The sequence below is a fragment of the Burkholderia pyrrocinia genome, from assembly GCF_018417535.1.
Taxonomy (GTDB): Bacteria; Pseudomonadota; Gammaproteobacteria; order Burkholderiales; family Burkholderiaceae; genus Burkholderia; species Burkholderia pyrrocinia_E.
The window spans coordinates 911,975-1,373,347 of sequence record NZ_CP070978.1 but is presented as its reverse complement, the minus strand read 5'-3'; the positions used below and the strand labels follow the sequence as shown (position 1 = coordinate 1,373,347).

406 protein-coding genes, 2 tRNA genes, 3 pseudogenes and 1 riboswitch (2 of these 412 only partly in view) are annotated in these 461,373 nt (G+C 67.1%); of the genes and pseudogenes, 255 read left to right on the top strand and 156 right to left on the bottom strand.

All coding sequences use genetic code 11. The features are described 5' to 3' along the window. From JYG32_RS24205 to JYG32_RS24180, 6 genes are all read left to right on the top strand, one after another. Positions 1-3,050, top strand: the 3' portion of a protein-coding gene (locus tag JYG32_RS24205) for an ImcF-related family protein (RefSeq protein WP_213267231.1). 727 nt of this gene lie to the left of the window's left edge; the window shows 3,050 of its 3,777 coding nt (coding positions 728-3,777); its start codon lies beyond the left edge, outside the window; its stop codon occupies positions 3,048-3,050. An 8-nt stretch (positions 3,051-3,058) separates the two neighbouring features. Beyond that, positions 3,059-4,642 carry a type VI secretion system protein TssA gene (tssA, locus tag JYG32_RS24200; protein ID WP_213267230.1) on the top strand — a complete coding sequence of 528 codons (1,584 nt, stop codon included), beginning with the start codon at positions 3,059-3,061 and terminating at the stop codon, positions 4,640-4,642. A gap of 9 nt (positions 4,643-4,651) precedes the next feature. Further along, entirely contained in the window at positions 4,652-6,466 is a 1,815-nt protein-coding gene (tssF, locus tag JYG32_RS24195; protein WP_213267229.1) for a type VI secretion system baseplate subunit TssF, read from the top strand. Beyond that, positions 6,463-7,587 carry a type VI secretion system baseplate subunit TssG gene (gene tssG, locus JYG32_RS24190; protein ID WP_433960872.1) on the top strand — a complete coding sequence of 375 codons (1,125 nt, stop codon included), beginning with the start codon at positions 6,463-6,465 and terminating at the stop codon, positions 7,585-7,587. The genes tssF and tssG overlap by 4 nt, the downstream gene beginning before the upstream one ends. A gap of 13 nt (positions 7,588-7,600) precedes the next feature. Then, positions 7,601-8,134, top strand: coding sequence for a type VI secretion system lipoprotein TssJ (gene tssJ, locus JYG32_RS24185; protein ID WP_213267227.1), 534 nt, complete (start codon positions 7,601-7,603; stop codon positions 8,132-8,134). A 211-nt stretch (positions 8,135-8,345) separates the two neighbouring features. After that, a complete protein-coding gene (locus JYG32_RS24180; protein ID WP_213267226.1) occupies positions 8,346-9,533 on the top strand; it encodes a hypothetical protein in 1,188 nt (395 codons plus the stop codon). A 159-nt stretch (positions 9,534-9,692) separates the two neighbouring features. Here JYG32_RS24180 and catC read toward each other — a convergent pair whose 3' ends face one another. From catC to JYG32_RS24165, 3 genes are read right to left on the bottom strand one after another with little or no spacing between them, the layout of a single operon-like run. Further along, the gene (gene catC, locus JYG32_RS24175) at positions 9,693-9,983 is read right to left on the bottom strand and encodes a muconolactone Delta-isomerase (protein WP_213267225.1); all 291 of its coding nucleotides are present in this window, start codon (positions 9,981-9,983) and stop codon (positions 9,693-9,695) included. A 43-nt stretch (positions 9,984-10,026) separates the two neighbouring features. Then, on the bottom strand, positions 10,027-10,929 hold the full coding sequence (gene catA, locus JYG32_RS24170; protein ID WP_213267224.1) for a catechol 1,2-dioxygenase: 903 nt from the start codon (positions 10,927-10,929) through the stop codon (positions 10,027-10,029). Between the two features lie 32 nt (positions 10,930-10,961). Continuing rightward, the gene (locus JYG32_RS24165; protein ID WP_213267223.1) at positions 10,962-12,095 is read right to left on the bottom strand and encodes a muconate/chloromuconate family cycloisomerase; all 1,134 of its coding nucleotides are present in this window, start codon (positions 12,093-12,095) and stop codon (positions 10,962-10,964) included. A 91-nt stretch (positions 12,096-12,186) separates the two neighbouring features. Between JYG32_RS24165 and JYG32_RS24160 the strand changes: the two genes are divergently transcribed. Then, positions 12,187-13,080 carry a LysR family transcriptional regulator gene (locus tag JYG32_RS24160; RefSeq protein ID WP_213267222.1) on the top strand — a complete coding sequence of 298 codons (894 nt, stop codon included), beginning with the start codon at positions 12,187-12,189 and terminating at the stop codon, positions 13,078-13,080. Positions 13,081-13,223: 143 nt separating this feature from the next. Here the strand turns inward: JYG32_RS24160 and andR are convergent, their stop codons facing one another. Then, positions 13,224-14,183, bottom strand: a complete 960-nt coding sequence (andR, locus tag JYG32_RS24155) for an anthranilate 1,2-dioxygenase regulatory protein AndR (protein ID WP_213267221.1) — start codon at positions 14,181-14,183, stop codon at positions 13,224-13,226. Between the two features lie 211 nt (positions 14,184-14,394). Here andR and andAc point away from each other — a divergent pair, with 211 nt between their 5' ends. From andAc to JYG32_RS24130, 5 genes are all read left to right on the top strand, one after another. Next, complete coding sequence (gene andAc, locus JYG32_RS24150) at positions 14,395-15,666, top strand: anthranilate 1,2-dioxygenase large subunit AndAc (RefSeq protein ID WP_213267220.1); 1,272 nt, start codon at positions 14,395-14,397, stop codon at positions 15,664-15,666. A 14-nt stretch (positions 15,667-15,680) separates the two neighbouring features. Next, complete coding sequence (gene andAd, locus JYG32_RS24145) at positions 15,681-16,157, top strand: anthranilate 1,2-dioxygenase small subunit AndAd (protein ID WP_006490977.1); 477 nt, start codon at positions 15,681-15,683, stop codon at positions 16,155-16,157. 17 nt (positions 16,158-16,174) lie between these two features. Next, positions 16,175-16,501 (top strand): anthranilate 1,2-dioxygenase ferredoxin subunit AndAb, encoded by a 327-nt coding sequence (andAb, locus tag JYG32_RS24140; protein ID WP_174378930.1) that lies wholly within the window; start codon positions 16,175-16,177, stop codon positions 16,499-16,501. Beyond that, positions 16,491-17,711 carry an anthranilate 1,2-dioxygenase system ferredoxin--NAD(+) reductase gene (andAa, locus tag JYG32_RS24135; protein WP_213267219.1) on the top strand — a complete coding sequence of 407 codons (1,221 nt, stop codon included), beginning with the start codon at positions 16,491-16,493 and terminating at the stop codon, positions 17,709-17,711. The genes andAb and andAa overlap by 11 nt, the downstream gene beginning before the upstream one ends. A 212-nt stretch (positions 17,712-17,923) precedes the next feature. Continuing rightward, positions 17,924-19,210 (top strand): DUF445 domain-containing protein, encoded by a 1,287-nt coding sequence (locus tag JYG32_RS24130; RefSeq protein WP_213267218.1) that lies wholly within the window; start codon positions 17,924-17,926, stop codon positions 19,208-19,210. 33 nt (positions 19,211-19,243) lie between these two features. Here the strand turns inward: JYG32_RS24130 and JYG32_RS24125 are convergent, their stop codons facing one another. Continuing rightward, the gene (locus tag JYG32_RS24125; RefSeq protein WP_213267217.1) at positions 19,244-19,546 is read right to left on the bottom strand and encodes a HigA family addiction module antitoxin; all 303 of its coding nucleotides are present in this window, start codon (positions 19,544-19,546) and stop codon (positions 19,244-19,246) included. A gap of 12 nt (positions 19,547-19,558) precedes the next feature. Next, a complete protein-coding gene (locus JYG32_RS24120; protein WP_213267216.1) occupies positions 19,559-19,837 on the bottom strand; it encodes a type II toxin-antitoxin system RelE/ParE family toxin in 279 nt (92 codons plus the stop codon). A 414-nt stretch (positions 19,838-20,251) separates the two neighbouring features. On the opposite strand from JYG32_RS24120, the gene JYG32_RS24115 reads away from it, so the two are divergent. The 12 genes from JYG32_RS24115 to JYG32_RS24060 all read left to right on the top strand — a co-directional run bounded on the left by JYG32_RS24115 (position 20,252) and on the right by JYG32_RS24060 (position 36,682). Further along, on the top strand, positions 20,252-21,892 hold the full coding sequence (locus JYG32_RS24115; RefSeq protein ID WP_213267215.1) for an acetolactate synthase large subunit: 1,641 nt from the start codon (positions 20,252-20,254) through the stop codon (positions 21,890-21,892). 29 nt (positions 21,893-21,921) lie between these two features. After that, a complete protein-coding gene (locus tag JYG32_RS24110; RefSeq protein WP_174378935.1) occupies positions 21,922-23,355 on the top strand; it encodes an aldehyde dehydrogenase family protein in 1,434 nt (477 codons plus the stop codon). A 229-nt stretch (positions 23,356-23,584) separates the two neighbouring features. Continuing rightward, a complete protein-coding gene (locus JYG32_RS24105; RefSeq protein ID WP_213267214.1) occupies positions 23,585-25,168 on the top strand; it encodes a Na+/H+ antiporter in 1,584 nt (527 codons plus the stop codon). A 473-nt stretch (positions 25,169-25,641) separates the two neighbouring features. Beyond that, complete coding sequence (locus tag JYG32_RS24100) at positions 25,642-26,775, top strand: hybrid sensor histidine kinase/response regulator (protein WP_213267213.1); 1,134 nt, start codon at positions 25,642-25,644, stop codon at positions 26,773-26,775. 126 nt (positions 26,776-26,901) lie between these two features. After that, positions 26,902-28,578 (top strand): methyl-accepting chemotaxis protein, encoded by a 1,677-nt coding sequence (locus JYG32_RS24095; protein WP_174378938.1) that lies wholly within the window; start codon positions 26,902-26,904, stop codon positions 28,576-28,578. Beyond that, positions 28,575-29,087, top strand: a complete 513-nt coding sequence (locus JYG32_RS24090; RefSeq protein ID WP_174378939.1) for a chemotaxis protein CheW — start codon at positions 28,575-28,577, stop codon at positions 29,085-29,087. Before JYG32_RS24095 ends, JYG32_RS24090 begins: the two co-directional genes overlap by 4 nt. Further along, positions 29,084-30,481, top strand: coding sequence for a CheR family methyltransferase (locus JYG32_RS24085; protein WP_213267212.1), 1,398 nt, complete (start codon positions 29,084-29,086; stop codon positions 30,479-30,481). Before JYG32_RS24090 ends, JYG32_RS24085 begins: the two co-directional genes overlap by 4 nt. Positions 30,482-30,527: 46 nt before the next feature. Continuing rightward, entirely contained in the window at positions 30,528-31,241 is a 714-nt protein-coding gene (locus JYG32_RS24080) for a chemotaxis protein CheW (RefSeq protein ID WP_213267211.1), read from the top strand. Next, the gene (locus JYG32_RS24075) at positions 31,238-33,541 is read left to right on the top strand and encodes a hybrid sensor histidine kinase/response regulator (RefSeq protein ID WP_174378942.1); all 2,304 of its coding nucleotides are present in this window, start codon (positions 31,238-31,240) and stop codon (positions 33,539-33,541) included. The genes JYG32_RS24080 and JYG32_RS24075 overlap by 4 nt, the downstream gene beginning before the upstream one ends. After that, positions 33,538-34,557, top strand: a complete 1,020-nt coding sequence (locus JYG32_RS24070; RefSeq protein ID WP_213267210.1) for a chemotaxis response regulator protein-glutamate methylesterase — start codon at positions 33,538-33,540, stop codon at positions 34,555-34,557. Before JYG32_RS24075 ends, JYG32_RS24070 begins: the two co-directional genes overlap by 4 nt. Before the next feature lie 82 nt (positions 34,558-34,639). Beyond that, positions 34,640-34,743, top strand: a riboswitch (Fluoride riboswitch). A 79-nt stretch (positions 34,744-34,822) separates the two neighbouring features. Then, positions 34,823-36,064, top strand: coding sequence for a voltage-gated chloride channel family protein (locus tag JYG32_RS24065; RefSeq protein WP_213267209.1), 1,242 nt, complete (start codon positions 34,823-34,825; stop codon positions 36,062-36,064). 57 nt (positions 36,065-36,121) lie between these two features. Continuing rightward, positions 36,122-36,682: a shikimate kinase gene (locus JYG32_RS24060; protein WP_249744858.1), complete on the top strand. Its 561-nt coding sequence runs from the start codon at positions 36,122-36,124 to the stop codon at positions 36,680-36,682. Positions 36,683-36,848: 166 nt separating this feature from the next. Here the strand turns inward: JYG32_RS24060 and JYG32_RS24055 are convergent, their stop codons facing one another. Both JYG32_RS24055 and JYG32_RS24050 read right to left on the bottom strand, forming a co-directional pair. Beyond that, a complete protein-coding gene (locus JYG32_RS24055) occupies positions 36,849-37,562 on the bottom strand; it encodes a riboflavin synthase subunit alpha (protein WP_213267207.1) in 714 nt (237 codons plus the stop codon). A 211-nt stretch (positions 37,563-37,773) separates the two neighbouring features. After that, on the bottom strand, positions 37,774-39,636 hold the full coding sequence (locus JYG32_RS24050; protein ID WP_213267206.1) for an ABC transporter ATP-binding protein: 1,863 nt from the start codon (positions 39,634-39,636) through the stop codon (positions 37,774-37,776). 506 nt (positions 39,637-40,142) lie between these two features. Here JYG32_RS24050 and JYG32_RS24045 point away from each other — a divergent pair. Then, positions 40,143-41,024, top strand: coding sequence for a Dyp-type peroxidase (locus JYG32_RS24045; protein WP_213267205.1), 882 nt, complete (start codon positions 40,143-40,145; stop codon positions 41,022-41,024). Positions 41,025-41,129: 105 nt separating this feature from the next. Here the strand turns inward: JYG32_RS24045 and JYG32_RS24040 are convergent, their stop codons facing one another. Further along, entirely contained in the window at positions 41,130-41,531 is a 402-nt protein-coding gene (locus JYG32_RS24040; RefSeq protein ID WP_174381267.1) for an OsmC family protein, read from the bottom strand. 98 nt (positions 41,532-41,629) lie between these two features. Next, entirely contained in the window at positions 41,630-42,553 is a 924-nt protein-coding gene (locus JYG32_RS24035; RefSeq protein ID WP_213267204.1) for a LysR family transcriptional regulator, read from the bottom strand. Positions 42,554-43,045: 492 nt separating this feature from the next. On the opposite strand from JYG32_RS24035, the gene JYG32_RS24030 reads away from it, so the two are divergent. The 6 genes from JYG32_RS24030 to JYG32_RS24005 all read left to right on the top strand — a co-directional run bounded on the left by JYG32_RS24030 (position 43,046) and on the right by JYG32_RS24005 (position 49,067). Continuing rightward, positions 43,046-44,110: a helix-turn-helix domain-containing protein gene (locus JYG32_RS24030; RefSeq protein ID WP_213267203.1), complete on the top strand. Its 1,065-nt coding sequence runs from the start codon at positions 43,046-43,048 to the stop codon at positions 44,108-44,110. After that, the gene (locus tag JYG32_RS24025; RefSeq protein ID WP_213267202.1) at positions 44,059-45,375 is read left to right on the top strand and encodes an Nramp family divalent metal transporter; all 1,317 of its coding nucleotides are present in this window, start codon (positions 44,059-44,061) and stop codon (positions 45,373-45,375) included. The genes JYG32_RS24030 and JYG32_RS24025 overlap by 52 nt, the downstream gene beginning before the upstream one ends. Positions 45,376-45,456: 81 nt before the next feature. Next, the gene (locus JYG32_RS24020; RefSeq protein ID WP_174381263.1) at positions 45,457-46,047 is read left to right on the top strand and encodes a phosphatase PAP2 family protein; all 591 of its coding nucleotides are present in this window, start codon (positions 45,457-45,459) and stop codon (positions 46,045-46,047) included. A 450-nt stretch (positions 46,048-46,497) separates the two neighbouring features. Beyond that, positions 46,498-47,286, top strand: coding sequence for an SDR family oxidoreductase (locus JYG32_RS24015; protein ID WP_213267201.1), 789 nt, complete (start codon positions 46,498-46,500; stop codon positions 47,284-47,286). Between the two features lie 34 nt (positions 47,287-47,320). Continuing rightward, the gene (locus JYG32_RS24010; RefSeq protein ID WP_213267200.1) at positions 47,321-48,337 is read left to right on the top strand and encodes an NADP-dependent oxidoreductase; all 1,017 of its coding nucleotides are present in this window, start codon (positions 47,321-47,323) and stop codon (positions 48,335-48,337) included. Between the two features lie 208 nt (positions 48,338-48,545). After that, entirely contained in the window at positions 48,546-49,067 is a 522-nt protein-coding gene (locus JYG32_RS24005; protein ID WP_213267199.1) for a thioesterase, read from the top strand. Positions 49,068-49,133: 66 nt separating this feature from the next. Here the strand turns inward: JYG32_RS24005 and JYG32_RS24000 are convergent, their stop codons facing one another. The 4 genes from JYG32_RS24000 to JYG32_RS23985 form a co-directional block, all read right to left on the bottom strand. Continuing rightward, positions 49,134-50,186 carry an AI-2E family transporter gene (locus JYG32_RS24000; protein ID WP_174381259.1) on the bottom strand — a complete coding sequence of 351 codons (1,053 nt, stop codon included), beginning with the start codon at positions 50,184-50,186 and terminating at the stop codon, positions 49,134-49,136. A gap of 236 nt (positions 50,187-50,422) precedes the next feature. Beyond that, positions 50,423-51,007, bottom strand: coding sequence for a BPSL1445 family SYLF domain-containing lipoprotein (locus JYG32_RS23995; protein WP_174381258.1), 585 nt, complete (start codon positions 51,005-51,007; stop codon positions 50,423-50,425). Between the two features lie 76 nt (positions 51,008-51,083). Beyond that, entirely contained in the window at positions 51,084-51,470 is a 387-nt protein-coding gene (locus tag JYG32_RS23990) for a DUF883 family protein (protein WP_072439328.1), read from the bottom strand. Positions 51,471-51,746: 276 nt separating this feature from the next. Beyond that, on the bottom strand, positions 51,747-53,606 hold the full coding sequence (locus JYG32_RS23985) for an ExeM/NucH family extracellular endonuclease (RefSeq protein ID WP_433960871.1): 1,860 nt from the start codon (positions 53,604-53,606) through the stop codon (positions 51,747-51,749). A gap of 195 nt (positions 53,607-53,801) precedes the next feature. Between JYG32_RS23985 and JYG32_RS23980 the strand changes: the two genes are divergently transcribed. From JYG32_RS23980 to JYG32_RS23945, 8 genes and pseudogenes are all read left to right on the top strand, one after another. Further along, positions 53,802-54,155, top strand: coding sequence for a YciI family protein (locus JYG32_RS23980; protein ID WP_034185206.1), 354 nt, complete (start codon positions 53,802-53,804; stop codon positions 54,153-54,155). A 125-nt stretch (positions 54,156-54,280) separates the two neighbouring features. Beyond that, positions 54,281-54,703: a YciI family protein gene (locus JYG32_RS23975; protein WP_065502590.1), complete on the top strand. Its 423-nt coding sequence runs from the start codon at positions 54,281-54,283 to the stop codon at positions 54,701-54,703. Between the two features lie 26 nt (positions 54,704-54,729). Further along, positions 54,730-55,146: a VOC family protein gene (locus JYG32_RS23970; RefSeq protein ID WP_213267198.1), complete on the top strand. Its 417-nt coding sequence runs from the start codon at positions 54,730-54,732 to the stop codon at positions 55,144-55,146. Next, on the top strand, positions 55,143-56,411 hold the full coding sequence (locus tag JYG32_RS23965; protein WP_213267197.1) for an RNA polymerase sigma factor: 1,269 nt from the start codon (positions 55,143-55,145) through the stop codon (positions 56,409-56,411). The genes JYG32_RS23970 and JYG32_RS23965 overlap by 4 nt, the downstream gene beginning before the upstream one ends. Before the next feature lie 518 nt (positions 56,412-56,929). Next, positions 56,930-58,633: a ShlB/FhaC/HecB family hemolysin secretion/activation protein gene (locus tag JYG32_RS23960; protein ID WP_249744857.1), complete on the top strand. Its 1,704-nt coding sequence runs from the start codon at positions 56,930-56,932 to the stop codon at positions 58,631-58,633. Positions 58,634-58,779: 146 nt separating this feature from the next. After that, entirely contained in the window at positions 58,780-61,620 is a 2,841-nt protein-coding gene (locus JYG32_RS23955) for a filamentous hemagglutinin N-terminal domain-containing protein (protein ID WP_213267196.1), read from the top strand. 163 nt (positions 61,621-61,783) lie between these two features. Next, positions 61,784-62,077: pseudogene (locus JYG32_RS23950) on the top strand (heterodisulfide reductase-related iron-sulfur binding cluster); the annotation flags it as partial. 735 nt (positions 62,078-62,812) lie between these two features. After that, on the top strand, positions 62,813-63,754 hold the full coding sequence (locus tag JYG32_RS23945; RefSeq protein ID WP_213267195.1) for a transposase: 942 nt from the start codon (positions 62,813-62,815) through the stop codon (positions 63,752-63,754). 123 nt (positions 63,755-63,877) lie between these two features. Here JYG32_RS23945 and JYG32_RS23940 read toward each other — a convergent pair whose 3' ends face one another. Further along, positions 63,878-65,404: a mannose-1-phosphate guanylyltransferase/mannose-6-phosphate isomerase gene (locus JYG32_RS23940; protein ID WP_213267194.1), complete on the bottom strand. Its 1,527-nt coding sequence runs from the start codon at positions 65,402-65,404 to the stop codon at positions 63,878-63,880. 428 nt (positions 65,405-65,832) lie between these two features. On the opposite strand from JYG32_RS23940, the gene JYG32_RS23935 reads away from it, so the two are divergent. The 10 genes from JYG32_RS23935 (at position 65,833) to JYG32_RS23890 (ending at position 78,717) form a co-directional block, all read left to right on the top strand. After that, positions 65,833-67,206: an undecaprenyl-phosphate glucose phosphotransferase gene (locus JYG32_RS23935; RefSeq protein WP_174381251.1), complete on the top strand. Its 1,374-nt coding sequence runs from the start codon at positions 65,833-65,835 to the stop codon at positions 67,204-67,206. A gap of 66 nt (positions 67,207-67,272) precedes the next feature. Beyond that, complete coding sequence (locus JYG32_RS23930; RefSeq protein ID WP_213267193.1) at positions 67,273-68,685, top strand: UDP-glucose dehydrogenase family protein; 1,413 nt, start codon at positions 67,273-67,275, stop codon at positions 68,683-68,685. A 30-nt stretch (positions 68,686-68,715) separates the two neighbouring features. Then, positions 68,716-69,159 carry a low molecular weight protein-tyrosine-phosphatase gene (locus tag JYG32_RS23925; RefSeq protein WP_174381249.1) on the top strand — a complete coding sequence of 148 codons (444 nt, stop codon included), beginning with the start codon at positions 68,716-68,718 and terminating at the stop codon, positions 69,157-69,159. Further along, the gene (locus tag JYG32_RS23920; protein WP_174381273.1) at positions 69,153-70,331 is read left to right on the top strand and encodes a polysaccharide biosynthesis/export family protein; all 1,179 of its coding nucleotides are present in this window, start codon (positions 69,153-69,155) and stop codon (positions 70,329-70,331) included. The genes JYG32_RS23925 and JYG32_RS23920 overlap by 7 nt, the downstream gene beginning before the upstream one ends. 50 nt (positions 70,332-70,381) lie before the next feature. After that, positions 70,382-72,607, top strand: coding sequence for a polysaccharide biosynthesis tyrosine autokinase (locus JYG32_RS23915; RefSeq protein ID WP_213267192.1), 2,226 nt, complete (start codon positions 70,382-70,384; stop codon positions 72,605-72,607). Positions 72,608-72,669: 62 nt separating this feature from the next. After that, positions 72,670-73,629 (top strand): glycosyltransferase family 2 protein, encoded by a 960-nt coding sequence (locus JYG32_RS23910; RefSeq protein WP_213267191.1) that lies wholly within the window; start codon positions 72,670-72,672, stop codon positions 73,627-73,629. 127 nt (positions 73,630-73,756) lie between these two features. Next, positions 73,757-74,893 carry a glycosyltransferase family 4 protein gene (locus JYG32_RS23905; protein ID WP_174381246.1) on the top strand — a complete coding sequence of 379 codons (1,137 nt, stop codon included), beginning with the start codon at positions 73,757-73,759 and terminating at the stop codon, positions 74,891-74,893. Between the two features lie 10 nt (positions 74,894-74,903). Then, a complete protein-coding gene (locus JYG32_RS23900; RefSeq protein ID WP_174381245.1) occupies positions 74,904-76,370 on the top strand; it encodes an O-antigen ligase family protein in 1,467 nt (488 codons plus the stop codon). Next, positions 76,367-77,551, top strand: a complete 1,185-nt coding sequence (locus JYG32_RS23895) for a glycosyltransferase family 4 protein (protein WP_213267190.1) — start codon at positions 76,367-76,369, stop codon at positions 77,549-77,551. The genes JYG32_RS23900 and JYG32_RS23895 overlap by 4 nt, the downstream gene beginning before the upstream one ends. Further along, a complete protein-coding gene (locus tag JYG32_RS23890; RefSeq protein WP_213267189.1) occupies positions 77,551-78,717 on the top strand; it encodes a glycosyltransferase family 4 protein in 1,167 nt (388 codons plus the stop codon). The genes JYG32_RS23895 and JYG32_RS23890 overlap by 1 nt, the downstream gene beginning before the upstream one ends. A 130-nt stretch (positions 78,718-78,847) precedes the next feature. Here JYG32_RS23890 and JYG32_RS23885 read toward each other — a convergent pair whose 3' ends face one another. Continuing rightward, positions 78,848-80,080, bottom strand: a complete 1,233-nt coding sequence (locus tag JYG32_RS23885) for an MFS transporter (protein WP_213267188.1) — start codon at positions 80,078-80,080, stop codon at positions 78,848-78,850. A 153-nt stretch (positions 80,081-80,233) separates the two neighbouring features. Between JYG32_RS23885 and JYG32_RS23880 the strand changes: the two genes are divergently transcribed. Next, a complete protein-coding gene (locus JYG32_RS23880) occupies positions 80,234-80,704 on the top strand; it encodes a winged helix-turn-helix transcriptional regulator (RefSeq protein ID WP_174381241.1) in 471 nt (156 codons plus the stop codon). A 72-nt stretch (positions 80,705-80,776) separates the two neighbouring features. Here the strand turns inward: JYG32_RS23880 and JYG32_RS23875 are convergent, their stop codons facing one another. The 3 genes from JYG32_RS23875 to JYG32_RS23865 form a co-directional block, all read right to left on the bottom strand. After that, positions 80,777-82,225, bottom strand: coding sequence for an MFS transporter (locus tag JYG32_RS23875; protein ID WP_213267187.1), 1,449 nt, complete (start codon positions 82,223-82,225; stop codon positions 80,777-80,779). A 195-nt stretch (positions 82,226-82,420) separates the two neighbouring features. Next, positions 82,421-83,179: a helix-turn-helix transcriptional regulator gene (locus JYG32_RS23870; protein WP_174384522.1), complete on the bottom strand. Its 759-nt coding sequence runs from the start codon at positions 83,177-83,179 to the stop codon at positions 82,421-82,423. 25 nt (positions 83,180-83,204) lie between these two features. Next, a complete protein-coding gene (locus tag JYG32_RS23865; RefSeq protein WP_006479474.1) occupies positions 83,205-83,546 on the bottom strand; it encodes an FKBP-type peptidyl-prolyl cis-trans isomerase in 342 nt (113 codons plus the stop codon). 582 nt (positions 83,547-84,128) lie between these two features. Between JYG32_RS23865 and JYG32_RS23860 the strand changes: the two genes are divergently transcribed. After that, complete coding sequence (locus tag JYG32_RS23860) at positions 84,129-85,046, top strand: metal-dependent hydrolase (protein WP_174384523.1); 918 nt, start codon at positions 84,129-84,131, stop codon at positions 85,044-85,046. Positions 85,047-85,497: 451 nt separating this feature from the next. Beyond that, positions 85,498-86,970, top strand: a complete 1,473-nt coding sequence (locus JYG32_RS23855; RefSeq protein ID WP_213267186.1) for a sigma-54 dependent transcriptional regulator — start codon at positions 85,498-85,500, stop codon at positions 86,968-86,970. A gap of 1,063 nt (positions 86,971-88,033) precedes the next feature. Here JYG32_RS23855 and JYG32_RS23850 read toward each other — a convergent pair. Then, positions 88,034-88,816, bottom strand: coding sequence for an ABC transporter substrate-binding protein (locus JYG32_RS23850; protein ID WP_213267185.1), 783 nt, complete (start codon positions 88,814-88,816; stop codon positions 88,034-88,036). A gap of 235 nt (positions 88,817-89,051) precedes the next feature. Between JYG32_RS23850 and JYG32_RS23845 the strand changes: the two genes are divergently transcribed. Beyond that, positions 89,052-89,471, top strand: coding sequence for an MbcA/ParS/Xre antitoxin family protein (locus JYG32_RS23845; RefSeq protein ID WP_114180560.1), 420 nt, complete (start codon positions 89,052-89,054; stop codon positions 89,469-89,471). 2 nt (positions 89,472-89,473) lie between these two features. Next, positions 89,474-90,169 (top strand): RES family NAD+ phosphorylase, encoded by a 696-nt coding sequence (locus JYG32_RS23840; RefSeq protein WP_213267460.1) that lies wholly within the window; start codon positions 89,474-89,476, stop codon positions 90,167-90,169. 42 nt (positions 90,170-90,211) lie between these two features. On the opposite strand, the gene JYG32_RS23835 is transcribed toward JYG32_RS23840, so the two are convergent. Further along, on the bottom strand, positions 90,212-90,943 hold the full coding sequence (locus JYG32_RS23835) for a metallophosphoesterase (RefSeq protein ID WP_174382449.1): 732 nt from the start codon (positions 90,941-90,943) through the stop codon (positions 90,212-90,214). A gap of 138 nt (positions 90,944-91,081) precedes the next feature. Between JYG32_RS23835 and JYG32_RS23830 the strand changes: the two genes are divergently transcribed. Next, the gene (locus JYG32_RS23830; protein WP_069750155.1) at positions 91,082-91,735 is read left to right on the top strand and encodes a DUF1345 domain-containing protein; all 654 of its coding nucleotides are present in this window, start codon (positions 91,082-91,084) and stop codon (positions 91,733-91,735) included. A gap of 6 nt (positions 91,736-91,741) precedes the next feature. On the opposite strand, the gene JYG32_RS23825 is transcribed toward JYG32_RS23830, so the two are convergent. Together JYG32_RS23825 and JYG32_RS23820 are read right to left on the bottom strand one after the other, a co-directional pair. Further along, positions 91,742-92,410, bottom strand: coding sequence for a glutathione S-transferase (locus tag JYG32_RS23825; protein WP_213267184.1), 669 nt, complete (start codon positions 92,408-92,410; stop codon positions 91,742-91,744). 406 nt (positions 92,411-92,816) lie between these two features. Further along, positions 92,817-93,524 carry a class I SAM-dependent methyltransferase gene (locus JYG32_RS23820; RefSeq protein WP_213267183.1) on the bottom strand — a complete coding sequence of 236 codons (708 nt, stop codon included), beginning with the start codon at positions 93,522-93,524 and terminating at the stop codon, positions 92,817-92,819. Positions 93,525-93,828: 304 nt separating this feature from the next. On the opposite strand from JYG32_RS23820, the gene JYG32_RS23815 reads away from it, so the two are divergent. Next, positions 93,829-95,481, top strand: coding sequence for a DUF3459 domain-containing protein (locus JYG32_RS23815; RefSeq protein WP_213267459.1), 1,653 nt, complete (start codon positions 93,829-93,831; stop codon positions 95,479-95,481). Positions 95,482-95,563: 82 nt separating this feature from the next. On the opposite strand, the gene JYG32_RS23810 is transcribed toward JYG32_RS23815, so the two are convergent. The 5 genes from JYG32_RS23810 to JYG32_RS23790 form a co-directional block, all read right to left on the bottom strand. Continuing rightward, entirely contained in the window at positions 95,564-96,148 is a 585-nt protein-coding gene (locus JYG32_RS23810) for a thiamine phosphate synthase (RefSeq protein ID WP_213267182.1), read from the bottom strand. Positions 96,149-96,176: 28 nt separating this feature from the next. Next, the gene (locus JYG32_RS23805; protein ID WP_174382453.1) at positions 96,177-97,520 is read right to left on the bottom strand and encodes a hemolysin family protein; all 1,344 of its coding nucleotides are present in this window, start codon (positions 97,518-97,520) and stop codon (positions 96,177-96,179) included. Between the two features lie 75 nt (positions 97,521-97,595). Continuing rightward, positions 97,596-98,375: a sensor histidine kinase gene (locus JYG32_RS23800; RefSeq protein WP_213267181.1), complete on the bottom strand. Its 780-nt coding sequence runs from the start codon at positions 98,373-98,375 to the stop codon at positions 97,596-97,598. 67 nt (positions 98,376-98,442) lie between these two features. Beyond that, entirely contained in the window at positions 98,443-99,366 is a 924-nt protein-coding gene (locus JYG32_RS23795; protein WP_213267180.1) for a DMT family transporter, read from the bottom strand. Positions 99,367-99,407: 41 nt separating this feature from the next. Continuing rightward, the gene (locus JYG32_RS23790; RefSeq protein WP_034185176.1) at positions 99,408-100,265 is read right to left on the bottom strand and encodes a LysR family transcriptional regulator; all 858 of its coding nucleotides are present in this window, start codon (positions 100,263-100,265) and stop codon (positions 99,408-99,410) included. A 109-nt stretch (positions 100,266-100,374) separates the two neighbouring features. On the opposite strand from JYG32_RS23790, the gene JYG32_RS23785 reads away from it, so the two are divergent. From JYG32_RS23785 to JYG32_RS23775, 3 genes are all read left to right on the top strand, one after another. Next, a complete protein-coding gene (locus JYG32_RS23785) occupies positions 100,375-100,758 on the top strand; it encodes a tautomerase family protein (RefSeq protein WP_213267179.1) in 384 nt (127 codons plus the stop codon). A gap of 126 nt (positions 100,759-100,884) precedes the next feature. Next, positions 100,885-102,522, top strand: a complete 1,638-nt coding sequence (locus JYG32_RS23780; RefSeq protein WP_213267178.1) for a CHAD domain-containing protein — start codon at positions 100,885-100,887, stop codon at positions 102,520-102,522. 48 nt (positions 102,523-102,570) lie between these two features. Further along, on the top strand, positions 102,571-103,407 hold the full coding sequence (locus tag JYG32_RS23775) for a TOBE domain-containing protein (RefSeq protein ID WP_174382458.1): 837 nt from the start codon (positions 102,571-102,573) through the stop codon (positions 103,405-103,407). Positions 103,408-103,589: 182 nt separating this feature from the next. On the opposite strand, the gene JYG32_RS23770 is transcribed toward JYG32_RS23775, so the two are convergent. The 4 genes from JYG32_RS23770 to JYG32_RS23755 form a co-directional block, all read right to left on the bottom strand. Then, positions 103,590-104,291 carry a sulfate/molybdate ABC transporter ATP-binding protein gene (locus JYG32_RS23770; protein WP_213267177.1) on the bottom strand — a complete coding sequence of 234 codons (702 nt, stop codon included), beginning with the start codon at positions 104,289-104,291 and terminating at the stop codon, positions 103,590-103,592. 64 nt (positions 104,292-104,355) lie between these two features. Then, on the bottom strand, positions 104,356-105,033 hold the full coding sequence (modB, locus tag JYG32_RS23765) for a molybdate ABC transporter permease subunit (RefSeq protein WP_174382460.1): 678 nt from the start codon (positions 105,031-105,033) through the stop codon (positions 104,356-104,358). 10 nt (positions 105,034-105,043) lie between these two features. After that, positions 105,044-105,844, bottom strand: coding sequence for a molybdate ABC transporter substrate-binding protein (gene modA / locus JYG32_RS23760; RefSeq protein WP_213267176.1), 801 nt, complete (start codon positions 105,842-105,844; stop codon positions 105,044-105,046). Positions 105,845-105,980: 136 nt separating this feature from the next. After that, positions 105,981-106,679: a phosphatase PAP2 family protein gene (locus tag JYG32_RS23755; RefSeq protein ID WP_213267175.1), complete on the bottom strand. Its 699-nt coding sequence runs from the start codon at positions 106,677-106,679 to the stop codon at positions 105,981-105,983. A gap of 259 nt (positions 106,680-106,938) precedes the next feature. Here JYG32_RS23755 and JYG32_RS23750 point away from each other — a divergent pair, with 259 nt between their 5' ends. After that, the gene (locus JYG32_RS23750; protein WP_174382463.1) at positions 106,939-108,048 is read left to right on the top strand and encodes an extracellular catalytic domain type 1 short-chain-length polyhydroxyalkanoate depolymerase; all 1,110 of its coding nucleotides are present in this window, start codon (positions 106,939-106,941) and stop codon (positions 108,046-108,048) included. 81 nt (positions 108,049-108,129) lie between these two features. Next, entirely contained in the window at positions 108,130-108,306 is a 177-nt protein-coding gene (locus JYG32_RS23745) for a DUF3563 family protein (RefSeq protein WP_065502568.1), read from the top strand. Between the two features lie 108 nt (positions 108,307-108,414). On the opposite strand, the gene JYG32_RS23740 is transcribed toward JYG32_RS23745, so the two are convergent. From JYG32_RS23740 to JYG32_RS23720, 5 genes are all read right to left on the bottom strand, one after another. Continuing rightward, a complete protein-coding gene (locus tag JYG32_RS23740; RefSeq protein WP_174382464.1) occupies positions 108,415-108,834 on the bottom strand; it encodes an organic hydroperoxide resistance protein in 420 nt (139 codons plus the stop codon). Between the two features lie 156 nt (positions 108,835-108,990). After that, positions 108,991-109,443, bottom strand: coding sequence for a MarR family winged helix-turn-helix transcriptional regulator (locus JYG32_RS23735; protein ID WP_174382465.1), 453 nt, complete (start codon positions 109,441-109,443; stop codon positions 108,991-108,993). Between the two features lie 239 nt (positions 109,444-109,682). Beyond that, positions 109,683-110,492, bottom strand: coding sequence for a BPSS1780 family membrane protein (locus JYG32_RS23730; protein ID WP_213267174.1), 810 nt, complete (start codon positions 110,490-110,492; stop codon positions 109,683-109,685). Continuing rightward, the gene (locus tag JYG32_RS23725; RefSeq protein WP_213267173.1) at positions 110,483-111,481 is read right to left on the bottom strand and encodes a homoserine kinase; all 999 of its coding nucleotides are present in this window, start codon (positions 111,479-111,481) and stop codon (positions 110,483-110,485) included. Before JYG32_RS23725 ends, JYG32_RS23730 begins: the two co-directional genes overlap by 10 nt. A gap of 101 nt (positions 111,482-111,582) precedes the next feature. Continuing rightward, a complete protein-coding gene (locus tag JYG32_RS23720) occupies positions 111,583-111,978 on the bottom strand; it encodes a hypothetical protein (protein ID WP_174382468.1) in 396 nt (131 codons plus the stop codon). Positions 111,979-112,107: 129 nt separating this feature from the next. On the opposite strand from JYG32_RS23720, the gene JYG32_RS23715 reads away from it, so the two are divergent. Then, the gene (locus tag JYG32_RS23715) at positions 112,108-113,634 is read left to right on the top strand and encodes an AMP nucleosidase (protein WP_213267172.1); all 1,527 of its coding nucleotides are present in this window, start codon (positions 112,108-112,110) and stop codon (positions 113,632-113,634) included. Between the two features lie 304 nt (positions 113,635-113,938). Here the strand turns inward: JYG32_RS23715 and JYG32_RS23710 are convergent, their stop codons facing one another. The 3 genes from JYG32_RS23710 to JYG32_RS23700 are packed head-to-tail and all read right to left on the bottom strand — an operon-like array spanning position 113,939 to position 116,259. Further along, positions 113,939-114,910 (bottom strand): aldo/keto reductase, encoded by a 972-nt coding sequence (locus JYG32_RS23710; RefSeq protein WP_213267171.1) that lies wholly within the window; start codon positions 114,908-114,910, stop codon positions 113,939-113,941. A gap of 26 nt (positions 114,911-114,936) precedes the next feature. Further along, a complete protein-coding gene (locus tag JYG32_RS23705) occupies positions 114,937-115,740 on the bottom strand; it encodes an SDR family NAD(P)-dependent oxidoreductase (protein WP_213267170.1) in 804 nt (267 codons plus the stop codon). A gap of 57 nt (positions 115,741-115,797) precedes the next feature. Continuing rightward, complete coding sequence (locus JYG32_RS23700; RefSeq protein WP_249744856.1) at positions 115,798-116,259, bottom strand: cupin domain-containing protein; 462 nt, start codon at positions 116,257-116,259, stop codon at positions 115,798-115,800. 164 nt (positions 116,260-116,423) lie between these two features. Between JYG32_RS23700 and JYG32_RS23695 the strand changes: the two genes are divergently transcribed. Then, positions 116,424-117,356, top strand: coding sequence for a LysR family transcriptional regulator (locus tag JYG32_RS23695; protein ID WP_213267168.1), 933 nt, complete (start codon positions 116,424-116,426; stop codon positions 117,354-117,356). A 112-nt stretch (positions 117,357-117,468) separates the two neighbouring features. Here the strand turns inward: JYG32_RS23695 and JYG32_RS23690 are convergent, their stop codons facing one another. Together JYG32_RS23690 and JYG32_RS23685 are read right to left on the bottom strand one after the other, a co-directional pair. Next, on the bottom strand, positions 117,469-117,768 hold the full coding sequence (locus JYG32_RS23690; RefSeq protein ID WP_213267167.1) for a hypothetical protein: 300 nt from the start codon (positions 117,766-117,768) through the stop codon (positions 117,469-117,471). 391 nt (positions 117,769-118,159) lie between these two features. After that, the gene (locus JYG32_RS23685) at positions 118,160-118,918 is read right to left on the bottom strand and encodes a TIGR00730 family Rossman fold protein (protein WP_047901406.1); all 759 of its coding nucleotides are present in this window, start codon (positions 118,916-118,918) and stop codon (positions 118,160-118,162) included. 1 nt (position 118,919) lies between these two features. On the opposite strand from JYG32_RS23685, the gene polA reads away from it, so the two are divergent. From polA to JYG32_RS23670, 3 genes are all read left to right on the top strand, one after another. Next, a complete protein-coding gene (gene polA / locus JYG32_RS23680; RefSeq protein WP_213267166.1) occupies positions 118,920-121,673 on the top strand; it encodes a DNA polymerase I in 2,754 nt (917 codons plus the stop codon). A gap of 280 nt (positions 121,674-121,953) precedes the next feature. Further along, positions 121,954-123,288 (top strand): NAD(P)/FAD-dependent oxidoreductase, encoded by a 1,335-nt coding sequence (locus tag JYG32_RS23675; RefSeq protein WP_174381048.1) that lies wholly within the window; start codon positions 121,954-121,956, stop codon positions 123,286-123,288. A gap of 421 nt (positions 123,289-123,709) precedes the next feature. Next, complete coding sequence (locus tag JYG32_RS23670; protein WP_213267165.1) at positions 123,710-124,585, top strand: dienelactone hydrolase family protein; 876 nt, start codon at positions 123,710-123,712, stop codon at positions 124,583-124,585. Positions 124,586-124,643: 58 nt separating this feature from the next. Here the strand turns inward: JYG32_RS23670 and JYG32_RS23665 are convergent, their stop codons facing one another. Then, a complete protein-coding gene (locus JYG32_RS23665) occupies positions 124,644-125,513 on the bottom strand; it encodes a sulfurtransferase (RefSeq protein WP_174381046.1) in 870 nt (289 codons plus the stop codon). Positions 125,514-125,630: 117 nt separating this feature from the next. Further along, positions 125,631-126,737, bottom strand: a complete 1,107-nt coding sequence (locus JYG32_RS23660) for an aromatic ring-hydroxylating oxygenase subunit alpha (RefSeq protein WP_213267164.1) — start codon at positions 126,735-126,737, stop codon at positions 125,631-125,633. Between the two features lie 271 nt (positions 126,738-127,008). Here JYG32_RS23660 and JYG32_RS23655 point away from each other — a divergent pair, with 271 nt between their 5' ends. The 4 genes from JYG32_RS23655 to folE2 all read left to right on the top strand — a co-directional run bounded on the left by JYG32_RS23655 (position 127,009) and on the right by folE2 (position 131,133). Continuing rightward, positions 127,009-127,302, top strand: coding sequence for an exodeoxyribonuclease VII small subunit (locus JYG32_RS23655; protein WP_174381044.1), 294 nt, complete (start codon positions 127,009-127,011; stop codon positions 127,300-127,302). Next, positions 127,299-128,183, top strand: coding sequence for a polyprenyl synthetase family protein (locus tag JYG32_RS23650; RefSeq protein WP_213267163.1), 885 nt, complete (start codon positions 127,299-127,301; stop codon positions 128,181-128,183). Before JYG32_RS23655 ends, JYG32_RS23650 begins: the two co-directional genes overlap by 4 nt. 81 nt (positions 128,184-128,264) lie before the next feature. After that, positions 128,265-130,169, top strand: coding sequence for a 1-deoxy-D-xylulose-5-phosphate synthase (gene dxs, locus JYG32_RS23645; RefSeq protein WP_213267162.1), 1,905 nt, complete (start codon positions 128,265-128,267; stop codon positions 130,167-130,169). A gap of 154 nt (positions 130,170-130,323) precedes the next feature. Next, complete coding sequence (folE2, locus tag JYG32_RS23640) at positions 130,324-131,133, top strand: GTP cyclohydrolase FolE2 (RefSeq protein ID WP_174381041.1); 810 nt, start codon at positions 130,324-130,326, stop codon at positions 131,131-131,133. Positions 131,134-131,227: 94 nt separating this feature from the next. On the opposite strand, the gene tsaD is transcribed toward folE2, so the two are convergent. Further along, positions 131,228-132,268: a tRNA (adenosine(37)-N6)-threonylcarbamoyltransferase complex transferase subunit TsaD gene (tsaD, locus tag JYG32_RS23635; RefSeq protein WP_174381040.1), complete on the bottom strand. Its 1,041-nt coding sequence runs from the start codon at positions 132,266-132,268 to the stop codon at positions 131,228-131,230. Between the two features lie 130 nt (positions 132,269-132,398). On the opposite strand from tsaD, the gene JYG32_RS23630 reads away from it, so the two are divergent. The 9 genes from JYG32_RS23630 to JYG32_RS23590 all read left to right on the top strand — a co-directional run bounded on the left by JYG32_RS23630 (position 132,399) and on the right by JYG32_RS23590 (position 145,099). Beyond that, on the top strand, positions 132,399-133,619 hold the full coding sequence (locus tag JYG32_RS23630) for an NAD(P)/FAD-dependent oxidoreductase (RefSeq protein WP_174381039.1): 1,221 nt from the start codon (positions 132,399-132,401) through the stop codon (positions 133,617-133,619). A gap of 106 nt (positions 133,620-133,725) precedes the next feature. Further along, complete coding sequence (gene rpsU, locus JYG32_RS23625) at positions 133,726-133,938, top strand: 30S ribosomal protein S21 (RefSeq protein ID WP_006479415.1); 213 nt, start codon at positions 133,726-133,728, stop codon at positions 133,936-133,938. A gap of 194 nt (positions 133,939-134,132) precedes the next feature. Further along, positions 134,133-134,579, top strand: coding sequence for a GatB/YqeY domain-containing protein (locus JYG32_RS23620; RefSeq protein ID WP_174381038.1), 447 nt, complete (start codon positions 134,133-134,135; stop codon positions 134,577-134,579). Positions 134,580-134,646: 67 nt separating this feature from the next. Continuing rightward, a complete protein-coding gene (gene dnaG / locus JYG32_RS23615; protein WP_174381037.1) occupies positions 134,647-136,521 on the top strand; it encodes a DNA primase in 1,875 nt (624 codons plus the stop codon). Between the two features lie 88 nt (positions 136,522-136,609). Beyond that, positions 136,610-139,027, top strand: a complete 2,418-nt coding sequence (gene rpoD, locus JYG32_RS23610; protein WP_174381036.1) for an RNA polymerase sigma factor RpoD — start codon at positions 136,610-136,612, stop codon at positions 139,025-139,027. A gap of 129 nt (positions 139,028-139,156) precedes the next feature. Continuing rightward, positions 139,157-139,232, top strand: a tRNA-Ile gene (locus JYG32_RS23605). A 588-nt stretch (positions 139,233-139,820) separates the two neighbouring features. Beyond that, entirely contained in the window at positions 139,821-143,279 is a 3,459-nt protein-coding gene (locus tag JYG32_RS23600; protein WP_213267161.1) for an adenylate/guanylate cyclase domain-containing protein, read from the top strand. Positions 143,280-143,371: 92 nt separating this feature from the next. Further along, positions 143,372-144,421 (top strand): patatin-like phospholipase family protein, encoded by a 1,050-nt coding sequence (locus JYG32_RS23595; RefSeq protein ID WP_174381034.1) that lies wholly within the window; start codon positions 143,372-143,374, stop codon positions 144,419-144,421. Between the two features lie 138 nt (positions 144,422-144,559). Next, positions 144,560-145,099, top strand: coding sequence for an HD domain-containing protein (locus JYG32_RS23590; RefSeq protein ID WP_213267458.1), 540 nt, complete (start codon positions 144,560-144,562; stop codon positions 145,097-145,099). Positions 145,100-145,170: 71 nt separating this feature from the next. Here JYG32_RS23590 and JYG32_RS39060 read toward each other — a convergent pair. The 4 genes and pseudogenes from JYG32_RS39060 to JYG32_RS23575 all read right to left on the bottom strand — a co-directional run. Continuing rightward, positions 145,171-145,260: pseudogene (locus JYG32_RS39060) on the bottom strand (IS6 family transposase); the annotation flags it as partial. Between the two features lie 246 nt (positions 145,261-145,506). Further along, complete coding sequence (locus tag JYG32_RS23585; protein WP_213267160.1) at positions 145,507-145,761, bottom strand: hypothetical protein; 255 nt, start codon at positions 145,759-145,761, stop codon at positions 145,507-145,509. Between the two features lie 86 nt (positions 145,762-145,847). Beyond that, positions 145,848-146,681, bottom strand: coding sequence for a PRC-barrel domain-containing protein (locus JYG32_RS23580; RefSeq protein ID WP_213267457.1), 834 nt, complete (start codon positions 146,679-146,681; stop codon positions 145,848-145,850). 483 nt (positions 146,682-147,164) lie between these two features. Next, complete coding sequence (locus JYG32_RS23575; protein ID WP_249744854.1) at positions 147,165-147,593, bottom strand: carboxypeptidase-like regulatory domain-containing protein; 429 nt, start codon at positions 147,591-147,593, stop codon at positions 147,165-147,167. 632 nt (positions 147,594-148,225) lie between these two features. Here JYG32_RS23575 and JYG32_RS23570 point away from each other — a divergent pair. Continuing rightward, a complete protein-coding gene (locus JYG32_RS23570; RefSeq protein WP_213267159.1) occupies positions 148,226-149,776 on the top strand; it encodes a phospholipase D family protein in 1,551 nt (516 codons plus the stop codon). A gap of 22 nt (positions 149,777-149,798) precedes the next feature. On the opposite strand, the gene JYG32_RS23565 is transcribed toward JYG32_RS23570, so the two are convergent. After that, complete coding sequence (locus tag JYG32_RS23565; protein WP_213267158.1) at positions 149,799-151,265, bottom strand: PLP-dependent aminotransferase family protein; 1,467 nt, start codon at positions 151,263-151,265, stop codon at positions 149,799-149,801. 326 nt (positions 151,266-151,591) lie between these two features. On the opposite strand from JYG32_RS23565, the gene JYG32_RS23560 reads away from it, so the two are divergent. Continuing rightward, positions 151,592-152,248 carry a pyridoxamine 5'-phosphate oxidase family protein gene (locus JYG32_RS23560; protein ID WP_213267157.1) on the top strand — a complete coding sequence of 219 codons (657 nt, stop codon included), beginning with the start codon at positions 151,592-151,594 and terminating at the stop codon, positions 152,246-152,248. A 417-nt stretch (positions 152,249-152,665) separates the two neighbouring features. Here the strand turns inward: JYG32_RS23560 and JYG32_RS23555 are convergent, their stop codons facing one another. The 6 genes from JYG32_RS23555 to JYG32_RS23530 all read right to left on the bottom strand — a co-directional run bounded on the left by JYG32_RS23555 (position 152,666) and on the right by JYG32_RS23530 (position 162,079). Next, positions 152,666-154,498 (bottom strand): S53 family peptidase, encoded by a 1,833-nt coding sequence (locus tag JYG32_RS23555; protein ID WP_213267156.1) that lies wholly within the window; start codon positions 154,496-154,498, stop codon positions 152,666-152,668. A 787-nt stretch (positions 154,499-155,285) separates the two neighbouring features. Then, on the bottom strand, positions 155,286-155,897 hold the full coding sequence (locus tag JYG32_RS23550) for an ankyrin repeat domain-containing protein (protein ID WP_213267155.1): 612 nt from the start codon (positions 155,895-155,897) through the stop codon (positions 155,286-155,288). 76 nt (positions 155,898-155,973) lie between these two features. Next, positions 155,974-157,509 carry a catalase gene (locus tag JYG32_RS23545; protein ID WP_213267154.1) on the bottom strand — a complete coding sequence of 512 codons (1,536 nt, stop codon included), beginning with the start codon at positions 157,507-157,509 and terminating at the stop codon, positions 155,974-155,976. A 365-nt stretch (positions 157,510-157,874) separates the two neighbouring features. Beyond that, positions 157,875-159,362, bottom strand: a complete 1,488-nt coding sequence (locus JYG32_RS23540) for an efflux transporter outer membrane subunit (RefSeq protein ID WP_213267153.1) — start codon at positions 159,360-159,362, stop codon at positions 157,875-157,877. Positions 159,363-159,375: 13 nt separating this feature from the next. Continuing rightward, entirely contained in the window at positions 159,376-160,962 is a 1,587-nt protein-coding gene (locus JYG32_RS23535) for an MDR family MFS transporter (protein ID WP_213267152.1), read from the bottom strand. Beyond that, positions 160,955-162,079 (bottom strand): HlyD family secretion protein, encoded by a 1,125-nt coding sequence (locus tag JYG32_RS23530; protein WP_213267151.1) that lies wholly within the window; start codon positions 162,077-162,079, stop codon positions 160,955-160,957. The genes JYG32_RS23535 and JYG32_RS23530 overlap by 8 nt, the downstream gene beginning before the upstream one ends. A 92-nt stretch (positions 162,080-162,171) precedes the next feature. On the opposite strand from JYG32_RS23530, the gene JYG32_RS23525 reads away from it, so the two are divergent. After that, positions 162,172-163,005 (top strand): CerR family C-terminal domain-containing protein, encoded by an 834-nt coding sequence (locus JYG32_RS23525; protein WP_213267150.1) that lies wholly within the window; start codon positions 162,172-162,174, stop codon positions 163,003-163,005. A 27-nt stretch (positions 163,006-163,032) separates the two neighbouring features. Here JYG32_RS23525 and JYG32_RS23520 read toward each other — a convergent pair whose 3' ends face one another. The 3 genes from JYG32_RS23520 to JYG32_RS23510 form a co-directional block, all read right to left on the bottom strand. Further along, positions 163,033-165,525 (bottom strand): mechanosensitive ion channel family protein, encoded by a 2,493-nt coding sequence (locus JYG32_RS23520; protein ID WP_213267149.1) that lies wholly within the window; start codon positions 165,523-165,525, stop codon positions 163,033-163,035. A gap of 423 nt (positions 165,526-165,948) precedes the next feature. After that, the gene (locus tag JYG32_RS23515) at positions 165,949-166,908 is read right to left on the bottom strand and encodes an LLM class oxidoreductase (protein ID WP_213267148.1); all 960 of its coding nucleotides are present in this window, start codon (positions 166,906-166,908) and stop codon (positions 165,949-165,951) included. A 102-nt stretch (positions 166,909-167,010) separates the two neighbouring features. After that, positions 167,011-167,547 (bottom strand): GNAT family N-acetyltransferase, encoded by a 537-nt coding sequence (locus JYG32_RS23510; RefSeq protein ID WP_249744853.1) that lies wholly within the window; start codon positions 167,545-167,547, stop codon positions 167,011-167,013. A gap of 1,227 nt (positions 167,548-168,774) precedes the next feature. Here JYG32_RS23510 and JYG32_RS23505 point away from each other — a divergent pair. From JYG32_RS23505 to JYG32_RS23490, 4 genes are all read left to right on the top strand, one after another. Beyond that, positions 168,775-169,671 (top strand): NAD-dependent protein deacetylase, encoded by an 897-nt coding sequence (locus tag JYG32_RS23505; protein WP_213267147.1) that lies wholly within the window; start codon positions 168,775-168,777, stop codon positions 169,669-169,671. Beyond that, positions 169,668-170,309, top strand: a complete 642-nt coding sequence (locus tag JYG32_RS23500; protein WP_174378817.1) for a DUF938 domain-containing protein — start codon at positions 169,668-169,670, stop codon at positions 170,307-170,309. The genes JYG32_RS23505 and JYG32_RS23500 overlap by 4 nt, the downstream gene beginning before the upstream one ends. A 97-nt stretch (positions 170,310-170,406) precedes the next feature. Then, a complete protein-coding gene (gndA, locus tag JYG32_RS23495) occupies positions 170,407-171,819 on the top strand; it encodes an NADP-dependent phosphogluconate dehydrogenase (RefSeq protein WP_213267146.1) in 1,413 nt (470 codons plus the stop codon). Between the two features lie 200 nt (positions 171,820-172,019). Beyond that, a complete protein-coding gene (locus tag JYG32_RS23490; RefSeq protein WP_174378815.1) occupies positions 172,020-172,364 on the top strand; it encodes a DUF4148 domain-containing protein in 345 nt (114 codons plus the stop codon). A gap of 166 nt (positions 172,365-172,530) precedes the next feature. Here JYG32_RS23490 and JYG32_RS23485 read toward each other — a convergent pair whose 3' ends face one another. Continuing rightward, positions 172,531-172,851, bottom strand: a complete 321-nt coding sequence (locus JYG32_RS23485; protein ID WP_174378814.1) for a hypothetical protein — start codon at positions 172,849-172,851, stop codon at positions 172,531-172,533. 425 nt (positions 172,852-173,276) lie between these two features. Between JYG32_RS23485 and JYG32_RS23480 the strand changes: the two genes are divergently transcribed. Beyond that, the gene (locus JYG32_RS23480) at positions 173,277-174,008 is read left to right on the top strand and encodes a peptidoglycan DD-metalloendopeptidase family protein (protein ID WP_213267145.1); all 732 of its coding nucleotides are present in this window, start codon (positions 173,277-173,279) and stop codon (positions 174,006-174,008) included. Positions 174,009-174,066: 58 nt separating this feature from the next. Here the strand turns inward: JYG32_RS23480 and JYG32_RS23475 are convergent, their stop codons facing one another. Beyond that, positions 174,067-174,705: a Pr6Pr family membrane protein gene (locus JYG32_RS23475; RefSeq protein WP_174378812.1), complete on the bottom strand. Its 639-nt coding sequence runs from the start codon at positions 174,703-174,705 to the stop codon at positions 174,067-174,069. A 200-nt stretch (positions 174,706-174,905) separates the two neighbouring features. Between JYG32_RS23475 and JYG32_RS23470 the strand changes: the two genes are divergently transcribed. The 5 genes from JYG32_RS23470 (at position 174,906) to JYG32_RS23450 (ending at position 180,533) form a co-directional block, all read left to right on the top strand. Then, positions 174,906-175,442 (top strand): cytochrome b, encoded by a 537-nt coding sequence (locus JYG32_RS23470; protein WP_174378811.1) that lies wholly within the window; start codon positions 174,906-174,908, stop codon positions 175,440-175,442. A 156-nt stretch (positions 175,443-175,598) separates the two neighbouring features. Then, entirely contained in the window at positions 175,599-175,967 is a 369-nt protein-coding gene (locus JYG32_RS23465) for a DUF2946 domain-containing protein (RefSeq protein ID WP_213267144.1), read from the top strand. An 83-nt stretch (positions 175,968-176,050) separates the two neighbouring features. Then, the gene (locus JYG32_RS23460) at positions 176,051-178,180 is read left to right on the top strand and encodes a TonB-dependent copper receptor (protein ID WP_213267143.1); all 2,130 of its coding nucleotides are present in this window, start codon (positions 176,051-176,053) and stop codon (positions 178,178-178,180) included. Between the two features lie 220 nt (positions 178,181-178,400). Next, on the top strand, positions 178,401-179,495 hold the full coding sequence (locus JYG32_RS23455; protein WP_213267142.1) for a triacylglycerol lipase: 1,095 nt from the start codon (positions 178,401-178,403) through the stop codon (positions 179,493-179,495). Between the two features lie 3 nt (positions 179,496-179,498). Continuing rightward, complete coding sequence (locus JYG32_RS23450; protein ID WP_213267141.1) at positions 179,499-180,533, top strand: lipase secretion chaperone; 1,035 nt, start codon at positions 179,499-179,501, stop codon at positions 180,531-180,533. Positions 180,534-180,560: 27 nt separating this feature from the next. On the opposite strand, the gene JYG32_RS23445 is transcribed toward JYG32_RS23450, so the two are convergent. Beyond that, the gene (locus tag JYG32_RS23445; RefSeq protein WP_213267140.1) at positions 180,561-182,084 is read right to left on the bottom strand and encodes a PLP-dependent aminotransferase family protein; all 1,524 of its coding nucleotides are present in this window, start codon (positions 182,082-182,084) and stop codon (positions 180,561-180,563) included. 109 nt (positions 182,085-182,193) lie between these two features. Here JYG32_RS23445 and JYG32_RS23440 point away from each other — a divergent pair, with 109 nt between their 5' ends. The 5 genes from JYG32_RS23440 (at position 182,194) to JYG32_RS23420 (ending at position 188,449) form a co-directional block, all read left to right on the top strand. Continuing rightward, positions 182,194-183,300 (top strand): ABC transporter ATP-binding protein, encoded by a 1,107-nt coding sequence (locus JYG32_RS23440; RefSeq protein WP_174378805.1) that lies wholly within the window; start codon positions 182,194-182,196, stop codon positions 183,298-183,300. 77 nt (positions 183,301-183,377) lie between these two features. Beyond that, positions 183,378-184,424: an ABC transporter substrate-binding protein gene (locus JYG32_RS23435; RefSeq protein ID WP_213267139.1), complete on the top strand. Its 1,047-nt coding sequence runs from the start codon at positions 183,378-183,380 to the stop codon at positions 184,422-184,424. Positions 184,425-184,527: 103 nt separating this feature from the next. Next, positions 184,528-185,790, top strand: a complete 1,263-nt coding sequence (locus tag JYG32_RS23430) for an ABC transporter permease (protein ID WP_174378828.1) — start codon at positions 184,528-184,530, stop codon at positions 185,788-185,790. Positions 185,791-185,827: 37 nt separating this feature from the next. Beyond that, on the top strand, positions 185,828-186,664 hold the full coding sequence (locus tag JYG32_RS23425) for an ABC transporter permease (protein WP_047901362.1): 837 nt from the start codon (positions 185,828-185,830) through the stop codon (positions 186,662-186,664). 366 nt (positions 186,665-187,030) lie between these two features. Continuing rightward, positions 187,031-188,449 carry an MFS transporter gene (locus JYG32_RS23420; RefSeq protein WP_174378803.1) on the top strand — a complete coding sequence of 473 codons (1,419 nt, stop codon included), beginning with the start codon at positions 187,031-187,033 and terminating at the stop codon, positions 188,447-188,449. 88 nt (positions 188,450-188,537) lie between these two features. On the opposite strand, the gene JYG32_RS23415 is transcribed toward JYG32_RS23420, so the two are convergent. Then, complete coding sequence (locus JYG32_RS23415) at positions 188,538-190,277, bottom strand: S53 family peptidase (RefSeq protein ID WP_213267138.1); 1,740 nt, start codon at positions 190,275-190,277, stop codon at positions 188,538-188,540. A 1,042-nt stretch (positions 190,278-191,319) separates the two neighbouring features. On the opposite strand from JYG32_RS23415, the gene JYG32_RS39055 reads away from it, so the two are divergent. The 11 genes from JYG32_RS39055 to JYG32_RS23370 all read left to right on the top strand — a co-directional run bounded on the left by JYG32_RS39055 (position 191,320) and on the right by JYG32_RS23370 (position 200,387). Continuing rightward, positions 191,320-192,639 carry a type VI secretion system Vgr family protein gene (locus JYG32_RS39055; protein ID WP_249744851.1) on the top strand — a complete coding sequence of 440 codons (1,320 nt, stop codon included), beginning with the start codon at positions 191,320-191,322 and terminating at the stop codon, positions 192,637-192,639. Between the two features lie 42 nt (positions 192,640-192,681). Continuing rightward, on the top strand, positions 192,682-193,833 hold the full coding sequence (locus JYG32_RS39050) for a DUF2345 domain-containing protein (RefSeq protein ID WP_249744850.1): 1,152 nt from the start codon (positions 192,682-192,684) through the stop codon (positions 193,831-193,833). A 3-nt stretch (positions 193,834-193,836) separates the two neighbouring features. Continuing rightward, positions 193,837-195,762 carry a T6SS effector phospholipase Tle3 domain-containing protein gene (locus JYG32_RS23405; protein ID WP_213267137.1) on the top strand — a complete coding sequence of 642 codons (1,926 nt, stop codon included), beginning with the start codon at positions 193,837-193,839 and terminating at the stop codon, positions 195,760-195,762. After that, positions 195,762-196,511, top strand: coding sequence for a T6SS immunity protein Tli3 family protein (locus JYG32_RS23400; protein WP_174378800.1), 750 nt, complete (start codon positions 195,762-195,764; stop codon positions 196,509-196,511). The genes JYG32_RS23405 and JYG32_RS23400 overlap by 1 nt, the downstream gene beginning before the upstream one ends. 11 nt (positions 196,512-196,522) lie before the next feature. Next, on the top strand, positions 196,523-197,236 hold the full coding sequence (locus tag JYG32_RS23395) for a T6SS immunity protein Tli3 family protein (RefSeq protein ID WP_213267136.1): 714 nt from the start codon (positions 196,523-196,525) through the stop codon (positions 197,234-197,236). A gap of 23 nt (positions 197,237-197,259) precedes the next feature. Continuing rightward, positions 197,260-197,532 (top strand): PAAR domain-containing protein, encoded by a 273-nt coding sequence (locus JYG32_RS23390; protein ID WP_433960870.1) that lies wholly within the window; start codon positions 197,260-197,262, stop codon positions 197,530-197,532. Further along, positions 197,529-198,518, top strand: a complete 990-nt coding sequence (locus tag JYG32_RS23385) for a hypothetical protein (protein WP_249744849.1) — start codon at positions 197,529-197,531, stop codon at positions 198,516-198,518. The genes JYG32_RS23390 and JYG32_RS23385 overlap by 4 nt, the downstream gene beginning before the upstream one ends. A 59-nt stretch (positions 198,519-198,577) precedes the next feature. Then, positions 198,578-198,937 (top strand): hypothetical protein, encoded by a 360-nt coding sequence (locus JYG32_RS39045; RefSeq protein WP_249744848.1) that lies wholly within the window; start codon positions 198,578-198,580, stop codon positions 198,935-198,937. Positions 198,938-199,198: 261 nt separating this feature from the next. Then, positions 199,199-199,522 carry an ArsR/SmtB family transcription factor gene (locus JYG32_RS23380; RefSeq protein WP_065503737.1) on the top strand — a complete coding sequence of 108 codons (324 nt, stop codon included), beginning with the start codon at positions 199,199-199,201 and terminating at the stop codon, positions 199,520-199,522. Further along, positions 199,522-199,953: an SRPBCC family protein gene (locus tag JYG32_RS23375; protein WP_213267135.1), complete on the top strand. Its 432-nt coding sequence runs from the start codon at positions 199,522-199,524 to the stop codon at positions 199,951-199,953. The genes JYG32_RS23380 and JYG32_RS23375 overlap by 1 nt, the downstream gene beginning before the upstream one ends. Continuing rightward, on the top strand, positions 199,950-200,387 hold the full coding sequence (locus tag JYG32_RS23370) for a DUF1801 domain-containing protein (RefSeq protein WP_213267134.1): 438 nt from the start codon (positions 199,950-199,952) through the stop codon (positions 200,385-200,387). Before JYG32_RS23375 ends, JYG32_RS23370 begins: the two co-directional genes overlap by 4 nt. A 126-nt stretch (positions 200,388-200,513) precedes the next feature. Here JYG32_RS23370 and acnA read toward each other — a convergent pair whose 3' ends face one another. From acnA to JYG32_RS23345, 5 genes are all read right to left on the bottom strand, one after another. Continuing rightward, positions 200,514-203,231 carry an aconitate hydratase AcnA gene (gene acnA / locus JYG32_RS23365; protein ID WP_174378795.1) on the bottom strand — a complete coding sequence of 906 codons (2,718 nt, stop codon included), beginning with the start codon at positions 203,229-203,231 and terminating at the stop codon, positions 200,514-200,516. 52 nt (positions 203,232-203,283) lie between these two features. Continuing rightward, positions 203,284-204,735 carry a bifunctional 2-methylcitrate dehydratase/aconitate hydratase gene (locus JYG32_RS23360; protein WP_213267133.1) on the bottom strand — a complete coding sequence of 484 codons (1,452 nt, stop codon included), beginning with the start codon at positions 204,733-204,735 and terminating at the stop codon, positions 203,284-203,286. A gap of 22 nt (positions 204,736-204,757) precedes the next feature. Then, positions 204,758-205,273: a hypothetical protein gene (locus JYG32_RS23355; protein ID WP_174378793.1), complete on the bottom strand. Its 516-nt coding sequence runs from the start codon at positions 205,271-205,273 to the stop codon at positions 204,758-204,760. Positions 205,274-205,503: 230 nt separating this feature from the next. After that, entirely contained in the window at positions 205,504-206,511 is a 1,008-nt protein-coding gene (locus tag JYG32_RS23350) for an HpcH/HpaI aldolase/citrate lyase family protein (protein WP_213267455.1), read from the bottom strand. 180 nt (positions 206,512-206,691) lie between these two features. Further along, complete coding sequence (locus JYG32_RS23345; RefSeq protein WP_096474776.1) at positions 206,692-207,678, bottom strand: malate dehydrogenase; 987 nt, start codon at positions 207,676-207,678, stop codon at positions 206,692-206,694. A 288-nt stretch (positions 207,679-207,966) separates the two neighbouring features. Between JYG32_RS23345 and JYG32_RS23340 the strand changes: the two genes are divergently transcribed. From JYG32_RS23340 to gltA, 7 genes are all read left to right on the top strand, one after another. Further along, complete coding sequence (locus JYG32_RS23340) at positions 207,967-208,791, top strand: GntR family transcriptional regulator (protein ID WP_174378825.1); 825 nt, start codon at positions 207,967-207,969, stop codon at positions 208,789-208,791. A gap of 170 nt (positions 208,792-208,961) precedes the next feature. Then, positions 208,962-209,378: a succinate dehydrogenase, cytochrome b556 subunit gene (gene sdhC, locus JYG32_RS23335; protein ID WP_174378792.1), complete on the top strand. Its 417-nt coding sequence runs from the start codon at positions 208,962-208,964 to the stop codon at positions 209,376-209,378. A gap of 4 nt (positions 209,379-209,382) precedes the next feature. Further along, positions 209,383-209,751 (top strand): succinate dehydrogenase, hydrophobic membrane anchor protein, encoded by a 369-nt coding sequence (gene sdhD / locus JYG32_RS23330; protein ID WP_174378791.1) that lies wholly within the window; start codon positions 209,383-209,385, stop codon positions 209,749-209,751. Positions 209,752-209,754: 3 nt separating this feature from the next. After that, positions 209,755-211,530 carry a succinate dehydrogenase flavoprotein subunit gene (sdhA, locus tag JYG32_RS23325; RefSeq protein ID WP_174378790.1) on the top strand — a complete coding sequence of 592 codons (1,776 nt, stop codon included), beginning with the start codon at positions 209,755-209,757 and terminating at the stop codon, positions 211,528-211,530. A 21-nt stretch (positions 211,531-211,551) separates the two neighbouring features. Beyond that, positions 211,552-212,253: a succinate dehydrogenase iron-sulfur subunit gene (locus JYG32_RS23320; RefSeq protein WP_059237255.1), complete on the top strand. Its 702-nt coding sequence runs from the start codon at positions 211,552-211,554 to the stop codon at positions 212,251-212,253. Positions 212,254-212,260: 7 nt separating this feature from the next. After that, positions 212,261-212,533, top strand: a complete 273-nt coding sequence (locus tag JYG32_RS23315) for a succinate dehydrogenase assembly factor 2 (RefSeq protein WP_174378789.1) — start codon at positions 212,261-212,263, stop codon at positions 212,531-212,533. 53 nt (positions 212,534-212,586) lie between these two features. Then, positions 212,587-213,888: a citrate synthase gene (gene gltA, locus JYG32_RS23310; protein WP_174378788.1), complete on the top strand. Its 1,302-nt coding sequence runs from the start codon at positions 212,587-212,589 to the stop codon at positions 213,886-213,888. 89 nt (positions 213,889-213,977) lie between these two features. On the opposite strand, the gene JYG32_RS23305 is transcribed toward gltA, so the two are convergent. Continuing rightward, entirely contained in the window at positions 213,978-214,943 is a 966-nt protein-coding gene (locus tag JYG32_RS23305) for a helix-turn-helix domain-containing protein (RefSeq protein ID WP_213267132.1), read from the bottom strand. 71 nt (positions 214,944-215,014) lie between these two features. On the opposite strand from JYG32_RS23305, the gene JYG32_RS23300 reads away from it, so the two are divergent. The 6 genes from JYG32_RS23300 (at position 215,015) to iaaH (ending at position 221,502) form a co-directional block, all read left to right on the top strand. After that, the gene (locus tag JYG32_RS23300; protein ID WP_174378786.1) at positions 215,015-215,404 is read left to right on the top strand and encodes a VOC family protein; all 390 of its coding nucleotides are present in this window, start codon (positions 215,015-215,017) and stop codon (positions 215,402-215,404) included. Positions 215,405-215,514: 110 nt separating this feature from the next. Continuing rightward, positions 215,515-216,765 (top strand): DUF1479 domain-containing protein, encoded by a 1,251-nt coding sequence (locus tag JYG32_RS23295; RefSeq protein ID WP_213267131.1) that lies wholly within the window; start codon positions 215,515-215,517, stop codon positions 216,763-216,765. A gap of 209 nt (positions 216,766-216,974) precedes the next feature. Continuing rightward, complete coding sequence (locus JYG32_RS23290) at positions 216,975-217,733, top strand: dimethylarginine dimethylaminohydrolase family protein (protein WP_213267130.1); 759 nt, start codon at positions 216,975-216,977, stop codon at positions 217,731-217,733. A 98-nt stretch (positions 217,734-217,831) separates the two neighbouring features. Continuing rightward, a complete protein-coding gene (locus tag JYG32_RS23285; protein WP_021158710.1) occupies positions 217,832-218,296 on the top strand; it encodes an Lrp/AsnC family transcriptional regulator in 465 nt (154 codons plus the stop codon). A 102-nt stretch (positions 218,297-218,398) separates the two neighbouring features. After that, positions 218,399-219,952, top strand: coding sequence for an amino acid permease (locus JYG32_RS23280; RefSeq protein ID WP_213267129.1), 1,554 nt, complete (start codon positions 218,399-218,401; stop codon positions 219,950-219,952). Between the two features lie 128 nt (positions 219,953-220,080). Then, positions 220,081-221,502, top strand: coding sequence for an indoleacetamide hydrolase (gene iaaH, locus JYG32_RS23275; RefSeq protein ID WP_213267128.1), 1,422 nt, complete (start codon positions 220,081-220,083; stop codon positions 221,500-221,502). 10 nt (positions 221,503-221,512) lie between these two features. Here the strand turns inward: iaaH and JYG32_RS23270 are convergent, their stop codons facing one another. Continuing rightward, positions 221,513-222,418, bottom strand: coding sequence for a LysR family transcriptional regulator (locus JYG32_RS23270; RefSeq protein WP_213267127.1), 906 nt, complete (start codon positions 222,416-222,418; stop codon positions 221,513-221,515). A gap of 138 nt (positions 222,419-222,556) precedes the next feature. On the opposite strand from JYG32_RS23270, the gene JYG32_RS23265 reads away from it, so the two are divergent. The 5 genes from JYG32_RS23265 to JYG32_RS23245 all read left to right on the top strand — a co-directional run bounded on the left by JYG32_RS23265 (position 222,557) and on the right by JYG32_RS23245 (position 228,050). Beyond that, the gene (locus tag JYG32_RS23265; RefSeq protein ID WP_213267126.1) at positions 222,557-223,939 is read left to right on the top strand and encodes an MFS transporter; all 1,383 of its coding nucleotides are present in this window, start codon (positions 222,557-222,559) and stop codon (positions 223,937-223,939) included. A gap of 8 nt (positions 223,940-223,947) precedes the next feature. Then, positions 223,948-224,346 carry a DUF4440 domain-containing protein gene (locus JYG32_RS23260; RefSeq protein WP_213267125.1) on the top strand — a complete coding sequence of 133 codons (399 nt, stop codon included), beginning with the start codon at positions 223,948-223,950 and terminating at the stop codon, positions 224,344-224,346. 156 nt (positions 224,347-224,502) lie between these two features. Continuing rightward, positions 224,503-225,849 (top strand): aromatic ring-hydroxylating dioxygenase subunit alpha, encoded by a 1,347-nt coding sequence (locus tag JYG32_RS23255; protein WP_213267124.1) that lies wholly within the window; start codon positions 224,503-224,505, stop codon positions 225,847-225,849. After that, positions 225,827-226,309 carry an aromatic-ring-hydroxylating dioxygenase subunit beta gene (locus JYG32_RS23250; RefSeq protein WP_213267123.1) on the top strand — a complete coding sequence of 161 codons (483 nt, stop codon included), beginning with the start codon at positions 225,827-225,829 and terminating at the stop codon, positions 226,307-226,309. The genes JYG32_RS23255 and JYG32_RS23250 overlap by 23 nt, the downstream gene beginning before the upstream one ends. Before the next feature lie 43 nt (positions 226,310-226,352). After that, on the top strand, positions 226,353-228,050 hold the full coding sequence (locus tag JYG32_RS23245; protein WP_213267122.1) for a flavin monoamine oxidase family protein: 1,698 nt from the start codon (positions 226,353-226,355) through the stop codon (positions 228,048-228,050). Positions 228,051-228,062: 12 nt separating this feature from the next. Here the strand turns inward: JYG32_RS23245 and JYG32_RS23240 are convergent, their stop codons facing one another. After that, the gene (locus JYG32_RS23240; protein WP_213267121.1) at positions 228,063-228,788 is read right to left on the bottom strand and encodes a glutathione S-transferase; all 726 of its coding nucleotides are present in this window, start codon (positions 228,786-228,788) and stop codon (positions 228,063-228,065) included. An 83-nt stretch (positions 228,789-228,871) separates the two neighbouring features. Next, on the bottom strand, positions 228,872-229,219 hold the full coding sequence (locus tag JYG32_RS23235; protein ID WP_213267120.1) for a cupin domain-containing protein: 348 nt from the start codon (positions 229,217-229,219) through the stop codon (positions 228,872-228,874). Positions 229,220-229,622: 403 nt separating this feature from the next. Here JYG32_RS23235 and JYG32_RS23230 point away from each other — a divergent pair, with 403 nt between their 5' ends. The 8 genes from JYG32_RS23230 to asd all read left to right on the top strand — a co-directional run bounded on the left by JYG32_RS23230 (position 229,623) and on the right by asd (position 236,319). Next, positions 229,623-230,438, top strand: a complete 816-nt coding sequence (locus tag JYG32_RS23230) for a hypothetical protein (protein WP_217447110.1) — start codon at positions 229,623-229,625, stop codon at positions 230,436-230,438. Positions 230,439-230,470: 32 nt separating this feature from the next. Further along, positions 230,471-231,229 (top strand): Tat pathway signal protein, encoded by a 759-nt coding sequence (locus JYG32_RS23225; protein ID WP_213267454.1) that lies wholly within the window; start codon positions 230,471-230,473, stop codon positions 231,227-231,229. 237 nt (positions 231,230-231,466) lie between these two features. Continuing rightward, entirely contained in the window at positions 231,467-232,876 is a 1,410-nt protein-coding gene (leuC, locus tag JYG32_RS23220) for a 3-isopropylmalate dehydratase large subunit (RefSeq protein ID WP_213267119.1), read from the top strand. A gap of 3 nt (positions 232,877-232,879) precedes the next feature. Further along, on the top strand, positions 232,880-233,026 hold the full coding sequence (locus tag JYG32_RS23215; RefSeq protein ID WP_174378772.1) for an entericidin A/B family lipoprotein: 147 nt from the start codon (positions 232,880-232,882) through the stop codon (positions 233,024-233,026). A 68-nt stretch (positions 233,027-233,094) separates the two neighbouring features. Continuing rightward, on the top strand, positions 233,095-233,745 hold the full coding sequence (leuD, locus tag JYG32_RS23210) for a 3-isopropylmalate dehydratase small subunit (protein WP_096474767.1): 651 nt from the start codon (positions 233,095-233,097) through the stop codon (positions 233,743-233,745). Between the two features lie 75 nt (positions 233,746-233,820). Beyond that, positions 233,821-234,888 (top strand): 3-isopropylmalate dehydrogenase, encoded by a 1,068-nt coding sequence (gene leuB, locus JYG32_RS23205; RefSeq protein WP_213267118.1) that lies wholly within the window; start codon positions 233,821-233,823, stop codon positions 234,886-234,888. Between the two features lie 108 nt (positions 234,889-234,996). Beyond that, the gene (locus JYG32_RS23200; RefSeq protein WP_213267117.1) at positions 234,997-235,116 is read left to right on the top strand and encodes a 3-isopropylmalate dehydrogenase; all 120 of its coding nucleotides are present in this window, start codon (positions 234,997-234,999) and stop codon (positions 235,114-235,116) included. Positions 235,117-235,197: 81 nt separating this feature from the next. Next, positions 235,198-236,319 (top strand): aspartate-semialdehyde dehydrogenase, encoded by a 1,122-nt coding sequence (gene asd, locus JYG32_RS23195; protein ID WP_027791140.1) that lies wholly within the window; start codon positions 235,198-235,200, stop codon positions 236,317-236,319. Positions 236,320-236,421: 102 nt separating this feature from the next. Here the strand turns inward: asd and flgE are convergent, their stop codons facing one another. Continuing rightward, entirely contained in the window at positions 236,422-237,666 is a 1,245-nt protein-coding gene (gene flgE, locus JYG32_RS23190) for a flagellar hook protein FlgE (RefSeq protein ID WP_213267116.1), read from the bottom strand. 486 nt (positions 237,667-238,152) lie between these two features. Between flgE and JYG32_RS23185 the strand changes: the two genes are divergently transcribed. The 13 genes from JYG32_RS23185 (at position 238,153) to JYG32_RS23125 (ending at position 251,878) form a co-directional block, all read left to right on the top strand. Then, positions 238,153-238,446: a hypothetical protein gene (locus tag JYG32_RS23185; protein ID WP_213267115.1), complete on the top strand. Its 294-nt coding sequence runs from the start codon at positions 238,153-238,155 to the stop codon at positions 238,444-238,446. Positions 238,447-238,585: 139 nt separating this feature from the next. After that, positions 238,586-240,664 carry a FimV/HubP family polar landmark protein gene (locus tag JYG32_RS23180; protein ID WP_213267114.1) on the top strand — a complete coding sequence of 693 codons (2,079 nt, stop codon included), beginning with the start codon at positions 238,586-238,588 and terminating at the stop codon, positions 240,662-240,664. Next, positions 240,664-241,476, top strand: a complete 813-nt coding sequence (gene truA / locus JYG32_RS23175; protein ID WP_174378769.1) for a tRNA pseudouridine(38-40) synthase TruA — start codon at positions 240,664-240,666, stop codon at positions 241,474-241,476. The genes JYG32_RS23180 and truA overlap by 1 nt, the downstream gene beginning before the upstream one ends. Beyond that, positions 241,473-242,174, top strand: a complete 702-nt coding sequence (locus tag JYG32_RS23170) for a phosphoribosylanthranilate isomerase (RefSeq protein ID WP_213267453.1) — start codon at positions 241,473-241,475, stop codon at positions 242,172-242,174. The genes truA and JYG32_RS23170 overlap by 4 nt, the downstream gene beginning before the upstream one ends. A gap of 55 nt (positions 242,175-242,229) precedes the next feature. Further along, positions 242,230-243,423: a tryptophan synthase subunit beta gene (gene trpB / locus JYG32_RS23165; RefSeq protein ID WP_174378768.1), complete on the top strand. Its 1,194-nt coding sequence runs from the start codon at positions 242,230-242,232 to the stop codon at positions 243,421-243,423. Between the two features lie 8 nt (positions 243,424-243,431). After that, positions 243,432-244,283 (top strand): DNA-methyltransferase, encoded by an 852-nt coding sequence (locus JYG32_RS23160; RefSeq protein ID WP_174378767.1) that lies wholly within the window; start codon positions 243,432-243,434, stop codon positions 244,281-244,283. Between the two features lie 46 nt (positions 244,284-244,329). Next, positions 244,330-245,145, top strand: a complete 816-nt coding sequence (gene trpA, locus JYG32_RS23155; RefSeq protein ID WP_174378766.1) for a tryptophan synthase subunit alpha — start codon at positions 244,330-244,332, stop codon at positions 245,143-245,145. A gap of 65 nt (positions 245,146-245,210) precedes the next feature. Continuing rightward, complete coding sequence (gene accD, locus JYG32_RS23150; RefSeq protein ID WP_006761962.1) at positions 245,211-246,083, top strand: acetyl-CoA carboxylase, carboxyltransferase subunit beta; 873 nt, start codon at positions 245,211-245,213, stop codon at positions 246,081-246,083. Positions 246,084-246,183: 100 nt separating this feature from the next. Continuing rightward, positions 246,184-247,494, top strand: a complete 1,311-nt coding sequence (gene folC / locus JYG32_RS23145) for a bifunctional tetrahydrofolate synthase/dihydrofolate synthase (RefSeq protein ID WP_213267113.1) — start codon at positions 246,184-246,186, stop codon at positions 247,492-247,494. Positions 247,495-247,523: 29 nt separating this feature from the next. After that, complete coding sequence (locus JYG32_RS23140) at positions 247,524-248,360, top strand: SPOR domain-containing protein (RefSeq protein WP_213267112.1); 837 nt, start codon at positions 247,524-247,526, stop codon at positions 248,358-248,360. Between the two features lie 6 nt (positions 248,361-248,366). Further along, complete coding sequence (locus JYG32_RS23135; protein WP_027782633.1) at positions 248,367-248,861, top strand: CvpA family protein; 495 nt, start codon at positions 248,367-248,369, stop codon at positions 248,859-248,861. Positions 248,862-248,912: 51 nt separating this feature from the next. After that, a complete protein-coding gene (purF, locus tag JYG32_RS23130; RefSeq protein WP_174378763.1) occupies positions 248,913-250,445 on the top strand; it encodes an amidophosphoribosyltransferase in 1,533 nt (510 codons plus the stop codon). A gap of 242 nt (positions 250,446-250,687) precedes the next feature. Beyond that, positions 250,688-251,878: an O-succinylhomoserine sulfhydrylase gene (locus JYG32_RS23125; protein WP_213267111.1), complete on the top strand. Its 1,191-nt coding sequence runs from the start codon at positions 250,688-250,690 to the stop codon at positions 251,876-251,878. A gap of 136 nt (positions 251,879-252,014) precedes the next feature. Here JYG32_RS23125 and JYG32_RS23120 read toward each other — a convergent pair whose 3' ends face one another. The 3 genes from JYG32_RS23120 to JYG32_RS23110 are packed head-to-tail and all read right to left on the bottom strand — an operon-like array spanning position 252,015 to position 255,106. Then, positions 252,015-252,977 (bottom strand): NAD-dependent epimerase/dehydratase family protein, encoded by a 963-nt coding sequence (locus JYG32_RS23120; protein WP_213267110.1) that lies wholly within the window; start codon positions 252,975-252,977, stop codon positions 252,015-252,017. After that, on the bottom strand, positions 252,964-254,010 hold the full coding sequence (gmd, locus tag JYG32_RS23115) for a GDP-mannose 4,6-dehydratase (protein ID WP_213267109.1): 1,047 nt from the start codon (positions 254,008-254,010) through the stop codon (positions 252,964-252,966). Before gmd ends, JYG32_RS23120 begins: the two co-directional genes overlap by 14 nt. Positions 254,011-254,041: 31 nt before the next feature. Then, positions 254,042-255,106, bottom strand: a complete 1,065-nt coding sequence (locus JYG32_RS23110; RefSeq protein ID WP_213267108.1) for an acyltransferase family protein — start codon at positions 255,104-255,106, stop codon at positions 254,042-254,044. A 496-nt stretch (positions 255,107-255,602) separates the two neighbouring features. On the opposite strand from JYG32_RS23110, the gene JYG32_RS23105 reads away from it, so the two are divergent. Genes JYG32_RS23105 through JYG32_RS23095 form a run of 3 tightly spaced genes read left to right on the top strand, consistent with a single transcriptional unit; the run spans position 255,603 to position 261,776 of the window. After that, entirely contained in the window at positions 255,603-257,795 is a 2,193-nt protein-coding gene (locus tag JYG32_RS23105; RefSeq protein ID WP_213267452.1) for a hypothetical protein, read from the top strand. Positions 257,796-257,844: 49 nt separating this feature from the next. Continuing rightward, entirely contained in the window at positions 257,845-259,311 is a 1,467-nt protein-coding gene (locus JYG32_RS23100; protein WP_213267107.1) for a flippase, read from the top strand. After that, positions 259,308-261,776 (top strand): glycosyltransferase family 4 protein, encoded by a 2,469-nt coding sequence (locus JYG32_RS23095; protein ID WP_213267106.1) that lies wholly within the window; start codon positions 259,308-259,310, stop codon positions 261,774-261,776. The genes JYG32_RS23100 and JYG32_RS23095 overlap by 4 nt, the downstream gene beginning before the upstream one ends. 391 nt (positions 261,777-262,167) lie before the next feature. On the opposite strand, the gene JYG32_RS23090 is transcribed toward JYG32_RS23095, so the two are convergent. Beyond that, positions 262,168-263,334: an acyltransferase family protein gene (locus JYG32_RS23090; RefSeq protein WP_213267105.1), complete on the bottom strand. Its 1,167-nt coding sequence runs from the start codon at positions 263,332-263,334 to the stop codon at positions 262,168-262,170. Between the two features lie 232 nt (positions 263,335-263,566). Between JYG32_RS23090 and JYG32_RS23085 the strand changes: the two genes are divergently transcribed. Both JYG32_RS23085 and galU read left to right on the top strand, forming a co-directional pair. Then, positions 263,567-263,710 carry a hypothetical protein gene (locus JYG32_RS23085; RefSeq protein ID WP_167347851.1) on the top strand — a complete coding sequence of 48 codons (144 nt, stop codon included), beginning with the start codon at positions 263,567-263,569 and terminating at the stop codon, positions 263,708-263,710. A 231-nt stretch (positions 263,711-263,941) separates the two neighbouring features. After that, on the top strand, positions 263,942-264,829 hold the full coding sequence (gene galU, locus JYG32_RS23080) for a UTP--glucose-1-phosphate uridylyltransferase GalU (protein WP_174378755.1): 888 nt from the start codon (positions 263,942-263,944) through the stop codon (positions 264,827-264,829). 389 nt (positions 264,830-265,218) lie between these two features. On the opposite strand, the gene JYG32_RS23075 is transcribed toward galU, so the two are convergent. Next, complete coding sequence (locus JYG32_RS23075; protein WP_213267104.1) at positions 265,219-266,337, bottom strand: acyltransferase family protein; 1,119 nt, start codon at positions 266,335-266,337, stop codon at positions 265,219-265,221. A 257-nt stretch (positions 266,338-266,594) separates the two neighbouring features. Here JYG32_RS23075 and JYG32_RS23070 point away from each other — a divergent pair, with 257 nt between their 5' ends. Both JYG32_RS23070 and JYG32_RS23065 read left to right on the top strand, forming a co-directional pair. Then, the gene (locus tag JYG32_RS23070) at positions 266,595-267,044 is read left to right on the top strand and encodes an HU family DNA-binding protein (RefSeq protein WP_069747789.1); all 450 of its coding nucleotides are present in this window, start codon (positions 266,595-266,597) and stop codon (positions 267,042-267,044) included. A 286-nt stretch (positions 267,045-267,330) separates the two neighbouring features. Beyond that, positions 267,331-268,122 (top strand): AadA family aminoglycoside 3''-O-nucleotidyltransferase, encoded by a 792-nt coding sequence (locus tag JYG32_RS23065; RefSeq protein WP_213267103.1) that lies wholly within the window; start codon positions 267,331-267,333, stop codon positions 268,120-268,122. Between the two features lie 166 nt (positions 268,123-268,288). Here the strand turns inward: JYG32_RS23065 and JYG32_RS23060 are convergent, their stop codons facing one another. The 3 genes from JYG32_RS23060 to JYG32_RS23050 all read right to left on the bottom strand — a co-directional run bounded on the left by JYG32_RS23060 (position 268,289) and on the right by JYG32_RS23050 (position 271,665). Continuing rightward, on the bottom strand, positions 268,289-268,762 hold the full coding sequence (locus tag JYG32_RS23060) for a VOC family protein (protein ID WP_213267102.1): 474 nt from the start codon (positions 268,760-268,762) through the stop codon (positions 268,289-268,291). A 389-nt stretch (positions 268,763-269,151) separates the two neighbouring features. Beyond that, positions 269,152-270,309 carry a porin gene (locus JYG32_RS23055; RefSeq protein WP_213267101.1) on the bottom strand — a complete coding sequence of 386 codons (1,158 nt, stop codon included), beginning with the start codon at positions 270,307-270,309 and terminating at the stop codon, positions 269,152-269,154. Between the two features lie 435 nt (positions 270,310-270,744). Then, a complete protein-coding gene (locus JYG32_RS23050; RefSeq protein WP_174378751.1) occupies positions 270,745-271,665 on the bottom strand; it encodes a YihY/virulence factor BrkB family protein in 921 nt (306 codons plus the stop codon). A 141-nt stretch (positions 271,666-271,806) separates the two neighbouring features. Between JYG32_RS23050 and fdnG the strand changes: the two genes are divergently transcribed. The 8 genes from fdnG (at position 271,807) to JYG32_RS23010 (ending at position 281,452) form a co-directional block, all read left to right on the top strand. Further along, positions 271,807-274,878 carry a formate dehydrogenase-N subunit alpha gene (gene fdnG / locus JYG32_RS23045; RefSeq protein WP_213267100.1) on the top strand — a complete coding sequence of 1,024 codons (3,072 nt, stop codon included), beginning with the start codon at positions 271,807-271,809 and terminating at the stop codon, positions 274,876-274,878. A gap of 10 nt (positions 274,879-274,888) precedes the next feature. Further along, positions 274,889-275,803, top strand: a complete 915-nt coding sequence (fdxH, locus tag JYG32_RS23040) for a formate dehydrogenase subunit beta (RefSeq protein ID WP_034179967.1) — start codon at positions 274,889-274,891, stop codon at positions 275,801-275,803. Then, positions 275,800-276,426, top strand: a complete 627-nt coding sequence (locus tag JYG32_RS23035; RefSeq protein WP_059599523.1) for a formate dehydrogenase subunit gamma — start codon at positions 275,800-275,802, stop codon at positions 276,424-276,426. The genes fdxH and JYG32_RS23035 overlap by 4 nt, the downstream gene beginning before the upstream one ends. Before the next feature lie 107 nt (positions 276,427-276,533). Further along, positions 276,534-277,469 (top strand): formate dehydrogenase accessory protein FdhE, encoded by a 936-nt coding sequence (gene fdhE, locus JYG32_RS23030; RefSeq protein ID WP_213267099.1) that lies wholly within the window; start codon positions 276,534-276,536, stop codon positions 277,467-277,469. A gap of 75 nt (positions 277,470-277,544) precedes the next feature. Continuing rightward, entirely contained in the window at positions 277,545-278,984 is a 1,440-nt protein-coding gene (gene selA / locus JYG32_RS23025; protein ID WP_213267098.1) for an L-seryl-tRNA(Sec) selenium transferase, read from the top strand. After that, a complete protein-coding gene (gene selB / locus JYG32_RS23020; protein ID WP_213267097.1) occupies positions 278,981-280,906 on the top strand; it encodes a selenocysteine-specific translation elongation factor in 1,926 nt (641 codons plus the stop codon). The genes selA and selB overlap by 4 nt, the downstream gene beginning before the upstream one ends. 32 nt (positions 280,907-280,938) lie before the next feature. Then, positions 280,939-281,034: transfer RNA gene (locus JYG32_RS23015), tRNA-Sec, on the top strand. A gap of 205 nt (positions 281,035-281,239) precedes the next feature. Beyond that, positions 281,240-281,452 carry a hypothetical protein gene (locus JYG32_RS23010; RefSeq protein ID WP_174378746.1) on the top strand — a complete coding sequence of 71 codons (213 nt, stop codon included), beginning with the start codon at positions 281,240-281,242 and terminating at the stop codon, positions 281,450-281,452. Positions 281,453-281,554: 102 nt separating this feature from the next. Here JYG32_RS23010 and JYG32_RS23005 read toward each other — a convergent pair whose 3' ends face one another. Next, positions 281,555-281,959, bottom strand: coding sequence for an NUDIX hydrolase (locus JYG32_RS23005; protein WP_174378745.1), 405 nt, complete (start codon positions 281,957-281,959; stop codon positions 281,555-281,557). Between the two features lie 311 nt (positions 281,960-282,270). Between JYG32_RS23005 and JYG32_RS23000 the strand changes: the two genes are divergently transcribed. Then, a complete protein-coding gene (locus JYG32_RS23000) occupies positions 282,271-282,510 on the top strand; it encodes a hypothetical protein (protein WP_174378744.1) in 240 nt (79 codons plus the stop codon). A gap of 311 nt (positions 282,511-282,821) precedes the next feature. On the opposite strand, the gene JYG32_RS22995 is transcribed toward JYG32_RS23000, so the two are convergent. The 5 genes from JYG32_RS22995 to JYG32_RS22980 form a co-directional block, all read right to left on the bottom strand. Then, on the bottom strand, positions 282,822-283,139 hold the full coding sequence (locus JYG32_RS22995; RefSeq protein WP_096474734.1) for a hypothetical protein: 318 nt from the start codon (positions 283,137-283,139) through the stop codon (positions 282,822-282,824). A 245-nt stretch (positions 283,140-283,384) separates the two neighbouring features. Beyond that, positions 283,385-283,621 (bottom strand): hypothetical protein, encoded by a 237-nt coding sequence (locus JYG32_RS22990; protein WP_213267451.1) that lies wholly within the window; start codon positions 283,619-283,621, stop codon positions 283,385-283,387. A gap of 106 nt (positions 283,622-283,727) precedes the next feature. Further along, positions 283,728-283,859: a hypothetical protein gene (locus tag JYG32_RS39480; RefSeq protein WP_283842741.1), complete on the bottom strand. Its 132-nt coding sequence runs from the start codon at positions 283,857-283,859 to the stop codon at positions 283,728-283,730. A gap of 338 nt (positions 283,860-284,197) precedes the next feature. Next, the gene (locus JYG32_RS22985) at positions 284,198-285,586 is read right to left on the bottom strand and encodes a uracil-xanthine permease family protein (protein WP_213267096.1); all 1,389 of its coding nucleotides are present in this window, start codon (positions 285,584-285,586) and stop codon (positions 284,198-284,200) included. Between the two features lie 152 nt (positions 285,587-285,738). After that, entirely contained in the window at positions 285,739-286,686 is a 948-nt protein-coding gene (locus tag JYG32_RS22980; RefSeq protein WP_174378741.1) for a LysR family transcriptional regulator, read from the bottom strand. A gap of 103 nt (positions 286,687-286,789) precedes the next feature. On the opposite strand from JYG32_RS22980, the gene JYG32_RS22975 reads away from it, so the two are divergent. Next, positions 286,790-287,527, top strand: a complete 738-nt coding sequence (locus JYG32_RS22975; RefSeq protein WP_174378740.1) for an SDR family oxidoreductase — start codon at positions 286,790-286,792, stop codon at positions 287,525-287,527. 43 nt (positions 287,528-287,570) lie between these two features. Here the strand turns inward: JYG32_RS22975 and JYG32_RS39035 are convergent. Next, a pseudogene (locus JYG32_RS39035) lies at positions 287,571-287,807 on the bottom strand (LysR family transcriptional regulator); the annotation flags it as partial. A 322-nt stretch (positions 287,808-288,129) separates the two neighbouring features. Here JYG32_RS39035 and JYG32_RS22970 point away from each other — a divergent pair. Together JYG32_RS22970 and JYG32_RS22965 are read left to right on the top strand one after the other, a co-directional pair. Further along, the gene (locus JYG32_RS22970) at positions 288,130-288,465 is read left to right on the top strand and encodes a putative quinol monooxygenase (protein ID WP_213267095.1); all 336 of its coding nucleotides are present in this window, start codon (positions 288,130-288,132) and stop codon (positions 288,463-288,465) included. After that, positions 288,462-289,619, top strand: coding sequence for an iron-containing alcohol dehydrogenase (locus JYG32_RS22965; protein WP_213267094.1), 1,158 nt, complete (start codon positions 288,462-288,464; stop codon positions 289,617-289,619). Before JYG32_RS22970 ends, JYG32_RS22965 begins: the two co-directional genes overlap by 4 nt. Positions 289,620-289,678: 59 nt before the next feature. On the opposite strand, the gene JYG32_RS22960 is transcribed toward JYG32_RS22965, so the two are convergent. Next, positions 289,679-290,206 carry a hypothetical protein gene (locus tag JYG32_RS22960; RefSeq protein ID WP_213267093.1) on the bottom strand — a complete coding sequence of 176 codons (528 nt, stop codon included), beginning with the start codon at positions 290,204-290,206 and terminating at the stop codon, positions 289,679-289,681. Between the two features lie 49 nt (positions 290,207-290,255). After that, on the bottom strand, positions 290,256-292,436 hold the full coding sequence (locus JYG32_RS22955; RefSeq protein WP_213267092.1) for an ornithine decarboxylase: 2,181 nt from the start codon (positions 292,434-292,436) through the stop codon (positions 290,256-290,258). 500 nt (positions 292,437-292,936) lie between these two features. Here JYG32_RS22955 and JYG32_RS22950 point away from each other — a divergent pair, with 500 nt between their 5' ends. The 3 genes from JYG32_RS22950 (at position 292,937) to JYG32_RS22940 (ending at position 297,375) form a co-directional block, all read left to right on the top strand. Next, a complete protein-coding gene (locus JYG32_RS22950; protein ID WP_213267091.1) occupies positions 292,937-295,237 on the top strand; it encodes an Orn/Lys/Arg decarboxylase N-terminal domain-containing protein in 2,301 nt (766 codons plus the stop codon). 62 nt (positions 295,238-295,299) lie between these two features. Further along, on the top strand, positions 295,300-296,685 hold the full coding sequence (gene potE, locus JYG32_RS22945) for a putrescine-ornithine antiporter (RefSeq protein ID WP_213267090.1): 1,386 nt from the start codon (positions 295,300-295,302) through the stop codon (positions 296,683-296,685). 105 nt (positions 296,686-296,790) lie between these two features. After that, positions 296,791-297,375 (top strand): putative glycolipid-binding domain-containing protein, encoded by a 585-nt coding sequence (locus JYG32_RS22940; RefSeq protein ID WP_213267089.1) that lies wholly within the window; start codon positions 296,791-296,793, stop codon positions 297,373-297,375. Between the two features lie 27 nt (positions 297,376-297,402). Here JYG32_RS22940 and JYG32_RS22935 read toward each other — a convergent pair whose 3' ends face one another. Together JYG32_RS22935 and JYG32_RS22930 are read right to left on the bottom strand one after the other, a co-directional pair. Next, positions 297,403-298,395, bottom strand: coding sequence for a sulfonate ABC transporter substrate-binding protein (locus JYG32_RS22935; protein WP_213267088.1), 993 nt, complete (start codon positions 298,393-298,395; stop codon positions 297,403-297,405). 174 nt (positions 298,396-298,569) lie between these two features. Further along, positions 298,570-298,977, bottom strand: a complete 408-nt coding sequence (locus JYG32_RS22930) for a DUF427 domain-containing protein (protein ID WP_174378731.1) — start codon at positions 298,975-298,977, stop codon at positions 298,570-298,572. Positions 298,978-299,275: 298 nt separating this feature from the next. Between JYG32_RS22930 and JYG32_RS22925 the strand changes: the two genes are divergently transcribed. Beyond that, complete coding sequence (locus JYG32_RS22925) at positions 299,276-300,937, top strand: ABC transporter substrate-binding protein (RefSeq protein WP_213267087.1); 1,662 nt, start codon at positions 299,276-299,278, stop codon at positions 300,935-300,937. 49 nt (positions 300,938-300,986) lie between these two features. On the opposite strand, the gene JYG32_RS22920 is transcribed toward JYG32_RS22925, so the two are convergent. The 7 genes from JYG32_RS22920 to JYG32_RS22890 form a co-directional block, all read right to left on the bottom strand. Then, positions 300,987-301,934 (bottom strand): TauD/TfdA dioxygenase family protein, encoded by a 948-nt coding sequence (locus JYG32_RS22920; protein ID WP_174378729.1) that lies wholly within the window; start codon positions 301,932-301,934, stop codon positions 300,987-300,989. Between the two features lie 157 nt (positions 301,935-302,091). After that, a complete protein-coding gene (locus JYG32_RS22915; protein WP_174378728.1) occupies positions 302,092-303,045 on the bottom strand; it encodes a TauD/TfdA dioxygenase family protein in 954 nt (317 codons plus the stop codon). Positions 303,046-303,193: 148 nt separating this feature from the next. Continuing rightward, complete coding sequence (locus tag JYG32_RS22910) at positions 303,194-304,039, bottom strand: ABC transporter ATP-binding protein (protein ID WP_213267086.1); 846 nt, start codon at positions 304,037-304,039, stop codon at positions 303,194-303,196. A gap of 40 nt (positions 304,040-304,079) precedes the next feature. After that, positions 304,080-304,910, bottom strand: coding sequence for an ABC transporter permease (locus JYG32_RS22905; RefSeq protein ID WP_213267085.1), 831 nt, complete (start codon positions 304,908-304,910; stop codon positions 304,080-304,082). 35 nt (positions 304,911-304,945) lie between these two features. Next, complete coding sequence (locus tag JYG32_RS22900) at positions 304,946-305,788, bottom strand: ABC transporter permease (protein WP_213267084.1); 843 nt, start codon at positions 305,786-305,788, stop codon at positions 304,946-304,948. Positions 305,789-305,803: 15 nt separating this feature from the next. Next, positions 305,804-306,886 carry an ABC transporter substrate-binding protein gene (locus JYG32_RS22895; protein ID WP_213267083.1) on the bottom strand — a complete coding sequence of 361 codons (1,083 nt, stop codon included), beginning with the start codon at positions 306,884-306,886 and terminating at the stop codon, positions 305,804-305,806. Between the two features lie 192 nt (positions 306,887-307,078). Beyond that, complete coding sequence (locus JYG32_RS22890) at positions 307,079-307,324, bottom strand: hypothetical protein (protein WP_213267082.1); 246 nt, start codon at positions 307,322-307,324, stop codon at positions 307,079-307,081. Between the two features lie 460 nt (positions 307,325-307,784). Between JYG32_RS22890 and JYG32_RS22885 the strand changes: the two genes are divergently transcribed. The 12 genes from JYG32_RS22885 (at position 307,785) to JYG32_RS22830 (ending at position 318,286) form a co-directional block, all read left to right on the top strand. After that, entirely contained in the window at positions 307,785-307,967 is a 183-nt protein-coding gene (locus JYG32_RS22885) for a Flp family type IVb pilin (RefSeq protein WP_034179896.1), read from the top strand. A gap of 89 nt (positions 307,968-308,056) precedes the next feature. Further along, entirely contained in the window at positions 308,057-308,536 is a 480-nt protein-coding gene (locus JYG32_RS22880) for an A24 family peptidase (RefSeq protein WP_213267081.1), read from the top strand. A 19-nt stretch (positions 308,537-308,555) separates the two neighbouring features. Then, entirely contained in the window at positions 308,556-309,563 is a 1,008-nt protein-coding gene (gene cpaB, locus JYG32_RS22875; protein ID WP_213267080.1) for a Flp pilus assembly protein CpaB, read from the top strand. A gap of 62 nt (positions 309,564-309,625) precedes the next feature. Then, positions 309,626-311,008 carry a type II and III secretion system protein family protein gene (locus JYG32_RS22870; RefSeq protein ID WP_213267079.1) on the top strand — a complete coding sequence of 461 codons (1,383 nt, stop codon included), beginning with the start codon at positions 309,626-309,628 and terminating at the stop codon, positions 311,006-311,008. Positions 311,009-311,023: 15 nt separating this feature from the next. Beyond that, positions 311,024-311,407, top strand: a complete 384-nt coding sequence (locus JYG32_RS22865) for a CpaD family pilus assembly lipoprotein (protein WP_213267078.1) — start codon at positions 311,024-311,026, stop codon at positions 311,405-311,407. Between the two features lie 22 nt (positions 311,408-311,429). Continuing rightward, the gene (locus tag JYG32_RS22860; protein WP_213267077.1) at positions 311,430-312,653 is read left to right on the top strand and encodes an AAA family ATPase; all 1,224 of its coding nucleotides are present in this window, start codon (positions 311,430-311,432) and stop codon (positions 312,651-312,653) included. Beyond that, entirely contained in the window at positions 312,650-314,056 is a 1,407-nt protein-coding gene (locus JYG32_RS22855; RefSeq protein ID WP_213267076.1) for a CpaF family protein, read from the top strand. The genes JYG32_RS22860 and JYG32_RS22855 overlap by 4 nt, the downstream gene beginning before the upstream one ends. Further along, the gene (locus tag JYG32_RS22850; protein ID WP_213267075.1) at positions 314,053-315,030 is read left to right on the top strand and encodes a type II secretion system F family protein; all 978 of its coding nucleotides are present in this window, start codon (positions 314,053-314,055) and stop codon (positions 315,028-315,030) included. The genes JYG32_RS22855 and JYG32_RS22850 overlap by 4 nt, the downstream gene beginning before the upstream one ends. After that, the gene (locus JYG32_RS22845; protein ID WP_213267074.1) at positions 315,027-315,971 is read left to right on the top strand and encodes a type II secretion system F family protein; all 945 of its coding nucleotides are present in this window, start codon (positions 315,027-315,029) and stop codon (positions 315,969-315,971) included. The genes JYG32_RS22850 and JYG32_RS22845 overlap by 4 nt, the downstream gene beginning before the upstream one ends. After that, positions 315,968-316,828, top strand: a complete 861-nt coding sequence (locus JYG32_RS22840) for a tetratricopeptide repeat protein (RefSeq protein WP_213267073.1) — start codon at positions 315,968-315,970, stop codon at positions 316,826-316,828. The genes JYG32_RS22845 and JYG32_RS22840 overlap by 4 nt, the downstream gene beginning before the upstream one ends. Further along, positions 316,825-317,253 (top strand): TadE/TadG family type IV pilus assembly protein, encoded by a 429-nt coding sequence (locus JYG32_RS22835; RefSeq protein ID WP_213267072.1) that lies wholly within the window; start codon positions 316,825-316,827, stop codon positions 317,251-317,253. Before JYG32_RS22840 ends, JYG32_RS22835 begins: the two co-directional genes overlap by 4 nt. Continuing rightward, positions 317,246-318,286, top strand: coding sequence for a TadG family pilus assembly protein (locus tag JYG32_RS22830; protein WP_213267071.1), 1,041 nt, complete (start codon positions 317,246-317,248; stop codon positions 318,284-318,286). The genes JYG32_RS22835 and JYG32_RS22830 overlap by 8 nt, the downstream gene beginning before the upstream one ends. Here JYG32_RS22830 and JYG32_RS22825 read toward each other — a convergent pair. Together JYG32_RS22825 and JYG32_RS22820 are read right to left on the bottom strand one after the other, a co-directional pair. Then, on the bottom strand, positions 318,250-319,512 hold the full coding sequence (locus JYG32_RS22825; RefSeq protein ID WP_213267070.1) for a glycosyltransferase family 87 protein: 1,263 nt from the start codon (positions 319,510-319,512) through the stop codon (positions 318,250-318,252). The two genes, JYG32_RS22830 and JYG32_RS22825, sit on opposite strands and share 37 nt — an antisense overlap. Positions 319,513-319,526: 14 nt before the next feature. After that, on the bottom strand, positions 319,527-320,603 hold the full coding sequence (locus JYG32_RS22820; RefSeq protein WP_213267069.1) for a glycosyltransferase family 2 protein: 1,077 nt from the start codon (positions 320,601-320,603) through the stop codon (positions 319,527-319,529). A gap of 231 nt (positions 320,604-320,834) precedes the next feature. Here JYG32_RS22820 and JYG32_RS22815 point away from each other — a divergent pair, with 231 nt between their 5' ends. Then, a complete protein-coding gene (locus JYG32_RS22815; RefSeq protein ID WP_213267068.1) occupies positions 320,835-321,209 on the top strand; it encodes a phage protein NinX family protein in 375 nt (124 codons plus the stop codon). 50 nt (positions 321,210-321,259) lie between these two features. Here the strand turns inward: JYG32_RS22815 and JYG32_RS22810 are convergent, their stop codons facing one another. Both JYG32_RS22810 and JYG32_RS22805 read right to left on the bottom strand, forming a co-directional pair. After that, the gene (locus JYG32_RS22810; RefSeq protein ID WP_213267067.1) at positions 321,260-322,249 is read right to left on the bottom strand and encodes an ABC transporter substrate-binding protein; all 990 of its coding nucleotides are present in this window, start codon (positions 322,247-322,249) and stop codon (positions 321,260-321,262) included. 162 nt (positions 322,250-322,411) lie between these two features. Then, a complete protein-coding gene (locus JYG32_RS22805; RefSeq protein ID WP_213267066.1) occupies positions 322,412-323,290 on the bottom strand; it encodes a LysR family transcriptional regulator in 879 nt (292 codons plus the stop codon). A gap of 100 nt (positions 323,291-323,390) precedes the next feature. Here JYG32_RS22805 and JYG32_RS22800 point away from each other — a divergent pair, with 100 nt between their 5' ends. After that, positions 323,391-324,959 (top strand): MFS transporter, encoded by a 1,569-nt coding sequence (locus JYG32_RS22800; RefSeq protein ID WP_213267065.1) that lies wholly within the window; start codon positions 323,391-323,393, stop codon positions 324,957-324,959. A gap of 42 nt (positions 324,960-325,001) precedes the next feature. Here the strand turns inward: JYG32_RS22800 and JYG32_RS22795 are convergent, their stop codons facing one another. The 4 genes from JYG32_RS22795 to JYG32_RS22780 all read right to left on the bottom strand — a co-directional run bounded on the left by JYG32_RS22795 (position 325,002) and on the right by JYG32_RS22780 (position 329,030). Beyond that, positions 325,002-325,418, bottom strand: coding sequence for a DUF1090 family protein (locus tag JYG32_RS22795; protein WP_213267064.1), 417 nt, complete (start codon positions 325,416-325,418; stop codon positions 325,002-325,004). 109 nt (positions 325,419-325,527) lie between these two features. Further along, entirely contained in the window at positions 325,528-326,667 is a 1,140-nt protein-coding gene (locus tag JYG32_RS22790) for a LysR family transcriptional regulator (protein WP_213267063.1), read from the bottom strand. A gap of 61 nt (positions 326,668-326,728) precedes the next feature. Then, complete coding sequence (locus JYG32_RS22785; protein WP_213267062.1) at positions 326,729-327,457, bottom strand: aspartate/glutamate racemase family protein; 729 nt, start codon at positions 327,455-327,457, stop codon at positions 326,729-326,731. A 22-nt stretch (positions 327,458-327,479) separates the two neighbouring features. Next, positions 327,480-329,030, bottom strand: a complete 1,551-nt coding sequence (locus JYG32_RS22780) for an NCS1 family nucleobase:cation symporter-1 (RefSeq protein ID WP_213267061.1) — start codon at positions 329,028-329,030, stop codon at positions 327,480-327,482. Between the two features lie 232 nt (positions 329,031-329,262). Here JYG32_RS22780 and JYG32_RS22775 point away from each other — a divergent pair, with 232 nt between their 5' ends. Together JYG32_RS22775 and JYG32_RS22770 are read left to right on the top strand one after the other, a co-directional pair. After that, a complete protein-coding gene (locus JYG32_RS22775; RefSeq protein WP_213267060.1) occupies positions 329,263-329,529 on the top strand; it encodes a hypothetical protein in 267 nt (88 codons plus the stop codon). Positions 329,530-329,724: 195 nt separating this feature from the next. Further along, positions 329,725-330,273: a DUF3005 domain-containing protein gene (locus tag JYG32_RS22770; protein WP_213267059.1), complete on the top strand. Its 549-nt coding sequence runs from the start codon at positions 329,725-329,727 to the stop codon at positions 330,271-330,273. A 231-nt stretch (positions 330,274-330,504) separates the two neighbouring features. Here JYG32_RS22770 and JYG32_RS22765 read toward each other — a convergent pair whose 3' ends face one another. Continuing rightward, complete coding sequence (locus JYG32_RS22765) at positions 330,505-331,812, bottom strand: MFS transporter (RefSeq protein ID WP_213267058.1); 1,308 nt, start codon at positions 331,810-331,812, stop codon at positions 330,505-330,507. Positions 331,813-332,343: 531 nt separating this feature from the next. Between JYG32_RS22765 and JYG32_RS22760 the strand changes: the two genes are divergently transcribed. Beyond that, the gene (locus JYG32_RS22760) at positions 332,344-332,790 is read left to right on the top strand and encodes a MarR family winged helix-turn-helix transcriptional regulator (RefSeq protein ID WP_174383897.1); all 447 of its coding nucleotides are present in this window, start codon (positions 332,344-332,346) and stop codon (positions 332,788-332,790) included. 22 nt (positions 332,791-332,812) lie between these two features. On the opposite strand, the gene JYG32_RS22755 is transcribed toward JYG32_RS22760, so the two are convergent. The 5 genes from JYG32_RS22755 to JYG32_RS22735 form a co-directional block, all read right to left on the bottom strand. After that, positions 332,813-335,098 (bottom strand): xanthine dehydrogenase family protein molybdopterin-binding subunit, encoded by a 2,286-nt coding sequence (locus JYG32_RS22755; protein WP_213267057.1) that lies wholly within the window; start codon positions 335,096-335,098, stop codon positions 332,813-332,815. 146 nt (positions 335,099-335,244) lie between these two features. After that, positions 335,245-335,898, bottom strand: a complete 654-nt coding sequence (locus JYG32_RS22750) for an isochorismatase family protein (RefSeq protein WP_213267056.1) — start codon at positions 335,896-335,898, stop codon at positions 335,245-335,247. Positions 335,899-335,917: 19 nt separating this feature from the next. Next, entirely contained in the window at positions 335,918-336,958 is a 1,041-nt protein-coding gene (locus JYG32_RS22745) for a 2,5-dihydroxypyridine 5,6-dioxygenase (RefSeq protein WP_213267055.1), read from the bottom strand. 35 nt (positions 336,959-336,993) lie between these two features. Beyond that, a complete protein-coding gene (locus JYG32_RS22740; protein ID WP_174383893.1) occupies positions 336,994-337,824 on the bottom strand; it encodes an alpha/beta fold hydrolase in 831 nt (276 codons plus the stop codon). 27 nt (positions 337,825-337,851) lie between these two features. Beyond that, on the bottom strand, positions 337,852-338,604 hold the full coding sequence (locus JYG32_RS22735) for a maleate cis-trans isomerase family protein (protein ID WP_174383892.1): 753 nt from the start codon (positions 338,602-338,604) through the stop codon (positions 337,852-337,854). A gap of 298 nt (positions 338,605-338,902) precedes the next feature. Here JYG32_RS22735 and JYG32_RS22730 point away from each other — a divergent pair, with 298 nt between their 5' ends. The 4 genes from JYG32_RS22730 to JYG32_RS22715 all read left to right on the top strand — a co-directional run bounded on the left by JYG32_RS22730 (position 338,903) and on the right by JYG32_RS22715 (position 343,695). Next, positions 338,903-340,060, top strand: a complete 1,158-nt coding sequence (locus JYG32_RS22730) for an FAD-dependent monooxygenase (protein WP_174383891.1) — start codon at positions 338,903-338,905, stop codon at positions 340,058-340,060. A 173-nt stretch (positions 340,061-340,233) separates the two neighbouring features. Continuing rightward, positions 340,234-340,737: a (2Fe-2S)-binding protein gene (locus tag JYG32_RS22725; protein WP_213267054.1), complete on the top strand. Its 504-nt coding sequence runs from the start codon at positions 340,234-340,236 to the stop codon at positions 340,735-340,737. Continuing rightward, complete coding sequence (locus JYG32_RS22720) at positions 340,727-343,138, top strand: c-type cytochrome (protein ID WP_213267053.1); 2,412 nt, start codon at positions 340,727-340,729, stop codon at positions 343,136-343,138. The genes JYG32_RS22725 and JYG32_RS22720 overlap by 11 nt, the downstream gene beginning before the upstream one ends. Before the next feature lie 224 nt (positions 343,139-343,362). Then, complete coding sequence (locus JYG32_RS22715) at positions 343,363-343,695, top strand: hypothetical protein (RefSeq protein WP_213267052.1); 333 nt, start codon at positions 343,363-343,365, stop codon at positions 343,693-343,695. A gap of 132 nt (positions 343,696-343,827) precedes the next feature. Here the strand turns inward: JYG32_RS22715 and mmsB are convergent, their stop codons facing one another. The 3 genes from mmsB to JYG32_RS22700 all read right to left on the bottom strand — a co-directional run bounded on the left by mmsB (position 343,828) and on the right by JYG32_RS22700 (position 347,889). After that, on the bottom strand, positions 343,828-344,718 hold the full coding sequence (gene mmsB, locus JYG32_RS22710; RefSeq protein WP_213267051.1) for a 3-hydroxyisobutyrate dehydrogenase: 891 nt from the start codon (positions 344,716-344,718) through the stop codon (positions 343,828-343,830). 211 nt (positions 344,719-344,929) lie between these two features. After that, positions 344,930-346,456, bottom strand: a complete 1,527-nt coding sequence (locus JYG32_RS22705) for a CoA-acylating methylmalonate-semialdehyde dehydrogenase (protein ID WP_213267050.1) — start codon at positions 346,454-346,456, stop codon at positions 344,930-344,932. 113 nt (positions 346,457-346,569) lie between these two features. After that, positions 346,570-347,889: an MFS transporter gene (locus JYG32_RS22700; RefSeq protein ID WP_174382017.1), complete on the bottom strand. Its 1,320-nt coding sequence runs from the start codon at positions 347,887-347,889 to the stop codon at positions 346,570-346,572. A 157-nt stretch (positions 347,890-348,046) separates the two neighbouring features. On the opposite strand from JYG32_RS22700, the gene JYG32_RS22695 reads away from it, so the two are divergent. Beyond that, on the top strand, positions 348,047-349,006 hold the full coding sequence (locus JYG32_RS22695) for a LysR family transcriptional regulator (RefSeq protein WP_213267049.1): 960 nt from the start codon (positions 348,047-348,049) through the stop codon (positions 349,004-349,006). 121 nt (positions 349,007-349,127) lie between these two features. After that, complete coding sequence (locus JYG32_RS22690; protein ID WP_213267048.1) at positions 349,128-349,634, top strand: hypothetical protein; 507 nt, start codon at positions 349,128-349,130, stop codon at positions 349,632-349,634. A gap of 3 nt (positions 349,635-349,637) precedes the next feature. Here JYG32_RS22690 and JYG32_RS22685 read toward each other — a convergent pair whose 3' ends face one another. From JYG32_RS22685 to JYG32_RS22675, 3 genes are all read right to left on the bottom strand, one after another. Continuing rightward, positions 349,638-350,546 carry a hypothetical protein gene (locus JYG32_RS22685; protein WP_174382014.1) on the bottom strand — a complete coding sequence of 303 codons (909 nt, stop codon included), beginning with the start codon at positions 350,544-350,546 and terminating at the stop codon, positions 349,638-349,640. A 98-nt stretch (positions 350,547-350,644) separates the two neighbouring features. Beyond that, entirely contained in the window at positions 350,645-351,367 is a 723-nt protein-coding gene (locus JYG32_RS22680; RefSeq protein ID WP_213267047.1) for a haloacid dehalogenase type II, read from the bottom strand. Between the two features lie 141 nt (positions 351,368-351,508). Then, positions 351,509-352,003 (bottom strand): GNAT family N-acetyltransferase, encoded by a 495-nt coding sequence (locus tag JYG32_RS22675; protein WP_213267046.1) that lies wholly within the window; start codon positions 352,001-352,003, stop codon positions 351,509-351,511. 145 nt (positions 352,004-352,148) lie between these two features. Here JYG32_RS22675 and JYG32_RS22670 point away from each other — a divergent pair, with 145 nt between their 5' ends. From JYG32_RS22670 to JYG32_RS22655, 4 genes are all read left to right on the top strand, one after another. Next, the gene (locus JYG32_RS22670; protein WP_174382010.1) at positions 352,149-352,844 is read left to right on the top strand and encodes an alpha/beta fold hydrolase; all 696 of its coding nucleotides are present in this window, start codon (positions 352,149-352,151) and stop codon (positions 352,842-352,844) included. Next, a complete protein-coding gene (locus JYG32_RS22665) occupies positions 352,841-353,410 on the top strand; it encodes a hypothetical protein (RefSeq protein ID WP_213267045.1) in 570 nt (189 codons plus the stop codon). The genes JYG32_RS22670 and JYG32_RS22665 overlap by 4 nt, the downstream gene beginning before the upstream one ends. Further along, positions 353,407-353,586 carry a hypothetical protein gene (locus JYG32_RS22660; RefSeq protein WP_249744847.1) on the top strand — a complete coding sequence of 60 codons (180 nt, stop codon included), beginning with the start codon at positions 353,407-353,409 and terminating at the stop codon, positions 353,584-353,586. Before JYG32_RS22665 ends, JYG32_RS22660 begins: the two co-directional genes overlap by 4 nt. A 334-nt stretch (positions 353,587-353,920) precedes the next feature. Then, positions 353,921-356,170, top strand: coding sequence for a putative bifunctional diguanylate cyclase/phosphodiesterase (locus tag JYG32_RS22655; protein WP_213267044.1), 2,250 nt, complete (start codon positions 353,921-353,923; stop codon positions 356,168-356,170). 10 nt (positions 356,171-356,180) lie between these two features. Here the strand turns inward: JYG32_RS22655 and JYG32_RS22650 are convergent, their stop codons facing one another. Both JYG32_RS22650 and JYG32_RS22645 read right to left on the bottom strand, forming a co-directional pair. After that, positions 356,181-357,245 carry a diguanylate cyclase domain-containing protein gene (locus tag JYG32_RS22650; protein WP_283842740.1) on the bottom strand — a complete coding sequence of 355 codons (1,065 nt, stop codon included), beginning with the start codon at positions 357,243-357,245 and terminating at the stop codon, positions 356,181-356,183. Positions 357,246-357,303: 58 nt separating this feature from the next. Then, on the bottom strand, positions 357,304-358,308 hold the full coding sequence (locus tag JYG32_RS22645; RefSeq protein WP_213267043.1) for a chemotaxis response regulator protein-glutamate methylesterase: 1,005 nt from the start codon (positions 358,306-358,308) through the stop codon (positions 357,304-357,306). Between the two features lie 342 nt (positions 358,309-358,650). Between JYG32_RS22645 and JYG32_RS22640 the strand changes: the two genes are divergently transcribed. After that, positions 358,651-359,079 (top strand): hypothetical protein, encoded by a 429-nt coding sequence (locus tag JYG32_RS22640; RefSeq protein WP_174382004.1) that lies wholly within the window; start codon positions 358,651-358,653, stop codon positions 359,077-359,079. 48 nt (positions 359,080-359,127) lie between these two features. On the opposite strand, the gene JYG32_RS22635 is transcribed toward JYG32_RS22640, so the two are convergent. Together JYG32_RS22635 and JYG32_RS22630 are read right to left on the bottom strand one after the other, a co-directional pair. Continuing rightward, on the bottom strand, positions 359,128-359,352 hold the full coding sequence (locus JYG32_RS22635; RefSeq protein ID WP_174382003.1) for a hypothetical protein: 225 nt from the start codon (positions 359,350-359,352) through the stop codon (positions 359,128-359,130). After that, positions 359,345-359,569 (bottom strand): hypothetical protein, encoded by a 225-nt coding sequence (locus JYG32_RS22630; RefSeq protein ID WP_213267042.1) that lies wholly within the window; start codon positions 359,567-359,569, stop codon positions 359,345-359,347. The genes JYG32_RS22635 and JYG32_RS22630 overlap by 8 nt, the downstream gene beginning before the upstream one ends. Before the next feature lie 133 nt (positions 359,570-359,702). Here JYG32_RS22630 and JYG32_RS22625 point away from each other — a divergent pair, with 133 nt between their 5' ends. The 5 genes from JYG32_RS22625 to JYG32_RS22605 all read left to right on the top strand — a co-directional run bounded on the left by JYG32_RS22625 (position 359,703) and on the right by JYG32_RS22605 (position 363,139). Continuing rightward, positions 359,703-360,392, top strand: coding sequence for a DUF969 domain-containing protein (locus tag JYG32_RS22625; protein WP_213267041.1), 690 nt, complete (start codon positions 359,703-359,705; stop codon positions 360,390-360,392). Beyond that, on the top strand, positions 360,389-361,360 hold the full coding sequence (locus JYG32_RS22620) for a DUF979 domain-containing protein (protein WP_213267040.1): 972 nt from the start codon (positions 360,389-360,391) through the stop codon (positions 361,358-361,360). Before JYG32_RS22625 ends, JYG32_RS22620 begins: the two co-directional genes overlap by 4 nt. After that, on the top strand, positions 361,357-362,379 hold the full coding sequence (locus JYG32_RS22615) for a DUF2891 domain-containing protein (protein WP_174381999.1): 1,023 nt from the start codon (positions 361,357-361,359) through the stop codon (positions 362,377-362,379). Before JYG32_RS22620 ends, JYG32_RS22615 begins: the two co-directional genes overlap by 4 nt. A gap of 121 nt (positions 362,380-362,500) precedes the next feature. After that, complete coding sequence (locus JYG32_RS22610; RefSeq protein WP_174381998.1) at positions 362,501-362,824, top strand: hypothetical protein; 324 nt, start codon at positions 362,501-362,503, stop codon at positions 362,822-362,824. Positions 362,825-362,869: 45 nt separating this feature from the next. Continuing rightward, positions 362,870-363,139: a hypothetical protein gene (locus JYG32_RS22605; RefSeq protein WP_213267039.1), complete on the top strand. Its 270-nt coding sequence runs from the start codon at positions 362,870-362,872 to the stop codon at positions 363,137-363,139. On the opposite strand, the gene JYG32_RS22600 is transcribed toward JYG32_RS22605, so the two are convergent. After that, positions 363,123-365,357 carry a TonB-dependent receptor gene (locus JYG32_RS22600; protein ID WP_213267449.1) on the bottom strand — a complete coding sequence of 745 codons (2,235 nt, stop codon included), beginning with the start codon at positions 365,355-365,357 and terminating at the stop codon, positions 363,123-363,125. The genes JYG32_RS22605 and JYG32_RS22600 overlap by 17 nt on opposite strands. A gap of 325 nt (positions 365,358-365,682) precedes the next feature. Here JYG32_RS22600 and JYG32_RS22595 point away from each other — a divergent pair, with 325 nt between their 5' ends. After that, positions 365,683-366,747: an asparaginase gene (locus JYG32_RS22595; protein WP_213267038.1), complete on the top strand. Its 1,065-nt coding sequence runs from the start codon at positions 365,683-365,685 to the stop codon at positions 366,745-366,747. A gap of 95 nt (positions 366,748-366,842) precedes the next feature. Here JYG32_RS22595 and JYG32_RS22590 read toward each other — a convergent pair whose 3' ends face one another. Further along, positions 366,843-367,817 carry a LysR family transcriptional regulator gene (locus JYG32_RS22590; RefSeq protein ID WP_213267037.1) on the bottom strand — a complete coding sequence of 325 codons (975 nt, stop codon included), beginning with the start codon at positions 367,815-367,817 and terminating at the stop codon, positions 366,843-366,845. 141 nt (positions 367,818-367,958) lie between these two features. On the opposite strand from JYG32_RS22590, the gene aspA reads away from it, so the two are divergent. Both aspA and JYG32_RS22580 read left to right on the top strand, forming a co-directional pair. Next, positions 367,959-369,365, top strand: a complete 1,407-nt coding sequence (aspA, locus tag JYG32_RS22585) for an aspartate ammonia-lyase (RefSeq protein WP_213267036.1) — start codon at positions 367,959-367,961, stop codon at positions 369,363-369,365. 103 nt (positions 369,366-369,468) lie between these two features. Beyond that, positions 369,469-370,980, top strand: coding sequence for an amino acid permease (locus JYG32_RS22580; RefSeq protein WP_174381994.1), 1,512 nt, complete (start codon positions 369,469-369,471; stop codon positions 370,978-370,980). 52 nt (positions 370,981-371,032) lie between these two features. On the opposite strand, the gene JYG32_RS22575 is transcribed toward JYG32_RS22580, so the two are convergent. Then, positions 371,033-371,716 carry an alpha/beta hydrolase gene (locus tag JYG32_RS22575; protein ID WP_174381993.1) on the bottom strand — a complete coding sequence of 228 codons (684 nt, stop codon included), beginning with the start codon at positions 371,714-371,716 and terminating at the stop codon, positions 371,033-371,035. A 260-nt stretch (positions 371,717-371,976) separates the two neighbouring features. On the opposite strand from JYG32_RS22575, the gene JYG32_RS22570 reads away from it, so the two are divergent. After that, positions 371,977-372,219, top strand: coding sequence for an antitoxin (locus JYG32_RS22570; RefSeq protein WP_072436899.1), 243 nt, complete (start codon positions 371,977-371,979; stop codon positions 372,217-372,219). Further along, positions 372,216-372,623: a type II toxin-antitoxin system VapC family toxin gene (locus JYG32_RS22565; protein ID WP_174381992.1), complete on the top strand. Its 408-nt coding sequence runs from the start codon at positions 372,216-372,218 to the stop codon at positions 372,621-372,623. The genes JYG32_RS22570 and JYG32_RS22565 overlap by 4 nt, the downstream gene beginning before the upstream one ends. A 96-nt stretch (positions 372,624-372,719) precedes the next feature. On the opposite strand, the gene JYG32_RS22560 is transcribed toward JYG32_RS22565, so the two are convergent. Continuing rightward, positions 372,720-374,207, bottom strand: coding sequence for an aldehyde dehydrogenase (locus JYG32_RS22560; protein ID WP_213267035.1), 1,488 nt, complete (start codon positions 374,205-374,207; stop codon positions 372,720-372,722). Between the two features lie 18 nt (positions 374,208-374,225). Then, the gene (locus tag JYG32_RS22555) at positions 374,226-374,804 is read right to left on the bottom strand and encodes a thioesterase family protein (RefSeq protein WP_213267034.1); all 579 of its coding nucleotides are present in this window, start codon (positions 374,802-374,804) and stop codon (positions 374,226-374,228) included. Between the two features lie 263 nt (positions 374,805-375,067). Here JYG32_RS22555 and JYG32_RS22550 point away from each other — a divergent pair, with 263 nt between their 5' ends. Further along, positions 375,068-376,198, top strand: a complete 1,131-nt coding sequence (locus JYG32_RS22550) for a porin (protein WP_213267033.1) — start codon at positions 375,068-375,070, stop codon at positions 376,196-376,198. A 52-nt stretch (positions 376,199-376,250) separates the two neighbouring features. Here JYG32_RS22550 and JYG32_RS22545 read toward each other — a convergent pair whose 3' ends face one another. From JYG32_RS22545 to JYG32_RS22530, 4 genes are read right to left on the bottom strand one after another with little or no spacing between them, the layout of a single operon-like run. Beyond that, entirely contained in the window at positions 376,251-376,433 is a 183-nt protein-coding gene (locus JYG32_RS22545; protein WP_213267032.1) for a hypothetical protein, read from the bottom strand. A gap of 10 nt (positions 376,434-376,443) precedes the next feature. Next, a complete protein-coding gene (locus tag JYG32_RS22540; protein ID WP_213267031.1) occupies positions 376,444-378,573 on the bottom strand; it encodes an acetate--CoA ligase family protein in 2,130 nt (709 codons plus the stop codon). Between the two features lie 50 nt (positions 378,574-378,623). Continuing rightward, positions 378,624-379,781: an acyl-CoA dehydrogenase family protein gene (locus JYG32_RS22535; protein WP_174383912.1), complete on the bottom strand. Its 1,158-nt coding sequence runs from the start codon at positions 379,779-379,781 to the stop codon at positions 378,624-378,626. 3 nt (positions 379,782-379,784) lie between these two features. Next, positions 379,785-380,573 carry an enoyl-CoA hydratase/isomerase family protein gene (locus JYG32_RS22530; RefSeq protein WP_213267030.1) on the bottom strand — a complete coding sequence of 263 codons (789 nt, stop codon included), beginning with the start codon at positions 380,571-380,573 and terminating at the stop codon, positions 379,785-379,787. 144 nt (positions 380,574-380,717) lie between these two features. Here JYG32_RS22530 and JYG32_RS22525 point away from each other — a divergent pair, with 144 nt between their 5' ends. The 9 genes from JYG32_RS22525 (at position 380,718) to JYG32_RS22485 (ending at position 389,714) form a co-directional block, all read left to right on the top strand. Continuing rightward, positions 380,718-381,884, top strand: a complete 1,167-nt coding sequence (locus JYG32_RS22525) for an ABC transporter ATP-binding protein (protein ID WP_213267029.1) — start codon at positions 380,718-380,720, stop codon at positions 381,882-381,884. 115 nt (positions 381,885-381,999) lie between these two features. Further along, a complete protein-coding gene (locus tag JYG32_RS22520; RefSeq protein ID WP_213267028.1) occupies positions 382,000-383,109 on the top strand; it encodes an ABC transporter substrate-binding protein in 1,110 nt (369 codons plus the stop codon). Between the two features lie 25 nt (positions 383,110-383,134). Next, positions 383,135-384,010: an ABC transporter permease gene (locus tag JYG32_RS22515; protein ID WP_174383916.1), complete on the top strand. Its 876-nt coding sequence runs from the start codon at positions 383,135-383,137 to the stop codon at positions 384,008-384,010. A gap of 21 nt (positions 384,011-384,031) precedes the next feature. Beyond that, complete coding sequence (locus JYG32_RS22510) at positions 384,032-384,826, top strand: ABC transporter permease (protein ID WP_213267027.1); 795 nt, start codon at positions 384,032-384,034, stop codon at positions 384,824-384,826. 33 nt (positions 384,827-384,859) lie between these two features. Beyond that, entirely contained in the window at positions 384,860-385,588 is a 729-nt protein-coding gene (locus JYG32_RS22505) for an NAD(P)H-dependent oxidoreductase (protein ID WP_213267026.1), read from the top strand. A 28-nt stretch (positions 385,589-385,616) separates the two neighbouring features. Beyond that, positions 385,617-386,366 (top strand): electron transfer flavoprotein subunit beta/FixA family protein, encoded by a 750-nt coding sequence (locus JYG32_RS22500; RefSeq protein WP_213267448.1) that lies wholly within the window; start codon positions 385,617-385,619, stop codon positions 386,364-386,366. Positions 386,367-386,382: 16 nt separating this feature from the next. After that, positions 386,383-387,357, top strand: a complete 975-nt coding sequence (locus JYG32_RS22495) for an electron transfer flavoprotein subunit alpha/FixB family protein (protein WP_213267025.1) — start codon at positions 386,383-386,385, stop codon at positions 387,355-387,357. 64 nt (positions 387,358-387,421) lie between these two features. Beyond that, complete coding sequence (locus JYG32_RS22490; protein WP_213267024.1) at positions 387,422-388,060, top strand: MarC family protein; 639 nt, start codon at positions 387,422-387,424, stop codon at positions 388,058-388,060. Positions 388,061-388,112: 52 nt separating this feature from the next. Continuing rightward, positions 388,113-389,714 carry a 5-guanidino-2-oxopentanoate decarboxylase gene (locus JYG32_RS22485; protein WP_213267023.1) on the top strand — a complete coding sequence of 534 codons (1,602 nt, stop codon included), beginning with the start codon at positions 388,113-388,115 and terminating at the stop codon, positions 389,712-389,714. Between the two features lie 78 nt (positions 389,715-389,792). On the opposite strand, the gene JYG32_RS22480 is transcribed toward JYG32_RS22485, so the two are convergent. Then, positions 389,793-390,449, bottom strand: a complete 657-nt coding sequence (locus tag JYG32_RS22480) for a TetR family transcriptional regulator C-terminal domain-containing protein (RefSeq protein WP_249744846.1) — start codon at positions 390,447-390,449, stop codon at positions 389,793-389,795. 238 nt (positions 390,450-390,687) lie between these two features. Between JYG32_RS22480 and JYG32_RS22475 the strand changes: the two genes are divergently transcribed. From JYG32_RS22475 to JYG32_RS22415, 13 genes are all read left to right on the top strand, one after another. After that, entirely contained in the window at positions 390,688-391,494 is an 807-nt protein-coding gene (locus tag JYG32_RS22475) for an ABC transporter ATP-binding protein (RefSeq protein WP_174384232.1), read from the top strand. Positions 391,495-391,565: 71 nt separating this feature from the next. After that, positions 391,566-392,363, top strand: a complete 798-nt coding sequence (locus JYG32_RS22470; RefSeq protein ID WP_213267022.1) for a transporter substrate-binding domain-containing protein — start codon at positions 391,566-391,568, stop codon at positions 392,361-392,363. 55 nt (positions 392,364-392,418) lie between these two features. Beyond that, positions 392,419-393,135, top strand: a complete 717-nt coding sequence (locus JYG32_RS22465; RefSeq protein ID WP_213267021.1) for an ABC transporter permease — start codon at positions 392,419-392,421, stop codon at positions 393,133-393,135. Positions 393,136-393,196: 61 nt separating this feature from the next. Beyond that, positions 393,197-393,892, top strand: a complete 696-nt coding sequence (locus tag JYG32_RS22460) for an ABC transporter permease (RefSeq protein ID WP_213267020.1) — start codon at positions 393,197-393,199, stop codon at positions 393,890-393,892. A 53-nt stretch (positions 393,893-393,945) separates the two neighbouring features. Then, positions 393,946-395,139, top strand: coding sequence for a pyridoxal phosphate-dependent aminotransferase (locus JYG32_RS22455; protein WP_213267019.1), 1,194 nt, complete (start codon positions 393,946-393,948; stop codon positions 395,137-395,139). A gap of 41 nt (positions 395,140-395,180) precedes the next feature. Further along, a complete protein-coding gene (locus JYG32_RS22450; RefSeq protein ID WP_213267018.1) occupies positions 395,181-396,191 on the top strand; it encodes a succinylglutamate desuccinylase/aspartoacylase domain-containing protein in 1,011 nt (336 codons plus the stop codon). A gap of 393 nt (positions 396,192-396,584) precedes the next feature. Continuing rightward, positions 396,585-398,969, top strand: coding sequence for an MCP four helix bundle domain-containing protein (locus JYG32_RS22445; RefSeq protein ID WP_213267017.1), 2,385 nt, complete (start codon positions 396,585-396,587; stop codon positions 398,967-398,969). A 22-nt stretch (positions 398,970-398,991) separates the two neighbouring features. Continuing rightward, entirely contained in the window at positions 398,992-399,720 is a 729-nt protein-coding gene (locus JYG32_RS39475) for a methyl-accepting chemotaxis protein (RefSeq protein WP_213267016.1), read from the top strand. Next, on the top strand, positions 399,717-400,289 hold the full coding sequence (locus JYG32_RS22435; protein WP_213267015.1) for a hypothetical protein: 573 nt from the start codon (positions 399,717-399,719) through the stop codon (positions 400,287-400,289). The genes JYG32_RS39475 and JYG32_RS22435 overlap by 4 nt, the downstream gene beginning before the upstream one ends. A gap of 22 nt (positions 400,290-400,311) precedes the next feature. Next, a complete protein-coding gene (locus tag JYG32_RS22430) occupies positions 400,312-401,271 on the top strand; it encodes a chemotaxis protein CheX (protein WP_213267014.1) in 960 nt (319 codons plus the stop codon). Between the two features lie 36 nt (positions 401,272-401,307). Beyond that, complete coding sequence (locus JYG32_RS22425; RefSeq protein ID WP_174381015.1) at positions 401,308-401,673, top strand: response regulator; 366 nt, start codon at positions 401,308-401,310, stop codon at positions 401,671-401,673. 178 nt (positions 401,674-401,851) lie between these two features. Further along, a complete protein-coding gene (locus tag JYG32_RS22420) occupies positions 401,852-402,436 on the top strand; it encodes a hypothetical protein (RefSeq protein ID WP_213267013.1) in 585 nt (194 codons plus the stop codon). Between the two features lie 10 nt (positions 402,437-402,446). Then, positions 402,447-402,905 carry a DUF3592 domain-containing protein gene (locus JYG32_RS22415; protein ID WP_213267012.1) on the top strand — a complete coding sequence of 153 codons (459 nt, stop codon included), beginning with the start codon at positions 402,447-402,449 and terminating at the stop codon, positions 402,903-402,905. Positions 402,906-402,921: 16 nt separating this feature from the next. Here JYG32_RS22415 and JYG32_RS22410 read toward each other — a convergent pair whose 3' ends face one another. Next, positions 402,922-403,803, bottom strand: a complete 882-nt coding sequence (locus JYG32_RS22410) for a LysR family transcriptional regulator (RefSeq protein WP_174381021.1) — start codon at positions 403,801-403,803, stop codon at positions 402,922-402,924. Between the two features lie 132 nt (positions 403,804-403,935). Between JYG32_RS22410 and JYG32_RS22405 the strand changes: the two genes are divergently transcribed. Further along, positions 403,936-405,357 carry an MFS transporter gene (locus JYG32_RS22405; RefSeq protein ID WP_174381012.1) on the top strand — a complete coding sequence of 474 codons (1,422 nt, stop codon included), beginning with the start codon at positions 403,936-403,938 and terminating at the stop codon, positions 405,355-405,357. A gap of 186 nt (positions 405,358-405,543) precedes the next feature. Continuing rightward, entirely contained in the window at positions 405,544-406,338 is a 795-nt protein-coding gene (locus JYG32_RS22400) for an enoyl-CoA hydratase (protein WP_213267011.1), read from the top strand. A 160-nt stretch (positions 406,339-406,498) separates the two neighbouring features. Here JYG32_RS22400 and alr read toward each other — a convergent pair whose 3' ends face one another. Beyond that, positions 406,499-407,620 carry an alanine racemase gene (alr, locus tag JYG32_RS22395; protein ID WP_213267010.1) on the bottom strand — a complete coding sequence of 374 codons (1,122 nt, stop codon included), beginning with the start codon at positions 407,618-407,620 and terminating at the stop codon, positions 406,499-406,501. Positions 407,621-407,922: 302 nt separating this feature from the next. On the opposite strand from alr, the gene JYG32_RS22390 reads away from it, so the two are divergent. Next, positions 407,923-408,294, top strand: a complete 372-nt coding sequence (locus tag JYG32_RS22390; RefSeq protein ID WP_174381009.1) for an MAPEG family protein — start codon at positions 407,923-407,925, stop codon at positions 408,292-408,294. 42 nt (positions 408,295-408,336) lie between these two features. Here JYG32_RS22390 and JYG32_RS22385 read toward each other — a convergent pair whose 3' ends face one another. After that, entirely contained in the window at positions 408,337-409,284 is a 948-nt protein-coding gene (locus tag JYG32_RS22385; RefSeq protein ID WP_213267009.1) for a LysR family transcriptional regulator, read from the bottom strand. 120 nt (positions 409,285-409,404) lie between these two features. On the opposite strand from JYG32_RS22385, the gene JYG32_RS22380 reads away from it, so the two are divergent. The 8 genes from JYG32_RS22380 (at position 409,405) to JYG32_RS22345 (ending at position 419,613) form a co-directional block, all read left to right on the top strand. After that, a complete protein-coding gene (locus JYG32_RS22380) occupies positions 409,405-412,944 on the top strand; it encodes an ABC transporter ATP-binding protein/permease (protein WP_213267008.1) in 3,540 nt (1,179 codons plus the stop codon). A gap of 522 nt (positions 412,945-413,466) precedes the next feature. Beyond that, entirely contained in the window at positions 413,467-414,219 is a 753-nt protein-coding gene (gene glnH, locus JYG32_RS22375; protein WP_174381006.1) for a glutamine ABC transporter substrate-binding protein GlnH, read from the top strand. A gap of 66 nt (positions 414,220-414,285) precedes the next feature. Continuing rightward, positions 414,286-414,942, top strand: coding sequence for a glutamine ABC transporter permease GlnP (glnP, locus tag JYG32_RS22370; protein WP_213267007.1), 657 nt, complete (start codon positions 414,286-414,288; stop codon positions 414,940-414,942). Next, on the top strand, positions 414,939-415,667 hold the full coding sequence (glnQ, locus tag JYG32_RS22365) for a glutamine ABC transporter ATP-binding protein GlnQ (RefSeq protein WP_047903568.1): 729 nt from the start codon (positions 414,939-414,941) through the stop codon (positions 415,665-415,667). Before glnP ends, glnQ begins: the two co-directional genes overlap by 4 nt. Positions 415,668-415,687: 20 nt before the next feature. Continuing rightward, positions 415,688-416,737, top strand: coding sequence for a C45 family autoproteolytic acyltransferase/hydolase (locus tag JYG32_RS22360; protein ID WP_213267006.1), 1,050 nt, complete (start codon positions 415,688-415,690; stop codon positions 416,735-416,737). 14 nt (positions 416,738-416,751) lie between these two features. Continuing rightward, entirely contained in the window at positions 416,752-418,086 is a 1,335-nt protein-coding gene (locus tag JYG32_RS22355) for an aspartate aminotransferase family protein (RefSeq protein ID WP_213267005.1), read from the top strand. Between the two features lie 35 nt (positions 418,087-418,121). Then, positions 418,122-418,676, top strand: coding sequence for a carboxymuconolactone decarboxylase family protein (locus JYG32_RS22350; protein WP_213267004.1), 555 nt, complete (start codon positions 418,122-418,124; stop codon positions 418,674-418,676). Between the two features lie 163 nt (positions 418,677-418,839). Then, positions 418,840-419,613, top strand: a complete 774-nt coding sequence (locus tag JYG32_RS22345) for an extensin (protein ID WP_213267003.1) — start codon at positions 418,840-418,842, stop codon at positions 419,611-419,613. Between the two features lie 76 nt (positions 419,614-419,689). On the opposite strand, the gene JYG32_RS22340 is transcribed toward JYG32_RS22345, so the two are convergent. Together JYG32_RS22340 and JYG32_RS22335 are read right to left on the bottom strand one after the other, a co-directional pair. Next, positions 419,690-420,880: a M20 aminoacylase family protein gene (locus JYG32_RS22340; RefSeq protein WP_213267002.1), complete on the bottom strand. Its 1,191-nt coding sequence runs from the start codon at positions 420,878-420,880 to the stop codon at positions 419,690-419,692. 26 nt (positions 420,881-420,906) lie between these two features. Beyond that, a complete protein-coding gene (locus JYG32_RS22335) occupies positions 420,907-422,514 on the bottom strand; it encodes a YfcC family protein (RefSeq protein WP_249744845.1) in 1,608 nt (535 codons plus the stop codon). Between JYG32_RS22335 and JYG32_RS22330 the strand changes: the two genes are divergently transcribed. After that, on the top strand, positions 422,514-423,428 hold the full coding sequence (locus tag JYG32_RS22330; RefSeq protein ID WP_213267001.1) for a LysR family transcriptional regulator: 915 nt from the start codon (positions 422,514-422,516) through the stop codon (positions 423,426-423,428). The genes JYG32_RS22335 and JYG32_RS22330 overlap by 1 nt on opposite strands. Positions 423,429-423,556: 128 nt before the next feature. Here JYG32_RS22330 and ahpF read toward each other — a convergent pair whose 3' ends face one another. Together ahpF and ahpC are read right to left on the bottom strand one after the other, a co-directional pair. Further along, entirely contained in the window at positions 423,557-425,155 is a 1,599-nt protein-coding gene (ahpF, locus tag JYG32_RS22325; protein WP_213267000.1) for an alkyl hydroperoxide reductase subunit F, read from the bottom strand. A gap of 119 nt (positions 425,156-425,274) precedes the next feature. Further along, positions 425,275-425,838: an alkyl hydroperoxide reductase subunit C gene (ahpC, locus tag JYG32_RS22320; protein WP_213266999.1), complete on the bottom strand. Its 564-nt coding sequence runs from the start codon at positions 425,836-425,838 to the stop codon at positions 425,275-425,277. Positions 425,839-426,135: 297 nt separating this feature from the next. Here ahpC and JYG32_RS22315 point away from each other — a divergent pair, with 297 nt between their 5' ends. Beyond that, positions 426,136-426,570: a GNAT family N-acetyltransferase gene (locus JYG32_RS22315; protein WP_213266998.1), complete on the top strand. Its 435-nt coding sequence runs from the start codon at positions 426,136-426,138 to the stop codon at positions 426,568-426,570. A gap of 119 nt (positions 426,571-426,689) precedes the next feature. Here the strand turns inward: JYG32_RS22315 and JYG32_RS22310 are convergent, their stop codons facing one another. Continuing rightward, positions 426,690-426,899 (bottom strand): ribbon-helix-helix protein, CopG family, encoded by a 210-nt coding sequence (locus JYG32_RS22310; RefSeq protein WP_213266997.1) that lies wholly within the window; start codon positions 426,897-426,899, stop codon positions 426,690-426,692. A 128-nt stretch (positions 426,900-427,027) separates the two neighbouring features. Then, positions 427,028-427,924, bottom strand: a complete 897-nt coding sequence (locus JYG32_RS22305) for a LysR substrate-binding domain-containing protein (RefSeq protein ID WP_174380996.1) — start codon at positions 427,922-427,924, stop codon at positions 427,028-427,030. Positions 427,925-428,101: 177 nt separating this feature from the next. Between JYG32_RS22305 and JYG32_RS22300 the strand changes: the two genes are divergently transcribed. The 3 genes from JYG32_RS22300 to JYG32_RS22290 are packed head-to-tail and all read left to right on the top strand — an operon-like array spanning position 428,102 to position 431,054. Continuing rightward, positions 428,102-429,268: a branched-chain amino acid ABC transporter substrate-binding protein gene (locus tag JYG32_RS22300; protein ID WP_213266996.1), complete on the top strand. Its 1,167-nt coding sequence runs from the start codon at positions 428,102-428,104 to the stop codon at positions 429,266-429,268. Between the two features lie 18 nt (positions 429,269-429,286). Further along, positions 429,287-429,811: an L-2-amino-thiazoline-4-carboxylic acid hydrolase gene (locus tag JYG32_RS22295; protein WP_213266995.1), complete on the top strand. Its 525-nt coding sequence runs from the start codon at positions 429,287-429,289 to the stop codon at positions 429,809-429,811. Further along, positions 429,804-431,054 (top strand): Zn-dependent hydrolase, encoded by a 1,251-nt coding sequence (locus JYG32_RS22290; RefSeq protein WP_213266994.1) that lies wholly within the window; start codon positions 429,804-429,806, stop codon positions 431,052-431,054. Before JYG32_RS22295 ends, JYG32_RS22290 begins: the two co-directional genes overlap by 8 nt. Positions 431,055-431,070: 16 nt before the next feature. Here JYG32_RS22290 and JYG32_RS22285 read toward each other — a convergent pair whose 3' ends face one another. The 10 genes from JYG32_RS22285 to JYG32_RS22240 all read right to left on the bottom strand — a co-directional run bounded on the left by JYG32_RS22285 (position 431,071) and on the right by JYG32_RS22240 (position 444,658). Then, complete coding sequence (locus tag JYG32_RS22285; RefSeq protein ID WP_213266993.1) at positions 431,071-431,907, bottom strand: c-type cytochrome; 837 nt, start codon at positions 431,905-431,907, stop codon at positions 431,071-431,073. 285 nt (positions 431,908-432,192) lie between these two features. Beyond that, positions 432,193-433,476 carry a hypothetical protein gene (locus JYG32_RS22280; protein ID WP_213266992.1) on the bottom strand — a complete coding sequence of 428 codons (1,284 nt, stop codon included), beginning with the start codon at positions 433,474-433,476 and terminating at the stop codon, positions 432,193-432,195. Further along, entirely contained in the window at positions 433,473-435,296 is a 1,824-nt protein-coding gene (glmS, locus tag JYG32_RS22275) for a glutamine--fructose-6-phosphate transaminase (isomerizing) (RefSeq protein WP_213266991.1), read from the bottom strand. The genes JYG32_RS22280 and glmS overlap by 4 nt, the downstream gene beginning before the upstream one ends. A 118-nt stretch (positions 435,297-435,414) precedes the next feature. Continuing rightward, entirely contained in the window at positions 435,415-435,903 is a 489-nt protein-coding gene (locus JYG32_RS22270; RefSeq protein ID WP_213266990.1) for a Biofilm PGA synthesis auxiliary protein PgaD, read from the bottom strand. Further along, the gene (gene pgaC / locus JYG32_RS22265) at positions 435,881-437,152 is read right to left on the bottom strand and encodes a poly-beta-1,6-N-acetyl-D-glucosamine synthase (protein ID WP_213266989.1); all 1,272 of its coding nucleotides are present in this window, start codon (positions 437,150-437,152) and stop codon (positions 435,881-435,883) included. Before pgaC ends, JYG32_RS22270 begins: the two co-directional genes overlap by 23 nt. Next, complete coding sequence (pgaB, locus tag JYG32_RS22260; RefSeq protein ID WP_213266988.1) at positions 437,149-439,239, bottom strand: poly-beta-1,6-N-acetyl-D-glucosamine N-deacetylase PgaB; 2,091 nt, start codon at positions 439,237-439,239, stop codon at positions 437,149-437,151. The genes pgaC and pgaB overlap by 4 nt, the downstream gene beginning before the upstream one ends. A gap of 15 nt (positions 439,240-439,254) precedes the next feature. After that, positions 439,255-441,567, bottom strand: coding sequence for a poly-beta-1,6 N-acetyl-D-glucosamine export porin PgaA (pgaA, locus tag JYG32_RS22255; protein WP_213266987.1), 2,313 nt, complete (start codon positions 441,565-441,567; stop codon positions 439,255-439,257). A 104-nt stretch (positions 441,568-441,671) separates the two neighbouring features. Then, positions 441,672-442,463 carry a hypothetical protein gene (locus tag JYG32_RS22250; RefSeq protein ID WP_213266986.1) on the bottom strand — a complete coding sequence of 264 codons (792 nt, stop codon included), beginning with the start codon at positions 442,461-442,463 and terminating at the stop codon, positions 441,672-441,674. Between the two features lie 63 nt (positions 442,464-442,526). Beyond that, positions 442,527-442,937 (bottom strand): hypothetical protein, encoded by a 411-nt coding sequence (locus tag JYG32_RS22245; protein ID WP_213266985.1) that lies wholly within the window; start codon positions 442,935-442,937, stop codon positions 442,527-442,529. A 725-nt stretch (positions 442,938-443,662) separates the two neighbouring features. After that, a complete protein-coding gene (locus JYG32_RS22240) occupies positions 443,663-444,658 on the bottom strand; it encodes a LysR substrate-binding domain-containing protein (RefSeq protein WP_174380983.1) in 996 nt (331 codons plus the stop codon). Positions 444,659-445,246: 588 nt separating this feature from the next. Between JYG32_RS22240 and JYG32_RS22235 the strand changes: the two genes are divergently transcribed. The 7 genes from JYG32_RS22235 to JYG32_RS22205 all read left to right on the top strand — a co-directional run bounded on the left by JYG32_RS22235 (position 445,247) and on the right by JYG32_RS22205 (position 456,493). Beyond that, a complete protein-coding gene (locus JYG32_RS22235) occupies positions 445,247-446,662 on the top strand; it encodes a circularly permuted type 2 ATP-grasp protein (RefSeq protein ID WP_174380982.1) in 1,416 nt (471 codons plus the stop codon). Positions 446,663-446,727: 65 nt separating this feature from the next. Further along, positions 446,728-447,669 (top strand): alpha-E domain-containing protein, encoded by a 942-nt coding sequence (locus tag JYG32_RS22230; RefSeq protein ID WP_174380981.1) that lies wholly within the window; start codon positions 446,728-446,730, stop codon positions 447,667-447,669. Between the two features lie 8 nt (positions 447,670-447,677). Beyond that, complete coding sequence (locus JYG32_RS22225; RefSeq protein WP_213266984.1) at positions 447,678-448,667, top strand: transglutaminase family protein; 990 nt, start codon at positions 447,678-447,680, stop codon at positions 448,665-448,667. Positions 448,668-448,760: 93 nt separating this feature from the next. Next, positions 448,761-452,177 carry a DUF2126 domain-containing protein gene (locus JYG32_RS22220; protein WP_213266983.1) on the top strand — a complete coding sequence of 1,139 codons (3,417 nt, stop codon included), beginning with the start codon at positions 448,761-448,763 and terminating at the stop codon, positions 452,175-452,177. A gap of 214 nt (positions 452,178-452,391) precedes the next feature. Further along, a complete protein-coding gene (locus tag JYG32_RS22215; protein WP_213267445.1) occupies positions 452,392-454,998 on the top strand; it encodes a circularly permuted type 2 ATP-grasp protein in 2,607 nt (868 codons plus the stop codon). After that, positions 454,992-456,035 (top strand): transglutaminase family protein, encoded by a 1,044-nt coding sequence (locus tag JYG32_RS22210; RefSeq protein WP_174382631.1) that lies wholly within the window; start codon positions 454,992-454,994, stop codon positions 456,033-456,035. Before JYG32_RS22215 ends, JYG32_RS22210 begins: the two co-directional genes overlap by 7 nt. A gap of 185 nt (positions 456,036-456,220) precedes the next feature. Further along, a complete protein-coding gene (locus tag JYG32_RS22205; RefSeq protein ID WP_174382630.1) occupies positions 456,221-456,493 on the top strand; it encodes a hypothetical protein in 273 nt (90 codons plus the stop codon). 65 nt (positions 456,494-456,558) lie between these two features. Here JYG32_RS22205 and pip read toward each other — a convergent pair whose 3' ends face one another. After that, positions 456,559-457,491, bottom strand: a complete 933-nt coding sequence (pip, locus tag JYG32_RS22200) for a prolyl aminopeptidase (RefSeq protein WP_213266982.1) — start codon at positions 457,489-457,491, stop codon at positions 456,559-456,561. 326 nt (positions 457,492-457,817) lie between these two features. On the opposite strand from pip, the gene JYG32_RS22195 reads away from it, so the two are divergent. Then, on the top strand, positions 457,818-458,969 hold the full coding sequence (locus JYG32_RS22195) for an acyltransferase family protein (RefSeq protein WP_213266981.1): 1,152 nt from the start codon (positions 457,818-457,820) through the stop codon (positions 458,967-458,969). A 37-nt stretch (positions 458,970-459,006) separates the two neighbouring features. On the opposite strand, the gene JYG32_RS22190 is transcribed toward JYG32_RS22195, so the two are convergent. The 3 genes from JYG32_RS22190 to JYG32_RS22180 all read right to left on the bottom strand — a co-directional run. Next, entirely contained in the window at positions 459,007-459,825 is an 819-nt protein-coding gene (locus JYG32_RS22190) for a multidrug ABC transporter ATPase (RefSeq protein WP_213267444.1), read from the bottom strand. A 256-nt stretch (positions 459,826-460,081) separates the two neighbouring features. Further along, positions 460,082-460,651, bottom strand: a complete 570-nt coding sequence (locus JYG32_RS22185) for a YdeI/OmpD-associated family protein (protein ID WP_213267443.1) — start codon at positions 460,649-460,651, stop codon at positions 460,082-460,084. A 302-nt stretch (positions 460,652-460,953) separates the two neighbouring features. Continuing rightward, positions 460,954-461,373 carry the final stretch of a 2-aminoethylphosphonate aminotransferase gene (locus tag JYG32_RS22180; protein ID WP_213266980.1) on the bottom strand. The gene runs 645 nt beyond the window's last position, so only the last 420 of its 1,065 coding nucleotides appear in the window; the start codon falls outside the window, past its right edge — the gene reads right to left on this strand; it ends in the stop codon at positions 460,954-460,956.

Genomic DNA, 461,373 nt, shown 5'->3' with positions numbered 1-461,373 from the left:
GTGATGAGGCGATTGACGAGTCGTTGCGAAATCTCGTCGACAATCTCTCGGACGCTGGTGTCGCGCGCCTCGCCTTGAATGCCGATGATCGCTACCCGGCCGAACTGTCGCAGCATGTTTCGAGGTTGCGCGGGGCATTGTCGGATCTGCTGCTTCGAACCGCAGAATCCACCGTTTCGAGACATGCGCTTCACGGGCTGATGTTCGCGCCTCTATTCAAGGCGCGGGATCGGGCGTCGCCAGATTCCGGTCTGCCGAGAGGCGATTCGATTAATGGCGACCTACCGCCCACTCCTCAACACCGAACCCTCTGGCAAACCATCGCCGACCACAGCCGCAAGGTTCACGGACGCCGCATCGGCTTTTCGCTGTCGCGCACGGCAGCCTGGATGGCGACCGCCCTGATCGGCTGCTGGCTCGCCGGCACGATGCTGTCCGGTTTCGCCAACCGCACAACGATCGGAAGCGCGACGGATTCGGTTGCGAAGCTCGCCGGGCCCCAAAGCCCTACGCGATCGCTGCAAACGCTCACCGATCTCGATCGGCAGATGGACACGCTCGAAATCCACCAGCGTACTGGCACGCCTTTGACCGCCCGCTTCGGCCTGAATCGCGACCACGCACTGCTCGATACCCTCTGGCCTTACTATGCCGATGCCGCAAACCGCATCCTCGTCGGTCCGATCCGCCAGAAGCTCGAAGCGAGACTGCATCAACTCGCGTCCCTGTCCGACGCGGAAATCGCCAGCGGCGGCGACGCCCAGGTACAGGCCGCTTACGACACGCTCAAGACCTACCTGATGCTCGCCAGGCCCGAGCAGGCCGTGGCCGCATTCCTGACGCCGCAACTTATCGCGACGTCCGCACCGGAACGCCCGGCCAGTTCGCAACTGTCGGCTGGGAAATGGGCAGACATTCGTCAGCACGCAATCACGTTCTTTGCCAATCACGTCGGGCGCGGAGCTGCGTCGCGCCGAACTGCCCTGACGATTGTCCCGGACGGAGCGCTGATCGCGTCGACTCGCCAGACAATCATCGGCGTTCGAGGCATCCAGAGCTCGGGCGACGCGATCTACCAGCAGATCATCGATGAAGCGTCACCGAAGTACCCGCCGCTATCACTCGCGACACTGCTCGGCGATGCAGCGTCGCAAGCCTCCGCCGGCGGCGCGACGAGCCGAGGTCTGTTCGGCACGACCGCAACGGTACCGGGCGTATTCACTCGCGCGGCGTGGGAAGAGCGAATTTCGAAGGCAATCGACGAAACCGGCGAACAACGCGATGTGGCAAGCGACTGGGTGCTCTCCGACACCAAGGTCGCCAACGCGTCTCCGTCGACATTGAAGGCCGAACTGCGCCAGCGCTACTTCGACGACTACACGCGGGCATGGGCGCTCTTCCTCAACAGCCTGCGCTGGCAATCAGCCGCGACGCTGTCGGCCACCGCAGACCAATTGACCTTGCTGGGTGATCCGCAACGCTCGCCGCTGGTCGCGTTGATGAATGCGATCGTCTATCAGGCGGGCACGGGAGCCAACGCACAGTCGCTGTCCGACACGCTGATCGGCAAGGCACAGCAACTGGTCGGCGCGGACGAAAAGGATCCGTCGAAACAGGTGAAGCTGCAGCTTGCGCCGCTCGCCGCCGCATTCGGCCCGATCGTGCGTCTGGCCGGTAGCGATCTCGGTTCTGGAGCACCGTCCGGCGGCAAGGTAGGCACACCGCCGTCAGCCACCGGCGATCTGAGCCTGGCACGCTATCTGGAGCGGATTGTAGCGATGCGCCTGAAGACATCGCAGATCGTTTCCAGTCCGGATCCGGACGCGATTGCACGTCTGGCTGCGCAATCCGTGCTTCAGGGCAAGACATCCGATATCGCCGACAGCCGCGACTATGCCAGCCGGGTCGCCGCGAGCCTCGGCGAGCAATGGTCCGGCTTCGGCGCACTGTTCCGGGCGCCGTTCGATCAGGCATGGCAGGTCATCGTGCAGCCGGCCGCGTCGAGCCTGAACGAGATCTGGCGCGCGGCGATCGTAGCCGACTGGAGCAAGTCGTTCGGCGGCCGCTATCCGTTCGCGGATTCGGACAACGATGCGTCGCTGCCCGAAATGGCGCGCTTCATGCGGCCCGATGGCGGCGTGATCACGCAATTCGTGACGACGCAGCTCGCCGGCGTCATCGAGCGGCAGGGTGACCGCTGGGTGCCCGCGCAGGGCACCGATTCCGGTGCGCTGACGATCGATCCGGGCTTCCTGAGCGGATTGAACAAACTCACGCGCATTTCGACGGTGCTGTTTCCGTCCGGCGATGCACGCTTGCGCTACGAGTTGCAGGCGGTACCGACGCCGGGTGTCACCGACATGCGATTCGTGTTGTCCGGCCGCGAATTGCACTACTTCAACCAGAAGCAGGAATGGACGCCGTTCGAATGGCCCGGCCAGTCGCTCGAAAACCTGTCGCATATCGAATGGCAGACGGAGCAGGGCGGCTTGCGGACGGCACTCGATTCGCAGGGGCGCTTCGGCCTGATTCGCCTGTTCGAGCGGGCGAAGGTCACGCAACAGGACAACGCACGTTACCTGCTGACCTGGACGCCGGATACGAGCCAGGGCATCCCGCTCAAGGTGCAACTGCGCAGCGAGGCGGGCGCCGGCCCGCTCGACGTTCTCCGGTTGCGCAACTTCGTGCTGCCGGCACGGATTTTCATGACCGGTGCGGTGAGCGCCGGGCCGAAGGTGTCGACGGCCAGTCCGCCGCCGTTGCCGGCTGCGGCGATTGCCGCAGCCAGGCACGCTGCCGTGCCGCTGCCACCAGGGCTGCCGGGTGCGATGACGTGGCCGGATGAAGCGATGCCGGCGGAGGCCAAGAAGGCATCCCGTCAGACGAGCGCGATAGCGGAAGCGCGACTGAGCACATCTGGCGAGAAACCGTCAAAGAGCGATCCGCGGATGGAGGTGTCTTCGCTGGCGACGACTTCGGCATCTTCCGATGCCTCCACCAGACCGTTCGGACACGCCCTCCGTTTGCTGGGCGACGCATTTGCGTTCTGAGACCTGCCATGACGCTTGCCAATTTCGTAAAGACACTCGTCGGCGGTCCTCGCGTCGATTCGCTGCAGGCATCCCGACAGACCACCTGGGCGGCATGGCTGGCCCCGATACCGGGCGAACACGCGTGCGGCCGCGATCCCGGCTACGAGGATGCGTTCTTCGAATTGAAGGACGAGGCGAACAAGCTGTCGGGAATCGACGACGGATTGATCGTCCGTACCTGCGAACAGTTGCTCAAGGAAACCGGGAAGGATCTGCGTCTGGTCGGCTACTACACGTTTGCGAGGTTGCGGCAGGACGGTTCGGCCGGCTTTGCCGACGGACTCGAACTGGCTGCTTCGCTAGTCGACCGGTTCGGCGAGGCCGTGCTGCCCGCGCGGGCCGAGGCGAAGCGGGCGGCGCTGGAAATGCTGGCGACGTCGCGCATGATCGAGACGCTGGACAACCGTGGCGACTTCGCGTCGGCCGATCTCGAACGTGCGCTTGCTGCGCTCGACGTGCTCGTCGAACAAACGGGAAACTGGCCGGAAGCCGCGCGACCGAATCTGCAGTCGCTGGTTGCCCGTTTCGAGCGCAAGGAGGAGCCAGTTCGGGGTGCGAATCCGGGCGCGGTCCCGCTGCAAAAGATCGCTTCGGTTTCCGCGTCGACCGGATCGATCGCCTCGACGCGCGATCTGCTCGATCAAGCGCGCGCGATGTCGGCGTGGCTGCGGGATCAGGACAACGGCTACTTGCCGTCGGTACGCCTCGTGCGCAGCGTTCGCTGGGACACGTTGCACGACGTGCCGCCGTCGGATGCCGCGTCGCACACGCGTCTGGCGCCCCCACGTGGCGAGTTGCGCCAGCAGATGAAGCGTCTCGTGCTGCAGAAGCACTGGCACGAATTGTTGGAGCGTGTCGAGGGCGCGTTCATGGAAGGCGTGAATCACCTGTGGTTCGACCTGCAGTACTTCCAGCACGTCGCGCTCGATCACGTCGGCACGCCATACAGCGCGTGGCGCGAACTGCTGCGCGCCGACTTTGCGCTGTTTCTCGAACGACTGCCGGGCATCGAACGACTGTCGTTCAGCGACGGCACGCCGTTCGCCGACGACACGACGCTCGAATGGATTGCCCGGCACGCGGTCGTGCGCGATCTGGAGGCGGGCGAGACGGTTGCGCCGTTGCCTGTCTCCGCCGATAGCAAAAGCGATGCCGCCGGCGACTGGCCGGAGATCGAAACCCAGGCCCGTGAACTGGTCGCACGCGAAGGCATCGAGACGGCCTTCGCATGGCTCGAAACGCTGCCGGGCGTGAAGACCGATCGCCATCGCTACTTGCAGCGGCTCGTGATGGCCCGTCTGGCCGACCATGCCGGCCGGCCCGATACGTCGCTCGCGCTGCTGGCCGAACTCGACGCGTCCGCCCGGTCGCTGCCGCTGATGCGCTGGGAGCCGGCGCTGGCGTTCGAAGTCAAGCAACAACTGGTGAAGGCACTGAAGGCGATGAGCAACCGGAAGGATGCCGACAAGCCGGCACTCGCGCGGCGCGTCGCCGAACTGCAGGCCGAGTTGACCGTACTCGATCCCGCCCGCGCATTGACCCTGTCGTAACGGATTCCCATGGACAACAACGATCCCATCCTGCGCTACTACGAAGCGGAAATGCGCTATTTGCGCGAATCCGGCAAGGAATTCGCGAAGGCGCATCCCGACCGTGCGCGCCTGCTCAATCTCGACCGCGTCGGCGATCGCGATCCGTACGTCGAACGTCTGTTCGAAGGTTTTGCGTTCCTGACCGGCAGGCTCAGGCAAAAACTCGACGACGAATTGCCCGAACTCACCGAGGGGCTTGTCAGCCTGTTGTGGCCGCACTATCTGCGGATGATCCCTTCGCTGTCGATCGTCGAACTGACGCCGTTCGCGGAGAAACTGCAGAAAACGGTAGTCGTGCCGGCCGGCGTGCCGGTGCGTTCCGCGCCGATCAACGTGTCTTCTCCGAGCGGCGCGGAAGGCGTGGCGCCGCGGACGGTGCAATGTCTGTATCGGACGACGCAGGCCGTTGCGCTGCAGCCGGTCTCGATCATGCATGCCGGGCCGGCCGTGCGTCACGACGGCCGCTCGGTGATCCGCCTCGGCTTCGCGTTGCAAGGATCGGCGCTGCGCAAGGAGACGGATCTGTCGCGGCTACGGCTGCACCTGAACGCCGATCTGCCGACCGCGTTCGCGATGCATCTCGCGTTGACGCGCCAGGTCGATTCAATTCATTGGCGCGTTCCGGAAATACGCGATGGCGAATCGGTGCCGCTCCCGGGCGTCACGATCGAGCCGGCGGGGTTTTCGACGGAAGAGCGGCTGTGGCCAAAGGCCGATGCGGCGTTTTCCGGATATCAGCTGCTGCTTGAATACTTCACGTTCCGCGAAAAATTCCTGTTCGTCGATTTGTGCGGACTGGAGATCACGAAGCTGCCCGAAAAATCGACCCGCTTCGAACTGGAGATCGTTCTGAAGGAGGTCTATCCGTCGGATCAGCGGTTCAACGCAGATAACGCGCGACTGTTCTGTTCGCCGGTGATCAACCTGTTCGAACTGGATGCCGAGCCGATCGAGATCGACCATCACGAAACGGAATATCGCGTCGTGCCGGCCGGTCATCAAGGAGAGCATGTCGAAACGTATTCGGTCGATGCGATCGCGACGTTCGACCACGATACGGCCGAGCGATACGAATACGTGCCGTTCGCGACGTTCCGGCACCGCGGCGGCATGCTGCGGCACGAGGCGCCGGAACGCTATTTCCACACACGCGTGCGTTCCGGTGTATCGGGGCTGCACGAAATGTGGGTGATTCTCGGCGGCCACGCGTGGGAAACGATGGATACGCTGCCGGAGGAAAGCCTATCGCTGCGCGTGACGGGCACGAACGGGTTGCTGCCGCGCAAGGGGCTACGCGAGGCGAGCCTCGATGAGTTGGCGGCCAGCACGCCGAACGTCGCGGGCGTGCGCAATCTCGTGTCGCCGACGTTGCCGTTGTACCCGCCAACGGAAGATCGTTTCCAGTGGCGTGTGCTGTCGCATCTTGCGCCGAATTTCCTGTCGATGATGAACGCGGAAGTGTTGCGCGGCGCATTGGCGCTGTACGACTGGACAAACGAAGAACTGAACCGGCGTCGGCTCGCCGGCATCCTGCATGTGTCGCAGCAAATGATCGAGGAGGTGTCGGGCGGCGCGGTCGAGCGCGGCGTGCTGATCGAGGTCACGCTCGATTCGCATGCATTCTCCGGCGAAGGCGACGTGATGCTGTTCGGCGAGCTGCTGCACCGGTTCTTCGGCGCATATGCGGAGATCAATCTGTTCACGACGCTGGCGATCGTCAGCCTGCCGTCCCGATCCCGGACGGAATGGCCGCGCAGCAAGGCACGGCGGGCACCGCTATGACGGCTTCGATCGATCGGATGGCGGCCGAAGCTGCCGCGTCGAACGGGCCGCCAACAGTTGCCGGGACGCTGTTCCAGCGGGCGCCGAAGATGACTTTCATGCAGTTCTGTCGTCTGCTGGAGGCATGTGCGCCTGAACGTCCCGGGTTGGGTATGCGCGATACGCCGGAACATGAGCCGGTGCGATTCCGGCCGCGTCCGAGGTTGGGGTTTCCGGCGGGCGAGGTGGCCGCTGTCGAATTCGACGACGAGCACCCCGATGTGCCGCCGACCGTACGCACGACTTTCTTGGGGCTTTACGGCGTCGATGCGGCCATGCCGTCGCACATGATCGACGAGATCGTGTTGCGGGAGGAGGGGCATGACGCGGTCGAGGCATTTCTCGATCCGTTCAATCACCGCGCGGCGACTCTGCTGTATCGCGCATGGAAGAAATATCGCTATCCGGAGCGTTTTCGCGCCGGCGGTGTCGACGATTATTCGCAGAGCCTGCTGTGTCTGGCGGGATTCGGATGGGGCGACAAGCCGTTGCGGGCGGGCTTGCCGAATTCCCGGATGCTTGCGTTGCTGGGTTTGCTGATCCAGCGCACGCGTACGTCGGAAGGGCTGGCCGGGGTGGTGGCGCTCGCGGCGCCTGCGGTCGATGTTCGCGTCGACGAGTTCTGGGCGGTGACGACGAGTACCGGGCGACCGACGCCGTTGACGTCGGCGAAGCCGGATACGGACGCGCTGTCGGACGGGAAGCGCAGCGGGCTCGGCGGCGGTTACGTGCTCGGCAGGCGCCTCACGTATCGCAGCCGAGCGGTGCGCGTGACATTGCGGCCGGTCGACGAGCGGCAGGCTCATGACCTGTTGCCCGGTGCGTGGCTGCATCGAGAGGTGATGGCATTCATCCAGCTGTATGTCGGCGTCAAGGCCGATGTGCATTTGCGGATGGAAGTGTCGTCGCGGTTCGTGCCGCACCCGACCGTCGGCGTCGAACATGCCGGCCCGGCGCCGCGTCTCGGCTGGACGACGGTGCTGCCGTCAGTCGATGAGTGTGTGATCGGCATCGCACTTGGCGTGTACGAGGCGTTTCCCGTACCGCAACCCAACCCGCACCTCGTGCCGCACACAATCTGATTCCGGAGTTCCCATGTTCCATCGAAGGAGCGCTGCCGCCGCTGTCGCCGTATTGCTGCTGTCAGGTTGCGGTGCCTGGCAGTCCGTGTCGGACGCGTCGTCGAATGCGTATCGCGCCGTATTTTTCAGGCAGGTGAAGGTGCTTGACGTCGATCTGTCCGCGCGCGCCGCATTGAACCCGGACGACGCGGGACGGCCGACATCGGTGGCCGTTCGCGTCTACCAGCTGAAGGACCGCAAGATGTTCGACGGGGCGTCGTACGAGGATTTGTTGAAGAATGACCGGACGGTGCTCGCCCAGGATCTGCAGGCAGACATGTCGACGGTCGTGAGCCCCGGGGCATCGGCAAGCCTGTCTCAGCCGATGCGGGCCGATACGCGATACGTTGCGGTTGTCGCGTTCTATCGCGTTCCGGGAAACGGCAATGGGTGGAAACGCGTCGTCGAAAAGAAGAAGCTCGACGCCGATAAGCCGCTCAAGCTCGAATTGTCGATGAACGAATTGGCGGGCGGTCGCGATTCCGGGGAGCGCGGGGCTAGCCGATAGCCGGCGGCGAAATTTCGAGGCGCCTTGAAATAGCCGGCTGGCGGGGCGGAGGAGATGGCCGGCCGCGCAAAAGCGGGGCACGAACATATCGACACATGCGGCCAAATCAAGTAGTTTCCGGAGATCGACGCGATTCGTCTGCGTAATGGACTTGTGAGCCTGGGGCTTGCGTGCCTGCGCAGCGAAGCGGTCTCGACGGAGAACAACAATCATGTCTTTCGAACAAGCGGGCCCCACGGAATCGACCGAACACGACGATCGCGCCAGCCTGCTGATGGCACTCGAAGCCGGCGGTTATCTCACCGAGGAACAGGCGGGGCGCGTCACGCAGCGTCGGAAGGACGCACCGGCCGAGCTTCCCGATACCGATTCCGCGCGCGCGCTGCTCGACTGGCTGATCGCCGAGGGCTACACGACATCGGAGGCCGAGGCGAAGGCGACGCAGGAACTGCTGGACGGTAATTTCGCGGACGTTCGCGCGAAACTCATCCTGATGAAAATGCTGGAGGAGATCGATCCGCCTCGCTTCGAGCAGCGTCTCAACGAAACGGTCGCATCGATCCAGCGCGAGCAGAAGAAGAAACAGGCGCTGATCGGCATCGGCGGCCTGGCTGCCGCGCTGGCCGTTGGTGCGTATCTGTTGTGGCCCGCGTCGACGCCCGCGTGCAGCGCATCGAGCACGGTCAAGACGCTGAACGCGTTGATGTTCGACGCGCGCATGGACATGATGCGCAAGAACCCGATGCAGATGCTCGACCAGGGCAGCAAAACCTATCCGCGCGTCGGCAACCACCGGGAAATCGGCTACGACGAGGCCAATCACTCGCGCGGCTGCCTGGCAGACCTGAGTGTCGCCGACGAGCACACGACGCTCGGCTATGTGGTCCGGCACGACGACAAGGACAAGAGCACCTTCGTCGTGCAGACGTTCCCGTCGGAATACGTGACGGCCCGCTATAGCGCACAAGGCCTCAATCCGAAACTCGGCGCGCCGCTCGGGCGCGATGTCATCAGCACGACCTTCATGGCGGGCGTCGCACAACTCGACAAGAATGTGTCGGAACGCTCGCCGAGCTACGGCAAGCCGCTGCCGGGCGACGACGAACCGGCGACGCTGACGAGCAGCGTACTGGGTGTCATGCCGGCCGCCGATTGCAAGCAGGTCGACGGCGACCATGTGTCGTGTCCGCTGCTGATTGACTATCGCGACAGGCTGCTCGGCGCGATCGGCGCGCCGTCGATGCTGCAGTTGAAGGGCGATTTCACGTTCGTCAAGGATGGCAGCGGCTGGAAGACCGCCGACGATTTCGACAAGACGTTGATGCAGGCGATCGTCGCACGACGCATCGCGAAGGTGTACGGCGACGAAGTGGCCGACAAGATGGATGCGCAGAAGTAACCGGCCCGACCTCGGGCAACGGCCGGCCGCGCGCGTGTGCGGCGACATGATCCACTGCTGCGGATGACGACGTGAAACGGGCGACCCGCGATGCAATCGCAGGTCGCCCGCGTGGTTTGTGGCCGAGGCCGCGTGGCCGCAGCCTTGCCGGCCGCTCGCTTAGCGATCGTCTTCCCGAACCGAAGACGGATGCCGGCACAGCGCCCGCACTTCCATCTCCATATACGGAAACAACGGCAGCTGGCTCAGCAGGTCATGCAGTTGCTGTACGCTCTCGACATCGAAAATGCTGACGTTCGCATAGCGCCCGGCGATCCGCCACAGATGCCGCCAGATCCCTTCGTTCATCAGCCGCTGGCACATCGCCTTTTCTTCCGCCTTCAGCGTTGCCGCCTTGACCGGATCCATGTCCACCGGCAGGCGGACGGTCATTTCCACATGAAACAGCATCCTGCACTCCTTGCGTTATCGGTTCGTCGAGCGGGAAGGCCGCTCAGGCCTGCGCGCGTGCCCGCTCGACTTCGCTTGCCGGCACGTCCTGCTTTTCCTTGAGCAGCGAAAAATCGAAGTCGATCAGCGCGAACTGTCCGTCGACACCGTACGGCTTGCCTTCCGCGCCTTCGGCCTGCTTGATCTTCGGGATCAGCCCTTCGCGCGTCGCGAAAGCGAAGTCGTCCCAGATATGCGGATCGCCTTCGATGTTGATCTGCGTCGTCAGCTTACGATAACCGTCCGCCGAAACGAAGAAGTGAATGTGCGCCGGACGATGGCCGTGGCGGCCGAGCTGGTCGAGCAACTGCTCGGTCTTGCTGCCCGGCGGCACGCTGTAGCCGACCGGCAGCACGCTGCGGAAGCTGTAGCGGCCTTCGGCATCGGTGCGGATCGAGCGGCGCAGGTTGAACGCGGGCTGCGATTGATCGAAATACGAGTAGTTGCCCAGATGGTTCGCGTGCCACACCTCGACCAGCGCATTCGCGACCGGCGCGCCGTCGTTGCCGAGCACCTGGCCGCGCATGATGAGCGTCTGGCCCGGATCGGTGCCGTCGTCGAGGCGCGCATGGCCGGCCGATTCCGGTGCGCCGGCGACATACAGCGGCCCTTCGATCGTGCGCGGCGTGCCACCCTGGATGCCTGCCTTCTCCTCGGCCTCGTCCATCCGCACGTCGAGGAAGCGCTCGAGGCCGAGGCCCGCGGCGATCAGCCCGAATTCGCGGCCGGCTTCGTTCAGGTAGTTGAGGGCCGTCCAGAACTCGCTCGGCTGCACGTCGAAGTCCTCGATCGTGTAGCAGATGTCCTTCACGATCCGGTTGACGATCGCGCGCACGCGCGGGTTGCCGGGCTTCTCGGCGGCGTCGTCGAAGGTCTTCAGCAGTGCGTCGATGGCTTGCTTGTTCATCTGTGTCTCCGGTTTCGGTTGTCGTGTGGGGATCAGCGGGCGTCGCGTCGCATCCGTTCGATGCGGGCCCAGTCGAAGGTGATGCCGAGGCCGGGCGTCGCCGGCAGGTGCAGCTTGAAATCCTGGTAGCGCAGCGGCTCGACGAGGATTTCCTCGGTGAGCAGCAGCGGGCCGAACAGCTCGGTGCCCCATTTCAGCGAGTCGAACGTGCTGAACAATTGCGCGGACGCCATCGTGCCGGCCGCACCCTCGAGCATCGTGCCGCCGTACAGTTCGATGCCGGCCGCCGCCGCGATCGACGCGACGCTCGCCGCGCCCTGCAGGCCGCCCGATTGCGCAATCTTCACCGCGAACACGTCGGCCGCGCGATCCTGCGCGAGCGCGAACGCATCGACGGGGCCGTGCAGCGCCTCGTCGGCCATGATCGGAACCTGCGCGAGCTGCGTGAGGCGTTTCAGCCCCGCGCGGTTGGTCGCGGCGATCGGCTGCTCGACCAGGCTCACGCCGGCTTCCGCGAGCCGCGCGCCGGCCCAGATCGCGTCGGTTTCGCTCCACGCCTGGTTCACGTCGATACGTACGTCGCCGCGCTCGCCGAGCGCGCGCTTGATCGCGATCACGTGTGCGACGTCGTCGGCGACCGCGTTCGAGCCGATCTTCAGCTTGAATGCACGATGGCGGCGTGCTTCGAGCATCGCCTCGGCTTCCGCGATGTCGCGCTGCGTGTCGCCGCTCGCGAGCGTCCATGCGACGTCCACCGCATCGGTCCGGCGGCCGCCGAACAGCTCGGACAGCGGCACGCCGAGACGCTGCGCCTGCGCGTCGAACAGCGCGGTCTCGATCGCGCACTTCGCGAAGCGGTTGCCCTGGAACAGCTTGCGCGCCCGCGCCATCGCGGCGCCCGGGCGCGTCGCGTCCATGCCCTGCAGCAGCGGCGCGAAGTAGGTGTCGATGTTGACCTTGATGCTTTCGGGGCTCTCCTCGCCGTACGCGAGACCGCCGATGGTCGTCGCCTCGCCGACGCCTTCGATACCGTCCGTGCATCGAACTCGGACCAGTACGAGGGTCTGGCAATTCATCGTGGCGACCGACAATTTGTGGGGCCGGATCGTCGGCACGTCGATGAGCAGCGTCTCGATGCGTTCGATGGTGGCGGCAGTTGCTATCATGCGATTCCTCCTGTTGGTGCACATGGTAGGAATTCCCGCCCCGCGTCGTCCAACACTCTTTCCGACTACTTCCATACCTTTGAGGCATGAAATGGAATTGCGTCAGCTCCGCTACTTCATCGCCGTCGCCGAGGAAATGAACATCACGCGGGCGGCCGAGCGGCTGCACATGACGCAGCCGCCGCTGAGTCGCCAGCTCCAGGCGATCGAGGACGAGATCGGGTTGCCGCTGTTCGAGCGCGGCGCGCGGCCGCTGAAGCTGACGGATGCGGGGCGCGTGTTCTATGCGCAGGCGAAGCGCGTCGTCGAGCAGGCCGACGAGCTCGGCCCGCTGACGCGGCGGCTCGCGCAACTGTCGGAGCGGATCGTGATCGGCTTCGTGCCGTCGACGCTGTACGGCGCGCTGCCGGACGTGATCCGTGCGTTTCGCGAGGCGCATCCGGATGTCGAGCTGTCGCTGATCGAAATGTTCACGCTCGAACAGCTCGGTGCGCTGAAGGGCGGGCGGATCGACGTGGGATTCGGCCGCCTGCGTTTCGACGACGACCAACTCGTGCGCGAGGCGCTGATCGAGGAAAAGCTGATCGCGGCGCTGCCGGTCGGGCATCCGCTCGCCGATCCCGAGCGGCCGCTCGCGCTCGCGGATATTGCGAACGAGACGATGATCGTCTATCCGAGCACGCCGCGGCCGAGCTTCGCCGATCAGCAGCTCTCCGCATTGCGCGACGGCGGGCTGGTGCCGGCAGCCGTCCATGAGGTGCGCGAATTGCAGACGGCGCTCGGGCTCGTCGCCGCGCAGGTCGGCGTGTCGCTGGTGCCGGAGAGCGTGGAGGGCGTGCGCGTGAGGGGTGTCGTCTACCGGCGGCTGCCGGAACCGGCCGCGACGTCGCCGATCATCATGAGCCGCCGGCTGCACGGCGAAAGTGCCGTGACGACCGCGTTCTGTGCGATTGCGCGGGAGATGATCGTGCCGGGGGCGGTGTAACGATCGTCGTTGCTTTATGAATCGCAACTAACGGTCGTTTTGGCGTGCGCCAGCGAATGCGGAAAGGGCGGCGCAATGTCATACCGCACCGTGCAAGGCCGCCACCGGCCGGCAAGCCGCCGGGCGCACCAGCGTACTCGTCGCTAACGCTTCCCGTCGAGCGTCTCCGATGGCGACTCGCCAAACTTTTCCCGATACGCGATCGCGAACCGGCCAAGGTGCGTGAACCCGCAGTCGAGCGCGACATCGGCGATCCGCTGCGGGAACGCCGCGCCGCGCAGCAGCTCGCGCGCATGGTCGAGCCGCGTCGCGCGCAGGTACTGCATCGGGCTCATCCCGCGGAATTGCAGGAAGGCGTCGCGCAGCGTTCGTTCCGGCACGTTGGCGGCGCGCACGATATCGGCGAGCTGCAGCGGCTGCGCGTAGTGCGCGTTCACGAACTCCTGCGCGCGCCGCACGAAGCCCGGCGCCGGGTCGCGGTGCGACGCGCGCAGCACGGATGGCGGATGGCCTTCGATCAGCAGGTCGATCAGCAGATGCTCGAGCTGCGACGCGACGCGCGGGTTCGCGTTCGCGCATTCGAGCAGTTCGGGCGAACGCGCAACGAGCATCAGTTGCTGGCGCCACGCGGCGAGCGCGGCATCGCTGATGTGCAGCACGGGGTCGAGCGTCGCGCGCGGGTCGCCGGTCAGCGAGCCGACGGTCGCCGCGTCGATGCGCAGCACGAACTGCTCGCAATCGGCGGACAGCACCGCGTCGAAGGGCTCGCCGGGTGCGCACAGCACGCCGGTCTGGCCGTCGACGCCGAGCTGCCGCCCCATCGCGCGCACCTCGGCCTGGCCGGACAGGCAGAACATCAGCAGGTAATAGCCGTCGACCGCGTCGACCTGCACGCGCATCGCGTCGCCGAACGCGATCGTGCCGATCCCGAGCCCGCCGAGCCTGACGAAATCCATGTGCGATGCTCCGTGCACGCGGCCGTTCGGCAGCAGCGCGTGCGGCTGCATCACGCGCGAGATCCGCTCGCGCGTCTCGTCGAGATCGCGGGATTCGAACAACCGGTGCGCGCGCAGCGCGAGCGGCTCGAACGACGTTGGGGACATGGGCATCAGCCTAATTGTGGACGGCGCGCTTCGATCCGACGAATGGGTCTCGATCAAGTGCCGCGTCGCGTGTGTCGTCATGCTAGCTCATAAATCCGCCGAAAGTGGATACTGCGCCGCCGCAATCGCACTTTCCGGATAGACGGCGAATATTAGCTTTTCAAAAATGGACTCCATCTTATTAATGCAACGGATCAACAAGGAGTCCGACATGGAGCAGACAGAATCGCCCGTCGTGTTCGCCGCGCGCGGCGACGCGTCCGACGTGAGCTTTCCGCACGACGACGGCTCGCGCGTGCCGTACAAGGTGTTCAGCTCGCAGGCCGTCTACGAGCGCGAGCAGGAACGCATCTTCCGCGGGCCGACGTGGAACTTCGTCGCGCTGGAAGCGGAAATCCCGAACGCCGGCGACTTCAAGAGCACGTTCGTCGGCGACACGCCGGTCGTCGTCACGCGCGCCGAGGACGGCACGCTCGCCGCGTGGGTGAACCGCTGCGCGCACCGCGGCGCGCAGGTGTGCCGCAAGTCGCGCGGCAACGCGAGCTCGCACACGTGCGTCTATCACCAGTGGAGCTTCGACAACACGGGCAACCTGCTCGGCGTGCCGTTCCGGCGCGGACAGAAGGGGATGACCGGGATGCCGGCCGACTTCGATCCGAAGCAGCACGGGCTGCGCAAGCTGCGCGTCGAAAGCTATCGCGGGCTCGTGTTCGCGACCTTCAGCGACGACGTGATGCCGCTGCCCGACTATCTCGGCGAGCAGATGCGCCCGTGGATCGACCGGATCTTCCACAAGCCGATCGAGTATCTCGGCTGCACGCGCCAGTATTCGAAGTCGAACTGGAAGCTGTACATGGAGAACGTGAAGGACCCGTATCACGCGAGCATGCTGCACCTGTTCCATACGACCTTCAACATCTTCCGTGTCGGGATGAAGGCGCGCTCGATTCCGGACGCGAACCACGGGCTGCACAGCATCATCACGGTGACGAAGACGAACGACGACACGTCGGCCGCGTACAAGCAGCAGAACATCCGCTCGTTCGACGAAGGTTTCCACCTCGAAGACGAATCGATCCTCGATCTCGTGTCGGAATACGACGAGGACTGCACGAACCATATCCAGCCGATCTTCCCGCAGCTCGTGATCCAGCAGATCCACAACACGCTGGTCGCGCGACAGATCCTGCCGAAGGGCCCCGACAACTTCGAGCTGATCTTCCACTTCTTCGGCTACGCGGACGATACGCCCGAGCTGCGCGCGCTGCGCATCAAGCAGGCGAACCTCGTCGGGCCGGCCGGCTATATCTCGATGGAGGACACGGAGGCGACCGAGCTCGTGCAGCGCGGCACGGTGCGCGACGGCGATGCGACGTCGGTGATCGAGATGTCGCGCGGCAATCCGGACCAGCAGGACACGGTGATCACCGAAAGCCTGATCCGCAGGTTCTGGGTCGGCTACCAGAAGCTGATGGGCTATTGAAGCGGGAGCGAGAAATGACGGAAGACATGAAGACGTGGTTCGAGATTTACATGCTCCAGAACCGCTATATCGGGCACCTCGACAACGACCGGCTCGAACACTGGCCGGAAATGTTCACCGAGGACTGCACGTACGAAATCGTGCCGAAGGAGAACGCCGATCTCGGGCTGCCGGTCGGGATCGTCCACTGCACGAACCAGCGGATGCTGCGCGACCGCGTGGTGTCGCTGCGGCACGCGAACATCTATGAAGAGCACACGTACCGGCACATGACGTCGGGCCTGACGATCGTCGCTGAACGCGACGGCGAGATCGACACCGAGAGCAACTACGTCGTCGTGCAGACGCGCAGCAACGGCGAGTCGAACGTGTACCAGGCCGGCAAGTACTACGACACGGTCGTGCGCACGCCCGACGGGCTGCGCTACAAGACCAAGCGCGTGATCTACGACACGTCGCGCGTGCAGACGCTGCTCGCGACCCCGATCTGACGAAGCAAGGAACCGACATGACCGAAACAACGCTCGCCGAGTGGCATCCGCTCGGCGCTTACGACGAATTCTCCGAAGACGAACCGGCGGCGCGCGTCGCCGGCCAGAAGCCGATCGCGGTGTTCCGGATCGGCGACGAACTGTTCGCGATGCACGACCTATGCACGCACGGCCATGCGCGGCTGTCCGAAGGTTATGTGGAGGACGGCTGCGTCGAATGCCCGCTGCACCAGGGGCTGATCGACATCCGCACCGGAGCGCCGAAATGCGCGCCGATCACGGAGCCGGTGCGGACCTATCCGATCCGCATCGTCGACGGGCAGGTGGAAGTCAATGTCGGCTGATCCGTTCGTGATCGTCGGCGCCGGCCACGCGGCGCGGCGCACGGCCGAAGCGCTGCGCGAACGCAATGCCGCCGCGCGCATCGTGATGATCGGCGCGGAGCGCGAGCTGCCGTACGACCGGCCCGCGCTGTCGAAGGATGCGCTGATGAGCGACGGTGGCGAGCAGCGCGCGTTCGTGCGCGACGCGGCGTGGTACGACACGCAGCGCATCGAGCTGCGGCTCGGCGCGCGCGTCGACGCGATCGAGCGCGGCGCGCAGCGCGTGCGGCTCGACGACGGCACGACGCTGCCGTACGCACGGCTCGTGCTCGCGACGGGTTCGCGGGTGCGCACGTTCGGCGGCGCGATCGACGAAGGTGTCGCGCCGCATTACGTCCGCACGATTGACGATGCGCGTGCGTTGCGCACGCAACTTGCGCCGGGCCGCCGCGTCGCGGTGCTCGGCGGCGGCTTCATCGGCCTCGAGGTCGCGGCTGCGGCGCGCCAGCTCGGTTGCGACGTGACGGTGATCGATCCGGCGCCCCGATTGCTGCAGCGCGCGTTGCCGGAAGTCGTCGGCGCGTATGCGCGTCAGTTGCATGACGCGCGCGGCGTGGTGTTTCAGATGGCCACGCTGCCGCGTGCGATTCGTCGTGCGCCGGCCGGCGGTGCGATCGTCGAGACCGATCGCGGCGACGTGCAGGCCGATATCGTCGTGGTCGGCATCGGTGTCGTACCCAATGTCGAACTTGCACAGGCGGCCGGGCTCGATGTCGACAACGGGATACGCGTCGACGCGGGCTGCCGCACGGCCGATCCCGCGATCTTCGCGGCGGGCGAGGTGACGATGCATTTCAATCCGCTGCTCGGGCGTCACGTGCGGATCGAATCGTGGCAGGTCGCCGAAAACCAGCCGGCCGTCGCGGCCGCGAACATGCTCGGCGCCGACGAGACCTATGCCGAGCTGCCGTGGTTGTGGTCCGATCAGTACGACTGCAACCTGCAGATGCTCGGGCTGTTCGGCAGCGAAAACACGACCGTCGTGCGCGGCGATCCGGCGAGCGGGCCGTTTGCGGTGTTCGGGCTGGGCGACGACGGCAAGATCGTCGCGGTGGCCGCGGCGAACCTGGGGCGCGACATCGGCGCATCGCGCCGGCTGATGGCGGCAGGGGCGGTGCCCGATCCGGTGAAACTCGCCGACCCGGCGGTGAACCTGAAGACGTTTCTGTAACGGCGGGAGGCGCGGCGAGTATGGCCGGCGCGGCGGACGGATTGCGTCGGCGATGACGTCGCCGGCCGCGCGCTTGCCGGTCGGTTGCGCGACGTGGCGGGTGACGTGATGCGCGGCGGCGGTCGCGCGGGCCCGTCGAGCATCATGCCGCGCGTTTGTCGGTTGACGCGAAATCGGGGATATTAGCGACATCTCCGATCCACCCGTCCTCCATGACGCCCGACAAAGCCCTCGAACTGAAACGAAGCAAGCGCCGCGCGCTGTGGCTGCTGCTGGCCGCGGTCGCGGTGTTCGTCACGACGATCCTGCTGCCGCGCGGCCCGTGGGTCGACGGCGTCAAGGCCGTGGCCGAGGCTGCGATGGTCGGTGCGCTTGCCGACTGGTTCGCGGTCGTCGCGCTGTTCCGCCGCGTGCCGATCCCGTTCGTGTCGCGCCACACCGAGATCATCCCGAAGAACAAGGACAAGATCGCCGACAACCTCGCGGTGTTCGTGCGCGAGAAGTTCCTCGGCCCCGACGCGCTCGCGGAGCAGATTCGTCAGCACGATCCCGCGCAGAAACTCGGCGCATGGCTCGGCGAGCCGGCGAACACCGACGCGCTGGGCGGCTATGTGACGAAGCTGATGAGCTTCGCGCTCGACATGACCGACGATGCGCGGATCCAGTCGTTCGTCCACGACGCGTTTCGCGCGGTGATCGACCGGGTCGACCTGTCGCAATCGGCCGGCGCGATCCTCGACACGCTGACGAAGGATGGCCGCCACCAGGCGCTGCTCGACGACGCGATCGAACAGGTGGTCGACGTGCTCGACAAGGAAGAGAACCGCGAGGTGATCGCGGGCTTCATCGTCGAATGGCTGAAGACGCAGTACCCGAAGGTCGAGAAGATCATGCCGACGCAGTGGTTCGGCGAGAACGGCGCGCGGATGCTCGCGAGTGCGGTGAGCCGCGTGCTCGAAGGCGTGGCGGCGGATCCCGAGCACGAGCTGCGGCAGCGCTTCGACCGGACGGTCGTGCGGCTGACCGAGCGGCTGAAGCACGATCCCGCGTTCATCGAAAAGGGCGAGGAGATCAAGCGCTACATTCGCGACGGCGATGCGTTCAACGAGTATGTGCGCGACTTGTGGGACCAGTTGCGCGCGTGGCTGAAGGCCGATCTCGCGCGCCCCGATTCGGCGCTGCACCGGCAGGCCGCGACGCTCGGCGGCTGGCTCGGCGCGCGGCTTGCCGAGAGCCCGGCGCTGCGCGCGTCGCTGAACGAGCACGTCGAGAAGGCCGTGCACGAGATGGCGCCGGATTTCGCCGATTTCCTGATGCGTCACATCCGCGACACGGTGCGCAACTGGGACGCGCGCGAGATGTCGCGGCAGATCGAGCTGAACATCGGCAAGGATCTGCAGTACATCCGCATCAACGGCACGCTGGTCGGCGGGCTGATCGGGCTCGGGTTGTATCTGGTGTCGCTGGTGCCGCGCTGGGCGGCCGGGTGGCTGCATTGACGCGGCCACGCCGACGAGCGGCGGCCTGGGTGCCTACGCGTGCGTGCGTTCGCGCGGTTCGACCTTGCGGTCGATCTCGCTGCGCGTCGGCAGTGTCTTGAGATCGTAAGCGGCCTGCAGGTTCAACCAGAATTCCGGCGACGTGTCGAAGTAGCGTGCGAGCCGGTAAGCGGTATCGGCCGTGATGCCGCGCCGTTCCTTGACGATTTCGTGCAAGCGTGTAGCCGGCACGTTCAACGCGAGCGCCAGCGCGTTGACGCTCATTTCCAGCGGCACGAGAAACTCTTCCCGCATGACCTCGCCCGGATGAATCGGGCGCATTCCATTCTTGAGCATGCGAATCCCCAGTCAGTGATAGTCGACGATCTCGACCTGGGTAGGCCCATCGTCGCTCCATTCGAAACAGATCCGCCATTGCTCGTTGATGCGGATGCCGTGCTGGCCTTCCCGATCGCCATGTAACGCTTCGAGCCGGTTGCCGGGCGGCGCCCGCAAATCGCGCAGTTCTTTCGCGGCGGCGACCATTTGCAGTTTCCGGGTAGCAACGGTTTCGATCACGCGAAAGCGCCGGGGCGATTCTCCGGCAAACAGCGACTGCGTGTCCTTGCAGCGGAAGGCAATGATCATGTCGGTCAGCGTATTACGTTAACCGTAATACGTCAATGGGAATGAAAAAGGGTCGGCTCGAGTGGATTCCGCAGTTCCGACTATAGGGTCGTCAGCGCGGCTACTGGCCGGTTTGGCCTTCCGGCCGACCCCTGCCGGGCGTCGGCCGACAGCGGGCCGCCGAAGTCGAAATTTCCCGAATCCGTCTACAATCAAAAACGTCTTTGCCGCCCGTGCGCGCCCGTCGCGCATGGGCGGGTCCGTTCGCTCCCCGGTATCCGGAAGCGCCGCCGCGCGTCGTGTATCGCACCTCGCACGGCGGGAAGTGCCGTGGTCTGTGTCCAGTAGGTAGAGCGTCCGCGTGCCGTAGGCCGGCGCGCGTCATGTACGCCGCGTGTCCGTAGGCCGGGCAGGCGGCATAACCGAGAGTCCCCCATGAAAGCATCGGATCTGTTCGTGAAGGCGCTGGAAGCCGAAGGCGTCGAGTACGTGTTCGGCATTCCCGGCGAGGAAAACCTCGATCTGCTCGAATCGCTGCGGCGATCCAGGATCAAGCTCGTGCTGACCCGGCACGAGCAGGCGGCCGGGTTCATGGCCGCCACCTACGGCCGCCTGACCGGCCGCACCGGCGTGTGTCTCGCGACGCTCGGGCCGGGCGCGACGAATTTCGTGACGGCCGCCGCGTATGCGCAGCTCGGCGGGATGCCGATGCTGATGATCACCGGGCAGAAGCCGATCAAGTCCAGCAAGCAGGGCCACTTCCAGATCGTCGACGTGGTCGACATGATGCAGCCGCTCACGAAGCTCACGCGGCAGATCGTGTCGATCGGCCACATCCCGTCGGCCGTGCGCGAGGCGTTCCGGCGCGCGGAGGAAGAGCGGCCCGGCGCGACCCACCTCGAACTGCCGGAGGACATCGCGCACGAGGAAGGGGACGGCAAGCCGATTCCCGCGAGCTACAGCCGGCGGCCCGTGGCCGAGGAGAAAGCGGTCGCGCACGCGGTCGACGCGATCCAGGCCGCGCGCCATCCGCTGCTGATGATCGGCGCGGGCGGCAACCGCAAGACGAGCTGCAAGATGCTGCTCGAATTCGTCGACAAGACAGGCATCCCGTTCTTCACGACGCAGATGGGCAAGGGCGTGATCGACGAAACGCATCCGCTGTGGCTCGGCAACGCGACGCTGTCCGACGGCGACTTCGTGCACCGCGCGATCGAGCATGCGGACTGCATCATCAACGTCGGCCACGACGTGATCGAGAAGCCGCCGTTCTTCATGCACGCGGACGACAAGACGGTCATCCACGTGAACTTCCTCGGCGCGCAGGTCGATCCCGTCTATTTCCCGCAGATCGAGGTGGTCGGCGACATCGCGAACGCGGTGTGGCAGATGAAGGAGGCGCTCACGCCGCAGCCGCACTGGGATTTCGCGCGCTTCGCGATGATCAAGGAGCATTTCGACGCGCACCTGCAGAAGGGCCAGCACGACCCGCGCTTCCCGATGTACCCGGTGCGGATCGTGAACGACCTGTACAACGCGTTGCCGGCCGACGGGATCGTCTGTCTCGACAACGGGATGTACAAGATCTGGTTCGCGCGCTACTGGCGCGCGCACGAGCCGAACTCGCTGTTGCTCGACAACGCGCTCGCATCGATGGGCGCGGGCCTGCCGTCGGCGATCGCGACGAAGATCGTGCATCCGCAGCGCAAGGTGATCGCCGTGTGCGGCGACGGCGGCTTCATGATGAATTCGCAGGAGCTCGAAACGGCCGTGCGGCTGAAGCTCGATATCGTCGTGATGATCCTGCGCGACGACGCATTCGGGATGATCCGCTGGAAGCAGGAGAACATGAATTTCCCCGATTTCGCGATGACGCTGCAGAACCCCGATTTCGTGTCGTATGCGCAAAGTTACGGCGCGCACGGGCATCGCGTCGAATCGGCCGACGATCTCGAGCCGCTGCTGCGCGAGTGCTTCTCGTCGCCGGGCGTGCACGTGATCGACGTGCCGATCGACTACTCGGACAACGAGCGCGTGCTGAACCGCGAGATCAAGCGCCTGTCGGCGCAACTCTGAATTCCCCGTTCACAGGAAGGAGTCGTTCCATGTTGAAGGAAACCTATCCGTACTACCTCGCCAACGAGGCCGTTTACGCGAACACCGATCTGGAAGTGACGGACAAGTTCAGCGGCAAGGTCGCGACGCGCGTCGCGCTGGCCGACGCGAAGGCGATCGATGCGGCGATCGGCGCGGCGGTCGACGCCGCGAAGCCGATGCGCGAGCTGCCGGCCTACAAGCGGCAGGCCGTGCTCGACCATTGCGTCGCGCGCTTTCGCGAGCGCTTCGACGAGCTGGCCGAGGCGCTGTGCATCGAGGCCGGCAAGCCGATCAACGATTCGAAGGGCGAGGTGACGCGGCTGATCGACACGTTCCGTGTCGCATCCGAGGAATCGGTGCGCATCGACGGCGAGATCATCAACCTCGAGATCTCCGCGCGTGCGCAGGGCTATACGGGCTACACGAAGCGCGTACCGGTCGGCCCGTGCTCGTTCATCTCGCCGTTCAACTTCCCGCTGAACCTCGCCGCGCACAAGGTTGCCCCGGCGCTCGCGGCCGGCTGTCCGTTCGTGCTGAAGCCCGCGAGCCGCACGCCGATCGGCGCACTGATCATTGGCGAGGTGCTCGCGGAAACCGACCTGCCGAAGGGCGCGTTCTCGGTGCTGCCCGCGCATCGCGACGGCGCCGATCTGTTCACGACCGACGAGCGCTTCAAGCTGCTGTCGTTCACGGGCTCGCCGGCGGTGGGCTGGGCGCTGAAGGAGAAGGCCGGCAAGAAGAAAGTCGTGCTGGAACTCGGCGGCAACGCGGCCGCGATCGTCGATGCGGACCAGCGCGAGCGGCTCGACTACGTGGTCGAGCGCCTCGCGTTCGGCGCGTACTACCAGTCGGGCCAGAGCTGTATCGGCGTGCAGCGGATCCTCGTGCATGCCGATCTGTACGATGCGCTGCGCGAGAAGCTGATCGCGAAGACGCGTTCGCTGAAGATGGGCGATCCGAAGGATCCGTCGACGTTCGTCGGCCCGATGATCTCCGAATCCGAATCGCGCCGGCTGTCGGGCTGGATGGACGCGGCCGTCGCGGCGGGCGCGAAGATCGTCGCGGGCGGCAAGGTCGACGGCGCGATGTTCGAGGCGACGCTGCTGGAAAACGTCGGGCATGAGCAGGACCTGTACCGGAAGGAGGCGTTCGGCCCCGTCGCGATCCTCGAGAAGTTCGACCGGTTCGACGACGCGCTCGCGCGCGTGAACGACAGCGACTTCGGGCTGCAGGCCGGCGTGTTCACCGATTCGCTCACGCATGCGCAGCGCGCGTGGGACGAGCTGGAGGTTGGTGGCGTCGTGATCAACGACGTGCCGTCGTTCCGCGTCGACAACATGCCGTACGGTGGCGTGAAGGATTCGGGCCTCGGCCGCGAAGGGATCCGCTACGCGATCGAGGACATGACCGAACCGCGGCTGATGGTCGTGCGGCGCCGGTAACGCGCAGGCGGGCAGCGCGGTGCCGCGACGGCACGCGGGCGGGCGATCGTGCCGGCCCGCGTGCCGTTTTTCATGGCGGCGCGCGCACCGGGCCGACATCGGGCCAGCACCGCGCGGCGGGCCGCGAACGCGCTCGACTGCGGGCCTCGCATCGTGATGTAATCGCGCCAAACTGCCGACCGGGGTACGACGCCGGAACGTGCGAATTCATTCTTCACGAGGTCGATTCATGTCTCCCGTCTCGGCATTCAAGCTGGTTTTGTTGTCATTCCTGGCGATCGTCGCGCTCGAATGCATCGCCAAGCGGCTGCGGCTGCCGCCCGCGGCCGCGCTGCTGATCGGCGGCATCGGCATCGCGTTCATCCCCGGCCTGCCGCCGATCAACCTCGATCCCGAACTGGTGCTGCTGGTATTCCTGCCGCCGCTGCTGATGGACGGCGCGTACTTCTCCGTGTGGGAGGAGTTCAAGCGCAACGTCGGCGGCATCCTGCTGCTCGCGATCGGCGCGGTCGTGTTCACGACGTTCGCGGTCGGCTTCGCGGTGCATTGGGTCGTGCCGGCGCTGCCGTGGGCCGCGTGCTTCGCGCTCGGCGCGATCGTGTCGCCGCCCGACGCGGTTGCCGCGAAAGCGGTGCTCGAACGCGTCGCGCTGCCGCGCCGGCTGATGGTGCTGCTCGAAGGCGAGAGCCTGCTGAACGACGCGGCCGGCCTCGTGCTGTTCCGCTTCGCGGTCGCCGCCGCGCTCACCGGTGCGTTCAGCCTCGAACATGCGGTCGTGCGCTTCGCGGAGCTCGGGCTCGGCGGCGTGGTGGTCGGCTTCGTGGTCGGCAAGCTCGTCGTGTGGTTCCTGAAGCTGCTCGACGACGACTATCTCGTGGTCACCGTCGCGGCGATCGCCGGCTGGATCGCGTACATCGCGGGCGAAATGGTCGAGGTGTCGGGCGTGATCGCGACCGTCACGGCCGGCATGATCATCGGCTGGCATCAGCACGAGGTGTTCTCGGCGGCCGTGCGCACGCGCGGCACCGCGTTCTGGCAGGTCATCGTGTTCCTGCTCGAAGCGCTGGTGTTCGTGCTGATCGGGCTGTCGCTGCGCGGCGCGATGCACCGGCTCGGCGGCTTCGAGCAGGTGCTCGGCACGATGGTGCCGCCGGTGCTTGCGGTGCTGGCGGCGGTGATCGTGTCGCGCTTCGTGTGGATCTACGCGGTCGAGGCGCTGAAGTGGCCGGTGCGCGGGATCGCGCGGCGCGGCGACGCGCCCGACTGGAAGGCCGCGACGATCATGAGCTGGGCCGGGATGCGCGGCGTCGTCACGCTCGCGATCGCGCTGTCGCTGCCCGAGGCGATGCCCGGCCGTGACGTGATCCTGGTCGCGTCGTTCGCGGTCATCCTCGTCACCGTGCTGCTGCAGGGCACGACGATCGGGCCGCTGATCCGGCTGCTGCGTTTGCCGCAACGCGAAGAGCGCGCCGCGCACCATCTGACCGAACCGCAGACGTGGGCGTACGTCGAGGCCGCGCAGCTCGCGGCGATCCAGTCGCTCGTGCGCGACGAGCATGGCGTGGTGATCCATCCACGCCTGCTCGAGCAATACACGTATCGCGCGGAAATGACCGAGCGGGCGAAGAACGAGCCCGCGTATCCGGCGGAAGTGCGCACCGCGCACTACGACGTGGTGCTGGCCGCGATCAAGGCCGGGCGCGCGGAACTGTTGCGTCTGCATCGTTCGGGCCGCATCCACGACGAGATGCTGCACATGCTCGAACGCGATCTCGACCTGCAGGAAGTATCCGCGCATCACGGGCGCGGGTAGGCGGCCGCACCCGCCATTACGCGGGCCGGCGTCCTGCCGGCCCGATGCGCGTGGGCCGATCCTCGCCCGGCGCGCCGTTTTTTTTTCCTTCCTCCGGCCGATTCGGTGCATTTGCATCAGGCCCCGATACGGCTCGCGACCGAGCCTTGCAGCGCATGCAAACCTCGCTACGCCGATCGCGCAAACGTTATCGTCTTTCGAATCCGGAAATGATCAGATTTATCTGATTCCGGCTCTTTCTGCATATTTGGCAAAACTAAACCGGAAGGAGATAGATGCTGTGTTCTAATTTCATTTAGAATCAGCCGGTTATGTTTATTGAGAGAAAGAATGCGGAGGTAATGCGGCCGTCGACGGGGAAAACTCGGCGCGCGGAGCCCCGCAAGGCAGTGCCGACAGGCCAAATCGGCGGAATCAGGCGGGTTTATCAACTGCCAATAAAAGATAGCGTCCAAGTCGGATAAACAACTCCTATGAAAGAATCGATTGGAGATTCGGCGTTTGAAACTGTATTTATGAAAGAATCGAGCAGTGATAATGCCCCGGATTGTCTTGAATCAGGGCTTTCGGTCCTCCTCGTCGACGATCAACCGTTCGTCGGCGAGGTGATCCGCCGCGCGTTGCGCAGCGAACACGACATCGACCTGCATGTGTGCACCGACGCACACCGTGCGATGGCTGTCGCGCGCGACGTGAAGCCGACGGTCATCCTGCAGGATCTCGTGATGCCGGACATCGACGGCCTCGATCTCGTTCGCGCGTGGCGCGCGGACGCCGGCACCGCACGCGTGCCGATCATCGTGCTGTCCGCGAAGGAGGAGCCGATCGTCAAGCGCGAGGCGTTCATCGCCGGCGCGAACGACTATCTCGTGAAGCTCCCCGACGCGATGGAGCTGACCGCGCGCATCCGCTATCACTCGAATTCGTACCTGATGTCGCGGCAGCGCGACGAGGCGCTCGATTTCCTGTCGCACGACATGCGTTCGCCGCAGACGTCGATCCTCGCGCTGCTCGACGTCTACCGGACCGAACACGGCGACATGCCGGCGATCATGGAGCGTATCGCCGGCCATGCGCGGCGCGCGCTCGCGCTCGCCGACGGCTTCATCCACCTGACCCGCGCGCAGTCCGAGCGGCGCGCGCACGAGGTCGTGTGTCTCAACGAGATCGTGCTCGATGCCGTCGACCAGCTGTGGGAGAAGGCGGCCGGGTGCGGCAGCCGGGTCGTCGCGCACGTGCCCGACACCGAGTGCGTGACGATGGGCGACCGCATGATGCTCACGCGCGCGGTCGCGAACCTGATCGACAACGGGCTGAAGTACGGCCCGGCCGGGACCGACGTGCACTGCACGCTGAGCGGCGAGGACGATGCCTGGCTGATCGGCGTCGAGGATACCGGCGCCGGCATCGCACCGGAGCAGCGTACGGCCGCGACCGAGTCGTTCGTGCAGCTCGAATCCGCGCATGGCGCGGCGCGCAGCGGCTTCGGCCTCGGGCTCGCGTTCGTCCGCGCGACGGCGGCGCGGCATCGCGGCCGGATTTTGATGCGCAATACGGCGCGCGGCTTCATGGTCGCGCTTCGTCTGCCGGCGCAAGCGGAGCGGTGATTTCGCGGCGCGGCCTGCCGGGGCCGCGTCGTCCGCCTCCGACCACGAGGCGCTCGTGGCGCGCCGTCCGGCGCGCCGGCGGGCGTGGATTTTTTCAACGCTGATTTTAGAAAGCCCATAACGAACATGGCCACCGTGACGCCCCGCGCAACCAATGAAAGCCTGCATCCGACGATCGGCGCTGCCCGGCTGACGCTCGGCAATCGCATCCTGCTCAGCTTCGGCGTGCTGTTCGTGCTGATGCTGGTGACAGCCGGCGTGTCCTACGAGCGCCTGCGCGCGATCAACACCGAAGCCGTCAGCATCGAGCGCGACTCGCTGCCCGGCGTCTACCTCGCGGCGTCGCTGCGCGCGTCGGTCAACGAATCGTTCGTGCTGCTGCAGCAGGCGACCTTCGTCGAGACCGATGCCGATATCGTGCAGCGCAATCTCGCGAAGATCTCGGACGTGACGAAGCAGGTCGATGCGCTGTCGGCCGACTATCAGGCCACGACGTTCCGCGACGACGATCGCCAGCGCTTCGCAACGTTCCTCGGTGCCTATGACCGCTACCTGCCGTTGCTGAACGATGCCGTGCAGAAACACCGCGGGTCCCGCGACGACGCGGTGGCAGCCTACATGAAGGTACAGCCCGTGTGGGCCGAGGTCGTGCAGAACGCGAACACGCTGGTGCAGGAAAACCGCAAGTTCGCCGACCAGTCCGCCAAGCTGATCCGCGAATCCGTGCAGGACACCGAGGTCGTGCTCGCGACCGCACTGGCGGTCATGCTGCTGTCCGCGCTCGCGCTCGGCTATTTGCTGTTCCGTTCGGTCACCGTACCGATGGCGCGGCTCGTCGAGGTGCACGACGTGATGCGCACCGGCAACCTGACGCGCCGCCTCGACCTGCGCCGCCGCGACGAATTCGGCACGCTCGAGACGGGCTTCAACCGGATGGCCGACGAACTGACCGAGCTGGTCTCGCGCGCGCAGCAGTCGTCGCTGCAGGTGACGACGTCCGTCGCCGAGATCGCGGCGACGTCGCGCGAGCAGCAGGCGACCGCGAACGAAACCGCGGCGACGACGACCGAGATCGGCGCGACCTCGCGCGAGATCTTCGCAACGTCGCGCGACCTGCTGCGCACGATGAACGAGGTGGCTGGCGTGGCCGAACAGTCGGCGACGCTCGCGGGCGTGAGCCAGAGCGGGCTCACGCGGATGGGCGAGACGATGCGCAGCGTGATGGACGCGGCCGGTTCGGTGAACGCGAAGCTCGCGATCCTCAACGAGAAGGCGCTGAACATCAACCAGGTGGTCGCGACGATCACCAAGGTGGCCGACCAGACCAACCTGCTGTCGCTGAACGCGGCGATCGAGGCCGAGAAGGCCGGCGAATACGGCCGCGGCTTCGCGGTCGTCGCGACCGAGATCCGCCGCCTTGCCGACCAGACGGCCGTGGCGACCTACGACATCGAGCAGACGGTGAAGGAAATCCAGTCGGCCGTGTCGGCGGGCGTGATGGGGATGGACAAGTTCTCCGAGGAAGTGCGCCGCGGAATGCTCGACGTGCAGCAGGTCGGCGGGCAGCTGTCGCAGATCATCGCCGAGGTGCAGACGCTCGCGCCGCGCTTCCAGATGGTCAACGAAGGGATGCAGACGCAGGCGAACGGCGCCGAGCAGATCACGCAGGCGCTGTCGCAACTGTCGGAAGCCGCGCAGCAGACCGCCGAGTCGCTGCGCCAGTCGTCGCAGGCGATCGACGACCTGACGCTCGTCGCGAACCAGTTGCGCACCAGCGTGTCGCGCTTCAAGGTCGACGCGTGACACGCGCCGACACGCAGAACGGTGCGCACGCGCTGTTCCTGATGTTCGAGCTCGACGGCGAGCGCTATGCGCTCGACGCGGCCGGCATCGAAGAGGTGCTGCCGCTCGCGATCACGAAAGCCGTGCCCGGCGCACCCGAATGGATCGCCGGGCTGCTGATGCGCGGCGGCCAGCCGGTGCCGGTGATCGACGTGCCGATGCTCGCGCTCGGGCGCCGCGCGCATGCGCTGCGCTCGACGCGGCTCGTGATGGTGCGCTACCGCGCGGGCCACGCCGACGGCGAGCGCGTGATCGGCCTGATCGTCGAGCGCGCGACACAGACGATGCGGATCGACCGCGCGGCGTTCCGCGCGAGCGGCATCTCGACCGCGCGCACGCGCTGGCTCGGGCTCGTCGCGAACTCGCCCGACGGCGTCGTGCAACAGGTGTCGGTATCCGACCTGATCGACGACGTTGCGCGCCTGTATCTGTTCGACGGCCTGCCGGGCCACGGGGAGGAGTCCGCATGAAAGAGTCCGAATCGCGATTTCGCGACTGGTTGCTGCGCGAGACCGGCATCGACCCCGATTCGCTCGGCAACGATTTTCTGACCCGTGCGCTGACGGAGCGCGTGCACGCGCTGCAAACGGACGGCGAGCGCCTGCCGTCGGCAGCGCGGCCACCCGTGACGCAGGAAGCGCTCGACGCTTACTGGCAGCAGCTCAACGCGTCGGCCGACGAGCGGCGTGCGCTGATCGAGCTGTTCGTCGTGCCCGAGACATGGTTCTTCCGCGACCGCGAGGCCTTCGCGACGCTCGCGCGGCTCGCGGCCGAACGGCTCGCCGCGACGCCCGGGCGCGTGATCCGCGTGCTGAGCGCGCCGTGCTCGACGGGCGAGGAACCGTATTCGGCGGCGATGGCGCTGCTCGACGCGGGGCTCGAACCGGCCAGCTTCACGATCGACGCGATCGACCTCAGCGCGCGCGCGATCGAGCAGGCGCGGCATGGCTGTTACGGGCGCAACGCGTTTCGCGGCACCGCGACGGAATTTCGCGCGCGCTACTTCGCGCCGGCCGCCGACGGCTGGTTGCTCGACGAGCGCGTGCGCGCGTGCGTGCAGTTCCGTCACGCGAACCTCGTCGAACCGATCGCCGATACGGGCATTCGCTACGATTTCGTGTTCTGCCGCAACGTGCTGATCTATTTCGACCGCGACGCGCAGGATCGCGTGATCCGATCGCTCGACGCGTGTCTCGCCGACGACGGCATGCTGTTCGTCGGGCCGGCCGAAACGGGTGTCGCGATGCGGCACGGGATGCGCTCGGCGCGCGTGCCGCTGGCGTTCGCGTTTCATCGCGAGCGTGCCGGTGCCGCGGCCGATGCAAGCGCGGCCCAGATGGCGCCGCTGTCCGCGGCAGCGGTGTGCCAGCGCGCGGAGCGCTTGACCGTTGCGCCGCTCGCGGCGACGCGCCCGGTGCTGGCCGTCGCGCCGCCGGCCTGGCTTGGCGACACGCTGCAGCCGTTCGCGGCGCCGGCGCCCGCCGTGCGCACGGCTGCGTTCGACGCACGGGCCGAGCTGTCGGTGGCGACGGCCGAAGCGGCCGCGCCGGTCGCCGAAGGCGTCGCGCCGACGCTCGAGGATGCGCAGGCGCTCGCGAACGCCGGCGCGTTCGACGAGGCCGAACGCGTGCTCGCGCAGTTCTCGGCGCGCGTCGGGCCGCATGCCGACGCGTTCTACCTGAATGGACTGATTGCGGATGCGCGCGGGCGCGCCGCGGAAGCCGGCGACTTCTACCGGAAGGCGTTGTACCTGAGGCCCACGCATCACGAGGCGCTGACGCATCTCGCGACGCTGCTCGACGTCGGCGGCGATCGCGCGGGCGCGCAATGGCTGCTCGAACGCGCGCGGCGCTCGGCCGGCTGACACGAATACGGGATTGGGACCGACACCGCGATGACCAGAGGAATCCATGAACCGCGCCGCCGCTGCCACTGACGATACGACGATCGACGTCGCCGTCGACGATTGCTGGAACCGGATCGGCACGCACGGCGACCGCTCGTGCGAGCGGCTGGCCGACTGCCAGCGCTGCCTGAACTGCCCGGTCTACGCGTATCACGCGGCGAAGCTGCTCGAGCGTCCGCTCGGCGACGCCGAGATGGCCGACGCGACGCGCCGGATCAGCGCGTTCGACACGACGCGCGTGCGCGACGACGACGGCGATACGCGCCACGCGGCGCTCGCGTTTCGCGTGGCCGACGAATGGCTCGCGCTGCCGATCGGCGTGCTGCGCGAGATCGCCGGCACGCGCCCGATCCATTCGCTGCCGCATCGCCGCAATTCGGCCGTGCGCGGCGTGGTCAACATCCGCGGCACGCTGCGCGTCGCGATCTCGATCGGCGCACTGCTCGGTCTCGCTGCCGCCAAGGGCGGCAATGGCGGTGGCAACGGCCGTTTCACGCGGCTGCTGGTGGCCGCGCACCAGGGCGAACCGGTCGTGTTTCCGGTCGACGAAGTCGAGGGCGTGCTGCGCTTCGGCGCCTCCGACTGGGTGCCCGTGCCGGCGACGGTCGGGCGCGCGAGCGCCGGCCTGTCGCGCGGCGTACTGTCGTGGCGCGGCAAGTCGGTGGGCCTGCTCGACGACGATCGTCTGTTCGACGCCGTGACACGGAGCATGCGATGAGCGGCGATGACGATCTGAGCCACCTGTCGCTGCTCGAGCTGTATCGCGAGGAGACGCGCACGCAGACCCAGGCGCTGTCCGAGCACTTGCTCGCGCTCGAATCGGGCGAGCCCGATTCCGTCGCGCTCGAGGCGTGCATGCGCGCCGCGCATTCGCTGAAGGGCGCCGCGCGCATCGTCGGCGTGCCGCTTGGCGTCGACATCGCGGGGCGGATGGAAGAGTGTTTCGTCGCCGCGCAGGCCGGCACGATCGCGCTGACGGCCACGCACGTCGACGTGCTGCTTGCCGGCGTCGACCTGCTGGTGCGCGTCGGCGATCCGCAGGGGCACCCCGTGTCGCCGACCGAGATCGACGTGTTCGCGGCGGCGCTGACGGGCGCCGACGGCGCGCAGACGATGCAGGCGCCGGCCGTCGTGCCGCCGCCGCCATCGGTCGTGCCGTATCGCGAGCACGACGGCGCGGCGAACGAGCCCGTCGGGGCCAGCGCCGCGGTGCCGCCGCTCGCCGTGTCGGGCACGGTGCCCGATCCGGCCCAGGCCGGGCGCCTGGCCGGCGCCGGCGCGATGCGCCGCGTGCGCGCCGATACGCTGAACCGGCTGCTGAGCTTGTCCGGCGAATCGCTGGTCGAATCGCGCTGGCTCAAGCCGTTCGCCGAATCGATGCTGCGCGTGAAGCGCGCGCAGCGCGACGCCGCCCGTTCGCTCGACTTGATGTACGAACAGTTCGCCGACGATCTCGACGCGGGCATGCTCGCGTCGATGAACGAAGTGCGGCACATGCTCAACGACCTGCAGCGGTCGCTCGCCGAGCGCATGGACGAATTCGACCGCTTCGAGCGGCGCAGCACGCATATCGCCGAGCAGCTTTACGACGAGGCGCTGCAATGCCGGATGCGGCCGTTCGGCGATGCGACGCGCGCGTATCCGCGCATCGTCCGCGATCTCGCGCGCTCGCTCGGCAAGCAGGTGCGCTTCTCGATCGTCGGCGAGGGCACGCAGGTCGACCGCGACATCCTCGACCTGCTCGACGCGCCGCTCGGCCATCTGCTGCGCAACGCGATCGACCACGGCGTCGAGTCGCCCGACGCGCGGCTCGCGCGCGGCAAGCAGGCCGAGGCGAGCGTGACGCTGGAGGCGCGCCATAGCGCCGGCTCGCTGCTCGTCAGCGTGATCGACGACGGGCCGGGCGTCGACATGGACGCGCTGCGCGCGGCCGTCGTGCGCCAGCGCCTGACCGACGACGAGACGGCCGCGCGGCTGTCCGATCCCGAACTGCTCGAATTCCTGCTGCTGCCGGGCTTCTCGATGCGCGACGCGGTAACCGACGTGTCGGGTCGCGGCGTCGGCCTCGACGCGGTGCAGGAGATGGTGCGCGGCGTGCGCGGCGCGGTGCGGATCTTCAACGAGCCGGGCGCGGGCATGCGCTTCGTGCTGCAGTTGCCGCTCACGCTGTCGGTGATCCGCAGCCTGATCGTCGAAGTCGGCGGCGAACCGTATGCGTTCCCGCTCGCGCACGTGCGCCGCACGCTCGAACTCGCGCACGACAATATCGACGTGCTCGAAGGGCAGCCGCATTTTCCGTTCGACGGCCGGCGCGCGGGCCTCGTCGCCGCGCACCAGTTGCTCGACGCGGGCGCACCCGACGCGGCGCGTGCGAGCACGGCGGTCGTGGTCGTCGGCGGCGAGCCCGAGCTTTACGGCGTCGCGGTCGATCGCTTCCTCGGCGAACGGATGCTCGTCGTGCAGCCGCTCGACAGCCGCCTGCACAAGATCCAGAACATCGCGGCCGGCGCGCTGCTCGAGAACGGCGACCCCGTGCTGATCGTCGACGTCGAGGACCTGATCCGCTCGGTCGACAAGCTCGTGCGCGGCGGGCAGCTCGCGCGGCTCACACGCGACCCGCAACTCGCGCTCGTCGACCGGCGCCGCCGCGTGCTGGTCGTCGACGATTCGCTGACGGTGCGCGAGCTCGAACGCAAGCTGCTGGAGAAGCGCGGCTACGACGTGACCGTTGCGGTCGACGGGATGGACGGCTGGAACGCGGTGCGCAGCGACGCGTTCGATCTCGTCGTCACGGATGTCGACATGCCGCGCATGGACGGCATCGAGCTCGTCACGCTGATCAAGAACGATCCGATGCTCAAGCGCGTGCCGGTGATGATCGTGTCGTACAAGGATCGCGACGAGGATCGCCGCCGCGGGCTCGATGCCGGCGCCGACTACTACCTCGCGAAGAGCAGCTTCCACGACGAGGCGCTGCTCGATGCCGTGCACGACCTGATCGGAGGCGCACGCGGATGAACATCGGCATCGTCAACGATCTGCCGCTGGCCGTAGAGGCGCTCCGCCGCGTGCTCGCGCTGCGCACGGACCACCGCGTGCTGTGGGTGGCGACCGACGGCGACGAGGCCGTGGATTTCTGCATCGCGCATCCGCCCGATCTCGTGCTGATGGATCTCGTGATGCCGAAGGTCGACGGCGTAGCGGCGACGCGGCAGATCATGGCGCGCGCGCCGTGCGCGATCCTGATCGTGACGGTCAGCGTCAGCGCGAACACGTCGTCGGTCTACGAGGCGATGGGCGCCGGCGCGCTCGATGCGGTCGACACGCCGACGCTCGCGCTCGGGCTGTCGACCGACGCGTCGGCGCAGGCGCTGCTCGCGAAGATCGACCAGATCGGCCGGCTGCTCGAAAGCCGCACCGCGGCGCTCGTGCCGCCGGGGCCGACGCCCGCGCGCGGCCAGCCGACGCTCGTCGCGATCGGTGCGTCGGCTGGCGGGCCGACCGCGCTCACCGCGCTGCTGCGCGCGCTGCCGGCCGATTTCCCGGCTGCGATCGTGATCGTCCAGCACGTCGACCAGGCGTTTGCGCTCGGGATGGCCGAATGGCTCGACGGCTATACGCGGCTGCCCGTGCGCGTCGCGCGGCAGGGCAGCGTGCCGCAGGCCGGCGAGGTGCTGCTCGCGGCGACCGACGATCACCTGTACCTGTCGCCGCGCGGCGTGCTCGGCTATACGCGGCATCCGGCCGAGACGCCGTACCGGCCGTCGATCGACGTGTTCTTCAACAGCGTCGCCGACGGCTGGCAGGGCGATGCGCTCGGCGTGCTGCTGACGGGCATGGGGCGCGATGGCGCGCTCGGCCTGAAGGCGATGCGCGCGAAAGGCTGCTACACGATCGCGCAGGACCAGGCGACCAGCGCCGTGTACGGGATGCCGAAGGCGGCCGCGGCGATCGGTGCGGCGTCGGCGATCCTGCCGCTCGAGCGGATCGCGCCCCAACTGATCTCGCGCATCGCGCGCGCGCCGCGCGACTGACGGCGCGCCGGGGGAGGGGCGCCGTCGTTTCCCGCAGCCCCGGCGTTCGCATTGCGTGCGTTGCGCGGCGTCGCGTACAATTGCGGCTTGCGGAGATGGCATGCCTCCCTGCGGTCGTTCCCGGCGCGTAGCGCGCGGTGCGGCCCTCAACCGCCGGTTTGCCCGGCTGATGATGCCTGCGTGTTCCTGGGTTGTCAGGAGGTCGCAGGCCGTCCATGCGGTATTCTGCCGCCCAGGTTTTGATGTTCCATCGAATCTGGAAATCATGTTTTTCACGACTTCTGCCGATCTTCTCGCGACCGTGCGCTACGTGTGCCGCTGGCTCGCGCTCTCGGCCCTGCTCGGCGCGCTGGCGGGCACGGCGTCCGCGCTGTTCCTGATCGCGCTCGACTGGGCGACCGGCACGCGCGTCGCGCATCCGTGGCTGCTGTGGGGGCTGCCGGCCGCCGGTTTCGCGACCGGGTGGATCTACCATCGTTTCGGCCAGTCGGTCGCGCGCGGCAACAACCTGCTGATCGACGAGATTCACGACCCGAAGGCGCTCGTGCCGAAGCGGATGGCGCCGCTCGTACTGGTCGCGACTGTCGTCACGCACCTGTTCGGCGGCTCGGCCGGCCGCGAGGGCACGGCCGTGCAGATGGGCGGCGCGCTCGCCGATCGCGTCACGCACGTGTTCCGTCTGGATCGCGAGCATCGCCGCGTGCTGCTGATGGGCGGCATCGCGGCCGGTTTCGCGTCGGTGTTCGGCACGCCGCTCGCGGGCGCCGTGTTCGGGCTCGAGGTGCTCGCGATCGGGCGCGTGCGGTACGACGCGCTGCTGACCTGCGTCGCGTCGGCGATCGTCGCGGACGTCGTGTGCCGCGCGTGGGGCGTGCATCACACGGCCTATGCGATTCCGTTCGTGCCGGCCGTATCGGCGACGGGGCTGGCCGTGACGGTCGTCGCGGGCATCGCGTTCGGCGTCGTCGGGCGGCTGTTCGCGTTTGCGACGCATGCGTTGACCGCGTGGTTCCGCGGTGTTGTCCGCTATGCACCTCTGCAGCCGGTGCTCGGCGGCCTGCTGGTCGCGGTGGCGGCCACCGTGCTGAACGTGCCGCAGTACCTCGGCCTCGGCATCCCGACGATCGAGGCCGCGTTTCACGGCCCGCTGCCGCTCTACGATTTCGCGGGCAAGTTCGCGTTCACCGTCGTTACGCTCGCGTCGGGGTTCAAGGGCGGTGAGGTGACGCCGCTGTTCTATATCGGCGCGACGCTCGGCAACGCGCTCGGCCAGGTGCTGGCGCTGCCGGTGCCCGTGCTCGCGGGGCTCGGCTTCGTCGCGGTGTTCGCGGGCGCGGCCAATACGCCGATCGCGTCGACGATCATGGCGATCGAACTGTTCGGCGCCGATATCGGCGTGTATGCGATTGTTGCGTGTGTCGTCGCGTATCTGTTTTCGGGGCACGCGGGGATTTATCGCGCGCAGCGCGTGGCGGTGGGGAAGGGGGCGCAGGCTGAGGCGGAGTGAGGCGGGCTCGTCGCGAATCTTCCGGGAACTTGAATCATGCGATGTCGGAGGTTGAACGTGTCGTTGCTTGCTCATCTCATCGGGCCGGGAGGCGCCGGCAAAACAACCGTTGGGGCAATCGTTGCGGATCGCTTGAACTGGCGGTTTCTCGATGTGGATCAATGCTTCCTGGCGTCGCACGGGAACATCGCCGACTTCATCCGGGACCACGGATATGTCGAATACGCAACGCACAACGTCCGGCTATACGAGCAACTCAAACGCGGTATTTCAGCGCCTGCGATTTGCGCGGTTTCGTCCGGGTTCATGCTGTATCCGGCGGATGTCACGCCGGCCTATTCGGCACTTCGCCGTTGCATCGAGGAGGATGCGCGGACGTCTCTCCTGTTACCCGCGTTCGATCTCGAGAGCTGCGCCAAACTTGTCGTGGATCGTCAAATGTCGAGACCGTATCTGAACGCCAATGAAGCAGACGAGATGCGCAAAATCCGCGATCGATTTCCCGCGTTCATGCGTTTGAGCTGCAATCGGTTTGCGAGCAACGGATCACCGGAACGACTTGCGGCGGACATTGAACGCTTTATCGTGGCGTCCTTGCCATCGATCGAATGCTCATGAGCGTTCGATCGACGCATCGTGGTTGCCCGCAATCCGGGGGGTGATTGCGAGCTACCCCTAAATTCGTCCTCTGGACGTTCGAGGAATCGGAACCGTGGGTCGAGGTGTTTGCCGACGGAAGCCGGTACTCGGTGATCCAGCGGATCACCTAGGAAACCGGCATCCGTTACTTCTTCGGCAGGCGCGCGACGTTGCGGGCCAGCAGTTCCTCGATATCGACGCCTTTTTCTGCCAGCAGCGTCGTGACGATGCCGGTCAATTCACCGAGCGTTTCCTTGACCGATTCCCGGATCGTATCGACGACGACCTGGGTGCTTCGCTCGATCTCGATGTTGACCTTGTCGTTGACGCCCTTCGCATCGAAGGTGGTTGCGCGTCGCGTTTCGGGAATCAGCCAGACTTCAAACCAGCCTTCATCGCGATTGACGTCCGAAACGGTGAGGCTGCAGCCGTTGATGGCGATATAGCCCTTTGCGAAAACATATCGTTTGAAATCGGCGGGCACGCCGATGCGAACCATCCGGTTGTGTTCGGACGACGCGATGTGCAGGATGGTCCCCGTGAAGTCGACATGGCCGGACAGCGGATGCCCGCCGATTTCCGCGCCGTCCTTCGCGGCCCGCTCCACGTTGATCCGCGCGCCTGTCGCCAGGTCGGCCAGCGTGGTGATTTTCAGGCTCGGCAACATCACGTCGAAGTCGATCAGCTCCGGCGAATGGATGGTCGTCACCGTCAGGCACACGCCGTCGACCGAGACGCTGGCGCCGATCTCGATGCCGTCGGTAAACCGCTCGGGAAATTCGATGCTGAACGTTCTCAGTTCGCCGTGATCCTTGATGGCCTTGATGGCGCCAACACCCTGGACAATTCCTGTAAACATGGTCGATCCCTCGTCGCAAATTTCCTGGTCGACATGATAAGTGATCCGGGGAAAGGCGACGCCGTGGCGCGCGGTTCAAGGGAGGCCGGCGATATGCGCGGACGCAAAAAACAGGCCGTGCACGTGGCACGGCCTCGATCCGAATCCGGTTGTGTCGACGCAGCCCGGCGGTGACGACCGTACCGCCGGGCTGCATCGCGACACGCTTGCGTTACGCCTCGGCCGGCTCGCCCAGCGGCCCGACATCATCGTCCGCCGTGCGCCGCGGCGAATCGATCAGCCCCTTCGCGAGCTCCAGCGCCTGCCGCTCGAACAGCCGGCGGTAGATGCCGCCGTCGATGCGGATCAGCGCGTCGTGGTTGCCTTCCTCGATCACCTTGCCGCGATCGAGCACGAGCAGCCGATCGAGCGCGCGCACGGTCGACAGCCGGTGCGCGACGACGAGCGTCGTGCGGCCGACCATCAGCCGCTCCATCGCCTGCTGGATCAGCAGCTCGCTTTCGCTGTCGAGGCTCGACGTCGCTTCGTCGAGGATCAGGATCGGCGCATCGGCGAGGAACGCGCGCGCGATCGCGACGCGCTGGCGCTCGCCGCCCGACAGCTTGATCCCGCGTTCGCCGACGAGCGTGTCATAACCGTCCGGCAGCGTCGCGATGAAGTCGTGCGCGCTGGCGAGCCGCGCGGCGCGCTCGATGTCCGCGCGGCTCGCGTCGGGGCGCGCATACGCGATGTTCTCCGCGAGCGTGCGGTGGAACAGCACGGGCTCCTGCTGGACGATCGCGATCTGGCTGCGCAGCGTATCCTGCCGCACGCGCGCGATGTCCTGGCCGTCGATCGTGATGCGGCCGTCCGACACGTCGTACAGGCGCTGGATCAGCTTGATGAACGTCGTCTTGCCGGACCCCGAGTGGCCGACGAGGCCCACGCGCTCGCCCGGCGCGATTCGCATCGAGAAATCGTCGTACAGCGGCACCGGATGGTTGCCGTAGCGGAACGTCACGTGCTCGAAGCGGATCTCGCCTTGCCCGATCCGGATGGCCGGCGCGCCGGGGCGATCGTCGATGCCGAGCGGCTGGCGTTCGAGCGCGACGAGTTCCTCCATGTCGTTCACCGAGCGCTGCAGGTTGCGGATATGCATGCCGACGTCGCGCAGGTAACCCTGCAGCATGAAGAACATCGTCAGCGCAAACGCGATGTCGCCGACGCTCGCCTCGTCGTTTGCCCACAGCCGCAACGCGACGCCGATCATCGCGGCCTGCATCGCGACGAGCATCGCGCCCTGCAACCCGCCGTTGAACGTGCCGCGCACCCACGTGCGGCGCGTGCGCTGCCGCCACTTGCCGATCACGCGTGCGAGCCGCGCTTCCTCGCGCGTTTCCGCACCGAATGCCTTGACGACCGCGTTGCAGCTCACCGCATCGGCGAGTGCGCCGCCCATGCGCGTATCCCACAGGTTGCCGAGCCGCGCGGCCGGCGCGACGATGCCGAGCGACACGGCGACCGTCACCGCGATGTACAGCAGCGAGCCCGCGCCGACGACGAGCCCCATCACGGGCCAGTGCGTGCCGAGCAGCACGGTTGCGCCGACCAGCATCGTGACCGATGGCAGCAGCGCGATCAGCACGGTGTCGTTCAGCAGGTCGAGCGCCCAGATGCCGCGCGTGATCTTGCGCACGGTCGAGCCGGCGAAGCTGTTCGCGTGCCAGTCGGTCGAGAAGCGCTGCACGCGATGGAACGACGCGGCGGCGATCTCGCTCATCATCTTCAGCGTGAGCGTGATGATGTTCAGGTAGACGCCTTGCCGCAGCACCGTCGCGCCGATGCCGAGCGCGGCGAGCGTGCCGAACGCGGCGACGGCGGAATGCCACGCGGCGGCGCGGTCGGTCAGGCCGGTCGACAGCGCGTCGACGAGGCGGCCGGCGAACAGCGGCGTGAGCACGTCGGCGAGCGCGGCGAGCAGCGCGAAGGTCGCGACCGTGGCGATGCGTGCCGGCTGCTTGCGCCAGTAGCGGATGGTGAAGCCGAAGACGGCCTTGAATGCGTGGCCGCCCAGATGGGAGGTTTTTCTGGTCATTTATCGTTGCCCGGCGCATCGCGCGACGGGACTTTCCGGTTCGGAGAACGTCGAAAACGCAACAGCCGGAGCCGCGTGGAAAACGCGGGCGGAACGAAACGGGCTGTCGGGAACAGCGCGGCTGACGGGTTAGCGGAAAACCCGGGAGCCGACGCGGACGGCGGGCTGGATCAGCTACGCCGTGGGACCACGTTCGGGAAGGTTGCTGGCATTCGGAACATCTGCACCTCCCCTGAAGTGAACGGTTGAAAGGACGCCGAAAAGACGTGTAAAGATTCTATCAGTAGTGTTCTGCACGCTGCAACGTCTGACGAATGCGGCGTTGCGGCGTCGATACGGTTAGTATTCAGGGTTTCGGCCCTTCTTTCGCGGGCTTTCCGCGAAGCGGTGGCGCATCCATTACACTTCGGCGTCCGAGGCACGTGACGGCGCGCGCGGCCCGGCACGACGAGCGGCCGGCCGACGCGGGCCTCGCAGATTTACCCCGATACACTCCTGAGGAAACGATGAGCGACGTTCAGCAAGGCATCCTGGCTCCGATCGACACGGCGGCCCGATACCTCACTTTCACGATTTCGAATGACGGCAATGTGGCGGCGGCACTGGCCGCGCTGCGCGAGATCGTCGACGGACGCGACACGGTCGTCGGTTTCGGACAGGCGCTGGCAGCGCACCTCGGGCGCCCGGTTTCGGGCCTGACCGACTACCCGGCGTTCGCGGTGAAGGACCGCACGCTGCCGGCGACGCCGGCCGACGTGTGGGTCTGGCTGCGCGCCGACGATCGCGGCGAGATCGTGCTGCGCGCGCGGGCGATCGAACGCGCGCTGGCGCCGGCGTTCGCGCTGCAGGACGCCGTCGACGGCTTCCGCTATTCGAACGATCGCGACCTGTCCGGTTACGAGGACGGCACCGAGAACCCGACCGGCGACGACGCGCTCGACGCGGCGATCGTGACGGGGCAGGGCGCGGGGCTCGACGGTTCGAGCTTCGTCGCAGTCCAGCAATGGCTGCACGACTTCGACCAGATGGAGCGCATTCCGTCGGGCGACATGGACAACATCATCGGGCGTCGCCGCTCGGACAACGAGGAGCTCGACGACGCACCCGAGTTCGCGCACGTGAAGCGCACCGCGCAGGAAAGCTTCGAGCCGGAGGCGTTCATGCTGCGCCGTTCGTCGCCGTGGTCGGACGCGCGCCGCGCGGGCCTCTACTTCGTCGCGTTCGGCTGCTCGTTCCGCGCGTTCGACGTGCAGATGCGCCGCATGAGCGGCGCGGACGACGGGATCGTCGACGGCCTGTTCCGCTTCACGCGGCCGCTGACGGGCGCGTATTTCTGGTGCCCGCCGATGAAGGGCGGCAAGCTGGATTTGTCGGCGCTCGGACTGTAAGCGCCTGACGGCACCAACGGACGGGCGGGCCGCGCATCGTGCGCGGCCCGCCCGTTTTGTTTGGTGGAGCGGCGATCGTGTGCCGCTTGCCGTGCGCCGCACGCGTCAGTTCAACGTCGTCTCGATCCGCGTGCCGCGCTTGATGAACTGCGTCACCGGCGTCTTCTCGCAGATCTCCGCGAGGCGCTGGCGTTGTGCGTCGTCGAGCGGGCCGTCGAGCGTCACGACGCGGCGCACGAATTGGTCGCCTTCGCGATCGGCATGCAGCTCGGTGCGCACGTCGATGCGCGCGGCCGGCCACGATTTGCGCTGCATATACATACGCAGCGTCGCGGCCGTGCATTGCGCGAGACCGGCCAGCACGAACTCGTACGGCGCCGGCCCGCGATCCTGGCCGCCTTCGCGCGGCGCTTCGTCGCCGGTCAGCGCGTGCGTGCCGGCCTGAAGCTGGACGACGTAGTCGGGCGCGTCGGCATCGAGGACGGCGGCGGCATGGATGAGCGACATGGCAAGTCTCCGATAAGCGGGAAGAAGGAGGCGGGCGCCGCGTGGCAGCGCGAAGCCGTCAGCATACCGTTTCGATCCTGACGGCGTACGCTGCGTGCCTACGCGTCGGCGACGCCGGCGCTGCTGCGCACGAGTGCGGCGATGCGTTCGCGCACCCACTGGTGCGCGCGATCGGTGTCGCGCGATTCGTGCCAGTACGCAAGCAGCGGGAACGGCTTGAGCCGCAGCGGCAGCGGCCGCACGACGATCGGCAGCAGCGCGGCCATCCGCAGCGCATAGGTGTGCGGCAGCGTGACCAGCAAGTTGCCGGTCGCGGCGATCTGGCACGCGGCGAAATAGTGCTGGCAGGTGAGCCGGATATCGCGGAAGCGGCCGTCGTTGCCGAGCAGTACATCGAGCGATTGCGGTTCGCCGAACGACGACACCGCGATATGTTGCGCTGCGAAATAGTCGCCGCGCCGCAGCGGGTCGCGCGCAAGCGGATGATCGCGGCGCAGCGCGACGACGAGCGAATCGTCGAGCAGGTGTTCGGTGGCAATGCGCGGGCCCGTCTGCACGCGACGATCGACGACCAGATCGAGATTGCCCGATGCGAGTTCGCGCTCGATGTCGGGCACCGCGATACGGCGGCTCACGAGCCGCAGGCCCGGCGCTTCGTCGGCGAACGCGGCGACGATTCGCGGCAGCGCGATCGATTCGAGCACGTCGCGAATGCCGACCGCGACACTCAGGTCGAGCGTCGCGGGATCGAATGCCGACGGATCGCGCGCGGTGCCTTGCAGGCCCTTCAGGTGCAACTGCACGTCCGCGATGATCGACCGCGTGCGTTCGGTCGGCACCACGCGGTTGCCCTGGCGCACGAACAGCGGATCGTCGAAATGCGCGCGCAGCCGGTTGAGCGCGTGCGTGACCGCAGGCTGCGTGAGATGCAGCGCGCGGGCGGCCGCGCCGATGCCGCCATGCACGTAGACGGCGTCGAGCACGCGAAACAGGTTCAGGTCGAGACGGTGATCGGCGGGCACAGGGCGCGGACGGCGTGGTGAACGGTGGATCGATTCTAAAGGATGCGCAGGCAACCGATGCGCGGGTCGTCGTGTGCGGCGATCGACGACGTTCAATGCACGTCGATGCCGTTCCGACCGATACGCGACCGCAGCTTCGTCAGATGCGCGACGCAACGAAACGAAACGCGTACATCGTGATGCATGACGGCCGCAATGATCGGCTGCATCGACAGGCACGATTCCATGCCGGCATACCAACGGTCCGCGACAGCCTGTAGTAATCCGCCATCATGCTGTCCCCGTCGGCCATTTCGCGCCAAAGGCGCTACCCGTTCGGCTAAGATGCCGTCGCTTCATATTTCGGGATAGCCGTCCTGTCGCACGCATTCAAACCAAATATAAGCCTGACAGTTCGACGGTATTAGAAGAAGTCGAAACAAGTCGGGGGCTTGGCCAGTGAATGCAGCAGATCAGAGGTGGGTCGTTATCTATTTGAGTACGGGGTTTTCGTTGGCCCAGGCCGCGCGTCTTGGCGAGGCTTTCAATCTGGCGAATCGCCTGCATGCGTTCAGTGCGGATTACCAGTTGAAGTACGTATCCGAAAGCGGGGGACTGTTGCAGTCGTCGTCCGGCGTGAGCGTCGCGGCCGATCCGCTCGGCGACGAGCACGGCCGCCGTGCGCTCGCGTTCTTTCATCTTCACGGCGACCGTGCGGCCGTCAACTGGGACGCTGCATTGCAGCGTCGCCTGACCGACATTCGCCGGCACGCGCGCTGGATCGTCGACGCGATGGACCTGCCGTCGCTCGCGGCCACGCAGCGGCCATCGGCGGCGATCCACGCGCGGCCCGGCAGGGCCGGGCGCCGTACCGCCGCGACGGTCGAACTGCAGGCCGGCGAGACCGATGTGTTCGCTGCCGCGCTCGACATGTTCCGCGTCGATCTCGGCGACAGCGCCGCGCAGGAGATCGCCAGCAACCTGCTGCGTCCGGTCGAGCAGCGCTTTGCGCAGTCGATGTGGGCGTTTCGCGAACTGAGCGCGAGCCCGTCGATCCGGATGTCGGCGCAGCGGCTGCGCGCGCAGAGCGTGAACCGCATCTCGATCGCGAACGCCGCGCAGGCCGCCGCGATGAGCGAGCGCAATTTCCTGCGGCGCTTCAAGAAGGAGATCGGCGTGACGCCGACCGAGTTCGTCCAGCACGTGCGGCTCGAGCGCGCGTGCCACATGCTGATCCATACGACGCTGCCGGCCGACAAGGTCGCGCGCCGCACGGGGTTCGGCAGCGGCGAGCGGCTCGCGAAGCTGTTTCGCCAGCGCCTGCTGATGTCGCCGACCGAGTTTCGCGTCGCCGAGCGGGAAAAGATCCTCAGCCACGGCGCCGCGTCGCCCGATGCGCGCGACGGGCCCGCCGCCGTGTTTTGCGAGGGCGACGCGGCGAGTTGCGACGCGTGTGCCGATGCGCGGGAGAAAACGGGGCGGATACCCGTAGAATCGTCCTGTCGCGATCTCGATCCCCGGTTTCCATGCCCTTCCTCCCCACTACCGCCACCGCCCCCTTCTGCCCGTCGGAAGTAAAGGGCAGCATCACGATCGATGCCGGCGCGTCGCGCTGGCAGAAGCTCAAGCGCTTTTTCGGCCCCGGCCTGCTCGTCGCGATCGGCTACATGGATCCCGGCAACTGGGCGACCGACATCCAGGCCGGCTCGCAGTTCGGCTATTCGCTGCTGTGGGTCGTCGCGTTCTCGAGCCTCGCGGCGATCTTCCTGCAGCTGCTCGCGGCCAGGCTCGGCCTCGTCGCGGGCAAGGATCTCGCGCAGGCCAGCTACGACCGCTACGGCCGGTTCGGCCGCGTCGTGCAGTGGGTGACCGCCGAAGTGTCGATCATCGCGTGCGACATCGCGGAAGTCCTCGGCTGCGCGCTCGCGTTCAAGCTGCTGCTCGGCGTGCCGCTCGCGTGGGGGATCGTGCTGACCGCGCTCGACACGGTGATCGTGCTCGGCCTGCAGGGCAAGGGCTTCCGGCAGATCGAGGCAATCGTGCTCGGGTTGATCGCGACGATGGCGTTCTGCTTCGTCGCGCAGGTCGCGATCACGCCGCCCGACTGGCACGCGGTGGTCGGCGGGCTCGTGCCCGGCGATCCGGGCCACGACCGCAAGGACGCGATCGTGCTCGCGCTCGGCATCGTCGGCGCAACGATCATGCCGCACAACCTGTATCTGCATTCGTCGGTCGTGCAGACGCGGCATGTCGTCGGCGGCGCGCGCGGCGTGGTTCGCGACACGCTCGCGCTGGTACGCATCGACACCTGCGTGTCGCTGTTCGTCGCGATGCTCGTCAATGCGGCGATCCTGATCATCGCGGGCGCGGCGTTCCACGCGACGGGCCAGCACAACGTGACCGACATCGAGCAGGCCTACAAGCTGATTACGCCGATCGCGGGCGGCGCGGCCGCGCTGCTGTTCGGCATCGCGCTGCTCGCGTCGGGCCAGAGCTCGACGCTGACCGGCACGATCGCCGGCCAGGTGATCATGGACGGCTTCCTGCATACGAAGATCCCGTGCTACCAGCGCCGGCTGATCACGCGCGGGCTCGCGCTCGTACCGGCGCTGATCGGCGTGCTGTGGCTCGGCGACGGGTCGGTCGGGCAACTGCTCGTCTGGAGCCAGGTGCTGCTGAGCCTGCAGTTGCCGTTCGCGATGTGGCCGCTGATCCGGTCGGTCAGCGATCGCGACACGATGGGCGAGCACGCGATCGGCCGCGGGATGCAGGTCGCCGCGTGGGCGCTGTTCGTCGTCATCTCCGGCACGAACCTGCTGCTGATTACCGGTGTCGCGGGCTGATACAGCCTGTCACAGGCTGACACAGACGCGGGGCGCGCATGCGGTAAACTGCGTCCTTTCGATAGCCGTCCGAAGTCCGTCATGTGGAGTGAAATCAGCAACATCGGCGATGCCGCGCTGACCTTGCCGATCGCGCTGACCTGCGCGGCGTGGCTGGCGCTGACCGACTGGCGCCTCGCCGTGCGCTGGATCGTGCTGCTGGCCGCCGGCATGGGCCTCGTCGGCGCCACCAAGATCCTGTATGCCGGGTGCGGCATCGAGATCCCCCAATTCGATTTTCGCGTGATCAGCGGCCATACGATGCTGTCGACGTCCGTGTGGACGGTCGCGCTGTCGATGCTGTGGCAGGCGTTCCGGCCGGGCAAGGCGCCCGGCGTCGCGGCCGGGCTCGCCGTCGGCGCGGTCACGGCCGTCGCGCGCGTGTTCGATCACTCGCACACGATTCCGGAAGTCGTCGTCGGCTGGATGCTCGGCGCGCTGGTCGCGCTGGTGTTCCTGCGCGGCTATGACGTCGCGCGGCAGCGCGCGTTCTCGCCGCGCATCGCGGCTGTCTGCCTGCTGCTCGTGTCGGGCATCGCTTACGGGAACCGTGCGCCGTTCCAGCAGATGATCGACACGCATTCGCCGCAACTCTGCGCGTTCGTGCGCGCGCCGTCGGGCGACGGATTCTGACGGTTGCCGATTGCGGCGGCCCGGCTTCCGGTGCTGCCGTGTTGCCGCCGGCAATCGCCCGGCGGCTGCCCGATTCCCCTTCCCGATCGTTTCCTGCCTGTCGTGGAACGGATCGCCCGCCATTCCCCGAGTCAACGAACCGGCCGGTCCGCAGGATCGGCCGCGCCGCTTTGCACATTGGCGCCGGCGCGCGAAGGTCATGAACAAAATTTATGACTGGACATAACGAATATTCATTTCATCGATAGGCGGCATTCGCGTACGCTGGCTGTCGTTCGACCGCGGCGGGCTGCCCGGCGCGCGTCACGCTCGTCTCGATATACTCGCGGAAACCGTGCGGCGCCTTATAACGCCGACGCGCCGTCAATCGGCATGCGTTGGCCGGAATGCGCACGGAAAACCCGTCGCGGCCGCGTTCCGCGACGACGATTCACGACAGGAGCAGCTCACATGACAGTCGTTACTCCGCGCCTCGCCGGCAAATGCGCATACATCACGGGCGCCGCGGGCGGCCTCGGCCGCGCGATCGCGCGCCGGATGGTCGAACAGGGCGCGCGCGTGTTCGTGACCGACATCGCCGAAGCGGCGGTGCTCGACGCGTTCGCGCAGGAACTCAACGCGGGCCACGCGATGCCGGTCGCGTTCGCCGCGACGCAGGACGTGCGCGACGAAGCGCGCTGGCAGGCGCTGCTCGCGCAGGCGAACGATGCGATGGGCGGGCTGTCGGTGCTCGTCAACAACGCGGGCGTCGGCTCGATCGGCTCGCCCGCGCAAATCGAGCTGGACGAATGGCGGCGCGTGATGGCGATCAACGTCGAGAGCATCGTGCTCGGCTGCAAGCATGCGCTGTCGTACCTGGGCGCGAGCCATCCCGCGTCGATCATCAACATCTCGTCGGTCGCCGCGTTCAAGGTCGAGCCGGATTTCACCGCGTACAACGCGTCGAAGGCGGCCGTCGCGTCGCTGACGAAGTCGGTCGCGATCGACTGCGCGCGCCGCGAGCTCGACGTGCGCTGCAACTCGATTCACCCGGCGTTCATCCGCACCGGGATCGTCGAGCCGCTGTTCCAGACGCTCGGCGAACGCGACGCGACGCGCAAGCTCGCGCGCGGCATTCCGCTGCGCCGGCTCGGCGAGCCGGACGACGTCGCGCATGCGGCCGTGTATCTTGCATCCGACGAAAGCCGCTTCGTCACGGCCGCCGAACTCGTGATCGACGGCGGCATGTGCGCGGTCTGACGCGTACCCGATACAACAACCGGAGGAGAACATCGTGTCGACACCCGTGAACCGCCAACTGCTGCTGAAGACGCGCCCGGAAGGGCGGGTCGGCCGCGAACACTTTTCGCTCGTCGAGACGCCGGTGCCGGCGCTCGCGGACGGCGAGGTGCTCGTGCGCGTGCTGTACCTGTCGATGGACCCGACCAACCGCGTGTGGATGAGCGACGTGCCGCAGTACCTGCCGCCCGTCGCGATCGGCGAGGTGATGCGCGCGCTCGGCATCGGGCGCGTGGTCGCGTCGCGCCATGCGGGTTTCGCTGAAGGCGATCTCGTGCAGGGGCTCGTCGGCTGGCAGGACTACGCGGCCGTGCCGGCCGACCAGGCCGCGCAGCTCGTGAAGCTGCCCGCGCAGTCGGGCCTGCCGCTGCCGACGCTGCTCGGCGCGTGCGGGATGAGCGGGCTGACCGCGTACTACGGGCTGACCGACATCGCGCCGGTGCAGCCTGGCGAAACGCTCGTCGTGTCGGCGGCGGCCGGGTCGGTCGGCTCGATCGCCGGGCAGATCGGCAAGATTCACGGCGCGCGTGTGGTCGGCATCGCGGGCGGCGCGGACAAGTGCCGCTACCTGACCGAGACGCTCGGCTTCGACGCGGCCGTCGACTACAAGGCCGACGATTTCCGTCAGCAACTGAAGGCGGCGACACCGGACGGCGTGCACGTGAACTTCGAGAATGTCGGCGGCGAGGTGATGCGCGCGGTGTTGTCGCGGATGGTGATCGGCGGGCGCGTCGCACTGTGCGGCGTGATCTCGAACTACAACAGCGGTCGCGCGGCCGACGACGTCGGCGTGCTGATCTCGAAGCGGCTGACGATGCGCGGCTTCCTGATCCTCGACTACCGCAAGAGCCGCGAAGCCGTGCAGACGCTCGCGGGCTGGTTGCGCGACGGCCGCCTCAAGGCCGAGGAGACCGTCGCCGACGGCCTTGAAAACGCGCCGGACGTACTGAATCGCCTGTTCGACGGCGACCATCGCGGCAAGCTCGTGCTGCGCGTCGATCCGGACGCGTGACCGGCTTGCGGCGTGGCGCGCGATCTCGATCACGCGTTGCCGCGATGCGTTGTCGAACGCGGTGAGTTCGATCAACCGGGCCTCAGTTTCGGACTTGTCCCATATATTGTCGCGGCCTCTCTCCCTAAAGTGATTGCCTGCAAACAGGCGGCGTGACCGACGCGTCACGCCGCCTGTTTTTCTGGTCACGCGGGAGAGGAGAGCGAACATGCGGAACAACGCGAAGCAGGCGGCATCGGTATCGGCAGCGATGCGCAATCGAACGGTCCGGTGCGCCGGTGCCGTGCGGATGATGGCGATCGGGCTGGGCGTCGTGCTGGCGATGTCGAATGCGGTGGCGGCCGGGCAGGCCAGGTCGGACGGCATCGTGCGGTTTACCGGCGCGCTTGTCGATCTCTACGACGTGACGTTCTACGCGCCGTCAGGCGCGGTTGTCGAAGGACGGGACGCGGCCGGCAACGGGGCGGCGGCGACGCTCCGGTTCGATGCGCATGGACGGCGTTTGCCGGGTGCGCAGGTGGCATGGGTCGGGCCGGATGGTACGCCGTTCGCGCCGGATGCCGGTTCGGGCGTGCGCGCAACGTGGCGCGATGCGCACGCCGGGCGAAGCGTGCCGCTGGAGTCGGGCCGCATTCATCGCGTGGGTCCGTATGGCGGCGTGATGACCGTCGCGGCGGATGAAGCGACGGGCGCCGTGGCGCCCGTCGTGATCAGGATTCGCCATCCGTGACGGAGGGCTTGTGCGTGCGGATGGCGCGGTGGCAGCCGGGGGCGACGCACGCGGCTACGTGCCGCGTCATTCGCCCTGTTCGGACCGTGCGTAGATGTCCCAGCTCGCCATGAACAGCGCGGCGACGAGCGGCCCGATCACGAAGCCGTTGATGCCGAACAGCGCCATCCCGCCGAGCGTCGATATCAGCACGACCCAGTCGGGCATCTTCGTGTCCTTGCCGACGAGGATCGGGCGCAGCAGGTTGTCGACGAGGCCGATCACGCCGACGCAGAACGCGACGAGGATCACGCATTTCCAGATCTCGCCGGTCGCCAGGAAGTAGAGCGCGGCCGGTATCCACACGAGGCTCGCGCCGATCGCGGGCAGCAGCGACAGGAACGCCATCAGCGCGCCCCACAGCACGACGCCCTGGATGCCGAGGATCCAGAAGATCAGCCCGCCGAGCGCGCCCTGCACGAGCGCGACCGCGACGTTGCCTTTCACGGTCGCGCGCACGACGGTCGTGAACTTCGCGAGCAGCAGGTTCTTGTGCTCGTCGTCGAGCGGCAGCGCGCGGCGCACGCGGCGGCCGATCTCGCCGCCGTCGCGCAGCAGGAAGAACACCATGTACAGCATCACGCCGAAGCTGACGATGAACTGGAACGTGTTCTGGCCGATGCTGAACGCCTGGGCTGCGGCGAACTGGCTGATCTGCGCGGCGCCGTCGGTCAGCTTCTTCTGGATGCCGGGGATGTTGGTCAGCCCGTATTTCGCGAGCAGGTGCTGGATCGACGACGGCAGCGCGTGGATGATGTCCTGGAAGTACTGCGAATAGTTCGGCTGCGCGGTCTTGATTTCCTGGTAGACGTAAGCGATTTCCTGAACGAGCGTCGCGGTGACGAACACGAGCGGCAGGATCACGATCAGGATGATCAGCGTCATCGTCACGAGCGCGGCCAGGTTGCGCCGCTTGCCGAAGCGCGCAGCGAGCCAGCGCTGCACGGGCTGGAACAGGATCGCGAGAATGGTGCCCCAGAACACGGCCCCGGAGAACGGCGCGAGAATCCCGCACATGCCGACGGTGACCGCGAACAGCAGGAAAATGAAGAATTTTTGGTGATCGTGTCCGCTATCCATGGGTGGCATTCGCGCAGATTGATGCTTGGTTTGACTGAATCTCGTTGCCCCGGGCGCGATCGGCTCGCAAACGTCACGGGTTCGCGGCGAAACGCGGCGCGGGGCGGCCCGAACCGGAGTATGCCCGCAAAGGTGCCGCCATCATAGCCGCTGCGCGCGACCCATGCGAAAACGCCGCGGCCGGGGCCGCGGCGCTGCCGGGAAGCGAGCACGGCCGAAGGCCGCGCGCCGCATCGTCAGATATTGAGCTTCGTGACCTTGGTGCCGTTCACCGACAGGTCGCCCATCAGGCCCGCGTTGGTCAGGACCAGCACCTCGACCGGCGCGGTGGCCGTGGTGGTGTCGACCGCGCCGTTCGCGCCGACCTTCACGACCGCGACCGATGCGTCGGCGCCGGCGGCCCAGCCGTCGGACTTGCGGAACGAGTCGAGCGCATCCTGCGTCATGAACAGGAACACGATCGCCTTCGACTGCGCGCCGGCCTGCAGGCCGACCGACAGCGACGACGTGTTGTAGTAGCCGACGGTGCTGCCGCCGACGCGCAGCGCGCCGTTGCCGGACTGGCCGCCGACAATGAAGCCGGCCTGCAGCACGTTCGGGAACACGAGCACGCCGCGCGATTTCGCGACGAGTTCACGCGAACCCGGCACCGTCGAGTAGAGGCGCGACAGCGTCGCGTTCACGCTCGCGTCGATCGACTGGCGCTTCGACGCGCTGGCCGATGCGGTTTCGGGTCTGTCGGGCGTGGTCGTGCAGCCGGCGAGTGCGAGGCTGCCGAGCATCACGGCGGCGGCGGCTTTCATGGCGAGGGACTTCTGCATGGCGGTTCTCCTTCGTTGTCTGATTGAGGACGGACGGTGCGGGCAGCGGGGCGGCCGGCGGTGCGGGCAGCCCCGTTCAACGGCGGGCAAGGAGCAGGCCCGCAACGAACGCGAGGCCCGCGACGACGCCGGCGGTCTGCCACGGGTTGTCGTGCACGACCTGCGACACGCGTTCGGCCGAATCGCGCAGCCGGGCGGCCGCGCTGCCCGACGCGTAGTCGAGCGCGCTGCGCGCTTCGTCAAGCCTCGACTGCACACGCTTGCGCAGCGCGGCGATATCGCCGTCGCCATCGTTTTTCAGCAGGTCTTCCAGTTCGTCGACCAGCCCGCGCAGATCGTCGGTGACGTCCGCATGCAGGTCGCGGGCGGCCGAGCGCGTCGTGCGTCCCACGCGCCGGCCGGTGCGACGGATGTCGGCCAGGCCGCGGTCCAGCTTGTGTTCGATCGAGTCGGTGAGTGCCATGGTGTTTATCCTCCTTCGATTCCAGGCCAATTTGAAGATAAGACGAATCCCAGCAATTGATGTGATTCACTTGCCCCAATTGAGTTTCGAGACAAATTTTCAATTTGTCGGCAGGATCGCCGCGAAGCCCCGTCGCGCGGGGCGGTGCGACGGTTGAAAAAATTTCGCAATCGGGCGAATCGGACAGCGGTGCGAAGCGAATGTCCGGTAAATATGGCGTCGCCAGCGGCGTCAGGTAAATAGTGCCGTTGCAGGCCTTGTGTTGATGCAAATGCACTAGTCGACGCTGTTTGGCGGAGCACGAGTTGTTCCCGAGCCGCGCGGCGGGCTGCCATCGCCAAGCGCGACATCGATGATGACGGGATCGTGGTCCGATGAGCGGTACGCGTCGGGTGCGTAATAAGACGATCGTTGCGCGGGCGTTTTGTAATCGGGCACGGGTTGCAGTGCAACCGGTTCGTCGGCGTTGATGTGCCACACGTGCACGGCTTTCACGCGTGCGGCGAGCGTCGACGTGGCGAGCGCGTGGTCGAGGTTGCCGGCTTCGCCGCGAAATACATAGCTGTACGCAGCATCACCGACGAAGCGGGCAACCAGGTTCGCATAGCCGCGCGATTCGAGCGCGCGGATCGGATCTTCCTTCGCATAGCTGTTCAGGTCGCCGATCAGCAGCACGCCGTCGGCCGCGGCGCCCGTCGGCGATGTGGCGAGCCAGCCGGCGATGCGCGCGGCCGCCCGCGTGCGTGCCGCATTCCAGCAACCCTGGCCGTCTGCCTGGTCGAGGTCGGCGCCGGTCGCGTTCGGGCAGTTCTTCGACTTCAGGTGATTGACCGCGACCGTGAACGCGCGCGTGCCGCCGATGCGCCGGAAGGTCTGCGCGAGCGGCGGGCGGTGCCGGCCGCCGAGCGCGACGGTGGCCGCGCGCCCGACCGGCTCCACCGTGCGGCTGTCGTACAGCAGCGCGACCGCGATCACGTCGCGGCCGAGCCGCGCGGTGCCGGGATCGACCGCGCGCCAGCCGTCGCCAAGTTGCGCAGCGAGACGCCGCACGGCGCTCGCGTCGCCGTGGCCGTTGTTTGCGATTTCCATCAGACCGATCACGTCGGCTCGCGGTGCACGCAACGCCGCGACGATCTTCGCTTCCTGCCGCACGAAGGCGGCGTGCGTTTTCGCGCCACGGTTGGCCGGCGCGTCGAATCCGCCGCCATGGCCATCGCCGTTGAAATAGTTGAATACGTTGAATGACGCGATGCGCACGTCGGCGTTCGCATGTCGGGCCGGCGCATCGGTACGCGGATTCGCGGCGGCATCGAACACGGGCGCCGCGCCGGCTGTCGGTTGCAATCGCCACGTGCCGTAGCGCAGTTCGAGCACGCCTTCGACGCCGCGCACCGTATAGCCCGCGCGCAGCGTGTTGGCGGCGCTCAGCGCGGGCGGCGGATAGCGGACGGTCGCGGGGTTCGAGCGGCTCGAGCCGTCGTCGAGCACGATGCGGTTGCGCGCGTTGGCCGCCGCGTGCACGGCGGCTTCGGCCGGCGGCGCGACGTGGGTCGGGATGCGCAGCCGGCCGTTGCTGAGCACGACGCTGCCGTAGCGGCCGAGTTCGTGCGTATCGCTGACCGTCAGCGTTTGTGGCAGGCGCACCAGCATGCCTTCGTGCGCGGCGAACACGGCCAGCGTGGCGACCGGCAGCGTGAGCGTCGCCGGCGTGACCGTCTGCCCGCGTGCGCAGACGGCGATGCCGCCCGACAGCACGAACTGCGTGCGGCCGTATTTGTCGTCGACCCTGCCCGTGAGATGGACGAGGTCGCCGGCGTTCGCGCGTGCGTCCGGCGCGTACACGAACAGGCCTTCCGGGATGCCCGGCCGATGCCGCCGCTGCGCGTCGGCCTGCTGGACGAAGAATCCGCCGAACCCGTCAGGTCCGGCGAACGTCGCGGTGACGACCGCCTCGATCGACGTCGTGTGCCCGGCCAGCGGCGACGGGCCGCGGGCGCTGCGGAGGTCGGCAATCGCCGTGGTCGTGCCGCCGCAGCCGGCGCTGACCGGCAGCGCGGCCGTGGCCGGCCGAACGGAGAGGGCGAACGATAGCGCAACGGCAAGCGATGGAAGCAGGCGTGACAGGGGACGGTCCACAGGAAGAAAATCCGACAGTTGGGGAACGCATCTTGACGGCAAAATGCCAGGAAGCGGCCGAATTGGCCGTCCGGCCAGTGCCGGTTGGCCAACGATGCAGGCAGGCCGCGCCGCCGCTGTTACGCTTTCGCACCGGGCGTTGCACGCCGATCGCGCAGTGAACGCTACCGCGCCCGGTCCCACCAGGAGAAGTCCATGTCTTACATGCTGTTGATTGTCGAACCGACCGACCAGCGCGCCGAACGCACGCTCGACGAAGGACAGGCGCTTTACGCGCGGATGGTCGATTTCGCCGAGACGTTGAAGGCGCGCGGCGTGCTGCGCGGCGTCGAGTCGCTGGAACGCTCCGAGCGCGGCACGCGCGTGCAGGTGCGCGACGGCGAGACGCGCCTGCTCGACGGCCCGTTCGCGGAGGCGAAGGAGATGGTCGGCGGCTTCTTCCTCGTCGACGTCGACACGCGTGAGGAAGCGATCGAGATCGCGCGCCAGTGCCCGGCCGCGCAATGGTGCACGGTCGAGGTACGCGCGGTCGGCCCGTGCTTCCTGTGAATGCAGTGACTCGGTATTTACCCTGATTTGTCGCGGCGCGCGTCGATTTGGCCGGGTCCCGCCCGTCGTCAGGACAAGGCGCCGATGAACGGGCGTCTCCTTTCACCGAAGACAAGGAGTGAACGATGCGATTCATGATCATGATCCGGGCGAACGCCGTCAGCGAATCCGACGCGTTGCCGGACAACCGGCTGGTCGAGGCCATGACCGTCTATCACGAGGAACTGGCCAACGCCGGCGTGCTGCTCGACGCGAACGGGCTGCGGCCGAGCGCACGCGGCTGGCGCGTGCGCTACACGGGCGGCAAGGGCACGGTGGTCGACGGCCCGTTCGCCGAAACGAAGGAGCTGATCGCCGGCTATACGCTGATCCAGGTGCGTTCGCGCGACGAGGCGCTCGAATGGACGCGCCGGTTCCCCGCGCCGTTCGGCGCGGAGATGGATTGCGAGATCGAAGTGCGGCCGCTGTTCGAGCTCGACGACCTCACGCCGAGCGACGCGGTCGAGCGGTTCCGCGAACTCCACGTTGGCCGCGGCAACGCCGCCTGAATCCAACCTCACCCGGAGCACCCGTCATGCACAAAATGGTTTTCATCAACCTGCCCGTGGCCGACCTGCCGCGCTCGAAGACGTTCTACCAGGCGCTCGGCTTCGAGGTCGTGCCGGCCTATACCAACGATCAGGCCGCCTGCATCCGCATCAGCGACACGATCTTCGCGATGCTGCTCGTGCGGCCGTTTTTCCAGACCTTTACCGACAAGACGATCGTCGATCCGGCGACGCACGTGCAGGTGTTGTCGTGCCTGTCTTGCGAAAGCCGGGCCGAAGTCGACGATACCGTTGCGAAGGCACGTGCGGCCGGCGGGGCCGCGCCGCGTCCGCCGCTGGAGTATCCGGGCATGTACGGCCACGGGTTCACTGATCCGGACGGCCACGCGTGGGAACTGATGTACATCGAGCAGGACGCGTCCGCGCAGGGGCAGGCGTCGTGACGCATGAGGCGACGCATCGTGCGATCGAAGCGGTCTGGCGGATCGAGGCGCCGAAGATCATCGCGCGCGCCGCGCGCGTGGTGCGCGACGTCGGCGTGGCCGAGGAGCTGGCGCAGGACACGCTCGTCGCGGCGCTCGAGCACTGGCCCGTCGACGGCGTGCCCGACAACCCGGCCGCATGGCTGATGACGGCCGTGAAGCGTCGCGCGCTCGACCGCATCCGGCAGGAGTCGCTCCATGCGGCGAAGCGCGACCAGCTCGGTCATGAGATGGACGCGCTCGAAGCGCATGTCGTCCCCGACATCGCCGATGCGCTCGCCGACGCGCGCGACGATGACATCGGCGACGACTTGCTGCGGCTGATCTTCACGTCGTGCCACCCGGTGCTGTCGACCGACGCGCGCGTCGCGCTGACGCTGCGGCTGCTCGGCGGGCTGACGACGGGCGAGATCGCGCGTGCGTTCCTGATGCCCGAGCCGACGATCGCGCAGCGGATCGTGCGCGCGAAGCGCACGCTCACGGCGGCGCGCGTGCCGTTCGAGGTGCCGGCTGCCGACGCGCGGCCTGCGCGGCTCGCGTCGGTGCTCGAAGTGATCTACCTGGTGTTCAACGAAGGCCATGCGGCGACCGCGGGCGACGACTGGATGCGTCCCGCGCTGTGCGACGAAGCGCTGCGGCTCGGCCGCGTGCTGGCCGGGCTCGCGCCAGACGAGAGCGAAGTGCTCGGGCTCGTCGCGCTGATGGAGTTGCAGGCATCGCGCATGCATGCGCGCACCGATGCGCAGGGCCGGCCCGTGCTGCTGCTCGACCAGGACCGCAGCCGCTGGGATCCATTGCTGATCCGGCGCGGCCTCGCGGCGCTCGAATGCGCGACGAAGCTCGGCGGCGTGCGCGGGCCGTATGCGCTGCAGGCCGCGCTGGCCGCCTGCCATGCGCGTGCACGGCACGCGTCGGAAACGGACTGGGCGCAGATCGTCGCGCTGTACGACGCGCTCGCCGAAGTCGCACCGTCGCCGGTCGTCGAGCTGAATCGCGCGGTGGCGGTGGGGATGGCGTTCGGGCCGGCGGCGGCGCTCGAACTCGTCGATGCGCTGCGCGACGATCCCGCGCTCGCGCGCTATCACTGGCTGCCGAGTGTACGCGGCGATCTGCTCGCGAAGCTCGGTCGCGCCGACGAGGCGAAAGCCGAATTCCGCCGCGCAGCGGAGTTGACCCGCAACGCGCGCGAGCGCGAATTGCTGCTCAAGCGTGCGATGGATGCGTGAGAGGAAGCTCGCGCCGTCGCGTCTCACCGGTTGGCGAAATACTTTCGAATCCGATTTATTCGGGTGCGACGACGATCACGGTTCGCAATCGGCCACCCGACGGGCAGCATGAAATCGGCGGGGATCGGCCATTCGAACCTATTCCGTCATTCGCACAATTCATTGCATCGCCCGGTGCGTCTTGCCATTCGGTCAAGCTCGCGCGTCGTTCCATGATGGCGAACCGACAGCTTGCCACGCCACACGAGCTGCGCGGCACGCGACGAGCCGATGCGCGCGAGTCGAGTCGTCTTGACGGGATTGGTCAATATTTTGATGAGTTAACTGATATGTCCTATTTGTCCCGTTAAAAAATAATGGGACAAGTACGAATTTAATTTCAAGACGTTGTTTTGAATTGAAATACGATAATTCGATTCCGCATAATCCGCGCTTGATTGACGTGTCGCTAGATTGGCGGGATTCGAGTGTTAAGGATAGTTAACAAAAATGGCGGCGAGCAGATCCAGTCCGCCGGTGTGCCGCGCGTAGCCGTATTCTCCGGTCGCGCGCTGTGCGCTGCGAGTCTGCTGGCGTTCGCCGTCGCCGCGGCAGCGCAGACGCCCGAGTCCGGCGCGCAGCCGCTGAGTGCGCAGCGCCACCAGGCGCAACAGCTCGACGAGCTCAGGCAGCAGATGCTCGACCGGCCGGACGTGCTGTCCGCGAAGCCGCCGAGCGAATCCGATGCGCTGCATTTCCCGGCAGAAACGCCGTGTTTCGATATTCACGCGATCGAGTGGCGGGGCGCCGATGCCTTCCCGTGGCTGCGAGACGCCGTCCCGATCGAGCGCGCGTGCATCGGCCGGAACGGGTTGAGCCTGCTGCGCGAATGGATCGGGCGGCGTCTCATCGCGCGCGGCTACATCACGTCGCTCGTCAGCATTCCGCCGCAGGATCTGTCGACCGGACGCCTGATCGTCGAGGTGCTGCCCGGCCGCATCGGCGCGATCGACGATGCGCGCGGCCGGATCGGCTGGACGCCCGTCGTGTTTCCGCGCGGCGCGCATGCATTGCTGAACGTGCGCGATCTCGATCAGGCACTCGAGAACGTGCGCCGCCTGCCTGGTCAGGCGGCCACCGCGTTTGATCTGGTTCCGGGCGCGTCGCTGGGCGACACCGACATCGTCGTCCGGCATCCGGACGATGTGCGCCGCGTTCGCTTCGTCGCGACGGCCGACAACGGCGGGCTGGATGCGACCGGCCGCAACCAGCTAGGCGCGATCGTCTCGATCGATTCGCCGCTGCGGCTCTACGACCAACTGATCGTCACCTACAACACCGACGCCGCGCTGCGCAACAAGTCGCTCGGCTCGCAGGCGAAAAGCGCCGCATGGAACGTGCCGATCGGTTATGCGTCGTTTTCGCTCGGCGTCAGCGAGTGGTCGAGCCGGCAGACGCTGGTGGCCGACCTGCCCGGCGTGGTCGTGCCGCCGTTTGGCCAGCGGACCCGTCGCTACGAAGCCGGCGTCGGCTACGTGCCGTATCGCTCCGGTCACGGCAAGACCACGCTCCGCTTCAAGCTCGCCCGCCGCGAGGACCGCTCGTGGTTCGGTCCGATCGAGCTCGATGTGTTCCGTCATGACATCGTCAGCTACGAAGTGAGCGCGGCGCATCGCGAGAAGTTCGCGCGCGCAACCGTCGACGCGAGCGTCGGCATGCGCGCAAGCCTCGCCGGGCTGAGCGCCTTCCCCGGGCGCGTCAACGGCCAGACCGCATGGGATGGCCGCTATCGCGTGTACACCGCGGCGCTCGGCGCCGACGCGCCGTTCCGGATCGGCGCGCGTCCATTCGGCTATCGCGGATTCCTCCAGTTCCAGTACGCGCCCGGCGCGCTGGCGTCGACCGAATACCTGCAGATCGGCGGCCGCTACACGGTGCGCGGCTTCGACGGCAACCAGACGCTCGCCGGCGACAGCGGCTGGTTCTGGCGCAACGAGCTGGCCACGCCGTGGTTCGGCGCGCACGAGGCCTATGTCGCGCTCGACGCCGGCGTGGTCACGGGCGCGGGCTCGCGCGAAGGCGCGGGCCGGGAAGGGCGCTCGCTGATCGGCGCCGCGCTCGGCGTGCGCGGCGGCTACCGGATGCTCGGCTACGACGTCGCGCTCGGCATGCCGCTTCGCAAGCCAGGGGCGCTGCGAACCGCGCAACCCACGTTCGATGTGTCGCTCACGAGCCGTTTCTGATCGCGGCGGGCGCGCCCGCGCCCGCCGAACGTCACGGAGGGAATCGCCATGTAAGTACGCACGCTCGTCCATCGGCCGATCGACGGACCGGCCCGACGTGGCTCGCGCCACGCCCGTCCTTTCATCTTCAGGAAACCGAGAAGACCATGAAACATCAACAACACCATCGCCCGCGCGCGGCGACGCCATCCGCGCGCACCACGCTCGCCGCGGCGCTGACGCTCGCGATGCCGATCCTCGCGGCGCAGCCCGTGTTTGCGCAACCGGGGCTCGTCGTCGATCCGAACGCGGCCAATCGTCCCGGTCTCGGCGCCGCGCCGAACGGCACACCGATCGTCGACATCAACGCGCCGGACGCCTCCGGCATTTCGACCAACCGGTTTACCGACTACAACGTCGGCTCGAAGGGTCTCGTGCTGAACAACAGCGTGAACCGCACGAACACGCAACTGGCGGGCAGCATCGACGGCAACGCGCAGCTCGGCGGCCGTTCGGCGCAGGTCATCCTGAACCAGGTGACGGGCGGCGACGCGTCGGTGCTGGCAGGGGCGACCGAAGTCGCGGGGCAGCAGGCACGCGTGATCGTCGCGAACCCGAACGGGATCAGCGTGAACGGCGCGAGCTTCATCAACGCGAGCCGCGTGTCGCTCGTCGCGGGCACGACGGAATTCGACGAGGACGGCCATGTCGCGCGATTCCGGACCGAGAACGGTCGCATCACGATCGACGGCGCCGGGCTCGACGCGCGCAATCTGGATCAGCTCGATCTCGTGTCGCGCAGCCTGAAGGTGAACGCCGCGTTGCACGCGAAGAAACTGGTCGCGGTCGCGCAGCAAGGGACGGCGGCCATCGAGAATCCTCAGGCGATGTCGTTCGATGCGTCGACGAGCGGGGAATTGCCGCGCGTCGCGATCGACGTGTCGCGACTCGGTAGCGTGCATGGAGAGGATTCGATCGTCATGCGCGGCACGTCTGCGGGCGTCGGCATCAATATCTCGGGCAAGGTCGAGGCATTCACGGGCTCGATGACGTTGCTGTCGGATGGCAGGGTCCAGGTCTCGAACGGCGGATCGCTGAGCGCGGGGACGCTCTCGGCTCCGTCCGGTCTGCAGTACGGCGGGAACTGGACGGACGATGACGAGGCGACGAAGCCGCCGGTTGCCCCGGAGCCGCCGGTAGCGGAGACGAAGCCGCCGGTCGATCCGGAGCCACCGGTAGCGGAGACAAAGCCGCCGGTCGACCCGGAACCGCCGGTAGCGGAGACGAAGCCGCCGGTCGACCCGGAGCCACCGGTAGCGGAGACAAAGCCGCCGGTTGCCCCGGAGCCGCCGGTAGCGGAGACGAAGCCGCCGGTCGATCCGGAGCCACCGGTAGCGGAGACAAAGCCGCCGGTTGCCCCGGAGCCGCCGGTAGCGGAGACGAAGCCGCCGGTCGATCCGGAGCCGCCGGTAGCGGAGACAAAGCCGCCGGTTGCCCCGGAGCCGCCGGTAGCGGAGACGAAGCCGCCGGTCGATCCGGAACCGCCGATCGCCGAAACGAACCCGAAACTCGTCGTCGATCCGAACGCGGCCAACCGCCCCGGTCTCGGCGCCGCGCCGAACGGCACGCCGATCGTCGACATCAACGCGCCGGACGCCTCCGGCATTTCCTCGAACCGCTTCCTCGATTACAACGTCGGCTCGAAGGGGCTCGTGCTGAACAACAGCGTGAACCGCACGAACACGCAACTGGCGGGCAGCATCGACGGCAACGCGCAGCTCGGCGGCCGTTCGGCGCAGGTCATCCTGAACCAGGTGACGGGCGGCAACGCGTCGGTGCTGGCAGGGGCGACCGAAGTCGCGGGGCAGCAGGCGCGCGTGATCGTCGCGAACCCGAACGGGATCAGCGTGAACGGCGCGAGCTTCATCAACGCGAGCCGTGTGTCGCTCGTCGCGGGCACGACGGAATTCGACGAGGACGGCCGTATCGCACGATTCCGGACCGAGAACGGCCGCATCGCGATCGAAGGCGCCGGGCTCGACGCGCGTAACGCGAACCAGCTCGATCTCGTGTCGCGCGGCCTGAAGGTCGATGCGGCGGTGCGCGCGAAGAAGCTGGTCGCGATCGCGCATCAGGGCACGGCGGCGATCGAGCAATCGAACCGGCAGACGCTCTCCGGTCCGGCAAGCGGCAAGGCGCCGGCCGCGGCGATCGACGTGGCCGAATCGGGCAGCCTGCGGGCGGATGAGATCGCGCTGATCGGCGCGTCGGCGAAAACCGGCGTCAGGATCGCCGGCACGGTCGACGCGTCGGCCGGCAGCGTGTCGCTCGCGTCGAGCGGCAAGGCGACGATCGAGTCGAGCGGGCGACTGCAAGCGCAGACGTTGTCGGTTCTGAGCGCACTCGACAATCACGGCACGGTCAGCGGAGGTACCGTCGACGTGGCCGGTCGCCTCGACAACGACGGTTCCGTGCAGGGGCGCAGCGTCAGGATTGCCGGCAACGTCACCAATGCCGGTACGCTGCATAGCGACGGCGCGCTCGAGATCGACGGCCGCCTGACCAACGACGGCGCCGACGGCGTCGTCAGCGGGCGCGACGTTCGGGTCATGGGCACCGTCGTCAACAAGGGGACGGTGAGCGGCGCCGAATCCCTGAAGCTGATGGGCGCGCTGAACAACAGCGGTACGCTCGAGGCCCGCGACGTTCAGGTCATGGGCAGCACGACCAACAACGGCACGCTGCGCGCGGAGAAGTTGCTCTCGGCGATGGGCAACGTGATCAACCGCGGCACGATCGAGGCCGGCGACGTCAAGGTCATGGGCAACGTGACCAACAACGGCACGTTGCACGGCGGCGATTCGGTCTTCGTGACGGGTCGCCTGTACAACGGGTTGTCGGGCGTCACGAGCAGCTACGGCAACGTGTCCAGCCTGGGGCGCGTGTCGGGGCCGGGGCGCATCGTCAGCTACATGGTGCGTCCGTCGCCTGCCGACGACGTTCGGTAAACGTCGTTTGCCCGGCCCGCACGCACCGGGCCGGGCGAGCGGGGCGTCGCGCGGTCGGTGACGCCTCGTGCAACACGCATCGCACCGGGGCATGATGTCATTGCCCCGGTGCGATGCGTTATCGGTTGCGCATCGTGTCGTGCGCACATTCGCACGATCGTTCGAGCGGCATCGCGACCGGCTGCTGAAGACCGACTTCAAGACCGGCCTCGGCACCGTGTCGTATCACGTGCCGTGCCATGCGCGCGTGCAGAACATCGGCCGCAAGACGGCCGATGCGCTGTCGCTCGTGCCCGATACGCGCGTGAATGTCGTCGAGCGCTGCTCGGGCCATGCGGGCACGTTCGGCGTGAAGAAGGAATTCCATGCGGACGCGATGCGGATCGGCGCGCCCGTGTTCAAGGCGATGGCCGGGCCGCGGCCGGATTTCGTGTCGTCAGACTGCGCGCTGGCCGGCGACCTGCGCTGACACGACCGCCGCGCGTCCCGCATGCGTCATTCCGCTTTCCGTTCCGACCCGAATCAGGTTTTCCGCGAGCGGCGCGGCGCGGCCGCTCGCCCGTCGCCGCGAAGATGTAACAGGTGTCCCGTGCTTGCGTGCGGGGAAACAATGTGCATCCCGCGTCACGGGGTTTTCATCACTCGCGGAGAAACAATAAAAAGATTGTGCACGAAGATAATTTAGTTGAACGGAAATTGAATGATTTACCGATTCGTGAATATCTTGTTACCGAATTTTCCCTGATTTACCGATTTTAGGCAGCGATTCCCGCAATTGTTTCGGGTAGGGGTCGGAACAGCCCGGAAAGGCCCATTGGAGGCCATTCTTCATGCCCTGCGGAGCCCCGCCGGACGGGCCTTTGCAGCGACGGGCATAAAGATCTCGCAAAAAAATTCATGCGTAAATGGATTACGTATCCTTGGCAGGTTGTTTCAGTGCGTAACATTAAGTCATTGTCATATTGAGATAAACCCTGAGGATGGTATGCTTCGTGCACAAAAATTCCCACATTGGAGTGAGACCGTGATTTGTGCGCCATTGCCGGGAATGCCGGCACCGTGAAAGTGCGGTGTCGGGCCGGCATGCACAACACCGGATAACCATAATGTGCAACCTGGCCGCCCCGCGACGCGATAAGTCGCGACGGCGCCGCCAATCGCAGCCCGGCCTGGCTGCGTGGAGAGATCTACTATGTTCTTCGATGAGCTTAACGATGAAGAGTGGTGTCGTCTTTCAACGCTGATCGCCGATGAACCCATCCGGCTGAATCGTCGTGGGCGTCCACGAGCCGAACCGCGCGTCGTTGCCAACGCGGTGCTCTGGATCCTGACGACCGGTGAAGCCTGGTCCAAGCTGCCCGGACGCTATCCGTCCGGGCCGACGTGCCGTCGTCGCTACGAGGAGTGGCTCGCGAGCGGCACGCTGTTGCAGATGATCGACGTGCTGACCCAGTTCAGCGGGCGCACGTTCGCGTATGTTCCGCCGCCGCCGGTACCGGTCGTGCCTGCGCGCCGTGCGGAGCCCGTGCCCGACAACGATCGTTTGCGCGGCGTGTTCTGGCAAAACCCCGAGTCGTGGCAATTGCCGGTTGCGCAGGCAAACGTTTGGGAGGGCGAAGGTGCGTCGGTGAGCGCGATGCCGGGCGACGAAGCGGCCGATCCGGCCGGCGCGTCGTTCGTGGTGCCCGGTACGCCGGCAGCGGAGCTGCGCCATGCGCGTGCGTCGTCGGCGCGCTTCGCCGCGTCCGAACCGCAAGTCGACGAGTATCGCGGCTATACGATCTGCGGCATCGCGCAGCCCGTGCAGAACCTGATGTATCGCGCGTGGGCCGAGATCTCGCAGGACGACCGGCGCGTCGAGCGCTCGGGCCTCATCGGTCCGCGTTTCACCGATGCCGAGGAAGCCGAGCAGTTCGCGCTCGACTGGGCACGCCAGTGGATCGATCGCCACGGTGCGAGCGACGAGCCGGCACGCGCACCGCAAAGCGAAGTGCTGGCCGGTTTGTCCGCGCTGGCGCGCGCCGAGTCGGACATCAAGCGCTTCATCGCCGAGCGTCACGCGGGTGCGCTGTCCGAAAGCCGCAACGATCCGGTGCAGTCGGAGCGCCGCGAATACGCGTACCGCGTAGGTTGAGCGCCGCTCCAATGCAACGCGCGGGCCGTCGTGTGCCACGACGCCCGCGCGGAAGTGTCGTCTGTCCATGCTTGCCGCGCCGGGAGCGCCGCTGTCGCAGCGGCGCTCCCGGCGCTTGTTGCGTCACTGCCGGCCGTAGGTATCGTCGAAGCGGACGATATCGTCCTCGCCGAGATACGCACCCGACTGCACTTCGATCAGTTCGAGCGGCATCTTGCCGGGGTTCTCCAGGCGGTGCGACACGCCGAGCGGGATGTACGTCGATTCGTTTTCGGACAGCAGGAACGTTTCGTCGCCGCGCGTGATGCGCGCGGTGCCGCGCACGACGATCCAGTGTTCGGCGCGATGGTGGTGCATCTGCAGCGACAGTCGCGCACCCGGTTTCACGACGATGCGTTTCACCTGGAAGCGCTCGCCCATGTCGACCGAGTCGTAGTGGCCCCACGGACGATGCACCTTGCGGTGATCGGTGGCTTCCGCGCCTTGTTGCGCCTTGATGCGGCTGACGATCTTCTTCACGTCCTGCACGCGCGACTTGTCCGCGACGAGCACGGCGTCGGGCGTTTCGACGACGACGAGGTTCTGCGTGCCGACGCAGGCGACGAGCCGGCTTTCCGAATGCGCGAAGGTCGATTCGGCGCCTTCGAACAGCACGTTGCCGCGGCCGACGTTCCTGGCCTTGTCCTTCGACGAGATCTGCCAGATCGCGTCCCACGAGCCGACGTCCGACCAGCCCGCGTCGAGCGGCACGACGACGCTCTCGCACAGTTGCGGCAGGCTCGCGAGCGGCTCCATCACCGCGTAGTCGATCGAGTTCGACGGCGATGCGGCGAATGCTTCGCGATCGACGCGGAAGAAGTCGCCATCGGCCTTGCCCTGCGCGACGGCCTGTTCGCAGGACGCGTAGATCGCCGGTTCGAGCTGGCGGATCGCCTTCAGCCACACCGACGCGCGGACGATGAAGATCCCGCTGTTCCACCAGTACTCGCCGGACGCGACGTACTGCTGCGCGAGTTCGAGGTGCGGCTTCTCGACGAAACGGTCGAGGCGGCGCACGTCGAGGTCGCCCGTCGCGGCGTCGCCGAGCGGCGCGCCGACGCGGATGTAGCCGTAGCCGGTTTCCGCGTGCGTGGGCACGATGCCCATCGTCGCGATCCTGCCTTGCGCCGCGCAATGCACGCCGGCCGCGACGGCCGCGTGGAAGCGGGGCAGGTCGGCGACCGCATGGTCGGCCGGCATCACGGTCATCACCGCATCGTTGCCGTCGGCGACGAGCCGCAACGCGGCGAGCGTCAGCGCGGGCGCGGTGTCGCGGCCGAGCGGCTCGAGCATGATCGTTGCGGGCTTGGCCGTCAGGCGCAGTTGTTCGGCGGTCGTGAAGCGGTGATCCTCGCCGCACACGATCAGCACGTCGTCGTTCAGCGGGTGGTCGGCCGTCAGGCCGTCGAGGCGCAGCGCGGTCGACTGCAGCAGCGAATGCTCGCCGAGCAGGCCGATGAGCTGTTTCGGAAAACGTTCGCGCGACATCGGCCACAGGCGTGTGCCGGAACCGCCGGCAAGAATCACCGGCTGCACGGCGAGGCGCGTGCCGGCGGCGGGGGCGGCGGAAGAAGATTGGCGCGTTTCGGCTGCCACGGCCGGAGCATTCATGATGACACTCTCCACGGTTGAAGTCAGTGCCTGTCGTTGTAGCATGAAGTAAATCGACAATAAAACCGGATCCATTGCCTGATATTCGGCAGGCATTCACCTGGAAAAATTTTCCGCGATAGTATCGGATGCAAATAAAAAAATAAGAAATAATTCCGGAAATTGTCGGCAATCCAATGCCTGCAAAGGGCGCGAGACGAACACAAAATTTCCGAAAACTTCTCGATTCCCGATCGATTCGGGAAAACGTGCCGAATTAATTCAAAAATTTCACGGCAAAATTTTCCGATTATTTTTCGAAATACTTGTGCGCTTGAGGGGCGAATTTCTTGTCGCTTCAATAGCGTCATGCAACGTTTGAATCGAATGTGCGGCACGGGCTGCACGAGGAGCTGTTCGGCAAACGCCTGTTCAAAGAGGAAGCAGACATGTTGAGCGTGCTGGCGAGAGTCATCGATATCGCGATGGTCGTGGCGGGGGCGCTGATCGCCGCCGCGCTGCACGACGGCAGCGTCTGGCTCAACGACCTGCAGCGCACGACGGTGCTGTTCGACTGCCTGCTGGTCGTGGTGTTCTTTCCGGCCATCGGCATCTACCAGTCGTGGCGCGGCAAGCGTCTCGTCGCGCTGATGGGGCGTGTCGCGTTCGCGTGGCTCGTGGTCGAGCTCGCGGGCATCCTGATGAGCTTCAGTTTTCACCAGTCGGGCGACCTGTCGCGGCTGTGGCTCGGGTACTGGGCGCTTGTGACGATGGCGTTGCTCGCCGGCTCGAAGGCCTGCGTGCACGTCGTGCTGCGGCAATTGCGCCGCGGCGGCTACAACCTGAAGGCGGTCGCGATCGTCGGCGGTACGCCGGCGGCGCGGCGGCTGATCGCGCAGATGCGCGCGCGGCCGGAAGCAGGCTTCAACCCCGTGTGCGTGTACGACGAAAGCGAGGCGCCGGGCGATGTCGCACTCGACGACGTGCGCATCGAGCGGCAGTTCGAATCGCTGGTGTGGCTCGTGCGCAGCCGCGCGATCCGCGAGCTGTGGCTCACGCTGCCGATCTCGGAGGAACCGAGGATTCACCAGATCGTGACGGTGTTCCGCCACGACTTCGTGAACATCCGTTTCATTCCGGACGTGCGCACGCTGTCGTTCTTCAACCAGGAAGTGGTCGAGGTGCTCGGCGTGCCGGCGATCAACCTCGCGGCGTCGCCGATCACCGACGTGCGGATCCTGCCGAAGTTCGTGTTCGACCGGCTGTTCGCGCTGGCGGCGCTCACCGCGCTCGCGCCGGTGATGCTGCTGATCGCGGGCCTGATCAAGCTGACGTCGCGCGGCCCGGTGTTCTTCCGCCAGAAACGCAAGGGCATCGATGGGCACGAGTTCGAGATCTACAAGTTCCGCTCGATGAAGGTGCACCAGGAAGCGGCGGGCACGGTGACGCAGGCGACCAAGCACGACACGCGCGTGACGCCGGTCGGCCGGTTCCTGCGCCGCACGAGCCTCGACGAGCTGCCGCAGTTCATCAACGTGCTGAAGGGCGAGATGTCGGTCGTCGGCCCGCGCCCGCATGCGCTCGCGCACGACGACATCTACAAGGATCTGGTCAAGGGCTACATGTTCCGCTACCGGATCAAGCCCGGCATCACCGGGTGGGCGCAGATCAACGGCTTTCGCGGCGAGACCGACCAGATCGAGAAGATGATGGGCCGCGTGAAACTCGATCTGTACTACATGCAGAACTGGTCGTTCTGGCTCGACATCAAGATCGTCGCGCTGACGCTCTGGAAAGGCTTCACCGGCAGCAACGCTTACTGACGCACTCCCGCGCAGGCATTCCGCTTTTACGAATTTCGAATCATTGGTCACGAGGTCCGACACATCATGAATCTGACTATCATCGGCAGCGGTTACGTAGGTCTTGTCACCGGCGCCTGTCTCGCCGACATCGGGCACGACGTGTTCTGTCTCGACGTCGACCAGGCAAAGATCGACATCCTGAACAACGGCGGCGTGCCGATCCACGAGCCGGGCCTCAAGGAAGTCATCGCGCGCAACCGCTCGGCCGGCCGCCTGCGTTTCTCGACCGACGTCGAGGCCGCGGTCGCGCACGGCGACGTGCAGTTCATCGCGGTCGGCACGCCGCCCGACGAGGACGGCTCGGCCGACCTGCAATACGTGCTCGCGGCGGCGCGCAACATCGGCCGCACCATGACGGGCTTCAAGGTGATCGTCGACAAGTCGACGGTGCCGGTCGGCACGGCCGAGCGCGTGCGCGCGGCGGTCGCCGAGGAGCTCGCGAAGCGCGGCGGCGACCAGATGTTCTCGGTCGTGTCGAATCCGGAGTTCCTGAAGGAAGGCGCGGCGGTCGACGATTTCACGCGGCCGGACCGCATCGTGATCGGCTGCGACGACGACGTGCCGGGCGAACGCGCCCGCGAGCTGATGAAGAAGCTGTACGCGCCGTTCAACCGCAACCACGAACGCACGCTGTACATGGACGTGCGCTCGGCCGAGTTCACGAAATACGCGGCGAACGCGATGCTCGCGACGCGCATCTCGTTCATGAACGAACTGGCGAACCTCGCCGACCGCTTTGGCGCGGACATCGAGGCCGTGCGCCGCGGGATCGGCTCCGACCCGCGCATCGGCTATCACTTCCTGTATGCCGGCTGCGGCTACGGCGGCTCGTGCTTCCCGAAGGACGTCGAGGCGCTGATCCGCACGGCCGACGAGCACGGGCAATCGCTGCAGATCCTGAAGGCCGTGTCGTCGGTCAACGCGACGCAAAAGCGCGTGCTCGCCGACAAGATCGTTGCGCGTTTCGGCGAGGACCTGACCGGCCGCACGTTCGCGATCTGGGGCCTCGCATTCAAGCCGAACACCGACGACATGCGCGAAGCGCCGAGCCGCGAGCTGATCGCCGAGCTGCTGTCGCGCGGCGCGCGCGTCGCCGCGTACGACCCGGTCGCGCAGCAGGAAGCGCGCCGCGTGATCGCGCTCGATCTCGCCGATCACCCGAGCTGGCTCGAGCGCCTGAGCTTCGTCGACGATGAAGCGCAAGCCGCGCGCGACGCCGATGCGCTCGTGATCGTCACCGAATGGAAGGCATTCAAGAGCCCCGACTTCGTCGCGCTCGGCCGCCTGTGGAAAGCGCCGGTGATTTTCGACGGCCGCAACCTGTACGAGCCGGAGACGATGAGCGAGCAGGGCATCGAGTACCACCCGATCGGCCGGCCGGGCTCGCGCCAGGCCGTCGCCGCCCGCGTGCCGGGCACCGCGCGCGCGAGCGCATAACCCGTTTCACGTCACACGTTACGAGACGCCATGTTCCGGAACATCCTGATCGTCTGCCACGCGAACGTCTGCCGCAGCCCGGCGGCGGAAATGCTGTTCAAGTCGCACGCCGCGTCGCGCGGCGGCCCGCGTCCGACGTTTCACTCGGCCGGCGTTCATGCGAACGACGGCGACGGCATCGATCCGGTGATGCGGCAGTTGCTCGCGGAGCGCGGCGTCGATGCGACGACCCACCGCTCGCGGCGGCTGTCGCGCCGGTTCGTGCGCGACGCCGACCTGATTCTCGTCAGCGAGCGCGGACAGATTGCGGCCGTCGAAGCGGTCGATCCGTTCGCGCGCGGCAAGGTCCACCTGCTCGGCAAGTGGGAAGGGGCCGAAATTGCCGATCCGCACGGCGGCCCCGAGGCCGATTACCGCGAGAGCTACTCACTGATCGAACGTCTGGTTCAAGGATGGCTACAGAAACTATGCTGAAACGCCCGATGCGCCCGGTGGCGCTTGCCGTCGCGCTGACGACTTTCCTGTCAGCCTGCGCAACCGCACCCGGCAACTATCTCGACTCGTCGAACCTGAAGGACGAAGGCCGCCAGGAAGCGGCCGAGACCTATCCGGTTCATTACATCGACGCCAAAGTGGTGATGGACCAGCTGCAGAAGCAGCAGGTCGAGCATCCGCTGCCGCCTGCGCGCTATACCGATCCGTCGCAGTACGTGTACCGCGTCGGCCCGCAGGACATCCTCGGCGTCACCGTCTGGGACCACCCCGAGCTGACGACGCCGCAGGGCCAGTCGTTCTCGAGCGGCGGCAACACGACGCAGACGATCGCGGGCGCGCTGCAGCAGCCCTATTCGTCGTCGCTGCCGGGCCAGGCCGATCCTTACGGCCAGACGGTGGCCGCCGACGGCACGATCTTCTTCCCGTTCGTCGGCCGCATCCACGTGGCGGGCAAGACGATCGCGCAGACCCGTGACGAGCTGGCCACGCGTCTCGCGCGCTATGTGAAGAATCCGCAGCTCGACGTGCGCGTGCTGTCGTTCCGCAGCCAGAAGGTGCAGGTGACGGGCGAAGTGAAGACACCGGGCCCGCTCGCGATGAGCGACGTGCCGCTGACGCTGGTCGACGCGATCTCGCGCTCGGGCGGCTCGACCACCGACGCCGACCTGCAGCGCGTGCGCCTGACGCGCGACGGCAAGCTCTACACGCTCGACGCGAACGGCGTGCTCGACCGCGGCGAAGTGCGGCAGAACGTGATGCTGCAGCAGGGCGACATCGTCAACGTGCCGGACCGCAGCGACAGCCGCGTGTTCATCATGGGCGAGGTCAAGACGCCGGTCACGGTGCCGATGCTCAAGGGCAAGCTGACCATCGCCGACGCGCTGACGGCCGGCGGCGGCATTCTCGACACCGATGCGAACCCGCGCAAGATCTACGTGATGCGCGGGATGCGCGACAACCCGACGAAGCCTGAAGTGTTCCGTCTCGACATGACGCAGCCCGATGCGCTGATGCTGTCGAGCCGCTTCCCGCTTCAGCCGCTCGATGTGGTCTACGTCAGCACGGCCAGCTCGGTGCAGTTCAACCGGGTGCTGCAGCAGGTGCTGCCGACGATCCAGACGATCTTCTACATGCGGCAAATCACGCGCTGATAGCCCGCCGGGGCGGCGCCTCCGCCCCGGCACCACTCAAGCGGGAACGAATGGTGAACACGCAAGCGAAACACTCCTACGCGGATCTGTCCGTGAAAACCGAGGAAGAGGACGTCGTCCTCGGCCAGTTGCTCCAGGTGATCATGGACGACATCTGGCTGCTGCTCGGCATCGCGGTGACGGTCGTCGCGCTCGCCGGCCTCTACTGCTACATCGCGAAGCCGGTGTATCAGGCCGACGTGCACGTGCGGGTCGAGGGCAACGACAACACGTCGCAGGCGCTCACGCAGACGCAGACGGGCGCGTCGATCAACAGCGGCCCGCAGCAGGCGCCGACCGATGCGGAAATCGAGATCATCAAGAGCCGCGGCGTCGTCGCGCCGGTCGTCGAGCAGTTCAAGCTGAACTTCTCGGTCGTGCCGAAGACGCTGCCGGTGATCGGCAGCCTCGCCGCGCGCGTCGCGACGCCGGGCACGCCGGCGCGGCCGTGGCTCGGCCTGAAATCGTATGCGTGGGGCGGGGAAGTCGCCGACATCGATTCGATCAGCGTCGTGCCCGCGCTCGAAGGCAAGAAGCTGACGCTGACGGCCGGCCCGAACGATACCTATTCGCTCGTCAATGAGAACGGCACCCGGCTGCTGTCGGGCCAGGTCGGCGAGTCGGCACAGGGCGGCGGCGTGACGCTGCTTGTGAAGAAACTCGTCGCGCGCCCCGGCACGCAGTTCACGGTGGTTCGCTACAACGATCTCGACGCGATCAGCGGCTTCCAGACCGGCATCCAGGTGACCGAGCAGGGCAAGCAGACGGGCGTCGTGCAGATCTCGCTCGAAGGCAAGGATCCGGACCAGACCGCCGCGATCGCGAACGCGCTCGCGCAGTCGTACCTGAACCAGCACGTGGTTGCGAAGCAGGCCGAAGCGACCAAGATGCTCGACTTCCTGAAGGGCGAGGAACCGCGCCTGAAGGCCGACCTCGAGCACGCGGAAGCCGCGCTGACGCAATACCAGCGCACGTCGGGCTCGATCAACGCGAGCGACGAGGCGAAGGTCTACCTCGAGGGCAGCGTGCAGTACGAGCAGCAGATCGCCGCGCAGCGCCTGCAGCTCGCGTCGCTCGCGCAGCGCTTCACCGATTCGCACCCGATGGTGATCGCCGCGAAGCAGCAGCTCGCCGAGCTCGAAGGCGAGAAGGACAAGTACGCGAACCGCTTCCGCAGCCTGCCGGCGACCGAAGTGAAGGCCGTCCAGCTCCAGCGCGACGCGAAGGTCGCCGAGGACATCTACGTGCTGCTGCTGAACCGCGTGCAGGAACTGTCGGTGCAGAAGGCCGGCACGGGCGGCAACATCCACCTCGTCGATTCGGCACTGCGTCCCGGCGACCCGGTCAAGCCGAAGAAGGTGCTGATCCTGTCGGCCGCCGTGTTCCTGGGCCTGATTCTCGGCACGGGCGTCGTGTTCCTGCGCCGCAACATGTTCCAGGGTATCGAGGATCCCGATCGCATCGAGCGCGCGTTCAACCTGCCGCTGTACGGGCTGGTGCCGCAAAGCGCCGAGCAGGTGAAGCTCGATGCCGCGGCCGAAAAGGGCGGCGGCCGTGCGCGGCCGATCCTCGCGAGCCTGCGTCCGAAGGATCTCAGCGTCGAGAGCCTGCGCAGCCTGCGCACCGCGATGCAGTTCGCGATGATGGATGCGAAGAACCGCGTGATCGTGCTGACGGGCCCGACGCCCGGTATCGGCAAGAGTTTCCTGGCGGTCAACCTCGCGGTGCTGCTCGCGCATTCGGGCAAGCGCGTGCTGCTGATCGACGCCGACATGCGTCGCGGCCTGCTCGACCGCTACTTCGGCCTCACCGTGCAGCCGGGCCTGTCCGAGCTGTTGAGCGACCAGTCGGCGCTCGAGGATGCCGTGCGTGAAACGCCGGTGCAGGGCCTGTCGTTCATCGCGGCCGGCACGCGTCCGCCGAATCCGTCGGAACTGCTGATGTCGACGCGCCTGCCGCAATACCTCGAAGGACTCAGCAAGCGCTACGACGTCGTGCTGATCGATTCGCCGCCGGTGCTGGCGGTGACCGACGCGACCATCATCGGCCGCATGGCCGGCTCGACGTTCCTCGTGCTGCGCTCGGGCATGCACACCGAAGGCGAGATCGCCGACGCGATCAAGCGCCTGCGTACCGCGGGCGTCGATCTGGAAGGCGGGATCTTCAACGGCGTGCCGCCGAAGGCGCGCGGCTACGGCCGCGGTTATGCAGCCGTGCACGAATACCTGAGCGCCTGACCGCAGTGCGCGAAACCGGGCCGGCGCGACGCGCGCCCGCCCGGCCGACTGGAGAACCATCGATGAAAATTTCCGTGCTCGTTCCGACCTATCGGCGTCCCGCCGACCTCGCGCGCTGCCTGCTGGCGCTGCAGCGCCAGCAGCGGCTGCCCGACGAGGTGATCGTCGTCGCGCGCCCGGAGGACGACGCCACGCACGAACGGCTCGCCGATCCGGCGGTCGGCGGCGCGCTGCCGCTGCGCATCGTGCCGGTCGATGTGCCGGGGCAGGTCGCCGCGCTGAACAAGGGGCTCGACTCGGCGAACGGCGACATCGTCGCGATCACCGACGACGATGCGGCGCCGCACCCCGACTGGCTCGTGCGCGTCGAGTCGGTATTCCAGGCCGATCCGCGCGTGGGTGCGGTCGGCGGGCGCGACTGGGTGCACGAGAAAGGCCGCGTGCTCGACGAATCGCGCGAACTCGTCGGCCAGCTCACGCTGTCCGGCAAGATCGTCGGCAATCATCACCTCGGCGTCGGCGGCGCGCGCGAAGTCGACATGCTGAAAGGCGCGAACATGAGCTACCGCCGCACCGCGATCGAACGGGTGCGCTTCGACACGCGGCTGCGCGGCGCCGGTGCGCAGGTGCACAACGACATGGGCTTCAGCATGCACGTGCAGCGCGCCGGCTGGAAGCTCGTCTACGACCCGGCGATCGCGGTCGATCATTTCCCGGCCGAGCGCTTCGACGACGACCGGCGCGATGCCGCGTCGCTGAATGCGATCAGCAACGGCGCGTACAACCTGCATCTGATCCTGCGCGAGCATCTGCCGCCGCTGCGGCGCGAGATCGCGTGGTGGTGGTGGACGCTGGTTGGTACGCGCGTCTATCCGGGTTTCGCGCACGTGCTGCTGTCGCTGCATACGGCGAAGCGCAACCGGATCCGCGAGCACTGGCGCGCGGTGCGCCGCGGCGCACGCGATGCGCGCCGCGCGAACCTTGCCCCCCACCGTGCGGCGATGCCGCCGGTGACGTCTTGAACGGGCTGCGCGCATCGCGCGCGGCCACCCCCGGAGGGCTCGAAATGAAACAACCCCCACGCTTGCTTTGCGCGCTGCCCCCCGAGGGGGCGGTCAGCCTCCTCGGGGCGGCCCGGCGGAGGTTGACATGACTACAACGAACGTTCACGTCCACCTGTTTTACGGCGCCGATCCGCGTACCTACCGGAAAGGCGAGAACATCGGCTGCCTGTACGGCTATCACCACGCCGAATCCGACGAATTCCGGCTGACGTATTCGCAGGACGGCGGCGAGAACCGTATCGCCAGCCTCGCGCGCCGCGCGCTGAAGGCGGCGCTCGGCTTCGACGTCGTGCATGCGTGGCGCAACCGCGCCGCGCTGCTGAACACTGATGTGATCTGGACGCACACCGAGCAGGAGCATCTTGCCGCTTCGCTGATCCTGAAGCTCGCCGGCGCGCAGGGCAAGCGCCCGCTGCTGCTCGCGCAGAGCGTGTGGTTGTTCGACAAGTGGGGCAGCTTCGGCGGCCCGCGCCGCTGGCTGTACCGCAAGCTGCTCGCGCGTGCCGACGCGCTGACCACGCTCGCCCGCGACAACGCCGAGCTGTGCCGCCGCTACCTCGGTCGCGATGCCGAGTTCGTCTACTACGGGCTGAACACGCAGGATTTCCCGCTTACCGAGCCGCAGCAGTGGAAGCCGAACCGGCCGCTGCGGATCGCGGCGATCGGCAACGACCGCGATCGCGACTGGCGCACGTTTCTCGCCGCGTTCGGCGGCGACGAACGCTACGACGTGCGGCTCGCGACGCGGCGTCGCGTGCCGCGCGAGTGGCATGCGCCGAACGTGAAGATCGGCTCCGCGTCGGGGCTCGCGAAGCAGCACGAACTGTACGCCTGGGCCGACGTGATCGTCGTGCCGCTGCGGCCGAACTTCCACGCGTCGGGCATCACCGTGATGCTCGAGGCGGCAGCCGTCGGCAAGCCGATGATCGTGTCCGACGTCGGCGGGCTCAGCGACTACTTCCCGCACGATACGGCCGCCTATGTGCCGGCGTTCGACGCGCAGGCGATGCGTCAGGCCGCCGACCGCTTCGTCGCCGATCCGGTTGCGGCGCTCGGCTGCGCGCGGGCCGCCGCCGCGTGCCTGCGCGAGCGCGACCTGACCACCCAGGCGTTCGCCGAGCAGCACGTGCGGATCACGCGCGACATGCTGCGCCGGCGTCGCACGCCGGCGGCCGCGGGCCTGGCGATGCCGCTTGCGGATTCGCGTCCGTCGTCGCGGTGAGAGCGGATCGATGAGTACGATTGCCGCCGAACGCGCACCGTCGCGCAACCGCAGCTGGTTTGCCGAACCGAAGCACTGGATCGGGCAGGCCGGACTGTGGTCGTTCACCGCCGCGCTGATCGCCATTCACCAGGGCAAGGTGCTGACGCTCGCGTTTCCGGTGCTGGCCATCGCGGTCGGCATCTGGCTGTATTTCAAGAGCCCGGCGCGCTATGTCGGCTTCATGTGGTGGGTGTGGTTCCTGAGCCCGGAAGTGCGGCGTCTCGCCGACTGGTCGAAGGGCGCTTTCACGCCGACGAGCCTGATCCAGGTTGCCCCGCTCGCGGTGACGATGATCGCCGGCCTCGGGCTGATCCGGCATTACCGCGTGCTCGCGCAGCGGCGCGGGATACCGGTGCTGCTGATGCTGTTCGGGCTCACGTACGCGTACCTCGTCGGGATCGTGTCGAGCGGTGTGATGGCCGCGACCTACGACCTGGCGAACTGGGTGTACCCGGTGCTGATCGGCTTTCACATCATGGTCAACGCGCGCGACTATCCCGAGTACCGCGACGTGCTGCTGTCCACGTTCATGTGGGGCATGCTCGTGATGGGCGTGTACGGCGTCGTGCAGTACTTCGTGATGCCGCAGTGGGACGTGCTGTGGATGATCGGTTCGGACATGGGTTCGCAGGGCGAGCCGGTGCCGTACGGCGTGCGGGTATTCAGCACGATGAACTCGTCGGGGCCGTTCGCGTTCGCGATGATGGGCGCGCTGGTGTTCGTGCTCGCGGCACCGCAGAAGATCCGCTGGTTCGCGGGGGCGGCCGGCTTCGTATCGTTCGCGCTGTGTCTCGTGCGTTCGACGTGGGGCGGCTGGGTGATCGCACTCGCGATCCAGCTCGCGCAGTCGAACAACCGCGTGCGGATGCGGATCCTCATCAGCGGCGTCGTGCTGGTCGGGTTATGCGTGCCGCTGCTGACCGTCGGGCCGGTGGCCGACCGTCTCGGCCAGCGTCTCCAGTCGATCACGAACCTGAAGGACGACCGCAGCTACGACGATCGCAACAAGTTTTACGCAACCTTCGCGCAGACGGCGTTTACCGACGTCGCCGGCGAAGGGATGGGCGCGACGGGCGCATCGACGAAGCTGTCGAGCGACAGCGGCGAGCTCGGCAAGTACGGCAGCTTCGACAGCGGCGTGATGAACGTGCCGTTCGTGCTCGGCTGGCCCGGCACGCTGCTGTATCTCGCCGGTGTCGTGATGCTGTTCGGCCGCACGCTGCGCGCGGCGTTCAAGCTGCGCAAGGACAAGTTCGTCGGTGCGTGCCTGAGCCTGTGCCTGTCGACGTTCGCGATGCTCGTGTTCACGAACTCGCTGATCGGCACGGGCGGCCTGCTGATGTTTACAGCCATTTTTTCGATACTTTCCGCGGCGCACTGGCAGAAGGCGCAACGCTTGCTGGCCGCCGCGCGTTCACGGGGAGGCGACCTTTGAGAATCGCGATCGTCACGCATGTCGTGCGACATAACGACGGGCAGGGCCGCGTCAATTACGAAATCGCGCGCGCGGCGCTGGCCGAGCACTACGAGGTCACGCTGGTCGCGTCGCACGTCGCGCCCGAGCTGCTGGCCGACCCGCGCGTGCGCTGGGTGCCCGTGAAGGTCGGGCGTTTCTGGCCGTCGAATCTCGTCAGGCAGCAGGTGTTCGCGCTGAAGAGCGCGTGGTGGCTGCGCGCGCATCGCAGCGAGTACGACGTGCTGCACGTGAACGGCTTCATCTCGTGGATCAAGGCCGACGTGAATACCGCTCACTTCGTGCACGGCGGCTGGTTCAGGAGCCCGTATTATCCGTTCGGGCTCACGAAGGGGATGTGGTCCGCTTACCAGTACGTCTATACGCGCGTGAATACCGCGCTCGAGCGCTGGGCCTACCGGCGTTCGCGTGCGATCACCGCCGTGTCGCAGAAGGTGGCCGACGAGATCGCCGCGCTCGGCATCGACAGCCGCAAGATCAGCGTGATCTACAACGGCGTCGACGGCAGCGCGTTCGCGGGCGCGCAGGCCGACCGCGCGGCGTTCGAGCTGCCGGACGACGCGTTCCTGCTGCTGTTCGTCGGCGACCTGCGCACGCCGCGCAAGAACCTCGGCACCGTGCTGAAGGCGCTGACGAAGCTGCCGGCGAACGTCCATCTGGCGGTGGCCGGCTATCTGCCGGGCAGCCCGTACCCGGAAGAAGCGCGCGCGCTCGGCATCGAATCGCGCGTGCATTTCCTCGGCCTCGTGAAAAACATGCCGACGCTGATGCGCTCGGTCGACGCCTATGTGTTTCCGTCGCGCTACGAAGCGATGAGCCTGTCGCTGCTCGAGGCGATGGCGGCCGGGCTGCCGGTCGTCACCGCTCGTACCGCGGGCGGCGCGGAAATCATCACGCGCGAATGCGGGATCGTGCTGGAGGATCCGGACGATCCGGCCGCCCTTGCACAGGCGATCGGTTCGCTCGCGGCGTCGCGCGACACCTGCCGCGCGATGGGCGACGCGGCCCGCGAACTGATGACCCGTTTCGGCTGGGCGCACATGGGTGCCCAGTACGTCGCGCTCTACCGGCGCATCGGCCAACCCACGCAGCCGTCCGCTTTCGAGCGGGTCGAGCATGCAGTCACGCAGGAGCAATCGTGATGTCCCACTCTTCCCGGCCGATCAAATCGTTGCAGATCGGCATGCACTGGTTCCCCGAACGTGCGGGCGGCCTCGACCGGATGTACTACTCGCTCGTCGGCGCGTTGCCGGGCGCGGGCGTCGAGGTGCGCGGGCTCGTCGCGGGCTCGCCGAAGGTCGCCGACGACACGGGCGGCGCGATCCAGGGCTTCGGACCCGCGTCGCAGACGCTCGCGCGCCGGATGCTCGCCGCGCGGCGCGCGCTGCGCGAGGAGGTCCGCAGCGAGCGGCCGGACGTGATTTCGTCGCACTTCGCGCTGTACACGTTCCCGGGCCTCGACGTGACGCGCGGGATTCCGCAGGTGTCGCACTTCCAGGGGCCGTGGGCCGACGAAAGCCAGGTCGAGGGCGCCGCGACGCTCGGGCAGCGCGCGAAGCGCTATCTCGAACAGGCCGTCTATACGCGCTCGTCGCGGCTGATCGTGCTGTCGCAGGCGTTCGGCCAGATCCTGACGAACCGCTACGGAATCGAACCGTCGCGTGTGCGCGTGATTCCCGGCTGCGTCGATACCGCGCAGTTCGACACGCCGCTCTCGCCCGGCGAGGCGCGGCACAAGCTGCAACTGCCGCAGGACCGGCCGATCGTGCTGGCCGTGCGCCGGCTCGTGCGGCGCATGGGGCTGGAGGACCTGATCGACGCGATCGGCCTCGTCAGGCACCGTCACCCGGACGTGCTGCTGCTGATCGCCGGCAAGGGCAAGATCGGCGAGGAACTGCAGCAGCGCATCGACGCGGCGGGGCTGCAGGACAACGTGAAGCTGCTCGGCTTCGTGCCCGACCATCATCTCGCGGCGCTGTACCGCGCAGCGACGGTCAGCGTCGTGCCGACGGTCGCGCTCGAAGGCTTCGGGCTGATCACCGTCGAATCGCTCGCGTCCGGCACGCCCGTGCTGGTCACGCCGGTCGGCGGGCTGCCGGAGGCGGTCGCCGGGCTGTCCAACGATCTCGTGCTGCCGGCGACCGGCGCGGATGCGATCGCGGAAGGGCTCGGTGCCGCGCTGTCGGGCGCGATCGTGCTGCCCGACGAGGCCGCGTGCAAGCGTTATGCGCGCGAGCATTTCGACAACGCGGTGATCGCGCGACGTGTCGCCGGCGTGTACGAAGAGGCGATCCAGGCGGCAGGCTGAGCGCCCGCGGCGCGCACCGTGCGCGCCGAACCGAAGGTCGAACCGGCGCGCGCGTGCGGCCGGTTCGCGCGTCGGCCGCCCGCTGCGGGCGAGCCGGTTTTCCCCATTCGATCCGCATGGCCGGCACGCGTCACGCGCGCCTGAGCGTCGCGGCCCACACGCCGAGCGCGGCAACGCTCACGACCGCACCGAGCGCGCAGACGCCGGTCCATCCGGCGCGCGCATACATCATCGTCGACGCGATCGCACCGAGCCCGCTGCCGGCCGAGTAGAACAGCATGTAGCAGCCGACGAGGCGCGCATGCGCGTCGGGCCGCGTGCCGAGAATCATGCTCTGGTTGACGACGTGGACGGCCTGTCCGCCGACGTCGAGCAGCACGATGCCGACGATCAGCAGCGCAATCGACGTATTGCCGAACGCGAGCGGCAGCCACGAGCACGCGAGCAGCGCGAGCGCGGCGCCGGTCGTCGCTTCGCCGCGCCCGCGATCGGCAAGCCGGCCCGCGCGCGTGGCGGCCGCCGCGCCGAGTGCGCCGACCAGACCGAATGCGCCGATCTGCGTATGCGACATCGAATGCGGCGGTGCGCTCAGCGGCAGCACGAGCGCGCTCCAGAAGATGCTGAACGCCGCGAACATCAGCAACGCGATCGCGCCGCGCACGCGCAGCACGCGTTCGTCGCACAGCAGCGACACCATCGATCGCAACAGCGCCGCGTAACCGATGCGTTCGCGCGATCCGTTCGTGTCGGGCAACAGCCGTGACAGCGCGACGAGCATCGCGATCGCGAGGGCGCCGGAGACGAGATAGACCGCACGCCAGCCGGCGATATCGGTGACGACGCCGGCCAGCGAACGCGCGGCCAGCAGCCCGATCACGACGCCGCCCTGCGCGGCGCCCACCACGCGCCCGCGCTCGCCGGCGCCCGCAAGCGCGGCCGAGCATGCGATCAGCCCTTGCGTCATCGCGGTGCCGAGCAGCCCGACCGCAACCATCCCCGCCAGCAGCGCGAAGCGCGTCGACGACACGGCCACGCCGATGCAGGCCGCCGTCAGCAGCAGAAGCTGCACGGCGATCAGCCGCTTGCGGTTCAGCAGGTCGCCGAGCGGCACGACGAACAGCAGCGCGAGCGCACAGCCGAGCTGCGTGGCCGTGATGACGCCGCCGACGGCCGCCTGCGACACGCCGAAATCCCGCGCGATCGAATCGAGCAGCGGCTGCGCGTAGTAGACGTTTGCGACGCTCGCCGCGCAGCAGACTGCCAGCAGCGCGACGCTTGCCGTGGACAGGCGGCCGTCGCCGGCCGGATGCGATGCATTCGGTGCGTTCGACGTAGTGGTGCTTGAATGACAGGAAGACGCCATGGGTTTCCTCGTGCAAAGTAGTTGCAATTTGAAACTAGTGTGAGTGTAGGAAAAGTAGTTTTAAAATGCAACTTGTTGTGCGGCGGGCGACGGACCCGCGCACGGATGGCCGGCGCTGCCGTGAAGGCGGCCGACACGACTGCGGAGAGGAACATGGCCAGGCAGAAAAGTCTTGCGGATTCGCCGTGCCCGGTGGCGCGGGCGACTGATATCGTCGGCGATCGCTGGGCGTTGCTGATCGTGCGCGATGCGTTCGACGGCGTGCGCCGCTTCGGCGATTTCCGCGCAAGCCTCGGCGTCGCGAGCAACATCCTGTCCGACCGGCTCAGGATGCTGGTGGAGGCCGGCGTGTTCGACGTCGTGCCGGCGTCGGACGGCACCGCGTATCAGGAGTACGCGCTGACCAAAAAGGGCGAAGGACTGTTTCCGGTCATCGTGATGCTGCGGCAGTGGGGCGAGGCGCACCTGTTCGCGCGCGGCGAGCCGCATTCGGTGCTGGTCGATCGCGACACGGGGCGCGCGATCCGCAGGCTCGCGCTGCGGCACGACGATGGCCGGCCCGTGAAGGCGGCCGAGACGGTCGTGAGGAAGGTCGGCGACGAAGCGGGCGCGACGCGGCGGTGAGTGTCATGCACGGCGTTTTTCCGTGGCGTCACCTGATTCAGCGCGACCCCGGCGAAGCGTGACCGCGCGAGGTCAGTCGACGGCCGGCACTGCCTGACGTGCGGGCGATGCACCGCGATGCGCATCGGGCCGGACCCGCGTCGCGAGCAGCGCGGCCGTGACCAGCAGCGCGACCGACACGGCCGTTTCGATCCGCAACCCGTCGACGACCTGCCACGCACGGCCGCCGCCCGCGAGCGCGCCGAAAGCTGCGACCCCCATCGCGCCGCCGGCCTGCCGCGCGGTATTCAGCACGGCCGACGCGATGCCGGCCCGCGCGGGCGCGACCGACGCGAGCACGGCCGTCGTCATTGCCGGCACCGCGAAACCCATGCCCGACGGAATCAGCAGGAACGGCACGAGCAGGAAGGGCAGCGGCGTCGACGCGTCGACGAAATGCAGCGACCCGTAGCCGAGCGCGGCGACGAGTGCGCCCGCGAGCATCGGCGCACGCGGGCCGTGACGCGCAACGACCCGGCCGCTCGCGAGATTCGACAGCAGGAAGCCCCCCGTCAGCGGCAGGAACGCGAGTCCCGCCTGCAACGCCGATTCGCCGCGCGCGCGCTGCAGGTACAGCGCGAGCACGAACACGGTGCCGTAGTACGTGAGGTTCACGCAGATCCCGAACAGCACGGCCGCGCTGAACGTGCGATGACGAAACAGCGACAGCGGCAGCATCGGCGTGGCCGTCCGCGATTCGACCGCGACGAACGCGAGCGCGGCGAGCGCCGCCAGCGCGAAGCCGCCGGCGACGACCGGATGCGCGAAGCCGAGCGGCCGCCATTCGATCACGGCGCCGGTCAGCGCGGTGAGCATCGCGATCGCGATGAGCTGGCCGCGCAGGTCGAGAGTGCGGATGGAACGGGGTTGCGCGGCCGGCGCAGCCTTCGCGCGGCGCGCGGGCACCCACGCAAAGGCGGCCGCGAGCCCTGCCGCGCACAGCGGCAGGTTCACGAGGAAGATGCCGCGCCAGCCCCACGCCGCGATCAGCAGACCGCCGACGACCGGGCCGGCCGCGATCGAGATCGAGCCGGCCGCCGTCCACCAGCCGACGGCCCGCGCACGCAGGTGCGGGTCGTGCCGGCACGCGTCGTTGAGCAGTGCGAGCGAATTGGGCAGCATCGCCGCGGCGCCGACGCCCTGCAGCGCGCGGGCCGCGATCAGCATCGCGGGCGAGTTCGCGGCGCCGCACGCGAGCGACGCGAGCGCGAACAGCACGAGGCCTGCGACATACAGGCGGCGCGCGCCGAAGCGGTCGCCGAGCGCGCCGCCCGACAGCATCAGTACCGCGAACGCGAGCGTGTACGCATCGACGACCCACTGCAGGCCGGCGACCGGCAGGCGAAGGTCGGCAGCGAGATGCGCGAGCGCGATGTTGACGATCGTCACGTCGAGCTGCGTGACGACGAAACCGGTGCTGACGGTCGCGACGACGCGTGCAAGCGCGGGCGGGAAGGTGGGGGAGGGCGTGGTCGTATCCATGCGCCCATCGTAGGACGCGACGGGTGGGCGATGTTTCAGCGGGACGTGAAGCGTCGATACGCGCGATGCGATACAGCCGGGCTGCGAACGGGAAAGAAGCGGGGGCGACGAAGGCCGCGACCGGGCCGGCGCGGACGCGGTTTGCCGAACCGTGCCGCTACGTGGATCGACGCGTGTTCGGGCGGACGGATTCGCTCAATGTCGCTCGCCGCGCCAGCGTCCCGGCGCGACGCCGAAACGCTTCGTGAACGCATGCGTGAACGTGCTTTGATCCGCGAAGCCGACCATGCCCGCGATGTCGACGAGCGGATAGCGGCCGTCGGCGAGCAGCACGACCGCCGCGTCGAGCCGCAGCCGCTGCAGGTAGCGATGCGGCGTTTCGCCGAACGCGTCGACGAACAGTTGATGAAACCGGCGCATCCCGTAGCCGCAGTGCGCGGCGAGGTCGGCGATGCGCAGCGGCTCGGCGAGCCGTGCGCGCAGCCAGCGGTCGATGCGCGCGAAATCGAGGCCCGACGCGGGCGCGGCGATGCCGGCATCGTCGAGCAGCGCGCCGCACAGGCGCGCGGCGGCTTGCCACTGGAAACGGTGCGCGTCGCCGGCCGCTGCATCGAGCTGCGCGGCGGCCGCCGCGACCTGCGCGACGAGCGACGTGAGGGCCGGATCGATCGACACGGCGCGTGCGCGGTCGAACAGCCGCTGCGGCACCGCGAGCGATGCCGCGGGCAGGTCGATCACGAGCTGGCGATTGTCGCCGAGGCCCGCATAGTCGTGGCGCGCGCCGGCCGGAATCAGCCAGGCCGCGTGCCGGTCGATGCGCCGGCCGATCCCGTCCACCGCCATCACCATCGCGCCATCGACACCGAGCACGACCTGGTGGAAGTCGTGCACGTCCGACGCTTCGCACGTGTCGTAGCGGCGCAGCGCGATGGCGGGGGAGGCGATGCGTTCCATCGGAAGGAAACGGCCGATTGCGTCGTCAGACGTCGAGCAGTTCGACTTCGAACACGAGCGTCGCATTCGGCGGAATCACGCCGCCTGCGCCGCGCGGGCCGTAGCCGAGTTGCGGCGGAATCGTCAGGCGACGCACGCCGCCGACCTTCATGCCCTGCACGCCTTCGTCCCAGCCCTTGATGACCATGCCGCCGCCGAGCACGAACGCGAACGGGTCGTTGCGGTCCTTGCTCGAATCGAATTTCTGACCGTCGGTCAGCCAGCCCGTGTAGTGGACGCTGACGGTCTTGCCGGCTTGCGCTTCCGCGCCGGTGCCTTCGGTCAGGTCTTCGTATTTGAGGCCCGATTCGGTCGTGATGACAGACATGACTTCTCCTGAAAGAGGGTTGCGTAAAACCGCTATTGTAGGCGAGCGCGCAACGGGCCGTCGCACGTGGCTTTCACCCGCTGGCACGCGTGTCGCTGGCGCCTGCGGGACGCCGCGCCCGCGAGTGCCGGAAACGCAAATGGAACGCGCGTTTGAATTTATCGCGGGCCATACGACCGCGGTTGCACCGCGCGAGTGCGCCGCGCGTATGAATCGGTGCTACCGGGGCAGTATTGCGCATCCCGCGTACCGCCGCCGGATTCCTCGATACGCCCGTCGAACGGGGCTTTCGCACCGATGTCGGGATGCCGTGCCGACCGCCTCGCGTTGCTCGCAGGCCGGCGAGCGCGTTCGAATCGCGGCCCGTCCGGGTGCCGTTCGAGCGCCGCTTTTTCCGCCGTTTCGACCGTGCCCTGTTTGGAAGCGCGCATCTACCGCGCGGCTTGCGCATGCCGGCGCGGGCGGCCTATCTTTACATCTGTCGATGTCAAGATTTTGGCGGTGCGCGATGCACCGCCCGGGCCTGCGCCGGCCGCGTCGGATGACGCGCCGGGCCGCTCCGGAACAAGGAGAACGATGAACATGAAGTCAGCCGCTTCCGCCACCGCAGCCGGGATCATGCCGGTGCGCCGCGACCTGCGCTTCGACCTGCCGGTCGAACGCGCGAAGGACTGGCATGGCCTCGGGTCGCACGTGACCCATTTCTTCAACGCGCTGTCGCTGCTGTTTCCGGCCGGCGAGCGCTTCTTCATGGATTCGGTGCGCAATTACCGCGACCGGATCGACGATCCCGTGCTGAAGCAGCAGGTGCTCGGCTTCATCGGCCAGGAAGCGATGCATACGCGCGAGCACGTCGAATACAACGAGTTGATGCAGGCGAACCATTTGCCCGCGCGCAAGCTCGACAAACGCGTGTGGACGGTGCTCGGCTACATGAAGCGCAAGCTGCCGCATTCGGTGCAGCTCGCGCACACGGTCGCGGCGGAACACTACACGGCGATGCTCGCCGACTGGCTGCTGCGCGACCCGACGCGTCTCGAAGGCTCGGTCGAAGGCTACCGGCAGATGTGGATATGGCACGCGCTCGAGGAAACCGAGCACAAGGCCGTGTCGTTCGACGTGTGGAATGCGGCGATGAAGCCGGGGCTGCGCCGTTACCTGATCCGCATCGGCGTGTATCTGCTGACGACGCTGACATTCTGGCCGACCGTGTTCCTGATGCACGCGACGCTGCTGTGGCGCGATCGCGGCGCCGGACATCACGTGCGCGGGACGCTGCGGATGATCGCGTTCCTGTACGGGCCGCGCCGCGGGCTGTTCCCGCGCATCGCGGGCGAATGGCTGAGCTTTTTCCGGCCGGGCTTCCATCCGTGGGACCACGACAACCATCACCATCTCGCGCGGGTCGACGCGCTCGTCGACACCTACGGCGAACACGGCGGCACGCCGGCCGGCCGCGGCCGCGCGAACGCGCTGGCGCCGGTCGCGTCGGGCCGCTGACGCAATCCGACGCGCCGCCGTGCGCGGTATCGCACCGCGCATGTTGCGTTCCTGCATCAACCGGCTTCCTTTGGCGATTGGCGGAAATCAGTCGGAATCGGTTGCGCCGGCATTTGGCTGCCCGCGCAACCGGTCGCGCGCGCATCTGCCGGCGAACCGATTCCGCGTGCGCCGCATCGCACGAGAACGCCGCGCGCCAGCGCCGGCGCGGCTTTGCGCGCAGCGCGCCCGCCCGTTCCGGGTTCGCGCCGCGCACGCCACCGGGATAACACCCATCTAGCCGCGGGCCGGCCGCGTCGATATACCGTTCATGACAATATCCACCTCGTGCGCGATTCATGCGCAGGGGGATTTTATTCGGACCGAAATGCGGCCAATATGTCGGTTCAGTCGTGGTCCGTCGTACGCGGCGGCGAGTCGGCGCGATACCAACGCCAAGCGGGGAACAACGATGGTTGCAAGGTCACCTGACGCAAACGGGCAGGCGGCGCCCGAGCTGACGCACGTGTCCGTCACGGCTCCCGAGGCCGGCCGCAAGCTGTTCGTGATCATGCGTACGCCCGACGAGCCGCTGCTTGCGCAACTGCGCGAGTTCGGCTGGGAAATCACCGTCGCGAAGACGGCCGGCGCCGCGCAGAACATGACGTCCGGCGTGAGCGTTGCCGCCGGGCTGGTCGATTTCACGGGGTTCACGTCGCGCGACTATCCGGCGCTGAAGGCGTGCCTGAGCCAGCCGGCGATCGGCTGGATTTCCATCGCGCAGGCCGGCATCACGATCGGTCCCGCCGTGCGCGAACTGATCCGCAGCTACTGTTTCGATTACGTGACACTGCCGCTTCCCTACGAATGGATTTCGCACGTGCTCGGCCATGCGCGCGGGATGGCCGCGCTCGATCGCGTCGACGGCGCGGCCTATGCGGCGTCGATCGGCGAACACGGGATGATCGGCAACTGCGAGGCGATGCAGCAGCTGTTCAGCACGATCCGCAAGGTCGCGAAGACCGACGCGAGCGTATTCATCTCCGGCGAGTCGGGCACCGGCAAGGAACTGACGGCGCTCGCGATTCACGAGCGTTCCGGCCGCGGCAAGGGGCCGTTCGTCGCGATCAATTGCGGTGCGATTCCGCATCACCTGCTGCAGTCGGAGCTGTTCGGCTATGAGCGCGGCGCGTTCACCGGCGCGAGCCAGCGGCGCGCGGGCCGGATCGAATCGGCGAACGGCGGCACGCTGTTTCTCGACGAGATCGGCGACATGCCGGTCGAAAGCCAGGCGAGCCTGCTGCGCTTCCTGCAGGAAGGGAAGATCGAGCGGCTCGGCGGACAGGAATCGATCGCGGTCGACGTGCGGATCATCTCGGCCACGCACGTGGATCTCGACGGCGCGGTCGAGACCGGGCGCTTCCGCGCGGATCTCTATCACCGCCTGTGCGTGCTGCGCATCCACGAGCCGCCGCTGCGCGCGCGCGGCAAGGACATCGACATCCTCGCGCACTACGTGCTGCAGAAGTTCAAGGCCGACAGCGGCCGCAAGATCAGCGGTTTCACGTCGGCCGCGCTTGATGCGATGCGGCGCTACGAGTGGCCCGGCAATGTGCGCGAGCTGATCAACCGCGTGCGGCGCGCGATCGTGATGGCCGAGAGCCGGCTGCTGACGCCGCACGATCTCGGGCTCGAGACGCCGGGCGAAACCGAACCCGTGACGCTCGAACAGGCGAGGGCGCTCGCCGAACGCACCGCGATCGAGAACGCGCTGTTGCGCAACGATCACCGGATCAACAAGGCCGCCGCCGAACTCGGCATCTCGCGCGTGACGCTCTACCGGATGATGATCGAGCACGGGCTGAACGATCACGACAACAACGGCGACAACGGCGGGCACGACGGCGCGCCGTCCGGCGACGCGGGGCATCAGCGCGTCGGCTGAGCCGCGCGCGATGCGCGTGAACCGGTTCGGCGTCAGGGCTCGGCGATAGGTCCAAGCGCCGGTTCAGCCCGCGCACGACCAGCGGCCCCGATGTCGTCGAAGGCATGTAAAGCGCATGAAACATTTCGCGCCGGCAACCGGGCGAATTTCCGCGGCGAATCGGGCCGACCGGAAGGGTGTCGGTCGGTAAAAATCCCGTGCTCCATTGTTCAGCCTTATCCCGCAAGGCTCGGCCTCCACGCGGTCGGCGCGTGCCGTGCGCCGCATGTTTCAGTTTCGCAACTTCCGGCATTCCGCACCCGTTCCGGCTGCCACCCCGCGCGCCCAACCCCTTGTGCGGATGGGCTCACGCGAAGCTGGCCCGCTCCTTGCGGGTGTGAACGTACGAAAGTCGACGACGCGAGGTCCGGCCGGTTCTGCAGCGAACCCTGTCAGTACCGGCCAGGATGGAGTCCGCGGGGATGCGGCGGCGGAGCGCGGCGCAGCAGCCGCGCTCCGGCGAGCACGGAACGTCGTCGCCTGATCGTCGGGGCACCGGCCTTGTGTCCGGCTGCCGGAACCAGCATCAGACCGAAACGGGGTAGAAAAATGATCGATCGCCACACGCAGCGGCCGGCCGGCCGCGATCGCAGTGATTCGGGGCACCGCCGGTCGAACGTCGTTCTCGCAGCCGGCCGGCATGCCTCGACAGGCCATCTCTCCGCGCCCGGTGCGAGGCGGATCCGGCTGATTGCCGGTCATCCGCGCCGGGTCGGGACTTTCCTGCACGCGGACCCGATACGAAAGGGCATGTGCGCACGGGCGCCGGTATCGCGACGCCCGATCTTCGCCTACTGAATTCGCACGATATCCGTTCGCGTTGCCGTTACCCATCGTTCACGCGAACGACTGCAATTGTTCTGCAATCCGAATCAGGTTTGAAGCGTTGCGCTGCGCGCGCGACGGAGGAAGCATTCGATGCGGCGGCGAACGGCGCAATGCCGTCGCCGTCCGGTGGTGAGGGGAGGGGCGGTCGGACGCGCGCGACGGGAGTGAGTGGCGCCCGTACGCGCGCGACACCGTTTCAGCCGCCGTAAATGTCGAAGTCGAAGTACTTCGACGCGAGCCGCTTGTAGGTGCCGTCCTTGACCATGTCGACGATCGCGCGGTCGATCTTTGCCTTCAGGTCGGTGTCCTCCTTGCGCAGCCCGATGCCGGCGCCGATGCCGAGCACCTTCTCGTCGACGAGCTCCGGCCCGACGAACTGGTAGTTCGCGCCGCGCGGCGATTTCAGGAACCCGATCGCGGCCTGCACTTCATCCTGGAGCGCCGCGTCGAGGCGGCCCGAGGTCAGGTCCGCATACACGCCGTCCTGGTTCTGGTACGACACGACGTTCGCGCCTTGCTTGCCCCAGTACGCCTTCGCATACGTTTCCTGCGTCGTGCCCTGCTCGACGCCGATCGACTTGCCCTTCAGCGATTCGGCCGTCGGCAGCAGCGGCGAGCCCTTCTTCACGACGAGCCGCGTCGGCTGGTTGTAGATCTTCGTCGTGAAGCCGATCTGCTCCGCGCGCTGCGGCGTGATCGACATCGACGACAGCACCGCGTCGAACTTCTTCGCCTTCAGCGCCGGAATCATCCCGTCGAAATCGTTCTCGAGCCACACGCACTTCGCCTTCAGGCGCGTGCAGATCTCGTTGCCGAGGTCGATGTCGAAGCCGACGAGCTTGCCGTCGGGCGCCTTCGACTCGAACGGCGCGTAGCTGGCATCGGTGCCGAAGCGGATCGTGGTCCAGTCCTTCGCGACGGCGGGGCCTGCGGATACCGCGAGCAGGGCGATCGAAACAGCGGCAATCAGTCTCTTCATGGTGCGTTTCCTTGGCGGGGTGCTTCCGGTTTCTGTGCGACACGGTTCCACGGACACGAACCGCGTCTGCGCGCGGTGTCCGCATGGCCATTAACGCAGAAAATAAAATTAGAGTCCAGAATGGACAAAAAATATCGTTTTGTCGGAAGAGCTGGCCGATCGTCGGGTGTCGACCCTTGCAAAAATGCGAAAATGGACTAATCTTGTTAGTAGATTCATTTCGAGACTAACGATCATGTCACAGCCCGCCTACGATTCGCATTCCGCCCCGCCGCAGGCTTCGGTCGCGCAAATGTCGGCGGCCGGCCTGCGTGCGTTTTTCAACATCGCGCGCGACTGGGCGCTGACGATCGACGAGCAGATCGTGCTGCTCGGGTCGCCCGGCCGTTCGACGTTCTTCAAGTGGAAGGCCGCGCCGGAATCGGCGCGGCTGCCGCGCGATACGCTCGAGCGGCTATCGCTGCTGCTCGGCATCTACAAGGCGCTGCAGATCCTGCTGCCGCAGCCGGCCGCGGCCGACGCATGGGTCAAGCGGCCCAACGACGCGGCGCCGTTCGGCGGCAAGCGCGCACTCGACCGGATGCTGGCCGGCAATGTCGGCGATCTGGTCGCCGTCCGGCAATATCTCGACGCGATGCGAGGTGGCTGGGCGTGACGATGCCGATCGAAGCAAAACAATGGCCCACGACCGCCGTCGACTGGGCACCTGCCTATCGCGTGATCCCCACCCGTTTTCCGGCAATCAACCTGTTCGACCGCGTCGCGTCGGCGGACGATTTCGATGCGCTATACGCGCTCGAATCGCTGACCAACGACCGCATCCGCAACGAAGTCGGCACGCTCGACCTCGTGCCGCCCGCCGAGCGCCGCTACGGGCTGGGCTGGGGGCCGATCATGGCCGCGTTCACGCACCTGAATCCGCAGGGCAGCCGCTTTTCCGACGGCAGCTACGGCGTGTTCTATTGCGCCCGCTCGCGCGACACGGCGATCGCCGAAACGCGCTATCACGGCGCGCTGTTCCTGGCCGCGACGAAGGAGCCGCCGATGCGCCAGCAGATGCGGCTCTACACGGTGTTCGCGCAGGGTGACGTGGTCGACGTGCGCACGTGGCCGCGGCGCGATCCGGCGTTGCTGCATCCGCTCGATTACAGCGCGGGTCAGGCGCTCGGCCGCGCGGTGCGCAACGCGGGCGGTGCGGGGATCGTCTATCCGTCGGTGCGCGACCCGCGCGGCGAATGTCTGGCGGCGTTCCGCACCGCGCTGCTGCGCGACTGCCATCACGCGGCCTACCTCGAATACAACTGGAACGGCTCGGCTGTCGACGCGGTGTTCGAACTGAACCAGGTCGGCTAGCGTTCGCGCGCGGGCCGCCGCCGGTGCGAGGGCGCGAGGGTATCAGGGCAACGGCCAGTCGCCCGCGTGGCGTTCGCGCGCCTCGGCCTGCGTCATCGACCAGGTACTGCCGGTGCGCGGCTCGGCGAGCGTGAGCCGCCCGGACGGCGCGAACGCGCCGGTGTCGATGAACCACTGCGCGCCGATCCGCTGCGGTGCGCGCACGGGCGTGTGTCCGGTGCAGGTCAGCGACAGCCCGGCCTGTCGCGCCGGATCGGCGAGCCCCTGGACCAGATCGCGGCCCCAGATCAGCCGCTCGCGCACGTCGTGCGAATAGCTGCCCGTGTCGAGGTCGGCGTCCGAGCCGAAGAACTCCGCATGCAGCACGTTGAAGCGCCCGGGGCCGTCGCCGATCACGCGCACCAGCGGCAGCGCGTCGACGCGTGCCGCATGCGCGTGCAGCCGTTCCGGCGGCAGGTCGGCGCCCCAGTCGCCGCCGATCCCGCGCCACGCGTCGGGCGACAGCTTGCCGCGCGACACGAGGCTCAGCACTTCCTCGTGATTGCCGCGCACGACGTGGCACCACGGGCGGTCGAGCAGGTCGAGCGTGGTTTCGGAGGCGGGGCCGCGGTCGACGAGATCGCCGACCGAGAACAGGCGGTCGCGGGCTGGATCGAAGCGGATGTCGTGCAGCAGCGCACGCAGCACGTCCACGCAGCCGTGCAGGTCGCCGACGACGAAGTCGCGGCCGGCCGTGTTCGCGGGGTGGCGGCAGAGGGGGGCGGTGGCAGTCATCCCAATATCTTAGGCGCTCGTGCCCATCGCCACGTCACGATGGAATGGCGATAATCGGGGGCGGTACCCGCCGGCGCGGCGCAGCGGGCCGTTTCCCGCGCCGCTCGGACCCTTTCCATCCGCTTTCGGAATTTCACGATGACGTTTTATCCGCAGGTATTACGCAACCGGCCGCGCATGGTCGCGGCGTTCGTCGCGGGCTTGCTGTGCGCGGTGCTGCTGCCGTTTCCGCTGCGTCCGACCGTGCGTGCGCTGATCGGCTGGGATTGCGCGATCTGGCTGTATCTCGCGCTGATGTGGGTGCGCATGGTCACCGCGCACCATCACAAGGTGCGCGAAATCGCGATCCGCGAGGACGAGAATGCGACGACCGTGCTGACGGTCGTCTGCCTCGCGACGGTCGCGAGCGTGGCCGCGATCGCGATCGAGCTGGCGACGGCGAAGGGCGTCGGGTTTCGCGCGGGGCTCGGCCATTACGCGGTGACGGGCGCGACGCTGTTCGGCGCGTGGTTCCTGATCCCGACGATCTTCACGCTGCACTACGCGCGGCTCTATTACGGCTCGCCGAGCAGCGACCGCGCGCTTCGCTTCCCGGACCAGCACCCCGAACCGGATTACTGGGATTTCCTGTATTTCGCGTTCACGCTCGCGGTCGCGTCGCAGACCGCCGATGTCTCGCTGGCGAACCGCTCCGCGCGGCGCTCGGTGCTCGCGCAGTCGATCCTGTCGTTCTACTTCAACATGGCCGTGCTCGGGCTGTCGATCAACGTCGCGGCGGGGTTGCTGAGTTGACGCGGGTTACTTGAGCAGGTCGTACGGGCCGCCGCGTTCCAGCGCCCGCCGGTACGCCGGCCGCGCGTGGATCGTGTCGAGAAAGCGCGCGATTGCCGGATACTGGCCGCCGCTCCCGCGCGCGGTCGCGGCTTCGAGCGGAAAGCTCATCTGGATGTCGGCCGCGCTGAAGCCGTCGCCGACGAACCAGCCCGTGCGATTCAGCGCACCGTCGATATGGCCGAGATGCAGCGCGATCTGCTGATCGACGAAGCCGGACTGCAGCGTGTCGGCGATCTTGCGCGCGATCGACCGTGCGAAGAACGGCATGGGCGCATGCGCGATCCGCAGCGCGACGAGCTTGAGCAGCAGCGGCGGCATCGCGGACCCTTCCGCGTAGTGGAGCCAGTAGGTGTAGTCGTGCCGCTCGGGCGTGCCGGGCGGCGGCGCGAGGCGCCCGTTGCCGTAGCGTTCGACCAGGTACTCGATGATCGCCCCCGATTCGGCGAACGTGCGGCCGTCGTCGGTGACGATGGGCGACTTGCCGAGCGGATGGATCGCGCGCAGCGCGGACGGCGCGAGCATCGTTTTCGGATCGCGCTCGTAGCGCACGATCTCGTACGGCACATCCAGTTCTTCGAGCAGCCAGAGCACGCGCTGCGAGCGCGAGTTGTTCAGGTGATGGACGGTGAGCATGTCGAGGCCGGAAGGGGGCGGAACGACATCATACCTAGGGTCTGTTTACATATGGAACGCACATGCGAATGCCCGAAATCGCTCGTAGGGCAAGAAGTGAGGAGCGCCGTTTGGCCTTGCCAAACGCCCCGCAGGAAGTCCCCTTGGGGGACAAGCGACGAGCGACGCCGCCATACGGGCGATTTCGGACATTCCCGTGACATGAATTTTTTAATTTGGGGTTGCCACGAGAACGGCCGCTCGCCGCGTTGCACTCCTTGGCGATACGTCAGTATTCGCGGTGTCGCGCGCCTCGCGAGCGGCCGTTCTCGTGGCAACGCATGCGCGTTCCATATGTAAACAGACCCTAGCGCATGCGGCGTGTACGCGAATCGCATCGCCAGCCATTTCGAGCCGCTTCGAGCCGTTATGCGCGCCGCATCGCGATCCACGCGCCCCAGAACAGGCTCGCGAAAAAGCGCAGCGGCGCGTCGAAGCCCGCATCGCGCAGCAGGTCGAACACGGCCTCCTCGGACGCGGGCGGATCGGCGCCCTGCAGGATCTTCGCGAGTTGCGCGTGCACGGCATCGGGCGTGGCGCCCTTCATCCGCCAGCGTTGCTGCCATGCGTCGAGCAGGCGCGGGTGGTCCGTGTAGCGGCGATGATTGCCGGCGAGCACGAGCGGCGCGCCGGGCTTCAGGCGCCGCGCGATCGCGTGCAGCAGCGCGGCCTTCGCATCGTCGCCCGGGACATGATGCAGCACGCCGATCAGCGTGGCGCCGTCGAACGCGGGTGGGTCGGGCAGTGCCTCGACGTTGTCCTCGACGAACGTCGTGCGCGTGCCGAAGCCCGCGGCTTCGACGTTCGAGCGCGCGAGCGCGAGCATCGGCGCGGACGGGTCGACGGCCGTGAACCGCCAGCCCGGTTCGAGCGCGGCCGACACGCAGATTTCCTGCCCCGTGCCGCCCGCGCCCGCGACGAGTACCCGTGCATCGGGCACACCGATCGCCGCCGCGAGCATGCACGCGGTCAGTTCGTGGCAGGCGTCGTAGCCGGCGAGCGCGATGCGGGATTGCTCGGCGTATTCGTGTGCACGTGCCGGATCGAATTTCGCGGCGCTGGCGGGAAGCGACATGGCGGGTTCCTCGGGTCGGGCGCGGACGACGGGTCCGCAAGCATCGCGCAGAGCGTAAGCGCGCGTGGTCGACGCAACAAGGCGAGCGGTCATTCCGGTATGCCGACTACCCGACTCGGCAAGCGTCCGGCTGCCGGTTTTCCGGGGGTCGATTCGTATTTAAAAATGTCCAACCACGGTGCATCGCGGTGGCGAATCCGGCGCATACTCGTTTCTCTCCCCCCGCCTGGCCGTCGCATGCCGGGCCTCGATGCGCCGCGCCACGGGCGCGGCCATGCCGCTCGGCACGCACGAGGAGCGCATGATGTCCGATTGTCCGCACGATCCGTACGCGCAGCACTACATTCATTGTTTGCCGTTTGGTGCGCAGCCCTGCGGCGCGTTGTGCGCGACACCGCGCACGCATTTTCGCGTGTGGGCGCCGGGCAGCACGCAGGTCCAGCTCGAACTCGATACCGGCTTCGGCCCGGCACTCGTCCCGATGATGGCCGCGGGCCCGAACTGGTTCGAAGTCTTCGCCGATTGCGGCGCAGGCACGCGGTACCGCTATCGCCTCGACGATACCGTGTCGATTCCCGATCCCGCGTCGCGCTCGCAACCCGAAGGGCTCAACGGCCCGAGCGAGGTCGTCGATCCGCGCGCGTTCACATGGCGCAACACGTTCTGGCGCGGGCGCGCGTGGGAAGACATGGCGCTTTACGCAATTCGCCCGCACGCCGTCGGCGGCTTCGACGGCGTGCGTCGCCGCTTGCCGCAACTCGCGCGCCTCGGCGTGACCGCGCTGGAACTGCTCGCATCGCCGCACGACAGCCTGCCATTCGCGCCGCTTGCGGCCGAAGGCGGCCCCGACGCGCTGAAGGCGCTGATCGACGACGCGCACGGCTACGGTTTCGCGGTGCTGCTGGAACTCGACTACGCGCGCTTCGGCAGCGGCACCGACGCGCTGCGCCATTTCGCGACCCCGTTCTTCCATACGCGCGACGATCCGCTGCAGGCGCCGCCGCTTGCGCTCGATCATCCCGAGGTGTGCGATTTCTTCTGCGACAACGCGCTGTACTGGATCGACGAATACCGTTGCGACGGGCTGCGCCTGCGCGAAGCCGACCGGATCGGCGTGTCGTGGCTGCGCGAGATCGCGGACCGCGTGCGCGCGGCCGTGCCGGCCGACCGGCTCATCCATCTCGTGCTCGGCAGCGAGCGGCATCCGGCGCATCTCGCCGATACCCATTTCGATGCGCAATGGAACGGTTGCGGCGAACGCGCGCTGCACCGGCTGACGGGGCGCGACACGTCAGCTCACGAAGGCATTTCCACGCACCAGTCGATCCACACGCTTGCGCGCGCGCTGACCGCGGCCGGCGCGGCGTTCCAGCCGGCCGCGTCCAGCGACGGCATGGCCGCCGAAACCGGGCTGTCGGTGACGTCGCTGGTGTTGTCCGATGGCGCGTGGCGCGACTGCGGCCAGGGCGACCGCGGGAACGAGGCCGGGCTCGCCGCGCTCGCGCTGTCGCTGCTCACGCCGCAGATCCCGCTGATCTTCGACGAAACCGCGCGCGACGCCGATCGTGCGCATTTCGTGCAGTCAGCACTTGCAGTGCGCGCGAAGCTGATCGCGCCGCGCTTGTCCGATTGCCGGCCGCAGGACGCGCATGCGCTGAAGGCGAACGGCGACGGCGATGCCGACGCGCTGCTCGCGTCATGGCGCCTTGCGGACGACGAGACGCTGACGATCGCGTTGAACCTGTCGCCCGATGCGGTGCCGTTCGACGCGCCGAGAGGGCAGGTCGTGTTCGAGACGCCGGCGCGTGCGCGCGACCGGGTCGATGAAGGGGAATTGCCGTCGTATTCGCTCGTCGCGTGGCTGACGGGCGATGTCAACCGGTACGCGCTCACGCACGACGTGCGTCTCATCGACGACGGCTCGTGGCGTGGAGCGCGACCGAACCTGAACGCGTGAAGAACGCCTGAGCGCGTGAGCGCGTGACAGTCCGAACGGCCTGGCGCTTCCGCGCCCGGCTGCACTGCCGGAACGCCCCGGGTTACCAGAACCCGCGAATGCCCGCGATGCCGTACGCGCCGTGACGGCGCGCATCGTCGAGATGCGCGCGCGTCATTCCGCCGAGCGCATAGACGGGCATCGCGGCCTGCGCGGCCAGCGCGTCGAACTGCGTCCAGCCGAGCGTTGGCGCACCGGGATGGCTGAGCGTCGGCAACACGGGTGACAGCGTGACGAAATCCGCGCCGGCGCGCGCGGCCAGCAGCAGATCGTCTCGGGTGTGGCAGGCGGCGGACACCCATCGTCCGGCCGGCAACGGCCGCTGCGCGGCGGCGCGCAACGCCGTGCCGTCGAGATGCCAGCCGGCGCCGTCGAGCCGCATCACGCCGGCCGCATCGATCGGGCCGTTCAGCATCAGGTGCGCGCCGGCTGCATCGCAGCACGCGAGCGCTGCGGCGGCAAGCCGCGCGAACGCGGCCGCGTCGAACGATTTCACGCGCAATTGCACGAGCGTCTCGCCGCGCGCGAGCACGGCCGACAGCCGCTCGAGGAACGCATCGCAATCGGCCGCCGACGCGGACGCCGGCTCCGGCGTGATCACGCAGCAGCGCGGCAGCGTCGCGTTCATCGCGTGCGGCGACGACAACGAGAGGCCGTCATTCGTCGGCCTCCTTCACGATCTTAGGATAGACGCGCACGAGCACGATGCGCGGCCCGTTCATCTTCTTCACGACGACGTCGAAGCGGTCGAACGACACGCGCTGCCCTTCGGTCGGCAGGTCGCTGAGTGCCTGGATCACGAGGCCGCCGACCGATTCCGCGCGGCCTTCGTCGATGTCGATGCCGAGCGCCTGCTCGAGCGACACGACGGGCAGGCTGCCTTTGCCCATCAGCGTGCCGTCGTCGAGGCGGCTCCAGTCGGCGTCTCCCTGGCGGAACTCGTCGTGGATCTGGCCGACCAGCGCGCCGAGCAGGTTGTCGAGCGTCAGGAAGCCGATCGGCTTCTCGCCCTTGTTGCCGACCAGCGCGAAGTGCGGCGCGCCCTTGCGGAAGCGGCGGAACAGCTCGAGCGCCGGGGTGTCGGGCCTTACGTACTGCACCGGGCGCACGTAATCGGACAGGTCTTCGAGCGCGGCACCGGCGTGACGCGCGAGCAGCAGGTCCTTCAGGTGGATCAGCCCGCTCACCTGTTCGCGCGACGCATCCTCGAACAGCGGATAGCGGCTGAAGCGGTGCCGCGCGACGATCTCCATGTTGTCGGGCAGCGGCAGGTCGCGCCGCAGGCCGATCATTTCATGGGCCGGCCGCATCAGGTCCGACACGGTCATCGACGAAAAATCGAGCGAATGCGCGAGCGTGTTCCACTCGTCGTTGCTGTACGTGCCGCGCGCCGGCTGTGCCGCGTTGCCGGCCGTGCTGCGGCGGCTGCGCAGGATCAGCTTCAGCTCGTCGGTCGAGTAGTGCGCGTCGCCGCCATGGTCGGCCGACAGCCCCGCGAGCCGCAGCACCGCGTTGGCGCTGTTGTTGAGCACCCAGATCGCCGGATACATCGCCCAGTAGAACGCATAGAGCGGCAGCGCGACCCACAGGCCGACCTTCTCGGACTGGCGGATCGCCATCGATTTCGGCGCAAGTTCGCCGACGACGATGTGCAGGAACGAGATCAGCGAGAACGCGAACACGAGCGAGATCAGGTGCACGACGCGTTCGGACTGCACGCCGATCAGGTCGAGCAGCGGGCCGAGCAGTTGCGCGAAGGCCGGTTCGCCGACCCAGCCGAGGCCGAGCGACGCGAGCGTGATGCCGAGCTGGCACGCGGAAAGATACGCGTCGAGCCGGCCGTGCACGATGCCGAGGATGCGCCCGCGCAGGCCGTGCTTGCGGGCCAGGGTCTTGACGCGCGTCGCGCGCAGTTTGACGAGGCCGAATTCGGCCGCAACGAAGAACCCGTTCAGGGCCACCAGGAACAACGCGCCGATGAGCGCGAAGATCTGTAACAAAGAATCGCTCCGGTTATGACAGGCCCATCAGTATAGAGCCGGAAAGGAATTTGTAATGTCTCGCGCACCGATTGCTTACACCGGCGCCTCGCAGGGCACGGCGAACGTGATGGCGGCGGTCGCGCCGTCGGCGAACGCGGTATGCGAGAACGTGCCGCCGTGCGCGAGTGCAACGCGCTGGCTCAGCGCGAGCGTCCATGCGATCCGCTTCGCATCGCGCTCGCGCAGCATCTCGCGCCGCGCGAACGATTCGAACGCATGCGGCTGCGCGGGATCGGCGAGCGCGTCGGCGCTCACGGTGCAGGTGGCGCGCGCGACAAACTGCGCGCCGTCGCGCGTGCACGCGAACGTCACGCGGCTGCCGGCGGCGCTGGCCTCGACGGCCGCCGTCAGCATGGTCCAGAGCGCCTGCGCGATGCGTTCGCGGTCGGCCGACAGCGACGGCTCGCCGTCCGGCAGCGTTGCGTCGAGCGCGACTTGCCGTGCGTCGGCGAGCGCGAAACGGACGAGCGCGATCGTGTCGTCGAGCAGCGCGCGCAGCGCGACCGGCCGCGGCGCGATCGCGAGCGTGCGCGTTTCGGCACGCGGCGCGTCGAGCACGTCGTCGATCAGCGTGACCTGCTGGTCGATGCCCGTGCGGATGCCCGCGAGCGCGCGCTGCAGGTTCGGATCGGCATTGGCGAGCTGGCGCTCGAGCACGTACGCCCAGCTATGCATCGCATTCAGCGGGCTGCGCAGGTCGTGCGACGCGGTGGAGAGCGCCTGGTCGCGCAGGAACAGCGCCGCCTGGGTGGCGTAGTGCGCTGCGCGTTCGCGCAGCAGGTCGGCGGCGGGATCGACGGAAGTGGACGTCACGGAGCAGGCCTGTCGGAAGCGGTTGGCGTGGAAGTCACGCGAACCGCCATTATAGGGACGGTGCGTGTCACGCCGGCAGCGCGTCCTCGTCCTTTTTCCGTGCGTCGCCGTTCGGCAGCAACTGGCACGCGAGCAGGCCGGCCAGCATCAGCGCGCAGCCGAACAGCGCGCGCAGCGTCAGCGTTTCGCCGAGCGCGGCCCAGCCGGCGATCGCCGCGAACACGCCTTCCATGCTGAAGATCACGGCCGCGTGCGCGGGCGCCGCGTCGCGTTGCGCGACGACCTGCAGCGTATAGCCGACGCCGACCGATAGCAGCCCGCCGTACAGCAGCGTCGGCAGCGCGCCGCGCAGCATCGCGACGCTGACCGGCTCGACGGCGAGACCGACCGCGAGGCACGCCACGCCGCAGACGACGAACTGCAGGAACGCCAGCACGAGCGGATCGTGGCGCTTCGCGAGATGGCCGACGGCCATCACGTGCGCGGCGATGATGACGGCGCCCGCGAGCTGGAACCAGTCGCCGTAGAGCACCGAGAAATGCTCGTCGATGCTGAGGAAATACAGGCCGATCGCCGCGAGCAGCGCGCCGAACCACGTGCCCGCGCCGATCCGGTGGCGCGCGAACACGCCCATCAGCGGCACGATCACGACGTACAGCGAGCTGATGAAGCCCGCGTTCGCGACCCGCGTGTACTGCAGGCCGAACTGCTGCAGCGAGATCGACACGGCGAGCAGCCCGCCGAGCGCGAGGCCCGGCATCAGCAGCGCCGGCTCGCGGCGGATCGCCGCGAGTTGCGCGCGCGACGCCGTGTTGAGCATCAGCAGCGGAACCAGCACGAGCGCGCCGAGCAGGAAGCGCAGCCCCGTGAACAGGAACGGCCCGATCACGTCGAGACTCAGTCGTTGCGCGACGAAGGCCGAGCCCCAGATCGCGGCGGCGGCGAGCATCAGCAGGTTGGCGCGGAGGTGCTTGCGGGCTTCGGGCTTCATTTGAATTCTTCTGGAGATTGCGGGCGGCGAAACCCGATAGTTTACGCCGAGATTGCAAGGCTGTCGGCGAACCTGCGCAGCGCGGCGGCCGCACGTGCGTCGCGCACGCGCGAATACAGCACGACCTGCGACTGCGGCAGCGGCGGCAGGCCGAATTTCGCGCCGACGTCGACCAGCGTGCGCGGCGCGACACGCCGCGCGAGCGGACAGACGGCGAGCCCCGCCGCGGCGGCGGCCGTGACCGCCGCGACACCGCCGCCCGTGAAGCGCTCGCGCCACGGCCGCCCTGCGTGGTCGAGCGCGCGCAGCGCGGCGGCCCGCACGCCGCACGGGCCGGCCAGCACCGCGAGCGGCAGCGGCTCGCCCGCGCGCGGCGCCCAGTCCGGTGCGGCCAGCCAGGCCAGCGGTTCGGCAAACAGCAGCGTGCCGTCGTCGCGCGGCGGGTCTTCGCCGGGCTCGTGCCGCACGATCGCCGCGTCGAGCCGGCGTTCGTCGTATTGCGCGAGCAGGCCCGCCGACATCCCGAGATGCATTTCCAGCGACAGCCCCGGATCCTGCCGATGCAGGCTCGTGAGCACGGCCGGCAGGTCGGGCACCGCGACGTGTTCGCTGACGCCGAGCGACAGGCGGTGCGTGCCGGCCGAGATCGCGCCGAGCGCGTGGTCGTGCGCGTCGAGCAGCGCACGGGCCGCAGGCAGGAAGTTCTCGCCGTCGGCGGCGAGCTTCACGACGCGCGGCGTGCGCGCGAGCAGCGGCTTGCCGAGGTGCGCCTCCAGCCGCTTCAGCTTCAGGCTGACGGCCGATTGCGTGGTGCCGAGCGCATCGGCGGCGCGCGTGAAGCTGGCGAGATCGGCGACCAGCACGAACGCGCGCACGGCATCGAGGTCGAGTACTTTCATTTCAAATGAAAATGAATGAAATATTAATTGATGACTGTTCATTATAGATCGGCGAGCCTAACCTGACGCTGTGTTTCCGTTCTTCAACGTCACCGACAGGAGCAGGACCATGCCATTCACCCGTATCGCAGTGCGCGAAGGCAAACCGGCCGCTTACCGCGCGGCACTCGTCGACGGCGTGCATCGCGCGCTGATGCACACGTTCAACGTGCCCGAGGACGACATCTTCATGGTCGTCACCGAGCATGCGGCCGAGAACTTCGTGTTCGGCCGCCATTACCTCGATATCGAACGCAGCGACGATCTCGTGATGATCCAGATCACCGCGAACAACACGCGCACGCTCGAGCAGAAGCGGGCGCTGTACCGGGCGATCGCGGAGAACCTCGCGCAGCAGCCCGGCGTGCGGCAACAGGACGTATTCATCAGTCTTGTCGAGGTGCTGAAGGAGGACTGGTCGTTCGGTAACGGCATCGCGCAATACGCCGTTTGACGTACGACAGGGCGGCAGGGCCAGATCGTCGCCAGCGCACTTTTGCGGCGTGTACTATGGAAGTTGCTTCACGGGCGACGCCGGCGCGGACGATGCGCCGGCGATTCTTCATGTGCAGGAGCCTTCATGTCGCGTGTGCTGGAGATCGTGTTGTCGTTGTCGCTGGAAGGTTGGCCGGTCAAGGCTGCGAGTCGCGCCCGCGGCACGCAGCGCGATTTCGGCGCCGAACTCGTGCGGGCGTGGCGGATCTGCCCGCAGGTCCGGATGCGGCGGGGCCATGAGCGCGTGACGATCGAGCCGTGCCAGGTCGAGGAGGCCGAGCCGAGCCCCGGCGCAAGCTGGTGGACCTGGGTCGAGTCTGATGCGCATGGAAGGCGGGTCGTCGCGTCCCGCACGAAGGCGTTTGCGCCCGGCGTCACGGCGCGCGAACTGTTCGACGCGGAGCATGCGGGCATCGTCGTCGCGATGCCGCTGCCGGTCCCCGCGACCGCCGTCGCGGCCGATGCCGACGCGCCGACGGGTGAAGTCGATGGCGTCGCGCCGGAATCCACGGCGCACCCGGCCGCCGGCACGCTGCCGGAATCGTCGGCGCTGCGCCTCGTCAGCGAACGGCGGCGCGGACGATGGGCCGACGACAGCGGCGTCGTGGTCGAGATGACGCTCGACGACGTCACGCTGCACGGCGGCGGCGAGCCGCCGCGCCGTTACGTCGAGCTGCGTCTCGCCGCGCCCGACTGGGAAACCTTGGCCGCGCGCACGGCCGCGTTGCGCGCGCTGTTTGCCGCGGCGCGCGAGCTGAGCGGCGCGTGGCCCGCATTCGTGCAACTGACGAGCGTGATCGACCGCGCATGTGCGGGCGAACCGGCCGCGGCCGGGCCGATCAAGGCGCAGCTCGTCGACCTGGCCGGCATCCGCACGCAGCGCGCCGCGCTGTTCGCGCTGTCCGGCGACATCACCGCGCAATGGCTCGGCAACGAGGGCGGCGTGCTCGAGCGCGACGATCCCGAATTCGTACACCAGATGCGCGTCGCGCTGCGCCGCCTGCGCACGCTGATGCGCTTCTTCCCGCTTTTTGCCGACCGCCAATGGCGGGACACGCTCGGCGTCGACCTGCACTGGCTTGCCGCGCTGCTCGGCACGGTGCGCGACTGGGACGTGTTCTCGACCGAAAGCCTGCCCGCGCTGATCGCGGCCGACGACGGCGGCGGCGCCGACTGGAACGGCACGCTCGACGCCGCACGCGCGCAATCCAAGGCCGCGCGCGTCGAGCTGCGGCAGGCACTGCATTCGGCCCGCTATGCGCGGCTGACGCTTGGCTGGCTCGAATGGCTGAGCGCACTCGCGCTGCCGCCTGCCGAAGGCGGCGATGCGCCGTCGCTGCGGCGTCACGCGACGAAGCGCGTGCGGCGGCTGTTCGGCCATCTGTACGCATCGCCGTCGCTCGCGTCGCTCGATACGGCTGCGCGCCACCAGGTACGGATCGACGCGAAGCGGCTGCGCTATGCGCTCGAATTCTTCGCGTCGCTGGCGTCGCGCCGCACGCGCAACGAGACGGTCAAGACACTCGCGCGCGTGCAGAGCGTGCTCGGCGAAGCGAACGACACGATGATCGCGCTGCAACATCTCGAGCAACTGGCGGCGCCGCCGTACCAGCTCGGTTTCGTGCGCGGCTACGGCGCGGCGCTCGAACAGCGCACGGCGCGCGAGGCCGAGACGCTGCTGGCCAGCCTGCGTCCGCCGAAGCTCGACGGCAAGCCGGGCTGAGCGGCGCGCGCTGACTATAATGGCGGCCCGTTTCCTGCGCGCATCACGATGACCGACGCACCGCATTCTTCCTCGTCCTCCGAACCGCTCGAACTGCGCGGCGAGCTGTGGCTGCGCGCGGGCGAGCAGACGCTCGGCGGCGCCACACGCATCGCGCTGCTTGCGGCGATCGGCGACACCGGTTCGATCACGCGTGCGGCGAAGGCCGTCGGTCTCAGCTACAAGGCCGCATGGGATGCGGTCGACACGATGAACAATCTTGCCGGCGAACCGCTCGTCGCGCGGTCGACGGGCGGCAGGGGCGGCGGCGGCACGACGCTCACGCCGCGCGCGACGTCGCTGATCGCCGCGTTCCGCACGATCGAGCGTGAGCATCGCCGTTTCATCGAGGCCGCGAGCGCGGCCGTTGCCGGGTTCGACGTCGACTGGGCGCTGATCGGCCGGATCGGGATGAAGACCAGCGCGCGCAACCAGTTGTTCGGCAAGGTCGCATCGATCGTGCGCGGTACCGTCAACGACGAGGTGACGCTCGCGCTGCCCGGCGGGCAGCCGGTCGTCGCCGTGCTGACGCACGAAAGCGCCGATGCGCTCGGCCTGCACGAAGGTGCGGACGCCTGCGCGCTGGTGAAGGCGTCGTGGGTCGTGCTCGCGGTCGACGATGGCGGGCCCGACCTGAAGGTGTCCGCGCGGAACCGGCTGCGCGGCAGCGTCGAATCCGTCGCGGCGGGCGCGGTGAACAGCGAAGTGACGCTGGCGCTCGATGGCGGCGGGACGCTGACGGCCGTCATCACCAACGACAGCGTCGATGCGCTGCAGCTCGACGCCGGCCGGCGGGCGATCGCGCTGTTCAAGGCATCGAGCGTGATTCTCGCGGTGACGGGCTGACGGTGCAGGCAGGGCAGCGCGCGGGCGCGCCGCGGCGATCGTGTGACGGACGGGTGCGAAGCCGGTGCCGGACGTCGTCTGCATGGCACCGGCTTCGTTTCCGTTTTCAGCTTATGCCGCCACCTGCGGCTTCTCTCAGGCTCCAACGTGGCTGCCAGCGCCACGGCCTCGGCCTCGCGCGCTCAAGCGACGCGCGTCGGCCACTCGGCGTGCGGTGGTGTCGCCTGCACGCGTCCTTCGCTCAATTGCACGACCTGGTCGCCGAACGCGGCGACGTCGTCGGGGTCATGCGAGATCAGCACCATCGGGATATCGAGCCGCGCCTGCAGTTCGGCGAGCTCGTGGCGCATGCGCTGGCGCATCGCACCGTCGAGTGCCGCGAACGGTTCGTCGAGCAGCAGGATCCGCGGTTGCACGACCAGCGCGCGCGCGAGCGCGACGCGCTGCTTCTGCCCGCCCGACAGTTGCGACGGATACTGCCCCGCGAGCGCTTCGAGGTCGAACGCGTGCAGCCAGTACGCGACTTCGGGCGGCACCGTCTTCGTGCGCGGGTTGCGCAGCCCCGACGTGAGCCCGAACGCGATGTTCTGGCGCACGTTCAGATGCGGAAACAGCGCGTAGTCCTGGAACAGGTACGCGACGCGGCGTTCGCGGGTCGGCACGTCGATCCCGCGCGCGGCATCGAACAGCGGTTCGCCGTTCAGCGTGATCGTGCCTTCGTCGGGCGACAGCAGGCCGGCGATTGCCTGCAGCGTCATGCTCTTGCCCGCGCCGGACGGCCCGAACAGCACGACGCGCTGCGTCGCCGCCGTGAACGACACGTCGAGCGTGAAGCGGCGCTCGGCGTTCGCGTAGGTCTTGCGGATGTCGACGACGAGGCTCATGCGGGCCTCCGCCGAAGCGATCCGGGTGCGGAACCAGGCAGACGATACGGACGAGACGGGCGCTTCATGTCAACTGGCTCCGCCCGGCGCGCGACGGCACGAGCCAGCCGGTCGCGAGCAGCACGAGCACGCAGGTGATCGACGTCACCAGCACGAGGAAGTTGGCCGTGTTGTCGTCGCCGGCCTGCACGGCGGCGTAGATCGCAACCGACAGCGTCTGCGTACGGCCGGGCAGGTTGCCCGCGATCATCAGCGTTGCGCCGAACTCGCCGAGCGCGCGCGCGAACGCGAGCAGCGCGCCTGCGAGGATCCCGCGCGTGGCGAGCGGCAGTGTCACGCGGAAGAACACCGCGGCTTCGCCGAGCCCGAGCGTGCGCGCGGCGCGTTCGAGATGCGGATCGACGCCTTCGAACGCGGCACGCGCCGACTTCAGGATCAGCGGAAACGCGACGACCATCGATGCGATCACCGCGCCTTGCCACGTGAAGACGAGCTCGATGCCGAGCTTGTCGAGCCACGCGCCGAATACGCCGCGCCGGCCGAGCAGCACGAGCAGGTAATAACCCAGCACCGTCGGCGGCAGCACGAGCGGCAGCGTCAGCAGCGAATCGACGATGTCGCGCAGCGGCGAGCGCCAGCGCGCGAGCACGAACGCGGCCGCGACGCCGAGCACGATGTCGAGCGCGGTCGCCCAGCCGGCAACCTTCAGCGACAGCAGCAGCGGTACCCAGGCGTCTTGCATCGCGATACGCTCACTTGCCTGCAGGCTTGAAGCCGAACGTCGACAGCACGGCCTGGCCCTGCGGCGACGCGACGAAGTCGATGAACGACTGCGCCTGCGCGGCGTGGCGGCTGTCCTTGACCACGGCGATCGGGTAGGTGATGGCTGTCTTCGTCGGCACCGTCAGTGCGACTTTCACGCGGCCGGGCATGATCGCGGCGTCGGTGCCGAACACGAAGCCCGCGTCGACCTCGCCGCGGGCGACGTAGTCGAGGCTCTGGCGCACGTTGGCGGCCAGCACGCCCTTCGCGCTGACGGCGTCCCACACGCCGGCCGCGCGCAGCGCGCCTTCGGTGTAGCGGCCGACCGGCACCGACGCCGGGTCGCCGTATGCAATGCGCTTCACGCCGGGCGCCGTCAGGTCGTTCAGCGACGTCGGGGCGGCCGTGTGGTTATCCGCCGGCACGATCAGTACGAGCGAGTTCGCCGCGAAATCGCGGCGCGTGCCGGGCACGATCACCTTTTCGTCGGCCGCGCGATCCATCGCCTTCTGGTCGGCCGATGCGAACACGTCGGCCGGCGCGCCCTTGACGATCTGCTGCATCAGCACGTCCGACGCGCCGAAGTTGAACAGCACCTTGGTGTCCGGATGCTGCTTCTCGTACGCGTCGCCGACTGCCTTGAACGCGTTCGTCAGGCTGGCGGCGGCCGACACGACGAGTTCGTCGGCGGCCGAAGCGGGCGCGCTGAACGCGACACCGGCGGCGGCAAGCGTGGCGATCGGCAGCAGGCGGAGCAGGGTGCGGCGAAGCGGACGGACGGTTGAGCGCATGGCGGATTCGTTGGAATGGGGGGAAACCGTAATCGTAATATAGGGCGGGTTATAACGCTCGACATACCGATCATGCGATGGCGTGCATGAATTGGTCAGACCTGAAAAGGGGCGGGCGTGACGGCCGGGTGGCCTGTCACGTGCGGAGCGTGTGCGTCGACGATTCGGTGCGCTGCAGCGACGCCGGTTGCGACGCGGGGTGATAGTTCGGGTTGGCTTTCCAGCGCGCGCGGACGAACGGGCGTTCATGCCCCGACAACTCCAGCGCGACCCGGGTGACCCAGCGGTGCGACGGGACCGTGATGCCATGCAGCGCGACGGTGACGAGCGCGAGGCTCGCAATGACCGCGGGCACCGACCAGCGGTGCGGCACCGCGCGCCACGAGCCGGCGATGAACGCGAGTGCGGCGATCGCGCCGACGATGCAGCCGGTGATCGATTCGGACGGCGAATGCGCGTCGAGCGCGACGCGCGACACGCCGACCGCGACGCCGGCCGCGAGCCCCAGCGCGATGCCGGCGATCCGCACCGGCGTACGCATGCGGATCAGCATCAGGAAGATCGCGACCGGATAGACCGATGTCGACAGCATCGCGTGGCCGCTGAAGCCCGTGAAATCCCACGCGCGGATGCCGATGCCCCAGCCGAGGAATGCAATCTTCGTGAGCGCGACCACGCCGATCGCGGCCGAGAGCACACCGAGCCACACGGCCGCGCGCTGCCACGAATAGCCGAGCGTGAGCCAGACGGCGATCGTGATCGCGAGCGGCAAGGTCAGGCCGGCGCCGCCGAATGCGGTGATCATGATCCACAGGTGAGACGACAGGTCGAACATCGGAAAGCGGACGAACGGAGGCGGGGAGGATGCTTAAATCAACGCGCGAGCCGGGAAGAACGACTACAACGGATACAAGCGGCGAACCCCCAGTATAGCGCCGCGTGCGCACGAGCCCCGTTTTTTGCGCCACCGGGAACTATCCGCGCGCAGGAAAAATCCCAGAAACAATGTTATGGTGCATTGCACAAAGTCGAACGATGCATCCGTTGCGGCACCTTGATGGCGCCCCTATTTTTCCTGACTGCGAGCCCGATCGATGACCAAAAGTCTGACCAAGGTGTGGCTGGGCGGCATGAAACGCATGCTGTCTCCGGCCGCCAAGCGCGCGGCGCGCGATGCGCAGCGCATCACGCGCGACGCACTCGAGGCCGCTGCCTCTCCCGCCGTATCCGATCTGTCCCCGCCGCGCGAATCGCGTGTGCGCCCGCGTGCGGCCGCATGGGCGGCAGGCGAGTGGACGCGCGGCGAACATCCGATGGCGCCCGCGCTCGGGCGCCTCGTCCAGAATCTCGCGTACGGCCTGTACGTGCCGCCCGGCCGCCGGCGCGGCGCGATGCCGCTCGTCGTGATGCTGCACGGCTGCCAGCAGTCCGTCGACGAATTCGTGCACGGCACGCGGATGAACCTGCTGGCCGACAAGCACGGTTTCGCGGTGCTGTATCCGGAGCAGTCGCTGCGCGCGCACGCGCACGGCTGCTGGCACTGGTATGAAGACACCGACCGCGCGGGCCGCGGCGAGGCGGACGCGGTTGCGTCGCTGGTCGACGCGCTGGTCGACGAACACGGTTTCGACGCGTCGCGCGTCTATGTCGCCGGGCTGTCGGCCGGTGCGGGTCTCGCGTCGCTTCTTGCGCTGCACCATCCCGACCGCTTCGCGGCGGCGGCGCTGCACTCGGGCCCCGCGCTCGGCGAGGCCAATTCCGGCATTACCGCGATGGACGTGATGCGGCGCGGCGTGCGGCAGAACCCGGCCGCGGCCGTCGATGCGCTGGTCGACGCCGGCACGTATCCGGGCATGCCCGCGCTGATCGTCCACGGCGACGGCGACCACGTCGTCGCGCCGAAGAATGCCGACCAGTTGACGGTGCAGTTCATGCGGCTGAACGGGCTCGCCGACAGCCGCGGCGCGCTGCGCGGCGGCGAACGCGTCGAGACGCGCGACGCAGGCGCACTGATCACCGATGTCTGCCGCGACGGCGAACCGGTCGTGCGGCTCTGCCATGTGAAAGGGCTCGATCACGCGTGGGCCGGCGGCGACGAAGCTGTGCCGTTTCATGCGGCCGTCGGCCCCGATGCGAGCGCAATGATCTGGGCCTTTTTCGAAGCACATCGGCGCACTGTGGCGACCGAACGACGCATCGTTTGATCGACGCTAGCCAAAGCCTAGGGTTTTCCCTATAATTCGGGAAAACCCTAGTCAAAGAACCTTTGGATTGCGAGATCGAACATGTACCTGCTGAGCCACCTCTTCCTGATGCTGACCAAGAACGCTGAAACGGCTCGTAAAGAGCGTGCCGAGGCGTACCTGTCCGAAGCGACCGACATCTACGATCTCGAATTCCGTATGCGCAAGATCGATCGCGAAGCGTCGATGAACCGCCCGTATTCGTTCGGCGCGCGCTAAGCAGCGCAGCGCGGGCCAGCCGGGCCGCCGTTCCGGCGAGTCACGCAAAAGGGCGCATGCGGCTTCATGCCGCACGCGCCCTTTTTGCATTCGTCGTCCTGCGTCGCGTCAGACGACCGTCAGGCGCACCGGCACATTGTTGCGCGTGGCGTTCGAATACGGGCACACGTGGTGCGCCTTGTCGACCAGCGCCTGCGCGTCGGCCTTGTCGAGCCCCGGCAGCGACACGCGCAGCTCGATGTCGAGCCCGAAGCCGCCTGTGTCGTTCGGGCCGATGCCCACTTCCGCCGTGACCTGCGTATCGGCCGGCAGCGCCTGCTTGTTCTGGCCGGCGACGAATTTCATCGCGCTCAGGAAGCAGGCCGAGTAACCTGCGGCAAACAGTTGCTCCGGATTCGTGCCTTCCGCGCCGGTGCCGCCGAGTTCGCGCGGCGCGGCCAGCTTCACTTCCAGTTTGTTGTCGGCGGATACCGCGCGGCCGTCGCGGCCGCCCGTGCTCGTGGCGCTGGTCTTGTACAGAATGTTCATCGTGCAACTCCTGTCGGGAAAAGGGGAAAAAAGCGGCCCGGTCGAATGGCATGTCGCCGGCCACGAATAAAATATAGAACACAAATCATTAGTGTGCAAATGAAATTTTGAAGAAAAACCCGGCGATGCCGGGTCGGTCGGCCGACGCGCGGTTCGTCAGCGTTCGTTGGCGGCCGACAGCGCGTCGCGCAGCTGCTGGAGATCGGCGCGCAGCCTGATCAGGAACGCCGGCGTTTGCTGCATTGCGCGGAAGAGATCGGCGGGCACCGAGCGTGCGCGGTCCTTCAGTGCCCGGCCTTCCGGCGTCACGCGCACGTTCACGACGCGCTCGTCGGCCGCGCTGCGCACGCGCTCGACGTAGCCGAGCGCCTCCAGCCGCTTGAGCAGCGGCGTGACCGTGGCCGGGTCGAGGTCGAGCCGCGCGGCGATGTCCTTCACCGCGATGTCGTCGCGCTCCCACAGCACGAGCATCGCGAGATATTGGGGATAGGTCAGCGACAGCTTGTCGAGCAGCGGCTTGTACGCCTTCGTCATCGCGTGCGAAGTCGAGTAGAGCGCGAAGCACAGTTGCTCGTCGAGCGTCTGGGGCAGCGGGGGGGGGCGGTCCATGATTCGGGAGGCGCGGCGAACGCGCGAACAATTTGTACGCAAATTATTTTGCGCGCAAAAGATTCGGTTGAACAGGGGCGCCCGGCTAGGGGCGCCCGGCTAGGGGCGCCCGGCCAGGGGCGGCGAGCCGCGGCGGGCGAAGGATGCGTAGAGCGGTGCACGACAGGGAGGGGCGCCGGGTCGCAACCCGGCGCGGGGAAAGCTACGCGGCCGGCGACACGCACCGGCCGGGGCGGGCTTCAGCGGCCCGACGTGGTCGTCGGCGCGCCCGGCTCCTGGACGCCGAAGCAGCCGCGATAGGTTGCGTAGAACGAGCAGTACAGCATCGTGACGATGATGATCGTCACCGGCATCATGATCGTCAGCGCATAGGCGCCGGCGCCGAGCGCCTGCAGCAGCAGCGACAGCGCGAGCGACGTGCCGAGCGCGACGCCGAACCACAGCACGCCGTACACGACGAATGCGCTGCGATTGCGCCAGCAGCTCACGACGCTGAAGAACAGCGCCTTCGCGGGCGGGACGTCATGCCATGCGACGAGCACCGGCGCGAACCAGAACAGCATCGAGATCGGCAGATAGAGCAGCGTCGCGAACATCAGCGCACCGAACGTGCCTTGCGCGGCAAGCGTTTCCGGCGTCGTGCCCGCTTCGTCGGCCGCCCCCATCATCACGTGGAACAGCGCGCCGCCGTCCACGAACGACGACGCGGCGAACACGAGCACCATCGACGCGACGTAGATCACGCCGAGCACGAGCAGCCGCTGGGTCGCGACGGTGCCGTACGAGCGGAAGCCGTCGATCAGGATTGTCGGCATCACCGGCTTGCCGGCCACCGTGTCGCGGCACGCGGCCATGAAGCCGACCGCGATGCCGGGAATGAACACCAGCGGCAGCGCCGAGCCGATCACGGGCACCCTCGACACCAGCGTGATCGCCAGCAGGTACGTGAAGAACAGCGTGATGAACGCGAGCGGGTTCCGGCGGAACAGCCAGACGCCTTGACGGAACCAGACATAGCCCGTTTTGGCGGGCACTTCGATCAGTTGCATGCGGTTTGGATCTCGGGAAGCGCGGGCGTATGCGCGATACGCTCACGCAGGATGCGTTCGAAATGACCGGGGTCGTGCGGCTTGAGCATCTCGGCCGCGCGCGGCAGGTAGAAGTCGTACAGGCGCGACACCCAGAAGCGGTACGCGCCCGCGCGCAGCATGTCGCTCCAGTGGCGGCGTTCCTCGGCCGTGAACGGCCGCACGGTCTGGTACGCGCGCAGCAGCGCATCGGCGCGCGCGACGTCGAGCACGCCGGTCGCGAGGTCGACGCACCAGTCGTTGACGGTCACCGCGACGTCGAACAGCCACTTGTCGCAGCCCGCGAAGTAGAAGTCGAAGAAGCCGCCGAGCCGTACGCCGTGGCCGGTGCCGGGCGCCGCGTGCGCGAACAGCACGTTGTCGCGGAACAGGTCGCAATGGCACGGCCCGGCCGGCAGCGCCGCGTAGTCGTCCGACGCGAAGAAGGCCGCCTGGTGCGCGAGCTCGCCTTCGAGCAGCGCGCGTTGCGCGTCCGTGATGAACGGCACGATCGCCGGCACGTTCTCCTGCCACCACGGCAGGCTGCGCAGGTTCGGCTGGTTACGCGGATAGTCGCGCCCCGCGAGGTGCAGGCGCGCGAGCATCTGCCCGACCTCGATGCAGTGTTCGACCCCCGGCGCGAGTTCGGCCGCGCCGTCGAGCTTCGTGACGATCGCGGCCGGCTTGCCGTGCAGCTCGCCGAACAGCGCGCCGTCGTCGCGCGGAACCGGATCCGGCACCGGCACGCCGTGGCCGGCCAGATGGCGCATCAGGTCGAGGTAGAACGGCAACTGCTGCGCGGTCAGCTTTTCGAAGATCGTGAGGACGTACTCGCCGCGCGTCGTCGTCAGGAAGAAATTGCTGTTTTCGATACCGGACGGAATGCCGCGGAACGCAAGCACGTCGCCCAGTTCGTAGTGGCGCATCCATTGCGCGAGATCGGAGTCGGAAACAGCAGTGAAAACGGCCATGCGGGATGCGTCAGGTCAGGTTGTCGGCACGCGGGCGGCGTGCGTCGCGACAGCGGGTGAAGGGGGGCGGTGCGCCGCGATCGACGCGGCGCGCGGCGGAATCAGTAGTGCAGGTTCAGCGACGGCAGGCGCGTGATCGGGATGCCTGCGTCGTGCGGCTTCGGCGACGTGTCGGGCGTCGAGCTCATCTGGTAGCGCGTGCCGAAGTTCGACTTCACGTCGATCTCGACCGGCTTGCCGCGGTCGCGATACTCGGTGACCTCGGTGCCGTTCTTGCTCTTTTCATGGAAGCTCGGCGTGCGGCGGATGTCGGCGAAGTCGACTTTCGACGTGACTTCGGCGCCCGGCCGGTTGATTTTGCGGAGATCGGGCAGGCCGGCGGCTTCGTTGGCGTCGGCCCGGGCCTGCACGTCGGCGTCAGGCGTGGCGCCGGCGGCGTAAGCGACGCTGGCGGCGGCAAACGCAGCGGCAGCGACGACGAGAATGAGCGGCTTCATGATGAGTCTCCAGTGAACCCATCGATTTTAGCAAATACTGCGGGCCATCCGGCCCTGGCGTGCGTATGGGCGGCCATGAGGACGACCGGGTTCCGTGGTAATGTCGTTCGATCAGACGAGGTAATGAAAATGAAGAACGATTTGAGCCGCCGGCACCGTGTGCTGACGCCCGAAAGCCCGTCGGTCGAGGCTTTCGACGATCCGATCGCCGCCGTCGGGCGGCTGTCCGCCATTTACGACACGAATACGGGCTTCCTGCGCGACGCATTCGCGCGCTATCGCCGCCACGAACCGATTACCGAGCACGTACGCGCGTGCTACCCGTTCGTGCGGATCCGCACCGACGTCAACACGCACGTCGATTCGCGCCGCTCGTACGGCTTCGTCGCGGGCCCCGGCGTGTTCGAGACGACGGTCACGCGCCCCGATCTCTTCGCGAACTACTATCGCGAGCAACTGCGCCTGCTGGCGAAGAACCACCATGTCAAGATCGAGATCGGCGTGTCGTCGCAGCCGATTCCGATCCATTTCGCGTTTCCGGAAGGCATCCATCTCGAAGGCGAGCTCGACCGCGACCGCCTGCTCGCGATGCGCGACATCTTCGACACGCCCGACCTGTCGTATCTCGACGACCGCATCGTCAACGGCACGTTCGAGCCGGCGCCGGGCGAGCCGCATCCGCTGGCGCTGTTCACGGCCGCGCGCGTCGACTTCTCGCTGCACCGGCTGCGTCACTACACGGCGACGTCGCCCACGCATTTCCAGAACTACGTGCTCTATACGAACTACCAGTTCTATATCGACGAGTTCGTGAAGCTCGGCCGCGCGCTGATGACGGAAAGCACCGATCCCGAGGTACGCGCGTACCGCAGCCAGTACAGCTCGTTCGTCGAGCCGGGCGATGTCGTCACGTACAACGCGAACCTCGGCAGCGAGCCGGCCGAGGGCGCCGCGCCGCCGCGCCTGCCGCAGATGCCCGCGTATCACCTGAAGCGCGCGGACGGCAGCGGGATCACGATGGTCAACATCGGCGTCGGTCCGTCGAACGCGAAGACGATCACCGACCACATCGCGGTGCTGCGTCCGCACGCATGGGTGATGCTCGGTCACTGCGCGGGGCTGCGCAACACGCAGCGCCTCGGCGACTACGTGCTTGCGCACGGTTACGTGCGCGAGGATCACGTGCTCGATGCCGACCTGCCGCTGTGGGTGCCGATTCCGGCGCTGGCCGAAGTGCAGCTCGCGCTCGAGCGCGCGGTGGCCGACGTCACGCGGCTCGAGGGTGTCGAACTGAAGCGCGTGATGCGCACCGGCACGGTCGCGAGCGTCGACAACCGCAACTGGGAACTGCGCGACCATCGCGAGCCCGTGCAGCGGCTGTCGCAGAGCCGCGCGATCGCGCTCGACATGGAAAGCGCGACGATCGCCGCGAACGGCTTTCGCTTCCGCGTACCGTACGGCACGCTGCTGTGCGTATCGGACAAGCCGCTGCACGGCGAGCTGAAGCTGCCGGGCATGGCCGACACGTTCTATCGCGGGCAGGTCGACCAGCATCTGCAGATCGGCGTGAAGGCGATGGAAATCCTGCGCACGAACGGGCTCGACAAGCTGCATAGCCGCAAGCTGAGGAGCTTCGCTGAGGTGGCGTTTCAGTAAGCCGGCAAGCACGTCGACGCTTGGCGGTGCCTGCAATGACAAAGGCCGCACGCGAACTTCGGTTCGCGTGCGGCCTTTGTGTTTCTGCTGCAGGGGCCGGACCGAACGGTCCGGGGGGCATTCGCCGTACTTTCGACTTGCTTCGCCTGTCTCGGAGGAGGCCGGCTGTACGCGGCGGCCCGGACAACACGCGTCGGATTGCCCGGGCCGGGATGCGTGGTCGGTATGCGGCCGTGTGGTTAGCGCGTACCTGTCCGGTTCCTATCCCTATCCCTGGAGCCGGCTCTCGCGGCCTGCGCGGCGATCACCACTGCACCGGCTCGCGTAGGCGGTCGAACGCGGCCTCCAGCAACGCTGTTTCACCGTCGTCCAGTACCAGGTCGAGCGCCGCGAGCGCATCGGCCGCATGATGCGGCTTCGACAACCCGACGATCGGCGCGGTCACGCCGGGCCGCCGCAGCGCCCACGCGAGGGCGATCCGCGCAGGCGGCACGCCGCGTGCCCGCGCCACCTGCCGGACCGCTTCGACGGTCGCCGCGACCGCGTCGCGGCCGTCGTACCAGGACACCATCTGCCCGTCGGTCGCGGCCCGCGTCGTCCCCGCATCGCGTGAGCCGGCCAGCAGCCCGCGGCCGAGCGGCGACCACGGCGTATACGCGACGCCTTCGTCGATGCACAGCGGCAGCATGTCGCGTTCGTCGTCGCGGCAGATCAGGCTGTACTGGCTCTGCATCGACACAAACCGGGCGAGGCCGTGGTGCCGCTGGAATGCCAGCATCTTCATGAACTGCCAGGCATGCATCGACGACGCGCCGAGATAGCGCGCCTTGCCGCTGCGGACGATCGCGTCGAGTGCGTCGAGCGTTTCGTCGATCGGCGTGTCCGGATCGAACCGATGGATGACGTAGAGATCGACGTAATCGGTGCCGAGGCGCTGCAGCGATGCATCGATGCTCGCGAACAGATGCTTGCGCGACAGCCCGCGCGCATTCGGGCCGTCGCCGGTCGGAAAGAACGCCTTGGTCGCGATCACCACGTCGTCGCGCGCCGCGAAGTCGCGCAGCGCGCGCCCGAGCATGCGTTCGCTCTCGCCGTCCGAATAGATGTCCGCCGTGTCGAAGAACATCACGCCCGCGTCGAGCGCCGCGCGGATGAACGGGCGCGCCACGTCCTCGGTCGCGACCCACGGCCGCCACGACGGATCGCCGTAGGTCATGCAGCCCAGGCACAGCTTCGACACCTTCAGCCCGGACGTTCCCAGTCTCACGTACTCCATCGGTTCATTCTCCGTCGCGGCGCCGCTCAGCGCATGCCGCCGATCGTGTAGCCGCCGTCGACGAGGATCGATTCGCCGGTCACGAAGCGCGCTTCGTCGCTGCACAGCCAGACAGCCGCGTCGGCCACATCCTCGGGGGTGCCGATCCGCCGCACGGGCGTGAACGCGGCGAACGGGCGAAACATGTCGTCGTCGCCGAAGCGGCGCGCCATCGGCGTGTCGATGATGCCGGGGTTCACGTTGTTGATCCGGATGCCGTGCGGGCCGCCTTCGAGCGCGACCGCGCGCACCAGCGCATCGAGCGCGCCCTTGCTCGCCGAATAGGTCGACGAGCCGGCCAGCGCGCCTTTCGCGAGCCACGACGACGTATTGACGATCGCGCCGCCGCCGTGCGCGAGCATCGCTTCCATCTCGTATTTGATCGACAGCCACGTGCCCTTGAGATTGGTGGCGATCACGTCGTCGAAGTCGGCTTCCGTCTGTTCCACGATCGATGCGAACGTACCTTCCGTGCCGGCATTGTTGAATGCCGCGTGCAACGCGCCGTAGCGCTCGAGCGTCGCGTCGACGAGCGCGCGCACGCCATCGGCGGACGCGATGTCGACGGCGATCGCGAATGCGTCGCCGCCGCGTTCGGCGATCGCCCGCACGGTTTCGTCGAGCGGCGCCGCACGCCGCCCGGCGACGACGACGCGGGCGCCGTCCCGCGCGAACGCGAGCGCGGCCGCGCGGCCGATGCCGGTGCCGCCGCCCGTGACGAGCGCGACGCGTCCGTCGAGGCGGGGGCGCGTCGCGGCCGAAGGGAGGGATGAGATGCGTGAATCGGACATGATGGGTGGCGCTCCGCGTCAGGGGGAAACGAGCCGGCCGACGGGCCGGCGCTCAGTTCAGTCTTCGCTGTCCGGAACCGTCAGCGGTGCGCCGGGCGTGCCGGCGTAGAACACGATCAGTTCGGCGGCTTCGTCGCCGGTTTCGCCGCGATGGGCGCCGCCGACCATTTCCGGCACCACATCGCCGGGACCGAGCGCCAGCCGCTTGCCGTCGCTGCGGCGCACGGCGTTCAGATGGCCCGACAGCACGTAACCGACGTTGATCGACGGATGCGTGTGCCACGGCAGGACGGCGTGCGGCGGGATGGTGTAGCGTACGACCGTCACTTCCGGCTGACGCGTCGGGTATGCCCGATACGGCGAGCCGTCCCACGCGTGCGTGGCCTGCAGCAGCACCGTTTCGGCGACGCGGGGGCGCGCGCCGGCATCCTGCGCGAGCGCGGGCGACGCCGCGCCGGCGATGATCGACACGGCCGCGACAGCGGCCCGGGAAGCAACGGAAAATGAGCGCAGGTTCATGGCGTACGGCCCGTTGGGGCGAATCGTCGAAGACAGCGCCATTGTGCGAAGCGGGGCGGCGCGCGCATAGCGCCGGTCCGGTTGAAACCGATTCAACTTGACGGACCGGCGTCGCGACGCCATCGATCAATGCCCGGACATTTCGGGTTCGACAGGAGCACTGAATGGATCGTTTGAAGGCGCTGACGGTATTCGTCCGCGTGGCAGCCGCGGGCGGTATCAGCGCGGGTGCCCGCGAGCTCGGCATGACGCCGCAGGCGGCCAGCAAGCAGGTCGCCGCGCTGGAGGCGTTGCTGAACGTGCGGCTGTTCCAGCGCTCGACGCACCGGATCGCGCTGACGGCCGAGGGCGAGCGCCTGCTCGCGCAGTGCCGCGGCGCTGTCGGGGAACTCGAGACCGCGCTGCGCACGCTTGACGACGATCGCGCACAGGCGGTCGGCACGATCCGCGTCGCGGCACCTTATTCGCTGGCCCGGCGCTTTCTCGCGCCGTTGCTCGGCGAGTTCTGCGACCGGCAGCCGGGTGTAACCGCGGAGCTGATCGTCAGCGACGACATGGCCGACATCGTCGAGCAACGGATCGACATCGCAGTGCGGACCGGCGATTTGCCCGATAGCGGGCTGGTCGCGCGGCGCGTCGCCGATCTGCAACTGGTCGTCTGCGCGGCGCCGGCGTATCTGCGTCGCCACGGCGAGCCGCAGACCGTCGATGCGTTGCGCGATCACCGCTGCACCGCGTTCCTGTATCCGCGTACGGGCAAGCCGTTTCCATGGGAATTCCTCGTCGACGGCCGCGTCGACACGCAACAGGTGTCCCCGTTCATCGCGACCAACGATATCGATGCCGAACTCGACATCGTGCTGAGCGGCGCCGCGATCGGCCAGTTCTTCGGCTATTCGGTCCACGCGCACGTGCGCGAGGGTCGTCTCGTGCCGCTGCTGACGAGGCACGCTACCTGTCGCTACGGGCTCTATCTGTGCATGCCGCAGCGCACCCATTTGCCGCGACGGAGCCGGCTGCTGATGGATTTCCTCGCAGCCCGGCTGGGCGCGCATCCGGAACTCGCGCCGCTCCCGCTGGCGGGCGCGCCGGCATGACGCGCGTTGCCGTGGCGGCGATCGGCGTGGCGCGCGCCGCCGAAAACGACAAGGCCGCCCGGCGCCGAAGCGCGCGGGCGGCCTTGCTTGTCGAGCAGCCGTGCGGTGTCGCTCAGCACTCGCCCTTCTTCGCGTGTCCCGGCGGGCAGTGGTAGCCGCGGCGATCGTCATGGCCGTGATGACGCTGATGATCTTCCCACTCGCGGCGTTCCCAATAGCGGCGGCCGTCCCAGTAGCGATCGCCATGCCAGCCGACGATGACCGCGGGCGCGGGAGCGACCATGACGGGCGCAGGCGCGACGACGACCGGCGCGGGCGTGCCGATACTGACGTCGACGTTGACGGCGTGAGCGAGGCCCGACAGCGAGAGGCCGAGGCCGGCGAAGGCGAGGGCGATCAGAGAGCGCTTCATGTTCTTTTCCGTGATGTCGTTGTGAGGTGGCCGGCGCGACGCGATGGAAGCGAGGGGGGATCGTTCCACCGGGGGAACGCCGCGCCGACACAATGCAGTGTGCTGGCACGCGACGGAAAAGGCGAGGCGGGTTTATTACGGCGGGTTGGCGGTTCGCAGGCGCGGGATGCGAGCATTGGGCCGCACATTTGACAATGGCGGGCCGCGGGTGCGGGTGACCATGCTGCATCGCGCAGTGCCGGCCGCGCGAATTTGACATTCGGCGGTGCGCGGCTTCGAAGCGGGATTAACAGCGCGTTACAAAGTCGCGCGCGGCAGGCGGGCGGATCGCGATGCCTGCCGCGGGGAAAGCAGTACGCCGGCCGTCGGGCCGGCTATCGTCACGGACCGGTTACAGATAGAACATCCGGTCTTCTTCGGGGCGCGGCGGATGCCCCTCTTCGTCCGAACCTTCTTCCTCGCCGCTGTCCTCGTAGAACGCGAGCACTGCGTCGAGCACCTGGTCGGGATCGTCGATCACCTGCATCAGATCCATGTCTTCCGGATTGATCAGGCCCATCGGAATGAGCTGGTCGCGGAACCACTGCAGCAGCCCCTGCCAGAACGTGCTGCCGACGAGAATGATCGGCACGAGGCGCGATTTTTTCGTCTGGATCAGCGTGAGCACTTCGGACAGCTCGTCGAGCGTGCCGAAACCGCCCGGCATCACGATCACCGCATCCGAATTCTTCACGAACGTGACCTTGCGCGTGAAGAAGTGGCGGAAGCGCAGCGAGATGTCCTGGTAGTGGTTGCCGGCCTGCTCGTGCGGCAGCTCGATGTTCAGGCCGACCGACGGCGCCTTGCCGGCGTGCGCGCCCTTGTTCGCCGCTTCCATGATGCCGGGGCCGCCGCCGGAGATCACGGCGAAGCCGGCGTCGGACAGCTTGCGCGCGATCTGCGCGGCCAGCTTGTAGTGCGGCGTATCGGGTTTGAGACGGGCAGAGCCGTAGATGCTGACAGCCGGGCGGATCTCCGACAGGTACTCGGTCGCCTCGATAAACTCTGCCATAATCGTGAACATCTGCCACGATGCGCGCGCCTTCTTGGCCGTCGCGCGTTCTTGATCTGCGAGCGAACGCAGACTCGGAATCACTTTTCTCTTGTTCATAATGCCTGAAGAACGAAATCTGGAAGGTAAGACCCTGCTATTGGTTGACGGTTCGAGCTATCTGTATCGGGCTTACCATGCGATGCCTGATTTGCGTGGCCCTGGCGGGGAGCCGACCGGAGCGCTCTACGGAATCATCAACATGCTGCGCCGTATGCGCAAGGAAGTCAGTGCAGAGTATAGCGCTTGCGTGTTCGATGCAAAGGGCAAGACGTTCCGTGACGACCTTTATGCCGACTATAAGGCAAACCGTCCGTCGATGCCGCCCGACCTCGCATTGCAGGTCGAACCGATCCACGGCGCCGTGCGCGCGCTCGGCTGGCCGTTGCTGATGGTCGAAGGCGTCGAGGCCGACGACGTGATCGGCACGCTCGCGCGCGAAGCCGAACGGCACGGGATGAACGTGATCGTGTCGACCGGCGACAAGGATCTCGCGCAGCTCGTGACCGACCGCATCACGCTCGTCAACACGATGACCAACGAGACGCTCGACCGCGACGGCGTGATCGCGAAGTTCGGCGTGCCGCCCGAGCGGATCATCGACTACCTGGCACTGATCGGCGATACCGTCGACAACGTGCCGGGCGTCGAGAAGTGCGGGCCGAAGACGGCCGTGAAATGGCTGTCGCAATACGACAGCCTCGACGGCGTCATCGCGCATGCGGGCGACATCAAGGGCGTGGTCGGCGACAACCTGCGCCGCGCGCTCGACTTCCTGCCGCTCGGCCGCCAGCTCGTGACGGTCGAGACGGCCTGCGATCTCGCGCCGCATCTCGAATCGATCGAAGCGTCGCTGAAGAGCGACGGCGAAGCGCGCGACCTGTTGCGCGACATCTTCGCGCGCTACGGCTTCAAGACGTGGCTGCGCGAAGTCGACAGCGCACCCGCGGAAGGCGGCGGCGCCGATGCACCGGAAGGCGAACCGGCACCGGTGGTGGCGGCCGACATCGTTCGCGAATACGACACGATCCAGACCTGGGAGCAATTCGACGCGTGGTTCGCGACGATCGATGCGGCCGCGCTGACCGCGTTCGACACCGAGACGACCGCGCTCGATCCGATGCTCGCGCGGCTCGTCGGCCTGTCGTTCTCGGTCGAGCCCGGCAAGGCCGCTTACCTGCCGGTCGCGCACCGCGGCCCCGACATGCCCGAGCAGCTTCCGCTCGACGAAGTGCTCGCACGCCTGAAGCCGTGGCTCGAATCGGCCGATCGCAAGAAGGTCGGCCAGCACCTGAAGTACGACGCGCAGGTGCTCGCGAACTACGACATCGCGCTGAACGGCATCGAGCACGACACGCTGCTCGAATCGTACGTGGTCGAATCGCACCGCACGCACGACATGGACAGCCTCGCGCTGCGTCATCTGGGCGTCAAGACGATCAAGTACGAGGACGTGGCCGGCAAGGGCGCGAAGCAGATCGGTTTCGACGAAGTGGCGCTCGCGCAGGCCGCCGAATACGCGGCCGAAGATGCGGACATTACGCTGCAGCTTCATCGCGCGCTGTATCCGCAGGTTGCACGCGAACCGGGCCTCGAACGCGTGTATCGCGAGATCGAGATGCCGGTGTCGCTCGTGCTGCGCAAGATGGAGCGCACGGGCGTGCTGATCGACGACGCGCGCCTGCACGCGCAGAGCACCGAAATCGCGACGCGTCTGATCGAGCTCGAAGCGCAGGCGTACGAACTGGCGGGCGGCGAATTCAATCTCGGCTCGCCGAAGCAGATCGGGCAGATCTTCTTCGAGAAGCTGCAGTTGCCGGTCGTGAAGAAGACGCCGAGCGGCGCGCCGTCGACCGACGAGGAAGTGCTGCAGAAGCTGGCCGAGGATTACCCGCTGCCGAAGCTGCTGCTCGAGCATCGCGGGCTGTCGAAGCTGAAGTCGACCTATACCGACAAGCTGCCGCGCATGGTGAACCCCGCCACGGGCCGCGTGCATACGAACTATGCGCAGGCCGTCGCGGTGACGGGCCGCCTCGCGTCGAACGACCCGAATCTTCAGAACATTCCGGTGCGCACGGCCGAAGGCCGGCGGATCCGCGAGGCGTTCATCGCGTCGCCGGGCCACCGGATCGTGTCGGCCGACTATTCGCAGATCGAACTGCGGATCATGGCGCACATCTCGGGCGACGCGTCGCTGCTGCGCGCGTTCTCGCAGGGCGAGGACATCCACCGTGCAACGGCCGCCGAGGTGTTCGGCGTGACGCCGCTGGAGGTCAATTCCGACCAGCGCCGGATCGCGAAGGTGATCAACTTCGGGCTGATCTACGGGATGAGCGCATTCGGGCTCGCGTCGAACCTCGGTATCACGCGCGATGCGGCGAAGCTCTATATCGACCGCTATTTCGCCCGCTATCCGGGCGTCGCGCAGTACATGGAAGACACGCGCGCGATCGCGAAGGAGAAGGGCTACGTCGAAACCGTTTTCGGTCGCCGCCTGTGGCTGCCGGAGATCAACGGCGGCAACGGCCCGCGCCGCCAGGCGGCGGAGCGTGCGGCCATCAATGCGCCGATGCAGGGGACGGCGGCCGACCTGATCAAGCTGTCGATGATCGCGGTGGACGACTGGCTCACGCGCGACAAGCTTGCGTCGCGGATGATCATGCAGGTGCACGATGAACTGGTGCTCGAGGTGCCCGACGGCGAACTGTCGCTCGTGCGCGAGAAACTGCCCGAAATGATGTGCGGCGTCGCGAAGCTGAAGGTGCCGCTCGTCGCCGAGGTAGGCGCCGGCGCGAACTGGGAAGAGGCACACTGACGCACCGCTGCGCGGTTCCCGATTCCTGCGGCATATTGTTGCAGGGATGCTGAATATCGAGATGGTTTGCTTGTGGTCAACGCGCAAGCTCCCGGACAATGCATGTCGATCATGTCATTGACGCGGGGCGGCGCGCCCCGCGCTCCGGGGCCGGACGCATCGAAGTGCTTCGAACTGCACATCGATGATGTCCGAACCGGTTAATCCACCGGGCGGCGCGAATGCATCGCGTTTGCTTCGCCTGGCGGCAGCAGTTTCGAATCGCAAAGGGGGGAATCGGATGCATCGGATCATCATCGTAGGCGGAGGCGCGGGCGGCCTGGAACTGGCGACGCGGCTCGGCGACCGTTACGGCGCGCGCGGCAATCGTCCCGCGCGTGCGCTTGTCACGCTCGTCGACCGCAATCCGACGCACATCTGGAAACCGCTGCTGCACGAGGTCGCGGCCGGCAGCATGGACCCGTTCACGCAGGAGCTCGAATATGCGGCGCAGGCGCGCTGGCACGGCTTCGAGTTCCAGCAGGGCGAGCTGACCGGGCTCGACCGCGCGGCGAAGCGCGTCACGCTGTCGCCCGTCAACGACAGCGACGGCGAGGAACTGCTGCCGGAGCGCGAGCTGGAATATGACACGCTCGTGATCGCGATCGGCAGCACGACCCATTTCTTCGGCGTGCAGGGCGCGCCGGAAAACGCGATCGCGCTCGATACCGTCGGCGAGGCCGAGCGCTTCCGCAAGCGGCTGATCGCCGCGTGCATGCGCGCCGAGCACCAGGTGCCGGCGCCGACCGCGCCGGGCGATGCGGCCGAGCCGCGCATCCAGGTCGTGATCGTCGGCGGCGGCGCGACGGGCGTCGAGTTGTCGGCGGAGCTGCGCAACACGGCGCAGGTGCTGTCCGTGTACGGGCTGCACAAGCTCGACCCGCGCCACGACGTCGGCATCGTGCTGATCGAATCGGGGCCGCGAATTCTGCCGGCGTTGCAGGAGCGCGTGTCGTCGGCGACGGCCGAACTGCTCGAAAAGCTCGGCGTGCGGCTGATGCTCGGCGAGCGCGTGACCGAGGTTGCGCCGGGGCTCGTGCATACCGCGAGCGGCAAGGCGGTGCGCGCGGACCTGACGGTCTGGGCAGCCGGTATCAAGGCGCCGTCCGTGCTCTCGCATCTCGACGGCCTCCAGGTCAACAAGCTCGGCCAGCTCGACGTGCGCCGCACGCTGCAGACCTTCACCGACGACAACGTGTTCGCGCTCGGCGATTGCGCGGCATGCGCGTGGCCCGGTAACGAACGCAACGTGCCGCCGCGCGCGCAGGCCGCGCACCAGCAGGCGAGTTTCCTGCTGAAGGCGATCGGCTGCCGGCTCGAAGGGCGTCCGCTGCCCGAGTTCACGTATCGCGATTTTGGTTCGCTGGTGTCGCTCGGCCATTTCAGCGCGGTCGGCAACCTGATGGGCGGGCTGATCGGCGGCAACATGCTGATCGAAGGGCTGTTCGCGCGCTTCATGTACATGTCGTTGTATCGGCTGCACATCGCGGCGCTGCACGGCTATCCGCGGATGATGCTCGACACGGTCGCGCACTGGCTGCGGCGCACGACGCTGCCGCGCGTCAAGCTGCACTGACCGGGCGTTCGCGCGCGGAGCGGGCGGGGGAGTGCGCACGTCGTGCGTGTCCTCCGCCCGCTGTTTTTTTGCGGTTGGCCAGGTGATCGCGCGTGTGCTTGCCGGGCGATATCGTCCACGCGTTTTTTCAATCCGCAAGCATCCGGTCGCGCAACGGCGATCGATACACGCAGGCCGCGCCGCGATTCGGCCGGTTGTCGGCGGGCTTCGACGCCACGACCGATGCGGTCGAATCGACGAGTCGTAATCGAGTCTTACACATCTGACAGTTGACGCAACAACGGATTATTGGGCATCTTGTCCGGGTTTCCGCTTGCGGCGGGGTGCCAACCGCCGCGACATCCGCGCCGCGCGCCGGCGCGATGCCCCGTCATGCCGCATCCACGATCATGACGGCGGCGCCCAATCGAGGAGTGCATTCATGTTGAAACCCGAAGTCGACAGCCTGGTCCCCCACGTCCCGTTCTCGCGCCGCAAGTTCATGCAGGCCGCGCTGGGCGGCACTTTCGCGGCAGCCGTGCTGCCCGTTTCGGCGCAGACGGTCACGACCGACAGTGCCGGGCTGGACGTCGACACCGTCGAGATCCGCTCCGGCGACGCGAGCGTGCCGGCCTATCGCGCGCAGCCGGCCGGCAAGACGAACCTGCCGGTCATCATCGTGATCCACGAGATCTTCGCCGTGCACGCGCATATCGCCGATGTCTGCCGCCGCTTCGCGAAGCTCGGCTACCTCGCGATCGCGCCCGACCTGTTCGCGCGGCAGGGCAACGTGTCGAAGTATCCGACGATCCAGGCGCTCGTCGACAACATCGTCAGCAAGGTGCCGGACCGGCAGGTCACGGAGGATCTCGATGCGACGGTTGCATGGGCCGGCAAGAACGGTGGCGACCTGGCGCGTCTCGGCGTGACGGGGTTCTGCTGGGGCGGCCGCCAGGCGTGGCTGTATGCCGAACACAATCCGCACGTGCGTGCGGCCGTTGCGTGGTACGGGTTCGTCGAAGGCAAGACCGACGAGATGACGCCGTTCAATCCGGTCGATCATGCGGCGTCGCTGAAGGTGCCCGTGCTCGGGCTGTACGGCGAGAAGGATACGAACATCACGCAGGCGTCGCTCGCGGACATGCGCAAGGCGATCCAGGCGAGCGACTCGAAGCTCGCGCGCGAATCAGAGATCGTCGTGTATCCGGATGCCGGCCACGCGTTCTTCGCCGACTACCGGCCGAGCTATGTCAAGGCCGATGCCGAGGACGGCTGGAAGCGCGCGATCGCGTGGTTCCACAAGTTCGGCGTGATGTAAACGGAACGCGGCGGCCGAATGGCCGCCGCTTCGCTTCGCCGGTGCGCCGCGCGCCGGATTACGGGTTCGGGCCGGTCGCGATCGGCCGCGACGGATCGGCGCTCCATTCGCTCCACGAGCCCGGATACAGCGATGCGCCGTGCAGCCCCGCGATCTCCAGCGCAAGCGCGTTGTGGCACGCGGTGACGCCGGAGCCGCACTGCAGGATCACGAGGTTCGGTTCGGTGCCCGCCAGCAGCGTGGAGAACGTCTCGCGCAGTTCATGGCCGGTCTTGAAGCGGCCGTCGGCGTTCAGGTTGTCCTTGAAGAACCGGTTGCGTGCGCCAGGGATGTGGCCGCCTACACGATCGATCGTTTCGTTTTCGCCGCGATAGCGGTCCGGTGCGCGAGCATCGATCACGACGCGCGTGCGCGACGTCACGTTCGCCAGCACGGCTGCCGCGTCGACCGTCGATTCGAGCGGCGTTGCCGCGCGGAAATCACCGGCGGCCGGTTGCGGTACGTCGGCCGTCAGCGGCTGGCCGGCTGCTTCCCAGGCCTGCAGGCCGCCGTCGAGCACGGTGACCGAATCGTGGCCGAGCCAGCGCAGCAGCCACCACAGGCGTGCCGCATACGCGCCGCCTTGCGCATCGTACGCGACGACCTGCTGGCCCTGCTTGAGGCCACGGCTCGCGAGCAGCGTGGCGAGTGCATCGCGGGTCGGCAGCGGATGGCGGCCGTTGGTGCCCGTCTTGCGGCCCGACAGGTCGCGGTCGAGATGAAGGTACTGCGCGCCGGGGATGTGGCCGGCCGCATACGCGGCTTCGCCCGCGCCGGGATCGACGAGATCGAAGCGGCAGTCGAACAGCACGACGCTGCCGGGCGCCGCGGCCAGGCGCTCGGCGAGATTGGCGGCGGAGATGAGCGTGGTGTAATGAGTGTGTGGCATGACGGCTCCCTGGAGTGCAAATGACCTGACACTCCAAGTCTAAACAAAAAAAGACGGGCCGAAGCCCGTCTTTTCGTCTGCCGGATGCCGTGCGGCGTCAAAGCGCCGCACCGGCCGTCAGATGTCGCCGAGGTGGCGGCGCAGGAACTCGTGGAAGTGCTGCATGCCGTCTTCCATCGGGCTCTGGTACGGGCCGACCTGCGACTCGCCGCGGGCCATCAGCGCACGGCGGCCTGCGTCCATCCGCATCGCGATCTCGTCGTCCTCGACGGCCGTTTCCATATAGGCGGCGCGCTCGGCCTCGACGAATTCGCGTTCGAACAGCGCGATTTCCTCGGGGTAATAGAACTCGACGATGTTGGTCGTCTTCTGCGGGCCGCGCGGGATCAGCCACGACACGACGAGCACGTGCGGATACCACTCGATCATCAGGCCCGGGTAGTAGACCATCCAGATCGCGCCGAACTCCGGCGGCACGCCGTTGCGGAACTTCAGCACCTGCTCGTGCCATTTCTGGTAAGTCGCGCTGCCCGGCTTCGCCAGGGCGTTGTGCACGCCGACCGTCTGCACGCTGTACCAGTCGCCGAACTCCCACTTGAGGTCGTCGCACGACACGAAGCTGCCGAGCCCCGGGTGGAACGGGACGACGTGGTAATCCTCGAGGTAGACCTCGATGAACGTCTTCCAGTTGTAATCGCACTCGTGCACTTCGACGTGATCGAAGTGGTATTCGGAGAAGTCGAAGTGATGCTTCGTGCCGAGATTGGCGAGGTCGCGCGCGACATTCCGGCCTTCGGCCTCGAACAGCAGCCCCTGCCAGTTCTGCAGCGGGCTCTTGCCGAGGTTCAGGCACGGCTTGTCGGGGAAGTGCGGCGCGCCGAGCAGCTCGCCTTCCAGATCGTAGGTCCAGCGGTGCAGCGGGCACACGATGTTCTGCGCGTGGCCGCGCCCGTTGAGCATGATCGCCTGCCGGTGGCGGCAGACGTTCGACAGCAGTTCGATCTGGTTCGTCTGGTTGCGGACCAGCACGCGGCCTTCCTTCTCGGAAGGCAGCGCAAAATAATCCCCCGCCTCGGGCACCATCAACTCGTGCCCGATGTAACGAGGTCCTTTCTTGAAGAGGGTTTCGATCTCGCGCTCGAGTAGCGCCTCATCGAAATATGCAGTGACTGGAAGCTGGCTGTGGGCCGACTTCAACTGAAGCGCATCGCTCAGATTGGACATTCCCACTCCCGGTGTTAGCGTGAAAGCAGTGAACAACCCAACCATCGAAAAATCGATTTAGGGAAACGGGGAATTATACCCGGTTCGCCTCGCAAGGCTAGGAATAAGTGCCTGATTTGTGTCAATTTTTTGTCGGCAGACAATCGGGAGGCGCACACTGTGTGTCGAAGATGGGGCCGGAATATGTGCAGGGCTGCCCAAGTCGGCAGGTCGGAGAATTCTCTTTTGCCGTAGAATGTCCGACTTGTTTTGAAATTTGACACCCTCGTCCATGGCGAAAACCGCATCCCCAGGCGCCACGCCGCCCGGCAATGACACCGAACCGTTGCCGGACAATTATGAGATGGCGCTCGCGGAACTCGAGACGCTGGTTGCCCGGATGGAAGGCGGCGCGTTGAGCCTCGAGGATTCGCTGGCGGCGTACCGCCGCGGTGCGACCCTCGTTGCGTTTTGCCAACAGCAGCTCGAGAAAGTGGAGCAGCAGGTTCGCGTGCTCGACGGCGCGACGCTGAAGCCGCTTTCGTCCGGAACGGCCGCCACGGACGGCGAAGACGACGATCTATGACATTCGAACAATGGATGCGGTCCGTGCTCGACCGCGTCGAGGACGCACTCGGTCACTACCTGCCCGCTGACACCGCGATGCCCGCGCAACTCCACGAGGCGATGCGCTATGCGGTCCTCGGCGGCGGCAAACGCGTTCGCCCGCTGCTGTGCCATGCAGCAGGCGAGCTGACCGGCGCGACGGAAGCGGCGCGCAATGCGGCGGCGGCGGCGCTGGAGATGATCCACGTCTACTCGCTCGTGCACGACGACATGCCGTGCATGGACGACGACGCGCTGCGCCGCGGCAAGCCGACCGTGCACGTGCAGTACGACGAGCCGACGGCACTGCTCGTCGGCGATGCGCTGCAGTCGCAGGCGTTCGTCGCACTGACCGACGCCGATGCGCTGTCGCCGGTGCAGCAGGCGGCGCTCGTGCGCGAGCTTGCGCTCGCGAGCGGCTCGCTCGGCATGGCCGGCGGGCAGGCGATCGACCTGTCGAGCGTCGGCCTCAAGCTGACGCGCGAGCAGCTCGAGACGATGCACCGGATGAAGACGGGCGCGCTGCTGCGCGCGGCAGTGCGGATGGGCGCGCTGGCCGGCGAGACGCCGTCTGCGGAAACGATGGCCGCGCTCGATGTCTACGCGGCGGCCGTGGGCCTGGCCTTCCAGGTCGTCGACGATATTCTCGACGTCACGACCGATTCGGCGACGCTCGGCAAGACGGCCGGCAAGGACGCGGCGAACGACAAGCCGACCTACGTATCGATCCTCGGCCTCGAGGCGTCGCGCGAGCTCGCAGCACAACTGCGCGCCGAAGCGCACGACGCGCTGAAACCGTTCGGCGCACGCGCACAGCGTCTCGCCGAACTTGCCGACCTGGTGGTGAACCGGGTCAGCTGACGCGAAAGCCCGCCGCCGCGCACACGCCACGGTGCGTGCAATAGAATGCGGGCGCGTTTGATTTCCTACAATGGAACGACGATGTACGACTTGCTGAAAACCATCGACGACCCGGCGGATTTGCGCCGCCTCGATCGTCGCCAACTGCAACCGCTCGCGGATGAACTGCGCGCGTTCGTGCTCGACAGCGTGTCGAAGACGGGCGGCCATTTGTCGTCCAACCTCGGGACGGTCGAGCTGACGATCGCGTTGCACTACGTGTTCAACACGCCGAACGATCGCATCGTCTGGGATGTGGGCCACCAGACCTATCCGCACAAGATTTTGACCGGCCGTCGCGACCAGATGCATTCGCTGCGTCAGCAGGACGGCATCTCGGGTTTCCCGCGCCGTTCGGAGTCGGAATACGACACGTTCGGCACCGCGCACTCGAGCACGTCGATCTCGGCCGCGCTCGGCATGGCGATCGGCAGCCAGTTGAACGGTGACGACCGCTTCTCGATCGCCGTGATCGGCGACGGCGCGATGACGGCCGGCATGGCGTTCGAGGCGATGAACAACGCGGGCGTGTCGGAAGATGCGAAAGTGCTCGTGATCCTGAACGACAACGACATGTCGATCTCGCCGCCGGTCGGCGCGCTGAATCGCCATCTCGCACGCCTGATGTCGGGCCGCTTCTACGCCGCTGCTCGCGCGGGCGTCGAGCGCGTGCTGAGCGTTGCGCCGCCGGTACTCGAACTCGCGCGCAAGCTCGAGGAGCACGCGAAGGGCATGGTTGTGCCGGCCACGCTGTTCGAAGAGTTCGGCTTCAACTATATCGGCCCGATCGACGGTCACGATCTCGATTCGCTGATCCCGACGCTGCAGAACATCCGCGAACTGCGCGGCCCGCAGTTCCTGCACGTGGTGACGAAGAAAGGCCAGGGCTACAAGCTCGCCGAAGCCGATCCCGTGCTCTATCACGGCCCCGGCAAGTTCAATCCGGCCGAAGGCATCAAGCCGTCGACCGCGCCCGCGAAGAAGACGTACACGCAAGTGTTCGGCGAGTGGCTGTGCGATGAAGCCGAGCGCGATACGCGTGTCGTCGGCATCACGCCCGCGATGCGCGAAGGCTCGGGCATGGTCGAGTTCGAGAAGCGCTTCAAGGATCGCTACTACGACGTCGGCATCGCCGAGCAGCACGCGGTGACGTTCGCGGGCGGCCTCGCGACCGAAGGGCTCAAGCCGGTCGTCGCGATCTACTCGACGTTCCTGCAGCGTGCGTACGATCAACTGATCCACGACGTCGCACTGCAGAACCTGCCGGTCGTGTTCGCGATCGACCGCGCGGGCCTCGTCGGCGCGGACGGCGCGACGCACGCGGGTGCATACGATCTCGCGTTCATGCGCTGCATCCCGAACATGACGATCATGGCCGCATCCGACGAGAACGAATGCCGCCAGATGCTGCACACCGCGCTGCAGCAGCCGAACCCGACCGCGGTGCGCTATCCGCGCGGCGCGGGCACGGGCGTGCCGACGGTGAAGGAATTCACCGAGATCCCGCTCGGCAAGGGTGAAGTGCGTCGCCGCACGGCGCAGCAGGAAGGCAAGCGTGTCGCGATCCTCGCATTCGGCACGATGGTCGCACCGTCGCTCGCCGCGGCCGAGGAGCTCGATGCAACCGTCGCGAACATGCGCTTCGTGAAGCCGGTCGACGCGGCGCTCGTGCGCGAACTCGCCGAGACGCACGACTACCTCGTCACGGTCGAGGAAGGCTGCGTGATGGGCGGTGCGGGCTCGGCCTGCGTGGAAGCCCTGATGGAGAGTGGGGTTATCCGACCCGTACTACAATTGGGCCTCCCTGACCTGTTCATCGATCACGGTGACCCCGCGAAGCTGCTGTCGCAATGCGGCCTCGACGGCGCGGGCATCGCGAAATCGATTCGCGAACGCTTCCTGAACCCGGCGGCCGACGTCGCCGGTCAGGCGAAGCGCGTCGCATAAGCTGGCGCCGCCTGCGGGCGGCGCCGGTGCGACTGGCGCAACCGGTCTTCATTGATGCGGAAAACATGGGCCTGCGGGCCCATGTTGCTTTTCCGGCTGCCGCGTGACGCGGCGTGCGCGTCGTCGAACGCGCGGTTTACAAGGATTGAACAAGATGAACCAGATGAACCCCGCCTTCGTGATGCCCGACGTGCAGAGCACGGTGGATACCCGTCAGATTCCGATTCAGCGCGTGGGCGTGAAGGCGGTCCGGCATCCGTTGACGGTGCGTACCGAAAGCGGCGACGTGCAGCCGACCGTTGGCGTCTGGAACCTCGACGTCCGCCTGCCGGCCGACCAGAAGGGCACGCACATGTCGCGCTTCGTCGCGCTGCTCGAAGAGAACCGCGCGCCGCTGACGGTCGAGCGCTTCCGCGCGATGCTCGCGGCGATGCTCGAGAAGCTCGAGGCCGAGGCCGGCCGGATCGAGGTCACGTTCCCGTACTTCGTGAACAAGACCGCGCCGGTGTCCGGCGTGCAGAGCCTGCTCGACTATGAAGTGACGCTCGCGGGCGAAAGCCGCAACGGCGACACGCGCCTGTTCCTGAAGGTGCTCGTGCCCGTGACGAGCCTTTGCCCGTGCTCGAAGAAGATCTCGCAGTACGGCGCGCACAACCAGCGCTCGCACGTGACGATCGACGCCGAACTCGCGGCCGACCTGCCGGTCGAGGCGCTGATCCGCATCGCGGAGGAAGAGGCGTCGTGCGAATTGTGGGGCCTGCTGAAGCGGCCGGACGAGAAGTTCGTCACCGAGCGTGCATACGAGAACCCGAAGTTCGTCGAGGATCTCGTGCGCGACGTCGCGCAGCGTCTCGATGCGGACGAGCGCGTGGTCGCATACGTGCTCGAAGCCGAGAACTTCGAGTCGATCCACAATCACAGCGCGTATGCACTGATCGAACGCGACAAGCGGCAGGCTGCATAACGCTGCGTCGTTTTGTCGCGCCGATAAACAAAGGCCGCTCGTTTGAGCGGCCTTTTGTACGTGTGCCGGTGCGTGCGGCGTCGCGTTGCGCGGCTCAGCGTGCGAGCGACGCGAGATCCCAGCGCGGCTTCACCGTGAATGCGTAGTCGGCGTTCGCCTGCTCGGGCCAGCGGCCGAGCCGCAGCGCACCCGCGAGCGCGATCATTGCGCCGTTGTCGGTGCAGAGTGCGAGATCGGGGTAGTGCACGTCGAAGCCGCGCTTGGCCGCGGCGGCCGACAGCGCCGCGCGCAACTGGCGGTTCGCGCCGACGCCGCCCGCGACCACGAGGCGCTTGAGCTTCGTCTTCTTCAGCGCGGCGAGCGACTTCGCGACGAGCACGTCGACGGCCGCGTCGACGAAACCGCGCGCGAGGTCGGCTTTCGCGCGTTCGAGCGCTTCGCCCGCCAGCTTCGCCGCCTCGAACTTCTTCATCTGCGTGAGCACGGCCGTCTTCAGGCCGCTGAAGCTGAAGTCGAGATCGCCCGAATGCAGCATCGGGCGAGGCAGCACGACCGCGCCCGGCGTGCCCGTTTCGGCGAGCTTCGACACTTCCGGGCCGCCTGGATAACCGAGGCCGATCAGTTTCGCCGTCTTGTCGAACGCTTCGCCGGCCGCGTCGTCGAGCGTTTCGCCGAGCGTCTCGTACACGCCGACGTCGGTCACGCGCATCAGTTGCGTGTGGCCGCCGGAAACCAGCAGCGCGACGAACGGGAACGGCGGCGGCTGGTCGACGAGCAGCGGCGACAGCAGGTGGCCTTCGAGGTGATGGATGCCGACGGTCGGCTTGTTCCACGCGAGTGCGAGCGCATTCGCGATGCTCGCGCCGACCAGCAGCGCGCCGGCGAGGCCGGGGCCTTGGGTGAACGCGATCGCGTCGATGTCGTCGCGGTGCGTGCCGCTTTGCGCCATCACTTCCTCGAGCAGCGGCAGCGCACGGCGGATGTGGTCGCGCGACGCGAGTTCGGGCACGACGCCGCCGTAGTCGCGGTGCATCGCGATCTGCGAATGGAGCGCGTGCGCGAGCAGGCCGCGCTGCGTGTCGTAGAGCGCGAGGCCGGTTTCGTCACAGGAGCTTTCGATGCCGAGAACGAGCATGGGTACGGGCAGGGCGCGCCGTATCGGGCGCGCCGCAGGAAGGTCGACGTAACCGGGAAGTATAGCAGGCGAGGGACGGCCGCCGCTGGCGGCTGCCCGGGCCCGATGCCGGGCAGGTACAATCCGCGCCATGGAAACTTATGACATCGCCGTGATCGGCGCGGGCGCCGCCGGGATGATGAGCGCCGCGGTCGCCGGGCAGCTCGGCCGCCGCGTCGTGCTGATCGATCACGCACCGCGGCTCGCCGAGAAAATCCGCATCTCGGGCGGCGGCCGCTGCAACTTCACGAACCTGTACGCAGGCCCCGACAACTACCTGTCGGCGAATCCGCATTTCGCGCGCTCGGCGCTGGCGCGCTATACGCCGCGCGACTTCCTCGGGCTGCTCAAGCGCCATCATGTGACCTGGCACGAAAAGCACAAGGGCCAGCTTTTTTGCGATCACGGCAGCGACGCGGTCATCGACGTGCTGAAGCACGAGTGCGACGCGGGCGGCATCGCGTGGCGCCGGCCCGTCGTCGTCGACGCGGTGCGCCATGCGCCGGCCGACGGCTTCACGCTCGACACGCAGCAGGCCGGGGCGATCGGTGCGCGCGCAGTGATTGTCGCGACCGGCGGCCTGTCGATCCCGAAGATCGGCGCGACGGACTTCGGCTACCGGCTCGCGAAGCAGTTCGGTCACAAGCTCATCGATACGCGGCCCGCGCTCGTGCCGCTTACGTTCGCGCAGCACGACTGGGAGCCGTTCGCGGCGTTGTCCGGCGTATCGCTCGAAGTGCGCGTATCGACCGGCGACAAGAAGCGCGGCGGCGAATTCGTCGAGGACCTGCTGCTGACCCATCGCGGCCTGTCCGGGCCCGGCATCCTGCAGATCTCGAGCTACTGGCAGCCCGGCGACCCGATCCGCGTCGACCTGCTGCCGCAGCGCGACACGGTGGATGACCTGCTCGACGCGAAGCGCACGTCGAAACGCCAGATCGGTTCGCTGCTCGCGGACTGGGTGCCGTCGCGCCTCGCGCATGCGTGGCTCGACACGCATCGCGTCGCGGCCGACGCGCGGCTCGCGGACCTGCCCGACAAGACGCTGCGCCAGATCGGCGACGCGCTGTCCGGCTGGACGCTGACGCCGAATGGCACCGAGGGCTACAAGAAGGCCGAAGTGACGAAGGGCGGGGTCGATACGCGGGAACTGTCGTCGGCGACGATGATGAGCGCGCGCGTGCCGGGGCTGTTCTTCGTCGGCGAGGCGGTGGACGTGACGGGCTGGCTCGGCGGCTACAACTTCCAGTGGGCGTGGGCGTCCGGCACGGCGGCCGGGCAGGCTGCGGCGGAGTATGCGCGCGGCGCCTGACAGGCCGGGCAAGCCTGGTTTTAGCGGGACCAGGCCCCGTGCCTTTGGGCAATCGCTCTGCTATACTCGGTAGTCTTTCCCTGCAAACCTTTATTCGTGTCGGATCATGACGATCATTCGCGTTAAAGAGAACGAGCCGTTCGAAGTTGCAATGCGTCGCTTCAAGCGCACGATCGAGAAGAACGGTCTGTTGACCGAGCTTCGTGCGCGCGAGTTTTACGAGAAGCCGACCGCGGAGCGCAAGCGCAAGAAGGCTGCTGCGGTGAAGCGTCATTACAAGCGTATCCGCAGCCAGACGTTGCCGAAGAAGCTGTACTGAACGATTGGGCGCCGCGCGGTTCGCTGAGCGGCGCACCGGCGACTCCGTGCGATCGGGTACGATCGTGCAGCCGATCAGGCGGCGAGTCGCCGATGCCGGATTCGAGCAACCCGCTTGAGACACTGTCCCAAGCGGGTTTTTGTGTTGACGTCTGTTCGCGGGCGTCGGGTTCACGTTTCCATCCCGGGTGAAAGATGAGTTTGAAAGAGCAGATCAGCGAAGACATGAAGGCCGCGATGCGCGCGAAGGACAGCGAGCGCCTGTCGACGATTCGCCTGCTGATGGCCGCGATCAAGCAGCGCGAGGTCGATGATCGGGTCACGCTCGACGACGCGGGCATCACGGCCGTGATCGACAAGATGATCAAGCAGCGCAAGGATTCGATCAGCCAGTTCCAGGCCGCCGGCCGCGACGACCTCGTCGCGAAGGAGCAGGCCGAGCTGACGGTGCTGGGCGGCTACATGCCCGCGCAACTGTCGGACGCCGAAGTGGCGGCCGAAATCCAGGCGGCGGTCGCGCAAACGGGTGCGGCCGGCCCGCAGGACATGGGCAAGGTGATGGGCGTGCTGAAGGGCAAGCTCGCCGGCCGTGCCGACATGACGGCCGTTTCCGCGCAGGTCAAGGCCGCGCTCACGAAGTAAACCCGTTCCCGGCGCGCGGCGTTGCGTGCGCCGGGCGTCGCATGGTCTTTTTTCGCTCGATCCCACGGTGATTCCGCATTCGTTCCTGCAGGACTTGCTGAACCGCGTCGATATCGTCGACGTGGTGGGTCGGTACGTGCAGCTCAAGAAGGGCGGCGCCAACTTCATGGGGCTGTGCCCGTTCCATAACGAGAAGAGCCCGTCGTTTACCGTCAGCCCGACCAAGCAGTTCTATCACTGCTTCGGCTGCGGCGCGCACGGTACGGCGATCGGCTTCCTGATGGAGCATGCGGGGCTCACGTTCCCGGAAGCCGTGCAGGAACTCGCGCAGTCCGTCGGGCTGACCGTGCCGCACGAGCCGTCGATGCGCGGCGGTGGCGGTGGAGGCGGGGGCGGCGACTATCCGGCGCCCGTGTCGAAATCCGTTGCGACCGCGCTGTCCGACGCGATGTCGGCCGCGTGCGACTACTACCGCAAGCAGTTGCGCGGCGCGACGGTTGCGATCCAGTATCTGAAGAACCGGGGCCTGACCGGCGAAATCGCCGCGCGTTTCGGGCTCGGTTATGCGCCGGACGGCTGGCAGAACCTCGAAGCCGCGTTCCCGGACTATCGCGACGAGTCGCTCGTCGAATCGGGGCTTGTGATCGTCAGCGAGAAAACCGATGCGCAGGGCGTTGCGCGCCGCTACGACCGGTTCCGCGAGCGGATCATGTTCCCGATCCGCAACGTGAAGGGGCAGGTGATCGGCTTCGGCGGCCGCGTGCTCGGCAGCGGCGAGCCGAAGTACCTGAACTCGCCCGAAACGCCGCTGTTCAACAAGGGCAGCGAGCTGTACGGGCTGTTCGAGGCGCGGCTCGCGATTCGCGAGCGCAAGTACGTGCTGGTCGTCGAGGGCTACATGGACGTCGTCGCGCTCGCGCAACTGGGTTTCCCGAACGCGGTCGCGACGCTCGGCACCGCGTGCACGCCGATTCACGTGCAGAAGCTGCTGCGCCAGACCGACACGGTCATTTTCAGTTTCGACGGCGACTCGGCCGGGCGGCGTGCGGCACGGCGTGCGCTCGAGGCCTGCCTGCCGCATGCGGCGGACAACCGCACGATCCGGTTCCTTTTTCTGCCGGCCGAGCACGACCCGGACAGCTATGTGCGGGAGTTCGGCGCGGACGCGTTCTCCGAGCAGGTCGAGCGTGCGATGCCGCTGTCGCAATTTTTGCTGAACGAAGCAATTGCCGGCAAGGCGCTCGATCAGCCGGAAGGCCGCGCGAAGGCACTGTTCGATGCGAAGCCGTTGCTGCAGGCGCTGCCCGCGAACGCGTTGCGCGCGCAGATCATGCACATGTTCGCGGACCGCCTCGACATCCCGTTCGAAGAGGTCGCGGGGCTGTCCGACGTCGATACGCGGATCGCGGCGCCGCCGCGCCAGGCACCCGCGCGCAGCGAGCGACGCCGCGTGACGGACAGCGAAAAGCGCGCGTTGCGCACGCTGGTGATGCATCCGCGTATCGCGTCGCAGCTCGACGACGAGCAGATTGCGACCCTGCGCGCGTTGCCGCGCATCGGCGAGTTGTTCGCCGAAGTCGTCGATCATGCGCGTGCGCTGGGCGACGGCGCGGAGTTCCGGCTGCTGTCGGATGTCTTGCGGACGTCCTCGAACGGGGCGACTTACGAGGAAATCTTCCGCGAAATTCTGGACTATGATGAAAACGTCCGCGATTTGCTGTTACAGAATCCGGAAGACGAGACGGTGCCCGAGCGGCAGCGTGAGCAGGAACGGATCGCGGGAGAGGAACTGCAGGCGGCGGTGCTCAAGATGCGCTATGACGCTTGCTGCGACCGGCTCGATCGGCTGGCGCGGCAATCCACCTTCACACCCGAGGAATTGGCTGAATTGACGGAATTGAACCAGCAGCGAACCGACATGAAGCGTCGGCTCGGGCTGTAGGCGGCCGGGGCGCTTAGAGAGGGTTCCCCAGCGTGCTATAATATAAGGTTTCCAGCGGTTTGTTTTCCAAGCAGAGGCGAGAATCGCGATGGCAAAGACGACAGGCGGAAAGAAAGCAACAGGCAAGGGCTCGACGGAGCCGACCAAGAAGGTCACAGCGGCCAAGTCTGCTTCTTCCACCAGGACAACGTCTTCAGCCACGTCTGCTCCTGCAGGAAAGAAAACCGCGGCCGGCACTGCTCAGGCTGCGCCGGCACCGGCAGCCAGAACACGGGCTGCCGCGAGACCCGACTCCGGGCCGGCCAAGCCGGCGGCGAAGCGGGCAAGTGCGAAAAGCGCAAGGGACACGACTGCCGCCGCGGACGAAACGGCAGTACGTACTACTCATGCACCCACGGTTCAACCGGCTGTCGTCCAGCAGCCGCGAGTCGATATAGCCGGTACGGCGAACTCCATGACCAAAAAGCTGAACGAAGTATCCGTCGTTGACGACGCAAATCAGAGCGACGAGCAGCCCGCAGCCGCGGCTGCACCGGGCAAATCCAAGGTGCGCGATCGGCGCGCCAAGGAAAAGGCGCTGCTGAAGGAAGCGTTCGCGACGAGCACGCCGGGCACGGCCGAGGAGCTCGAAGAGCGCCGCGTTAAGCTGCGCGCGCTGATCAAGCTCGGCAAGGAGCGCGGCTTCCTTACGTACGCCGAAATCAACGACCACCTGCCGGACAACTTCACCGAGACCGAAGCCCTCGAAGGCATCATCGGCACGTTCAACGACATGGGCGTGGCGGTCTACGAGCAGGCGCCGGACGCGGAAACGCTGCTCCTGAACGACAACGCGCCGGCCGCGTCGTCGGACGATGAGGTCGAAGAGGAAGCGGAAGTCGCGCTGTCCACCGTCGATTCGGAATTCGGCCGCACGACCGATCCGGTCCGGATGTACATGCGCGAAATGGGCACGGTCGAGCTGCTCACGCGCGAAGGCGAAATCGAGATCGCGAAGCGGATCGAGGACGGCCTGCGCCACATGGTGATGGCGATTTCCGCGTGCCCGACGACGATCGCCGACATCCTCGCGATGGCCGAGCGCGTCGCGAACGAAGAGATCCGCGTCGACGAGCTCGTCGACGGCCTGCTCGATCCGAATGCGTCGGACACTGCCGACACGGACGGCTTCTCCGCGAAGGAAGCGGAAGCCATCGAGAACGAGGACGAGGAAGCCGAAGAGGAAGAGGAAGAAGAGGAAGAGGAGGACGATGACGGCACCGCGCAGGCGACCGCCAACGCCGCCCAGCTCGAAGCCCTCAAGCGCGCATCGCTCGACAAGTTCTCGCAGATCAGCGAGTGGTTCGACAAGATGCGCCGCGCGTTCGAGAAGGAAGGCTACAAGTCGAAGTCCTACCTGAAGGCGCAGGAAACGATCCAGACCGAGCTGATGACGATCCGCTTCACCGCGCGTACCGTCGAGCGTCTGTGCGACACGCTGCGTGCGCAAGTGGATGAAGTGCGTCAGGTCGAGCGCCAGATCCTGCACATCGTCGTCGACAAGTGCGGCATGCCGCGTTCGGAATTCATCGCGCGCTTCCCGGGCAGCGAGACGGATCTCGACTGGTCCGAGAAGATCACGGCCGAAGGCCATTCGTACAGCGCGGTCCTGTCGCGCAACATCCCGGCGATCCGCGAACAGCAGCAGCGCCTGCTCGACCTGCAGGCTCGTGTCGTGCTGCCGCTGAAGGACCTGAAGGAAACCAACCGCCAGATGGCGGCCGGCGAACTGAAGGCACGCCAGGCGAAGCGCGAAATGACCGAGGCGAACCTGCGTCTCGTGATCTCGATCGCGAAGAAGTACACGAACCGCGGCCTGCAGTTCCTCGACCTGATCCAGGAAGGCAACATCGGCCTGATGAAGGCGGTGGACAAGTTCGAATACCGTCGCGGCTACAAGTTCTCGACCTATGCGACGTGGTGGATCCGTCAGGCCATCACGCGCTCGATCGCTGACCAGGCGCGCACGATCCGTATTCCGGTTCACATGATCGAGACGATCAACAAGATGAATCGCATCTCGCGGCAGATTCTGCAGGAAACCGGTCTCGAGCCGGATCCGGCAACGCTTGCCGAGAAGATGGAGATGCCGGAAGACAAGATCCGCAAGATCATGAAGATCGCGAAGGAGCCGATCTCGATGGAAACGCCGATCGGTGACGACGACGATTCCCATCTCGGCGACTTCATCGAGGACAACAACACGGTCGCGCCGGCGGATGCCGCGCTGCATGCAAGCATGCGCGACGTCGTGAAGGACGTGCTCGATTCGCTGACGCCGCGCGAGGCGAAGGTGCTGCGGATGCGTTTCGGTATCGAGATGAGCACCGATCACACGCTCGAGGAAGTCGGCAAGCAGTTCGACGTCACGCGCGAGCGGATCCGTCAGATCGAGGCCAAGGCGCTGCGCAAGCTGCGTCACCCGAGCCGTTCCGACAAGCTGAAGTCGTTCCTCGAAGGGAACTGATTTCCAGCGTCTCTGCTGCGAACGCCGCCGGCATCTGCGTGATGCCGGTGGCGTTTGTCTCCTTTGTTGTTACAATGCCGGCCCGGCTTCTTTGCCGGGGCTGCGTGTAGCACGCTTCGTATCTCATCAGGGCTTGTAGCTCAGCGGTTAGAGCAGTCGACTCATAATCGATTGGTCGCGGGTTCGAACCCCGCCGGGCCCACCAGATTCGCTTCCATGGTGTTCCATGGATTGCCGCAAACCCGCGATAGCCTCAAGGCTTCGCGGGTTTTTTATTTCCTGGGGCGTCCAAGGGATTCCATGGGCAGCCAGGGCAAGTGTACTTTCCCTGTTGCCTGTTGCCCCCGGACCTGTACGATGCCTTTAACCGACACCGCTACCGACCGGAGGCAAGCGGTCCTATCGTCGTCGCCTCAACGATCAGATATCGTAGAAGCGGTGCAGCAGCGTTGAGAGCGCGGGTTGCATTGTTCCTTCCGTTGCAGAGGGCGCCCCGCTCAGTAGCGGGCGGATGGAAGTTGGCCTGGACATCGCATACCTGGATGTCGCCGGCCGCCCGTCGGAGGCCCATTTGAATCTTCAGATCCGTTCGAGGGGGCCAACACGCCGCTATAGCGCTGACCATCCCCTTGGGTTTCGAACTGGCGCTGATGTTTCTCGAGCACCGCGTCTACTGCCGTTGAGCCATTGGTTTCGTCGCTTGTAGGCATGCATGATCACGCTTGCCGGCCTGAATACCCGCAGATGGTGGCGCATAATGTATTGATGTTGACCCTTGGTCGGAAGAGGGTTTATGCGCTGCACGATATGCGGGTCCGAGAATCCTGCCGGTACGAGGTTCTGCCAGGAATGTCAGGCCGTGCTGCCACAAAATTGCCCGCATTGTGGACATGAGGTAGAGCCAGCAGCACGCTTCTGCAGCAATTGCGGGACGTCGCTGACGACACCTGCGGCTGCGCCGCCACTTTCTCGGCCATCATCGGGTCAGGATTCGTCGCCAACCCCGATTCATTACACGCCGGATCATCTCGCCGAGCGGATCCGCGCCGAACACACGGCCATGGAAGCGCGCGGCGAACCTGCTGGCGAGCGCAAGACCGTTACCGCGCTGTTTGCTGACATGGCCGGGTCGACCGCTTTGATCCACGATCTCGATCCCGAAGTGGCGCATCGCTTGATCGTGCCCGTGGTCGAGCTGATGATGGAAGCTGTCCACTACTATGAAGGGTACGTAGCGAAATCGCTCGGCGATGGCATCCTCGCGCTGTTCGGCGCACCGATCGCCCACGAAGACCATGCACAGCGAGCGCTTTTCGCTGCATTGCGAATGCAGCAAGCGATGCGGCAACATGGCGACCGCATTCGTCTGCAGGAGGGCATTCCTCTGCAAATTCGCGTCGGTGTTCATACCGGCGAGGTCGTCGTCCGTTCCATCCGCACCGACGACTTGCACACCGAATACGATCCGCTCGGGCATACGATCCACATCGCATCGCGGATTGAGGGAATCGCCACGCCCACGTCAATTCTCGTCAGCGAGTCCACCCACAAGCTGGCCGAAGGCTATTTCGAGTTCAAGGCGCTGGGGGCAACGCAACTCAAGGGAATTCCCGCGCCGCTGCGCGTATACGAGGTGCTTGGCCTGGGTGCGTTACGCACGCGCCTGCAACTGGCGGCGCACCGTGGTCTCGCGCGGTTCGTCGGCCGCGAAACGGAAATGGAACACCTGAACCGGGCACTGGAGACCATGAGGGCCGGGCATGGACGCGTTGTCGGCGTTGTGGGCGAGGCCGGCGTCGGAAAGTCTCGCCTCTTCCACGAGTTCAAAGAGCGTTCACGACGTGGCGCGCTGGTGCTGGAGACGTTTTCGGTATCGCACGGCAAGGCGTTTTCCAATTTGCCGCTCATCGAGCTCCTGAAGAACTATTTCCAGATCACGCCGCAGGACGACGAACGGCGCTGCCGGGAAAAGGTCATCGGCAAGGCGCTCACGCTCGAGCGCAGTTTCGAGGACCTCGTGCCATACGTCCTCTATCTGCTTGGAATCGGTGAGGGCGAGTCGGTACTCGTCGAGATGGATCCGCAGATCCGGCGCGACCGCACCTTCGACGCGATCAGGCAGCTTCTCGTGCGAGAGAGTCAAAATCAGCCGGTCCATTTGCTGTTCGAGGATCTGCAATGGCTGGACCGTGAAACTGAAGCGTTCCTCACATACCTGATCGACCACGTGCCGGACGCACGCATCCTGCTTTTGGTGAATTACCGGCTCGAGTATCAGCCTGCGTGGGCCGGCGCGGTTCATTGCAGCAAAATCCGGCTCGAACCGCTTGGCCCGTCCGATGCTCAGGGACTGCTCACGGCGCTGCTCGGCGAGGATCGCACGCTCGCGCCCCTCAAGCAGCTCATCCTGGAGAAGACGGAGGGCAACCCGTTTTTCATCGAGGAAGTGGTCCAGACGCTTGTCGAAGAGAAGTCGCTGCTCGGCGATGCCGGGCGTTATCGCATCGTGGAGACTCCGGCGACGCTGCACATTCCGACCACCGTGCAGGGCGTGCTGGCCGCTCGAATCGACCGGCTTCCCGTCGAGGAAAAGGAAATGCTGCAGGCACTCGCGGTGATAGGCCACGAGTTTCCGTTCAGCCTGATCCAGCGGATTTGCGGTGAGGCGTCGGCGCGGGACGACGAACTGCGTCGTCTGCTCGCACATCTGGAAGCTGCGGAGTTCATCTACGAGCGGCCCGCGTTTCCCGAAGTCAATTATTCATTCAAACACGCGCTGACTCAGGAAGTGGCCGGGCGCTCGTTGCTCATGGAGCGGCGCACCACGCTGCACGAGCGCACCGCGCAGGCGATCGAGGTGCTGTTCCCGACGCGCATAGCCGATTACTGCAGCGAACTTGCGCACCACTACGGTCAGAGCGGAAACATTCCCAAGGCTGTCGAATACCTGCATCGTGCGGCGCAGCAGGCGCTACGCCATGCTGCCCATCACGATGCAATGAATCACCTCGGAGCTGCGCTTGCGTTACTGAAGGGCTTGCCGGACACGCCTATGCGTGCGCATTGGGAACTGGCACTGCTGCTTTCCCTTGGGCCAGTCTTGATGGATGTGCGTGGATACGGCGCGACAGAGGTGGGTGCGACCTATACGCGCGCGCTCGAGTTGTGCGAGCGGACTGGTGAGGCATCGCAACGCTTTGCGACACAGTTGGGATTGCGGATGTACCACGTGGTGCGCGGCGAGTATGCTCTCGCGACTGATCTGGGCAACCGGATGCTCGGTACCGCGCGGGATGCGAATGAACCAGGCTTCCTCATTGAGGCACATAGCGCACTGGGCTCGTGCTTTTTTCTGCAGGGCGATTTCGATGCTGCTCGCACACACCTGGAACAGGCCCTTGCGATCTACAATCCGGAGCAGCATCAGGCACACGTCTTCACGCACGGGGTGGATCCTGGCATCCGGGCGCTCAGTTTCCTTGTGTTGACCTTGTGGATTCAGGGGTATCCCGACCAAGCGCTCGACCGCAGCGTTGAAGCGCTTGCGCTCGCACGGCACCTTTCTTATGGGCCATCTCTGGCGTTCAGTCTTACCTACGCGGCGCACTTGCATCAGCTGCGGAGGGAGCCGATGCTTGCCGCCGAGCGCGCAGAAGCGGTCATTGCAGTATCGACCGAGCACGGATTGCCGTACTGGCTCGCGTGGGGGACGCTTCTGCGAGGCTGGGCGATGAGCGCGCAAGGACACATCCAGGACGGCATCGAGCAGATGCGGCTGGGACTCGACGCGCAGCGGGCAACTGGCGGCGAAGACCAGCGGCCATATGCTCTCGCGTTGCTCGCCGACAGTTACTGGCGCGCGGGTGACAAGAGGGCAGCACTGGACATGCTTGAAGAGGCTACGACGATCGTCGAGCACTCCGGTGAGCATTGCTACGAGGCCGAGCTGTACCGGCTCACGGGAATCTATCTGGCCGGAGGGGCGAGCAAGGAGGGGACTGCCGCTGCAGGCGATGACGAAGCGGTTGACTGTTTTCACAGAGCGATCGCGCGAGCGCGCCGGCAGGGTGCCAGAGCGCTGGAATTGCGAGCAGCGTCAGACCTTGCGCGGCTATTGCAACGGCAGGGGAAGACTGTGGAGGCAAGGCAAGCGCTGTCCGAGGTGTACGCCTGCTTCACGGAAGGCTTTGACACGAGCGACCTGCGAGAGGCGAAAGCGCTGCTGGATGCATTGGACGCGCGCGCAGGATGAATGGACCTGCGGCGCACGACGACGTATCGTGTGACGACGTACCGTCCACTACCTGCCGCTGCTCGGCATGACGGAGAGCTGGGGAAACGGGCATGACAATCACGCACACGAGACGCCGCAACGATGTACCGCGCAAACGGATCGCGCTGGCTTTGCAGGGTGGCGGGATGCACGGCGCCTTCACCTGGGGCGTGCTTGACCGGCTGATCGAAGACGGTAGGCTCGCAATAGAGGGTGTCAGTGCAACCAGCGCAGGCGCGATGAACGCCGCTGTACTCGCATACGGTCTGCAAAAGGGAGGCGAAGACGGTGCGCGTCAGGCGCTGCACGACTTCTGGCAGGCGGTCGCACAATCGGCGGAGCGCTACAACCCGCTGCGCTGGGTGCCGTGGCTGAAGGGCACGCACAGCTTCGGGCTCGATCATTCGCCGCTTTATGCATTCGCCGACATGATGTTGCGCGTGTTTTCGCCCTATCAGTTCAATCCGAACAACCTGAACCCGCTGCGCGAAGTGCTCGAGAACCAGGTTGACTTCGACGCGCTGCGCAAGCACTGTCCGATCCGGTTGTATCTATGCGCAACCAACGTCGAGACGGGGAAAATACGCCTCTTCACGGGAGAGGATGTCAGTGCAGACGCGGTGCTCGCATCGGCATGCGTGCCGACACTGTTCCAGGCGGTCACAATCGATGGCGAGTACTACTGGGATGGCGGCTATATGGGTAATCCGGCCATCTATCCCCTTATCTACAATTGCGCGACGCGCGACGTCGTGATCGTGCACATCAATCCGCTCGTGCGCCGCGGTGTACCCATCACGGCTGCCGAAATTCTCAACCGTATCAGCGAGATCAGTTTTAACTCGTCGCTGATGCGCGAGATGCGAGCCATCGCGTTCGTCACTGACCTGATCCAGCAAGGCACGATACAACGCGGCGAGATGAAGGAAATGCTGATTCATTCCATTCGCGCCGACGACGCTCTGTGCGCGTTGAGTGTATCGAGCAAGTACAACGCGGATTGGGGATTTCTGAGCGAGCTGCGTGACCACGGGAGACGCGAAGCGGATGCGTGGCTCGCGCATCACTACGGAAACATCGGACAGCGGTCGAGTATCGACATCCGCAGAGAATTTCTCTGAGCGCATCGCGGTAATGTCGGCATGGGGCGCTCATGCGTAGCCGTCCCGGGCCAAGGAGCGAACGTGAACCGGACGCAGGCGCGATTCGTCGCGTTGTGGTCGTGCAGCGGCGGGACACATGCCAGGGATGTCTATCGCATGCTGGCGCAATGCTATATGGAGCCGGCGCGCCGTTACCATACGCTCGTGCATGTCCGGCGATGTTTGCGTCATCTGGACCTGGCGCGCGACTCGATTCCCGAACCGGACGCCGTCGAGCTCACGCTTTGGTTCCATGACGTGATTTTCGTTCCTGGCGCGCAAGATAACGAGCAGCGTAGCGCGGACTGGTTCTGCCGCCAGGCTGGGGGGCGAATCCGCGCGAGCGAACGTATCTGCGAGATGATTCTCGCGACGACCCACTTGGGCATTGCCGCAGAACTGGATACCCGCTTCGTGTGCGACATCGACCTGGCAGCGCTTGGCGCTTCTCGCAGCAGATTTCGCGAAGACGGCCGCCTCCTCAGGGCGGAGCGCCCTGATCTTGACGACCGGGCTTACGACCTTCATGAACGGACCATTCTGCGCGGGTTACTCGCCCGCCCGCGCATCTATCTCACAGATTTCTTCTACACGCGCTGCGAGACGCGAGCGCGCAGAAATTTGAGCTGGCGGCTGAGCTTGCCGATTCCGGGATAACGACGACAAGCTGCTGGGTCTTGTCACGTTGAGTTATGACCGTCGCGTAAGAGCGTGGGACAAACCTTCGCTCAGGCAGCAGACGGATTGAGGGTGAGTTCGGCGAATTCGCTCCACGTCGCGAATCGCGCAGCGAGCTGTTTGCGGTAGAGCGACGCGCGTGAGGCTGGGCCTGCCTGAACCGACGAGTACCCGGAGGCCGAATGTCAGGACGATGACTGCGGATTCAACCCGTCGATGCAACGAATTGATGAAATCGCTCAGCCGGCGGTTCCGCTGTCGGTATTGAGCGTGCAGGCGGAGAGGATGGTCGACGCGGTGGAGTTGATGGAAGCGCTCGGAGGCGGCGGGTCGACGGACGAGACGGAATCTGGGTCGGCTTCGACCGGTGGGCGCATCGAACGGCGCTATCCGGGCCCGGCCAGCCTCAGGTTCGGCTCGACCAGGAATTGGGATTTCACATGATCGACGACATAGATGACTACGCCGCTCGCCCGGCGCGTCCTCGGTGAATAGTCGAACTCGGTCGCATCGGCGTCGGCGGATGCCGGCCTCACGAGAAACACGTGCATCCCGGCCTTGAATACGTGATGCGAGGGCAGACGCTGATTGACCAGTTCGATGAATTGCGTGGCCGAGATCACGGGCATGAAAGCAGACATGGATCTTCTCCGGTACGAACTGATAAAGCGTCCAGGACGGACAAGCGTGAGCGTCGCAGGGTTTCACGCAGTCAGAGGCCGCGGCATCAAAGCGTACCGCGGGCCGTGGACGATTCGGTATTCAACCAGTAGCCGTGCTTGCCGTAGAACTGATGCAGCACAATCTCGTCGCTTCGATAGACGGGCTGCGAATCGTCGTATTCGGGGCTCTGGCGAATCGAGTCGCGGTTGAGCGCGGTTGATACCGTTTTCGTGGCCCAGTCCACCCGGTCGAGCCAGTGCGTCGCGATCAGGACTTCCTTGTTGGTCAACCACCAGTTCCGCGTACTGATTGCGAGATAGCGGATCACCCAGGCTTCATCGTCGTAGATGAAGTCGGACACGCGACCGATGCGTCCGGCCGTGGTTTCGAGCCGATAACCCTTGACCCGGCCGGTGCCGCGCAGATGCGTATTCGTCGGTGTGTCTGCTGGCGCGTCGGCCCCCGCGTCGGCCGGCGTTGCGCGGGTGGGCAGCGGATTTCCAGCCTCGAGATCTTGCGACCGGGCGGCTGAATGGAACGCAGGGTATGCGTCCATGCCCCACAGGTTCGGGCCACCCCAGTAGGGCGGGTAATGGTAGTACCGCAGGTATTCGATCTCGTGTTGACGGGATACCGGCTTGTGTGTGTCCAGATCCGGGCTGTCTCCTACTTGATGGCGCGTCAGGTCGACATGCAGCGTGCTGGATCGGGAGTCGGTGTGCTTGACGGAGTAGGGCGAGATGAGCACCAGCCTCTCGTGCAGCCAGTCGCCCGTCTCGACGACGAGGTAACGGATGCACCAGTTGTCGTCGTCGAAGTAGGCTTGTATGACGTGTCCGATGTCGCCGTCCTTCGCGCGGACCGCGCTTCCGTGCAATTCCTTGATGCTTCGTAGCATGATGTTCTCGTCAGATCGATGCGCGGCATGTCGATGATCCGGCTGAACCGCGTGCCGTGCGGTGGCGTCCAGTCGCTCGCCCGTGGATGCCGAGCGATTCGTACCGATCCCGTTCATGTTCGTGGTGCCACAGTCTGGTGTTTCGTCGTGACGGATTCCGGCATGCTTTCACGGTACCGGCAACGGACTGCCGACGCGGTACGAAAGCGTACAAAGTGTGCGCTGGATCGGACATGGGTCTGTCGGATCGACGCGGATCAGGATAACGAATCGACTGGAACATTCCCGGGTGGACGTGATGTGAAGCCGACGATGCAGGCTTCGACAACGCGCATTGGCCGCTGATGCCGCAATCGCAGTGGGGATTGTCGCTTTACCGGTACTGCAGCCGGACGCCGTACCGGGCGGACAGACGGCGCCCTGCCGGCTCGAGAGGCCGTTGCGCCGAAAGCCGCCTGTGCGCAGAGGGGCGGGGGCTCATGTCTACATGAACCAGATGAACGTATGGCGCGCGTGCCGCGATGCCGAAACGTCCGCGATGTATCGTTCCGATTGGCCGTTGTAGCTCGCGTTGATCGCATAACGTCCGTTCTTCAGATTGGCCAGCATGAACGGGCCGTCCGACGGAGTTTCCAGGACCGTATTGCCTTTCATGTCCGTGATGGTCACCAGTACGTCGGACAAGTATTCGTTCCCGCTTCGGGCCCGGCGGACGAAGGTGAGCACGAGTGCGTAGTCGCGCATGGCACCCTTGATGGCGACCGACTGATCGAGTCCGATGCCACCCGACATATAAGTAACCTGATCGGTGTGCTGCATCGGAGGAAGGTTGTCGTCGGCTGCAACCGGGGCGATTCCGACTAACGTGGCACTTAGGAGGAACGCGAGCATTAAGGACGCGGATGTTTTCATGAGGGATCTCCTGGAGGATTCGGCGGGGAGTCGACGTGTGGCGGCAGTGTTGGTCTGACTGACAGGACCGGCTCGTCTCCCACCAATGCGGCTATTCGCGCCGCATGTCTGTTCGGTGCCGGACGCTTGGTCTTCATCCGATTACGCGCCGTCCGGGGCGTCGTACGCGCCGGCTTCGGCAACTTGAGCATCGCGCTGCCTGCGGGCGTGGCGTTACCGCGAACACGGCGTCGGCGGCCTGGTGCGCCTGTACGCCAGCCGACAGACAGGCCATTCGAATGCGCTCAACCTGTCGTCGAAGAACTCATTCGCATGCTTCACGGACGGCGTGCTTCGGGTGCCGTGAAGCGGGGCGCACCACGCCGCCTGCGCGGCGTGTGCACGTATCGATCTCCCCCTTGAACGTCCGCACGAGCGTTTTCGCCGCGAGCGACAGCGGCATGTCGCGCATCTTCAGAACACCACCACCGGGAAAACACGGAGAGGATGCCGTCCCGATGGCAATCGAAGTATGCTGTGGCGCGGCACTGTCCGCGCGCGATGCCTGTCGGGCGCCCGGTCAGCCGTCGAGCCCCGCGATCCATCCGGCGGCCAGAATAAACACGCTTCGCCGGGGAGTGGCGACGGTAATCATGATCATGCTGCGTTCGTGGGGTGCGATTCTTTCGTTGCTGGCGCTCGTTGCGTGCGCCAGCCTGCCACCGCAGGCCGACCGCGCGCCGACGCATGCGTTCGCCGACACGGAAAACACGCGGCTGGGCGTCGCGTTCCGCCAGCAGGCCGGCATGCATCCGGGGCAGGACGCGTTTCATCTGCTGACCGATCCGGTCGATGCGCTGGATGCGCGCGTGCTGCTCGCCGATCGCGCGGACCGTTCGCTGGACCTTCAGTACTACATCTGGCACGACGACCTGACCGGGCATGAGCTGGCCGACGCGATCATTCGCGCGGCCGATCGCGGCGTCCGCGTCCGCGCACTGCTCGACGATCTCGGCACGAACGCGGACGACCGCAAGCTGCTCGAGATCAGCTCGCATCCGAACATCGAGATCCGGCTGTTCAATCCGGTCGCTACGCGCCGGTTCAAGAAGATCGGCACGGTGTTCGAGTTCTCGCGCGTCAACCGGCGCATGCACAACAAGGCGATGATCGCGGACAACCAGGCGGCGATCGTCGGCGGCCGCAATATCGGTGACGAATACTTCGGCGCATCGTCGATGCTGGAGTTCGGCGATCTCGATGTCGTCGTCCACGGTCCCGTCGTGAAGGACATCTCGACGGAATTCGATACGTTCTGGAATTTCCCGTATGCGTATCCGATCGACGCGCTGGTCGGGCACGACGCGGCGCCGGGCGGGCTGGATCGCGAGCGTGAGCGGTTGCGCGACTACCTGAGGGCGATGGAGGACAATCCGTACGTGCTCGAAGCGAGGCGACGGCTCGACCGGATCGTTCATGGGCAGGGCACGGAACTGTCGTGGGGGCACGCGACGGTACTGTACGACGACCCGTCGAAGATCGCGCATTCGCCGAAGGACAGCGACGGGCACCTGATGCCGCAATTGCGCGCGCTCGCATTGCAGCCCGAACACGACCTGCTGATCGTGTCGCCGTATTTCGTGCCGGGCAAGGACGCCGTCGAGCGGCTGCGCGCGCTCTCGGCGCGCGGTGTGCGCGTGACGGTGCTGACCAATTCGCTCGCGTCGACCGACGTGGCGGCCGTGCATGCCGGCTACCGGCGCTACCGAAGCGATCTCGTAGCGGCCGGCGTGCGGCTTTACGAACGGCGGCCATCGGGCGACAAGAGCATTTCGAAGCAGGTCATCATCGGATCGTCGCGCGCGTCGCTGCATGCGAAGACCTACGTGTTCGACCACAAGCGCATTTTCATCGGGTCGATGAACCTCGATCCGCGCTCGCTGAACCTCAATACGGAGATCGGCGTTTACTGCGAAAGTCCGGCAATTGCGTCGCAGGTTGCAGACGATCTGGAATCCCGACTCGATCGGATCGCGTGGCGTGTCGAGCCGAGGACCGATCCGGCGGGGAAAGGGCAGCTCAAGTGGGTTCAGACCGATTCGGGTGGGAAGGTCACCGAACTCGACCATGAACCGGAAGTTTCGGCTGCGCGCCGGATGGAAGTCTGGTTTCTCGGGCTGTTTCCGATCGAATCGCAACTATGAGCGACGATGCGTCGTACGGCGCTCAGCTCCGCGTGCGGCTGTGCCTTTCGATGACGTCCGCGAACTGCCGCGTTGCCGTTTCGATCGTCGCATCGCTTAGCCCGGAATATCCGAGCACGAAGCCGTTGTACCGGCGGCCGTCGCCGACGCCGTAGCTGCTCAGCGGCTGAAGCAGCAGGCCATGCGCGGACGCGGCGCGCGCAACTTCGGTGTCGTGCAGCGGCAGCGCGAGATCCGCCGACAGATGCATGCCGCCCGGGCTTTCCCGAACGCTCAACGATGTGCCGAGGTGGCGGGCGAGTGCCGCTTCGAGGCTGCTGCGCCGCTCCGCGTACAGCGTCCTCATCCGGCGCAGGTGCCGCGCAAAGAGGCCGGTGTCGATGAATTCGGCCATCGCCAGCTGATCGGCCGAATGGCCGCGATGGACGAGTTCGCGCAGCGTCCTGGTGAAGCGGTCGACCAGGACCGGCGGCACCACCATGAAGCCGAGCCGGAGCGCGGGAAACATCGTCTTGCTGAACGTGCCGAGATAGCAGACCGGCGCGTCGGCATCCATGCCCTGGATCGCCGGGAGCGGCTGGCCGCCATGGCGGAACTCGCTGTCGTAGTCGTCCTCGATGATCCACGCACCGCATGCACGCGCATGCTCGACGAGCGCCGCGCGCCGCCGCGGGCTCATTAGCGCGCCGAGCGGGTATTGATGCGACGGCGTCGTATAGATCAGCCGGGGCGGCTTGTCGCGCCACTGTTCGTCGGTCGGCGCCATGCCTTCGTGGTCGACCTCGATCGGCACGATATTCAGGCCGGTTGAGCGGAATGCTGTCCTGGCGCCGTTATAGCAGGGGTTTTCGAGCCAGCCGAATTCGCCGGGATTCGCCAGCATGCGCGCGCACAGCTCGAGGCTGCTTTGCGTGCCGTCGGTGATGAAGACCTGGCCGGTCTCGCAGCGTACGCCTCGCGAGACCCGGATGTAGGCGGCCACGGCGCGCCGCAATTCAGGCAGCCCTTCGACCGGGCCATACGCGAGCTGGGCGGGCTTGACGGCTTTCCACGCGCGCTCGATGCAACGGCGCCACTGGGCAACGGGGAATTCGTCGAGCGACGGCAGGCCGGGGACGAACGGCAGCATGCGTTCGGGCTCGGGATGGGCATTCTCCAGGCCGTGCACGCGCTCGGACAGGTGAACCGGGGCCGGGCTGTCGTCATTCCCGGTGCTCGAACGGCCGCAGCCGTCCCACAGCGTGATCGTGCCGTTGCGCGTGGCCGCCACGAAGCCTTCTTCGGCAAGACGCTCGTACGCATAGACCGCGGAGTTGCGCGCGATGCCCAGCTCCGCCGCGAGCATGCGCGTCGACACGAGCCGCGTGCCGGGCGGGATGTGCCCGTCCAGCAGCATGTTGCGCAGGCTCCGGTACAGGGCTTCCTGCTGGCTGTGTCTTGTCGTGCCGTCCTGTCCGGAAAGCGATGAGACGAGCAGCGCGAGATCCATAGGCTGGTTCCAGAATTTTTCCTTGGGCTGGTTCTTTTTAAGAATCAACGCACATCGTATTGTTCACGTTCTCGCGGTGCAGGCCAGTGCCGGGCGATTCGCAGCGGATGGCCGGTACTCGGGCGATCGTTGCAATCGCGTATTTTGATCGATTTGGCGAGCGACTGTCGATGAGTCGAACGACCGGTCGATCACGCGTCGATATCGCGTGATTTCGATTTTTATTCATTTCGTAGTACATAGATATATTCGATCGGATATCCGCGTGTTGCCGAAACGCGGGCCGATCGATGCGCGCCAGGTGGCGCGCGAACAGGAAAACGAACATGAACGACCAAACCCTCGTCTCTCCCACGTCCCGTACCACCATTCGCCGCCTGCCTGAACTGGCGAATCGCGATCGCACGATGCTCCACCGCATCGTGGACGATGCGTACGTTTGTCACGTCGCGTTCAGCGACGGACAGGACACGCACTGCATCCCGACCGCGCACTGGAGAAGGGGCGATGATCTCTATATCCACGGGTCCAACGGAAGCCGGATGATCAAGGCGCTGTCTGCGGGCGCGCAGGCGTCCGTGGCGATTACGCTGCTGGATGGGCTCGTGCTGGCCAAGTCGGCCTTCAGTCATTCGATGAATTATCGATCGGCGGTGATCTACGGGCAGTTCGACGTGGTTGCCGGCGGCGCGGAAAAACTCGCGGCGCTGGATGCCTTGATGGACAAGATCGCCGTGGGCCGCAAGCATGAAGCGCGACCGGGCAATTCGAAGGAAATCAACGCAACCAGCGTGCTGCGGATTTCTCTTGCGGAGGCGGCCGTGAAAGTCAGCGATTCGCTTCCTTCCGACAAGGAGGAAGATCTTGCGCTCGCCGTGTGGGCGGGAATCCTGCCGCTGAAGACGACGCGCGGTACGCCGATTCATGCCGACGGAAACGGCAGCGTGCCCGTGCCGAATTACGTCCGGAACTGGGCCGATTGAGTTCCGCGGCAAGACCGGGAGGCTTCGCAGAAAACGGCGGCGCGCGGAGCCCGCAATACCCGACGCTTGCGGCGTTGCAGGCCGTGCGATGTCCGCATGGCAGTGGGACCACTGCTTCAGTGGCCGACAGCGCGAGTGCAGCGCTGTCGTCGTGCGGTTCCTTTCAGTTCCGGCCGATCAGGAGGTGCCGCCGGAAACGGCCGCCGGCCGTTTCACTCCAGGCGGTGTTCGCGCGACTCGTGCGGCGGATGCGACTCCGCGCGGTGCGGATGCGGCGCGGTCGCGTCGTTGCGCCGCCCGCGGAATGCAGAAAACCCGCGAGGGCTTCGCAGCCCTCGCGGGTTTTTTTACGCAGTTGCACGCGGTTCCGGGCGCGCGAAACGGCGCGTACCCGGAACCGCGTCGGTCATCGATCCATCAGCGCGCGAAATCCGATGTGCTCTGGATGAACGCGTTCAGCTTCGAGATGTTCACGCTGCCGAAGCCCGTCGTCGCGTCCCAGCCGGCCTTTGCGTTGTAGCCGTAGGTGCCGCTGCCGTTGTTGCCGGACGTGACGTCGTGCAGCAGCGCCGCGTTGGACGGGAAGTACTTGTAGATGCTCGACGCGGGGAACCCGAGCGCATTGTTGTTCGCCGACTGCAGCCGCGCCCAGATGCCCGTGAAGATCGGCGCGGCAAGGCTCGTGCCGCCTTCGTTGTTCAGGTAGCCCGAGCCCCACAGCGTGTCGGACGTCTGGCCGTTCACCACCAGGATCGCGCCGGTGCGCAGGTCGGCGTCGAAGCCGACGTCCGGCAGCGCACGCTTGGTCGACCCGGTGAGGCTCGACGATTGCCACGACGGCGCGGCCTCGTACTTGCTGTATCCGCCGCCCGTCGACCACACGGTGCCCGGCTGCCAGCTCGGATCGTTCCAGACGATCTCGCTGTTGTACGCGTTGGTCGACGTGTTGGTGAACAGCGTCGTGCCGCCCACCGCGATCACGTACGGCGACGTTGCCGGTTCGCTCACCGTGTAGGTCGAGCGCGATGGCGTGCCGCTCGCGCACTCGTACGCGCCATGGTCGCCGGCGGATACGGAGAAGGTCTGCCCCTGCGCGACCGCCTGCTTGAAGATGGTGTCGTCGGTCGCCTGCGAGCCGGTGCTGTACGCGGACGATTCGCACACGCCGAGCGACACGTTGATCACCTTCGCGACGTTGTCGGTCACCACCTTGTTGTACGCAGCCGTGATCGCCGTGAGCGTCATCGACGGCGCAGCGTAGAACACGACCTGCTTCACGCTGCCGCCAGCGGCGCCGACGATCGACTGGCTGTCGAGGTTCCACTCGACGGTGCCGGATGTATCCGTGTAGGAACTGCCGGCCGGGCCGGTCTGCACGATGCTGCTGGTGATCGTGCCGAGGCCGTTGTTCGCGGCGAACGTATTGAGGTCGCTCACCGTCTGCGACAGGTCGCCTTCGGAGATGATGCCGACCGTGGTTTGCGAGGCCGTCGGCGTGCCGTCGCCGCCGTAGATCGACGAGAATTCGGTCGGGTTGTGCGGCACCGCCGACGCGCCGGCCGGAATCGTCAGGTTGCTGGTGTTGCCTTGCGGCTTGCCGACCGCGCCGGTATGCATCAGTTCGACGTTCTGCAGGCCGAGCACGGTGCCCACGATGCCGCCGATCGCGTTCGGCACTTGCGCTGCGTCGGTATTCGCATAGACGCTGCGGCCGTTGCGCGTGAAGCGCTTGAGCGTCGTGCGGAACGCGGACTTGATGGTCGCCGCGGTGCCGGATGCGGACACCAGCAGCCGGTTCGGCGCGACCACGATATTCACGAAGCCAGCCTTGCGCAGATGCGCGACGACGGACGCGACCTGCTGGTCGGTCGGCGCATACTGCGCGGCGAACTGCGCCGGCGTGAGGAACTGCCGGTAGTGCGGCGAGCCGGGCGTATGCAGGTCGCGCAGGTACTGGTCGAGTTGCGCCTCGTTGCGCAGGTTCAGCCCGAGCACGATGTCCACCGATTCGCCGGGTGCCAGTTCGATTGCCGCAGCCGCGGCGGCGGCCGTGCTCGCGGCAGGCGCTCCGGCCGCACCGGCTTCGCTCTGCTGCACGAGCGGCAGGAAGCCCTTGGTGCGCGTTTCCGTCCAGCCTGCGGCCGGTGCGGCGTGAGCGGTCGCCATGCCGAACGAAGCGGCCGCTGCTGCGGCGAATGCGAGCTTGACGATGCGAATGCGCTTTTGTTTCTTGTTTGCAACCTGATTCATTTGAATTACCCCTCCGGTTGAACATCGAACGGCACGAACAACAACGGTCGACAGCGGCGCGGGTCGTGCGCCGCCGCTTTCTGTCGCGCTCGTGCGGATGGCGCGGACGCGACAGGGCCTTTCGCCCGATCCGGAAAGGTGGTTTCTCTCCGGGGGCGAAATACGGAAAACGCGGTAACGGAAGGGCTGCGCCGCGATGCGGGGCAGCCGCGCGGACATGGCGCGAGCGGGCTTGCTAGAGCAACAGCTTCGTTGTCCTGCTCATTTGATTCGATCCTTCGGCCCGCTGCCGGATGGCAGCCGTCCAATGAGATGCATCGGGATGTTGCATGCGCCGGCGCGCGAACGACACAGCCGGCGGCGAGCACTTCGGTGCGGCGGAAGCGAAAAAACGTAGAGCGGAATCGATTGCGTGGTGGGCAATTCGTCAGATTGCTTGCATCCGACGGTATCAAGAACGAAAGCGGAGTGTCAAACTTTTTTTGATTATATGAAACAAAATTAAATCGAATATGCGCAATGTTTTTGAAAAGATCGGCAGTAGTTTGTAATTTTCGAGTTCGCATTCGCAGGTAATTCTGGAGGCGATTCGCCGATCATTTCCGATTCGTCCTGTAATGGGTCGAGCGTTATCGAGGAAGTGCTCGAATGACCGGCTCGGTCGCGATGGCGCAGGAATATTCGAAGCACCAGGTGGCCGAAGCAGCCGCGTGGGAAGCGGTCAGCCGCTCGGCCAACTTCGATCAGCCGTGCCCGGTCGATCTGCCTGCCGGCAACGCGTGCCGCGCTACTGTCCGGCACCTGCGTGTCGCAGCGCATCCTCGGCTTCGGTGTTGTCGTGCGTCAGCGCGAGCTGCAGCAGCGACTGGCCGCGCCGATCGACATGGTACGGATTCGCGCCATGCGCGACGAGCAGCGGAATCAGTTCGAAGCGATTGAACAGCGTCGCGAACCCCAGCGCGGTTTCGCCGGCGCCGTTCGTCTGGTCGATCGGGCAGCGCGTGTCGATCAGGCGCCGCGCGATGTCGGGTTCGTTCTTGAAGAGGGCACCCATGAGCGCCGTGTTGCCGTGGCGATCGCCGGCGCACGCGTTTGCGCCGGCCGACAGCAGGTAGTCGAGTGCGGCGGGCTGGCCGTCGTAGGACGCGAGTATCACGGCCGTATAACCGTGGCTGTCGGTGGCGTCGACGGGATAGCCGGCGTCGTGCAAGGCACGCAGGATATCGACGCGTCCGACGCGGGCAGCGTCGAACCAGTCGTCGTCATAGCGGCGCAGCGCGGCGGGATCGGCTTTGGAATACGCCGGTTGGTCGGGAAGGTGCGCACAGCCGGCGATCGCGGCCAGCGCCAGGGCCGTTGTGGTCGCGCGGATCGTGCGTGTCAGGCGTTCTGATCGCATGGGGATGTCCTGATGTAGAGGTAAGGTCGACGTGCGCGGCGCAACCCGCACGTCGACGGCGACTGGAGTCGCGGGATCAGTTCTCGCTCAGCTTCGCCGCGAGCGACTGCACCTGCTGCACGTTCGCGTGAACGGCTTGCGCGAGACGCGTGCCGTAGTCGGCATCGGCCTTGTAGAAGTACGACAGCATTGCGTACTGGTTGTGCGCGTTCGTCACCTTGCCGAGATCGCCGGACAGCGCGGTGATCAGGTCGTCCTTGTCCTGCTGCGACAGGCCGCGGTAGTACTCGCCCGCCTGACGGAACAGCAGCTTCTGGTGGATCGCTTCGTGCTGCGTCGTTCCGCTGAGCACCGTGCGTACGGACTTGTACTGCGGATCCTGCGTGAGTTCATGCAGCGTCGACGGTTCGTAGTTCACCTCGCCCTTGCGGTCGCCGGCATTCATCTTGCCGTCCTGGTTGTTGTTGACCACCGGCACGACAGGCCGGTTGATCGGCAGGTCCATATAGTTCGCGCCGAGCCGGTACATCTGCGTGTCGGCGTACGCGAACAGGCGATCCTGCAGCATCCGGTCTTCGGACGGTTCGATGCCCGGCACGAGTCGCGACGGCGCGAACGCCGATTCCTCGGTCGACTGGAAGTAGTTGTCGGGCACGCGGTTCAGCGTCATCGTGCCGATCTTGCGTTCAGGGACACCCGTCCAGACCTTCGTGTCGTCCAGCGCATCGAAGTCGAAGCGGTTCAGGTCCTTCGGCGCGAGCACCTGCACGTACAGATCCCACTTCGGGTAGTCGCCTTGCTTCAGCGCGCCGTACAGGTCGTTCGTCATCATGTTCCAGTCGCGCCCGATCGACGCGGCGATGTCTTGCGGACGCAGGCCGTGCACGCCTTGCTGGCTTTTCCAGTGGAACTTCACGTAGTGCACGTCGCCGTGCGCATTGACGAACTTGAACGCATGCACCGCAAATCCGTCCATGTGGCGATACGAATCGGGCATGCCGGCATCCGTGTACAGCATCGTCAGCATGTTGGTCGCTTCGGGCGTGTTCGCGAAGAAATCGAATGCGAGGTTCGGATCCTGCACGCCGGTCACGGCGCTCGGCTTGTTCGCGTGGACGAAGTCGGGGAACTTGATGCCGTCGCGAATGAAGAACACGGGCCAGTTGATGCCGACCATGTCCCAGTTGCCCTGCTGCGTATAGAACTTCACCGCGAAGCCGCGCGGATCGCGCGCCTGTTCGGGCGAGCCGCGATAGCCCATCACGGTGGAGAACCGCACGAACACCGGCGTGCGGGTGCCCGGCGTGAAGACCTTCGCTTTCGTCAGGTCCGAGATGTCGGCGCTCGGCACGAACTCGCCGAATGCGCCGGTGCCGCGCGCATGCACGACACGTTCCGGAATGCGCTCGCGATCGAAGCGCTGCAGTTTCTCGATGAGCGCGGAGTCCTGCAGGAGCACGGGTCCGGCAGGGCCGGCCGTCTGCGAATTCTGGTTGTCGCCGACGGGCGCGCCGGTGTCCCGGGTGAGTTCGGCGGCATGGGGAGAAGCGGAGAGCGCAACGCAGATCGCGGCGACTGCGTGCCTCGGCACGCGATGGGAGGATGAGGACATGACGATGGAACTCCTTGAATCCGATCGGTGGTGGGGAAGCCGACTGAATTAAAAGAGATCGTCAGACGATTGGCTAATTGATATTGGATATGTTTTCGATAGGTGCCGCGTCGATGCTGGGCGGGCCCGGTGGTCGAGGAGGGAGCGAACGAATATTGTTGCGTGCGCAATGAGTTGTTGCGTTGCGTAGCGGGACGCTATCGTGCATGGATCGCGCAGGCGATGCTGCCGACGCTCGAATGCGCGATGCCTTTGATGCGCTTTACGATCTGCAATTCAAGCATCGATACCGGTCCGCATGGTCACGGATCATCGCGCGGGACGGCCACTCGTCGCAGCGGCGCGCGGCGACGATCGACCCGCCTTCAAATCGCGTCCGTCTGCCATCCGAGCCCGAGACTCTTCTGCAGCGACACATAATCCTTGATCAGTTCGGCCTGCCCGGCGATCACGTTCTGCTGCGCGGACAGCGCTTCGCGTTGCGTGTCGAGCAGGTCGATCATCGATGCGACACCCGCACGATAGCGCTCGTCCATCAGCGACCGGGAATGCACGGCCGACGTCTGCACCTTGGTGAGCGCGACGACGTGCTCGCGCTGGTGCCCGTAGCGCTGCAATGCCGTGTTCGCATCCTGCAGCGCGCCGAGCACCGCCTTCTGGTAGTTCGCTTCCGCTTCGTCGCGCGACGCTTCGGCCGCACGCACCGCGCCGCGTGTGCGACCAAAATCGAGAATGTTCCATTGCAGGTACGGCGCGCCGATCCACGTGAAGTTCTGCTTGCGGAACAGATGGCCGGGGTCCGTCGCGCTGAAGCCGAGATCGCCGAGCAGCGTCACCTTGGGGAAATAGTCGGCGACATGCTCGCCGATCTGCGCATTGCTCGACGCGAGCCGGCGTTCGGCCGCGCGAATGTCGGGGCGCTGCTTCAGCACTGCGGCCGGATCACCGATCGACACGCTGCCGGGCAGCGTCGGCAGCGGGGCGTCCGGTGCCGACAGCGCGGCGTCGAGCGCACCCGGCGCGCGGCCCGTCAGGATCGCGAGCCGGTCGAGCGATTCCGTCACCTGCGCGTCGAGCGGGATCAGTGACGCACGCGTGTTCTCGACCTGTGTCGTCAGGCGTTCGATGTCCACATCGGCCGCGACGCCGCGCGCGCGGCGCTGCTGCGTGAGTTCGAGCATCTCCTGCTGCAGTTTGGCCGTGCGCTGCGACAGCGCCAGCCGCTGCTGCTGATCGCGCAGGTCGACGTAGGCGGTCGCGACTTCGGCGGCGATCGACACCTGCGTGTCCGACAGATCCGCGTCGACGGCCTCGGCCTGCGCGGACGCGGCTTCGACCGCCCGGCGCGTGCCGCCGAACAGGTCGATTTCCCAGGTCGCGTCGAAGCCCGCCGAATAGAGCTGCAGCGGCCCCGAGCCGCCGAGCGACGGTGACGCGCCGCCCGATTGGTTCGAGCCGTTCGACGGCAGTAGCGAGCCGAGCGCGCTGACGTTTGGTTCGCGCATGCGGATGGCCGCGACGGTGGCCGACGATTTCGGCAACCGGGCAGCGCGCTGTTGCGAGAGCTGCGCGCGCGCTGCGCGCAAGCGCGCCTGTGCGGCGTGCAGATCGGGGTTGTACACGAGCGCGGCGGTGATCAGGTCGTCGAGCTGGCGATCGTTCAGCGCGTGCCACCACGTGCTCGGTGCGGGCGCGGCGGTGTCGACGCCGGATGCCGGCGCGCGCACGAAGGTCGACGCATCCGGTGCGGCGGGCGCGCCATGGTAGTCGGGGCCGACCGTGCAGCCGGCGAGCAGGCACGCGGCCGTGCACAGCGTGAGCGCAGGGCGGCGGGGCAGGGAGAAGGGTTTCATGGCGTAAGACGGTTCAATGGCCGGACGACATCGGCTGCGGCCCGCGCGGCGTTCTCAGCAGCAGCGCGAGCGGCACGCACGCGAGCAGCGCGAGGCCCAGCAGATAAAAGGTTTCGGAATAGGTCATCACGACCGCCTGGATCTGGATCTGCTGCGCAAGCTGCCCGAGCGCACGCATGTTCGAATACGCGAGGTCGCCGGTGTGCGCGAACCAGTTGGCCGCGTAGGCCGACAACCGGTCCTGCCCGATCAGCGAGTTCGCGGTCACCGATTCGCGGAGCGCGGCCGTATGGAAGGTCGTGCGCCGGTCGATCACGGTGCCGATGATCGCGAGCCCGATCGAGCCGCCGAGATTGCGCGCCATGTTGTAGAGTCCGGCCGCGTCGCCCGAGTCTTCACGCGCGACGGCCGCCATCGATGCCTGGTTGAGCGGCATCATCGCGAGCATCTGCGCGACGCCGCGGATCAGTTGCGACCACACGAAGTCGTGGCCGACGCTCTGCGCGGTCAGGCTGATGTCGAGCATGCAGCTCAGGCAGAACAGCAGCAGCCCCGAGATCACGAGGATGCGGAAATCGACCTTGCCGAGCAGGCGCGGCAGGATCGGCATCACGAGAAAGGCCGGTAGCCCCGACAGCAGCATGATCGCGCCGGCCTGTTCCGCGTTGTAGCCGGCGACGATCGCGAGGAACTGCGGCAGCAGGTAGGACACGCCGTACAGCCCGGCGCCGACCGCGGACACGATCACGATCACGCTTGCGTAGCGCGGGTTGCGCATCAGCGACAACCGCATGATCGGCCGCTTCGCGAAGCGCTGCGACAGCGCGATCAGGATCATCCCGGCGAGCGACACGAGGCTCAGCGTGACGATCATCTGCGATTCGAACCAGCGTTCGCGCTGACCTTCCTCGAGCACCACGGTGAGCGAGCTCAGCCCGATCGCGAGGCCGGCGATCCCGAGCCAGTCCGCGTTGAAGAACGAGCGCCATTGCGGGCGGTCCGACGGCAGACCGAACACCAGCAGCGCCATCAGCAGCAGGCACACGGGCAGGTTCAGGAAGAAGCACCAGCTCCAGTTCACGTTCTCCGCGAGCCAGCCGCCGAGCACCGGGCCGAACAGCGGCCCGAGCAGCACGATCAGGCCGAACAGCGTCATCCCGACCGGTAGCTGCGACAGCGGCAGCCGCGTGCGGATGATGGTCTGCGCGGTCGGGATCAGCGCACCGCCCGTGAAGCCCTGGCCGATCCGGCCGGCGATCATCATCGGCAGCGAATGCGACCAGCCGCACATCATCGAGAACGCGATGAAGAGCGCGGAGTTCGTCAGCAGGAAATTGCGCAGCCCGAACACGCGCGTGAGCCACGCGGCGAGCGGGATCATCACGATTTCCGACATCAGGTAGCCGGTCGAGATCCACGTGCCTTCGGTGCCGGTCGCGCCGATTTCGCCCTGGATCTGCGGCAGCGCGGAGTTCGTGATCGAGATGTCGAGCGTCGCCATCAGCGCGCCGAGCGCGCCGGCCGCGACCGCGATCCAGTCGGTCACGCTCGCGCGGCCTTCGTGCGGCGGCGCGGGTGTCGTCGCGGGCGTGTCAGCCATGGCGCTTCTCGTCGCGGGCCGAGCGCGTATCGACGTCGACCGTCACCGACAGCCCCGGCAGCAGCATGTGCTGTGCGCGGGCGTCCGCGGCGAGGCGGATGCGCACCGGCACGCGCTGGACGATCTTCGTGAAGTTGCCGGTCGCGTTTTCGGGGGGCAGCAGCGCGAACTGCGCGCCGGTGCCGGGCGCGAAGCTGTCGACGACGCCGGACAGCGCGCCGTCCGGCAGCGCGTCGACATGCAGCTCGACGGGCTGGCCGATGCGCATCTGGCGGATCTGCGTTTCCTTGAAGTTCGCGACAAGATAGATCGCGTCGACCGGCACGACGGTCAGCAGGCGCGTGCCGGGTTGCACATACTGGCCGACGCGCACCGTGCGATCGCCGACGCGGCCGGCGAGCGTGCTGCGCACGACCGTGTTGTCGAGGTCGAGCTGCGCCTGCGCGGCGCTGGCCTGCGCGGCCTCGAGTTGCGCACGCGCCTGCTGGAGCTGCGCGGTGAACGACGCGATCTGCGTGCGGGCGGCAGCGATCGACGCGTTGTTCGCGGCGAGCGTCGCGGCCGCCTGGTCGCGCGTGCTCTTCAGGTCGGCGACGCGTTCGTGCGTTTCGGCGCCGGTCGCCGCAAGCGGCGCATAACGCGCGTATTCGTCGCTCGCGTGCCGCGCGTTGATCTGCGACACCTTCGCCTGCGCGTCGGCCTGTTCGAGATTCGCGTGCTGCTGGCTGATGTCGGCTTCGGCGCGCGCGATATCGGCGCGGCGCGCGTCGACGGTCGCGAGCGATTGCGCGAGCGCGACCTGGTACTGGCGGACGTCGAGCCGCACGAGCGGATCGCCGGCCTTCACGGCCTGGTTGTCGCGCACATACACGTCGGTCACGTAGCCGGCGACCTTCGGCGCGGCGGTCATGCTGTCCGCCTGCAGGTACGCATCGTTGGTGCTTTCGATGAAGCGGCCGACCGTCCACCAGCGGCCGAGCCAGACGGCACCGCCGATGGCTGCGAGCACGGCGACGACGAGCAGGATGCGCCGCTTCGATCCGACGTTTCCGTTGCGCGGCGTTGTTTCGATTTCCTGACGATTTGCTTTCTGTGGCGGGTCTTGCAGCGTCGACATGCTGGCATCCAATTTATTCCAATTGGAAGAATTATTCCAGTTGCTAAAATTGTGTCAAGTAGAATGTCGATCGATCGAATGACGAGGAAGGCATGAACGAAGCGAAGAAGCTGCGCCGCACGTCGGCGGGCGGCTACGCGCGCGGCGACGAAACGCGTCAGCGGATCATCGAGGCCGCGATCGAACTGTTCGGCGAACGCGGGTTCGCGGGCGCATCGACGCGCGAGATCGCCGCGATGGCCGGCGTGAACGCCCCGGCGCTCCAGTACTACTTCGAGAACAAGGAAGGCGTTTACCGCGCGTGCGTGGAGACGATCGCCGAGCACGGCTGGGAGGTATTCGCGCCGTCGGTCGGCCATGCGTGGGCGATGCTCGATGCGGACGCGGATGTCGACGTGCTGATCGACGCGTTCATCGGGTTGTTGCGCGCGTTGTCGGAACGGATGTTCACGGCGCCGAAGACGATGAACCAGCGGATGTTCTTCGTACGCGAGCAGGGCGGCCAGGAGCCGGCGAGCGCGAGCGAAATCCTGATGAAGCGGATGCGCAAGCCGCTCAACGACGTGAGCGCCGAGCTGATCGGCCGCATCTCGGGGCGGCCGGCCGACGATCCCGTCACGCGGTTGCGCGCGTTGAGCCTGTTCGGGCAGATCACGGTGTTCCACATCGCGCAGCGTTCGGCGCTGCAACTGCTCGAATGGGAAGCGTTCGAGGGCGAGCGCGCGGCGCTGCTGATCGAGACGATCGCCGACCAGACGCGCGTGCTGCTCGAACAATGGCACGCGCAGCGCGACGCGTGTGCCGCCGATCCTGAAGCCGGTGCGAAGCGGGGGCAGCGTGCTGCGGCGAAACGCACGGCGAAGCCGGGCGCGGCGGCGCCTGCGGCGGCAAGCACGCGGCGCGTGAAGAAGCCCGTCGCGCGTTGAGCGCGGCGCGCCGTTAGCCTTGGCCGGTCAGCCCGGCTTGCGCTCCGGGTCGCCGGGCAACGGCGGCCGGGCGGCCGTTTCGGTGGCGTTGCCGTTGTGGGTGTTGCTGCTGCCTTCGCCTTCGCCTTCGCCTTCGCCGTTGCCGACAGGCCGCGATCCATCCGCGTACGCGACGAGGCTGCGCTGCGGATTGGCGATCCGGATGCCGCGTTCGCGGAACGTTTCCGCAATCCGCCGGTTGAATTCGCGCTGCACGCTCCAGCGCGTCGAGTCCGTACACTGCATCTGTCCGGCGAGCGCGAGCGCCGCGCCGTCGACCTGGTCGACGCCCCAGTAGCTGAAGTCCGACAGGATGCCGCCGTGGTACTTCGGATCGTCGCGCAATGCGGCACCGATCTCCTTCAGCGTCGCGATCGCGCGGTCGATGTCCTCGCCGTACGCGATGCTGACCTTGACGGCCGCGTTGCCGAGCCCGCGATTCGTGTTGTTGACGGTCGTCACCGAACTGAACGGAATCGTATACAGCGACCCGTCGCCCGCGCGCAGCCGTACGGTGCGGATCGACAGGTATTCGACCGTGCCCGACACGCCGGCGAGCGTGACCCAGTCGCCGACCTGCATCGCGTTTTCCATCAGCAGGAAGATCCCGGTGATGAAATCCTGTACGAGCTTCTGCGAGCCGAAGCCGAGCGCGACGCCGAAGATGCTGGCGCCGGCCAGCAGCGGGCCGACGTTCACGCCGAGCTGGCTGAGGCCCGTCAGCACGACGACCAGCGCGATCATCACGAACAGCAGCGAGCGCAGCATCGGCAGCAGCGTGCGCAGGCGTGCCGCGCGCACGAGATTGCCTTCGCGGGTCCATCGCTGCAGACGGCGCTCGATCGCGATGTTCGCGGCTTCCCATATGACGAGCGCGACGATCGCCGCGATCGCGATCGTCACCAGCGCGGACGCGAGCCGGTGGCCGATCGTGCCGGTCTCGAACGCGCGGAAGATCGGCACGCCCCAGATCTGCAGCAACAGCGCGACGGTCACGATGCCGATTGCGCCCGATACGATCTGGCGCAGCAGCGGGTAGTAGCGGTACGCGTGCAGGTGGACGAGCGTGCGGTCTTCGTCGCGGCGCTGGAACAGCCGCGCGAGCGCGCCGAACACGACGATCGACACGATCCGCATGCCGATCATCGCGGCGATCGAGCGGCCGCCGAGCGTGATCAGCACGCGGTAGCCGTTATGGACGTCGAGCGCCCACACGAACCACAGTGCCATCACGATGAACACCGACACGGGCGCCCAGGCGTCCGCGAGCGCGTTGCCGACCACCGCGAAGGTCGGGCGGTCCGCGCCGGCTGCGCGGATCCGTGCGGCGACCGGCCGGCGGCACTGCAGGATCAGTGCCGAGATCATCACGTGTCCGACGAGCGCGACGGCTTTCAGCAGCGCGACGTGACCGGCCTCGCTGAGGCCGAAGTTCGCGGCGATCTCGATCGCGGCCGTGCAGCCGCCGACCACGATCACGATCCGCGCGATCGAGCGTTGCGCGAAGTCGGCCCATGCGTCGCTGATATGCAGCAGCCGCAACTGCCGCGCATCGGGCTGGAAGCACAGCCGGCCGACGATCGTGACGAGCCGGCAGATCACGTAGATGTCGATCAGCGATTCGAGCGCGGATTCGATCGGCGTGCCTGCATCGCCGATCATCGACATCGTCAGGCTCGCGGCACCGACGAACACGAGCAGCGGCACCGCGCGCAGCGCGAGGCTGACAAGCGCGCGCGGCACCCGGTGCAGCAGCGTCGTGTGACGCCGCGCGTGGCCGCGGCCTTGCGATGACGCGGGCGCGGCGTCGGCGGTGTCGGAGGCGTCGGCGGTGTCGGCACCATCAGGGGCGGCGGGCGGGTCCGATGAGTCCGGTGGCGGCGCGTTGTCGTCGTCGGGCGCGGTGCGGCGCGACGAGTCGGCGCGCCGTGCGGCCAGCGCGGCCAGCGCGCGCCGCAGCAGTCGCTTCGCGAACCATTCGAACAGGAACGCGGGCACGAGCACGGCGATGATGATCCAGATCGCGTGCGTGAGATCCGCGCGCTCGTCGGCGCGCACCAGCCTGTCGTGCCACCAGCTTCCGACCGAGCCGACATCGAGCAGCGAGCGCAGCGATTCCTTCAGCGCGCTGCCGATTTCCGTGGTCCAGCGCGATCCTTGCCGGACGAGCATCGACGCGAGCCCGTTCGACGTGAGCGCGGCCGGCGCGGCGGCAGCCGACGCGCCGCTGGCCGCGTCCGCTTCGCTGGCCACGACCGCAGGTGCGCTCAATGCGCCGACAGCCGCGATCGCGCGCAGCGTCGTTTCGACCTGGGCGCGCTGGCGCGGGTTTTCGAGCACGGCGAGTGCCTGCTGGGCCTGTTGCGGCGTCAGCGCGGGCGCGGTGCCGGACGCGGCCGACGCGGCGGCCGGTGCGGGAGCGGCCGCGTGTGCGGCCGAGACGACGGCAGCGAGTAGCCAGCCGAGGAGAAGTTGTCGCATGAGTAGGCATGCGGGCGCGCATCGGCGCGCGGCCCGCCGGGCTGAACGATGGACGGAAGTTAACATGATCGCGACCGGAACCGAATAGTTCCGTCGACGAATATTCGATTCGGGCATACGCGAGGCGGCGCGGGCGTTTGCGGCTGGTTCGCGGGTTGCATCGCGATCCTGTCGGCCGGGCGTTCGGACGGGCAAGTGTCTGACACATGACTGTAGACAGTCCGACAGGTGGACACGTCCTGCTTGTCGAATCGTAAGCGTCCTGTAACGCGTGCTGGTTGGCGACCCGGTGCGCAGATGTGAATCGGGAACGGCTGAGGAGCGCGAATGGCGTGTCGTCACGCGAGCGTTCGCCCGATCATGAATCAAGGACGATCATCGCAACACGCACGTCGCATTTGATGGATTCGTATTCCTGAAGAATTACTCTTGCCCGTTGTGAAAAACCGGCAGCACATGCTCGGCGAGTTCTTCGATGACTTCGCGCACGGGCCGGTCCGATCCCGGATTCAGCGTAACGTGATGCGTGCCCGCTGCGCGCATGTCCTGCAGGATGTCGATCAATGCCCGGCGCCCGGTGGCATAGCCGAGCGGCAATGCGACGGCCGGCGCGTCGGGATGCGAGGCGAGGTCGAGCCGCATCGACACGCCGAACGCGCGAAAGGCCGGCGACGCGAGCCGGTCGACCGCCGCGCGCCACATCGAATAGCGTGCGCGCTGCGTGTCCGGATCGCGGTGGTACGTCATCCAGCCGATCGAGTGCCGTGCGATCCAGTCGACGCTCTGTCCGCCCGAGCCGACCGCGAGCATCGGCACCGCGTCGTCGCCGCGCGGCAGCAACGTGAATTCGGGCGCGTCGGGCGGCGTTTCGTCGGGCAGCACGCGCGACGGCACGCCGAGCGCGGCCGCGACGACGTCCCAATGTTCGCGATAGCGGTCGCGCCGCGTTTGCGCGTCGACGCCGAACGCCGCGTATTCAGGCGGCCGGTCGCCGGAGCCGAGCCCGAGGATGAAGCGTTCGCCCGACAGCGTCGCGACCGACAGCGCGCCTTTCGCGATATGCAGCGGATGACGCAGCGGCAGCACGATCGCGCCGCTGGCGAGCGCGATCTCGCGCGTGCGCGACGCCAGTGCGCCGAGCAACACCCACGGGTCGAGGTGGCCGACCGGGTCGGGATAGTCGGCGCTGTTCAGCGGCACGTCGCGAATCCACAGCGCTCGAAAGCCGAGCGTATCGGCAAGCGCCGCGAGTTCGATCTGTTCGTTGAAGTCGGCGACGATGTTGCCGCTGCGAAGCAGCGGCAGCGTGAGGCCGATCGACAACTGACCGTCCGAAAAGACGCGGTGCGCGACGTCGGCGCGGGCGGGGGCGGGCGTGGTCATGTCGAATCCCTGGAGGCGGTGCTGGGCGAACGCGCGCCGGTTCGTGCGAGTGCGGCGTTCCGTGTCCGAATGCTAACGTGTTTGCGCAAAGCGGCCCTGACGCTACGCGATCCGCAGCGTCATGCCGCGCAGCGCGAGGCCGACGCGTGACGCCACGCGTCGCGACGCGCGGTTTTCGCTGTCGGTGCTGTAGAACAGCGTGCGCGTGCGAAGCGACGGCAGCCGCGACCATCCGGCGGTGGCCGCGGATGCCATGCCGCGGCCGCGAAACGCCGGGGCCGTCGCGAGACCCAGTTCGGCGCCGACATCGGATAGCCGCGCAGCGAACGCGACCGACACGACTTCGCCGTCGACGACGGCCGCGCACCACGGCGCCCACAGATCGTCGGCGCTTCGAAAGCCCATCGAGAGCAGTCCTTCGGGCATCCCGTGCGTGGAGATCGATTGCAGCAGTTGCCGGCCCGCGTCGCTGTCGCCGTCGATCAGCGCGATGCGCGCGTCGGTATCGAACTCGAGCGCGTGCGGCAGTGCGTAGACGCAGCCGAGGTTCCAGTGCGAAACGGGCGCGAGTATCGAGAGGTAGCGTTCGAGATGCGCGGGCTGCATGCGACCCGCAAGCGGCGGTTCACTGGCGGCCACACGCGCCGGTTCGTCCGCAAGGTGGCCGGGCACGTCGGCGCGTATGCCCGACAGGATGCCGTCCGCGCATCGGCCCAGCCAGAAGCGCGGCCCCGGCGAGCAGTCGGGATCGTTCTCGCGTTCGATCCGGCGATCGGGGTGCAGCCGGAACAGCGTGCGCTAGTCGATATCCAGCCAGTCTTGTGCGTAAGGCATGCGTCGCGTGCGGGTTTTCGGTCGGGCGGCGGGGAGCCGCGGGAAGGGTATAAGGCCGGGCGCACGCGTCCCGTCATGTGTGCGCCGCCCCCGTCGGGCGATTGTAAGACGATGGCGGCGGCGCGCAGAACGCGCCCGATGCCCGCCCGGACGGCGCGGCGGCGTGCCTGTCCGGCGTCGGCCGGGCGGACCATCTTCCGTGTTTCAGTTTCGAAACATTCGCGCTTTTTGCCGGTGCGCGATTCGCGCCGATGGCATTTCGGCGGCCCGCGCGGCCTTGCGGCATGAAGCATGGTGCGCTCCTTGCATATCTGTACGGGCCGTGAGCGCGGTCGCGGGCGCACTCAGCCCGGCGATCGCTTCAGTGGGTCGGACGGATAAAAGACGGGGACAAGAGAATGAAAACAGACCGAATCGCAACGCGTCGTGTTGCAAACGTGAATCGCCGACCTGCCAGGATATTCGCTTCGCCGTTGATTGCGGCGACGTGAGCGCGCGGCTTTCCGTTCCATCCGAGCAATCGGGTTCGTTATGAACGACGACGTGCATGCGTGACGCACGAGGCCGACCGGTGCCGGTCGGCCGTCGGGGATGAACCGCGAACGCATGCGGATGGCCCCGGCCTGGATCCCGGATCGTCATTCCGTAGCGCAACGCGAGTCGTCGCGCGGCGGATGCGTTCGCGCGCCGCACATGGCATCGGCGTAACGGGCCCGAAGAACCGGATCGCACCGGAATGCCGGCCGCGCAACGATACACGCGGCATCGCGGAACATGCGTAGTCCAGGGGAAGCGTTCGCTGGCCGCAGTGCGACGGACGCCGCAACATTGTGCTGTCAGTTGATCCACTACCCCGATGGATCAATTGTTGAAGCGCCCATCGCCGAGTGGCGGATGGGCGTCTTTTTTGGTGCGCAGGATTGCCGCGTGGACCGCCGGCCGGATCTCGCGGCGTTCTGTATCATGTGCTGGCGCGCGGGCCGCTCGTGCGGTCGCACGGCTTGCCAGCGCGCCCGATCACGCGTCGCCAACATGAACGAAACAGCCTTGCACGACCCCTCATCCGCTTGCGTCGAGCCGGCCGCGCTCGACGCGCTGCACACGTTCGTCGAGCGCCATCCGCGCCTGCTCGTGCTGACCGGCGCGGGCATCAGCACCGATTCCGGCATTCCCGGCTATCGCGACCGCAACGGCCAATGGATGCGCTCGCCGCCGATCCAGCTCCACGAATTTCTCGGCTCCGACGCGGCGCGGCGGCGCTACTGGGCGCGCAGCATGATCGGCTGGCCCGTCGTCGGCCGCGCGCGGCCGAACCGGTCGCACGTCGCGCTGGCGCGGCTCGGCGGCGCGGGCCGGATCGAGCGCCTCGTCACGCAGAACGTCGACGGCTTGCACCAGCGTGCGGGCAGCGACGACGTGATCGAACTGCATGGCGGGATCAACGGCGTGACCTGCCTCGAATGCGGCGCGCATCATGCGCGCGCGACGATCCAGACCGTGCTCGAAGCCGACAATCCCGAACTGCTGGGCGCGCAGGCCGAGCCGGCCGCCGACGGCGACGCGCATCTCGAATGGGCCGCGCTCGACACGTTCCGCATCCCGGCGTGCCCCGCATGCGGCGGCCTGCTGAAACCGGCGGTCGTGTTCTTCGGCGAGAACGTGCCGCGCGAGCGCGTGGCGCTGGCCGCGCAGGCGCTCGAGGCGGCCGATGCGCTGCTCGTCGTCGGGTCGTCGCTGATGGTGTATTCCGGTTACCGCTTCTGCGTGTGGGCGCAGGCGCAGCACAAGCCGGTGGCCGCGCTCAATCTCGGCCATACGCGCGCCGATCCGATGCTGACGCTGAAGGTCGAGGCGCAGTGCGCACTCGCGCTCGACGCACTGACCGCGCGGCTGGGCCTCGCGGGCAACGCAGCGGAGCACGCATCGTGACCGGCTCGACAGCTACACCCGATCCGTCCGCGCGGCTGTCGGCGCCGGCGGCCGAACGCAATCGCGGGCCGATCCTCGACGTGTTGCGCCGCGTGCTGCCGGCGACCGGCAACGTGCTCGAAATCGCGAGCGGCACGGGACAGCACGTCGTCCACTTCGCGCAGGCGCTGCCGGGCCTGCGCTGGCAGCCGAGCGATCCCGACGCGCACGCGCGGCGCTCGATCGCCGCGTGGATCGCGCATGCGGGCCTCGCGAACGTCGCGGGGCCGCTGGCGTTCGACGTGCGCGACGCATCGTGGCCGGTCGACGCGCTCGACGCGATCGTCTGCATCAACATGATTCACATCTCGCCGTGGGCCTGTACCGACGCGCTGTTCGCGGGCGCGTCGCGCCTGCTGCGGCCGGGCGGCGTGCTGTTCCTGTACGGCCCGTATCGTCGCGAAGGCCGGCATACGGCGCCGTCGAACGAGGCGTTCGACCTGCAGTTGCGCAGCCGCGATCCGTCGTGGGGCGTGCGCGATCTCGAAACCGTCGTCGCGCTCGGCCTCGATCGCGGGCTCGACTGCATCGAGGTCGTCGAGATGCCGGCGAACAACCTGAGCGTCGTGTTCCGGCGGCTTCCGCACGCGGAGCAATGACACGCAAGCGCGCATCGCCGCCGGGTTTCCACTATCCTTTCGCCTGTGCGCGCGGCCCGGGTCGGGTCGCGCCCCGTTTTTTCCGGAGAATTGACTAATGGGCAAACAAGCAATCGGTGTGATCGGGCTCGCGGTGATGGGCCGCAATCTCGCACTCAATATCGAGAGCCGCGGTTACGCGGTGTCGGTGTACAACCGCAGCCGCGAGAAAACCGACGAACTGATCGCCGAATTCCCCGGCCGCAATCTGGTGCCGACTTATACGCTCGAGGAATTCGTCGCGTCGCTCGAAACGCCGCGCCGGATCCTGATGATGGTGAAGGCCGGCGAGGCGACCGATGCGACGATCGCGTCGCTCAAGCCGCTGCTCGAGAAGGGCGACGTGCTGATCGACGGCGGCAATACGCACTTCACCGACACGATCCGCCGCAACCAGGAACTCGCGCAAGCGGGCCTGCATTTCATCGGCACCGGCGTGTCGGGCGGCGAAGAGGGCGCGCTGCGCGGCCCGTCGATCATGCCCGGCGGCCAGCGCGACGCGTACGACCTCGTCGAGCCGATCCTCAAGCAGATCGCCGCGAAGGCACCGTCGGACGGCGAGCCGTGCGTCGCGTACATGGGCCCGGACGGTGCGGGCCACTACGTGAAGATGGTCCACAACGGTATCGAATACGGCGACATGCAGCTGATCGCCGAAAGCTACTCGGTGCTGAAGGACGTCGCGGGGCTGACCAACGACGAACTCGGCGCGGTGTACACCGAATGGAACCAGGGCGAACTCGACAGCTACCTGATCGAGATCACGTCGAAGATCTTCGGCAAGAAGGACGAAGAAACCGGCAAGCACCTCGTCGACGTGATCCTCGATCGCGCCGCGCAGAAGGGCACCGGCAAGTGGACGAGCCAGAACGCGCTGGATCTCGGCGTGCCGCTGCCGCTCATCACGGAATCGGTGTTCGCGCGCGTGCTGTCGTCGCTGAAGACCGAGCGCGTCGCGGCCAGCAAGATCCTGTCGGGCCCGACCGCCGCGCCGTTCGACGGCGATCGCACCGCGTTCGTCGAAGCGGTGCGCCGCGCGCTGTACCTGAGCAAGGTGATCTCGTACGCGCAGGGCTTCGCGCAACTGCGCACGGCGTCCGAAGAGTACGGCTGGAACCTCGATCTCGGGACCATCGCGAAGATCTTCCGCGCGGGCTGCATCATCCGCGCGCGCTTCCTGCAGAAAATTACGGACGCGTATGCGAAGGATCCGGCGCTCGCGAACCTGCTGCTGGATCCGTACTTCCAGGACATCGCCGCGAATTACCAGGCATCGCTGCGCGACGTCGTGGTCGCCGCGGTGAAGGCCGGTGTGCCGGTGCCGGCGTTCGCGTCGGCGGTCGCGTACTTCGACAGCTACCGTTCCGAGCGGTTGCCGGCGAACCTCGTGCAGGCGCAGCGCGACTTCTTCGGTGCGCACACGTTCGAGCGTACCGACAAGCCGGGCAGCTTCCACGCGAACTGGTCGTAACCGGCCCGCGACGGCAGCATTGTTGCGAAAATCTATTCTATGAATAGGGTTTCTCTATCCCGGATGCCGACATTGTTGGCTCCGGGGAAACAGTGTTTTCGCTCTTTCATGGTTTTCCCTAGGGGACGCCGGGACTAAACTCTGTTCCATCGCTGCAGACATGGTGTGTGCGGCGGAGCAAAAAAATCCCGGAGGTAATCATGAAATCGCTGATCGCAACGTTCGCTGCTGCCGCTGTCCTCGCCGTTCCCGCCGTCTCGTTCGCCCAACAGAACGCGCCCGTCACCCGTGCGCAGGTGAAGGCCGAACTGGTCCAACTGCAACAGGCCGGCTACAAGCTGGGCAGCGACCGGACGAACTACCCGGAAGGCATCCTGGCTGCTGAAGCCCGTGCGAACCCGCAACAGAACGTCGCCGCCGCCGACACGACCGGCTATGGCGCGCAACCGGCCGCCGCGCAAGAATCGGGCGCTCCGGCCGCGGCAAAGACCGGCTGGCAAGTCAAGCGTATCGCTGACGGCGCACCGGTCTACAAGGGTCGTTAATGGCGCGGCCGCCCCGGCGGCCAAACCTGACCCCATGTAGTACAAACAGCCCGTCGTTCCGCTTCGCGGAACGACGGGCTGTTTTTCATTGGTGGCACGTGCGGCGCCGGTTCCGCTTTGCGGAACGGCGGGCTGTTTTCATGGGTGGCACATGCGGCGCCAGCGGTCAGTGCAGTGCTCGCCTGCCGCGGCCGATATCGCGGAACAGCGCTTCGGCCGGCTCCAGCACCTGCAGCCACGTTTCGTCGTAGCCGCTCAGCGTATCGAGCGCATCGCGCAGCCGCTCGAGCGCGAGGACCGGCAGCTCGACGCTGTGGCGCGTGGCGCCCGTCAGGTGCGCGACGCTCGCCAACTGGACGAGCGCATCGGCCGCCTCGGCGACGTCGGTCGCGAACAGCAGGTGCCGGTTGAGCAATTCGACCAGGCCGCTGGAGCCGGCGAAATCGTCCGCATTGAGCTGCACCGAAAGAAACGTCGCATTGTTCATTGCCATGCTCCTCGTTGTCGTTGGATTGCGCTGCGCAACACCGAGTATAGGCGGCGATCGAAGGGGAGAATGTGACGAAGCCGAGACGGCAGATGGCGGCGGCGAAGTGTGCACAATACCGGCGGCAGGCCCGCCGGCCGGCCCGCGCGGCGCGGTTCGCGGGCCATCGGCACGCTTGGGCGGGGCCGCAAGATTGTTGCCGGAACCTGCAACTGTCGCGGTCCTGACCGCGACAAATGGTATCTTTGCCGGTCGGAACGACGCGGAAAAGGGGCCGGTGAGCCCGTTCGCACCGACGTTCCGCTGTGGAAACTGACGGCCGCGAGAGCGGTCGGATACTGGTTGGTCCGGCCGTCCGGCCGGACATCGTGCGTCGCGCGCCGGAGGGCGGTGGGCGGCGCGACGACGCAAATCCGGGAGGACCCTTGAGAAAAACTATTCCCATCCACGATTCGCTGGCGCGCTGGCTGCCGCAGGCGGCGCTCGTCGCCACGGCCGTCGCGCTGTCGGGCTGTACGCTGACGCCGTGGACCGACAACTGGCAGCCGTCGCGTTCGTCGACGCCGACTTCGGTCGCGACGCCGGGTGTGATCGCCGGCTATTACCGCGTGAACCCGGGCGACACGCTCGCGGGCATCGCGAGCGCCTACGGGCAGCGCGTGCAGGACGTGGCGAGCTGGAACCGCATGGCGCCTACCGACGCCGTGTCGCCCGGCCAGGTGCTGCGCGTCGCGCCGCCTGCCGCGACGTCGTTCGGGCAGCCGCCCGCGGCAGCCGCACAGCCGGGCTCGCTCGCCTGGCCGGCCACGGGCGTCGTCGCGACGCCGTTTGCGGCCGGCAAGGCGCGCGGCATCGTGATCGCCGCATCCGGGCCGGACCATTCGGTGCGCGCCGCGGCGAACGGGCGGGTGGTCTACGCCGGGTCGGGCGTCAAGGCCTACGGCCCGCTCGTGATCCTGAAGCACGACAACGGGCTCATCACGGCCTACGGTCACAACGGCAAGCTGCTCGTCAATGAAGGCGACGCGGTGCGCCAGGGCCAGCCGGTCGCCGAGATGGGCACCGACGCGAGCGGCCGTTCGACGTTCGAATTCGAAGTCCGCCAGAACGGCAAGGTCGTCGACCCGATGAACTTCCTGCCGCGCAACGGCGGCTGACGAGCCGCAGCGCCACGTGTGCGCCGGGCGGCGCACACGCTCCCGCCTTCTTCCCCCTTCATCCTTCCTTCAGCGTCGCGGTGCCGGACTGTCTCGCGTGATTGCCGAGCCAGCGGATGCCCAGTGCGAGTGCCGCCGCGCCGAGCGCGATCAGCGAGCACTGGATCGCCACCGGCAGGTAGCCGTGCGGCCGCGGATCGACGAACGGATAGGGATACCAGTTCTCCAGCGCGCCGCGCACGAGCGTGTAGCCGAGATAGACGCCCGGAAAGCCGAGCCACGCGAGCGCGCTGCGCCGCGCGATCGGCGAGCGCGGCTCCACGTACAGCCAGTCGCACAGCATGACGAGCGGCACGATCCGGTGCAGCACCCAGTTGTTGAATGCCGGCGTGACGTGGCGCAGCGCATCGACGCGCGCGAGCAGGAGTTCGTAGACGATCGCGGTGATCAGCACGTACAGCACGGCCGCGCCGCGCATCGATTCGTAGCGGGCCGAGCCGGGGCGCGCGATGCGCCAGAGCCCCGCGGCCAGCATCACGGCCGCATAGAGGCTGCTCAGTTGCGTGAAGTAGCTGAGGTAATTGCCGAGCTGAAACGCGGGCATGCCCCAGTAGCCGGCGATGCTGTGCAACGTCGTGGACACCGCGAGCAACGCGGCAGTCAGCCGGTAGGCCGCAACGAAGAACGCCTTGCTCATGATGCGCGCGCAACGTCGACACCAAAGCTTCATCGTGCCACAGCCGTTCCCGTGCGCGATGCGGATTTTCCATATGCGGGGCCCGCGCGGCGCGCGTTGACGATTCGTAGGATATTTGACCGCGCCGCGCAAAACCGGACACCCGTGCGGCTACAATCGTGGCAGCTGCGCCCCTCCCCGCATACAACACGAGACGTCGCATGAGAAACATCCTCGCGAAACAGACGCGCTACAGCTCGCCCGCGATCTTCTTCCACTGGGCCATCTTCCTGCTGGTGGCGCTGGCCTACCTGGCCATCGAGATTCGCGGGCCGAAAGGCAGCGACAGCCGGGTGTTCTGGATGAACGTGCACCTCACCGCGGGCACGTTCGTGCTCGTGCTGTCGGTGCTGCGTGTGCTGTGGCGGGTCGTCAGCCGCGTGCCGGAAGCCATTCCGCAGGCCGCGCTGCTGCGCTGGCTCTCGAAGCTCTCGCATGTCGCGCTCTATGTGTTCATCATCGCGCAGCCGCTGCTCGGCATCATGATGATCAACCTGGGCGGCAAGCCGGTGTCGCTCGACTGGCTCGGCGTGTCGTTCACGCTGTTCGGCCCCGACAAGGCGCTGCGGCCGACGATCAAGGCAGCACACGAGCTGATCGGCAACGCGTTCTACTTCGTGATCGGCCTGCATGCACTGGCCGCGCTGTACCACCATTTCATCCGGCGCGACGACGTGTTGCGCCGCATCGCACCCTGAGCGTCGCGTTCCGGACGCGCGCAGCAGGCGGGGGCGCATGGTTGTGTTGACAACCATGCGCCCCCGGTCCGTTTACCGTCATCTGCGGCTGGTCATCGCATCGAACATTCTGTAACATCTCGGCTGTTTTTACATTCCGCTTACTCGCCGCCGCGCATGCTGCACCGACATCGTCACCTGACCGCCTGGCTTGGCGTGCTCGCGATCTGGTTCGCGATCGCGGCGCCGCTGGTGTCGCAGTGGCGCATCGCGCAGGCGGCCACGCCTGACGCGATCGTCTGCAGTGCAGAGCACGGTGCGCATCGGTCGCCCGATGCGGGCCGCATGCACGATCACGCGCTGCATCTCGATGCGTGCGGCTACTGCGGTTTCTTCGCACACAGTCCCGCGATCGGCTCGCCTGCCGCCGCATCGTTCGCTTCCGCTTCCGTCGTTTCCGATTCCGCCGCCGTGCCGCCTACCGTCGCGGCGCGCACCGACCGCTATCCGCGCGCGTATCCACGCGCACCGCCCGAGCGCGCCTGACGCGCTGTCTTCCGTTCCATCTACCGCCGATATCCGTGCGGCCCGTCGAGGCCGCGTGGAGGGCGTCACTCGGGCTTTCGATCATGACCATTTTCCAGTTGCGTGCGCCGCGGGCATCACGCAATGCCTGTGCGCGGCGCGTGCCGCGCATGCTGAAACTCACCGTTCCCGCGCTCGCCGTCGGTGCGCTGGCCGCGACTGCCGCCGCCGAAACGACGCGCGCGGCCGGCGTGCCTGCGGACGACGCGGCCGTGCTGCTGCCACCCGTCGAAGTTGTCGCGTCGCCGCTGACGACGCCGCTCGTCGTCGTCACGGATCCGAAGGCGCCGCGCCAGCCGCTGCCCGCCAGCGACGGCGCGGATTACCTGAAGACGATTCCCGGCTTCACATCGATTCGCAGCGGCGGCACGAACGGCGACCCCGTGCTGCGCGGGATGTTCGGTTCGCGGCTGAACATCCTGGCGAACGGGATGCCGACGCTCGGCGCCTGCCCGAACCGGATGGATGCGCCGACTTCGTACATCGCGCCGGAAAGCTATGACAAGGTCACGGTTGTCAAGGGGCCGCAGACGGTGATGTACGGTCCCGGCGCGTCGGCCGGTACCGTGCTGTTCGAGCGCGTGACGCCGCGGTTCGACAAGCCGGGCATGCGTTTCGAGGGCAGCCTCGTCGGTGGCTCGTTCGGGCGCAACGACCAGAACATCGACGTGACGGCCGGCACGCCTGACGTCTACGGCCGCGTGACCGCGAACCACGCGCATTCGCAGGACTACAAGGACGGCAACGGCAACACCGTACCGTCGCAGTGGGACAAGTGGAACGCCGATGCGGCGCTCGGCTGGACGCCCGACGACCACACGCGGGTCGAACTGACGGCCGGCACGGGCGACGGCTACGCGAAGTATGCAGGCCGCGGGATGGACGGCGCGCATTTCCGCCGCGAGACGTTCGGCCTGTCGTTCGACAAGCGGCATCTCGGCGACGTGCTCGACCGGATCGAGGCACGCGTGTACTACAACGAAGCCGACCACGTGATGGACAACTACACGTTGCGGCAACCCGACCCGACCAGCAGCATGCCGATGCGGATGGCGGCGGAGGTGCGGCGTCGCACGTTCGGCGCACGCGCGGCCGCGACGTTTCGCTTCGGCGACGACTTCAAGCTCGTGACGGGTGTCGATGCGCAATCGAACCGGCTCGATTCGCGCTCGGCGATGGGGCGGCAGAACTACGGCGACCAGCCGTGGAATGCGCAGGCGACGATGTGGAACGCGGGCGTGTTCGGCGAACTGACGTGGTACGCGAGCGACGTGTCGCGCGTGATCGGCGGCGCGCGTGTGGACTACGCGAGCGTACGCGACAAGCGCGCGACGACGAGCGGCATGATGATGAGCAAGCCGAACCCGACCTTCGACGACGATCGCGCACGCGTGCTGCCGAGCGGCTTCGTGCGCTACGAGTGCGATCTCGCGTCGCTGCCCGTCACGTGGTACGCGGGCATCGGTCATGCGGAGCGCTATCCCGACTACTGGGAGCTGTTCTCGGCGAAGCGCGGGCCGGCCGGTTCGGTCAACGCGTTCTCGGCGGTGCAGCCGGAGAAGACCACGCAGCTCGACATCGGCGCGCAATACAAGAGCGACCGGTTCGATGCGTGGGTGTCGGCCTACGCGGGCTACGTGCAGGACTTCATCCTGTTCAACTACGCGGCCGGCATGATGGGCCCGACCACGCAGGCGACCAACGTCAACGCGCAGATCATGGGCGGCGAGGCAGGCGTGTCGTGGCGGCCGGTTGCACCGCTGCGCGTCGAGACGTCGCTCGCGTATGCGTGGGGGCGCAACGTGGCGAGCGGCGATCCGCTGCCGCAGATGCCGCCGCTCGAGGCGCGCATCGGGCTCGAATACACGCAAGGCGCGTGGTCGGCCGGTGGGCTGTGGCGGATCGTTGCGCCGCAACATCGCGATGCACTGAATGAGGGCAACGTGGTCGGCAAGGACTTCGGCCCGAGCGCCGGATTCGGCGTGCTGTCGCTGCATACGCAGTACAACGTCAGCAAGACCGTGCAGATCTCGGTCGGCGTCGACAACGTGCTGAACAAGGCCTACACCGAGCACCTGAACCTCGCCGGCAACGCGGGCTTCGGCTATCCGGCGAACGCGCCGGTGATGGAGCCGGGTCGTACCGCATGGGTACGCGTGAGCGCGAAGCTGTAGCGCATTGCGCGTGTGCAATGCAGCATGCGCGCGCATGAACGCGGCCCCGCCCGAACGGGCGGGGCGCGTCAACCGATTAGAGAACCGTGTCTAGTCGGGGCGCAAACGTTGGCCAGTCGTGTTTCACTCCCGCATTCGACGGTCACGGCGCACGCGAGGGCGCCGCATGCGTCGATTCGATTTCATTCGCACCGGCAGCACAATAATCAGGAGAACATGCATGGCCAGATCGATGCGTTCCAGGGTGGTGGCAGGGGCAGTGGCATGCGCGATGAGCGTCGCGCCGTTCGCGGGGACGACCGCGGTGATGACGCTCGCGACGACGCATGCGGCGATGGCGGCGACCGCGCCCGCCGACAATTACGCGACGACGCGTTATCCGATCATCCTCGTGCACGGGCTCTCGGGCACCGACAAGTACGCGGGCGTGCTCGAGTACTGGTACGGCATCCAGGAAGACCTGCAGCAGCATGGCGCGACCGTCTACGTCGCGAACCTGTCGGGCTTCCAGAGCGACGACGGCCCGAACGGGCGCGGCGAACAGTTGCTTGCGTACGTGAAGACGGTGCTCGCCGCGACGGGCGCGACCAAGGTCAATCTCGTCGGTCACAGCCAGGGCGGGCTCACGTCGCGTTATGTCGCGGCTGTCGCGCCCGATCTCGTCGCATCGGTGACGACGATCGGCACGCCGCATCGCGGCTCCGAATTCGCCGACTTCGTGCAGGGCGTGCTCGCATACGATCCGACCGGGCTTTCGTCATCGGTGATCGCGGCATTCGTCAATGTGTTCGGAATCCTTACGAGCAGCAGCAACAACACGAACCAGGACGCGCTCGCGTCGCTGAAGACGCTGACGACCGCCCAGGCCGCCACGTACAACCAGAACTATCCGAGTGCGGGCCTTGGCACGCCGGGCAGTTGCCAGACCGGTGCACCGACGGAAACCGTCGGCGGCAACACGCATCTGCTGTATTCGTGGGCCGGCACGGCGATCCAGCCGACGCTCTCCGCGTTCGGTGTCACGGGCGCGACGGACACGAGCACCATTCCGCTCGTCGATCCGGCGAACGCGCTCGACCCGTCGACGCTCGCGCTGTTCGGCACGGGCACGGTGATGATCAACCGCGGCTCGGGCCAGAACGACGGGCTCGTGTCGAAGTGCAGCGCGCTGTACGGCCAGGTGCTGAGCACGAGCTACAAGTGGAACCATATCGACGAGATCAACCAGTTGCTCGGCGTGCGCGGCGCGAATGCGGAAGATCCGGTCGCGGTGATCCGCACGCATGCGAACCGGCTGAAGCTGGCGGGCGTGTAATCGATGACGGCACGTGAAGGGCGCGCGCCGCTGGCGCGGCGCGCTGCGATCTACGGTGTCGTGGGGCTGGCGGCGATCACCGGCGTCGCGATGTGGAGCGGTGCGGGATGGCATCGCGGTACAGGGTCCGCCGGCGAGTCGCCGGATGCGGCGGCGGTGGGCGGCGTGGCTGCGGCACCGCCGCAGGCCGCCGTGCCGGCGAGCACGGGCCTGCCGTCGTCGCTGGCCGGTTCCAGCGCGCCGCGGCTGCCGCTCGATGCCGGCGGCCATCTCGCGAAGTCGCGCGCGGTGCGCGATTTCTTCGACTACTGCCTGACCGCGCAGAGCGACCTGAGTGCGGCCGCGCTCGATGCGCTCGTCGCGCGCGAGATTGCCGCGCAGCTCGACGGCACGGCCGCACAGGCCGAGGCGCTCGACGTGTGGCACCGCTATCGCGCGTATCTCGACGCGCTTACGAAATTGCGCGATGCCGGCGCGGTCGACAAGTCCGATCTGGGCGCACTGCAGCTTGCGCTCGACCAGCGCGCGTCGATCGCGTATCGCACGCTCGGCGAGTGGAGCCAGCCTTTTTTCGGCGCGGAGCAGTGGCGGCAGCGCTACGATCTCGCGCGGCTGAAGATCGCGCAGGATCGCACGCTGACCGATGCGCAGAAGGCCGAGCGGCTCGCGGCGCTCGAGCAGCAGATGCCGGCCGACGAACGCGCCGCGCAGCAGCGTGTCGAGAAGCAGCGGGCCGCGATCGACCGGATCTCGCAACTGCAGAAGAGCGGGGCGACGCCCGATGCGATGCGCGCGCAACTGACCCAGACGCTCGGGCCCGAGGCTGCCGCGCGCGTCGCGCAGATGCAGCAGGACGATGCGTCGTGGCAGAGCCGCTACGCGGACTATGCGGCGCAGCGTGCGCAGATCGAGTCGGCCGGCCTGTCGCCGCCGGACCGCGACGCGCAGATCGCCGCCTTGCGGCAGCGCACGTTCACGAAGCCCGGCGAAGCCGTGCGCGCGGCTTCGCTCGATCGCGGCACGGGCACCGCGCAATAACGCGGGCAGCGCTGCGTGTGACCGGCCTCATGCCGCGCGCGTGATGTGCTGCGGCAGATGCCGCTCGATGGTCGCAGCGAGCGTGTCGAACGCGGGCTTGATGCCTTCGTGCGCGACGCACGCATAGCCGAGCAGCAGGCCGCGCCGCGCGGTGTCGAGGTTGCTGTAGTAGCTGGTGAGCGGGCGCACGATCACGCCCGCGTCGAACGCGCTCTGCGTGACCGCGCGATCGTCGCAGGCATCGGGCAGGCCGAGCACCAGATGCAGGCCGGCCTCGTCGCCCATCACGGGCAGCGCGTCGCCGAAGCGCGCGCGGATCGCGTCGATCATCAGTTGCCGGCGCTCGCCGTACAGCGTGCGCATCCGCCTGACGTGAGAAGTCAGGTGGCCGTCCATGATGAATTCGGCGAGCACGGCCTGCTGCATCAACTGGCCTTCGCGATACAGCTCCGACAGCCCGGTGCGGAAGGTGTCGACCAGATGCTCGGGCACGACCATGTAGCCCATCCGCAGGCCCGGGAACAGCATCTTGCCGAGGCTGCCGACGTAGATCACGCGGCCGCCGTCGTCGAGCCCCTGCAGCGACGCGAGCGGGCGGCTGCCGTAGCGGAATTCGCTGTCGTAATCGTCCTCGATGATCCAGCAGCGGTGCTGGCGCGCGTATTCGAGCAGCATCCGGCGCCGCGCGAGGCTCATCACCATCCCGAGCGGGTACTGATGCGACGGCGTGACGAGCACGAGCCGCGGCGGATGCTGCATGTCGCTGGCACGCGGGGCGAGCCCTTCCTGGTCGACCGGTACCGGCGCGAGCGTGAGCCCGGCCGCCTGCATTACGCTGCGCACGCCCCAGTAGCATGGCTCCTCGACCCACGCGCGATCGCCGATGTCGGACAGCAGCCGCACCGCGAGATCAATCGACTGATGAATGCCCGTCGTGATGATCACCTGGTCCGGCGAGCATTTGACCGAGCGCGCGACGCGCAGGTAATCGGCGAGCGCGCGCCGCAATGGCCGATAGCCGCCGCCCGGCGCATAGGTCAGCAGCTCGGGGTTCGCCTCCTTCCATAGCCGCGCCTGCAGGCGGCTCCACGTGCGGCTCGGAAACTCCGACACGTCCGGCACGCCCGGCATGAACGCGCCCCACTGGCGCCGCGACACGCCGGCGTGCTCGATCAGTCGCCGGCCGCGCATCGACAGGCTGCCCTGCGCGTCCGGCAGCGGCAGCGTGCCGGCGTCGGACGGCGGCGGCGCGGCGCCCGGCGCGCGGATCGCGGCGGCGTCCGGCCGCGTGTCGGCCACGTAGGTGCCGCTGCCGGTCGTCGTCAGCACGTAGCCTTCGGCCGTCAACTGGTCGTACACATGCAGAACGGTATTGCGCGCGATCGACAGGTCCGCCGCGAGCGTCCGGGAACTGGGCAGTTTCGTTCCAGGCCCCAATTCCCCGGTCAGGATGGCCTGCTGCATCTGCTGGAGCAACTGCCGGTACATCGGCTCGGACGAGCCGCGGTCGAGGCGGGCGGAGAGCCAGTCGGCAAGGATCACGGTATCCAAAGTGGTCCTACTAGTAATATTGAAATGGTTCCCTATTGTAGAACCGTGCGCACCGTATAGTGGATCGCATCTCAAAAAGCGATTGTCGCGGAGCAAGGGGACAGCCACGATGAAGTCCGATGATGTGATCGTCAGCTTTCGCGGTGTGCGGAAGACCTACGACGGCGAGACGCTGGTCGTCAAGTCGCTCGACCTCGATATCCACCGCGGGGAATTCCTGACGCTGCTCGGGCCGTCGGGTTCGGGCAAGACGACCTGCCTGATGATGCTCGCCGGTTTCGAGTTTCCGACCGGCGGCGAGATCCGCCTCGACGGCGAACTCCTGAACAATGTGCCGCCGCACAAGCGCAACATCGGCATGGTGTTCCAGAACTACGCGCTGTTCCCGCACCTGACGGTCGAGCAGAACGTCGCGTATCCGCTGAGCGTGCGCAAGCTGCCGGCCGCCGAGCGCGCGGAGCGGGTCGCGCATGCGCTGAAGATGGTGCAGATGGAGCGCTTCGCGAAACGCTATCCGGCGCAGTTGTCGGGCGGCCAGCAGCAGCGCATCGCGCTGGCGCGTGCGCTCGTGTTCGAGCCGAAGCTCGTGCTGATGGACGAGCCGCTGGGCGCGCTCGACAAGCAACTGCGCGAACACATGCAGTACGAACTGAAGGCGCTGCACGAGAAGCTCGGCGTGACCTTCGTCTACGTGACGCACGACCAGGGCGAGGCGTTGACGATGTCCGATCGTGTGGCCGTGTTCGACAAGGGCATCGTGCAGCAGCTCGACACCGTCGACCGCCTGTACGAATCGCCGTGCAACGAATTCGTCGCGAACTTCATCGGCGACAGCAACCGGCTGCGCGGCACCATCGCGCGCGTCGACGGCGAATTCTGCGAGTTCCGGCTCGACGACGGTACGAAGCTCGTCGGCCGCCATATCGGCGAAGCCGCCGAGGGCGCGTCGGCCGTCGCGTGCATCCGCCCCGAACGCATGAGCCTCGCCGCGCACGGCGCGAACGGGCACGCGAACGGCGCAGCCGCGAACCGGCTGACCGGCGAGGCGCGCAGCCTCATCTATTTCGGCGATCACGTGCGCATGCGCTGCGCGCTGCCGGGCCAGGACGAATGCTTCGTGAAGGTGCCGCTCGGCACCGGCGCGCTCGACGCGTTCTCGCCCGGCGCGCCGGTCGCGCTCGCGTTCGCGCCCGAGCACCTGCGCGTGTTCGCGTGAGCCCGGCTTTCCCGATTTACCGCAGCACGTCGTCAACAACAACTGCCCACTTCCACCACGAGAGGAGAGGAACCATCATGAAACGAGCAAGCTTTACCGCGCGCCGCACGGCGCTGGCACTGGCGCTCGCCGTCGTCGGCGCATCGGCAACGGCCGCCGAACTCACGGTCGTCAACTTCGGCGGCGCGAACGGCGACGCGCAGAAGGCCGCGTTCAACCAGCCGTTCGAGAAGGCAACCGGCAACAAGGTCACCGCCGTCGAATACAACGGCGAGCAGGCGAAGGTCAAGGCGATGGTCGAGGCGAAGCACGTCAACTGGGACGTGGTCGAAGTCGAGTCGGGCGACCTGAACCGCGGTTGCGACGAAGGGCTGTACGAGAAGCTCGACTGGTCGAAGATCGCGAAGAAGTCCGACCTGATTCCGGAATCGCCGCAAGCGTGCGGCGTCGGCTTCTTCGTGTGGTCGACGGCGCTGTCGTACAACGCGGACAAGCTGAAGTCGGCACCGACCGGCTGGGCCGATTTCTGGAACGTGAAGAAATTCCCCGGCAAGCGCGGGATGCGCAAGGGCGCGCGCTACAACCTCGAATTCGCGCTGATGGCCGACGGCGTCGCGACGAAGGACGTGTACAAGGTACTCGGCACGAAGGCCGGCCAGGATCGCGCGTTCAAGAAGCTCGACGAGCTGAAGCCGTACATCCAGTGGTGGGAAGCGGGCGCGCAGCCGCCGCAGTTCCTCGTCGCCGGCGACGTCGTGATGTCGACCGCGTACAACGGCCGCATCGATGCCGCGCAGAAGGAAGGCAAGAACCTGAAGGTCGTGTGGAACGGCAGCATCTACGACCTCGACTACTGGGCGATTCCGAAGGGCTCGCCGAACAAGGCGCTGGCCGAGCAGTACATCGCGTACTCGCTGACGCCGAAGCCGCAGCAGGCCTATGCGCAGCACATCGCGTACGGCCCCGCGAACGTCGCCGCGATCAAGTCGCTCGACGCGAAGACGCTCGCGAACCTGCCGAACTCGCCGGCCAACGGCAAGAACGCGGTGCTGGAGGACATCGGTTTCTGGACCGACCACAGCGACGAGCTCGAGCAGCGCTTCGCCGCGTGGGCGACGAAGTAAGCCGGGCGCCTGACGCAAGCAACCGGCCGCGCGGCGTGCGCTGTAGCGCGCCGCGCGGCATGCCGCCGGATCGCGGTCCGGCCGGAGAGAACCGTTGAACACGATGACGATCGCGCCTTCCTCGTCGAGCGCCGCGCTCAAGCGCGAACTGAAGGCTGCCGAGGCCCGCAAGCGCACGATGGCGCTGCTGCTGGTCGCGCCGCTCGCGATTTTCCTGCTGCTGATCTTCGTCGTACCGATCGGCACGCTGCTCACGCGCGCGGTGCAGAACCCCGAGATCGCGACCGCGCTGCCGAACACGGTTGCCGCGCTGTCGGGCTGGGACCGCAAGGCGCCGCCGGCCGACGCCGCGTATGTCGCGCTCGCGGCCGACATGACGAAGGTGGCCGACAGCGAGGCGATGGGCGCGCTCGCGCGACGCCTGAATACCGAGATTCCCGGCTATCGCTCGCTCGTCGCGAAGACGGCGCGCGCGATGCCGCTGAAGGGCAATAACGATGCCGCCGACGCGACGCTGACGCCCGCGCAGACGCGTGCGAAATTCATCGAGCTCGATTCGCGCTGGGGCGACGTTGCGTACTGGCAGTCGATCGCGAAGAACGGCAGCCAGGTGTCGCCGTTCTACCTGCTCGCGTCACTCGACCACAAACAGGACGGTTTCGGCCACATCGTGCAGGCCGATCCCGACCAGTCGATCTATCTCGCGATCTTCGGCCGCACGTTCGTGATCGGCATCGCGGTCACGCTGTTCGCGCTGCTGCTCGGCTACCCGCTCGCGTACTGGATCTCGACGCTGTCGGAGCGGCGCGCGAACCTCGTGATGATCCTCGTGCTGATTCCGTTCTGGACGTCGGTGCTCGTGCGCGTCGCCGCGTGGATCGTGCTGCTGCAGAGCGAAGGGCTCATCAATACGGCGCTGATCGGCAGCGGGCTGATCTCGCATCCGCTGACGCTGCTGTTCAACCGCGTCGGCGTGTACATCTCGATGACGCACATCCTGCTGCCGTTCATGATCCTGCCGCTGTACAGCGTGATGAAGTCGATCCCGCCGACCTACCAGCGCGCGGCCGTGTCGCTCGGCAGCCATCCGTTCGCCGCGTTCTGGCGCGTGTACGTGCCGCAGACCTATCCGGGCGTCGGCGCGGGCGCGCTGCTCGTGTTCATCCTCGCGATCGGCTACTACATCACGCCTGCGCTGCTCGGCGGGCCGAACGACCAGATGGTCAGCTACTACGTCGCGTACTTCACGAACGTGACGATCAACTGGGGCATGGCGTGTGCGCTCGGCGGGCTGCTGCTCGCGGCGACGCTCGTGCTGTACGCGGTGTACGGGCGCTTCACGCGCAGCAACGTGAGCCTCGGTTGAGCGCCGCGTACAACGAAACGGGAAGGGGAATCCGACCATGAAACTCGCCAGGCCGCTGTTCGCGCCGCACATGTCGTTCGTCGAGCGCGCGTGGTACGTCGCGCTGCGCGTGCTCGTCGTGCTGACGCTGCTGTACCTGATCCTGCCGGTGCTCGCGATCGTGCCGCTGTCGTTTTCGTCGAGCACGTTCCTCGTCTATCCGATCCCGGGCTTCTCGATGCGGTGGTACGAGAACCTGATCGCGTCGGACGAGTGGCGGATGGCCGCGAAGAACAGCTTCATCGTCGCGCCGTCGGCCACCGTCGTCGCGACCGTGCTCGGCACGCTCGCCGCGATCGGTCTCACGAAGGCCGACTTCCGCGGCAAGGGGCTGCTGATGGCCGTGCTGCTGTCGCCGATGATCGTGCCGGTCGTCGTGGTCGGCGTCGGCATGTACCTGTTCTTCGCGCCGCTCGGGCTCGCGAATACCTATACCGGGCTGATCGCCGCGCACGCGGCGCTCGGCGTGCCGTTCGTCGTGACGACGGTCGCCGCGACGCTGCAGGGCTTCAACCAGAACCTCGTGCGCGCGAGCCTGTCGCTCGGCGCGAATCCCGTGTCGACCTTTTTCCGCGTGACGCTGCCGGTGATCGCGCCGGGCGTGATGTCGGGCGCGCTGTTCGCGTTCGCGACGTCGTTCGACGAAGTCGTCGTCACGCTGTTCCTCGCGGGCGCGGACCAGACGACGCTGCCACGCCAGATGTTTACCGGCATTCGCGAGAACATCAGCCCGACGATCGCCGCGCTCGCGACGATCCTGATCATCTTCTCGACGAGCCTGCTCCTCGCACTTGAATGGCTGCGCGGACGCAACGCGCGGCGCGCGGTGACGTGATCTGACCCGGCGCGACGGCGGCGCACGTACACCATGCTTCGGCTCATGGCCGATGCGTGGTGCCGCCGGCAGACGCGGCCGGGCCGGCCGCCAGCGCCGACACGACGAAGACGGGCACGCGCCCGGAACGCCGCCCGGCGCTCGCCGGATCGTCGATCGTTGTGCGCTCAACGATGCCGCGCGCAAGGCACGGCATCGCCCAAGCTTTCGTTTCGCTGACTGACGTGGCGGCCGCCTGCAGGTTCGATGCGGCTCTGCAACAATACGGATCGCGGCAACGCGCGCGCCGGTCTTGCCGTCCGGCACGCACGCCGCCGCGCCGCTCAATCCGCGACGTCGCACGTCGCTCGTCAGCCGAGCCTCATCTTGTCCGAATTCGCTTCCTCCGCCGGCGCCCGGGAGCCGGCCGTCAATTGGCGCGCGATGTCCGCCGTGCTGCTGGCCGTCGCGCTCGCGACGCTCGACACCGCAATCGCGAACACCGCGCTGCCCGCGATCGCCGCCGACCTGCACGCGTCGCCGGCCGCGTCCGTGTGGATCATCAATGCGTACCAGCTCGCGATGGTCGCGACGCTGCTGCCGTTCGCGTCGCTCGGCGACATCGTCGGCCACAAGCGTGTGTATATCGCCGGGCTCGCGGTGTTCACGCTCGCATCGCTCGGCTGTTCGCTCGCATCGACGCTGCCGATGCTGACGGCCGCGCGGATCGTGCAGGGCTTCGGCGCGAGCGCGATCATGAGCGTCAACGTCGCGCTGATCCGCGGCCTGTTTCCCGCGCACCGGCTCGGGCGCGGCGTCGGCTTCAACGCGCTCGTCGTCGGCGTGTCGTTCGCGGTGGGGCCGACGATCGCGTCGCTGATCCTGTCGGTCGCCGCATGGCCGTGGCTGTTCGCGGTGAACGTGCCGCTCGGCGTGTTCGCGCTTGCCGTGGCGATTCCGTCGCTGCCGCAGACGGCGCGCGGCAAGCATGCGTTCGATCCGGTCGCCGCGCTGTTCAACGTGATCACGTTTGCATCGCTGATCTTCGCGCTCGGCGAATTCGCGCAGCGCGGGCCGCTTTCCGTGGTGTTCGCGGCGGCCGCGGTTGCGCTCGCGTTCGGCTGGCTGCTGATCCGCCGCCAGGCCGGGCACCCGGCGCCGATGCTGCCGGTCGACCTGTTTCGCCGGCCCGTGTTCACGCTGTCCGCGCTGACCGCCGTGTGCGCGTTCGCCGCGCAGGGGCTCGCGTTCGTGTCGCTGCCGTTCTATTTCGAAACCGTCCTGCATCGCAGCGCGGTCGAGACGGGGTTCCTGATGACGCCGTGGTCGGCGATCGTCGCGCTCGCCGCGCCGATCGCGGGCCGGCTGTCGGATCGATACCCGCCGGGCCTGCTCGGCGCGATCGGGCTCGCGTTGCTGAGCGCGGGCATGGTGTCGCTCGCGGCGATGCCGGCCGCGCCGGGCGTGATCGACATCGGCTGGCGGATGATGCTGTGCGGCGCGGGTTTCGGCTTCTTCCAGTCGCCGAACCTGAAGGCGCTGATGTCGAGCGCGCCGCCCGAGCGCAGCGGCGGCGCGAGCGGGATCATCGCGACCGCGCGGCTGATCGGGCAGGCGACGGGCGCGGCGCTCGTCGCGCTGTCGTTCGGGATCGCGGGGCGTCACGGGCCGACGCTCGCGCTGATGCTCGGTGCGGGTTTCGCCGGGGCTGCGAGCGTCGCGAGCGGGTTGCGGCTGTTTGCGCCGTCGCACCGGAACGGTGTGCCGGCCGTGCAGGAGCGTGTGAATGAGCGGGCGACTGAATAGGGTCGTGCGCGAACAAGGTGCGACCTGTAGACGGCAAGCAATTCGGCGCGCGGCAAACCACTGCCGCGCGCCGGCCTTCACGAATCGCTCAGAACCCGCCCGACTTGATCAACTGGTTGAGGTTCGCGATGTTCAGGCTGCCGAAGCCGGTCGTCAAATCCCAGCCGGTGCCGGCGGTGTAGCCATACCCCTGATAACCGTTGTTCCCCGACACGACGTCATAACGCACGAGCGACGGGTTCGACGGAATCGCGCTATACAGGTTGCTGGCCGGGAAACCGAGGCCCGTGCCGTTCGCCGCGAGCAGGCGCGCCCAGAAGCCCGTGAAGATCGGCGCGGCGAGGCTCGTGCCGCCGATCTGCTGCAACTGGCCGTAGTTGTAGATATACGCGCCCGTGCTTTGCGCGGCGTCGAACGCGACGTCCGGCAACTGGCGGTTGCTGCCCGACTGCCACGACGGCGCGGGCAGGATCGTGCTGACGCCGCCGCCCGTCGCCCACAGCTTGCCGTTGCCGTCGAGCCCTTCGTTCCACACCGTTTCGTTCGAGAACGCGCCTGCCGACGTCGTGTAGAGCGTCGTGCCGCCGATCGCGAGCACGTGCGGCGACGAAGCCGGCCACGACACCGTGTAGTTCGAGCCGTCCGGATAGCCGCGGTTGTTGCACTCGTACACGCCTTCGTCGCCCGACGACACCGAGAACGTCTGGCCTTGCGCCGCGGCCGTCGTGAAGATCTGCTCTTCGGCGTCGATCGTGCCGTCCGCGTTCGCGTCGGTTTCGCACCAGCCGAGCGACACGTTGATCACCTTCGCGGTGTTGTCCGACACTGCGCGGTTGAACGCCTGCGTGAGGCCCGTGTTGCCGGTGGCGTTGAGGTCCGCCATGTAGAACACGAGCTTGCCGACCTGGCCGCCGGCCGAGCCGACGATCGACTGGCTGTCGAGATCCCATTCGCCCTGGCCGTCCTGGTCGTCGCTGTAGCTGCCGCTCGTGCCGGTGCCGTTGGTCTTGACGGCCTGGGTCGAGACCGTGCCGTAACCGTTGCTCGACGTGAACTGCTTCAGGTCCTGCAGCGTCTGCGACACGCCGCCGATCGTGATGATGCCGACGGTCACGCCGGCTGCGGTCGGCACGCCGGTCGCGTTGTAGAGGCCCGGGAATTCCTTCGGATAGTGGCCCGTCGCCGTGCCGGCCGCGAGCGCCTGCGGTTTCGCCACATTGCCGATGCGCAGCAGCGGCCGTGCACGCGCGACGCTCTGCAGCCCGAGCACCGAGCCGACGACGTCGCCGAGCGCGCTCGGTACCTGCGCGGTCGATGCGTTCGCGAAGCCCGAGCGGCCCGCGTACTGGAAGTGCACGAGCGACGTGTTGAAGGCGGTCTTCACGGTGCCGGCCGTGCCGTGCGCGGACACCAGCAGCCGGTTCGGCGCGACCTCGATATTCACGAAGCCGCTCTTGCGCAGATAGTCGACGACCGACTTCACCTGCGCGTCGGTCGGCGCGTAGCTGGCGAGGAACTGCTCGTGCGTCAGGTACTGGCGGTAATGCGCGCTGCCGGGCCGGTTCACGTCGCGCGCCAGTTGCTTGAGCTGCGCGGCGTTGCGCAGCTTCAGGCTGACGACGACGTCCGTCGTCTCGCCGGCCGCGAGTTCGAGCGAAGGCGCCGCGCTGCGCGCCATCAACTGCGGGCCGGTCAGAAAGGCTTTCGTGTGGGTATCGACCCAGTCCGTCGTCGCGTGCGCCGCGCCGGCGGCGAGCACGAGCGGCCACGCGCACGCAAGGCGGCGGGGCGACGGAAGAGGCAGGGCAAACCAGGCGTTCCTTTTCATCGGGAGTCCTTTTTAGGAGAGACGACGTTGCTGGAGCCCTCGACCCTTGTGGGGCCGCGAGCGGTGACGAGCGTAGGGCGTCGGTGCCGTTCAGGTAGCTGCCAGTTTCCATAGCTGTCAGTTCTGACATCGGCGTGCGGAATCGCGCGTCGCGCACGACGAACGCGGCGAGCGGCGGGCGCCGACGACGGAACCGGTTCGCGACACGACGGCACGACGACGCGCGACGTTCGCGCGCACGAGTCGTTCGCTGCAACGCAGGAACGTGCGCGATGACGTCGCGGACCGGCATACGCATGCGTGTTTCGCGACCGGGTGTGGACGCAGGTCGAGTCGCACTATGTGGTCAAACGATGCGATGTGGGCTTGACCGGTTCGCGCATGCACAAAAACAGGGCCGGCCGATCGCAAATGCTTCCCGAACTGTGGAACAGCGCATCGCGCAGTCTTGCGGACGGCTTTCGATTGCGGGGGCGTCGCCGCGAATTAGAGGAAATGCTCGAGTCTGGGCGAGGGAAATTGGAACTGTCCGCGGTGCCTTCGTGAAGCAACGCCGCCGTTGCGCGGGAGATTCTCCCCGGTGCGGCGCGCAATGATATGCGGTAGTGATCGCTGACGTTTGATCTCCGCCATCGCCGAAATTGGATTGGAGGGGCTCAACGCGCATTTCGCGAAGTGCCGGGCGGGAGCTTTTCGTATTGCATGTTCGATTATCAGCCGGCCATCCCGATTTTCACGAAATGCTTTCGAGTCCTCGGCGTCCCGAGGGTGACGTTCGGTCGCCCTTCGGCACAGACGCCCCGTTGTCCTGAACGCACCGGGGGCATGTCGCACGGTGAAGATCTATGCGCCAGCAGCGTGGTGCCAATCAAGCGAATCGCTATCTGGGAAGCACGGAGTCTGTTTGTGTTCGACCAGAGCCCGTTAATCGATTCGGCTTCGAATCCCGTTTTTTGCAATTTCATATTCGTCCGATGGCGGCTTCGTCCCTCGCGCCGTTAAAGTCTCGCGGGTTATTCCGCAAACGTTTTCGGAGGGCTCTTTGACCGCGAGTACGGCCATTTCCGACACACCCGCGCGCGCGGGCGTCAACATTCACCAGTTCTACAGCCTCGATCTCAGGGGCGCGCCTGCTGCTGCGCTCGCCGACATATACGAGTTCGAAGGGGCGCGAGGGATCGGCGAGCCGACGAAGTACACGATCCAGTTCACGCATCCCCGTCATGACTTGTCGCGCAGCGAATTCCTGAACCGGATGGGCGCGTTCGTGATCCAGCCGCCGCCGCGTGACTGCTGGAGCCAGCCGGAAGGCGCGCGACGCGTGCAAGGCGTGGTAACGAGCTTTGCGCTGAAGGCCACCAATCGCGACGAGTCGCTGTACGAGATCGTGCTGGAATCGCGTTTGGCGCTGTTGCGCAATACGCCGAAATGCCGGTTCTTTCTGGACATGTGCATTCCCGAGATCATCGAGCGGATTCTGCGGGAGCATGAATTCAACCGGATCTTTGCGAGTTTCGAATTCCAGTTGTATCGGACCTATCGCAAGCGCAGCTTCGTGATGCAATGGGGCGAGGATGACCTGGCGTTCATTACGCGCTTGTGCCGACGCTCGGGTATTTGGTTTGTGTGCGACGAAGGCGAACGTTGCGAGCGCGTGCGCTTCGGCGACGACTATGCGCACTATCGTCGCGATCCAGAGCGCCTGACGGTTGCGTACCGGCCGCACGGAGGGCTGGAAGCCGGAGGCATCGAGTCGGTCAGTGCGCTCGAAATGCACGCGAAGACCTTGCCGGCGGCCTACACGGTACGCACGTTCAGCACGGAAACGGCGATTTCGGATCCGATCGAGGCGGTCAGCCCGATCCGCGAGGATCGCGGCACGTATGGTGAAGCGTATACATGGGGAACGCCGAGCCAGAGTGAGGACGAGGCGAAGGAAGAAGCGCAATTGCGCCGCGAGGTTGCGCTGGCCGGGCAAGTCGAGTATCGCGGCGAGTGCGACATGCTGGACCTCACGCCCGGCTCGGTGCTGAAACTGTCGAACCGGGAATTGCACGATGCGAAGCACGGGCTGGTCGTGGTGCGGGTGACGTGCGGCGCGAGCCGGAAGAAGGCCTATTACGTCAAGTTCGACGCGATTCCATCCGATCGCCAGTATCGAATGCCGTTGAAGGAAGCAACGTGGCCCAGGATCGACGGGGTCATCACCGGGACGATCGCGTCGTCCGGCGGCTGGAAAGACCCGTATCTGGACAGCGAGGGCGAATACATCGTCGATCTCCATCTGGATCGCGACACGCGAGCACCGGGTCTGCAGAGCTGCCCGATGAGGCTGGCGAAACCGTTCGCGGGGCCGAACTAGACCGGCTTTCACTTCGGGCTCGTCGAGGGCACGGTGGTCGGCGTGAGCTTTCTGTGGGGCTGCGTGGATTTGCCGTTCATCAGCCACGTGCTGCATACCGCTCAGCACACGGATCCGATCGTCGCGGGCGTGCCTTGGGGCACGCGCAATACGATCCGCACGCGCTCGAACAACACGTTGGAGATGGACGACCGGCAGGGTCGCGAACACATCAAGGTCGCGACCGAGCATGGCAAGTCGCAGCTCAATCTCGGCTATACGGTGGACCGCGACCAGCAACTGCGCGGCGAGGGTTTCGAACTGCGCACCGACGATCGGGGGCATGTGCGCGCGGGGGGCGGTCTGTTGGTGTCGTCCGACAGGCAGGAGAAGGCGATCGGGCAGACGACCGACATGCGGCCGGCGACGAACCAGTTTGCGCTGACACAGGCGCAGGCCCAGGGGTTGACCGACGCCGCAGCGGTGGCGCACGCGGAGTTCACGGACCTGAAGGCGGAAAACGCGTGGCTGAAGGAAGAACTGGCGAGCTTGAAGACGGCCGTGATCGCACTGTCCGCGCCGAACGGCATTGGTCTGGCGACGCCGGATCGGGTGATGGTGTCGGCGGGCAAGGACGTGAGTGTCGGCACGTCGTCGCGGTTCAACGTGAATGCGCTCCGGAACGTCGCGATCGCTGCGGGCGAGGTGCTGTCGCTGTTTGTGCACAAGTTCGGCATCAAGCTCTACGCCGCGCGCGGCAAGGTTCAAATCCAGGCGCAGTCGGACACGATGGAACTGGTGGCGCAGAAGGACATGCGGATCACCAGTGCCGACGGCACCACGACCGTCAATGCCGCGAACGGGGTTGTGCTCGGCGGTGGCGGTACGGCCTACATCAAGGTGCAGGGCGATAACGTCGAGATTGGCGGGGCCGGCTGCCTGATCCTCAAAATCATCGAAATCCAGAAGGAAGGACCGGGCGCGCTGTCGTTGCCGCTATCGAAGTTCAACCAGATCGATATCGCGAACGACGAGCGGTTCATTCTCAGCGACGACATCACCGGCCGACCGGTCGCGAACCGACCGTACAAGATTCAGCTCGCCAGCGGACAGATTATCGAGGGCATAACCAGCGACAAGGGAGAGACTTCGTTGAGCCAGCAGGATGTTGCGCGGGGGCTCAAGTTGCTGCTTCATAACAATAAGGAAACCTGATTCATGACGGACCAGTCTAACCAGCCGGACGACACGGACGACGATGCTGGTACACCGAAACCCTATCGGCACGACACCGCAACGCGCATCGTGCCTATGCAGCGAGATCATCTAGGGCAACCGTATTGGGAGTCCTATCACACTCCGAGCAGTTTTCAGGTGCGCGCAGAGTGCCGCATTCCGCCGCACATGCCAGGCGTCATCATCTTTGTGCATGGCGTTAATTCCACGGGGGAGTGGTATGACGCGGCGGAACAGGCGTTGTGCCAAGGGCTCAACGAACGGCTGAAACGGAGTGATCTGAAGGCGAATACCTACAGCACCACAGATGGTGAACGTGTCGTACCTAGGTATGTCAAGAAGGGGGATGAAGGCATCTCCCCGGTGATCCGCTTCTACTGGGGGTACAGCGCGACCCCCGGCACCGAGCGCAACTGGCGAATCCCGATGCGCAACTCGCGCGGCTTCGATGCCTGGGACCTCGCGTGCACGAACGAAACAGGTCCGTGGTATTGGGGCGGCGGCCCGTTCCAGAACGGCACCAACAACCTTCCGCAATTGTGGAGCCGTGGGGGATTCAAGCGTCACGTGCTCAGGTTCGATATGGAGTCGTTGAACACGGAGGCCGATCGCCAACTGCAGGACTCTCCGCCGCGCACATACTACGCGCATGCGGCCCGACGGTTGGCCGACCTGATCGACCGGATTCGCGACGAGTGTCCGCGCGATACGGTGACTGTGATGTCGCATAGCCAAGGGACGATGATCGCGCTCGCGGCGACCGCCTTATGCAAGACACGCGCGCCCGATGCGGTGTTTGTGATGAACTCGCCGTATGCCCTCGATGACAAGATCACGGACGCTCTGACCTGTGGTGCGGAACGCCCCACTTCGGAGGCGCGCATCAACACTTTTCGGAACATCGCAAACCGGATCAAGCAGGACAAGCACGTGTTCACCGAGACGGAATTGAAGCAGCTTCAGTGCGGCGCGTCCGAGGACATGGATTTCTGGCGCCCCGACAACCGGCGCAAGTCCGGCGTGCACGAGCGAGACAATCACGGCCGGCTGTACGTGTACTTCACGCCGCACGATCGCGTGATGGGCGCAACGCCGCTGCAAAGCATCGGCTGGCAGGGCGTGGATGACAAATTGCTCGCCGAGTTGGGCGATACCGTCAAGCAGCGCATGCTGGCGCGTGGTACGCCGGTGGGCGACGCGCCGGGAGTGAAGAAGTTCGGCACGCTGCCGCCGACTCCCGAAGACAAGCTTGTATCCGGGGCGAAGTCGACCGATTTCTGGAACGGTAACCGGGCTATTTTTACGCCTCTCCTGACGCTGTGGGCGGTACCCCATCCCGACAAAACTGTGATGATCAATGCTGAAGAGGTGCCGCAACCGGTTACGGCCGAAGAAATGGACGTCTTTGAGGACTCCCGCGCCGATGCTCCTCCCATGGGCAAGTGGGTCCCTGATCCGAATGATCCAAACACTGGGAGCTACGCTGACTCCGACTACCGTTATATGCGTTCGATTTATCAGCCGGAGCGCAGCGTGACGACTGAGGACATTTACAGTTCCCGTCGCGAGACTCGGCCTGAGACTCGGGACGAAATGCTGGAACGACTCGATGCCTATCTCGCTGAACCGACCAATCACAGCACGCTGCCGAAGCATCAGGCGTTTATGCGTCGGGTGGCTGCCTACGACCTGCCGATTGGATTCTGTGATGCGTATGAGAGGCCGGCGTTCTGGAACCGCCTGATCAAATTCGCCGACTGGACGCTGGGCTATGACGCTTACTTTGAGCTTGGCGTCCCCCAAAGCATCGTCAAGCCATCCTATATCGATTGGAACACGGTCGCTGACGAACAAAGTAAGGCCGAAGCTGAACAACTCAGGCAACAGCAATGGAAAGGGGGAGCGTGATGAGATACGCCGCTGCCATAATCGCGCTGGTCGCTCTCGTGCAGGGGTGCACGGCGCAGCCCCCAGGGCGCCCGGTTTTCAGACTCGCAGATTTTTGGAGTTCGACGCTCAAGGAGTTACCGTATGACTCGCCGCCCCAAGTCATCTACCGGATTGACGACCACCGCTTTGTGACGTTGGAACGTTATCGAGACTGTTACCACGGGGAATCGTACTACAACGATACCCGTGCCGGTATCAGAAAGTATTTAGGACGCGGGCATTTTGAAAATTTCCAGGGTCGTATCATTAACGCCGATCCGGCTGGAATGAATATCGTTTTGCCTCTGGCTTATCCACCGAGAGCATTTTGCGGTAACGGTGAAAAAGGTTGCGTAGTGCCATTTTGGTACTCGACGGACGGCGGAAAAACCTTTGATACTAAGGTTTACATGGAGCGCAGTTTTGATGCCTTCGAGGATTCGAAGGACTATATGGTGGCAGTCACAAGCGACAAGCTGTTTGTGGCAAAGAAATATCAATACAGATTGGATCGCCCGGAATACGATTTAAGCGTGCGGCAATATCCTCTTGTCCGTGCTGTTGATCCTGGCAAGCCTCACCCACCAATCTTTGAATCGGACGGTGGTTGGGCATCCCAAAAAAAGCTGATGCCGGACGGGCTGCGCACGCCCTCAGGCCAGGATCGAATCACTTGCGATACGTCGATCAAGCCGACTAACCCGGATGCACCGCTGGTACCCCAATGAGACGCAAGATAATGAGATATAGCATTGCCATAATTGCACTGGTCACCCTGATACAAGGGTGTGTGGTGCAACAACGGTCGGTATTTTCACTGGGTGATTTTATGAATGCAAAAATCCTACCCTATGATTCGCTACCGCAGATCATCTATCGAATCGACAATCACCGCTTTGTGACGCTCGAGAGCTATCGAGACTGCAATTATGGTCAGGTCTATTACAACGATACACGCGCTGGTATAAAAACAGGCTTGGGCAGGGCGAGTATCGAAAATTATCAAGGAAAATTGATTAATGTCGATCTAACTGGGCGAAATTTAGCCTTTCCGTCCGGTGCTCCACCGCATCTTGGAACATCAGATCACGGTGTTGATGTTGGATTGTTGTATTCGACGGACGGCGGAAGAAATTTTTCTGCAATGGTTTATATGAAGCACAGTTTTGATCCATTCGAGGACTCGAAGGACTATTCGGTTTTTGTAACAAAAGATCGACTCTATGTCACAAATAGATCGGCAGACGATGACGCCTACGTTGTCGAATATCCGATGATTCCAGGCATTGACTTAAGCGGCCCCTATCCGCCTGGCGTCAAGGGCGGGAGCTTTGCAGCATCAAAGCGGCCGGGAATTTTTTCAAAGCTTCTCACCCCCTCCGGCCAGGATCGAATCACCTGCGATGCATCGATCAAGCCGACCAACCCGGATGCACCGCTGATACCCCAGTGAGGTACTCCGCTTCACCACCGTGCATGGAGCACACCATCATGAAAAACCCAATATGCGTGGGCGATGCGACGACGCACGGCGGCGTCGTCAAGACCGCATCATCGACATTCGATCTCGACGGCCGCAAGGTAGCGCTGCTGCATGACGTCGTCTCGTGCCCGGAGCACGGCGACAACCCGATCGTCGAGTGCGCCGAGGGTTACAGCGAAGGCGGCCGCAAATGGGCGGTGCACATGTGCCGAACGCGGTGCGGCAGCCAGGTGATCGCCAGCAGCGCAGGGATGAAAATCGCATGAAGCGAACGTGGACGGTCCCGAACGTCGGGGAATATCAGTACGGCAAGCCACCCTCGATCTGGTGGTGCGTACTTGCGATCGTCGTCATCCAGATCGCGGGCATGCTCATTGCAGTACTCACGTGGGAGCAGGGCAAGCCAGTGATATCCGAACTCTTCTTCGTACGCGCGTTGCTGTTGCCGTTGCTGGTGTCGGGTGCCGTGTGCGGTGTGATCTATTGCGGCTACGAGGAGTGGATCGAGCGGGTCGACTGGTGGAATTTCCTGTGCCGCAGCGAGCGGGCGACGTGGCGGCAATGGGCGCAAGCTCACGTGGTGATCGTCGATAGCGTTGCGTTGACGCCGGAGCCCGACTTGGCCGAACGTCTGCTGGGCCTGGAAGGCAGTGCGCCGATGAATCCCGGCAAGATCCTGGCGTTGCCGGAAGCGAAAGGTTCGGCAGGCGTATCGCGGCTCGAACGGGTACTGGAGCAAATGCTGACGCCGTTCGCGGCCAGCCTTGCGCGTCATGCGCGGAGCCGTGTCGTCGATGTGATCCTGCAATCGGCCGGCAAGGAGGATTTGACCGAACTCCGGGCCGTCTGGAAGAGGCTGAACCTGCCCGACCTCGTGCAGTTCGGATGGGTGCCGTTCGGTGCGAAGCAGACGAACATCCAGACGTGGTTCGACGAAGGCTGCAAATCCGATTTCCGGCTGTTGCTGGCCTGTCAAATGCATGCGGAGGGCGCGGAGCCGGCATGGTCGGAGGCCGCCGTGGCGATGTTGCTCACCTCGCCGCGCGTGATCGAGGACTTCAACGGGAAACTCCGGCCTCAGGCGCGTTTATTCCGCCCGATTGCGATGCCATCCGATTCCGTGGTGGACGCGCTGGAAACGCTGCTGGCATCGGAGCAGACTCCGCGCGTGCGCATCAGGCACGCGTGGCTGAGTGATCTGCCGCCCCGGGTCGGCATGCGACGCTCGGCGCCATCAAGGATGCAGGACTAGAACTGCCGGCGCACGATGTCGACCGCGCGATCGGCAAGCCGGGGCCGGTGAATGGGCTATTGCTTCAGGCGCTCGCGGCGCAAATGGTGGCGCATGGCCAGGGCGCACAGCTGGTTGCTTTGCCGAGCGCTCAAAAGGTGCGGCTGAACCTGGTCGGAACACAGCTCGCACCCGTGCCTCGCGTTGAGGCGCGCTACAAGCGTTTGCTCAGCTTGTCGGTCACCGTGGGCGGGAGCTGCTGTCTGATTCTCATCATGGCCGGGCTGGATGCCATCGGTGCATCCACAGGATGGTTCCGGGCCTGCCTGGCCGGATTCGTATTGCTGTTCATCATCCAGCTTGGCGGTTCGTTCCTGAGGCGTCGCCTGCTGGAAGACGATTTTTACCGGCAACTGCGGCGCATGGGTGTTTGGATATGAGGCCGCGTGATGTGTGGCACGGCACCAAGCGCGCGACGATCGAATAAAAATTAGAGCAAACACTCGAATTCGGACGCGCGAAGCAGACGCGATCCGGCGACATGCGAGACCTTCGGCAAGCCCGCTGTCAGCCGATTGCGTTCGACGCAAGGCACCCCGCATGCAGCAGCGGCGCGCCTCGACATCCGCGAAATTCCTCCTTGACTCTTGCCGTTCAGCAGATATCCTTCAACCCATAACCAACGGGTTATGAATCAGGACATGCAGAACGCTCACGACATGCTTTTCAGGACGCTTGCCGATCCGACGCGCCGCGCGCTGTTCGAGCGGCTGTGCGAGGAGGGCGAACTGACGGTTGCCGCGCTGACGGCCCATGCGGGCGTCTCGCAGCCGGCCGTGTCGAAGCATCTCGGCGTACTGAAGCAGGCCGGGCTCGTGAATGACCGTCACGAAGGCCGGCAGACGCACTACAGCGCACAGCCGCAAGCGCTGGCCCCGCTGATCGACTGGACGAGCCAGATGGCAGGCTTCTGGCAGAACCGGTTCGACGCCCTCGAAGATCTGCTCAGAAGGATGGATCAGTAATGAACCAAGCCACTACCGAAACGCGCTCCGTCGTCGTCGAACGGGAACTGTCCCATCCGCCGGAGAAGATCTGGCGCGCGCTCACGCAACCGCACCTGATCGAGGCGTGGCTGATGAAGAGCGACTTCGAGCCCGTCGCGGGCCGCGCATTCAGCTTCCGCGCGGACTGGGGCTCGGTCGACTGCACGGTCCTGACGATCGAGCCGCACCGCACACTGTCCTACACGTGGGCCGCGTACGGCCTCGAAAGCGTCGTCACGTGGACGCTCACGCCGACGCCGGCCGGCACGCACCTGCGCATGGAGCAGATCGGCTTCCGCGCGGATCAGGAGCAGGCGTACCGCGGCGCGCAGCACGGCTGGGTTCGGTTCTTCGAGTCGCTCGAACAGGTGCTGGCCCGCCCCGACGAAAGCACGGAGGCCCGCGCATGAGTGCAACGGACCTGCAACCGTCGGCGCGCATCGATGCGCTGATCGCCGGCATCGCCGACTGGCGCGGCCAGACTTTCGCGGACCTCCGCCAGGCGATCCTCGCGGCCGACGACGGCATCGTCGAGGAATGGAAATGGATGGGCAGCCCCGTGTGGTCGCGCGACGGGATGATCGCGGTCGCGAACGCGCACAAGGGCAAGGTGAAGCTGACGTTCATGCACGGTGCGCATCTGCCCGATCCCGACGGGCTGTTCAATGCGGGCCTCGAAGGCAATGCGCGGCGCGCGATCGATTTTGTCGAAGGCGACCGGATCGACAAGCGGGCGCTGAAGAACCTCGTGCGCGCGGCGATCGAATACAACCGTACGCATCTGAAGAAGAACGCACGAGGCGCGGGGGCAGGCGCGAAGGCGCGCGGCGACAAGGCGGCGTGACGCGCCGGACGACCGGCAACATCGCGTAACGCGCGATGAACCAAAAAAAGCCCGACACGAGGTCGGGCATTCAAATCGGCCGCAACCGCCCGCGAGGCGGCTGCGGCACCTGCAAAAGCAGGGCGCTTACGCTGCGAGCAGCGAGCGCAGCACGAAGGGCAGGATCCCGCCGTGCTTGTAGTAGTCGACTTCGATCGGCGTATCGATGCGCAACAGCACCTGCACGCGCTGCGTTTCGCCGTTCTTGCGGTTGATCACGAGCGTGACGTCCTGCTGCGGCTTGAAGTCGTCGCCGAGGCCCTCGATGTCGTACGTCTCGTCGCCGGTGATGCCGAGCGACTGGATGCTGTCCGAGCCCTTGAACTGCAGCGGCAGCACGCCCATGCCGACCAGGTTCGAGCGGTGGATCCGCTCGAAGCTGCGTGCGATCACGGCCTTCACGCCGAGCAGTTGCGTGCCCTTCGCGGCCCAGTCGCGCGACGAGCCCGTGCCGTACTCTTCGCCCGCGAACACGACGGTCGGCGTGTCGGCGCCGATGTACTGCATTGCGGCGTCGTAGATCGACTGCTGTTCGCCGCTCGGCTGGTGGATCGTCAGGCCGCCTTCGACGCGCGTGCCGTCAGCCTTCGCCGGGATCATCAGGTTCTTGATCCGGACGTTCGCGAACGTGCCGCGCATCATCACGTCGTGGTTGCCGCGGCGCGAGCCGTAGCTGTTGAAGTCGGCCTTCTGCACGCCGTTTTCCTTCAGCCACTTGCCTGCCGGCGAGTCTTCCTTGATCGAGCCTGCCGGGCTGATGTGGTCGGTCGTGACCGAGTCACCGAAGATGCCCAGTGCGCGCGCGCCCTTGACCGACGGGATCGAAGCGGCCGGCTCCATCGAGAAGTCGTTGCCGAAGAACGGCGGCTCCGCGATGTACGTCGACTTCGGCCAGTCGTAGACCTGGCCCGATTCGCCCTCGATCTTGCTCCAGAGGTCGCCCTTCTTGGTCAGCTTCGCGTAGTTGTCCTCGAACTTCTTCGGATCGAGCGCGAACTTGAGCAGCGCGTGGATTTCGTCGCTCGTCGGCCAGATGTCGCCGAGGTAGATGTCGCGGCCGCCCTTGCCCTGGCCGACCGGCTCGGTCATCAGGTCGCGCGTGATGTTGCCGGCGATCGCGTACGCGACGACGAGCGGCGGCGACGCGAGGAAGTTCGCGCGGATGTTCGGGTGGATACGCGCTTCGAAGTTACGGTTGCCCGACAGCACGGCTGCCGCGACGATGTCGTTCTTCGTGATCGCTTCGTTCAGTTCCGGCGTCAGGTCGCCCGCGTTGCCGATACAGGTCGTGCAGCCGTAGGCCGCGACTTCGAAGCCGAGCTTCGAGAGGTAGGGCAGCAGGCCCGTCTTCGTCAGGTACTCGGTGACGATGCGCGATCCCGGCGCGAGCGACGTCTTGATGTGCGGTGCGACGGTCAGGCCGGCTTCGACGGCCTTCTTCGCGAGCAGGCCGGCAGCCAGCAGCACGCTCGGGTTCGACGTGTTGGTGCACGACGTGATCGCGGCGATCAGCACGTCGCCGTTCTTCACGTCGACGCCGTTGCTCGTCGTGTACTGCGTGTTCAGGTCGTCCGCCTTCTTTGCGAAGCCGTTTTCCGCGACCGGCTTCGAGAACAGGTCGGTGAACGTCGACTTGACGTTGCCGATCTCGATGCGGTCCTGCGGGCGCTTCGGGCCGGCCAGCGACGGTGCGACCGTCGCGAGGTCCAGCGTCACCGTCTTCGTGTAGTCGATGTCGCCGGCCTTCGGAATGCCGAACAGCTTCTGCGCCTTGAAGTAGTTTTCGAACGCGGCGATTTCCGCCTTCGTGCGGCCCGTGCCTTCGAAGTAGTCGATCGTTTTTTTGTCGACCGGGAAGAAGCCCATCGTCGCGCCGTATTCCGGCGCCATGTTGCCGATCGTTGCGCGGTCCGGCAGCGACAGCGACTTCGTGCCTTCGCCGAAGAACTCGACGAACTTGCCGACGACCTTTTCCTTGCGCAGCATTTCGGTGATGGTCAGCACGAGGTCGGTGGCCGTCACGCCTTCGCGCAGCTTGCCCTTCAGCTCGACGCCGACGACGTCCGGCGTCAGGAAGTACACCGGCTGGCCGAGCATGCCGGCTTCGGCTTCGATGCCGCCCACGCCCCAGCCGACCACGCCGATGCCGTTGATCATCGTCGTGTGGCTGTCCGTGCCGACGAGGGTGTCCGGGTAGTACACGGTGTCGCCGCCGTCCGCCTTCTTGTGGACGCCGCGCGCGAGGTATTCGAGGTTCACCTGGTGGACGATGCCGACGCCCGGCGGCACGACCTTGAACGTGTCGAAGGCCTGCATGCCCCACTTCATGAACTGGTAGCGCTCGTTGTTGCGCTGGAATTCCAGTTTCATGTTCAGGTCGAGCGCGTCCTTCTGGCGGAAGTAGTCGATCTGGACCGAGTGATCGACGACGAGATCCACCGGGACCAGCGGCTCGATCTTCTTCGGGTTCTTGCCCGTGCGCTCGGCGACGCCGCGCATGGCCGCGATGTCGGCGAGCAGCGGCACGCCCGTGAAGTCCTGCAGCACGACGCGTGACACCACGAACGGAATCTCGTCGACGCGCTTCGCGGTCGGCTTCCAGTTCGCGAGCTGCGCGATGTGCTCTTCGGTGATTTTCTTGCCGTCGTAGTTGCGCAGCACGGACTCGAGCACGATACGGATCGACACCGGCAGGCGTTCGATCTTCGTCTTCAGCTCCTTGCCGAGTTGCGGCAGCGAGTAGAACTTGCCTTTGCCGGAACCGCTGTCGAATTCCTTGAGGGTCTTGTGGAGATTGTGGGCCATGGTGATTTTCCTGGGTTTAAGGCTAGGAAACAAAGAGTCCTGTATCTGACGGCTATATCACATACAAGTCGACGTACTCATCGACCGGCATCGCTTCGAGCTTTGCCTGGTCCAGCGACACGTCGAGAATCGCTTGTTGCTGCTTTGCCGGGAAGCGGCGGGCGAGGTTGGTCCTGAACTTCTCGACCAGCAGCGGGATGCCTTCGGCACGGCGTCGCTGGTGGCCGAGCGGGTATTCGACCGCCACTTCGGCAAGCTTCGATCCGTCCGTGAACTCGATCGTCAGCGCATTCGCGATCGATCGCTTGTCCGGATCGTGATAATCCTTCGTGAACTGCGGATCCTCGACGCACACGGTTTTCGCGCGCAGCGCGTCGATGCGCGGGTCTGCCGCGGCCGCATCTTCGTAGTCGGCCGCGGTCAGCCGGCCGAACAGCAGCGGCACGGCGACCATGTACTGGATGCAGTGGTCGCGGTCGGCCGGATTGGCGAGCGGGCCCTGCTTGTCGATGATGCGGATCGCGGCCGCATGCGTGCGGATCGTGATCCGGCTGATTTCGTCGGTCGTGCGGCCCGCCGCGGCGAGCTGCGCGTGCAGCTGTAGCGCGGCCTCGGCGGCGGTTTGCGCATGGAATTCGGCGGGGAATGCGATCTTGAACAGCACGTTTTCCATCACGTACGTGCCGTACGGGCGCTGGAAGCGGAACGGCTGCCCGTTGAACAGCACGTCGTAGAAGCCCCAGGTTTTCGCGGTGAGCGCCGACGGGTAGCCCATTTCGCCGGTTTTCGCGATCAGCGCGAGGCGCACCGCGCGGGACGTGGCATCGCCGGCGGCCCATGATTTGCGCGAGCCCGTGTTCGGCGCGTGGCGGTAGGTGCGCAGCGCGTGGCCGTCGACGAACGCGTTGGACACCGCGTTGATCAGCTCGTCGCGCGTGAGCCCGAGCAGCCGGCCGACGACGGCCGTCGACGCGACCTTCACGAGCAGCACGTGGTCGAGCCCGACCGCGTTGAACGAATTCTCGAGCGCGAGGCAGCCCTGGATCTCGTGGGCCTGGATCATCGCGACCAGCACGTCGCGCATGAGCAGAGGCTTCCGGCCGGCCGCGACGGCCGTGCGGGAGAGCCAGTCGGCCGTCGCCAGGATCCCGCCGAGATTGTCGGACGGATGACCCCATTCGGCGGCGAGCCAGGTGTCGTTGAAGTCCAGCCAGCGGATCATCGCGCCGATGCCGAATGCGGCCTGGACGGGATCGAGCTGGAAGGACGTGCCGGGCACCTTCGCGCCGTTCGGCACGATCGTGCCGGGCACGACGGGGCCGAGCAGCTTGGTGCAGGCAGGGTAGGACAGCGCCTCGAGTCCGCATCCGAGCGTGTCGATCAGGCAATGACGCGCCGTCTCCAGCGCGAGCGCGCTGTCGATGCCGGCGTTCAGCACGTAGTCGACGATATCGACGAGTACCGTATCCGGAGCAGGGCGGACGTTGGAGACCGGGGCGGACATCGAGGGGCCGGGGGGAACGTGCTTAGTTCGTCGCGGGCTTCAGCTCGTTCGACTGCGTCGGTGCCGGCGTGCCTTGCGTCATTTCCGGCGTCGCGCATTCGTCCGCGAGGCGCTCGCCGCCGTTCGCGTCGGAGAACAGCATCGCCTTGCTCGGGATCACGACCAGCTTGAAGCCTGCTGCCGGATCGTAGAACGTGTCGGCGCCCGTCGTCGTGGCCTGACGCGGCAGCTTGTAGTTCTTCTTCGCCCAGTGAACCGTGACGACCTGGTCGCGCTTCATGTCACCGGCGAGGTCGAACGACAGGCCATCCTTACAGGCCCACTTGACCGCGCCGTCCGGTACCGGATCGACCTTGGCCGCGGCACGCGCCTGGGCCTTCTTGCTGCGCGGGATGATGCGCTTGGCCGGCGCCGGGCGCTTGGCCGCGGCCTTCTTCGCGGTCGTGGTGGTCGTACCCTGGGCAAACGCGCTCGGAGCCGACACCAGCATCGTGGCGGACAAGGCGCCGATGGCGGTAGCGATCAGGAGTTTCTTCATGGAGTCAGAACCTTTCGATAATCAGTTGACAAGGGCCGGTAATCGAAACTGCCGGCCGGTTTGAAACTGCACGCGCCCCGAAAGCGCGCAGCGGCCGCTATTTTCACCTATTTGGCCGCGCATATTTCAGGTTTTCGGGCTCCGTTACGTTTTTTGTCGTTTCGCAAACCTCTGCTCGGTTCGCGCCCCGGCGAATGCATGAAACTCGTGTATCGGCCGGCGGTGCGCGCTCACCGCGCGTCGTCCGCGGCGGCCGGGCCGAACAGCGGCGCGGCCTCGGCCGGTACGGGCTGGCCGGTGGCCCGCGCGCGGCGCAGCACCGACCAGTAATAGCGATAGCTGGCGCGATCGTGCAGCGTATCACCGTGGCGTGTCGGCCCCCAGTCGGCGGCCTGCGCGGCCAGCAGGATCTCGGCGGCCAGCGCGACCTCGTCGGTGCGCGGCGCGAATGCGTCGACGATCGGGCGGATCTGCGCGGGGTGGATGCTCCACATCCGCATGAACGCAAATTCGTCGCGCGCGCGGTGCGCATCGGCGGCGACGACGCTCATGTCGCGCACCTCGGTCGTCACGTTGTGCGACGGCGTCTTGCCGTGCGCGTGGCAGGCCGCGGCGATTTCCAGCTTCGCGCGGCGCACGAGCGGGTGTTCGAACTGGCCGGGCGAGCGCATCGCGGAATCGGGAATCGCGCCGTGGTGGGCGGAGACGAAATCCATCAGACCGAAGCTCAGCGTGCCGACCATCGGCAGCGCGGCGAGGGCGGCCGCCTGCGCGAGCGCGCCGTGCGTTTCGACCAGCACGTCGACCGGGATCGGTTGCGCGATGCCGAGCTCGCGGCGCACGCCTTCGATGAACGCGGCCATTTCGGCTGCGTCGGCGGCGTTCGCGATCTTCGGGAGCGTGATGTAGGCGGGGGCACGTGCGGCGCGCAGCACGATGCGGACATCGTCGCGCCAGTGCGGGTGGGAAAAGTCGTGGATCCGGACGCCGACGCGCCCGAAGCGGTTCTCGGCGCTGCCGAGCAATTCGGCGACGAGTTCCGCGTGCGCGGCTTCCTGGCCGACGGCCGCGCCGTCCTCGCAGTCGAACGTGATGTCGAACACGGGGCCCGTTTCGGCCTGCAGCGCGAGCGACTTGCGCATCAGCTTCTCGCTGCCCGCGTAGTGATCGCAGCATGGCAGGATCGCGGGCGGGGACGCCCCGTCGTACAGCACTTGTGCAGGAGTGAGCGCGGCCATCTCTTCTACGTCAGGGAAGCGGGTCAACGTGGAGAAAATCGGATTCGGGCACGTTCTGGGCCGGTGCGCGGTACACACGAGGCGGCAAAACGTGCCCGGATCGGATCGGGCGGCAGGGCCGGCTGCGCACCGGCCCTGCGGCGACGGGCTGCCCGGAGGCCGCCCGTCGCGGTGCCGAATTCAGTTCTTCAGCAGGTGGGCGACGCCGTCGCGCTCTTCGAGCAGCTCGTTCAGCGTGCCGTCCATCTTCTCGCGCGAGAACGCGTCGATTTCCAGGCCTTCGACGCGCTTGTACTCGCCGTTTTCGCAAACGACCGGCACGCCGTAGATGATGTCTTCGGGGATGCCGTACGAGCCGTCCGACGGGATGCCCATCGTGACCCACTTGCCGTTCGTGCCGAGCACCCAGTCACGGACGTGATCGATCGCCGCGTTGGCTGCCGACGCCGCCGACGACAGGCCGCGCGCTTCGATGATCGCCGCGCCGCGCTTGCCGACGGTCGGGATGAACGTGTCGCGGTTCCACACGTCGTCGTTGATCAGCTTCAGCATCGATTCGCCTTCGGCGGTCGCGAAGCGGAAGTCCGGGTACATCGTCGGCGAGTGGTTGCCCCACACGGCGAGCTTTTCGATCGATGCGACCGGCTTGCCCGACTTGGCGGCGAGCTGCGACAGCGCGCGGTTGTGGTCGAGGCGCAGCATGGCCGTGAAGTTCTTCTTCGGCAGGTCCGGTGCCGACTTCATCGCGATGTACGCGTTCGTGTTCGCCGGGTTGCCGACGACCAGCACCTTCACGTCGCGGCTTGCGACTTCGTTCAGCGCAGCGCCCTGAACCGTGAAGATTTCGGCGTTCGCCGACAGCAGATCCTTGCGCTCCATGCCCTTCGAGCGCGGACGTGCACCGACCAGCAGCGCGACGTCTGCATCCTTGAACGCAACCTTCGGATCGTCGGTGATCACGACGCCCGCGAGCAGCGGGAACGCGCAATCGTCGAGTTCCATCACGACGCCTTTGACGGCGGCTTGGGCTTGCGGGAGGTCGAGCAGTTGCAGGATGACCGGCTGGTCCTTGCCGAGCAGGTCGCCGTTCGCGATGCGGAACAGCAGGGAGTAAGCGATTTGACCTGCGGCGCCGGTGACGGCAACGCGCTTTGCGGGCTTAGCCATTGAAAATCTCCAGGACGGGTGAAGCGTTGGACGCTAGCGAAAACGCCATTCTATGCGCGTTGTGCGTAACGTTGCAGTGAAGCAGGGCGGAGGACTCGCGATGGCAGACGCGGTGAACCTGGAGACGGCCGTGGCACGTAGCCGGGGACGCGCTCTTGCACCCGCGAACCCTTGCTCGACCGGGAGTGTAGGAGCCGTCACGCGCAATGTCAAACGGTATCATATGTCTTATATAAGACAGATGTTTTGCGGAAATTGAGTGGACGAAAAAGTGCGGTTTGTGATGAAATGCGCGCCATGACATCGAACCAGGCGAATACCGCGAATCAGACCGGCGCAGGCGGCCCAGGGCAGCCGGGCGCGAGCGATCCCGCACCTTCGCCTGCGGCATCTCCGTCGCCGACGTTCAGCCCGTTATACCAGCAGATTAAGTCATTGATCACGCAAAGTCTCGAAACCGGTGAATGGAAGCCGGGCGAGATCATCCCGAGCGAAGTGGAGCTCGCGGCCCGTTACAAGGTCAGCCAGGGCACCGTTCGCAAGGCGATCGACGAACTGGCCGCCGAAAACCTCGTGGTCCGGCGGCAGGGCAAGGGTACTTTTGTTGCAACGCACAACGAGGATCGCGCGCAGTTCCGCTTCCTGCGCCTGCTTGCCGACGACGGTGCCGAGCACCCGCACGTGAGCCGCCTGCTCGAATGCCGGCGCCTGCGCGCGCCGGCCGAGATCGCGCGGCAGCTCGATCTGAAGCCGGCCGATCCCGTCGTGCAGGTGCGCCGCCTGCTGGAGTTCGAGAACGAAGTGACGGTGCTCGACGAGATCTGGCTGCCGGGCGCGATGTTCCGCGGCCTCACGTTCGAGCGGCTGAGCGAGTACAAGGGGCCGCTCTATGCGATGTTCGAGACGGAGTTCGGCACGCGGATGATCCGCGCGACGGAGAAGATTCGCGCGGTCGCGGCGGAGCCGGCGGTGGCCGACCTGCTGCACGTGCCCGCGGGTTTTCCGTTGCTGTCGGTCGAGCGCGTGTCCTATACATACGGAGACCGGCCGGTGGAAGTGCGTCGCGGCTGGTATGTCACAACCGGGTACTACTATCAGAATGACTTGAGCTGACGACGGTTCGGTTCAGGCCGGGTGCATTCGCGTTTCCCACGCTCGCGAAGCACGTTTCGGGCCGCCTTTGTTCTTGTTCGCGCAACTATCCAGAGCAGACTTTCGCTGCAGCGCGATATAAAAAGGCGCTAAAATCGCGGATTAGTGTGACAACATAGTAGGGGTCTAGCATGACTGACGCAGTAAGAAAACCGAGGCCGGAATACCGGAACATCGGATTCAGCGATATCACGATGAAATATCGCATGCCGCTGGCAGCGACTTTGTCGATCCTCCATCGAGTCAGCGGCGCGCTGCTGTTCTTGTTCCTGCCGTTCCTGCTGTTCCTCTTCGACCAGAGCCTGACGTCCGAGCTCAGCTTCGAAGTCTTCAAGGCCTTCCTCTCCAACATCGTCGTCAAGCTGATCGTCCTCGTGTTGTCCTGGGCTTTCTTCCACCATTTCTGCGCCGGCATTCGCCACCTGCTGATGGACGTCAACCACGACGCCGTCACGAAGGAAAGCGGCAAGCGGACGGCAGTCGTCGTCTTTGTCGTCTCGATCGCACTGACGATCGCCATGGCACTCAAACTGTTCGGAGCATTCTAAGAAAATGGCAGCCAATAACCGAATCGGCTCGAAGCGCCTCGTCGTCGGCGCGCACTACGGCCTGCGCGACTGGCTCGCGCAGCGTATCACCGCCGCGATCATGGCGGTCTACACGGTCATCCTGCTCGTCCTGTTCTTCGGCGCGCACGACTTCTCGTACGAAGGCTGGGCGTCGATCTTCTCCGCGCAATGGATGAAGCTCGCGACCTTCGTGATGCTGCTTTCCCTCTTCTACCACGCATGGGTCGGCGTGCGCGACATCTGGATGGATTACGTGAAGCCCGTCGGTGTGCGCCTGCTGCTGCAATCGCTGACCATCGTCTGGCTGCTCGCATGTGCGGGCTACGCCGCGCAGATTCTCTGGAGAGTGTAAAGAATGGCTGCAATCAAAACTTCCCTCCCGCGCCGCAAGTTCGACGTCGTGATCGTCGGCGCGGGCGGCTCCGGCTTGCGCGCAGCGCTGCAACTGTCGCGCGCGGGCCTGTCGGTCGGCGTGCTGTCGAAGGTGTTCCCGACGCGTTCGCATACGGTGGCCGCGCAAGGCGGCATCGGCGCATCGCTCGGCAACATGAGCGAAGACAACTGGCACTTCCACTTCTACGACACGATCAAGGGCTCCGACTGGCTCGGCGACCAGGACGCGATCGAATTCATGTGCCGTGAAGCGCCGAATGTCGTGTACGAACTCGAGCACTTCGGCATGCCGTTCGACCGCAACGCGGACGGCACGATCTACCAGCGCCCGTTCGGCGGCCACACCGCGAACTACGGCGAGAAGCCGGTCCAGCGCGCTTGCGCGGCCGCCGACCGTACCGGTCACGCGCTGCTGCACACGCTGTACCAGCAGAACGTCGAGGCGAAGACGCAGTTCTTCGTCGAATGGATGGCGCTCGACCTGATCCGCGACGCGGACGGCGACGTGCTCGGCGTGACGGCCCTCGAGATGGAGACGGGCGACGTCTACATCATGGAAGGCAAGACGACGCTGTTCGCGACGGGCGGCGCAGGCCGGATCTTCGCGGCATCGACCAACGCGTTCATCAACACCGGCGACGGCCTCGGCATGGCTGCGCGCTCGGGCATCGCGCTGCAGGACATGGAGTTCTGGCAGTTCCACCCGACCGGCGTGGCCGGCGCGGGCGTGCTGATCACCGAAGGCGTGCGCGGCGAAGGCGGCATCCTGCGCAACGCGAACGGCGAGCGTTTCATGGAGCGCTATGCGCCGACGCTGAAGGATCTGGCGCCGCGTGACTTCGTGTCGCGCTCGATGGACCAGGAAATCAAGGAAGGCCGCGGCGTCGGTCCGAACAAGGACCACGTGCTGCTCGACCTGTCGCACATCGGCGCCGAGACGATCATGAAGCGTCTGCCGTCGATCCGCGAAATCGCGCTGAAGTTCGCGAACGTCGATGCGATCAAGGAACCGATCCCGGTCGTCCCGACGATCCACTACCAGATGGGCGGCATCCCGACCAACATCCACGGTCAGGTCGTCGGCACGTCGCGCGATCACAAGGAACCGGTCAACGGCTTCTACGCAGTGGGCGAGTGCTCGTGCGTGTCCGTGCACGGCGCGAACCGCCTCGGCACGAACTCGCTGCTGGACCTCGTGGTGTTCGGTCGCGCGGCCGGCAACCACATCGTCGAGCACGTGAAGAACCAGAAGGAACACAAGCCGCTGCCGGCCGACGCGGGCGAATACTCGCTGGCGCGCCTGAACAAGCTCGACAAGTCGACGGCGGGCGAATACACGCAGGACGTCGCGAACGACATCCGCTCGACGATGCAGAAGCACGCAGGCGTGTTCCGCACGTCGGAACTGCTGAAGGAAGGCGTCGACCAGATGGCCGGCCTGGCGGCACGCGTGGAAAACATCCACCTGAAGGACAAGTCGAAAGTGTTCAACACCGCGCGCGTCGAAGCGCTCGAGCTGGAGAACCTGATCGAAGTCGCCCGCGCGACGATGGTGTCGGCGGAAGCGCGCAAGGAAAGCCGTGGCGCGCACGCCCACAGCGACTACGAACACCGCGACGACGAGAACTGGCTGCGCCACACGCTGTGGTACAGCGAAGGCGATCGCCTCGACTACAAGCCGGTTCAAATGAAGCCGCTGACGGTCGAATCCGTGCCGCCGAAGCCGCGCACGTTCTAAGCCGAGTCAAAGGAATCCGAAATGGCAAAACGCATTTTTGAAGTCTACCGCTACGATCCGGACAAGGACGCAGCGCCGCGCATGCAGACGTATGAACTCGACATCCAGCACGAGCGCATGCTGCTCGACGCACTGGTCAAGCTGAAGGCACTGGACGAGACGCTGTCGTTCCGCCGTTCGTGCCGCGAAGGCGTGTGCGGTTCGGACGCGATGAACATCAACGGCAAGAACGGTCTCGCGTGCCTGACGAACCTGAACGACCTGCCGCAGAAGATCGTGCTGCGTCCGCTGCCGGGCCTGCCCGTCGTGCGCGACCTGATCGTCGACATGACGCACTTCTTCAACCAGTATCACTCGATCAAGCCGTACCTGATCAACGATGCGCCGCCGCCGGAGAAGGAACGCCTCCAGTCGCCGGAAGAGCGCGACGAGCTCGACGGCGTGTACGAGTGCATTCTGTGCGCGAGCTGCTCGACGTCGTGCCCGAGCTTCTGGTGGAACCCGGACAAGTTCGTCGGCCCGGCCGGCCTGCTGCAGGCTTACCGCTTCATCGCGGACAGCCGCGACACGGCCACCGGCGAGCGTCTCGACAACCTGGAAGACCCGTACCGTCTGTTCCGTTGCCACACGATCATGAACTGCGTCGACGTCTGCCCGAAGGGCCTGAACCCGACGAAGGCGATCGGCAAGATCAAGGAACTGATGGTTCGCCGCGCGGTTTAAGGTTGCAATGAGCGACGATTCGCATCAATCCGACCCGCACCGCCGCGCGCGCCTTCGCTGGCGCGCGCGGCGGGGTCTGCTGGAAAACGACATCATCTTCGAGCGTTTCTTCCGCAGATACGAGCATGACCTCACCGATGCAGACGTAGGCGCGTTGTCGCGCCTGCTCGATCTGAGCGACAACGACCTGATGGACTTGCTCCTCGCGCGCAAGGAACCAGAGGGCGACCTAGACAGCCCGGAGATTCACCGGCTGTTGGAGATGCTGCGCAACGTGTAACGCGTTACGCCCGTTATCGAATCCCGTTTCTTTATTTCGATTGAGGATGTGCCATGACTCCGTCTGATGTTAAAGCCACGCTATCGTTCAGCGACAACTCGCCGAGCGTCGAACTGCCGATCTACAAGGGCACGATGGGCCCGGACGTAATCGACATCCGCAAGCTGTACGGCCAGACCGGCAAGTTCACGTACGACCCGGGCTTCATGTCGACGGCAGCTTGTAATTCGGCGATCACGTACATCGACGGCGACAAGGGCGAACTGCTGTACCGCGGCTACCCGATCGACAACCTCGCGCAAAACGCGGACTTCCTCGAAAGCTGCTACCTGCTGCTGAAGGGCGAGCTGCCGAACGCGGCGCAGAAGAAGGAATTCGTCGACACCGTCACGAAGCACACGATGGTGCACGAGCAGATGCACTTCTTCTTCCGTGGCTTCCGCCGCGACGCGCATCCGATGGCGATCCTGGTCGCAGCAGTCGGCGCGCTGTCCGCGTTCTACCACGACTCGCTCGACATCAACGACCCGCGTCACCGTGAAGTGTCGGCGATCCGCATGATCGCGAAGCTGCCGACGCTCGTCGCGATGGCGTACAAGTACAGCATCGGCCAGCCGTTCGTGTATCCGAAGAACTCGCTGTCGTACAGCGCGAACTTCATGCACATGATGTTCTCGAACCCGTGCGAAGAGTACAAGGTCAACGACGTGCTCGTCCGCGCACTCGACCGCATCCTGATCCTGCACGCAGACCACGAGCAGAACGCATCGACGTCGACGGTCCGCCTGGCCGGCTCGTCGGGCGCGAACCCGTTCGCATGTATCGCGGCCGGTATCGCGTGTCTGTGGGGCCCGGCGCACGGCGGTGCGAACGAAGCCGCGCTGAACATGCTCGAGCAGATCGGTTCGCCGGACAACATCCCCGAATTCATCAAGCAGGTGAAGGACAAGAATTCGGGCGTGAAGCTGATGGGCTTCGGCCACCGCGTGTACAAGAACTACGACCCGCGCGCGAAGCTGATGCGTGAGACGTGCTACGAAGTGCTGAACGAACTGGGCCTGCACGACGACCCGCTGTTCAAGCTCGCGATGCAGCTCGAGAAGATCGCGCTGGAAGACGAATACTTCGTGTCGCGCAAGCTGTACCCGAACGTCGACTTCTACTCGGGCATCGTCCAGCGCGCGCTGGGTATCCCGACGTCGATGTTCACGTGTATCTTCGCGATGGCACGTACGGTCGGCTGGATCGCACAGTGGAACGAAATGATTGCCGATCCCGAGCAGAAGATCGGCCGTCCGCGCCAGCTGTTCATCGGCGATGCGCCGCGCGAAGCGAAGCCGATCGACGCACGTTAAGTCGTGCGCGGCGCGACGGCCGGCAGGCCGCTCGCGTCGGGCAATCGCAACGTCACGACACCCCGACGGGTCATCCCGTCGGGGTGTTTTCATTTGCGCGCCGGATCGGTGCGGCGCTCCAGCGACGGCGGCCGTGTGTCGAGTGCCGGCGCGTCGTCGTCGGGGGCGTGGCCGTGCTGCAGGAAGAACTGCCGGTACGCGCCCGGCGTGATCCCGCGTGCGGCGAGGAACTGGCGGTTGAAGTTCGCGGCATTCGGAATGCCGCAGCGTGCGGCCACTGTCGCGATCGGCCAGTCGGTGCCGACGAGATGGCGGCATGCGTGCGCGAGCCGCAGCCGCTGCACGTAGCGGCCGACGCTTTCGCCGAGGTGCCGGACGAACAGGCGCTGCAGCGTGCGCTCGGACATGTGCGCGGTAGCGGCGAGTACGTCGATACGCAGCGGCTCGTGGAAGCGCCGGTCGATTGCGTCGAGCACGCGATCGAGGCGCTCGGCTTCGGGCGCGGCTGCGTCGGCGCGCGGTGTCGTGCCGTCCGGCCGGTCGTACGCATGCGCGGTGGCGAGCGGCTCGCCGCCGGCTTCCGCGAGATCGGCGAGCGTGTCGAGCGCGGCCGCGAGTCGTGCGCGCGGCGAAGGATCGAGCAACTGCGGCAGACGTGCGCGCATCGCGCGGGCTTCGTCCGCGTCGAAGCGCAGGCCCGGCGCCGCGCGCCGCAGCAGCGAGCGCAGCGGCGCGTATTCGGGGCAACAGTCGGCGAGCCGCCTTACCCAGTCGCCGTCGAACCAGACAACGAGCGCGACCTCGGGCGCATCGCGATCGATGCGCGCGTTCGACGACCACGTATGCGGCAGGTTGGGCGGCACGAGCACCAGATCGTCGTCCGCGTAGTGCGCGACGTGATCGCCGATGAAACGCTGGCCGCGGCTGTTGAGCGTCAGCGTCAGTTCGTATTCGGGATGGCGATGCCATTCGAACGGGATGCGCGCGAGCTGGCGGTGATACACGCGGATCGAACAGCCGGGGGCGAACGTCACGTGCTCGTATTGCGGTTTCATCGCAGTCTCCGGGCCGGGCGGGCAGCGCGCCGTGGCATGATCGTGAGCGATCGTCACCACGGAGCGATGCCATGTTTTCACATGTTTGCGTGGGCGTCGGCGATACGACACGCGCCTACGATTTCTATGCGCCGCTGTTCGCTGAACTCGGGCTGCGCCTGAAGTTCCGCGAGCCGGACGGCTGGTCAGGCTGGATGCCGTCCGACGCCGACCGGCCGCTGTTCTTCTTCGGCCAGCCGCTCGACGGCCGCGCGCCCGAGCCGGGCAATGGCCAGACAATCGCGTTCGTCGCGCCGACGCGCGCGCACGTCGATCGCTGCCACGCGCTCGCGCTGCAGCACGGCGGTACCTGCGAAGGGCCGCCGGGCCTGCGGCCGCATTACCACTCCGACTATTACGGCGCCTATTTCCGCGACCCGGACGGCAACAAGCTCTGCGTGGTCTGCCATCGTCCCGAGTAATGCACGGTTGTCAGGATTGTATCGATAGTTGGCCGGATAGCGGTGATGGCGGCCGTGTACCGGCCGTACGCTGGTAGCACATCACGACACGCTTCAGCGAGGAGACCACGATGCAACTGACGATTGACGATCTGCCCGCAGCGATCCGCGCGGCGAAACAGGCGTTGCGCGCCGACCTGCCCGGTTACGCGGCCACGTTCCGCGAGCTGGAAGGCGATATCGCGCGGCAGGTCGACGCGATCCGCCGCGCGCATGCGCACGGCAGCGACGTGATTCCGGTCGTGCCGTTCGCGGATATCGCGGGCGGCACCGTCGATCCGCATGCGATTGCCGCGATCCGCACGCATGGCGCGGTCGTGATTCGCGGCGTGTTCGATGCGCGGCAGGCGCGCGACTGGAACGACGAGATCGGCGCGTATCTGGATTCGAACCGTTTCGCCGACCGGCTGAATGCGCGCGCCGAGGACCGCTATTTCGGCAACCTCGCGTCGGGCAAGCCGCAGATCTACGGCGTCTACTGGTCGAAGCCGCAGGTGGCCGCGCGCCAGTCGCCGGCGCTCACGCAGGCGCGCGTGTTCCTGAACCGCCTGTGGCGGCATGCGGACGGCACGCGTACGTATTTCGATCCCGACCAGGTGCCCGCCTATGCGGACCGGATTCGCCGCCGGCCGCCCGGGTCGACGTCGCTCGGGCTGTCGCCGCATGTCGACGGCGGCTCCGTCGAACGCTGGCTCGGCGCGAACTTCCGCCAGGTCTATCGCCACGTGCTGGCTGGCCGCTGGCGCGATTACGACCCGTTCGATGCCGCATTCCGACCCGATGTCGAGGAGATTCCGTCGCCGGCCGTGTGCTCGATGTTCCGCACGTTCCAGGGCTGGACCGCGCTGACGCCGCAGGGGCCGGGCGACGGCACGCTGCAACTGATTCCGGTCGCGAACGCGATGGCCTATGTCGTGCTGCGCGCGCTGCAGGACGATGTCGCCGACGACGACCTGTGCGGCGCGCGTCCCGGCCGCGCGCTGTCGATCCGGCCCGAATGGCACGCGCTACTGCTCGACGGGCTGGTGCCGATCCCGCACATGGAGCCGGGCGACGCGGTGTTCTGGCACGGTGACGTCGTGCATGCGGTCGAGGATGCGCATCGCGGCAGCGGCGACAGCAACGTGATGTACATCGCGGCCGCGCCCGGCTGCGCGAAGAACGACGCGTACCTGCGGCGCCAGTTGCCCGCGTTCTTGCGCGGCGAGAGCCCACCCGATTTCCCGGCCGATCATTTCGAGGTCGAATTCGACGGACGTGGCGAGGAGGGCGATCTCACGGTGCTCGGCCGCTCGCAGATGGGGTTCGGGCCCGGCGCGTGACGGGGGCGACGCGCGCGAACGCGGCCGTTCGCGACGCGGCGAACGGCCGTCTGCCGAATCCGCTGCGTTCTGCGCGCAATTCGACGCAATCGGCTGTCGGCGCAGCCGAAATCGACGCGAATTGCGCAATTTGGCTTCCGATAATGGTCCGGACACAACGCCGCTGCCCCGTGCGCCGCACGGGTGTGGCGATGACCATGGAGGAGTCGATGCAATTCACGCAAGCGATCGTTCGCCGTCCCGCGCCGTCCTGTGGCGCGGGCCTGACCACCGCCGAACTCGGCGCGCCCGACTACGACAAGACGCTCACGCAGTTCCACGCGTATTGCGACGCGCTGCGCACGCTCGGTGTCGAGCTGATCGAGCTGCCGCCGCTGGACGCATTCCCCGATTCGCACTTCGTCGAGGACGTCGCGGTCGTGACGCCGGAATTCGCGGTGATCACGCGCCCCGGCGCGCCCGCGCGGCGCGGCGAGACGGTGCACATCGAAGCGGCGCTCGCTGCGCATCGCGACCTGCTGCCGATGCAGGAAGGCCGTCTCGACGGCGGCGACGTGATGCTGGTCGGCAAGCGCTTCTACATCGGCCTGACGGGCCGCACCGACGCCGAAGGCATCGCCGCGTTCGACGCGCGGGTGTCGCGCTACGGTTATTCGGTCGTCGCGGTGCCGGTCGGTGCCGGCCTGCACCTGAAGTCGGTCGTCAACGCGCTCGGCGACGATACGCTGCTCGTGACCGAAGCGCTGGCCGCGCACCCGGCGTTCGCCGACTATCGCCGGATCGCGATCTCGGCCGCCGACGAATACGCGGGCAACACGCTGCGCGTGAACGGTACGCTGATCACGCCGGCCGGCTATCCGCGCGTACACGACGCGATCGCGCCGCTCGGGCTGCCGCTGCACGTGATCGACACGAGCGAGTTCCGCAAGATGGATGGCGGCCTGACTTGCCTGTCGCTGCGCTTCTAGCCGATTGGCGCGCGGCCGCTTCGGCCGGATAATGTGGCCCCCGCGCGGCAAAGGAGACGTTCCGCGCACCAGCCACGACCCGACCGGAGCGAATGCGGATGACCGACAAGAAGATGCAGCTCGACAAGATCGATCTCCGGATCCTCGACATCCTGCGCACCGATGGGCGGATTTCCTACCGGAAGCTGTCGGAGCTCGTGAACCTCACGCCGCGGCCCTGCCAGGCGCGCGTGGAGCGGCTCGAGGCGCTCGGCGTGATCGAAGGCTACCGCGCGGTGATCAAGGCGCCGCGCGCGACCAAGCCGATCGTCGTGATCGCGCAGATCGTGCTGGCCGACCACGGGCGGTCGCAGGCGCCGTTCGAGGATGAAATGCGGGCGAATCCGGCCGTGCTCGATTGCTGGCTCGTCAGCGGCACGTTCGATTTTCTCGTGCGGCTCGCGTGCGAGGATCTCGACGAGTACCGGCGGATCGCGAACGTGTGGCTGGAAAGCCCGCGGTTCCGGATCGAGAAGATCGTGACGACGGCTGAACTGCAGGCGATCAAGCGCAGCGTCGTTTGACGCGGCAGGCCGGGCAGGCCCGGTCTGGATGCGAATGACCAGGCCGATCGATTTGCATTCCGAATCAAATTGCTCGACCCGAACCCAATCAAGGTGAACACTATGGATGCTTTGCAAGCGGCAGCACAGACGGCCGCGCCGTCCGGGACGACGTTGAAGCGCCGTCTGCAGGGCCGCCACATCGCGATGATCGCGATCGGCGGCTCGATCGGCACGGGGCTGTTCGTCGCGTCGGGCGCGTCGGTCGCGCAGGCGGGGCCGGGCGGTGCGATCGCCGCGTATCTCGCGATCGGGATCATGGTCTACTTCGTCGTCACGGGGCTCGGCGAGATGGCGGCGCTGATGCCCGTGTCGGGTTCGTTCGCGATCTACGGCGAGAAGTACGTCGACGAAGGCTTCGGCGTCGCGCTCGGCTGGACCTACTGGTACAGCTGGGCCGTGACGATCGCGATCGAGCTGGTCGCCGCGCAGATCGTGATGCGCTACTGGTTTCCCGCGGTGCCGGGCGTGTGGTGGGGCGCGGGCTTCCTCGTGCTGATCTTCCTGCTGAATACGCTGTCGGTGCGCGGCTTCGGCGAATCGGAATACTGGTTCTCGCTGATCAAGGTCGTCACCGTGATCGCGTTCATCGCGGCCGGGCTGCTGATCGCGGCCGGCGTGCTCGGCAGCGGGCATACCGGCACCGGGCATCCGGTCGGCTGGCGCAACTTCACGACGGGCGACGCGCCGTTCGTCGGCGGCGTGCACGCGATGATGAGCGTCGCGCTGATCGCGGGCTTCTCGTTTCTCGGCACCGAGCTGGTCGGGATCACGGCCGGCGAATCGGAGAATCCGCGCAAGACGATCCCGCGCGCGGTGAAGCAGATCTTCTGGCGGATCATGCTGTTCTACGTGCTCGCGATCTTCGTGATCGGCCTGCTCGTGCCGTACACGGATCCGAACCTGCTGAAGAGCGACGTGACGGACATCGGCGTGAGCCCGTTCACGCTGGTGTTCAGCCATGCCGGCTTTCCGCTTGCTGCCGGCGCGATGAACCTCGTGATCCTGACGGCCGTGCTCTCGGCCGGCAATTCCGGCACCTACGCGGCGACACGGATGCTGTACAACCTGGCGTCGGAAGGGCGCGCGCCGGCGATGTTCGCGACGCTGTCGCCGGGCGGCGTGCCGCGCAACGCGCTGTACGCGACGATGGCCGTCGGCGGGTTGTGTTTCCTCACGTCGCTGAGCAACAACCAGGGCATCTATCTGTGGCTGCTGAACACGGTCGGCATTACAGGCTTCATCGCGTGGCTCGGCATCGCGGTCTGCCATTACCGGTTCCGCAAGGGCTTCCTGAAGCAGGGCTACCGGCTCGATCAGCTGCCGTATCGCGCGAAATGGTTTCCGTTCGGGCCGCTGTTCGCGATCGCGATCTGCATCGTGATCTCGCTCGGCCAGGATTACCAGGCGTTCTTCGCGGCCCGCATCGACTGGATGGAAGTGCTGTCGATCTATGTGTGGATTCCGCTGTTCGTCGCGATCTGGTGGGCGTATCGGCGTGCACGCAAGAGCCGGCTCGTGCGCTACGAGGAGATGGAGATCGGGCCGTGGCTGACGCGTTCGGTCGAGGCGATCGACGCGGCGGCGGACCCGCGCGAGCGATCGCGCGGCGCCTAGCCGTCGGGCCGGCCGGTCGCGTGACGGCCGGCCGCAGGCCGCGATAACATCGCGGTTCGCGCGGCATGTCGCTCAGGGCCGGTGGCATGCCGCGCGATTTCCGATCGACTTCGCGTCCAGCACACAACATGACAACACAGCCGAACCGCGTTCCCTTCCAGTCACTTGCGTCCGGCGCCAGCGTGCGCGAGATTTCCGATGCCGTGCGCACCGCCGGCCGGCGCGCCGCCGATGTCGCCGACGACGCGCTCGCGCGCCTCGCGGCGATCGCGCCGCTCAATGCGATGGTGCACGTCGATGCCGATCTCGCGCGCCGCACGGCCGAGCGTGTCGATGCGCGCGTCGCGCAGGGCGACGCGCTGCCGCTTGCCGGTGTGCCGTTCGTGATCAAGGACAACCTCGATACGGTCGCGATGCCGACACGCGGCGCGAGCCCGGCGGTAAGCGGCTATCGTGCGACCGAGGATGCGCTGGCCGTGCGACGCCTGCTCGAAGCCGGCGCGGTACCGCTGGGCAAGGCGAACATGCATGAGCTCGCATTCGGCATCACGAGCGGCAACCGGCATTTCGGCGCGGTCGGCAATCCGCATGATCCGCGGCGCATCGCGGGCGGGTCGAGCGGCGGAACGGCGGCGGCCGTCGCGGCGGGCATCCCGTTCGGTCTCGGCACCGACACGGGCGGCTCGGTGCGCATTCCGGCTGCATTCTGCGGCGTGTACGGGCTGCGGCCGTCCGCGCAGCGCTATTCGCCGCATGGCGTGCTGTCGCTGTCGCCCACGCGCGATACGGTCGGACCGATCGGCCAGGGCATCGACGACCTGCTGTTGCTCGACGCCGTGCTGACGCGCGACGACAGCACGGCCGCCGCGCCCGAATGGCGGCACCTGCGCATCGGCGTACCCGGCGCGCCTTATTTCGACGCGCTCGACCCGGGCGTCGCGGCCTGCATCGAGCACGCGCTCGCGTCGTTCGTGGCGGCCGGCGCGACGCTCGTGCCGTTACCGGCGATGCCGCTGCACGAGGCAAGCGAGGCATGCGGCTTTCCGATCGCGGCGTTCGAGGCGAACCGGTACTGGCGCCGCTTTGCGGCGGAACGGCTCGGCATCCCGTTCGAAATGTTCGTCGAACGGATCGCGAGCGACGACGTGCGCGACATCTTCCGGTCGTTCGTGTCTGCGCCGGTCGATGCCGGCGCCTATGCGGAAGCGATCGTGTGCCGGCAGCGTCTCGTGCACTGGTATGACGACGCGTTCGGCAGGCCGGTCGACTGCATCGCGATGCCGACGGTGCCGGGCGAGCCGCCGTCGCTCGACGACACGGCCGCGATGAGCGCGGGGCAGGGCGGCGCGCTGTTCGCGCGCGTCGTGCGCCAGACGTCGCCGGCGACCCTCGCGGGCGTGCCGTCCGTGTCGATTCCGGCCGGGCGTTCCGCGCACACGGGGCTGCCGGTCGGGCTGATGCTGGAAGGGCCGTGGGGCAGCGATCGCCGCCTGCTGGCGATCGCCCGCCGGATCGACGCGCGGCTGCGGGATTGCGCGACGGCTGCTTGAGCCGCCGCGTTCAGGCCAGATAGGCCTTCATGAAGTCGACCCACGCGCGCACCTTCTGCGGCACGTGCGTGGTCGACGGGTACAGCGCGTAGACGGCCTGCGGCGGAAACCGGTAGCCGGGGAGCGCGTCGACCAGCGCCCCGCTCGCGAGGTCGTCGCGCACGAGCCATTCGGGCAGCAGCGCGACGCCGCTGCCCTGGCGCGCGAGCACGCGCAGCACCGATGCGTTGTCGACGACGACGCGCGGCTTGGCGCCGGGCCTGAATGCGTGCGGGTTGCCGTCGCGATCCGCGAGCGGCCAGGTGGCGATCCGCTCGAGCCGCGTGTGGCCGAGTTGCGGCAGGCGTGCCAGCACGTCGGGCGAGTCGATGCGCGACAGGCCGGCGTCGGCGAGCAGCGACGGCGCGATCACGGGCCGCACTTCGTAGGTCGCAAGGCACGCGCCGCGGTACGGCAGATCCTGAAACTGCTCGAGGCGCCCGAGCCGGATCGCCACGTCGACACGCTCGCGCACCAGATCGACCTGCGACGCATGCGTCTCGAGCCGCACGCGCAGCGCGGGATGGTGCTGCATGAACGCGTGCAGCGCCGGTGCGACCACCATCGTCCCGTACTCGACGGTCGACGTCACGCGCAGCACGCCATGCATCCCGCCATGCTCGCTGCGGGCGTCGTCGATCGCGCTCTCGGCTTCCTCCAGCACGCGCAGGCAGCGCGCATAAAAGCGCTCGCCCGCATCGGTCAGCTCGACGCGCCGCGTCGTGCGCGTGAGCAGCGTGACGCCGAGCTCGGCCTCCAGCTGTTTGATGTTGAAGCTGACCGCGGCCCGGGCCTGATTCAGCTGGGCGGCGGCGGCCGTAAACGAACCCGTTTCCACGACGGCGCGGAAGACGGCGAAACGATCGAGACTCACCATGACGTATCGGCTGCTCTGCGGAAAACCGACATGTTGCCCTGATTGTCAAAATTTTTCGACCAGTCTGGCCGGCCGGGCGGTCTTATCGACGCGCGCGGCGAACCTTACACTGCGGCGTTTCGTTCGTCTTCCGCCGACATGACCGATCGCTCGAAAATTGCCGCTGTCTACCTGCTCGGGTTCGCGATCGACCTCGCCAACATGTTCGTCATCAACGCCGCGTATCCGACGATCCAGCGCGAGCTGCACGCATCGGTCGCGCAACTGGCGTGGATCGGCAACATGTACGTGCTCGGGCTGACCGTCGTGATCCCGCTCGGCACGTGGCTGGCACGGCGTTTCGGCGAGCGTCGGCTGCTGATCGCGTCGCTGCTGCTGTTCGCGCTCGGCAGCGTCGGCGTCGGCCTGTCGGCGTCGATCGGCGCGCTGCTGGCGTGGCGTCTGATCCAGGGGCTCGGCGGCGGGCTGCTGATCCCGGTCGGGCAGACGATGGCCTATCGGGCGTATCCGCCCGATGCGCGCGCCCACCTGACGTCGATCGTGATGATGGTCGCGCTGCTCGTGCCGGCGTTGTCGCCGGCGCTTGGCGGCGTGATCGTCGATCGCGCGTCGTGGCGCGCGATCTTCTTCGGCATGCTGCCGCTGGCCGCGGCCACCTGCGTGCTCGCGTTCGCGTGGCTGCCGCCCGATGAAGCGAGCGAACGCCCGCCCCGGCTCGACTGGCAGGGGTTCGGCCTGAGCGCGGCGACGCTCGTCGCGTTGCTGCTCGGCCTGACGTTCGCGGGCCAGCCGGGGACGGGCCACCTGGCGTTCGCGCCGCTCGCTGTCGCGCTCGTTGTCGGCGGCGCGTACATCGCGCATGCACGCCGCGCGGCTGCGCCGCTGCTCGACCTGCGCCTGGTCGCGCGGCCGCTGCTGCGGATCGGCCTGATCGTCTATCTGTGCGTGCCGGGCGTGTTCACCGGCGTGAACCTGGTCGCGGCACTGTATTTGCAGAACACGCTCGGGCTCAGCGCGACGCATACGGGCGCGCTGATGGTGCCGTGGGCGATGGCGTCGTTCGTCGCGATCGCGACGACGCGACGCTGTTTTCCGAAGTGGGGCGCGAAGCCGCTGTTCATGTGCGGGATCGCGATCGATGCGATCGGCATCGTGCTGCTCGCGACGCCGCTTGCCGGGTTCGAGGCCGGACGCGTGCTGGCTTTCGTCGCGATGGGGCTCGGCGCCAGCATGTGTACGAGCACGTCGCAAAGCGCGGCGTTCCTTGACGTACCCGCCGCACGGATGGGCGATGCGAGCGCCTTGTGGAACATCAACCGGCAGTTGAGCTTCTGCCTCGGCGTCGCGGTGCTGGGCAGCGCACTGAATTTTCTGTTGTCGATGCACGGCGACGACGCGCGGCTGCCGTACCAGCAGTGCTTCGGGCTGGCCGCGTTGCTGACGCTATTGCCGTTGCCGTTCGTCGCGCGCCTCGCCCCGTACCGTGCGCCTGCCGGGCGCCCGGTTTCCCAACGTTCGTGAGTGTCGAGATGAATCCGTCAAACCCGTTTTTCCAGGAAGTGGTCGACGCGCACGTCGACATCGAACAATGGCTGTCCGGCCGCGCCGCCCGTGACGGGCTCGCACCGCTGCTTGCGCGTTTTTCGCGGCTTTTCTCGATGATTTCGCTGCAGGGGCATGCGCTGGATTTCGCCGATGTCGACGTCCTGTTCTCGCGCGGCTTCGGCGCGCGTCCCGGGCTGCGAATCGCGATCGACGAACTGCACGAAGTGAGCGCCTGGCAAGGCGGCGCGGCGATCGCCTATCGCGAGACGCAGGTCGACGGAGAAGGGCGGCGCACCGTCCGCCGTTCGACCGTCGTGTTCGAGCGCGACGCGAGTGGCCGCATCGGCTGGCTGCGCCTGCACGAAACACCGGTGACGGGCTGACCGTCGCCGCAACGCCTGCCGCCGAGTGCCCGGCAGCAGGTGCACCCTGCCTGAGCGGCACCTACGACTAGCAACCTGAGAGATGAGCATAAAAACGATCGAATCCGCGCGCCGCGACGGCGCGCGGCGGCAGCGCGTCCGCGGCCGGAGGTACGCATGACGGCGCAACGGTCCACCGATGCGGTGGCGGCGCTCGTGCGCGATACCGAGGTGCACAAGGATCTCTACCTGTCGCCGCGGATCTTCGAGCTGGAGATGCGTCACCTGTTCGCGAATACGTGGGTCTACGTCGGTCACGTCAGCCAGATTCCGGACACTGGCGACTACGTGACGACGACCATCGGCACGGAGCCGGTCGTGATGGTGCGACACGTCGACGGATCGGTGCGCGTGCTGCACAACCGCTGTTCGCACAAGGGCACGCAGCTCGTGACCGATGCGTGCGGCAACACGGGCACGTTCTTCCGCTGCCCGTACCACGCATGGTCGTACCGTACCGACGGCAGCCTCTACGCGATCCCGCTACGGCGCGGCTACGAGCACACCGGCTTCGAGTCGTGCGAGGCGAGCAAGGGCATGCAGGCGGTCGGCGCGACCCACGATCACCGCGGGTTCGTGTTCTGCCGGCTGAACCCGTCGGGTGTCGATTTTCACGACTATTTCGGCGATGCGCTGTCTTCGCTCGACAATCTGGTCGACCGCTCGCCGGAAGGGCGTGTCGAAGTCGCGGGCGGTGTGTTCCGCTACGTGCATGCGTGCAACTGGAAGATGCTGGTCGAGAACCAGACCGACACCTGCCATCCGATGGTCGCGCACGAATCGTCGGCCGGCACGGCCGTGCGCGTTTGGGAGCGCGGCGGCGCGGAAGGCCCGAAGCCGATGACGGTCGAACTGCTGGAGCCGTTCATCCAGCCGCATGCGTTCTTCGAGCAGATGGGGCTGCGCGTGTGGCCCAACGGGCACGGTCATACCGGCACCGCCGATTCGATCCATGCGCGCTATACGCCGATTCCCGGTTATCACGAAAAGATGGTGGCGGCCTACGGCGAAGCGCGCACGGCGCGCATTCTCGGCGAGGTTCGCCACAACACGGTGCTGTTTCCGAACGCGATGGTGAAGGGGCCGATCCAGATCCTGCGTGTGTTCAAGCCGCTGGCGGCCGACCGCACGCTGGTCGAGTCGTGGTCGTTCCGTCTCGTCGGCGCGCCCGATTCGCTGTTCGAGCGCACGCTTGCGTACAACCGGCTGATCAACGCGCCGACGTCGATCGTCGCGCACGACGATCTCGAGATGTACGAACGCGCGCAGCGCGGCCTTGCGACGCAATCGCGCGACTGGGTGCATGTGGGGCGGTTGTTCGATCCGCAGGAATTCGCGCAGCCGACGTCGGAGACGAACGGCACGAGCGAGTTGCAGATCCGTAACCAGTTTCGCGCGTGGCTGCGTTACATCGCGCCCGTATCGACGAAGGAGGCGGCCGATGCGCACAATTCCGCACGATGAACTCGTCGCGTTCGTCTATCGCGAGGCGCGCCTGCTCGACGAGCGGCGCTACGACGACTGGCTCGCACTTTACGCGGACGACGCGCGCTACTGGATGCCGCTGTCGCCGGACCAGCCCGACACGGGGCTGCACGGCGCACTGATGGACGAGGACACGCTGCTGCTGCGCATCCGCATCGAGCGTCTGGCCGGCCGCCGCACGTTTTCGCAGCAGCCGGCGAGCCGCGGCCACCATCTGCTCCAGCAGCCGCACATCGAGCGTGCCGACGACGAGCGCGGCGTGTACGTGTTGCGCACGCCGTTCCATTACGTCGAAGCGCGGCGCGACGAGCAGACCCTGTTCGCCGGCTGGTACACGCATGAACTCGCGGTGCGCGACGACGCGTTGCGCATCCGCGTGAAGCGCGTCGACCTCGTCAACGCCGACGCACCGCTCGGCAGCATCCACCTGCCTGTATGAGCGCGGGCTCGCGCATCCGGCTTCCACCTTTGGTCCCGATCCCATGAACGCCCCTGAACGCCTGCCGCACACGCTACCGTACATCGACACGCTGTACGACTATGGTGCCTTCCTGTCCCGCACCGGCGGCCGTCTCGGCACGCTGCCGGCCGAAGGCGCGCACGATGCGCGGATCGCGATTGTCGGCGCCGGCGTCGGCGGCCTCGTCGCGGCGTGCGAGCTGCTGCGCGCGGGTGCCCGGCAGGTCGTCGTGTTCGAGGCGAACCGCGCGCGCGTCGGCGGCCGCCTGCTGACCCAGTCGATCAACCCCGATCATCCGCACCTGCTCGCCGAAATGGGCGCGATGCGCTTTCCGCCGTCGCAGGCCGCGCTGTACCACTACCTCGACCGGTTCGGCGTCGACAGCGCATCCGCGTTTCCCGACCCGGGCATCGTCGACACCGAGATCCACTACCAGGGCGAGGCGTACCGCTGGCCGGCCGGCGACGCGCCGCCCGCGCTGTTCGAGCGCGTCGACCGGGGCTGGCGCGCGTTCATCCAGGACGGCGTCCGGCTGGACGACGGCACGCTGCTGCCCGCGCCGGCCGAACTGACGGCGCTGCTGCGCGCGCATCGCTACGGCGACGCACGGCGCGGCTGGCAGCAGTACATCGATCGCTTCGGCGACGAGTCGTTCTATTCGGCGATCGTGAAGATCTTCACGGGCGCAACGCCGCCCGGCGGCGTGCGCTGGCGCAAGGGCGAGGACCTGCGCCTGTTCGGCACGCTCGGCATCGGATCGGGTGGGTTCCAGCCGGTCTATCGCGCGTCGTTCCTCGAAATCCTGAGGATCGTCGTCAACGAGCTCGAGGTCGACCAGCGGCTGATCCCGGCCGGCATCTTCGCGCTCGCGCAGGGGCTGCTGGATGACGGCGCCGACGGCGCGCACGTGCGCGATTGCATCGTTTACGCGGCCGTGCGCGGCGTGACGAAGCAGCCCGACGGCGCGTTTGCGCTCGCGCTCGACGACGGATCGACGCGCGTGTTCGACCGCGTGATCGTCGCGACGACGACGCGCGCGATGCAGGTCGGCATGGGCATGACGGGCATCGCGAACCTGTTCGCGCCGGACGTCGTCCGCGCGATCAACGAGACGCACATGGTCAGTTCGTCGAAGCTCTTCGTGCTGACCCGCGACAAGTTCTGGCTCAAGCACGGGCTGCCGCACAACATCCAGACCGATACGCTCGCACGCGGCATCTACTGCCTCGACTACGCACCCGACGATCCCGACGCGCATGGCGTCGTGCTGATCAGCTACACGTGGGAGGACGATTCGCACAAGATCCTGTCGCTCACCGACAAGATCGAGCGTTTCAAGCGGCTCGTTGCCGAGATCGGCATCGTGTCGCCGGCGTTCGCCGCGCACCTGCGCCCGCTCGATGACGACTACGCGCGCAACGTCACGAGCCACGACTGGCTGTCGGACCGCTACGCGCTGGGCGCGTTCAAGCTGAACTATCCGGGCGAGGACATCCACTCGCAGGCGCTGTTCTACCAGTTCCAGACGGCGGCAGAGCCGTCGACGGACCGCGGGATCTACCTGGCCGGCTGCTGCTGTTCGTTCACGGGCGGCTGGATCGAGGGCGCGGTGCAGACCGCGATCAACGCGGCGAGCGCGGTGATCCACAGCCTCGGCGGTACGCTCGCCGACGGCAATCCGCTCGATGCGATGCGCAGCCGCTATCGGTACGGCGACTGATGCGGCACGCCGCTATTTGTCCAGCTCCGGATAGTGCCGGAAGATCCCCGTGTCGTTGAACGGGATGCGGCGCTCCGACTCGAGATAACGCGCGACGGGCGGATGCTGCGCGACGCGGTCGTGCAGCGCGACGAGCGCCGCGACCTTCCGCTCCGCGCGCTTCATCGCCTTCGGGAACGCGTAGCGCAGCCCTTCGATCAGCTGGAACGTCGACAGGTCCGCGTAACTGAGCGCGTTGCCTGCGATATAGCCGCCCTTGTGCGGATTCTGTTCGAGCACGCGATCGAAGTAGCCGAGGAATTTCGGCAGCCGATTCTCGAGGAAATCGGCCGCGCGCTCGGCGGCTTCCGCCTTCTGGTCCTCGTAGTACAGGCCGCTTGCGATCGGATGATGCGTGTCGTGGATTTCGGTGACGAAATCGGCGACGGTCAACTGGATCTGGTGCACCCACAGCCGGCCGGCTTCGTCGTCGGGCGCGAGCCCGAGCCGCGCGCCGAGAAACAGCAGGATGTTCGCGGTCTGCCCGACGACCAGGTCGCCGGCCTTCAGGAACGGCGGCGCGAACGGCACGCATTCCGCCTTCGTGCTGTCCATCATGCGCATCATCGCCGACACGCCCATTCCGCGCCCCGACTCGCGCGCGACGTCGACATAGTCGGCCTCGGCCGCCTCGAGCGCGAGCCGCACGTACTCGCCGCGGCCCTGGATCTCGGGCCAGTAATAGAGTTCGTATCGCATGCTGTTCTCCTGTCCGCTGAACCGGATGCTGCCGGCTTCGTGACGACCGGGCGGCCGTGCGCCGCCCGTTGCGAATAGACAGTCTAGGAGATCGTGCGAAAAGTGCAGCGCGCACCGCGCTCGCCGCCTTCGGGGCCGTAGAAGAACACCCAGGTCGAGAAGTCGCCGGAGAAATCGACGAAGCGATGCTCCGCGTGCGCAGGGACGAACAGTGCGTCGCCGGCCGCGACGTCGCATTCGCGGCCGGCGACGACGAAGCGCGACGTGCCGGTGGCGATCACGTAGATCTCGTCGCGCGTATGCGGTTTTTGCTTGTCCTCGATGCGCGGCCGGTACAGCTCGACGTCGAGTGTGCCGTGCTGAAACAGCGTCGTGAACAGCGCGCCTTCTTCGTCGAGGCGAGCAAGCGATTCGTTCAGGCCGAGCTTCATCGTGGTGTGCTCCGGATCCGATCGTGGGAACGTGCGTTGCGCCATCGTATCGCGAAATCCGGCGATCACGGTTCGGCGCGCGACGATGCACGCGGGTCGCATGCTCGCCACCGGTGAAACATTGGTCACGTTCGTTCGCCATGGATGAAATACATTCGTCCATAGGTGAAACAGCGTGACGATTGTCTGCATTCGATCGACAGGTTCACCGCAATTTAATAAACACCCACTACGATCCTGCATCGTCTATCGACAGAGTGCAGCGATCCGATCCGCACGTCGATCCTGTCGCCCGTCTCCCAATCGCGCGACGTGCCCGATTGTCATTTTCCATGAACCCGCGATTTGCAACGCCACGACCTGCTGCCGGCGTCACTCGCATTGTTTCGTCATTCTTATTAATATGAATCCGTCGGCTTCTTCACGCAGAAAATTCCTTGCCGCCGCACCCGCCGTTGCGGCGGCCCCGCTGCTGAGCGCATGCGGCGGCGACGACGTCACGTCGGCGCCCATCACCGATACCGCACTTGCCGCGCAGATGTCCGCGAAGCTGAACGCGCAGCTCGGCGATGCGGCGACGGTCAATGCAATCGTGCCGGCGATGACCGATGTCGGCTTCACGTGGGATCTGCCGACGGTCCCCGCCGCACAGATCGGCGCGATCGTCGCATACAGCTTCGGCAACCGTCCGAACGCGGCGAGCGGCAACACGTCGAGCACGGGCGGCAACCAGTCCGCGCTGCCCGATCCGGGGCCGGTCAACGAAGCGCTCGCGGACGCGGTCTACCGGATCCGTCAGTTGAAGCCGGTCAAGGTCTATGCGCAGTGGGAAATCGCGCGCTTTCTCGTGTCGAAATACGGGATGGGACCCGACGTGCTGTCGTCGATCGAACCGGTGATCGCGAGCAACGGCTCGATCGTGTACCTGAGCACGGCCGGCGTCGCGGCCGTAGCCGTGTCGCGCGCGGGCGGCGCGGCCGCGATGGGCACCGTCGCGGTGGTCGGCCATCGCGATCACGCGAAGCGCTGCATCCAGACTTCGCAGCAGGCGGGCATGAAGGCGGCCGCAGTCGCCGAGGTGCCGCTCCCGACCGTGTACGACCCGCAATCGGGCCAGCCGTGGACGCGCAACCGCAGCCTCTACCTCGTGCACGACATGTATGCGCAAATGCTTTCACGCGCGGTGACCGCGACGATGCAGGCGTTCCCGAAGGGCTGACGCCTTCCGCTCCCCACTCGATTCTCATGACCATGAAGACCCGCCGCCATTTCCTGGCTTCCACTTCCGTACTCGCCGCATCGTGCGCGGCCGCCACGCCCGTGTTCGCAAGCGACGCGCCGGCCTCCGATGCCGAGCTGCAGCGCCAGATGCTCGGCAAGCTGACGAACGAACTGAACGATCGCACGACCGCCACCGACGAGGCGGGTTACCTGTTCGACACGTTTTTCTCGTGGGCACCGCCCACCGTCGCGACGGCCGGCATCAATACGATCGTCGCGTTCAGCTTCGGCAGTCGCGCCGCGGCATCCGGTGCCGCGCCGGTGCCGGGCCCGGTGAACGACGCGATTGCCGACGCCGTGTTTGCGCTCCGGCAGAAGGTCGCCGCGCCGGTCTACGCGCAGCAGGAAGTCGCGAGCGTGCTCGCGTCGAGATACGGGCTGACGGCCGGCGTGACGTCGATCGCGACGCCGGCCATGAGCGCCGGCAGCCCGATACCGACGCCCGACGGCGTCGCCGCCGCGATCGTCAAGCAGGCCGGCGCGGCCGCGGCGCTCGGCAAGGTCGCGATTGTCACGCACGCGGATCAGGCGTCGATCGCGGTGCGCGTGGCGAACGTCGCGGGGATGCAGGCCGCGGTGCCGGCCGGCCTGACGCTGCCGTCGTTCTACGACACGTCCGTGCAGTCGCCGGCGATGCGCCGCCGCGATCTCTACCTGCTGAGCAATGCGGGCATGCAGCTCGCGATGCTGCGGCTCGACCTGATCAATCGCGAATATCCGAACGGCTGACGCCGCCGGGTTTCGGCACATCGCGCCTGGCCTGGCCTGGGCGACGCGATCCGCGATCGCAGTCGTCCGGACCCGGCGCGCCCGTTTGCCGGGTAATGCCGATACAGGTATTGGCACTACCAGCCAAACTACTGTTTTTAATGGGTTTTTTCGCGTCGGGCCCGCGCCGCGACGCGTTCTGCGTGGCATAATCGACCGCATCCGCAAGGCTTGTAGTCACAACGACCCCGCATACCCATGGCACAGACTCTCTACGACAAACTGTGGAATACCCACGTGGTCCACACCGAGGAAGACGGCACGACTTTGCTGTACATCGACCGTCAACTGCTGCATGAAGTCACGAGCCCGCAGGCGTTCGAAGGGCTGAAGATCGCGCAGCGTCCGGTGTGGCGCATCAGCGCGAACCTGGCCGTGTCGGACCATAACGTGCCGACGACGGATCGCAGCCACGGCATCGCCGATCCCGTCTCGAAGCTGCAGGTCGACACGCTCGACGCGAACTGCGATGCGTTCGGCATCACGCAGTTCAAGATGAACGACGTGCGCCAGGGCATCGTCCACATCATCGGGCCGGAGCAGGGCGCGACGCTGCCGGGCATGACGATCGTGTGCGGCGATTCGCATACGTCGACGCACGGCGCGTTCGGCGCGCTCGCGCACGGCATCGGCACGTCGGAAGTCGAGCACGTGCTCGCGACGCAAACGCTCCTGCAGAAGAAGAGCAAGAACATGCTCGTGAAGGTCGAGGGCGCACTGCCGCGTGGCTGCACCGCGAAGGACATCGTGCTCGCGATCATCGGCAAGATCGGCACCGCAGGCGGCACGGGCTACGCAATCGAATTCGGCGGCTCGACCATTCGCGCGCTGACGATGGAAGGCCGCATGACGGTCTGCAACATGGCGATCGAGGCCGGCGCGCGCGCGGGCATGGTCGCCGTCGACGATACGACGATCGATTACCTGTTGGGCCGTCCGTTCGTGCCGACCGGCGCGGAATGGGACCAGGCCGTCGAGTACTGGCGCCAGTTCAAGTCGGACGAAGACGCGCAGTTCGATCGCGTCGTCGAGCTGAATGCGGCCGAGATCGTCCCGCAGGTCACGTGGGGCACGTCGCCGGAAATGGTCACGTCGATCGACGGTCGCGTGCCCGATCCCGAGCGCGAGAAGGATCCGGTCAAGCGCGACGCGATGGAGCGCGCGCTGGCCTACATGGCGCTCGAGCCGAATACGCCGATCGAATCGATCAAGGTCGACAAGATCTTCATCGGCTCGTGCACGAACGCGCGGATCGAGGACATCCGCGCGGCCGCGTATGTCGTGAAGAAGCTGAACCGTCGCGTCGCGTCGAACGTGCGGCTCGCGATGGTCGTGCCGGGCTCGGGCCTCGTGAAGGCGCAGGCCGAACGCGAAGGGCTCGACAAGGTGTTCACGGATGCGGGCTTCGAATGGCGCGAGCCGGGCTGCTCGATGTGCCTCGCGATGAACGCCGACCGGCTCGATCCGGGCGAGCGCTGCGCGTCGACGTCGAACCGCAACTTCGAAGGCCGGCAGGGCGCGGGCGGTCGCACGCACCTCGTGAGCCCCGCGATGGCGGCGGCGGCGGCGATCGAAGGTCACTTCGTCGACATTCGCAAGCTGGGGTAACGCATGACGGCATCGAAGGTCATCGCGCGGCTGGTTGCCGCGCTGGCGCTCGCGGGGCTGGGCCTCGGCCTCGCGGGCTGCAATACCGTCCAAGGCTTCGGGCAGGACGTCAACGCCGCCGGCAGCGCGCTGAAGCGCGCCGCGGAGTGACGTTTCCCGCCGAGAATTTGTCGATGTGCGCCGGCTGAAGGCCGGCCCTCCAACCGGATAGACGGATCATGGAAAAATTCACAGTACATACCGGCGTCGTGGCGCCGCTCGATCGCGAGAACGTCGACACCGACGCGATCATCCCGAAGCAGTTCCTGAAGTCGATCAAGCGCACGGGCTTCGGTCCGAACGCGTTCGACGAGTGGCGTTACCTCGACCACGGCGAGCCGGGGCAGGACAACTCGAAGCGTCCGCTGAATCCCGACTTCGTGCTGAACCAGCCGCGCTACCAGGGCGCATCGGTGCTGGTCGCGCGCAAGAACTTCGGCTGCGGCAGCTCGCGCGAGCACGCCCCGTGGGCGCTGCAGCAGTACGGCTTCCGCGCGATCATCGCGCCGAGCTTCGCGGACATCTTCTTCAACAACTGCTACAAGAACGGCCTGCTGCCGATCGTGCTGACCGAGCAGCAGGTCGATCACGTGTTCAACGACACGTACGCGTTCAACGGCTACCAGCTGACGATCGACCTCGACGCGCAGGTCGTGCGTACGGGCGACGGCCGCGAGTATCCGTTCGAGATCACCGCGTTCCGCAAGTACTGCCTGCTGAACGGCTTCGACGACATCGGCCTCACGCTGCGCCACGCGGACAAGATCCGCCAGTTCGAAGCCGAGCGGCTCGTGAAGCAGCCGTGGCTCAACACCAAGCTGGTCGGCTGATATCGCCTTCGAGGCGGGCGCGCTTTCCGCGCGTTCGCCGGCCTGCTCCATAACCTACCCAGTCAGGAATAACGCATGAAGATTGCAGTGTTGCCCGGCGACGGCATCGGTCCGGAAATCGTCACCGAAGCGGTGAAGGTGCTGAACGCACTCGACGAGAAGTTCGAACTCGAACAGGCGCCGGTCGGCGGCGCGGGCTACGAGGCCAGCGGCCATCCGCTGCCCGACGCGACGCTGAAGCTCGCGAAGGAAGGCGACGCGATCCTGTTCGGCGCGGTCGGCGACTGGAAGTACGACTCGCTCGAACGCGCGCTGCGCCCCGAGCAGGCGATCCTCGGGCTGCGCAAGCATCTCGAGCTGTTCGCGAACTTCCGCCCGGCGATCTGCTATCCGCAGCTCGTCGACGCGTCGCCGCTGAAGCCGGAGCTCGTCGCGGGCCTCGACATCCTGATCGTGCGCGAACTGAACGGCGACATCTACTTCGGCCAGCCGCGCGGCGTGCGCGCCGCACCGGACGGCCCGTTCGCCGGCGAGCGCGAAGGCTTCGACACGATGCGCTACTCGGAACCGGAAGTGCGCCGCATCGCGCACGTCGCGTTCCAGGCTGCGCGCAAGCGCGCGAAGAAGCTGCTGTCGGTCGACAAGTCGAACGTGCTCGAAACGTCGCAGTTCTGGCGCGACATCATGATCGACGTGTCGAAGGAATACGCGGACGTCGAGCTGTCGCACATGTACGTCGACAACGCGGCGATGCAGCTCGCGAAGGCACCGAAGCAGTTCGACGTGATCGTTACCGGCAACATGTTCGGCGACATCCTGTCGGATGAAGCGTCGATGCTGACGGGCTCGATCGGCATGCTGCCGTCGGCGTCGCTCGACAAGAACAACAAGGGCCTGTACGAACCGTCGCACGGTTCGGCGCCGGACATCGCGGGCAAGGGCATCGCGAACCCGCTCGCGACGATCCTGTCGGCCGCGATGCTGCTGCGCTATTCGCTGAATCGCGCCGAGCAGGCCGATCGCATCGAGCGCGCGGTGAAAACGGTGCTCGAACAGGGTTACCGCACGGGCGACATCGCGACGCCGGGCTGCCGGCAGGTCGGCACGGCGGCGATGGGCGACGCAGTGGTCGCGGCGCTGTAAAGGGCCATGCGGCAATAATGTAGAAAGGGCGCGAACGGGCCGCAAAAACGGCCGGTTCGCTCGCGGTTGGCCGTTGTGCGGGCAACCGGCTTTGTGTAGACTCGAACGATGGCGCTGATTTCCCTGATCTCCCCGGTCTTGAAACTCCACGGCAACATTGCCCGTGCGGGTGCGCGCGCCATCGTCAACACGAAAACCATTACCACGAAAACGATCATTAAACGCTGATCGTCCGTCGTGCCCGCCTTTTTCCCCGCGCGGTCACAGCGGGGACGGAAATGGCGGGGAAGCTCCATCAAAGGGTTAGTCATGAACGTAGGTCTCGTAGGTTGGCGCGGCATGGTCGGCAGCGTCCTGATGCAGCGCATGCAGGAAGAGGGCGATTTCGACCTGATCGAACCGGTGTTTTTCAGCACCAGCAACACGGGCGGCAAAGCGCCGTCGTTCGCGAAAAACGAGACTACGCTCAAGGACGCGACCAACGTCGACGAGCTGAAGAAGTGCGACGTGATCATCACGTGCCAGGGCGGCGACTACACGAACGACGTGTTCCCGAAGCTGCGCGCGGCCGGCTGGAACGGCTACTGGATCGACGCGGCATCGTCGCTGCGGATGAAGGACGACGCGGTCATCATCCTCGATCCGGTCAACCTCGACGTGATCAAGGACGCGCTCGTCAAGGGCACGAAGAACTTCATCGGCGGCAACTGCACGGTCAGCCTGATGCTGATGGCGCTCGGCGGCCTGTTCCGCGAGAATCTCGTCGACTGGATGACGGCGATGACCTACCAGGCCGCATCGGGCGCGGGCGCGCAGAACATGCGCGAACTGCTGTCGCAGATGGGCACGCTGAACGGCGCGGTGAAGGAACAGCTCGCCGATCCGGCTTCCGCCATCCTCGACATCGACCGCCGCGTGCTGGCCGCGATGAACAGCGATGCAATGCCGACCAGCAACTTCGGCGTGCCGCTCGCGGGCTCGCTGATTCCGTGGATCGACAAGGATCTCGGCAACGGGATGTCGAAGGAAGAATGGAAGGGCGGCGCGGAAACCAACAAGATCCTCGGCAAGCCGGCGATGGGCGAGCCGGGTTCGATCCCGGTCGACGGGCTGTGCGTGCGGATCGGCGCGATGCGCTGCCACTCGCAGGCGCTGACGATCAAGCTGAACAAGGACGTGCCGCTCGACGAGATCAACGGCATCCTCGCGTCGGCGAACGACTGGGTGAAGGTCGTGCCGAACGAGCGTGAAGCGTCGATGCGCGACCTGTCGCCGGCGAATGTCACGGGCACGCTGACGGTGCCGGTCGGCCGCCTGCGCAAGCTCGCGATGGGCGGCGAATACCTGTCGGCATTCACGGTCGGCGACCAGCTCCTGTGGGGCGCGGCCGAGCCGCTGCGCCGCATGCTGCGCATCCTGCTCGACAAGTAAGCCCGCTTGCCTGTCCGGCCCGCGGGCCGGGCTGCGCAAGATTGCGCGCCGCGCCAGCCTTGACGAGGTCAAGGCTGGCGCGGCGCGTTTTTCATGCGCGGATCAGCGCAGGTTCAGCAGCGTCTGGTCGACCGCTTGCTGGGTCTTGATCGTCTGCGCGTTGGCCTGGTAATTGCGCTGCGCGGTGATCAGGTTCACGAGCTCGGTCGTCAGGTTGACGTTCGAGTTTTCCAGCGCGCTGCCCTGCAGCGTGCCGTGGTTCGTGCTGCCCGGCGCGGAGATTTGCGGCACGCCCGACGCGGCGCTCTCCGCATACTGGTTGCCGCCGATGTTCACGAGCCCGTTCGGGTTGTTGAAGTTCGCGAGCGCGATCAGGCCGAGCATCGCGCTCTGGCCGTTCGAGTAGTTGCCGGTCAGCTTGCCGTCGGTGCCGATCGAGAACGTCGTCAGCGTGCCGCTCGCGAAGCCGTCCTGCGCGAGGTTGTTCACGCCGTCCTTCCCGCCGTACTGCGTCGTGCCGCCCAGGTCGAGCGTCAGGTTCTGCGGGTTGGCGCCGCCCGTCGTGTTGGGGATCGAGAACGCGAACTGGCCGAGGCTCGGCGTTGGCTGGCCGGTGGCGGCCGACGTCGTCGAGCTGATCCGGCCCGACGCATCGAACGTGACGGTGCCGAGATTCGTCGGCGTCTGGCCCTGCACGCCCGCGTAGGCCTGCCAGGTGCCGGCCGCGCTTTTCGCGAAATACATCGTGACCTGTTGCGAGCCGCCGAGCGTATCGTAGACCTGGATCGACGAATTGTAGTTGTACGTCGTGTTGTCGCTCGCGTTGAACGGCGTCTTGGTCGGCACCTTGTCCTGCGAGTTCAGGTTGAACTGGCCGGTGATCTTGCTCGTCGCCTGCGGCGCGATGTTGTTGGTCGGCGCCTGCAGCGGCACGGTCTGCGCGGTGTTGATCGCGCCGCCCGCGCCTGCCGCATAGCCCATCAGGTTGCGGCCTTGCGAGTCGACGATGGCGCCGGTCTTGTCGCGGTGGAACGTGCCGTCGCGCGAATACGTCGTCACGCCGTTGTTCGACATCTGGAAGAAGCCGTTGCCGTTGATCGCGACGTCCAGCGACGAGTGCGTCGTATTGATCGTCCCCTGGCCGAACTGCTGCTGCACCGACGCGAGCTTCGTGCCGATGCCGATCTGCGTGTTGACCGACGTCGCGACCGAATTCGCGTACATGTCGGAGAAGTTCGCGCGGCCCTGCTTGAAGCCGGTCGTGTTTGCGTTCGCGATGTTGTTGCCGATCACGTCGAGATTGCTCGACGCGCCGGCCAACCCGCTCAAACCCTGCTGATAGCCCATGTTCGATCCCCGTAACGAGCTGCTGAGTGAATGCAGTCTTGCAACTGCGCGTTGACCCTCTGGCACCGCACGGCGTCAGCCCGGCCGATCACGTTCCCGCCTTTCCGGCATGTGCGAACGAGAGGGTCGAATTGCGCCGATTCTTGTTCGGAGACGATCGTAGCGGCGGTAATTGTTCGATATGTGTAATTTTGTGTAATGTAATTGGATTGCTAAAGAAATGTTTTCATTTGTGTGGGCAATGAGTCGTTCTGTCGGGCTGGAAGCCTTATGGAACGGGCATTTTGTGAGAAGGGGATGCAATTAGACGATAAGAGGGGGGAATTGGCTTCTTATCGTTCAATTGGATTTCATTTGAATTGGATTGGCCGGCTGGTTGGATTTTTTTTGGAATGGCGCCTGTTAATCCATTAACGGAGGGTGATGTAAATTGTTGAGCGGACGCGCACGATTTCCCGGTCATGGTTCGACACGGAACGTCCGGATGTGCGAATCACGCGGCGCAAACGTGTAAGCGCCGAAACGCTTGCGCGGCCGTTCCTGCATCGTTTGGGGCAAGGAGAGGAAGCGGCGCGGCGTGAAGTGTTGCCATTCGTTCCGGGCACGATGTTGTTGCAGGAATTTCCATTCATTGACGCCTATTCTTTTGGTCAATCCGGTGCGCCGGCCGCAGTGCGCGGATCGGTGCGGCAGCCTGGCGCGATCGCCGTGCGTGCCGCCGCGCGAGCGCGGCCGGTTGCACCCGCCGGCGACGAATTCGGCCCGAACGCGATCACGTGAAGTAAACTACGCGGTTACGACGCACAGACCCGCCGAAAGCGTCGCGTTCCGCGCGACGCTTTTGCATTTCTGCGGCAACTTTATTGACGCTTCCAACCGCGAATCCGAGCCGCGCCCGCGCGCGGCGATAGAGCCAACGATGTCCCGAATTTCCTTGTTTCCGCGTCAGTCCCGTCTGTCGCGCGCCGTGCGTGGCGCGCTGGCGATCCTGGCGCTCGGCGCAGCCGCGTCGGTCTGGGCGGCCGGTACCGGCGAACTGCCGGCATCCGCTGCCGGCGGCGCCGCGCCGCTTACCGTGACGGTCCAGCCGGGCCAGTCGCTGAACGACATCGCGAAAGCGGCCACGCAATCGCACGATCCCGGCGTGCTTGCGCGCGCCGGCCGCGCGCTGTTCGACGCCAATCCGCAGGCGTTCATGAAGCGCGACGCGAGCCGCCTGAAAATCGGCGCGACGCTGACCGTGCCCGCGCTCGACGCAACGGGCGCGGCGCTCGCGCCGGCCGGTGCGTCTGGCGCATCCGGTGCATCCGGTGCATCCGGTGCGACGGCCGCTTCCGCGCCCGTCGCCGCGTCGGGCGGTGCGGCGCTCGCGCAGCATGGCGCGTCCGCGTCGCATCCGGGCTCGGCCGTGCAATCCGCGCCGGTGGCGCCGGCCGTGCATGCGGCACCGGTGAGCGGGGCGAGCGTCGCGACGGCAGCGGACGCGTCGGCTGTCGAAAACACGCAGCCGGCGGCGCCTGCTGCCGGCGCCAGCGGTCCGCATGTGTGGAGCGGCGCGATCCAGTCGGCGCCGGCGTCCGCGAGCGAGGCCGCTGTCCCGCCTGCGCCGGGCAGCCAGGTTTCGGGCACGAACGAACCGGCCGGTGCGGCACCCGCCGCGGGCGCATCGCAGCCGCGGCCGTCGAGCCTGCAGCAACTGCTGGCATTGAAGAACCGCGTGCTGATGGAGCTGCAGAAGCACGGCATCGGCAAGCCGGCTGCGACGAACGATGTCGCGCCTGCTCCGGCACCTGCCGCACCGCGTCCGACCGTAAACGATGCCGGCGCGCCGTCTGCCGCATCGACGGTGGCTGACGCGGCGTCCGGCGTGGCCGCCAGCGCGGCGCAGCCGGCTTCGGCGCCCGCGCAGCCGGTCGCACCCGTGACGGCGCCTGCGGGCCGTACGGACCAGATGGACTGGCGCCCGGCCGCAGCGGCCGGCGCGGCCGTGATCGTCCTTGCGGCCGGTTTCGCGTGGCGCAAGCGCCGGAAGGGCCGGCGTACGGACGATGCGGGTACAGCGGCTGCAGCCGCTGCAACGGACGGTGCCGCAGCTGCCGAAGCAGACGCAGCGCCGTCCGTCGAACGCGAACTGCCGATCCGGCCCGAGATGCCGGTCGCCCGCGATGCGGCCGCCGACATGAGCCTGGCCGCGGCGACTGCCGCAGCGGCGCAGACGGTCGAGCCGTCCGAAACGGATGCATCGCCGGCGCCCGAGGCGGCGAAGCCGCATGACGACCAGCCTGAATTGCCGCCTGCCCACGCCGCGGTGCCGCCGGCGAGCGACGCTGCTCCGGCTCCGGCTCCGGCTCCGGCTCCGCACGACGCGGAACCGGTAGAGCAGGCCGCCGCCGACCAGCCGGCCGAGCCGCCCGCCGCGCCTTCGGCGACCGAAGCGCAGCACGCGGCGCTGATGCAGAACGCGATCAGCGCGCTTAGCAGCCTCGACATGCCGCTGCCGCCGCGGACGCAGGACGAGCCGTCGCTGGCGGCGGGCGAGCCGGCTGCACAGGCAGGGCAGTCCGACGCCGATAAAATCGCAACTAACGGTCAATCCGCGTCGCACCAGCCGATTGGCTCGGCCGATCCGGCCCCGGAATATCCGGCCGACCAGGACGACGAGTTCGAATGGGACCCGGACGCGGCGACGCCGGCCGGCCATGCGGGCAGCCCGTCCGCGCTGTCGTCGCTGCCGCCGCTCGGCGGCGCGCAGTTTGGCGCACTGAAGCTCGATTTCGATCTCGACCTGCCGTCCGCGCCGGGCGCCGCGCTGCCTGCGCTGACACCGGACGAGCTCGCACGCATCGCGCGCAACAAGCTCGACCTGGCGGCCGAGTACGTCGAACTGGGCGACCTGTCCGGTGCGCGGACGCTGCTGCAGGAAGTGGTGGACGCGAACGACACCGCGACGCGCGACGATGCGCGCGCACTGCTCGCGAAACTGGCGGACGAGGCGTGATGCGAATCGCGCTGGGCATTCAGTACGACGGCGCGGCGTTCTGCGGCTGGCAGGCGCAGCCGCACGGCAAGACCGTGCAGGACGCGCTCGAGCATGCGCTGGCCGAGTTCGCGCGGGTGCCGTTGCACACGACGGTGGCCGGGCGGACCGACACGGGCGTGCACGGGCTCGGGCAGGTCGTGCACTTCGACACGGACCTCGATCGCGAGGCATTTTCGTGGGTGCGCGGCACCAACGCGTTCCTGCCGTCGACCGTATCGGTGCAATGGGCGAAGCCGATGCCGGAGACGTTCCACGCGCGCTTCTCGGCGTTCGAGCGCACCTACTACTATGTGCTGTACGTGCACCCCGTGCGTTCGCCGATGCTGGCCGGGCGCGCGGGCTGGATCCATACGCCGCTCGACGACGACGCGATGCGCGCCGCCGCCGCGCACCTGATCGGCGAGCACGACTTCTCGTCGTTCCGGTCGTCGGAATGCCAGTCGAAGACGCCAGTCAAGCACCTGTACCAGATCGACGTGCGGCGCGCGGGCCATTTCATCCATTTCCGCTTCCGCGCCAACGCGTTCCTGCACCACATGGTGCGCAACCTGATGGGCTGCCTCGTCGCGGTCGGGCGTGGCCGCCAGCCGGCCGACTGGGTCGCCGACGTGCTGGCCGGGCGCGACCGCAACCTCGCGGCGCCCACGTTCATGGCCGACGGGCTGTACCTCGCCCACGTCGGCTATCCGGCGGAATTCGCCGTCCCGCCCGCGCAGCTCGGCAGCGTGCCGTGGAGCAGCGTCTGGGCCGATCTGGACCCACTATCATGACGGATCACGCCGTGTCTTCCTCGACTTCCGCCGCGGCCGGCCTGCCGCCGCGCACGCGCATCAAGCTGTGCGGGCTGTCGCGTCCCGGGGACGTGCTGCACGCGGCGGCGCTCGGCGCCGATGCGATCGGCCTCGTGTTCTACCCGAAGAGCCCGCGCGCGGTGACGATCGCGCAGGCGGCCGAACTCGCGCGCCTGGCGCCGCCGTTCGTGTCGGTGGTCGGGTTGTTCGTGAATGCGACCGAAGCCGAGATCGAGGCCGTCGTGCGCGACGTGCCGCTCACGCTGCTGCAGTTCCATGGCGACGAGACGCCCGAGCAATGCGACGCGCTCGGCCGCGCGGCACGTCTGCCATGGCTGCGCGCGGTGCGCGTCGGCCCCTCGACGCAGCCGTCCGATTTGGTAGAATCGGCACTTCATTATTCGAAAGCGCGCGGCCTCCTGTTCGACACCCTGGTGCCGGACTACGGCGGTAGCGGCAAGGTCTTCGATTGGTCTCTTATTCCCGCAGAGCTCGCGCGTCGGGCCGTTTTGAGTGGTGGCTTGAACGCGCAAAACGTCGGTGATGCGATCCGCCAGTTGCGCCCGTTTGCTGTCGATGTCTCGAGTGGCATCGAAGTGGAGGGCGCGAAGGGCGTGAAGGATCACGCCCGGATGGCGGCGTTCGTACGCGCGGTACGCGAAGCGGACGCCGGGTGATGCAAGCCGGTGCGGCCCCGAAAGCGGGGCGCATCGACCGATCGAGAGAGACACCATGTACAACCTTCCTGATGCTCGCGGCCACTTCGGCCCGTATGGCGGCGTGTTCGTCGCCGAGACGCTGATTCACGCGCTGGACGAACTGCGCGCGGCGTATGCGAAATTCCAGAACGATCCCGAGTTCGTCGCCGAATTCGAGCGCGAGCTGAAGCATTTCGTCGGCCGTCCGTCGCCGATCTACCACGCGCAACGCTGGAGCGAGATGCTCGGCGGCGCGCAGATCTACCTGAAGCGCGAGGACCTGAACCACACCGGCGCGCACAAGATCAACAACGTGATCGGCCAGGCGCTGCTCGCGAAGCGCATGGGCAAGAAGCGCGTGATCGCCGAAACCGGCGCCGGCCAGCACGGCGTCGCGACCGCGACGATCTGCGCGCGCTTCGGGATGGAGTGCATCGTCTACATGGGCTCCGAGGACGTGCGCCGGCAGGCCGCGAACGTCTACCGGATGAAGCTGCTCGGCGCGACGGTCGTGCCGGTCGAGTCGGGTTCGCGCACGCTGAAGGATGCGCTGAACGAAGCGATGCGCGACTGGGTCACGAACATCGAGAGCACGTTCTACATCATCGGCACGGTCGCGGGTCCGCATCCTTACCCGATGATGGTGCGCGACTTCCAGCGCGTGATCGGCGACGAGTGCAAGGTGCAGATGCCCGAACTCGCGGGCCGGCAGCCCGATGCGGTGATCGCCTGCGTCGGCGGCGGCTCGAACGCGATGGGCATCTTCTATCCGTACATCGACGATCAATCGGTGCAGCTGATCGGCGTCGAAGCGGCCGGCGACGGCCTCGAAACGGGCCACCACGCGGCGTCGCTGATCGCCGGCAGCCCGGGCGTGCTGCACGGCAACCGCACGTACCTGCTGCAGGACGACAACGGCCAGATCATCGAGACGCATTCGGTATCGGCGGGTCTCGACTATCCGGGCGTCGGCCCCGAGCACGCATGGCTGAAGGACAGCGGCCGCGCGCAGTATGTCCCGATCACCGACGAGGAAGCGCTGAAGGCGTTCCACGACTGCTGCCGGATCGAGGGGATCATTCCCGCGCTCGAGTCGAGCCACGCGATCGCGTATGGCGTGAAGCTCGCGCCGACGTTGCCGAAGGACAAGATCCTGCTCGTCAACCTGTCGGGCCGCGGCGACAAGGACATGCACACGGTCGCCGAGCGATCGGGCATCGAGCTCTGACCCGACCGATGCGTGACCTGATCGAAGAGCCGGGCGGCGGTGCCGCGAGCGAGGCGGAGGCGGTTCAGCCTGCCGCCGTCGTGCCGCGCGCGCTGCCGTCCGGTATCGAACTGCATAACCGCGATTTCCTGACCGATGCCGCGCACCTGCCGGATGCGTCGATCGACCTGATCGTCGCCGATCCGCCGTACGGGCTCGGCAAGGACTACGGCAACGACTCGGACAAGCGTTCGGGCGACGTGTTTCTCGCGTGGACGCGCGAGTGGCTCGAGCTCGCGATTCCGAAGCTCAAGCCGAGCGGGTCGATGTACATCTTCTGCACATGGCAGTACGCGCCGGAAATCTTCAGTTTCCTGAAGACGCAGCTCACGATGGTCAACGAGATCATCTGGGACCGGCGCGTGCCGAGCATGGGCGGCACGACGCGCCGTTTCACATCGGTGCACGACAACATCGGCTTTTTCGCGGTTTCCAAGGCGTATTACTTCGATCTCGATCCGGTCCGCATCCCGTACGACGCCGACACGAAGAAGGCCCGCTCGCGCAAGCTGTTCGAAGGCAGCAAGTGGCTGGAGATGGGCTACAACCCGAAGGACGTCTGGTCGGTCTCGCGCCTGCACCGGCAGCACGCGGAGCGCGTCGATCATCCGACCCAGAAGCCGCTGGAAATCATCGAGCGGATGGTGCTCGCAAGCTGCCCGCCGGGCGGCCGCGTGCTCGATCCGTTCATGGGCAGCGGCACGACCGCGGTGGCCTGCGCACGGCAGGGGCGCGACTTCGTCGGCTACGAGATCAACGAAAGTTATTGTGCGATCGCGCACGAGCGCGTGAGCGCGCTCGCCGCGCCGGCATGCGCGTGAATCGCGCCGCCGCATCGCCGAACGCAATGCATCGAGGAAAATTGCCATGTCCCGTATCCAGCAGACCTTTGCCGCGCTCGCCGAACAAGGCCGAAAGGGCCTGATCCCGTTCATCACGGCCGGCGACCCCGATCCCGCGAAGACCGTCGAATTCATGCACGCGCTCGCCGAAGGCGGCGCGGACGTGATCGAACTCGGCGTGCCGTTCTCGGACCCGATGGCCGACGGCCCCGTGATCCAGCGCTCGTCGGAACGCGCGCTCGCGCGCGGCGTCACGCTGAAGAGCGTGCTCGCCGACGTGAAGCGCTTCCGCGAAACCGACCCCAAAACCCCCGTCGTGCTGATGGGTTATGCGAACCCGATCGAGCGGATGGGCGTCGACGCGTTCGCGGCCGCGGCGCATGCGGCCGGTGTCGACGGCGTGCTGGTCGTCGACTATCCGCCGGAAGAGGCGGGCGTATTCGCTGAAAAGATGCGCGCCGCGCAGATCGATCCGATCTTCCTGCTCGCGCCCACGTCGACCGACGAACGCATCGCCGACGTCGGCAAGATCGCGAGCGGCTACGTGTATTACGTGTCGCTCAAGGGGGTGACCGGCGCGGGAAATCTGGATGTTTCGAGCATTGCGGGTAAAATCCCGGCCATCAAGTCGCGTGTGCCGGTTCCGGTGGGCGTCGGCTTCGGCATCCGCGACGCTGAAACGGCGCGCGCGGTGGCCGAGGTGTCGGACGCCGTCGTGATCGGCAGCCGCCTCGTGCAGCTGCTCGAAAGCGCCGCACCGGAAGGCGCCGCGGCCGCGCTGAAGGCGTTCATCGCCGAGCTGCGCGCCGCGCTGGACGGCGCGGGCAAGACGGCGCGATAAACACAACACAGGAAGGCGGGAACGGGCCACGCGGCCCGGCCCGCCACGGAACAGGAAACCATACGATGAGCTGGCTCGACAAACTGTTGCCGCCGAAGATCAAGCAGACCGACCCGAAAAGCCGCAAGGGCATTCCGGAAGGCCTGTGGGTCAAGTGCCCGTCCTGCGAGGCCGTGCTGTATCGCAACGACGTGGACGCGAACCTGCACGTGTGCCCGAAGTGCGATCACCACATGCGCATCGGCGCGCGCGAGCGTCTCGACGGGCTGCTCGATCCGGAAGGCCGCTACGAGATCGGCCAGGAAATCGTGCCGGTCGACTCGCTGAAGTTCAAGGACAGCCGCAAGTATCCCGATCGTCTGAAGGAAGCGATGGACGAGACGGGCGAAACCGACGCGATGGTCGTGATGGGCGGCGCGATCCACACGCTGCCGGTTGTCGCGGCGTGCTTCGAGTTCTCGTTCATGGGCGGCTCGATGGGCTCGGTCGTCGGCGAGCGCTTCGCGCGCGGCGCGCAGAACGCGCTGGAGCAGCAGGTGCCGTTCATCTGCTTCACGGCGTCGGGCGGCGCGCGGATGCAGGAAAGCCTGCTGTCGCTGATGCAGATGGCGAAAACCACCGCGATGCTGACCAAGCTCGCCGAAGCGAAGCTGCCGTTCATTTCGGTGCTGACCGACCCGACGATGGGTGGCGTGTCGGCAAGCTTTGCGTTCCTCGGCGACGTCGTGATCGCCGAGCCGAAGGCGCTGATCGGCTTCGCCGGCCCGCGCGTGATCGAGCAGACGGTCCGCGAGAAGCTGCCGGAAGGCTTCCAGCGCGCCGAATTCCTGCTGACGACGGGCGCGATCGACATGATCGTCGACCGCCGCAAGATGCGCGACGAGATCGCGCAACTGCTCGCGCTGCTGCAGCGCCAGCCGGCCGACGCGCTGGCCTGACCGGCGCGAGGTGGTGAACCCTGCGCGTCGCCTGGCTTCAGCGTCAGGCGGCGCGCTTCGTTTTTTGGCGTAGTGGCGGTACCGATCCAGATTTGATCCGATGAGCACTTTTCCCACTCTCGACGCGTGGCTTTCGCATCTCGAACGCGCGCACCCGGTCGGCATCGACATGGGCCTGACCCGCATCGGGCAGGTCAAGGCGGCGCTGCAGCTCGAATTCGCGTGCCCCGTCATCACCGTCGGCGGCACGAACGGCAAGGGCTCGACCTGCGCGTTCCTCGAGACGATCCTCGTGCGCGCGGGCTACAAGGTCGGCTGCCACACGTCGCCGCACCTGCTCGAATTCAACGAGCGCGCGCGTGTGAACGGGCAGAACGTCACCGATGACGAACTGCTGCCGCACTTCGAGGCCGTCGAAGCCGCGCGCAAGTCCCTGCCCGAGCCCGTGTCGCTCACGTACTTCGAATTCACGACGCTCGCGATCCTGCATCTGTTCGCGTCGCGCGGGCTCGATGCGGTGATCCTCGAAGTCGGCCTCGGCGGCCGGCTCGATGCGGTCAACATCATCGATACCGATTGCGCGATCGTCACGAGCATCGACATCGACCACACCGAATACCTTGGCGACACGCGCGAGAAGATCGCGTTCGAGAAGGCCGGGATCTTCCGCGCGGGCAAGCCGGCGATCTGCGGCGATCCGGCCGCGCCGCAGACGCTCGTCGACCACGCCGAAGCGATCGGCGCCGACCTGTGGCTCGTCGGCCGCGATTTCCGCTACGAGGCGCAGGCGGGCGCGGAACGCCAGCAGTGGAGCTACCTCGGCCGCGCGAAGCGCTATCCGGCGCTCGCGTATCCGGCGCTGCGCGGCGCGAATCAGCTGATCAATGCGTCGGCCGCGCTCGCCGCGCTCGAGGCGCTGCGCCCGCTGCTGCCGGTGTCCGCGCAGGACATCCGGCTCGGGCTCGCGAACGTCGAGCTGCCGGGGCGCTTCCAGGTGCTGCCCGGCAAGCCGGCGATCGTGCTCGACGTCGCGCACAACCCGCATGCGGCGGCCGTGCTCGAGCAGAATCTCGGCAACATGGGCTTCTTCCCGTACACGTATGCGGTGTTCGGTGCGATGCACGACAAGGACATCGACGGCGTGCTGCGGCACCTGAAGGGCGAGATCGACCACTGGTGCGTGACCGACCTGCCGCTGCCGCGCGCGGCCTCCGCGGAGCAGCTCGAAGCCGCGCTGCGCAAGGCTGGCGTGGAGGAGGGGCCCGATTCGAGCGTGACGCGTTACGCGTCGCCCGCCGAAGCGTTTCGCGATGCACTAAAAAGAGCATCCGAGAATGATAGAATCGTGGTTTTCGGCAGTTTCCATACGGTTGCCGGCGTGCTGGCCTACCGTAAATCGCAGCAACACTGACTGACGGGCAGTTTCGGACTCAGCCATTCATGGGAATTTTCTCGTTCGGCAAAAAAGACGACGACGCGCCCACGCGGCGCGGCGGTCGCACCGGGGCCTCCCGGAACGTGCGCACGGAGCGCACTGAACGCGTCGAGCGACGCTCGCGCCGCACCGAGCGTCCGGAATCGGACGCGCTGCTCCTCGATCCGACCCTTCCAGAAAAGCAACGCGCGCGCCGTCGCCTCGTCGGCGCGATCGCGCTCGTCGTGGCCGCCGTGATCGTGTTGCCGATGGTGCTCGATTCGCACCCGAAGCCGGTGACGGACGACATCGCGATCGACATCCCGAACCGGCCCGCGCACCAGGCGGTCGCGCCGCGTGACGACGACGCGTCCGACGTGCAGGCGGGCGTCGCGCACGACGAGCCGCCGGCATCCGACACCGCCGTCGCGGCGGTCCCGGCGCCTGCGCCGAAGGATGTCGCCAAGCCGGCCGCGAAACCCGATACGACGACCACGGCGAGCGTGACGCCGCCGAAGCCCGCTGCGAAGCCGGCCGCCCCCGTGGCGAAACCGGCCGCACCGAAGCCGGCGCCCGCGGCCGTCGCGAACGCCGACGCCGCGAGCCCGGACAGCGGCGACGCATCGTCGCCGGCGTCGCCGGCCGGCGCGCGCTTCGCGGTGCAGCTCGGGTCGTTCAAGGATGACGCGACGGCCCGTTCGTGGGCCACCAAGTTGAAATCGGCGGGTGTGCCCGCATATGTCGAGCATCGCAAGCAGGCGGACGGCAGCACGGCTACACTGTTGCGGGCCGGCCCGTTCGCGGATCGCGCGGCGGCTTCCGCCGCGATCGCGAAGGTACGCGACGCCGGTCTGACGCAGTAACGCACGATGCTGACGGCTTTCGACTACGCTGTATTGGCGGTGATCGTGTTGTCGGCGCTGCGCGGTGCGTGGCGCGGCTTCGTGTCGGAGATTTTCGGGCTGATCGGCTGGATCGCGGCGATCGTGATCGCGGGCCGCTACGTCGGGCTGGTCGTGCCGTACATCCCGGCGAACTGGCCGGGCGGTGCGCTGACGCAGTGGGTGATCGCCTTCGCGTTGCTCGTGATCGGCGTCGTGCTGGTCGCCGGCGTCGCGAACGCGCTGCTGTCGCGGATCGCGCAGGCGAGCGGCCTGGGCGGCGTCGACCGCTCGCTGGGCATGATGTTCGGGCTCGTCCGCGGCTGCGTGCTGGTGGTGCTGCTGGTCGCGGCGGCCGGGCTGACCGAACTGCCCAAACAGGATTTCTGGCGCAATGCGCTATTGCGTCCTTTTGCCGAACAGGGCGTGCACGAGCTGAAGCAGCTCCTGCCCGACGGCATGGCCCAGTACGTACGCGTGTGACGACGCGGCCGGGCAGGACGGAACCGATTTTGTCATCTTGAAGGACATGCCATGTGCGGCATCGTAGGTGTTATCTCCCAATCCCCGGTCAACCAGCTGATCTATGACAGCCTGCTGCTGCTGCAGCATCGCGGTCAGGACGCAGCGGGCATCGCGACGGCGGACGGCAGCAATTTCCACATGTACAAGGCGAACGGCATGGTGCGCGACGTGTTCCGCACGCGCAACATGCGCAGCCTGCCCGGCACCTACGGCATCGGCCAGGTGCGCTACCCGACGGCCGGTTCGGCGTCGAGCGAAGCCGAGGCGCAGCCGTTCTACGTGAACGCGCCGTTCGGGATCATCCTCGCGCACAACGGCAACCTGACGAACTGGCAGCAACTGAAGGACGAGATGTTCCGGATCGATCGCCGGCACATCAACACCAATTCCGACAGCGAAGTGCTGCTCAACGTGTTCGCGCACGAACTGCAACTGTCGACGACCGATCTCGAACTCGATCCGGCTTCGGTGTTCAAGGCGGTCTCGGGCGTCCATCGCCGCCTGCAGGGCTCGTATGCGATCGTGTCGCTGATCGCCGGCTACGGCCTGCTCGCGTTCCGCGATCCGTTCGGCATCCGCCCGCTGTGCCTCGGCAAGCTCGAGACCGAGCACGGCACCGAGTGGATGGTCGCGTCGGAGTCGGTCGCGGTCGAAGGCATCGGCTTCGAATTCGTGCGCGACGTGCAGCCGGGTGAGGCGATCTTCATCGACCCGGCCGGCAACTTCCACAGCCAGCAGTGCGCGGAGCAGCCGACGCTGAACCCGTGCATGTTCGAATACGTGTACCTCGCGCGTCCGGATTCGTGCCTCGACGGCGTGCCCGTCTACAACGTGCGCCTGCGCATGGGCGACTATCTCGCCGAGAAGATCAGGCGCGAGCTGCCGAACGTGCCGATCGACGTCGTGATGCCGATTCCCGATTCGTCGCGACCGGCCGCGATGCAGGTCGCCGCGAAGCTCGGCGTCGAGTATCGCGAAGGTTTCTTCAAGAACCGCTACGTCGGCCGTACGTTCATCATGCCGGGGCAGGCCGTGCGCAAGAAGTCGGTGCGCCAGAAGCTCAACGCGATGAGCATCGAGTTCAAGGACAAGAACGTGCTGATCGTCGACGACTCGATCGTGCGCGGCACGACCTCGCATGAAATCGTGCAGATGGCGCGCGATGCGGGCGCGAAGTCGGTGATCTTCGCGTCGGCGGCGCCGCCCGTGAAGTTCCCGAACGTGTACGGCATCGACATGCCGACGCGCGGCGAGCTCGTCGCGCACGGCCGCACCGACGACGAAGTCGCGAAGATCATCGGTGCCGACCACCTGATCTACCAGGACGTCGACGACCTGCGCCGCGCGGTGCGCGACATCAACCCGAAGCTCGAGGGCTTCGAGGCGTCGTGCTTCGACGGCAACTACATCACCGGCGACGTGACGCCCGAGTATCTCGACAGGATCGAGCGCGCGCGCCTCACGCCGGCGTCGCAGGCCGATCGCGATACGGCCGGCGACACCGAACGCTCGCAGATGAACCTGCAACTGTCGGTCGAGTGACACCCGCACGCTTTTGACGAAGCGTGATAGGATGTGGCCTTGCGTCGATTTGATTCAGCTTGCGGACGCGGGGCGACTTCCCAAAACAGCTAAAGCGAAGGCCGGCGGCAGTCGGCCCGAGTCGATCGCTGTCGTACCGCACCGAAGCCCGCTGATGCCGACGCATAGCGGGCTTTTTGTTTTGGCTTGGTTTTGACTTGGCCTGCGCGACACGCGCGGCCATCGAATACGGAAAACGGAACATGGACGACTCCCTCAACTTCGACACGCTTGCCGTGCGCGCGGGCACGCTGCGCAGCGACTTCAACGAGCACTCGGAAGCGTTGTTCCTCACGTCGAGCTTCTGCTTCCAGAGCGCGGCCGACGCGGCCGAGCGCTTCGCGAATTCGGAAGACTACTTCACCTATTCGCGCTTCACGAACCCGACCGTCACCATGTTCCAGGAGCGTCTCGCGGCGCTCGAGGGCGGCGAGGCGTGCATCGCGACCGCGTCGGGGATGGCCGCGATCATGTCGGTCGTGATGTCCGCGCTGCAGGCGGGCGACCACCTCGTCAGCTCGCGCAGCCTGTTCGGCTCGACGCTCGGGATGTTCTCGCAGATCTTCAGCAAGTTCGGGATCACGACGACCTTCGTCGACCCGACCGACCTGAACGCATGGCGGGAAGCCGTGCGGCCCGAAACGAAGATGTTCTTCCTCGAGACGCCGTCGAACCCGCTGACCGAACTCGCCGACATCGAAGCGATCGGCAAGATCGCGAAGCAGGCCAACGCGCTGTTCGTCGTCGACAACTGTTTCTGCAGCCCGGTGCTGCAGCAGCCGCTGAAGCTGGGTGCGGACGTCGTGATGCACTCGGCCACGAAATTCCTCGACGGGCAGGGCCGCGTGCTCGGCGGCGCGCTGGTCGGGTCGAAGGAATTCATCATGGGCAAGGTGTTCCCGTTCGTGCGCAGCGCGGGCCCGACGCTGTCGGCTTTCAACGCGTGGGTGCTGCTGAAGGGGATGGAGACGCTGTCGCTGCGCGTCGAGAAGCAATCGGCGAATGCGCTGGAAATCGCGCGCTGGCTCGATTCGCATCCGGCGGTCGCACGCGTGTTCCATCCGGGCCTCGAGTCGCACCCGCAGTACGAACTCGCGAAGCGTCAGCAGAAGGCGGGCGGCGCGATCCTGTCGTTCGAGCTGAAGGGCGACACGCCCGAGCAGCAGCGCGCGAACGCATGGCGCGTGATCGACAGCACGAAGCTGATCTCGATCACCGGCAACCTCGGCGATACGCGTACGACGATCACGCATCCGGCGACGACGACGCACGGTCGCATCACGCCGGAAGCACGTGCGGCGGCGGGGATCACCGAAGGGCTGATCCGCTTGTCGGTCGGCCTCGAGAACGCGGGCGACCTGCGTAACGATCTCGCGCGCGGCCTCGAGGGCTGAGCGACGCGGTGCTTGCGCCGCATCGACGCATCAACGCATCGACGACAACGGGCCGCCTGCAAAGCTGGCGGCCCGTTGTTTTTTCGCATGAAACCGTTCCGTCCGGCGCATCGCGTTCGCGCATGCGCCGCGTGATTCAGCCGGCGTGCCCGCGCGGCGCGGCGCGCATCGCCTCCACCATCCACCGCAGCGTTTCGTCGAGCGGCGTGACGGGCAGCTCGCCCACCGCGCGCCGCAGCTTGTCGCGCGACCCGCTCAGGCTCTTCACCTCGTTGTGCCGCACGAACCGCGGATCGACCGTCACGTCGATCACGTAACCGGCGATGCGCGACAGCATCACCAGCACTTCCTTCAGCGAATACGCGTGCTCCGAGCAGACGTTGAACGTCTCGCCGGCCGGCGCGGCTTCGATCAGCTTCAGATACGCGGCCGTCACGTCGCGCACGTCGGAGAAATCGCGGCTCACGTCGAGATTGCCGAGCGAGATGCGCGGTTCGTTGCGCGCGTAGTGCGCGGCGAGCTTCGGCAGCAGATACGCTTCGCCCTGGCCGACGCCCGTGTAGTTGAACGGCCGCGCGATCACGATCGGCAGCCGGTCGGCCCACAGCTTCGCCGCGTATTCCATCGCGAGCTTGCTGACCGAGTAGTCGTTCGCGGGGGCCGGCGCGACGGTCTCGTCGAGCACGCCGGCCGTCGAATTGCCGTAGATGTTCGCGCTGCTCGCGAGCAGCACGGCCGACGGACGTTGGTCGAGGCCCGCGAGCGCGGCCAGCAGGTTGCGCGTGCCGACGATATTGACTGCGTAGGTCTGCGACGGCTCGTCCTGCGCGACGTGCGCACGCGCGGCGAGATGCACGACCGCATCGGGTCGCGCATCGGCGGCCGCCGCGCGCACCGCGTCCGCGTCGAGCAGGTCGACGGGCAGCAGCGTGCAGTGCGCGAAGGCCGGATCGTCGGGCCGCGGCGCGCCGGGCGCGATCGTGCCCCAGACCTCATGGCCGGCCGCCTGCAGGCGTTCGGCCATGTAGCGGCCCGTGAAGCCCGTCAGGCCCGTGACGAACGCACGGCGCGACGGGCGTCCGGCTTCAGAACGTGTCATGGTGCTGGTTCCGCGTCAAATCCGCTTCGACCATCATCTGGCAAAGTTGTTCGAGCGTCGTCTCCGGCACCCAGCCGAGCTTGGCTTTAGCCTTGTCCGCGCAGCCGATCAGCAGGTCGACCTCGGCGGGGCGGTAGAACTTCGGGTTCACTTCGACGAGCACGTTGCCGTTCGACGCGTCGACGCCGCGTTCCTGCTCGCCCTTGCCGGTCCATTCGATCTGGTAGCCGGCAGCCGCGAACGCCATCTGCACGAAGTCGCGCACGGTTTCGGTGCGGTTGGTCGCGAGCACGTAGGTGTCGGGCTCGTCGGCCTGCAGCATGCGCCACATCCCTTCGACATATTCGAGCGCAAAGCCCCAGTCGCGCTTGGCGTCGAGGTTGCCGAGCTCGAGGCGGGTCGCCTTGCCGAGCTTGATCTTCGCAATGGTGTCGGTGATCTTGCGCGTGACGAACTCGCGGCCGCGCAGCGGCGATTCGTGGTTGAACAGGATGCCGCTGCTGCCGAACAGGCCGTACGACTCGCGGTAGTTCACGGTCATCCAGTGCGCGTACAGCTTCGCGACGCCGTACGGGCTGCGCGGATAGAACGCGGTCGTTTCGGTCTGCGGAATCGCCTGCACCTTGCCGAACATCTCGGATGTCGACGCCTGGTAGAAGCGCGTCTTCGGGCTCACGACGCGGATCGCCTCGAGCAGGTTCAACGGGCCGAGGCCCGTCACTTCGGCGGTCGTCGTCGGCTGGTCGAACGACACGCCGACGAAGCTCTGCGCGGCCAGGTTGTACAGCTCGTCGGGCTGCGTGCGTTCGAGCAGGCGCAGGCTCGAGCCGGCGTCGGTCAGGTCGTGTTCGACGAGCGTGAGGTTCGGGTGCGTGTCGACGCCGAGCTCGGCGATGCGCCAGAAATTCACCGAACTGGTGCGGCGATAGGTGCCCGTGACCTCGTAGCCCTTGTCGAGCAGCAGTTTGGTCAGGTAGGCGCCGTCTTGCCCCGAGATCCCGGTAATGATGGCCTTTTTACGAGTCTGGCTCATGGCGTTGTCCTGGTAGAAGCGAAAGGGAAATTCAGGCGGTCGTGCTTGCGGCAGCCGGCAGCGAGCGGCGTGCGGGGCCGCGCGTCAGGCGCCGTTCGAAGCCGTACCAGCTCAGGGTCGCGTACGTGAGCGTGATCGCAAGCGCGAGCGCGGCCGTGACGAAGCGGTTCAGGTGCAACGGCCAGAGCGCATACAGAACGCTCAGGTGGATCAGGTACACGGTGTAGCTGACGGTGCCCACGTAGACGAGCATCGGGTTCGTCAGCACGCGCTGCACGATGCCGCGGCCGCGCAGCGCGATCACGACGATCGACGTGCACAGCAGCAGCGAGATGCTGTAGAGCGCGGCATTCGACAGCGGCGTGTTCGCGGCGCGAAAGCGCGGGAACGACAGGTGCAGCCAGCCGAGGATCGCGAGCGACACGAGCGCGCCGACGATCGCGAGCGGGTAGAACGGCTCCAGCGCGCGCCGGTCGCGGCGCAGCACGATCGCGAGCAGCGCGCCCGCGGCGAGCAGGTCCATCCGGAACGGCGTCAGGTAGTAGATCGGCCAGAACGAGTCGAACCACGGCGTCGCGATCGCGCGCAGCACCGGCGCGGCAACGATCAGCGCGGCGGCGACCCACAGCAGCGCGCGCTCCGAGCACCACAGCACGACAAACGGCCAGAAGATATAGAACTGCTCCTCGACCGCGAGCGACCACAGCACGTTCAGGCTGTCATGCCCGATGCTGCCGAGCGACAGCCCGATATTGGTCGAGAAGAACGCGAACCACGGCCAGTGCGGTAGCCAGCTCGCGCCGAACAGGAGCGTCGACACCACCAGCAGCAGCACGTACGGCGGCAGGATGCGGCGCACGCGGCGCGCGTAGAAGTGGCTGAAGTACGACTGTCCGCGCGCCTTGCGCTCGAGCAGGATGCCGGTGATCAGCAGGCCGCTCAGCACGAAGAACAGGTCGACGCCCATCCAGAGCGGCGCCTTCAGCGCGTGCTGCAGGAACACGGCGCCGACCGCGATCGCGCGCAGCCCGTCGAGCTGCACGATGCGGCCGTGTTGCGGCGTGGCCAGGTCGGCGGGGCGCGAGATGCCCGTCATCGCGCCGCTCCTTCGCGACGCGCGGCGGGGGCCGCGGCGTGTCGCACATCCGATGCGTGAACGTAATGCATGCCATTAAATGAAATATCGAATCGAAACCGATTCTAGGGAAAAGAAATCGGCAAAAAAACGCGCGCCATATATCCGACGACAAACATTCAAACGCCGATTATTTCGGCCGTGAGATGAAAGGTTGGCGCCCGGACAGCCGCGACAGGCGGTGCGGAACGGCATTTTCTACAGGGCGGTGCATGAAAGGCGGTCGTTGTTGCCGTTTTTGTACGCTATTTCCTGCCTGTTCCGGTTCGATATTTCACGCGGAAACATCCCCAAATATTTCCAAATTTCTTGTGATTATTTTTGCTTGTAACCTGCATCGCGACGTTTGAAACCCATTTATTTAGCGACAGGGTGCGCCGGCGGCAGTCCGCGACGGCGCCGGTCGCTTTTGCATCGAGTCTGGAGAAGCGCATTGCGACGTCTGATTCTGGTAGGCATGACGGTATGCGCGACGCTGCTGACGAGCGCCGCGTCGGCCGAGACGGTGTTGCCCGCGACGACGTCGTGGATCGGCAACACGTTCGGCTATGGCGACGGAAGCTGGACGCAGATCGACATCCGCGCGATCGCGGTGACGCCTGAAGGCAAGGTGTATACGAATGCGCCTTGGGACGAAAGCGGTGCCGAGGCGAGCGTCTACCAGGACGGGAAGATGCTCGGCTTCGCCGGCGGCACGCACGGCTGGGGCAATCTCGGCGGCAACGCGATCGCCGTAAACAGCAAGTACGCGTATGTCGCGATCGGTGTCGGCAACGAACGCGGCCACCTGCAGTCGGCCGGCATCTGGCCGGACAAGGGCAAGCAGTGGTTCGGCATCTCGCGGCGCACGATCGGCGACATGAAGCAGCCCGCGCCGTTTCGCGCGGCGCCGCAGGTCGCGCCGGGCGGCCGCGCCGATGCCGGCCGCGCGCGCATGGCTGCAAGCTTCATGATGATCAACGAGGTGCCGGCCCCCGCGCGCTCGGAAGTGGGCGAGGTGAAGGCGGAAGTGGGCGGCCTCGCGGCCGACGACAAGACGCTGTTCGCGACGAATCCGTCGCACGACGTGGTGAATGTATTCGACGCCGAGACGATGCAGCAGAAGGGCACGTGGAGCGCGCACGAACCGGGCCGCATCGCGCTCGCGGGCGACGGCACGCTGTGGCTGCTCACGGACACGCTCAACGGCCCCGCGCACCTCGTGCACGTGCGGGCGGACGGCCGCAAGCTGGACGACGCGCCCGCGCTGCCGGAAGGCACCGACGCGGTGGACGTGGCGGTCGACGCGAAAGGGCGCGTGCTCGTCGCGGACAACGGGCCGCGCCAGCAGATCCTGATCTTTTCGAAAGGCGGCAAGGGTTATGCGCAATCCGGCACGCTCGGCGAGCGCGGCGGCATCTTCGCCGGCCCCGTGCCGGGGCGGCCGGGGCCGCAGCGCTTCAACGGGCTGACGGGCGTCGGCGTCGATCGCGCGGGCAACGTGTATGTGTCGATGAACGGCATCGGGCCGCGCCACGACACGATCGGCGCGGGGCTCGGCGCGGTGCTCGAAAGCTACACGCCGGACGGCAAGCCGCGCTGGCAGGTGCAGGGGCTGCTGTTCGTCGACGGCGCGTGGCTCGACCCCGCGCGGCCGAACAGCGTGTACACGGGCAACAAGCGCTTCGAGCTCGACCTGTCGAAGCCGCCGGGGCAGGACTGGAAATACGTCGGCTTCCTGTCGAACCGCTTCAAGTATCCGGACGACCCCGTGTTCCACACGGACCAGTGGCCGGGCATGCCGATCGCGCGTCGCGTCGACGGCCGGACGTTCCTGTACCTGACCGACATGTACGCCGATCACCTGAAGATCTACCGCTTCGATGCGAAGCGCGACGGCGAGGTGGCGATTCCGTCGGCCCTGATCGCAGGCCGCGCGCGGCCGGTCGACAAGGTGCCGAACAAGGCGCCCGGCGGCGACTGGCTATGGCGCGACGCGAACGGCAACGGCCGGCTCGACGCCGACGAGTTCGAGATCAACACGACTGGCAAGGCCAAGGCCGGCGGCTGGGGCTGGTGGGTCGACACGAAGGGCGACATCTGGCGCACGAGCGACGTGCGCGGCATCCACCGGTTCCGCTACGGCGGCGTCGACAAGGCCGGCAACCCGATCTACTCGTACGACAAGGTCACGACCTACCCGATGCCGCAGCCGTTCACGCAACTGCGCCGCTCGATCTACGACGCGCAGACGGACACGCTGTACGTGACCGGCTACACAGCCGACGCGCCGCCTCAGCCGGGCATCAACAAGGAAGTCGGCCGCGTGCTGGTGCGCTTCGACAAGTGGTCGACCGGCTCGCCCGTCGTGCGCTACACGGTCGCGCTGCCGTGGCAGCTCGACGCGAAGCCGATCCTGGACCTGATCGGGATCACGGTCGAGGGCCGCTACATCTTCACCGTGGAGCCGGTCGGCAAGATCCACGTGTACGACAAGGACACCGGCAAGGAAGTGGGCGTGATGAGCCCGGGCACCGAGGTCGGCAAGGCATCCGGCTGGGTCGACGTGCCGTTCGGCATCAGCGCGTTCCGGCGCGAGAACGGCGAATACCTCGTGTTCGTCGAGGAAGACGCGCGCGGCAAGGTGCTGATGTATCGCTGGAAACCGTGACGGGCGGCGCGCCGTTATCGACGTCGTTGCCGTCACACAAGGTACAAGCATGGACAAAGGCATACTCAAGAACGTTTCGATCAACTTCATCGGGCTGATCCTGCCGACCTTCGTGTCGCTGGTGACGGTGCCCGCGTATATCCACGCGCTCGGCGTCGAGCGCTATGGCGTCGTCAGCCTCGTGTGGACGCTGATCGGCTATTTCGGGATCCTCGATCTCGGGATGAGCATGGCCGCGCAGAACCACATCTCGAAGGCGCTCGCGAGCGGCAACGACGACGAAAGCGCGCGCGTGTTCTGGAGCGCGTTCTGGCTGAATCTCGGCACCGGCATCGTGGGCGGGCTGCTGATCTATTTCGGCGCGTTCATCTACACCGCGTATTTCACGAAGGCGTCGGCCGCGATGCAGCACGAGGTGTATCTCGCGCTGCCGTGGCTCGCGCTCGCGATTCCGCTGGCGAACGTGTCGTGGGTGTTCGCCGGCGCGATCAACGGCGCCGAACGCTTCGGCGTGTTCAACACGAACCAGACGATCGGCACGTTCCTGTTCCAGTTGCTGCCGCTCGGCGCCGCGTGGTGGATCGCGCCGAACCTGCAGACGGTGCTCGCCGCCGCAGTCGTCGCGCGCCTGATCGCGGCGGTGATGCTCGGCCACGCCAGCATCAAGGTGCTCGGGATCCGGCGCATCGATCCGCCGCAGTGGGGCACCGCGAAAGGGCTGTTCAACTTCGGCGGCTGGATGCTGATCGCGAGCACGACGAGCATGATCGCCGACACGCTCGACCGCGTGATGCTCGGCGCCGGCATGGGCGCGAAGTTCGTCACCTACTACACGGTGCCGCAGAACCTCGTCACGCGCCTGAACATGCTGCCGAACGCGCTCGTGCGCACGCTGTTCCCGCGCCTGTCGGCGGTCGGCCGCGATCACGCGGACACGCTCGCGCGCCAGTCGCTCGAATTCCTGAACGGCGTGTTCACGCCGGTCGGCATCGTCGCGATCTTCGCGCTCGCGCCGTTCCTCACGCTGTGGGTCGGCGCCGATCTCGCCGCGCACTCGGCGCCGGTCGGCCGCGTGCTGGTGATCAGCGTGTGGCTCGTCGGCCAGGCGAGCGTCACGCGCATCCTGATCCAGTCGCAGGTCAACCCGGCCCGCGCGGCGTTCGCCGGGCTCGTCGAGATGCCGTTCTTCGTCGGCGGCCTGTGGTTCGGCATTCATCACTTCGGGCTGATCGGCGCGGCGGTGGTCGTCGCGGCGCGCGCGCTCGTCGACTACGGCGTGCTGCTGTACCTGTCGGCGATCCGGATGCGCGCGATCGTGCTCGACATGCTGGCGCACCTGACCTTCCTGCTCGCGAGCCTGTTTCTCGCGCAGGCGTGGCCGGGGCTCGGCGAATCGATCGGCATGTGCGCGATCGTGCTGGTGCTGAACGTCGCGTGGTCGCTCACGATGACGCCGGGGTTGCGCGCGCTCGTGCGCGACCTGTTTGTCCGTCTCAATGCGAGGAAAACGATATGAATCGCGATCTGGCGGAACACGCCATCCTGAACCTCGCCACCGCCGATGCGGCCGTGGCCGAAGCGGGCGACGTCGCCGCGCTGCGCCGATCCGTGCCGGCCGAGCGGGCCAGCGCGCGCCAGCCGGCGCGCGCGCTGCGCGTGGCGATCGTCCACGACTGGCTCGTTACCTATGCCGGCGCCGAACGCGTGCTCGAACAGATCGTCGCGTGCTTTCCCGACGCGGACCTGTTCAGCCTCGTCGATTTCCTCGACGACCGCGCGTTCGTGCGCGGCAAGCCGGTGACGACGTCGTTCATCCAGAAGCTGCCGTTCGCGCGTACCAAGTACCGCAGCTACCTGCCGCTGATGCCGCTCGCGATCGAGCAGCTCGACGTGTCCGAGTACGACCTCGTGATCTCGAGCAGCCACGCGGTCGCGAAGGGCGTGCTGACCGGGCCGGACCAGGTGCACATCAGCTACGTGCATTCGCCGATCCGCTATGCATGGGACCTGCAGCACCAGTACCTGGAACAGTCGAACCTCACGCACGGGCCGAAATCGCTGCTCGCGCGGATGATCCTGCACTACATCCGCAACTGGGACACGCGCACCGCGAACGCGGTGGACGGCTTCGTCGCGAACTCCGCGTTCATCGCGCGGCGCATCAAGAAGGTCTACCACCGCGATGCGGCGGTGATCTTCCCGCCGGTCGACGTCGACGGTTTCTCGCTGAACGCGGTCAAGGACGATTTCTACCTGACCGCGTCGCGGATGGTGCCGTACAAGAAGATCGACCTGATCGTCGAGGCATTCTCGAAGACGCCCGAGCGCAAGCTCGTCGTGATCGGCGACGGCCCCGAGATGCAGAAGATCCGCGCGAAGGCCGGCCCGAACGTCGAGATCATGGGCTACCAGCCGTTCGCGGTGCTGCACGACCGGATGCGGCGCGCGAAGGCGTTCGTGTTCGCGGCCGAGGAGGATTTCGGGATCTCGGTCGTCGAGGCGCAGGCATGCGGCACGCCGGTGATCGCGTACGGCAAGGGCGGTGCGCTCGAAACCGTGCTCGACCCGCAATCGGACGCGAACCCGACCGGGCTGTTCTTCGACGAGCAGACGCCGCACGCGATCGTCGCGGCCGTCGACGATTTCGAGCGCGCGCCGCAGCGCTTCACGCCGAACGCATGCCGCGCAAACGCAGAGCGGTTTTCCGCCGATACGTTCCGGCGGCGCTTTCTCGACTATGTGGAGGCTGCTCTGCCCGGCTCGACCTCGCAGCGCGGCACGGCTGTCGCGCCGATGCCGGCCGCGCGCGGCCCGGCAACGCTCGTGCTCGACCAGAGCGGCGTGCTCGGCGGCGCCGAGCTGTCGCTGCTCGAGATCATGAAACACATGCGCGCGAACGCCGACGTGCTGCTGTTCGACGACGGCCCGTTCCGCGCGGCGCTCGACGAGATCGGCGCGCGTGTCGACGTGGTCGACCAGGGCGCGCTCGCGGGCGTGCGCAAGCAGGGCGGCGTGTCGGTCGGCGCATTGAAACAGCTTGTGCGGCTCGTGCGCGACGTCGCGCGGCGCGCGCGCCGCGCCGAGGTGATCTATGCGAACACGCAGCGCGCGATGGTGGTCGCTGCGCTCGCCGGGCGGCTCGCGCGCAAGCCGGTGGTCTGGCACCTGCGCGACATTGTCAGCACCGACCATTTCGGCAGCAAGCAGTTGCTGGCGATCAAGTACTGCGCACGGCTCGGCGTCACGCGCGTGATCGCGAATTCCGACGCGTCCGCGCAGGCGTTCCGCACGCTGACGGGCTTCACGCCGCAGCATGTCGACGTCGTGTTCAACGGCATTTCGGCCGAGCCGTTCGATGCGCTGGAAGGCGTCAGCCAGGCCGCGCTGCGCGCGCGCCTCGGGTTGCCGCAGGATGCGTGGCTCGTCGGCTCGTTCAGCCGTCTCGCGCGCTGGAAGGGGCAGCACGTGCTGCTGGAGGCCGCCGCGCGGCATCCCGACATGCATGTGGTACTGGTCGGCGCGCCGCTGTTCGGCGAGGACGAATACGCGGCGCAACTGCACGAATACGTCGCGCGGCACGGGATGGACGAGCGCGTGCATTTCCTCGGGTTCCAGCGTGATGTGGCTGCTTGCATGACGGCGGTCGACGTCGTCGCGCACACGTCGATCACGCCGGAGCCGTTCGGGCGCGTGATCGTCGAAGGGATGCTCGCGCGCCGGCCGGTCGTCGCGGCCCGCGCGGGCGGTGTCGTCGAGATCATCGAGGATGGCGACAACGGGCTGCTCTGCGAGCCGGGCGATGCGACCGCGCTGGCCAATGCGCTCGACGCGCTGAAGCGCGACCGCGCGCTGCGCGAGCGGCTCGTCGCGAGCGGGCGTGCGACGGCGGTGCGCCGGTTCGGCACCGAGACCTACGTGGAGCGGGTCGAGAAGATCCTCGCGGATACGGCGAAGGCCGCGAAGGCGAAGAAGCAGTCGTAGCCGACGGGGTCAGCCGGCGGGAAATGGGCCCTCACGCGGCGTTGCGCTGCGTGGGGGCTTCGCTTTTCAGCGGGCGCGCCTGGTCGGGCGACCGGCGGGCGGGTTGTGGCGTGCCGTGTCCGGCGTGAAATTAGCCGATTGTCGGGTTGATCGAGGTCGTACCGGAGACAGGGCGGTGAGGCAGCAAGGCGGCGCTGAGACAGTCGCGATGTGAATCAGGCAGGGTGCCCGGAGCCGGCGGTGTTGCAGCCGGACAGGCGGCCGTCATGCACGCCGGCATACTGGGTTGGCCGCGTACTCGCCCAACCCGCCACGCTACCGCGTGCCGGCCATGAAAAGGCCCCCGTGCAGCGAGACGCCGCACGGGGGCTCCGGAACCGGACCGGCCGGGTCAGACGGCCCGCTCGGGCGCTTGCGTTACGACGCGCGCGGGGCGTGTCGGCTTGAAGCTGGCCGACCACGTCATCGCGGGCCGTTCGAACATCCGGTAGAACAGGTACGCGACCGGGATCGCGGCGGCCATGAACGCGATCGACGGCCAGATCGACAGTTGCAGTTCGGAGTGGAACAGCACCGAGCCGAGGCAGACGAACAGCGGCAGGTGGATCAGGTACAGCGAGTAGCTGAAGTCGCCGAACCAGCCGAGCACGCGCAGCGGCGCCGTCGGGCGCGCGAGCGCGCGGTACAGGAAGCATGCGAAGCCGGCCGACCAAAGCTGGAACGCGCCGTACTGGCCGAAACGGAACGCGCCGCAGCCGGCGGCCAGCAGCACGGCGGCCGCGCCGTACCACGCGCGCGACGGCACGGCGGCCGCGCCGCGCGCCTGCTGCGCGCGCACGTCGGCGATCCACGCGCCGATCGTCCAGGACAGCCAGTACGACGTGAAGAACTGCAGGTCGTGCCGTTCGAGCAGCCACGCCGACGCGACGTTGACGAGCGCGACCGCGGCCACGACGGCCGGCATGCCGATGCGCCGGCGCAGCGCGAACAGCAGCGGGTAGATCGCGTAGAACTGTACTTCGAGCGACAGCGTCCACAGCGCGCCGTTCGACCCGTACGTGTAGCCCGCGACGCCCTGCAGCGAGAACAGGTTCACGAGGAACGCCGTGATGCCGATATCGCGGATCTTGTGGCTGACCGGCGCGATCTGCAGGCTGACCGCGTCGAGCGCGAGCGTGAACAGCAGCGCGGCGAGCAGCACCGGGTAGATGCGCGCGAACCGGCGTGCCCAGAAGTTGGGCGCGTCGAGCCGGTAGGCGGGATCGGCGGCGAGCTTGAGCGCCGCGTTGCGGTGGATGCAGTAGCCGCTGATCACGAAGAAGATCGGCACGCCGGCGGAGCCCCACGCGAACGGGAAGGTCAGGTAGCCGACGATCACGCTCGGGTCGAGCGCGCGGCCGTAAGCCTGATGGAAGGTCTGCATGCCGACCCAGACGACCTGGCGACAGTGGAAATAGGCGACGAGCAGCGCCGCGAAGCCGCGCATCGCGTCGATCACGTGCTCCTTGTGATCGGCGACGGGCGGCGCGGTCAGAGACGATCCGCTGAAAGCTTGCATGCGATTCGATTCCTTGCGACGGATGGAGTAGAAGACGGACGAATGGGAAGTCTGGTCCCATCGTAATGCGCAAGAATTCGATCAATGAATAAAAAAATCTCGCCGGGAAATAACGGAATTCCGCATGATGGTTTTATCGGGTGCTGAAAGCGGTTCCGCAGGCGGGTCAATTATTTACCGATTTTTTTCTGATAGTTTGAAGCTCCAGTTGATTGATGCAAGGAGCGGCAAGATGGACATGCATTGGATCGCGAGCGCGGCAGTACTGCTGGTCATGGCCGTGCTGTCGGCGTACCGCGAGGCGCTGAAGAACGAGCCGATTCGCCCGGGCCTCGAACGGGGCGGCGTGCCCTATATCGAGGAATTCGATTCGTAAGAATTTGTATCCGGAAAATCGGTAATTTGTTTCTGCTTCGGCACTCGGTTCGGCAATATCGACCGGGTTGAAAGGATTATATTTTTTTTCGGAATCATTGGGCAATCAGTCCATATCGGAAATGAGCGGAGTGGAATTGGCAGTGCCGTCGATTCTCGATATGCCGTTCGGAACACAATCGCGCCGGGTCGCAGGTCGACGCGGCGCAGTCAACGCAATCAGGATGTGAACATGTTGAAAGTCACCAAGGCCGTGTTCCCCGTTGCCGGTCTCGGCACGCGGTTCCTCCCGGCAACGAAGGCGAGCCCGAAGGAAATGTTGCCCGTCGTCGACAAGCCGCTGATTCAGTACGCGGTCGAGGAAGCGATCAACGCCGGTATCACCGAGATGATCTTCGTCACCGGGCGCAGCAAGCGCGCGATCGAGGATCACTTCGACAAGTCGTACGAGATCGAGGCGGAACTCGAGGCGCGCGGCAAGGAAAAGCTGCTCGAACTCGTGCGCGGCATCAAGCCGAGCCACGTCAATTGCTTCTACGTGCGCCAGCCGGAAGCGCTCGGTCTCGGCCATGCGGTGTTGTGCGCGGAAAAGCTCGTGCACGGCGAGCCGTTCGCGGTGATTCTCGCCGACGACCTGCTGCACGGCGAGCAGCCGGTGCTCAAGCAGCTCGTCGACGTGTTCGACCACTATCACAGCTCGGTGATCGGGGTCGAGACGATCCCGCGCGAGGACAGCCGCTCGTACGGCGTCGTCGAAGGCCGCGAATGGGAAGAGGACATCATCAAGCTGTCGGGCATCATCGAGAAGCCCGCGCCCGAGGATGCGCCGTCGAACCTCGGCGTGGTTGGCCGCTACGTGTTCATGCCGACGATCTTCGATCACCTGCGCAAGCTCAAGCCGGGCGCAGGCGGCGAACTGCAACTGACCGACGCGGTCCAGACGCTGCTCGCGAACGAGCAGGTGCTCGCGTACCGCTACTTCGGCACGCGTTTCGACTGCGGCAGCAAGATCGGCTATCTCAAGGCAACCGTCGAACTCGCGCTCCAGCATCCGGAAGTGGCCCGCGAATTCGAGGCGTACCTGCGTACCTGTTTGCCCGCGCTGGCTGCTGTCGCGTAAGCCGCCGCGCGCTCCATTGTTTCAGGTGGTGGTTGTTCCGTTGGCCCCGGCCGCTCAGGCGCCGGGGCTTTTTTGCTTTTGCCGGTGCGCGACCGTGGTGCGCGCGGCCGGCTCGTCGTGTTGCCGGGTTCGCATGGAGTGCGGTGCCGTGGGTGGAGCGCGGCGCTCCGGCGCGGTTCGGCGGCACGCTTGAAACCGGTGCCGAAGCGCTTGCCCGGGTGACCGGACCGGCATTGCCGTTGCGCGATGCAGGTCGACGTTCGCGCGAGCGTCGGTTCCGCCGGGGCGGGGCAATGAGGCGCCGCCGCGGCGCGTCAGCTTCTCGGCGCTGCCTGTATCGCGTATTTCCTGCGTATTTCCGTTCGGTGTTGTCCGCTTCCGCGTGACGCTCAACGCGCCGACGTGCTCGGCCGCGCAACGAAGTGCCGGGCCAGCATCGCGGCGATCGGCTTCTTGAAGTCGAGCAGCCTTTTTTCGAGATAGCGCCAGGACAGGTGCGCGAGCAGCACCGCGAGCGCAAATTGCAGCATCTCGGGCAGCGCTTCGCGGACGATTTCCGGTATCGGCACGTGCGCGAAGCGCGCGGGCATCACGCCGAAGCGCGCCGGAATCAGGTTGTGGAACAGGTAGAAGCCGTAGCTGATCGTGCCGAGATAGACGAGCGGCGCCCAGTCGAGCAGTGCCACGACGGGATGCTCGGGTTCGCTGACGATCCACAGCATCAGCGCGCCGAGCGACGCCGACAGGCCGAGATCCGCGAGCCCCGCGACCGCGTCGGGCAGTGCCGTGCACGCGGGCAGCGCGAGGAAAAACACGACGCCTGCCGCGCCGAGCCAGCCGGGCGGAATGCGGCGCACGACGGTCGGACCGTGATCGGCGAGCGCGATCGCGCCGACACCGCCGAGCGCGATCAGCGCGAAATTCCACGGGGAAAATGCGTAGATCAGCACCGGCGACGCGTCGGACAGGTAGAGCGCGAGATGCGCGAGCGCACACAGTGCGACGGCCGCGACGCCGAGCGCGACGTGTCGCGCGGCGGGCACCGCGAGCAGCGCGAGCGGCGCGATCAGATAGAACTGCTGTTCAACCGCGAGGCTCCAGAAGTGCGACGTGGAGCCCGGCCAGCCGTCCTTGACGACGCCGATCCAGTAATTCGACAGGAACGCCGCGTGCCACGCGAGCCCGAGATTGACGCCGCGCTGGTAGAAGAGCGCGTGCGCGATCGCGAGCGCGGCGAGCAGCAGGTAGTACACGGGGAAGATCCGCAGCGCGCGCTTCGCGAGGAACAGTGCGAGCGCGTGGCGGCGCGTCATGGTGCCGCGCTCGACCGCCTGGCGGTTGCGATGCAGTTCGCCGACGATCAGGAATCCGCTGATGAAGAAAAACGTCCACACGCCAAGCTTGCCGACGTCAACGGCAAGCACGTGGCCTTTGTGGGACAGGAAAACGAGGATGACGGCGATGGCTCGCAGGCCGTCGAGTCCTTTGACGTATCGGGCTTCGCGCATGGAGGCATCCGGGCATTGAGCGAGGCCAGTATAGGTGCGCAAATATCGAACGTAATTCACGTTCGGGCACATACGTGAAGGCGTTTTTTGACGCTCAAGCGTCGATGAAGTCGGTCGCGCGCAACAAAACCTGCGGGAAACCCCGCGAAAACGCATAAAAGTACTGCACGAAGCGTCAAGGCGCTTGTAGAATCCGGCGTTGAAGCGCGCGCATTGCACGCTTCGTGTATCCAACGACCACACCTGGTAGGAGAAACATGGCGACTTCCGCAAAAAAGGTGGCCAAGAAGGCTGCCGCCGCACCGGCCAAGAAAGTGGCTGCTAAGAAAGTAGCGCCCGCGAAGAAAGTAGTGGCCAAGAAGGCCGCCGTCGCGAAGGCGCCCGCTGCTCCGACGCCGCTGAAGGACAAGTTCACGAAGGCATCGCTCGCAACGCACATCGCCGAGCGCGCAGCCGTGGAAGTGAAGGCGGTCAAGGCAGTGCTCGCCGCACTCGAGAACGTCGTGCTGGGCTCGGTCCACAAGAAGGGCGCAGGCGAGTTCACGCTGCCGGGTCTGCTGAAGATCACGGCACAAGTCGTGCCGGCGAAGAAGAAGCGCTTCGGCAAGGATCCGTTCACGGGCGAAGAGCGTTGGTTCCCGGCGAAGCCGGCCAGCGTGCGCGTGAAGGCACGTGCGCTGAAGAAGCTGAAGGACGCGGCGGCGTAATGCCGCGCAACGGCTGCCGATGCATGTCGGCAGCCGTTGCGATGTCCTGCGATCCCCGTACGCGAAAGCGTGCGGGGATTTTTATTGCACAGCGCAAATCGTACGGCAGCGAAAATGCGAAGCGGCGCCGATGTGCGATTCGATGCGTGACGCACGGCGAACGACGTGCCGCGCATGCGCGATGTCGATGCCGAACGGCGAATCTTCATTCGCGCGGGCCGTTGTTCCGCCGCAGCCTGCCGCACTCGTTGCGCCTGTTGCGTGCGCATCGTGAGGCCTGCGCATCGTGACTGAATGCGTCCCGCCCGAAACCGCCGGACAGGTCGCCGCCGCACGCGCCGCGATCGAGCGGCATCTCGGCGCGACGCTGAATGCGATCCATCTGTTCGGCTCGGCGCTCGACGGCGGCTTGAAACCGCGCAGCGACATCGACCTGCTGGTGACGGTGGCGGCGCGGCCCGACGAAACGGCGCGGCGCGCGCTGATGCTCGACCTGCTCGCTGCGTCGGCACCGCCTGGTTGCGCAGGGGGCGTGCGCGCGCTGGAGGTCACCGTCGTCGCGCACGGCGACGTGGTGCCGTGGCGTCATCCGGCGCGACGCGAACTGCAGTTCGGCGAGTGGCTGCGCCGCGATCTCGAAGCCGGCATCGTCGAACCTGCACTCGTCGATCACGATCTGGCGATCCTGTTGACGAAGGCGCGGCAGCACAGCGTTGCACTGGTCGGGCCGTCTGCGATCGAGCTGTTCGAGCCGGTGCCTGCGCGCGACCTGGTCGCCGCGCTTCTCGCTACCGTTGCGCAGTGGAATGCCGAACCGGACTGGCGCGGCGACGAGTGCAACGTGGTGCTCGCGCTCGCGCGCATCTGGTACACGGCTCAGACCGGCAGGATCGCGCCCAAGGATGTCGCCGCGGCGTGGGTGCTGGAGCGCCTGCCGGACGCGTACCGGCAGGTCGTAGCGGCTGCGCGCGCCGCCTATCTCGATGGCGAAGCGCGCGCGGCGATCCTGTCGGGCGAACCCGTCGCCGCGTTCATCGGCTACGCGCGGCGGACCGTCGAATCGATGCTGTCGGCGTAGCGGCGGGTGCCGCGGTGCGCGCGATCGGCTTGCTGGCCGACCCACCGCGGATCATGAGCGCTTTCGCTGCCGCCGCACGCGCAAGCAGCCGATCCGGGCGCCCGCAGGCGACTCGCGACGTGCTTGACCGGCGCGCCGTCATTCATGCGCAGCGCGACGCGCTTCGTCAACCCGCCGTGCCCGCGTAGGCAGCCTTCAGCGCGGCGTCGTCGAACTTGGTCATCTGCATCATCGCCGCGGCCACGCGTGCCGCCTTGACCGTGTCGCGATCGGCCATCATCGGGATGAGCGCTTCCGGAACGATCTGCCACGACACGCCGTAGCGGTCTTTCAGCCAGCCGCAACCGTCGGCGGTGCCGCCGTTGTCGAGCAGGGCGCTCCAGTAGCGGTCGAGTTCCGCCTGGTCGGCGCAACTGACCAGCAGCGAGATCGCATGGTTGAACGTCTCCGTGCGCGGATGGCTCATCGCGATGAACGGCTGCCCGAACAGCTCGAACTCGACCATCCGTGTGCCGTCGGTGCCGGACACCGACGTGACGCGCACGACGCGCGAATCCGGAAAGATGCCTGCATAGAAGGCCGCTGCTTCTTCGGCTTCCGTCGAGTACCAGAGAAAAGGCGTGATCTTCTGAATCGTCATGGCGAATCTCCTGTCTGTATTGGCCGGGGCGCAAACCGCGTACCGCCATCGATACGACGGACGACGGCCACCGAAATCGACACGCGAGGGGAATGGACGTCGCGCCGGGTGAGCGGCGCCGGCAATGCGGATGGTAGTCGCCTGGCGGACAGACGGCGAACTGCCCGGACGTCCGGGAGCGGCGTTTGCCGCGCTTTGCAGCCTTCAGGCGCCGCTGCCGGCGCGTCGACGTGCAATCCGGGGCACCGACTTCGCTCGCCGGCCCGTGCAGGCGCTGCGGGCATGCGGGAGACGAACGAAAAAAAAGCCAGCCACGGCCGAAACCGGGGCTGGCTTTCCAGTTCGGCGGCAAGGCGTCGGAGACGCCATGCACGCCGGATACATCGTTTTTAGAACTTGTGGCGCAGGCCGAGTGCGACCATTTCGGCCGAGCTCTTGCCGGCGAAGCCGTACGAGCCGATCGAAGCTTGCGCGCTCTGCTGCACGCCGTCGACGAGCTGCGTGCCGCTTGCGTGCTGGTACGCGCCAACCAGGTAGACGTCCGTGCGCTTCGACAGCGAGTAGTCCGCGCCCAGCGAAACCTGGTGGTACTTCGCGGTCGTGTCGCCGCTCGACTTCGTGTACGAGTAGCCGAGGCCCAGCAGCAGCGGTGCCGTGACCTGGTACGTCACGAAGCCGCGGCCCGTGTTGTACTTCTCGGTCGAACCGAAGCCCGACGATGCGTCCGGCTTGTATTGCGCGTTGCTGTAGCCGAGGCCGACCGTCACCGGGCCGATCGCGTACTGACCTGCAACCTGTGCGATCGCGATCGACTTCGCCGTCACGTAACCCGAGTTGATCGGGCCGTCGATGATGTTGTCCGACGTCGTCGAACCCCAGCCCGAACGCAGGCCGGCGGTCGTCGGCGACGGGTTGTTCGCGTAGAAGTAGCCTGCAGCAACGCCGACCGGGCCGTTGTTGTATGCGGCTGCGACCGACCACGTCTGGCCTGCGCCCGTCTTGCCTGCCACGCCGCCGAGGGCGTACATGCCTTCAGCCTGGAAGCCGGCGATCACCGGCGACGTGTACTTGATCGCGTTGCTGACGCGCAGGCTGTTGTCGTTGTTGTCGACGTCACCCGGCGTTGCGAACGTGCTGCCGAAGTAGTTGTCTGCCGTGACTGCCTGGACCAGATCGACGATCGGGTCGTACTGGCGGCCGAGCGTCAGCGTGCCGTACTGGCTGCTTTCCAGGCCGACGAATGCCTGACGGCCGAACATGCGACCGCCCTGGTTCAGGTGGCCGGTACCCGGATCAAAGCCGTTTTCCAACTGGAAGATCGCCTTCAGGCCACCGCCGAGGTCTTCTGCGCCTTTCAGGCCGAAGCGGCTGCCTTGCAGGTTGCCCGACAGCATTTGCCACGAGTTGTTGGCTTGACCGTCATTGCCGTGCACCCAAGCGATCGACGTGTCGATCACGCCGTACAGCGTCACGCTCGACTGAGCGTGAGCAGCGCCAGCGGCGCCCAGCAGGGCGAGCGAGAGGGTCGAGAGAGCGAGTTTCTTCATCGTTGAGTTTCTCCACGCAAGTGATTCATCGTTATTTGTTGCGGATTGGAGAATAGCTCAGTGCCATAGACGCAAGAAAGCTTAAAAAATAAAGTGTCTCGAAAAGGTAACAGCATCAAAAAGTCTATATATATCAAGTACATCAACGACTGTTCCTGTTTTTGAAATAGTTGACAATTGATGCGGTGCGATTGTTTCAGTGTGTGATGCACATTGCGGCAGATGCCCCGTTTCGGCCGGTTGGAGCAGCGAAATGAGTGCGGGCAAACGTTTGCCGTTGCAGCGACGAACGCGCCGGCGTGCAAAGAACACGTCAACGCCGCGGGAATGCGCGGCGGACAGCGTGGTTGCCAGGAGTCGGGCGAGTGTGTGAGGGGCAATTTCGCGGCGCGCGCGAGGACGGTGCGCGGCAGCTTTGCGGAGGACGCGGGTGAATCAGTCGCCGCGCATGCGATCGGTTTGAGCGGGGACGGCCGGTGCGGTGCCGGCGGGTCGATGCGCGTTGCCGCGGGCCGCCGCGAATTCCGCGCCGAGCAGCAGCACGGCCGCCGAGAAGTACAGCCACATCAACAGGACCGCGAACGATCCGGCCGCGCCGAACGCACTGGCCGTGCCCGCATGCGCGAGATACAGCGCGAACAGTTTCTTGCCGCCGGAGAACAGGATCGCGGACACGATGCCGCCGATCGCGGCGTCGCGCCATGCGACGCGCGCGTCGGGCAGGAACTTCATCAACGCGGCGAACGCGGCCGCGAGCACCGCGATGCCGACGAAAAACTGCACGAGGTTCGTGACGACGACATACGGCGAATTGCCCAGCAGCCAGGTGCCGACGAACGTGATCGCGGTGTCGAGCACGAGCGACACGATCAGCAGGAACGCGACGCCGAGCACGAGCCCGAACGAGATCAACCGCACGCGCACGAGCCCGAGCATGCTCGACCAGCGGTTTTCGGTGGCCGGCCAGATCACGCTGAGCGCGGCGCTGAGCGACGCGAACGTGGCCGACGCGCCGATCGCGAGCGCGGCGAACGAGATCAGCGTCGCGAGGCCGCCGCGTTGGCCCGCGCGGTGCGCGTTCTGCACGATCGTCTGGATGCTGGCCGCCGCGTCGTTGCCGATCAACTGGTGCGCCTGCTCGAACACCTGGCCGCGCGCGGCGTCGTCGCCATAGAACCAGCCGGCCACCGCGATCACCATCACGAGCATCGGCGCGAGCGAGAACGCGGAGAAAAACGCGATGCCCGCGGCCATCGCGGAGCAGCGGTCGGACGAGAAGCGTTTGAACGCGGTGAGGGCCCAGTTGGCCTGCCGTCGGGCAAGACGGGTTGCTTCGGAAGTGATCTGTCGTTTCATGACGGTTCGGTTGCGCGCGGAACGCGGATCATCGTTGGTAATCAGACAATTCAGTATTGATCCGAGGATTCGAACATAGTTGCGCGGACTGTCTATAATTCCTTTCAGTTTCCCCACCCCCACAATAACGCCGAGACCGCCATGCTACAAATGTCCCGGCGCCAGTTCCTGAAGGTGACGGCCACGTCGCTTGCCGGATCGAGTCTTGCCCTGCTGGGCTTTTCTCCGTCCGAAGCGCTGGCCGAAGTCCGACAGTACAAGCTGGCGCGCACCGTCGAAACGCGCAACACCTGTCCTTACTGTTCAGTGGGTTGCGGCATCCTCATGTACAGCCTTGGAGACGGCGCGAAGAACGCGCAGCCGAGCATCATCCACATCGAAGGCGATCCCGACCATCCCGTCAATCGCGGCACGCTGTGCCCGAAGGGCGCGAGCCTGATCGACTTCATCCACAGCCCGAACCGCCTCACGCACCCCGAATACCGGGCGCCCGGCTCGGACAAGTGGGAGCCCATCTCGTGGCATGACGCGCTCGACCGGATCGCGAAGCTGATGAAGGCCGACCGCGACGCGAACTTCGTCGAGACGGCGGAAGACGGCGCGAAGGTCAACCGCTGGCTCACGACCGGCATGCTGGCCGCGTCGGCGGGCAGCAACGAGGTCGGCTACCTGACGCACAAGACTGTCCGCAGTCTGGGGATGCTCGCATTCGACAATCAGGCGCGTGTCTGACATGGCCCGACGGTGGCAGGTCTTGCCCCGACGTTTGGCCGTGGAGCGATGACGAACCATTGGGTCGACATCAAGAACGCGGACGTGATTCTCGTGATGGGCGGCAATGCAGCCGAGGCCCATCCGTGTGGTTTCAAGTGGGTAACGGAGGCGAAGGCGCACCGCAAGGCGCGGCTGATCGTCGTCGACCCGCGCTTTACGCGTACGGCCTCGGTGGCCGACTACTACGCGCCGATCCGCACCGGCACCGACATCGTCTTCCTGGGCGGCGTCATCAACTATCTGCTGACGAACGACAAGATCCAGCATGAGTACGTGAAGAACTACACGGACTTCACGTTCATCGTGCGCGAGGATTTCGCGTTCAACGACGGCATCTATTCCGGCTACGACGCTCAGAAGCACGCGTACCCGGACAAATCGAGCTGGGACTACGAGCGCGGCGACGACGGTTTCGCGAAGGTCGACCCGACGCTGCAGCATCCGCGCTGCGTGTACAACCTGCTGAAGCAGCACTACGCGCGCTATACGCCGGACATGGTCCAGCAGACCTGCGGCACGCCGAAGGAGAAGTTCCTGAAGGTGTGCGAGATGCTCGCGACGACGGCTGTTCCCGGCCGTGCCGGCACGATCCTGTACGCGCTCGGCTGGACGCACCACTCGATCGGCGCGCAGATGATCCGCACCGGCGCGATGGTGCAGCTGCTGCTCGGCAACATCGGCATCGCCGGCGGCGGGATGAACGCGCTGCGCGGCCACTCGAACATCCAGGGGTTGACCGACCTCGGGCTGATGTCGAACCTGCTGCCGGGCTACATGACGCTGCCGATGCAGTCCGAGCAGGATTTCGACGGCTACATCAACAAGCGCGTGCAGCAGCCGCTGCGGCCGAACCAGTTGAGCTACTGGAAGAACTACAAGGCGTTCCACGTCAGCTTCATGAAGTCGTGGTGGGGCGATGCGGCGACCGCCGAGAACAACTGGGGCTACGACTACCTGCCGAAGCTGGACAAGCAGTACGACCTGCTGCAGGTGATCGAGCTGATGAGTGCCGGCAAGATGAACGGCTACATCTGCCAGGGTTTCAACCCGCTCGCGGCGGCGCCGTCGAAGGTGAAGACGGCCGCGGGGCTCGCGAAGCTGAAGTGGCTCGTGATCATGGATCCGCTCGCGACCGAGACGTCCGAGTTCTGGAAGCATCACGGCGACTACAACGACGTCGATGCGTCGAAGATCCAGACCGAGGTGTTCCGTCTGCCGACCACGTGCTTTGCGGAGGAAAACGGCTCGCTCGTGAGTTCGAGCCGCGTGCTGCAATGGCACTGGAAGGGGGCGGAGCCGCCGGGCGACGCGAAGAGCGATCTCGAGATCATGTCGGGGCTGTTCCTGCGCATGCGCAAGATGTACCAGACGGACGGCGGCAAGTATCCGGACCCGATCGTGAACCTGACCTGGCCGTACGCGAACCCGGAAAACCCGACGCCCGAAGAGCTCGCGATGGAGTTCAACGGCCGTGCGCTCGCCGATCTGCCCGACCCGAAGGATCCGGCCAAGACGCTCGTGAAGAAGGGCGAGCAGCTTGCCGCGTTCGCGCAACTGAAGGACGACGGCACGACCGCGAGCGGCTGCTGGATCTTCTGCGGCGCGTGGACGCAGGCCGGCAACCAGATGGGGCGGCGCGACAACTCGGACCCGACCGGCATCGGCCAGACGCTGAACTGGGCGTGGGCCTGGCCGGCGAACCGGCGGATCCTGTACAACCGCGCATCGTGCGACGTGAGCGGCAAGCCGTTCGATCCGACCCGCAAGCTGATCGGCTGGAACGGCAAGGCGTGGACGGGCACCGACATACCGGACTTCAAGGCGGACGAACCGCCCGAGAACGGGATGGGGCCGTTTATCATGAACCCGGAAGGCGTCGCGCGCTTCTTCGCCCGCGCGGGGATGAACGAAGGTCCGTTCCCCGAGCACTACGAGCCGTTCGAGACGCCGCTCGCCGCGAACCCGCTGCACCCGAACAACCCGCAGGCGCTGAACAACCCGGCTGCCCGCGTGTTCCCGGACGACCGCGCGTCGTTCGGCAAGGTGTCGGAGTTCCCGCACGTCGCGACGACTTACCGGCTGACCGAGCACTTCCACTACTGGACCAAGCATGCGCGGCTGAACTCGATCATCCAGCCCGAGCAATTCGTCGAGATCGGCGAAGACCTCGCGAAGGAAGTCGGCGTCGCGCATGGCGAGCGCGTGAAGGTGTCGTCCAAGCGCGGCTACATCATCGCGGTCGCACTCGTCACGAAGCGGATCAAGCCGCTGACGGTCGACGGCAAGAAGGTCCAGACGGTCGGCGTCCCGTTGCACTGGGGCTTCAAGGGTCTGACGAAGCCCGGCTATCTCGCCAATACCCTGACTCCGTCCGTGGGTGACGGCAACTCGTACACACCGGAATTCAAGTCGTTCCTGGTGAAGGTCGAAAAGGCGTAAGGGGGAAGAGATGGCATTGCAATCGCTGGATATCAAGCGCGTCTCGGCCACCACGACGCCACCGCCCACGGTGCGCGAACCGGTGACCGGGAGCGTCGCGAAGCTGATCGACGTATCGAAGTGCATCGGCTGCAAGGCATGCCAGACGGCGTGCATGGAGTGGAACGACCTGCGCGACGAGGTCGGCACCAACGTCGGCGTGTACGACAACCCGGCCGACCTGACCGAGCATTCGTGGACGGTGATGCGGTTCTCCGAATACGAGAACCCGGCCGGCGACCTCGAATGGCTGATCCGCAAGGACGGCTGCATGCACTGCGAGGATCCGGGCTGCCTGAAGGCGTGCCCGTCGCCGGGCGCGATCGTGCAGTACAACAACGGGATCGTCGATTTCCACGAGGAGAACTGCATCGGTTGCGGCTATTGCGTGACCGGCTGCCCGTTCAACGTTCCGCGGATCTCGAAGAAGGATCATCGCGCGTACAAGTGCACGCTCTGTTCCGATCGCGTCGCGGTCGGCCAGGAACCGGCCTGCGTGAAGACCTGCCCGACGGGCGCGATCGTGTTCGGCACCAAGGAGGACATGAAGCAGCACGCGGCCGAGCGGATCGAGGACCTGAAGGAGCGCGGCTTCGAGCATGCGGGGCTGTACGACCCGCAGGGCGTCGGCGGCACGCACGTGATGTACGTGCTGCACCACGCCGATAAACCGTCGCTGTACCACGGGCTGCCCGACAACCCGTCGATCAGCCCGATGGTGAAGCTGTGGAAGGGCATCGCGAAGCCGCTCGCGGTCGCCGGCATCGCGCTGACGGCGCTTGCCGGGTTCTTCCACTACGTCCGGGTCGGTCCGAACGAGGTGAGCGACGACGAGGAATCGGCCGCGCGCGACGAGGCGCGACGCATCAAGGAGGATGCGAAATGAAGCACGACGACCCCAACCTGATCGTTCGCTACTCGGCGAACGAGCGCACGAACCACTGGATCACCGCGATCACGTTCGTGCTGCTCGCGCTGTCCGGGCTCGCGCTGTTTCATCCGTCGATGTTCTGGCTGACCGCGCTGTTCGGCGGCGGCCAGTGGACGCGGATCCTGCATCCGTTCGTCGGCCTCGTGATGTTCGTGTCGTTCGCGATCCTGGTGGTGCGCTTCTGGCACCACAACGCGCTCGACGCGGACGACCGGCAGTGGCTGAAGCAGATCGGCGACGTGCTGACCAACCAGGAGGACAAGCTGCCGCCCGTCGGCCGCTATAACGCCGGGCAGAAGCTGCTATTCTTTACGCTGGTGGCGTGCCTGCTGTTGCTCCTGCTGTCGGGGATCGTGATCTGGCGGCGCTACTTCTCGTTCTACTTCCCGATCGGGGTGATCCGCGCGGCCGCTGTCGTGCATGCCGTGGCGGCCTTCGTGCTGATCGCGAGCATCATCGTGCACATTTACGCGGCGTTGTGGGTGAAGGGTTCGATCGGCGCGATGGTGCGTGGCACCGTCACGCTGGGCTGGGCCCGCAAGCATCACCCGAAGTGGTTCCGTGAAAGCGTGAAATAACGCACCGGAGCGGGGCGCTTCGCCGATCGCGGCGGGTCGCCCCGTCAGCCGTCGGAACCGCCTGAAGCGCCGACCTGTCGGCGCTTGTTTATTTGGAAGACATATTTGTGACACAACGCATTCTCGAACCGACCGAGATCTCGGCACTCGATCATTCGGCCATTCCGCGCTTTCGCCTGCCGGAGCGCGCCACCGCGTTCTCGGCGCGCGCCGCGCGGCTGCGCAAGCTTGCCGACCTGAACCCGATCAGCGGCTATCTGCGGCTGATGGCCACCGTCGCCGATGCGCAGCACGCGACGCTGCAGACGCTGGAACTGCCGCTGCCTTCGAAGGAAGCGATCGCACGCGCGCAGCAGCATTCGATGCCGCTCGTGCCGGCGCTCGACGGCGAGCGCGATTCGCGCTGGCGTGCCGTGCTGTACGAACTGCTCGACCGCGTAGAAGGCGCCGGGCTCGTCAATCCGTCGCTCGCGAAGCTGCTCGACCGGCTGCGCCTGATGGCGCCCGCCGAACTCGACGCGCAGGCCGACGCGATCCTCGCGCTGCGCTTCGCCGAGGTCGACCCGGCCACCGCGCCGTTCCTGATGGCCGCGCTGCAGGTCGTGTGGACCGATCTCGCCAGCCGCGTGTCGCCGGCCGACGTTCCGTATCTCGACCAGCCGGGGTTGTGCCCCGTGTGCGGCACGCATCCGGTCGCGAGCGTCGTGCGGGTCGGCGGCCAGTTCCAGGGCTACCGTTTCCTGCAGTGCGGACTGTGCACGACCGAGTGGCACATGGTGCGCACGAAGTGTTCGCACTGCGATTCGACGAAGGGCATCGCGTACCACGGGATCGAGGGCGGCAGCGAAGCCGTCAAGGCCGAATCGTGTGACGAGTGCAAGACCTATCGCAAGATCGGCTATCAGGAGAAGGACTACGAGTTCGAGCCGCTGGCGGACGATCTCGCGAGTCTCACGCTCGACCTGCTGATGAACGAGGCCGGATACCAGCGCAGTTCGCCGAACCCGCTGCTGTGGCCGGATGTCTCGCGGGATGCGGATTGACGGCACGGGGCCGGGGGTGGCGCGCGAGCGCCGGCTTCGGCCGACTGCGAAGCACGAGACTGGAGCCACTACTACGTGACCGAACCGGGTGTGAATGAACTGAACGCGGTGCTGGCGCGCGTGCCGTCGGTCGAGCGCGTGCTGTCGTCGGCACCGCTGCAACCGCTCCTCGCGGACTACGGCCGTACGTGCGTGCTGAATGCCGTGCGTGCCGAACTCGAACGTTGGCGTACCGTCGCGCAGCACGATCCGGCGGCGGCCGAGCCGCTCGACGAGCCAGGCATCGCAGCAGCCGTTGCGCGCACGCTGGCTGCGCAGAGCGCAGGCGCCGTACGCGCGGTGTTCAACCTGACCGGCACCGTGCTGCATACGAACCTCGGGCGCGCGCTGTTGCCCGACGACGCGGTGCGCGCTGTGGTCGACGCGCTCACGCGGCCCGTCAACCTCGAATTCGATCTCGCCACGGGCCGCCGCGGCGATCGCGACGACCTGATCGACGATCTGCTGTGCGAACTGACGGGTGCGGAAGCGGCGACCGTCGTCAACAACAATGCGGCGGCCGTGCTGCTGACGCTGTCGGCGCTCGCGACGAAGCGGGAAGTCGTCGTGTCGCGCGGCGAGCTGGTCGAGATCGGCGGTGCATTCCGCATTCCCGACATCATGAGTCGCGCCGGCGCGAAGCTGCACGAGGTCGGCACGACCAACTGCACCCATCTGCACGACTACGCGAACGCGATCGGTCCGCGCACCGCGCTGCTGATGAAGGTGCACTGCAGCAACTACGCGATCAGCGGCTTCACGAAGGAGGCGACGCTCGCCGAGCTCGCGCCGCTCGCGCGCGAGCACGGGCTGCCGGTCGCCGTCGATCTCGGCAGCGGCACGCTCGCCGACCTGTCGCAATGGGGGCTGCCGCACGAGACGACCGTGCAGGAAACCGTCGCTGCCGGCGCAAACGTTGTCACGTTCAGCGGCGACAAACTGCTCGGCGGGCCGCAGGCCGGCCTGATCGTCGGCGATCGCGCGCTGATCGCGAAGATCAAGAAACATCCGCTCAAGCGTGCGCTGCGCGTCGGCAAGCTGACGCTTGCGGCGCTCGAGCCCGTGCTGCGTCTCTATCAGGCGCCCGAATTCCTGCGCGACCGGCTTACGACGCTGCGGCTGCTGACGCGCCCGCAGCGCGAGATCGCCGAGGCCGCCGAACGCGTGCGTCCGGTGTTGCAGGCCGCGCTCGGCAGCGGCTTCGACGTGACGGTCGAGCCGATGTTCAGCCAGATCGGCAGCGGCGCGCTGCCGGTCGACCAGTTGCCGAGCGCCGGGCTCGTCGTGCGCACGCCGGACGGCAAGCGCGGCGGCCGCGCGCTTGCGCAGCTCGAGAAACGGCTGCGCGAATGGCCGCGCCCGGTGATCGGCCGCATCGCCGACAACGCGCTGCGGCTCGACCTGCGCTGCCTCGAAGCCGCCGATGAAGCGGCGTTCGTCGCGCAATGTGCGCCGCTCGCGGGGCCCGCTGAATGATCGTCGGTACCGCGGGACACATCGACCACGGCAAGACGACACTTGCGCGCGCGCTGACGGGCGTCGATACCGACCGCTTGAAGGAAGAAAAGGCGCGTGGCATCTCGATCGAGCTCGGTTATGCATATACGCCGCTCGAGAATGGCGACGTGCTCGGCCTGATCGACGTGCCGGGCCACGAGAAGCTGGTTCATACGATGGCGGCCGGCGCGTGCGGGATCGACTTCGCGCTGCTCGTGATCGCCGCCGACGATGGCGTGATGCCGCAGACGCGCGAACACCTCGCGATCCTGCAACTGCTCGGCATCACGCACGGCGCCGTCGCGTTGACGAAGTGCGATCGTGTCGACGCCGCGCGCGTCGCCCAGGTGCGCGACGAGATCGCTGCGTGGCTGCACGACTCGACGCTGTCCGGTGTGCCGATCTTCGAAACCCGTGCGACGGCCGTGGACGATTCGGGCGTCGCCGCGTTGAAGCGTCACCTGGCCGACGCGGCGATCGCGTGGCGCGAGCGCCGCGACGACGGCCTGTTCCGGCTCGCGGTCGATCGCGTGTTTACGCTTGCAGGGCAGGGGACCGTCGTGACGGGCACCGCGTTCGCGGGCCGTGTCGCGACGGGCGACACGCTCGCGATCGTGCGCACGGGCGGCGCGGCACGCGTGCGCAGCATCCATGCGCAGAACCGGCCGGTCGAGGCCGGACGCGCGGGCGAGCGTTGCGCACTGAATCTCGCCGGCGTCGACAAGGCCGATATCGAGCGCGGCGATACCGTCGCCGATGCGCGGCTCGTCGCGACGTCGCCGCGTCTCGACGTCGAACTGACGCTGCTTGCGGATGCGGGACTGACGCTGACGCACTGGGCGCCGCTGCACGTGCATCTCGGCACGCTGCATCGCGTCGCGCATGTCGCGCTGCTCGACGGCGACACGCTCGCGGCCGGCCAGCGGATGCGCGTGCAATTGGTATTCGACGAACCGGTGTTCGCGCTACCGGGCGACCGGTTCATCGTCCGCAATCCGCAGGCGACGCGTACTGTCGGCGGCGGCCGCGTGCTCGATCCGTTCGGGCCGGGGCGCAAGCGCCGCACGCCCGCGCGCCGCGCGTGGCTCGATGCGCTCGCCGCGTGGCTGGACGACGGGCGCCTCGATGCGCTGCTCGCGCAGGCGCCGCTCGGCATTCCGCGCGCGATACTCACGCATCTGACGGGTTTTGCGCCGAACGCGCTTGCGTTGCCGGACGATGCGCTGGCGATCGGGCAACGCGATGCCGTGTCGAACGACGGCGCGGTGATTTCGCATGCGCACTGGCGAGCGCTGCAGACACGGGCGATCGATACGCTGGGCACGTATCACGAGCGCATGCCTGACGAACAGGGGCTCGACGCCGCGCGTCTGCGGCGGATGGCTGCACCGCTCGCCGGCGATGCGCTGTGGCGTGCGCTGGTCGATGCACTGGTGGGCGGCGGCGAAGTCGCGCGAAGCGGGCCGTGGCTGCATCTGCCGTCGCATTCGGTGAGCCTCGATTCGCGCGAGGAAGCGCTGACGCAGAAACTGCTGCCGCTGATTCATGCGGGGCGCTTCGATCCGCCGTGGGTGCGCGACCTGGCCCGAGACACGGGCGCGGCCGAGGACGCGGTGCGCATGCTGCTGCGCAAGCTCGCGCGGCGCGGCGACGTGCACCAGGTCGTGCGCGACCTGTTCTATCACGCGGATGTCGCGCGCGAACTGGCGGCGCTGGTCGCGCATCTCGCGCCTGCGCGCGGCGGCGGGCTCGATGCCGCGACGTTCCGCGACGCGACGGGGCTCGGCCGCAAGCGCGCGATCCAGATTCTCGAGTTCTTCGATCGGGTTGGGTATACTCGCTTCCACCGCGATCTTCACTTCCTGCGGCCTGACAGCGGTTGGGCGGGTATTCAGGCGTAGGCGCTCGTTGTTCCTTTGGTTGTTTTCCCCGAGGAAGGCATTCGTATCCGGTGGTACGGCCAGGCTTCAAACCTGGTTGGGGGTGTCAGACACTCCCGGGTCGGTTCGACTCCGGCTGCCTTCCGCCATCCCGTGTTCTTGCGAACCGGCGTGCTTCGGATAGCGCGCACTGGCGTCGTGGGCCGACGCTGCACAGCGGCCGTGACCGAGCAAACTTGATCGGGAAAAGCACTGAAAGTTTGCGAATTATTTCCCGGCTATAGTGGAACACTGGCGGTGGACGCGGCGCCTTTTGCCGATGCCGACCAGGTAATGACTGTAGACGGGTGCTGCATGAAAAATAAAATCGAAAAGTCCGCCGGACCGATCTGGGGTGTCGTTGCAGGGTTGCTTCTTGCTGTCGCAGGACTGAGTCTCGGCATCTTCCCGACGTCCTTGCACAGCTCGGGAATCGCAAACGACTTCATGGCGTCCGGCGCGGCGATGCTGGGCATCTTCCTTGTCGTCTATTCCATGCACGAGTTGCGAAGAAAGCGCGCGCACTGAGCGTTCGCGCGGCGCTGACCCATGCAAGGCGACTCGAGCCGGCGACGGCTCGGGTGTGCGCTCGTCCCCGATGTGCACGAGCCGCACGGGATTTCGTGTGGGCTACAACTTGCGGATTTCGTGGTTATGGACGAGTTCGACGATTCGCTTCGTCGGGATGCTCGCGCGCAATTCGTCGACGCCGTCGATGGGAAACCACCGGCATTGCTCGATCTCGTTGTTCGCTTGCGGCGTCTGGTCCGGGCCGACTTCCGCGAAGAACACGTGATGTGCCTTCGCGAGCCCGGTGAATTGCATCGAGTACGCGAGATTCTGGCCGGTCAGGCCGGTTTCTTCGCTCAACTCGCGATGCGCGGCTTCGAGCGGCGTTTCCCCGCGCTTGATCGTGCCGCCCGGAAGGGCCCAGCGCGACGACGCGCGTGCGACGAGCAACACCCGGCCATCGCGGTGGCAGACGATCGTCGCCCGTTCTTTAATGGGTACTTCAGTCGATTGTGGGGAACTCATGGGCTCAGGGGCATGGACACTGGCGAGATTCTAGCCAGTACTAATCACCGTGCCAAGGCGGCACCGGCCGGAACCGCTCGATCATGCGGAAACGGGTTATGTCCAGGGTGACGTATGCGAGCGCCAGGAACCGTCGGGAATCGATGCAAAACAAACTCGAGCGATCGGCACTGCAATTGCGCCGATAAGGCAAAGCTGCTCGCAGCGTGCGAATTACCCGCGAATCGGCTGGAAATGGAGCGATTACAAGCGGATTCGCCCGGCTATAGGGGCGCATACTTGAGGCCCCAATGACCAGACCGGACGCGGCGATGACTACCTTGAGCATGCAATCGATCGTTTGCGGCAAGACCATTCAGGTAGCTCTGATGACCGATACCGGAACGGCAAGTATTTTCGTGATGAACAATGACGACGGCTCCCATCAGCCGCGGATCATGAAGGTCCGCCAGTACCTCGATGCGGGTATGACGGATGAGGACGTCGTCCGCCATGTGCTGAATATCGTTGTGGCCTCGATCGAGCGGCGTGGCCAGCGATGGGCGCACTGAACTTCTTCCGAGCGGTCGTCTGCACAGGTCCTGCGCTGCCGCGGTTTGCTCGAAAGGGGATTCGGCGAGGATGGCGAGACGCATTCGACGCAGGTGTCATGCCTGCGATCGGATCGGAAGCAATCAGCGATCGCATCCGCCTGTCGAACGAGGTGTGAGTCGCGATGTGGCGATGCGTTGCGGACGATTGTGCCGTGGATATTTGCGATCGAACGCCGGCGCGATCGCGGCCATTGCCGCCGTTACGCATTTGAACGCACGACCGGACTTCCACGAAATTCGCAGGCTCGAGTTTCGGGCCTGAAAGCGTCCTACCCCCTGGGGTGTTTCATCTCCTCGGCTTCCATTGCCGCGTTGCGTTCCTCACTCGCGGAAACAGGTTCCATGGCCTCGTCGATCGAGGCCAATGCATACTCGCAGGCCAGCTTCGTTTCCTCAATGTCAGCATCAGGCTCCTCATCGTCGTTGAGAGGAGGATCGAGCATGTCTTTGAGCATCGTCGCCAGCTCCGGGGTGTCCCATGGTTCGCCCCGTTGTTCTTTCTTCTTAATGTAGTGGCGGATTTCCGCATCCTGTTCGGGTGTCAGTGGAAGGTGCCGAAAGGTGCTGTTTGGGTTGGCATCAGTCATGATGTTGCTCCGAAGTCCGGCATGGTCCCGGGTTGGCTGCTTCCCGGAATGCGTACATGCCAGAAAAACGTTAAGGATGACGGACCGACTCGCGAGTGAGGCCAGGTTGAAGCGACTCACGCGACGGCCGGCGCCGCCGGTACTGCGTTCGCCGAGCCGATGCTGCAGCCTTCAATTCGGCATTCAAGATGTGTTGGGTCCCGAATTGATGCGCAATCGAATTCTCGGCCGCGCGTGGCAGGTTCTTATCCGCGGAAGTTCGGATCCCGGATTCGATCGAGGCGAGCGAAAAGTTCATTGATTTGGTATTCGAGTACCTTATTGCGCTCAAATCGTGTCCGGAGTGTGTCGAGCTTGACTCGCCAATACGCCGGATCGCTCACCGGCGATCGGTTGGTGAAGGCGTCGTGCGTCTGCTCGAGCAGTCCGATCGCTCCCCTAATGTGAGCCAGTTCGCGCTCCACATCGCAGTACCAGCTCATTTTTATTGACTCCCGGTTATGGTTCAATTCTTGGCTTGCTGCGCGGCGAGAACGTTTGGTTTCACTCGAAAGCCGCCGCGCGGGCCAATTTCGAGCGATGTTGTCGTCAGTGCCCCGCAGGCAAAATCTCGACCACGGAGTCGAAGCCGGCGTCGTCATGCGGGCGGTCGTTCTGCGCCGGCACATGGGGGCAAATCAGCGGGCAACATTCGAAGCCACGATAGAGATGCACGCTCATGACGAGCTTCTGAACGTTCGGTTGCGACGAATCGCAGGACGAACGCGTCCGGCCAGTATCGCCAGCGTGTGGCGCGACGGGGTGGGGCGAAAGGCGTATTGCTGCGCGCGAAAGTGAGCGCGATGCAGCAGGAGGCGAGATGGAGGGCGAGCAGTCGAACGGGTCGCGAATGCCCGGATGAGTTCATCATACGCGCGTCGTCCTGCGGGCGCGCATGTTATTTCGGGCGATGCGGATTGCCGCTGGTGCGAGGCTGTCCGGCGCGGTCGGGTTGAACCGGCGTTCGGGCCGACCGGCGCGGTGCCTGACACACCGCGCGGTTGCCACGTATCCCTCCCTTACTTCTTTTCCGGCAGGAACCAGTTCATCACGAGCGCGCAGATGCCGCCCGTTGCAACGCCCGATTCCAGCACGTTCTTCAGCGCGTGCGGCAGGCTGTTCAGAATGTCCGGCACCTGCGACACGCCGAGGCCGAGCGCCAGCGATACCGCGATGATCAGCAGCGCGCGGCGGTCGAGCTGGACGCCCGCGAGAATGTTGATGCCCGATGCGGCCACCGCGCCGAACATCACCATCGCCGCACCGCCGAGCACCGGCTCCGGCACGGCCTGCAGCACGCCGGCGACGACCGGGAACAGGCCGAGCACCACGAGCATCCCCGCGATCCAGATGCCGACATGGCGGCTCGCGACGCCGGTGATCTGGATCACGCCGTTGTTCTGCGCGAACACGGAGCTCGGGAACGTATTGAACACGCCGGCCAGCAGCGAATTCGCGCCGTTGACGAGCACGCCGCCCTTGATTCGTTGCATCCACACCGGCCCTTCGACCGGTTCGTTCGAGATCTTGCTGGTGGCGGTGACGTCGCCGATCGCTTCGAGCGACGTGACGAGGTAGATGATGAGCATCGGCACGAACAGCGACCACGAGAAGCCGATGCCGAAGTGCAGCGGCGTCGGAACCTGGAAAAGCGCGGCCTGGTGCATGCCGGTGAAGTCGAGGCGGCCGAGGAACGCGGCCGCGAGGTAGCCGATCACGAGCGCGATGACGAGCGCGGTGCTGCGCACCCAGACGACCGGCACGCGATTGAGCAGGACGATCGTGCCGAGCACGAGGCCCGACAGCGTCAGGTTCTCCGCGCTCGCGAACGTGCCCTTGGCCATCGCGCCATAACCGCCGCCCATGCTGATGAGGCCGACCTTGATCAGCGTGAGGCCGATCAGCAGCACCACGATGCCGGTGACGAGCGGCGTGATCAGGCGCTTCACGAACGGCAGGATGCGCGACACGCCCATCTCGACGAACGACCCGGCCATCACGACGCCGAAGATCGCGGCCATCACGGTCTCGACCGGCGTGCCCTGCTTGACCATCAGGCTGCCGCCGGCGATCAGCGGGCCGACGAAGTTGAAGCTGGTGCCCTGGACGATCAGCAGGCCGGCGCCCAGCGGGCCGAAGCGCTTGCACTGGACGAAGGTGGCGATGCCGGATATCACCAGCGACATCGACACGATCAGGGTCGTATCGCGGCTGGACACGCCGAGCGCCTGGCAGATCAGCAGGCCGGGCGTGACGATCGGCACGATGATCGCCAGCAGGTGCTGCAGCGCGGCGACGAAAGCGACCATCGGCGCCGGCCGGTCGTTCGGGCCGTAGACGAGGTCGCGGGCCGATTCTGCGGCGTCGGCGCCGCGGGAGGCGGGTTGGGCGGAGGAGGCGGGTTGCATGGCGAGCGGGCCGGACAAGGTGGAAAGTGCGGCATTTTAGCCGAAGGGCCCGCCGGCGCCGCCGCGGCGCGCTGCAATAGCGGGGATTCGACGGATCGTGGAAACGGTGGCGGATCGGCCCCCGGCACCGCCGTGATCGCGGCGGCCGTCGGTCAGCGGGTTTGCCGCGACGCGACCGAGGTTGTCGTTGCGGCCGCGCTGAACCCGGGCAATTCGGGAATCCGCTGCTCCATGAACTGCAGGAACGTGCGGGTCCTGAGCGGCAGATACCGGCGTGACGCATACACGAGGTGCAGCGCATGCGGCGGAACCATGTCCCACTTCGGCAGCAACCGGACGAGCTGCCCGGTGTCGATCAGGTCCTGGACGAGCCATGCCGGCGCGCTGCCCACCGCGTCTCCGGCCAGGAAGCATTCCCGCAGCGCGATCGAGCTGTTCACGCGATACCGGCCGCGCACCGGAACGGCGATCTTCTCGTCGCCCCGCGCAAATTCCAGTTCGCTGCCGATGATGTCGGTGCGCGCGTATCCGACGTACTCGTGCTTCGCCAGGTCTTCCGGCCGGCGGATCCTGGGCGCCTGCGACACATACCGTGGCGCGGCCACCAGCAGGCGCGGCGACGACGCGATGTTTCGCGCGACGACATCCGGCGGCAGCGCGTGGCCGAGGCGAATGGCGACATCGACACCTTCCTCGACCAGATCGATCACGCGATCGGTCAAATGAAGCTCGACGTCGATTTCCGGCCACGCGGCGAGGAATTCGAGCACGAGCGCGTTCAGCCTCAGCTCGCCCAGCCCCAGCGGCGCGTTGACGACCAGCTTGCCGACCGGCCGCAGCGTTTGCCCGCGCACTTCGGCCACCGCGCTTTCGTACTCGTCGAGCACGCGCTTGCAGCGGTCGTAGAACCGCCGGCCTTCGTCGGTCGGCGCGAGGCTCGTCGTCGAGCGTTCGAGCAGGCGCACGCCCAGTTCCTGTTCGAACGCGGCGACGATCTTGCTGATCGTCGGCTGGCCGGTGCCTTCCTCGCGAGCGACCGCCGAAAAATTGCCCAGCTCGATGGCGCGGACAAACACGCGCATGGATCGCAGCGAATCCATCTTATTCCTTTATGGAATGAACCTTATTCAAGTCTCCCACGTTCCGGCGCAACAGAGAATGACCTAACGTTCGCGAACCTTCAATCCCTGATGAGGAGTCGACATGAACGAGGCAACGCAATCTTCGACACTGGACGGCGCGCACGTCGTGATATTCGGCGCGAGTTCCGGAATCGGCCTCGCGGCCGCGGCGGCCGCGAAGGCGAGGGGCGCCACTGTCACGCTGGTCGGCCGGACCCGCGCGAAGCTCGAGGCCGCCGCGCAAGCGATCGGCGGCGCGCGCATCGCGGTGGGCGATATCGCGGACCGGCACGCGGTGCAGGCCGTATTCGACACGATGACGCGCGTCGATCATCTCGTCGTCACGGCCGGCCGGTTCATCGCCGGCAAGCTGGGCGAGACCGATCCCGATCACCTGCTCGCCGCGATACAGGAGCGTATCGCCGGGCCCGTCTACGCGATCCGGGCCGCATTGCCGCTGATGCCCGCGACCGGCTCGATCGTGCTGACCGGCGGGCAGTTGTCGGATCGTCCGTCCGCGCAAGGTACGTCCGTGATTGCCGCCGCCGTGCGTGGCGTCGAAGCGCTGGCGCAGTCGCTCGCGCTTGAGCTGAAGCCGATTCGCGTCAACGTCGTCGCGCCCGGCTTCGTCGAGACGCCGCTGTACGACGCGTTCGGCCCGGAAACGCGCGATGCGATCCTCGCGGGAGCCGCATCGGCGCTGCCGGGCGGTCGCGTCGGTCGTGCCGACGAAGTCGGGGAGGCGATCGCGTTCCTGCTGGGCAACGGCTTCATGAATGCCGAAATCCTGCACATCGACGGCGGCGGCCGGCTGGTCTGAGCCGCGCGCGTTGTGCGGGCCGGCTTCGGGTACTCGCGCGACGTCAGCCGGCCGTGCGTGTTTTCGTGCTGCGCGCCGGTGCGCGTGGCGCGGGGGAATCCGGATACGTGCGTTGGCAGACGCCAATGACCGAGTCGCGCAGGCGGCGATGAACGGGGGCGCCGTGCATTCGCGGGTGCCGCAGCGCAGAGACGAGGATCGCGGGCAGGCGGACCGGAATCTCGAAGCCGCGCAGCCCGAGGGCCTCCGCGAGCCCCGGCGAGAATGCGTTACCGAGCCTCGTCGACGTGCCGATCGCGAAACGGGTGAGCCCGGGCTGGAATACCTCGACTATCCGGGGCGGACGGTGCCGTGGTAGTCGCCGGCGTATCGGCGGGCGGAGGGGGCGGCCGGTTATGAACCGACTCGCCGTGAAAGTGTTGCGAGATTCGATATGTTCTCGCCGTTCGGTCGCGGCACTGCGAAGGCATCGCCGATTCAATACAATGCGACGACGAGTCGGTGACACGGTGGCGCGCCGTCGCGTTCTTGAATCCATCCGGGTCGCAGCGCATTGCGCGCGTCCCCGTCGTGACGGGCACTTGTCGAACACGGAGCACCGCATGAACGAACCTTACCTGCAGGTCATCGCGCATTACTTCGCGAAGCCGGGCAACGGCGACCGCGTGATCGAATTGCTCGCGGAACTCGCGCCCGCGACGCGCGCCGAGCCGAAGAATCTCGACTACGCGTATTTCCGGTCGCCGGCGGACCCCGACCACATCGTGATCCTCGAGCGTTACCGCGACGCGGACGGCCTCGACGCGCATCGGGAAACGCCGCATTTCCAGCGGATCGGTGTCGGGGCGATCATTCCGTTGCTCGATCGCCGCGACGTGTCGCGCTACATGGTGCAGCCGGACACCGGCACGGCGACGCCACCGGGAGGCACCCGATGAACCCGTTTCAATTCCGTACCGTTCCGACGCAGATCGTCGAGTTCGGCGCCGCGCGCCGGCTCGGCGCATTGTTGCGCGAACGCTTTCCGGCGCTCGTGCGGCTGTGCGTCGTCACCGACGCGTTCCTGCATCGCAGCGGCGTACTCGCGCCCGCGCTGGAGAGCCTGGCCGCGCACGGCTGGCAGGTGACCGTGATCGACGACGTGATCGCCGATCCGCCCGAGCACGTGGTGCTCGAAGCGACCGAGCGGGCCGTCGCGGCCGATGCCGAGATCGTGCTCGGCCTGGGCGGCGGTTCGTCGATGGACGTCGCGAAGCTGATCGCGGTGCTCGCGCCGGGGCAGCAGGCGCTGGCCGACATGTACGGCATCGACAAGGTCGCGAGCGCGCGGTTGCCGCTCGTGCAGATGCCGACGACGGCCGGCACGGGCTCCGAGGTGACGGCCGTGTCGATCGTCACGGTCGGCGAGGCGCGCAAGATGGGCGTCGTGTCGCCGCACCTGTTCGCCGATGTCGCGATCCTCGACGCCGAGTTGACGCTCGGCCTGCCGCGCGCGGCGACGGCCGCGACGGGCATCGACGCGATGGTGCATGCGATCGAAGCCTATACGTCCGCGCGGCTGAAGAATCCGGTGTCCGACATGCTGGCCGTGCACGCGCTGACGCTGCTGTCGCGCAACCTGCTCGCGGCGTGCGACGACGGTCGGAACCGCCACGCGCGCGAGGCGATGCTGGTCGGCGCGATGTTCGCGGGGCAGGCGTTCGCGAACGCGCCGGTCGCGGCCGTGCATGCGCTGGCCTATCCGGTCGGCGGGATCTTCCACGTGCCGCACGGATTGTCGAATGCGCTCGTGCTGCCGCACGTGCTGCGCTTCAACGCGCCGGCTGCCGCGCCGCTGTATGCGGAACTCGCGGCGATCGTCGCGCCGTCGGCAACGGGCAGCGACGAAGCGAGGACGCAGGCGCTGATCGTGGAGATCGACCGACTGATCGTCGCGACGGGTATCCCGCGCACGCTGCGTGAAGTCGGCATCGGCGAGGGCGACCTGCCGAGGATGGCGTCGGACGCGATGCTGCAGACGCGCCTGCTCGTGAACAATCCGCGCGAGGTGACCGAGGCCGACGCGCTGGCGATCTATCGGCAGGCGTGGTGACGCGACGGGTGTGAACGGTCGGCCGACCAGGGCGTGATGCCGCGGCCGGCCGGGCGCCGTTATTTCAGGTCGCGATCCTTGCAGGTCGGCTCGAGTTCGCCGTCGAAGTACTGGTACAGGTGCACGAGCAACTTGTTGGCGCCGACCTTGCGCCCGAGGTAATGCGTGCCTTCCACCGACGTGCAGGTCGAGAACGCGAGTTGCAAGCCGCCGTCGAGCACGGCTTCCGGGTGTGCGCCCTGGCGCACGAAGCGCGCCGTGCCGACGACGCCGAAGCCGCGCGTGTCCGCCGGCACCGACTTCGGCAGCGACAGCGCATACGCGGCGATCGTGCGGTCGTCGTGCAGGCTGTCGAGAATCTGGTTGGCGGGCTTGCCGGCCGGGCCGGTGACTGTCGCGCAGCAGCGCGCGACGCCCTTGTCGTCGTCGGGCAGCACCTGCAGCGACGTGCCTGCCGCGAGATGCGTATTCGGCGTGTAGTAGACGCCGTCGGCGACCACGCCGACCTGCTGCGCGTGCGCGGCGAGGGAGACGGAGACGGCGAGTGCCGGGGCGATCAGGAGCGGACGAAGCGGTCGGATGGGCATGATGGCGGCGATGATACACGTCGAGCGCAAGCGCCGTGCACCGACGCGATCAGGCCAGCGACGCGTCGGCGCCGGTCGCCACCACGTATGCCGATGCCTGCTTCGTGCCGTCCGGCTTCGTCTGCAGGTAGACGCCCTGGATTTCCGGTTCGAAGCCCGGCAGTGCGTTGATCCCGGCTTCGAGCGCGCGGAAGTAGTCGAGCGCCGGGCCGCCCCAGGCTTCGCCGGGCACCACGCAGAAGATGCCGGGCGGATAGGGCAGCGCGCCTTCGGTCGCGATCCGGCCTTCGATGCGATCGAGCGTGACGAGCTCGACGTTGTTGCGGATCAGCTCGGCATTCGCGGCCTGCGGCAGCATCGCCTGCTTCGGGAACTGCGCGCGGCGGAACATCTGCTTCTGCAGATGCTTCATGTCGTGGCTGCGGTAGAAGTCGTGCATGCGCTGGCACAACTGCCGCAGGCGCATGTTGTCGTACAGCTCCGGATACGCTTCGCACAGCGACGGGATCGCTTCGCGCAGCGGCGTGTCCTGGTCGAGATGGCGTTCGAACTGCGCGAGGTGCGCGACCAGATGCTGCAGCTTGCCGAAGCTTTCCGACGGCGTGAGCAGGAACAGGATCGTGTACAGGTCGGCCTTCTCGGGCACGACGCCGTGCTCGCGCAGGTAGCGCGCGAGGATCGGCGCCGGCGCGCCGAACGGCGCGTACTCGTGCGTGTCGCGATCGATGCCGGGCGTCGTCAGCAGCAGCTTGCACGGATCGACGAAGTACTGGTCGTCCGCATAGCCTTCGAAACCGTGCCACGTATCGGCCGGATGGAAGCGGAAGAAGCGCAGGTCGTCGACGATCTGCTCGGTCGGGTAGTCGGCCCACGGGCGGCCGTCGACATGCTGCGGGACGAACGGGCGAATCTGGCGGCAAGTCTTCAGCAGCAGCTTGCGCGCTTCGACGCCGTGCGCGACGCAGTCGCGCCACAGGCGTTTGCCGGCCGGCCCGGCATGCATCTGCGCGTTGACGTCGAGCGCCGCGAACATCGGGTAGAACGGGCTGGTCGACGCATGGATCATGTACGCGTTGTTGAAGCGCCGGTGATCGCAGAAGCGCTTCTGGCCTTCGATGTGGCTGTCCTTCTTGTGGATCTGCGACGTCTGCGAGAAGCCGGCCTGCTGCTTGTGTACCGACTGCGTGACGAGGATGCCGGGATCGTCGGGGCCGAGCGTCAGCATCAGCGGCGAGCAGTCCTGCATCATCGGGATGAACTGCTCGTAACCGACCCATGCCGAATCGAACAGGATGTAGTCGCACAGATGCCCGATCCGGTCGACGATCTCGCGCGCGTTGTAGATCGTGCCGTCGTAGGTGCCGAGCTGGATCACCGCGAGCCGGAACGGACGCGGCTGATCGGCGCGCTCGGGTGCGACGTCGCGGATCGCGTCGCGAATGCGCGCTTCGTCGAGCGCCGCGCTGTCGACGCCGCCGATGAGGCCCCACGCGTTGCGCGCGGTCTCGAGGTAGACCGGCCGCGCGCCGGACAGCACGAGCGCGCCGAGGTGCACCGATTTATGGTTGTTGCGGTCGAACAGCACGAGATCGTCGGGCGCGAGCAGCGCGCTCGTGACGACCTTGTTCGACGTCGACGTGCCGTTCAGCACGAACCAGGTCTTGTCCGCGTTGTAGATCCGCGCGGCGTTGCGCTGCGCTTCCAGCGCGGGGCCTTCGTGGATCAGCAGGTCGCCGAGCCGGACGTCCGCGTTGCAGAGGTCGGAGCGAAAGAGCGTTTCGCCGAAGAAGTCGAAGAACATCCGGCCGAGCGGATGACTCGAGAAGAACTGGCCGCCCTGGTGGCCGGGGCAGTCGAACTCGACGTAGCCGCGCTGCACGTACTCGCGCATGACCTTGAAGAACGGCGGCAGCAGGTTTTCGCTGTAGATATCGGCGGCGGCTGAAAGCTGCCGGCCGTAGTAGTGGCGGCCGCCGTGCCCGAGCTGGATCACGCCGCTCGCGCTCGGCAGGACCGACGGCGGCACTTCCTGGTCGGGCTCGACCGCGACGAAGAACGGAATCGCGAAGCCGGTTCTTTCGACGGCTTTCAGAACCTTTTGTGCCGAATCGATTCCGACGACGATTGCCGCGATATTCGTGAAATCGGTCTGAAATACGTCGACCTGTTCGTGCGTGGTGAGGAAGGCGCCAATCAGTGCCGGCTCGACTGCGATTTTCAACAGACTCACGCGAACTCTCCGGTAAATGTGCGGAAACGGGAGTCGCATTCGCGCCGGCGCGTAATCCGATACGCGATGCAGCCGATTGAAACGCTCCCGCGAATGCTGAATGCCGAGTGCGCGCCGCACGAAGCAGGCTTGCGCGGCAAGGCACAGCCGCCGCCGGTCAGTGCGCGGCGCAGCCGATCGTAGCAACAAAATCCAGCGAATTCAATCGGCCGGATACAACAGTTTCATTGTGGAATGAGAATGATCAAATAAACGGGAATTGGCGTGCTGCGATGCACATAAAAATGATCCAATTATGAAATCCGATTTGAAATAGGTCGACGGTTTTGCCGAATCGTCGGCTTTTCATCAAAAGCCGTCTATGGCATAGTCGGCTCCGAATTGGATGGCGAATCAAACCGGAATTGCGAGCGTCTCATGTCGCTGCCCGTGGCCTGCTGTCCGCGTGCTCGTGAGACGTAACAACACCAACGAAGCAACGGAACAGCGAGGGCAACATCATGAATACGTCCGTCGGTGGCATTCGTCGTCTCGGCATGCGTGCGCTGCTGGTCGACGACGAGATCACGCAGGAAACGGCGACCGGGCGTGCGGTCCGCACGCTGAGCGCGGAGCTCGCGCAACGCGACATCGACGTGCTCACCGCGACGTCCGCCGACGATGCGATCATGCTGATCCGTTCCGATCCGTCGATCCAGTGCGTGCTGCTCGACTGGGATCTCGGCGTGGACGGCCACGGGCCGTCCGAGACGGTGGTCGAAGCGATCCGGCATCGCAATGCCAACGTGCCGATCTTCCTGCTGGCCGACCGCAGCGTCGCGTCGTCGGTGCCGTCCGCGGTCATGGGCCAGGTCGACGATTTCGTGTGGCTGCTCGAGGATACGGCCGACTTCATCGGCGGGCGCATCCACGCGGCGATCGAACGCTATCGCTCGACCGTGCTGCCGCCGATGTTCGGCGCGCTCGCGAAGTTCTCGCGTGTTTACGAATACTCGTGGCATACGCCCGGCCATACGGGTGGCACGGGCTTCCTGAAGTCGCCGGTCGGCCGCGCGTTCTTCGAATACTTCGGCGAATCGCTGTTTCGCTCCGACCTGTCGATCTCGGTCGGCGAACTCGGCTCGCTGCTCGACCACTCGGGCCCGATCGGCGAAAGCGAGCGTTACGCGGCGCGCGTGTTCGGCGCGCATCGCACGTATCACGTGACGAACGGCTCGTCGACGTCGAACCGCATCATCCTGATGGCGAGCGTGAGCCGCGACCAGATCGCGCTGTGCGACCGCAACTGCCACAAGTCGGCCGAGCATGCGATGACGATGTCGGGCGCGATCCCGACCTACCTCGTGCCGACGCGTAACCGCTACGGGATCATCGGGCCGATCGCGTCCGAGCGCCTCACGCAGGCGGCGATCCGCGAGGCGATCGCATCGAACCCGCTCGCGGCGGAGCTTGCCGATCGCCAGCCGAAGCACGCCATCGTCACGAACTCGACTTACGACGGCCTCTGCTACAACGTCACGCGCGTCGAAGAACTGCTCGGCGCGAGCGTCGACCGCCTGCACTTCGACGAAGCGTGGTACGGCTATGCGCGCTTCAACCCGATCTACCGCGACCGTCATGCGATGCACGGCGACCCGCGCGACCATCATGCGGACCGGCCCACGGTGTTCGCGACGCAGTCGACGCACAAGCTGCTGACCGCGCTGTCGCAGGCGTCGTACATCCACGTGCGCGACGGCCGCAGCCCGATTCCGCATGGTCAGTTCAACGAGACGTTCATGATGCACGCGTCGACGTCGCCGAACTACGCGATCATCGCGTCGAACGATGTCGCGGCCGCGATGATGGACGGCCCCGGCGGCGCGACGCTGACGCACGAGTCGATCGAGGAGGCCGTCGCGTTCCGGCAGATGATCGCGCGGATGAACAACGAGTTCGGCGCGAAGGGCGACTGGTTCTTCGAATGCTGGCAGCCCGACACCGTGCTCGAGGCGCGCACGGGCCGCACGCTGCCGTTCCACGATGCGCCGCCCGAGCTGCTCGCGAGCGACCCGTCGTGCTGGGTGCTGCGCCCCGGCGCGCAATGGCACGGCTTCGGCAATATCGAGGACGGCTACTGCATGCTCGATCCGATCAAGGTGTCGATCGTCACGCCGGGCGTCGCGCCGGCCGGCGGCCTGATGCCGGTCGGCATTCCGGCGAGCGTCGTCACGGCCTATCTCGATGCGCGCGGGATCGTCGTCGAAAAGACGACCGACTTCACGATCCTGTTCCTGTTCTCGATCGGCATCACGAAGGGCAAGTGGGGCTCGCTCGTCAGCGCGCTGTGCGACTTCAAGCGCGACTACGACGCGAACCTGCCGCTCGACATGGCGATTCCGTCGCTCGCGAAGGAACATGGCGCGCGCTATGCGGGCATGGGGCTGAAGGACCTGGCCGACACGATGTTCGCGGCGATGGAGCAGCTCGGCACGACGCGGCTGATGTCGGAGGCGTTCTCGATCCTGCCGAAGCCGGAGATGAGCCCGGTGCGCGCATACGAGCATCTCGTGCAGGGCCGCGTCGAGCAGGTGACGCTCGACGAGCTGGCCGGGCGCACGGTCGCCACGGGCGTCGTGCCGTATCCGCCGGGTATTCCGCTGCTGATGCCGGGCGAGAACGCGGGGCCGGCAGGCGGCCCGGTGCTCGGCTACCTGTTGGCGCTCGAAGCGTACGACCGGCGCTTTCCGGGCTTCGCGCACGACACGCACGGCGTGGAAGTCGAGGACGGCACGTACCGCGTGTACTGCCTGACGGCCTGAGCGCGCGGCCGGACGAACGGGCGAATGGCCGCGCGGCGGCCTCACATCGAAGGATCGACATCATGGAAAACGCAGCGCGCATGTCTGACGCGGCCCCGGCGGCCGCGCCGAAGAACCGGATGAATGTCTGGCAGCTCACCATCCTCACGGCAGTCAACATGATGGGCTCCGGCATCATCCTGCTGCCGGCGAAGCTCGCGCAGGTCGGCACGATCTCGCTGGTGTCGTGGATCGTCACGGCCGGCGGCTCGCTCGCGCTGGCCTATGCGTTCGCGCGCTGCGGGATGTTGAGCCGCAAGCCGGGCGGGATGGGCGGCTACGCGGAATACGCGTTCGGCAAGGCCGGCAACTACATGGCGAACTACACGTACGGGCTGTCGCTCGTGATCGCCAACGTCGCGATCGGCGTCACGGCGGTCGGCTACGGCACCGTGCTGTTCGACGCGACGCTGTCGCCGCTGCAGACGGGCCTGTGGACGATCTTCCTGCTCGTGCTCACGACGGTCGCGAACTTCGGCGGCTCGCGCATCACCGGCCGGATCGGTGCGGTGACCGTGTGGGGCGTGATCATTCCGGTCGTCATCGTGTCGCTGATCGGCTGGTTCTGGTTCAGCGGCGCAACCTGGGGCGCTGCGTGGAATCCGCACAACATGGCGTTCGGGCCGGCTGTCGGCGGTTCGATCGCAGTGACGCTGTGGGCGTTCCTCGGGCTCGAATCGGCGTGCGCGAACTCGGATGCGGTGGAGAACCCGGAACGCAACGTGCCGATCGCCGTGCTCGGCGGCACGATCGCGTCGGCGATCTTCTACATCGTGTCGACCAACGTGATCGCGGGGATCGTACCCAACGCGATCCTCGCGGCGTCGAACGCGCCGTTCGGCATCGCGTTCGCGACGATGTTCACGCCGACCGTCGGCACGATCGTCACCGCGCTGATGGTGATCGCGTGCATCGGCTCGCTGCTCGGCTGGCAGTTCACGGTCGCGCAGGTGTTCAAGAGCTCGGCGGACGTCGGCTACTTCCTGCCGGTGTTCGGGCGTGCGACGCGCACGGGCACGCCGATCGTCGGCATGGTGATCCTGCTCGTCGCACAGGTCGCGCTGGCGCTGATGACGATCAGCCCGGAACTGAGCAGCCAGTTCCAGAAGATCGTCGATCTCGCGGTCGTCACGAACCTCGTGCCGTACGTGATGTCGATGGCCGCGCTGATCACGATCCAGAAGGTCGCGAAGGTGCCGCCGGCCAAGGCACTGGTGACGAACGCGATCGCGATGGTCGCCACCGCGTACAGCTTCTATGCGCTGTTCAGCTCGGGCGAGCAGGCGCTGATGCTCGGCGGCCTGTGCGTGTTCCTCGGCTGGACGCTGTTCGGCTTCGTCAGCGCGCGCTTCTACCAGATGGAAGTCGACGCGCACGTGAAGGAGCCGGGGAAGTCGCTGCAGGCGTGATGGCGGCGCAATCCGTATCGCCGGAGGTCGGTCGCCGAAGCCGCGTGTGTTCATCGACGCGATGAGCGACAATCGGCTTTCGCGCGACCGACGGGAGACGGCGACATGACGCAACAGGATGAAGCGGTGCGCACGCGATGCGTCGCATGGCAGATCGTGCAGACGTGGCAGGCGGCCGAATGGTGCCGGCTCGTGGAGACGCGCACGGGAAGCGATCTGTCGGGTTCGGTATCGGGCGCGATCGACGGCATGCCGTTTTGCATCGACTATGCGATCGCATGCGGTGCCGACTGGCTCACGCGCTCGACGCGCGTGACACGATGGGTCGGCATGGCACCGCCGCGGCAACTGGACATCGCATGCGACGGAGGGCGCTGGACGATCGACGGTGTCGATGCGCCCGCGCTCGCGGGCGCGACCGACATCGACCTCGGCTTCAGTCCGTCGACCAATACACTGCCGATCCGGCGGCTGGCGCTGGCCGTGGGCGATTCGGCGACGATCCATACCGCATGGCTGCGCTTTCCGGATTTCGCCATCGTGCGCGGCGAGCAGCGCTATACGCGTACGGCGCCACATGTGTATCGCTACGAGAGCGGCACGTATGCGGCCGATATCGCGATCGACGAAGCGGGCCTCGTGATCGACTACGACGAATGGCGGCGCATCGGCACGGCGCCCGCGCCGTAACGCGTCGCATCGCGCCTCGGCGGCGCCTCAGCGCGCGCTGGCGACTGTCAGCTTGCCGGGAATCAGCTTCAGCGTGCTGAACGTGTCGGCGATGTTCTGCTGATAGGCGACCGTCGCGTCGGTGACGGGCTGCACGCCGTAGCCGGCGCGCTTGAGCGCGACTTCGAGCGTCGGCGCGTCGAGGCCGACGAGCGGCGACAGTTGCGCGGCGACGTCGGGCGTGTGGTCGCGCGCCCAGCGATCGACCGCGTCGACTTCGTCGAGCAGCGCGCGCAGCACCTGTGGCTGAGCGGCCGCATACTTGCGCGCCGCAAGGTAGTACTGCGTGTTGCGCACGAGCCCTTCGCCGTTCGCGATCACGCGCGCGCCGAGCTGCCGCTCGGCGGCCGCCAGATACGGATCCCAGATCACCCACGCATCGACGCTGCGCTGCACGAACGCGGCGCGCGCGTCGGCGGGCGTCAGGTAGATCGGCTGGATGTCCGCATACGCGAGGCCCGCGTGTTCGAGCGCCTTCACCAGCAGGTAGTGGACGTTCGAGCCCTTGTTGAACGCGACCTTCTTGCCGCGCAACTGCGCGACGCTGCGGATCGGCGAATCGGGCAGCACGACGATCGCTTCGCCTTGCGGCGCGGGCGGCTCGTTGCCGATATAGACGAAATCGACGCCGGCCGCCTGCGCGAAGATCGGCGGCGTTTCGCCGACCGTGCCGACATCGATCGCGCCGGCATTCAACCCTTCGAGCAGTTGCGGGCCGGCCGGGAATTCGAGCCATTGCACCGCGACGCCCTGGCTCGCCAGACGCTTCTCGAGCGTGCCGCGTGCCTTCAGCACGACGAAGTTGCCGTATTTCTGGAAGCCGATGCGCAGCCGCGTGCCGTTGCCCTGGGCCTGCGCGGGCAGGGTCGCGAGCGGCCCGAGCGCGAGCCCGGCAAGCCCGGCGGCCGCGCCGTGCAGCCATTGGCGGCGGCGCGGGTTCGCGGGAGTCGTTTCAACGTCTGCGTGCGGTGTGTCGTTCATCGGAGTGTCCTGCGTGCGGGTTCACGGGCCGCGCGCCAAGGCGGCGCGGCCGGCGCAGGATGGGGCCGGATGCGGGCGACGCACGCAACGGGCCGGCCCGCGCCGGATTCAGGACGATACGGCCGCGCGGGCCGGCGGCCAACCAATGAATGCGCATATGCAAATCAGTGGCGCTCAGGCTGCGTCGGCGGCGTTTTCCTCGATCGAGTCGACGCGGTCCGGATAGAACGCGAGGTGCCCGCGAATCGCTTCGACGGCCGGATACGGATGCTCGTAGGTCCACACCGCGTTGGTCGCGCGTTCGCCGCCGGCCGGGATCGAGTAGTACGCGCAGTCGCCCTTGTACGGGCAATACGTCGCATGGTCGGTGCGTCGCAGCAGCGACATGTCGGCGTCTTCGCGCGGGATGTAGAGCACGGCCGGATAGCTGGCCTCGCGCAGCGCCAGCGCGCGGCGCGTATCGGCGACGACCTTGCCGGCCACCGTGACCACCACGCGCCACGGATGGGGCTCGACCGTGATCGGATGATCGGGGCCCGGCGACTTCACGGGGCGAGAGGGCGTATCGGAGCTGATCGACATCGTGGGTCCTCCAGGAATCGGTGGCACGGCGGCGCCGGACGGATCCCGGCGCGCCCGTGCCGGCGTTTGCCAGCCGATACGATGCGCCAATTCCGCAGACTCTGCAGGGGGCCGGAAGGCGGTGGCGCGGCAAGGTTGCCGGGCGATGCCCCGGCGCTCGCTTGGACATTTTCATGCACGGGCAGCGGGATGCATCAGTGGCGATAAGCAACGCCGAATTAATTGGTAAGCGATCGGCGGGCGGCGCGCGAAGATCGGCCGTCGTCATTCGCATGACCCATTCCTCCTCTCCGCCACCATGAAGAATCCTTTCGTTTCGTCAGCCGCGCGTCGTGCGCGTCGCGCACCGCATGCCGCTGTCGCACTGCGTTGCGTGGCTGCGTCGCTGCTGCTCGCCGGCGTGGCCACCCAGGCGCTCGCCGCGCCGGCCGGCAAGACGCTCGTGTACTGCACCGAAGGCAGCCCGGCCGGATTCGATCCGGGCCAGCACACGACGAGCACCGATTTCGACGCGAGCACGTACACGATCTACAACGGGCTCGTGCAGTTCAAGCGCGGCACGCTCGATCTCCAACCGTCGCTCGCGACGAGCTGGGACGTGTCGCCCGACCAGCGCACGATCACGTTCCACTTGCGGCGTGGCGTGAAATTCCAGACGACCGCGTGGTTCAAGCCGACGCGGCCGTTTCAGGCCGACGACGTCGTGTTCACGTTCCGCCGCATGCTCGATCCGGACGATCCGTTCCGCAAGGCCTACCCGGCCAGCTTCCCGTACTTCAGCGATCTCGGTTTCGACCGCAACGTCGAGCGCATCGAGAAGATCGACGACTACACGGTGCGCTTCGTGCTGAAGTCGCCCGACGTCGTGTTCGTGCGCAACCTCGCGATGGCGTTCGCGTCGATCCTGTCGGCCGAATATGCGTCGCAGCTCGCGGCGCGCCATCGCGAGGCCGACATCAACCAGTTTCCGGTCGGTACCGGGCCGTTCCTGCTGCGCACGTACCAGAAGGATGCGCTGATCCGCTACGACGCGAACCCCGACTACTGGAAGCCGGACGACGTGAAGCTCGCGCGCCTCGTGTTCGCGATTACGCCCGATCCGGCCGCGCGCCTGCAGAAGCTGGTGGCCGGCGAGTGCCAGGTGTCGGTGTTTCCGCGCCCGGCCGATCTCGATACGGTGCGGCGCGACCCGAAGCTGACGCTGTTCTCGGGGATGGGTTTCAACGTCGGCTTCGTCGCGTACAACACGCAGCATGCGCCGCTCGATCGCGTCGACGTGCGGCGCGCGCTCGACATCGCGATCGACAAGACGGCGATCGTGAAGACCGTCTTCAACGGCGACGCGAAGATCGCGACGAACCCGATGCCGCCGTCGCAATGGTCGTACAACCCGCGCCTGAAGGATGCGCCGCGCGATCCGGCAGCCGCGAAGGCGCTGCTCGCGCAGGCCGGGTTCCCGAACGGTTTCGACCTGACGCTGTGGGCGATGCCGGTGCAGCGCCCGTACAACCCGAATGCGCAACTGATGGCGCAACTGATCCAGCAGGACTGGGCGAAGATCGGCGTGCGCGCGAAGATCGTCAGCTACGAATGGGGCGAATACAACCGCCGTGCGAAGCACGACGGGCAGCACGACGCGATCCTGTACGGCTGGTCGGGCGACAACGGCGACCCCGACAACTGGCTCGGCACGCTGCTCGGCTGCGACGCGGTGCACGGCAGCAACCTCGCGAAGTGGTGCAACCAGGATTTCGAAAAGCTGGTGAGCGCGGCGCGCTCGAATGCGGACGTCGCGAAGCGTACGGCGCTGTACGAACAGGCGCAGGTCGTGTTCAAGGACCAGGTGCCGTTCACGCCGATCGCGACGTCGATCGTGTCGCTGCCGGTGTCCAAACGTGTACACGGGCTGACGTTCTCGCCGCTCGGCGGGCACCGGTTCGATGGCGCGTGGCTGGATTGACGGAGGAAGGGCCGGCGCGCTCGCGCGCGCCGGTGCCGGTTGCGCTCAGTTAGTTGAGCGCGACGGCCGCCGCCGCTTCGACCGGCGAGCCTTCGAGCGCGACCGAGGGCCGGCCGTCGGGGCCGACCGGCACGTCGCCGGCGAGCGTCGTACGGTAAAGCTGGCGGTCGAAGTCGAGATCGAAGATGTCGACGGGCGCGAGATGCGCGGTCGCGCGGTTGTCCCAGAACGCGATGCTGCGCGGTTCCCACTTGAAGCGGATCGTGAATTCCGGCCGCGTCACGTGTTCCCACAGCAGTTCGAGCAACGCCTGGCTCTCGCGCGGCGTCAGCCCGACGATCGATTTCAGGAAGCTCGGGCTCGCGTACAACGCGCGTTCGCCGGTCTCCGGATGCACGCGCACGAGCGGATGCTCGGTCACGAGCGGGCGTCGCTCGACCGCGTCGTCGAACGCGCCGGTGGCGCGCGCACCGGCCGGCGGCGTGAAGCGGTGGAGGCCGCGCAAGCCGTCGACGAAGCCGCGCAGCGGTGCGGACAGCGTGTCATACGCACGCACGAGGTTGGTCCAGTGCGTGTCGCCGCCGTACGGCGGGATCGTCACGCCGCGCAGGATCGACGCCCACGGCGGGTTTACGGCGGCCGTCACGTCGGTGTGCCAGCCCGTCCACGGCCGGCGCACCGGTTCGCCTTCGAAACGCGTCGCCTTGCGGTGCTTCGCGATCGAATAGACGGCCGGATGGCCATCGACGTGCCCGAACACGGGGTGGCCGACCGTCGGCTCGCCGAACTGCGCGGAGAATGCGACGTGCTGGTCGTGCGTGAGGAATTGTTCGCGGAAGAAGATGACGCGCCATTTCAGCAGCGCGGCGCGGATTGCCGCGATCTGCGGCGTGGTCAACGGTTGCGTGAGGTCGACGCCGCGGATTTCCGCGCCGATATGGGCGGACAGCGGGATCACGTCGACCGGCTGGGCTGCCGGTTCGGGTAGGGCGCTCATGCGACGCTCCTGGCGGAAGTGAACGGGGCGGATGGCCGACATCGTTGCGCGTGCAAGCGTCGGTCCGGTGGCGGGAAGTTCATCGTGGTGTGTCCGGTGGCGAATGGCGGGGAACGCGCGGCGACGCACGGAACTGCGCCGCCGCGGTAAGCGGACGTTATTGCAGCGTCGCGCCCGGCCCCTTCAGCACGACGCTCTGGCGACCGTCGATGCCGACCGGCACGTCGCCGTGAACGGTCGCGCGGCGCACGACGCGGCGTGCATCGCCGTAGTCGTTGATCGCGTAGTGCTGCGTCGCGCGGTTGTCCCAGATCGCGACGTCGCCTTCCTGCCAGTTCCAGCGCACGGTGTTCTCGAGACGCGTCACGTGCTCGTGGAATACCTGCAGCAGGTGCGCGGAATCCTGCGCCGACAGCCCCTTGAGCCGCTGCACGAAGTGCCCGAGCACGAGCGTGCGCTCGCCGGTTTCCGGATGCACGCGCACGACCGGGTGCTCGGTTTCGTAGACGGTCGACGTGAACACTTCGCGGTAGCGCTTCAGTTGCGTGTCGTCGGCGTGCACGTGCGTCGACGCGTAGTCGTACGCGTTCGTGTGCAGCGCCCACAGCGTGTCGGCGAGCGCGCGCAGCGGGTCGGGGAGATGGGCGTACGCGGCGGCCGTGTTGGCCCACACCGTATCGCCGCCGAACGGCGGAATCACGACCGCGCGCAGGATCGAGATCTTCGGGTACGCATCGACGAACGTGACGTCGGTGTGCCACGAGTTGGCGCGCGCGCCGTGCGCGGAATCGAGTTCGAGCAGATGCGCGCTGCCGTCGACGGACGGCACGGTCGGGTGCGCGACCGTGTCGCCGAAGCGGCGTGCGAACGCTTCCTGCGCGATGTCGTCGAGATGGTGCTGGCCGCGGAAGAACAGCACCTTGTGACGCAGCAGCGCGGCCTGGATCGCATCGAACGTCGCGTCGTCGAGCGTGGCCGACAGCCGGACGCCGGCGATCTCGGCGCCGATCCGGCCGGCAACCTGGCGAAGCTGAAGCGGGGCGGCGGCCGTGCGCGGCGCGGCGTGCGAAGCATGCGAGGACGGGTGAGCGGCGTGCTGGACTTCGGACATCGGGAGTCTCCTGGAGTCGGGTCGGTCGAGTCTCCATTCAAGCAGGGACCGCGCGGAACCGGAACCGATGAATCGTCACAACCTTAGCGTGCGTGCTGCGATGATCGATATGTGTCGTCATGCTGAGCAATGCGGTCGCGACCCGCCCCTACCACGCGAGCCGCCATTCGCCGATCCGGTGCGCGCCCGGCGTGTCGATGCGCTTGCCGCCCGCGCCATCGTCGCGCGGCGGTTCGCGATCGTCGAAATCGGCGAGCACCGTGTCGCGCAACCGCGCGAATCCCGGCGAATCGCGCCGGCGCGGCCGCGGCAGCGCGACATCGACGATGCGTTCGATACGGCCCGGGCGCGGCGCCATCGTGACGACGCGGTCGCCGAGATAAACGGCTTCGTCGACGTCGTGCGTGACGAGCATCATCGTGATGCGTTCCTGCTCCCAGATGCGCAGCAGTTCGTTCTGCATCCGCGCACGCGTCTGCGCATCGAGCGCGCCGAACGGCTCGTCGAGCAGCAGCACGCGCGGGCGGTTTACGAGGCCGCGCGCGATCGCGACGCGCTGCGCCATCCCGCCCGACAACTGGTTCGGAAACGCGTGCTCGAAGCCGTTCAGCCCGACCAGCGCGATGTGGTCCGCGACCGCGCGCCGCTTCGCGGCCGCGTCGAGCGGTGCGTTGCGCAGCGCGGCGCCGATGTTCTGCTCGACGGTGAGCCACGGGAACAGCCGGTGATCCTGGAACACGATCCCGCGCTGCAGCGACGTGTCGCGCACGCGTTCGTCGCCGGCGCGGATCTCGCCCGTGTAGTCGGTGTCGAGCCCCGCGATCAGCCGCAGCAACGTCGACTTGCCGCAGCCGCTCGCGCCGACGATCGTGACGAATTCGCCGGCGCGCACGTGCAGCGACACGTCGTCGAGCACGGCGAGCGACGCGCCGCGTTGTGCGTAGTGCTTGCCGACATGGAGGATGTCGAGCGAATCGGAGGCGAGGGTCGTCATGGCGGAGCGAGGAAGGATGCGACAGGGAAGAAGGGGGCGATCATCGCGGCAGGTCGCCGCGCCGGGCCAGCACCTTGCGTTCGATCGCACGCGCGATCGCATTCAGTGCCCAGCCGGTCACGCCGACGACGATGATCCCGAACAGCACGAGATCCATCCGGAACTGCTCGCTGCCGTCGATCAGCGTATTGCCGATCCCGCTGCCGGCGACGAGCAGGTATTCGGCGCCGAGCGTCGCGAGCCACGAATAGATCAGGCCGAGATACAGCCCGGTGAAGATCGACGGCAGCGCGGCCGGCAGGATCACGTGGCGGACGAGCTGGAGCCGCGAGTAACGCAGCGCGCGGGCGACGTCGACATACGCGCGCGGCACCGCGTGAATGCCGTCGCACGTATGCGCGGCGACGGGCAGCAGCGCGGCGAGCGACAGGAACACGACCTTGGCGACGTCGCCGAGGCCGAACCACACGGAAATCAGCGGAATCCACGCGAACAGCGAGATCTGCTTGAACGTGTCGAAGCTCGGGCCGACCATTCGCGCGGCGATGCGCGACAGCCCGAGCGCCGCGCCGAGCAGCAGCCCGCCCGTCGCGCCGATCGCGAACCCGCAGGCTTCGCGCGCGAGCGACGCGGACAGTGCGCGGCCGAGCGCGCCGCTCGCGACCTGCGACCACGCGGTGTGCAGGACGTCGGCCGGGCCGACGAGCAGCCCGCTGGTCACGAGGTGCGCGGAAGCGATCGCCCACCAGAGCGCGAACGCGACGAGCGGCAGCACGAAGCCGCGCCAGTCGGGCGCATGCAGGCGGCGGGCGGCCGTGGCGGGCAACGGCGTAGCGTCCGGCGCGAGCGTCGGCGTGGCGGGATGGGGCATGGGATGGTCTCCTTCGGTTGCGCAGGCAGGCCGGTTCAGCCGCGGAACGCGGACGGCACGCCGCGGCGCAGGCGCGCTTCGAGTGCGTCGAGCAACCGGTTGATCAGCAGGCCGACCGCGCCGACCACGACCACGGCCGCCATCACGAGATCGAGCTGGAACAGTTGCCGGCCGTACACGATCAGGTAGCCGAGCCCTTCGGAAGACGCGACGAGCTCGACGACGACGAGCGCGAGCCACGACTTCGTGAACGCGAGCCGCACGCCGGTCGCGAGCGTCGGGATCGCGGCCGGCAGCACGACGTGGGCGATGCGTTGCCGGCGCGTGTAGCCGAACCCGCGCGCGACTTCGTCGAGCGCGGGCGGCGTCTGGCGAAACCCTTGCAACGTGCTCATCGTGACGGGGACGAGTGCCGCATGCGCGATCAGCAGGTACTTGAGCGGTTCGCCGACGCCGACGAGCAGCAGCAGGAACGGCAGCCAGCCGAGCACCGGAATCTGCACGAGCGCGTTGAAGCCCGGCAGCACGTAGGCTTCCAGCGTACGCGACAGGCCGAGCGCGACGCCGATCGCGAAACCGAGCAGCGAGCCGGCCGCAAAGCCGATCAGCACGCGCTGCAGGCTGATCAGCGTGTGGCGCGCGAGATCGCCGCTCGTCGCCAGCTCGGCGAGCGCGTCGTACACGCGTTCGGGCGGCGGCAGGATCTGCGGTGCGATCCAGCCGCGCGCGCTGCCGACGGTCCACAGCGCGAACAGCAGCGCGGGCAATACCCACGGCGCGAGCTGCCACGCCAGCCGCTTCACGCCCGCCGCTCGGCGCGGCTGCGCGGCGAGCGCGGGCGGCTCGGACGACGGAATCGGGATCGCGGTGTCGCTCATCGGGGCGGGTCCGGGTCAGGAGAGGGGCTTGCCGGCCGCGTCGTAGCGCGGCCAGTAGTTTTCGAGCTTCAGCGTGCGCAGTGCGTTGTCGAGATACTTCGGCTCGAACCAGCCGTCGACGTCGACCGGCTGGCGGATCAGTTTCAGCTTCAGCGCATCCTGCGCGACGGCCTTGTAGCGCGCGACGAGGAACGGGTCGATCAGCGGGGACAGGCGGTCCTTCAGGCGCTGGTTCGCATAGTCGGCCTGCCACGACGAATACGGCACGCCGCTTTTCGCCCACAGCTTGAACAGCGCATCGCGGTTCGCTTCGTCGGACGACCATTGCGCGCCCTTCACCAGCGCGTTGACGACGCGCTGCACGATGTCCGGATGCGCGCGCTCGAAATCGTCGAGCACGAGCAGGTGGGTCTGGCGCGTGAGCTGAGGGCCGTCGTTCTGCGATTCGTAGATGATCTTCGCGAGCCCCGCGTCGCGCAGCTTGTATAGCTGGTAGTCGCCCACCGATGCGTCGATGCCCTTCGACGCGAGCGCGGCGAGCGAGCTTGCGGAGTCGAGGTTGATCACGCGCAGGTCGCGTTCGCCGAGGCCGTTCTTCGCGAGCGCGTTATCGGCGACGAGCTGCAGGTTCGTGCCGCGGAAGATCGACACGCGGCGGTCTTTCAGGTCCGTGATCGATCGGATGCCGGAGTCGGGCGGTACCGCGATCTTGACGCCCGAGCGCACGCTCGCGGCGAGCAGCAGGCGTGTCTTGATCCCGTTCGAGCGCGCGAGCACGGCGGGCAGGTCGCCCTGGTACGCGAAGTCGAGCGCCTTGTTGGCGATCGCCTCGTTGACGGCCGGCCCCGCGCCCTTGAAGAACAGCCACTGCACCTTGATGCCGTCGGCCGCGAATTCCTTTTCGACCCGTTGCTGCAACTGCGCGGTGGCGGCGCTCGAGCCGCCGAAGGTCGGCGGATCGCCGGCGCCTTGCTGGGCGACCCCGATGCGGATGGTGGCGGGCTTGTCGGCGTGCGCGGCGGCGGCCGCCAGCGTCATCAGCGTGGCTGCCAGCAGCGATCGCAGCAGGCGCAGGGGAAACGGGAATCGATCGGTCATGGTGCGTCGGGTAGCGAGAAAATGAAGTCGGGCAGAGAGGCGTCGCGCCATTCTGGTGGACGCCTCTGGCGCTGGACAAGCAACGATTTGAACTATGCTTATCGCCGCTTGACGGGTTGCCGGGCCGAGCACGCCGTTTTCCACGGACGGAAAGCGGATTCGCATGTATCGGGTAATCGTTCAGGATTCCGATTATTTTGATTGGCGTTGCCTGCTGATCAGGCGAGCGCCGATTTGAAAATGCCTGAAATAGAGAAAATCGCGGATTCGCATGCCGATCGGCCGACGAATCCAGGCAGTGAAATAGGTATCAGGCGGGTAAAAAAACCGATCCGGAACGGTCATATTTGCCGGATTGGCCGGGCGGAGCGTGAACGGATTGCAGGCCGGCGCACGTGAGCCGTCGCGCGAAACGGTGCGCGCGGCACCACCCGGCATACCGAAAAATCGAATGAAAATGGGTTATCCGCCAGACGGGAAATGTTTCATCGCGACAGTTAACATTCTTACTTCGGTATCTGAACCATGCGGAATGCCGCGAGAAGGAATTTCGGAAGACGACCTGTATGGATTTCATCATTTCAGGGTGCTATCCATAAATACCTTCCGACGCCAAATTATTTGAAATCGTCCAAAAAATTGTCTATACCCTAGACGAATCGGCGCGGTCGGCGTCATGCCGGCGCGGCCGAGCAACAAGTGCGCGAATGAAACGACCGGTGCCGTCGTTGCATGCCGCGCGTCGCAGCGATCGAGAGGACTTCGGGGGATGCGAACGGCCTCATGCCAGGGCCGTCCGCATGAGTCGCGAATGGGCAACGCCATGTGCAGCCGCAGGACCCATGCAGCGTCTTTACGTTCAACGGTCGATCATCGACCCCGTCACACGGAGGTTGCCATGCTGCAATACGTCAAGTCCCTGCTGCGTGATGAACGTGGCGTCAGCTCGCTCGAATATGCGGTGCTGGCCGGCATCGTCGTGGTCGCGCTGGCGGCGGTCGGCGTGATCCTCAGCAGCACTTCCGGCGGCTTGCCGAGCGTGTTCACGGCGCTGATCACGAAGGTGACGAGCCTGATCTGATCCCCTGAACCCGCGCGCCGCCGACGAACACACGGATCCGCAGCGGTAGAACGTATCCAGCCGGGGGTGCGCCGATGGACGGCTCTCCCATGCTCACTCTCGTGCAGTCGGTGGCCACTTTCGTGCTGGCGTCGCTCGCGGCGCAGGACCTGCGCGACCGGCGCCTGTCCAATCGCGCGGTGCTGGCGTTCGCGATGCTGTATTTCGTCGAGGCGGTGCTCGCGCGCGAAGGGCTCGTACCGCTGGCCGGCCACGTCGCGACCGCCGCGGCGATGCTGCTGCTGTTCGGCGGCTTGCGCCACGCGGGCTGGATCGGCGGCGGCGACGTCAAGCTGGCGGCGGCGGTATTCCTGTGGGCCGGCCCGACGCTGGCGCTCCCCGTGTTGACGATCGTCGGCGCGGGCGGCGTCCTGTGCGGCCTCGCCGCGCTCGCGGCCGTCGCGTGGCAGTGCCGCGCCGCGCCCGCCCGCGCGGTCGCCGCGCGCGGCGTGCCGTACGGTGTCGCGCTCGCGCTCGGCGGCGCGCTGGCCGTCTGGGCACCGTTTCCGCACACGGTTTCGCTTACCTAGCCGGGGAACGCACGCCGCCATGCCCAAACCTCTGAGAATGGCCGTGCTGATCGTCGCTGCCGGCATCGGCGCGTTCATCCTGCGCGAACTGTACGTCGCCGCGTCGACGCCGTCGGTACCCGGCGAAGCGGACCAGACGCGTGTGCGCGTCGCGGCCGCCGATCTGCCGGAAGGGCTGCTGCTGCGCGACAACGATCTCGCGTGGAAGCGCATGCCGCGCGCACAGGTGCCGCAGGGCGCGTTCGTCGAGTCGCAGCCGGGCCCCGATCTGAAGGGCGCGTTGCTGCGCAACCGCGTCGGCGCCGACACGCCGATCCGCACGGACAACGTGATTCCGGCCGGCGCACCGGATTTTCTCGCGGCCGCGCTGCAGCCCGGCATGCGCGCGATCTCGGTGCCGGTCGACGACGTATCGGGCAACGCGGGGCTGATCCAGCCGGGCGACTTCGTCGACGTGGTGCTCACGCAGCAGATCGGCGGCTCGGCGACGTCGCCCGGCACCTTCGAAGCGGAGACGGTCGTGCGGCGCGCGCGCGTGCTCGCGGTCGGCTCGGAATTTCAGCGTGCGAAGACGCCCGCGAGCGCGCCGGACGCGACGGCGCGCGCGCGCACGGTCACGCTAGAGGTCGCGCCGCGCACCGCGCAGGTCGTGCTGGTCGCGACGCGCCTCGGCTCGCTGTCGCTCGCGCTGCGCAGCTTCGCGACCAGCGACCGGCGGCAACCGGCGGGCGGCGACGAGCAGGAGCCGGATACGCAGCCGGTGTGGGCGGGCGACGTGTCGCGCGCAGCCCGCGAGGCCACGCGTGCGCCGTCCGCCGGGCCGGAAGCCGGCGGCGCGCGGCCGGCGGGACAAGGCAACACGGTCGTGATCTATCGCGGTTCGTCGATCGACGACGGGTCGCGCGGCGGCGGCACCGGCACGCCGGGGCTGCCGCCATTGCCGTCCGGCCTGCCGGCGCTGCCGGGCGGCGGCAGTGTCGCGGCGGATGCGACGGCACAACTGCCGAGGGTGGCGGCGCCGCAATGACGGATCGACGGATCGGGCCGGCCGCCCGGCGGCCGGCATTTGACGGGATGACGGGAACACGCATGGTGCGCATGGTTCGTTGGATCGCTCTCTGGTGCCTGGCCAGCCTCGCCGCGCCCGGCGTCGCGTTCGCGCAGGGCGCGCGTGCGCCGGACGCCGGCGCGGCACTGTCGATCGCGACCGGCAAGGGCGAGATGCTGTCGCTGCCCGAGCCCGCGGTCGCGATGTTCGTCGCCGATCCGACCATCGCCGACATCCAGGTGCCGTCGCCTCGCACCGTGTTCGTGTTCGGCAAGAAGGCCGGCACGACCACGCTGATCGCGCTCGGCGCGAACCATCGGCCGATCCTGCGCAGGACGGTGATCGTGCAGGTCGACACGGCGTCGCTTCAGGCGGTGCTCGACAGCCGCTTTCCGCAGCTGAAGCTGTCGGTGTCCGGCGCGCCGGGCTCGCTGATGGTGTCGGGCAAGGTGCCGAGCGCGGCCGACGCGGACGCCGTGATGCAGTCGCTCGCGCCGTACCTGCACGACAAGGAAAGCATCGTCAACCGGCTCACGCTGTCGCGCCCGATCCAGGTGAACCTGCGCGTGCGGGTGACCGAGGTGAGCCGCAACGTCACGCAGCAACTCGGCATCAACTGGAGCGCGCTCGGCGGCGCCGGCAACTTCGTCGGCGGGCTGTTCAACGGCCGCACGCTGTTCGATCCGACGAACGGCCTGTTCAACCTGTCGCCGACGGGCGCATTCTCGGTGCTTGGCGGGTTCCGCGCGGGGCGCTGGTCGATCGATGTCGTGCTCGACGCGCTCGACCAGGAGGGCCTGATCACGATGCTCGCCGAGCCGAACCTCACCGCAATGTCCGGTGAGACCGCGAGCTTCCTCGCGGGCGGCGAGATTCCGATCCCGGTCGCGCAGGCCGGCGCGTCGTCCGGCGCGATCACGGTCGAGTTCAAGCCGTTCGGCGTATCGCTCGACTTCACGCCGACCGTGCTCGCCGACAACCGCATCAGCCTGAAGGTGCGGCCGGAAGTAAGCGAGGTCGACGCGAGCAACAGCGTGACGACCGGCGGCGTCAAGATCCCGGGGCTGACCGTGCGGCGCGTCGAGACCACGGTCGAGCTGTCGAGCGGGCAGAGCTTCGCGATCGGCGGGCTGCTGCAGAGCCAGACGGCCGACACCGTGTCGCAGATCCCGGGGCTCGGCCGGCTGCCGATCATCGGCCGGCTGTTTTCGTCGAAGAACTTCCAGGACAGCAAGACCGAGGTGGTCGTGATCGTCACGCCGTACATCGTGCAGCCGGCCGGGCCCGGCCAGCTCGAGCAGGCGATCGACACCGTCGCGCGGCCGAGCAGCGATCTGGAGTTCGCGGTGCAGCACAACCTCGGGCTCGACCTGCTGTCGGGCGACACGCCGCGCCTCGTCGGCGCCGCGGGCTTCGTGTACTGAATCGGAGGCGCGCCCATGCGAGTTCGAACCACCGTCCTGGCACTGTTGCCGCTGGCGCTGGCGGGCTGCATGTCGGCGCCGCCGCCGCTGAACCTGCCCGACGCGCGGTCGATCGGCTTCGACGGCGTGCAGGCGGTGCCGCCCGACTGCGCGAAGCTGATGCAGCCGTCGCATCTCGTCGATGCGGGCTTCGGGCGGCCGGGCGTGCCGTTCGGCTGCGCGACCTACACGAACCTCGCGACCATGCTCGCGCGGCCGCAGGATCTCGTCGCGCCCGTGCCGTACGGCGGCGCCGACGCGGAAGTCGCGGCCGGCGCGGTGCGCCGCTACGTCGAGGATCGCGTGAAGCAGCCGACGCCCGGCAAGACGCTGACGACGACCGGCTCGCCCGGCCATTGAACCGATTCCCGATGCCATCGCGATGCCACCCATGAATGTCCTCGACCGCCAGAACGCCAAGCGCGCCGCGTCCGCCGGAGCGACGGATCTCGTCGCGGTGGTGTCCGATCCGGGCAGCGAGGACGTGATCCGGCGCGTCGCGTACGATTTGTCGATCGCGCGTGCGCACCTGCAGACGGGCACCTGCGACGACGCGATCCGGCTGCTGCAGCAGCACGAGCGTTCACCGCGCCAGCTGGTCATCGACGTGTCGGATTCGGTGCTGCCGGTGTCGGACCTGATGCGGCTCGCCGACGTGTGCGATCCGTCGGTGCGGGTCGTCGCGATCGGCACGCAGAACGACGTCGGACTGTTTCGCAACCTGCTCGGCATCGGCGTGCAGGACTACATCGTCAAGCCGCTGACCGTCGAGCTGATGCGGCGTGCGCTGACGGCGACGGAATCGGTCGTGCAGGTGCGCACCGGCAAGATCGTCAGCTTCGTCGGCGCACGCGGCGGCGTCGGCACGACGACCATCGCGGTGAGCCTCGCGCGCTGCATGGCGGGCGAGAAGCGCCGCCGCGTCGCGTACATCGACCTGAACCTGCATGGCGGCGGCGCGAACTCGATGCTCGGGCTATCCAGCAACAACGGGCTGGTCGAGTTGCTGAACATGGAGCAGCGTCCCGACGATCCGCTGTTCGACCGCATGTTCGTCACGAAGGGCGACCGCCTGCACGTGCTGTCGGCCGAGCTCGCGTACGGCGCCGACGTGCCGCTGAGCGACGGGGCGGTCGCGCGCCTGGTCGACATGCTGAAGGACCGCTTCCACTACGTGCTGTTCGACGTCGGCAGCGGCGCCGGCAAGCTGTTCGAGGATGCGCTCGAGGCGTCCGATCTCGTCTACATCGTCGCCGACCGCTCGGTGCACGCCGCGTACGAATCCGCGCGGCTCGCGCGCTTCGTGCAGGAGTTGCCGGGCGAGCGGCAGCTGTCGATGGTGCTGAACAATCCGCTCGCGCCGGTCGCGGGCCGCGTCGAGCGGGCCGATTTCGCGGAGGCGTTCGGCGGCGCGACGCTGCGCGAGCTACCGCACGAGCCGCAGACGCTCGCGGTCGCCGAGAACCTCGGCGAGCCGATCGAAGGCGCGAAGCCCCACGGCTTCCTGGACGGGATCCTGCAACTCGCGAATGGCATCACCGGTGAACCGATGGTCATCGCCGAACCGTGGTACGCGCGCTTCGTCAAGTGGAGGAAAGGATCGTGACGTTCGGAAACCGAAACCGGCCGTTGCCGGACCCCGCGCCGGCCGCCTCGCCCGCGGCACCGCGCACGCCGGCGCCGCCGCCGGCGGTTGTGCCTGCGCCGCCGCCGACCCGCCCGCCCGCGGCCGCCGACACCCACGAGGCGCTGATCCGCTCCGGCAAGTTCGACGCGATCCGCACCGCGGTATTCGCGTCGATGAACATGTCGGCGGCGCTGATGAAGACGCGCGACGAAGTGCGCGCGGGCATCGAGCAGGTGGCGGCGCACACGGTCGAGCGCGAGCGCCTGAAGATCACGGCCGGCGAGCAGGTGCTGATCGTCGACGCGATCCTGAACGACATGTTCGGCGTCGGGCCGATCGAGCCGCTGCTCGCCGACGAAACCGTGACCGACATCCTTGTCAACGGGCCCGACCAGGTCTACGTCGAGCGCGCGGGCCGGCTCGAGCTCACGTCGCTGAAGTTTCGCGACGACGCGCACGTGACGAGCGTCGCGCAGCGGATCGCGGCGGCGGTGGGCCGGCGCGTCGACGAGAGCAGCCCGATGGTCGACGCGCGTCTCGCCGACGGCAGCCGCGTGAACGTCGTGCTGCCGCCGATCGCGCTGCGCGGCCCGTCGATCTCGATCCGCAAGTTCGCGAAGCGCGACATCACGCTCGCGCGGATGGCGCATCAGGGCAACATCTCGCATCCGATGCTGCAGATGCTGAAGGTGGCGTGTTCGTGCCGCATGAACATCGTGATCTCGGGCGGCACCGGCTCGGGCAAGACGACGATGCTCAACGCGCTGTCGCAGCACATCGAGCAGCACGAACGGATCGTGACGATCGAGGACGCGGCCGAGCTGCAACTGCTGCAGCCGCACGTCGTCAGCCTCGAGACGCGGCCGGAGAATACCGAGGGGCTCGGCGGAATCTCGCAGCGCGACCTCGTGCGCAACGCGCTGCGGATGCGGCCCGACCGCATCATCCTCGGCGAGATTCGCGGCCCGGAGGCGTTCGACGTGCTGCAGGCGATGAATACCGGCCACGACGGCTCGATGACGACGATCCATGCGAACTCGCCGCGCGACGCGATCAGCCGGCTCGAGAGCATGGTCATGATGGCGAACGCGAACCTGCAACTGCTGTCGATCCGGCGCCAGATCGCGAGCGCCGTGCACCTGTTCGTGCAGGTCGAGCGGATGCGCGACGGCGTGCGGCGCGTCACGCGGATCACCGAGATCGTCGGGATGGAGGGCGAGGTGGTCATCACGCAGGACCTGTTCGCGTTCCGCCAGGAAGGCGACACGACACGCGACGCGGTCAAGGGCGTGTTCGACGCGTCGTCGCTGCGGCCGGCGTTCGCGGCGCGCGCCGCGTACTACGGCCAGGAGGATGCGCTCGCCGAGGTATTCCGGCCATGAGGGCCGCCGACCTGTTCGCGGCGGGCGCGTTCGTCGTGATCCTCGGGATCGGGCTCGCGCTGTCGTCGCTGCTCGATCGCGCGCGCCGCACGCCGGCGCGCCGCGTTCGCGAGCGGATGCGGCGCCTGTCGCCGTTGCTCGCGGGCCGCGATGCGGGCGCGGCCGACGGGTCGGGCGTCGCGCTGTTCAACCTCGAACGCCGGCAAAGCCGCGTGCGCGCGTGGCTGCAGCGCTACGTGACGCGCGTGCGCGCGGTGGGCGGCGAAGGCGGCATGCGGATCGTCGTTGCCAGCACGGTGGCCGGCATGATCGCGGCGATCGTCGCGGTAAAGCTGATCGGGCCGCCGGGCGTGCTGCGCCCGCTGATCTACGTCGCGCTGCCGCTGGTCGCGATGCGCGCCAGCTACCGCGCACTGGTCGACCATTTCCGGATCCGCTTTCTGGAGGCGTTCCCGGACGCGATCGACCTGATCGTGCGGGCCGTGCGCGCGGGCATTCCGGTCACGCAGGCGATCAGTATGGTCGGCGACGGCGCGGCCGAGCCGGTGCGTTCGACGTTCCGCACGATGGGCGACAGCCTGAGGTTGGGCGCGGATCTCAAGGATGTGCTGACGCAGGCGGCGGACCGGTTGATGATCGCGGACTTCTCGTTCTTCACCGTCTACCTGCTGCTGCAGCGCGAAACCGGCGGCAGCCTCGGCGAGACGCTCGACGAACTGTCGAGCATCATCCGCACGCGCCGCGACATCCGCCTGAAGACCCGCGCGCTGACCGCCGAAGGGCGGATCACGACGAAGATCATTTCGGCGGTGCCGTTCGTGATGATCGGCGCGCTGTTCCTCGTGAATCGCGCCTACGTGATGCTACTGTTCAAGACGCACGCCGGCAACATGATGCTGACGATCGCCGCCGGGCTGTTGACGGTCGGGCTGCTGACGATCCGCAAGATCTCGAAACTGGACACCGCACGATGACGATGTCGATGCTGGCCGCCCGTGGCCTTGAACTGCTGCTGTTGCTCGCCTGCGTCGGCGTGGCGCTCGCCACGCCAGGCGGCGGCACGCGCCGGCGCATTGCCGCGCGCGTGCAGCAGGCGGCCGGACAGCGCGCGCCGTCGCTATCGGCGGGGCGGCTGCAGCCGGACGAGGTTCGCCAGGGCCTGACGCGCCGGCTCGCGCAGCTCGGCGAGCGGCTGCCGGTGCTCGACCCGATGCAGCGCGTGAAGCTCGGCCTGCAATTGGCGCGCGCGGGCTTTCGCGACCGCCGCGCGGTGTCGTCGATGATCGGCATCAAGCTGAGCTGCGGCGTGCTGTTCGCGGGCGTCGCGATCGTGTTCAGCCCGTTCATCCCGCGCTTCGGCGAATACTTCGTGATCCGCGCGCTGGCGATGGTCGCCGCGTTCGTGATCGGCGTGATCGTGCCCGAGTACGTGCTCGGCGCGATGATCCGGCGGCGGCGGCGGATCATCGCCGCGTGCTTTCCGGACGCGCTCGACCTGCTCGTGATCTGCACGATGGCCGGCAACAGTCTCGCTTCAGGCATCCGGCGTGTCGCGCACGAACTGGCGCGTATCTGCCCGCCGCTTGCCGACGAGCTGACGGTGTGCGCGGACGAGCTCACGCTGAGCGGCAACGTGTCCGCGACGCTCATGCATTTCGCGACGCGCGTCGATTTCGCGTCGGCGCGCTCGCTCGCGACGACGCTCACGCAGTCGCAGCGGTTCGGCACGCCGATCACGCAGGCGCTGCGAACCCTGTCGCGCACCGAGCGCACCGAGCAGATCGTCGCGCTCGAGGAAAAGGCCGCGAAGCTCGCGCCGAAGATCACGCTGCCGATGATGCTGTTCATCCTGCCGACGGTCTGCCTGATCGCGGCAGGCCCGGCGGCGATCCGCCTGCTCGAGGTATTCAAATGACACGATCCGTCGTACGCGCGCTCGCGCTCGCGGCCGTGCTGCCGGTGCTGGCCGGCGGCTGCGGCGCGCCGGGCGTCCAGACACGGCCGGTGCTGTCGCACAAGAGCGACGACCCGCAGGCCGAACTGCGCATCGCGGACAGCGCGCTCGCCGGCGGCAACGTCGATCTCGCGTCGACGCTGTACGAGAAGGTGCTCGCCCGACATCCCGATTCGCTCGCGGCGCGGCTGGGGCTCGGCGACGTCAACTATCGCGCCGGCGACCTGGAACGCGCGCGGATCCTCTATGAGGAAGCGCAGCGGCAGTCGCCCGCGGAGCTCGGCCCGCGGCTCGGGCTCGCGCGCGTCGCGTTGCGACAGCGCCGGCTCGACGAAGCCGCGCAGCGCTATCGCGACCTGCTGGCCGCGCAGCCGGACCATCCGCTCGCGGCGGAAGGGCTCGGCACCGTGCTCGACCTGCAGGGGCGCCATGTGGATGCGCAGGCCGTGTATCGCGACGCGCTGCGCGCGCACCCGGACGCGCAGGGGCTGCGCATCGATCTCGGGCTGTCGCTCGTGCTGAGCAACCGGCCGCGCGAGGGCGTGAACGTGCTGCTCGACGTCGCGGGGCTGCCCGATGCGCCGTGGCAGGCGCGCCAGAACCTCGCGTTCGCGTATGGGGTGCTCGGCAACACCGATTCGGCGAAGAAGCTGCTGTCCGCGGATCTGCCCGCGTCGGCGGTGGCCGACAACCTGCGCTTCTACCAGGCGGTGCGCGCGCGACTCGCGTCGCGCGGGGCTGCCGGCGGCGGGCCGCCGCTGTCGGGCGCGGCGCTGGAGTCGGGCGTCGCGCCGCCGGGCGTGGGGGCCGCAAAATGACACGTGGGGCGACGGGCGCCCGCCGCGCGCGCGGCGTCGTGTCCCTCGAATTCGTGCTGATGCTGCCGTTCCTGCTGATGGTGCTGATCGGCATCATCGACACGAGCCTGATCCTGTGCGACAAGGCCGTCATCACGAACGCGAGCCGCGAGGCCGCGCGCGCCGGCGTCATGCTGCGCGTGCCGATGCTGACCACGACGCAGATCGCCAACGTCGCGCAGAACTATATGCAAAACAGCCTGATCACCGGCGGCACCGCGACGACGCCGGCCGTGACCGTGAGCCAGGCGAACGGCACGACGGCGGGCACCGCGCTGACGGTGACGGTGACCTACACATATTCGGGGATGGTGCTGGGTTCCGCGTTCAGCGCGCTGACCGGCCCGGTGACGGTCTCGGCCACCTCGGTGATGCTTTATGAATGACGCGGGCGACACGCGACCGCTCGGCCCCGCGCGGCAGCGCGGCTCGGTCGCGCTGTTCTTCCTGCTGTTCCTGATTCCGCTGCTGTCGTTCGGCGCGTTGGCGATCGACGTCGCGTGGGTGGCCACGGTGCGCAACCAGTTGCAGAACGCCGCCGACGCGGCCGCGCTCGCGGGAGCCGACGCGATGATGTCGCCGAGCGGCGGTGCGCTGAACTGGTCGCAGGCCGCGCCTGCGGCAAACGGCGTGATCGCGCAGCATTCGGCGGCCGGCGCCGCGCTGTCGACCGGCACGGTGACCACCGGCTACTGGAACGTGACGCGCAGCCCCGCATCCATGCAGGCGACGACCATCACGCCCGGCGCGTACGACGTACCGGCCGTGCAGGTCACCGTGTCGCGCGCGCCGGGCGTGAACGGCGGCTCGATTCCGCTGCTGCTCGGCGGGCTGCTGGGGATTCCCGGCGCCTCCGGCAGCGCGACCGCGGTGGCCGTGCTGGCTGCACCGGGCGGCGTGGCGGCCGGCGGACTGTTTCCGGTCGCGATCGACCAGTGCGTGTACAACCAGTACTGGAACGCGGTGACCAACCAGCCGCTGATCAATCCGCTGACGGGCTTGCCGTACGAGTTCTCGATCACGAACGGCCAGACCTACGGTTTGCTGTGCATGGGCGGGCAGTGGACGTCGTTCCAGTCGACGGCGACCGACACGACGACGATGGGCGGGCTGATGGTGACCGGCAACCCGACGACGCTCAATATCGGCGACGGCATCTACCTTGCGACCGGCGTGAAGGCGACGCTCTACACGTCGGTGCCGGTCGGCACGACGGTGGTGCTGCCGGTCGTCACGCAGACGTCGAGCAGTACCTACGTGCCGATCGTCGCGTTCGCGGCGTTCCACATCGACGTGTCGCTCGGGGGCACGTACAAGTACATCCAGGGCCACTTCGTCGCCGGCGTGAAGATGACCGGCGTCGCGACCGGCGTCGGGCCGTACTACGGCGTGTACGTGCCGCCGCGGCTCGCGCTGTGAGCGCCGGACCGCGTGCGGCGCAGCAGCACGAAGAGGGCGGCGAGCGTCACGGCCGGGCCGATCTGCGGCAGTTGCAGCCACGGGTTCAGGTATTCGTAGAGCGGTAGCGCCCACATCAGCGCGATCACGGCCTGCTCGCCGCGCAGCCAGCCGTCGCGCCAGCCGATCGCCAGCATGCAGGCGATCGCGATGCCGAGCCACGCGAGCTCGTAGTGCCACACGTACGGGTTCGCTGCGAGCGTCGCGGCCGCCAGCACTGCCACGCGCACGCGGGTGTCGCGCGAGCGCGCCCATACGATGCACGCGGCCGCGATCGCGATCGCCGCGACGCAGGCGTGCGCGGCATACGCGGCGCCGAGCGGCAGGCCGGCGAGGCGGAACGCCGCGAACGGCGTCGGCGACGCGAACCAGAACACCACGCGATGCTCGAGAATGAGCGCCCGCGCGAGCCCTGCGCTGGCGGCGAACAGGCGCAGCGACTCGACGCCGCACACCAGCACGCTCAACGCGCCGAACGCGGCGGTGGCGAGCGCGGCCCACGCGATCGTGCGCCAGGCGCGCGCGGCGACCAGCACGAACGGGAACAGCAGCGCCATCTGCGGCTTGACCGACAGCAGGCCGATGCAGAGGCCGGCCCACATCGGCCGCCGGTCGGCCCAGTAGACGGCCAGCGCCGCGCACGAAGCGGTCAGGAACGCGTTCTGTCCGAGCATCGCGGTGACGAACACGCACGGGGCGGCAACCAGCGCGAACGCGCCGACGCGCCGCACGCCGGGCGTCGCGCCGAGGCCCGAGATGTGCCACGCGGCGAACCCGAACACGACGATGCCGAACGCGACGAACAGCGGATAGCCGATCGCATAGGGCAGCAGCGCGAGCGGCGTCACGAGCAGCAGGTAGGTGGGCGGGTACAGCCAGGCGACGAAGCCTTCGCCGCGGAAATACGGGAACAACCCGGCCGACAGCCGCGAGAAGGTCGGGAAATCGTACGCCTGCCATGGCGCGCCGTGCAGCATCACGTACGACGCCGACCAGAACACCGAGTAGTCCGCGCCCGGGCTCATGATGGCGGTGCCCGGCGTATAGCGGATGACGTACGCCCAGATCGCCAGGAACAGCGCGTAGAACACGAGCACGAACGCGCTGTACGTGACGACGCGCCGGGGCGTCAGCCACGCGCGGACGGGGCGCTCCGCCGTGCGTATCGATTGCCGGGGAATATCCATGCGCCGCGTACCGGTTACTTGACGGAGATTTTCCTGGCGCCGTGGCCGGCGGCCGCGGGCGTCGCCGGCCGCCGGCGGGCCGCGTGCGCGCGCTTGAGCGGGAACTGCAGCAGCTTCGACGCCGGATGCGCGGCGGCGTCCTGCTCGGCGCGATAGCGCCACCGCACCAGATAGACCGGGCGCTGCTTCGACTCGTGATAGACGCGGCCGAGGTATTCGCCAATCACGCCGATGCCGACCAGCTGGATGCCGCCGATGAACAGCACGACGGAAATCAGCGACGCGTAGCCATGCACCGGGTTGCCGAGCAGCAGCGTGCGCACGACGATGAACGCGCCGTATACGAGCGCGAGCATCGCGAACGTGAGGCCGACGTAGGTCCACACGCGCAGCGGCACCGTGCTGAAGCTCGTGATGCCTTCGAGCGCGAAATTCCAGCGCTTCCATCCGGAGAACTTCGAACGGCCGCCGCTGCGGGGCGCGCGCGCGTATTCGACGATCACGGTGCGAAAGCCGACCCACGCGAACAGGCCTTTCATGAAACGCCGTCGCTCGGGCAGCGCGCGCAGCGTGTCGACGACCTGACGGTCCATCAGCCGGAAATCGCCGACGTTCTCCGGCATCTCGACTTCGGAGAGCCGGTTGTGCACGCGGTAGTAGAACGCGGCAGCCAGGCGCTGCATCAACGGATCGCACATGCGGTCGGTGCGCTTCGCGGCAACGACCTCGGCGCCCGCGAGCCAGCGCTCGACCATGGCGGGAATCAACGCGGGCGGGTCCTGCAGGTCGGCGTCGATCAGGATCACCGCGGCGCCGGTCGCTTCGTCGAGGCCGGCGGTGAGCGCGGCCTCTTTGCCGAAGCGGCGCGTGAGATCGACGACGCGCACGCGCGGATCGCCGGCCATGAACGCGAGCAGCCGGTCGAGCGTGCGATCGCGGCTGCCGTCGTTGATGCAGACGATCTCGAAGCGGACAGAGTCGACCGACTCGAGGACGGGCAGCGTTTCGGCAAAGAATGCGTCGATCGTTTCGTCTTCGTCGTGAAACGGCACGACGAGCGAGACCAGCGGCTTTCTGGCGTGCGTGGGCATGCGTCCCCCCCGAGAGATCCGGCCTGCGCTGCACCGTGTGGATCCGGTTGTCGTCCACCGCAGGCCGGACGACAGGCGTTACGATCATTGTATGCAGAAATCGACGATTCGTAATACCGATGCGCGGGGTGCGCGGCGGGCTGCTCCACCGTCGAGTCACGGTTCGCCGACGGCCGGCGGGGCGCGCGCGCGGGCGCCGGGACGAGGTTTTCGATGTCGAGGGAGGGCGCGATGCAAGTTCAGGACCTGACCGGCGCAGCGCTGGACTACTGGGTGGCGATGGCCGAAGGCCTCGGCGCGCCGTGCGTTGCCGGCGGCGCATGCCGGGCGATCCGCGAGACGGGCGGCGCGAGCGTGTCGTTCGCGCCGTCGTCTTCCTGGGCGGACGGTGGCCCGATCGTCGAGCGGCTGCCGTTCGCCGCGTTCGAGCGGGACGGCGGGCGCGGCGCTTGGCGGGCCGTGCTGCACCGCGCGGTGCCGGCCGCCGGCGAGCGCTGCACGTTCAACCAGTCGGGGCCGACGCTGCTGATCGCCGCGATGCGCACACTCGTCGCGTCGAGCTTCGGCGACGACGTGCCGGATCTCGACATGTCGAAACCGCGCTGAGCGCAGTCCGTCGCGTTGCGGCGCTCGGCGCTTCTGGCGCCTCCTGCCTCCTATCCCTCCGGCAGATTCCGGATCGCGATCGACGCGACGTCGACGCGCCGCGGCAGGATCGCATCCGCCGCCGCGCGATCGGCGACGCGCTGCAACACGTCGATGTCGGCGCCGCTGAGGCCGCGCTGCGCGAGCGCTGCCCGGCTCGCGATGTCGGCGGCCGCGTCGGGCGGCAGGCGCGTCAGCGACGCATAGACGTTCGCATAGTCGGCCGGGTGCGCGAGCGCCCATTGACCCGCGCGGGTGAGCCGTGCGAGCACGTCCGCGAGCGCCGCGCGTTTTGCGCGGTCGTCGAGCGTTTCGACCGGCGACGTAAGGAACGCGAGCCCCGAATTGATGCCGCTGCCGTCGCGCACGATGCGCGCGCCGCGTCGTACCGCGTGCCCGTAGTACGGGTCGAACGTTGCCCAGATGCCGATCCGCCTGGCTTCGAACGCGGCGAACGCATCGACCGGCAGCACGAAACGCACGTCGACGTCGCGCGGCGCGAGGCCGTGTTCGCGCAGCGCGCCGTACAACTGGTATTGCGAGATGCTGCCGCGCGCGGAGGACACGACAACGGTTTGCCCTTTCAGGTCGGCGACGGTGCGGACCGGCGAGTCGGGCTGCACGACGATGCCGAGCGACGTCGGCGAGCCGACGCGCGTTGCGACGATACGCAACGACGGATCGCCGAGCGCGGCCGTCAGCACGGGCAGGTCACCGGCCGGCGCGAGATCGATCGCGCCCGCGCGCTGTGCCTCGAACAGCGGTGCGGCGCCCTGGAAATTGGCCCAGCGGAACCGGTACGGCGTGCCGTCGAGCACGTGCGCGGCTTCGGCCAGCGCGCGCAGGCCGCCGGCCTGGTCGCCGAGCACGAGCGTGACGCCCGACAGGTCGGCACCGGCCGCGTGGACGGGCAGCGCGATGCCGCCGGCGAGCGGTGCGGCGGCGAGGGCGGCAAGACGCTGCAGCACGCGGCGGCGCGCTGTGGCGGGAGACGGGTTCATCGGCGGCATATCCTCGGTGATCCGCGCGCATGCCGCGCGGCTGCCGGGCAGGTTACGGAATCGGCTTCCGGCCGACAAACATCGAATCGTGAAATGCATATTCGCGTGGCGACGGCCGGGGCTGCCGATCCCGACGCCCGACGCCCGACGCGCACGGGCGGCCTATGCGGCTGGCGAAACCGTGCGCAGGAACGCCTGCACCGCCGGCGCCTTTTCGAATCGCCGGTGTGCGAGCGCAAGTTCCGACATGATCGGCTTGCCGGCGATCGGCCGGTACACGACGCCCGGCAACGACACGCAACCGGCAAGTGCATCGGGAATCACGGCGACCCAGCCGTTCACGGACACGCACGCGAGCACCGCGAGCAACCCGCCCGGCCGCGCGGCGATCACCGGCGCGAAGCGGCCGCGGCGCGCGACTTCGAGCGTGCCGCGCTCCTGTTCGGGCACCGCGAAGCGCGCGTCGGCGAGGTCGGCCGCGCGCACGGTCGGCATCGACGCGTAACGCGAGTCGGCCGGCACGGCCGCGACGAACACGTCGCGCTGCAGCGTGACGATCCGCAGGCCGCCGGGCAGCGGCAGCGGCGGGCGCACGTACGCGAGATCGAGCCGGCCCGCGTCGAGTTGCTTCGCGACGTCGTCCATCGGCACTTCGCGCAGGTTCAGCTCGATGCGCGGGTGCGCTGCGCGGAACGCGCCGACGGTGCGCTGCAGCGTGCCCGAATAGACGGCGGACGATACGTAGCCGATCTCGATCCGGCCCAGTTCGCCGCGTTCGGCCAGCGCGGCGAGTTCGCGGCCGCGTTGCAGGTGTTCGAACGCGGCGCTCGCTTCGGCGAGATAGGCCTCGCCGGCCGCGCTCAGCGCGACCGCGCGGCGCGACCGGTGAAACAGCCGCACGCCGAGCGCGCGTTCGGCCTCCTGGATCTGCCGCGTGAGCGCGGGCGGCGCCATGTCGAGCGCGTCGGCCGCGCGGGCGAAATGCAGATGCTGCGCGACGCTCAGGAACGCGCGCACGTGGCGGAATTCGAGCCGGTCCATGATTGCAATTTTCGTCAATAAAACAGCATCGGAGTGTCAATGACAGGTAATACCGGGCAAGCCTAGCATACGGTTCGTTCATCCTGTTCCGGAGTTGCCGATGTCCCAGCCCTCACCGGCGTCGCGCGCGGGCGCGGCCGTTGCCCCGCATGCGGGCGCCCGCATGCCGGCCGCCGCGACGCTCGCCGTCGCGTCGGCGACCTGTTCGCTGATCGTGCTCGACACGAACGTCGTCGCCGTGTCGCTGCCGAGCATCGCGCGCAGTTTTCATGCGAGCTTCGCCGATATCGAATGGGTCGTCAGCGCGTACATGACCGCGTTCGCCGCGTGCCTGCTGCCGGCCGGCGGGCTCGCCGACCGCTTCGGCCGCAAGCGGATGCTCGGCGCGGGGCTTGCGCTCTTTTTCGTCGCGTCGCTCGGCTGCGGCATCGCGCCGTCGGTCGGCTGGCTGATCGTCGCGCGCGCGGTGAAGGGCGGCGGCGCCGCGCTGCTGCTGACGGCCGCGCTCGCCGTGATCGCGAACCGCTTTCCGGAAGGGCGCGAACGGGCGCGCGCGTGGGCGATCTGGGGGATGTGCATGGGGATCGCGACGGCGATCGCGCCGCTCGTCGGCGGTGCGATCACGCAATGGATCGGCTGGCGCTGGGTGTTCCTGCTGAACCTGCCCGTCTGCGCGTTGCTGGCGGTCGGCGCGCGCGTGGCGATCGACGAATCGCGCGATCCGCACGCGAAACGCGTGGACGCGGCCGGCAGCCTGCTGTTCGGCGCGGCGCTCGCATGCGCGATCGCGGCGCTGATCGGCGCGACGTCGCACGGCTGGCTGTCGGCCGCGACGCTCGGCCGGCTCGCACTCGCCGCCGCGCTGTTTGCCGCGTTCATCGGCGCGGAGCGCTGGCAGGCGCGGCCGATGATCGATCTCGCGCTGTTCCGCCAGCCGCGCTTCGTCGGCGCCGTGCTCGCGATGTTCGGCTATGCGGCGTGTGCGCAGGTGATGATGACGTTCCTGCCGCTGTATCTGCAGAACGCGTTCGGGATGTCGGCGATCGACGCGGGGCTCGGGATGCTGCCGTTCGCGTTCGCGATGGTCGCCGGGCCGTCGCTCGGCGCGGCGCTCGCCGCGCGCGTGTCGTCCGGCGGCGTGCTGGCGGGCGGGCTCGCGCTGATCGGTGCGGGCAACCTCGCGACCGCGGCGCTGACGGCCAGCGGCGACTACCGGCTCGTCGCGATCGGCATGTTCGTGACGGGCTGCGGCGCCGGCATCATGAACGGCGATACGCAGAAGGCGATCATGGCGTGCGTGCCGCCTAACCGCACGGGCATGGCGTCGGGCATCAGCACGACGACGCGCTTCTCGGCGATCGTGACGGCCGTCGGCGTGCTCGGCGCGGTGCTGGCGGCGAGCACGCACGCGCGGCTCGATCGCCTGCTGTCCGCCGCGCCCGGCCTGCGCGCGTTCGCCGACGCGCCGTTCATGTCGAGCCTGCTGGCCGGCGATCTGGCGCAGGCGCTCGAACGGGTGCCTGCGTCGGCGGCCGGCGCGCTGGCACAGGCGGCACCCATTGCGTTCGCGAGCGGGTTCGCCGATGCACTGACGGTGAGCGGCGTGCTGGCGCTCGGTGCGGCCGTCGTTGCATACAAGTTGCTTGCGCAACCGATGCGCGACGCGTGACGCGTGACGCGTGACGCGTGACGCGTGACGGCGCGCGCTCCGTCAGCCCTTCAACGCGATGCGATCGCCTTCGGCCTCGTGCAGGTCGCGCGTCGCTTCGCGCAGCTTGTCCTGCTTGCCGGCGAGCTTGCGCCGGGCCTTCTCGACCTTGCGCACGTCGCCCCGAGCCTGTTCGACATCGCGCTGCTTGTCCTGCACGTTGCGTTCGACATCGCTCTGCTTGTCCTGCACATTGCGTTCGGCACGCGAAAGCTGGCCGGCGTCCGTGCAGATCTCCTGGACCTGTGCGAGCGCGATCTGCTGGCGCATCAGCTGTTGCGTATTGCCGAACCGCTTCGCTTGGTCGATCTGCGTCTCGAGCGCGCGGATGCGCGTCGCGCAATCCTGCGTGTCGGCGAACGCCGGGGAGTGGGCCAGCAGCACGAACGGTGCGGCCACGGCGATCAGGCAGGTTTTCATCGGTATGCCCTCGGATTCCGGATGACTCTTTCGAATGCCGTCGTTGCGCATAGCGCGTTCGCCGCGCGTAAATGGGACCGGGCTTACAGCGGGCGCCGCCGCACCGCATTCAGTGCGGCTTTATCGTCGCGCGATGCGCACGCGCCGCGCGTGCGATGGGCGCCCGGCGTGTGCTGCCGCAATGCGTGGCACGACGCCGCACGGGCGCAGGGGCCGCGGGCGCGTCGGCCGCCTGGACGGCCGCGACGGCCGAGACGGCTGGTTGTGCGGCCTCGGCCGCGAGCCAGTCGCGCGTCGCTTCGGCGATCAGCCCGCGCAACCAGCGCACGCCGTCGGCGCACGACTCCGATTCGTTCCACGTGATCCGGTACACGATGTCCGGCGGCTCTGCCGGCAGCGCGACGGCGGCGAGCGGCAACAGCTTCGCGTAGTGTCGCGCGAGCCGGTACGTGGTGGTCAGGATCAGGTCGGAACGCACCAGCGCGTGCGCGGCGAGTTCGAAGTGCGGCAGCGTGACGACGATCCGCCGCTGCAACTCCACGCGTTCGAGCTGCCGGTCGATCGCACCGGACGCTTCGAGCCACGACGGCGTCGGGCACAACTGCGGCGCTGCCGCGAAATCGGCGGCCGTCATCGTGCCGCGCCGCGCGAGCGGATGCGTCGCGCGCATCAGGCACACGATACGGTCGTCGAACAGGTCGTCCTGCCGGAACCGCGACGAACGGGCAGCGCGATTGTCGATCACGACGTCGAGCTCGCCGTCGGCGAGTGCGCGCTCGTCGTCGAAGCCGTCGCCGAGCGGATGGAACACGAGCTGCGCGTTCGGCGCGCGTTCGCGGAACAGCGCGACGAGCTTCGGCACGAACAGCACGTTCAGGTAGTCAGGGCAGCCGATCCGGTAGGTGCGCACCGACGTGCGCGCGTCGAACGTCGGTTGCTGGATGCGGATGAAGTCGATCACGCGCAACGCGTTGCGCAACGGTTCGATCAGCCGCGCGCCGAACTCGGTCGGCACCATTCCGTAGCGGCTGCGCACGAGCAGCGGATCGCCGAGCAATGTGCGAAGGCGCTTGAGCGCGGCACTCGTCGCCGGTTGCGACATGTTCAGGCGCACGGCCGCACGCGACACGGTGCGCTCGGTCAGCAGCACGAGCAGGATGCGCATCAGCCGCGCATCGAGCACGTCGAGCAGGTCCTTGGCGTCGGACGCGTCGCGGGGCAGGGCGGTCGGGTCTAGCGGATCCCGCATGCCGATACGCCTCCCGGCGACGCAGTGCCCGAGCGCGACGCGGCAGCCGGACGACGGCCCGTCATTTTGCGAAGGTTCCCGGCCAGCCGACGATCTTCTTCGGACGCGGCGGTGCATACGTGCGGACCTTCGACGTCTTCAGCTTCAGGCGCACCAGCGACTCGGCGAGCGCGACCGCGGCCGTTACGCCGTCGACGACCGGCACGCCCGTGCATTCCTCGATCTGCCGGTCGAGGCCGGCCATCCCGCCGCAGCCGAGGCAGATCACTTCCGCGTGATCGTCCTTCACCGCGCGCTGCGCCTGGCCGACGATCGACTCGATCGCGCGGGCCGGGTTCTCTTCGAGCTCGAGCACCGCGAGGCCGCTCGCGCGCACCGACGCGCAGCGTGCATCGAGCCCGGCGAGTTTCAGGCGATCCTCGATCAGCGGCACCGTGCGGTCGAGCGTCGTGACGACCGAGTAGCGATGGCCGAGCAGCATCGCGATACTCGCGGCCGCTTCGGTGATGTCGACGACGGGCACCGTCAGCAGTTCCTGCAGGCCTTCGCGGCCGTGTTCGCCGTAGCCGGCCTGGATCACCGCGTCGTACGGCTCGTCGTAGCTCAACACGCGATCCATCACGGCGATCGCCGCGAGGTAGCTCTCGAAGTTGCCTTCGACCGACGCCGCGCCGAAGCGCGGCGTCAGCCCGACGATCTCCGTGCCGGGCGACGCGGCGGCCCGCGCCTGCGCGGCGATCGCGTCGGTGATCGACTCGGTCGTGTTGACGTTGACTACCAGGATCCTCATCGGTGACTCCGTATGCGTGTGTTCAGTGTTGCGCGCAGGCGACCGCGATGTGTTCGCCCGAGCGCTCTTCGTATTGCCGTTTGCGATCGGCCAGCAGCCAGTACACGCTGCCCGCGATGGCCGCGCCGAGCAGCCAGGAGAACGGCGTCATCGCGCTGAAGGCCGGTACGACGGCGAGCGTGATCGAGATCAGCGCGGACGGCACGAGCGCCGCGAGCGCCTTGCGGTTCACGCCGCGCGTGTAGAAGTAGGCGCCGGTCGGCGCTTCGGTATAGAGGTCGGGCACGTTCACGCGCTGCTTGCGCACCAGCCAGTAGTCGACCGTGATGATCCCGTACAGCGGGCCGAGCAGCGCGCCGAGGCCGGACAGGAAATAGACGATCACGATCGGGCTGTTGTACAGGTTCCACGGCAGGATCAGCACGGCGATCGTCGCGCTGATCAGGCCCGCGCGGCGGAACGACAGGCGGTGCGGCGCGAGGCTCGTCAGGACGAAGGCCGGCGCAACGAAGTTCGCCATGATGTTCACGGCGACCGTCACGATCAGGAATGCGAGGCAGCCGAGCACGAGGAACAGCTTGTTCGGCACCGTCGCGATGATTTCCGTCGGGCTGTGGATGATGTGGCCGTTCAGCTCGAACTGCGCGCCGGCGAGCACGAAGCTGATCGTCGCGAACACGAGAATATTCACCGGCAGGCCCCAGAAGTTGCCGACGCGCACCGTCTTCGCGCTCGGCGACGAGCGTGCGAAATCGCAGAAGTTGAGCACCAGCGTGCCGTAGATCGCGAGCCACAGCGAACCGCCCGCGAAGACCTCCGTCCACATCTTCAGGCCGGTCATCGGCTTGCCGATCGACATCGCGAGATGGCCGCCCGTGCGGCTGAACATCCACGCGGCGAGCGACAGCGTCGTGACGAGGATCACCGGGCCAGCGAGCCCCTCGTACTTGCGGACCATTTCCATCCCGTACGTGAGGATGCCGATCTGCACGAGCCAGATCGCGACGAACGTGATCCAGCCCAGCGTCGACAGCCCGAAGATCGCGTTCTGGTCGAATGCGGCGAGGCTCGGCCAGATCGCGGTGAGCAGCACGCGCAGCACGACGGACGCGAGATAGGTCTGGATGCCGAACCATGCGATCGCGATCACCGCGCGGATCATCGCGGGCAGCAGCGCACCGTAGATGCCGAAGCTCATCCGGCTGATTACCGGGAACGGCACGCCGGTCTTCTGGCCCATGTAGCCGGTGAGGTTCATGAAGCAGTACACGAGCACCGCGCCGATCGCGAGCGACGCGAGCATCTGCCAGCCCGACAGGCCGAGCGCGAACAGCCCGATCGCGAACGAGTAGTTCGCGATGTTGTGCACGTCGTTGGTCCACAGCGCAAAGATGCTGTAACGACCCCAGGTCCGGCCCGCGGCCTTGGTCGGCGCGAGGTCGGCGTTGTGCAGCCGCGGGCTCAACGCGGGGTCGCGCGTGGCCGTATCGGTTCGATGCGATGCGTCGTCCGCGCCGAGCACGAGGCCCGAGCGGTGAGTGGCTTCCAGTTGCACGCCGTTGTCTCCTTCCATGTGCGGGGCGCGAAACCGGCAGCGTGTGCACGCAGCGCGGGCCCGGCCGCCGTGGACGTTATGTCTCGGATTTGTTCGCGAGTATGGGTGGCCGGCGCAACGATGGGAAATTAAATATTCGGCTGGGCGCCATTTGAAAAATGAATGGGGCGCGCTCGTCGTCGGCGGCCGGGTGCGGCACGCGCATTGCTCGTCAGCGGGCTCCATCCACATCGACATCAGCGGAGGTGTCATGCAGCGATATTCATTTCGTCATGTATCGCGAGCCGTCTTCGCCGGCATCCTGATTGCAGGTCTGGCGGCGGGCGCAGGCTGCCAGAAGAAGAGCGACGACGGCGGCGGGGCCAGTTCCAGCACGGGCGCAACGGGCGGCATGTCGGCCGCGCCGTCCAGCGCGCCGTCGGGCATGCCGGGCAGCGGAGCGGCCGGAAGCAGCGGCGAAAGCGGCGCGAGCATGCCGGGCGCGGCCTCCGCGCCGGGCGGCGCGAGCGGCGGCTGACAGGCGGGCGGACGGCGCGCAGGCCGCCCGCGCGGGTGCACCCTCCGCTTTTCCATTGCCGTGCCGGTGTGGCACGTGCGCCGGGTGGCGCGCGTGCGTCCGGCTGCATGAAAGATTTGCAAGGACCGTTGTAGCGATTCCCGGGCCGGCGGCGGCAGCCCGACCCCGACGCGCGCTGGCCGGACAGGAGGTGCAATGCAGAACACGGAATCGACCGCTGCCCCGAAAAGGCAGCGGGAACAGATCGAGCGGAGTCCGGTGAAAGCGCCGGCGGCCGGCGACATGCCCGATGCGGCGCCCCAGGTCGCTCAGGTCGCGCGGCGTCCGCTGTCGCCGGAGGCCGTCGCCGCGAAAATGCCGACCGGGCTGCCGCCGATCGAACGCGGCGCGCATGCGATCGACAGCGGCGACCCCGTGCGGCGCGCGGCCGGCCGGATCACGACGCTCGACAACGCGAACATGGCGATGACCGACAACACGGTCGACGTCGACGGCAAGGGCATGGAAGCCGCCGCGGGCGCATCGAAGCGGCACGACAACGTGATCCATTCGAACGCGTCCCTCGACGACGCGGTCGATACGCCCGACGAAGGGCTTGGCGGGATCGAGAGCCGTCCGTCCGGCAACCTGCCGCAGATCGCCGCGCGGCCGGGCTGGCGCGTGTGCCATGTCGGCGACGTCGATATCGAGCACGGCGACGGCACGCGCGCCGAGCATGTGATCCGTCTCGAGCGGATCGACTGACGGCGCGATCGGCGCCGGCCGTCGCGAAACCGTGACGGCCGGTTGCCGTGTTACTGCGGCCCGAGTTCCTGCGCGTGGATGTCGCAAGCAGTGTGCCTGCGCGGGGGATGACGCGCGCACGCGCCGGTGCGGCGGCGTGCGCGTGGCGTGGGTGTGGGCGTGGGCGTGGGGCGGGCCGGGCTGTCGCCGCGGTTGAAAAAAGACAGCGTCGCGCGCGGGCGACGCGACGCGTCAGCGGTTCACGAGCTTCGCCGGATACGCGAGCGCGAGGGCGCAGCCGACCAGCATGCACGCGGCGAAGCCATACAGCCCCGCGCTTTGCGAATGGAACGTGTCGCGCAGCCAGCCGATGAAATAGGTGCTGCCGAACCCGCCGAGGTTCGCGATCGAGCACGCGAACGCGATCCCGCCGGCCGCGGCCGAGCCCTTCAGGAACGTGGACGGCAACGCCCAGACGACCGGCATGGCGGCCGCGGCCCCCGCGTTGATCAGCGAGAAGAGCAGCACCGTCCCGAGCGTGCCGTGCGACGACGAGGCCGCGATCGCCAGCGCGACGGCCGACACCATGAACGGTACGACGATATGCCAGCGGCGCTCGCGCGCGCGATCGGAGCTCGCGCCGCAATACAGCGTGGCGAGCACGGCCGCGGCATTCGGAATCACCATCAGCCAGCCGATGTGATAAGCGTCCTTCACGCCCGTGTCGCGCAGGATCGTCGGCAGCCAGAAGCTCACCGCATACAGGCCGAGCAGCACGCACAGGTCGATCAGGCCGAGCGCCCACACTTTCGGATCGGAGAAGGCCTTGCCGAGCGCGTGGCTCTTGTTGCCGGACGGATCGGCGTCGAGATTCGCGCGCAGCGCCTGCTTTTCGCCGGCGCTCAGCCATTGCGCGGACTCGATGCTGTTGGGCAGCCAGCGCAGCACCGCGAAGCCGAGCAGTACCGACGGCAGCGCTTCGAGCAGGAACAGCCACTGCCAGCCGCCGAGCCCGTGCGCGCCGTCGAACGCGCGCATGATCCAGCCGGAGATCGGGCTGCCGATCATGCTCGACAGCGGCAGGCCGACCATGAACAGCGCGACGATCCGTGCGCGGCGCGCATCGGGATACCACTGCGTCAGGTACAGCAGCACGCCCGGCAGGAAGCCGGCCTCGGCGGCGCCGAGCAGGAACCGCACGATGTAGAACTGCATCGGCGTGTGCACGAACATCGTCGCGCCCGACAGCAGGCCCCACGTGATCATGATCCGCGCGATCCACAGCTTCGCGCCGACGCGCTGCAGCACCAGGTTGCTTGGGACTTCGAACAGGATGTAGCCGCCGAAGAACAGGCCGGCGCCGAGCCCGTACACGGTATCGCTGAACTTCAGCGCGTCGAGCATCTGGAGTTTCGCGAGCCCGATGTTGATGCGGTCGAGATAGGCCGCGAAGTAGCACAGGCAGAAGAGGGTGATCAGGCGCAGCGTGACCTTGCGGTAGAGATTGCCGTGCAGCGCGTCGTCGGGGGAAACGGCGGCGCTCGGGTGTGCGGTAGACATGGGATTGCCCCTGTTCGAGTGTGACGGATGAATGGGTGGCCGATCGACGCGAGCGGAGGTTCCGCTGCGCACTGGAGTCTGTATATCACGGCAATTAAATAGCGTACACACTAGAAAATACGGAATCGCACAGGCATGAAAATCGACGTGTCATGGCAAGCGCTTTCGTAGGATAAACCGAGCTTTTAATGAGGTTTTTGAAGATCGAGATCGTGCATCGAAACGATCGGGATGCGTGCCGGAATATGCACGAAATTCGTGCGTATGCACTTAAAAATGGAGTGTGTACGCGAAAGCTTGCCGCAGTGCGCAAACGCGCGTGCGGCAGCAGATTCGAGCACGGGCGGCCGGCTGTCCCGGCGGCGGTGCCGGCCGATCCACTGCTGTCAGGCGATCGTCAGGCGCGATGCGTGCCGGCTGACGCGAATTCTGATGCACCGCAATGAAGCGGCTGCCTGGCCGCCGGTCGCGCCGAATTGAGGGTGTACACTTCTTGTCTTTCCCTTACATGCGGCACGGGCCTGCACTTTCATGGCGTCTTCCAAGGATTCCTACGACTTTCACGACCAGGTCGGACACCTGCTGCGCCGCGCGTATCAGCGGCACGTGTCGATCTTCCAGGAAGCGATCCCCGATTCGGATCTCACGGCCGCGCAGTTCGTGACGCTGTGCGCGGTCAAGGAACGCCAGGCGTGCTCGCTGAACGACATCGTCAAGGCGACCGCGATCGACCAGGCGACGATTCGCGGCGTCGTCGAGCGCTTGAAGGCACGTGCGCTGATCGAGGTGCTGCCCGACCCGAACGACGGCCGCAAGCTGATCGTGCGCGCGACCGCGACCGGCCTCGCGCTGATCGACCGCACGGTGCCGTTCGCGCGGCAGGTGACCGAGCGTACGTATGGCGCACTCAATCCGGGCGAACGTGTCGCGCTGCAGTTCCTGCTGCGCAAGATGATGGAAGAAGACGGCGAAGCGTGATGCGCCGGCGGCGCCCGCGCGCCTACACCGCACCGGCGGTTGCGGTCGCAGCGGCTTCGTCGGCGCTCATCAGCCGGCCGGCCTCGCGCAGCGCGGCGCGGACCGTTTCGGGCGTAAACGGCGGCGCGTAGAACCGCACGCCGGTCGCATCGAACAACGCGTTCGCAACCGCGGCCGGACCCGGCACCGATGCCGATTCGCCCGCGCCGAGCGGCGGCTCGCCTTGCCTCGGCATCAGCACGACATCGACGTCCGGCACTTCCGCGAACGTCAGGATCGGATAGCTCGCCCATTCGCGCGACGCGACCTTGCCGTCCGCGAACCGCACGCGCTCCTTCAGCGTGCGGCTCAATACCTGGATCACGTTGCCGTGGATCTGGTGGCGCACGCCATCCGGGTTGATCATCGTGCCCGTGTCCTGGCCGACCGTCACGCGTTCGATGCGTATCTCGCCCGTCACGCGATCGACGCTCAGGTCGACGATCCATGCCGACCACGCCGCGCCGAAACCGGGGAAGCGGCTGTGCACGTAGCGCGCATACGCGATCCCGCGTCCGCGCGCGAGCCGCGATCCGTCGCGTTCGCGCTGCGTGTGCTCTGCGCGCGGCGTCCAGCCCGCACGGTCGGCCACGGCCTGCAGCAGCTCGGTCGCGCGCGCGTCCTGCAGATGACGCAGCCGGAACGCGAGCGGGTCGACGCCGGTCAGCGCCGCACATTCGTCGACGAACGCATCGTGCGCGAACGAGTTCGGCAACGCCGACACGCCGCGCAGCCACGACGCGCGCACGAGTGGCGCGAGATCCTCGCAGACGAAGCGGCGATGCGGGCTCGCGTACGGCGATACGGCCGTGCGATCGCCCATCTCGAACACGCGCGGCTCGGGCGCGATCGTGCCGGTCAGCAATGCCGCGAGCAGCGGCGCGTCGTTCGACGGATAGCGCGTCGTGAAGTCATAGCCGAGCAGGCGGCCGTCGCGCGTGACGGTGCCGGTCACCTGCATCGACTGGCCCGCGCCTTTCGGTTCCCACAGATGCTCGTCCGCACGCGACAACTGCACGCGTACCGGGCGGCCGACCGCGCGCGACAGCAGCAGCGCATCGCCGCACACGTCGTCCGCGCCGTTGCGGCCGTAGCAGCCTGCCGCTTCCATCCGCACGACGTCGAAATCGGCTTCGTCGCGCGCGACGAGCGTCGCGAGGTCGTAGCGCAGCGACACGGGATTCTGCGTGCCGGACCACACGGTGATTCGGCCGTCGCCGGGTTCCCGGTAGTCGGCAAGCGCGCATGACGGACCGATCGAGCCGTGCATCTGGAACGGCCACGCATAGGTGCGCGACAGCGTGATCGTGTCGGGCTGCGCGCGTGCGGCGTCCACATCGCCTTCGTCGAGCAGCACGCGGCGTCTGGCCGGCGCGGCGGCGATCGCGGCGGCCGGCTCGTCGAGCGGCGGCAGCGCGGCATGCGGCCGCCACGTCACGCGCAACTGGCGCGCCGCGCGGATCGCATGCTCCTCGCGTTCGGCGACGACGCCGACGAAATCGCCGATCGCGACGACGGCCACGAGCCCCGGCACGTCGGCGACCGACGCGCGATCGACGTCGACGAGCGAGGTGCCGACGAACGGGCCGCTGTCGTGGCCCGCATACGGTGGCCGCACGACACGACCGTGCAGCATGCCCGGCACGCGCATGTCGTGCACGAACGTGAGCTCGCCGGTCGCTTTCGCGGGCAGGTCGACACGCGGCGACGACTTGCCGACGATCCGGTAGCGGGCGGGATCCTTCGTGCGGGTGTTCAGGTCCAGCGTCAGCGCGATGCGATGCGCGGCAACGAGCGCCGCGAACGTCGCGCTTTGCCCGTTCGCCGAAATGGTTCCGTCGTCGATGGCCAGCCGCGCTGCGTCGACGCCGAACCGCTCGGCGGCGAGCGCCAGCAGCGCGTGGCGCGCCTGCGCGGCCGCGCAGCGCAGCGGCGTCGCGGAAATCTGGATCGTCGCGCTCGCGATGGTCGGGCCCTGGTTCGGTGTCGCGGCCGTGTCGCCGAGCACCATCGTCACGCGCGCGGCCGGCACGTCGAGTTCCTCCGCGACGATCTGCGCGAGCGACGTGCGGATGCCGGTGCCGAGATCGACGTGTCCGTTGAACGCGAGGATGCGGCCGTCGTCGAGAATCGCGACGAAGACTTCGGGCAGCGCGGGCACGTAGGACGACAGGCTGCCCGGCTGGCCGGGCGCCGGCTTGACGGGCGGCGCGGGCGGCCGGATCACGGTCAGGCAGCCGTTGCGCACGAGCAGTTCGGAGCGGTTCACGGGGGAGGTGTCCTGTCGGGAGCGGCGCGGCCGGCGACCGGTTGCGTCGGGGCGGGTTCGAACGGCGCGCGTCAAGCCAATCTAGGCCGCCAAAAGCGCAGCGTCAATCGCGGGCGACGCATGCGCGGCCCGCGATCCGTCGCGACTCAGCGCGCGTGCGCCTGGACGGCGTCGATCGCCGCGATCGCGTCGTCGAGCGGCATCACGGCTGCATATTTCTGCTGCATGTCGAACAGGTTCGCGTCGTGCGGCGCGATCGCGCGATCGCCGACGCAATCGGCGAGCACGAGCGGGCGGAATCCGTGCGACATCGCGTCGACCACGCTCGCGCGTACGCAGCCGCTCGTCACGGCACCCGCGACGAGCAGCGTCTGCACCGCGCGCTGCGCGAGCCATGGGGCAAGTTGCGTACCGAAGAACGCCGACGGCACGGTCTTGCGCACGACGAGTTCGCCAGCGGCGGGCGTGAGTTCGGGCACGATCGCGCTGTTCGGATGGTGCTCGGTCAGCGTCGCCATGCCGGGCACCTTCAGCGAGAACACGTTGTCGTCGCTGCCGTCGTCCGCGTACACGATGCGGCTGTGCGCGACGGGCCAGCCGCGTTCGCGCGCCAGCGCGAGCGCGCGCGTCGTGCGCGCGATCGCCGGCGCGATGTTGCCGCCGCCGAACGTCGCGGGATCGGCGAAGCCGACCACGAAGTCGACGATCAGCAGGCCGATGTTGCCGTGCGGCGGCAGCGGCGTGCCGAAACCCTGCTGGCGGTAGACGTTCGCTTCGGCGTGGCGGGAAAGATCGTTCATGGTGTCGGGCGCTCGTTGGTCACGCGGGTTGATCGGTCACGCGGCCGTCGCGCACGACGGTTTCGCCGTCGAGTTCGACCGTGCAGCGGCGCAGCGGGATGTCGATGTGGCAGGTGGTCGTGCGGTTGCCGCCGCCTTCGTTGTTCGGGCCGAGCGAGAACAGGAAGTTGCCCTCGAACGCGCGCGCGTCCATCCCGATCGTCGCCTCGCGGTCGTACAGCCCGAGCGTCGACCAGCGCGCACGCGGCTGCAGGCCCCAGCCGATATGCGAGATCGCATAGCCTTCGGGGTCGGCGAAGGTCTCCATGTAGTCGCGCAGCAGGTCGGCGTCGACGCCGCCTTCGATGCGCGTCGCATAACCGCCTTCGACGGTCAGCGCGATCGGCTCGCTCACGTAGTGCTTCTGCGGCAGCAGGATGTCGCCGCGATCGATCACGATCGTGCCGCGCGCGGTGCGGTCGTTCGGGTAGGTCAGCGCGAAGCCGCTCGGCCAGTGATCCCAGCGGCCCGGCGCGTCGACGAAGCCGTATTCGGCGGTCGGCGGGAACTCGCCGAGCGGGCACACGAGGGCGGTGCCGGCCGCCGACGTTACGCGCATCTCGCGGGCGGCGGCGATTTGCTTCGCCGCGGCGAGCACGCGCGTGCGGTCGGCCGGCGTCGGCACCATCCGCACGAGCACTTCGGGCGGCTCGACCGCGAGCAGGATCTTCGTGCCGGATTTCAGGATCTCGTGCTGTTCGGGCGAGAACAGCAGCGTCATCAGGTCGAGCACGAGGTCGCTCTCGCGCAGCGCGGCGATCGCGGCCTTGTTGCCGGTCAGCGGCGTCGTGCCGAGATACGCGAGCGGGTCGCGGCTGAACGCCTTGTCGCCGTTTACCGGCGGCAGGTCGAGCCGGTTGACGATCGCGCCCATCGATTGCGTCGCGATCAGCGCGCACGACAGCGTCTGCGGGTGGGTGGCCGCGCTCGTCAGGATCGTGACGGTCTGGCCCGGTTCGAGGCGCGACAGCGTGAGCACCTGCTTCCACGCGTCGATCAGTTGGGTGTCGCTGACTGGCATCGTCGGCTCCGGTAAAGGCGTGAAGGAAAAGGGGATCAGGCCGCGAGCGGCGCGCCGAGGAAGTCGCCGAACGCCGCGTAGAAGCCCGGTGCGTTGTCCCACGGGATCATGTGGCCCGCATCGGGCACGCGCACGTGCTGCATCGACGGCGTCGCGCGCTGCAGTTCCGCGACATCGTCGTCGCGCACCACGTCGCCGCGTTCGGCCGTGATCAGCAGCGACGGCACCGCCAACTGCGCGGCGTCTGCATGGAAATCGTCGCTATGGAACCCTTCGTACGTCGCGCGCACCGCGCGCTCGTCGCACGTATGCAGCCATTCGGCGCGCAATTGCAGTTCCGCATCGGTCCAGGTCGGGCAGAACGCGCGCATGCCTTCGGCGTCGGTGCCGGCGCGCGCGAGCGCCATCGAGTCGATGTACCACGGCAGCTTGCCCGGATAGTCGCGGCGGTTCGGGCCGGACACGGGCGGATCGACGAGCACGACCGATTCGAGCCCGCGGATGCCGCGCCGCGCCGCGCGCGCGGCGATCCGGGCGCCCATCGAATGGCCGACGAGGCTCGTGCGCGGCAGGCCGAGCGCGGCGACGAGCGCCGCGATATCGTCGGCCTGCGCATCGAGGCTGTAGTCGAGCGACGGCGACGCGTCGGACAGCCCGCGGCCGCGCACGTCGAGCACATAGGTGTCGAACGCCGCGCCGAATGTCTCGCCGACGAAGCCCCACGTGATCGCGGGGCTCGTGATGCCGGGGATCAGCACGATCGCGGGGCGCGACGCGCGCGCGCCGGTCGCGCCGCCGTAGCGCAGGTAGTGCTGGCGGATGCCGTTCGCGCGGATGTTCGCGCCGGTCAGGAAGGTCGAGGGCATGGATGGGCTCCGTCGGAAGGGCTGCGTTCAGTACGCGCCGGACAGCAGCGCGCCGGCGCCGGGCACGACGGGCTCGAGATCGAGCTCGCGCAACATCGCGTAGGTCGTCGCGATCGCGGCCGTGATCACGGGCTTGCCCGTCATCGCCTCGACCTTCGCGACGGCCGGCAGCGACGGCATTTGCACGCATGCGGACAGCACGATCGCGTCGGCGTCCTGGTACGGCAGCGTCTTCACGATATCGGGCAAGCGCGCCGGATCGTGACGGCCGACGTCGAGGTTGTCGGGAATCTCCAGCGCGCGATAGCCGAGCACTTCAAAGCCTTCGTTGCGGATGTAGTCGACCACGAGTTCGGTGAGCGGCAACATGTACGGCGCGACGACGACGATGCGCTTCGCGCCGATCACCTTCAGCGCGTCGACGAGCGCACCCGCGCTCGTCAGTACGGGTGCCTGTGCGCCGTTGTCGGCCGTGTGCTTCGTCAGGCGCGCCTGCGACACGCGGTGGTAGCCGTGCCCCATCGCCATGATCGCGACCAGGCACGCATAGCCGAGCACGTCGACGCGCGCATCGCTGAGTTCCACCGCGCAGCGGTCGGATTCGGCATCCATCGCCGCCAGTTCCTCCTTGACGACCTTCTTCATCCGCATCCGGCTCGAGTGATACGTGAAGCGCTCGGGGCGGATCGTTTCGCGCAGCCGCAGCATCGCGGGGATCTCGGTTTCCATCGTCGTGTTGGAACTCGGCACGATCTGGCCGATGCGGTAGGTCTTGCTCATGACGGGAGGCTCCGTGTCGGTAAGGGTGGGGCGGCACGCTGGCGCGGGATCGCCGGATTTCGAGCAAAGTCTAGTGTGTACATTTGAAAATGGCAATGGATCAAAATGATGTTCAGCGCGTGCAGATCGTTTGTGCACCTGGTGTTTTGACGAATTATTGGTGTTTTCCCGAATGCCGAGACAACGAACAACAATCCTCTTGTCCTGAGTATATTGAGTGTGTACGCTACATAAACGCCATTCAATCCGCCCGTTCTCGCGCCGCGCTCGGCGACGGGCCCACGATCAGGAGATCCGCATGAGCACACCCCGTATCGCAATCATCGGCGCCGGACTCGGCGGCACGGCCGCCGCGGCGCTGCTTCAGCGCGGCGGCTACGACGTCGCGTTGTACGAGCAGGCGCCGGCGTTCTCGCGCCTCGGCGCGGGCATCCACCTCGGCCCGAACGTGATGAAGATCATGCGGCGCATCGGCTGCGAGGACGCGCTGAACACGATGGGTTCGCATCCGGATTTCTGGTACAGCCGCGACTGGCAGACGGCCGACGTGCTCGCGCAGATCCCGCTCGGCGACTACGCGCGCAAGACCTACGGCGCGAGCTACCTGACCGTGCATCGCGGCGATTTCCATGCATTGATGACGCAGGCGGTGACGCCCGGCACGATCCGCTTCGGCAAGCGGCTCGCGTCGGTGGAGGACACCGGCGACGCGGTGCGCCTGACGTTCACCGACGGCAGCGTCGAGACGGCCGACATCGTGATCGGCGCGGACGGCGTGAATTCGCAGATCCGCGAGCACCTGCTCGGCGCGGAACCGCCGCGCTATACGGGTTATGTCGCGCATCGCGCGGTGTTCCCGGCATCGCTGCTCGGCAACAAGCCGTACGACATGTGCGTGAAGTGGTGGTCGGAGGATCGCCACATGATGGTCTACTACGTGACCGAGAAGCGCGACGAGTATTACTACGTGACCGGCGTGCCGCAGGCCGAATGGCCCGAAGGCGTGTCGATGGTCGACAGCAGCCGCGACGAAATGCGCGAGGCGTTCGCGGGTTTCCATGCCGACATCCAGCACCTGATCGACGTGTCGCCGTCGATCACCAAGTGGCCGCTGCTCGAACGCGATCCGCTGCCGCTGTGGAGCCGCGGCCGCCTCGTGCTGCTCGGCGACGCGTGCCATCCGATGAAGCCGCACATGGCGCAGGGCGCGGCGATGGCGATCGAGGATGCGGCGATGCTCGCGCGCTGTCTCGACGAAGTCGGCATCGGCGACTACGCGGGCGCGTTCGCGCTGTACGAGGCGAATCGCGCGGCGCGCGCGTCGAAGGTGCAACTCGTGTCGCACAACAACACGTGGCTGCGCACGAACGAGGATCCGTCGTGGGTGTTCGGTTACGACGTGTTCGACGTGCCGCTCGTCTCGCCGTCGCGCAACAACGTGGCGGCCGCGGCCTGACGCGCACGTGATGCCCGCGCCGGCCGGCGCTTTGCCGTCGCGGGGATCGATGCGCCGGACCGCGCGCATTTCGGCGTGTTATATGTCAGGCCGGCGCGCCGGCGGGTGCCAGCCGGCGGCGGTGCCAGCCGCCGGCCGACCCTCGGCCCGCACGCCGCATTCCGGATCCATTCATGTCCCATTCCGCTTCTCAGCCGCGGCCGCTGGCGTTTCGCGTGAACGGCACGCCGCACACCTTCGACGATGCGGCGCCCGACGCGCCGCTGCTGCTGGTCCTGCGCAACGACTGCGCGCTCAACGGCCCGAAATACGGCTGCGGGCTCGGGCAGTGCGGCGCATGCACGGTGCTCGTCGACGGGCAGGCCACGCGTTCGTGCGTCGTGCCGGCCGCCGCCGCGAGCGGGCGCGACGTCACGACGCTGGAAGGGCTCGGGTCGCGCGACGCGCCGCATCCGATCCAGCGCGCGTTCATCGACGAGCAGGCGGCGCAATGCGGTTATTGCCTGAACGGGATGATCATGAGCACGAAGGCGCTGCTCGACCGCAACCCCGCGCCGGACGATGCGGCGATCCGCGATGCGCTGCGTTTCAACCTGTGCCGCTGCGGCACGCACCTGGAGATCATCCGGGCCGTGCATCGCGCCGCACGCTATCTGCGGGACGGCGATGAAGCATGACCTGAGCCTGCCCGCCGAGCCGGAGCGTGTGGTGACGCACGCGCCGCGCGATGAAGCCGACGCATCGCGCACGCATCACGCACGCTACGAATGGCCGATCGGCGATACGCACGCGCAGGCATCGCTCGATGTCGAAACGCGGACCGCGCCCGACGGGCGGATGACGACGTGGCGCTATCGCGCGCAGGCATCCGGCGCGGTAACGGACGATCTTCGCAGTTCGACGACCGAGGGCACGGATTCCCGCCCCGCGTCGCCGTTCGTCTACCGGCACGCGCAGACGTCGATCGAATTGGCCGACGCCGGCCGCGCGATTCCCGGGCATGCGCACGTGTTCGCCCGCGAATCCTTCGTGGACGAACTCGCGGGCGCGTTGCGGCGCGACCCGGTCGCGTTGCGCCTGCAGCATCTGGATGCAGCGCGGGATGCGGGGCCACGCGAGATTATCCGGATGGTCAGCGAACGCGCCGCATGGGGCGCACCGGTCGCGGCCGACCCGAGCGTGCGTTCGCGCGTCAGCGGCCGCGGCTTCGCGTTCGATGGCGCCGGCGCGCGTGCCGCGCCGTCCGGCGACGAACGAGCGGACGACGATGCAGCACGTGATGGCGACACGCGCTGGTCCGCATGGGTCGTCGATCTCGATGTCGACCGCGCGACCGGCGACGTCGCGGTGCGGCGCGTCGTGGCCGGGCAGGGTGCCGGAGAGCCGGGCGGCGCGTCGATGGCCGGCGTGCCCGCGTGGCAGATCGAGGCGGCGATCTCGCGCGTGATGGGCGCACGCTTGTCCGCGCGGCCCGCGCATGACGAGACCGATGCCGGCGCGCAGCCGGGCGCGATTGCGCATGAACTGGTGGCGTTCGACGACGCGGCGCATCGCGCGCACGGCGAATTGTCCGCGCACGACGCGCGCCGGGTCGAGCAGGCGGCGGCACCGGCCGCGGCGGCGATCGCGAACGCGCTGTACGACGCGACGGGGGTGCGTTTTCGTGCACCGCCGTTCGATGCCGAGCGCATTCGCGCAGCACTCGCGCAACCGGCGTCGGTCGATTCCGGCGACGGGCTGCATGTCGCGCCGCGCCGCACATCGCACTGGCGCCGCTGGCTGGCCGGCGGCGGCGCGGGCGGCGTGGTCGGCGGGCTGATCGGGCTCGCGTGCGCGATCCTGCCGGGGCCAGCACCGATCGCACCGGTCGCGCCCGGCGGCGCGGATGGTGCGATGTGGAGCGCCGCGACACTCGAACGCGGCCGCCAGGTCGCGATCGCCGGCGATTGCGCGGTATGCCACACCGCGCCCGGCGGCGCGACCAACGCGGGCGGGCTCGCGCTCGATACGCCGTTCGGCACGATCTACACGACGAACCTCACGCCCGATCCGGAAACCGGTATCGGCACGTGGTCGTATCCGGCGTTCGCGCGTGCAATGCGCGAAGGCATCTCGCGCGACGGCACGCACCTGTACCCGGCGTTTCCGTACACGGCGTTCGCGCAGCTGAGCGAGCCCGACCTGCTCGCGCTCTATGCGTACCTGATGTCGCAGCCGCCGGTGAAGCATGTGCCGCCGAAGACGAAGCTGCCGTTCCCGCTCGACCAGCGGCGCCTCGTCGCCGGCTGGAACTGGCTGTTTCACGATGCGCGGCCGTTCGCGCCGGACCCGGCACGCTCCGCGATGTGGAATCGCGGCAAGTATCTGGTCGACGGCGCCGGGCACTGCGGCGCGTGCCACACGCCGCGCAACGCTCTGGGTGCGGAGAAGGGCGGCTTCGCGTACCTGTCGGGCGGCGAAGCGGAAGGATGGGTCGCGCCGCCGCTCGTCGCGTCGCCGGCCGCACCCGTGCCGTGGACCGAAGGCGCGCTGTTCGACTATCTGCGCACGGGTTTCTCCGCGCAGCACGGCGTGGCGACCGGGCCGATGGCGCCCGTCGTCGCGGGGCTCGCGTCGCTGCCCGAGACCGACGTGCGCGCGATCGCGCACTATCTGGCGTCGCTGTCGCCACCTGTCGAGGCCGCGGTGGCCGCCGACGTGGCTACCCGCCAGGCACGCGGCGCGGAAACCGTCGCGACGCTCGGCCTCGAAAACGGCCGTCGTGCGTTCGACGCGGCGTGCGCGGTCTGTCACGCGGAATCCGGCGGTGTCGGACATTTCGGCGTGCGCCCGCTGATGGGGCTCAACACGAGCGTCAGCCAGGCGACGCCGGACAACCTGCTGCGCGTGCTGCATCACGGGATCGACCAGCCGGCCACCGACCAGCTCGGCTACATGCCGGGCTTTGGCGACGCGTTCGACGACCGGCAGATGGCCGAGCTTGCCGCGTACATCCGCGCGCGCTATGCGCCGGGGCAGCCGGCGTGGCGGAACCTGGCGGAAGCGTCGGCGAGAATCAGGCAGGAGCGCGCGCATTGACCGGCGCACGGGCGTGAGCGTCCGAAATGGCGCACCGGCCGGGCAAAACTACTCACGAGTTGAAAACGGGCGCGGCGCCGGGCTGTAAATCTTGCCTGCGCTTGCGATCGTTTAACCATTCGAAACAATGTGTTCACTGAAAGGGGCATGATCTCCGGCGATCGAGCGGGCATACTGTGCCCATGTTGCTCAATACACGTCGAACCGACGTGTGCCTGCCCCCCATGTCCATTCCAGTTTCTTTCCGAACCCTGCGATGGTTGACCGTCGCGGCTGCCGCATGCTTGCTCGCCGCGTGTTCGACCGCTTCCGACGTGACCGCGACGTCGAACCCGAACGTGTTCACCGTGACGACGCGCACGGTCGGCGTGTCGACGACGTGGGCCGACGCCCATGAGAAGGCCGTCAACGAAGCCTCCAACTACTGCACGCAGCGCGGCATGCGCGCGAGCATGAAGCAGGAATCGCTGACCGGCGGCCGCCGTGTCGACGCGCGCTCCGAACTCGCGTTCGAGTGCCATCCGACCTTCGAGACGGCATCGAACCCGCGCGGTTGAACGACACGCGGCATGGCCGCGCGACCGTCGCCAGCAGCGGCACCTGCGTTTCCCTTTCCCCGCATGCAATCCGACCCGCGATACGCGCAAGCGCATCGCGGGTCGGCGCACGTCCGGCGTCGGCTGCGCAGGCTATGCGGGCTGCGCCTCGTACAGCTTCACGCACGCGGAGAAATCGAGCGTGCCGAGCCCCTGCTGGCTCATCGACTGATAAAGCTGCTGCGCGAGCGCGCCCATCCACACCGGCTGACGCGCGCTTCGTGCGGCTTCGGTCGCGAGTCCGAGATCCTTCAGCATCAGGTTCGCCGCGAAGCCGCCCGCATAGTCGCGCGCGGCGGGCGTCGTTTCGCTCACGCCCGGATACGGGTTACAGGTGTCCGAGCTCCAGCAGCGGCCGGTCGACGTGTTGATGATGCCGGCCAGCACGGCCGGCTCGATGCCGAGCGCGGCGCCGAGCGCCATTGCTTCCGACACGCCCATCATCGAGATCCCGAGCAGCAGGTTGTTGCAGATCTTCGCGATCTGCCCGGTGCCCGTGCCGCCGCAATGCACGACGTTCTTGCCCATGCCGAGCAGCACGGGGCGGATACGTTCGAACAGCGCGGCGTCCGCGCCGACCATGAAGGTCAGCGTGCCGGCCTGCGCGCCGCCGGTGCCGCCCGACACGGGCGCGTCGGCGAGCGGGAAATCGCGCTGCGCGGCGGCTTCGGCCACCGCGCGCACGGTGCCGGGATCGATCGTGCTGCAGTCGATCAGCGTCGCGCCGGCGCGCGCGCCGGCCAGCACGCCGTCGTCGCCGAGGTAGACGGCGCGCACGTGCTGCGCGGCCGGCAGCATCGTGATCACGATCGTCCCGCGCGCGGCCGCGTCGCGCGGCGAGCCGGCCGCCGTCGCGCCCGCGCGCACCGCGGCGTCGACCGCGTTCGCGTCGAGGTCGAACACGGTCAGCGTGTGACCGGCCTTGAGCAGGTTGGCGGCCATGGGGCCGCCCATGTTGCCGAGCCCGATGAATGCGATTTCCATGCGTAGCCTCCTCGTTGTCGACCGGACTTGGCGCTTCAGCGCTTAGTCCGGTCCCATGCTTCGCGGTCGACCGGACTTGGCGCTTCAGCGCTTGGTCCGGTCCCATGCTTCGCGGTCGACCGGACTCGGCGCTTCAGCGCTTGGTCCGGTCCCATGCTTCGCGGTCGACCGGACTCGGCGCTTCAGCGCTTGGTCCGATCCCATGCATCGCTCAGCGCAGCGCGATCGTCGTGTTCACGCCGCCGGCCGTCGCGTCGTCGTCGAACCAGCGCGCGGTGACCGTCTTCGTCTGCGTGTAGAACTGCACGACCTGCTTGCCGTACGGGCCGAGATCGCCGAGCTTCGAGCCGCGCGAACCCGTGAAGCTGAAGTAGGGCACCGGCACCGGAATCGGGATGTTGATGCCGACCTGGCCGATGTCGATCTCGCTCTGGAACTTGCGCGCGGCCGCGCCGCTCTGCGTGAACAACCCAACGCCGTTGCCCATCGGGTTGCGGTTGACGAGTGCGATTGCTTCGTCGAGCGTGTCAGCTTCGAGCACGACGACCACCGGCCCGAAGATTTCTTCCGTATAGATCGACATGTCGGTCGTCACGCCCGAGAAGATCGTCGGGCCGACGAAGTTGCCGTGCTCGTAGCCGGGCACCTTCACGCCGCGGCCGTCGAGCTCGAGCTTCGCGCCGGCCTTCACGCCTTCGTCGATCAGCGCGGTGATGCGCGCAAGCGCGGCCTTCGACACGACGGGCCCGACATCGGTGCCCGGCTCATGACCGGCGTTGATCTTCAGCACCTTCGCCTTCTCGACGAGCTCGGGCAGCCAGTCGCGCGCCTGGCCGACCAGCACGACGACCGACGTCGCCATGCAGCGCTGGCCGGCCGCGCCGAAGCCCGCGCCGACGAGCGCGTTGATCGATTGTTCGCGGTGCGCATCGGGCAGTACGACCGCGTGGTTCTTCGCGCCCATCATCGACTGCACGCGCTTGCCGTGCTGGCTGCCGAGGTTGTACACGTGCGTGCCGACGCGCGTCGAGCCGACGAACGAGATCGCCTTGATGTCCGGATGCGTGCACAGGCGGTCGACCACGGTCTTGCCGCCGTGCACGACGTTCAGTACCCCTTTCGGCACGCCGGCCTCGATCGCGAGTTCGACGAGTTGCATCGTCGACAGCGGATCCTGCTCCGACGGCTTCAGCACGAACGTGTTGCCGCACACGATCGCCATCGGGAACATCCACAGCGGAATCATCCCGGGGAAGTTGAACGGCGTGATGCCCGCGCACACGCCAATCGGCTGGCGCAGCGTGTAGGTATCGACGCCGCCCGCGACGTTCTCCGCGAATTCGCCTTGCTGCAGCGTGCCGATCGAGCAGGCGTGCTCGACCACTTCAAGGCCGCGGAAGATGTCGCCCTGCGCGTCGGGCAGCGTCTTGCCTTGCTCGGCCGTCAGCGTGTGCGCGATCCGTTCGAGATTGCGGCGCACGAGATCCTGGAACTTCAGCATGATGCGCAGCCGCGCGCCGATCGCCGTCGTCTTCCACGTCTGGAATGCGCGCTGCGCGGACGCGATCGCGGCGTCGACCTCATCGAGCGTCGCGTACGGTACGCGCCCGAGCGTTTCCTGCGTTGCGGGGTTGACGATGTCGCCCCATTCGGCGCTTTGCGATTCGACGAACGCGCCGTCGATCAGCAGCTTGGCGGTGGGCAGGGCGAGGGTGGTCTGTGGAACTGCGGCGTTCATGGAACTCTCCGGAAAGCGCTGTGGCAATGAAAAAGGGAGCCTGCGTTCGCCGCGCGTGCAGGCACGGCGAGCAGCAGGACGAACTGAAATCGATCGGATACCGGCTCGCGTGTTCAGGCGCGCGCCGGCCGCATCAGTGCGGTACACACGAGCGCGAACACGCCGAAGCCGACGAGGTACGCGATCACGTAGTGCGGCTGGCCGCCGCCGGCCTTCAGCAGCGACGTCGCGATCATCGGCGCGAAGCCGCCGCCGATCACGCCGGCGAGCTGCACCGACAGCGAGATGCCGCTGTAGCGGATTTCCGCCGGGAACTGCTGCGCGAACAGCAGCGATTCCGGCGCATAGAGGATCGGGAACACGACGCCGAGGCCGAGCACGATCGCCCACCATGCGTACGACGTCTGCTGCGTGCCGAGCATCATGAAGAACGGCGCGGCGAACGCGCACATCAGCACGAGGCCGATCGCGAACATCCGGCGCTGGCCGATCTTGTCGCTCAGGTGGCCGCACAGCGGCATCGTGACGAGCGACAGCACGGCGCCCGCGGTGATCGCGTGCAGCATCCCGGCCTTCGGCAGATGAAGCTGCTGCGTCGCGTACGCGAGCGCGAACGTGACGACCATGTAGAACCACGTGTTCTCGGCGGCGCGCGCGCCGACGATCGTCAGCACCTCGCGCGGATGGCGGCGCAGCGCGGCCGTCACCGGCGACTTCTCGGCCTTGCCCTGGCGCTGCATCTTCTCGAAGTCGGGCGACTCGGGCACTTTCGCGCGGATGAACCAGCCGAGGCCGACCAGCGCGATGCTCGCGAGGAACGGCACGCGCCAGCCCCACGACAGCATGTCGGCTTCCGGCAGCGCGGCCACCGCGGCCATCGCGACCGACGACAGGATCAGGCCGAGCCCGACGCCCGTCTGCGGCAGGCTGCCGAACAGCCCCTTGCGGCCCTTCGGCGCGTGTTCGACGGCCATCAGCACCGCGCCGCCCCATTCGCCGCCGACGGCCATCCCCTGCAGGAAGCGCATCGCGATCAGCAGCGCGGCCGCCCAGTAGCCGATGCTGTCGTACGACGGGATCAGCCCGATGATCATGCTCGGCACGCCCATCAGCAGCAGCGTGATCATCAGCATCGACTTGCGGCCGATCCGGTCGCCGAAGTGGCCGAACACGATGCCGCCCATCGGCCGCCCGATGAAGCCGACCGCGAACGTGCCGAACGCGGCGAGCGTGCCGACGACGGGGTCCAGCGACGGGAAGAAGATGCGGTTGAACACGAGCGCGGCGGCCGTGCCGTAGAGGAAGAAGTCGTACCACTCGATCGTCGTGCCGGCCATGCTGGCCCAGCCGGCCAGCAGGTAGTGCTTCGCGGTGCGTTCGGGTGCCGGCGCCGCGACTGTCGCATGCTCATCGAGGGTGGATCGCGTCTGCATGGTGTCTCCGTGGTGGTTGCCGCGGCTCGTGGTCCGCAGGTCACGGTCGAGTATAGTTATGCGCAGATTCATCATGTACCGATAAAGAAACCGGTTGGATATGCATTTATGCATATCGATGGCCGGCCCGGAGACTCCAGCCCCTTTTCCCTCGCCGATGCGACATGCCACCGAGCCGGTTTCCGGCAACCTGAACTGGGACGACCTGCGCTTCTTCCTCGAAGTCGCGCGCACGCAGCGCGCGAGCGGCGCCGCGAAGCGGCTCGGGGTCGATTACACGACCGTCGCGCGGCGCATCCGCGCGCTCGAGGCCGCGATGGGCACGCTGCTGTTCGACAAGTCGCGCTCCGGCGGCTTCACGCTGACGGCCGAAGGGCAGCGGCTCGTCGCGTATGCCGATGCGATGGAGACGACCGTGCAGTCCGCGTGCGATCAGGTCGCGAACACCGGCACGGCGTTGTCGGGCCACGTGCGGATCGGGTCGACCGAAGGGTTCGGCTGCTTTTTCCTGGCGCCGCAGCTTGCGCAGTTTCGCGCCGCGCATCCGCACGTAACCGTCGACCTGCTGCCTGTCCCGCATTTCGTCAACCTGCCGAAGCGCGAGGCCGACCTGGCGATCACGCTCGAGCGGCCCGAGCGCGGGCCTTACGTGGTCACGAAGCTGTGCGACTACCAGTTGCGGCTCTATGCGACGCGCGACTATCTCGCGAACCACGCGCCGATCACGTGCACGGACGATCTCGCGCGGCACGCGTTCATCAGCTATGTCGACGATCTCGCGTTCAGCAGCGAGCTGCTGTACCTGGACCGCGCGGTGCCGGGCGCGACGGCCGGGCTGCGCACGACGAGCGTGATCGCGCAATATTTCGCGGCGCTGCAGGGCGGCGGGCTCGCAATCCTGCCGTGCTTCATGGCGGCCGCGCAGCCGGCGCTGGTGCCCGTGCTGCCGGACGACGTGGTCGTCACGCGGTGCTTCTGGCTGACCTGCCGCGAGGATCTGCGCAAGCTGAGGCGTGTAACGGCGCTGTGGGATTACCTGCGCGCGGCGGCGGAGGCGAACCGGGAATGGCTGATGGGCGAATCGGGGAAGTTGAAATTCGTCGGCGAGCCGGCATAGCGGGTGTCGGAAGCGGCGGCGATTCGCCGGGCGATCGCTGCAACGGCGCTCGCGCGGCACAAGGCGGCCGCGACGGCTATCATCCGGTCATGGCCGCACCGCCAGCCGCCAGGAGAGTGTCGTGGAAATTCATTCGCAGTGGACCTTCGATTGCCGGCCCGAGCATGTGTGGCCGCATTTCCTCCATGCCCGGATGGACGACACGCGGCCGTTGCTGTTCCGCCTCGGCGTGCCGAAGCCGGTCAGTTGCCGCGTGCTCGAAGGCACGCCGGCCGTTGGCAACACGCGCCAGTGCACGACCGATCGCGGCACGATCGACCAGCGGATTCTCGTGCTCGACGAGAATCGCCGGCTGCGTTACCGGATGGTGTCGTCGACGGTCTGGTGCCGCGACTGGGTCGGGCTGCTCGAGGACGAGTTCACGCTGACGCCAATCGAAGGCGACAAGACGCGTGTCGAGCGGCGCACCGTGTTCAGCGCGCGCGGCATCCTCTTCCGGCCGGTTCGGCAGATCGGGTTATGGATCGCGCTGCTGCAGGCCCACCGGTATGCGGCGCGCAACTGGCGGCGCCTCGCGATTGCGGCAAAGGGGCGTGCCGTCGCGACGGAGCCGGCGCCCGGGGCCTAGCGCCTACGCGTAATAGATTTGCCCGATATCGGTGTCGCGCGCCTGACCCTTGCGCTCGGCCTCGATGCGCGCATCCGCGAAATCGCGCGTGCACAGATCCGGGCGGCCCAGCGCATTCAGGATGCTCGACGTGCGCCACGCCGGCAGCCAGTCGGACCATGAAAGCCGCACGCCAATGATCAGGGCCAGCAGGACGCCCATCATGAGCGGCCCGCCCAGCAGCATGAACAGGTCGAGTTCGAGGTCGGAAAACCCGCCGTCGCCGGTCCAGAGCACCAGGAGCATCATCGGGACGAGCAGGCAGTTCACGCCGATGAACGACCATTTCCAGGCCAGCCACAGCGAGTGCGTCAGGCCGGCCAGCCCCGTATCGCCGCAGGCGTAATCCATCGCCAGGAAGCGCCGATCGGGAGACGACAGCGCAAACAGGCGGCCCTGCCGGTTGATGACGGCCACGACTTCGTCGCCGACCTCGAAGCATTGCCCGCCCAGAAAGCCACGGTACGTTGCCCCGCCGATTTCGATTTCCACCGGGAGTTTGGCCACGACGATCCTGCCGTTCTTGCCGACGGTCACGGATGCGTTCTGCGAGACGTAGGTTTTGCTGTCGCGGATATTCGCGTACGACCACGTTGCCGGGTGCGCGATCTTGTCGGCGTCGGCGTTCAGTTTGGCAAGGATGCTGTCTTCGTTGCCTTGTTGAAAAACCAGCGCATTGGCCGCGGCGCCGTTGCCGGTCAGGGCGGCCATGATCGGCACCACGTTGTGCGTGAACCAGTAGCCGAGCGATTTCTTCCTGGCTTCCGGGTCCGCCGGCGGGATCGGATGGCCGTCGGAACTGTCCTGATCAGGGCGTTCGAGGAAGCGCAGCGCGGTCAGCTTGCCTTCTACCAGATGCAGCGGAGATGACATACGGGTGGGCGAATCGGAAAGGGCCGTGGTTGCGGAGTCTAGCAGTCGCCGGCCTTGCCGTGCCGCCCGTCGGGTGGGTCGTCAGGCGCCGCCGACGCTCAATCGGGGCAACCGAGCCGATCCGCGAGTTCGTTCAGGTCCCTGACGTCGAAGTCCCACGCGTCGTCGGCTTGCAGGTCGGTCGTCTGGCCGGGCCCGTGTTCGGTCGGCCGCAGTACGAACGCGGTCGACAGCCCGAGCCGGCGCGCGGCGGCGAGATCGCCGTTGTGCGCCGCGACCAGGCACAGCTCGGCCGGCGCGACGCCGAGAATCTCGACCGTGTCGCTGTACACCTGCGGCGACGGCTTGTACGCGCGCACGACTTCCGCGCCGAGGATCGCGTCCCACGGCAGCCCCGCGCGTTTCGCGACGTCGACCATCAGCCGGATGTTGCCGTTCGACAGCGGCGCGATGATGAAGCGCCGCTTCAGCCGGTGCAGCGCGGCGACGGCGTCGGGCCACGGATCGAGGCTGTGCCACGCGAGGTTGAGCGCATCGATGTCCGCGTCGGGCACGTCGACGATCCCGTAGCGGTCGAGCGTGCGCACGAGGTTCTCGCGATGCAGCACGTCGAGCCGCACGTAGCGGCGGCGCCCGCTGCGGATTTCTTCCATCGACGGCGAATATTCGGCCCGCCACGCGTCGGCGAACTCGAACGGATCGAGCGCCGGCGCGTGGCGATCCAGGAAGGCGGCAGCACCGCGTGCGACGCCGCTTCTCCAGTCGACGATCGTTCCGAAGACATCGAAAACGAGCGCCTTGATTTCGTTGGGGGGCATCATGCGGTCCTTGATCGAGCGGGGGATCGGGGCATGGGGGTGCTGCGCAGCCGACACGGATCGGCGCAGTGTTTCGCGCACATTAAACCATGTAAGCGAAGGATGCACATGTGGCGCGCTGCCGGCGGCGTCCTGTCTTGATGGCTAGCGGATCGGGCGCTGCATGACGACGAGATCGCCGGCGAACTTCGGATTGCTCGCGCGTCGAAGCTCGGTAAAGCCCTCGCGCTGCCAGAATGCATGCGCGCGAAGATTGGTCGAAACGACCGCAAGTTGCGCCGTGCGGTAGCCCCACTCGCGCGCCATCTCGACCAGCAGCGTGAGTGCGGCCTTGCCATGACCGCGACCCTGAGCCGCTTCGGCGAAGAGCAACAGGCCGATCCGGATGCAGTCGCCGGTCGGATACGAACGAATGACATCGGCGCAGCCGATCATGTCGTGTTCGAGAAAGAATCCGAAGACCGATTTGTGGGCCGGATCGATGCCCGCCGGCTTGCCGGAGAAGAAATCGTCGACATCGTCGGCGGAGGGCGAGCGGCCTTCGACGAGTTGCGCGTACGAAGGCGCTTCAAGAAAGACGCGCAAGACATTCGCGCGGTCGCTGGCCGATTCGCCGGTCAGCGGGCGGGCAGTGAGCATCGTGGGCTTGCGGACGAGCGACGGGAAGCACGATTCCAAGCCGGCCTGTCGTCATCGGCCGGTTGCAGTCGTTCGATGACCCCGGCAGAATGGCTGCTCGTTGGGGCCGCCGCGCTAGCCCGATCCGCCCGCCTGCGTCATTTCAATGTTGCTACCGCTCATTTTTCTGCCTGCGATGCCGTGTGACGGCCGCATGTATGCCGACCAGATCGAAGCGCTCAAGGATCTTGTTTCGCCTGCCGTAGCGGTATTGGCGCATGCGACGTTCGCGGAGAGTGCCGAGCGTCTGCTGGCCTCGACAAAGGGGCCGTTCATTCTGGCTGGCACGGCATATGGCGGATGCGTCGCGATGGAAGTGTTCGCGAGAGCGCCCGATCGGGTCCGCGGACTCTGGCTGATGAACTGTCAGCCGGGCGTTCATCCGGATCCGGACGCCGTTCGTGCCACCAGCCGACGCATTCGTGCAGGCCAGCACGAGCGCGTGATTGCGGAGTTTGCCGAGCACGCAATCCCTGCGCACGATGTCACGTCGCGGGCCGCGTTCATACAAATGGCGCGAGATGCCGGCGCGGACCTGTTCGCCCGTCAATCCGACGCCACGCTGACACGTTCCGATCACTGGCCGACACTCGCGTCGAGTCAGGTCCCGACGTTGCTCATATGGGGTGCCGCAGACCGCTTCGTCCCGGTCGGCGTCGGCCTCCGCATGGCCAGCCTGATGCCCCACGCCCGCTTCGAGTCGTTGGGCGGATGCGGTCATTTCCCGACCATGGAGCGGCCGTCACGATGCACGGCGATCGCGCGCGAGTGGCTGATCCAGTCAATCATTCAAGAAACATGAACGAACTCGTCGCCGGACTCGATTCATGGATCATTCAGGACGGAAATTACGGTGACTTCCAGGTCGGGGAGTCGTGCCGGCTTGCCCTGGCGTTCAACGGTACGGCGTTGCGACCTTCTGCTGCGCGCGTCATGCGGTGCGAGCCCGTGCGGGGTTCCTTCTGCAACGTTGTGGCAAGGATCGTCTTTTCGGCGCCGAAAGTGTGGGTCGTGGACTTTGGCGTCAAGGCCTATTGCGAGGCCAGGCCGCCGCGTTTCGCGAATGTCGGAGATTGGGTCGAAGGCGAGATATGGGTCGGCGTCGATCCGTTCTTTTATATGGATCGCTTGCACCGGATGCCGGGGATGCCGGACCTCTTCATAGACTGGCATGTCACGAGAATCCGGCTGGAAACGACACCGTGGGTCGAGGAAACCTCGGGAGGACAGACTCGCTTGAAACGCGACGTCGAACACGAGGCATGGGTGGACAAGAACGCAACGAACGCGGGCCGTGACGACGAAGGTCGAGGTCGCTACCTGCTGTCGCTATCGAACGCGACGCCCGCGATACGGGGCCCGATTTGAAGGCTTTCGGCGATTTCGAGCGGACGTTCAAGGCGACCGGCCGGCTGCCGCTGAAACTGTCGACGATGCCCGACACGGTCGGCGCGCTGCATGCGGCGCCCGCGAGCGTGTCGGTCGCGGCCGCGATCGATGCGCTGAAGGTCGTGACGGGGCCGCATCCGGGCGCGGACGCCTGAAAGCGATCGAAGCAGCGCTCCGCAACAATCCGACGAATCGCTTTCGACGAATGCATGCGGCACGCGCGTGCGCGCCCGAGGCCGTCGCACGGCGCGCAAGTCTTTCGGCAAGCTGACTGGCGCACGCGAGCGGCACGGCAACCGCGCGTAAGCCCTGATGCATGCGGATGCGCGGGGTGTCGCGGATTGGTGTTAAATACATTTCGGCGCGCCCAGGCTCGGCGCGCATGCGGGGTTCACCGGGCATCGGCGTAAACCCGGAGCGAAAACGGCACGAACGATCGAAAACGAATCGGGCGCATCAGACCCGATCGGACAGACGGCAGGATTCATCTTGAATACCGAACCGCAAAGTTCTCGTTACAGCCTCGGCCTCGCGGCGGAAGTGCTCGCGTCCGAGCAAAGCGTGCTGAGGCTGATCACGCGCAACACACCACTGCCGGAACTGTTGATCGAAGTCTGCCGGCGCGCCGAGACTTTGCTCGGCGACGGCGCATCGTGCACGATCCTGCTGCTCGATACGGACGGCGTGCATGTGCGTGTCGGCGCGGCGCCGTCGTTGCCCGCGCAGTACAGCGCCGCGATCGACGGCGCGTCGATCGGGCCCGCCGCGGGCTCATGCGGCACGGCGATGTACGAGCGCCGGATGGTCGCCGTCGAGGACATCGAAACCGATCCGCTGTGGGCCGACTACCGTTGCGTCGCGTTGCCGCTGGGTCTGCGCGCGTGCTGGTCGGTGCCGTTCCTCGACGAGGCAGGTACCGTGCTCGGCGCGTTCGCCGTCTATCACCGCACGCCGCGACGGCCGAGCGACGAGGAAACCGCACTGTTGCGCGATATCGGCAACAGCGTCGGCCTTGCGGTTCACCAGGACCGGATGGTGCGGCAGCTCGCGCGCAGCGAGGAACATCACCGGCTCGTCGTCAACAGCCTGAACGAAGGAATACTCGTCGTGTCGCGCGACGGCGTCGTGATTGCGAGCAACCCGAGCGCGAACCGGATGATGCGCGTGAAGGGCGACCTCGTCGGCCGCCGGCTGTCGACGGTGATCCTGCGCAAGCTGTACGAGGACGGCACGCCGATCGCGCCGGACGACTGGCCGAGCCGGCTCGCGCTCATGACGGCCACGCCGCTGCTCGGTTACACGGTCGGCTTCGGCCTTGCGGACGGCGACATCATCTGGGTGCGCGGCAACGCGGTACCGATCGTGAAGCCGGGCGAGACGCAGGCCGATTCGGTGCTCGTGTCGTTCAACGACATCGGCCCGGTGCGCGAAGCGCAGCAGCAGTTGCGCTACCTGGCGACGCGCGATGCGCTGACGGGTCTCTACAACCGCCGCTGGCTCGCCGACCGGATGCGCGAGCTGTTCGGCAGGCACGATGCGGCGGCCGGGCCCGCGCGCGTCGCGATCCTGTTCATCGATCTCGTCGGTTTCAAGAAGGTCAACGATACGGCCGGCCACGACGCGGGCGATGCGCTGTTGCGCAGCGTCGCGTCGCGGCTCGCGGGCTGCGTGGGCAGCCGGCATGCGCTCACGCGTGTCGGCGGCGACGAGTTCGTGATCCTCGTCGACGACTGCGACGATCCCGACCGTCTCGCGGTGCTTGCGCGCGAGGTGATCGACGCGATCGCGAAGCCGTTCGCGATCGCGAACAACGAGTACTGGCTCGGCGTGTCGATCGGGATCAGCGTCGCGCCGCGCGACGGCGACGACGCGGTCACGCTGATGCGCAACGCCGATTCGGCGATGTACGACGCAAAGCAGCACGGCCGCAACCACTTCACGTTCTTCACCGCGCAGCTCAACCTGCGGCTGCAGCGCCGCTTCGCGGTCGAGCAGTCGCTGCGGCGCGCACTCGCGTCGGACATGCTGCGGCTCGCGTATCAGCCGGTCGTCGATGCGCGCAGCGGCCGCACGGTCGGCGCCGAGGCGCTGCTGCGCTGGACGTGCCCCGAACTCGGGCCGATGTCGCCGACGGAATTCATTCCGATTGCCGAAGATACGGGGCTGATCGTCGCGATCGGCCAGTGGGTGCTCGAAACCGCGTGCCGGCAGGCGGCCGAATGGCGCCGCACGATCGCGCCCGACCTGATGCTGGCCGTGAACCTGTCGCCGCGGCAGTTCCACGAAGGGCTCGTCGAATCGGTCGGTCGCTGTCTCGCGCAAACGCGGCTCGATCCGTCCGCGCTCGAACTCGAGATTACCGAAGGACTGCTGATGAACGACACGGACACCGTGCTGCCGATGCTCGAAGCGCTCACGGACATGAACGTGCGGATCTCGGTCGACGATTTCGGCACCGGCTATTCGTCGCTCGCGTACCTGAAGCGCTTCCCGCTGCACAACCTGAAGGTCGACCGCTCGTTCGTGTCGGGCGTGCCCGATCATCACGACTCGGTCGCGATCACGCAGGCCGTCGTCGCGATGGCGCATTCGCTCGGAATGAAGGTCACGGCCGAAGGTGTCGAGACGCAGGCGCAATCGTGGTTCCTGCAGCAGATCGGTTGCGACATGCAGCAGGGCTACCTGTTCAGCCGGCCGCTCGACCCGAACGACTACGCGCGCCGGCTCGGCGCCGCGTGAGCGCGGCGCGTCAGTCGTCGCGCGGCGCGCCGAACCCGCCGGCGCCGGGTGGCGGTGCTGCATCGATCTCGACGCGGTTCTTGCCTTCGTGCTTCGCGCGATAGAGCGCGCGGTCGGCCGCCTCGATCAGCACGGTCGTCGGCAGGCCGGGCGCCGGCACGATGCTCGCGCCGCCGATGCTGATCGTCACGGTGTCGCCCGTCGACGAATGCGCGTGCCGCAGCCTGAGTGCCTCGACCGCGAGACGGATCTTCTCGCCGAGCAGCCGCGCGGCGCCCGGCGACGTGGCCGGCATCACGACCGCGAACTCCTCGCCGCCGAAGCGCGCGGCGAGATCGCCCGACTGGCCGAGACAGCGCTCGATGGTCGACGCGATCTGCTTGAGCACGCTGTCGCCCGACACGTGCCCGTACGTGTCGTTGTACAGCTTGAAATTGTCGACGTCGATCATCAGCAGCGACAGCTCGCTGCGCTCGCGCGTACCGCGCCGCCATTCGGCGGCCAGGTATTCGTCGAGATAGCGCCGGTTGGACAGCCCGGTCAGCCCGTCCGAGTGCGTGAGGCGCCGCAGTTCGAGATTGGCCTCGAGCAGTTGCTGCTGCGATTGCCGCAGCGCGCGATAGGCCTCGTCGCGCTGCAGCAGGTTCACGTACGAGCGCGAGTGGTAGCGGATGCGCGCGACGAGCTCGATGCGGTCGGGCAGCTTCACGAGGTAGTCGTTCGCGCCGGTCGCGAATGCGGCGCTCTTGATCACGGGCTCTTCCTGCGTCGACAGCACGATGATCGGCACGTCGCGCGTCGCCGGATTCGCGCGGTACGCCTTCACGAGGCTCAGCCCGTCGGTGCCGGGCATCACGAGGTCCTGCAGGATCACGGTCGGCCGCGTCTCGATCGCGGTGGCCATCGCGTCGTCCGAGCGCGGGCAGTAGTGGAAGTCGATGCCTTCCTCGTCGACGAGCGCGCGCCGGACGGCTTCCGCGACGATCGTCTGGTCGTCGACCAGCAACACCATTGCCGGCACGTCGGCGGGCGGCATGTACGGGCCGCCTGGCGGGCGAGTCAGGTCGCTAGTCATGATCGATGCGGGTTGTCGCAAGGGCAGGCATGGGTGTTGCGCGTGTTCATCGTCGGGATCAGATCCGCGCGAGCGCCGCCAGCTCGCCCGCGATGCGTCCGAGCGGCAGGATCGCGCGCGCCGCGCCGAGCGTCGCGGCCGCCTTCGGCATGCCGTACACGGCGCTCGTCGCCTCGTCCTGCGCGATCGTGTGGTAGCCCTTCATCCGCAGCGCCTTCAGGCCGATCGCGCCGTCGCGTCCCATCCCGGTGAGCAGCACGCCGATCACGCGGCCGGGCCAGTGCTCGGTCAGGCTGTTGAAGAACACGTCGACCGATGGCCGATACGGCGTGGCGGCCGGCTCGCGCGTGTATTCGAGCGTGCCGGCGCGCGTGATGCGCAGGTGATCGTCGGTTGCGGCGAGCAGCGCGACGCCCGGCTGCGGGCGGTCGCCTTCGCGCGCGACGCGCACGGCGAGCGGCGTCTGGCCGTCGAGCCATTGCGCCATGCCTTCGGCGAACGCGCGGTCGACGTGCTGCACGATCACGATCGGCGCGTTGAAATCCGCCGGCAGGCCGCCGAGGATCGACGCAAGCGCGCCGGGGCCGCCGGCCGATGCGCCGATCGCGACCAGCGGGCCGCCGCCGGCGCGGGGGGCGGTGCCGGCGATGCGCGCGCCGCCGGGCGCATCGAGCAGGCGGCCGATCTGGTCGATCTTCGCGAGCAACAGGCTGGTCGTGTCGCCGGCCGTGCCTTCGCCGAGCCGGGGCGTATCGACCGCGTCGAGCGCGCCAGCGCCCATCGCCTCGAACACGCGCCATGCGTTCGCGCCGATGCAGCTCGTCACGATCAGGATTGCGCACGGTCGTTCGGATCGCATGATCCGCCGCGTCGCTTCGATCCCGTCGAATTTCGGCATGATCAGGTCCATCAGCACGACGTCGGGCGGTTGCGCGGCGCACAGTTCGACGGCCTGCGCGCCGTCGGTCGCGACCCACAGCACGCGGTGCTCGGGCCGACGCGCGATCGCGCGGCGCATCGCCTCGACGGCAAGCGGGAGGTCGTTGACGATGCCGATGTTCACAAGCGGAATTCTCCGGTCAGTTCGTAATGTTGGAGGTGGGCCGGGTTCATGGAAGGCGCTGCCGGTTCGACGCCGTCGGGCGGCATCGGCGCGGACGGCACGGCGTTCTTTTTCGGTTGGCGACGCCCCGAATGCTGTCATGCGGCGCGGGCGGCGGCAATCGAAAAATTTGCGCATGGTGTCGTTTCAGTGCGTTTCCTCTATGACGATGCGGCGTTTCCGGCCGGGACGGGAGCCGGGCCGGCGCACGCGTGCATGCAAGTGGCTGCGATCTCGCCACGGCAGGCCGCCGAAGCGGGCATGTTACCGTGCCGGCTTCGACGAAGAGGACGAGGAGAACGAATGACCGCGCCCGACACCATCCTCGTCAGCCGCGACCCGTACGCGCCGGTCGTGATCGAACGCGACGGCCGGTTGCCGTACCGGATCGGCATCGAGAGCGGGCACGCATCCTGTTACCGCGAGTTTCCGGTCGAGCCGGACGCGGTGCGCGTGCTGCGCGACGACGCCGAGCGCTATTACTTCCTGTTCGCGGCGCTTCACCATCCGTACCGGTTGCGCGCGACGAACCTGTCCGACGCCGAGCGCGAACGCTACTTCAGCACGATCCTGTTCGCCGGCCGCGACGACGTCGAAGCGTTCCTGACACAGCTCGACCGTGGCAGCAACGGCGCCGTGGCGAACCTGCCGAGGATCTTCACGAAGGCCGACTACGGGCAACTGCGCACGGGCCGGTGGTTCGGCGCGGGCGCCGGCAAGCCGGCCGCATAGGGGTCGCGACCGGGCACCCGGCCGCGCACCGGATAGGCAGCCGCGCCGTCAATGGCTGCGCGCGTACCCCTGGATCAGCGCGCGCATCATCCCTTCGACCGTCGCGTCGAGCAGGTCGGCTTCCTGCTCGGCCTCCTCCACGAGCGCGGCATAGGCGGTCGCGAGCGTCACGCGGTCGACTTCATTGCGCTGTTCCATCAGCGTCACCATCCCGTCCTTCGCCAGATGAGCGGAGAACGCGCGGCTGCCGATGGTCTGGAATACGTCAATCATGGCGGCTCTCCCGTCCGTTGCCGATGCTTTCCAGTTTAGTCGGCGCACCGGGGCTCCGCCACGCGCGACGGCGGTCCGCGCCGGCGGGCACCGGGCCGCCCGAATGCGAGGAATTGCGCGTCGAATCCAGCGCGCCCGCGCCGGCCTTGCCGGCGATCGATTCCTCCGATGAAACACCGCCGACACGCGGCTCGTGCAAGGTGTCCGCATGCTTCAACGTTTACCCGAACCGGTAAATCGTCGACTTTTTATCGATAAAGTCTCGTGTTAGATTTTGCCGTCCGAGCCCGGTCCAAACCGGGCAGGCGGCGCGTTGCGAAGGTGCCGTGCGTCCAACACAAGGAGGGGAAATGCTGGTGCTGATTGGGGTGCCGATCGTCGTGATCGGTTTCGCGCTGCGCTTCAATGCGTTGCTGGTGGTCACGATCGCGGGACTCGCGACGGGGCTCGCGGGCGGGCTGAATCTCGTCGACATCGTCAGCGCGTTCGGCAAGGCGTTCACCGAAAACCGCTACATGGGGCTCATCTGGCTGACGCTGCCGGTGATCGCGCTGCTCGAACGCAACGGGCTCAAGGAACAGGCGAAAAGGATGATCTCACGCGTGCAGGCGGCAACCACGGGCCGCGTGCTGATGCTGTATTTCCTGCTGCGCCAGGCGACGGCCGCGCTCGGCCTCACGTCGCTCGGCGGGCACGCGCAGATGGTGCGGCCGCTGATCGCGCCGATGGCCGAAGCCGCCGCCGTCAACCGGCACGGCGAGCTGCCCGAGTCGGTCCGCCAGCAGATCCGCGCGCATGCGTCGAGCGTCGACAACGTCGCAGTGTTCTTCGGCGAGGACATCTTCATCGCGATCCAGTCGATCCTGCTGATCAAGGGCTTTCTCGAACAGAACGGGATCTCCATCGAGCCGCTGCACCTGTCGGTGTGGGCGATCCCGACCGCGATCGCCGCGCTGCTGATTCACTGCACGCGCCTCGCGCTGCTCGACCGCCGGCTGGCGCGCGGCTTCGGCTTGCCGGGGCCGGAGGGCGCGCGATGATCGGCCTCGAATCGCTGTACACGCTCGCGGGGCTGATGTTCGCCGCGTTCGCGTGCTTCAACCTGGCGGACCGCACGAACCCGCGGCGCGCCGTCAATTTCGCGTTCTGGGCGATCTACGCGGTCACGTTCCTGTTCGGCGCGCTGCTGCCGCATTTCGTGACGGGCTGCCTCGCGATCGCGCTCGCGATGATCGCGGGCTCGGGCAAGCTCGGACGCGGCAAGTCCGACGAAGCCGGCGAAGCGGCGGCCGCGCGGCGCGAGTCGCTCGCGCAACGCTTCGGCAACCGGCTGTTCCTCCCCGCGCTGCTGATCCCGGTCGTCACGCTGATCGGTACGTTCGCGCTGAAGCGCGTGCCGTTCGTCGACCCGAAGAGCGTGACGCTGATCTCGCTCGTGCTCGGCACGATCGTCGCGTTCGTCGTCGCGCTCGCGATGCTGCGCGATTCGCCCGTGCATGCGCTGAAGGAAGCGCGCCACACGATGGACGCGGTCGGCTGGGCCGCGATCCTGCCGCAGATGCTCGCGGCGCTCGGCGCGCTGTTCGCGGTTGCCGGTGTCGGCGGCGTGGTGTCGGGGCTCGTGAAGGACTGGGTGCCGATCGATTCGCCGTTCGCGGTCGTCTCGGCCTACACGGTCGGCATGGCGCTGTTCACGATGATCATGGGCAACGGCTTCGCCGCGTTTCCGGTGATGACGGCCGGTATCGGCCTGCCGCTGATCGTCCACCAGTTCCACGGCAACCCGGCGATCGTCGGCGCGATCGGGATGCTGAGCGGCTTCTGCGGTACGCTGATGACGCCGATGGCCGCGAACTTCAACATCGTGCCGGCGGCGCTGCTCGAACTGAAGGACAAGAACGGCGTGATCAAGGCGCAATGGCCGACGGCCGTGCTGTTGCTGGCCGTGAACACGCTGCTGATGTATGCGTTTGCATTCCTTCTGACTCGATGGACGAGATCCTCATGACCGACCGACTCACGCCCGAACTCGCGTCGAAATTCGCGTCGCTCGCGCTCGCGCACCTGACCCGCGAATATCCGAACAAGCTCACGCATGCGCTCGCGGGCCCGCACGACGTGCAGGGGCCGCGCGCGCTGCATCCGATCTTCTACGGCAGCTACGACTGGCACTCGTGCGTGCACGGCTACTGGCTCGTGCTGCGCGTGCTCGAACGCTATCCGGCGCTGCCGGAAGCCGAGCGCATCGTCGCGATCGTCGACGCGCACTTCACCGACGCGAACGTCGCCGGCGAGCGCGCGTATCTCGCGCTGCCGCACAACAGCGGCTTCGAGCGGCCGTACGGCTGGGCGTGGCTGCTCGCGCTGTCCGCGCAGCTCGAGCGGCTCGCGCTGAAGGGCGCGCTGCCGCAGGCCGCGCGCTGGGCGAAGACGATGGCGCCGCTCACCGACCTGTTCGTGTCGCGCTTCGAGACCTTCCTGCCGAAGGCGACCTATCCGCTGCGCGTCGGCACGCACTTCAACACCGCGTTCGCGCTGGCGCTCACGCTCGACTTCGCGCGCGACACGCAGCGCGACGGGCTCGCGGCGCTGATCGTCGATACCGCGAAGCGCTGGCACCTGAACGACGTCGCGTGCCAGGCATGGGAGCCGTCGGGCGACGAATTCCTGTCGCCCGCGCTGATGGAAGCCGAGCTGATGCGGCGCGTGCTGCCGGCGGCCGAATTCGACGGCTGGTTCGCGCGCTTTTTGCCCGATCTCGCGCGCGGCGAGCCGGCGACGCTGTTCGAACCGGCGACGGTCAGCGACCGCAGCGACGGCAAGATCGCGCACCTCGACGGGCTGAACCTGAGCCGTGCATGGTGCCAGCGTGCGCTCGCCGGCGCGCTGCCGGAAGGCGATGCGCGGCGCGCGAAGCTGCTCGACGCGGCCGATCGGCATCTCGCGAGCGCGCTCGCGCACGTGGCCGGCGACTACATGGGCGAGCACTGGCTCGCGACGTTCGCGTTGCTCGCGCTGGAAGCGTAGCGCGCGGGCGCGAAACCCCGCCGGCGGCAAGGTCATCGACGCGCGGCTATACTCGCCGCTCGGGCCGCTTCGCGCAGCATCCATTGCGCGAAGCGACCATCCGCCAGTTCGCCTCTTCGCCATGGACAAGCTCATTTCCTACGTCGCCGCGATCCACGGGCTCGCCGGCCCCGTGTCGATCGTGTCGCACGCGACGTCGCACGACCGCTGGACCGACGACGACGTCGAGGTCACGCGCGACGAAACCGAATACCGCTTCGACAACGGCGCGATCGTGCGCCGCTCGGTCGAGCAGGATCGCGCGCCGTCCGACCTGCTGTGCGCCGAATGCTGGATCGATTACGACGTAGTCCGCCATCCCGATGCGCAGCCGGTCAGCCCGTCGCGGCTGACGTTCGACAACGCATGCCGCGAAACCTTCTGGCTGCGCTACCACCTCGCATGAACGTGTGAATGCGTGAGCGCATGAGCGCGTTCGACATACAGCACCGTGATCGACGAAGCGGCCGCGAAGTGCTGCGAGCAGCAGGTGAACGACGCGATCGCGTGGTGCGCGGCTGCTGGTCGGCAAACCGACGCCGTTCGGTGGCGTAAAGGATTCGGGGCTCTGCTGCAAGGAAGGCGTGCAGGAAGCGATGAAGCGCTTCACGGACGTGAAGACGTATTCGCTGCCGTGGTGAATGCGGGCGGGAAGGGCGCGTCGCGCCTTCCCGCCGCAACAGGAACGACCGGCAAGACCGGTATTACTGATAGAAGTTGAGCGTGACCATCGCCGAACGGCCCGGCGCCCACGTCGCGTAGATCGGATACGCGCTCGCGTAATACTTCTTGTCGAACAGGTTTTGCACGTTCAACTGGACGTCCATCGTCTTGTTCACGCGCCACGTCGCGGCCGCGTCGAAGCGTGCATAGCCGGGCGTCCATTTCTTCGTTGTCGCGGATACCGACGCATAGGTCTGGCTCATCACCGTTGCGCCCGCGCCGAGCGTGAGCTTCGGCATCACGTCGTAGCTCGTCCACAGCGTGAAGTTGTGCTTCGGCACCATCACCATCGGCAGGCCCGACGCACCCGGGCTGCCGGGGCCTGCGTCGGTCGTGATCGCGTTCAGGTACGAGTAGCCGCCGAACACGTGCCACTTCGGCGTCATGTTGCCCGCGAAGCCGAATTCGAAGCCGCGCACGCGCTGCTTGCCCGCATTGACCGTGTGACCGAGGCCGTCGCTGACGCGCGCGTTGGTCTTTTCTGTCTGGAACAGCGCCGACGTCAGCGACAACTGGTCCTGCAGCACGTCCCACTTCGCGCCGATCTCGATGTTGCGCGAGCGCTCGGGGGCGAGATCCCGGTTCGTCGCGGTGATCTGGTCGGTGCCGCCGCCGAGGCCGCCGTTCGAGCCCGGCGGGTTCGACGACGTGCCGTACGATGCGTACAGGCTCACGGTACGCACGGGCTTGTAGACGAGGCCGAACTGGTAGCTGAACAGGTTCGACGTATTCGACAGGTTGGCCGCGCCGGCCTGCTTCGCGGTGAGGTCGTAGCGGTCGAAACGCAGCCCCGCGTTGAAGAGCCACTGCTCGGTCAGCTTGACCGTATCGAAGACGTACGCCGACGCGGTGGTCGTGCGCGTGTTCGTCGTCGCGCCGGGGAAGCTCTTGTCGCCGTTCAGCACGATATTGCCGGTCCACGGCATGTTCGGGTTCCAGCCGCCCGCGAGCGGCGTGCAGTTGCCGGCCACCGAGCACGGGCCGCCCGTGCGGATGTTGTTGCCTTTCGCGTCGGTCACGAGGTAACCCTCGTAGCGGTTTTGTTCCAGGCTGAATTCGACGCCGGCCGTCAGCGTGTGCTGCATGCCGAACAGGTTCGTGCGACCGGTCACCTCGGTCTGGTTCGCGATGCCGTTCGTCGCGTACTTGCCGCTCTTCGCCTGCAGGCTCAGCAGGTTCGGATTCGACGCGAGGATCTGCGGATTCGTCGCCACGTAATCGAGCGTCGTGCGGCCGAACATCGTCGTGTTCTTCAGCTTCCAGTCGTCGTTGATGCGATGTTCGACACGCACCTCGCCGGTGTCGGTCTGCCCGTAGCGGTAGTCGCGCGTGTTCAGCCCGAAGAACTGCCCGCGATCGGTCGGCACCGGCGTGCCGCCCGACGCGCGGAACGGCACGCTGAAGTCCGGCATGTCGTACGAGTTCATGTGGTAGTAGCTGACCGTGACCGTGGTCGGCGTGTTCAGCCCGAACACGATCGACGGCGCGACGCCCCAGCGCTTGTTGTACACGTCGTTGCGGCCGGCCTGGTTCGCGTCGTGGCCCATCACGTTCAGGCGCACGGCCGTCGTGTCGTTGATCTTGCGGTTCGCGTCGATCGTCGCGCGCTTGTAGCCGTCGGTGCCGAAGCCGATGCTGCTGTTGATGAAGTTGTCGTTCTTCGGCGTCTTCGTGACGATGTCGATGCTGCCGCCCACCGAGCCGCGGCCCGCGTAGACCGAATCGGGGCCCTTGATCACGCTGATCTGCTCGACGGCGAACGTCTCGCGGTTCTGCAGCCCCGAGTCGCGCATCCCGTCGACGAAGATCGAGTTGCGCGATTCGAAGCCGCGGATCACCGGACGGTCGGCCGACGGGTTCGCGGCCGCGTCGCCGCCGAGGAACGTGATGCCCGGCACCGAGCGCAGCGCGTCCGCGAACGACGTGACGTTCTTTTCCTTGATCAGTTGCTCGGGGATCACCGTGACCGAGCGCGGCGTATCGAGCAGCGGCGCGGTGAACTTGTACGACGGCGAGCGTTTCACCTGCATGTCCGACAGCGCGGACGACTGGACCGCGATCGTCGGCAGCGTCGCCGGTACGTCGGCGGCCGGCCGGTCGGCGGCAGGTGCGGATGCGGGAGCGGTTTCGGCGGAAGCGAGCAGCGGCGTCAGGAAAACGGAGCAGGTCAGCGCCGACACGAGGGCACGAGGCCTCGTCTTGAACTGGGCGGGCATATCGGGAAGCAACGGAAGGTTCGGTGATCGGGCGCGCTTTCTCGATGCTGGCAGGGCAGGCCCGCCGCATCGGAAAACGTCAATGTAAATGCGTATGATTCGTGTTTGCGATCGCGATTGTACGGATTGGTACGAAATATGTAAACGATCGAATGGTTTTTGTACTAATTCAGTCAGGTTTTCGTGGGCGGCGCGGCTGCCTTTGCGTCGCGTGCAACACCGCTTTCCATCGCCCGAGCGATGCGCGGCGGCGACGACTCGCTACACTGCCGTACCGGTTGGACGGGCCCCGGCAACCAGGCCCCGAGCAAGGAGACAGGACACGATGGACACCCAACGCGAAGCGGTCGTCACGTACCGCGGCGATGCGATCGAGAACACGCACGTCGCCCATGTGGCGGTGGTGGATGCAAGCGGCCGGTTGCTGGCCCGGTTCGGCGATCCGTTCCGGATGACGCTGGCGCGCTCGGCGGCCAAGCCGGCCCAGGCGCTGTCGGTGATCGAGACGGGCGCGCCCGAGCGCTTCGGTTTCGACGATGCGGACATCGCGCTGATGTGCGCGTCGCACAGCAGCGAGGACCGCCACATCGAACGCACGCGGGCGATGCTCGCCAAGGTCGCCGCGCACGAATCGGATTTGCGTTGCGGCGGCCATCCGCCGTTGTCCGACGCGGTGTACCGGTCGTGGATCAAGCGCGACTACACGCCGACCGGCGTGTGCAGCAACTGTTCGGGCAAGCATGTCGGAATGCTGGCCGGCGCGCAGGCGATCGGCGCCGCGATGGCCGATTACCATCTGCCCGACCATCCGATGCAGGTGCGCGTGAAGCATGTCGTGGCCGATGCGTGCGGCTTGCGCGACGACGAGGTCGACTGGGCGATCGACGGGTGCAACCTGCCGACGCCGGCGTTTTCGCTGGATCGCCTGGCGCGTCTCTACGCGTCGCTGGCCGACGGCGCGGACACGGTGGAAGCGGGCGGCAGCGAGATGACCGGTCGCGTTCGCGCGCTGGCGCGCATTCATCGTGCGATGACGACGCATCCGGAACTGGTTGCCGGCGACGGGCGTTATTGCACGGTGCTGATGAACGCGTTCGACGGGCAGGTGGTCGGCAAGCTCGGTGCCGATGCGTGCTACGGGCTCGGCGTGCGGGCGTCGGAAAACACGCGGCGACTGGGCGCCGACGGCGCGCTCGGCATCTCGGTGAAGATCGAGGACGGCAATCTCGACGTGCTCTACATGGTCGTCAGCGAAATCCTCGAGCGGCTGCAGATCGGGACGTCCGCGCAGCGCGCGCAACTGGCCGGCTTCCACCGGCCGCGGATGCTCAACACGCAGGGCGTCGGGATCGGGCACGCAACGTTCCCGTTCGAACTGCAGCCGGCCTGAGCGTCGTCACCGCGCGGATGCCGCGGGCCTGCGAACCGGGCCGCGCGCGTCGGCGCCCGTCCGCTCGATGATCGACGCGAACGCGAACGCGCGCGCTACGCGCGGGCGCCGCGAATCTTCGCCAGCTGGACGTCCGACAGCTCGCCGATCTGCGCGAGATGTTCCGCGAGAAAGTCCTTCAGCACGCGCAGCTTCGCCGAGCTGCGCCGGTTCGCCAGATACGCGATGTAGATGAATTCGCCCGTCAGCCGGTTCTGCAGCCGGTAGCGCGGCAGCACGGCCTCGAGCCGGCCGCTTGCGAGCAGGTCGCGCACGAGCCAGATCTCGAACTCCGCGATGCCGAGCCCCGCGCAGGTTGCTTCGAGCAGCAGTTCCGAATGGTCGGTGACGAGATTGCCGGCCGGCAGCACGCTGTGCTGCGCGTCGCCGTTCACGAGAGCCCAGCGCGGATCGCCTTCCGGGTGCACGTAGCGCAGGCAGTTGTGGTGCTTCAGGTCGTCCGGCGTCGACGGGCGCCCGCAGCGATCGAGATAACCGGGCGTCGCGCACAGGATGCTGTCGTTGCGCGACAGCCGGTGGACGACCAGGTTGTCCAGGTAGTTCTCGCCTTCGTGAATGTCGAGATCGAAGCCGCCGGCCACGAGGTCGTTGTGGTTGTCGGTGAGCCGCACGTCGAGCTGGATCGTCGGGTAGCGCGCGAGAAACGGCGCGACCAGCGGCGCGAGATGACGGCGGCCGAACGCGACCGGCGCGGTGAGCTTCAGCGGGCCGCTCGGCTGCGCATTCAGCTCGGCGACGACGCGCAGCGTGTCGTCGAGATCGGAGATCAGCGTGACGGCGCGTTCCAGATAGATGTGGCCGGCCTCGGTCAGCGTCACGCTGTGCGTCGAACGGTGCAGCAGCGCGACGCCGAGCGTGTCCTCGATCGCCGTCACCTTGCGCGCGACGGTCGACGTCGACACGTGCATCTCCTTCGCGACCGCCGAAAAACTCCCCGTTTCGACCACTCTTACGAACGCGCGCATCGCGCCGAGGTGATCGATGCCTGTCTCTCTCACGCCTTTTTTCATTCGATTCTCGCTGTTGCGTCCCACGCAAAACCGCTTTCGATAATACAGAGGCGAGCTTGTTTTTGCAAAGGCATAGAATGCGAACCCGTCGCGTCGGGAAGCGGCGCACGACGAGCGGCACGAGACACCCAGGAGGGCACGATGGCAGAAAACGGCTTCCGCGTCGAAGCGGATCTTTTAGGTAAACGAAGTATTCCGGATGCGGCCTACTACGGCGTTCATACGCTGCGCGCGAAAGAGAATTTCGACATTTCGGGCCGCAGTATCGCGACGCTGCCGTACTTCGTGATGGCGCTCGCGGCCGTGAAGGAAGCCGCGGCCGACGCCAACTGCGAGCTCGGGCTGTTGCCGCGGCCGTACCGCGATGCGATTGCCGCCGCGTGCGTCGAGATCCGCGAGGGCCGACTGCACGACCAGTTCGTCGTCGACGTCATCCAGGGCGGCGCCGGCACGTCGACCAACATGAACGCGAACGAGGTGATCTGCAACCGCGCGCTCGAAATCATGGGGCACGCGCGCGGGCAGTATGAATACCTGCACCCGAACGAGCACGTCAATCTCGCGCAGAGCACGAACGACGTCTATCCGACCGCGATCCGGGTCGCGACGTGCTTCGCGGTCGAGCACCTGCTCGACGCGATGGCGCGGCTGCGCGATGCGTTCGCGGAGCGGGCCGACGCGTTCGCGGGCCTGCTGAAGCTCGGCCGCACGCAGTTGCAGGACGCGGTGCCGATGACGCTCGGGCAGGAATTCTCGACGTATGCGGTGATGCTGACCGAAGACATCGCGCGGCTGCAGGAAGCCGGCTGGCTGATCCGCGAGATCAATCTCGGCGCGACCGCGATCGGCACGGGGATCACCGCGCATCCGCAGTATGCCGAGAAGGCGCTGGCGGCGCTGCGGCGCATCACCGGGCTCGACCTGAGCACCGCGCCGAACCTGATCGAGGCGACGCAGGATTGCGGCGCGTTCGTGCAGGTGTCGGGCGTGCTCAAGCGGATCGCCGTGAAGCTGTCGAAGATCTGCAACGACCTGCGGCTGCTGTCGAGCGGCCCGCGCGCGGGGTTCGGCGAGATCAACCTGCCGCCTATGCAGGCCGGCTCGTCGATCATGCCCGGCAAGGTGAATCCGGTGATCCCGGAAGTCGTCAACCAGGTTGCGTTCGAGGTGTTCGGCAACGACCTGACCGTGACCTTCGCGGCTGAGGCCGGACAGCTTCAGCTCAACGCGTTCGAACCGGTGATCGCCAGCGCGCTGTTCCGCAGCTTCAGCCACCTGACGGCCGCATGCACGACGCTCGCGGAGCGGTGCGTGAGCGGGATCACCGCGAATCCCGAGCGGTTGCGCGAAACGATGGAACGCTCGGTTGCGCTCGCGACCGCGCTGAACCCGTACATCGGCTACAAGCGCGCGACTGCGGTGGCCGCCGAAGCGCACGCGACCGGCAAGTCGATCCGCGAGGTCGTGCTGGAGCGCGAACTGATGACCGACGCGCAACTGGACGAGGCGCTGCAGCCCGAAGCATTGATCCGGCCGCGCGAGCTTTGACACCGGCCGCGCGGCGTCGGCGCCTGCCGCCGGCGGCCTGCGCGCGACCGTTCAAAAAGCGCCCCTGAGCGGGGTGCGACACATCAATAAACGGAGACTCACGATGAAACACACCAGCGAGCGGCCGGCCGACATGGCCGGCGGCGCGGATTCCCGTCACGCCGATCCCGACGCGATGTTCGCGTCGCACGAAGCCGGTTATGCGAAGCAGTTGAAGCCGCGGCACGTGCAGATGATCGCGATGGGCGGCGCGATCGGCACCGGCCTCTTTCTCGGCGCGGGCGGCCGCCTGCAGAGCGCGGGGCCCGCGCTGGCACTCGTGTACCTCGTCTGCGGCGTATTCGCGTTCCTGATCATGCGCGCGCTCGGCGAGCTCGTGATGCACCGGCCGACCAGCGGCAGCTTCGTGTCGTATGCGCGGGAGTTCATGGGCGAGCGTGCGTCGTTCGTCGCAGGCTGGATGTATTACCTGAACTGGGCGACGACCGGCATCGTCGACATCACCGCGGTCGCGATCTACATGAAGTACTGGGCCGTGTTCACGGACGTGCCGCAATGGGTATTCGCGCTCGGCGCGCTCGGGATCGTGTCGGTGATGAACATGATCGGCGTGAAGGTGTTCGGCGAGATGGAGTTCTGGTTCTCGCTCGTCAAGGTGGGCACGCTCGCGGTGTTCCTCGCGGTCGGCGCCGTGTTCCTCGCGAGCGGCCATCCGGTCGCAGGGCAGATGACGGGACTGCATCTGATCGCCGACCACGGAGGAATCTTTCCGCACGGGCTGCTGCCTGCGGTGCTGATCGTGCAGGGCGTCGTGTTCGCCTATGCGAGCATCGAGCTCGTCGGCGTTGCGGCGGGCGAGACCGCCGATGCGCGCAAGGTGTTGCCGAAGGCGATCAACAGCGTGATGTGGCGCATCGCGTTGTTCTACGTGGGCTCGGTCGTGCTGCTGACGATGCTGCTGCCGTGGACCGCGTACAGCGCGCACGAAAGCCCGTTCGTAACGTTCTTCAGCAAGCTCGGCGTGCCGTACGTCGGCACGGTGATGAATGTCGTGGTGCTGACCGCCGCGCTGTCGAGCCTGAACTCCGGCCTCTATTCGACCGGGCGCGTGCTGCGCTCGCTCGCGATGGGCGGGTCGGCGCCGCGCTTCGTGTCGCGGATGAATGCGCGCGGCGTGCCGTACGGCGGAATCCTCATCACGGTCGCGATCAATGCGATCGGCGTGCCGCTGAACTACATCGTGCCGGCCCAGGCGTTCGAGATCGTGCTGAACATGGCATCGCTCGGGATCATCACGACGTGGGGCTTCATCGTGATGTGCCAGATCCTGTTCCGCCGCGCGGTCGAGCGCGGCGAACTGAAGGCCGTGTCGTTCCGGATGCCCGGCGCGCCGTTCACGTCGTGGCTCACGCTCGCATTCCTCGTCGGCGTGCTGGTGTTGATGGCGTTCGATTACCCGGGCGGCACGTGGACCGTCGCGACGATTCCGCTCGTCGTGCTCGCGTTGGTGATCGGCTGGAAGCTCGCGAAGCGCGGTGCCGAGCGCGAGCGGGCGGTTGCGGCGCGCACGTCCGCGCCCGCGCGCGCCGTCGCAGATCCTGCGCAGAACGCGTGACGGTACGCGCCGGGGGCGCCGGTCCGTTCGCGGGCCGGCTTCCCCGGTGAGGTCAGTTCAACCCGGTGCGTTCGCCGACCCATCGGCCGAAATCGGCGGCCATTTCGCTGGTCAGTTCGTGCCCGGCCGCGTACAGCCGCGTGTCGTGCGCGACGCCGAGTGCCGTGAGTTTTGCATCGGCGGTGTCGGCCCACGCGACGGGCAGCTTGTCGTCGAAGCGGCCATGCACGATCAGCGCGTGCAACGTGTGTAGCGCATCACGTGGCGCGATCAGCGGATCGATTTCCGGCAGGATGCGCCCGCACAGCACGGCGAACGCGGCGACGTCGGCCGGCGACGTGAGGCCGACGCTCGCGCTCATGATGCCGCCCTGGCTGAAGCCTGCAATTATGGCCGGCAACGCGGCGCTCGCGCCGTCTTGCGCGCGGAAGGCGTGCAACAGCGCGATCAACTGGAGGCGGCTGGCGTCCGCGCGGGCCGCATCGATTTCGGGGCCGTTCGGGCCGAAACGCACCGGAAACCACGCGTGCTGATCGGGCCCGAACGTGAGCGGGCCGCGCAGGAACGCGATCTCGATGCGCGGGTCGATCGCGCCGGCCACGTTCAGCAGGTTGGTTTCGTTGCCGCCGACGCCATGCAGCAGCAACAGGCGGGCGGCGGGGCGGCCGGCGGCTGGGCGCAGCCGGTACTGGAGGCCCGAATCGGGGTCGGTGGTCAGCGGCAGGACGTCGGTCATCGCGTGGGTCCGGAAAGGGTAACGATGCGACAGTCTAGATCGTGCGGACGGGGAGGTGAATCGCCGGGTGGCGATTGATTGTTTCCTGATGGGAATGAATCCGGCCGCGGTTCATGTCGGGGACGGATTGCCGATATCGCGACGCACGGCGCGGGGCGATGGCCGAAATACCCGCCGACAACAGGCCGATCGGACGACTCGTCATCCTCACGCTTGGTTGATAAAATAGATACATTTTGTAGATACGTGGGGGCGTGAAGATGGATATTGCCAAGATCTTCAAGCATGGCGGATCGCAGGCCGTCCGGCTGCCGAAGGATTTCCGCTTCGAGACGACCGAGGTCCGGATTCGCCGCCACGGGGCGTCCGTCATTCTCGAGCCGGTGCCGCAAGACTGGGCATGGCTGACACCGCTGATCGGCCCGGTCGACGCCGACTTCGAGGCCGCTGCAACAACCCAGCCGGACGTTCAAGAGCGCCCGGGACTGGACGTGTTTGAATGAAGTTTCTGCTGGATACCAACGCGGTAATCGCCATTCTCAAAGGCGAGCCGGCCATGCTGGCCAAGCTGCGTGCGCATCGACCGGCAGACTTCGGAATTCCGGCGATCGTCGCGCATGAGCTCTATTACGGCGCTTACAAAAGTCGGCGAGTGGCAGCCAATCTGGCACGCGTGGAGGGGCTTCAGTTCGAGGTCGTGTCGTTCGACGCGGAAGATGCTCAGCATGCCGGCGAAATTCGTGCGCATTGGACCGCGGCAGGAACACCGATCGGCCCATATGATGCATTGATCGCAGGGCAGGCGCGTGCGCGGCGGCTGGTGCTTGTCACGCATGACATGCGTGAATTCGAGCGAGTCCCGGAGCTGCAGATCGAAGATTGGCTCGCAGGCGCGCACGAAAACTGACCGCATTGCAGTCATGCAGCGACCGGAACGGATTCCTCCTCGCTGAATCCGGCTCGCTACCCGCATGCGATCCTGCCCGCGAGCGCAGCGTTCGTCTTACCGAAGCCGGATGATCGTCGACTTCAGTTCCGTGTATTTCTCCAGCGCGTGCAGCGAATTGTCGCGCCCGTTGCCCGACTCCTTGAAGCCGCCGAACGGGAAGTTCATGTCGTCGGTTTCCTCGTAGCCGTTCACCCACACCGTGCCGGCCCGCAGCCGGCGCGCGGTTTCGTGGGCGGTCGTCAGGTTTGCCGTCCACACCGATGCCGCGAGCCCGTAGCGCGTGTCGTTCGCGAGCGCGACGGCCGTATCGAGATCGTCGAATGCGGTGACCGCGAGCACGGGCCCGAAGATCTCCTCGCGCACGATCCGCGCGTCGGCGCGCGGGCAGTCGAACACGGTCGGCTCGACGTACTGGCCGCCGCTTGCGGTACGCGCGCGCTTGCCGCCCGCCAGCAGCGTCGCCTCGTCGCGGCCGGCATCGACGTAGCCGAGCACGCGCTCGACCTGCGCCGCGTCGATCAGGCTGCCCATCCGCGTGTCGGGCGATAGCGGGTCGCCGGGCGCATATTCGGGGGCGATCGCGAGCACGCGTGCGACCAACTCGTCGCGAATCGCGCGATGGACGAGCAGGCGCGAGCCGGCCGTGCACATCTGCCCGGTGTTGTAGAACACCGCATGCGCGACGGTGCGCGCCGCGCGGTCGAGATCGGGGCAGTCGGGCAGCACGATCTGCGGCGACTTGCCGCCGAGTTCGAGCCACACGCGCTTCAGGTTCGAATCGGCCGCGCAGCGCGCGACCTTGTGGCCGACCGCGGTCGAGCCGGTAAACGCGATGCAGTCCACGTCCGGATGGCGCGCGAGCGCCTCGCCCGCGTCGCCGAAGCCCGGCAGCACGTTGAGCACGCCGGCCGGCAGCCCGGCCTGCGCCGCGAGCGCGGCGAGCCGCAGCGCACTCAGCGGCGATTTCTCCGACGGTTTCAGCACGACGCTGTTGCCGGCCGCGAGCGCGGGCGCGCATTTCCACATCGCGATCATCGCGGGGAAATTCCACGGCACGACCGCGGCGACCACGCCGATCGGCTCGCGCGTGACGAGCCCGACGAGATGCGCATCGGCCGGCACGACTTCGCCGCCCGTCTTGTCGATCGCTTCCGCGAACCACTCGGCGCAGTACGCGGTGGACGGAATGTCGACCGCGATCGTATCGGCGATCGGCTTGCCGGTGTCGAGCGTTTCGAGCAGCGCGAGATCGTCCGCGTGCTCGCGGATCAGCGCGGCCCAGCGCAGCAGCACGCGCTTGCGTTCGCGCGGCGTCGCGCCGCGCCATGCGCCGTGCTCGAACGCGCGCCGCGCGGCCGCGACCGCGAGGTCGGCGTCGGCCTGCCGGCAATGCGCGACCTGCGCGAGCACGCGGCCGTCGATCGGGCTCGTGCACGTGAAGGTCGTGCCGTCGTGCGCGTCGCGGAACGCGCCGTCCACGAAGGCGCGGGATTCGATCTCGAGTTGGCCGGCGCGCGTGCGCCTGGCGTCGTTCGTCTGCATGGAAGGCTCCGTCGTGGTTCAGCGTGAAGCGGGGGCGGGGCGGCGGATCGCGATCGCGCGGCCCGTGTGAGGTTCGCGCGGCGCGCGCGCATGTTCGGCGTGAATCGCGTCGAGATGCCGGCGCATCGTGGCGGGAAACGGCGTCGAGCGCTTCGTGCGCATGTCGACGTGCGTCAGCAACTGTTCGCCGGTCGCGAGCTGCGCGCCGGTTGTCGCGTGATGCATCGAATGGAACACGTGCAGGCGCCGGTCGTCCGCATCGAGCAGCCGCAGCGTGAGCCTGAGCGGTTCGCCGAGCATCGCTTCGCGCAGGTGACGGATGTGCGTCTCCGCCGAATAGATCGAGCAGCCGGCTTCGCGATAGTCGTCGTCGATGCCGAAGTAGCGGAAGAACGCGTCGCTGCTGTCGCCGAACACGAGCAGGTAGCACGATTCGCTCATGTGGCCGTTGTAGTCGACCCATTCGGGCTGCACGGTGCAGCGGTGCAGTTCGAGCGGCGTCGCGATCGGCGCGCGCGGGTCGTACGGGCGCGACTTCTGTCCTTCGTAGGCCGAGCGCAGGCGCGGCTCGGCGGCGGGGCTGAGGTGGTTCGTCATCCGGTGCACTCCCGAGGTTCGGAACGGGCCCGCACGTCGTCCGCGGGGCTGACGGTCGATGTTATTACGGGTTGAACGTTTTTTCAATAAAGAAGTTGCCGATGCGTGTAAACACCGGTGCCGGTTGCACCATCAATCGATTGAACATTCATTCAACGAAACCTATACTCGCCAGCGCCGCGATGCCGAAGCGAAGCAGGCGAGCGGTCTTTCTCGAACAACGACAATCGATCCGCGTCGCGCGGAAACTGGAGACACCGGAAATGAAGAAACGCTTCCTGCTGGCCGGCATGATGTCGGTGATGGTCCACGGCTATGCGCACGCGCAGAGCAGCGTCTCGCTGTACGGGATCATCGACGGCGGCATCACCTATGTGAACAATGCGGGCGGCGCGCATGCGTACCTGTTCGACGACGGCGTGTCGTACGGCAACCGCGTCGGCCTGATGGGCACCGAGGATCTCGGCGGCGGCAACAAGGCCGTGTTCAAGCTCGAGAACGGCTTCCGGCTCGGCACGGGCAAGCTGAACCAGGGCGGCGCGATGTTCGGGCGCCAGGCCTACGTGGGGCTCGGCAACGACTGGGGCACGCTGACGTTCGGCAACCAGTACGACTTCGCGTACGACTTCACGGCGGCGTTCAACGTCAGCGCGTTCGGCAGCGGCTATGGCGTGCATCTCGGCGATTTCGACCGCCAGAGCGGCGACCGCCTGCAGAACGCGGTGAAGTTCGTCAGCAACAGCTTCCACGGGCTCGTGGTCGGCGGCATGTATTCGTTCAGCAACGACGCGGGCAGTTTCCACGACGGCAGCGCGTGGAGCGTCGGCGCGACCTACACGCACGGCGATTTCTCGGCGGGCGGCAACTATACGCGGCTCAATTCGCCGCGCGGGCTCGCGGCGCTCGATCCGTACGCGCAGATGGGCGTGACGACGATGCTCGGGCAGACGGTCGCGACCGTCGATCCGGCGACGGGCGCCGTCACCGATCTGCACGACTCGACACCGTTCGCGATCAATTCGCAGTCGATCTTCGGGATCGGCGCATCGTACGTGCTCGGCAAGCTGACGCTCAGCGCCGACTTCAGCAACACGACGTTCAAGGGCTACGGGCAATCGTCGACGATGCGCGTGTACGAGGCGGGCGGCTTGTACCAGGCGGCCGCGCCGCTGTCGCTCGTCGCGGGCTACCAGTACACGACGTTCGAAGGTCATCACTGGCACGAGGTTGCGCTGGGTGCGCACTACGCGCTGTCGAAGCGCACCGACGTGTATGCGGCCGTCGACTGGATGCGCGCGTCGAACGGCGTCGACGCGGTGATCGGCTACAGCTTCGCGCCGTCGACGAGCCGCACGCAGGCCGCCGCACGCGTCGGCATGCGGCATAACTTCTGAGTTGTTTTGCTTCATGGGCCGGCGATGGCCGGCCCTGTCGGCTTTCCACGATTCATCCGGAACGGCGGCGGCGTCGCTGCTCGCGCAGCGATGTGGAGATCGCCGCGATACACCGGCGCAAGCGCGCGTTCGATCCGCTCGCGCTGATGAATCCCGGGGAGGTGATTTGAGCGCCGCGCCGCGCGGCGGCATCCGGCCCGCCCGCGCAATGCGCGAGCGGGCCGGTGCGCTTCATGCCCGATGTCTCAGGTGTCGAGTCTCACCAGCGCATCGACCGCCACCGCGCCGTGTTCCATCGCGAGCAGCGGGTTGACGTCGAGCTCGACGAGCGTATCCGCGTGCGCTTGCGCGAAGCGCGCGATCGCCATCACGTTCGCGACGACGGCGTCGAGATCGGCCTTCGGCCGCCCGCGATAGCCGGTCAGCAGCGGCCCGAGCTTCAACCCGAGCAGTGCATCGCGCACGTCGCTTTCCCGTACGGGCAGCAGCAGCGTCGCGGTGTCGCGGATCAGCTCGACCAGCACGCCGCCGGCGCCGAGCACGAGCGCGAGTCCGAAGTTCGGCTCGCGCTTCACGCCGACGATCAGTTCGAGCAACGGCGCGTCGGCCATCTTCTCGACGAGGATGCGCTCGACGCGCACGTCGGGCGCATAACGCGCGACTTGCTCGGTCATCCGCCCGACCGCGGCGGCGACGGCCTCGGGCGACGCGAGCTTCAGCGCGACCGCACCGGCCTCGGTCTTGTGCGGCAGGCGATCGCTGACGACCTTCACGCAGACCGGAAAGCCGAGCCGCTGCGCGGCGGCCGGCGCGTCGGCGGGTGCGACGCATTCGGCCGGCGGCACGTCGAGCCCGTGCGCGGCCAGCATCCGCTTGCTCGCCCATTCGTCGTGCAGCGTGGCGGCGCGGTCGCCGCCATGGCCGGCCCGCAACACGGGCAGCGCGTTCAGCGCATCGGCATCGAGCAGGCGGCGGCGCGTGTCGCCGTAGGTCATGGCCGCGCCGATCGCGTCGATCCCGTCGGCGAGCCCCTGCAGCGGCGCGATGCCGGCTGCGGCCATGCGCGCCGCGTGATCCGGCGGCGTCAGGTCGGGAAACACCGAGATGACCGCGCCGACCAAGCCGTGCTGGCGCGCGGACGCCGCGAACGCGTCGGCCGCGATGTCGCACAGCGGCCGTTCGCCGGTCGCTTCCTGCGGATAGTCGAGGATCATCGCGGCCGCGCCCGGGCGATCGGCCAGCAGCGCGTCGCAGCATGCGCGCATCTTGTCGGGGTCGCCCCACGGCGTCGTCGTGAAGTCGAGCGGGTTCGCGATGGTCGCGTAGGCGGGCAGGACGTGGCCGAGCGCGTCGCGGCCCGCGTCGCCGACGGGCGGGAACGCGATGCCGCGCGCTTCGCCGAGGTCGGCCACGAGCCCCGCGTCGCCGCCGGACGTCGCGAGCGCGGCCAGCGTGCGGCGCTCGGGCACGCCGGCGATCGCGAGCAGCTTCAGCGTCTCGACGAGGCCGACCGGATCCTTCGCGCGGATCACGCCGAGCCGCCGGAACAGCGCGTCGTACAGCGCGTCCGAGCCCGCGAGCGAACTCGTGTGGCTCATCGCGAGCTGCGCGCCGAGCGTCGACGTGCCGCTCTTCAGCGCGACGATCGGCACGCCGCGCGCGAGCGCGCGTGCGGCGGCCTCGCTGAACGCGCGCACGTCCTTCAGGCCTTCGAGATGCACGCCGATCGCGCGGATGCGCGGATCGTCGACGAACGCGTCGACGAGGCGCGCGACGTCGACCGAGGCCTGGTTGCCGACGCTCGCGAGGTACGCGAACGGCACCGAGCGTGCGCTCATCGACAGGTTGTACGCGAGGTTGCCGCTCTGCGTGATCACGGCGACACCCGATTCGACGCGCGGCGCGCCGTGCGCGACAGGCCACAGCGCGCTGCCGTTCAGGCCGTTGATCAGCCCGTAGCAGTTCGGCCCGAGCACGGCCATGTCGCCGGCCGCGTCGACGAGCGCCTGCTGCAGCGCGGCGCCGTCGGCGCCGGTCTCGGAGAAACCCGATGCGTAGACGATCGCGCCGCCCGCGCCGCGTTCGGCGAGCGCGCGCACGACGTCGATCGCCTGCCGCGCGGGCACTGCGACGAATACGGCATCGGGCGCGGCGGGCAGGTCGGCGACGCTCGCATGGCAGCGCACGCCGTCGATCTCGGCATGGTGCGGGTTGACGAGCCGGATGTCGCCGGCATAACCGTAGTCGCGACAGCGCTGCACGGCGCCCGCGATGCCGCGTCCGCCGACGAACGCGATGCTGGCCGGCTTGAGCAGCCGGCGCAGGTTGGCCGCGGCGGCGGCGCGGCGATCCCTGACTGCGGGAGAGGAGGTCATGAAAAGTCCTTTCGGAAGTCGCGCCGGACGTGCCGGCGCGGCGGTTCGCGTCAGCTGTAGCGTCGGAGGATTTCCTTGGACAGGATATGCCGCTGGATCTCGGACGTGCCTTCCCAGATGCGCTCGATGCGCGCATCGCGCCAGAAGCGCTCGATCGGCAGTTCGTCCATCAGCCCCATGCCGCCGTAGATCTGCACCGCGTGATCGGTCACGCGGCCGAGCGTTTCGGTCGCCAGCAGCTTCGCGAGCGCGGCGTCGCCGTCGGTCATCGTGCCCAGGTCGAGCTTCTGCGCGGTGTACAGCGTGACGAGTTCCGCCGCGCGGATCTCGGTCTGCATGTCGGCGAGCTTGAACGACGTGCCCTGGAATTCGCCGATGCGCTTGCCGAACTGCTGGCGCGTCGCCGCCCATTCGGCGGCCATCTCGAACGCGCGCTGCGCGCGGCCGATGTTGTTGGCCGCGACCATCACGCGGCCCGCGGTCAGCCAGTCGTTCGCGAGATCGAAGCCGCGATGTTCTTCGCCGAGGATCTGCGCGGTGCTGACGCGGCAGTCGGTCAGGAAGATCTCCGACTGGTGGTAGCCGCGCAGGCTCGTGCAGTGCGGGCCGCGCCGCACGGTCATCCCCGGCGTGTCCTTGTCGATCAGGAAGCAGGTCACGCGCTTGCGCTTCTGGCCGCGCACCTCCTCCTCGCCGGTGACGGCGAACAGGATCACGAAATCGGCCGTATCCGCGTGGCTGATGAAGTGCTTGCTGCCGTTGATCACGTAGTCGTCGCCGTCGCGCACCGCGCGCGTGCGGATGCCCATCGCGTCGGAACCGGCGCCCGGCTCGGTCAGCGCGAAGCAGTCCACGCGCTCGCCGCGCACGGCCGGTTTCAGGTAGCGCTCGATCTGGTCGCCCTTGCACGCCATCAGGATCTTGCTCGGCCGCGCGACGAACACGTGCAGCGCCCAGCTCGTGCGACCGAGCTCGCGCTCGACGAGTGCCTGCGTCACGTAGTCGAGGCCCGGGCCGCCGGCGCTTTCGGGCATGTTGAACGCGTAGAAGCCGAGCTCGATCGCCTTGCGGCGGATCGAATCGGCGAGTTCGGGCGGCACGTCGTCCGCGCGGTCGACCGCGAATTCATGGGGCTGCAGTTCCTTTTCGACGAACTGACGCAGCGACGACACCAGCATTTCCTGCTCATGGGTCAGCGAAAAATCCATGAATCATCTCCCGACAAAATGAGGTGCGCGCCCCTCGACCGACGCGCGAAGTGCTTCCTTGCCATCCTCGCTGTGACCGCAAGCGACGCAGGCTGCCAGCTCGCCGCACAACTGCTCGGCGAGGGTGTGCGTGAGCGACTGCGCGAGCAGCGCCTTGGCATGCCCGAACGCGACGCTCGGCCCTTGCGCGAGACGCGCGGCGAAGGCGGCGACGTGCTGCGCGAACGCGTCGGCGTCGACGACTTCGGACACGAGGCCGGCCGCGAGCGCGTCCTGCGCGCTCCAGCGTTCGTTCAGGAAGATGAAGCGGCGCACGACGTCGGGCCGCGCGAGACGCGGCAGGAACCAGCTTCCGCCCATGTCGGGGCTGTAGCCCATTCCCGTATAGCCGCAGCGCAGCGTCGCGGCCGTGCTCGCGATGCGGAAGTCGCAGGCGAAGCCGATGTCGGTGCCCGCGCCGACCGTCGAGCCGTTCAGCGCCGCGACGGTGGGGCGCGGAAAGGCCGCCAGCGCTTGCACGAACCGGTGCGCGCGCTCGCTCCACCCGTAGGTGTCGAGTTCGCCGTTGCGCTCGGCCTCGGCCCATTCGTCGACGTCCGCGCCCGCGCAGAACGCGCTGCCCGTGCCGGTCAGCACGAGGCAGCGCACGGCCGGGTCGTTCGCGAGCGCGTCGAGCGTGTCGCGAAGAAAGTCGAGATGCGGCCGCGCGAGCGAATTGCGCTTCGCCGGGCGGTTCAGGCGAAGGGTCACGACGCCGTCGTGCCGTTCGATTCGGATGTCCTCGATGCGCATGCTGATCACTGTCTCCTTGGTGTTGGGTGTCGTGTTGTGTCAGAGCCGGCAAGGGTCGCCGCTACTTGCGAACCGCATTTCGGCATAGTATAAGTTCTGTTAAATGAACGTTCAACCCAATTGTGAGTCGACAGGAGACACACGATGAGCGCGGTGATGGAGACGTCGGCAGGTGTGGAGGAGGGCAGGCCCGGTGCGCATGCGGTTCGTGCGGAACCGGCGGGGCGCACGGCGAGCGGCGCGGGCCTGCAGATCGACCGCGTGTCGAAGCGCTACGGCAGCGTGCATGCGCTGCGGGAAACGACGCTCGACATTCCGCACGGCGAATTCCTGACGATCCTCGGGCCGTCGGGTTCCGGCAAGACGACGCTGCTGACGATCGTCGCGGGGTTCGAGCACCCGAGCACCGGCGACCTGCGCGTCGGCGGCCGCAGCATCGTCGCGTTGCCGCCCGAGAAGCGCAATTTCGGGATGGTGTTCCAGGGTTATGCGCTGTTTCCGCACATGACGGTCGAGCAGAACGTCGCGTATCCGCTGATGGTGCGCAAGCAGAAGGGGCCCGACGCGGTGAAGCGCGTGAAGGCCGCGCTCGATCTGGTGCGGCTCGGCCATCTCGCGAGCCGTTTGCCGCGCCAGTTGTCCGGCGGCCAGCAGCAGCGCGTCGCGATCGCGCGCGCGCTGGTGTTCGATCCCGATCTCGTACTGCTCGACGAGCCGCTCGGCGCGCTCGACCGCAAGCTGCGCGGCGAGGTGCAGGTCGAACTCAAGGCACTGCACGAGCGGCTCGGCGCGACGTTCCTGTTCGTCACGCACGACCAGGAGGAAGCGCTGTCGATGTCGGACCGTATCGCGATCATGCGCGACGGCCGGCTCGAACAGATCGGTACGCCTGACGGGCTGTACGAACAACCGGCCAACCGCTTCGTCGCCGATTTCCTCGGCAAGAGCAACTTCATCGAAGGTGTCGCGCTCGGCGGCGATGCCGCGGCGACGCACTATCGCGTCGGCGATGCGCGTTTCGTCGCGCCCGCGTGCGGCGCGCGGCCGGACGACACGCTGCTGTTCGCGCTGCGGCCGGAGAAGGTCGGCGTGTCGGCGGCATCGTGCGGCGGCGCGCACAACGAAGTGGCCGGCCGGATTCGCCACTGGAGCTATTTCGGTTCGTCGTACCGCTTCGAGATCGAGACCGCGGCGCTCGGCTGCGTGACCGCCGACGTGCCCGCATGGCGCGGGCTCGCGTCGCCGCGCACCGGCATGGACGTGTTCGTGCAGTGGGAGCGCGACGCCACGTGCCGGATCGCGTCGGACTGACGCGGCGCACGATGCATCCCGCGCGACGCGGCGAGCGCCGTCGTCGCCGGCCGATTCACCGGTGCCCGGAAACGACGAGACGCGTGCGGGCGCTGTCCAGCCTGGAGGAGACACCATGACGAACCGCTGTCTGCAGGACCTGCTCGACCAAGCGCGCGAGCTTCAAACCGCGACATCGCAGCGCCGCCGCGACTTCCTCCGGCTGTGCGCGGCCGCCGGCCTCGCGCCGACGCTACTGGCGGCGGGCGCGAAGGATGCGCTGGCCGCGAATCCGAAGGAGATCGTGCTCAGCGCGTGGGGCGGCGAGGCGCGCTCCGCGTTCCGCTCCGCTTACATGGACCCGTTCACGAAGGCGAGCGGGATCAGGATGGGCTACGACTCGTCGCCGGAGGACGGCAAGATCAAGGCGATGGTCGAGAACAGGAACGTGATCTGGGACGTGATGGATCTCGACGGCTTTGCGGCGATCAAGCTCGGCAAGCAGGGGTTCCTGCGGCCGATCGAATATTCGGTCGTCGGCCGCAATGCGTTGCCGGGGCTCGCATCGGATTTCGGCGTGCCGTCGTACCTGCTGAGCTACGTGCTCGTCTACGACGCGCGCAAGTTCGGCGCGAATCCGCCGAGGAACTGGGCCGATTTCTGGAACGTCGGCAAGTTTCCGGGCAAGCGCGGGCTGTGGAAGTGGATGGGCGGCGCGCTCGAGGCCGCGCTGATGGCCGACGGCGTCGACAAGGACAAGGTCTACCCGATCGACGTGCCGCGCGCGCTGAAGAAGCTCAAGGAACTGCGCTCGAACCTGCTGCTGTGGGATTCCGGTGCGGACAGCCTGCAACTGCTGCGCAACGGCGAAGTCAGCATGGCGTGTATCTGGCATACGCGCGCGAACGTGCTGCAGCGCGAAAGCAGCGGGCGGTTCCGCTATACGTGGGAGCAGGGGCTCGCGTCGTGCGACGTGTGGGGCGTGCCGAAGAACAATCCGTCGGGCGACGCCGTCTGGCAGTTCATCAAGTTCGTGCAGGGCGTCGAGCCGCAGGTGCGCCTGCTGTCGCTGCTCGGCAACGGGCCGGTGACGCCGGCCGCGACGGCCGCCGTGCCGCAGGCGCTGCGCGCGGACAATCCCGGCACGCCCGAGAACTGGGCGAAGCAGTGCAAGGTGAATCCCGAGTGGTGGGCGCAGCATTACGAAGCGACGCTCGCGCAGTACACCGACCTGATGTCGTCCTAAGCCGCGGCCTCGTGAGCGTGACGCGATGAATACCCTGTCTTCCCCTGTCGCGGGCGCCGCCCCGCTCGGCCGCGCGAAAGCCGACCGCTACTGGCTGCTCGTCGTGCCGCTGCTCGCGGTGCTGATCGTGCTGTACGTGTATCCGCTCGTGCGCGTGCTGTGGCTCGGCTTCGCGGTACCGGAACCCGGCCTGCACAACTACGCGCGGCTGCTGGAAAACCACGGCGTGCACCGCGTGCTGTGGACGACGCTGCGCGTGTGCGCGGTCACGACCGTGTGCTCGGTCGCGCTCGGCTACGCGATCGCGTATGCGATGGCGCACGTCGGGCCGCGCCAGCGGATGGCGCTGATGTTCGGGCTGCTCGTGCCGTTCTGGGCGTCGGTGCTGGTGCGCGCGTTCTCGTGGCTGTTCCTGCTCGGCGAGCAGGGGCTCGTCAACACGCTGCTGATGCGCATCGGGCTGATCGACGCGCCGCTGCCGCTGATGCGCAACGAGATCGGCGTCGTGATCGGGATGATCCACTTCATGATCCCGTATGCGGTGCTGCCGCTATACGCGAACATGAAAGGCATCGACCCGCAGCTCGCGCGCGCGTCGCAGGGGCTCGGCGCGGGCGCGCTCGTCACGTTCCGCAAGGTGTATTTCCCGCAGACGCGGCCGGGCATCGTCGGCGCGGCGATCCTCGTGTTCATCTTCTCGCTCGGCTTCTACGTGACGCCGGTGATTCTCGGCGGCGGCCGCACGGTGATGATCGCCGAATACATCAGCACGCAGATCCTGCAGCTCATGAACTGGGGCAGCGGGGCGGCGCTCGCGTCGCTGCTGCTCGCGTCGATCCTGGCCGCGCTCGCGCTGCTCGCGCGTTTCGTCGACCTGCGCGAGCTGTTCGGCGCGCGCTGAATCCGACCGGAGGAATCGAAGATGAAGACCAGACTGACGGCCGGACGCGCGCTGGTGATCTGCATCGCATGGGCCGCGATCCTGTTCCTGATGCTGCCGCTGCTCGTGTCGGTGCCCGTGTCGCTGACGCCGAGCGACTACCTGTCGATGCCGGACGGCGCGCTGTCGCTGCGGCACTACCGCGTGCTGCTCGATGACGACGGCTGGGTGTCGAGCTTCCTGCAGAGCGGGCTGATCGCGCTCGTTTCGTCGGCGCTCTCGGTGACGCTCGGCACCTTGTGTGCGATCGGCTTGTGGAAGGTCGCATCGCGGCGCGGCGAGCTCGTGCGCGGCGTGATCCTGTTTCCGCTGATCGTGCCGCCGATCGTGTCGGCGCTCGCGTTCTACCGGCTGTGGGGCGAGCTCGGGATGCTCGACAGCTATCCGGCGGTGATCCTGTCGCATGTCGTGCTGTCGGTGCCTTACGTGGTCGTCGCGGTATCCGCATCGCTCGCGACGGTCGGCCTGCGGATCGAGCAGGCGTCGCGCAGCCTCGGCGCGAACCTGTCGCAGACGCTGCGCTACGTGATCCTGCCGTCGATCCGGCCCGGCGTGCTGTCGGCGGCCGTGTTCGCGTTCATCCTGTCGTGGGACGAACTGGTCGTCACGCTGTTCATTTCGAGCCGGGGCGTCTACACGCTGCCGCGCCGCATGTGGGACGGGATGCGCGAGAACGTCGATCCGGCGATCGCGTCGGTCTCCACGCTGTTGCTGGCCGCCACCTGTGTCGCGATCGGCCTGTCGCTGCTGCGCAGGCGCGCGGCCGGGTCCGTCTGATTTCAACGTTATGTTGCGGAGAAAAAAAGCACCATGAAAGTCCTGATCGTTCACGCCCATCCCGAACCGCAGTCGTTCACGACGTCGATGCTGCACCGCGCGGTGAGCACGCTCGAAGCGCAGGGGCATACCGTGACGGTGTCCGACCTGTACGCAATGCAGTGGAACCCGGTCGCGAGCGCGGCCGATTTCGGCGTGCGGAAGAATCCGGACTATCTCGTCTATGCGCTGGAGCAGCGCGAAAACGTCGCCGCGCACGCGATCGCGCCCGACATCGCCGCCGAACTCGACAAGCTGGTCGCGTGCGATCTGCTGATCCTGAGTTTCCCGCTGTTCTGGTGCTCGATGCCGGCGATCATGAAGGGCTGGGTCGACCGCGTGCTCGTGTCGGGCAAGGTATACGGCGGCGCGCGCTTCTACGATCGCGGCGGGATGCGCGGCAAGCGCGCGCTGCTCGCCTATACGTGCGGCGGCCGCGACTACATGTTCGGCGCGGACGGCGTGCACGGCGAGATGGACCTGATGCTGCGCCACGTGCTGCGCGGCACGCTCGGCTATGCGGGTTTCGACGTGCTGCCGTCGTTCGTCGGCTATCACGTGCCGTATATCGGCGACGCCGAGCGCGCGGCCGTGCTCGAACGGTACGACGCCTACCTGGCGCAGCTCGACCGGCTCGAGCCGATGGCGTTTCCGACGCTCGACGATTTCGACGGCGACATGCGGCCACGCGAACGTGCGCCGCAGGAAGCCGCGCAGGACTGAACGATTCGATTCCGGGGGATGAATGAGCATCAAGGTACTGGTGGCAGTGAAGCGGGTGGTCGATTACAACGTGAAGGTCCGCGTGAAGTCGGACAACACGGGTGTCGACATCGCGAACGTGAAGATGTCGATGAACCCGTTCGACGAAATCGCCGTTGAGGAAGCCGTGCGCCTGAAGGAAGCGGGCGTCGCGACCGAAGTGATCGCCGTGTCGGTGGGCGTCACGCAGGCGCAGGAAACGCTGCGCACGACGTTGGCGATCGGCGCGGATCGAGCAATCCTCGTCGAGTCGAACGACAGCGTCGAGCCGCTGGCCGTCGCGAAGATCCTGAAGGCGCTGGTCGACCGGGAGCAGCCTTCGCTCGTGATCCTCGGCAAGCAGGCGATCGACGACGATTCGAACCAGACGGGCCAGATGCTGGCCGCGCTGGCAGGCCTGCCGCAAGCGACGTTCGCGTCGAAGGTGGTGATCGCCGACGGCCGCGCGACGGTTGCGCGCGAAGTCGACGGCGGCGCGGAAACGCTGTCGCTTCAACTGCCTGCCGCGGTCACCACGGACCTGCGCCTGAACGAGCCGCGCTACGTGACGCTGCCGAACATCATGAAGGCGAAGAAGAAGCCGCTGGAAATCGTGAAGCCGGAAGACCTGGGCGTGGATGTGACGCCGCGTCTGAAGACGCTGAAGGTGGTCGAGCCGCCGAAGCGCGCAGCCGGCGTGAAGGTGCCGGACGTGAAGACGCTGGTCGAGAGGCTGAAGACCGAAGCCAAGGTGCTGTAAGAGGGAGCGCAAAGAAATGACGATTCTGGTAATTGCAGAGTACGACGCCCCGAAGGAAGCCCCCTTGGGGGGCAACGCGTCGATCAAGGCGGCGACGCTGAACACGATTGCAGCGGCGGCCGAGATTGGCAAGTTCGTCGGTGGTGACATTCACGTGCTGATCGCGGGCCACAACGCGCAAGCGGCTGCAGACACAGCAGCAAAGATCGCGGGTGTTGCGAAGGTGCTGCTGGCCGACGCGCCGCAACTGGCCGAAGGCCTGGCCGAGAACATCGAAGCGACGGTAATGAACATCGCGAAGGATTACTCGCACATCCTCGCGCCGGCGACGGCCTACGGCAAGAACATCGCGCCGCGTATCGCCGCGAAGCTGGATGTCGCACAGATCTCCGAGATCACGGCGGTTGTTTCGGCTGATACGTTCGAGCGCCCGATCTACGCCGGCAACGCAATCGCGACGGTGCAGTCGAGCGACCCGGTCAAGGTCGTCACGGTGCGTGCGACGGGTTTCGATCCGGTTGCGGCCGAAGGCGGCAGCGCAGCGATCGAGAAGATCGAAGCAGCGGCCGATGCCGGCGTGTCGCGGTTCGTGAGCCGTGAAGTGACGAAGCTGGACCGTCCGGAACTCACCAGCGCGAACATCATCGTGTCGGGCGGCCGCGGTCTGGGCAGCGGCGAGAACTATACGAAGGTGCTGGAGCCGCTGGCCGACAAGCTGTCGGCCGCACTGGGCGCATCGCGCGCGGCAGTCGACGCCGGCTACGTGCCGAACGATTACCAGGTCGGCCAGACCGGCAAGATCGTCGCGCCGCAGCTTTACATCGCGGTCGGCATCTCGGGTGCGATCCAGCATCTCGCCGGCATGAAGGATTCGAAGGTGATCGTCGCGATCAACAAGGATCCGGAAGCGCCGATCTTCAGCGTGGCCGACTACGGCCTCGTCGGCGACCTGTTCTCGACGGTCCCCGAACTCCACGCCGAACTCGGCTGACGGCGAACCGCAATCGCGATGCCATTGCGCCTCTCATCCACCCGACCGCATCCGAGTGCGAACGATGACCCTGACGTCGAGCGACGTGCTGCTGTTCCTGACGGGCCTGCTGACGCTGTTCTGTCCGCCCGTCGCGATCCCGATGTACGCGGCGGTCACCGGGCATTTCCCGGACACAACGCAGCGGCAGATCGCGTTCAGGCTGTTCGCGTGGATCGCGACGCTGATGGTCGGCGCGGTATGGGGCGGGCAGTTCCTGCTGCGCATGCTCGGCCTGACGCTCGGCGCATTGACGCTGACGGGCGGCCTCGTGCTGTGCCTGTGGTCGATCCCGATGATGCGCGGGACGGCGAACGACGAGCGCAGCGGCGGCGACACGCGGCTCGAGTATGCGCAATGGCGCAACTACATCGCGGTGCCGCTGATCTTCCCGCTGTCGATCGGCAGCGCGGTGATGTCGCTCGTGATCACGACCGCGACGCGCTTCCATACGCCGGCCGACCTGCTGGCATTGAGCGCCGCCTGCGTGCTGCATGCCTGCGTGATCGGGCTCACGTATGCGTGCTCGGCGTCGTGGTGCCGCCGGCTCGGCGAGATCGGTCGGACGCTGGTCGAGCGCTTGTCCGGCATCGTGCTGACCGCGATCGCGTTCCAGATGCTCGCGCAGGGTGTCCGCGAACTGTTGCCGGGGCTCGCGCATTGACGGCAGCGGCCGGCGTACGATCCTGAAACCTGTCCTGAACCATGGAACCCTTATGAAAACAGTAGGCATGTACCTCGTCGACCTGCTCGCCGCCTACGGCGTCGATACGGTGTTCGGCATTCCCGGCGTGCATACGATCGAGCTGTACCGCGGCCTGGCCGGCAGCGCGCTGCGTCACGTGAGCGCGCGCCACGAGCAGGGCCTCGGCTTCATGGCGGACGGCTATGCGCGCGCGACCGGCAAGCCCGGCGTGTGTTTCGTGATCACCGGGCCCGGCATGACCAACATCGCGACGTCGATGGCGCAGGCCTATGCGGATTCGATTCCGATGCTGGTCATCTCGAGCGTCAACGCGTCCGGCGACATCGGTTCGGGCAACGGCCATCTGCACGAATTGCCGGACCAGCATGCATTCGCGGAAAACGTCGCCACGTTCAGCTACACGGTGCCGCGCGCCGACGCGCTGCCGCAGGCGATCGCGCGCGCATTCGCGGTGTTTTCGGGCGGCCGCCCGCGCCCCGTGCATATCCAGATTCCCCTCGACGTGCTCGCGGCGCCGGCCGCTGCATTGCCGCCCGTGCCGGCCGCGCCGCCGCGCATCGCGCCGGGCCCCGCGTCGGCCCACGGCATCGACGCATTCCGCGCGAAGGCGGTTGCCGCGCGCGCGCCGCTGATCCTCGCGGGCGGCGGCGCGCTCGACGCGGCCGACGACGTGCGCTGGCTCGCGGAAACGCTCGACGCGCCGGTCGTGATGACGATCAACGGGCGCGGTGTGCTGCCGCCCGCGCATCCGCTCGGCATCGCGTGGTCGGCGTCGAGCGACGCGGTGCGCGCGCTGATGCGCGACAGCGACCTGATCGTTGCGCTCGGCACCGAGTTGGGGCCGACCGACTACGATCTGTACGCGACGCGCAGCTTCGCGATGCCCGCGCCGCTTGTGCGGATCGACATCGATCCGCAGCAGTTGTGCCGCAACGCGGTGCCCGCGCTGCCGCTGCTCGGCGACGTCGGCGAAACCGTGCGCGCACTCCGGCGCATCTGGCCGGCCGATGCGCCCGCGCGCACGGACGGCGACGGCATCGAACGCGCGGCGAGGTGCCGCGCGGCGGCGCAGCAGGAACTGAACGACGAGATGCGGCGCGACCTCGCGCTGCTCGACAGCGTGCGCGACGCGTTGCCCGATGCGGCGATCGTCGGCGATTCGACGCGCATCGTCTACGCGGGCAACGTCGGTTTCGCGGCGCCGCGCCCGCGCAGCTGGTTCAACGCGTCGGTGGGATTCGGCTCGCTCGGCTACGGGCTGCCGGCCGCCGTGGGCGCGAGCATCGGCGACGCGTCGCGTCCGGTCGTCTGCGTGGCCGGCGACGGCGGGTTCCAGTACACGCTCGCGGAGCTCGGCACCGCGGTGGAGCATCGCGCGCGCGTGATCGTCGTGCTGCTGAACAACGGCGGGTACGGGGAGATCAAGCGCGCGATGGTCGACGGCGGCGTCGAGCCGGTCGGCGTGGATCTGCACACGCCGGATTTCGTCGCGATCGCGCGCGCGTACGGATGGGGCGCGCAGCGGGTCGAAGAGGGGACATCGCTGGCCGGTGCGCTGAGCGAAGCGGCTGCCCACGACGCGCCGTACCTGATCGAGATCCGCGCGGCCTGAAAGCGCGAACGGCCTCGCGGTGCGAGGCCGTCGTTCCTGCCGCCGGTTGCCCGGCGGCGCTTGCGCGCGTTATGCCCGTTATGCCCGCTTGCGGGCCGTCTTCGGCGGCGGGAGGAACGTATCGACGACGCGCAGGCAGCTCGTCAGCGCGTCTTCCGCGGTGAACGACGTCGGGTCGCGCGCCAGCTCCAGCCAGAAGCCGTCGATCACGGCCGTCAGCGTCAGTGCGGCGAGATCGCTGTCGACGGTGCTGCCGCGCACTTCCGCGATCTGGTCGAACAGCTTCTTCAACGCTTGCCGGTAGCCGCTGTACAACTCCTTGTGCGCCTTGCGGATCACCGGGTCGCTGTGCGCGACGCTCCAGAAGCCGAGCCATACCTTCACGTTCTTCGGCGCGAACACCGGCGCGGCGAAACACACCTTGATGATCGCATCGAGCTTTTCCTCGGGGCCTGTCGCGTTCGCGGCGGCCGCGCGCGACACGTCGAGCAGGTCGGTCGCGAGCCGCTTGTAGGTCTGCGCCATCAGTTCGTCTTTCGACTGGAAATGATGATTGATCAGCCCGCGCGATACCTTCGCTTCCGCGCAGATGCGGTCGATCGTGGTCTCGGAATAGCTGTAGCGCGCGATACAGCGCATCGTCGCGTCGATGATCGATTGCTGACGTACCGCGGGTGTTTCTCTGATGCCGCGGCTGCGTGCCTGAACCGGTGCCGTGCCAGGAGTCTTTTTCACGTGTTGACCTTACGGAATCGTCATGGAACCGATTATAGGGGAGTGCCGGACGCTTGTTCAATTACGGTAGTGAAAGCGTCGCGAAACCCGCGAAAACCCTTGCTCCGGATTTTTTTAAAACTGTTGAACCACTGTTCAACAGAGCCTATACTCGACTCCGCATGAGGTTGGTCGGCCATTCAACAAGACGCCGCGATCCCGCGCGGGACGGGCGTGAGAATTCGACACAGGAGACAGCATGTTGGCGCGGGTGGAGAGCGTGAAAGCGAACGTCGAGGAACGCGTGCAGGTGGAAGATCTGCACAAGCGGTTCGGCGAACTGGAAGTGTTGAAGGGCGTGTCGCTGAGCGCGCACGAAGGCGAGGTGATCTCGCTGATCGGCGCGAGCGGATCGGGCAAGAGCACGCTGCTACGCTGCATCAACCTGCTCGAGACGCCGACCCGGGGGCGCATCGTCGTCGACGGCGAGGAGATCGGGCTGAAGGTCGACCGCAAGGGGCGCACGGTGCCGACCGATCCGCGCCAGGTCGAGCGGATCCGCACGCGGCTCGGCATGGTGTTCCAGAGCTTCAACCTGTGGGCGCACCGCACGGTGCTCGAGAACGTGATCGAGATGCCCGTGCACGTGCTGCGCGAACCGCGCGCCGAAGCGATCGCGCGCGCCGAGCAACTGCTCGAACGCGTCGGCCTGGCCGACAAGCGCAACGTCTATCCGGCCTTCCTGTCCGGCGGCCAGCAACAGCGCGTCGCGATCGCGCGTGCGCTGGCGATGCGGCCGAAAGTCATGCTGTTCGACGAGCCGACTTCCGCGCTCGATCCCGAGCGCGTCGGCGAAGTGCTGAAGGTGATCCGCGATCTCGCGTGCGAAGGCCGCACGATGATTCTCGTCACGCACGAGATGGCGTTCGCGCGCGACGTGTCGAACAAGGTGCTGTTCCTGCACCAGGGGCGCGTCGAGGAGAGCGGCACGCCGGCGGAAATCTTCGACGCGCCGCAGAGCGAACGCTGCCGCCAGTTCGTCAACGCGCACCGGCAGCACCACTGAACCACGGGAGCCGCCCGCGAGCGCGCGGGCCGGCCCGCCCGATCCGTATCTTTCCTGCAAGGAGTCCGACCATGAAACGCGTCGTACGCAGTCTGCTGTGCCTGTTCAGTCTCGTCGTCGCGGCGCTCGCGCCGCTCGGTTCCGCGCATGCGTCGTCGGGCGTGCTCCGCTTCGGCGTCGCCGCCGAACCGTATCCGCCGTTCCTGATGAAGAGTCCGACCGGGCAGTGGAGCGGTTTCGAGGCCGACCTGATCCGCGCGTTGTGCGACCAGATGAAGGCGAAGTGCGAGATCAAGGAAGTCGCGTGGGACGGCATCATCCCGGCATTGCTCAGCGACAAGATCGACGTGATCTTCAACTCGATGTCGATCACGCCGGAACGCCAGAAGGTGATCGCGTTCTCGCGGCCGTACTACGAGACGCCGGGCACCTTCGTCGGCGCGAAGAACACGAAGCTCACGCTGACGCCCGACGGCCTGAAGGGCAAGGTGATCGGCGTGCAGGGTTCCACCGCGAACGCCGAGTTCATCAAGATGGCGTACGGCAAGAGCGCGACGGTGCGCCTGTACAACACGCAGGACGACTGCAACGCGGACCTCGTCGCGGGCCGGATCGACACGATATATCTCGACCAGCTCGGCATCCTCGATTTCCTGAAGTCGAAGGATGGCTCGACGTTCGAGCTGAAGGGCCCCGGCAGCGTGAAGATGGATCCGGCGATCTTCGGCTACGGCGTCGGCGCGGGGATGCGCAAGGCCGATGCGCCGCTGAAGCAGCAGATGGACCAGGCGCTCGAACAACTGCATGCGTCGGGCAAGTACGCGCAGATCGCGAAGAAGTATTTCCCGATCGACCTCTGGCCGCACTGATCGCGCGGATACGGGAATACCGGCACACGAGCGCAAGCACGGACGAGGAGGCGGCATGGACGGTTGGGGATGGGTGCGCTACCTGGGCATGGACCCGGACGGCTGGGGCGTCGCGCTGCTGCAGGGCGCGGGCGTGACGCTCGAGATTTCGCTCGGCGCGTTCGTCGTCGGCATCGTGCTCGGGTTGCTGGGTGCCGCCGCGAAGCTGTCCGGCGTGCGTGTGCTCGAACGGATCGCACAAGCCTACACGACGCTGTGCCGCGCGGTGCCCGAACTGCTGCTGATCCTGCTGCTCTACTACGCGGGCACCGACGCGATCAACCTGCTGATGACGGCGATCGGCATCGGGCCGGTCGCGGTCAACGGTTTCGCGGCGGCGGTGATCGTGCTCGGCATCGTGCAGGGCGCGTACGCGGCGGAGATCATCCGCGGCGCGATCCTCGCGATCCCGTACGGGCAGATCGATGCCGGCCGCGCGTTCGGCGCGCGGCCGGCGCTCGTGTTCCGGCGCGTGACGCTGCCCGCGATGGCGCCGTACGCGCTGGCGGGCTTCGCGAACCTGTGGCTGATCCTCGTGAAGGACAGCGCGCTGATCAGCGTGGTCGGCTACAGCGAGCTGCTCTACACCGCGAAGCAGGCGGCCGGCTCGACGCGCGAGTACCTGCACTACTACCTGATGGTGGCGGCCGTGTATTTCGCGATCACGTCGCTGTCCGGCGTGCTGTTCCGCGAAATCGAGCGCCGCTTCGGCCGCTGGATGCCGGCATCGTGAGCCGCGCCGCGCTTTCCCGCACGCCTTCCCACTCACTTTCCCATCGAACCGGATCGACGTCATGGATCTGAGCGTACTGTCCTCCTACGGGGCGCTGCTGCTGCTCGGCGTGCTGACCACCGTCAAGCTGCTCGTCATCTCGGCCGTATTCGGCTTCGGGCTCGCGATCGCCGTCGCGTTCGCGCGACTGTCGCCGAACCCGGTCGTCGCGCGCGTCAGCAAGGGTTTCACCGAGGTGATACGCGGCACGCCGCTGCTCGTGCAGATCTACCTGATCTACTACGGCGTCGGCTCGCTGTTCGCGGGCTGGCCCGCGCTGCGCGACAGCGTGTTTTGGCCGTTCCTGCGCGACGGCTTCTGGTATGTCGCGTTCGCGCTCGTGATCAGCGTCGGCGCGTATGTCGGCGAGGTGCTGCGCGCGGGCCTGCGCGGCGTGCCGAAGGGCGAGATCGAGGCCGCGCGCGCGATGGGGATGCGCCCGTCGATGATCGCGCGCCGCGTGTGGCTGCCGCGTGCGATCCAGATCCTGCTGCCGACGCTGGCCGGCGAGACCGTGATGCTGCTGAAATCGACGGCGCTCGCGTCGACGGTCGCGGTGATGGACGTGCTCGGCGCCGCGAACTACATTCGCGCGCAGACGCTGCGGACCTACGAGCCGCTGCTGGCGATCGCGGTGATCTATGTCGCGCTCGCGTTCGTGATCGAGCGCGCGTTCGGCCGGCTCGAGCGGCGCGTGCCCGTGCGCATGCCGCGCTGAATGAACCCACTGACGGCGCGGCGGCCGGGCGAGCGCCGCGCGATGGAGGACGCATGAACTATTCGAAGCTGGTCGATCGCCTGCAGGGCAAGCGCACGACCGCATGGGACATTCACTACGCGGCGCAGCAGGCCGTCGCCGCTGGCGAGCCGGCGATCATCCTGAGCGTCGGCGATCCCGATTTCGCGACGCCCGACGTGATCGTCGAGCGCGCGGTCGCCGCGCTGCGCGGCGGCGACACGCACTACAGCGAAGTGCGCGGCCGTGCCGAACTGCGCGCGGCGATCGCGCGCGAGCACGCGCAAGCGTCGGGGCAGGCGGTCGGCCCCGAGCACGTGATCGTGACGGCCGGCGCGCAGAACGCGCTGTTCGCGATGGCGATGTGCCTGTGCGAGGCGGGCGACGAGGTGATCGTGCCGGAGCCGATGTACCTCACCTACGAGGCGAGCGTGCGTGCGTCGGGCGCGACGCTCGTGCCGGTGCCGGTCGATGCGTCGCGCGGCTTTCATCTCGACTTCGATGCGCTCGAAGCGGCCGTGACGCCGCGCACGAAGGCGATTTTCCTTGCGACGCCATGCAACCCGACCGGCGTCGTGATGCCGCGTACCGACCTCGAACGGATCGCGCGGCTCGCATGCGAGCGCGATCTGTGGGTCGTGTCCGACGAGGTGTATGCGGCGCTGACGTTCGAGCGCGACATGGTCAGCATCGCGTCGCTGCCGGGGATGGCCGAGCGCACGGTGACGCTCGGCAGCCTGTCGAAATCGCATGCGATGCCGGGCTGGCGGGTCGGCTGGGCAATCGGCCCGACGGAACTGATCGAGCATGCGGAGCGGCTCGCGCTGTGCATGCTGTACGGGCTGCCGGGCTTCATCCAGCAGGCGGCCGTCACCGCGCTCGACAACCGGGCCGCGATCGTCGCGGACATGCGCGAACTCTACCGGCGCCGCCGCGATCTCGCGTACGCGCGCCTGCGCGACGTGCCGGGGCTGCGCTGCCTGCTGCCGGAGGCGGGGATGTTCATGATGGTCGACGTGCGCGGCACCGGGCTGGACGCGCATGCATTCACGTGGGGGCTGTTCCGCGCGAAGCAGGTCGCGCTGCTCGACGCGAGCGCGTTCGGCGACAGCGCGTCGGGCTTCGTGCGCTTCGGCTTCGTCGTCGACGACGCGCGACTGACCGACGCGTGCGAGCGCATCGCCGCCTTCGTCGCAAGTCTCGGCGCTGGTTCGCATTCGTCGTCGTGAATCGTCGTGAATGACGCACCGGTCCTGAAGGAGGAAAGACGATGATCGAAATGCTGACCTGGCAGGTGCCGGGCGACAACTGGCAGCCGCTCGCGATCCGCGCGTGGCGGCTGTCGGCCGGCGACGGGCCGCGCGTGCACCTGCAGGCCGGCGTGCATGCGGACGAGATCGCGGGCATGCTCGTGCTGGACCGACTGCTGCCGCAACTGTGCGCGGCGCACGATCGCGGCGTGCTGCGCGGCACGGTGACGGTCGTGCCGCAGGCCAACCCGCTCGGGCTCGCGCAGTTCCGGCAGGGGCGGCTGCTGGGCCGCTTCCACGAAACGACGCACCGCAATTTCAACCGGCATTTCCACGAATCGGCGGCGATGCGCCGGCCCGCGACGACATTCGCCGCGTGGCAGCGCACGCTGCTTGCCGCCGCGTGCGACGCCGACATCGTGCTCGATCTCCATACCGATTCCGAGGCGCTGCCGTACGTGTACCTGCATCGCGACCTGTGGCCGGCCGGCCGCGACCTCGCGGCGGCGCTCGGTGCCGATGTCGCGATCCTGTGGGACGAGGACGACGACGGCGCGTTCGAAGGCGCCGTCGCCGCGCACTGGGCGCGCGACGGCGGCCTGCGCGACCGGCTCGTCGCGACCGTCGAACTGCGCGGGCAGTCCGACGTGTCGGACGCGCTCGCCGAGCGCGACGCCGACGGCGTGCTCGCGTTCCTGCGCGGCCGCGGCGTGATCGCGGAATTGCCCGGCATGCCCGACTGGCACGGCGAAGCCGTGCCGATCGCGCACATGGAGACGGTGATCGCGCCCGTGTCGGGCGTGCTCGTCTACGAACGCGAACTCGGCGCGACGGTCGAGGCCGGCGAGCGCGTCGCGCGGATCGTCGCGCATCCGGGCGTGCCCGGCAGCGAGCATGTGCTGGTCGCGCCGCAGGCCGGGCGCATCGTCACGCGCAACCGCGAGCGGCTGATCGCGCAGGGCGACGTCGCGTTGAAGCTGACGGGTTCGCGGCCGTCGGCCGGCTGGTCGGGCGGCGCGCTCGATCCGTGAACGACGACGCGGGCCGGCGCGGGCCCGCGCATCGCATCCGGTATTTTCCGCATGAAGGGGCGCAAACGAATCGACTCGCGCGATAATGCGCAAACGTTTTACCGTTATTCAATAAAATCGATTTGGCGGAACACGAATAAAACAATGAATATCCGCTACTCCGCCGATTCTGCAAACTCCGCAGCCTTTCTGGCGTGGACGGCCAGAGGTTAACGGCAAACCCGCAAAAAACTTTAGCGTTTTCACGTCGCAATTAATCATTCCAATTTCCTCAATGATCGATTGATTAACGGTCATCGGACAGTCATACACCATCCCCGATAATTCGGCGCTCATATTCTTTCAATAGACCAAACGGCGATCGAAGCCGGATCGCTGCGGGGAGCTGGACTCATGACCATCCGTCATCGCATTACGCTGCTAGTCGTCCTGACGTTCTTCGCGCTGTCCGCGATCGGCATCTATGCCGTGTACCAGACGCGCAAGAGCGCGTCCGAGGTGCGCCAGGTTACCCAGGGAATCGTGCCGAGCGCGCTCGCGTCGGCGGATCTCGTCGCCGATGTGAAGAACATCCAGATCGCGACGATGACGCTCGTCTACGCGCCCGACGCGAACACTGCCGCGCAGGCGCGCGACGAGCTGAAGGCGAAGCAGGCCGCGCTGCGCGCCGCGCTCGACGGGCAGGCGAAATCGGCGGTCGGCCACGCGCAGGAAGGCCTCGTCACGCAGGCGAAGGACAGCGCCGCGAACTATTTCGAGGCGATCGACGACACCGTGAAGATGAAGGCGGACGGCAAGACCGAGATGGCACAGGCCTACCTGTTCGCGAACGTCGCGCAGTATCGCGACGAGCTCGAAAGCATCGTCGACACGCTGCGCGTCGAGAAGAACCGCCAGAAGGACGACGCGATCAGCGCGCTGAACGGGATGCTCGCGACGACGGCGACCGCGATCGCGGGCGTCGCCGGCACGGTGATCGTGCTGCTGACCGCGCTCGGCTTCGTGCTGTATCGCCAGATCACGCGCCCGCTGATCGGGATGCAGACGATGATGAGCGAGATCGCGACGAGCCAGGATTTCACGCGCCGCGTGCCGGTGGGCCGGATGGACGAGATCGGCCATTCGATCGTCGCGTTCAACGGGATGATCGAGAAGATCCAGGAGAACGCCGCACAGCTCAAGCAGAAGACGGCGGACATCCAGGCGATGCTGCAGAACATGCAGCAGGGGATCCTGACCGTCGTCGAAGGCGGCATCGTGCATGCGGAATATTCGGCGTACCTCGAAACCATCTTCGAGACGAACGACATCGCCGGCCGCGACCTGATGGCGCTCGTGTTCGACGATTCGGCGATCGGCGCCGACGCGCGCTCGCAGGTCGACGCCGCCGTGCACGCGTGCCTCGGCGAAGACAGCATGAACTTCGAGTTCAACGCCCACCTGCTCGTCAACGAAGTCGCGAAGCGGATGCCGGACGGCCGCGAGAAATGGCTCGACCTGAGCTGGTCGGCGATCACCGACGAGACCGATACGGTCGTGCGCCTGATGCTGTGCGTGCGCGACGTGACGGAGATTCGCGAGCTGACCGCGCAGGCCGGCGAGCAGCAGCGCCGCCTCGAGATGATCGGCGAGATTCTGTCGATCAGCCAGGACAAGTTCCACGACTTCGTGCACAGCGCGAAGGGCTTCCTCAGCGAGAACGAGCGGATGATCCGCCAGCACGAGCGTGCCGATCACTCGATCGTCGCGGCGCTGTTCCGCAACATGCACACGATCAAGGGCAATGCGCGCACGTACAGCCTGCAGCACCTGACGAACATCGTCCACGAAGCGGAGCAGGCGTACGAATCGCTGCGCCGTGCGGACGGCGGCCCCGAGTGGAACCGCGATGCGCTGATGGACGACCTGGCGCGCGTGCGCGAGGCCGTCGACCGCTATGCGACGATCAACGCGGTCACGCTCGGCCGCAGCGGCGCACCGGCGCAGGGCGGCGCGGATTACCTGATGGTCGAACGCGCGCATATCAGCGAGAGCCTGCGCGTGCTCGACGGTGCCGATCCGGCGAACGCGGCCGACTGGCAGGCGGCCCGCGATTCGGTGCGCCGCATGCTGAGCCAGCTCGGCACGCAGGGCATCGGCGATGCGCTCGGCGGCGTGATCGAGTCGCTGCCGTCGCTTGCCGCCGAACTCGGCAAGCCGGCGCCCGTCGTGCATATCGACAGCCACGGCCATCGCGTGCGCAGCGAGATCGGCGCGACGCTGAAGAACGTGTTCATGCACCTGCTGCGCAATTCGATCGACCACGGGATCGAGTCGTCCGAAGAGCGGCGCGCGGCCGGCAAGGCGGCGTCCGGCACGATCGACATCGCGGTCGGCGTGGGCGGCGGCGAACTGTGGTTCGTGCTCGGCGACGACGGCCGCGGCCTCGCGCTCGACCGGATTCGCGGCATCGCGCGCGAGCGCGGCTGGATCGATGCCGACAACGAAGCGATGCTGTCCGACGACGCGGTGGCCGAGCTGATCTTCCGGCCGGGCTTCTCGACCGCGCAAGCGGTGACCGAAGTGTCGGGGCGCGGCGTCGGCATGGACGCGGTGCGCAACTTCCTGAAGCGCGACGGCGGCGATATCGCGCTGCGCTTCACCGACGATCGCGTCGGCGCGCCGTATCGCGCATTCGAGACGATCGTGTCGCTGCCGGCGCGTTTCGCGGCGGACGGTGCCGGTCACGGCGCCGCGCACGAGCGCACGCGCATCGCGGACGTCGGCGCAGCGGAGTGACGGCGTGATCGAGCAGGCGTGGATGACCCAGATCGCCGCCGCGCTGGCGGGCGGCTTCGTCGTCGCGGTGGCGGCGGCGGTCGTGTTTCGCGTGACGCGCAAGCGGCTCGTCGCGGCGATGGAACGCGACGCGCACGCGTTGCGCAGCGCGCTCGACGCGGCCGACGCGAGGGCGGCAGAAGCGGCGTCGGCACATGCCGAAGCAGCGGACGCATGGGCGCAACGCGAGGCACAGCTCGAGGATGCGCTGGCGCGCGAGGCGTCAGCGACCGGCACGCAGCGCGACGCGCTGCAGGCGCTGTCGGCCGACCGCGCCGCGCTCGCGCAGCATGCGATGAAGATCGCCGACGAAGCCGCGCGCCTGCGCGGGCTCGCCGGCACGTTCGAGCGCTGGCACGAGCAGATGATCTCGCTGACCACGCAGAACCAGGACATGCGCTCGAAGAACCAGGAACTGTCGGCGATCGTCGCGCATGTGTCGATCGTGTCGCTGAACGCGTCGATCGAGGCGGCACGTGCGGGCACGGCCGGGCGCGGTTTCTCGATCGTCGCGAGCGAGGTGCGCGGGCTGGCCGCGCGTTCGCAGCAACTGTCGAACAGCTATCGCGACAGCCTGAACCGCAACGATCTCGTGACGGCCGCGACGTTTCAGGACATCCAGGCCGGCGGCAAGATGATCACGGCCGCGCTTGCGACCGTCGAGACGCTGGCCGGGCAACTGCACACACGGATCGAAGGAGAGGCGGCGTGATCAGCGCGCAGGCGAAGGCCGGCTTCGAGCGGATCTTTTTCGATGCGGCGCGCACGCGGCTCGCGTCCGGCGGCGCGTGCGACATCCGGCCGTCGGCCGGCGATGCGCACGATCACGCGCACGCGAAGTCGCGATCGAAACCGAAGGTGCCCGAGCACGTCGCGGTGCTGACGATCTCGGCACTGCATTTCCGCCTGCTGCTCGCGCTGCGCTTCAGCGACGACGATGCGACGCGCCGCCATTTCGCCGGTGCGACGGCGGGCACGGGCAGCCAGCGGCCGCTGCCCGAGGCGTTCATGGAAGTCGCGAACCTGTGCTGCGGCGCGATCAACCAGGCGCTGACCGCGCCGTTTCCCGATCTCGGGATGTCGACGCCTTACCTGCTGAGCGGCGCGAGCATCGACTACCTGCCCGCGCTCGCGCCCGATCACGTGGCCGCATACGACCTGACGCTCGACGGCGACGTGCGGGTCGGCGCGACGCTGTGCGTGTGCGCGAACGCGCGGGTCGATTTCCATGTGCCGGAAACGGCCGCGGTGGACACCGGCGGCGAGCTCGAACTTTTCTGACCGACCATTAGGAACCCTTGGCATGACCGAAGACCAACCCGTCAGCAAGGTGCTCGTGCTCGACGACAGCCGCGCGCACGCCGATGCGATCAAGCGTTTCTGCGACGAGCACAACCTGGTCTGCCTGACCGTGCGGCGCAGCCGGCTGCTGAAGGTGCTGCGCTCGAACATCGATCTCGGCGCGATCCTGCTCGCCGAGGATTACGGCGGCTCGCCGGCCGAAAGCGCGATCATCGCGACGCAGATCGATGCGCTGCGGCCCGAGCTGCCGATCATCCTGCGCCGCGAGTCGCTCGCGTCGCGCGACGGGTTGCCCGACGCGCTTGCGCGGGTGGCGTGCGCGGCCTACGTCGCGGACGACATGACGCCGCTCAAGCAAGCGATCGACGAATACCTGTTCGGCCGCGACTACCCGAACGCGCTCGTGCGCGGCATCTCGGAGATTACCGAGGCGCGCATCGACAGCCTGTTCCCGGGCATGACGATCGAGCACGACACGCCGTGCATCGTCCGCGACCAGATCATCTTCGGCGAAGTGTTCAGCCTGATCGCGCTCGAAAGCGCGTGGTGCCGCGGCTACATGCTGCTGCAGACGCGCGAGCAGCCGCTGCTCGACATGATCGGCGGCACGCGCGACGACGGCCGTGCGCCGGATTTCCGCGACGTGAACAGCGTGCTCGGCGAGCTGACCAACCTCGTGTGGGGGGCGTTCAAGAACCGCTATCTCGGCGACGCCGAGGCGCTGGCGCGCCATCCGGTGCAGGTGCCGCTCGTCGTCAATCACAAGCAGAAGTTCATCTCGTTCGGCGGCGACTGTCCGCAGCTCTGCTTCAAGTACCGGATGACCGATCCCGCGTCGGGGCGGTCCGTCTGTCTCGACCAGCGTTTCGTGTTCAGCCTGAGCTGGTCGCCGGAGGATTTCCGCGAATCGGTGCAGGACGTGGGGCCGATGGTCGAATCGGGTGAACTCGAACTGTTTTGAATGTTGAAGTCAGCAACAAGGAAAGGGGAATACGACATGGCAAGGATTCTGGTGGTCGACGATTCGGGCACGGTGCGCGACGAGGTCGCGGGCTTCCTGCGCAATCACGGGCTCGACGTCGCGACGGCCGTCGACGGCAAGGACGGGCTCGCGAAGCTCAAGGCGACGCCCGGCGTGCGCCTCGTGATCAGCGACGTGAACATGCCGAACATGGACGGCTTGACGATGGTCGAGAAGATCCGCGGCGAACTGGCGAACACGGCGGTCAACGTCGTGATGCTGACGACCGAAAGCAGCCCGGCGATGAAGGAGCGCGGCAAGGCGGCCGGCGTGAAGGGCTGGATCGTGAAGCCGTTCAAGGGCGACGCGGTGCTGGACGCGCTGAAGAAGCTCGCGGGCTGACGCGCATCGAGCTGGAGCGGGCCCGATACCGGTCCCGCGTTCAACGCTGCGGTTCGGGTAGCGCGCGCAATTTACAGCGCACCGAGATGTCCGTATCCTGCCGGATGCCGAGGGCGGCGTGCCTGCGCGTCATGCGCATCACGCCCGGCATCCATGACAATCAGGAACGGAAATTCCAATGAAAATCAAAATCGATCAGACGGCGCTCGCGCGCGGCGCATGCGTGGCGCTGGTGGCCGCGCTGATGGTCGGATGCGCAAGCACCGGGCAGCAGGCTAGACAGCAAGCCGCCGCCGACAGCGGTTCGTCGTACACGTGCAACCGCACGCAGGCCGACGGGCTGGCGTCGGCCGGGAAGGGTCCCAACGGCTGCTATTTCGTGCTGCACGATCCCGCGACGAAACAGGTGCTGCCGAATACGCGCTATGCGTTCGCGCTTTACACGAGCGCGGCCCATGACAACAAGGAAATCGAATTCGAAGGCGTAACCGATGCGCAAGGGCGCACGGCCTACGTGCGTTCCGCCGCGCCGATCGACACGGCGCGCATGGTGCTCGTCCGCATGGTCGGCGACGGCCCGACCGGGCGTATTCCGGTGCTGGTCCGGCCGACGGACGGCAAGCGCATCCCGTTCGCGGCTTACAAGGTCACGGGCTGCAACGGCCCGTACGAAGGGGTAACCGACGAAACGGGGCGCGGCGTGATGTACCGCTGCAAGACACAGTCGACGATCGACGTGTCGTTCTATCAGTCACGCCCGTAGGGCTGGCGAGATGGCGCCCGAATCCGCCCGCGCGGCCGCGCAGCACACGGAGATGCTGATCGCGAAGGGCGTGGTGTTCACCGTGGTGGGCACGTGCATGCTGATCGGCGTCGTCATGTACGCGCAATCGACGCGCGAATTCCTGCGGACGTCGGTCGTCGTGCCGGGCCGCGTCGTCAAGCTGAACGCAGGCCCGCATCATCCGGAGATCGCGTTCACGACGCTCGCGGGCGAGCATGTCGAATACCCGCAGGGCGGCGACGTCAGCGTGCAGGACGGCGCGGCGGTCGAGGTGCGCTACGCACCGGAGGCGCCCGCGATGACCGCGCGGATGAATACGTTCGGCGCGATCTGGGGCAGCGTGGTGACCTTCGGCATCATGGGCGCCGTCTTTTTCGTCGCCGGCGTCGGGCACCTGTGGTCGGGCGTGCGCGCATGGCGCAGCGTGCGGAACCCGGTAGCGCGCTGAATCGGTAGCCCGTTCGTTACCGGCCCGAGGGCGCGGCGGACGAGAATTCGTCGACGACGGCCTCGATCACGGCTTGCACGCGTGCGGTCTTGTAGAGATCGGCATGCGCGACGAGCCACACGTCGAAATGATTGCATCGTCGAGGCATGAGGCGTACCAGTTCCGGCTCGGCTTCGGCGCGGAAGCACGGCAGCTCCGCGATGCCGAGCCCCGCAAGCGCGGCCTCGACCAGCATCATCGTCGACGATGTCTGGAACATCACGCGGCCGCGCGACGTCGGTTCGCCGCACAGCGCATCCCACATCGTCGGCATCACCGGCTGCTGGTACATCACGAGATCGTGTCCTTCGAACGCATGGCCCGGCGTCGGTTCGCCGCGTTCGGCCAGATAACGGCGCGATGCGTAGATGCCGGTTTCGAGATGCCCGAGCCGCCGGACGATCAGGTCCGGCGATTCCGGCCGCAACGTGCGAATCGCGAGATCCGCTTCGCGACGCGTGAGATTGGCGATTTCCGCGGACGTCACGCATGCGACGTCGATTCCCGCGTGCCGGCGCCGCAGGTTGGCGATGGCCGGAATCACGAAACGCTTGCCGAGCGAGTCGGTCGTGGCGATGCGCACGGATCCGGCAAGCTGCTCGTCGAGCCCCATCACGCGTCGCTCGATGGTGAGCGACGCCCGTTCCATCGTTTCGGCGGGTTCGAGCAGCGCTTCGCCGGCAGTCGTCAGCACATAGAGGGCCGGTGTTCGGAGAAACAGGCGGGCCGAGAGTTCGTCTTCGAGCGCGGCGATCCGACGCCCTACCGTCGCCTGATCGACGTTCAGTTGTGCCGCGGCGCCGCGAAGCGTGCCGGTACGCGCGAGGGCCAGGAAGAAGCGGGCGTTGTCCCAGTTCATGCGGGTCGGCAGTGTCATCGGGCAGGTGGCGACGGGGAGTGGTGATGCATATCTGCATCAGGAAAATGCGAAATTACCACTTTTCTGCATCGCGTGCAGTTCCTAGACTCCGGAAATCTGCCCGGAGGTTTCATGCCCGATTGCAATCCTGTTTCCGTTCCCGTATCGCTGCCGGCAGCGTGCCGCCCGACGGCCCGCGAACGCCGCTTCACGCTTGCGCTGGTCGCGATCGGAATGTTCATGGCGGTACTCGATACGACGATCGTCAACGTTGCGCTGCCCGCGATGCGCGCGAGTCTCGGCGCGACGGTCGCGGAGCTCGCGTGGATCGTCGACGCGTACACGCTCAGCTTCGCCGCGCTGATTCTCGCGGGCGGCACGCTGTCCGACCGGTTCGGCGCCAAGCACGTCTACCTCGCGGGACTGGCGCTGTTCGTCGCTGCATCGGCGGGATGCGGCTTCGCGCCTTCCGTGGCGATCCTCGTGGCCGCGCGATTCGTGCAGGGCATGGGTGCCGCGCTCTTTTTACCCGCGTCTCTCGCGGTCGTGCGCAGCACCTTCGACGTGCCTGCCGAGCGGGCGCGGGCGATTGCGGTATGGGCGGGCATCGCGTCGGTTGCGGTGGCCGTGGGGCCGGTGCTGGGCGGCATCCTCGTGGACGATTTCGGCTGGCGCAGCGCGTTCCTGATCAACGTGCCGACCGGCGCGGTCGCCTTTGCAGGAGCAGCGATGCTCGTTCGGGCGTCGGTCGCGCGGCATGCGCGCCACTTCGATTGGGCCGGCCAGTGCGTCGCTGCGATGGCGCTCGGCGCGCTGTGCTTTGCCGTGATCGAATTGCCCACGCTCGGCCCGGGTGCGGCGGAAGTCCGGTGTGCGCTTCTGGTCGCCGGGCTCGCTGCCGGCGCGCTGATCGTCATCGAGCGGCGTGCGCGCGATCCGATGGTTCCGCTGGCGTGGTTTCGCAATCGCACCTTCGTCGCGATGAACCTGATGGGCAGCCTTGTCTATGTCGGCTACTTCGGCTTGCTGTTCGTCCTGAGCCTGTACCTGCACGGGCGCTTCGGCATGAGTGCGCGGCAGACGGGGCTGACGCTGTTGCCGTTCGCGCTGAGTTTGTCGCTCGGCAACGTGTTGTCCGGAAAATTGCAGGGCCGCGTGCACCCGGTCCGGCTGATGGCGAACGGTCTCGGGATGGCGGCGCTGGCCGTTCCGGCACTCGCGGCCGCACTTACGCTGAGTGCGCCCTGGCCCGTGGCCTGGGCGGCGATGGCCGCATTCGGCACCGGGACCGCGCTGTCCGTGGCGCCGATGATCGCGACCGTACTCGAACAGGTGCCCGCCGACGCGGCAGGGGTGGCGTCGGGGTTCCTCAATGCGGCGAGACAGGCAGGAAGCCTGTTCGGCGTGGCCATCGCCAGCGCCGCGACGATACTGTTGCCGAATCCGACCGCCGCGCTGTGGGCGGTCGCGGCGGTCGGTTGCGTCGCGTTTGCGACGGCTGCCCTTGCCGCGCGGACGGCAGGCACGGCGAAGACTGCGCGCCGGCGGCGCTGACGCGCGAATCGCCCGGTCGCGCGGTGGCACGGTGGCACGCGGCACCGTGCATGCCATGCGTCCGCTCGACTGGACGCCGCGCGGAATGTGGAGGACCATTTCATCGGTATGCCGCGAACGCGCGTGCGCCATCGCCGCCCGTTCGTGCCGCATCGAATCCTGCCGAAACCCGTCGAGCGGAACATCATGGAACCCGATCAAGAGACTGCCGAGCCGATCCTGTTGCGCGAGGTGCGCGACGGCGTCGTCACGCTGCGGCTGAACCGGCCGCAGCAGTTCAACGCGTTGTCCGAAGCGATGCTCGCGAGCCTGCACGACGCGTTCGGTGCGCTGGCGGCTGATCCGCACGTGCGCTGCGTCGTGCTGGCCGCGCAAGGCAACGCGTTCTGCGCGGGCCACGACCTGCGGCAGATGCGCGGCAAGCCGGAACTCGACTACTACCGCTCGCTGTTCGCGCAGTGCAGCCGCGTGATGCTCGCGATGCGCGCATTGCCGGTGCCGGTGATCGCGCGCGTGCACGGCATCGCGACGGCGGCCGGCTGCCAGCTCGTCGCCGCGTGCGACCTCGCCATCGCGGCCGATACCGCGCGTTTCGCGGTATCGGGCATCAACGTCGGGCTGTTCTGTTCGACACCGGCCGTCGCATTGAGCCGCAACGTCGCGGTGAAGCGCGCGTTCGACATGCTCGTGACCGGGCGCTTCGTCGATGCGCCGACGGCCGCCGCGTGGGGGCTCGTCAACGAGGCCGTGCCGGAGGACGCGCTCGACGCGGCCGTCGCGCGCAAGGTCGAGGAGATCGTCGCGAAGAGCCCGGCCGCGGTGCGCTACGGCAAGCAGATGTTCTACCGCCAGCGCGAGTTGCCGCTCGACGAAGCGTATGCGTATGCGGGCGACGTGATGGCGCGCAACATGATGGAAGAGGATGCGGGCGAAGGGATCGACGCGTTCCTCGAGAAGCGGAAGCCGACGTGGCGTTCGTAGGGCGCGCCGGACGTATGCGTCGAGCGGAGCGAAAGGGCGGCAACTCACGCGTTTTCGCCAGCTCGGGTTTCCTGTCCGCCGGAATGCAAACGGGCGCCGCGGCCCGCAAATGAAGCGGCATGTGTGGCGACGCGGTAGCACGTCGCCGCATCGACCCCGGTCAGCGCCCGTAGCTCCCGGTCCGCAGCGCCGGCTGAGCGGTCGACGCGCCGGGCGGCACGATCACGACCGGTACGCGGCGCGCGAGCGCACACATCAGCTCGTAGCCGATCGTGCCGCTGGCTTGCGCGACGTCGTCCACCTTCACCTGGTCGCCCCACAGCTCGACGCTCGAGCCGATGCCCGCGTCGGGGCACGGCGTCAGGTCGACGGTCAGCATGTCCATCGACACGCGGCCGACGACGCGCGTCATCACGCCGTCCACCGCGATCGGCGTGCCGGTCGGCGCGTGGCGCGGATAGCCGTCCGCATAGCCGCACGCGACGACGCCGATCCGCATCGCCCGGTCGGCCGTGAAGCGGCGGCCGTAGCCGACGGTTTCTTCCGGCGACAGTGTCTGCACGCCGATGATCCTGCTCGTCAGCGTCATCGCGGCCATCAGCGGCGTGTCGGCGATATGCCGCGACGCACCGGTCGGCGATGCGCCGTACAGGATCGTGCCGGGCCGCACCCAGTCGCGGTGCGCGCGCGGATGCCACAGCACGGCTGCCGAATTCGATACCGAGCGCTCGCCCGGAATCCCCGCCGTGGTCGCGTCGAACTGGTCGAGCTGCCAGTCGACCTCGCCTTCGTCCGCGTTCGCGAAATGCATCATCAGCGTGATCCTGCCGATCGACGGTGCGCTTGCCGCGCGTTCCCACGCGGCGCGGAACGCGGCCGGCCGGTAGCCGAGCCGGTTCATCCCGGAATTCATCTTGAGCTGGATGTCGATCGGCTGCTGCGGCTTCGCCGCGATCAGCAGGTCGAGCTGCTCGTTGCAGTGCACGGCCACCGTCAGCCGGTGGCGATCGGCCAGTTCGACGTCGGCCGGCTCGAAGATACCTTCGAGCAGCAGCACGGGCTTGTCCCAGCCGAGTTCGCGTACGCGCACGGCTTCGTCGAGATCGAGCAGCCCGATGCCGTCGGCGGCCACGAGGCCCGGGTAGATCCGCTCGATGCCGTGGCCGTATGCATTGGCCTTGATCACGGCCCACACGCGCGATTGCGCGGCGGTGCGGCGGATGAAGTCGAGGTTGTGGCGGATCGCGTCGGGGCGGATGTGGGCGACGATGGGACGGGGCATGGCGATGGCTCGGGTCGGATGTCGTTCGGCGCGCGGCGGCGCGCCCGGATCGGCAGGCCGGCGCGGTAACGCGCCGAGCCAGTGTTGAGCGCTATCTTATTGGTGTTCGACCAGTTTTAATTAACGTATTTATGGATGATTTGGTGGAAATTTTGGTGGCGGACCCGCGCTGGCCTTGGTTGTCGGCGGCACGTGCAGCCGAGTTTCCCGTCTAGAAAATCGGTGCGCGAACAGCGCGGCGCAATGCTAAGCTCTCGGCGATTTTGTCATTGATCAATGTAATCATAAAGGAGGAGACTTTGATGACGACGTCCCAGCTGTGCCTGTTCATCGTGGCGCTGTTGCCGTTCCCGCTGACGTTCCTGGCCAAGGCCCGCAAGGGTTACGACAACCGTGCGCCGCGCGCGTACCTGGCGAAACTCGAAGGCTGGCGCGCGCGGGCGCAGGCCGCGCACCAGAACGCGTGGGAAGCGCTCGCGCTGTTCACGGCCGCATTGGTCGTCGCGTGGCACAACGGCGCGAATGCACACCACGTCGACCAGCTCGCGATGGGCTTCGTCGCGAGCCGCGTCGTCTATCCGCTGATGTACCTGCTGAACTGGGCGTCGCTGCGTTCGCTCGTGTGGTTCGGCGGGATGGCGTGCGTCGTCGCGCTGTTCTTCGCCGCGCCGTGACGGGCCGTTGAAAGGCGGTGCCGGCTTCGCGTGCCGGCGCTGCTACGCGCCGCCCGCGCCGCGCGCGTGACTGTCGTTGGATGCGGGCGCAACGATCTTGGCGACGAACGGCGGCGTATCCGCTTCGCGGCGCAGGAACGCGATCAACGGATCGAGCAGCCGGTGCCGCGTCGACGGATGGCGGCGCAGCACGAAGCGCCATGACGCATCGCGTTGGAGGCCCGGCACCAGCGGCACCAGACGCCCGCTGCGCAGTTCGGGCTCGATGAGCGGCACGCGGCCGAGCGCGATGCCCGCGCCGCCTACCGCAGCACCAATCACCTGGCTGAAGCTGCTGTAGCGGACGATCTTCGTCTCGAAGTCGCCCGGCAAGCCGAACTCCGATGCCCAGTTGCGCCAGTCGATCTCGGGGCTGTCCTCGTGCATCTCCTGCAGCAGCCGCGAGCGGCACACGTACCCCGATGCGAACGGATACAGCTCGGGGCTGCATACCGGAAACACGGTCTCCCGCATCAGCACGTCGTTGTCGGCCCGCAGCCGGTGCGCGGGCACGTGCACGATCGCCAGATCGACGCCGCTGCGCGCGAAATCCGGCTCGTCGTCGAGCACGACGGCATGCAGCGGCGTTTCGGGATGAAGCGACGAGAATTCCGCGAGGCGGCGCGCGAGCCACATCGACGAAAACGGCGCGTTGGCGGAAACGGTGAGCCGTTGAGCGGTGCCGCGAATCTCGGCGCAGGCGTCGGTCAGGCGCGACAGCGCGTCGCTGACGGCCGGCAGCAGGCGTGCGCCGGCAGGCGTGAGGCCGATGCCGCCGAGCCCCGTGCTGCGTTCGAGCAGCCGCGCGCCGAGCGATTCCTCGAGCGCGCGGATCTGGTGGCTGACCGCGCTGGTCGACACGTTCAGTTCGGCCGCCGCGCGCGCGAACCCGCCGAGGCGGACAGCCGCCTCGAAAGCACGCAGCGCGCTAAGGGGAGGAAGGTGCGACATGCGGGGTATTGTAGTTGACTCAACACCCGTTGAAAAATCATCTTTTGCCGCGCGCGGGCGGCGCGGGTAGCCTCGATCCGGTCAAGAAAAACCGCACCAAAACCCCGACTGGAGGGCTTCATGTATTTCGACCGACGACTATGGGCAATGATGGCGGGACTACGCGGGCGGGTGGCCGCGGCCGTCGCGCTCGGGTTGCTCGCGATGGGTGTCGGCATCCTCCGTTTCGTGTTTCTCGGCCGCGTGCTGGCACTGGTCTTTTCCGGCGCGCCGGTGCGCAGCATCGCCGAAGCCGTCGTTGCAACGGCGGCCTGCGTGCTGCTGCGCGCGTGGCTCGACCATCGCCGCACGGTGCTCGCGCAACACACGGCCGGGCGCGTGCAGGCCACGCTGCGCGCGCGGCTGTTCGACCGGATCGCCGCGCTCGGCCCGGCCTGGTTCAGCGGCGAACGCACGGGCGGCGTGATGCTGGCCGTCGTCGACGGCGTCGAGCAACTGCAGACCTTCTTCGGCGTCTACCTGCCGCAGCTCGTGATCGCCGCGTGCGCGCCGGTGATGATCTTCGCGGTGCTCGCATGGTGGGACGTGCCGACGGCCGCGATCCTGCTGGTCGCGGCGCTCGTCACGCTCGCGCTGCCGCAGCTCGTGCATCGCGCCGACCGGCGCGCGGCGCTCGCACGCTCGGCCGCCTTCAAGGCATTCGGCGAGGAGTTTCTCGATGCAGTGCAGGGCCTGCCGACGCTGAAGGCGTTCGGGCAGAGCACGGCGTTCGGCGCGAAGCTGGCGGCGAAGGCGCGCGCGCTGTCGGACAGCACGTTCTGGGTGCTCGCGCTCGGCCTGCTGACGCGGCTCTTCACCGATCTCGGCACCGGCCTCGGTGCGGCCGCGGCGATCGCGGTCGGCGCGTGGCGCGTGCGGCACGGCGACATGAGCCTCGAGGCGCTGCTGATCGTGCTGATGGCCGGCAGCGAAATCTTCCGGCCGCTGCGCGACCTGCGCGCGGTGCTGCACCAGGGGATGATCGGCCAGTCGGCGGCGAATGCGATTCACGCGCTGCTCGACGCGGGCAGCCACGCGCCGGCCGCCGACGCGCCGCGCGTGACGGGGCTGCGGCCGGAGATCGTGTTCGACGGCGTCAGCTTCGCGTATCCGGGGCGCCGCGCGGACGCGCACGCGGCGCTGAGCTTCTCGGTTCGCGAAGGCGAGACGGTGGCGATCGTCGGCCCGAGCGGTGCGGGCAAGTCGACCATCGTGCGCCTGCTGCTGCGCCAGCACGATGCGCAGGGCGGCGCGATCCGCATCGGCGGCCGCGACGTGCGCGCGCTCGATGCCGACCAGGTGCGCGAGATGATCGCGGTCGTCGCGCAGGATGCGACGCTGTTCGACGGCAGCGTCGCCGACAACCTGCGGCTCGGCCGCCCCGACGAGAGCGACGCGGACATGATCGCGGCCGCGCGCGCCGCCAACGCGCACGATTTCATCTCGGCGCTGCCCGATGGTTACGCGACGCGCATCGGCGAACGCGGGCTCATGCTGTCGGGCGGCCAGCGCCAGCGCATCGCGATTGCCCGCGCGCTGCTGCGCGATGCGCCGATCCTGCTGCTCGACGAGGCGCTGTCGTCGGTCGACGCGGAAAACGAAGCGCTGATCCAGCAGGCACTCGACCGGCTCACGCGCGGGCGGACGACGCTCGTGCTCGCGCACCGGCTGTCCAGCGTGATCGGCGCCGATCGCATCCTGGTGCTCGACCAGGGGCAGGTGGTCGACGAAGGGACGCACGCGGCGCTGATCGCGCGCGACGGTCCGTATCGCCGGCTGATGGGGCCGCAACTGGAAGCGGTCGCCGAATCGGTTGGCGCGGCGACGACGGCCGGCGCCACCGCGCGTGCGTCGTCGGGCCAGCAGGTCAGGCCGCTGAACGACGACGCGGCGACGATCGGCTGGCCGGAAACGTTGCGGACGCTGCTGCGCTTCGTGTATCCGTGGAAGGGCAAGGTCGCGCTGACCGTGCTGTTCGGGATCGGTCGCGTGCTCGCGTTCATCGGCGTCGGCGTGATCGGCGCGCTGGTGGTCGGCGCGGTGTCGGCCGCTCCCGCGAGTCCCGCGCTCGTCGCGGCGCTGCTCGTGATCGCGCCGGTGGCGGCCGTGCTGCACTGGCTCGAATCGTGGCTCGCGCACGACATGGCGTACCGGCTGCTCGCGGAAATGCGCATCGCGCTGTTCGCGACGCTCGAACGCCTTGCGCCGGCCGGGCTGCTGCGCCGCCGCTCCGGCGATCTCGTCGCGCTCGCGACGCAGGACGTGGAGACGGTCGAGTATTTCTATGCGCACACGCTGGCGCCCGCGTTCGTCGCGGTGCTCGTGCCGGCCGGCGTGCTGGTGCTGCTCGCGTCGGTGGCATGGCCGCTCGCGCTCGTGCTGCTGCCGTTCCTGCTGTGGGCCGGGCTGGCGCCCGTGGTGGCCCGGCGCGACGTCGACCGGCTCGGCACCGGTGCGCGCGAAGCGCTCGGCCAGCTCGGCGCGCACCTGACCGAAACGATCCAGGGGCTCGCGGAGCTGACCGCGTTCCAGGCGATCGCGCGCCGGCGGGAAGCGTTCGTGGCCGAAGTCGATGCGTACCGCAAGCAGCGCGCGAAGCTGCTCGACGACCTGTCGGCGCAAAGCGCCGCGCTGGAAATCGCGAGCGGGCTCGGCGGGCTGGCCGTCGCTGCGCTCGGTGCGCTGCTGTGCGCCCGCGGCTGGTTTCCGCGCGAGTCGTTGCCGCTGCTGGTGCTGGTCGCGGTGGCCGCGTTCATGCCGGTTGCCGAGATCGGCCAGGTCGCGCGCCAGCTCGCCGACACGATCGCGTCGACGCGACGGTTGCGCGCGCTGGAGAAGGAGCCCGTGACCGTGACGGACGGCACGCAGCCGATGCCGGGCAACCCGTCGGTGCGCTTCGAGGAAACGCGCTTCACGTATCCGGGCCGCGGCGTGCCCGCGTTCGACCGCGTGAGCTTCGAGGTGCCGCCCGGCAGCACGGTTGCGCTGGTCGGCGCATCAGGCGCCGGCAAGTCGACGGTCGCAAGCCTGCTGCTGCGCTTCTGGGATCCGCAGCAGGGCCGCGTGACGCTCGGCGGCATCGACCTGCGCGACCTGCGGCTCGACGACCTGCGGCAGCACATCGCGCTCGTTGCGCAGGATACCTACCTGTTCAACGACACGCTCGAAGCGAACATCCGGCTCGCCGCGAACGGCGCATCCGACGCGGACGTGCAGCGCGCGATCGACCATGCGGCGCTCGGCGAATTCGTCGCGCGGCTGCCGGACGGGCTCGCGACACGCGTCGGCGAGCGCGGCGTGCAACTGTCGGGCGGCCAGCGCCAGCGCGTCGCGATCGCGCGCGCGTTCCTGAAGGATGCGCCGGTGCTGATCCTCGACGAGGCGACGTCCCAGCTGGACACGATCAGCGAGCAGCAGATCCGCGCGGCGCTGGAAGACCTGATGACGCAGCGGACGTCGATCATCATCGCGCACCGGCTGTCGACCGTGCGCAATGCCGACCTGATCCTCGTGATCGAGCAGGGCAGCGTCATCGAGGCCGGGCGCCATGCGGACCTGCTGGCGCGGCAGGGCGCGTATGCGCGGCTCGTGTCGCATCAGGCGAGCGGGGTCGCGGCGTGATCGACGCTGCATCGGCGAGCCGCCGGCCGGCATTGACGCGCGCATCCCGCAACGTTCGTTGAACCGCGCCGGCGGTTGCCGGCCTGGCGCGCACGGTGGTCCCGGCGCGGCGCCTGGTTGAATCGCCGACCGTCCGCGCGAACGAATGCGCGGGTGGCGGCGATGGCGCCATCGTCATCCTGCCGCACGCGTTGCACGGGACGGCCGTCGTGCCGGCCCGCACCAGCCGACGCGACCCTCCGTTCAAGTGTCCGCCTTACGCCCGTCCGCGCGGCGCGCTCCGGCCCGCGCATTCCGCCCCGGCCATCCCCCCGTTTCCTCTGATCTATCCGGCCCGCGCGGCCCGGGTTTGTCTCGATGCATTTTTCCGTTGCGGACTTTTTTTGTTGTCGTAGTATCGCGATTGACAACACATGTTGCACTAATGTCTAATTCGACATCGCATGTTGCGGTGTGGCTTGATGTCGTCGTTCCCGCCGGCCGGCTGGCCGGTCACATCGCTCAATCATGCGGAGAGAAACCATGAGTCGCCGTTCCTTCCTGAAAGCCGTCGCGGTCGTTGCCGCGCTCGGCGCAAGCCTCGCGCACGCGGATACCAGGACGCTCGTCGTCGGCACCGATACGTCGTTCATGCCGTTCGAGTTCAAGCAGGGCGACAAGTATGTCGGCTTCGATCTCGACCTGTGGGCGGAGATCGCGAAGGACCAGGGCTGGAAATACACGATCCAGCCGATGGATTTCGCGGGCCTGATCCCGGCGCTGCAGACGCAGAACATCGACGTCGCGTTGTCGGGGATGACGATCAAGGAGGAGCGCAAGAAGGCGATCGACTTCTCCGCGCCGTACTACGACAGCGGCCTCGCGGCGATGGTGCAGACCGGCAACACGACGATCAAGTCGATCGACGACCTGAACGGCAAGGTGATCGCCGCGAAGACGGGCACCGCGACGATCGACTGGATCAAGGCGCACCTGAAGCCGAAGGAGATCCGCCAGTTCCCGAACATCGACCAGGCCTACCTCGCGCTTGAAGCCGGCCGTGTCGACGCGGCGATGCACGACACGCCGAACGTGCTGTTCTTCGTGAACAACGAAGGCAAGGGCAAGGTGAAGGTCGCGGGCCAGCCCGTCAGCGGCGACAAGTACGGGATGGGTTTTCCGAAGGGCAGCCCGCTCGTGCCGAAGGTCAACGCGTCGCTCGTGAAGATCAGGGCCGACGGCCGCTACGCGCAGATCTACAAGAAGTGGTTCGGCGCCGAGCCGCCGAAGATGTGAGCGTGACGGCGCAACAGCGCGCGGCCGTGCGGCCGCGCCGGTCTTGAATCGAACGGGGAGCGACAAGTGAATTTCGATTGGTCGGCGATCTGGGCGGCGTTGCCGGACCTGATGGACGGGGTCCGGTTGACGGTGTTCATCGCACTTTTCGGGCTGGTAGGCGGTTTCATCGTCGGGATGATCGCGGGCATGTTCCGCGCATACGGACCGAAGGCGATGAACGTGCTCGCACAGGTCTACATTGAACTGATTCGCGGCACGCCGATCGTCGTGCAGGTGATGTTCCTGTATTTCGCGCTGCCGTTGCTCGCGCACATCCGCATCGACGGCCTGACGGCCGCGATCATCGCGATCACGGTGAATTCCGGCGCGTATCTCGCGGAAGTGGTGCGCGGCGCGCTGCTGTCGATCCCGAAGGGGCTGACGGAAGCCGGGCTCGCGATGGGCTTGTCGATGCCGCGCGTGCTGCTGAAGGTGGTCGGGCCGCTGGCGTTCCGGCGGCTGATTCCGCCGCTCGGCAACCAGTGCATCGTGAGCCTGAAGGACACGTCGCTGTTCATCGTGATCGGCGTGGGCGAACTGACGCGCAAGGGGCAGGAAATCATCGCCGGCAATTTCCAGGCGGTCGAGATCTGGAGCGCCGTGGCTGTCATCTACCTGTTGCTGACCGGCGCGATGACGCTGACGCTGCGGCTCGTCGAAAAGAGGATGCGGATCCTATGAGCATGATCGAATTCCAGAACGTGTCGAAGAGCTTCGGCCACGTGCCGGTGCTGAAGCATATCGACCTGAAGATCGACGCAGGCGAGGTAGTCGTCGTGATCGGCCCGTCGGGCTCGGGCAAATCGACGATGCTGCGCTGTATCAACGCGCTCGAGAAAATCACCGGCGGCGAACTGCTCGTCGACGGCCAGAGCGTGCGCGGCAACGCGACGACGATCCGCAACATCCGGCTCGAAGCCGGCATGGTGTTCCAGCAGTTCAACCTGTTTCCGCAAATGACCGCGCTCGAGAACGTGATGTTCGGGCCGATCCAGGTGCGCGGCGCATCGCGCGCCGAAGCACGCGACCAGGCGATGGCGCTGCTCGACAAGGTCGGCCTCGAATCGCGCGCGAATCATTACCCGTCCGAGCTGTCGGGCGGCCAGCAGCAGCGCGTCGCGATCGCGCGCGCGCTCGCGATCCGGCCGCGGCTGATGCTGTTCGACGAGCCGACGTCGGCGCTCGATCCGGAATTGCGCCACGAAGTGCTGAAAGTGATGCAGGATCTCGCTACCGAAGGGATGACGATGATCGTCGTCACGCACGAGATCGGTTTTGCGAAGCGGGTCGGCACGCGCCTGCTGTTCATGGATCAGGGCGGGATTGCCGAGGACGGCCATCCGGTCGACCTGATCGACCGGCCGCCGACGCCGCGCCTGAAGGAATTCCTGAAACACGTGTCCTGAACGAAACCGAAACATCCGACATGCCGCTTTCCCTTTCCCCCGTCATCGCCGGCGCGCCGTTCGACATCGGCGTGCGCCTCGGCGAGCTCGCCCGCCCCGTGTTCGATGTGTACATGCAGCAGAGCAGCGCGTGGCAGGCCGTGCGTCGCTGGCGCGGCCATCCGTTCGTCGGCGCGCTGCGGCAGGCCGCGCTGGCCGCGTACCCCGATCTCGTCGCGGAACTGGACGGGATCGCGGCAGGCATCGGCTGGCCGGCCGAGGACATCTTTCTGTGGAATTGCCGCGGCGAGCTGATCCATAACGCGCCGGACGGCTGCACGACGCTCGCCGCGCGCGGCGCGGACGGCACGCGCTGGATCGCGCACAATGAGGACGGCGATCCGTTCCTGCGCGAGCGCTGCCTGCTCGTCGACGTGCAGCCTGCGGGCAAGCCGGGCTTCATCAGTTTTTATTACCCCGGTTCGCTGCCGGGCCATACCTTTGCCGCGAACCGAGCGGGCATCGCGCAGGCGATCAACAACCTGCGGATCCGCACGCCGGCACCGGGCGTGCCGCGGATGATCCTCGCGCGCGCCGTGCTCGATGCGACGTCGCTCGACGCGGCAGCCGACGTACTGCGCCTGCATGCCCGCGCGAGCGGTTTTCATCACACGCTCGGCGCGACCGGCGATGCGCGGCTGCTGAGCATCGAAGCGAGCGCCGCGCGTTGTTCGGTGGTTGACGTCACGCGGCTCGCGGGCCATGCGAACCATCTCGTGCATCCCGGCTGCGAAGCAGAGGCGCAGATCGTCACGCAATCGTCGGCCGACCGCCAGCGGTGCGTCGACACGCTGACGCCCGGCATCGACGCGATCGATGAAGCCGCGCTGCTGCGCGTGCTCGGCGATCGCGCGCCGGAAGGGCTGCCGATCTACCGCGATGATCCGGCCGACCCCGACGACGAGAACACGCTCGCGACCGCGGTGTTCGCGATCGGCGCGGCGGCGATCGATTTCACCATTCACCAGCACGGCACGCAGCGCTTCGCGACGCGCATTGTGCCGTCCGGGCGCGCGCACGGCGCGTCCTGACCATGAGGCAACGCATGACGACCGTTTTCCATCGCGCTCCGCGCGCCACCTTGCCCGTCGCCGTCGCAGGCGACGGCATCGAGATCATCGATTCGACCGGCAAACGCTATATCGACGCATGCGGCGGCGCAGCCGTCTCGTGTCTCGGCCACAGCAACCAGCGCGTGATCGACGCGATCAAGCGCCAGGCACAGCAACTGCCGTACGCGCACACGTCGTTCTTCACGACCGACGTGGCCGAGGAACTGGCCGACCGGCTCGTCGACGGCGCGCCGGCCGGGCTCGAACACGTGTATTTCGTGTCGGGCGGCTCCGAGGCGATCGAGGCCGCGCTGAAGCTCGCGCGCCAGTATTTCGTCGAGAAGGGCGAGCCGCAGCGCCGCCATTTCATCGCGCGGCGCCAGAGCTATCACGGCAACACGCTCGGCGCGCTCGCGATCGGCGGCAACGCGTGGCGGCGCGAGCCGTTCCTGCCGCTGCTGATCGAAGCGCATCACGTGAGCCCGTGTTATGCGTACCGCGACCAGCAGGGCGGAGAAACCGACGAAGCGTATGCGCAGCGCCTGGCGGACGAACTCGAGCAGAAGATCGTCGAACTCGGTGCGGAAAGCGTCGCTGCGTTCGTCGCGGAAACGGTGGTGGGCGCAACGGCCGGCGCGGTGCCGCCGGTGCGCACGTACCTGACGAAGATTCGCGCGGTGTGCGACAAGTACGGCGTGCTGCTGATTCTCGACGAGATCATGTCGGGGATGGGGCGCACGGGTTACCTGTACGCGTGCGATGAAGACGGCGTCGCGCCCGACCTGCTGACGATCGCGAAAGGGCTCGGCGCGGGTTACCAGCCGATCGGCGCGACGCTCGTCAGCGACCGCATCTACCGGACGATCGTCGACGGGTCGGGCTTCTTCCAGCACGGCCACACCTACCTCGGCCATGCGACCGCATGCGCGGCCGCGCTCGAGGTGCAGCGCGTGATTGCCGAGGAGAAGCTGCTCGACAACGTGAAGGCGCGCGGTGAGCAGTTGCGCGCGTCGTTGCGCGAGCACTACGGCGCGCATCCGCATGTCGGCGACGTGCGTGGCCGCGGGTTGTTCGTCGGCGTCGAGCTCGTGCGCGATCGCGACAGCAAGGCGACGTTCGATCCCGCGCTGAAGCTGCATGCGGCGGTCAAGCGCGAAGCGATGCAGCGCGGCTTGATGGTGTACCCGATGGGCGGGACGATCGACGGCGTCCATGGCGACCACATCCTGATTGCACCGCCGTTCATCTGTACCGCGCAGCAGATCGATACGATCGTCGAGCGCCTGTCCGGCGCGATCGGCGCGGCGCTCGCTGCGGCCGGCGCGTGACGGCTCGATGCACTGAACTTCAGCGGATCATCACCATGACAGACAGACTGCCGCCGTTCGATCCCGCGTCGGCCACCGACGCACAGAAGGCCGTGCTGGCCGACATTCTCAGCGGCCCGCGCGGCAACCTGAACGGGCCGTTTCTCGGCTGGATCGCAAGCCCCGAGCTTGCTCAGCATGCGCAGAAGCTCGGCGCGTTCTGCCGCTATCGCACGGGCCTGCCGCTGCGGCTGTCGGAGCTCGCGATTCTCGTGACGGCCGCGCGCTGGCGCTCGCAGGCCGAGTGGCACATCCACCATCCGATCGCGCTCGACGCGGGTGTGCCGGCCGCGACCGCCGACGCGATCCGGCGCGGCGCCGAACCTGCATTCGAGTCGGATGACGATGCATTGATCCATGCATTTGCGAGCGAGCTGTACGACACTCGGCGCGTCAGAGACGCAACGTTCGCGCGCGCGCAAGCGCGCTTCGGCCACGAAACCGTCGTGAATCTCGTTGCGCTGCTCGGCTATTACGCGCTCGTCGCGATGACGCTGAACACGTTCGGCATGCGCGCGGACGGGCAAACCGATTTGCCGTTTCCGGAGTAATGGCCGTGCAAATGGCCGTGCATTGATCGTGCCGGAACAGCGGGCGCGATACGTCTGACGATCGCGCCGCCGGCATCAATGCAACCAAATGTATTCATGCGGGATCAACGGCCGATGGCCGCGTATGATGGCTTGTTCGCGTCGAAATGATCGGTGAACAAGCATGACGAGTACCCGCAAGACCTTGATGATTGCCGGAGGGCTCCTGGTAGCCGCGGCCGGCACAGCATACGTGATGCTCCTGCGCGCGGACCACCGTGCGATCGAAGACGCCGGCATCGGCGATTCGGCCGCGCCGGTTGCCGCGGCGCCCGCGAACAGCGATCACGCGGTGCAGGGCACCATTGCGCCGCCGGCACCGGTTGCCGCGATGGCCGCCCATGCCGATACGGCGCAGAAACAGGCGGCTGTCCCGCCGCCTCCCCCCGCACCGGCGCCCGCGCCGGCAGCACCCGCGCGCGTGAGCGCCGCACCTGCATCTGTCCCCGCCGTTCCGGTTGTCAGCGAGAAAGCGCAGCCGGTGTCGAAGCCGAGCGCGCCGCCGCCGAAAGTCAACGTCGTGACGGTCGATGCGCAGGATTCGACCCCGCCGGCCGCACAACCGGCACAGCCGGCCGCGCCCGCACAGGTCACGCAACGCGCGCCGCGCAAGCGCGACGGCCTCGAACGCCACGCGGCCGCAGCACCTTCAGCAACGAAATCCGCAACGAAATCCGAAACGGCGGAGACGGCCGCGCTCGTCAGGGAATCGGCGAAGCTCGATCCGTCGTTGCCGCCGCCACCGGTGTCGTCGATGTCGGCGAGTTCCGGTTCGTATCGGCAGGGCGGTTCTTCGTCGGGTGCGAACCCGGTTGCCGCCGCGATGACCGAGCAACTGGTCAGGCAGTCGAGCAGTCTCAATTCGTCGACCGGCAGCCCGGCCGCCAACGCGAAGTGATGTCGGCGGCGGTGTGGAACGGGGGCGGGACGACGGGCCGTCGCGCGAGCGGTCCGGCGCGGCTGCGATAGATCGTTCATGCGACGGGTAGATATCGTTCCACCAGTCTGGCCCAGAAAGCGGAACCGACGACCAGGTTTTCGTCATTGAAGTCGTAGGTCGCGCTATGCAGCGTGTTCCCGCCGTCGGTCGGTCCGTTGCCGATCCGCAGGAATGCGCCGGGGCAGGCCTGTAACATGTAGGCAAAGTCCTCGCTGCCCATCAACGGAGCCATCTGTTCCGTCACGCGCGCCTCGCCAACCAACTCTTTCGCGACTTCGATCGCAAGCTCGGTTTCGGCTTCGGCGTTCGTCACTACCGGGTAGCCTTCCACATAATCGACGACGGCACGGAGGCCGTAACTGTCGGCCTGCGCGTGCACGAGCTCGGTGATTCTTTCCTTCAGCATCCGGCGGACATCCGCGTTGAACGACCGAACGCTGATGCTCAACTCGACTTCGCCCGGAATCACGTTCGGGGCCGATCCTCCGGCGATCTTGCCGATCGTCACGACCGCGGACTGCGTCGGATCGACGTTGCGCGAAACGATGGTCTGCAATGCCATCACGATACTGCCAGCCGCGACGATCGGGTCGTTGGCCAGGTGTGGGCGGGCAGCGTGCCCGCCCTTGCCGATGACCTTCACGAAGACACGGTCGCCCGCGGCCATGAAATGCCCCTTGCGGAACATGAACGTGCCCGCCGGCGCGCCCGGATGGTTGTGCATGGCGAACACCGCGTCGCAGGGAAAGCGCGTGAAGAGCCCTTGCTCGACCATGCGCTTGGCCCCGCTGTCGAATCCGCGTTCCTCGGCCGGCTGGAAGATCAGATGCACGGTGCCGTCGAATCGCCCGCGTTGTGCGAGGTGTCGGGCCGCGCCGAGCAACATCGCGGTATGGCCGTCATGGCCGCACGCATGCATTCGTCCCGGGTGGAGGCTCTTGTGACCGAACGTATTGCGTTCGTCGATCGGCAGCGCGTCCATGTCGGCGCGGATTCCGATACGACGTTCGCTTGAACCCAGCCGCAGCGTGCCGACCACGCCGGTGCCGGCAATACCTGTCGCGACCGAATAGCCATATTCCTTCAGGCGACTTGCGACGATTTCTGCTGTCTGCACTTCCTCGAATGCCAGTTCGGGGCAGCAATGCAGCGTATAGCGCAGCCTGCGCATGTCGTCGGCAAGCGGCTGCAGATCGGGGATGGAACTGAGGTCGGGTAATAGCATGCGCGGTCCAGGAAAAATGCGGCTGACTAGAAGGGGCCCCAATGCATCGCGACGCCGGTCGCAATGGCGACGATGCAGATGGCGAACCAGGCAATCAGCAGCGGCATGACGAAACGTACCCACTTGAAGTACGGGATGCCGGACGTTGCGAGGACAGCCATCAGGACACCGGAAGTCGGGTTGAAGCAGTTGATGAAGCCTTCGCCGAGCAGCACGGCCTGCACCGTGACCTGTCGGGTCAGGTGCAACGTGTCGCCAAGCGGCGCGAAGATCGGGACGAGCACCGCCGATTCGCCGGACCCGGACGAGATGCCGACATGTATCAACGCGGCGCTCAGGAACATGCAGATCGCGGCCAGTGTGGAATCGAGCGGTGCGAGCATGCCGGCGAGCGTGTTGACGATCGGGTCCATGATTCTGCCGTCGCCGAGCACGATCGAGATGGCCCGCGCCATGCCGACCACGAGCGCGCCCTTGACGAGCCCGCCGCAGCCGTGGAGGAACGTGTCCGCGATCGAGCCCGGACGCATGCCGCTCACGATCCCGGCGGCGATCGCCATGACGAGAAACATCGCGATCATTTCGATCTCCGCCCAGTTGCGCGTCGACGAACCGTAGACGAAAACCGCCAGGCAGACGAGCACGATGCCGACGACGGCGAGTTGCCGGGCGTCGAACCGTCGCGTGGACAGGGGCGACAGGGTACCGGCCGCCCGGATCGCGGAGTCGGAAACCGTTGCGTCGTTCGTTCGACGGGCACGGATGCGTACGACGAGGAAAATGACGGTGGCCGCCAGAAACGCGACATAGATGCACACCCGGAACGTCATGCCGGAAAACATCGGCAGGCCGGCCAGGCGTTGCGACAATCCGGTCGTTACCGGGTTGAGGATGCCCGTGTTGAAGCCGGCATACGTGCCGAGATAGATCATGCCGGCGCCGGTTTCTTTTGGCAGTTGCATCGACTCTGCGAGCAGCAGTCCGAGCGGGACGAACGCGACGACCGAATTCGTCACCACGCCGAGTGTGCCGAGCAGCGAAAAAATGCAGCAAACGACGACGACGGCGGCGTACGATCGTGTGCGCTCCCCCGGTGCGACCAGCGCGAGTGCGCTGCGGACGGCGCCCGTCGATTCGAGTACGGCCAGTGCGCCGCCGGTGAACAGGATGAGAAAGATGATGGGCGCGGAAGTAGTCATCCCCTTGGCCAGCGCGACGAACATCTCGCCCGGCATCACGCCGTGCCGGGCAACCGGTTTCAGGCTGTTCGGAACGACGAAGCTGATACCGTTGCTGGCCGTTCGCGCAAACTCGCCTGACGGCACGACCCAGGTCGCGATGGCGGCCGCCACCAGCATGACGAACAGCAGCACATAGGGGCTGATCGGCTCCTTGCCGTCGCGCGCGCGGGTGGGCTGGCGCGGTTGCTGCGTGCCGTCGACCGGCCGGCTGGCGTCGTTCATGTTGCTCCTCCGTTGATGTGCTCGAGTGGTAAGCCACCCTGTTTTCAGTCCGGCGCGGGGTGTCTGCCTGCCCGGGCCGGCTCCGGGGCGGAGTATCGGCGAAATTCCGTCTGGAAAGTTGCTTCCATCGCTGCGAAAATGTTGCATTGAAGGCAACACTGGAGCCAGCATTGGATACGGTCGAACGGAGTCTTTCGGAGCGCACGCTGCAATATCTGGTCGCGATCGCAACGTACGGCGGAATGCGTCAGGCGGCGCTCGGTCTGGATGTGAACGTGTCGACGATCAGTCGGCAGGTTGCCCTTGCCGAGCGCGAGCTTAGGCTGTCGCTGGTGACCCGTCGCGGGCGAAAAATGGAGTTGACGGAAGCGGGGCAGATGGCGGTCGATTATTTTCGCGACTGCGAACGCAGCGCCCGCCGGTTTCGTGCGCAGCTCGACGAATATCGCGGCCTCAAACGGGGGCAGGTCACGATCGCCGCCGGCGAAGGGGCGGTTGCGAGCCTGGTCTCGATGGTCCTCAAGCCTTTCCTGGAAAAATATCCGGGTATCACCGTGGAGTTGCGCACCGGTTCGCTTCCGCAGCTCTTGTCGATGACACGGGAGGATCAGGTCGATATCTGCGTATCGATCGGTACCACGACGGATCCGACATTGAACGCGCGCCTGTTCCAGAGCGAGCCCATCTGCGCGATCTTCTCGGTAGATCATCCGATGGCGTCGCGCAAATCGATGAAGATGGAAGCGCTCGCCAACGAGCGCCTGGTCTTCATGCCCGCCGAGTTCGGGCTGCAGGCCCATGTCGATGCGATCCTCGCCGATATCGGGCGCACGTATGTGCCTGCATTCCGTTGCGACCGGTTTTCGACGGCAGTCGCGATTGCGGCGCAGAATCTCGCCGTTGCGTTCATGACACGCGGGGCGGCCCAGGAGAGGATCGCGGCGGGCCAGGTCGCCGCGGTGCCGCTCGATCATCCGATCGCACGCTCGTTCGATCGCTATGTGGTCACGCGTGCGGGGCGGCGACTCGGTCCGGCCGCGAACTATCTGCGACGGGAAATCGTGAGGTTGATGTCGACCGTGTAGCGACGAAAGGGGGCTATGACCTTCGTTCCACCGCCACTCGACGAAGATGCAAAAAAAGGACCCCGCACGCCGACCAAAGCATGCGGGGCCAAGAGAGACAAACCGTTGCGACGATGCGCTGACGTGCGTTACGCGGCGACCGCTTCTTCGGCCTGCGGCTGAGCGGCGGCAACCGGCGTCACGTCCTGCCGGATCAGGTGGTCGAACGCGCCGAGCGATGCCTTCGCGCCTTCGCCGACCGCGATCACGATCTGCTTGAACGGCACCGTCGTCACGTCGCCGGCCGCGAACACGCCTGGCACCGACGTCGCGCCGCGCGCATCGACGACGATCTCGCCGTGCTTCGACAGTTCGATCGTGCCTTTCAGCCATTCGGTGTTCGGCACGAGGCCGATCTGCACGAACACGCCTTCGAGATCGATGCGCTGCGTTTCGCCCGAGCGCAGATCCTTGTAGACGAGCCCGTTCAGCTTGCTGCCGTCGCCGGTCAGCTCGGTCGTCTGCGCCTGCGTGACGATCGTCACGTTCGGCAGGCTGCGCAGCTTGCGCTGCAGCACTTCGTCCGCGCGCAGTTGCGCGCCGTATTCGATCAGCGTGACTTCCTTTACGATGCCGGCGAGGTCGATCGCGGCCTCGACACCCGAGTTGCCGCCGCCGACCACGGCGACGCGCTTGCCCTTGAACAGCGGGCCGTCGCAGTGCGGGCAGTACGCGACACCGCGATTGCGGTATTCGCGCTCGCCCGGCACGTTGATTTCACGCCAGCGCGCGCCGGTCGCGAGAATGATCGTCTTCGCCTTCAGCACCGCGCCGTTCGCGAGGCGAATCTGGTGCACGTCGCCCGGGATCAGCGCGTCGGCGCGCTGCACGTCCATGATGTCGACGTCGTATTGCTTTACGTGCTGCTCGAGCGCGGTCGCGAATTTCGGCCCTTCGGTTTCCTGCACCGACACGAAGTTCTCGATTGCCATCGTATCGAGCACCTGGCCGCCGAAACGCTCGGCAACGACGCCCGTCGCGATGCCCTTGCGCGCCGAGTAGATCGCAGCGGCCGCACCTGCCGGCCCGCCGCCGACGATCAGCGTATCGAACACGGGCTTGTTTTCGAGCGACTTCGCGGCACGGGCGCTCGCACCCGTATCGAGCTTCGCGAGGATTTCCTTCACGCTGATGCGGCCCTGGCCGAACGATGCGCCGTTCAGGAACATCGTCGGCACGGCCATGATCTGGCGCGACTCGACTTCATTCTGGAACAGCGCGCCGTCGATCGCGACGTGACGGATGCGCGGGTTGATCAGCGACATCACGTTCAGCGCCTGCACGACTTCCGGGCAGTTCTGGCACGACAGCGAGAAATACGTTTCGAACGCGTAGTCGCCGTCGAGCGCACGGATCTGTTCGACGACGTCGTCGTCGAGCTTGATCGGGTGGCCGCCCGTCTGCAGCAGCGCGAGCACGAGCGACGTGAATTCATGGCCCATCGGAATGCCGGCGAAGCGGATGCCGGCCGGCTTGCCGGGCTCGCCGATCGAAAACGACGGCTTGCGCTCGGCGTCGTCGCGGCGTTCGGTCACGGTCACGCGATCCGTCAGCGACGCAATCTCGTTCAGCAGCGCATGCAGTTCCTGCGATTTCGCGCTGTCGTCGAGCGAGGCGACGAGTTCGATCGGGCGCGTGATCTTTTCGAGGTACGCTTTCAGTTGGGTCTTGAGATTGGCGTCGAGCATGGCGTTTCGGATTCCGTATTAATGATTATGGTCGGGCACGTCGTGCCGGAGGAGGGCGCGGGCCGCGCGATGCGGCGGCCCGCCGTCGCGCGCCTCGTGCGAGGCGCGCGGAGCGCTCGTCAGATCTTGCCGATCAGGTCGAGCGACGGGGTCAGCGTTTCCGCACCCGGCGTCCACTTGGCCGGGCACACTTCACCCGGGTGCGCCGCGATGTATTGCGCAGCCTGCACCTTGCGCAGCAGTTCGCCTGCGTCGCGGCCGATGCCGTTGTCGTGGATTTCGCACAGCTTGATCTCGCCTTCCGGGTTGATCACGAACGTGCCGCGCAGTGCCATCCCTTCTTCCTCGATCAGCACGTCGAAGTTGCGCGACAGCGCGAGCGTCGGGTCGCCGATCATCGGGTACTTGATCTTGCCGATCGTGTCCGACGTGTCATGCCATGCCTTGTGCGTGAAGTGCGTGTCGGTCGACACGCCGTAGATTTCGACACCCAGCTTCTGGAATTCCGCGTAACGGTCGGCGAGGTCGCCCAGCTCGGTCGGGCAGACGAACGTGAAGTCGGCCGGGTAGAACACGACGACGGACCACTTGCCCTTGAAGTTCTCTTCGGAAACGGACACGAAATCGCCGTTGTGGTATGCGGTTGCCTTGAACGGCTTGATTTGGGTGTTGATGATCGGCATCTGGTGAGTTCCTTTGCTTCAGTGGTGAGTGGAGTGTTGCCAGTATCCGGGTTCACCCTGACTTTGTGAAATTGCTTGTTTCAATCCGGGGCATCGGGAATTTCTATCTGCTTCCGGCCCTTGATTGTGCGGGGCGTGCGGGGAGGCGCTTTTGACGGATGGGCGGGCGGGGTGGAGGTGGAGACCTGAGCAAGGTGCCCGGCGCCTGAGTGGCCTCGGGCGCAATACAATCCGAAGCAAGCCGGGTGAGGGCCTTCACCTGCGGACAGCCGATCTATCTGAACAACGCGGGATCCCATGAAGAAAAGCCTGATCGTCCTGGACGAAATACCGCCGTCGTTTCCCGATCTGATTGGAGACGGGCTGGCCGAATTCAACACGGTGTCGAAAGGGCCGTCGAACTACAGGGATCTGGCGATCTCGGTCGGCGACACGGACGACTGCGCCGGAGGATTGGTCGGCTACACCGCATGGGGATGGCTGTTCGTCCAGTGGCTGTGGGTCGCGGAGCACGCACGCGGCCAGGGGTATGCGTCCGGCCTGCTCGTGCGCGCGGAGCAAGTCGCGGCGGAAAGAGGGTGTGCAGCCGCGTGGATCGATACCTTCAATCCCGATGCGAAGCGGCTGTACGAGCGATTCGGCTATGTCGTGTTCGGCGAGCTGGCTGATTTTCCGGCTGGGCACACGCGATACTTTTTGCAGAAGCGGTTCGGGGCGATTGCTTCGAGTTGAATGGGCTCATTTGTCGCGATGAGGCGGGTGGCATGGCATCAAACGACGAACAACGCCACGGCAGATCGATTCCGAACCGCGCAGAAGGGTGTTCGAACGGCGGATGCCGACGCGGGCGTTCACCACTCCGAGCGCAAAATTTCCTGACTGGTGACCGCGCGGCCTTTCCATAGACCGAACACCTCGTCGGGAAGCGACTTCCTGTGCCGTGCGATATAGGCGTCGATTGCATCGCGAATGATCTTGGCTCGGGAGCTGTTCTTGATCGCCGCAATGGTGGTCAACGCGGCATGCTGGTCATCCGATAGATCGACCGGAATTCTGTTCATTGCATCCTCCGTTACGTGACTCGCACATCATGACTATCCGGTCGGGCAAGCGCAAGGTTGCGGCATAGCCGATGCGCGTGCAGCCTCCCTGATCAGTGGACCGACGGCGCAGCGGCGGCCGGGCCCGCTCAGATCCCCGCCATCTTCCTCAACCACTCCGCGAGCCGCCTTGCCCCGTCCGGCATGTCCGCATCCTCGCGCGTGCACAGGTAGTAATCGCGCCCGTCGTCGAGCGCGTGATCGAACAGCTTCACGAGTTCGCCGTTCGCCAGTTCGCGCTCGACCAGCGGCGCGCGCAGCAGCGCGGCGCCGAGATCCGCGCGCGCGGCGCTCAGCGTCAACTGGCCATCTTCGAACATCGGCCCCACTGCATGCGACACATGCCGCACGCCGGCGCCTTGCAACCAGTTGACCCAGGTGCTGCGATCCTCGTCGTGCACGAGCGGTGCATGCGCGAGATCGGCCGGCGTGCGAAACGGCCCGTGGCGCTTCAGGAACGACGGGCTGCACATCGGCACCATCGCGCCCGGCAGCAGCCGCTCGCAGCGATAGCCGGGCCAGTCGCCGGTGCCGAAGCGGATCGACAGGTCCGACGCATCGCTTCGATAGTTGCGGTGATGCGCATACAGCACGGTCACGTCGACATCCGTGTTGTCGGCCAGGAACGCGTGCAGCCGCGGAATGAACCAGCCGATGCCGAGCAGCGGAATCAGGCTGACGGTGATCTGCCGCAGCGACGATCGGTCGCGCACGAAGCGCGTCGCGCTGCGCAGCACCGAGAACGCGGCGCTGATCGAGCGGTAATAGTCGCGCCCTTCGTCGGTGAGCGCGAGCAGCCGGCCCTCGCGCACCGTCAGCGGCGTCTGGATGAACGCTTCGAGCAGTTGCAGTTGATGGCTGACCGCCGACGGCGTGATGTCGAGTTCGCCCGCCGCCGCGGTAACCGACCCGAGACGCGCAAATGCTTCGAACGCACGCACCGCGCGCAGTGGTGGATCGTGCGGCAATTGTTCGATATTTTTCATGTGTCGAATTTTATCGAAAAGTCAGGGTAAGCGACAGCCGGAAAATATCTTGCGTTTACAAAGTGTTGAGTTAATGTATCGAGAACGGAATAAGCATCCAACAATTGAGTATTTGGGGTGTGGTTGCTGAATATTTAATATTTTTCATGTTTTGATCCGATCCACTGATCCCCGCACATGAAAATCGCCTTCCTTCACGCCAGCCTCGTTTTCTCGGCGGCCGCCCTGGTCGCCTCCGCTCCCGCGTTCGCGCAGTCCGCGCCGCAGACGATCCTGATCGGTCTCGCCGCGCCGCTTACCGGCCCGTCCGCGCGTATCGGCAAGGACCTGCAGAACGGCGCGCAACTCGCGATCGACGACGCGAACGCCAAGCATCCGACCATCGGCGGCAAGCCGGTCGTCTACAAGCTCGTCGCGGCCGACGACCAGTCCGATCCGCGCACGGCCGTCGCGGTCGCGCAGCAGCTCGTCGACCAGCACGTGATCGGCGTCGTCGGTCACTGGAACACGGGCTGCAGCGTGCCGGCGTCGCGCGTCTATCGCGATGCGGGTATCGCGCAGATCGCGCCGGCGTCCACCGGCCATCAATACACGCAGCAGGGCTACGCAACGGCGTTCCGCATCATGGGCCACGACGATGCGGGCGGCAACTTCACCGGCGCGTATGCGGTGAAGACGCTGAAGGCGAAGCGCATCGCGGTGATCGACGATCGCACGTCGTTCGGCGCGGGGCTGGCCGATCAGTTCATCAAGGGCGTGCAGGCGAACGGCGGCGCGATCGTCGATCGCCAGTACGTGAACGACAAGACGACCGACTTCAGCGGCGTGCTGACCGCGATCAAGGGCAAGCGCGCGGATCTCGTGTTCTTCGGCGGCCTCGATGCGCAGGCCGCGCCGATCGCGCGCCGGATGCGCCAGTTGAGCGTGAACGCACCGCTGCTCGGCGCGGGCGGCTTCGTGAGCCAGACCTTCCTGTCGCTCGCGGGCAAGGACGGCGACGGCGTGACGGCACTCGAACCGGGCCTGCCGCTCGACCGGATGCCGGGCGGCAAGTCGTTCGACACGCAATACCAGGCGCGTTTTCGCGCACCGATCGAGCTGCACGCGCCGTTCGCGTACGACGCGGCGGCCACGCTGATCGCGGCCGCGCAGAAGGCCGGTACGACGCAACCGGCGAAGCTGGTCGCGGCGGTCCGTGCGATCGACCGGCCCGGCGTGACGGGGCGGATCGCGTTTGACGGCGAAGGCAACCTGAAGAACCCGGCCTTCACGATCTACCAGGTGCGCGGCGGCAAGTGGACCGTCGTCGACGTGCTCGGCGGCACGCGCACCGCGACCCAATAAACGATACAGACGATCCCCATGAACGAACCGACCCGGACATCCGCCGCCGCACCCGAGGACACGCGCCTCGGGATCCTCGCGCGGCGCCGCATCGAAGCGGAAATCATCAAGCCGATCTACGAGATCATGAAACGCGAGTTCGGCGCCGAGCGCGCGCAGGCCGTGATCGCGGAAGCCGTGCGCGGCGCGGCCGTCGACGCGGGCCGCACGTTCGCCGCGCAGGAGCCGGACGGCACGAGCGTGAAGTCGTTCATCGCGCTGCAGGTGCTGTGGGAGAAGGACGACGCGCTCGACGTCGAGGTGCGGCGCGCGGACGATGCGCACTACGACTACGACGTGCATCGCTGCAGCTACGCGGAGATGTATCACGCGATGGGGCTCGGCGAGATCGGCCACCTGCTGAGCTGCGCGCGCGACAGCTATTTCATCCAGGGCTATGCGCCGAACATCGCGCTTACGCGCACCAGCACGATCATGCAGGGCGGCAAGCGCTGCGATTTCCGCTACGCACTGCAGAGCGCGCCGGAGAACGGCGATGCGTGACGACAACGTGCGCACGCCGCGCGTCGACGGCGACCGCCTGTGGGCGTCGCTCGACCGGATGGCGCAGATCGGCGCGACACCGAAGGGCGGCGTCTGCCGTCTCGCGCTGACCGATCTCGATCGCGAGTCGCGCGACCTGTTCGTGCAGTGGGCGCGCGACGCCGGGTGCACGGTGCGCGTGGATCGGATGGGCAATGTGTTCGCGCGCCGCGCGGGCCGCAATCCCGACGCTGCGCCGGTGATGACGGGCTCGCACGCCGATTCGCAGCCGACGGGCGGCCGCTACGACGGCATCTACGGTGTGCTTGGCGGGCTCGAGGTCGTACGTGCGCTGAACGACGCGGGCATCGAGACCGAACGCCCGATCGACGTCGTGATCTGGACCAACGAGGAAGGCTCGCGCTTCGCGCCGGCGATGGTCGCGGCCGGCGTGTTCTCGGGCGTCTATACGCTCGAATACGGGTTGTCGCGTACCGACAGCGCGGGCAAGACGATCGGCGAGGAACTGGAGCGAATCGGTTACGCGGGCGCCGAGCCTGTCGGCGGTTATCCGGTGCACGCGGCGTACGAGCTGCATATCGAACAGGGCGCGATTCTCGAGCGGGCCGGCAAGACGATCGGCGTCGTGACGGCCGGGCAGGGGCAGCGCTGGTACGAGGTGACGCTCACCGGTGTCGATGCGCACGCGGGCACGACGCCGATGGATTTCCGTCGCGATGCGCTGGTCGGCGCCGCGCGGATGATCTCGTTCATCGACGTGCTCGGCCGCCGTTACGCGCCGTACGCGCGCGCGACGGTCGGGATGATCGAGGCGCGGCCGAATTCGCGCAACACGGTGCCGGGCGGCTGTTTCTTCACGGTCGAGTTTCGTCACCCCGACGACGCGGTGCTCGACGAACTGGACGCGGCGCTGCGCGCGGAACTCGCGCGCGTGGCCGCCGAGACCGGCCTCGGCGCGCAGATCGAACGGATCTTCAAGTACCCGCCGATACCGTTCGCGCCGCGCTGCATCGACGCAGTGCGTGACGCGGCCCGGGCGCTCGGGCTGTCGCACATGGATATCGTGTCCGGCGCGGGCCATGACGCGTGTTATGTCGCGCGCGTCGCGCCGACTGGAATGATCTTCGTGCCGTGCGTCGACGGGCTGAGCCACAACGAGGCCGAAGCGATCACGCCAGAATGGTCGGCGGCGGGCGCCGACGTGTTGTTGCGCGCGGTGTTGCAGAGCGCGCAGGAGGCGTGAGCTTGACAGCGGCGTCTTACTTGCCGGCCTTGCGCCGCGCCATATACGCGAGATACGCGACGATCTGGTCGAGTTCCCGGTCGCTCAACTGATCGGGCGGAAACGCCGGCATGCTCCGGCCCGGCCAGTCGCGCACCGACGCCGGGTTGCGGATGTAGCGGCGCAGCGCGGCGGGCTGGAAGTAGTCGACCGGATTCATCGGTGCGTTCAGGTCGGGGCCGGCATGGCTGCTGCCCGCGCCGTCGAGGCGGTGGCACGCGAGACATTGCGTGACGAACAGGTGCTGGCCCGCGCGGGCTGGATCGTTTTCGGGCAACGCGGAATCGACGGCGAGCGACGGCCAGCGCGCGACGGGCGACGATTCGATCGTGACGCGCACGATCTGATAGGGCCACTGTTCGCCGCGCACCGACGACGCGTCCGGCCCGAGCCATACGAGATAGAACGGCCCCGCGCTGACCTGCTTGCCGGGCAGCTTCGGCCACGGATGGGCCGGTTCCTCGATCGCGAGCCATGCGACGGCGCCGGCCGGCGCGCGGCGGCGCACGAGATCCAGCGGCAGTTGCGCGGCGAAACCGTCGGCCGCGCGCGTTTCGAGCACGCCGTCGGCCGGCAGCGGCGTGTCGCCGAGCAGCGCGGCGAACGGCACGGCGCGGAACGTCATCGGTCGGCCGTACGCGATGTCGCGCGGCACGTGGATGTCCGTCGCATCGGGGCGCGCGAGCAGCGTCTGCCGTGTGAGGGCACGGGCCGTGCCGTCGGTCTCGAGTTCGAGCGTGGACTGGGCCGACGCGCGTTGTCCAATCAGGCAAACCGTCAGCAGCACAAGCGAAAACCACTGGCGCTTCAGCATTCGTTCTCCGGGAAAGGGCGTTCCGGCGGCGGCAGGACGCGGAAGCCGCGGCCGATGGAAGGAATCGGGCGACAGTCTATCCGGTACGCGCGGCGCTGGCGACTTCGGCGCGGGAAAGGCGGGGCGGTCATGATCGGACAGGCCCGCGACAGCGGGCCCGAATACCGGGCTGCCGAATTGGCGAGGTATCGTCGTCGCGCGGTTCGGACAGGAACAGGACGAAGGGCCGTGTGGCAGAACACACGGACTGCCCGCATTCACGACATTGGCGTTACCGAACCGTCGTCAATGACTCGTACACGGCACTTCGTTCTTCGGCAACGGCGTGTCCCGCTCCGGCTCGAAATCGGCTTCGCGCGTGCCCGCCGGTGTCAGCGACACGAAATGCATCGTCGCGCCGCGCGCCGGGAAACCCGCGATGCCCGTCGTGCCCCACGGAATCGGCGAGCGCTGCGCGCCGCTCACCGAAATGTCCGCCGGCGCAAGTGCCAGCGTCAGCAGCCGCCCGTCGCGGGTCGGCACATACGCATGCGTGCCGGAGATTCCGATGCCGGATTCGCGCACCGACGCGGGCAGGCAGTCGAGCGTCGCCGTGCGATGGCCGTCCGGGTCGATCAGCATCGCGACGCCGCGATCGTCCGCGGTCGTCGTGACGACGATGAAGCGGTCGATCGCCGGCACGTAAGCCGACGCATACACGTAGTACCGGATCGCGTCGTTCAGCGGCCCGAGCTTGTCCAGCTTCGCCGTGACCGGATCGAATACCGCGTATTCGAGCGTCGCGTCCGTACTGCCTTCGATGAATTTCTGCCAGACGAGCAGCGCGTTGCGCGGCGAGGCCGCGATCACGGGCCACCACTCGCGGCGGTGCGGCGCGACCGCGACGTGGTTCAGCACGCGCCCGGCCGCATCGTAGGTTTTCAGGTAGACGCCGTTGCCGGTGCCGAGGTTGTCGACGCCGCCGCCGTCGATCCAGTCGGCGGAATAGAACACGACGAAGCGTTCGCCGACCGTCGCAACATGCCCCGAGTGGCCGCCCGACTCGACGTCGTTCGGGTAGGGCTTGACCGGCTTCAGGTCGCGGCGGTAGACGCCGTAGCGCTGGCTGACTTCCTGCGGCGCGTTCCAGCCGTCCTCGAACGTGACGAAGATGTCGCCGCGCGCGTTCTGCGCGATCGACACGGGTTCCTGCGCCTCGGGGCGGCTGATGAACGGTCGGACGTGCAGCAGGTGCGGCTTGCCGGGCAGCCATTCGCCGACGTACACGTCGTGCGGCCAGTTGCCGTTGCGCATCGCACCGCGCGGCACGATGCCCGAGCTGCTGAAGAACACCCAGCGCTTGCCGTTGCCCGCGTCGGCCACGCCGATGCCGTGCATGAAGCGCCGCGGGTCGCCGGTGTCCTGTGGCGCGGCCGAAGCCTGAACGGTGACCGTATGCATGGCCGGCGCGACGGCGCGGGCCGGCGGCGGCGCCGCGACGATGCAGCACGCGCCGCAGAGCGCAGCCGCGACGAGACGTGCCGCGTTCGGCCGCCCCGCGGGCTGCGCCGGGCGCCTTCGCTCCGTCATTCGACGGTCACCGATTTCGCGAGGTTGCGCGGCTTGTCGACGTCGGCGCCGCGCGCGCAGCCGACGTGATACGCGAGCAGCTGCAGCGGGACCACGTTGACGATCGGCGACAGCAGGTCGCCCGATTCGCGCATGCGGATCAGGTGTGTATCGCGATCGACGTCGATCTCGAGCTGGTTGCCGGCCAGCACATAGAGCCGCCCGCCGCGCGCGCGCACCTCGGCCATGTTGGACTTCAGCTTCTGGAACAGGCGGTCGTCCGGCGCGATCGTGACGACCGGCATCGCGCTCGTGACGAGCGCGAGCGGGCCGTGCTTCAGCTCGCCGGCCGCATAGCCTTCCGCGTGGATGTACGACACCTCCTTGAGCTTCAGCGCGCCTTCCATCGCGATCGGGAAATGAATGCCGCGCCCGAGGAACAGCGCGTTCTCGGTGCGGGCGAATTTCGCGGCCCAGCCCATGATCTGCGTTTCGAGCGCGAGCGCGTGGCCGATGCGGCCGGACAGCGCGCGCAATTGCTTCAGGTGCAGCGCGGCGTGCGCCGCGTCGAGCCGGCCGCGCAACTGCGCGAGCGTCAGCGTCAGCACGAACAGCGCGACGAGCTGCGTCGTGAACGCCTTGGTCGACGCGACGCCGAGCTCGATGCCGGCCCGCGTCAGGAACCGCAGCGGCGCGTTGCGCACGATCGTGCTGGTTGCCACGTTGCAGATCGCCATCGACAGTTCCTGGCCCATCTCGCGCGCACGCTCGATCGCGCCGATCGTGTCGGCCGTCTCGCCCGACTGCGAAATGCCGACGACGAGCGTGCGCGGATCGGCCACGGTGTCGCGGTAGCGGAATTCGCTGGCGACCTCGACCTGCGCCGGCACACCCGCGATGCTTTCGAGCCAGTACTTCGCGGTCAGGCCCGCGTAGTAGCTGGTGCCGCAGCCGAGCAGCAGCACGCTCCTCACTCTCGACAGCAGCGCGCGCGTGCTTTCGCTCGCGTCGAACAGCGCCGGCGAGATCGTGTCGATGCCGTCGAGCGTGCTGGCGATCGCCTTCGGCTGCTCGAAGATCTCCTTCTGCATGAAGTGCTGGTACGGGCCGAGCGCGGCGTCGCCGTCGCGGGCCTTCACTTCGCACAGCGGGCGCTGAGCCTCGCGCCCGCCCGAGTCGACCACCGCGATGCGTTCCGGCGTGATCAGCGCGACGTCGCCGTCTTCCAGGTAGACGAAGCGGTCGGTCAGGTCGCCGAGTGCCGCGCAGTCCGACGCAAGGTAGTTCTGTTCGGCGCCGATGCCGATCACGAGCGGCGAGCCGGCGCGCGCGGCGACGAGCCGCTGCGGCTCGCGCGCGCTCAGGACCGCGATCGCATACGCGCCGTGCAGCCGCTTGACGGCGCGCACGACCGCGTCGAACAGGTCGTCGCGATAGACGCTGTGGATCAGGTGTGCGATCACCTCGGTGTCGGTTTCGCCGCGAAACGTGTAGCCGCGCTGCCGCAGCTCGGCGCGCAGCGCGTCGTGGTTCTCGATGATGCCGTTGTGCACGACCGCGATCGTGTCGCCCGACATGATCGGATGCGCGTTCATTTCCGACGGCGCGCCGTGCGTCGCCCAGCGCGTATGCGCGATGCAGGTCTGCGCTTCGAGGCCGAGCGTCAGCACGCGATCCTGCAGGTCCGTCACGCGCCGCAGCGTGCGTTCGCTGCGCAGGCGGCCGCCGTCCTGCACGGCGATGCCGCACGAATCGTAGCCGCGATACTCGAGCCGGCTCAGCGCATTGACCAGCTGCGGCACCTGATTGTTCAGGCCGCTTGCTCCGACGATTCCACACATGATTCACCTCGTCCACAAGAAGTTGCCGGCCTGCCGGCGATGCATGGCAGCGCGGCGTCAGGAGCGGCGCCGCCGCGCACGGATACCGTCCCGTGCGCGGCGGCGCGTCTCCACTGATCTACTCGCGGGGCGGCGGCCCCGCGTGGGCTACCCATTCGATGCCGGAAATCGACCCGTTCGCGTCGTGCGACGCGACGAGAATGCGCGTCGTGCGGCGCGCGCCGCGCCGTCGCGTGCCGGCGAGCGCGGTCGCCGGCACCGAGCGCACCTTCACGCTGGCCGAGCGCCGCAGCATCTTCGACACGCGCAGCCGGTACGCGAGCGGATGCACGACACGCCCCGCGATCAGCCACGTGACGGTCGTGCCCGCGATGGTCGCGATGCAGGTCGCGTAGAACACCATCTGTTCGATCGGCATCTCGGCCTGGTTGAACGGCAGCAGGTAGCGGTACGTGTAGATGCAGATCGATGCCCACACGGCGCCGACCAGCGCGGGCCGCACAAGGCGGAACCAGACGACCAGCACGGAGCCGACGATGCGGCCGCGCTCGGCGATCATTTCGCGCGGCGCGCGCAGGGAAAGGTCAATAATCGGCGCGTTCTTCATGTTGAATGCCTCGGTCGGGGCTGACCCATACGGCCCGCTTGCCGCGGCCCCGCAGCACGGTGGCGGGCAGGGCGACGACGGTGGTGATCATGCTGATCAGCCAGAAGGCCACGGGATACCAGACGGTGTCCAGGAAATACATCAGGAGTTTCTCGTCGTAACGACGATCGATCATGCTGCCGATGATCAATTGCAGGATGCAGGTGGCGACCAGCAGCATTCCGTGCCAGTGCGGCACGACCGATACGTGCCAGTTCTGCGGCAAAGGATGGAAGACATCGACGAGCGCGAGCAGCAGGATGAACGACATCGAATAGGCCCACGCGATGCCGATCAGGTACTCGATGAACAGCGGCCACATCATCATCTGCGTCGGCCGTGCGAGCGTGCCCGCATACTTCATCAGCACCTGGATGCCGCCTTTCGCCCAGCGCAGCCGCTGCCGGTACAGCCCCTTCAGCGTTTCGGGCATCAGGATCCAGCTCAGCGCGTGCGGCTCGTACACGACGCGCCAGTCGCGGCACTGCAGCTTCCAGCTGATGTCGATGTCCTCGGTCAGCATGTCCGAACTCCAGTAGCCGACGTCGGCGAGCGCGGTCTTGCGGAACATCGTGATGACGCCCGACACCGTGAAGATGCGGCCGTACACCTGCTGCGTGCGCTTGATCAGCCCGACGATCGACGAGAATTCGCCGACCTGCATGCGGCCGAGCAGCGACGTGCGCGTGCGGATGCGCGGATTGCCGGTCACGGCGCCGACGCCGGGGTCGGTCAGGAAGTGCTCGAGCATCCAGCCGATCGCGTCGTGCGCGAGCAGCGAATCGCCGTCGATGCACAGCAGGTATTCCGCGTTGGATACGGCTGCCGCGGTCGTGAGCCCGACCGCCTTGCCTTCGTTGCGCGCGTGATGAATCACGAGCAGCCGCGGGATCTCCTCGGCCAGCTCGTTGAGGATGTCGCCGGTGCGATCCTTGCTGCCGTCGTTGACCGCGATGATGTCGTAGTTCGGGTAGTCCATCCCGTTCAGGTGCCCGATCACGCTGCGCGCGTTCGCGGCTTCGTTGAAGCAGGGCACGACGATCGAGATCTTCGGGATGCCGCTCGACGCGATCGTCCGCGTCGACAGCACGCGCCCCTCCTCGAGCAGGAAGTAGTGCACGACGCCGCCGATCATCCACAGATACGACATGAAGAACGGGTAGTAGAAGACGAAATCCTGCAGGCGCGTGATGAGGCCGTGGGTCGTCATGGTGTTTTCGCCCCCTTCGGGTGCTGCATCTGCATCAGCGCGTTGATCGACGTCGGATCGAGACGCGACTTCAGCGACATCACGTCGCGCATCGTGTCGAGATCCGGCTGGTTGTTCAGGAAGTTGTCCGGGTAGTAGCCGAAATTCACCGCGCCCTTGCTGCGCAGCCGCCGCATCTGCGCGAGCAGCGCGTTGCCGGCAATGTCCTTGCGCGCGCGCCAGTCGTACGACTGCAGTTCGAACACGGTGCGCGCGAGGCCGCGCTGTTTCGCGCGCACGGCGTCGACGAGCCGGTCCATCCAGCGCTCGGGGTCCGGCGCCTGTTCCATGTACGGCATCGCCATCAGCGCGACGAAGTCGTAGGCGGCGAGGAAATCGTCGTAGTTCTGCGCGTACCACGCTTCGGACTCGGGCTTCAGCACCGGCAGCGCGAAGAGGTTGCGCGCGGTCAGCACGTCGCCCGCGTTCTGGTTCGCGAGCACGATCTGTTCGAGCTGGCGCGTCAGGTCGATCAGGTAGCGCGTCTTCTGCCGCGTCCAGCGGCTCATCAGGTCCGGCGTCGCGCGGATCTTGCCGATGTCGGCCGGCAGCCCCCACTGCGAGTACGTGCTCAGTGCGTGCCGGCCGGCGTCCTCGTAATCGTCGAGCACGGCGTCGTCGCTGAACAGGATGCCGCTGAACGACGCGTACTTGCCGAGATCCTCGTAGATCTGCTCGATCATCAGTCGCGCCTGCGGGTCGAACGGGCTCAGGCGGTACACGCGCGAGCCGTTTTCGCGCGCGGGCGCGCCGCCGTACGCGCTGACGGCCTCGAGCCCGCGATGCTTGTCGGGCGGCGGGCGGAACGCGAGCACCGGCATCCATGCGTACACCTGCACGTTCGAGCGCGTGTTGAGCTGCCACGCGGCGCGCGAGAACAGGTCGGCGCGCATCGGCAGGTGCCGGTTCGGGAAGTACAGCGATTCCGCGACGCCCGTGCCCTTCGGATCGGCGAACGCCTGCAGGTACACCGATTTCGGCTGCATCCGGTAGATGCGCTCGACCAGCTTGCCGAGATTCGTTTCCTGCCGCGCCGGATCGGGATCGTAGACCTGGTCGAGATCGACCTGCACGACACGCTCGGGGACGTCGACGTCGCCGCGGTTGGTCGCCGGCTCGCGCATCGACCGCTCGAACCCGCCGATGTCGACGTCGTACATCATCAGGATCCGCCGCAGCCGGTCGAGCGGCACGTCCGGCGTATTCGGGCCGGCGTCGAGGCTGAACTGGATGTCCATGCCGAGCGACGTCGAGATCTTGCGCACGGGCTGGTTTTCCGCGCCGTATGGCCAGACCATCGAGCGTGCGACGATGCCGGTGCGTTCGCGAATCTGCCGCACGCATGTCTGCAGGTCGTTGTGCACGCGGGCTTCGAACTCCGCATCGGTTTCATAGCGCTTCTCGTTTTCGAGGTACAGGTGCGACGTGGTGGCCGGCAACTCGTTGCCCTGTGGATTCGCGACCGCGCCGTGATGGAGGTTGTGCGTGTGGCACGCGAGCTCGACGAGATTCGACTGGCCGACCTTCTGCACCTCGTCCCACGACATGAAGTAGTCGCGCGGCATCTGGATCCTGTCGCTGATCCTGATCGGCGCATCCGGCGGTGCGTCGATCCACGCGGTGACGATGCCCATCACGGCCGGATACTTGAAGCGCTCGAGCAGCGGCAGGACTTTCGTGTAGTGGCTGCGGTAGCCGTCGTCGAACGTGAGCAGCACCGCGCGGGGCGGCAGCGGCTTGCCGCCGTGCCGCGACGCCTCGATCTGCCTGACCGTGACGGTGTGATAGTTGTTGGTCTGCAGCCACGAGAAGATGGCCGTCAGCGTGCCGGTGTCGACCGCGTACGGATCGACCATCGTCGACGTGGCGAACGACGACAGCAGGTTGTCGCGCACGTCGTGCAGGCAGATCACGCGGAACGTCTTGCCGTCGACCGGATCGGACGGCGGCAGCAGGTCGATCATCCGCGCGTTCGTCACGCCCGGGAACAACGAACAGGCCGCAAACGTGCCGAGACATCCGCACATGAAGATCCGTCTGGATTGCATTGCTCGATCTCCTTGCTAGAACGGCAGGTTGACCGACAGGAAGCCGGTTTCGGAGCGCTCGCGCTGGCCGTCGTACGCATGGCTGGCGACCTCGACGCCGTAGGTCAGCGTGATGTCGTGCTTGAACGTCCATGCATGCTCGAGGCGGGCGCTCCACAGCGGGCTGGTGCCGAAGCCGCGCTCGTTGTACACGCCGCCGGACGCCGACAGGCGCTGCTGCAACGACATGTCGCCCTTCTTCCACAGCGTCAACTGGTGCATGACGGTCGCCGCCGCTGCGTAGTCGCGGCCCGGGCTGAAGTAGGGCGCATCCTGCCGCGTGTTGCTGTCGGTGCCGAGATTCAGCGACACGTTGACGAGCTGGTTCGCGGACGTGTACACGCGCTGCGTGCCGGTCGCGGAAATTTCCTGGTGCAGGTTCGCATCGCTGTAGCGGCTCACGCCGTAGCTCAGCTTGACTTCGCGGCGGTCGTTCTGGCGATACACGACCTCGACGTTCGCGGAGCGGCCCCAGATGTGCGCGACATACGCCTTCCACGGCAGCGAATTGTCGTTGGAGTCGAGCGCGCCGCTGACCGTCCAGTAATCGTTGAGGTTGTACGTGATGGAGCCGCGGCCGCCGGTTCGCCCGTCCGCGCCGAGCGAGCGCGTGACTTCGCCCAGGATCGTGAGCGGCCCGTGCCGGTAGTCGCCGCCGACACCCGTGCGCGTGCGGCTGATATTGCCGGCATCGGTTTGCGCATGGCCGAAGAACGTGTGGGCAAACACGCGCCAGTTGTCGCCGAACGGTTGCGAATACACATAACTGTCCGACGAGAAGCTGTTGTCGGCCAGCGCGCTGTTGCCGTGCTCGTAGCTCAGGTCGGTCGTGAACACGGGGCTGCGGTACGCGTTGTAGTCGCGCTTGAACGTGCGCACGGAGCCGCTGTCGGGGAACGTGTTGTCGAAGGTCTGGTCGACGCTCTTCGCGGTCGCGTAGTCGTCGGCCGCCAGCGATGCGCGGCCGAGCCCCGCGAGCATTTCCACGCTGTCCGGGTGGTCGGTCAGCGACGCGCGATACATCGCGATCGCCTGGCGCGGATGCGACTGGCCCGATACGGCGTCGGCGTGCGCGGCGCGGACCTCCGCGTTGAACGGCACTTCCTTCTCGAGCTTTTCCAGCGCGGCGATCCCTTCGTCCACCCGGCCCGTGTAGATCAGGTATTGCGCGCGCAGCCGGTAGTAGCGCAGGTAGTCGTCGTTTTCCGGCCCCCACGTCCGCACCTGGTTGGCCGGCGGCAGCGATTTGCCCATGTCGTCGAGCACCTGGCTCGCGTCCGCCGCGCGTCCCTGGTCGACGTACGACCAGAACAGGCCCTCGCGCAATTCGATCGGACGCGTGCGCGGGCCGTACTGGAAGCCGCGCGTCGCACTGTCCGTCGGCGACGCGGTTGCCTGCTTCAGCGCGCGCTGGTACACGGCGTTGGCCTTGGCCGGTTCGCTCAGGTACAGGTATGCGTCGCCGACGGCCGCCAGCGCGTCGATCGAGATTTCCGCATCCGGCGGAATCGTCTCGAACGTCGCGACGGCCGTCTTCATTTCGCCGCGCGCCGCGTAGGCGATCGTCCGGTCGCCGGCGAGCGCGGTCCTGACCGGCGAATACTCGGGGGTGGCCGGCAACCGCTTGTCGAGGTCGTCCGCGGCGCGCAATGCGTTGTCGAGCCCGTCGAAGCGGTCGGCGCTCGTCATCGAGCGCGACTTGTCGCGTCCGCCGCGCACCTGCTGGCGAATCGACAGTTCCTCGAGCCGCGCGAGATCGACGGCGGAGAAGACATCGGGGCGCGCTTTCGCTTCTTCCAGCGCCTTGATCGCGCCGCCGCTCGACGCGAGGCCGAACACGTCGTTGCGGACGGTGGCCGGATCGGCGGTGCGGAGGTCGGGCATCTGCGCGTTCGGGGTTTCCGCGTCGGGTATCTGGGCGCCGGGCGGTTGGGTGCCGGGCGCCTGCGCATTCGGCACCGGCGCGCCCGGGGTCTGCGGGTTCGGTGTCTGGGCAGCGGGCATCGCGGTATTCGGCGTCTGGGCACTCGTGGCCTGCGCGATCGGTGTCGGCGCATTCGGCGGTGGTGCGTCCGGTGCGAGCGAACCCTGTATCGGCACGTCCGACGGCTTCGGATTCGGCGTACCGTTGGTGCCGGCGATTTCGCCGACGCCGCCCGGTTCCGTATCGCCTTCGGCGGAGAGGCAGGGGCCGGACGCGACGAGCAGCAACACGAGCGGCGCATGCAGGAGGATCCGCCGGCTGGACGGAGCGACGGCGGTGCAGTGTTGTTTCCGATTGTTGTCCACGGTGTGTCCTCACTATGAAACGATCGCATCGGTTGCACGCCCGACGATGCCCGCCGCCGCTCGTCGCGCGGCCGGGCAGCGGCGCCTGGCCACGCGGAACCGGCTCACAGGCGATTGCGGACTGCTTGCCCGAGCAACGAGCGCGATTCGCTGTTCGTCGGGTCGATCGCGAGCGCCCGGCTCGCGTTTTGCTCCACACAGTTCCATTCGTCGATCTGCGCGCACCAGCGCGCCTTTGCCAGCGCGCGGGCGCCTTCCAGTTCCGCGTGCGTGACGCTTGCCGTCTGCATGTGCGCCGGGTCGGCGCCGTACGAGTGCGGCTTCGGCGCGAGGTCCATGCGGTTTCTCGTGCTCGCCAGCGTCTCGGTTCGCGGTGCGCGATGCGCATCGCCGAGCCGTGCGTTGGCGCGACCGTGGGCCGGCGCGGCACGCGTATTGGCCGCGAGTTTCACGGGTGGCGTGTGCGACGGTTGCCGGTGTTTTGGGGCGGTGCGGTGCGCTGCCCGTGGCGGGGCTTCCGGTTCGGCCGCGAGCGTGACGGGCGGCATCGTCGACACCTCGGGCGTCGCCGCCGCGGATGGTTCGGGCGGCGCCGGCGGCGCGGCCTGTGCGATCGTCGGCGCCGGCCCGGGGGCGACCGATGTTCCGGACGCGCCGGTTGCGCGGGATGTCGCGGCCACGATCGCATTGCGGTATTTCCCGACCGCGGTTCCGATCGCGCCGGAGAGGTCGTGCGTCACGCTGGCATGGCCGAGCGCCGTGTCCCGCTCGGCATACGCGAAGATGCCGAAGATCGTGGCAAACGCGACGAAGCTGAGTGCGGCGTTCTTTCCTGGCCCCCAGGAAGGTTTCGGCTGGCTGGCGGGCGAGTCGTCCGGTCGTTCTGCACGAGTCATTCGATGCTCCTCGATTCGATACGCTGCGGCAAATGATGCAACTGGAGCGGGTTCAGGCGGCGCTCACCATCGCAACTGCGTGGTGAGTACGCCCGTTTCGACAATCGCGAACTGCGTGGCGCCCTGATAGGTGCCTTCGACCCGGTAGCTCGCATCGGGCACGCTGAACAGGCAACGCGACCCCGATGCGTTGAATTCGACGAGCACGCGACCGTGTCGCCTCAGGCGTACCTGTACGTTGGCAAGCGGTTGCCCGGTCCGGGCCGACGCGAACGACACGCCGAGGTTGTATGGACGGCCGTCGGGGGGGAGCGGCGCCGTACCGTCGATTTGTGCATCGCCGCAGATATACGAAATCACGTAGCGGCCTGCGCCAGGACCGGATGCGGGTGCCTGGGCCATGGCATTGATGCAGAGCGTGGAGATGACGACGCTCAGGAAAGGGCGAGCATGCTGTCGAAGTGAGGAAGACATTGCAACCTCCGGTCCGGAATCAATGGCAACGCATTTAATCCGAGTCAAATTTGCCAGCGTTCTTTTTGCGACACGCTATTGATACACGATGGATTTTGAATCGACAACCGCATGTGGCTTGAATGAAACGAAGGCAAAAGATCCTATTTAAATAGGATTGCGATGAATTCGTCTGAATTGGTTGGCGATGAAGAAAGTCGATCTTGCCAGATATGAATATTGCTTTTCGGTAGAGATGATCGCGCGCGCATTTAATCAAGTCTGAGGTATCGAAATTCGTACCGAAAAATAACGACTGATAAAAGAAAATTTTGCGTCTGTTTTCGAGGTGAATCGAGGAATATCCGGATACGGATTACGCGATTTTAAATGAGGGTGCGAAGTTTTTTGATTTCAGGATTGTTTATTTGAAATCGAAACTTTTTATTTGTTCTGTAACAGGGAATTTATGATCTTAAAATAAGACGAGATATTAAGCTGCGATGCAACAGGGTTAAAGGGCTCTATTTTGAATCGCAAACGTTTGCATTTTTATTCGATATCGATTCCGGGCCTGCACGGTGCTTTCGCGGGCTGCGGCGGGATTGCCGGTTGCTGCCGGAAAGGAGGTCGCGTTCGACGCGAACCGGTGCGACGCGGGGGCATGCGGACACCGGATTGCCCGGGACCGCACTGCAACCGCACCCGTGCTCGCGCCGTGGACAAACACGACGCGAACGCGAATGTCAGCGGCTGCCGCCCGCGCTTCGCCGCGCGATCCGCATGGCCGGCGCGGCCGACGGCACGGCATCGAGCGCGCCTTCGACTGCCGCACGCGGCCGGTTCATGATGTAGGTCCACAACTGCTCGGCCGCGAGCCCGCGCTTGCGTGCCGATCGATACAGGCGGATTTCGAGTTCGGTGATCCAGTCCCCGGAACCCGCGCACACGAGCGTGCCTTCCGCGAGCTCCTTCGCGACGCAGCTTTCCGGCAGCCAGCCGATCCCGTGCCCGGCCACGACCATGCCCTTCAATGCCTCGGACATGTGCGTCTCGAAGCAGCGGTGCAGCGCATACGGCTCGGTCGCATTCAGCAGCAGCATCTCGACGATGTTGCCGAGAAACGCGCCCGACGAATACGCGAGCAGCGGCAGCGGGGCATCGGGCGTGCCCGGCAACTGGAACACGGGCTTGCCGCGCGCGTCGGGCGTCGACACCGGCAGGATCCGCTCGACGCCGAGGCTGATGAACGGGAAGTGGTTCGGGTCGAGCACGATCGGCAACTGCGGATGGTGATAACCGAGCAGCAGGTCGCATTCGCCTTCGACGAGCTGCTGCACGCCTTCCGGCACGTTCACCGCGTTGACGCGCGCGGTCACGTGGCCGACCTCGCCGTTGAGCTGCTTGAGCCATTCGGGAAACAGCGTGAAGACGAGCGTATGCGCGACGGCGAAACGCACGACCTGGTCGCTGGCCGCGAACTGGTCGTAGCCGTTCACGAGATTGCGCGCCGCATACATGCTGCGCAGGATGTCCGCGGCGAGGCCGCGGAACATCTGGCCGGCCGGCGTCAGCGTGATCGGGTTGATGCTGCGGTCGACCAGCTTCGCGTCCATCCAGGTTTCAAGCGCGGCAATTCGTCTGCTGAATGCCGACTGCGTCAGGTGCCGGTTACGCGCGGCCCGGGAAAAGCTCTTGGTATCCGCAAGGCTCAGGAAATCTTCCAGCCACTTTGCTTCCATTTCGATCTTCGCTTTTTATAGTCGGCGCCTGGCGGGCGGCGGCGCCGTTTCGCTGCACGAATCTTCTAGCGTACCGCGCCTCGGTCGAGTCGACCCGATGTTTTTTTTCGATGGGTGTCAGTCGAAATATGCATGGGCATTGTCGGCGGGATTACGGCTGCATAGGTTTGAGGTGCCGGACCCGGCTAACCGGTCAGTTCACCGCGTCGAACTGCCGGGGCGCCGCAGACGGTACTTCCCCAGGGCCCGGCACGCGCGGTGTGCGTGCCGGCCCGCCTTTTCCTCCTTCCGCTCCGGCGGTCCGGCGCTTCAGGCGGGCCGCTTTTTTGTGCAGTGCAGATTGCACATTCATGACACGCGGGAGAACTATGTTCGTCAGACGCGGCGCAGCATCGGCCGTGCGCGATCTCGGCGCATCGATGGGGCGAATGGCGTCGCACGCTGCACCGTAATGGTGCAGCTTGCCGCGCGGGCTTGCCCGGCGCGGCGAAAAATGGGGGGCACACAAGGCACGTTCCTTGCAACGCAGTGGTTACGCCGGTCCGGCATGCGCAATGCCGGGGAAAACGATCGATGGAGAAAAGATCGATGAAGCCATTCGATGAAATGCTGCAATCCGGCGACATGGTAAGGGCGCCTTACGCGCGCCTGAAGCAATGGCTCGACACGCAGAATCCCGCGAGCCTCGCCCAGAAAGCCCATGACGCGGAGGGTGTGTTCCGCAAGACGGGCATCACGTTTGCCGTCTACGGCGACGCGGAGGCCGCCGAGCGGCTGATTCCGTTCGATATCGTCCCGCGCATCATCTCGGGTTCGGAATGGAGCCGGCTGTCGCTCGGCATCGAGCAACGCGTGATGGCGCTCAACGCCTTCCTCGACGACATCTACCACCGCCAGGAGATCGTGCGCGCGGGCATCGTGCCGAAGCACCTGATCGCGCACAACGAAGCCTTCATTCCGGAGATGATCGATTTCCGGCCGCCCGGGAACGTTTACACGCACATCATCGGCGTCGACATCGTGCGCACCGGCGAGAACGAGTTCTACGTGCTGGAGGACAACGCGCGTACGCCGTCCGGCGTGTCGTACATGCTGGAAAACCGCGAGACGATGATGCAGCTCTTCCCGGAGCTGTTCCAGCAGGTGAAGGTGCGCCCGGTCGAGACCTATCCGCAGATGCTGCGCCAGTCGCTCGCGGCCGTGTGCCCGCCGGGCGGCAACGCCGACAACCCGACCGTCGCCGTGCTGACGCCCGGCATCCACAATTCCGCGTACTACGAACATTCGTTCCTCGCCGACCAGATGGGCGTGCACCTCGTCGAGGGCAACGACCTGCAGGTGATCGACGGCCGCGTCGCGATGCGCACGACCGAGGGTTTCCGCCCGATCGACGTGCTGTACCGCCGCGTCGACGACGCGTTCCTCGATCCGCTCACGTTCCGCCCCGATTCGGCGCTCGGCGTGGCGGGGATCATGGACGTGTACCGCGCGGGCAACATCACGATCGCGAACGCGCCCGGCACCGGCATCGCCGACGACAAGGCGATCTACTCGTACATGCCGGAGATCGTCGAGTTCTACACGGGCCGCAAGGCGTTGCTGGAGAACGTGCCGACCTGGCGCTGCGGCGAGGCCGACAGCCTCAAGTACGTGCTCGACCATCTCGACGAACTGGTCGTGAAGGAAGTGCACGGCTCGGGCGGCTACGGGATGCTCGTCGGGCCGTGCGCGTCGAAGGCCGAACTCGAGGCGTTCGCCGCGAAGCTGCGCGCGCGGCCCGCGAACTATATCGCGCAACCCACGCTGGCGTTGTCCACGACGCCGATCCTGACCGAAGCCGGCCTCGCGCCGCGCCATGTCGACCTGCGGCCGTTCGTGCTGGTGTCGGACCGGATCCGCATTACGCCGGGCGGGCTCACGCGCGTCGCGCTGAAGGAAGGATCGCTCGTCGTCAATTCGAGCCAGGGCGGCGGCACCAAGGACACGTGGGTGCTGGCCGACTGAGCCGAAGGCGACCGCGCGCCTCGCCGGGCGAGGCGCGAAACGAACGAAGACGGAGTGGACACGAGATGCTTCTGGGACGTACTGCAAGCGGTCTCTACTGGATGTACCGCTATATCGAGCGCGCGGAGAACATCGCGCGCATCGTCGATGCCGGGCTGCGGATGGCGCTCACGCGCACGGCCGACGCACCGGCCGAATGGTCGTCGGTGCTCGTCAGCTCGGGCGCCGACGACGGCTACCGGCAGAAATACGACGCGTATGCGGCCGATACCGTGACCGACTACCTGCTGCGCGACCGCGACAACCCGTCGAGCGTGCTGTCGTGCATCGAGGCCGCGCGCTCGAACGCGCGGATGGTGCGCACGGCGCTGACGCGCGAGGCATGGGAGAGCGTGAACGGCGCGTGGCTCGCGCTGCGCCGGGCGCTCGCGCAGCCGGTGCCGGAGAGCGGGCTGCCGGCCGTGCTCGACGAGGTGAAGCGCGAAACCGCGCTGATCCTCGGCAGCTTCTACAGCACCATGCTGCGCAACGAGATCTTCGATTTCGCGCAGATCGGCGCATTCGTCGAGCGCGCGGACAACACCGCGCGGATCATCGACGTGAAGTACCACCTGCTGCTGCCGTCGGTGTCGCACGTCGGCACGATCCTCGACAACTACCAGTGGGAGACGATCCTGCGCTGCGTCGCCGCGCACCGTTCGTACCGCTGGGTGTACGACGTGCAGTACAAGCCGATGAACATTGCCGACTACCTGATCCTGAACGGCCGCATGCCGCGTTCGCTGCGCTATTGCTACGGGCGCGTCGTGTCGAGCCTGAACCTGCTCGCGAAGGATTACGGCGTGACACACCCGTGTCACGACACGGCCACGAAGATCCTGCAGATGCTGTCCGATACCTCGGTCGAGCGGATCTTCAAGAGCGGCCTGCACGAATTCCTGACCGATTTCATCGGCCGCAACAACAGCCTCGGGCTCGAAATCGCCCAGGCCTACAACTTCGACTGAGACTTGCCATGCGACTCGCCATCCGACACATCTCGCGTTATCAGTTCGACGATCAAGCCACCCATGCGCTGCAACGGCTGCGGCTGCGCCCGCAGTCGGGGCCCGGGCAGACGGTGCGCGCGTGGCAGGTCACGATCGACGGCGTCGAGCCGACCCTGTCGTACGCCGACGGGCTCGGTAACCGGATCGACCTCGTGCGTCACGACCGCGGCGCGAAGGCCGAGATCGTCGTCGTCGCGGCCGGCGTCGTCGAGACGCAGGACCGCGCGGGCATTCTCGGCAATCCCGAAGGCTATGCGCCGCCGTGGATCTTCGAGCGCGAGACCGCGCTCACGAAGGCGGGCGACACCGTGCGCGAGCTCACGCAAGCGCTGCCGATCGAGCCGTACGGCCTCGACGCGCTGCACTGGCTGATGACGGAAGTGCACGGCCGCATCGCGTACGCGCCGAACCTGGCCGCCGAGGCGCCCGTCGATGCGGAAACCGCGCTGCAAAGCGGCGAGGGCACGAGCCGCGACCATGCGCACGCGTTCATCGCGGCCGCGCGCGCGCTGAAGATTCCCGCGCGCTATATCTCCGGCTACGTGCTCGCCGACAGCGCGATGCAGCGCATCGCCGACGCGAAGCAGAACGCGGGCGACGACGAAGCAGAGGAAGCGCTCGCGTTGCAGAGCGGCGAGGGCATGCAGCAGGCGCTCGGCGCGTCGCACGCCGCGCAGTCGCAGTCGCAGTCGCAGGGGTTGCCGCAGCCGGCGCTCGGCGCGCAGCCGCAAGCCACCGCGCTGATGCAGCAGCCGGCCGGCCATGCGTGGGCCGAGGCCTATGTCGAAGGGCTCGGCTGGGTCGGGTTCGATCCGTTCATGAACCGCTGCCCGGACGAGCGCTACGTGCGTATCGCGATCGGCCTCGACTATCGCGACGCGCAGCCCGTGACGGGGCTCGGCGCGACGGCCGTCGGCGTCGAGATCAGCGTCGTGCAGACGCCCGAACTCGTCTGACCTGACGCGCGCTTTCGCCGAATCCGCCGTGCCGGGCCGCCGCGTCGAGGGCGACGCGGCGCGCGCGGCCGGCCCAACCCGAATCGAGCTCCCATGTCCATCCACGTCGCGCTGCATCACACCACCCGCTATCGCTACGACCGGCTCGTCAACCTCGGCCCGCAGGTCGTGCGCTTGCGGCCCGCGCCGCACTGCCGGACGCCGATCCTCGCGTATTCGATGACGGTCGAGCCCGCGCAGCACTTCATCAACTGGCAGCAGGACCCGTTCTCGAACTATCTCGCGCGGCTCGTGTTTCCGGAGCGCACCGAGCATTTCGAGGTCACGATCGATCTCGTTGCCGAGATGTCGGTGTACAACCCCTTCGACTTTTTCCTGGAAGCGAGCGCGGAGCAATACCCGTTCAGTTACGACGACGCGCTGAAGACCGAGCTCGCGCCGTACCTGGTATGCGATCCGCAGACGGGCGCGTCGCCGCTGTTCCGCGCGTATGTCGACGGCGTCGACCGCACGCCGGCCGGCACCGTGAACTTCCTCGTCGCGCTGAACCAGCAGCTTCAGAGCGACATCGGCTATCTCGTGCGGATGGAGCCGGGCGTGCAGACGCCCGAGCAGACGCTGGAGCTCGCGTCCGGCTCGTGCCGCGACAGCGCGTGGCTGCTCGTGCAGCTTTGCCGGCATCTCGGCATCGCCGCGCGCTTCGTGTCGGGCTACCTGATCCAGCTCACGCCCGACGTGAAGTCGCTCGACGGCCCGAGCGGCACGTCGGTCGACTTCACCGACCTGCACGCATGGTGCGAGGTCTACCTGCCGGGCGCCGGATGGATCGGCTTCGATCCGACGTCGGGCCTGCTCGCCGGCGAAGGGCATATTCCGCTCGCGTGCACGCCGCAGCCGACGAGCGCCGCGCCGGTCGAGGGGCTGATCGACGAGTGCGAGGTGTCGTTCGAGCACGAGATGACGGTGACGCGCGTGTACGAATCGCCGCGCGTGACGAAGCCGTATACGGAATCGCAATGGGACGCCGTGCGCACGCTCGGCACGCAGGTCGACGGCGCACTGGCGGCCGGCGACGTGCGGCTCACGCAGGGCGGCGAGCCGACCTTCGTGTCGATCGACGATCGCGACGGCGCCGAGTGGAACACCGATGCGCTCGGCCCGACCAAGCGCGGCTATGCGACCGAACTCGTGCAGCGGCTGCGCGCCGAATACGGCGACGGCGGCTTCCTGCATTTCGGGCAGGGCAAGTGGTACCCGGGCGAGCAACTGCCGCGCTGGGCGCTGTCGATCTTCTGGCGCGCGGACGGCCAGCCCGTGTGGCACGATCCGTCGCTGTTCGCCGACGAGCGCGAGCCGTCCGCGCTGACGACCGACGACGCGAAGCGCTTCATCGACGCGCTGGCCGCGCGGCTGAACCTGACCGGCGAATTCATCCTGCCCGGTTACGAGGACGTCTGGTACTACCTGTGGCGCGAGCGCCGGCTGCCCGTCAACGTCGATCCGTTCGACTCGCGCCTCGACGACGAGCTCGAACGCGCGCGGCTGCGCAAGGTGTTCGAGCAGCAGCTCGACAGCGTGGTCGGTTACGTGCTGCCGGTCAAGCGCACGGACGACGAGCCGGGCCTCGACGGGCCGCGCTGGCAGACGGGGCCGTGGTTCTTCCGCGACGAGCGGATGTACCTCGTGCCCGGCGATTCGCCGATGGGCTATCGGCTGCCGCTCGATTCGCTGCCGTGGGCCGCCCGCGCCGACCATCCGTACCTGGTCGAACGCGACCCGTTCGCGCCGCGCGACGCGCTGCCCGAAGCCGCTGCCGTCCGCGCGCGCTACGCGGGCCCGGACGACGCGCCGCGCTACCTGTCCGGCGTGCACCGCGAAGCGGCCGCGCAGACCGTGATGCAGTTGCGCAACGACGGCACGGCCAGCGGGCGGCATGCCGCGCCCGCGCAAGATCTGCAGCGCCCGCCCGAGCGCTTCGAATCGGCCGCGTGGATCACGCGCACCGCGCTGTGCGCCGAAGTGCGCAACGGTATCCTGTACCTGTTCATGCCGCCGCTCGCCGCGCTCGAGGATTATCTCGAGCTGCTCGGCGCGATCGAGCTGACCGCGCACGCGCTCGGCGTGAAGCTCGTGCTCGAAGGTTATCCGCCGCCGCGCGACGCGCGGCTGAAGCTGCTGCAGGTGACGCCCGATCCCGGCGTGATCGAGGTGAACATCCATCCGGCCAGGAGCTTCGACGAGCTCGTCGATCAGACCGAATTCCTGTACGACGCCGCGTGGCAGTCGCGGATGTGCAGCGAGAAGTTCATGGTCGACGGCCGCCATGTCGGCACGGGCGGCGGCAACCACTTCGTGCTCGGCGGCGCGACGCCGGCCGACAGCCCGTTCCTGCGCCGCCCGGACCTGCTCGCGAGCCTGATCGCGTACTGGCACAACCATCCGTCGCTGTCCTACCTGTTCTCCGGGCTCTTCATCGGGCCGACGAGCCAGGCGCCGCGTGTCGACGAGGCGCGCAACGACCAGCTCTACGAACTCGACATCGCGTTCGCCGAGATCCAGCGCAACAAGCTGCTCTACGGGCAGGACATGCCGCCGTGGCTCGTCGACCGCGTGCTGCGCAACCTGCTGATCGACGTGACGGGCAACACGCACCGCAGCGAGTTCTGCATCGACAAGCTGTATTCGCCCGATTCGTCGACCGGCCGGCTCGGCCTGCTCGAACTGCGCGCGTTCGAGATGCCGCCGCATGCGCGGATGAGCATCGTGCAGCAATTGCTGCTGCGCGCGCTGGTCGCGCGCTTCTGGGCCGCGCCGTACACGACGCCGCTCACACGCTGGGGCACCGCGCTGCACGACCGCTTCATGCTGCCCGCATTTCTTCAGATGGATTTCGACGACGTGCTGGCCGAACTGCGCGACGCCGGTTTCGCGTTCGATCCGGCATGGTTCGCGCCGCACTTCGAATTCCGCTTCCCGCTGTTCGGCCAGATCGCGGTGAACGGGATGCAGCTATCGCTGCGCGGCGGGCTGGAGCCGTGGCACGTGATGGGCGAGGAGGGCGCGCCCGGCGGCACGGTGCGCTACGTCGATTCGTCGGTCGAACGGCTCGAAGTGCGCGTGACGGGGCTGAACGACAACCGGCACGTCGTGACGGTCAACGGCCGCGCGCTGCCGCTGCAGCCGACCGGCACGGTCGGCGAATACGTCGCGGGCGTGCGCTACAAGGCGTGGGCGCCGCCGTCGGCGCTGCATCCGACCATCGGTGTGCACGCGCCGCTCACGTTCGACATCGTCGATACGTGGCTGCAGCGCTCGCTCGGCGGCTGCCGCTATCACGTCTCGCATCCGGGCGGGCGCAACTACGCGACGTTTCCCGTCAATGCGTACGAGGCCGAGAGCCGCCGGCTCGCGCGCTTCGTCGAGATGGGGCATACGCCGGGACGGATGGACGTGTCGGCTGCCGCGCCGAGCCGCGAATTCCCGTTCACGCTCGACTTGCGGCGGCCGTGACGGGCCGATGGCAGGACCGACGACGATGCGCGGTTCGCGATTTCCCGGCGCGCCGGCCGCTGGCGGCCCCGCCGGAATGCTAGGATGCGGGCAGATTGCGGCCGCGCGCCGCGCCTCGCCGCCCGTGCGGCGGCGGGCATGCGCGCCCGCGCCCTGACGACGAAACGACACCGTGCAGCCCATTCACTCCGACCATCTCGCCGACCCCGACGCGATGCCCACGCTTTTCGATACCGGCGCGCAGCCGGACGCCGCCGAACTGGCCGCCGCGCTCGCGGCGCCGGCGGCCGCCGGCCGTTACGACGAACTGCGCGGCAGCGCGGCCGGCCTGAACGCGCCTGCGCTTGCGCCCGCGTGGCGCAGTTTCTTCACATCGATCGGCAGCGACGGCGTGGCCGACCTCGATCGTCGCGCCGACGAGCTGCACCGGCGCATGCGCGAGAACGGCCTGTTCTACCAGTTGCACGAGCAGCGCGCCGGCGACGGCGCGGCCGGCCCGTGGTCGCTCGACCTGCTGCCGCTGATCGTCACGCCGGAGGACTGGGTCGCGATCGAACGCGGCGTGCTGCAGCGCGTGCGGCTGCTCAACGCGACGATGGCCGACCTGTACGGGCCGCAGACGATCCTGCAGCGCGGGCTGCTGCCGCCCGCGCTCGTCACCGGGCATCCGGGCTACCTGCGCGCGATGCGCGGCGCGCGCGTGCCGGGCGACACGTGGCTGCACGTCGTCGCGTTCGATCTCGCGCGCGGCCCGGACGGGCAGTGGCGGATCGTCGCGCAGCACACGCAGGGCGCGGCCGGGCTCGGCTACCTGCTCGAAAACCGCCTGATCGTGTCGCGGCTTTTTCCGCGCGGATTTCGCGGGCTGCGCGTGCAGCGGCTCGCGTCCGCGTACCGCGCGCTGCTGCAGAGCATGCAGGCGCTCAGCCCTACCGCCAAGAATTCGCGGATCGTCCTGCTGACGCCGGGGCCGCACAGCGCAACGTATTTCGAGCATGCGTATCTCGCGCGCTACCTCGGTCTCACGCTCGTCGAGGGCGGCGACCTGACCGCGCGCGACAACCGCGTATTCCTGAAGACGCTGCGCGGGCTCGAACCCGTGCACGGCATCCTGCGGCGCGTCGACGATGCGTGGCTCGATCCGCTCGAACTGCGGCCCGATTCGATGCTCGGCGTGCCGGGGCTGCTGCAGGCCGTGCGCGCGGGCAACGTGCTGCTTGCGAATGCGCCGGGCTCGGGTTTCCTCGAGTCGCCGGCCATGCTCGGCTTCATGCCGCGTCTCGCGGAAGGCTTGCTTGGCGAAACGCTGACGCTGCCGGCCGTGCATTCGTGGTGGTGCGGCGAGGCGGCCGCGTGCGACGATGCGCTGCCGCAGCTCGCGCGCGGCATCGTGAAGGCGTCGTATCCGGCCGACGTGCAGGCGGGCGGCCCGTTCGATCCGGTGATCGGCGCGCGGCTCACGCAGGCGCAGCTTGCCGACTGGCGCGCGCGGATACTCGCGCGGCCCGAACACTACACGGTGCAGGCCGACCTGCCGCTGTCGCAGGCGCCGACCTGGCCTGGGCACGGCACGCCCGACGGCAACGGCGGCGCGCGCATCGTGCCGAAGCCGCTGCTGCTGCGCGTGTTCGCGCTCGCCGACGGCGCGCAGCGCTGGCGGCTTCTGCCCGGCGGGCTGTCGCGGGTCGGCACGCGCGACACGCTGTTCAACGCGCCGATGCCGCGCGGCGGCAGCACCGTCGATACGTGGGTGATGACCGAAGGCATCGTCGATTCGACGACGCTGCTGCAGACGCACCTCGGCCCCGACGACCTCGTCGAGCGGCCGCGCGCGATCGCGAGCCGCGCGGCCGAGAACCTGTTCTGGCTCGGCCGTTACACCGAGCGCGCGACCAACCTGATGCGGCTGGCGCGCGCCGCGCTCGAACGGCTGCGCGGCGAAGACGACGTCGACAGCCCCGCGCATCTGGAGCTGCTCGATACGCTGTGCCGCGACACGGGCCTGATCGCGGCCGATGCGCCGAACGCCGTCGATGCGCCGCGTGCGTTCCAGCACACGCTCGCGACGTCGCTGACGCGCGGCGCGGATCGCACGTCGGGCATCGCGTCGTGCCTGCTCGGGATGCGCGGCGCGGCCGCCGCGATCCGCGAACGGCTGTCGAGCGATCAATGGCGGCTGATCGACGACGCAACGCAACTGTTTGCCGACAGCGCGGGCCAGCCGGAAGCCGAGGAGCAGATCGGCAACGAAGCGCTGCAGTTGCTGGAGCGTCTCGGCCTGCTGCTCGGCGCGATCACCGGCGCGCAGACCGACAACATGACGCGCGACGACGGCTGGCGCTTGCTGTCGATCGGCCGGCAGATCGAACGGCTGGACTTCTTGTGCGCTGTGTTGAAGTTCGCGTTCGACGAAGGCGCCGTGCACCGGCAGGACGGCTTCGAGCTCGTGCTGGAGCTGTTCGACAGCACGATCACGTTCCGCTCGCGGTTCCAGCGGGGCTTCGATGTCGCGCCGCTGTTGTCGCTCGTCGTGCTCGATACCGACAACCCGCGCTCGCTCGGCTGGGTCGTGCAGGCGCTGCGCGGCCGGCTGACGAAGGTCGAGCGCAGCGAAGGCTATGCGCTGTCCGAGTTGGCCGAGACGATTCCGGACGTGCCCGTGTGGTCGCTGCACGAACTGTGCGAAACAACCGACGGCGGCCGGCACGACAAACTGCTCGATGCGCTCGACACGACGGTGAAGGCGGTCTGGGAACTGTCGAACCGGATCGGCGAACGCTATTTCAGCCACGTGCGCGAGGCGGGCAGGACGCTATGGTGACGACGAAAGGCGCGGCGAAAACGCCGCCCGGTTCCGGCAATGCACGGCAGGCAGCGGCACCGTCCGCACCTGCCGCACCGACCGCCGTTGCGTCCGGCCGCTTGCTGCGCGTCACGCACGACACCGAATACCGTTACGCGGCACGCGTCGAATCGGCGCAGCACCAGGCACGCCTGCAACCGCTCGCGACATCGCGGCAGCAGGTACTGGCGTTCTCGCTCGATATCGAGCCCGCGCCGGAATCGGTCGGCACGGAGATCGACGCGTTCGGCAACGCGCGCGCATCGTTCGCGTTGAACCAGCCGCACGACGCGCTGCTCGTGCGCAGCCGCAGCACGGTGCGCGTCACAGCGCCCGTGTGGTCGCTCGGCGCGCGCGGCGAGCCGCCGCCCGCGATCGCGCATCCCGACGGGCAACAGGCGACCGGATGGGAAGCCGTGCGCGACCGCTTGCGGTTCAGCGCGGGGCAGCCTTACGACGCGGCGAGCGAATTCGTGTTCGCGTCGCCGCACGTCGCGTGCGATCCCGAACTCGCCGCGTATGCGGCCGCGAGCTTCACGCCGCAACGGCCGCTCGTGCAGGCCGCATGGGACCTGATGCGGCGCGTGCATGCCGATTTCGCGTACACGCCGAACAGCACCGACATCACGACGTCGGCACTCGATGCGCTGCGGTTGCGCAAAGGTGTTTGCCAGGATTTCGCGCACGTGATGATCGGCGCGCTGCGCTCGCTCGGGCTGGCCGCGCGTTACGTGAGCGGCTATCTGCTCACGCAGCCGCCGCCCGGGCAGCCGCGGCTGATCGGCGCCGACGCGTCGCATGCGTGGGTCGAGGTGTACGACCCGGCGTGGCCCGAGGACAACGGCTGGCTGCAGCTCGATCCGACCAACGACCGCGCGCCGGGCGACGATTACGTGATGCTGTCGATCGGCCGCGACTATGCGGACGTGACGCCGCTGCGCGGCGTGATTCGCGGCGGCGGCGCGGATCAGGAGCTGAAGGTCGGCGTGACGGTCGAGCCGCTCGACACGCCGTGATGTCGCGCGATGCCGCCTGCCCGGGCGATGCGCCGTTTAAGTCTTCGTTAATACTGCACGCCTAGCATGGTGATGCCGGCGAGCGGATCGGAACCCCGGTCCGGCGCCGGCGGCACGCGAGGGTGGGGCGACGTCACGGCGCCGCACCGTCGCGCATCGCGATTCCCTTGCAACGGCGGCAGACCATGATCAAGCACTTCGACTACACGCTCGGCAGCGACACGATTGCGCTCTGCGCGAGCTTCGGCGCGGGGCCGGCGTTGCGCCGCGTGCTCGTGAGCCGCGCGGATTCGATGGAGACGCTGGTGGTGCTCGACGCGCGCGGCCTGTCGGGCCTGCTGAAGGTGGCGACCGAAGAACCGGAAGGGCTGCTCGACGAAGCGATCCGCAAGGTCGGCGACGAGCAACTCGTCGAACGGGCGATCAGCGGCAGGACGATCGTCGAAACCGCGCTTTGATCGGGTGGCGCGGCGCGTGCCGGCAGGCATTGCCGCACGCGCCGCATTGCGTTGCGCTGCGTTGATTACGCGGCGAACCGGTCCGTTGCCGCGAGCAGCGCCTGCAGGATCCCCGGCTCGTTGTACGCGTGTCCGGCGCCGGGCACGATCTCGAACGTCGCGTCCGGCCACGCCTTCGACAGGTCCCATGCGGTGCGCGCGGGCGTTGCGATGTCGTAGCGGCCTTGCACGATCACGCCCGGAATGCCGGCGAGGCGATGCGCGTCGCGCAGCAACTGGCCTTCTTCGACGAAGCCTCGGTTGACGAAGTAGTGGTTTTCGATCCGCGCGAACGCGAGTGCGTAGTGGCCGTCCGCGAAGTGCGCGGCGAGCGCGGGATCGGGCAGCAGCGTGATCGTGCGACCTTCCCAGATGCTCCATGCGCGCGCGGCTTCGAGCTTCGCGGCTTCGTCGTCGCCGGTCAGCCGGCGATGGTAGGCGGTCATCAGGTCGCCGCGCTCCGCTTCCGGAATCGGTGCGAGGAAGGCTTCCCACAGGTCGGGAAACAGCCACGATGCGCCTTCCTGGTAGTACCACAGCAATTCCGCACGACGCATCGTGAAGATGCCGCGCACGACCAGCGCGCTCACGCGCTCGGGGTGCGTTTCCGCATACGCGATCGACAGCGCGCTGCCCCACGAGCCGCCGAATACCAGCCATTGCTCGGCGCCGACCATTTCGCGCAGGCGTTCGATATCGTCGACCAGATGCCACGTCGTGTTGTTCTCGAGGCTCGCATGCGGCGTCGAGCGCCCGCAGCCGCGCTGGTCGAACAGCAGGATGTCGTAGCGCTCCGGATCGAACAGGCGGCGATGGTCGGGGCTGCAGCCCGCGCCGGGGCCGCCGTGCAGGAACACGGCGGGCTTGCCGGCCGGGTTGCCGCAGCGCTCCCAGTAGATGCGATGGCCGTCGCCGGTGTCGAGGTGGCCGTGGGCGTAGGGTTCGATCGGTGGGTACACAGGCAGGCTCCGGGTGAGGGGCGACAGGAGGCGGACGAGCGGGCCGGTGTGCAGGCGAGGCACGGTACGACGGATATTGCGGCGCCGCAAGAATTCGTTGCGTGGGCATCGGACCGGCCGCCGCCGGACAAGGCTTGTCATTATGCCAATTCGCCGCCCCGGACGTCGGCTCGCTATGGGGTGCGCCGTCGCCGGCGTCCGCCCCGGGATTTTTGAAGCAATTTCATTCCGATATTTTTCATACAAAATCCCGGCGGCATATCGGCGTGCCGACCGGGGCGCCTGCCTATCTCCTGCTTCTTTACCGTGCCAACGGGAACCAGCCGATGAACCATCGCGTCACGCAGTTGACCGGGTTGCGCGCCGTCGCGGTGTCGATGGTCGTCGTCGGCCATGCCGAACATGTGCTGCCGGGCGGCTACACGGGCTGGTACACGCCGTTGCGGCTGATCGCCGACGGCCGGCTCGGCGTGCTGATCTTCTTCGTCCTCAGCGGTTTCCTGATCACCAACGTGCTGCGCGCCGAGTTCGCGCGCACGGGCGGCATCGCGCTGACGTCGTTCTACGTGCGCCGCGCGCTGCGGATCTGGCCGGCCTGCTACGTCTATCTCGCGGCCGTCGCGATCGTGGCCTTCGCCGGCTGGTTCGACGTCGATCGCCGGCAGTGGCTGTATGCGGCGCTGCACCTGTGGAACTATTCGGCGTGGTTCGGGTTGACCGGCGACAACGCGCTGCATCCGGACGGCGCGTGGTATCTCGGCCATTTCTGGTCGCTCGCGCTCGAGGAGCAGTTCTACTGGTTCTGGCCGCTGCTGTTCGTGTATGGCACCCGCCGCGGCGGCACGCGCTGGCTGGCCGCGTTGATCCTGATCGTGCCGCTGGTGCGCGCCGTCACGTATTTCGTTGCGCCGGCGCTGCGCGGGCAGCTTGCGATGATGCTCCACACGGGCGTCGATTCGATCCTGATCGGCTGCTATGCGTCGCTCAACCGCGAACGGCTCGAAGCGTGGATCCGCTCGTGGCGCGGCGAGACGCAGATCGTGACGGCGATTGTCTTTATCGTGCTGCTCGGCATGCCGCTCGCCGAACATCGGCTCGGCGGCTTCTGGAACGCGACGTACGGCGTGACGCTCGAAGCCGCGCTGATCGCGATCGTGATCGTCGTGCTGAATTTTCGCGGCGAGTTCTGGTGTGCGCGCTGGCTGCGCGCGAGGCCGGTCGTGTTCATCGGCACGATCTCGTTCAGCCTTTATCTGTGGCAGCAGCCGTTCGCGAACCCGGCCCTGCCGGTCGCGCATGCGTTTCCGCTCGGCATCATGTGGGCGTTGCTGGCCGCGACGGCCAGCTATTTCCTCGTCGAAAAACCGTTCCTGAGGCTGAAGGATCGGTATACGGCGCGCGAGGCGCGACGCGTGCGCGACGACGCGTTGCTGAGGCCGGTGGCGGGCGACGCGATCGGGCCGAAGGTGGTGGAGTAGGCGGGCGGGGGAACGGCACTGCGCCCGCGTCGCAATGTCACTTGAAGCGCTTCAGCGCGGCAGGTGAATACCAGAAGTTTCGGTACATATCGATCCCGTACGACTTGTCGTCGTAGCGGACGACCGTTCGCACGGTACGTTTTCCCGTGTCCGAGTGTTTGTCGTCGTCGCTTTCCATCTTTGTGACGTGCGCCGTAATCGACAGATCCGCAAAACCGTTGTGCGATGTCTTCTCGACAGCAATCGTCATGCGGGCAGACTCGCTGCGCAGGTCGCTGGTATCGGGGCCACACGAGGTGCCTGCGATAGCGACCCAGCCATTGAGATTTGTACCGAATACAGGGCGGATGCGGTTGCCGTTGCGCACCCACAGTGTCAGTTCGTTCTCGGTGTAGGCATCGGGGCAACTCGGCCCGCGCGCGCTGCTCGTGAACACGACGCCGAACGCGCGCACCTCAGGCGACAGCCGGTACGGCGCGGTATCGATGCGATAGCTGCTCTCGCCGATTTCCGTCGTCGCGTCTTCCTGGACGATCGACCGATCGGCCGCAACGACCTTGCCGCCCTCGACGAGCGCGACGACCTGCAGCTTGTCGCTTTCGTCCGGGTTCTTGCTCTTCGGAAGCGAATCGAACGCGACGGCCGCGATCGTCGTGCCCGGCGCATTCGGCATGACCTTGCACGCCGACGCGACGACGAGCCGGTCCGCGTCGCGCGTGGCGATGCGTGCGCTTGCGATGCCGGCCCAGCGGGCGATGGTCGTGACGGTGTCGTCGCCGCAAGGCTGGCTGTCGGCGGCGTGAGCGGTGGGCGTGGCGGCAAGCGCCAGCAAAGGAAGAAAGCGACGGATTTTCATGGTCTCGATGGGAAAACGGGTTCTTCGAAGATTTCCTGGGAACGCGGGGTAGCGCGTCGGTGTTCGGCCAGGCGCCGACGCTCGGCCGGATTTTCGTAACGACCGGTCACGCGCGAATAGCGGCCAAAGAGATAAATGAACCGCAAGCCGGCATTGATCGACGCTCGCCAGCGCTGAGGCGTGGAGCGCGCTGCGGGTCGCCCGCCTTGAGCGCGGCATCGTCCGGTGATTTTCGTCGGCTGTCGAGCCTCCCAGTCTAGGGATAAATGGTTTCGCCGCGATTCAGCATGCCGATGAACTCGTCGATCTTGCGCACCCGTGTTGCGGGCTTTTTGGCATTCTGTATCCGAAACAGGATGGCGTAGCGGTTTCGGCCGTTCAGCGTCGCAAAGAACGCGCTGGCCTTGGGATTGGCATCCAGTGCGGCCTGCAGGTCGTCCGGCACGACCGAGTTGCTGGCGGACGTATAGGCAGCCTCCCAGCGGCCATCCTCTTTGGCTTTCTCGATTTCTCGCATGCCCGAAGGAAGCATTCTGCCCGCGGCGATCAGCGCTTCGGCCCGGTCTTTGTTGAGCCTGGACCAGATACTTTTTGCGGAGCGTCGAGTGAAGCGTTGCAGCCAGTATTCTTCACTTTCAGTCTGTTTTTGACCGTCTATCCAGCCATGACAAAGGGCACTTTCCAGCGCCTGTTCGTAAGTCAAGGTTGGCTGCCCGGCGCCCTTTTTGGCAAGGCGCAGCCATATCCCGGTCGAGGTACCGCCGTTTTGCGTCAACCAGTTTTCCCATTCATGCTGGTCAAGGAATGTCAGACGAGGCTCAGTCATGGAGCGATCCGAATGGTTGCATTCAGGCAGCGAGGCTTTTTCGTTCACTGAAACCTCGTAGATTACCGATTTACGCGGATTTGGAAATACCCGATTTATCGACAATTCAGCGTGTATCCCATCGGAGGGAAGATGGAGGTCTTTCCTGGCGGAGCATCCAGTTGACCGGTTTCCCACCAACATCTGCCATTGCCATCGGTTCCGGCGATGACCGGCAGGGGGCGACAAGCGACACCCACAGAAATCCGCGAAGAACAAAAAAGGCCCTTGCGGGCCTTCGGTCGACGAGAAGCTGCAGCCGCTTACCGCGTCAGCGCAGTAAAACCATCCAGCAACCGGTCGACGTCGGCCGCTTCGATCGCGCCCATCGTCGAGATGCGGAACAGTTCCTTCGACAGCCCGCCTTGCCCCGCGTAAATCACGAAGCCGCGTGCCTTCAGGCCGTCGTGCAGCGTCTCGTACGTGACGCCCTGCGGCAGCCGGTACGCGCGCAGCACGACCGACGACGCGCCTTCCGGCAGCACCAGCGGCATCCCGCGCGCGGCGAGGCCGGCTTGTGCCTGGTCGGCGAGCGCCTTGTAATGCGCATGGCGCGCACGCCAGCCGCCGGCTTCGTCGAATTCGCGCAGCGCCTCGACGAGCGCGTAGTACGCGTGCACGGACGGCGTGAACGGCGTGTTGCGCTGGTCCTGCAGCTTCGCGAGACGGCCGAGGTCGAGGTA

Bases quoted from the DNA above. Each gene is read 5' to 3' on its own strand.
- truA (WP_174378769.1), top strand. From the start codon at position 240,664: ATGCGAATCGCGCTGGGCATTCAGTACGACGGCGCGGCGTTCTGCGGC.
- tssF (WP_213267229.1), top strand. From the start codon at position 4,652: ATGGACAACAACGATCCCATCCTGCGCTACTACGAAGCGGAAATGCGC.
- JYG32_RS22620 (WP_213267040.1), top strand. From the start codon at position 360,389: ATGATCGGCCTCGAATCGCTGTACACGCTCGCGGGGCTGATGTTCGCC.
- JYG32_RS22925 (WP_213267087.1), top strand. From the start codon at position 299,276: ATGAAGAATCCTTTCGTTTCGTCAGCCGCGCGTCGTGCGCGTCGCGCA.
- JYG32_RS22225 (WP_213266984.1), top strand. From the start codon at position 447,678: ATGCGACTCGCCATCCGACACATCTCGCGTTATCAGTTCGACGATCAA.
- JYG32_RS23710 (WP_213267171.1), bottom strand. From the start codon at position 114,910: ATGGAGTACGTGAGACTGGGAACGTCCGGGCTGAAGGTGTCGAAGCTG.
- alr (WP_213267010.1), bottom strand. From the start codon at position 407,620: ATGCCCCGTCCCATCGTCGCCCACATCCGCCCCGACGCGATCCGCCAC.
- JYG32_RS23830 (WP_069750155.1), top strand. From the start codon at position 91,082: ATGACGTTTTATCCGCAGGTATTACGCAACCGGCCGCGCATGGTCGCG.
- JYG32_RS23575 (WP_249744854.1), bottom strand. From the start codon at position 147,593: ATGAAAACATCCGCGTCCTTAATGCTCGCGTTCCTCCTAAGTGCCACG.
- modB (WP_174382460.1), bottom strand. From the start codon at position 105,033: ATGCAAGACGCCTGGGTACCGCTGCTGCTGTCGCTGAAGGTTGCCGGC.
- glmS (WP_213266991.1), bottom strand. From the start codon at position 435,296: ATGTGTGGAATCGTCGGAGCAAGCGGCCTGAACAATCAGGTGCCGCAG.
- JYG32_RS23905 (WP_174381246.1), top strand. From the start codon at position 73,757: ATGACTACAACGAACGTTCACGTCCACCTGTTTTACGGCGCCGATCCG.
- JYG32_RS23595 (WP_174381034.1), top strand. From the start codon at position 143,372: ATGACAATCACGCACACGAGACGCCGCAACGATGTACCGCGCAAACGG.
- JYG32_RS22545 (WP_213267032.1), bottom strand. From the start codon at position 376,433: ATGAAGCGCACCGGCCCGCTCGCGCATTGCGCGGGCGGGCCGGATGCC.
- JYG32_RS22910 (WP_213267086.1), bottom strand. From the start codon at position 304,039: ATGACGACCCTCGCCTCCGATTCGCTCGACATCCTCCATGTCGGCAAG.
- JYG32_RS23865 (WP_006479474.1), bottom strand. From the start codon at position 83,546: ATGTCTGTCATCACGACCGAATCGGGCCTCAAATACGAAGACCTGACC.
- JYG32_RS24020 (WP_174381263.1), top strand. From the start codon at position 45,457: ATGTGGAGTGAAATCAGCAACATCGGCGATGCCGCGCTGACCTTGCCG.
- JYG32_RS22825 (WP_213267070.1), bottom strand. From the start codon at position 319,512: ATGGATATTCCCCGGCAATCGATACGCACGGCGGAGCGCCCCGTCCGC.
- JYG32_RS23725 (WP_213267173.1), bottom strand. From the start codon at position 111,481: ATGGCCGTTTTCACTGCTGTTTCCGACTCCGATCTCGCGCAATGGATG.
- JYG32_RS22725 (WP_213267054.1), top strand. From the start codon at position 340,234: ATGTCCCATTCCGCTTCTCAGCCGCGGCCGCTGGCGTTTCGCGTGAAC.
- JYG32_RS22735 (WP_174383892.1), bottom strand. From the start codon at position 338,604: ATGAGCAAGACCTACCGCATCGGCCAGATCGTGCCGAGTTCCAACACG.
- leuD (WP_096474767.1), top strand. From the start codon at position 233,095: ATGGAAAAATTCACAGTACATACCGGCGTCGTGGCGCCGCTCGATCGC.
- JYG32_RS22315 (WP_213266998.1), top strand. From the start codon at position 426,136: ATGAAGAAAAGCCTGATCGTCCTGGACGAAATACCGCCGTCGTTTCCC.
- JYG32_RS23305 (WP_213267132.1), bottom strand. From the start codon at position 214,943: ATGAAACCGCAATACGAGCACGTGACGTTCGCCCCCGGCTGTTCGATC.
- JYG32_RS22990 (WP_213267451.1), bottom strand. From the start codon at position 283,621: ATGAGCTGGTACTGCGATGTGGAGCGCGAACTGGCTCACATTAGGGGA.
- JYG32_RS23280 (WP_213267129.1), top strand. From the start codon at position 218,399: ATGGATGCTTTGCAAGCGGCAGCACAGACGGCCGCGCCGTCCGGGACG.
- JYG32_RS23200 (WP_213267117.1), top strand. From the start codon at position 234,997: ATGGCGCTGATTTCCCTGATCTCCCCGGTCTTGAAACTCCACGGCAAC.
- JYG32_RS23565 (WP_213267158.1), bottom strand. From the start codon at position 151,265: ATGGATCTCGCGCTGCTCGTCTCATCGCTTTCCGGACAGGACGGCACG.
- JYG32_RS24050 (WP_213267206.1), bottom strand. From the start codon at position 39,636: ATGACCAGAAAAACCTCCCATCTGGGCGGCCACGCATTCAAGGCCGTC.
- JYG32_RS22560 (WP_213267035.1), bottom strand. From the start codon at position 374,207: ATGCAGACGAACGACGCCAGGCGCACGCGCGCCGGCCAACTCGAGATC.
- selB (WP_213267097.1), top strand. From the start codon at position 278,981: ATGATCGTCGGTACCGCGGGACACATCGACCACGGCAAGACGACACTT.
- JYG32_RS22290 (WP_213266994.1), top strand. From the start codon at position 429,804: ATGCGTGACGACAACGTGCGCACGCCGCGCGTCGACGGCGACCGCCTG.
- JYG32_RS23250 (WP_213267123.1), top strand. From the start codon at position 225,827: ATGCGCACAATTCCGCACGATGAACTCGTCGCGTTCGTCTATCGCGAG.
- JYG32_RS23180 (WP_213267114.1), top strand. From the start codon at position 238,586: ATGTCCCGAATTTCCTTGTTTCCGCGTCAGTCCCGTCTGTCGCGCGCC.
- JYG32_RS23880 (WP_174381241.1), top strand. From the start codon at position 80,234: ATGGCCAGGCAGAAAAGTCTTGCGGATTCGCCGTGCCCGGTGGCGCGG.
- JYG32_RS24080 (WP_213267211.1), top strand. From the start codon at position 30,528: ATGAACCGCGCCGCCGCTGCCACTGACGATACGACGATCGACGTCGCC.
- JYG32_RS23425 (WP_047901362.1), top strand. From the start codon at position 185,828: ATGAAACTCGCCAGGCCGCTGTTCGCGCCGCACATGTCGTTCGTCGAG.
- JYG32_RS22760 (WP_174383897.1), top strand. From the start codon at position 332,344: ATGGCGTCTTCCAAGGATTCCTACGACTTTCACGACCAGGTCGGACAC.
- JYG32_RS22815 (WP_213267068.1), top strand. From the start codon at position 320,835: ATGCAAGTTCAGGACCTGACCGGCGCAGCGCTGGACTACTGGGTGGCG.
- JYG32_RS39480 (WP_283842741.1), bottom strand. From the start codon at position 283,859: ATGAGCGTGCATCTCTATCGTGGCTTCGAATGTTGCCCGCTGATTTGC.
- JYG32_RS24070 (WP_213267210.1), top strand. From the start codon at position 33,538: ATGAACATCGGCATCGTCAACGATCTGCCGCTGGCCGTAGAGGCGCTC.
- rpsU (WP_006479415.1), top strand. From the start codon at position 133,726: ATGACGATCATTCGCGTTAAAGAGAACGAGCCGTTCGAAGTTGCAATG.
- JYG32_RS23350 (WP_213267455.1), bottom strand. From the start codon at position 206,511: ATGGCCGCGCTCACTCCTGCACAAGTGCTGTACGACGGGGCGTCCCCG.
- JYG32_RS24045 (WP_213267205.1), top strand. From the start codon at position 40,143: ATGAGCGACGTTCAGCAAGGCATCCTGGCTCCGATCGACACGGCGGCC.
- JYG32_RS23795 (WP_213267180.1), bottom strand. From the start codon at position 99,366: ATGAAGCCCGAAGCCCGCAAGCACCTCCGCGCCAACCTGCTGATGCTC.
- JYG32_RS23095 (WP_213267106.1), top strand. From the start codon at position 259,308: ATGAATCGCGATCTGGCGGAACACGCCATCCTGAACCTCGCCACCGCC.
- JYG32_RS22340 (WP_213267002.1), bottom strand. From the start codon at position 420,880: ATGCTATTACCCGACCTCAGTTCCATCCCCGATCTGCAGCCGCTTGCC.
- JYG32_RS24130 (WP_213267218.1), top strand. From the start codon at position 17,924: ATGACGCCCGACAAAGCCCTCGAACTGAAACGAAGCAAGCGCCGCGCG.
- JYG32_RS23665 (WP_174381046.1), bottom strand. From the start codon at position 125,513: ATGCCACACACTCATTACACCACGCTCATCTCCGCCGCCAATCTCGCC.
- JYG32_RS22850 (WP_213267075.1), top strand. From the start codon at position 314,053: ATGAGGGCCGCCGACCTGTTCGCGGCGGGCGCGTTCGTCGTGATCCTC.
- JYG32_RS22985 (WP_213267096.1), bottom strand. From the start codon at position 285,586: ATGCAACCCGCCTCCTCCGCCCAACCCGCCTCCCGCGGCGCCGACGCC.
- JYG32_RS23050 (WP_174378751.1), bottom strand. From the start codon at position 271,665: ATGAAACGACAGATCACTTCCGAAGCAACCCGTCTTGCCCGACGGCAG.
- JYG32_RS24110 (WP_174378935.1), top strand. From the start codon at position 21,922: ATGTTGAAGGAAACCTATCCGTACTACCTCGCCAACGAGGCCGTTTAC.
- glnQ (WP_047903568.1), top strand. From the start codon at position 414,939: ATGAGCATGATCGAATTCCAGAACGTGTCGAAGAGCTTCGGCCACGTG.
- JYG32_RS23970 (WP_213267198.1), top strand. From the start codon at position 54,730: ATGCACAAAATGGTTTTCATCAACCTGCCCGTGGCCGACCTGCCGCGC.
- JYG32_RS23870 (WP_174384522.1), bottom strand. From the start codon at position 83,179: ATGGAACGCATCGCCTCCCCCGCCATCGCGCTGCGCCGCTACGACACG.
- JYG32_RS23585 (WP_213267160.1), bottom strand. From the start codon at position 145,761: ATGTCTGCTTTCATGCCCGTGATCTCGGCCACGCAATTCATCGAACTG.
- modA (WP_213267176.1), bottom strand. From the start codon at position 105,844: ATGCGCTCAACCGTCCGTCCGCTTCGCCGCACCCTGCTCCGCCTGCTG.
- JYG32_RS23475 (WP_174378812.1), bottom strand. From the start codon at position 174,705: ATGAGCAAGGCGTTCTTCGTTGCGGCCTACCGGCTGACTGCCGCGTTG.
- JYG32_RS23590 (WP_213267458.1), top strand. From the start codon at position 144,560: ATGCTGGCGCAATGCTATATGGAGCCGGCGCGCCGTTACCATACGCTC.
- JYG32_RS22805 (WP_213267066.1), bottom strand. From the start codon at position 323,290: ATGGACCGGCTCGAATTCCGCCACGTGCGCGCGTTCCTGAGCGTCGCG.
- JYG32_RS23715 (WP_213267172.1), top strand. From the start codon at position 112,108: ATGAAGAACGATTTGAGCCGCCGGCACCGTGTGCTGACGCCCGAAAGC.
- JYG32_RS23170 (WP_213267453.1), top strand. From the start codon at position 241,473: ATGACGGATCACGCCGTGTCTTCCTCGACTTCCGCCGCGGCCGGCCTG.
- tssJ (WP_213267227.1), top strand. From the start codon at position 7,601: ATGTTCCATCGAAGGAGCGCTGCCGCCGCTGTCGCCGTATTGCTGCTG.
- JYG32_RS24095 (WP_174378938.1), top strand. From the start codon at position 26,902: ATGGCCACCGTGACGCCCCGCGCAACCAATGAAAGCCTGCATCCGACG.
- gndA (WP_213267146.1), top strand. From the start codon at position 170,407: ATGGGCAAACAAGCAATCGGTGTGATCGGGCTCGCGGTGATGGGCCGC.
- JYG32_RS24025 (WP_213267202.1), top strand. From the start codon at position 44,059: ATGCCCTTCCTCCCCACTACCGCCACCGCCCCCTTCTGCCCGTCGGAA.
- JYG32_RS23675 (WP_174381048.1), top strand. From the start codon at position 121,954: ATGCATCGGATCATCATCGTAGGCGGAGGCGCGGGCGGCCTGGAACTG.
- JYG32_RS22765 (WP_213267058.1), bottom strand. From the start codon at position 331,812: ATGTCTACCGCACACCCGAGCGCCGCCGTTTCCCCCGACGACGCGCTG.
- JYG32_RS23875 (WP_213267187.1), bottom strand. From the start codon at position 82,225: ATGGATACGACCACGCCCTCCCCCACCTTCCCGCCCGCGCTTGCACGC.
- JYG32_RS22625 (WP_213267041.1), top strand. From the start codon at position 359,703: ATGCTGGTGCTGATTGGGGTGCCGATCGTCGTGATCGGTTTCGCGCTG.
- JYG32_RS22400 (WP_213267011.1), top strand. From the start codon at position 405,544: ATGGAACCCGATCAAGAGACTGCCGAGCCGATCCTGTTGCGCGAGGTG.
- JYG32_RS24015 (WP_213267201.1), top strand. From the start codon at position 46,498: ATGACAGTCGTTACTCCGCGCCTCGCCGGCAAATGCGCATACATCACG.
- potE (WP_213267090.1), top strand. From the start codon at position 295,300: ATGGAAAACGCAGCGCGCATGTCTGACGCGGCCCCGGCGGCCGCGCCG.
- JYG32_RS24040 (WP_174381267.1), bottom strand. From the start codon at position 41,531: ATGTCGCTCATCCATGCCGCCGCCGTCCTCGATGCCGACGCGCCCGAC.
- JYG32_RS24000 (WP_174381259.1), bottom strand. From the start codon at position 50,186: ATGGATAGCGGACACGATCACCAAAAATTCTTCATTTTCCTGCTGTTC.
- JYG32_RS23515 (WP_213267148.1), bottom strand. From the start codon at position 166,908: ATGACCACGCCCGCCCCCGCCCGCGCCGACGTCGCGCACCGCGTCTTT.
- JYG32_RS22230 (WP_174380981.1), top strand. From the start codon at position 446,728: ATGCTTCTGGGACGTACTGCAAGCGGTCTCTACTGGATGTACCGCTAT.
- JYG32_RS23490 (WP_174378815.1), top strand. From the start codon at position 172,020: ATGAAATCGCTGATCGCAACGTTCGCTGCTGCCGCTGTCCTCGCCGTT.
- JYG32_RS24055 (WP_213267207.1), bottom strand. From the start codon at position 37,562: ATGTTTACAGGAATTGTCCAGGGTGTTGGCGCCATCAAGGCCATCAAG.
- JYG32_RS23975 (WP_065502590.1), top strand. From the start codon at position 54,281: ATGCGATTCATGATCATGATCCGGGCGAACGCCGTCAGCGAATCCGAC.
- andAc (WP_213267220.1), top strand. From the start codon at position 14,395: ATGGAGCAGACAGAATCGCCCGTCGTGTTCGCCGCGCGCGGCGACGCG.
- JYG32_RS23160 (WP_174378767.1), top strand. From the start codon at position 243,432: ATGCGTGACCTGATCGAAGAGCCGGGCGGCGGTGCCGCGAGCGAGGCG.
- JYG32_RS23695 (WP_213267168.1), top strand. From the start codon at position 116,424: ATGGATCGTTTGAAGGCGCTGACGGTATTCGTCCGCGTGGCAGCCGCG.
- JYG32_RS22420 (WP_213267013.1), top strand. From the start codon at position 401,852: ATGAAAATCAAAATCGATCAGACGGCGCTCGCGCGCGGCGCATGCGTG.
- JYG32_RS24115 (WP_213267215.1), top strand. From the start codon at position 20,252: ATGAAAGCATCGGATCTGTTCGTGAAGGCGCTGGAAGCCGAAGGCGTC.
- JYG32_RS23915 (WP_213267192.1), top strand. From the start codon at position 70,382: ATGGTGAACACGCAAGCGAAACACTCCTACGCGGATCTGTCCGTGAAA.
- JYG32_RS23630 (WP_174381039.1), top strand. From the start codon at position 132,399: ATGGAAACTTATGACATCGCCGTGATCGGCGCGGGCGCCGCCGGGATG.
- JYG32_RS23465 (WP_213267144.1), top strand. From the start codon at position 175,599: ATGCTGCACCGACATCGTCACCTGACCGCCTGGCTTGGCGTGCTCGCG.
- JYG32_RS23300 (WP_174378786.1), top strand. From the start codon at position 215,015: ATGTTTTCACATGTTTGCGTGGGCGTCGGCGATACGACACGCGCCTAC.
- JYG32_RS22245 (WP_213266985.1), bottom strand. From the start codon at position 442,937: ATGTCTTCCTCACTTCGACAGCATGCTCGCCCTTTCCTGAGCGTCGTC.
- JYG32_RS23660 (WP_213267164.1), bottom strand. From the start codon at position 126,737: ATGTCCAATCTGAGCGATGCGCTTCAGTTGAAGTCGGCCCACAGCCAG.
- glnH (WP_174381006.1), top strand. From the start codon at position 413,467: ATGAGTCGCCGTTCCTTCCTGAAAGCCGTCGCGGTCGTTGCCGCGCTC.
- JYG32_RS24005 (WP_213267199.1), top strand. From the start codon at position 48,546: ATGCGGAACAACGCGAAGCAGGCGGCATCGGTATCGGCAGCGATGCGC.
- JYG32_RS23240 (WP_213267121.1), bottom strand. From the start codon at position 228,788: ATGCGATACGAACTCTATTACTGGCCCGAGATCCAGGGCCGCGGCGAG.
- JYG32_RS23995 (WP_174381258.1), bottom strand. From the start codon at position 51,007: ATGCAGAAGTCCCTCGCCATGAAAGCCGCCGCCGCCGTGATGCTCGGC.
- gltA (WP_174378788.1), top strand. From the start codon at position 212,587: ATGACTCCGTCTGATGTTAAAGCCACGCTATCGTTCAGCGACAACTCG.
- JYG32_RS23375 (WP_213267135.1), top strand. From the start codon at position 199,522: ATGAACCAAGCCACTACCGAAACGCGCTCCGTCGTCGTCGAACGGGAA.
- JYG32_RS24160 (WP_213267222.1), top strand. From the start codon at position 12,187: ATGGAATTGCGTCAGCTCCGCTACTTCATCGCCGTCGCCGAGGAAATG.
- JYG32_RS23540 (WP_213267153.1), bottom strand. From the start codon at position 159,362: ATGAAACCCTTCTCCCTGCCCCGCCGCCCTGCGCTCACGCTGTGCACG.
- tsaD (WP_174381040.1), bottom strand. From the start codon at position 132,268: ATGCTCGTTCTCGGCATCGAAAGCTCCTGTGACGAAACCGGCCTCGCG.
- JYG32_RS23485 (WP_174378814.1), bottom strand. From the start codon at position 172,851: ATGAACAATGCGACGTTTCTTTCGGTGCAGCTCAATGCGGACGATTTC.
- JYG32_RS22830 (WP_213267071.1), top strand. From the start codon at position 317,246: ATGAATGACGCGGGCGACACGCGACCGCTCGGCCCCGCGCGGCAGCGC.
- tssG (WP_433960872.1), top strand. From the start codon at position 6,463: ATGACGGCTTCGATCGATCGGATGGCGGCCGAAGCTGCCGCGTCGAAC.
- JYG32_RS23930 (WP_213267193.1), top strand. From the start codon at position 67,273: ATGAATCTGACTATCATCGGCAGCGGTTACGTAGGTCTTGTCACCGGC.
- JYG32_RS23450 (WP_213267141.1), top strand. From the start codon at position 179,499: ATGACGGCACGTGAAGGGCGCGCGCCGCTGGCGCGGCGCGCTGCGATC.
- JYG32_RS23525 (WP_213267150.1), top strand. From the start codon at position 162,172: ATGAACGAAGCGAAGAAGCTGCGCCGCACGTCGGCGGGCGGCTACGCG.
- JYG32_RS22835 (WP_213267072.1), top strand. From the start codon at position 316,825: ATGACACGTGGGGCGACGGGCGCCCGCCGCGCGCGCGGCGTCGTGTCC.
- JYG32_RS22510 (WP_213267027.1), top strand. From the start codon at position 384,032: ATGAAGACCAGACTGACGGCCGGACGCGCGCTGGTGATCTGCATCGCA.
- JYG32_RS23790 (WP_034185176.1), bottom strand. From the start codon at position 100,265: ATGAAAGTACTCGACCTCGATGCCGTGCGCGCGTTCGTGCTGGTCGCC.
- JYG32_RS22785 (WP_213267062.1), bottom strand. From the start codon at position 327,457: ATGAGGATCCTGGTAGTCAACGTCAACACGACCGAGTCGATCACCGAC.
- JYG32_RS23555 (WP_213267156.1), bottom strand. From the start codon at position 154,498: ATGAATCAGGTTGCAAACAAGAAACAAAAGCGCATTCGCATCGTCAAG.
- JYG32_RS23320 (WP_059237255.1), top strand. From the start codon at position 211,552: ATGGCAAAACGCATTTTTGAAGTCTACCGCTACGATCCGGACAAGGAC.
- JYG32_RS22885 (WP_034179896.1), top strand. From the start codon at position 307,785: ATGCTGCAATACGTCAAGTCCCTGCTGCGTGATGAACGTGGCGTCAGC.
- JYG32_RS22590 (WP_213267037.1), bottom strand. From the start codon at position 367,817: ATGAAAAAAGGCGTGAGAGAGACAGGCATCGATCACCTCGGCGCGATG.
- sdhA (WP_174378790.1), top strand. From the start codon at position 209,755: ATGGCTGCAATCAAAACTTCCCTCCCGCGCCGCAAGTTCGACGTCGTG.
- JYG32_RS22355 (WP_213267005.1), top strand. From the start codon at position 416,752: ATGACGACCGTTTTCCATCGCGCTCCGCGCGCCACCTTGCCCGTCGCC.
- JYG32_RS22680 (WP_213267047.1), bottom strand. From the start codon at position 351,367: ATGATGCCCCCCAACGAAATCAAGGCGCTCGTTTTCGATGTCTTCGGA.
- JYG32_RS22215 (WP_213267445.1), top strand. From the start codon at position 452,392: ATGCCCACGCTTTTCGATACCGGCGCGCAGCCGGACGCCGCCGAACTG.
- JYG32_RS23265 (WP_213267126.1), top strand. From the start codon at position 222,557: ATGACCGATCGCTCGAAAATTGCCGCTGTCTACCTGCTCGGGTTCGCG.
- JYG32_RS23780 (WP_213267178.1), top strand. From the start codon at position 100,885: ATGTCGCGTGTGCTGGAGATCGTGTTGTCGTTGTCGCTGGAAGGTTGG.
- JYG32_RS22965 (WP_213267094.1), top strand. From the start codon at position 288,462: ATGAACCCGTTTCAATTCCGTACCGTTCCGACGCAGATCGTCGAGTTC.
- JYG32_RS23035 (WP_059599523.1), top strand. From the start codon at position 275,800: ATGAAGCACGACGACCCCAACCTGATCGTTCGCTACTCGGCGAACGAG.
- JYG32_RS23570 (WP_213267159.1), top strand. From the start codon at position 148,226: ATGATCATGCTGCGTTCGTGGGGTGCGATTCTTTCGTTGCTGGCGCTC.
- JYG32_RS23405 (WP_213267137.1), top strand. From the start codon at position 193,837: ATGACGGACCAGTCTAACCAGCCGGACGACACGGACGACGATGCTGGT.
- JYG32_RS22670 (WP_174382010.1), top strand. From the start codon at position 352,149: ATGTTGCTACCGCTCATTTTTCTGCCTGCGATGCCGTGTGACGGCCGC.
- JYG32_RS23290 (WP_213267130.1), top strand. From the start codon at position 216,975: ATGCAATTCACGCAAGCGATCGTTCGCCGTCCCGCGCCGTCCTGTGGC.
- aspA (WP_213267036.1), top strand. From the start codon at position 367,959: ATGGCAGAAAACGGCTTCCGCGTCGAAGCGGATCTTTTAGGTAAACGA.
- iaaH (WP_213267128.1), top strand. From the start codon at position 220,081: ATGACAACACAGCCGAACCGCGTTCCCTTCCAGTCACTTGCGTCCGGC.
- catA (WP_213267224.1), bottom strand. From the start codon at position 10,929: ATGAACAAGCAAGCCATCGACGCACTGCTGAAGACCTTCGACGACGCC.
- JYG32_RS22550 (WP_213267033.1), top strand. From the start codon at position 375,068: ATGAAGAAACGCTTCCTGCTGGCCGGCATGATGTCGGTGATGGTCCAC.
- JYG32_RS23990 (WP_072439328.1), bottom strand. From the start codon at position 51,470: ATGGCACTCACCGACTCGATCGAACACAAGCTGGACCGCGGCCTGGCC.
- JYG32_RS23690 (WP_213267167.1), bottom strand. From the start codon at position 117,768: ATGAAGCGCTCTCTGATCGCCCTCGCCTTCGCCGGCCTCGGCCTCTCG.
- JYG32_RS22635 (WP_174382003.1), bottom strand. From the start codon at position 359,352: ATGATTGACGTATTCCAGACCATCGGCAGCCGCGCGTTCTCCGCTCAT.
- JYG32_RS22780 (WP_213267061.1), bottom strand. From the start codon at position 329,030: ATGGAAGGAGACAACGGCGTGCAACTGGAAGCCACTCACCGCTCGGGC.
- JYG32_RS22525 (WP_213267029.1), top strand. From the start codon at position 380,718: ATGAGCGCGGTGATGGAGACGTCGGCAGGTGTGGAGGAGGGCAGGCCC.
- sdhC (WP_174378792.1), top strand. From the start codon at position 208,962: ATGACTGACGCAGTAAGAAAACCGAGGCCGGAATACCGGAACATCGGA.
- JYG32_RS23315 (WP_174378789.1), top strand. From the start codon at position 212,261: ATGAGCGACGATTCGCATCAATCCGACCCGCACCGCCGCGCGCGCCTT.
- JYG32_RS23535 (WP_213267152.1), bottom strand. From the start codon at position 160,962: ATGGCTGACACGCCCGCGACGACACCCGCGCCGCCGCACGAAGGCCGC.
- JYG32_RS22195 (WP_213266981.1), top strand. From the start codon at position 457,818: ATGAACCATCGCGTCACGCAGTTGACCGGGTTGCGCGCCGTCGCGGTG.
- andAb (WP_174378930.1), top strand. From the start codon at position 16,175: ATGACCGAAACAACGCTCGCCGAGTGGCATCCGCTCGGCGCTTACGAC.
- JYG32_RS23340 (WP_174378825.1), top strand. From the start codon at position 207,967: ATGCGCGCCATGACATCGAACCAGGCGAATACCGCGAATCAGACCGGC.
- JYG32_RS23900 (WP_174381245.1), top strand. From the start codon at position 74,904: ATGAGTACGATTGCCGCCGAACGCGCACCGTCGCGCAACCGCAGCTGG.
- JYG32_RS22800 (WP_213267065.1), top strand. From the start codon at position 323,391: ATGTCCCAGCCCTCACCGGCGTCGCGCGCGGGCGCGGCCGTTGCCCCG.
- mmsB (WP_213267051.1), bottom strand. From the start codon at position 344,718: ATGGAAATCGCATTCATCGGGCTCGGCAACATGGGCGGCCCCATGGCC.
- andR (WP_213267221.1), bottom strand. From the start codon at position 14,183: ATGTCCCCAACGTCGTTCGAGCCGCTCGCGCTGCGCGCGCACCGGTTG.
- JYG32_RS23730 (WP_213267174.1), bottom strand. From the start codon at position 110,492: ATGCAACTGATCGAAGTGCCCGCCAAAACGGGCTATGTCTGGTTCCGT.
- JYG32_RS22930 (WP_174378731.1), bottom strand. From the start codon at position 298,977: ATGTCGATCAGCTCCGATACGCCCTCTCGCCCCGTGAAGTCGCCGGGC.
- JYG32_RS23980 (WP_034185206.1), top strand. From the start codon at position 53,802: ATGTCTTACATGCTGTTGATTGTCGAACCGACCGACCAGCGCGCCGAA.
- JYG32_RS22695 (WP_213267049.1), top strand. From the start codon at position 348,047: ATGCGACATGCCACCGAGCCGGTTTCCGGCAACCTGAACTGGGACGAC.
- JYG32_RS22720 (WP_213267053.1), top strand. From the start codon at position 340,727: ATGAAGCATGACCTGAGCCTGCCCGCCGAGCCGGAGCGTGTGGTGACG.
- JYG32_RS23505 (WP_213267147.1), top strand. From the start codon at position 168,775: ATGAACGAAACAGCCTTGCACGACCCCTCATCCGCTTGCGTCGAGCCG.
- JYG32_RS23235 (WP_213267120.1), bottom strand. From the start codon at position 229,219: ATGAAGCTCGGCCTGAACGAATCGCTTGCTCGCCTCGACGAAGAAGGC.
- accD (WP_006761962.1), top strand. From the start codon at position 245,211: ATGAGCTGGCTCGACAAACTGTTGCCGCCGAAGATCAAGCAGACCGAC.
- JYG32_RS23935 (WP_174381251.1), top strand. From the start codon at position 65,833: ATGTTGAGCGTGCTGGCGAGAGTCATCGATATCGCGATGGTCGTGGCG.
- JYG32_RS23390 (WP_433960870.1), top strand. From the start codon at position 197,260: ATGGAGCACACCATCATGAAAAACCCAATATGCGTGGGCGATGCGACG.
- JYG32_RS23295 (WP_213267131.1), top strand. From the start codon at position 215,515: ATGCAACTGACGATTGACGATCTGCCCGCAGCGATCCGCGCGGCGAAA.
- JYG32_RS23920 (WP_174381273.1), top strand. From the start codon at position 69,153: ATGCTGAAACGCCCGATGCGCCCGGTGGCGCTTGCCGTCGCGCTGACG.
- JYG32_RS22210 (WP_174382631.1), top strand. From the start codon at position 454,992: ATGGTGACGACGAAAGGCGCGGCGAAAACGCCGCCCGGTTCCGGCAAT.
- folE2 (WP_174381041.1), top strand. From the start codon at position 130,324: ATGAACCAGATGAACCCCGCCTTCGTGATGCCCGACGTGCAGAGCACG.
- JYG32_RS23860 (WP_174384523.1), top strand. From the start codon at position 84,129: ATGAAGTCAGCCGCTTCCGCCACCGCAGCCGGGATCATGCCGGTGCGC.
- JYG32_RS23460 (WP_213267143.1), top strand. From the start codon at position 176,051: ATGACCATTTTCCAGTTGCGTGCGCCGCGGGCATCACGCAATGCCTGT.
- JYG32_RS22345 (WP_213267003.1), top strand. From the start codon at position 418,840: ATGACGAGTACCCGCAAGACCTTGATGATTGCCGGAGGGCTCCTGGTA.
- JYG32_RS22960 (WP_213267093.1), bottom strand. From the start codon at position 290,206: ATGCCCATCCGACCGCTTCGTCCGCTCCTGATCGCCCCGGCACTCGCC.
- JYG32_RS24165 (WP_213267223.1), bottom strand. From the start codon at position 12,095: ATGATAGCAACTGCCGCCACCATCGAACGCATCGAGACGCTGCTCATC.
- JYG32_RS22335 (WP_249744845.1), bottom strand. From the start codon at position 422,514: ATGCTGGCTCCAGTGTTGCCTTCAATGCAACATTTTCGCAGCGATGGA.
- JYG32_RS22530 (WP_213267030.1), bottom strand. From the start codon at position 380,573: ATGCGCATCGAGGACATCCGAATCGAACGGCACGACGGCGTCGTGACC.
- JYG32_RS23520 (WP_213267149.1), bottom strand. From the start codon at position 165,525: ATGCGACAACTTCTCCTCGGCTGGCTACTCGCTGCCGTCGTCTCGGCC.
- JYG32_RS23395 (WP_213267136.1), top strand. From the start codon at position 196,523: ATGAGATATAGCATTGCCATAATTGCACTGGTCACCCTGATACAAGGG.
- andAa (WP_213267219.1), top strand. From the start codon at position 16,491: ATGTCGGCTGATCCGTTCGTGATCGTCGGCGCCGGCCACGCGGCGCGG.
- JYG32_RS22295 (WP_213266995.1), top strand. From the start codon at position 429,287: ATGAACGAACCGACCCGGACATCCGCCGCCGCACCCGAGGACACGCGC.
- JYG32_RS23215 (WP_174378772.1), top strand. From the start codon at position 232,880: ATGACGGCATCGAAGGTCATCGCGCGGCTGGTTGCCGCGCTGGCGCTC.
- JYG32_RS23455 (WP_213267142.1), top strand. From the start codon at position 178,401: ATGGCCAGATCGATGCGTTCCAGGGTGGTGGCAGGGGCAGTGGCATGC.
- JYG32_RS23435 (WP_213267139.1), top strand. From the start codon at position 183,378: ATGAAACGAGCAAGCTTTACCGCGCGCCGCACGGCGCTGGCACTGGCG.
- galU (WP_174378755.1), top strand. From the start codon at position 263,942: ATGTTGAAAGTCACCAAGGCCGTGTTCCCCGTTGCCGGTCTCGGCACG.
- JYG32_RS23225 (WP_213267454.1), top strand. From the start codon at position 230,471: ATGAAGACCCGCCGCCATTTCCTGGCTTCCACTTCCGTACTCGCCGCA.
- leuC (WP_213267119.1), top strand. From the start codon at position 231,467: ATGGCACAGACTCTCTACGACAAACTGTGGAATACCCACGTGGTCCAC.
- JYG32_RS22700 (WP_174382017.1), bottom strand. From the start codon at position 347,889: ATGCAGACGCGATCCACCCTCGATGAGCATGCGACAGTCGCGGCGCCG.
- JYG32_RS22570 (WP_072436899.1), top strand. From the start codon at position 371,977: ATGGATATTGCCAAGATCTTCAAGCATGGCGGATCGCAGGCCGTCCGG.
- JYG32_RS23735 (WP_174382465.1), bottom strand. From the start codon at position 109,443: ATGGACCGCCCCCCCCCGCTGCCCCAGACGCTCGACGAGCAACTGTGC.
- JYG32_RS23345 (WP_096474776.1), bottom strand. From the start codon at position 207,678: ATGGCTAAGCCCGCAAAGCGCGTTGCCGTCACCGGCGCCGCAGGTCAA.
- JYG32_RS22775 (WP_213267060.1), top strand. From the start codon at position 329,263: ATGCAGCGATATTCATTTCGTCATGTATCGCGAGCCGTCTTCGCCGGC.
- JYG32_RS22810 (WP_213267067.1), bottom strand. From the start codon at position 322,249: ATGAACCCGTCTCCCGCCACAGCGCGCCGCCGCGTGCTGCAGCGTCTT.
- JYG32_RS24085 (WP_213267212.1), top strand. From the start codon at position 29,084: ATGAAAGAGTCCGAATCGCGATTTCGCGACTGGTTGCTGCGCGAGACC.
- JYG32_RS22820 (WP_213267069.1), bottom strand. From the start codon at position 320,603: ATGCCCACGCACGCCAGAAAGCCGCTGGTCTCGCTCGTCGTGCCGTTT.
- pgaB (WP_213266988.1), bottom strand. From the start codon at position 439,239: ATGCAATCCAGACGGATCTTCATGTGCGGATGTCTCGGCACGTTTGCG.
- JYG32_RS23755 (WP_213267175.1), bottom strand. From the start codon at position 106,679: ATGTTCGACCTGTCGTCTCACCTGTGGATCATGATCACCGCATTCGGC.
- JYG32_RS23775 (WP_174382458.1), top strand. From the start codon at position 102,571: ATGACCGACGCACCGCATTCTTCCTCGTCCTCCGAACCGCTCGAACTG.
- JYG32_RS23550 (WP_213267155.1), bottom strand. From the start codon at position 155,897: ATGCGATCAGAACGCCTGACACGCACGATCCGCGCGACCACAACGGCC.
- JYG32_RS23750 (WP_174382463.1), top strand. From the start codon at position 106,939: ATGACCAAAAGTCTGACCAAGGTGTGGCTGGGCGGCATGAAACGCATG.
- JYG32_RS23820 (WP_213267183.1), bottom strand. From the start codon at position 93,524: ATGTCGCTTCCCGCCAGCGCCGCGAAATTCGATCCGGCACGTGCACAC.
- JYG32_RS22975 (WP_174378740.1), top strand. From the start codon at position 286,790: ATGAACGAGGCAACGCAATCTTCGACACTGGACGGCGCGCACGTCGTG.
- JYG32_RS24065 (WP_213267209.1), top strand. From the start codon at position 34,823: ATGTTTTTCACGACTTCTGCCGATCTTCTCGCGACCGTGCGCTACGTG.
- JYG32_RS22750 (WP_213267056.1), bottom strand. From the start codon at position 335,898: ATGAACGATCTTTCCCGCCACGCCGAAGCGAACGTCTACCGCCAGCAG.
- JYG32_RS22675 (WP_213267046.1), bottom strand. From the start codon at position 352,003: ATGCTCACTGCCCGCCCGCTGACCGGCGAATCGGCCAGCGACCGCGCG.
- JYG32_RS23925 (WP_174381249.1), top strand. From the start codon at position 68,716: ATGTTCCGGAACATCCTGATCGTCTGCCACGCGAACGTCTGCCGCAGC.
- JYG32_RS22220 (WP_213266983.1), top strand. From the start codon at position 448,761: ATGTCCATCCACGTCGCGCTGCATCACACCACCCGCTATCGCTACGAC.
- JYG32_RS22640 (WP_174382004.1), top strand. From the start codon at position 358,651: ATGACCGCGCCCGACACCATCCTCGTCAGCCGCGACCCGTACGCGCCG.
- JYG32_RS22270 (WP_213266990.1), bottom strand. From the start codon at position 435,903: ATGAAGAACGCGCCGATTATTGACCTTTCCCTGCGCGCGCCGCGCGAA.
- JYG32_RS22520 (WP_213267028.1), top strand. From the start codon at position 382,000: ATGACGAACCGCTGTCTGCAGGACCTGCTCGACCAAGCGCGCGAGCTT.
- JYG32_RS23940 (WP_213267194.1), bottom strand. From the start codon at position 65,404: ATGAATGCTCCGGCCGTGGCAGCCGAAACGCGCCAATCTTCTTCCGCC.
- JYG32_RS22730 (WP_174383891.1), top strand. From the start codon at position 338,903: ATGAGCACACCCCGTATCGCAATCATCGGCGCCGGACTCGGCGGCACG.
- JYG32_RS23685 (WP_047901406.1), bottom strand. From the start codon at position 118,918: ATGAACAAGAGAAAAGTGATTCCGAGTCTGCGTTCGCTCGCAGATCAA.
- JYG32_RS23005 (WP_174378745.1), bottom strand. From the start codon at position 281,959: ATGAGTTCCCCACAATCGACTGAAGTACCCATTAAAGAACGGGCGACG.
- JYG32_RS23260 (WP_213267125.1), top strand. From the start codon at position 223,948: ATGAATCCGTCAAACCCGTTTTTCCAGGAAGTGGTCGACGCGCACGTC.
- JYG32_RS22410 (WP_174381021.1), bottom strand. From the start codon at position 403,803: ATGAACTGGGACAACGCCCGCTTCTTCCTGGCCCTCGCGCGTACCGGC.
- JYG32_RS23910 (WP_213267191.1), top strand. From the start codon at position 72,670: ATGAAAATTTCCGTGCTCGTTCCGACCTATCGGCGTCCCGCCGACCTC.
- JYG32_RS22390 (WP_174381009.1), top strand. From the start codon at position 407,923: ATGACGACGTCCCAGCTGTGCCTGTTCATCGTGGCGCTGTTGCCGTTC.
- JYG32_RS23385 (WP_249744849.1), top strand. From the start codon at position 197,529: ATGAAGCGAACGTGGACGGTCCCGAACGTCGGGGAATATCAGTACGGC.
- trpA (WP_174378766.1), top strand. From the start codon at position 244,330: ATGTCCCGTATCCAGCAGACCTTTGCCGCGCTCGCCGAACAAGGCCGA.
- JYG32_RS23705 (WP_213267170.1), bottom strand. From the start codon at position 115,740: ATGTCCGATTCACGCATCTCATCCCTCCCTTCGGCCGCGACGCGCCCC.
- JYG32_RS23810 (WP_213267182.1), bottom strand. From the start codon at position 96,148: ATGAACGCGACGCTGCCGCGCTGCTGCGTGATCACGCCGGAGCCGGCG.
- JYG32_RS22495 (WP_213267025.1), top strand. From the start codon at position 386,383: ATGACGATTCTGGTAATTGCAGAGTACGACGCCCCGAAGGAAGCCCCC.
- JYG32_RS22285 (WP_213266993.1), bottom strand. From the start codon at position 431,907: ATGCTGAAGCGCCAGTGGTTTTCGCTTGTGCTGCTGACGGTTTGCCTG.
- JYG32_RS22665 (WP_213267045.1), top strand. From the start codon at position 352,841: ATGAACGAACTCGTCGCCGGACTCGATTCATGGATCATTCAGGACGGA.
- JYG32_RS23785 (WP_213267179.1), top strand. From the start codon at position 100,375: ATGCCATTCACCCGTATCGCAGTGCGCGAAGGCAAACCGGCCGCTTAC.
- JYG32_RS22745 (WP_213267055.1), bottom strand. From the start codon at position 336,958: ATGCCAGTCAGCGACACCCAACTGATCGACGCGTGGAAGCAGGTGCTC.
- JYG32_RS22650 (WP_283842740.1), bottom strand. From the start codon at position 357,245: ATGACTAGCGACCTGACTCGCCCGCCAGGCGGCCCGTACATGCCGCCC.
- JYG32_RS22350 (WP_213267004.1), top strand. From the start codon at position 418,122: ATGACAGACAGACTGCCGCCGTTCGATCCCGCGTCGGCCACCGACGCA.
- JYG32_RS23600 (WP_213267161.1), top strand. From the start codon at position 139,821: ATGCGCTGCACGATATGCGGGTCCGAGAATCCTGCCGGTACGAGGTTC.
- cpaB (WP_213267080.1), top strand. From the start codon at position 308,556: ATGCCCAAACCTCTGAGAATGGCCGTGCTGATCGTCGCTGCCGGCATC.
- JYG32_RS22235 (WP_174380982.1), top strand. From the start codon at position 445,247: ATGAAGCCATTCGATGAAATGCTGCAATCCGGCGACATGGTAAGGGCG.
- JYG32_RS22485 (WP_213267023.1), top strand. From the start codon at position 388,113: ATGAAAACAGTAGGCATGTACCTCGTCGACCTGCTCGCCGCCTACGGC.
- JYG32_RS23720 (WP_174382468.1), bottom strand. From the start codon at position 111,978: ATGAAGCCGCTCATTCTCGTCGTCGCTGCCGCTGCGTTTGCCGCCGCC.
- JYG32_RS22715 (WP_213267052.1), top strand. From the start codon at position 343,363: ATGTCCATTCCAGTTTCTTTCCGAACCCTGCGATGGTTGACCGTCGCG.
- JYG32_RS22405 (WP_174381012.1), top strand. From the start codon at position 403,936: ATGCCCGATTGCAATCCTGTTTCCGTTCCCGTATCGCTGCCGGCAGCG.
- JYG32_RS22935 (WP_213267088.1), bottom strand. From the start codon at position 298,395: ATGAACGACACACCGCACGCAGACGTTGAAACGACTCCCGCGAACCCG.
- JYG32_RS22795 (WP_213267064.1), bottom strand. From the start codon at position 325,418: ATGAAAACCTGCCTGATCGCCGTGGCCGCACCGTTCGTGCTGCTGGCC.
- sdhD (WP_174378791.1), top strand. From the start codon at position 209,383: ATGGCAGCCAATAACCGAATCGGCTCGAAGCGCCTCGTCGTCGGCGCG.
- JYG32_RS22840 (WP_213267073.1), top strand. From the start codon at position 315,968: ATGACACGATCCGTCGTACGCGCGCTCGCGCTCGCGGCCGTGCTGCCG.
- polA (WP_213267166.1), top strand. From the start codon at position 118,920: ATGCCTGAAGAACGAAATCTGGAAGGTAAGACCCTGCTATTGGTTGAC.
- gmd (WP_213267109.1), bottom strand. From the start codon at position 254,010: ATGAGCCAGACTCGTAAAAAGGCCATCATTACCGGGATCTCGGGGCAA.
- JYG32_RS22580 (WP_174381994.1), top strand. From the start codon at position 369,469: ATGAAACACACCAGCGAGCGGCCGGCCGACATGGCCGGCGGCGCGGAT.
- JYG32_RS23105 (WP_213267452.1), top strand. From the start codon at position 255,603: ATGACGGTATGCGCGACGCTGCTGACGAGCGCCGCGTCGGCCGAGACG.
- JYG32_RS22540 (WP_213267031.1), bottom strand. From the start codon at position 378,573: ATGACCTCCTCTCCCGCAGTCAGGGATCGCCGCGCCGCCGCCGCGGCC.
- JYG32_RS22415 (WP_213267012.1), top strand. From the start codon at position 402,447: ATGGCGCCCGAATCCGCCCGCGCGGCCGCGCAGCACACGGAGATGCTG.
- ahpC (WP_213266999.1), bottom strand. From the start codon at position 425,838: ATGCCGATCATCAACACCCAAATCAAGCCGTTCAAGGCAACCGCATAC.
- JYG32_RS22505 (WP_213267026.1), top strand. From the start codon at position 384,860: ATGAAAGTCCTGATCGTTCACGCCCATCCCGAACCGCAGTCGTTCACG.
- JYG32_RS22860 (WP_213267077.1), top strand. From the start codon at position 311,430: ATGCCACCCATGAATGTCCTCGACCGCCAGAACGCCAAGCGCGCCGCG.
- JYG32_RS22920 (WP_174378729.1), bottom strand. From the start codon at position 301,934: ATGAGCGCCCTACCCGAACCGGCAGCCCAGCCGGTCGACGTGATCCCG.
- JYG32_RS23850 (WP_213267185.1), bottom strand. From the start codon at position 88,816: ATGAAGAGACTGATTGCCGCTGTTTCGATCGCCCTGCTCGCGGTATCC.
- JYG32_RS23840 (WP_213267460.1), top strand. From the start codon at position 89,474: ATGCCGATCGAAGCAAAACAATGGCCCACGACCGCCGTCGACTGGGCA.
- JYG32_RS23055 (WP_213267101.1), bottom strand. From the start codon at position 270,309: ATGAAGAAACTCGCTCTCTCGACCCTCTCGCTCGCCCTGCTGGGCGCC.
- JYG32_RS22845 (WP_213267074.1), top strand. From the start codon at position 315,027: ATGACGATGTCGATGCTGGCCGCCCGTGGCCTTGAACTGCTGCTGTTG.
- JYG32_RS22615 (WP_174381999.1), top strand. From the start codon at position 361,357: ATGACCGACCGACTCACGCCCGAACTCGCGTCGAAATTCGCGTCGCTC.
- JYG32_RS22870 (WP_213267079.1), top strand. From the start codon at position 309,626: ATGGTGCGCATGGTTCGTTGGATCGCTCTCTGGTGCCTGGCCAGCCTC.
- JYG32_RS22425 (WP_174381015.1), top strand. From the start codon at position 401,308: ATGGCAAGGATTCTGGTGGTCGACGATTCGGGCACGGTGCGCGACGAG.
- catC (WP_213267225.1), bottom strand. From the start codon at position 9,983: ATGCTGTTTCATGTGGAAATGACCGTCCGCCTGCCGGTGGACATGGAT.
- JYG32_RS23650 (WP_213267163.1), top strand. From the start codon at position 127,299: ATGACATTCGAACAATGGATGCGGTCCGTGCTCGACCGCGTCGAGGAC.
- acnA (WP_174378795.1), bottom strand. From the start codon at position 203,231: ATGGCCCACAATCTCCACAAGACCCTCAAGGAATTCGACAGCGGTTCC.
- JYG32_RS23075 (WP_213267104.1), bottom strand. From the start codon at position 266,337: ATGCGCGAAGCCCGATACGTCAAAGGACTCGACGGCCTGCGAGCCATC.
- JYG32_RS22515 (WP_174383916.1), top strand. From the start codon at position 383,135: ATGAATACCCTGTCTTCCCCTGTCGCGGGCGCCGCCCCGCTCGGCCGC.
- trpB (WP_174378768.1), top strand. From the start codon at position 242,230: ATGTACAACCTTCCTGATGCTCGCGGCCACTTCGGCCCGTATGGCGGC.
- JYG32_RS22770 (WP_213267059.1), top strand. From the start codon at position 329,725: ATGCAGAACACGGAATCGACCGCTGCCCCGAAAAGGCAGCGGGAACAG.
- JYG32_RS22380 (WP_213267008.1), top strand. From the start codon at position 409,405: ATGTATTTCGACCGACGACTATGGGCAATGATGGCGGGACTACGCGGG.
- JYG32_RS22995 (WP_096474734.1), bottom strand. From the start codon at position 283,139: ATGACTGATGCCAACCCAAACAGCACCTTTCGGCACCTTCCACTGACA.
- purF (WP_174378763.1), top strand. From the start codon at position 248,913: ATGTGCGGCATCGTAGGTGTTATCTCCCAATCCCCGGTCAACCAGCTG.
- JYG32_RS22310 (WP_213266997.1), bottom strand. From the start codon at position 426,899: ATGAACAGAATTCCGGTCGATCTATCGGATGACCAGCATGCCGCGTTG.
- JYG32_RS23955 (WP_213267196.1), top strand. From the start codon at position 58,780: ATGAAACATCAACAACACCATCGCCCGCGCGCGGCGACGCCATCCGCG.
- JYG32_RS23245 (WP_213267122.1), top strand. From the start codon at position 226,353: ATGAACGCCCCTGAACGCCTGCCGCACACGCTACCGTACATCGACACG.
- JYG32_RS24125 (WP_213267217.1), bottom strand. From the start codon at position 19,546: ATGCTCAAGAATGGAATGCGCCCGATTCATCCGGGCGAGGTCATGCGG.
- JYG32_RS22190 (WP_213267444.1), bottom strand. From the start codon at position 459,825: ATGAAAATCCGTCGCTTTCTTCCTTTGCTGGCGCTTGCCGCCACGCCC.
- JYG32_RS22450 (WP_213267018.1), top strand. From the start codon at position 395,181: ATGATCGAAATGCTGACCTGGCAGGTGCCGGGCGACAACTGGCAGCCG.
- JYG32_RS22555 (WP_213267034.1), bottom strand. From the start codon at position 374,804: ATGACGAACCACCTCAGCCCCGCCGCCGAGCCGCGCCTGCGCTCGGCC.
- JYG32_RS23770 (WP_213267177.1), bottom strand. From the start codon at position 104,291: ATGAGCCTCGTCGTCGACATCCGCAAGACCTACGCGAACGCCGAGCGC.
- JYG32_RS22445 (WP_213267017.1), top strand. From the start codon at position 396,585: ATGACCATCCGTCATCGCATTACGCTGCTAGTCGTCCTGACGTTCTTC.
- JYG32_RS23000 (WP_174378744.1), top strand. From the start codon at position 282,271: ATGACTACCTTGAGCATGCAATCGATCGTTTGCGGCAAGACCATTCAG.
- JYG32_RS23700 (WP_249744856.1), bottom strand. From the start codon at position 116,259: ATGAACCTGCGCTCATTTTCCGTTGCTTCCCGGGCCGCTGTCGCGGCC.
- tssA (WP_213267230.1), top strand. From the start codon at position 3,059: ATGACGCTTGCCAATTTCGTAAAGACACTCGTCGGCGGTCCTCGCGTC.
- JYG32_RS23285 (WP_021158710.1), top strand. From the start codon at position 217,832: ATGACCGACAAGAAGATGCAGCTCGACAAGATCGATCTCCGGATCCTC.
- JYG32_RS22430 (WP_213267014.1), top strand. From the start codon at position 400,312: ATGACCGAAGACCAACCCGTCAGCAAGGTGCTCGTGCTCGACGACAGC.
- JYG32_RS23545 (WP_213267154.1), bottom strand. From the start codon at position 157,509: ATGTCCTCATCCTCCCATCGCGTGCCGAGGCACGCAGTCGCCGCGATC.
- JYG32_RS22250 (WP_213266986.1), bottom strand. From the start codon at position 442,463: ATGACTCGTGCAGAACGACCGGACGACTCGCCCGCCAGCCAGCCGAAA.
- JYG32_RS22900 (WP_213267084.1), bottom strand. From the start codon at position 305,788: ATGAGCGACACCGCGATCCCGATTCCGTCGTCCGAGCCGCCCGCGCTC.
- JYG32_RS22240 (WP_174380983.1), bottom strand. From the start codon at position 444,658: ATGGAAGCAAAGTGGCTGGAAGATTTCCTGAGCCTTGCGGATACCAAG.
- JYG32_RS23355 (WP_174378793.1), bottom strand. From the start codon at position 205,273: ATGAAGAAACTCCTGATCGCTACCGCCATCGGCGCCTTGTCCGCCACG.
- JYG32_RS23430 (WP_174378828.1), top strand. From the start codon at position 184,528: ATGACGATCGCGCCTTCCTCGTCGAGCGCCGCGCTCAAGCGCGAACTG.
- JYG32_RS22705 (WP_213267050.1), bottom strand. From the start codon at position 346,456: ATGAACGCCGCAGTTCCACAGACCACCCTCGCCCTGCCCACCGCCAAG.
- JYG32_RS22475 (WP_174384232.1), top strand. From the start codon at position 390,688: ATGTTGGCGCGGGTGGAGAGCGTGAAAGCGAACGTCGAGGAACGCGTG.
- JYG32_RS24100 (WP_213267213.1), top strand. From the start codon at position 25,642: ATGAAAGAATCGATTGGAGATTCGGCGTTTGAAACTGTATTTATGAAA.
- ahpF (WP_213267000.1), bottom strand. From the start codon at position 425,155: ATGCTCGACGCCAATCTCAAGACCCAACTGAAAGCGTACCTCGAAAAG.
- JYG32_RS23010 (WP_174378746.1), top strand. From the start codon at position 281,240: ATGAAAAATAAAATCGAAAAGTCCGCCGGACCGATCTGGGGTGTCGTT.
- JYG32_RS23380 (WP_065503737.1), top strand. From the start codon at position 199,199: ATGCAGAACGCTCACGACATGCTTTTCAGGACGCTTGCCGATCCGACG.
- JYG32_RS22915 (WP_174378728.1), bottom strand. From the start codon at position 303,045: ATGTCCGAAGTCCAGCACGCCGCTCACCCGTCCTCGCATGCTTCGCAC.
- JYG32_RS22980 (WP_174378741.1), bottom strand. From the start codon at position 286,686: ATGGATTCGCTGCGATCCATGCGCGTGTTTGTCCGCGCCATCGAGCTG.
- JYG32_RS23135 (WP_027782633.1), top strand. From the start codon at position 248,367: ATGCTGACGGCTTTCGACTACGCTGTATTGGCGGTGATCGTGTTGTCG.
- JYG32_RS22455 (WP_213267019.1), top strand. From the start codon at position 393,946: ATGAACTATTCGAAGCTGGTCGATCGCCTGCAGGGCAAGCGCACGACC.
- JYG32_RS22305 (WP_174380996.1), bottom strand. From the start codon at position 427,924: ATGAAAAATATCGAACAATTGCCGCACGATCCACCACTGCGCGCGGTG.
- JYG32_RS22185 (WP_213267443.1), bottom strand. From the start codon at position 460,651: ATGACTGAGCCTCGTCTGACATTCCTTGACCAGCATGAATGGGAAAAC.
- JYG32_RS22470 (WP_213267022.1), top strand. From the start codon at position 391,566: ATGAAACGCGTCGTACGCAGTCTGCTGTGCCTGTTCAGTCTCGTCGTC.
- JYG32_RS24105 (WP_213267214.1), top strand. From the start codon at position 23,585: ATGTCTCCCGTCTCGGCATTCAAGCTGGTTTTGTTGTCATTCCTGGCG.
- JYG32_RS24120 (WP_213267216.1), bottom strand. From the start codon at position 19,837: ATGATCATTGCCTTCCGCTGCAAGGACACGCAGTCGCTGTTTGCCGGA.
- JYG32_RS22940 (WP_213267089.1), top strand. From the start codon at position 296,791: ATGACGCAACAGGATGAAGCGGTGCGCACGCGATGCGTCGCATGGCAG.
- JYG32_RS22685 (WP_174382014.1), bottom strand. From the start codon at position 350,546: ATGTCATCTCCGCTGCATCTGGTAGAAGGCAAGCTGACCGCGCTGCGC.
- JYG32_RS23085 (WP_167347851.1), top strand. From the start codon at position 263,567: ATGGACATGCATTGGATCGCGAGCGCGGCAGTACTGCTGGTCATGGCC.
- JYG32_RS23825 (WP_213267184.1), bottom strand. From the start codon at position 92,410: ATGCTCACCGTCCATCACCTGAACAACTCGCGCTCGCAGCGCGTGCTC.
- JYG32_RS22600 (WP_213267449.1), bottom strand. From the start codon at position 365,357: ATGCCCGCCCAGTTCAAGACGAGGCCTCGTGCCCTCGTGTCGGCGCTG.
- JYG32_RS23835 (WP_174382449.1), bottom strand. From the start codon at position 90,943: ATGACTGCCACCGCCCCCCTCTGCCGCCACCCCGCGAACACGGCCGGC.
- JYG32_RS22300 (WP_213266996.1), top strand. From the start codon at position 428,102: ATGAAAATCGCCTTCCTTCACGCCAGCCTCGTTTTCTCGGCGGCCGCC.
- JYG32_RS22205 (WP_174382630.1), top strand. From the start codon at position 456,221: ATGATCAAGCACTTCGACTACACGCTCGGCAGCGACACGATTGCGCTC.
- JYG32_RS23060 (WP_213267102.1), bottom strand. From the start codon at position 268,762: ATGACGATTCAGAAGATCACGCCTTTTCTCTGGTACTCGACGGAAGCC.
- JYG32_RS24180 (WP_213267226.1), top strand. From the start codon at position 8,346: ATGTCTTTCGAACAAGCGGGCCCCACGGAATCGACCGAACACGACGAT.
- JYG32_RS22565 (WP_174381992.1), top strand. From the start codon at position 372,216: ATGAAGTTTCTGCTGGATACCAACGCGGTAATCGCCATTCTCAAAGGC.
- JYG32_RS39475 (WP_213267016.1), top strand. From the start codon at position 398,992: ATGACCCAGATCGCCGCCGCGCTGGCGGGCGGCTTCGTCGTCGCGGTG.
- JYG32_RS22280 (WP_213266992.1), bottom strand. From the start codon at position 433,476: ATGACGGAGCGAAGGCGCCCGGCGCAGCCCGCGGGGCGGCCGAACGCG.
- JYG32_RS22575 (WP_174381993.1), bottom strand. From the start codon at position 371,716: ATGACCGACGTCCTGCCGCTGACCACCGACCCCGATTCGGGCCTCCAG.
- JYG32_RS22790 (WP_213267063.1), bottom strand. From the start codon at position 326,667: ATGCGGGATCCGCTAGACCCGACCGCCCTGCCCCGCGACGCGTCCGAC.
- JYG32_RS22465 (WP_213267021.1), top strand. From the start codon at position 392,419: ATGGACGGTTGGGGATGGGTGCGCTACCTGGGCATGGACCCGGACGGC.
- JYG32_RS22490 (WP_213267024.1), top strand. From the start codon at position 387,422: ATGACCCTGACGTCGAGCGACGTGCTGCTGTTCCTGACGGGCCTGCTG.
- JYG32_RS23470 (WP_174378811.1), top strand. From the start codon at position 174,906: ATGAGAAACATCCTCGCGAAACAGACGCGCTACAGCTCGCCCGCGATC.
- JYG32_RS23100 (WP_213267107.1), top strand. From the start codon at position 257,845: ATGGACAAAGGCATACTCAAGAACGTTTCGATCAACTTCATCGGGCTG.
- JYG32_RS22740 (WP_174383893.1), bottom strand. From the start codon at position 337,824: ATGCCCTCGACCTTCCTGACCGGCGCGAACATCCGCGCGAACGGCATC.
- JYG32_RS23090 (WP_213267105.1), bottom strand. From the start codon at position 263,334: ATGCAAGCTTTCAGCGGATCGTCTCTGACCGCGCCGCCCGTCGCCGAT.
- JYG32_RS23125 (WP_213267111.1), top strand. From the start codon at position 250,688: ATGGACGACTCCCTCAACTTCGACACGCTTGCCGTGCGCGCGGGCACG.
- JYG32_RS22595 (WP_213267038.1), top strand. From the start codon at position 365,683: ATGGACACCCAACGCGAAGCGGTCGTCACGTACCGCGGCGATGCGATC.
- asd (WP_027791140.1), top strand. From the start codon at position 235,198: ATGAACGTAGGTCTCGTAGGTTGGCGCGGCATGGTCGGCAGCGTCCTG.
- JYG32_RS23560 (WP_213267157.1), top strand. From the start codon at position 151,592: ATGAACGACCAAACCCTCGTCTCTCCCACGTCCCGTACCACCATTCGC.
- JYG32_RS23890 (WP_213267189.1), top strand. From the start codon at position 77,551: ATGTCCCACTCTTCCCGGCCGATCAAATCGTTGCAGATCGGCATGCAC.
- JYG32_RS22950 (WP_213267091.1), top strand. From the start codon at position 292,937: ATGAATACGTCCGTCGGTGGCATTCGTCGTCTCGGCATGCGTGCGCTG.
- JYG32_RS23415 (WP_213267138.1), bottom strand. From the start codon at position 190,277: ATGAAAAGGAACGCCTGGTTTGCCCTGCCTCTTCCGTCGCCCCGCCGC.
- dxs (WP_213267162.1), top strand. From the start codon at position 128,265: ATGTACGACTTGCTGAAAACCATCGACGACCCGGCGGATTTGCGCCGC.
- JYG32_RS23270 (WP_213267127.1), bottom strand. From the start codon at position 222,418: ATGGTGAGTCTCGATCGTTTCGCCGTCTTCCGCGCCGTCGTGGAAACG.
- JYG32_RS23400 (WP_174378800.1), top strand. From the start codon at position 195,762: ATGAGATACGCCGCTGCCATAATCGCGCTGGTCGCTCTCGTGCAGGGG.
- JYG32_RS22905 (WP_213267085.1), bottom strand. From the start codon at position 304,910: ATGCCCCATCCCGCCACGCCGACGCTCGCGCCGGACGCTACGCCGTTG.
- JYG32_RS22535 (WP_174383912.1), bottom strand. From the start codon at position 379,781: ATGGATTTTTCGCTGACCCATGAGCAGGAAATGCTGGTGTCGTCGCTG.
- JYG32_RS22970 (WP_213267095.1), top strand. From the start codon at position 288,130: ATGAACGAACCTTACCTGCAGGTCATCGCGCATTACTTCGCGAAGCCG.
- JYG32_RS23110 (WP_213267108.1), bottom strand. From the start codon at position 255,106: ATGACGGGCATCTCGCGCCCCGCCGACCTGGCCACGCCGCAACACGGC.
- JYG32_RS23620 (WP_174381038.1), top strand. From the start codon at position 134,133: ATGAGTTTGAAAGAGCAGATCAGCGAAGACATGAAGGCCGCGATGCGC.
- folC (WP_213267113.1), top strand. From the start codon at position 246,184: ATGAGCACTTTTCCCACTCTCGACGCGTGGCTTTCGCATCTCGAACGC.
- JYG32_RS23945 (WP_213267195.1), top strand. From the start codon at position 62,813: ATGTTCTTCGATGAGCTTAACGATGAAGAGTGGTGTCGTCTTTCAACG.
- JYG32_RS22865 (WP_213267078.1), top strand. From the start codon at position 311,024: ATGCGAGTTCGAACCACCGTCCTGGCACTGTTGCCGCTGGCGCTGGCG.
- JYG32_RS23815 (WP_213267459.1), top strand. From the start codon at position 93,829: ATGTCCGATTGTCCGCACGATCCGTACGCGCAGCACTACATTCATTGT.
- fdxH (WP_034179967.1), top strand. From the start codon at position 274,889: ATGGCATTGCAATCGCTGGATATCAAGCGCGTCTCGGCCACCACGACG.
- JYG32_RS23140 (WP_213267112.1), top strand. From the start codon at position 247,524: ATGGGAATTTTCTCGTTCGGCAAAAAAGACGACGACGCGCCCACGCGG.
- JYG32_RS23255 (WP_213267124.1), top strand. From the start codon at position 224,503: ATGACGGCGCAACGGTCCACCGATGCGGTGGCGGCGCTCGTGCGCGAT.
- flgE (WP_213267116.1), bottom strand. From the start codon at position 237,666: ATGGGCTATCAGCAGGGTTTGAGCGGGTTGGCCGGCGCGTCGAGCAAT.
- JYG32_RS23440 (WP_174378805.1), top strand. From the start codon at position 182,194: ATGAAGTCCGATGATGTGATCGTCAGCTTTCGCGGTGTGCGGAAGACC.
- JYG32_RS23360 (WP_213267133.1), bottom strand. From the start codon at position 204,735: ATGTCCGCCCCGGTCTCCAACGTCCGCCCTGCTCCGGATACGGTACTC.
- pgaC (WP_213266989.1), bottom strand. From the start codon at position 437,152: ATGACGACCCACGGCCTCATCACGCGCCTGCAGGATTTCGTCTTCTAC.
- JYG32_RS22895 (WP_213267083.1), bottom strand. From the start codon at position 306,886: ATGACCGATCGATTCCCGTTTCCCCTGCGCCTGCTGCGATCGCTGCTG.
- JYG32_RS23745 (WP_065502568.1), top strand. From the start codon at position 108,130: ATGTACCTGCTGAGCCACCTCTTCCTGATGCTGACCAAGAACGCTGAA.
- JYG32_RS23855 (WP_213267186.1), top strand. From the start codon at position 85,498: ATGGTTGCAAGGTCACCTGACGCAAACGGGCAGGCGGCGCCCGAGCTG.
- JYG32_RS23845 (WP_114180560.1), top strand. From the start codon at position 89,052: ATGTCACAGCCCGCCTACGATTCGCATTCCGCCCCGCCGCAGGCTTCG.
- JYG32_RS23670 (WP_213267165.1), top strand. From the start codon at position 123,710: ATGTTGAAACCCGAAGTCGACAGCCTGGTCCCCCACGTCCCGTTCTCG.
- JYG32_RS22880 (WP_213267081.1), top strand. From the start codon at position 308,057: ATGCTCACTCTCGTGCAGTCGGTGGCCACTTTCGTGCTGGCGTCGCTC.
- JYG32_RS23230 (WP_217447110.1), top strand. From the start codon at position 229,623: ATGAATCCGTCGGCTTCTTCACGCAGAAAATTCCTTGCCGCCGCACCC.
- JYG32_RS23885 (WP_213267188.1), bottom strand. From the start codon at position 80,080: ATGGCGTCTTCCTGTCATTCAAGCACCACTACGTCGAACGCACCGAAT.
- JYG32_RS22460 (WP_213267020.1), top strand. From the start codon at position 393,197: ATGGATCTGAGCGTACTGTCCTCCTACGGGGCGCTGCTGCTGCTCGGC.
- JYG32_RS23655 (WP_174381044.1), top strand. From the start codon at position 127,009: ATGGCGAAAACCGCATCCCCAGGCGCCACGCCGCCCGGCAATGACACC.
- JYG32_RS23370 (WP_213267134.1), top strand. From the start codon at position 199,950: ATGAGTGCAACGGACCTGCAACCGTCGGCGCGCATCGATGCGCTGATC.
- JYG32_RS22360 (WP_213267006.1), top strand. From the start codon at position 415,688: ATGCCGCTTTCCCTTTCCCCCGTCATCGCCGGCGCGCCGTTCGACATC.
- JYG32_RS22890 (WP_213267082.1), bottom strand. From the start codon at position 307,324: ATGCCGGGTGGTGCCGCGCGCACCGTTTCGCGCGACGGCTCACGTGCG.
- JYG32_RS23530 (WP_213267151.1), bottom strand. From the start codon at position 162,079: ATGTCGACGCTGCAAGACCCGCCACAGAAAGCAAATCGTCAGGAAATC.
- andAd (WP_006490977.1), top strand. From the start codon at position 15,681: ATGACGGAAGACATGAAGACGTGGTTCGAGATTTACATGCTCCAGAAC.
- JYG32_RS22385 (WP_213267009.1), bottom strand. From the start codon at position 409,284: ATGTCGCACCTTCCTCCCCTTAGCGCGCTGCGTGCTTTCGAGGCGGCT.
- rpoD (WP_174381036.1), top strand. From the start codon at position 136,610: ATGGCAAAGACGACAGGCGGAAAGAAAGCAACAGGCAAGGGCTCGACG.
- leuB (WP_213267118.1), top strand. From the start codon at position 233,821: ATGAAGATTGCAGTGTTGCCCGGCGACGGCATCGGTCCGGAAATCGTC.
- JYG32_RS23120 (WP_213267110.1), bottom strand. From the start codon at position 252,977: ATGACACGTTCTGAAGCCGGACGCCCGTCGCGCCGTGCGTTCGTCACG.
- JYG32_RS23070 (WP_069747789.1), top strand. From the start codon at position 266,595: ATGGCGACTTCCGCAAAAAAGGTGGCCAAGAAGGCTGCCGCCGCACCG.
- JYG32_RS23580 (WP_213267457.1), bottom strand. From the start codon at position 146,681: ATGCTACGAAGCATCAAGGAATTGCACGGAAGCGCGGTCCGCGCGAAG.
- JYG32_RS23740 (WP_174382464.1), bottom strand. From the start codon at position 108,834: ATGAACATTCTGTACAAGACCAGCGCCACGAGCACGGGCGGCCGCGAC.
- JYG32_RS24075 (WP_174378942.1), top strand. From the start codon at position 31,238: ATGAGCGGCGATGACGATCTGAGCCACCTGTCGCTGCTCGAGCTGTAT.
- JYG32_RS22610 (WP_174381998.1), top strand. From the start codon at position 362,501: ATGGACAAGCTCATTTCCTACGTCGCCGCGATCCACGGGCTCGCCGGC.